We start from the raw sequence: 461373 nt of genomic DNA on the forward strand, positions 1-461373 counted from the left end.
CCCATAAGGAAGTGAAACGGCAGTGACGAAGGATAGTAACCAGCTCGCTACGGACAAGAAGCAAGGGCTGCTCAAGGATTACTCCAAATATTTTGATTTCAGCGATGCGAAAGTGATCGACCAGGACGAGAATTCAACGACCTACCGCATTAAAGGAAGGATCGTCAACATAAACGCCGCTCCTAGCCATAAGGATGAGAAAAAGCGCGGCAAAGAAGATATCGAGGTGCATTACGACTTCGCTATTCCAGATGAGCTGAGGACTATGGGGGTTGGCAAGCATTATCTGATCCAAACCTATGGCTGCCAGATGAACGAGCATGACACAGAGGTCATGAAAGGCATGTTCGAAGAGATGGGCTACACGGCTACGGAGGACCGCAACGCAGCAGATGTCATCTTATTGAATACATGCGCGATTCGCGAGAACGCCGAGGATAAGGTGTTTGGCGAGCTTGGGCATCTGAAGACGCTCAAAACCGAGAAGCCAGACCTGCTGCTTGGCGTTTGCGGCTGTATGTCTCAGGAGGAATCGGTTGTCGGGCGTATTTTGCAAAAGCATGCTTTTGTGGATATGATCTTCGGAACGCATAATATCCATCGCCTGCCTCATCTGCTCCAAAACGCTTACTTCAGTAAAGAGCTGGTTGTGGAGGTTTGGTCCAAGGAAGGCGATATTATTGAAAATATGCCTAAGAAACGCGAAGGCATGCGTGCTTGGGTTAATATCATGTACGGCTGCGACAAGTTTTGCACCTATTGCATCGTACCGTATACGAGAGGCAAGGAGCGCAGCAGGCGTCCAGAGGATGTCATTGCCGAGGTGCGCGAACTGGCAAGGAAAGGCTTCAAAGAAATTACGCTCCTTGGTCAGAACGTGAATGCTTACGGGAAGGATTTCGAGGATATCAGCTATCGTTTCGGCGATCTTATGCATGATATGTCCAAAATCGATATTCCGCGCATTCGCTTCATGACCAGCCATCCGCGTGATTTTGATGATCATTTGATCGAAGTGCTCGGAACGGGCGGCAATCTAGTGGAGCATATCCATTTGCCAGTGCAATCGGGCAGCACGGAGATTTTGAAGCGAATGAGCCGCAAATATTCACGCGAGATGTATTTGGAGCTGGTAGGAAAGATTAAGAAAGCAATCCCGAACGCGATGCTTACTTCAGATATAATCGTTGGTTTCCCTGGCGAAACAGACGAGCAGTTCGAAGACACGATGACGCTGGTAAAGGAAGTCGGTTTTGATTCCGCTTATACGTTCCTATACTCCCCGCGCGAAGGTACGCCTGCTGCAGGGATGGAAGACAATGTGCCGCTAGAGGTGAAGAAGGCTAGGCTTCAACGGCTGAATGCTCAGCTTGCAGCAAATGCGAGAGAGAAGAATGAGCAGCTTTGCGGCCAAATCGTTGAGGTGCTTATAGAAGGCGAAAGCAAAAATAATGCGAGTATCCTATCAGGACGTACGCGCACGAATAAATTAGTTCATTTGGAAGGTCCCAAGGAATGGGTCGGCCAATTCATAATGGCAAAAGTAACAGAAGCGCAAACCTGGTATATTAAAGCGGAATCGATCGAACAGGATGCACAAGAAGCCGTAAGCTAACGGCAAAACAGGAGAGATGACAAATGGCAGAGCAGCAAACGGCAGAAAACCAAGGCGCACATTGCGATCATGATCACGAGCATGGGGAAGGCTGCGGAATCCCGAGCTTCCATACACGCGATCTGATCGTTCGCGAAGATATTACGACAAAAGCGAAAGAGCTTGCGGATCTCATTTTTACGTCGGAGGAAGTCCAGCACTATCGCCGTGCCGAACAGCAAATCAATGGGAATGAACGCGTTCAGCAATTAATTACGAAAATTAAAAAGAAGCAAAAGGAAGTCGTTGCGTTCGAAACGACGTTCAAAAACGCCGATATGGTTAAAAAAATCGAAGGCGAAATGGAAACGCTGCAGGACGAGCTCGACGGCATTCCAATCGTATCGGAATTTCAACAAAGCCAAACGGATATCAACTACTTGCTGCAGCTTGTCATCTCGATCGTGCGCGACACCGTTTCCGAGAAAATCAGCGTAGAAGACGCATCCGAGCCGGCTCCCGAGGAATGCAGCGACTAAGCGAACATAAGCATAATGGAACAACATAAAGAAGCGCTTGCCTAATCGGGCAGGCGTTTTTTTGTTATGCGATTTCCAAGATTAGCAATATGGATGAAACGTCTCTTCATTCGTAACATTTTCCAATGTTAAAGCGTGATAACATAAGGGAATAGTGAAAAGCCATTTGACAGAGGGCAAGGAAGTTGGCAGCGTCTGGGCAAGGCAGATGCTTCGGTCGTTTGATGAATATGACGAGCAGCTTGATGTAATAAAGAAGTTTGACGGAAAGGAAATGGAGCTCGAATGGTTTGACGTAAACAAGGACGCTTTGGATTACGCAGATGAGAATGGCGTTCAGATTTACGGCGTCGTAGCGACGGGACCAGTCAAGGAGCTTCTGAAACTGCGGGAGGTTAGCTTTGTAAGGGCCATTCGAATAGGTGAGGTACGGCTTTGGAATTGGAATCAAAAATAATGCGTATTCCGCTGGGACTGGACTCTGTCTGATAAACAGGGTCAAGTCCCACTTGACGAGAGTCAAATGGAATACGCATTTTTCAAGTGAAAGTATCGATTCTAGCCTTTAACGGTTAACTCCTGGTTGCTGCGCTTGACGGTTGACGAGCGGATATAGACGATGTAAGGTGTTAAAGAGATAGCCAGAATGGCGCCAACAAGCGACTTTAATGCATCGCCAATTATGAATGGATAGAAGCCTACGGCCATAGCTTTCTGGAATGAGAATTCAGTAATATGCATGAGCCATGGTATGCCTGGCAGGTAAGAGAAAAGCGAACTGAAAAGCTCGAAAATCACAAAGAAGACAATGGCAGCTACACCTTTATTCCCTTTAGAGCCGCTAGTTCGCAAATAAGCACCGACTGCGATACTAACGAGCATAGCGCAAAACGGGAATGCAAAGATAAAACCCCCTGTTGCACCCGTTAGGTGGGCGATTCCTCCAGCACCGCTGAATAAAGGCAGACCGATTGCCGCAAGTACAATGACGACGAAAATGCTGAGAAAGGCGTTGCGCGGAGAGAGGAACAAACCGGCTAATACAACGCCTAGTGTTTGTAAGGTGATCGGTACGAGTGAACCGCCGAGCTTAATCGTTAGTGAACTCATAATAATGAATAAGGCTGAGAATAAGGCGATGAATACGAGCGAGCGGATATTGTTGCTTTGCATACGAGTGAACGTCTCCTTTTATGTTGTTGCGTTTTGATTGTTAACCATTTATATTTGTTTAAGGTTAACAATTCGAATTGTAGCATAGCCGATCGATTTGGGGAAGAGGTTGGGTGAATTTTTTTGAATACCGATTTTCAAGTGAGTTTAAAGCATGTTTGCGTTACACCGCCATCTATGAGTGAAGGCGCAAAACTCAATCCGATTTTAGTGGATATCTCGTTAACCATTGAACATGGCGTTTGGCTGTCCTTGTTAGGCCGCAACGGAAGCGGGAAAAGCACGTTGGCCAAAGCGGCGGCAGGATTTCGCGTTGCCGGGTTGGAAGGAGAAATCATCCGTAAGATACATACGGCTGCGGAAGGCAGGCCCGTACCGATTGTGATGCAGCAGCCGGAAGCGGCAATGGTTGGGGCAACGCCATGGGAGGACGTTGTGCTATTGATGGAGCAGAACGACCTTTCAGGGTTGGACATACCGGCAGAAGCGGAAAAGGCGCTACAGCGCGTAGGTATGGGGGACAAGCTTCACCAGCCGATCGAAACGCTCTCAGGAGGACAAAAGCAGCTTGTTGCCATTGCCGGTTGCTTGGCTGCTAAATCACCAATGCTGGTCCTCGATGAGGTGACGGCCATGCTGAACCCGGAGGCGTCAATTCTAGTACTAGAGCAAGTAAGAGCCCTCCATCATGATGGTGTGACAGTTGTATGGATCACGCAAAAGCTGGATGAGCTTCGGTCTGGCGATCGCATTATTGCGATGGACGAAGGAGCAATCGCATTCGATGGAAATGCTGACGCTTGGTTTGAACGATCACAAGCAGGCATAAATGACAGCTGGTGCGAGCGGCTTGGCTTCGAAGCGCCATACGCGGCACAGGTTGCTTGGGAGCTGGCTGAGCTAGGGGTTCAGCTTTCGCCTTTTCCATTGACGGCAGAGATGCTGGCAAAGGCGGTGAAGCATGATGAAAGATGATTGGAAGCTGGACAAGGTTTCCGTTAACGCAGATGGGATTGCGGGGAGGCCGCTGCTGCAAAATATAAATATGGTTTTCAAGGCTGGCGAAATTACGCTGCTTATCGGACATAATGGAGCAGGCAAATCGACGCTGCTGGAGACAATGGCGGGTCTGCGTACGATTGCAGAGGGCGAAATATGGCTTGGCGACGAGCCGTTATGGTTACATGGGAAACGAAGAGTTTATTTAAATCAGAAAGCCGCGCTTCTCTTCGGGATCGCGATGCAGAGCTCCGAATCGCAGTGGTTCGCCGCGACGGTCGGTGAAGAGCTGCAATATTCACTAAAGCCTTACGGCGTGTCAAAGGAACAAGCAAGTTCGAGAATAGAGCATGCGCTTAACGAGGCTGGTTTGCCGCTGGAGCTGCTGGAGCGTGACCCATGGACGCTCAGCGGCGGTCAGCAGCGACGGCTGTCGCTCGCCTGCTTGCTGGCGTGCGAGCCGGATTGGCTGCTGCTCGATGAGCCGACGGCGGGGCTTGACGCCGTCGGCATTCGCCGCCTGTGCGCGGTTCTTGAAGCGCACAGGGCGGCAGGGCGCGGAGCGGTCGTTGCCACGCACGACCTCGACGCGCTGCTGCCGCTGGCGGACACGGTCGCCGTGGTTAGCGGCGGCACGGTCCGCGCAGCGGCACCTGCGGCGGCGGTAGCGGAAGCCGCAGAGGCGCCGCAGGCGCTGCGCGCGCTGGCAGCGCTGCGGGCGGGTGCGGCTTTGCCGCCAGGGTTTCCGGCGCCGGGAAGCGGGGCGCCGTGGCCGACGCCGCGTGAGACGGCGGCGGCCATTGCTGCGCAACTAAAGCTGCGTAAGGATCATTCAAGCAGTGAAGCCTATGCAAGCGCCGTTTGTCAGCAACAAGTCCAATTCGATCGAGCTGGTGCTGCATGCTTCAATGAGCAGCGCAGCTTGCCAACAGAAAGGTCGAACCAGCGGACAACAATGCCTCGGAATGACCAATTTGATCCACGTGCGCTAGTACTCGTTTACCTGTTTCTTGCCGCATGCATTTTAGCGCAGAAAACGGCGCTGGAAGTTATCATTGCTGCTATCGTTACGGCAGCTTTGGCAATACCGTTTCGCGCGCTGATCTGGCAGTGGGTTCGAGTCATTCGTGCATATGCCATTATGATCATCGTGTTTTGCATAATTGGGGGGATTGGGCTGGACCCCCTAAGTTTCGATGTGGAAAAGGCATGGCCGATTGCAATGAGGTTTGGCAAGCTGCTGCTCGTTATGGTGTTGGGCATGCCTATGCTGAAGCTTATGACGCCTTACCGTCTGCAGCGCAGCATTGAACAAACGTTTGGTTGGCTTGAAAGGCTAAGGCTGCCTATTCATAGCTTCGCACTAATCGTAACGCTTATATTTAGGTTTATTCCCCTTCTTACAGGGGAATGGGAGAGGTTTGCCAAGCTTGCGCATGCAAGAGGAAAGGCGGCAGCGCCGCCTAAATCGGTACCCATTAAACAGATTATCCCGATCTTGATTCCTTATGTACGTTCTATTCTCCGATTGGCGGAGCAAATGGCAGATGCGCTTGAAGCAAGAGGTTTCGGCTATGCGAGGCGTAATCCTGTGTATGCGTTCCGCCTAAAATTCCAGAAGGCGGACGCGGTTTTAATCAGCGTCGGGCTAACAAGCGGATCATTGCTGTTGTTATTGGCTTATTTGCTTTAGCAGCAAAGATACCTGATTCATCCAATGGCCCCCGTCATCAGCAAGCAGCGTTCGCCATCCGTGCGAAGCTGCTTGTTTTAGATTTGTTTGCTGATCATCAACGAATAACACGGGTGAGCCTATAGGCAACAATGAAATGACCGATTCAAAGATGCTCGGATTAGGTTTCTTCAAAGCTATTTGGCTGGATATCGTGACCGTATGCAAGTAGGGTCTAATCGCAGAAAGTAAGGGATCAACCCATGCAGACAAATGGTTGCTTAGTATATGAATGTCGGCAAGCTGCGCCCATTCCGGTATGCAAGCGATTGCGGGAAGCGGCTTCAAGCTCATGTCGATAAAAGCTCGACCCTGCTCTCTGTTTAGCTTCGGAGCATATAATATAATCCACTCCCAAAATTGCTCCTCTGAAAGCTGGCCGCGCCACAAAGACTCACTTATTTCTTGTTTGTAAGCGGAGTATAGATGTTCTTCGGTAACAGTCGCTTCAGCTGCCAGCAACTGCCAGAGCAGCGGAGATAAGTTAGTGGCAAGTACGCCGCCGATGTCGAGAACGAGCTGAGGTTTGGTCATCCGCTTATCTCCTTTACTGCGGATTGCTGCACGCGTACGGCGCTTTTTCGCTCCGATCTTGCCCACACCGCTACGAGAATAAAGGCAGCGGCACCTAACAATGAACCGAATAGGAAGCCACCATTTAATCCCCAGCTATCATTTAACCAGCCAGCCAGAAAAGGTCCAGAGAACATTCCGATTGCATATAAGGCTTGGTACAAGCCCATTGCAGTCGCACGACCAGGCAGCGCCACGTCACGAATGGCAAGTCCGAGCAGCAGAGGCATATGCAGCCCTTGCGCGAATCCGTTGATTGCCTGCGTGAAGATGAGAAATCCGAATGAATCTCCGAATACCATAGCGGCCGTGCATAGGGTACTTAATAGAAAGCCGGCTCCAATCGTTCCCCAGTGACCGAACCTTGGCGTAAACCATCTAGCCGTTACGAGGGAAGCAAACGCGTGAGGCAGCATAAAGGCGAATACGAGCATCGTTAGTTTCAATCCGGTAGCGCCAAGCTCTTCCGCTTTTAGCGGCGTGAAGCCAAACATTGTGATAAACAAAACACCATGAGCTAGAATAGAGAGCAGTGATACTTGAAGCAAGGTTTTCGTTCGCACGACATTTTTGATCATCGCAAAAGACATTCCAGGTTGGTCGCGCAGCTCCAGTTGCGGTTCCTTTATTACAAAGGCAAGACCAAGTCCAATAACGGCAATGACAGCTCCGAGAATAAACGGTGCATTTTCGCTAAAGCCGTCCGTAAGCCAGCCGCTTAGCATCATGCCGACCATTTGCCCGGAAACGGTCATGACGCTAATGTTGCCCATCGCTTTCCCGGTCTGTCCGGCTCCGAAATAACTGGCATAAAGCACGGTGAATGCGACCCATGTAGATGCGCATACGCCAGCCATGAGCCTGCCAGCCAGCGGCCATAACCATGGGCCGGGGACGAGAAAGAGCAGGCAGCTAATCGCTGCGGTGAGCATGCCGAGCACAATAAATGGCTTTCGCTTCCCAAACCGGTCAGACAAAATACCAAGCGGGAACCGGACAAACATTTGTACGAATCCATAGCTCCCGAGCACAATTCCGATAAAGGGCAGGGACAATCCGCGATCACTTAGATATGGCGATAAGGTTGGGACGTATACGTACATCGAAGTCCAGTATAAAATGGTGATAACCGTGAAAAGCACTCGCTGAGCAGCCGTGATTTGATTCATAGATGTTGAATTCTCCTCTCTTTTTCACTTTAGCGCATAGCGGCGTCCATTGTCACTTCCTATTTTCATAGCATTGCTTGGGAACTTTGCCCAACTTGTAACGTATAAACCAACGGCGTTAAGTTTGTTAAACACGGCAATATCTACTAAATAACGAGGTGAAAGCAGATGAAAACAAAAAACAGCCATTCAAAAGGAATACTAAAAGAAATAAAAGAATGGACAATCTCGCTTGGCATTGCGATCGTGGTAGCTATGTTGTTCCAAAACTATGTATATGCGCAATCCGAGGTTCAAAATGTTTCCATGCAAAACACGCTGATTGCCGGCCAGCGATTAATTGAAGACAAATGGTCCTATCACTTTCACGAGCCGCGCCATGGAGATATTGTGATTATTAACGGACCCGAGAGCGACCTGCGATTAATTAAAAGAGTGGTTGGCCTCCCAGGCGATATCATCGATATTCGTGATGGGGACGTATATTTGAACGATGAGAAAATCGAGGAGCAATATGTCAAAGGACAAACATTTGCTGGCAGCGTACCCGTGCCATTCACAGTAGGAGCTGGTCAGCTGTTCGTCATGGGCGATAACCGCGAGCATAGCATGGACAGCCGGGCGATTGGGCCGATAGCACGATCGAGTATCGAAGGAAAAGCAGTCTTACGAATTTGGCCGCTTCCGAAATTCGGCGCACTTAGCAAGTAAGGGAGATGGATTTCCAAAATGCCGTTTACGCTATCGCATCCGTTGTTCGCTGCCCCACTCAAAAAAATAGTACCGTCTTTAAGCATAACGGGATTAATTCTTGGGAGCATGTCACCGGATATCGAATATTTCATTGCGATGCAACCGTTCCGTTCAATCGGTCATGAAATGCTTGGCTTTTTTCTACTCTCGCTGCCGACCTGCATCGCTTTTGCGTACGCGTTCCATTTGATTCTTAAGCCCGCGCTGCCTAAGCTTCTTCCGGCTATTGCTGGCATTGACCGCTTTGCTTTACATAAAAACCAGCCCTGGCAGATGAACCGTATTCAGGATGTAGTTGCATTTGTGATCTCGTTGCTGATTGGGTTCCTATCGCATGTGATGCTGGACCACTTCACACACAGCGGAGGCTGGTTCGTACAGAGATCGCCGTTTTTGCAAAGCGTGTTTTTGGGAGATAACGTTTATCATATTCTTCAGCTCTCGCTGTCGGCTCTTGGACTAGGAATGCCCTGTTTATATTTGCTGCTTCGCATTTTTGCCTACAAAAAGCGCGAGAAAAAAGTAAAGGCAGCGCTACAGTCCATAAGCCCGAAAATCAATTGGGGATCTATATTAGCAGTGGCTGTTGTCACGCTGTCAGTCAAGCTGCTTATTGCGGATAGCTTTTTTTCAATAAGCATTTGGGTTGTGGCCCCGATCACCTCTGGTTTATTAGGTGTTTATTTTATGTCATTAATTAATCAAGCGACGGCAAACGGGAAGAGAGCTGGCGCGATTTTTTCAGTGAGCGCAATAGCTGGCCTTATTATACTATTCAAATGCTTCACTTCTTTCGCCACCGTTTCGACTGCTATGTGGATCATGTATGTATGGCTGTTGTCGACGTTCATTCTCGTAAGTGCACTTCATTGTCAAAAGAATGCAAAAAAAATTAATCACGTAAATGATTAATGTAATTAAATGAATGATGATCCCATATATTACGCATCAAATACCCAAATGTAATAATTTTGTAAGAATTGGTTACAAGTTCGTTTAGAAATGACCTTTATGATAAACCATAGGTTATAGGATATTGATGAGTGAGGCGTGAGCAGATTTGTCGATACGGGTAAAGCTTTACATGTCTTACTTAGCGATGGTATTTCTGCCGCTCATATTAATGAGTCTTTTTATGATATTTGTTTTTTATGCTCGCGGCGTCGAGGATGTCAGGCAATATTTTGAAAAGGAAAGCAAAGAACCTTATCTTCAAGCGCTGGTATATGGCGAATTATCCTACGTGCTGCGCAATGATGCCGGGCAGCTTGAGAAAAGGGAGTACGTCGCGGAAATCCAACATAGGCTGGGAGAGCACTGGGCAGGTCTCGTCATCTCCAGAGAGGGACAGATCAAATCCGTCGCGCCATTTCTGGATCAGACGGCACCGAACGAGAATTGGAAACGGTTTTTGCAAGAAAGGCCTTCGAAGGTAACGTTCAACTCTTTCCAATTCGAGGTGAGCTCGCTCGATTTCAACTATCCTGACGGCGGTGAAGGGAGTGCGTTAATATTTAGGCGAATAGATACCGTGCCTATCTATTGGCGTCCTGTAGGTACGGTTTTTAGCCTCGCATTTATTGGATTAACCAGCTTGCTGCTCACTTATTTTGTTTCCAGAAGCATTATAAGGCCCATTAAAGAGCTGGAAGCGGCTGCGCTTCAAATCAAGGACGGCGATCTCTCTCATAAAGTAAAAGCAACGACTAAGGGGGAAATCGGACAGCTAAGCAATGCGTTCGAGGATATGAGAGTGAGACTGAAGCATTCGATCGATCAGAGTCTTTTATATGAAGAAAACCGCAAAATGCTTTTGTCTCACATTTCACATGATTTGAAAACGCCGATATCGGCCATAAAGGGTTATGTTGAAGGAATAATGGACGGCATTGCGAATACCGACGAGAAGCGCATCCGGTATATGGAAACGATCTATCGCAAAGCGACAGATATGGATCAATTGATCGATGAGCTGTTTCTTTTCTCGAAGCTGGATCTCCAGACCGTGGCGTTTGATTTCAAAATCATAGATATACGGCGCTATTTGGAGCACTTCTTGGACGAGCAGCGTTTCGATCTGGAGAAATCCGAGGTGGAATTAATCTATCTCACGGAAGAGTCGGAGCCGCTGCTAATCGCAGCCGACCCAGACAAGCTAAGCAGGGTGCTGACCAATATATTAAACAATTGCGTCAAATACATGGGCCAGCACACCGACCCTTACAACAAGCAAGTTTTTGTAAGGGTTAGGGAGCTGCAGCAGAATGCACTCATCGTGATTGAAGATTCGGGTCCTGGCATTGAAGAGGATGATCTGCCGTTCATATTCGATCGTTTCTATCGAGCGGAGCAGTCGCGCAACTTGGAAACAGGGGGAAGCGGGTTGGGGTTGGCCATCGTCAAACAAATAATCGAAGGGCATGGCGGTACGGTTTGGGCAGAGAATGCAGAACAGGGAGGTGCCAGGTTCTGCCTGAAGCTGCCTAAATCCACGACCGTCCATACGGTGGATGAGCATGAAAAGCATACTAATCATTGAAGACGAGAAAGCCATTGCCGAGCTTGAGCGTGATTATTTGGAAAGTTACGGTTTTGGCGTACACATTGAGGGCAGGGGCGATATCGGCCTTCAGAAAGCGTTGGAAGGGAGCTTTGACCTTGTCATATTGGATGTGATGCTGCCTAAGGTAGACGGTTTCGAGATTTGCCGTCAAATCAGACAGTCTATTAACATTCCGGTGCTGATGGTGACGGCAAAGAAGGAAGATATAGACAAGATAAGAGGTCTCGGTCTTGGAGCGGATGATTACATGACGAAGCCGTTCAGCCCGAGTGAGCTTGTAGCCAGAGTAAAGGCTCATTTGGCGAGGTATGAGCGTCTAACGGCAGACAAGAGCGAACGGGGGGAGCATATCCGTATTCGCGGCTTGTTTATTGACAAGCTCTCCCGCCGGGTGATGATCCATGAGAAGGAAGCGATGTTAACCTCCAAGGAGTACGAGCTTCTGCTTCTGCTTGCCTCGAATCCTAATCGCGTCTTTGAAAAGGAAGAGCTGTTCGAGCGAATATGGGGCTTGGAATCAAATGGCGACGCAGCTACGGTCACGGTTCACATTCGGAGGCTGCGCGAGAAAATAGAGCATGACCCGTCAAAACCCCAGTATATCGAAACGATATGGGGAGTCGGTTACCGTTTCAAAGTATAGATAGAAGATGAGGGAGTGGAATAACTTGAAGAGCATGATCCGGTTTTCATTGAACAACAAGTTTGCATTATGGATTTTGACATTGTTAGTTTTATTTGCAGGCCTTTATTCCGGTTTGAACATGAAAATGGAAACCTTGCCTGACATTACGGTACCTATCGTCAGTGTAACGACGGTTTATCCCGGCGCTGCGCCGGAAGAAATTATGGAGAAGATTACGAAGCCGATTGAGCAAAGAACTAGAAATTTAAAAGGCGTAGAGATCATCAGCTCAACCTCCTACGAGAATGCATCGTCGGTCGTTATTGAATACACCTATGAGACGGATATGGAAAAAGCGGAGGCAGAGGTGAAAAACATCCTCGCTGAGGTATCGCTGCCGGATGGGGCGCAGGATCCATCGGTTTCCCGTATTAGCTTAAACGCATTTCCAGTCGTTTCACTAAGTTTATCTAACGACAACTTGAACTTGGAACAGCTCACAAAGGAAGTACAGGATAACGTGCTTCCGCGTTTGCAAGGAATCGAAGGCGTAGCAAGCGTTCAAATTTCCGGCCAGAACGTCCAAGAGGGAGAGCTTGCGTTCAACAAAGAGAAGCTGAAGGAGCTCGGATTGACCGAAGATACGGTAAAAGGGATCGTTCAAGCATCCGCCGTATCGGTTCCGCTCGGCATTTATGAGTTTGGCGATTCCGAGAAAGCGCTCGTCGTTGACGGTAACATCTCCACAGAGGATGACCTGAACAATATGGTCATCGTGCCGGGCGTCAAGCTTAGCGATATCGCGGATATCAGCATTATTGACAAGGCCGAGTCCATTTCCCGTACGAACCAAAAGGACGCGATTGGTCTAAACATCGTGAAATCGGCCGATTCGAACACGGTTGACGTTGTCAATAACGTCAAAGACGAAATTAAAGAGCTCGAAAGCAAAAATGAAGGCTTATCGTTCGTCATGACGCTTGACCAAGGGAAGCCGATTGAAGATTCGGTTCACACGATGCTAAGCAAAGCCATAATCGGTGCTTTGTTCGCAGTTATTATTATTATGATTTTCTTGCGTGATATTCGGTCCACGATAATCGCAGTCGTCTCGATTCCGTTATCGATTCTAATTGCACTACTTATCCTAAGCCAAATGGATATTACGTTGAATATTATGACGCTCGGCGCAATGACGGTTGCAATTGGCCGGGTTATCGATGATTCGATCGTCGTCATCGAGAACGTATATAGACGGATGGCTCTAACAACTGAAAAGCTAAAGGGCAAAGAATTAATTCTGGATGCCACAAAAGAAATGTTCGTACCTATTCTTGCTTCAACCATTGTTACGATTGCGGTATTCCTGCCTTTAGGCCTGGTATCAGGCATGATTGGCGAAATTTTCTTGCCGTTTGCGTTAACGATCGTTTTCGCATTGCTGGCATCGCTTCTCGTTGCGATTACAGTAGTTCCAATGCTTGCACATATGATGTTCCGCAAAGGGATGAAAGCAGGCAAAGCAAACCATGATAAGCCAGGCCGCCTTGCGGAATGGTACAAAGGCGTATTGCGTTGGTCGCTTGACCACAAAGCAGTTGCATTTGGTTTGGCCGTTCTTCTCTTGGTAGGCAGCTTATTCCTTGTTCCTGTCATCGGTACGAGCTTCTTAGCCGGAGACGAGCAGAAAATGATGGTTGTTTCGTATAACCCAGCTCCAGGCGAAACGCGCGAGCAAGTAGAGGCAATGGCGCTTGAAGCCGAGAGCAAGCTCTTTGGACGCGAAGGCCTCACGGTTGTACAATATGCGGTAGGCGGGCAAAACCCGTTTAGTCCGGGGGCTTCGAAGCAAGCTTTGTTTAACTTAAGCTATGACGAGGATTACAAAGATTTCAACGCAGAGAAAGAAAAAATCATACCGCTCCTTCAAGAACTGGGCGGAAAAGGCGAATGGAAACAGCAGGACTTCACGGGCGGGGGACTTGGCGGATCGGGCGTATCGATGCTAGTATACGGACCTGACATGAAGTCGCTACAGCCAGTCGTAGATGATCTAACGAAAAAGCTAGCCGATAACAAAAACTTGAAAAACATTGATTCAAGCTTGTCGGAAACATATGATCAGTACCGAATTGTAGCAAATCAAGAAAAATTGAGTCAAAACGGCTTGACTGCCGGACAAATTGCAATGGCATTAAGCCCTGTGCGCGAGCGTCCGGTATTGACAACCATCGAGAAGGATGGCGAGCAATTCAATGTTTACGTCAAGGTTGAAACGAAAACCTATTCAAATAAAGCAGATCTCGAAAACGTAAAATTGATGTCGCCAATGGGAACGGAAGTTGCTCTTAAAGACGTCGTTACCATCGAGGAGGGCGAAGCACCTAACACGGTAACTAGACGTGATGACCGTATCTATGCGGAGGTTTCCGCGGATGTAACTGCTTCCGATGTAGGCAAGGTTTCAGCTGAAATTCAAAAGATGATTGACGAAACGGACCTTCCGGCGGGTGTTGATATTGATATGGGCGGGGTAACCGAACAAATCAATGAATCGTTCACTCAGCTTGGTCTGGCTATGTTAGCCGCTATAGCGGTCGTTTATCTCGTGCTTGTCATTACCTTTGGCGGAGCAATGACGCCGTTTGCTATCCTATTCTCCTTGCCATTCACGATAATCGGTGCGCTAGTCGGGCTGCTTATCGCTGGCGAAACGCTGAGCGTGACAGCGATGATCGGAGCGCTGATGCTGATCGGCATTGTTGTTACGAATGCGATCGTGCTCGTGGACCGCGTCATCCAGAAAGAAAAAGAAGGCCTATCGATACGCGAATCGTTGATCGAAGCGGCAGGCACGCGTCTGCGTCCAATCCTAATGACGGCAATTGCTACCGTAGGCGCGCTTCTTCCTTTGGCATTCGGATTTGAATCAGGAGGATTAATTTCGAAGGGAATGGCTGTTACCGTAATCGGCGGATTAACAAGCTCAACGTTATTGACGCTAATCATCGTTCCAGTCGTGTATGAATTCTTGAACCGCAAACGCAAGCATCGTGCAGTTGAAGAAGCTTAATTCGAGATACGGTCACCGGCCTAGCGCCTGGTGACCGTTTTTTTTATTTCGCTTTCGCATCAGAAAGCTTAGCACCATTCAGCGCTAAAGCCACTATGCACCGGAATGGGATAGGATGATTAGAACTAGGCCAACCTATACCTATCTCTTTCTATGCAGACAGGTGGTGTTGAAATGCTGCGTCATATCGTGATGAAGGCCGTATTTGTATTGCTGAGCTTTGCCCATACCGAGGTTGCCTCGACAGAAACTTCAGCTCTATTCTCGGAGCCGTCCTATGCGAAATGGGGAAAGCTTGCCGTACAGGAAACGAAAAAAATGTACCAGGACGCTTCGATACTTGATTATAAGTACGAAGGAAGAAAACCGCTGCCAGGTGGGCAAGCGAACGAAACCTTTGTGCTATGGGTGCGCAAGGATACGAAGGAATTTGGCGTTCGAGTTATTATGACCATTGAATCAAGCACGGACCAGTTAGTGAACTTAAAACTAACAGAGATTAATGCCCATTAAATTGAAACATTCCCTTTTCATTGTCGTAATACAGTAAAAAAGATTTAGACTTCAGAAATGAAGCGAAAGGAGTAGATAGATGTATGTTAGTTTCAACTACGCCAACGATTGAGGGACATCCCATTCAAGAGTATGTAGGTGTCGTGACTGGTGAAGCGATTATGGGTGCCAACGTTGTCAGGGATTTCTTCGCATCTATTACGGATATAGTCGGCGGTAGATCCGGTGCTTACGAGAGCAAGCTAAAGGAAGCGCGCGACGTTGCTTTCGATGAAATGAAAAATCAAGCTGCAAGACTTGGAGCGACTGCCATAGTTGCCATTGATATTGATTACGAGGTCGTTCGCGAGGGGATGCTGATGGTTGCGGTCAGCGGAACGGCAGTCCGTCTCTAACTCTTTGTTTAAAGTTGAAAAAGACAAAACTTCGAGAGGCTTAAGCGACGCTTAAGGCAATCAATGTTTTGTCTTTTTTTTTTTTTGAAATCACCTGAAATGGGAAATATTGCAACCTTTTGATTGTAAAAACCGTTAAAATAAGGATGTACATAAAAAGATTGAGAAAAATATGGAGAGGGGCCGGAAGGTGAATCGAATCAGGACAAAAGGAAAGCAAGCCGCTGCGTTAGCCGTTTTTTTTAGCATGCTTGCCGTATTTCTAGCATTCAATGGAGTTGCTAAGGCTTCTGCCGAAGAAAGCGGCATCTTGGTAAATGTCAGCGCGGGCTTTAAAGGCTACATGAAGCAAAATGAATGGTACCCGGTAAAACTAACGTTAACGAATGTAACGGGGACGGATCTGAAAGGTGAGCTAGTCATCTCTCATCTTTTGCAAAACACGCAAGCCTCCAGCGATATTGTCATACCGGCTGAGCTGCCTGTTGGGACAGCCATCACAGTAACTGCTTCTCTTCCAGGTGAAATGCTGAACAAAAGCAATAGTAAAATCCGATTTTACAAGGACTCGTTCAAATCCGGCAACAATGTCAAAATCATTGGAAACGACTACATTAGTTCGAGAACAGCAAACACTCATACGATCGGGGTACTCTCCCGTGATCCCGATACGTTAAACTTTATGCCGTCTTTAAACCAGAAGGGCTATGATATTACGGTAATCCCTCTTGCGCAAGAGGATCTTCCGACGAATGCCGCTCTTCTGAATTCTTTGGATGTGCTAGTCATTAATGATACAGCTACTTCCAGTTTTGACGAACAGGCATTGAAAGCGGTGAAGGATTGGGTCCGCTTAGGCGGTACGCTTGTTTTGTCAGGAGGAGTTGGTTATGCCAAAACGGCTGAGGGGTTCTTGGAAATTGCTCCGGTTGAGGCTTTGGGCACTTCGCAATTAACCAATCCGATAACCGTTAATGCGGCTGATCAAACGGTAATCAAGCTGAATTCTCCCGTAACGGTATCTGTTGGGACAGTCATTGAAGGAGAAATCGAGCATGCCGAAGGCGGGCTGCCGCTTGCGGTATCCCGTGAAATCGGGTTCGGAACCGTCATTTATGTCGCTTTTGATCCTTCACTTGAGCCTTTTTCTACTTCCGCAGGGAGCGCTCCTTTATGGGCCAATCTGCTGCAAACAACCATCATGCCGATTCAGCCGGGAGCAATAAGCAATGGTTCGGATATGTTCTGGAACTTAAACAACGTTATTGACCAGTTTCCATCAATAAATCCGCCGAACCTAACCTTGCTTATCGTGATGTTTGTTTTGTATATGTTTGTTGTGGCACCGCTGTTATATTTTATTTTGTCTAAAACGGATCGTAGAGAATGGTTATGGTGGCTCATCCCTACTACGGCAGTCATAGTGGGAATCTCGATCTTTTACATTGGCGCGGAGGACAAGCGGACTAAATCTGCCCATACCATTGAAATCATTGAGTTAACCGGGCATGGCGATGCTGCTCGCTCAGGCGCAGCTGCCGTATTCGTACCTACTGGAGGTACGGTCAAAGCGGACTTTGAGGAACCGTTAAACACGAAGCCATACTCCAATAACTTTGACAATTATGAGCTGGCGCTTGATGGGAAAACCCAAGCCGTTGTTCGAAACGAGTCTACCTCGATGATATGGAGAGAAGTCCCTTATTGGTCGACTCGCAAATTGTGGCTGGACCGCCGTATGATGGAAAGTGATCCAGGTCAATTGACGTTAACGTACAAGCGAGTGAACAACGACCTTGAAGTATCTGCCAAAAACGATACGGATACCGATCTTAGTCACGTAGCCGTGCTTATAAAGGGACAAGCCTTTAAAATTGGGGATTTGAAACGCGGCGAAAGCGGAACTGCATCGATCATAAGCAGCACGATTCAGCAGTCGGGATATTATCCATACGGACAACTCATGTTTCCGTATCCATCAGGACGCACGAAGGACACTTTCAATCGGGAACGAAGCTTACTCGATACTTACGCGAACCAAAACAATGGCGGGATTGTCTCGTCCAGCCCAATGATAGTCGGCTTCAGCTCCGATCATGAACCGTCTTTTAAAGTGAATGGCGACCGGATAAAGACCGATAACCTTAAATTCTGGATGCAACCGCTTGAGACGGCATTCATAGATGGCAACCGCTCCATCGTTCCGGCAGGTATCATCCAGCCTGTTATTAAACAAAATAGCTTGCAGCGATTGGAAAACTATGGGAATGGAATCTATTCCATAAGTGACGGCGAGCTTATGTTTGAGTACCGATTGCCGAATTCCAGCAAAGTTGCGTATGACAAGCTTGATATTACAATGATGAACGGATCGACACAACTGACCAATATGCTTGCCGTCTGGAATGAAAAGACTGCGCAATGGTCAACGGTTCAATCCGCGATGGCTGCTCCAAAAGAGCATCTCGTAGGCAATGAGATTCTCCGTATGAAGGTGACGGCAACAGGATCACTCGAGATGAGCATGCCGTTAATTGCGGTTGAAGGAGAGGTGCGATGAACCGATGAGCAGAGAAGATCAGATTGAGATTATTCAGGTTGAACGAATACAGCCTTCGAAAGCGGAAGCTGCAGTGATGGAGCAAGCAGAAGTTCCGATGATTGAGATCAAACAGCTCACGAAAACATTTGGAAGCTTTCAAGCATTGAAAGCGATCGATTTGACGATTCCAAAAGGCACCGTGTTTGGGTTTGTCGGACCGAACGGGGCAGGGAAATCGACAACCATGTCAATTCTAGCCACGTTGATGTTTCCCACGTCAGGCACAGCGAAGGTAGACGGCTTTGACGTGACGCTCTTCCCGAATGAAGTTAGGAAGCGAATTGGCTATATGCCGGACTTCTTCGGCGTGTACGACCAGTTTAAAACGGTTGAATACTTGCATTTCTACGGAGCGAGCTACGGCATTCCCAAAGCGGAGCGCGAGCAGCTCATCCCGCAGCTGCTGGAACTCGTCAACTTAAGCGATAAAAAGGATGCTTACGTGGATACACTCTCCCGCGGAATGAAGCAGAGGCTTTGTTTGGCGAGATGCCTCGTTCACGATCCTGAGCTTCTAATCCTTGACGAGCCGGCATCGGGGCTCGATCCGCGTGCGAGAATTGAGATGAGGGAAATTTTGCGCGAGCTGAAGGCAATGGGGAAAACCATTATCATTTCTTCGCATATTTTACCTGAATTAGCAGAAATGGTCGACGAAATTGGCGTCATTGAGCATGGCCAGATGATTGCGATTGGGAATGTTGCCGAAATTCAAAACCGTCTGCGCGTCAAACGATTTCTGCATATCAGACTGCTCGGTCGAGAAGCGGAAGCAGAAGCTTATTTGCGTGAGCAGCCCTTCGTCAACCGCATCTTACGGGATGAATCAGGCATTCAGGTCCACTTCGGCGGACAGGACGCCGAACAAGCAGCGCTGCTGAACGGGCTTGTTGCCGCTGGGTTTGCGCTAGTATCATTCAGCGAGGCACAAACGAATTTGGAAGATGTGTTTCTGGAGATTACGAAAGGAGGCGACGGCTTCGAATGAGAGAGCAAACGGCTGCCAAGCATTCATGGGCAAGTTGGCGCAATAAGCTGATAAACCCGGTACTGAATAAAGAATTTAAACTGCGCATGCGAACGCCTAGAGCGATGTGGACGCTATTCTTTTATTTGTTTGCCATTGGATTAATGGCGTTTAGCGCGATTTATATTATGCAGATTAATATGCAAAGCTCGCAGTCCTTCAACCCAGAGGAAAGCAAGCTGCTCTTTTATTTCTTAAGCTTCGCGCAGCTTGGCCTCATTGCTTTTATGGCGCCGGGACTGACTGCTGGCGTTATTAGCGGCGAACGTGAGAAGCAGACGCTGAATCTGCTGCTGACAACGCAGCAAAGCTCGGCAACGATCGTGCTGAGCAAGCTTGTTTCGTCACTTAGTTTCATGATTTTGATCGTGTTAAGCACCATTCCGGTATACAGCATGGTCTTTCTATACGGGGGTATTTCGCCTAAGCAGCTGATACTCGTCTTTTTGTTTTATTTGTTCATTATGCTCGTGCTTGGCTCCTTCGGCATATTTTTTTCTTCGCTTTTCAAGCGTACGATGGTATCCGTCATTGTCACATATGGCGTTACCTTGTTTATTTTTGGTGCGACGGCGCTTTTGTATTTTGTGTTAGCGAGCACGATGGATCAGTTGTATAACTACAACTCGGTTACATCATATAGCTGGGTGGGCCATGTCATTGCATGGAACCCTATGGCAGCTTTGTATAGCATTCTTGATCCGACGATAACCGAACAAGCTTATTTGGGAAATAGGGGCAATCCGATCGCTCAAAATCCGCCGCTGGCGCTGTGGCAGGAATTTATGATCATCTACTCGATATTGTCCGTTCTTGCTTTGATTCTTGGCATACGTTCGCTGCGTCCAAGATTGAAAAAGCAATGATAGCGTGATCCGATAAAGAGGATGGCGACTTGTCTATTAAGATTTAAGGAGGAGCACCGGTGGAACCTAAATCTTTAATCGAGCTTATTGGCCCTGTTCGGAATCGGATGACGGTGTTCGCCGTATGCAAGTTTGCACTTGCTGGCCTATTCATTGGAAGCGGGTGCGGACTGCTGCTGCTTGGCGCAAGCCGGTTGTGGCCGATCCTTCATGCGCAGCTGCTATTAATGATGTTTCCTGCAGCCGGATTTCTTGCGGGTATCGCTTGGGGTGTATGGAAGCGTGCTTCTATTCGGGAGGCAGCACGCTTAATGGACCGGAAGGGAACAGAGGATGCCGTGTCTACCGCTTTAGACGGACTGCAGCGCGAGGAAAGCGCTGAGCTGCCCATCATTAAGCTGCAGCGCGAGGAAGCCCTGGAGGCTGCTGAGCGCTTCATTGGTTCATTGCGTGTGAGTTTGCCATGGCCGCCTTGGCGCAGCTGGAGGCGGCTCGCGTACGGAACGGCAGCGGTTTGGGTCGTGACGGCTGCGCTGCTCGTCATGCCTAACCCGCTCGATGAGCGGGCGCAAGCGATGGCCGAGGCGAAGGAACGGCTGGCAGAGCTTGAAAGCGAGGTGGATAAGCTCGCCGAGCTTGCGGATGCAGCGGAGCTTCCGAAGGATGCGAAGCAGGAGCTGCTGCAGCCGCTGGAGGAGCTGCGAAGCAAGCTGGACGCGCTCGGCGGCGATGGGTCTGAAGCGCTGGAGCAGCTGGAGGCGGCTATCAGTGAGCTTGAGGCGGCAGCGGAGGCTGCGAAGTTGGCCGCCGAGCGAATGGAAGCTGCGGCGGAAACGATGAGCGCGGAGCCAAGCCTGAAGCAGCTCGGTCAGGCGCTGCAGGACCGGGACGCCGCAGGCATGCGGCAGGCGATCAGCGATATGCGATCGCAGCTGCAAAGATTGTCGCCAGAGCAGCGTGAAGCGCTGGCGGAAGCGTTGGAGCGGCTGGCAGCGGAGCAGCCGCGGGAGGATGGCGCCGCGGGGCTTGCTGCGGCGCTTGAACAGGCGGCGCAGCAAGCTCGCGCCTCCGGCGAAGCCGCCGCTGGCGGCGAGAGCGACGGCGATGCGCTCGCCGCTCTGGAGCAAGCGCTCGCCAGCGAATTATCGCAGGGCGAGCTGGAGCAATTGGCCCGGTCGATGGCGGGCCAACTGGAACAAAGCGGGCAGCAGCTTGCACAGCAGCTGGCCGCGCAGGGTGGAGCCATACCGCCTGGCTGGTCTGGCGGAACGGCCGCGGGAGCAGCCGGGTCCGGCTCTGGCTCTGGCTCTAGCTCTGGCTCTAGCTCTAGCTCTAGCTCTAGCTCTAGCACTGGCTCCGGCTCCGGCTCTAGCTCTGGCACTAGCTCTGGCACTAGCTCTGGCACTAGCTCCGGCTCTAGCTCTAGCTCTGGCTCTGGCTCCGGCACTAGCTCTGGCACTGGCTCTGGCTCTGGCACTGGCTCTGGCACTGGCTCTGGCACTGGCTCTGGCACTGGCTCTGGCTCTGGCACTGGCACTGGCACTGGCTCTGGCTCCGGCTCTGGCTCTGGCTCTAGCTCTGGCTCTGGCTCCGGAACGGGCACTGGCTCTGGCTCCGGGTCAGGAATTGGCAGCGGAGCGGGGACGGGCTTGGGGAGCAGGCATTTGGTTACGACTCCGCGTTATTTGGAAGGTTCAGGAAACGTACAGCAGGATGGCGGACCATCCAGCGGAGGCCAGACGGAAACGGGTGGCCAATCGCCAATGATAGACGGTGCTACGCGGCCCTATGAAGATGTATACAACGAATATGCGACAGAAGCAAAGCAATCGCTCGGCCGCTCACAGCTGCCTGCCAGCATGCAGGAGAAGGTAAAGGAATATTTTGACCAAATACAACCGAACCAATAATGGAGATGATCCGATTTGATTGAAACGAAAGCTCAGTTAGAGGAAGCCGCGGGAAGGATCGCCGCGCTTAAAGAAGAAATCGGACGCGTCATTGTCGGACAGCACCATGTAGTAGAACAGCTGCTGTGGTGCCTGCTTGCTGGCGGCCATGCTTTGCTGGAAGGGATTCCGGGACTCGGCAAAACCATGCTTGTCCGCACCGTCGCGGACTGCATTGCCCTGCAGTTCTCAAGAATTCAGTTCACGCCTGACCTTATGCCTTCGGATATTACCGGCACGACCTTGATTGATTTCGGAACGCAAGGAAGCACGGCGCAGCGCTTTCAGCCTGGGCCCATATTCGGCAATCTCGTTCTTGCCGATGAGATTAACCGTGCCACGCCAAAAACGCAAAGTGCGCTGCTTGAAGCAATGCAGGAAGGAACGGTTACCGCTGGCGGTGAAACACACCGTCTGCCAAAGCCTTTTTTCGTATTGGCTACTCAAAACCCCATTGAGCAGGAAGGGACATATCCGCTGCCGGAGGCACAGCTAGACCGGTTTCTGTTGAAGATTGGGGTCGAATTTCCAACGCGGGAGGAGCTGAAGCAGATTGTGCTTAGAACGACTGCCGCTTCCCAGCCTCACGCTGCCGCGGTCGTATCGGCTGCAGAGCTGCTGGAGCTTCAATCAGCAGCCAAGCAAATGCTCGTCGCTGACGACGTATTGGATTTGGCTGTCAAGGCGGTCATGATGACGCATCCCCAAGAACCTGATGCACCGGAGGAAATAAAGCGGTATGTTCGATTCGGTGCAGGCCCACGCGCGCTTCAAGCGGTTATCTCCGTCAGTAAAGTAAGGGCGCTGGCCGCCGGAAGGCTGCATGTATCGTGGCAAGACATCCGACTGGCGGCGGTGCCTGTTTTGCGTCACCGGATCGTGCTCAGCTATGAGGCACAGGCTATGGGTTTAACAAGCGATCGGATGAGCGATTCGATTCTCGCAGCGATCGAGGCCGAACGATGAGTTTGGGCAAAGCTAACGGATTTACGGGTATTTCAGGCCAGCTACCTGAGCATACGGTCACCGCCCAGGAGGCGCTTCATCGACTATTTCCTAATGTGGGCCTGCTCTCAGAACTTGACCGGATGAGCATAAGCGGCGGAAATCGGATTAAAGGGATGCTGGCAGGCAAACGGCGCTCCAGCTCGCTCGGCGGTTCACAGGAATTTGCGGATTACCGTCCTTATTCGCCAGGCGACGATGTCCGCAGAATTGACTGGAACGTTTATGGCCGAACGGCCAAGGCTTATATGCGGCAGTATTGGGACGAGCAGGAGCTCCAGGTTAATCTTTACGTGGATGTGTCGCAGTCCATGAATTTCGGGGAAAAGGAAGCAAATAAATTGCAGTACGCCATCAGGCTTGCTGCAAGTCTAGGATATCTTGCTCTTAGCGGAGACGATCGCATATCCATCCGGTTATTTCAAGCAAGCATCGTCAAAGAAATGCAGACGCTGCATGGCCGGGCAGCGGTGCCTAAGCTATTTCAATTTCTGGCTGGAGCGCTACATGCTCTCGAATCGGAGCAAATGAAAGGGCAGGCGGCATCCGCAGCATTCACCAGCCTCTCCATGCCATTCAACTCGGATACAGCACTGCCTAGACGTTCAGGCACCTCTTGGCTCATTACGGATGCCATGTTCGAGACCGGGGTTAAGGAGACGGTACTGTCCTTAATGGCAGCTGGCCAAAAAGTCGTATTCGTTCATTTGCTGTCTAAGGAAGAGATCAATCCGGCATTTAGCGGTGAGCTTAAGCTGATCGACAGTGAGCTTGGAACGGGGAAGGAGGTTGCGATTGGGCATAAGAGACTAAGGGAATATCGCGAAGCCGTTTCTGCGTTTCAGCAGGAATTGCAGCAGATTTGTGCAGAACGCGGTGCCGTCTACGTATTTGTGAATACGGACGTTCCGCTCGAAGAGACCATTCGTCATACCTTATTATCCTCGCGTCTGCTGAATAGTTAATACGAATACATGCGTCGTTCATCGTCGCAGCCGGCTGCATCCATGAATGAGAAGACAGGAAGGAGGGAAGCGGATGCAGTTTTTATCCCTTTCATCTGCATGGTTTGCGGCCGCATTGCCCATCATCGCAGCGATGTACCTGCTCAAGCGTACTTATGAACGGAAGGAAATCGCGAGTCATCTGTTATGGCGGCGTATCCTTGAGGAGCAAGAGGCTAACCGTCCCTGGCAAAAGCTTAGGGCACGCTTGCTGCTGTTTATACAGCTGCTGATTGCGACATTGCTCGTGCTTGCATTAATGCAGCCTGTCGTAACCAAAGAAGCCGTTTCGACAGGGCATGCCGTGATCGTCATCGACCGTTCGGCCAGCATGGCTTCGAAGCTAAGCCAACCGAAGGCTTCTCAGGCCGCCACGAGATTGGAGCTTGCGATCGAGCAAGCAGCCACTTGGATGGACGAGCAGCCTGGAAAAAGACCGGTTTCGTTGATCACAATCGGTGCACAGCCGGAGATGTTAGCCAGCGAAGTGACTGATAAAGGCGTGGTTAAACAGCAATTAGCCCGGATAAGGCCTTATTATGGCAAGTCTGACCGAATAGCAGCGCTTTCGCTGGCGAATTCCATTCTGCAAGATGATCCGGCCGGTGAAATGATCCTATTTTCCGATGGACGCTGGACGGATGCGGAGGAGGCAGGCAATCTGCAGCTTCAAGCCCCGGTCCGGTTGTATGTCGTTGACGGTGAAGCGACAAACCGGAACGTATCGATTATGTATTTTGGAATAAAAGCAGCTGCGGTCGGAAGCGCTTCAGCTAGCGGTGTCATCACCATTCGCAATGACAGCGAGGTTGATCGCCAGCTGCAGCTGAAAGTATACGCAGTGTCGCCTACACAGGAAGAGGAGCTCGTTTCCGTGCAAGAGATTGCCGTCCCAGCAGGAGAATGGGAGAGCGTGCGTGTACAGGAGCTGCCAACGGCCGATTATTACAAGGCACGCATTAACGAGCGGGATGATCGGTTTGTCGTTGATAATACGGCTTATCAATTCCCTGAAAATCCGCGTAAGCGTCAAGTATTGCTCGTGACGGAGGGCAATCTTTTTCTGGAAAAAGCGCTTCAGCTTGCAGGCGTTCAAGCAGTCAAGGCAAGTCCTGGCCAAGCTGCGCCCTCCGGCGAACAAGCCAGCGAGCTCGATTGGATCGTAATGGATGGCTTGGACGATCGCTTGCTTGCCGACCCGTCTTGGTCGAAGCTTCTGGATCAGAAGCCGCTGTGGATGATAGACCATCCTGATCCTTTGAATAAGAATTCGGAAGCTCCCGCCAATAACCGTGTCGTAACGAAAGAGCATGCAGTAACCGCGTATGTGACCTTCTCCGATACGCATATAAGCCGGCTTGCGAGGCCGAAACAGGAAGATTTGGCATGGGCAGAGGACATTTTGAGCTACGGTGGAATACCGGCCATATATGCAGGAACGAACAGCGGCAAGCCGCAGCTCCGGTTCACGTTCAATCTTCAGGACAGTGATCTGCCGTTGCGGCCCGAATTTCCGGTCCTGATCGTTCAAGCGGTTGAATGGATGAATGGCGGCAAGCAGCTTAATCTCGGTACTGCCATTTCTGGCGAGCAGATGGAAATTTCCTTCCAATCCGATACGGCAAAAGCAGAATGGGTTCAGGTAGTGCGCAATGAGGAGCATTCTAATCATGAAGTAAGTCCACCGGCTGAGCTCGAATTAGAAGCATCGGGCCTTTACATGGCACCTGAAGAGCCTGGCTTATACCGATTAATGGAAACAAACGAGGATAACCGTATTATCGGTAACCGTCTGTTAGCCGTAACGAACGATCATACCGAGCTGACGGGAAGCCAGTTAAAGGATGGCAGCCGTTTGCTGGAAGGCGCAGGGACGCCGGACGGCTTATCAATGAGTGAAGGCTCGGAGTCAGAGCCGCGTGCCGAGCAGGCCTTATCGCTGCAAATATACGCAGCTATGCTGCTGCTTCTCATAATGGGCGCAGAATGGGAGGTGTATAGACGTGGGCTTTCAAGCTAATAGTCCGTGGGTGCTTCTCTTGCTGCTGCCGCTGCTTTTCTATGTGTGGTGGATGGCAAAGATGACCATACGATTGCGAGGCAGCAGAAAAATAATATCGATTGCGGTACGCTCCGTCATTCTGCTGCTGTTGCTCGTTATTGCAGCAGGCGTCCAGCCTTACACGGAAAAGGATCAGCGGCATGTCATCTTTATTGCAGACAGGTCGGCAAGCGTACGCGCGGACGCCGTAGTAAGCGATTGGATTCAAGAAGCGTGGGCTACTAAAGCACAGGATGACTGGGCCGGATTGATCTCGTCTGGCTTGCATGCGGCCATTGAGCGGCCGCTTTCGCAGGACAAGCGTGAGAAGGAAGAGCAATTGGCATTCCGCTCTGAAGTCAATAAACAATATACGGATCTTTCGCAAGGCCTCCAGCTTGCAGCCGCTATGCTTCAAAAGGAGGGCGGAGGGCGAATTGTTTTGCTCTCGGACGGCGCCGAGAATACTGGCGATGCGCGCAGACAAGCTCGGCTATTGAAGGATGCAGGCATTGCTATCGATGTTGTAGCACTAACGCCGGAGCGAATGACCGATGTTTCTGTCGAGGAGCTTAACGTTCCAGCGGCACTCAAGCAAGGGGAGACGTTCGGCTTCGAAATCGTGGTTGCAAGTACGGTCGTGGGCCCGGCACAGCTGCGCCTCTATGCTGACAATAAGGAGCTGTCGGTTTCAAGCATCCAGCTGGAGACTGGCGAGAACCGTTACGCTTTGCAAAGCATCGCGGCAGAGCCGGGGTTTCACCGCTTCCGCGCAGAAATTTTTGCAGCAGGCGATGACCAAGCGGCCAACAATACCGCGCATGCGTTCAGCCGGGTAAGCGGACCGCCAGCCGTATTAATCGTGGAAGGGGCTAGCGGTACGTCGGCCAATATAGAAGCGGCTCTGCAAGCTTCCCTGATCCGATATGAAACCATCCTGCCAGAGCAGCTGTCAGTCGAGCTTGCGGAGTATGCGGCGTACGACAGCTTGATTATAAATAATGTCCCTGCTACTCGGATAGCCGAGAAGCCGATGGAATGGATCGCAAAGGCGGTTAGCGATTACGGGGTCGGATTAGTCATGCTAGGCGGCGACCAGAGTTACGGTCTTGGCGGTTATTTCAAAACGCCTATCGAACGGGCGCTGCCTGTCTATATGGATTTGCAAGGCAAGAAACAGATCCCTTCCTTAGGGCTTGTTCTTGTTATCGATCGCTCGGGCAGCATGGCTGGCGCAAATCTGGAGCTCGCCAAGGAAGCGGCTATGCGAACGGTTGAGCTGCTTCGCGATACCGACACAGTTGGCGTAGTTGCATTCGATTCTGCGCCATGGTGGGTGGTTGAGCCAACGCAGCTGAACGACCGGGATGCAGTATTGACCCAGATAAAAGGGATTCAGCCCGAAGGCGGCACTGACATTTTTTCGGCGCTGAGAGCGGGGTACGAAGGCTTGAAGGAGCTTGATGCACAGCGCAAGCATATGATTATGTTAACAGATGGGCAGTCAGCTTCAGGAGCCAATTACAAAGCGATTACCGATGCGATGAAAGATCAAAATATGACATTATCCACGGTTGCGGTGGGAGATGGAGCGGATCAGCAGCTGCTAAAGCAATTAGCGGATGACGCTAAGGGCCGCTATTATTTTACGAAGGATCAGAGCACGCTGCCTGCGATTTTCAGCCGGGAAACCGTAATGATGTCCAGAACCTACATTGTCGAGAAGACGTTCACGCCAAGCATCGGACAAGCTGCGGATTGGTCCGTTCTCTTTCGGAACGGGCTGCCGCCCATTCATGCGTATGTCGCTGTCACGCCAAAAGAAACGGCGGAAATCGCCTTGTGGACTCCGGACGGCGATCCGCTGCTAGCGCGCTGGCCTTATGGCTCAGGGCGAACTGTCGCTTGGACAAGCGACCTTATTGGCAAATGGTCCAGCAGTTGGGTGCAATGGCCAGAGCTGCCGAGGGTATTCGTGGATTGGGTGAAATGGACGTTTCCGCAGTTTGAGAGTACGCCATTCGCCATAGCAGCCAATATGGCAGGGAACGAAGCAAGGTTGAGCGTGCGCGCGCTTGCAGGCGATGGGGAAGCGACAAGCGATCTATCTGCCGGCATCCAAGACGATACAGGCCAATTCGAGTTGAAAAAGCTGATGCCCGTCGCGCCAGGCGAATATGAAGCCAAGCTGACGGTATCCGAGCCAGGCGTTTATTTGGCACAGATCGGCCAGCAGGCAGGCGACTCAAGCATTAAGGATGGCAGCACAGCAGGATTCGTCATTCCGTATTCACCCGAATACCGAATCTCGAACGAGAACGGAGCCGTCTTATTGGAACAGCTCGCAGCAACAACAGGCGGAAGAGCATTGCAGCTATCAAGCCCGCAGCAGGCGTTCGAATTCGCACCGCTGCCGTCGAGGCAGCTTTATGATTGGACCCAAGCGTTTCTAGCTGCGGCACTTCTGCTCTGGCTGTTCGATATAGCGCTGCGAAGGTTGTCGATACCTTGGGAACGCTTGCGGCTCCAACTAAGTACGCCATTCAGCTCGAAACGGCGAGCCCCTTCTCGGAAGGATTCACATGCAGCGTCTGAAATGGCCTCCTTTCGCGCGTTATCCCGTTTGAAGGAACGCAAGCTGGAAACGGACCGTTTCTATGGCGGAAGCAGCGGCCATCATTCAACTGAAGCGCTGCGAGCGAAATATGCGGAGCCAGCTATTCCGAAGCCGGAAGATAAAGAACCCGAAAAACGGATTAATCAAGACACGGAGCCTGTGAATGTAGCTTCGGCAGACGCAACGATTAATCGGCTGCTAGCCGCCAAAAACAGAAGAAAGCGTTAGTGCTCATGCAGTCGAATGTGCGCAAGATAGACATGTCAAAACTTGCAGGGTACAATGTTTGTATGTGAGTTCACTATAATCAACGCTTGAAGGGAATGGGTAATATGTATCCGGAAATATCGGCAGCAGAACTGGAAACGCAATTAAAGAACGGGAAATCCATTAATCTCATTGACGTGCGCGAGCCGGATGAATGGCAGGAAGGCCATATTAAAGAGGCACGCAGCATTCCGTTGTCAGAGCTGCAGGATCGAATCAGTGAGCTACAGCAAGGCGAACAAGAGATCGTCCTGATTTGCCGCAGCGGCGGACGGAGCGGAAAGGCATGCGACTTTTTGCAAGCCCAAGGCTATAAAGTGGTTAATGTAACAGGCGGCATGCTGCAATGGCCCGGCGAGGTTGCATTCGGCAGCTAAAGCGGATGGTTTATCCTTGATTGTAAAGCCCTCGATTTTCGGGGCTTTTTTATTTTTGGCGCGCTTTGAGGTATCCTTAATATCATAAGATAGACAGTATCATTTAGAAAAGGCAGCTTAGAGGCAAAGGATTGGGTGATTGCAATGATCGTCATAAAAACGAGTGAAGAAATAATGAAAATGAAAAAAGCGGGCGAGATTCTAGCCGCTTGCCACCGCGAGCTGCGGACGTTTGTACGGCCGGGTATCACAACGAAAGCAATCGATGATTACGTGGAGCAGTTTTTGAAGGAGCATGGTGCGATCCCGGAGCAGAAGGGCTATCATGGCTATCCATTCGCAACCTGTACGTCGGTAAACGATGTCATTTGCCATGGTTTCCCTGGGCAGACGGTATTAACGGAAGGAGATATTGTCACGGTTGACATGGTCGTTAATTTGGACGGCTGGCTCGCCGATTCCGCATGGTCCTATGCCGTTGGCAATATTTCGGAAGCTTCTCAGAAGCTGCTTGACGTGACGAAGGAATCGATGTACAAAGGCATTGAACAGGCAGTGGTAGGCAATCGGATAGGCGATATTTCGCATGCTATCCAAGTTTACGCAGAGGCTCAAGGCTACTCCGTCGTCCGAGATTTTATTGGGCATGGAATAGGGAAGAAAATGCACGAGGAGCCGCAAGTACCCCATTACGGTCCGCCTAACAGAGGAACTCGACTAAAAGCCGGAATGGTACTTACGATTGAGCCGATGCTTAACACGGGTAAGTATCATAGCAAGATCGATCAGGACGGATGGACGGCTAGAACGGCTGACGGTGGGCTTTCGGCGCAATATGAGCATACGCTCGCCATCACCGAGGACGGACCCATTATTTTGACCGCGCAATAGGATTGGAGAAAACAGGCTTTCGTCATTGACGGATGCCTGTTTTTTCTAAATATAAGACTTAATAAGCTTCTCGCGGTAAAGTATTCTTCTATTTCTACGAGAAACGGAAACCGTCCTTCTGCAGAGGACGGCAAAGCCGTTTCTTCTTGGTTGCTTGTTACTTTTGGCTTCATCAGGGCGTCTATTAATGGCGGGAGTCGTTACATTTATCCTTTTGCAAGAAGATGACAGGGAGAAAGCAGGGATTGCGGTGAGTAGAAGAAATGCGTATATTCTGGTGGCAGTTGCAGTTGTATTGTTTATGGGACTAATATGGGAAGCTGTGAGTGCCCAAACGGATCAATTTGCCTATTTCCAGCGTTTTGCAGTAACCATTCATAATGAATCGGATTACGATCTCGTATCGATTGAAACGGGAATCGTGTCGGGCAGCGGGAAGGACATCGTTGATCGGAGCATCAAAGCCGGCTCAAGCGCAGTCATTAAGCCGAAGCTTAGCTTGTCCGGGGAAGGAGCCGTCTATTTGACATATACGGATTCGCGGGGCTATACCAAGAAAACGATTGCATGCGGGTATACCGAATCGCTGACGGGACGGACTGCAATCACAATCGATAATGACGGCTTTTCCAAAAACGAGCAAAAATGTTATTAGTCATTTAACAAGTCGAGTAAGAGGCTAGCGGCAGCGCTTCAGAAACGCCGGAAATAAAAAAAGACCGATTGAGGTATCGGTCAACCCTTTTTACACGAAAAACGTATTGGCAGCTCTATGGATAATACTTCCATCAGACATGCGGATTGAATCATCGTTATACCCGATAATGGTTGATGCGGGTCTGATCTGCATGCCGTTTTGCATCGGTTTAATTTTTGCTTTTGCTGCGATAGCAACTTCGAAATCTTTGTTTGTGATCAGTTTTTGACCGGCTGTAAGCTTAATTTTTTCTTGCATGTTAGGTTGCCTCCATACATCTATATGTTTAGTATACAAGGACAAATCATACACCATTTGCCTATAAATAGCCAATGGGATTGAACAGCTGAGCGCATGCAGGTTCCATTCATGCAATCCGATCGCCTGTCATATAGATAAACGCAGAGAGGTACAGGCATGAGAGGGCGATGGATGGAAGGCGGTGCTGAGCTTGATAGACGAGCGATTCGAGCATGAATTAGGAAACGATTGTACGATAGATTTCGCAGTGCAGGGCATGAGCTGTTCTGCATGCGCGGCAAGAATAGAAAAAACGGTTGGCAAGCTGAATGGCGTGGAAATGGTTGCCGTTAGCTTTCCGCTCCGGACTGCGTGGGTACAGTTCAAGCCTGCTGAAATCCATGCAAAGCAAATTGCGGAGAGAGTCAATCAGTTAGGATTCATAGCCATGCTTAATGAAACGGCGAAGGAGGGGCTCCATAAAGAGCATCGCGTGCTGAAGGTGCGCCTGATTATTTCAGCCATGCTTACTCTGCCGCTATTGATTACGATGCTGCATCATATGCCACTGTTAACGCCGTTAATAAATGATTTGCCTGCATGGCTAAGTTTCCCTTGGCTGCAGCTGATATTCGCTACGGTTATTCAATTTGTGATCGGTATGCCCTTTTATTTCGGAGCCTATCATGCGGTACGCGAGCGCAGCGCAAACATGGATGTGCTCGTAGTGATCGGTACAACGGCTGCTTATTTATACAGTCATTATGCCGTTTTCCAGAATGGCTTGCTTCATTCCTATATGGATGCGGCACAGCATGCTCCGCCTTTATATTTCGAGACCTCGGCAGTCGTAATGACGGCGGTACTGCTTGGAAAATACATTGAGACATCAGCCTCCCTGAAGGCGCTGAGCGGAACGGATGGTTATGATAAGCTGCATAACCAGACCGCTGTTGTTGAACGGGCCGGAGAATGGATACGAATGAAGACAGAGTTCGTTAGGGCAGGCGATATCGTAATCGTGCAGGCAGGCGAGGTTATCCCTGTTGACGGAAGAATAACAGCCGGACGATCCACGGCTAATGAAGCCTTGCTCACGGGAGAAAGCCTGCCGGTGTCGAAGGCCGAGGGAGATCAGGCGTGGGCAGGGACGCGCAATGAGACGGGGCTGCTGCGGATTCGCACGCAGGCTGCTGGTCATGATACGATGCTGAACCGCATACAGGAGCTTGTTCGTCAAGCTCAGCGGTCAAAGTCCGCGATCCAACGCAACGTGGATGCGGCAGCAAGCTGGTTCGTGCCGGCTATGCTTGTATTTGCTATGGGTACGATTGTGTTATGGGGCATTTTCCTAGACCCTGGCAACTGGAGCAAAGCATTTATTTGCAGCATAGCCGTGCTATTGGCTGCTTGTCCCTGCGCGCTTGGCTTGGCGGCTCCGATCTCATTGGTCATTGCTTCCGGCAGGCTTGCCAAGCAGGGCATTATAGCTAAGGAAGCTGGAGCACTGGAGCGGCTAGCGAGCATTCAGACGGTTATTTTCGATAAAACAGGAACATTGACTGAGGGCAGGCCGCGTGTTAGTGCCGTACTGTCTGATCAAATCAGCCGGTCTGCGCTGCTTCGAATGGCTGCAGCAGCAGAGTCGGAATCGACGCATCCGCTATCTGTCGCCATCTTAAATGAAGCGGGGCGGCTTGGGCTTGTCATACCTGCTGCCAGCAACCATGAATTTACGGAAGGCGGAGGCATCGAAGCAATCGTCAAAGAGCATCGCTTCGGCATTGGAAACGCAAATTTTGCACATCATCGCAAATGGTCGTTAAACGACAAGCTGATCGCATTTGCCAAGCAGCGTGAGGAGCTCGGGGAGACGGTGCTTTATGCAGCTGCAGCTGGAAAAGGCATAGGCGTCATGTCTTTCAGCGACAGCGTAAAAGCGAATGCCAGGGAGACGGTGAAGCAGCTGAAAGCGCTGGGTGTATCGTCCATACTTGCCACAGGGGACCATCAAGCGCCAGCGCGTGCAGCCGCAAAGGCTGTTGGCATTGTACAGGTTCATGCTTCCATGCTGCCTGAGAGCAAGCTTGCGCTCATTGAGCAGATGAAGCGAAAAGGCATTCGGGTTGCGATGGCGGGAGACGGCTGGAATGATGCTCCGGCGCTCGCGGCGGCGGATGTTGGCCTTGCCATGGGGGAAGGTACGGATGCAGCGCTTCAAGCCGGCCATATGACGCTGTTGTTCTCGCGGCTGCAAGCAATCCCGGAAGCGATTAGAATCAGCAGGCTGACGATTCGAAACGTACGGCAAAATCTAACATTCGCATTCGTATACAATGTCATCGTCATTCCGTTTGCCGCTTTAGGCATGCTGGAGCCATGGATGGCAGGAACGGCGATGGCGCTAAGCTCCGTGTCGGTAGTAGGGAATGCGCTTCGGTTGAAGGGCTTGCTGAAGCGAAGGGCCGGAGTCTATTCATGACGATGACTGGACAGCTGATCGGCTTTATTGTTCTGACTGGTTTATTCAGCGCGCCGCACTGCATTGGAATGTGCGGGGGAATCGTATCCGCTGTTTCGTTAAATTCCACGGCTTCCGTGAAGAAGTCGATGCTGCTTTATAACGCGGGCCGTATCGTATCCTATGCATTGCTGGGAGGCGTAATGGGGACCGTAGGATCTTTTGTGGACGTCGCTGGAAGGTTTGCCGGGATGCAGGGGCTTGCATCCATCGTCGGCGGCTGCTTTCTCCTTCTCTGGCTATGGCGCCGTTTCCAGCTGCCGCTGTTGAACCGCCTTTCTTCCTTTCTATACAAAAAGCTGGTTCATGGCGTGAACCAGTCGAATAAGCAGGAGACGCTCCATCTGCTTGCTACTGGCATAGCTTTTGGCTTTCTTCCCTGCGGGCTCACCTATGCCATGCAAATGACAGCAGCCTCTACCGGCTCCGGTTTAACAGGTGCTGCCGTCATGGCTTTATTCGGTTTATCTACTTTTCCAGCATTGGCGTTAGCCGCATCGTTTGCTGCGTTTGCCAACAAGAAATGGCGCCGTTTCATGCGAAAGGCAAGCTTTGTTACGGCACTTGCTGTAGGCGTCATTTCTATTCTGCGCGGGCTTGCAGTCAATGGCCTGATTCCGACCATAAATCCATGGTTATGGTAGCGGCTTAATGGCTTGCTTTCAGCAATCTGCTAATTTCATAAGTTTGCTCATTCGTATCAAGCGTTAACGTTGCTTTCCACATGCCTGCCATTAGGGGGACGCCATCTCCTGCATATTTGCCAGGGGCTTCTTCTGTCATATCAAACACATAGTCACCGCAAACCATGCTAATCATGTCAAGCTTCACCGTTACTTTAGCATCTTGAACCGGTAGGCCCTGTGCATCCGTTATCTCAACCGAGAATCGGTTTTCGTGCAAAACCTTCGCGGGGTAATCCTCAATGGTCCAGCTCATCGTTCCGCTGCCGAAGGCATGCTCCGTCGTTTGCGGGGGAACAGCTTCATCTTGTCGAAACCACCAAAAAGCGAAACCGATAAGAAGCGCGAGTAAGAATAGAACAAGGGAAAATTTCAAATAAGTAGTGCGGACATTCTGAATCTGCTGCATCTATTTGTTTATCCTCCTTCATTCGTTTTTTTGAGAGGATGCTCATTTAAGTTACCTATGCGGGAAGAGCGGGAAGCAGAACCCGGATAACAGGATTCAATTGCGGCTGTTTAATGGACAAAAACGCGATGTCGGTGTATATTAACAACTGATTAAATAAACGTAAAATGGACTGGTGCGGACAGGAGATTGTCTTGCAAGGAATCACATCTTGCAGTGCTCTTTGAAGCTTAAAAGGGAAGACCGGTGCAATTCCGGCACGGACCCGCCACTGTAAGGTTGGATAACGGAGGCTTAAGGCCTCGTTACGACCGAGTCAGAAAATCTGCCTGTCCTTACATGCGCTTAAACCTACGTGGAAATAGGGAGGGTGCTCGGGAAGCTTGTCGCTTTGCAAGTAGTTGAAGAGCGTATGGGAGCATTTCTGGCACAATGGCCGGGGATGCTTTTTTTTGTTTTGACAAACTAAAAAAAGAGGTGCAGAAAACCGTGGTAAGAAATAACCGTAACTTAACGAAGACCCTGTTTGGCTTGCTGCTTGCGGCGATGCTTGTCATCACCAGCGCATGTGGAGTAAACAAAGAATCAGAAAACCAGCAATCTCCAGAAACAAACCTTACGAATTCGGAAGCCAATAAGCCAGAAGAAAACAATGATGCAGCTCCTCAGGCAACGGTATATCCTTATACGATTAAGGACGATACAGGTACCGAGATCACTTTCGAGCAGCAACCAACGAAGGTTGTGACGCTCGTGCCTAGTGAAACGGAGACGATCTATGCGATCGGTGCCGGAGAGCAGGTAGTAGGCGTCGATCAATGGAGCGATTTCCCCGAGGAAGCGGCGGCAAAGCCAAAGGTTGGGGATATGACCACCAATATCGAAGCCGTAATGGCATTGAATCCGGATCTTGTTTTGGCTTCAACTACATTGAATTCAGATGCAATCGCAAAGCTGAGAGAGCTTAAAATCCCTGTGTACGCTTCAGATCCGCTTACCTATGACGCCGTTATTGCCAAATTAGAAATTTTAGGTCATATTATGAATAAACAAGCCGAAGCGACTGAAATGGCAGATCATATGCGGCAGGTGAGGCAGCAGGTAACGGACGCGGTGAAAAACGCGGAGCGAAAAAAAGTGTACATGGAGTTTTCACCAGGCTGGACTGTCGGCTCCGGCACTTTTCTTGACGAGCTTTTAAACCTAGCCGGCGGCATAAACATTTCTGCTGCATCACAGGGCTGGTTCGAGGTCAGCGCAGAGGAAGTCGTTGCTCAGGACCCAGAGCTGATTATATACCCTGATCTGAAGGAGGATCCGAATCCGATCGTCACTGGCATCGAAAGCCGCCCAGGCTGGGATGTCATTGCCGCAGTGAAAAACAAACAGCTGCATGCAGTGACGGAGAATCCGCTCGTGCGCGTTGGACCGCGTCTAGCGGACGGCTTGCTGGAGCTCGCTAAAGTGATTCATCCGGATCTCGTGAAATAAAGCAATGACCTATAAATTGGTTTTGTACGGAGGAGCAGCCATGCTCCTTCTTGCTGTTTCTATCGTGGTGAGTCTAACGATCGGCTCGTCGGGCATTTCGGTGCGGGATGTATGGGGCATATTGCTTCATCAGCTGCCGTGGTTTTCAAAGGAAGCAGGCTCTTATACGGCGGGCGAGATCGCAATCGTAACGCAAGTGAGATTGTCCCGTGTGCTGCTCGCTGTTCTGGTAGGCGCATGCCTGGCGCTGGCGGGAACAGGCTTTCAAGGCGTACTCCGCAATCCATTAGCTGATCCATATACGCTTGGCGTTGCATCGGGCAGCTCGGTAGGCGCGGCATTTATTATTTTATTTGGTTTGCAGGCGGCGATTGGAATGTGGACTATTCCGATTGTCGCATTCGCAACGGGAATGGCTACGCTGCTTGGCGTGTTTTGGCTTGCGAATCATAAAGGCGTCATGCATATGGAAACACTCATACTCTCCGGCGTTATCCTGCAATCTTTCCTAGGCGCGTTTGTTTCCTTTATGGTTTCAATGTCAGAGGGCGTGGTCAACCAAATTTTGTTCTGGTTAATGGGGTCTCTCGCGATGCGAGGCTGGGATCATGTCTATATGCTTATTCCGTTTCTGCTGATCGGATTCCCTTTATTGCTTGCCTACGGGCGATCCCTCAATTTATTTGTATTAGGAGAGAGGCATGCTGCCCATCTGGGCATTCATGTGGAGCGAACGAAGCTAATCGTCTTGATCGGCTCTACGCTCCTTACTGCGGCTGCCGTTTCCGTATCTGGCGTTATTGGCTTCGTAGGCCTTGTTGTGCCGCATCTGATCCGGCTGCTCGTTGGACCTGATTATCGGCTAATTACCCCGTTGTCGGCTATCGGAGGCGGTATATTCGTGTTATGGGCAGATACGCTTGCGCGGGTGGCGCTAACGCCAAAGGAGATACCGTTAGGTGTAGTAACCGCTTTGATTGGTGCGCCATTTTTTGCTTATTTGCTGCATCGGCGAAAGAAAGGACAGGGTGGCACTTTATGATCGAGGTTCGCGAAGTGATCCAGGATGTGAACGGTCGACAAGTGTTGAAAGGCGTATCCTGTACGTTTCAAAAAGGCCGTATGTACGGCATCATCGGACCGAATGGCGTCGGTAAATCAACGTTGCTGCATTTGCTTTCCGGCGTTGAACGGCCAAAGCAGGGTGAAGTCCTTCTAGCTGAACGGCCTCTGGCGTCATATCCCCGTAAAATGATTGCAAAACAAATGGCAGTGCTGCAGCAAAACGGGCTTCCGCCCGTTGGCTTTACCGTGCGCGAAGTCGTCAGCATGGGGCGTTATCCGTACCAGAACTGGCTTGGAAGCGAGGATGGCGACTCGGAGAAGCTGATCGACGATTCGCTAGTAGCAATGGGCTTGAAGGAACTGGAATTGCGCACAATGGATCAACTAAGCGGAGGGGAACGCCAAAGAGTGGCACTGGCCAAGCTAATGGCGCAAGGCCCGTCGATTCTATTGCTGGATGAGCCGACCACCTATCTGGACATTGGCTTCCAGGCACAGCTTATGGATACCGTAAGAGCATGGCAGCGAAAGAGCGGGCTGACCGCCATCGCGGTGCTTCATGATTTGAATCTTGCCGCATTATATTGCGATGAGCTTGTGGTATTGCATCAAGGAAAAGTCGAGGCTGCCGGTACGCCGCAGCAGGTGCTAACTGCGTCGCTTATTGAGCAGGTATATGAGACTAAAACGACTGTCATATCCCATCCGATCACAGGCGTGCCGCAAATGATGCTGCAGCCAAACTTCTAAGGATGATGGTTACGTGAACTGGAAGGAGCCGATGAAATGGAGACTAAATCATATAATCAGTTAGTAGAAGTTATTCATGCGATTCATCCATTCGATGATGAAGCCGCAAAGCTGGCGCTGAAGCACTCTGATTCTTTAACTAAACCGCCGGGAAGCCTAGGCAAGCTAGAAGCGGTTGCGGCACAGCTTGCCGGGATTTCAGGTAAGCTATGGCCGGATTTGTCCCGAAAAGCCGTGATCGTAATGGCGGGAGACCATGGCGTCTGCGAGGAAGGGATTAGCGCGTTTCCGCAGGCCGTAACACCTCAGATGGTTGTTAATTTCTTAAACGGAGGAGCGGCTGTCAATGTGCTGGCTAGACAAGCGGGGGCAGAGGTTGTATGCGTTGACATTGGCGTAATTGGAGAAATCGAGCATGAACGGCTCGTAAGCAGAAAGATTGTTCGCGGAACGGCGAATATGGCAAAACAAGCCGCCATGAGCAGGGACGAAGCGGTTGACGCCATCATGGTGGGCATCGAAACCGTGAATGAACAAATAAAGCGCGGCATCAGCTTGTTTGCGACTGGCGAGATGGGAATCGGCAATACGACGGCAAGCGCGGCTTTAACGACCGTGCTGACCGGATTGCCACCTGAGGAGTCGGTGGGAAGAGGGACCGGAATAAATGAAGCCGGCTGGACGAAGAAGGTCGAGGTGGTTAAGCGGGCTATTGAAGTCAATGGACTTCATGCTGCGGGAGTTGATCCCATTGACGTATTGGCAAAAGTAGGCGGCGCTGAAATCGCTGGCCTTGTTGGCGTGATCATTGGGGCTGCGGCAAGCGGCTGCCCGGTCGTTATCGACGGATACATCTCGTCTGCTGCTGCTCTTGTCGCATCGCGAATTACCGAAAAGACGTTGCCGTACATGATCGCTTCTCACCTCTCGCAAGAGCAAGGACATGCGAAGCTGCTTGACGCGATTGGCTTGACTCCAATGATTCAACTGGACATGAGGCTAGGCGAAGGAACAGGCGCCGTGCTGGCATTTCATTTTATTGACGCTGCGCTGCTGCTGATGCAGGAGATGGCTACATTCGAGAGCGCAGGCGTTACCAAAGGTTAGGTGAGGGGAAGTTGGCAGTATTCATCACGGGCGGGGCACGCAGCGGCAAAAGCAGCTTTGCGGAGCAATACGCAATGAAGGTCGCAACAAAAGGCATATACATAGCAACGTGTCAGCCGTTTGATGAGGAACTGGAAGTACGCATCTCCAAGCATAAGATGGATCGCATGGATTCCGGATTTCATTGGACTACGATTGAAGAGCCTTATGATGTCGCTGAGCGGTTAGACCAAATCGTTGGCGAGCAATCAGCTTCTGAGGCGCAGGGGAAGGAACCGCCAGTCATTCTGCTTGATTGCTTGACGCTTTGGTTGACAAACTGGCTGATGCGGATGGACGATAAGGAAACGAAACATTCAAGTTTGGACAGTAAAGCAGCGCAGCTGCTAAAAAGCATTCAAAGCTGCCCTTTTCCTTTGATCATCGTATCGAACGAGGTAGGCGATGGTATCGTGCCAGCCTACCCGCTCGGCCGGATCTTTCGTGACGAAGCGGGCAGGCTGAACCAGCGGGTCGCCTCAATCTGCGAGCGTGCTTTTCTGGTCACCGCGGGCATACCGATTGAATTGAAAGCTATCGCTTTTAACTGGGAGCAGCAATGATTCTCTACTCGATGAAAGAGCTATTTTTGTTAGCTGCTGCTGCTTTGGCCATCGATTGGGTCGTAGGCGACCCGAAATGGCCAACACATCCCGTGATTTGGATCGGGCGCCTTATCCGGTGGCTCGAAAGAATGCTTTATCAGAAGCGTTGGAAGGGGAATTCTGCTGTCTTAAGAGGGTTAGGCGCCGTTTTGACGTTAACGACTCTAATCGTTAGCTATGGGGCGATAGGGGGGCTGGTATGGGCCGCGGATGCTGTACATCCCTGGTTAGGATATACAGTCAGCGCATGGTTCATTTCAACAACGATTGCGGTCAAAGGTCTCAAGGACGCTGCTATGCTGGTCTTTCGGCCTCTAGCAGCAGGAAAGCTGAGCGAAGCCCGTAAGTTTGTCGGATATATCGTTGGCCGCGACACGGAACGCCTTAACGGCCGCGAAGCCGCGCGGGCAGCAGTGGAGACCGTTGCTGAGAATACGGTCGATGCGCTCGTTTCCCCGTTCCTATTCGCTATTATCGGCGGAGCTCCGCTCGCCATGTTGTACCGTGCCGTAAATACGCTGGACTCCATGGTAGGTTACCGCAACGAGAAATACGAATATTTCGGTTGGTTCTCCGCCCGAACAGATGATGTGTTCAACTATATTCCGGCTCGCATAACAGGCGTAATGCTTACGATCTCTGCGCGAATGGATCGTAGAATGAGCGCTCGGGATGCTTTTCGCTCCATTCGGGCATTCGCGCATCTGCACCCAAGCCCGAATAGCGGCATTCCGGAGTCGGCAGTAGCGGGAGCGCTCGGCATTGAGCTTGGAGGCTTGAACCACTATCTAGGTGTGCCCAGCGAGCGTGCTAGAATGGGCTGGCCTTTGCGGGAGCTTGATGCACAGGACATCTTGCTTAGCGTGCAGCTGCTTTACCTGGTTAGCTATCTGCTGTTCGCGGGGGTGATTGTTGGATGTTTGTTCGTGAGTTGAAACTGCAAGCGCAAGCGTTTGCTGCGGCTATTCAATTTTTAACGCGATTTCCGGTCCCGGTCAACATCCCGTTTCATGGTCCCGTATTGTCGCGCAGCGTGGTCTACTATCCAGCAGCAGGCATGCTGCTTGGAGCATGCCTATATGGCTTCGCATGGCTGTTAACGCTATTTGTGCCGGCATGGCCAAGCGCTATTCTCATGCTTGGACTGTGGACAGCGCTTAGCGGAGGGCTGCATCTTGACGGATTGATGGATACTGCTGACGGTGTTCTCAGCCACCGATCCCGTGACCGTATGCTTGAAATCATGAAAGACAGCAGGGTAGGCGCAATGGGCGTGCTTGCTGCGGTGCTGCTGCTCATGCTCAAAGCGTCGCTGCTCGCTGAGCTTTTAAGCAATGAAATGGCTGATTCTTACGCATGCATGCTAATGGTTGTCCCGATTTGGAGCCGTGCTTGGATGAGCGCAGCAATTGCCTGGTGGCCTTTTGCGCGAGTAGGAGAAGGGATTGCTGTTTTATTTAATGAGGTTAAAGGCATTCATGCTGCCGCTGCACTGCTGATAGCCGCAGTTAGTTCCGCTGCCATTCTAGTGCTTGCCGGACATGGATTAAAAGCTTCTTTGCTTTGGCTCCTCGCATTTGTAATCGTCACGACGAGTGTAGGCGGGGGATTGGCTGCTTGGCTGAATCGTAAGCTAGGCGGATTAACAGGTGATACATACGGCGCTATGAATGAAATGATTGAAGCTATGCTGCTGCTCATTGTGGTGATATGGCTGCATGCGCAATAAAAAGGAGCTGGAAGTTGATATGTTGGAAAGATACGGTCATGGTGGCGATTTAAGGACCGCAGAGGAAGCTTTTGATATACCTGCCCAGAATTTCGTTGATTTCAGCTCGAATATGAATCCGTTTGGTCCACCGCCAAGCGTGAAGGAGGTGCTGCTCCGATATACGGATACGATTGGTCAATACCCGGACCCTGCCGTACGCGGACTGCGTCGCAAGCTGGCGGAGAAGCACCATATCGACGAGAATTCGATCGTAGTCGGGAATGGGGCTGCCGAGCTGATCGATCTCATCGTGCGGGCGCTGCAGCCAAAATTAACGACGCTCGCCATCCCGTGCTTCGATGAATATGGCGACGCGATCCGTAAAACGGGCGGAGCGATCTATGAAATTAAGCTGTCGCCGCACAACCAGTTCACCTTGCATTCGAACTTCGAGCATCTTTGCGAAGCAGCTGCAACAGGCTCCCTGTTCATGCTTGGCTCGCCTAATAATCCTACGGGACAATTGGTTGACCCTGAGCTCATCCATGCGCTTCTCAGCCGGGGCGCGTATGTCGTCGTGGATGAGGCGTTTATGGATTTTGTTCCGGAGGAAGCCCAATATAGTCTCATCCATGAAGCAACAAGAAATGAGCGGCTGTTTGTTATCCGTTCGATGACGAAGTTTTATTCCGTTCCTGGCATACGGCTTGGCTATATCGTCGGCATGCCAAGAACCTTAAGCGGATTAAAACGGCTCCAAATCCCATGGAGCGTGAATTCACTTGCCCAACAAATCGGCGAAGCCGTCCTTGATGAAACCGAATATGCCGAGCGTACCCTGTCATGGCTGCAAGAGGAACGAACGTGGCTTACCGCCGCATTGCAGGCGCTTGGCTTCGTGGTGAATCCGAGCGCAGCCAATTATTTGCTCGTGCGAATTCCGAAGGATGCAGGCCTAAGCGCAAGCATGCTTCAGCTGGAGATGGGCAAGCAAGGCGTTCTCATACGCGACGCGTCGAGGTTTCCGGGGCTTGATCATACTTATATTCGGATCGCGATTAAGCTGCGCAAACAAAACGAACAACTATTAACGGCGTTAAGTAAATGCTTGTCGATACATAGGTGATTGTATAATTAATGTGGCTAATTAAATGTTTGTCGATTCATGAGTCATTATATAATTAATGAGATTAATTAAATGGTAGGCGCAACATGTACTCGCTCAGAAAGAAGTCTGGATATGTGCCGGAATTGACTGCCATAAAGAGATAAACGATTTAAAAGCGGAATGTTGACCTATTTTCGCGCAGGTGCGTATGAAGGAGGATGTGTAATGGCACAGCCTTTTCGACAAGGGTCTCGCTATGTGTCGAAGCTGGATAACGGAGTCGACATTAGGCTGCTCGAAGATCGAATGGAAATAAGCAGCAGCGTGAGCTGGCATATACTAAGCAGTGCCATTCTGCCAGGTGGCTTCTCCTTTGCAAACCGAGTCGTAAACTGGAAGGTCCCGCTGGATTACATTGGCGTTGACCCCGTGCAAGATATGATGGGTCAGCTTGCCATATGGGGATCCGAACCAGCCAGCACGGTCGGTTTGATAACGGCGGCTAAGCTTACGCATGCATCGATCACGGAATGTGAAGGGGATCGCTTTAACCTGCTTTGCTGCACGACAGTAGGGACACGAAATGCGGCTAGGGCAGGAACCCGGCGTGATACCTTCTCGGCTTATACCCCCGGAACGATCAATACGGTGCTTCTCATCGATGGGCAAATGACAGAATCCGCGATGGTGAACGCCATAATTACCGCAACCGAAGCGAAGGCAGCCGCGATGCAGCATTTGGGCATCATTGAGCACGCTTCGGGTCAAATCGCAACCGGAACGACAACGGATGCTGTCGTAATCGGAGTCAGCCAGCGGATAGACTGGAAGGCCGTTCACGCCTATGCTGGCGCGGCTACGACCATAGGCTGCACCATTGGCGAGGCCGTGTACAGTACGGTCGTTGAAGCGACGCGGACGCAGCACGAGGAATAGCCTGGGATTACAGGAGCTCTTTTATCGTGTAAAATAGTGGAGTTGAGCACTCGGCTTAGCGATAGATGTTGCGAGAAGCAGAATGGAGGAAGTATCCTTTGATACGCATTGTCGGCTATACAAAGCAAAAGGAATGGTTAACGGATTTGACTATCGATGATCTCCAATCAACGGAGCTTGATTGGTATTGGGTCGATTTCAACAATCCGAAGGAAAACGAGTGCCGCTTGCTCGACTCTTATTTCCATTTCCATCCGCTTGCCATCGAGGACTGCTATCATTTGCTGCAGCGTCCCAAGATTGACCATTATGACGATGTGCATTTTTTTGTGCTGCATGAGGTAGAGCGGAAAACGCTGACCGTTAATGAAATCAATTTGTTTTTAGGTCCGAATTTCATCGTCACGTTTCATTATGAGCCATCGCCTGAAATCGAGGAAGCGCGAAGCAAGCTGCTTACGAGCAGCAAGATGGGAGAAAAAGGGCAGGTTTTTGCGGCTTACCTGGTGATGGACAAGCTTGTCGATCAATACTTCCCTGCAGTCCATGAGCTCGAGGATCAGCTGCTGGATATGGAGATTGGAAATGACGACGGGCAAAGCCAGACGCTGATGACGGATATATTCAATATTAGGTCCAGGCTGCTTCGCTTGCGCAAAACGATCGTTCCGATGCGCGACTTGTTGTACAGGCTGACCAATTCGGATCGCATCGAAGGCATGGACCAGTATATGGCGTTTTACCACGACATTTACGACCATTTGCTTAAGCTCTCGGAAATGATGGATTCAAGCCGTGAAATGACGGCAGATTTGCGCGATAACTACATTTCGTATAACTCAAACCGAATGAACGCGATTATGAAGACGCTAACGGTCATTACGACCATATTTATGCCATTGACGTTTTTAGCCGGCATTTACGGAATGAATTTCCACAATATGCCTGAGCTCGAATGGAGCGGCGGGTATTTTGCAGTCATAATCGTCATGCTTGTCATTGGCCTCAGCATGTATGCATGGTTCCGCAGCAAAGGCTGGTTTAAATAAATTGGTGTTAGGAGATTGTCTGTTATGGAGATGAAAGAGCCTGTTCGAATGAGCAGAAAAAAGAGGTTAACCATAGCGGGTATCATGATTGGAATCGTGCTCGTATTGGTGATCATGCTCTATCTTATGATTATCGCGCTCGGAAACCGAAACGAGGCAAATGTATTGAAGTCTGAGCAAGCGCTGCATTATACGTATATGACGGAAACCTCGAAGAATGGCATAAAGCTGCATGTGCTGCAGACGCGGCCAGCTTACGTTACGCTGGAAACGATCAACAATAATGTAACGCTTAGCGGCAAGGTTGGCATAAACGGAGGATTTTTTTACGGCAATCAATTGCTAAGCATCGGCGTCGTAAACAGCATTCCAGTCAACAAGGAAATCGGTAATTTCGGAACGGGCAGCGAAAACGTGAAGTACGCTCGCGGTACGCTCGTTTGGGACGGGGCTTCCGATCAGCTAAGCGTTCAGGTTGCGAGCCAAGCGTCAGAGCTTAAGCTGAAGGATCATACGCGGTTTTGGGCACAGGGAGGCATTAGCATGAGCCTCGGAGATGACGCGAATTGGATGCAGCAGGCGGCCAAAGAAAATGCTCCCTTCCCGGAGGATGATCGCTTGCGCTCAGCCGCGGTGTACGACGCGAATGGAACCTTGTATTTAATCGTGAGCGAAACGAAAAGCTCATTGTCCGTTTTTAGGGAAGCAATCGTGCAGACGTTCGGCGGCGGTAAGCTTGTAGACGGCATTTTTCTTGACGGTGACGGCTCCTCTCAGCTGTTGAGCAGCGATGCTTCGCTTCCAGGAGACAACCGTCCCGTTGTACAAATGCTGCGGATCGTGAAGTAGTTAGCCTATAGGCGAAGGAGCATTAAGGATGAGACCATTGCAATTGCCGATTGATTCGGTAGTGCCGCAGCTTCTTGCGGCGCTTCGCAGCGGAACGAACGCGGTGCTGGTCGCGGAGCCAGGAGCGGGAAAGACCACGCGCGTACCGCTTGCGCTGCTGGATCAGCCATGGTTGTCCGGCAAAAAAATAATCATGTTGGAGCCGCGAAGATTGGCAGCAAGATCCGCTGCCAAGTTTATGGCCAGCACCTTGGGTGAACAAGTAGGCCAAACGGTTGGCTACCGCGTAAAGATGGATACGAATGTAGGTCGGCGGACGCGCGTTGAAGTGGTGACAGAAGGCGTATTAACGCGGATGCTGCAAGAGGATCCCGCACTCGAGCATATCGGAGCCATTATATTCGACGAGTTTCACGAAAGGCATTTGCACGGCGACTTAGGGCTTGCGCTCTGCTTGCAGTCGCAAACGCTATTGCGCGAGGATCTGCGGCTGCTCGTGATGTCCGCTACGCTGGATGCTGCCCCAATTGCCGCGATGCTGGGCGAAGCACCTATTATTCGCAGTGAAGGACGGGTATTTCCGGTCATGACGCGCTATCTTCCGCACAAACAGAGCGGCCCGTTGGAACCGCGGATGGCTTCGCTAATCCTTGAAGCGCTGCGTTCCCACGATGGTGACTTGCTGGCCTTTCTTCCTGGCGCAGCCGAAATAAGACGTACGGCTCGCAAGCTGAAGGAACTTGGTTTGCCGCTATCCACCCGAATTGAGGAGCTTCATGGCAGCTTGCCGCTGGAGCAGCAGGACGCGGCAATAGCGCCTTGTGCCGCTGGCGAGCGAAAAGTCGTGTTAGCGACATCCATTGCGGAATCAAGCTTAACGGTCGAAGGCATTAAGATCGTTGTCGACGGCGGCCTGATGCGTATTCCGCGGTTCTCTCCGCGCACCGGCATGAGCCGGTTGGAGACGGTGCCCGTTTCATTAGCCTCCGCGGACCAGCGGCGAGGCCGGGCAGGGCGGCTCGCTCCCGGGACCTGCTACCGGCTATGGACGGAGCAGGAGCATCCCTACCTGCCGGAGCATAATAAGCCGGAGCTGCTGGAGGCTGATCTAGCTTCGCTTGCACTGGAGCTCTCCATTTGGGGCGTGCAAAGTCCAGCTGAACTGGAATGGGTGACCGCGCCTCCGGCGGCTGCATATGAGCAAGCGGTATCGCTGCTTCAGCAGCTGAACGCAATGGATTCGCAAGGAAAACCAACGGCAAGCGGACTTCGGATGGCTAAATTCGGCTTGCACCCGCGGCTCGGCGCCATGATCATCCGGGCATCCGAATTCGGTGCCGCAAATTTAGCCTGCGAAGCGGCGGCACTGCTGAATGAGCGCGACCTGCTGGCGCTGGAGCGGAATGTGGATATTCAGCTCCGTATGGATTTGATGCATCATTTGTCAAAGCTTAGGGAGGGGATCGGTGAACAGCCCGCGAGCGCAGCAGTTCGCCGGATTTCTTTGCAAGCAGCGCAATGGGAGCGGCTTGTTACGTCCAATGACGAGCGCGAAGCCAAGCTTAGCGCTGACGGAGCGATCCCAATCGGCGTTCTTCTCGCGTTTGCCTATCCGGACCGGGTTGCTCAGCGCCGCAGCGATGGCCGTTATCTGTTGGCGAATGGAAGAGGAGCAGCGCTTCCTGAGCAGCAGCCCTTGTCGCTTTTTTCTTATCTGGCTGCTTGCGAGCTTGACGATTCAGGCGGAGAAAGCCGCATTCGGATTGCTGCTGAGCTGCAGCAAGCGGATCTGGAGCGGTATTTGAAAGACAAGCTTACGAATGAAGAGGTTATGGAGTGGGATTCCGCAGCCCAGGCTGTAAGAGCCCGCAAACGGGTTCGGCTCGGGGCTTTAATCATAAAAGAATCCATTCTGCAGCAGCCGGATGAGGATAAAGTGGCCGAAGTCCTCCTTGCCGCGATTCGGCAAGCCGGATTCGCGATGCTGCCAATGAGCAAGCCGGCGCAGCAGTTGAAGGCTAGAATGCTGCTCATGTCCCATGCTGGCAAGGATTGGCCGGATGGTACAGATGATTCGCTATTGGAAACGGTTGATGAATGGTTGAAGCCTCACATTATGGGGATGAAAAGCCGAACGGATCTTCAGCGGCTTCCGATGCAGCAGCTGCTTGAGAGCAAGCTTAGCTGGCAGCAAAAGCAGGAGCTGGACGAGCAAGTGCCGACACATTATGCCGTCCCGAGCGGCTCGCGCATACCGATCGATTACAGTGACCCTGAGTCACCCGTGCTTGCCGTCCGTTTACAGGAGCTGTTCGGCATGAAGGAAACGCCGAGACTGGCAAGAGGAAGACTTGCGGTAACGCTCCATCTTTTGTCACCATCGCAGCGGCCCGTGCAAGTGACGCGTGATTTGGCAAGCTTTTGGGAAAATGCTTATTTCGATGTGAAAAAGGATTTAAAAGGACGTTATCCGAAGCATTATTGGCCAGATGATCCATACGCCGCAATACCAACGAATCGGACGAAGCCGAGGCCGCGATGACCGCCTTGGTTCCGGTGACAGCTGAGATCTTGGAGAGGATGTGACCTATGGCTGCGATTTATTATGTTTTAGCTGCCTACTTGCTCGTAATGAACGTGTATACCTTTTCTCTGATGGGCATGGATAAAAAGAGTGCCAGAAAACAGCGCAGGCGCGTGGCGGAGAAAAAGCTATTTTTGCTTAGCGCGGCCGGCGGTGCTGCCGGTACCTGGCTTGCCATGAAAGCTTGGCGCCACAAAACGAAGCATCGATCATTTACGGTTGGCATACCGTTCCTGTTTGGACTGAATATATTGCTCGTTCTGGGGGCCGTATGGCTGATTAGGACGGCGCTGAACTCATAATTGCTTTGAGAAGCCGACCTGTGGTATAGTGGGGCTTCTCTTTTTTATTCGTACACCATAACTTAGGAGGTAACTGACTTGACAGTTCAAAGTGCCTATCAAGAAGAACAAGATCGATTAACGAAATCGCTAAACGATATTTTGACACAGCTTCAGGCGATTGGTCCGCGTTACAAAGGTGACGATTTCACGGAGCAAATGCTTGATTTACAGCAAGAGGAACGAAGGCTGCGGCTGGAAATATCGAAGCGTGAGCCGTATTTTGGCCGTATTGACTTTGAAGAGCTGCCGGATGGCGAGAAGAAGCCGTTATATATTGGGAAAGCAGGCGTTGCGAAAAAAGACAGCAACGAGCTGCTCGTTATCGATTGGCGGGCACCTGCCGCCAGCGTTTTCTATTCCTTCACGGGAGGCGAGGCGCCTGCATCCTACGAGTCGCCTGACGGGCAAATCGAAGGGCATGTTCATTTGAAACGAAACTTTATGATTCGCCAAGGTGAAATCGTAAGGCTGGTTGATAGCTATGTGCGCGGTCAGGAGGAGGGCTCGGTAACGGATGAGTTCCTTTTGTACCGCCTCGGTGAGAATAAGGACAACAAGCTGCGCGACATCGTATCGACCATACAAGGCGAGCAGGACCGGATAATACGTGCGGATCGAAGCAAGGCCTTGTTTATTCAAGGCGTTGCGGGGAGCGGAAAAACAACCGTCGCGCTGCATAGGCTCGCTTTTCTTCTCTACCAATATGCCGATAGGATGCGAGCGGAACGAATGATCATATTCGCACCGAACCGTATGTTCCTCGACTACATATCCGGCGTGTTGCCCGAGCTTGGCGTAGGCGACATTCAGCAAACGACATTTAGCGACTGGACGGTTGAGCTGCTGGAGAAAACCATTTCCGTAAGCGATGCCTCGGAAGCGATGTCATATTGGTTCGAGGAGCGCCGTACCGCCGAGGAGATCGAGCAGTCTTCGGGCCGATTCAAAGGAAGCTTGGACTTTAAAGCGATCGTAGACGAGCGGATTGCCGATGTCGAGCAGCGCATCGTTCCTGTCATTCCGTTCCTGCCGATTGAACGCATGGAGCTCTCGCCGGAGCAAATGCGTGAATGGTATGAAACGGACTATGGCGATGAAACGCTGATGAAAAAACGCGACCGGCTAGTTAGCCGCATTCGCCGTTGGATGGAATCCGAGCTGAAGATGAAGGGAATCGCGGACAAAAAGATCCGGGCAAAAGCGCTTGCCAAATTCAATAGCTTCACGAAAAAAATTCCTTCTTATACAGCGCTGCAGCTGTATGCGTCGATGTTCAGCGGCAAGCAGCTGGTCGCAAGCATTCCAAAACGGATTGCGGCCGCGACAGCGGAGCGTCTGAAGAAAGGAGTCGCCGCAGCAGAGGATTTGGCGCCGCTCGCGTACATCCAGCTTCAGCTTTTTGGACTTCCGAAGCAGGCGTTTGATCATATCGTCATCGATGAAGCCCAAGACTATTCGCCGTTTCAGCTTGAAGTGCTGCGGCTATGCCAAAGAACGGCCTCGATGACCGTATTAGGGGATTTACAGCAGGGCATTCACGCTTACGCAGGCGTACGAAGCTGGAGCGAGCTTACTGCCCTGTTCGAGGAAGAGCAGCTAGGCTATTTCGAACTGAATCGATCCTATCGCTCTACGATGGAAATTATTGAATTCGCCAATAAGATCCTTGGCAGCATGATTGGCGAGGTTAAACCTGCTGTCCCGGTATTCCGCAGCGGCGATCCGGTTATCGCGGAGCCGGTGACGGAAGAAAAGTGGCTTCCGTCTATTGCCGCAACCGTTCGGGAATGGCAAGCTAAAGGCGAATACGAAACCATATCCGTCATTGGGCGGACGGCATTGCAGTGTGAGTCTATTCACTTGTATTTGCAAGAAAATGGTCTAGATGCATCATTGGTGCAAAGCAAACAGCCGGCATATGGCGGAGGCTTGTCGGTCGTGCCCGTTTACTTATCCAAAGGGCTGGAGTTCGATGCCGTTCTGATCGCAGATGCGAGCGCTGAGGATTATTCGCCGCTGGATGCCAAGCTGCTTTATGTGGGCTGTACGCGTGCGCTGCATAAGCTGAAGCTTTATTACCGCGGGGAGCTGACGATGCTTCTAGGCGAATAAGCTTGAAAGAATGTCCCGATTGGGAATCATGCAGAAGGATTCATGAATACTGGATGACCGCCGCGGCAATCGTGGCGGTCATTGATGTTTTCTGCGTGCACATGGTTGCCGCGATTATGCCTTAGCAAATAGATCAATAATGTGAACAACGAATCCGATTTCCCGCAAGCATCGTATTAATCGCATATGAGGAGAGTGGCGACGTGGCACAAGTATACGACACGAATGAGCAGCTGCAGGCTTCTTTGCAGGAAATCGAAGCTTGGGAGAAAGCTCAGAAGGATTTATGGTTTTGGGAAAAGCTTGGGCGGCTGCCATTCATGCTGCTGGATAAAGTAACACCGAAATTCATTCAAGACAAGCTTGGCCAAGCAGTGGACGAGATTGGCAGCTATATTCAAAACGGAGGCAAATATCTCATTTCGGAACGCTCTATTATTGAGAGGCTGCAGCGGAATGCCGCGCAAGGCGGATTCATGCTAGCGGATGGGGAACTCATTCATACGCTCGAACATGCGGCGGAATTGCCCCTTGCCGTTATGAACGAAACTGCGGTTCAGCTTGCCTCAAGCCGTTCCACGATGGCGACGCTTCAAGGAGCGACGACGGGAATTGGCGGCATTTTCACGTTAGCGGTAGATATTCCGGCTGTTCTCGGTTTATCGCTTAAGGTTATACAAGAGATTGCGATCAGTTACGGTTTCGATCCGAAGCTAAAGGAAGAGCGCGTTTTCGCCGTGAAAGTCATGCAATTCGCATCATCGGATATTGTTGGCAAAAAAGCGATCATCGAGGAGCTTAGCTCCTACGAGAACGCCAGCGGAAGCAAGCAAATGATGTCGCAGCTGCAAGGCTGGCGTGAAGTCGTAACGGTATACCGCGATAATTTCGGCTGGAAAAAGCTGTTCCAGATGATTCCGGTAGCCGGGATGCTGTTTGGCGCCTTCATCAATAGAGGCATGCTGAACGATGTGGCAGAAGCCGCTACGATGCTATACCGAAAACGGAGAGTATTGATTAAGCTTGACGAGAACGAGGCGAAGACAACATGACAACGATGACAAAAACACAGCTGGCGCGGGATGCAACCGTATTTCTAGGCGAGCTTTATTACGAGCTTGAGAAAACGGAAGCGGAAGCAAAGCGCCGATTGGACGAGGTTCTGGAACAAATCGAGCGAACTGGGAGCTACGAGCATACCTACGAAGAGCTAAAGCATGGTGCCAGAATGGCTTGGCGCAACAATAATCGATGTATCGGCAGGCTGTTTTGGCAGACGTTGGAGGTATTCGATGCACGAGATGCGGTAGATGAGCAGCAAGCTGCGGAACGAATCATACAGCATATCGACTTTGCTACGAATCGCGGCAGAATCCGTCCAGCGATCACGATATTTCCGGCGCGGGGCACTCCAAACAGCATGAGGATTTGGAATCATCAGCTCGTGCGTTACGCGGGCTACATTCAAAAGGATAAAGTCATAGGCGACACATCGTCGCTTGCTTTCACCACCGCCTGCGAGAAGCTTGGCTGGAGTGGCGAGGGCACGCGCTTTGACGTATTGCCGCTTGTCATCCAGAAGGGCAATGATATACCGAAGTGGTTTGAATTACCTAAGGAGAGCGTGCTTGAGGTGCCATTAACGCATCCGAGCCATGACAGCTTCGGGGATTTAGGCTTGAAATGGTACGGTGTTCCCTTTGTCTCGGACATGGAGCTGGAGATTGGAGGCATTCGTTACGGGGCCGCTCCATTCAACGGCTGGTACATGGGTACGGAAATCGGCGCAAGAAATTTGTCAGACGCGGACCGTTATGATCAGCTTCCTAACGTCGCCAAGCTGTTTGGCTTTGACATGTCAACGAATACGTCGCTGTGGAAGGATCGCGCACTCGTTGAACTAAATATAGCCGTGCTCCATTCCTACAAGAAGCACGGCGTTAGCATTGTTGACCATCATACGGCAGCTGAGCAGTTTCTGCGTTTCGAGAAGCAGGAACAAGAGAAGGGCAGGCCTGTAACGGGACGATGGTCGTGGCTTATCCCTCCAATGTCGCCCGCAACGACAGGCATATGGCATCGCAGCTATGAAGATATTGAACGGACGCCAATATACCGATCACAGCCGGTGCCATATTGATGGTTAAATAGCTGCCTGCTTGGAGAGGTCTTCCCTAATCAAGTCGGCGGTTAATTGACCGCTTAGCGTTACCATCGGAACGCCTCCGCCGGGATGCGTAGAACCTCCAACGAAATAAAGGTTGCCAATCAGAGGGCTGCGCGCCGGAATTTTAAACCCGCCATTTAACTTGCGATCCGTTACTACGCCGTAGATGGAGCCCCCGTTGGAACCGTATAGCGATTGAATGTCATCTGGCAGAAATTGATGCTCCCACTCAATGTGCTGACGCAAATTGTCCGCACCCATCCGCTCCAGCTTATCCAGCACAAGCTCGCGATAGGCTTCTTGGTAGGTCGTCCAGCTCTCGCCTTCGCGGAGCGGCGGGACATGCGTGAGGACGAACCAGTTTTCTTTCCCTGCAGGAGCCTGGGAAGGGTCGCTTTTAGACGAAATCCCCACATAGACGGTAGGATCGGCTGACGGCTTTTTATGGACAAACATATCTCGGAACTCAGTTTCGGCATTTTTAGCAAATAGGAAGTTATGATGCTTGAAGCCGTCATAGCTTCGATTGACGCCTAGCAGCATGACATGGCCGGAAACGGTAGGCGCGTATTTCTCCAGCTTCGTAATCTGGGCCGCGCTTTGCGGATGATGGCTAAGAATGCTTTTATGGGCAGGCACTGCTTCCAGATTGCTTACCACGAGGTCGCAGCCAATGGTATCGTTATCAAGCCTTACACCGGTGGCACGGCCATTCTCCGTGACGACCTCAAGCACTTCGCTGTTCGTTCGAACCTCGACGCCGAGCTCGACCAGCAGCTTCAGCATGCCGCGTGCGATATTGTACATACCTCCTTCCACATAATGAATGCCAAGACCCATCTGCACGTATATAAGCTGTGACAGTACGGCAGGTGCCGCATATGGCGATGAGCCAATATACATGATCATGAAGTTGAATAGCTGCTTCAGATGCGGATGACGCAAATAATGCTCTGTTTTTTGTGCCATCGACTTAAGCGGATCCATGGCAAGCAGCTCCTTTAGAGAGTGCTGCTGCCGCATATCCGAAATGCCGGCAATGGAACGCGAGTAAAAGCTTTTTAGGCTGAGCTCTTACTGTTGGCGGCAATAATCCACATAACGGATAAACCGTTCTCTGTCTTCAGGCGACAAACTACCAATCTGTGCAAGCATATTGGGCAGATCCCCTAGCACGTCAAGCTCTGTCCCATCCTCATATTTAGCCCGCCACTGCGGTTCTACGCGCTTTAAAGTCATATAATCCTCTAACCGCTTACCAGCGGATGCGAAGAGCTGCTCGAGTACCCACGGCATCGTCAGAATGGAAGGACCCGTATCGAAACGGTAGCCCGCACCTTCCCGAATATTAAGCTTTCCCCCTGCCCGTTCGTTTTTCTCCAGAACTAGAACGTCATGCCCATCAGCCCGAAGCCTGATAGCGGCAGATAGACCTCCAAGTCCTCCGCCGATCACGATAACTTTTTTATTCATCGTTTCTATTCCTCCTGATTTGAAATCGCACATATGGTTGATAATAGATTCATACCCACAATAATTGTCTTATAATCCCATTCTGTACGCTTTTCACGCTGAAAATACGGGATATCTAAAACTTTTACTATCATTTTGAAGCAAGGAGATAGGAAAAATGGTGCATGTGCTTTGGGATGCTTTCTGTGTGTTGCTAGGTTTGTTACTCTTTCAACCAAAAGGGCTGAAAAAAAAGAAAAGAGCAGCCGTTCATAGAACGGTTCATAGCGAACGGTTGGACAGCGATGAGCGAGCCGCCAAGCTGTCGGTTATTATTCCTGCCCGCAATGAAGCGGATAATTTAAGCGTGCTGCTTCCGATGCTAGCGAAGCAAGGCGTATTGCCCTATGAGATTATCGTTGTGGATGACGGTTCGGCAGACGGTACGTCAGGTGTGGCAAAAGCATTCGGGGCAATGGTAGTGGCAGCGCCGCCGCTTCCCGCGGGCTGGATCGGAAAGTCGTGGGCATGCTGGAATGGGGCACTGGCCTCAAGCGGGGAGTGGCTGCTGTTTCTCGATGCCGACACTAGGCCGTCACCGCTGTTTGTTTTGAGCATGCAGGACGCTCTTCTTCGACATGGCGGAATGGTCAGCGTTCAGCCTGCGCATGCGGTGCCAACATTTCGCGAGCAATGCTCGGCCTTCTTCAATCTTGTTGTTACGGCCGGTTCTGGCGCGTCTGCTGCGCTGCCATTGCAAACAGCCGGCTTCGGGCCTTGCGCTGCTTTCAGTCGTAATGACTATTTCGAGCTGGGAGGCCATGAAAGCGTGCGCTCGGCTATTTTGGAGCATTTGTCTCTCGGGAAACGGTTTATGGATGCCGGATATTCGTCAACCTTGCTCCTAGGCAGGACGTTGCTACAATTTCGAATGTATCCCAAAGGGTGGAAAGCGCTCGTTCAGGGCTGGTCCAAAAGCATCGGGAAGGGGGCTGGCGCTACGCCTATCCTACTTCTTGCCATCGTCATTTTGTGGCTGTCAGGCCTTGCTGCAGCCGCGGTTCGCATCATATCCTGCTTGGAAGGAGTGACTGCGTCAGAATGGCTGGCTGCCAGCTTGCTCTATATCCTTGCGGTCGTAACCGTAGCGCGCGGTTTGAGCGAGAGCGGTACATTCAAGTGGTATACGAAGGTTTTTTATCCCGTCTATATGCTCCTGTTCGGAGTGCTGTTTAGTTATTCGATTTTTCTTTCCTTTATCGTGCGCAGAGTGTCGTGGAAAGGGAGGCAGATCGATGTTCCTTAACCTGCCATCGCCTGTCATTTGGTTTTTAAATATAGGTGGTTTAGCCGGGCTGCCGCTGGTTATCAGTTGGTTGTTTATTCGGTTGCCCAATCGCTTATTCGCAGCCGACAAGGGATTGACCAAGCTGCTTCGCTTCGAAATAAACGAAAGACGGTTTGCACGCCTCATTCGGATAAAGCGCTGGAAACGATGGCTTCCTGACGGGGGGGCATGGATGAAGGGCGGATTTGCCAAAAAAAACATGTCAACGGCCACTTCGGCATACTTGCGTCAATTCATGCTCGAAACGCGGCGCGGAGAATGGGCACATTGGATCATGCTTCTTTCGACCCCCTTATTCAGCCTTTGGAATGAAGGGTGGAGCATGATTATCGTGATAACCTATGCTCTTGCGGCTAATTTGCCTTGCATACTCGTGCAGCGCTACAATCGTTCGAGGTTCTCACGCCTGATGTCACGAAGGGACGAGATATGCTATCCTAAGGAGATGACATCAGCTCGCTTGGAGGAATTATAAACGTGGATTTTAACATGCAATATTTGTCCTTTTTCGTTATTCATACCGATGGAGAGGAGAGTGCGGCCTCATCAGGCAAACGGTTCAAGCATTACCAGACGCTGGAGGAGGACACCTATGAGGACAGTGAAATTCAAAGGTTTCTGGATGACGAATTTAAACGGATCGTGAAACGCAAGGTGGAGCGCAATCCAAATTCCGCAGGGGCACCAACCAAGATCGGCAGGTTTATGGTAGAGCCCGGCTACGAGCTGGGAAGCAACCAAAACTATAATCTGTTTCAAAGACTTCGCGATGCCGACTCCAAAGAGCGCTTTATCGGCATAGCGGATGAGCTCGTGCGTATCTACATGGATACGAGCGCTGTACGCGGCGGTGCCTTCATTATTGCGTTGTCGAAGCTGAACACGTATTTCGACGAACCGTTTTTATTTTTGCTCAAATGCGACTTTGAACCGAAAATCGCTAGAATTTCCGATGAGAAAAATTTGATCTCGCAGGTTGAGATGGCCATAAGCGCGCGGAGCATCAAATCGATCCAATATCCGCACATGCCGGAGGAAGGGATGCTGGAGCATTGGGAGCTTAAAATCCATCAAGCCTCGCATGCGCGGTATTTCGAGGATTTTTTGAAATACGTTTCGTATGAGAAGCCGTTGCCTGAAGTAATGGGAGAACAGGTTGTTGAAATGGTTCATCAATATATCGCGGACAAGTGGCAGGAGGACGAGAGCTCCGAACGGCGCGAGGAAGAAAATGCGGTTGAAGTGTGGGCGGCAAGCGAGAAGCGGGACCTTCAGGAATGGTGGACGCCGGAGCAGGTGGAGACTGCCGCCGCGGCATTGGTTGAGCAAAAGCCTGATCTGCCTTTTTCGTTCAAGCTTGGCGATGTGACGGTAAAGGGGCTGCTGGCCGATTTCGGTGACAGTATTCATTTCGCCAAGCACAATGGACGATACGTTGTTGTGATTGAAGGAGACTCCTTCCAATTCGATAAAGGAATGTCGCCCGTCGAGCTTGTGCAGCCGCTTGATTTGGTTGACGTGATGCCACGAATCGGCAGTAAGCAGCCCGTTGAAGACGCGGATTCGGGTTACAGCTATACGCCTGCCGGGGAAACGCCGCTGAGCAATGGCGACGTGCCGTGGTAAGGCAGCATCAGGTATGAATGAAAGAGGAAAAGGAGAGGATAGTTAAGTGGATAACTTATTTTTTATAGAAATAGGCATGGGATGCGACCTGCATGGCCAGAACATTACAAAGGCATCGGTGCGTGCGGTACAGAACGCTATTCACCACAATTCTATGCCTGGTCTTCGGTCCGTGCTGCCGGGAGGGTCTCTTGATAACATGAAGGTGCGCGTCAGGCTCGCGCTTCCATGCGATCATGAGCTGCTTGATTTGGAGCAGGTTAGGTCTGTATTGCCCTACGGTCAAGTCACGATCGAAGTAATGAATGGCGGAATGCTCACGACAAGCGGAATTGTACTGCCGGATAAAGATGACAAAAACGATTTGATTTATATCGTGAATGCATCGGTAGAGGTAGGCTACTAGTCGCATCTCCATTTGCCCAAAAGGGAGAACAGTATGGTTTTAAAGCTAGGACTATTCGCGCTGCTGCTCGTATTTACCGCTTTTTTCGTTGCGACTGAATTCGCAATTATCCGAATGCGCTCAAGCCGTGTCAACCAAATGGTTACGGAAGGGGTCAAAAACGCAAAAGCCGTAGAGCAAGTCACGAACAAGCTGGACGGTTATTTATCCGCTTGCCAGCTTGGCATTACGATTACGGCTCTCGGCTTAGGATGGCTTGGGGAGCCGACGATTGAGCTTGTTCTGCATCCCATCTTTGATCGTTTACATATTGAGGGCGATATTAGCAATGTGCTCTCGTTTATCGTCTCGTTTATTCTCGTGACATACCTGCATGTGGTGCTTGGCGAGCTTGCGCCTAAGACGTTGGCGATCATTAAGCCGGAGGAAGTAAGCCAATGGGCAGCGCCGATCATTATCGTGTTCTACAAAGTGATGTTCCCGTTTATTTGGCTGCTTAACGGATCTGCCAATTCCTTGGTCAGACTGCTCGGTTTGAAGCCGGCAAGCGAGCATGAGGCGCATTCCGAGGAAGAGATTCGGATTATTTTGTCCGAGAGCTATGAAAGCGGGAAAATCAACAAAAGCGAATACGGTTATGTGAACCGCATCTTCGCTTTCGACGAGCGGCTCGCACGTGAAATTATGGTCCCAAGAACCGATATGGTGTGCTTGTATGCGAACCATACACGCGAAGAAAACCTGGCAACGATTAAGCGAGAGCAGTATACGCGCTTTCCGGTCGCAAAGGGAAGCAAGGACAACATTATCGGCGTCTTGAATACGAAGCAGTTTTTTCTTCGGTATGAGGAAGACCGACATGTAGAGGTCTCCTCTCTGCTGCAAACGGTTATGTCTGTGCCTGAGGTGATGCCCATCAATAAGCTTCTTCGTAAAATGCAGCTGGAGCGGGTTCATATCGCTGTCCTGCTTGACGAATACGGCGGAACGGCGGGCTTAATTACGATCGAAGATATCATCGAGGAGATTGTTGGGGAAATCCGCGATGAATTCGACGAGGATGAGGTAAAGGAAATCGAGCTTTTGGAGCAGCAGCGTTATATGGTCAACGGAAAAGCGCTTATCACAGAGGTGAACGAAGCCGTAGGCACGGAGCTTGCATGCGAAGAAGTAGATTCCATCGGCGGCTGGCTATTTAACTTGAAGCCGGAGCTTCCCGTCGGTGAGCCTTGGGTATTTGACAACGTCACGTTCACCATTCGCGAACGTGACGATAACCGTATTCGCAAAATCGAAATTCAAACCGATTTTCATGAAAATGAAATGGGCACCTATGGACATGCATAAGCTATAACAATGAAATGAATAAGAGGATTACCGAGGGGGAGATCGGGAGTTGGGCGATTTAATTACCGCGATTATTATGGGTATTGTTGAAGGATTGACGGAGTTTTTACCTGTATCGTCAACTGGTCACTTAATTCTGACGGCGGAGCTGCTGAATTTCAAAGGCGATCGGGCCAAAACGTTCGAGGTTGTTATTCAATTCGGTGCCGTGCTCGCAGTACTTGTGCTTTACCGAAAGCGGTTCGCAAGCTTGCTTAATTTCAAAATGGGCAAAGGCTCTGGGCTGAACGCCCTGCATATTATTGTGGCGATGGCGCCGGCTGGCGCCTGTGCCGTACTGCTGCATGCCTTCATCAAAGGCGAGCTGTTCGCCGCCGAAAAAGTATTAATCGGTTTAGTCGCCGGAGGCATACTGATGATTATTGCGGATCGGGTCCGGAAGAAGCCGACGGCGGAAGAGCTTGATGATATTACATACAAGCAAGCATTCGCGGTAGGCTGCTTCCAGATTCTGGCCTTGTGGCCGGGATTTTCACGATCAGGCTCCACCATTTCGGGAGGCATGCTGTTCGGCGTAAGCCAGAAAGCGGCAGCGGAATTTACGTTTCTGGTCTCTGTCCCGATAATGGCTGGCGCAAGCGGCATTGATCTTCTCAAGAGCCGGGAGTTTCTCACGACAGCAGATTTGCCATTGTTTCTGATCGGGTTAATTGCAGCTTTTATCGTAGGCATGATCGCAGTCGTAACATTTATTAACATGATGAAAAAAATCAAGCTTTCATGGTTTGCTTATTATCGATTTGCATTAGCCGCACTCTTTTATTTTATTCTTTTTTAAATGCTGAGTGATGTAAAATCCATCTGAAAAACAAGCGTAAATGATAGCCATTATCAGTGTTTTCCTTAAAGCGTCGAGAACCGTTTTCAATTAGATGAAATGACGAAAAAAAGATGAAAAAACATCTATCATTAATTTATATCCAAGCTATTAATTTTTCTGATAAACCAAATGAAATCAGGGCGAAATGCCCTGATTTTTTTATTTTATAAGCCAAATGAAGATAATTGTATAAAAATAGGTGATTTTACACGAAAGCGGGTCGTTGAAGGTTTTGTCTGATTATGTTAGGTTAAGTAATATTGAGCTACAGAAAAAGTGCCGTGTGCACGCCGTGAATTGACGATGAATGAAATTGATGATTTTATGTTTATGAGAGGTGGATATTGTTGCAACTTCAGGTAACGAACAGTCCGTTTAACCAGGAGCAAGTCGAGCTATTGAATCGCCTGCTTCCGACACTAACCGAGTCTCAGCAGATTTGGCTGACAGGGTATATGTTTGCCCGTCAGGCAGCTGTTGGCACGCCATCAGCAGAGGCCGTCGTACAGGCCATTTCAGAAACGCCTAAGTTAGAAGATATCGTTTCCGTTAGCAATGTTCCCGCAGCATCTCGCGAGGTAACCATCCTATTCGGCTCCCAAACAGGCAATTGCCAAAGACTTGCGACAGGGATGGCGCGCAAGCTAGAAGAGCAGGGCATGCAGGTTACACTTGCTGCCATGAACAAATACAAAACGAACGGCTTGAAAAAAGTCGAGAACTTATTGCTAGTCGTCAGTACGCATGGCGAAGGCGAACCGCCGGATAATGCACGCGCTTTACACGAATTTTTATACAGCAAGCGTGCTCCGCAATTCGACAATCTCTTTTTCTCCGTCCTTGCGTTAGGCGATACGTCCTATGAGTTTTTCTGCCAGACGGGCAAGGATTTCGATCAGCGTCTCGAGGAGCTTGGCGGCAAACGCTTAAGCCCGCGTGTCGATTGCGATCTTGATTATGATGAGCCGGTTGCACAATGGTCCGCTCAAGTCATTAACGCTTTGAACGAGCGTATTAACGGCGGTTCGAGTGCTGCAGCAGCCGTTCAGTCGCCTGCTCTTGAATCGTCTGCCGTACAATCCGCATATTCACGCACGAATCCTTTCAAAGCAGAAGTACTTGCGAACCTCAACCTGAATGGCCGCGGGTCAGATCGGGAAACACGCCATTTGGAGCTGTCGCTCGAAGGATCCGATTTGCAGTACGAGCCAGGAGACAGTCTGGGGATTTATCCGGAGAACCATCCTGAACTAGTAGATGCCATTATACGTGAGCTGAACTTCAATCCTGAAGAGATCGTACCAGTGAACAAGAACAATGAACAAGGTTCATTGCGCGATGCTCTTCTTAAGCATTATGAAATTACCGCTTTGACTAAACCGCTCCTTGCGCAAGCAGCAGAGCTCACAGCCAACACTGCACTCCGCGAGCTTCTTGCGCCAGGCAACGAACAAGCACTCAAAGAATATGCAAGCGGCCGTGACCTGCTTGATCTTGTACAGGACTTTGGACCATGGCAAGCAAACGCAAGCCGTTTCGTAACGATACTTCGCAAGCTTCCGGCTCGCTTGTATTCCATTGCAAGCAGCTTCAAAGCGAACGAGGATGAAGTTCATTTAACGATCCGTGCAGTCCGCTATGAGGCGCATGGCCGCGATCGCTACGGGGTATGCTCGATTCATTGCGCAGACCGCGTCCAACCGGGTGACAGCCTTCCGATTTATATTCAACAAAATCCAAACTTCAAGCTGCCATCTAACTCCGATGCGCCGATCATCATGATTGGACCGGGAACCGGCGTTGCTCCGTTCCGTTCATTCCTTGAGGAACGCGAAGAGCTGGGTGCAGAGGGGAAATCGTGGTTGTTCTACGGCGACCGCCATTTCGTTACCGATTTCTTGTACCAAACCGATTGGCAGCGGATGCTTAAAGACGGTGTCCTGACGAAATTAGACGTTGCTTTCTCTCGTGATACGGAAGAGAAGGTTTATGTGCAGCAGCGAGTGCTTGAGAATAGCAAAGAGCTGTATACGTGGCTGCAAGAAGGCGCTCATGTTTATATTTGCGGCGATGAGAAGCATATGGCACATGACGTGCATTCCGCATTGTTGACGGTTATCGAGCAGGAGGGCTCGCTGAGCGCAGAGGAAGCAGCCGCATATCTGGATGATATGCAGCAGCAGCAGCGCTACCAGCGTGACGTTTATTAAATAAAATGGCAAACAACGAGAGATCGCGAATGATTGCGAGAGGAGACAGCAACAATGGCAAAAGAACAATTGGTTAAGCCGATCGGCGGGCCTCCAAGTGAAGTGGAGCATATTAAGATCGAAAGCAACTACCTGCGCGGGGCATTGGTCGAGACGCTGAAAAATCCAATTACGGGCGGCTTGCCTGAGGATGACAACCGGCTGTTGAAGTTTCACGGGAGCTACATGCAGGATGACAGGGACTTGCGCAACGAGCGTGAACGCCAGAAGCTGGAGCCCGCATTTCAATTTATGCTGCGGGTAGTATTGCCGAGCGGCGTAGCCACTTCCCAGCAATGGCTGGCTATGGACGGTCTGGCACATAAATACGGCAATGGCACGCTTCGCCTTACGACACGGCAAACGTTTCAAATGCACGGCATTTTGAAATGGAACCTGAAGCCGACGCTGAAAAAAATCAATGACGAGCTGATGACGACGCTTGCTGCTTGCGGTGACGTAAACCGTAACGTAATGTGCAGCCCGAATCCGTTTCAATCCGATCTTCATGGAGAGGTAAGCCACTGGGCACGCCAGGTAAACGACCATTTGGCTCCGCGTACCCGCGCTTATCATGAGATTTGGCTTGACGGCGAGAAGGTTGTTGATGGCCAGCAAGACGGCGCAGAGGTCGAACCGATCTACGGACCGGTATATTTGCCTCGTAAATTCAAAATCGGCTTTGCCATTCCGCCTTATAACGACGTGGACGTGTTCTCGCAGGATATCGGTTTTATCGCCGTTATTGAAGACGGGAAGCTAAAAGGCTTTAATATCTCGGTTGGCGGTGGCATGGGCATGTCGCATGGCGACACGGCTACTTATCCGCAGCTCGGCAAGGTTATCGGTTTTTGTCCGCCTGAGCGCATCGTAGCGCTTGCGGAGAAAACCGTTATGATCCAGCGTGACTACGGCAACCGTTCCGTTCGGAAAAACGCAAGATTCAAATATACGATTGACCGCCACGGCATTGAATGGTTCAAGTCTGAGCTGCAAAACCGTTTGGGCTGGCAGCTTGAGGATGTACGTCCTTACCAATTCGTAAATAACGGCGATCGCTATGGCTGGTTAAAGGGAAGCAACGGCAAATGGAATTTGACGGTGTACATCCAAAGCGGACGGATTGACGATCAGGAAGGTTATCCGTTAATGACTGGGCTTCGAGAAATTGCAAAGGTTCATACCGGCGATTTCCGCATTACACCGAACCAGAATTTAATTATCGGCAATGTAACGAGCCAGAAAAAACGTAAAATTACAGAATTGGTCGAGCAGTACGGTCTAACGGACGGTGCGCATCATTCTGCGCTGCGTAGAAGCTCCCTTTCCTGCGTATCTCTGCCAACCTGCGGCCTTGCTATGGCTGAGGCGGAGCGTTATCTGCCGACGCTTATCGACAAGCTAGAGCCAATCATAAATGAAGCGGGACTTCGCGACCAAGAAATTAATATTCGGATGACCGGCTGCCCGAACGGGTGCGCTAGACCGGCGCTCGGCGAAATTTCTTTTATCGGAAAAGCATTGGGCAAATACAATATGTATATGGGTGCTGGCCATGCCGGTGACCGACTCAATAAGCTTTACCGTGAAAATATTGATGAAACCGAGATTTTGGACACGCTTCGGCCGATCATAAACCAATACGCCAAAAAACGTGATTCCGGCGAGCATTTTGGAGATTTCGTTATTCGTGCTGGTTATGTGAAAGCTGTCCATGACGGTCAGGAATTCCATAACTAAAAAATTGCTATCGTTAAAACAGTAAAAGACCAAGGCGCTGACCTTGGTCTTTTTGCTGCTTTATTCGTTATCGTATGCGATGAGAACGATATTTGTTTTGCTCGCAATGGTTATTCGCGTAGCAGTTTTTTGTCGAGCACGAAAGTGCCGAAAGGCAGGAAAGCGGCAATGAACGCTGCAGCGGCTTTAAGAATCGACCAGCGATGCACGATCCAAACATGCAGAACCGCTAACATATAAAGAACGAACAAGAGCCCATGCAGACCGCCGACAACGGTTACGGCCTCGGGAATATCCGCCCAATATTTAAGGGGCATTGCGATTAGCAGTAGTACCAGAAAAGAAATTCCTTCGTAAAATCCAACGACGCGCAGTCGGCCCATGGCCGTTTTGAACATGTGATTACCTCCGATTATGATTGAGTCTTTCGCGGCTCTAAACCAGCCCACAGTAGTTCTACGATTTCGGACGCAGCTTGTTCCACTGTTTTTTCGCTATTGATAATTTCTTTGCGATTTTTTACCGTCAGCATCGCAGTGAACAGATGGGCCAGGAGCATCGGATCGTTTGAGGAGATCTCGCCTTCATCGATCGCTTTCTTGAATTCAGAACTGATCAGGACATGAAGCGCGTGCTCGCTTGCTCGAATGCTGGCGATCTGCTCCTCGGATAAGCCAGAGGACGCTTCGCGCATCATCGTCTCGAATTCGACATGCGCGTTTTTCATATGGCGAACGGCGACGTTTAGCAATCTTTCTTTCAGGGTACCATCTACTAGGAGGAAGGCAGCCGTATTATCGTAAGCCATTTTCAATACGAATTGGAGACATTCCGTGAACAGAATGCTCTTGTTATTGAAATAATAATAAACGCTTGCTTTCGTTATCCCGCAAGACTGCGCAACACCTTCCAAGGATACCTTCTCAAATCCCTGGTCCATAAAAAGAAAAGCAGCTGTGCGCAAAATCTGCTGCATCGTCTGGATCGAACCTGTGCCTTTTGGCCGGCCTGGCTTGCGTTTGATTTGCTCTTCGCTCATGGCCATGACCTCCATTCATCAAATTGTAATAATTTTAGATTGATTAATTAACCTTCGGGTATATATAATTAAATCATCGCTTGTTTTCATTTTAAACGATAACAGGGAAAATGTGAAATGGAGGATTTGTCAAATGATCGAAAAATTAGCAGGAGCAATCGCAGGGCCTCGTACGCGTTGGGTTACACTAATCGCATGGATCATACTTGCTGCAGTTTTGAGTGTGTTTCTTCCGGCCGTAGGAGAGAAGGAATCAAGCAATGCTCCCAATTTGGAAGCGGACAGCCCTTCAGTGCTTGCGGACAAGCTTATAAAAGAGAAGTTCCCCAGCTCATCCGGCATACCGGCTTTAATCGTCTGGCATCGCGAAGGCGGGTTATCGGATGATGATTATAGCCTTATTCAAAAAACGACTCAGCATATCACGGAGAACCCTTTGAAAGAGCAGGGCGAGGTTGTGCCGCTTCATGAGTTGCCCTTGCCTGCTTTGAAGGCTTTTGCTTCCGAAGACGGAACGACGCTGGTACAGCCTATTTCTTTCGGAGCAAGCACAGAGACGGAAATTCTCAAAGAAAACATCGAAGAGATCAAAGCCATCATCGGTGATGCCTCCGGCAAGAAACCGTTTGAGGTTGCCGTAGATGATGCGGATGAATTAAGCGTAAGGGTAAGCGGTCCGGTGGGTATCTCGGTTGATGCAACCGATTTGTTCAAAGGTGCGGATGTATCGCTTTTGATCGCAACCGTGCTAATCGTGCTTGTACTTCTGCTGTTCATTTACCGCTCGCCTATTCTAGCTATTATCCCGTTGGTCGGCGTTGGCTTTGCATACGCCGTGACGAGCCCGCTGCTTGGGTGGATGGCAGGGGAGGGCTGGATTACCGTCGATGCGCAGGCGATATCCATTATGACCGTATTATTGTTCGGAGCAGGTACCGATTATTGTCTGTTCTTCATCTCACATTTCCGTCAGGAATTAACGCGCGAGAATGACAAAATGAAAGCTCTTAAACGTTCTTTCAAGGATGCTTCCGGCGCTATTGCGATGAGCGGCTTCACAGTGGTCCTTTCTTTACTGGCTCTGCTTGCGGCGAAATATGGAGCATATGACCGTTTTGCGGTGCCGTTCAGCTTATCCATACTTATAATGGGCATTGCAAGCTTAACACTGGTCCCAGCATTGCTTGCGATTATCGGAAGAGCCTCTTTCTTTCCATTTATCCCGCGTACGGAATTTATGGAACAGGTGCGTGCAGGCAAGAAAGGAAAGCCATACCGCAAACCTAATCCAGAGAAAAAACTGGGCTCCAAAATCGGTAACCTGGTCATCGCGAAGCCATGGACGGTCGTTATTTCTTCCGTCGCTATTCTAGCTATTCTGGCAAGTTTCTCCATCCAAATTAAATTCACCTACGATCTGCTTTCCTCGTTCCCAGAGGATATGCCGTCAAGAGAAGGCTTTGAGGTTATTTCCAAAACCTTCACGCCTGGTGAACTAGCGCCTATCACGGTTGTCGTTCAAACGGATGGCACAGAGGCTGATTTGGCTGGCAAGCTGGCAAGCGTACCGCTTGTCGATCACGTGCAAGAAGCCAAGCCAAGCATAGATGATCCTAACTTGCTATCGTATTCCGTTATTCTGAATACGAATCCCTATTCACAGGAAGCGATGGATACGATACCTTTGTTAAAGGAAGCGGCACAAGCGGAGCTTTCGCAGGCGCAGGTTGCGGATGCCAATGAAAAGGTGTGGATTGGCGGACAAACGGCTACTCAGTATGATTCCAAGGAGCTGACTGACCGCGATAATCTTGTCATTATTCCGCTCGTTATTGGTCTCATTATGATTCTGCTTCTGGCATACCTGAGATCCGTCACGGCGACCCTTTACTTAATAGGTACGGTGTTGCTCTCCTATGCCGCAGCTCTCGGTCTAGGTTGGATCATTCTCCACTACTTTATGGGCGTTGACGCCATTCAAGGCGCAATCCCGTTGTATTCGTTCGTATTCCTGATCGCGCTAGGCGAGGACTATAACATATTTATGATTTCTAGCATTTGGAATAAGCGGAAGACGATGCCGCTGAAACAGGCCATTAAGGAAGGCGTAAGCGAGACTGGCGGTGTCATTACGTCGGCAGGGTTAATTCTTGCTGCCACCTTTGCGGTGCTTGCCTCATTGCCGATTCAGGTGCTTGTCCAATTCGGAATTATTACTGCAATTGGCGTATTAATGGATACATTTATCGTACGTCCATTCCTTGTTCCGGCGATTACGACTTTACTTGGCAAAAAAGCATTCTGGCCAGCGAAGGCAGAGCTCGTTGAAGAAACGACGCAGACGTCGAAGGGCTGACCTGCAAGGAAAGCTGCTATCATTGCAAAAGCGATGACAGCAGCTTTTTTGTTCCCAACCTTGCAACATTTTCCCAAATATTAGCGTATAAGCTTTAAGGCAGTTTAACCATGCTTAATACATATAATCAGTCGGGGGACATCATGTTTATTAAAAAGAGAAGCATCATTGTCGGAATTACCGCAATCATTTTTGCCGTTAGCGTCATTGCTGCACCGCGCTCAGCTTTAGCATGCTCATGTGTTAAATCTGGTTCGGTCCAGGAAACGATGAAGAGGAGCGATACCGTATTCGAAGGGACGGCGATCTCGGTGAAATCGAAAGCTCCGGATTTATTTCGTTCCTCGGGATCCCGCGTAAAAGCAAGCTTCCAAGTTAATGAAGTTTGGAAGGGCCATGTTGCTCCGCAAATTGAAGTGCTAACCGCAGGATCGGAGGATAGCTGCGGATACTCCTTCAAAGAAGGCGAACGTTATCTCGTATACGCCAGAGCTACAGGTTCATCTCTAGAAGCCAATTTATGCAGCGGAACCTTGCTTCATGAAGAGGCAGAGGAGCATATCGCGCTGCTTGGCAGCGGATCGCTCCCGCCACATCCGAGCAGCGAGGCTCAGCAGCAAGACGATGCACCTCCGCGCAGTATAATGATTGCAAGTATTGCAGCGGTATTGGCTGGCACAATCCTATTTGCGCTGGCAAGGTCAAGAAAACGGCTTAAATCAAAAACATAGCGACGATCGTCGTAACGCAAAGTCCGATTAGCACGGGCTTCAAATTGCGGCGAGCGAGCTCAAAGGGATCAACGCCGCAAATGGCCGCTGCAGGTATAAGCGCCCAAGGGATAATCGTTCCGCCGCCTACCCAAATGGCTGCAACTTGACCAAGCGCCGTTAAAGTAGCTATGCCAGAGCCAATCGCATGACCGAAGAGCTGGGCAACGGAGCCTGCCAATGAAATGCCGGAAAAGCCCGAGCCGTCAAGGCCGGTAACAGCTCCTACGACCGTCAGTGTAATGGATCCGACAACTCCATTAACTGGGACGATATGCGCGAGTGCAATCCCTAAATCGTTGACGATTCCTAGCGAGCCCTCAGGCAGCTTTTCACCAAACATCGACAGGAAACCGGAGTCTCCCAAGTAGAAAAACGCCGCGATCGGAATGACGGGGCCGAACACCTTGAAGCCGAATACAAAGCCATCGATTAAATAACTTGTCGTCTTCTCAAATCCTTTTCCTCGATGTGTCAGCATAGTAATAAACAGCATGATGAGGATGGCCGTTCCGCCAATGAGAGCAGTCGCATCTCCTCCCTGCAAATCCAGCATGAACATGGCAATGACATCGATTGCGAATAAAACGGGAATCGCAACCGCAAGCGTTCTTTTCGTGCGGAGCGACAGCGCATTGCGGTCTGCTGTATCGTTCAGGTTCGAATTTGCCGAAGTCGTTGAAGCAGACGCGATAAGTCCGTCTCGCCATTTGCCTGATTTCTGATCCCTTTTCATCATCCAATAGGCTGCGACCGTAGTTACGGCACCCATGACGATGACAAGCGGTATACTTGCTTGCATGACGGCGCTTACGGGAATGCCTGCCGCGCCAGCAGTGAGCTCGGGTGCTCCTTGAATAATATAGTCGCCTGAAAGCGCAATGCCGTGACCGAATAAGTTCATGGCAACGGCTGCGCCGAGTGCGGGAAGTCCGACACGAATGGCTACGGGCAGCAGCACTGCGCCAATGAGAGCAACCGCAGGAGAAGGCCAGAAAAACCAAGATGTCACCATCATAATAATGCCGATCCCCCAGAAAGCTAACGCGGGGGTTCTAAGAAACCGGGTAAATGGCGATATCATGATCTCATTAATACCCGTTCGGATGAGAATTCGGCTCATGGCTACGATTATGGATATAATGAGAATGGTTCCGATCAACTCTTTTATGGCATAAATGAAGCTGTTGAAGATTCCGCTTACGGACCCGCTTGCCGAGGTCGTCGCAAGTATGCCGATACCCAAAATACCTGCAATGCAGATTAGCGTGGTATCCCGTCTCATGAGCATAAATCCAATAATGGCAAGCACGAATCCTAAATATAACCAATGAAGCGCCGTTAATTGAATGTCCATCCTGATCATCTCCTTGTGACATACACGAAACCAGCCTTTGCTGAGCTCGTATAGTACTGTATGCATGATCAAAGATAGGCGTTCGTCTCGGAACCGGGACGTTTATAACAAGGAGGAGTTCGATGATAAAGCGAAGCGTATCGATGCTGATGATCGCGGTAATGCTAATGACCGCTGGCTGTGGTATTATTAACGAAGTGAGTCAAACGGTAAATTTTGCAACGGAAACGACGGATTACTTACAATCGCTAACGGACTTTGGTCAAAATATGAATACCCTTGCAGAGCAGGCGATGACAGATCTGGACGCTAGAACCGATCTGAAAGAGCAGCTAGTCTCGCTGAAGGATCAGGTGATTCAGTACGGAAGCCTGCAAGTGCCGGATTATGCCAAGGATATCCACCAATCGATTGCGGATTATAACGCAACGCTGCAGAATGGAATCGATCAAGCTCTCACTAATATCGAGCAAGGTAGAGCGGTTTTCGATTCAACGGGCATCCCGGATACGATTAACAAAATCAATGAGCTGCTGAATCAGATTAACCAGCTCGCACCGTAACGAATAGGAAGGAAGAATGAAAGTGATAAACGTTAATGTGTTAGAAGCAACGATGACGTATTCGAAGGAAGACGGATATGTAGGCAAGGTTCATTTTGGAGTAGAGGGCCATAAGAACGAATATGAGATAGCCCTTCATAGCAAAAGAGGGAAAGAATGGGGTTATGGCTTGTTCTTCCTGCACGAATCAGGCAAAGAAGAAGAGCTGCTCGCCTTGGAGGATTTGCTCGAAGAGGATGACGAGCTGTTTGATTTCCTAATCGAAACGGCTAAAGAGAAATTAGAGAAACAAGAATAGCAGCTAGTAAGAAGAAACGTCTGATGGCGTCCTTTCAATAGACGCCATCGTTTCGGCGAAACGTATAGAGAAAGTATGAGCTATCTCATATACTTTCCTATACGTCTAAAAAGCTCATGCGGACACATTTCACAATGTGCTTGCATGAGCTTTTTGCATCAATGGCCGCTCGAAGAGGTCAATCCGAGCTTGCGGATAATGAGCTTGCTCTCCTCATTGAGACCGACGAAGGCAACCTGTTTGTTCAAAAGTTCATATTTGTTTTTCACTTTGACGATTGCCGTTACGGCAGATTGGTCCCACACATGTGATTGGCTGAAATCCAATGTGATGTGCGAAGGATCATTCTGATAATCGAAGAGGGAGACGAAACGGCTCGTCGTACCGAAAAACAGCTGGCCAGAAATGTTGTAAGTACGTCTTCCGGATGTATCAGATAATTTCGAAATCCGTATTTTAGCCATTTTTCCAACGAACACGAACGCGCTTAGCACGACTCCCGCAAATACGCCTTTGGAGAGGTCATGGGTAATTAATACAATGATGACTGTCACGATCATGATGGCTGCATCTGCCTTAGGCACCTTATGGATTTGAATGATAGACTTCCAATCAAAGGTGCTGATTGAAACCATAATCATGACGCCTACCAGCGCTGCCATCGGGATTTTGTTTACCATATCGCTAAGCACCATGATGAGGAAAAATAAAAATGCGCCAGCAACGAAAGTAGATAATCTTGTTCTCCCGCCCGATTTGGTATTAATGACAGATTGTCCGATTAAAGCACAGCCAGCCATGCCTCCGAAGAAGCCTGTTGCGATATTTGCTATTCCTTGCCCGCGAACCTCTTTGTTTTTATTGCTGCTTGTATCTGTCATTTCATCGAGAACGGAAGCAGTAAGCAGTGATTCCAATAGACCCACGATTGCTAAGGAGAAGGAGTAAGGCAATATGATCCAAAGCGTATCAAGCGAAAACAGCACATCGGGTATATGGAACATGGGCAATGTGCTTTCAACTAAGCCGCGATCACCTACGGTTTTGAGATCGGCACCAATCGCGACAGCAATTAATGAGACGATGATGATCGCCGCTAACGGCGATGGAATGACCTTGGTGAACTTGGGCAAGACGTAGATGATAACTAGCGTTAAGGCGACTAAAGCATACATGATCCAGCTTGCACCGACAAAATGGACCAGCTGCGTTGTAAATATGAGTATGCCGAGTGCATTAACAAAGCCGAGCATAACGGATTGCGGCACGAATTGGATGAGCTGTCCCAGCTTGAGCACACCCATGAGGTATTGCAATATACCGGCCAAAATCGTCGCAGCGAATAAATATTCGATGCCATGCTCCTTAACGAGTGATACCATGAGAAGTGCCATAGCTCCCGTTGCTGCCGAGATCATGCCCGGTCTGCCGCCAACGATAGAGATCATTACGGCCATACAGAATGAAGCATACAAACCTACCATCGGTCCCACACCGACCATTAACGAAAAAGATATAGATTCAGGGATAAGGGCTAAAGCAACGGTAATTCCGGCAAGCACGTCACCGCGGACATTAGAAAACCATGCGTTTTTCAGTCGTGTAAGCAAAGCAAATAAACCTCCTGTTATTGTGAGCTCGAGAATCTGCGGAACGGCAGCTTTTCTCTTGTTTGACTTTTCACTCTCAGAAAAGTCGGGGCCGATGCACACTGAGCGTAATTATACAACAAATACAAATAATATATGTAAAGCAAGTCTTTGTGTTAAGCGCTTACATCGTATGATATCGATGAAATTCACGCAATTTCTCCATTTTCGATCATTAGTTGAATACAAAAAAACCACCGCATGTGGCCGATGGTTTTCCTTGGATCCGATTTTACATAGGACGCTCAACTTGATTTTTATGCTGTTTGCTCTTCACGTACTTATAAACGATGAAACCGAGGAGGATGGCAGCAAGGCCGTATATGATCCAAATCCCATACTTGTATATATGATCCGATAGATCTTGAACCTGATCGCCTACGAAAGATCCGATGATAAAATAAACAAGCGTCCAAACAAAGGCGGAAGGATAAGCGAACAAAGCAAAACGTTTGTAAGGCATACGGTTCATTCCCATCACATATGGCGTGACATGCCTTAAGAACGGAAGGCAAAGACTTAGACTGATAGCATAGCCGCCATATCGATCGCTTAGCTGCTCGGACTTCGTTACAAATCTGTTTATATTTTTTTTGCTGCTGAACCAGTTCGATAATTTGCTTCCGGCGAATCTTCCGATGCTGTATCCGAATGTCATGGCTGAGCATATGCCTAGACATGTCATGATGAACGCAGGTACGGGCAGCAATACGCCAGATTCCGATAAAGCGCCGCCTGTCATGACAACGGCTTCGTTCGGTATAGGCAATCCGATGAGTCCGAGGCATAAAACAAGAAACAATGCGAAATATCCGACTTCTTCAATGATATTCAACAATATGTCATACATTTAGCAACATCCTAACCTACCAATAATTAGAATTAATATAGAATCACTCCAAATAGGTTATCATATTTGCACCCTGTTTGGATACCATACATACGCTTCTCAAACCGAAAGGGTTCAAATTTAACCATTTCGTAACTAATTGCGTTTATAGAGAAGCTACAATAAAGGATAGGTGTTATATGTATGAAGGGGCGGCTATTCTCATGTTTGATTTCCAACAAAAGGTAGAGGCATTGCGGCGATACGAATCGCTTTGTTATACATTATGCCTTACATTGCTCATAGAAGAACAAGCAGCGTGCAAAGCTGCCGAAAAAACATTGTGCAAGCTGTTTGAAGATCAAGATTTTTGGCAAAAGCCGGAAAACGAACGATCCAGTCATTTACTGCGGATATGCACCAGGGAATGCATTCAATGGAAGGGACAGCTATTATCGAAATCATCTTAATCATAATAAAAACGTTGATATTTCAAGCTTGCAGCGATCATAATAGAAAAGATCCTTTTGCCACGGATTGTTATTCTAGATTATTATCTCAGAAAGGATGAACAATGAACGCTTCGCAAACTCGCAAAAAAGTAACCGTTGCCTTATTCGTAGCTACATTTCTCGCAGCAATCGAAGGTACGATCGTAAGTACGGCTATGCCCAGCATTACGGGAGAACTGCAAGGAATCCGGCAATATAGCTGGATTATCTCCATTTACTTACTCGCAACCGTCATTACGACGCCTGTGTACGGCAAGCTATCCGATTTGTATGGGCGCAAGAACATGTTTGTGATCGGCGCCTTGATTTTTCTTGCGGGCTCCATGCTCTCCGGCGTAGCGCAAACGATGAATCAGCTGATCTGGTTCAGGGCTCTGCAGGGCTTAGGCGCAGGTGCGCTTACCACGATACCTTATACCATTATCGCGGACATGTATTCCTTCGAGCAGCGAGCCAAGGTACAGGGCTGGATGTCGAGCATTTGGGGCATTGCAGGTATCTCCGGTCCGTTGTTCGGCGGATTACTGGTTGATTACATATCTTGGAGAGCCATTTTCTACATGAACCTTCCATTTGGCATAGTGGCGATTTATTTGCTGGCGAGCTCCTTGAATGAAACGCTGGAGAAGCGAAAAAGACATATTGATTATCCTGGCATTATAACCTTTACTATCGCGATGTTCAGCCTGTTGTATGCGATGACTCTTATCCGTAATGAAGATGGAAGCGGTACCGGCAGCACATGGCTTATCGGAGCGCTATTTGTTTTTTCCGTCTTATTTTTCGTGATTTTTGCCCGTATAGAAATGAAGTCCCCTGAACCGATTATTCCATTCCAGCTTTTTCGGAATCGAATGATAAGTATGGCTAATTTGGACAGCTTCTTGCTATGTGTCATTAACGTTGTCGTTATCTTTTATTTGCCCTTATGGATACAGGGGGTTTATGGGAAACCTGCCACGTATTCCGGACTTGCGATGATTCCGCTTTCGGTTGCATGGCCGCTTGGCTCGATTCTGGCAGGAAACTGGATTTCTAAAAAAGGCTTGCGCTTCATCGCGGTTGCCGGATCATGCTTCCTGCTCGCGAGCAGCATCGGTTTTTCTTTCATGAATGCGTCTACCCCGATTGCCTTATTTATTGTCTATACATTTCTGGCTGGTTTGTCATTCGGTTTATCGCTCACCTCTCTAACCGTAGCTGTATCCTCTTCAGTAGGCTGGGAGCTGCGCGGTTCTGCTGTGGCAAGCAACAATTTCATCCGAACGCTTGGCCAAACCATCGGCATTACCGTATTTGGCTTGCTGCTTCATACAGGCAGCGCCGAACAGATTGAAGCGTCCGTGTTAGCTGGGAGCTTGCATACGATTTTTGTTTGGGTAGCGGTATTGTCCGTATTCGTTGTGCTGGTTTCTATGAGTATGCCGGTGCTTAAGCAGGCTGACCAGCAGCAAAGAAATGCTTCATAAGAAAGGTCGAATAAGACATGCATGCGAATGAGCTGAATGTAGACCAACATTTTCTTGCCGAAAGAAAAATCAAATCGGTCATTGTGCTTCAAGGGACGAGGAGCGTATTGGAATGGCATGCAAGCGGCAAGGACACGATCGGACCGTTGTATTCCTGCACGAAGAGCATCCTGTCCCTGCTTATCGGAATAGCTATTGATCAAGGATTGCTGAAAAACGTGGATCTACCGATTACCGACTTTTTAGACCATCCAGCAGAAATCAAAGAAGCCCTCAGCCGTATAACGATCAAGCACCTGCTGACGATGACGCCGGGTTTTGACTGGCCTGATTTCGATAAGCCTTACAAAGCCTTTAGAGCTTCGGAGGACCCGATAAAGTACGTGTTTAAGCAGCCCTTAATTTCTGATCCGGGAACGGCGTTTGCTTATAACTCCGGGGGCTCTCACTTGTTATCCGCTATTCACACGAAAGCGGCAGGAATGTCGGCGCTTTCATTTGCCAAGGAGCATTTATTCGAGCCGCTCGGCTTTCAAGGTGCCCGTTGGATGGAACGAGGGGGAGTGAATGAGGGCGGCACAGGTCTTTACTTATACGGCAGAGACTTAGCCAACATAGGCAGTATGCTTGTTCAGAATGGATGTTATGGCGCAAAACCTTTTGTTTCTTGATTGGATTTCCGAATCGACACGGCTTCATCATCGCGGGTTACTGCATTACGAGCCACCGATTTATGGAGGTTACGGTTACCACTGGTGGCATTCGCCCGAGGAACGTAACTCGCAGTGCGATTGTTATTTCGCTTTCGGGCATGGCGGCCAATATTTGCTTATAGTGCCTGAGCATAAGCTTACCGTCGTTGTCCGGAAGCAGATTACAAAGCGAAATGATGCGGAGTGGTCCAGAAAACTCATTTTCGAACAAATTATTCCCGTATGGTCAGGAAAAAAGATAAACCGCGAGCAATCGGAGTTATTGAAGTATTAGCAACAGTGAGCGTTAGTGGATTTAAGGGATAGGATGCCAATCGAGCGGAGCCATTCGCTTGGTTGGTTTTTTTATTATCGATGTCAACATCATGTCGGATGTGATCCTTTGCAAGTTATTCCGCATATAAATATTTCGTAAGAAGTCTTGCTTAACCTACATTTCTGTTTTATCATGTTATATAACCTAACAAATCGAAAGCTAGAAGGTCAATTTCCTTCCTTTATGGTGACATGCAGATTTTTAAAATTTATTGTCAGAAAATTCAGACAATGAATCTTGATATTTGAATCGAAGAATAAGCCTGCATTACCTTAGGCCTGAATAAGCTAATGAGTAGCAGTTATACGCGCTTTAGGGGGATCGAACATGACAACCATACTTATTCAGAATGCCGTCGTAATGACCATGAATGAACAAAACGATATTTTAACGGGTGATGTATTAATAGTAGGCAATCGGATAACCGAGATCGGCGTTGGGTTGGACGGCGATCAAGCAGATCGTATCATCAATGCGGAAGGCAAAGTATTGCTCCCGGGGTTCGTGCAAACGCATATCCATCTATGCCAGACGCTCTTTCGAGGGAGAGCGGACGACTTATCGCTAATTGATTGGCTAAAGGAGAAAATATGGCCGCTTGAAGCTGCGCATAGCGAAGATTCCGTCTATTACTCCGCTATGCTAGGAATTGGGGAGCTAATCCGCAGCGGAACAACGACCATCCTCGATATGGAAACCGTTCATTATACGGAATCGGCATTTCAAGCCATTAAGGAAAGCGGAATTCGAGCGCTCTCGGGCAAGGTCATGATGGATCACGGGACAGAGGTTCCGCTTGCCCTGCAAGAGAAGACGGAGAAATCGCTGCAAGACAGCGTCGATTTGCTGGAGAAATGGCATGGGGCGGAAAATGGCAGAATTCAATATGCCTTTTGCCCGCGTTTCGTCGTATCCTGCACGGAAGAGCTGCTCATTGGCGTGCGTGATCTCTCTGCGGCTTACGGCGTAATGGTTCATACCCATGCATCGGAGAATGTCGGTGAAATCGCGATGGTTGAGGCGGAAAGGGGGATGCGAAACGTCGTTTATCTGGACCACATCGGTCTGGCTAAGCCTAACTTAATCTTGGCGCACAGTATATGGCTGGATGACGAAGAAAAAGCAATCATCCGTGACCGGGGGGTGAAGGTCACCCATTGTCCGGGATCGAATATGAAGCTGGCATCCGGAGTTGCCGAAATTCCGTTGCTGCTGGAGCAAGGAATCGATGTTGGAATTGGAGCTGACGGTGCCCCGTGCAACAATAATTTGGATATGTTCCAGGAAATGCGGTTAACGGCTTATATGCAGAAGGTAAAGCATGGACCAACCGTCATGAACGCGAGAACGGTGCTTCGAATGGCGACGATGGGCGGAGCCAAAGTGCTTGGGTTGGACAAAAGCATCGGAAGCATAGAAGTAGGGAAGCTTGCGGATCTGCAGCTGCTGGACCTGGAGGACTTTCACGTATATCCGTCTTTTGACGCGGATTGGTATTCAAGAGTCGTATACGCCGCGACGAGAGGGGACGTGGATACGGTATTGATCGATGGACGTATCGTAATGGAGAATAAGCTCGTAAGGTCGGTAGACAAAAAGATCATATTGAAGGAAGCAGATCAAGCGCTCCGAAGGCTGATTCAACGTTTGTAAGCTGCAGAACGCATCCGTTGCTGTGCTGCGAGAATAAAAATTCGCTCCATAAGGGGGATGGGTTATGGATATGCACGAAATATTGGAAGCTCTGCATCCGCAAGATGAGAGTCAATGCGTGCTGGCTACGATCCTCTGCGTAGAGGGTCATTCTTATCGGAAGGCAGGCGCTTCGATGCTGTTCATGCCGAATGGCGAGCAGATCGGAGCGGTTAGCCCCGGCTGTTTGGAGCATGATTTGCAGGAAAGCGCGGAAGTAGTGCGTAGTTCAGGCCAATTTTCCCTTATCAGCTACAATATGAATGCTGAAGAGGATGCGGTTTGGGGAGATGCTGTGGGCTGCGGCGGCGAGATTCGATTACTGCTCGAGCCGGTTCATGGGAAGCTGCTGAAGCTGTTGCTGGCAGCAAGAACAAAGATGGAAGCGGGTATTTCGGTAAGGCTGGTGCGAAGCTGGGATGAGGCTGGGATCGATTACGTGCTGCATGATCTCGCGAATGACATGATGGATTCCATTTTCTGGGAGGATATAGGCGAGCGCGCTCATTTGTCCGTTGACATAACGCCTAGGCAAAGGCTTGTCTTATTCGGTGTTGGTAAGGATTCGGAAGCCATTTACGCTCTGGTCAAGCGAATCGGGTTCCAGGTCATCATAGCCGATTGGAGGCCGGCGTTATGCACGCAGGAACGGTTTCCTGAAGCAACATTTGTTACGGGCTCGCCTGAGCAAATTGCTGAACAGCTGCCATTCCGATCAAGTGATTATTTGATCGTCTGCAGCCATAATTTGCATCGGGATAAAGACATGATCCGCGTAGCGCTTCCACTGCAGCTTGTTTATATCGGGATTCTAGGCTCGAAAAAGAGAATTCGAATGTTGTTTGAGACTTTTTTAATACCATCGAATGTGAGAGCTCCAATCGGTCTGGCCATAGGGGCGGATGGGCCCTATGAGATTGCGGTGAGCGTAGCCGCGGAGCTTATCGCCATACGTGCAGGCCGCAAGGAGAGCCTGCGGAAGGAGCGGAGGCAGGATGAATATTACAGCCCTCTATTTGGCGGCAGGACAGAGCAGGCGCATGGGCACCAGAAAACAAACGCTCGAGCTCGCGAAGAACAAACCGCTCGCAAGCATGGGACTGCGTGCCCTATTAACCAGTCCAATTGACGTTATCACTGTAGTAGTGGGACCGGATGATCCAGGCGAGTGGATAGCAGCAGCAAGTAGGCTGGCAAAGGCAGCTGGCCAAGCGGCGAATAAGACGGTGTCAGTGGTGACATGCGCGGAAGCAGAACGCGGCATGTCATTTTCCATACGCGCCGGTCTTCTGCATATGCTGGGTCAAAACCCTTCGCTTGATGGCGTTCTAGTTGCATTAGCAGATCAGCCCTTCGTTACATCGGATATGTTCGCGGAGCTAGTCCATTATTGGATAGCGCGGCCTGTTTTGGATTTTGTGGCGACAGCCAGCCAGGACTGCTCAGAGCAATCAATCGTTTTAACCCCTCCTGCGTTATTATCAAAGACTATGTTCCCTGCAATGCTAGCGTTAGACGGAGATACCGGAGCGCGTAAATTGTTCCATTCCCCTACTTTCAAAGGATTTGGCTTAGCTGCCGCAGATGCGCAGGCGTTGTTTGACGTGGATACGCCTACTGATTTTGATCTGGCCAAAAAGCGATTTTTGGGCATGTAATAGGGTGCTACAAATTTTTCGTGTGAATATATATAACATAAATGACAGTTGAATTGTGCATATAGCACAAAATCCACCTTGGACGGATATCTTTGAAATATTAATGTTATATATATTGACATATAGATTACATGGTCATATATTGGGATTACGTTATCGGTTAATCCAAGACGGGCGAAGCGGCAAGAGGCTGCGAGCGAAGGCTTGCTAGACGGATACCGCGTTGGAGGAAGGGAGCGTTTCTGCAAGTTTTGTATGCTGACAGTTCTTACAAAACAGAGAGTCGGGGTGGAATGGGATGAAGCATCGTAAAAAAGCATTTACCGCAAGCGCAGCCTTTTTATTAGCTCTCGTATTCGTAATTAGCGGCTGTTCCGGTAGTAAAACGAACAATGCAAGCGACAATTCTTCAAACACGCCAGCTGAGACTGCTGCCGGAAATGCAGCCACGGAGGCGCCGGCAAAGCTGCCACGCGTTGCATTTGTTTACATCGGTCCGCCAGGCGATGGAGGATGGACCTTCGAGCACGACAAGGGCAGGCTGTTCATGGAAGAAAAGCTGGGCATCAAGGCGGATACGGTAGAAAACGTGCCCGAGAGCGCAGATGCTGAACGCATCATTACGGAGCTAGCCCAGAATCACGACGTCATATTCACGACTAGCTTCGGGTACATGGATTACACCCTCAATGTTGCCAAAAAATTTCCTGATGTGAAATTCCTTCATACGGCAGGTTACAAAACGAACGATAACATGGGTACTTTCTTCGGTAAAAATTACGATGCTAGTTACTTAAGCGGAATTGCAGCCGGCAAAATGACAAAGAAAAATGTCATCGGCTATGTAGGAGCTTTCCCGATACCGGAAGTGATTTATAACATAAATGCATTTATGCTGGGTGTCCAAAGCGTAAATCCAGAAGCAAAGGTTAGCGTAGTATGGACGAATACTTGGTATGATCCGACGACCGAAAGGCAGGCTGCAGTGAGTCTGCTAGACAAAGGGGCAGACGTGCTTCTCGCGTACCAGGATTCGCCGGCAACGCTTCAAGCCGCTGCTGAGCGCGGCGCAATGGCCGGAGGCAATGATTCGGACATGACAAGGTTCGCCCCGGAAGCGTACTTAACGAATCCGATCTGGAACTGGGGTCCTTATTATACGAAAACCGTTCAGTCGGTTATTGACGGGACATGGAAAAGCGAGCAATATTCGGGTTCATTAGCCGATGGCATGGTAGATATCGCGCCGCTTGGCCCAAGCGTGCCTGAGGATGTCAAGACGCTCGTAGACGATACGAAAACAAAGCTAATAAACGGTGAAATCAACGTGTTTGCAGGACCGATCAAGGATGCGGCTGGCGCAGTGAAGGTGGAAGCAGGCAAAACCCTAACGCTGGAAGAGATTCTAGTCATGGACTGGTTCGTTAGCGGAGTGGAAGGAACAATCCCGAAATAATTGCTGCTCGCCCATAGGATGATTTCGACAAATCCCTTAATTAAGGGATTTGTTGATTTATCCGTGGATAACGCCATTGTAGATGCTTGGGAGTGGAGGGATGGCATGCATGATAAATATTCGGTAGAGATGCGTCAAATCGTTAAACAATTCGGATCTGTCATAGCCAACGATCAAGTTGATTTCCGCGCAAAAGCCGGTCAAATCCATGCGCTTCTTGGCGAGAACGGCGCAGGGAAAAGCACGATGATGTGCATGCTTTCCGGCGTGTACAAACCTACAAGCGGCGATATTCTTTTACATGGTGAAATCACGAAAATCAAATCGCCAAAGGATGCTATGAGGCATGGAGTCGGAATGGTTTTCCAAAGCTTCAGGCTCGTTCAGACGCTGACTGCCGCCGAGAATATCGTGCTTGGCGAGAAATCATCGTTCTGGCGAGGCGGCAGATGGCTGAAAAATAAACAGGATGAAATCGAAGCTATCGCTCAACAGTTTGGATTAACCTTTCCCGTGAATCGGCCGATCTGGCAGCTATCCGTTGGGGAGCAGCAGCGCGTGGAGATTGTAAAGACGCTGTATCGCGGAGCGAGCCTCATCATTCTAGACGAACCAACCTCCGTGCTTACTCCAGGCGAGGCTGAGCAGCTGTTCATGACGCTGCAGCGCATGAAGTCTGAGGGGAAAACGGTAATTTTGACCACGCATAAGCTCAAGGAGGTAATGGCCGTTTCGGATCATATCTCGGTCATGCGGAAAGGAAAGCTTATTCATAGCATGGAAAGATCGGCAACGAATGAGCGTGAGCTGGCAAAGCTGATGGTCGGAAAAGAGCTTGGAGAAAGCATGCCGCTTCTTCCAAGGCCATTAGGCAAACGATTGCTCGACGTGAGAGAGGTTGACGTCTACGCGGAGCAAGGAAGGAAATCGCTTGACCGTCTCTCTTTTCATGTCAACGAAGGCGAGATCGTTGGGGTTGCGGGGGTGGCAGGCAACGGACAAAAGGAGCTTGCCGAAATGCTTACGGGGCTGAAGACATGGAAGAACGGAGCCATTGCTTTTAACGGAAAAGCATTAACAAACGGCTCGGTTCGGTCGGCGATCGAGGCGGGAATTGCCCATGTCCCTGAAAATCGCATGAGAAGCGGCCTTGCCGGCACTTTGGGCATTGTTGATAATTTGCTGTTCAAATCTTACCGCAATGCTGAGCGCTCGCGATTCGGCATGCTGAGAATAAGCAAAAACCGGGCTTGGTCAGCTAGCTTGGTGCAGCAATTCGAAGTCAAGACGCCGAATCTGGATACGCCGGTTCAGCAATTATCCGGCGGCAATCAGCAGAAGCTCCTATTTGCCAGAGAGATTCATCAACGGCCTCTGTTAATGGTGGCCGTCCATCCGACGCAGGGCCTCGATGTTGGCGCAACGGAAGGCGTTCATCAGCTGCTAAGTGAAATGCGGGAAAATGGCAAAAGCGTATTGCTCATTTCGGAGGATCTCGATGAGGTGATCAAGCTATCCGATCGAATTCTTGTCATCTTTGACGGGCGAATGGTTGGCGAGCTTGCGAGAGAACAAGCTGATCGAGAGCAAATAGGAATGTATATGGCAGGTCTCCAGAACGCGGAGGAGGCAGCCGGATGAATGAAAACAAGCCAGCGATTCATTCGGAGGGAGCGGTATTAGCCCAATCCGCGCTTAAGCAAGGCAAATGGAAATGGCGTTCCTACCGTATCGAAATAGACAGCGCCAAGAAAGAGAACTCGTGGTGGCTTCCGTTCGTTTCCGTATTTCTCGCCCTTTTGGTTTGCGGGATATTCATCGCGGCAAACGGCATGAATCCGTTCCCGGTATACAAGAAGATGTTTATGGGCGCTTTCGGTACGTCATATGGCTTGACAGAAACGCTCGTGAAAACCATCCCGCTGCTGCTTTGCGGGCTAGGCGTAGCGATAGCATATCGTATATCGGTATGGAATATCGGTGCGGAAGGACAATTCGCTGCAGGGGCGATGGCTGCGACCGCGGTTACGATTTATTTGCCGGATATGCCGAGCCTGCTCGTTATTCCTACCATGATTGTGTTCAGTATCGCAGCTGGCGGCATATGGGGCCTCCTGACAGCTATCCCAAGAACCTATTTTCAAGTAAATGAGCTGGTCACCTCGTTAATGCTGAACTACGTTGCGCTTCTGGCGATGGATTATTTCGTGTTTGGCCCGTGGAAGGATCCGGACGGCATGAATTTCCCGGGTACCAAGGTGTTCACGGCGGCGCAGTCGCTTCCCGTATTCCAAGATACGCGGCTGCATCTCGGGCTGCTGTTCGGCGTCATTGCGATTGCATTATACGGTTTTTTTATGAAATACACGCGTTCGGGCTATGAGCTTCGCCTAATTGGAGCGAATCCCGAAGCAGCCAGGAATGCCGGCATTCGTATCAGCAGGCATATCCTTCTGGTCATGCTGATAAGCGGCGGCTTGGCGGGACTTGCAGGCATGGCAGAGGTATCCGGAGTGACACACCGGCTTATGTATGGCATTTCGCCAGGATACGGCTATACGGCTATTATCGTTGCGTGGCTTGCGAAATTACATCCGATCGGTCTAGTGGTTTCGTCTTTTTTGTTTGGAGGGCTTATCGTAGGCGGGTTCAGCGTTCAGACGATCGGATTGCCATCCTCTATCTCTGAAATGCTGCAAGGAGCTATTTTGTTTTTCCTCATTGCAGGCGGCACGCTGAGCAAATTTCGGGTTCGTAAAACGGGATGAAAAGGAGCCTCTGAGCGATGGAAATCGTCTATCAAATGCTGCTTGCAGCTATTTCCTCTGGTACGCCGTTGTTGTTTGCTACGCTTGGCGGCATTCTCATCGAACGGTCCGGCATCATCCAGCTTGGCGCTGAAGGCTTGATGCTTATGGGCGCCGTGACAGCATGCCTTACTTTTATTCATACGGGGAGTTTAACGGTTACTTTACTGGCCGTGTGCGGAATAAGCATAGTATTAGGCATGATTCACGCCTTTCTGAGCGTATCGCTTCGGGCTAACCAAATCGTATGCGGCTTGGCGATGACCTTATTCGGGGCGGGTCTTAGCGCTTATCTCGGGAAGCCCGTAAGCGGACTGCCCGTTCCGAGAGCCGTTCCTAAGCTGGATATGCCTTGGCTTGAAACGGTTCCTTTCATTGGCCGAGTATTTGCCCATCTTGATTATTTGACTTGGTTTAGCTTTATCCTTGTCATCGCGCTGCATCTGTTCATCCACAAAACGTCTTGGGGCTTGCATCTGCGGGCAATGGGCGACAATCCGGCCACGGCGGACGTAATGGGCATTCCGGTGCATGCATTAAGGTACGGTTATATTATCGCGGGCTCCATATTAATCGGGATCGCAGGCGCGGATTTATTGCTTATGTACTCGCCGACCTGGACCGAAGGCATGACGTCGGGGAGAGGCTGGATTGCGGTTGCGCTGATCATCTTCGCGAGATGGAATCCGGTTCGCGCACTCTTCTGCGCTTATTTTTTCGGAGCCTTAGACATGCTCGGTTTCCGCATTCAGCTGATCGGAAGCGAGATACCGTCCTATTTCTTGAAAATGATTCCGTATATCGTCACTATACTCGTCCTGATGTTCCTCGGATGGCGGAATCGCAACAAACCTTCCGGATCGCCTCAAGCGCTTGGCGTACCTTATATCCGGGAGCAAAGGTTCTAAACAAGGCAAGGAGGAGCACGATGGGAATGAATGTACAGGGGACCATGGCGTCTCCTCAAGTATGGCATCCGCAAACGGCAGCAGAGGCTTGGCATTTGAAACGAAGCTACGGGACGGACAGCGTGTATGTATCCGGAGGTACTTTGCTGCGGACGCAATGGGAATCAGGCGTCGCTGCGATGCCGAAGCATTTGATCGATCTAAATGCGATCCGAGGTTTGGGTGAAATAAGGATCGGTGAAACGGGCCTTGTTATCGGAGGTCAAGCCAGCTTGGAAGCATGCCGCAATCATCCTATCATCCAGCGCCATTTCCCGATGGTTACTGAGGCTTTGCGGCTAACGGCGGCACCTTCGATCCGGCGGTTGGGAACGATTGGGGGCAATATTGCCTCCAATATCGGAGATTCACTGCCTGCGCTACTTGGTTACAATGCTCATGTGGTTTGGTATAACGGCATGGAGGAGCAGCAAATCACCTTGTCGGAATGGCTCAAAATCGCCGGCATGATTCATGCGGAGCGGCTGCTTCTCCGGATTCAGCTGCCTTTCCAATTGGATGAAACGCTTGAAGGCCATAAGGATGAACATTTGCGTTCGGTTATGTCGAAAACAAAGCGTTTTAGCGCTTACCATAAAATCGGGCGTCGCGAAGCTTTTACGCCGTCGGTTGTAACGGCTTCCGTATTCGGATCCTTGTCGGAGAAGATGGAAGTAAACGAAATCCGAATTGCGCTCGGAGGCGGCCAGATGATCGCGCATAGGCTTGAAGAGCTCGAACGGGAGCTGCAAGGGAAGGTAATCGATGTTCAGCTATTAGGTCATGTATACAATCGCATTATTCAGCTTTACAAACCGCGTGAGGATATGTTCGCCTCTGCTTCTTATCGCAAAACTACGGCTGCCAATTTAATTGCATCTGAACTGTGGAAAGCTGCGCATCAATAGATAGGACGAGAGGAGGGACCGCATATGCTTTTAAACCGTGAAAACAGCGGGGCGCGTTGGCGGATTCGGCCAGACGGAGCAGGAAAGGTGACGGGCGGCTTAGTCTATCTCACGGATATGACCGCGCAGCCGATGCTTTACGGGCTCGTGCTTCGCAGTGAGCATCCGCATGCCCGCGTCATTTCGATCCAAACGGAGAGAGCAAAGCAGCATATAGGCGTTCATGCGGTGCTCACGCACCGGGACATCCCCGGGTTGAATGCCTTCGGGATTGCCCATCCGGACCAGCCTGTCCTATGCGCGGATACGGTACGTTATGTCGGTGACGCGCTTGTTGCGGTGGCGGCCGAGTCGATGGCGCTTGCGCAGGAGGCGCTTGAGCTCGTTGAAATTGAATATGAGATTCTTGATATGCTGGAGGATCCCGAGGAAGCGCTGCTGGCGGATGCGCCGCGGCTTCACAAAGGCGGCAATGCCATGCACCGCACTGCTTTCGCGAGAGGCGATGTCGATGAAGCGTTTAAGCAATGCGCCATTGTTGTGGAAGAGACCTATTATACGCCACGCCAAATGCATACCTACATGGAAACGGAAGGAGGCTTATTCGTTCCTGGCGAGGATGGGCGCCTGACCGTTTATTCGCCAACGCAGCACGGCTTTATGGACCGCATGCAGCTTGCTCGTATTCTCGCGGTATCGCTGGAACGAATACGGATTGTTTCAAGCCCGATAGGCGGTTCCTTCGGCGGCAAGGATGAGTTGAACGTCCAGCCATACGGCGCATTGCTGGCCATCCATACAGGCAGGGCCATTAAGATGCACAATTCCCGGCAAGAATCGGTTCGGGCGGGATTAAAGCGGCACCCCATGAGAATTGCAATGAAAACAGGAGTAGATGCAGCGGGCAGATTGCTCGCGCACCAAGTCGGTATTTTATCGGATACGGGTCCTTACTCTACGCTAGGGGCCGAGGTGCTTAATTTCGCGACCGAGCATGTGATTGGTCCTTATAAATATGAGCATCTGGATGTGAAGGGTGTATCGGTTTTCACGAATAACGGAATGTCGGGCGAATTTCGCGGCTTTGGCGGCAATCAAGCGATATTTGCACTCGAAGGGCAAATGGATCGCTTGGCAGAACGGCTCGGTATGTCGCCTTGGGAATTCCGAAAGCTGAACATGCGGCAAAAAGAAGATTTGGGACCCTTCGATCAACCGATTGCGATGACCGAAGGCGCCGAACGGGTGTGGACAGCCATAGAGAAGAGCCAGCTATGGCAGGAAAAGGCTCATTTGGAGCAGAACGCGAATGGAGCCAGCTCGGAGCAATGGATCAAAGTAGGCATAGGCGCCGCCTTTACGATGCATGGAGCAGGACTTGGAGTAGGCATTCCAGATCCTGCGGGAGGCCGGCTGCAGCTAGCGACTGATGGGAAAATCGAAGCGGTGTTCGGTTATGAGGAATTCGGCCAAGGGCTGCTTGCCTCGCTCGAACAGATGCTGATCGAGCAATTCGGTTTCGGCGCAGCGGATATCAGGATGATTATCGGTGATACGGATATCGTGCCCGATAGCGGGTCGACGACGGCCTCGCGTGCGACCGCCATGATGTGGAAATCGCTGCAACGGCTAAAAAAGCCGTTCACGGAGCAGCTGTTGGAGGAAGCGGGAGCAATTATAGAGTGCCCGGCAATGGAGCTGCAGCTTAGAGAAGGCGGAATAAGCAAGCAAACGAATGATCAAGTGCTGATATCTTATGCGGACCTCGCCTGTAAGGCTAGGCGTCCAATACGCAGCGAAACTTCCTTCGCATTTCCGACCTCTCCTACGGAACGGGTTGGAGCGCATTTCATGTACACCTATTCGGCTGTGGCGGTGAAGATACAGCTAAATACGTTAACCGGCCGGGTCAAGGTGCTTCAGCAGTACCATGCGGTTGCGGCGGGGCCGGTCATTAATCCGCAAGGCTACCTGGGCCAAATAGAAGGAGGCAGCAGCATGGCGCTCGGCTTTACGCTGCTGGAGGATGCCGTCATGGACAAAGGACATTATATGACGCGCAATTTAGATACGTATCTGGTTCCGACGATTGCAGACCAGCTTGGCCTGGTGGAGGTTGAGCCGATCGAGCATCTGCCGGAGCAGGATGAATACGGCCCAAGGGGCATTGGTGAAGTGGGCTCGGTAACGCTGGCACCTGCCATTGCGGCAGCCGTTCGGCAAGCGAGTGGCAAATGGGTGACAAAGCTGCCGATCGAGCCTGGATTTTTGCAGGAAACGCCATTTTTTCTAACGGGGGTGAGCGGCAATGACCGATCATAGCAAGCAAGCAGAGTCGCCGTTTGCGCTCCAATGCGTCATTAACGGGGAAGAGCAAACGATAGAAACGACCGCTTCCGCCAGATTGCTAACCCTTATCAGAGACGAGCTCGAATTAACGGGAACAAAGCGTTCCTGCGATATTGGGCGCTGCGGTGCCTGCATGGTATTAATGGAGGGAAGAGCTATTAACTCCTGCTTGGCGATGGCTTATCAGTGCGCAGGCAAAAGCATTACGACAATTGAAGGCATTAGCAAAGATGGGATTGATCCCATTCAGCAGGCGTTTCTGGAAGAAGGCGGGTTCCAATGCGGGTATTGCACGCCAGGGATGATCGTTTCGGTTAAAGGCTTGTTAGAAAGCAACCCGAGTCCCTCTGAGGATGAAATTGCAGAAGCGTTGTCCGGAAACATATGCCGGTGCACGGGATATGGCGGCATTCGGCGCGCGGTTTCAAGAGCCATTGAAGGGAGGATGCTGGCAAAATGAAAAGCAAACGTTCGCACATCGAATATTTAATAGAAAGCATTGCGGTCTCCAAGCAAGCAAGGGAAGCTGGAAATACCCCTTTTGGCGCCATTCTCGTAGACGCGGCTGGCGATATCGTATTGTCTCAGGGCAATGTGGAATTGACAGAATCGAATTGTACGGGACATGCGGAACGAACGTTGATGGAGCAGGCGTCCAAACGGTATAGCCGGGAAGAGCTTTGGCACTTTACTCTTTACACGTCGGCTGAGCCTTGCGCGATGTGTGCTGGCGCCATTTACTGGGGCAATGTGGGCACGGTCGTATATGGCATTTCCGAAAAGCGGCTTGCCGAGCTGACGGGAGATGACGATCAAAACCCGACGCTGGATTTGCCCTGCCGCATCGTGTTTGCACAGGGTAGGAAGCCGATCCAAGTAATCGGTCCCGTTCCAGAGGTAGAGGATGCGGCGGTTGCCGTACATGAGGGGTACTGGACATGAACATAACGATGGTGGAGCTTAATGCCAGCAGCCGTGAGCAGTTTATCGAGAAGTTGGGTGCTATATTCGAGCATTCGCCCTGGATTGCAGCATCGGCTTACGGTGCAAAACCTTTCGCAACAATAGAAGCGCTGCATGCCGCCATGATTAATGTCGTCCGTGAATCAAGAGTGGAGACAATCATCGATTTGTTCCGCGCGCATCCCGATCTTGGTACGAGGCTGGCGGTGGCGGAATACTCGGCAAAAGAACAGCTAGGCGCCGGACTTAACCAGCTCACACCCGAGGAATACGAGCAGTTCTCCGGTTTAAACCGAACCTACGTGAAAACCTTTGGTTTTCCGTTCATCCTGGCTGTGAAAGGCAAGAACAAGGAACAGATTCTAGCGGCGATGGAATCGCGGATTTGGCATACAAGCAGCGAAGAAATGGAGCAAGCGTTGCTTGAAATTGAAAAGATATCCGGATTTCGGTTAAGGGATCTCATCATAGAGTAGAGAAAGGACGGATGACTATGCTAAAATTACGCAGCGGACGCACGCTTTATTATGGAAAAGGAGATGTGCTGAGCTACCGAACATACGCCGCTCCGCTCACTGTGCGTCCGATAGAAGCTTCGCCTTATAAAGGCGATAGCAACGTTATATTCGCTCATAACATTACGTTCTCGGTCAGCAGCGAGGCACTGCTAACCTCCTTTACGGTAGGCGACAACGCACAGGTCGTTGCCACGGACTCGATGAAAAATTTTATTTTGCGACAAACGGCCCAGTATGGAGGCAGCACCACGGAAGGGCTGCTTGCCTTCATCAGCGAACGTTTCCTGGAGCGCTATCCGCATATTGATGCGATTGAGATTCAAGCAGACCGTCTTCCGTTCAGCGCGGTCACCGTTGCCGAAGATGGCGGCTGGAGGGATAGCCGGCTTGTTTTTCGCCGATCCCATAACGAGCATGCCAGCGCGTCATTGAAATGGATCCGCGACGGAGAGGCCGGCATTCTTGCCGAGCATGAAAGCGCATTGTCGCATATCCAACTGATTAAGGTAAGCGGGAGCTCCTTTTACGGGTTTGTCCGCGACGAATATACGACTTTACCGGAGAGCTTTGACCGTCCGCTATTTATTTTCCTTAATATTTTTTGGACCTACGAAGACGCGGGAGACGCATTCGATAGCACGCGCGGAAATTATGTTCCTTCCGAACAAATCCATGATCTTGCCCATACGCAGTTTCACGCCGAGCAGTCACCTTCGATTCAACATTTAATCTATCGGATCGGTATGAGCATACTCGTTCAATTTCCTCAGCTTGCAGAGGTTCGGTTCGAGTCCAACAACCGGACATGGGAGACGGTTGTTGAGCCCGAGCAAGCAGCTGGCGCAGGCGTATACACGGAGCCGCGCCCGCCTTACGGCTTCCAAGGATTCACCTTGTCGCGAGCCGATCTGGAGGATGGAGGGGATAAGGCGTGAGCGGCCGAATTACGACGCATGTTCTGGATCTGGCTGGCGGAAAACCTGTCATTGGGATGACGATGGAGCTATGGTACTTGGGCAAGGAAGCTGAAAGCATGGGGGCGGGAGAAGTGCCGCAATTAATGGGAGGCTACCAGACGAATGCAGATGGCAGAGTGGATACTCCTTTGCTAGAAGGGGAAGCTGTCCTGCCAGGCGTATATGAGCTTATTTTCGCGGCAGGCCATTACTTTAGGCAAATGGAGCATTTGTCTGCCATTAAAGATAGTTTATTTGATTTTATTCCGATTCGATTCCGTATCAAGGATGTTGCTGGCCATTACCATGTGCCGTTGTTGGTTGCTCCTGGCGGATATAGCACATACCGGGGGAGTTAATCGCAGCGCCTTGATGTATACGATCAATTGCGGATGTGTATGAATATACCGAGAGGGGACTTGGCAATGACGTTAATCAATGAACATTCGACAGCTGTGGGGACGTTATTGTCCCAGCTGCCTAAGGTCGATCTGCATGTACACCTAGATGGAAGCGTGAAGCCAGAAACGCTGCTGCAGCTTGCGAAGGAGCAAGGAAATCCGATTACGTTCCATTCGGAATCGGAATTGCTGTCCCATATGCAGGTAAGCGAGGATTGTCAAAGCTTGAAGGAGTATTTGAGCAAATTCGGTTTCGTATTGCCTTACTTGCAAACCGCTTCAGCGCTTGAAAGAGTAGCCTTTGAGGTTGTGGAACAAGCTGCCAAGCAGCGGGTAAAATATATCGAGGTTCGATTCGCTCCACAGCTTCACCGCCAAATGGGATTATCCGTTTATGAAGTGATTGAATTCGTTATTAAAGGACTGCGTCGCGGTGAGCAGGCTTTCGGAACGACAGCAAGAGCAATCATCATTTGCATGAGAAACCATCCGTACGGGCTGAATAAAGATGTGGTGCAGGAAGCCGCGCGGTTCCATAATAAAGGGGTCGTTGCGGTAGACTTGGCGGGTGACGAAGCCTCGTTCCCGGCAGAGCTGTTTCTTCAGCTATTTGCTGACGCACGGCAATTAGGCTTGCCCGTTACGATCCATGCCGGAGAAGCAGGCGGTGCCGAGAATGTGAAGGTAGCCGTCACTGGCCTGGGAGCTTTGCGGATTGGGCATGGCGTGAGGATGCTGGAGGATCCGGGCGTCGTAGCGCTTGTCAAGGAACGCCAGATTCCGCTTGAGATGTGTCCGCTAAGCAATATGCAGACCAAAGCCGTCACAGGCTGGGCAGCTTATCCATTGCGGCAATACTTGGAGCAAGGGATCATCGTGACGGTCAATACGGATAATATGACAGTCTCGGATACGAGCCTTCAAAAAGAGTATGAACGGTTGATCGCCAATTGCGGTCTGACCATAAATGATATCGGTACGATTATTATGAACGGTTTTAAAGCTGCTTTCTTGGAGGAGCGCGAGAAGACGCGTTTAATCGTACGTTATGAAGCCGAATTAAAGAAATTAGGGCTGCAAGTGTAACGGCCTGAATACGCGAAATTCACCCTATAAAAGGCTTTGCATCCGATAAGTGATGTGAAGCCTTTTTGATATGCTCCGGGGCTTTAGGTTTCGAATTGCCAGCTTACTTGTTATACTTATAGGAATTGCAGGGATTAGACGGAAAAAACGGGAGGTTTTGCTTCAATGCTACAATCAAAAATTCGCGATGGGATTATCGGACTATGCGTGGGGGACGCGCTTGGCGTGCCTGTTGAATTTCAATCACGTCAGACGCTTCGCAATAAGCCTTTGACAGACATGATTGGCTACGGTACGCATAACCAGCCCGCAGGCACATGGTCGGATGATAGCTCGCTCGTCTTCTGTCTGATGGAGAGTGCCGCAGCCTTTCCCCAAGTCGATTTGTATGACGTAGCAGAACGCTTCGTCATGTGGCTGGACAAAAATGAATGGACGCCGCATGGCGTAGTTTTTGATAGTGGAATCGCGACAGCTTCGGCAATTGAGCGATACAAGGATTTGTGCATTCGCCCGGATCTTGCGGGAGGAATCAGCCTACATAGCAACGGGAATGGCTCATTGATGCGAATATTACCGCTTGCTTATTGGTTCAAGAATGAAACGGCGACGGATCGGAAAGAACTGGTTTCCAAGATTTCTTCAATCACGCATGGACATCCTATCTCCAAAATCGCCTGTGTCATTTATGTAGAGCTGGCAATTCATTTAATCGAGGGCCAATCGCTTGCGGCCAGCATAAGCAGCATGCAGGAAACGGTATTGACGTTATACAAGGATGAGCAACCACATAACATGAAACCCTTTGAACGAATGCTCAAAGGCGATCTTGCGCTTCTGGATGAAGGAGATATTGAATCCTCCGGTTATGTCGTGCATACGCTTGAAGCCAGTCTTTGGTGCTTGCTCAAGTCGAGCAGCTATACCGAAGCTGTACTGCGTGCCGTTAACTTAGGCGAGGATACGGATACGACCGGAGCGGTGGCGGGAGGTCTGGCTGGATTATTGTACGGGGAGGAAGCGATTCCGAGTGATTGGATTCGGAAGCTTGCTAGACTGGACGATATTCAAAATTTATGCAACCGGTTCGAAGAGGCCATACGCGCAGCAGAGTAAGGTGGAGATGAAATGGAAGACCATTTATCGATAGCAAGGCGGCTGTTTGCCGAATATTACGGGAATTATTTTCAAATGAACCGTGCTGGCCATTTTGAAGCATATAGAGGTTATGAAATAACGAAAGAGCAGGAAACGAAGTGGTATGAGGAGCTCATTGCCCAAAACGTTGGCGAGCTGTCGATTCGAAATGGGGATGCTTTAACTGAGCTCGTGTCTATCGCCAGAAATAAGCCGGATTGCCATATCCTCAATCATGTGATTACATTCGCGGCCAGACATGTTATGTCATCCGATAGCATCGTAAAGCTAATGTATGCGGAGAATATCATTGGGATCGTTAAGGTTGTGAGAAATAATGCCGAGACGGAGCTGCTTCACCGAGCCTTCAAGACGGCTGCCGACTTATTGGACGATATAATGAGCAAGCCGCTTATCGTCGATCCCGGCCATGACCTTCAGTCACTCGGCTTGAAGGATAAGCGGGGATTAAACCTTCGGGCCTCTAAAAGCATCGCTATGATTAAAGAGCTGCTAGCTTCAGCTGAATAATGATAGCAGAACTTGTATCAGAAACATAAGCAGTTATCCCATTTAATGAGGTGCGTAGCGCGTGGAAGGATTAGAATTAAAGAACGTATCACCAGATCATGCGGAGCTCCAGGAGCTGATTCGCCATCTCGATCAGGATTTATTGCAGCGCTACCCGCAGGAAGAAATTTTCGGTCTCGATTTCTCGGACGAGAGCATTAATGAGGTGAGTTTTCTCATTGCTTATTGGAACGACATCCCTGTCGGCTGCGGAGCCATTAAGCCTTATGATGAGTACTCGACTGAGCTGAAGCGTTTTTTTGTTGAAGAGCCCTATCGCAATAAAGGCATTGCTAGGCAGCTATTAGCGGAGCTGGAAAAGAGAGCGAAAACGATGAATTTCCGTAGCATGAAGCTGGAGGCAGGAGAGGCGCAGCCGGAAGCGCTTAGCTTTTATCGGAAGCATGGATATCAGGCGATCGATCGTTTTGGTCCTTACCAAGATAATGAAAGCAGCGTTTGTTTAGAGAAGCGGCTTTAGGCTGGTCTGTATCTTGACATTTGGGAGGAGAGCGAAGCATGCATAATAAAAGACTAGGCAGCTATAGCGCTTGGGCAAATGAAAGAGTGATAGGCTCCATCCGCAGCAGCAGCGAGCTTCAGTTGGACAAGCCGATCAGCTTGTTGAATCATATTATTGCTGCCGAGAAAATATGGCTTGCCCGGATTAACGGTGAGAATACTTCCGCTATCGCGATTTGGCCTGGCTTTACGCTGGAGCAATGCGAGCAAATGGCCTTGGAGAACAAAAACGGCTATACTGCATTGTTAACTCGGCTGCATGATTCGGATTTTTCTTCAGAAATCACCTACTTCAACAGTCAAGGACAATCGTATACGACGACGATTATGGATATATTGGAGCATGTTTCACTGCACGGGAGCTATCATCGGGGGCAAATTGCAACGGTGCTTAAACAGGCAGGCGGTACGCCCGTAAATACCGATTACATCACGTATGTAAGGCAAATAGGAAGCTCGAGCTGAATTCGATGTTGAATATCACTCCGCGAATCGGTAGTATAGAACAGTGGCAGCGATAACAAGACAGGGAGCTGGCTTACGAAAGCGTATAACCGCGTTATTGCGCGGTTAAACATATACGATTCCAACGTTTGGACGAAAGACTAGGAGGAGCAGCATGTCTAACTTAATGAATGACAAGGTAGTTGTAATTATGGGAGTAGCCAATGATCGAAGCATCGCTTGGGGAGTTGCGAAAGCGTTGCATAAGCAAGGAGCAAAGCTGGTCTTCACGTATCGCAAGGAAAGATCCTTGGATAAGCTGAATAAGCTGCTGGAGCAGCATCAAATCGAAGCTTTGCAAAAGGTGTCATGCGATGTGCTTGATGATGCAAGCATCATTGCCGCATTTGGGGAAATACAGAAAACCACCGGCGTTATTCACGGACTCGTGCATTCGGTTGCTTTTGCCGAGAAGGACGAGCTTCAGGGTGAATACGTCGATACGACCAGAGACGGTTATCTGCTGGCGCAAAATTCAAGCTCCTATTCATTGGTTGCAACCGCTCGAGAAGCGAAGAAGCTGATGACCGAAGGCGGTAGCATCGTCACTCAAACCTATATCGGAGCAGAGCGGGTAGTGAAAAATTACAATGTGATGGGCGTAGCGAAAGCGGCGCTTGAAGCGAGCGTTATGTATCTGGCTGAGGATTTAGGCAAATACGGAATTCGGGTAAACGCGATATCGGCAGGTCCGATTCGTACGCTAGCCGCAAAAGGCGTTTCCGGCTTTAACGACATTATGTCTACGATTGAAGAGAGAGCCCCGCTTCGCCGCAACATTGATCAGGATGAGGTTGGCGATGCAACGATGTTTCTGCTGAGCAGCTTGTCCCGTGGCATAACAGGCGAGGTGCTGCATGTTGATGCAGGCTACCATATCCTTGGATTATAGAAGATTGGAATCATGGTTTTTTTGAATCGCATTTCCTAAAGAACGACATGAAACAGGCACGCCCCTCATCAGTAGGGGCTGTGCCTGTTTTGTTTATTTGGATTGCAAAGCCTGATTGATTTGGCTGTTGACCGCTTTAAGATCAACGGAGGCGATGGACTTGTCTTGCAGCTCATATTTTTGTTTGAGGCTCAATATGCGATAAACGCTTTTATCGAGCATTTCCTTAGCAATGGCGCCATCGCGCGCGGCAAGCTTCAATGCTTTGATAACGGAAATTTGCGTGTTGTAATCGTGACCGATCAGGATGATATCCGTACCCGCTTGGATCGATCTGACAGCCGATTGTCCAACGTCGAAATGCTCCGTAATGCCGCCCATAGTCATATCATCGGTAATGACGACCCCGTCATATCCTAATTCATCGCGAAGCAGATCGGTTACGATGGTTTTGGAAAGGGAAGCGGGATACGTTTTGTCTAGTTTAGGGATAAGCAAATGTGCGACCATGATGGCATCAGCCTTTTGCTTGATCGCCTCCTTGAAAGGAAGCAGCTCGAATGCTTGAAGCTCGGCCAAAAATTTGTTCACGACTGGCAAATCAAGATGGGAATCGACCGAAGTGTCGCCATGCCCCGGAAAATGCTTCACCACCGCGGCCACTTGCTCAGACTGGATGGCTTTCATCGTTTCGATGCCGTGAGTCGTAACCGTGTTTGCATCTGAGCCAAAGGAACGGTTGCCGATTACCGGATTGCCAGGATTGCTGTTAATGTCTAAAACCGGAGCGAAATCCATATTAAAGCCAAGCGAGCGAACTTCGGTACCGAGCGCTGAACCGATCCCGCGTGTGTAAGCAGCACTGCCTTTTTTTCCAATCGTGGCAGCAGGCGGTATTTTCACAAAGTCTTCGGGCATGCGGCTTACTTTGCCGCCTTCTTGATCGATGCTTAGCCAAAGCGGAGCTGCATTTTTTTCGTTTTTTTCCTTAAGAGCATTTAGCAGCTTAAGCGTTTGGTTAGGATCGGTAATATTGTTTTTATAGAGAATAAAACCGCCTACATGATAGGTGTCAATCAACTCGGCTGTCGGAGCCTGCAGAGTAGTTCCTTCCACGCCGACCAGAACGAGCTGCCCAATTTTTTCATCCAGCGTCATTGCAGCTATTTTATCTTTGAGCGGATCATTGGCTGCCGTAGGTACGGTGGTAGGTGACTGCGCCGGTGCTATAGTCGGGCTAGGCACTGGAGATGCAGCAGTAGGACCCGTGGTAGCCGCTGGAGAAGCCAGATTATTACTAACGTTATTCTGTCCGCATCCGATGCATAGCATGAGGAGCGAGAGACTGGCAATGAGCTGCTTGATCATCAATAAAACCTCCCTTTTTGCAATATCCCCTTGATCGGCAAAACGCATACCCCTACATGGTCTTTCATTCTGACGCTAGGATATTGAAGGATGTTGCAGGTGCATGAATACATTCGTAGCTAGAGCTGTAAAGGTTCCTAGCATATTTCAATAATGTCGAACATAGGTTGTAGAGGTCAATTCAGCTGTTTAGGCTTAATTATAGGATAAAAGGAGGGCTAAAATGGAAGAAGATGAGCGAGACCAGGCTATGCATGGACAAATCCCCCAGCCGATCAGGCGGAGCGACGGAGCGGGGAACATAGACCTTGGTCCCCGTGACATTATGCGCGATATTGAAAATCCGAACATGTTCGTTCCGCCTGTAACCGATTCGGGGCTTTTACCGAACCTGAAGTTTTCATTCTCGGATACGCATATGCAGCTTAACAATGGCGGATGGTCACGCGAGGTTACCGCCCGTGATTTTCCCATTTCGACGACGATGGCCGGAGTTAATATGAGCCTGACTCCCGGCGGCGTGAGAGAATTGCATTGGCATCAGCAGGCTGAATGGGCTTACATGCTTGTTGGCAGCGCAAGAATAACGTCTGTCGACCAACTTGGCCGGAACTTCATTGCGGATATCGAAGAAGGTGATTTGTGGTATTTCCCTCCAGGCATACCTCATTCCATTCAAGGCTTGGAGAAGGGGTGTGAGTTTTTACTCGTATTCGATGACGGGAATTTCTCCGATCTTAATACCTTGTCCATTTCGGATTGGTTCGCCCATACGCCAAAGGAGGTGCTTTCAGCAAATTTCGGCGTACCGGAGAAAGCTTTCTCGCATATTCCACCTGATCAAGTGTACATATACCAGGATCAGATCCCAGGTTCGCTTGAGAGCCAGCGGGTGCCTTCTCCATATGGCACCATTCCGCTTAGCTTCAAGCATAGATTGCTTGCGCAAACGCCTCTTCGAACATCTGGCGGAACCGTACGCATCGTGGATTCAACGAACTTCCCGATCTCGAAGTCGATCGCGGCAGCCTTGGTGGAGGTTGAGCCTGGCGGGATGAGGGAGCTGCATTGGCATCCGAACAATGATGAGTGGCAGTACTACTTGTCCGGTCAAGGACGCATGACGGTTTTTGCGGGGAACGGAGCCGCCCGAACCTTTGATTACCGGGCGGGAGATGTCGGCTACGTCCCGTTCGCCTTCGGTCACTACATTCAGAACACAGGCGATCAATCGTTATGGTTTTTGGAAATGTTCAAAAGCGACCGGTTCGTCGATGTATCGTTGAACCAATGGATGGCACTGACGCCACGCGAGCTCGTTCAAAGCAATTTGAATGTCGGTGATCAGCTGCTGGATGCATTGCGAAAAGAAAAATGGCCGGTCGTTAAATACCCGGGTTACGGCTATCCTGTCAAATAAAGCGTTTCTGAAACCATTTCCAGCTGCCCTTGGCATGCCGGAAATGGTTTTATTTATTGAAGATGTTCTCCTCGAGGACATCATGCTTATCACCGAAAACCTTAATCAAATGATGCTCACCCCATGCGGAAAGCGAATCCAAAATGCTTTTTAGGCTTTGCCCGTAAGGTGTAAGCTGATACTCGACCTTGGGAGGCACCTGATTATATACGATTCTTTCGATAATGCTGTCGTCTTCAAGCTCTCTAAGCTGCTGGGTGAGCATTTTCTGGGTAATTTCCGGAAGCAGGCGCTTAAGCTCGCTCGTCCGCTTCTTGCCATGCGTTAGATGGCAGAGAATGATACACTTCCATTTGCCACCGATGACCTCGAGCGTGGCTTCCACTGGCACGTTGTACTTCTTCTTGATCAATGTCATTCTCCCCTATAGCATGATATAGGTACTAATAAGTACCTATAGTACTTTTAAGTACGTACTGGTTATTTTTCATTGCATAAACGATAATAACATTCATCGGCCGATCTAAGCTACAACTATTTGCATCATTAGAAAGGGATTGGGGAGAAGCATCATGACAATAGAGAAAAGAAGAAGCACGTTAGCCTTGCTTGCATTAGCAGTAAGCGCATTTGCTATCGGAACGACTGAATTTATTAGCGTCGGCCTGCTGCCGCTTATATCGGAGGATATGAATATTTCGGTTACGACAGCAGGTCTAACGGTGACCTTATATGCCTTGGGCGTTACCTTTGGCGCACCGATCCTCACATCCTTATCGACAAAAATGCCGAGGAAGGCGCTGCTGCTCTGGATCATGGTGATCTTCATGATTGGCAATGCGGCTGCGGCAGCAGCGCCAACCATTGAACTGCTTCTTATAGCAAGAGTCATATCAGCTTTGTCACATGGCGTGTTCATGTCTATCGGCTCCACGATCGCTGCTGACGTGGTTCCCCAGAATCGCAGGGCAAGCGCGATCGCCATCATGTTCACGGGTTTAACCGTTGCAACGATAACTGGCGTCCCGATTGGAACGTATATTGGGCAGCAGCTGGGCTGGAGGGCTGCTTTCGTAGCGATCGTGATCGTGGGACTCGTAGCCTTTATTGCCAACAGCATGCTTGTTCCGTCCGATTTGCGGAAAGGAACGCCAATTACAATGCGCGAGCAGTTCAAGCTGTTCACGAACGGACGGCTCTTGCTCATGTTTTTAATTACGGCGCTAGGCTATGGCGGGACATTTGCGGTCTTTACTTATTTAGCCCCGTTGCTGCAAGAAATATCCGGCTTTCAAGAGAAGCATGTCACTTTGATCTTGCTTGTCTACGGTATTGCGATCGCGATTGGCAATATGATCGGTGGAAGGCTTGCTAACCGAAATCCGCTTAAAGCATTGTTCTACATGTTCATCATTCAAGCGGTTGTCCTATTTGTATTGACCTTCACTGTCTCGTTCAAGATTGCCGCGCTGCTTACGATCATATTGATGGGTCTCTTTCACTTCATGAACGTGGCGGGACTTCAGGTTTACGTGGTTATGCTGGCTGAGCGAATTATGCCTGGCGGGGTGGATGTTGCCTCCGCTATTAATATAGCAGCATTTAATGCAGGCATCGCGATTGGCGCTTATTTAGGCGGCGTCGTGACCGATGCAATGGGATTGATCCATACACCTTGGTTTGGCGGCATTATGGTAGTAGCTGCCGTTATTTTGACAGGCTGGAGCATGAAGCTGGAACAAAAAGATAGGCCAAAAGCAGTTCAAACATAACTTGGGAGGAATATATTCAATGAATAACTTACAATCGACTACAACGCTGCACAACGGGGTCCGCATGCCATGGTTTGGATTAGGCGTCTTCAAAGTGGAGGAAGGGGCCGAGCTTGAGAATGCCGTTGCCTCGGCAATCCAAAACGGTTACCGAAGCATTGATACGGCGGCCATTTACGGGAACGAAGCAGGAGTCGGACGCGGAATTGAGCAAGGGCTGCGTCAAGCAGGGATTGAGCGATCCGAGCTTTTCGTTACCTCTAAAGTATGGAATGCCGATCTTGGCTATGACGCCACGCTGGCTGCTTACGAGACAAGCTTAAGCAAGCTGGGTTTAGAATATCTGGATTTGTATTTGATCCACTGGCCCGTAGAAGGAAAGTTTGCTGAAGCATGGCGAGCCCTGGAGCATCTGTATGAGCAAGGCCGCGTTAAGGCAATCGGCGTAAGCAACTTCCAGCCCCATCACATCGATACGCTCATGATGGCTGCCAGGATTAAGCCAATGGTCAATCAAGTGGAATATCATCCGCTGCTGGCGCAGCTTGCGTTGAGAAACTATTGCGAGCAGCAGGGCATTCAGCTGGAAGCATGGTCGCCGCTTATGCAGGGCCAACTGCTCGATAACCCGCTTCTGCTCCAAATCGCAGCAAAATACGATAAATCGGTCGCGCAAATTATTTTGCGATGGGACTTGCAAACCGGTGTCGTGACTATACCGAAATCGACCAACGAAGCACGAATTATGGCAAATGCGGCTATTTTTGATTTTGTGCTATCAGAAGCAGACATGGAGCTAATCGCCGGCATGAACGAAAATGTCCGTGTCGGGCCGGATCCTGATGATTTTGATTTTTAATGGGCTTGGGACAATTAAGACGAGAACGATGATGCGGTAGCAAACAAAAAGCCTTGCAGGCAATAAAAGGAGTGGCCTCCGTTTCTGAAATAGGGGCCGCTCTTTAACCCTGTTTGGCTTTTTTGATTTGAGCGTATGGCAAGAGGCTGGAATTAAGAAGCGCAAAAGCTTGTTTCATGTGATAAAATATGTTCATGTGTCATCGATTCGGATGGAGGGATTACGCTTGAAACAGGATGATGCTGGCAAGCTTGATGCGTTTAGCGAAAGCGTGGGGCGCGTGAGAGAATTGTGCATGTCATTCCCAGGCACGAGTGAGAAATTGAGCCACGGAGCTCCAAGCTTTTTCGTTGCCGAGAAAAAGTCATTCGTGCAATATCGCCATAATCACCACAATGACGGAAAAGTTGCCCTTTGGTGCGCAGCGCCGCCAGGCATGCAGGCCATGCTAATCGAGTCGGACCCGTCCGTGTATTTCCGTCCAGCCTATGTCGGGCATTTGGGATGGATCGGCGTTAGATTAGACCGATGCATCGAATGGGACGAGCTTGTTGGGGTCATTCAGGAAGCTTACCTGACGAGAGCACCGAAGAAGTTTATCGCGATGTTGAAACAAGCAGGCGGATAGTAAATAAGGGTACATAGCACATAAAGAATAGAGGAATGACAATGAAGTTTAGACCTTGTATCGATTTGCATGACGGCAAAGTAAAACAAATTGTCGGAGAGACATTGAATACTGAAATCATCGAAAATTTTGTTTCGAAGCAGGATTCGGCTTTTTATGCGGAGCTCTTCAAGAAGGATGCGCTGACGGGAGGGCATGTCATTATGCTCGGAAGCGGCAATGAGGCAGCGGCCGTTCGCGCTCTGGAGCAATATCCCGGCGGTTTGCAAATAGGAGGCGGCATTACAGCGGACAACGCTGCTTTTTATTTGGAAAAAGGGGCATCCCATATCATCGTGACTTCCTATATTTTTAAGGATGGGCAGCTTAACGAGGAGCATCTCTCTAAAATAGTGGCGGAGGTTGGGGTTGATCGCTTAGTCATCGATCTTAGCTGCAAAGAGAAGGACGGCAAATGGTTCGTTGTAACAAATCAATGGAAACAGTTCAGCGATTTCGAAGTAAACCAAGACAATATTCATTTTCTTGAGCAGTATTGCAACGAATTTTTGGTACATGCCGTGGATGTGGAAGGAAAGCAGCGAGGCATTCAACAAAGTCTCGTAAGCGCACTGGCTGAATGGGTCGTTATTCCGACGACTTACGCAGGAGGAGCCAGATCAATCGAGGACATGAACCAATTCAATGAGCTTTCGAATGGAAAGCTGGACATCACAATCGGCAGCGCGCTTGATATATTTGGCGGACATTTGTCTTATCAAGAAGTGGTAGCTTACAGCAAGAATAAGCAAGCTTAAGCGGTCGATGGATCCTTTTTTGCGAAGCCTATCCGCTAGCTGCCATCTGGTTATAGTCTTCAAGGCATTTCGCTGAATGCTTGGGGAAAAATTGATTATAAAGACGTTTGGCATGGAAAAATGTAGGGGCAAGCAGGAAGGTGATGAAGCGGTGAGACCAGATCATTATAAGCTCATGTATGAATTCGTACAGTGGGCAGGGACGCAATCACATATCGAAGGAATCGCTTTGGTTGGACCTTGCGCAGATGACGAGAACGAGGAAAATGCGAATTTGAGCTTTTTGCTCATTACGGACAAGAAGAAAAAGACGATCGATGCGATTCTTCATCAATTTCCATTTGAACCGCTCGAGCAAGCTTCCGTAGAAGAGCATGGAATGCTCACATCGATCAAGGCCGTATACGAAAGCGGCATCGATGCTGATTACGGCGTCGCTGGGGAAGAATGGTTAAGTCATCCTCTGGAGGGTGAGCTGGGAGCTGCTCTCTCGATGGGATTTAAAGTTATTTGGGAGAGCGAAGGGCTGTTCGATGGTTTGCAACGTGCCATAGCTCATTATGTGGCTGAGCAATTGATGTCATGAACGCAATATACCTCATAAGCGAAAGGCTGGTTCAGCTAGGTTAATTACCTGCTGTTCCAGCCTTTCGCTTATGAGGGGAATGTAAATGTAATTAACTCTGAAGCTAACACGTAGATGGATTCACCCGTCGGATTAGCCAATGTAAGGAAATTAGCATTAAAGGCAAGTAATCGTCCGGACTTCATCCCATTGGATGTCGTGACTTCAATTTCTTTGCCTTGATTGCTTTTTAACAATCCGTGTAGCGCAGTGCCAGGGAGAATGAGATGACCGTTCGTTATAATCGCCATTATCCGTCCTCCTTTCCATGATGCTCTTTATCATTCAACAGGATTCTCGTGAACATAAACGATGTTCGCATAAAAGATACGGATTTCGTAGAGGAATTTTTCTTGCTCGAAGGATACAAGTATGAAGTCATTTCCTACCTGATCCAGCCTGCCAATGATGGCAACTTGGCCATAACCGTTGGTCATAACGAAAACCTCCTTGCCCAGCAAGGGAAGCAAATCGCCGGAAAGCGTTGTCGACATGCGAGGATACCTCTTTTCTAGGTGGGCTGGGTTAAAAGCTCGATATTCGTAATATAGCCAAGTGGAATCGTCATTTGCGTACCGGAGATAGATACGATTCGAACGAGAGTCTCCAGTACGGCTGTAACCGTTCCGGCAAAGCCTGTAGGCTGTCCCGGTGTCATCACGTTAATGACAGAGCCTAGCTCCAAAAATCCGTTAAGGATAGCTATCAGCTCGGTGAAATCGGTTGAACCGGGCGTTCCAGGCGTCCCCTGAACACCTTGAATACCTTGTGGTCCTTGAAGACCTTGCGGCCCTTGAGGCCCAGCTGCTCCGGCTGCTCCAGCCATACCCTGCAAGCCTTGTGCCCCTTGTGGTCCAACAGCACCGCTAAGTCCGTTTGTGCCTGATGCTCCGGGGGTGCCAGCTGGGCCGATCGTGCCCTGCAGTCCGCTCTTGCCTGCTGCGCCTGCTGGACCTTGTAATCCTCTTGGACCTACGACAATAAGTCGTCTGTGTCTCAAGCATGGTTTCGTTTTTTGTTTTTTCTTGCAGCAAACCGTTTTTTTCTTGTTCAAGCACGAGGAACGGCGCTGAACCCGTGCGGATTTGGATGAAGCTATCAAAATATTATCCCTCCTAAATCGTTACTGCCTTCTATATATGTATCCAAAAGAGGCCGAAAACGGACTAGGGAATACACCAATTATAGGAGCTGCTGCGATAGTTAGGCCTAATTTCATAGATTTCCAATAAAATCCTTTGGTTGGACAAGGAAGGCTTTTGAATGTTGAAAAAATACACTATTCAGAAAACTGTTTAAGCTGTATAATCATGAAAATAATGAGGCTTTTTAGGATGGCTCAGCAAAAATGATGCGGTGAAAGAAGGATTCATATGGATGAAAAATACCCGATTGGCAAATACAGTTTTATTGGCAATGTAACGGCAGATCAACGACAGGCTTGGATAAGCGAAATCGAACAGCTGCCAAAGAAATTGAGAGAAAGCGTCGCAGGCCTTCAAGGGTCGGAGCTGCAGAAACCCTATCGTACGGGGGGCTGGAGCATCATCCAAGTTGTCCATCATATCGCTGACAGTCACATGAATAGCTATATTCGGTTCAAGCTTGCTCTAACGGAGGAGACGCCTGCAATAAGGCCTTATTACGAGGATCGATTTGCAGAGCTGGCTGATTCTTTAGATGCTGACATCGAGCCGTCGCTTGTTCTCATTACGCAATTGCATAAAAAATGGGTTACGTTGCTTGAGTCGCTGACGGATGAAGATTTCCAGAAAGCCTTTTACCATCCGGAGTCGAAAGAAACGCTGCGCTTAGATTATACGCTTGGCCATTATGCTTGGCATGGCAATCACCATGTTGCCCATATCCTTGCTGCTAGGGGAAGGATGGTACTATAAATGATCAACTATTATTCAGATCGAACCATCACTGCCGCTGATTTATCGCTAGTGTTCGAAAGCTCAGGAATAAAAAGGCCTTATCAGGATTTAGCTCGCTTGGAGAAAATGATCGAGCATGCGGACTTGCTCATTACGGCTTGGGATGGCAGCAAGTTAGTGGGCATTGCTCGGGGCTTGACGGACTTTGTCTATTGCTGCTACCTCTCGGACCTTGCCGTGAGCCGCGATTATCAGAGGCTAGGCATCGGGAAGCAATTAGTAGAGCATGTGAGAGCAGCGCTTGGTTCATCCGTATCGCTTGTCCTTCTTTCGGCACCCACCGCAACGGAATATTATCCGGGCATTGGATTTACAAACACAGACAAATGCTTTCTTATTCCAAGAGAGAGTTGAGCTTAGCCTATGATTCTCTCCTTGATTAGTTCGTGTGCATAAATATGTAGCTAAATGGTGAGCGTTAATCGCAAAGAAACAAGCTTGTTGCTTCATTCCTTGTATCGAAGCTGCCTGTTCGTTTCCATATTAAACGAGGAATAGAAAGTACTTACATAGCATTATTTTGTCGACTTGGAAAAGAACCTGCATGCGTTACGGTTTGGGCATATAAAAGGAGGAACGTTCATGAGGAAGAGTCAATGTGCTGCTGCTGAATGTCATCGGATGGAGGTAGCTGTATGAGTAATGTCGATCACGCGGATTTTCCATTCGAGGTTTCTGAGATATTGAAAGCGGTTGCGGATCGGATGGTTCCGGAGGATGCATGGCCGTCGGCTGCCGGCAGCGGTGTTCTAACCTACTTAAAACGGAGGGCTGCTGAGGATGTTGCAACTTGGGAGGGGATGATAGAACCTGGACTTCGCGCGTTGGAAGCCGAAGCCTTGGCTCTTCATGGTCAATCATTCTCGCAACTGGCTGCTCACGTGAAAGATAGCATGCTGCAGGACGCGGAGAAGGATAGTTTTGCAGGTTGGCTTGTTTCGTCGAAAAGCTTCTTTGACGCTTTATTGGCACTAGTCATAGAAGGTTATTATGGAAGTCCCGGGGCAGGCGGGAATAGGGAAGCCAAGTCTTGGGATATGATCGGCTTTCGTCCAGGCCCGATCACTCATAGCGATACGCCGGTTCCCGAAACGGATTTGCCTCAAAAAACGTTCGATCAGCTTCGAGAACATTATGATGTTGTCATCATTGGAGCCGGGGCCGGCGGCTCGGTAGCTGCAGCTGTCCTCGCTGAAGCGGGTCTTCACGTTCTCATCGTTGAACGCGGAAGCTGGCTTCCATACAGTCAGGTAGGCAGTGACCATTTGCGCAACCATCGATTCACCAAATATGGTCATAATACAGGACCAGAATTAGAAGGCAATCCTCGTACCATTTTATTGGCTAGCGGAGCCGAACGGATTACCGCGCCATTGGATGGGGACTATCATAATAATGCAATGACTTTAGGCGGAGGAACAAGGATTTATGGGGCGCAGGCATGGCGTTTTCACCCCGATGACTTTCGAATGGCGAGCCGCTATGGGGTACCAGAGGGGAGCTCGCTTAGTGATTGGCCGATTCGCTATGAAGATCTTGAACCGTATTACGATCGAGCCGAGTGGGAAGTCGGGGTCTCGGGTGATGGGCTTGCCCACTCGGGGAGAGGGAAACGGCAACAGGGTTATCCGATGCCTGCGCTTCCGCTTACGCTGGAAGCACAACATCTCGCTCGTGGAGCAGAGAAGCTGGGCTGGGAAACAGGTGCGGTGCCACTTCTCATCAACTCCGTTGACCGTGACGGTCGACCGGCGTGTGGACGCTGCGGCCAATGCGTCGGATTTGCATGCCCGACCAACAGTAAAAATGGCGGACACAATACGATGCTGGTCAAAGCTATCGCAACGGGCAATTGCGATCTGATCTGCGATACCATGGCGGAGCGTATCGAAACCGAGGGAGGAAGGCACGCTACCGGAGTTCGTCTTGTGCGGCAAATGGAAGGGACGATCCAGCGACGTCTAGTGAAGGCCGGTCATGTTGTGGTTGCCGCTGGAGCGATTGAAAGCGCTCGCCTTCTTCTCGGTTCTGCAACGGAATCGGAACCGAACGGAATAGGCAATCAAAGCGGACAAGTTGGAAGAAACCTGCAAGGCCATGTTTATTCCGGCGCTTACGGCCTCTTTGACGAACCGGTTCAAGACGGTCTCGGTCCAGGAGTGAGCATTGCTACCTTCCGGTTTGATCATAGTCATGAAGGCGGAATTATCGGAGGCGGCTTGCTTGCCAACGACTTCACCCGCCTGCCGCTCATTCACTGGTATCGAGCGCTTTCGCCGAACGCGGCGCGATGGGGAAGCGCAGGCAAGGAAACGATGCGCGACAGTTATTTGCGCACCAGCCAAATTCAAGGGCCGATTCAAGAAATACCGAGCGCTGAGTCCCGGGTACGCCTCTCAAAGACGATCAAGGATCGCTTCGGCATGCCTGTCGCTCAGCTCTCCGGAAATGTCCATCCGGAGTCACTCCGGTCCTCTACCATGCTGGGGGAAAAAGCGGAAAAATGGCTCTGGGCATCTGGGGCAAAGGAGGTATGGCGTACGCAGCCAGGCGGTGGATTAAGCGCCGGTCAGCATCAAGCCGGCACGCTTCGCATGGGAAATGACCCTGTGACTTCCGTCACGGATCCTATGGGTCGCATTCATGGATACGACAACCTCTGGGTAAGCGACGGCTCTGTGCACGTGACCAACGGAGGCGTCAATCCGGTGTTAACGATTCTTGCCTTGGCTTTCCGCACGGCAGAGAATGTGGTGAAGCAAGGTTAGTTTCGTTGATTGGCATGGTCATATAAAACGTTAATGGTTAGGCGGTGGCTACTGGATCAGCAGGAGTCACCTTTTTTAATGAAATCAAAAAGGAAAGACTCCGTTTTATTTCAACGTCTGTCATAGTACCGCACGCAATGACAGGCAGGCAGTAACTTCGACGTGATACCATGTGAATAGAAGGGAGTTTTTGAGGATGGAATGGCTGAATCGCATGATGTCAGCGCTCGAATTGATCGAAACGAAAATGGATGAGCCATTGGATATTGCGGAACTGGCGAATGCGGCGTACTCATCTCCCTATCACTTTCAGCGAATGTTTTTTATGCTGACGGGCATGACCGTGGCTGAGTACGTGCGGAAACGACGTTTGACGCTGGCAGCTCAAGAGCTTGCGCTGTCCGGTCCGAAGGTGATTGATGTCGCCATGAAATATGGTTACGAATCGCCCGAGTCGTTCTCTAAGGCGTTCCGCAAGCTGCACGGCATTTCGCCCTCCGAAGCCAGAAATTCCGGCGTTCAGCTGAAAGCCTTTCCTCGCATCTCTTTCCACCTATCACTGAAGGGAGACAAAGAAATGGACTACAGAATCGTGAAAAAAGAGGCTTTCAACGTCATAGGGAAATCAATCCGAACCTCTACTATTGAGGGAGAGAATTCAACCGAGATTCCAAAATTTTGGCATGATAGCCACGCGGATGGAACGGTCGGAAAAATCGCTGCGCTAGGAAAAAGCCCGGAACTGCTCGGACTTTGCTATGATATGCAGCGGGATGGAGAGGTATTTAAATATGCGATTGCGGTGGAGACTGATGAGGCTGCGACCTACAAGGGGCTTGAAGTCATACAGGTTCCTTCAGCCACATGGGCCGTATTTACCTCCATTGGCCCGATGCCCGGAGCGATTCAAGAGATTTGGGGCCGTATCTATCAGGAATGGTTCCCGACTACGGGATACGAGCAGGCCGAAGGGCCTGATTTCGAGTTGTATCCGACGGGAGACACGATGTCCGAAGATTATCGCTGCGAGGTATGGATTCCGATTGTGAAAAAATAATGTCAATGCCGCAAACGAGCCATCTTAAGGTTGAAAAGATTGCTGAAGGATCGTATTCATGTAGCTCACAGTGAACAAGCGTGATTTGACCATCAGGGTATAGATCTAAAGCAAAGCAGTCCGCGACGAGTCAAATCGTTATGGACTGCTTTTTCACTTTTACGTGTTAACGATTAGACCCGATTCATTTTACGATATTCAGAGGGGCTTATCTTCATGTTTTTGGAAAATATCCGGCTTAAATAAAATCCGTTGCTGTACCCGCATGCTTGAGCGATTTGCTCCAATGAAAGATGAGTTTCGGTCAGCATTGATTTGGCTTGATCTATCCGAAGAGCGGAGAGGTATCGGGAAGGCGTTAATCCTACGCTCCGCTGAAACCTCCGGCTAAGCTGCACAGGGCTGATGCCCAGCTCGTCCGCAAGTTGATGCATGCTCAAATCCTCAAAGCAATGCTGATGGATAAAAGCCTGAGCTTGTTCAATAAGCGGATCAGTTAGCGCGCTATCCTGATTGTCGCTGTGTAGCTCAACTTCCCGGCAAAATTGCCAAATATCATTCAGCAGATGATTGTTCCAATAGTGTTGCTGGTCATCACTATAATGGGATTGCTGCTTCAGGCTATTCATGTTGTCCGCGAGTCGGCTTCGGTGCTTTATGTTTAATTTGTATGCCGATTGCGATAACTGTAGCTGAAGCCCCTGTTCTTGTTCTTTCACGGTTTGCGTATCGCCAGTTGCGGAGCTGAATGAAAACCCGATGAAATGAAAGGTCAATGCTTGGGTAACATCGCGCTGAAAGCTAAAACCAGGCGGGCAGACGATCACGTCACCGATTCGGCCCATGCCTGATGCTTCCCCTATTTGATACGAGAAGCTCCCGCTCTCCACTGCAAACAACACCCACAGATCATACGTATCCACGTTCAATTGAAACTCGGCCTTGCTGTTCCAATATTTATGATGGGAAAGAATGGGATAAAGGTTGAGGCTCTGCCTGTTCACGTTCTACACCTCCGCGATGAAATAAAGTATATGGCTATATGATAGCGTAGTGCATGTTAAATCACTAGCCTCCGTATTATGATGAGTTCAAATCGATATATATGGAGGAAAAACCTGATGAAAATCGAACATGTAAAATCAGATATTACGGTTATTGGAGGTGGTTTGGCAGGCGTTTGCGCCGCGGTCGCTGCTGCCCGTCTTGGGCAGACCGTATCCTTAGTCAATAACAGGCCGGTTCTCGGAGGCAATTCAAGCAGCGAGGTTCGCGTATGGGTATGCGGTGCAACAGCGCATGGAACGCAGCGGTATGCGAGAGAAACCGGCATTATGGGTGAAATGTTCGTCGAAAACCAATACCGAAACCCCGAAGGGAATCCCTATTTGTGGGATTTGGTCGTTCTGGAGACCGTCCGTGCGGAGAAAAATATCCAATTGTTTCTTAATACCGATGTACATGAAGTGGAAGCGGAAGGCCCAGAAGATGACAGGGTCATTCACTCCGCGACAGGCTGGATGATGGGTTCCGAACGAAAGATCCGTTTCGACAGTAAAATGTTTATCGATTGTACAGGTGATGGACTTGTCGGTTTCCTTGCCGGAGCGAAATACAGAATTGGCCGTGAAGCGAGGGAAGAGTACAACGAAGATTGGGCACCTGAGGCGGCAGATGACATTACGCTTGGCAGCACGCTCCTCTTTTATACGAAGGAAGCAAGCATGCCGGTTAAATATATTCCGCCTAGCTTCGCCAAGGACATTACTCAAACGTCGATTCCGATCAAAAGAGTCATCCGGAGCGGAGACTCGGGATGCCACTATTGGTGGATCGAATGGGGCGGAGAGCTTGATACCGTCCATGACAACGAGCGGATACGCGATGAGCTGTGGTCCGTTATTTATGGAATATGGAACTATATTAAAAATTCAGGACAGTTCGATGCCGATAATATGACGTTGGAATGGGTGGGGTCCATTCCAGGCAAACGGGAGTACCGGCGTTTCCTAGGCGATTATATGCTGAACCAGAACGATATCATTGCGCAGGAGCCGTTCGAGGATCGGATAGCTTTCGGAGGCTGGTCCATTGATCTTCACCCACCGCAGGGCATGTACTCGGAAGAAAGCGGCTCGAAGCATCTTTTCCCCGACGGCATCTACCATATCCCGTTCAGAAGCTTGTATTCCAACAATATTAGCAATTTGATGTTTGCGGGCCGGGACATTAGCGCCACGCATGTGGCTTTCGGTACGACACGGGTAATGGCAACCTGCGCGGTAATCGGGGAAGCAGCCGGAAGCGGTGCCGCTCTTGCCGTACGGAAAGGGATTAATCCCCGCAGGCTTCATGACGAACATATGAATGAATTGCAGCAGACGATGCTGCGGCAGGATGCGTCTATCATTGGACTGGCTGGTGACGATCCGGCTGATTTGGCGAAATCCGCCCGTATTTCCGCATCCAGCACGCTGGAGCGCATTGCTGTTGAGAACGCGTCAACGATCCATTCCCTAGATCGCGATATCGGAATATTGTTCCCGGTTCAACCAAAGCTGGATTCTCTTGAGCTGCTCGTCGATGCTAAGCAAAATACGATGTTCGAGGTTGAGCTTTGGCATACGGGCAAAGGAGAGAATTACGTACCGAAGCAATGGGTGAAGTCTGCTTCAAAAGCTGTCGAAGCGGGCAGCAAGCAGTGGGTTACGCTGGACCTGGATTGGCAGCCGGAGTCAGCCTGCAATGCTTTTGTCATCGTCAAAGCGAATGAGGCCATCACGCTTCACGGTTCTGATGAGCCTTTAACGGGGGTGCTTTGCTTCGCGAAGGGACCTCGGCCGATCGTGTCCTCTTTGCTGGAGGATCATCAGCCCGATCAACCTGTCGCGCAGTGGAGCATGCACAAATGGAACCGTCGGCCTGTATGTATGCGGGTATCGCCTAATTCGGAAGGCTACGGAGCAGATAAAGTTACTGACGGGTATGTCAGACCTTACGCTGGCCCGCATATGTGGGTATCCCAACCGCTCTCGTCGAATTCGCAGGAATGGCTGCAATTGGTTTGGGAAGCGGAGCAGGAGATCGCCGAAATACATCTAACCTTTAATGATGATGTCAATGAGGATTTAATTAACCTGCACCATCATCGAACGCCTTTCGCTGTCATTCCCGAAATCGTTCAAAGCTATCAATTGAAGGCCTTCTCTGCCGGGGAATGGGTGACGATCGTATCGGAGCAGAATAATCACAAGCGTAAAAAAGTCCATCGGCTTGAAAAAACGCTTAGCATAAACAAACTCAAGCTATGCATAGAGGCTACGAACGGAAGTTCGCGCGCGGAGGTTTGCGAGATCAGAGTCTATGGCTTATCTTAATCTGTTAATGTTGCCGTCACTCCCATCATAGAATGGTACAGGTGGAGTGAAATGAAAAGAAAGGAGAGGATATCATGGCTGTGAAACCGTTGAACGTCCTGATCGTCGATGACGAAGTACCACTTAGGCAGGAGCTGCGCCTTTTCCCTTGGGAGGATTGCGGGGCTGTCTTGATCGGCGAGGCAGGGAACGGGGAGGAAGCACTTCAATTGTGCGGAATCAGCATGCCGGATGTCGTGGTGACGGATATCACGATGCCGATTATGGACGGTTTAACGTTAATACGGGAGCTGCGGAAAAGATATCCTGCCGTTCAAATTATTTTGCTGACCTGCCACAGTGATTTTCATTATGTTCAGGAGGCGCTTCGGCTTGGGGCGCTTGAATATTTATTAAAGGTATCCATGGAAGAAGAGGAAATGAAGCAAGCGCTGAACAAAGTAAGAGAAGCGATTGTCAAGGAACGCCGGTCCAATGATAATGAAAAATCTGAGCAGCGGCAGTTGCAAGCGTTAGCATTCGGAAAGCTATTGCGCGGACAGGAGCTAAACGCAGATGATACTTTGCCAATCCAGCTCGATGGAGCGGGAGCCTATATATTGGTACGCTTGATTCTGGCTGCGCCTAATGGATCTTACATCCACGCAAGGCAGCAGATTCAACAAACGCTGATGGACCAAGAACAATCCGATCCCAATTGGCTGACCTGGGTGAATACGAGCGATAAGGAGTATTTCGTGCTTATGAAGGCGCTGCATGCCGTGACAGATGCGTTTGCATCGCTAAGTGGAGTCGTACAAGCATTGGAATGCTTAATGAAGGCAAAAGAGGATCAGCCTGGGCCAATCACGTCGGCGCACGCGGTTGTCAGCGAACCTTTCTCGCAAGCGGAAGAGCTTGCCTATGAGATCGCTAATACGGCCGAATGGAAGGAAGCCTTATTCTACGACAGCTCGCTCGGGAGCCGCATATGGACGGGAAGACCTCTCCCCGTGCAAGAGATGACAGATCAGGCGGTGAAGGAACTAAATGAAAAGCTGCGATTGGCCAGCCATTCTGCAGCGTCCCTTAAGAACTGCATACAAGGGGAGTTGCAAATGTGGTGTTACGCGACGAGAGTTCGGCCTCAGCAGCTCAAGCAGCGCCTGCTGCATTGGCAAATGGATTGGTTGAAGGTTCATGAGGGAGCTGAGCTTGAATGCAGGGTTATTACGCAATTAATGGGGGCGCAAACCTTGCAGGAGCTGCTCGCATGCCTCATTCAGCATATAAATGAAATCGATAACGGCAGCTCGCGCTCACGCATCGAAATTCGCTCGGCGATACAATGGATTCAAGCGAATATGAAGCAGCCCATCTCACTCCCGATTCTTGCCGAGCAGGTTGGGTTAAGTCCGCATTACGTCAGCCGGCTGTTTCGCGAGGAGACGGGCGACACAGTCAATCAATATATTACAAGGCTTCGGATGGAGAAGGCGGTCGAGCTTCTGAAGCGAACGAATAAAAAAGTATACGAGATTGCGGAAGAAGTCGGAATCCCGAGCTATCGTTATTTTACCGTCACGTTTCGCAATTGGACTGGGGTGTCACCGACGGATTACAAGCGGAATACGTAAAACACCAGCCTGATCGAATACGGGGGTAGAAGCATTTGTCTAAGTTGTTCAATTGGTACAGCGGCCTAGGACTTGCTACGAAGCAATTTATCTATTTATTCATCGTGACGTTATTTTTAGTGATGGTGCTCGCCTACCGAAATCTCAGCGAAGCCGAGGCTCTATTAAAAAATCAAGTGATTCGCGATGCCGAGCTGCTGGTAGGCCGTACCAATCAATATATTGATGCGAGCCTTGACAACGTTGAGAACATGCTCCTGCTTCTCTCGACCCGTTACGACCTGTTCGAGGAAGGCAACGAAGCGATAGCTGCGGATACGCTGCGCAAATTCGCTGATCATAACAATTCGATAGCCAAAACCCTGTATTTGGTTCGTACCGATGGGAAGGTATACGCGAATGAGCAGGTTAATTATGATATCATCGGCAATCCCATGCTTCCGGAATTGTATAAGCTGGCGCTCGAAAATTATGGAGCAATCAATGTAAGCGAGCCCTATTATTCAACCATGTCTGGCCACACGCTTGCTTACGTATTACCGGTCACGGATGCGCGCAGGCAATTGCAAGGCATAGTCGTTGCAGAAGTAAACCTGGATTCTCTAACGGAGCGAATTGCTCCAATGATCTACCAATCGTATGCGTTAATGACAAGAGACGGCAATATGATCAACAGGCTTGATTCCCGGGATAAAATGCTGCCTTATCAGGCGGGGATATATCCCCCCGTGCTGCAGGAGAGCTTCCGCAAGCAGCTGGTAGCCGTTAAAGTCGGGGTAAGCAGCATCGAAGGCAATCAGCTCGAAAAGCTTGCTGTCGTGAAGTCGACGACGAATCGGCTGGGCTGGTCCTTAGCGGCGTTTATTGAGGAGGACTATTTCTACCAAGACCTGCAGCAGTTAAACAATAACTACCGTACGGCGAGCGTCGTATGGATGATTATTTTATTATTAAGCGCCTACCTGCTGAGCCGTTCCTTTACGAAGCCTATTCGCCGATTTGTCGAGAAGATGGATCGGTTACATGATGTGCAAATCGTCGCTAAGCTGCCGGTCACGCGAAAGGATGAGATCGGCAGACTGACACAAAGCTATAATGATATGCTTGAGCGAATTCAAACGTTGCTGCACAAAACAAGGTCAGCAGAGGAGCAGAAAAAGGAATATGAGCTGAAAATGCTGCGGAGCCAAATTGCTCCTCATTTTTTATATAACACACTCGCTTGCATAAGCAGTCTTGCCAAGCAGCAGAGGATTGACGAGGTGCGCGACACGATCCGATCCTTGGTTAAGCTGTTAGCCTTCAGCTTTGATAAACAATCGGAGTATGTCTCAATCGAGGAGGAGCTGGAAGGGCTTCGAATGTATATGCATATTCAACAGGTGCGTTATGGCGATCAGTACAAATACGAAATCGACGTCGACCCGAGCCTGCTGCAATTCAGGATTCTCAAGCTAACCCTTCAGCCTCTTGTAGAGAATGCTTTGTTTCATGGCATTTCTCCGCGAAGCGGAGGGCTTATTACGATTAAAGGAAAGCTGGAGCGGGGAGTGATCCGTCTTTACGTTCGGGATAACGGCATCGGTATTTCACGGGCCGATGCCCGCAAAGCGCTTCATGGCCAATTCGAGCAGGAACGCTCGAAATACAGATTTACCGGAATCGGCTTACGCAACGTACATGATCGAATCCGAATTCATCATGGCAACCCGTATGGCTTGCGAATCGGAAGTACGCCAGGGGTTGGAACGGTCATTCGGGTAGGGATACCCGTCCTCACTGAAAACGATGAACGATTAGGCATTATGAGCTAAACGGCCCTGTCCGTGGTTCGAGGCTGTCCCGAGGGACAGCCTTTTTTGACGTATAGGAAAGGATAAGGGTTTGCTCATCCTTTCTCTATGCGTTTTACCGAAACGATGGCGTCTATAGAAAGGACGCCATCAGGCGTTTCTTCTTATTTGGCGCGAAATTCCAGCCGCATGGAAACATGACTGGAAACATGATCTTTTAATACAAACACTTTTTACGTTTTTATGTATATCGGCAATGGGAGGGACTGCTTATACTTAAATTATGAAAGCGCAACCACAAAAGGAGGGCTTACATGGAAGCCGATCAAAGCTTAATGCCAACATCTCGGATACAGCCCACTCCGCAGAAGAGGCTGCAAGCCGTTCTAAGGTCCGCCTGGCGTTTCCGGGCATTCTACCTCATGCTGCTGCCTGGCGTCATCTATTTTATTATTTTCAGGTATTTCCCCATGTACGGAGTCATTATCGCCTTCAAAAACTTTGCGATAATGGACGGTATAACGGGTAGCGCCTGGGCTGATCCCTGGTATAAGCATTTTAAAGAGTTTTATCAATCTCCGTATTTCAGCCAGCTGCTGTCGAATACGTTGTTGATTAGCGTATACAAGCTAATTTGGGGTACTTTCCCCCCGATTATACTCGCGCTGCTGCTCAACGAATGCCGCGTCCGTTGGTTGAAGTCCATTGTCCAAACGCTTACTTATTTGCCGCATTTCTTGTCTTGGGTCATTATTTTCGGCATTCTGCTGACGCTGTTTTCTCAGAATGGCGGATTGGTAAATCGATGGATCGTGGAAGCGGGCGGCGAGTCTATCCCTTTCTTGACCTCAACGGACTATTTCCGCAGCATATTGGTCGGCTCCGAGGTTTGGCAAAATCTTGGCTGGGGCGCAATTATTTATTTGGCGGCAATGGCAAGCATTGATCCTACTCTCTATGAGGCGGCAAAAGTGGATGGCGCGAGCAGGCTGCGGATGATTTGGCATATAACGCTGCCGGGGATACAAAGTATCATTGTTCTGCTCTTCATTCTAAAGCTTGGCCATTTGCTTGATGCAGGGTTTGACCAAATCTATATCCTGTACAATATCCAGGTATATCCGGTTGCCGACATTTTGGATACTTGGGTGTACCGAACCGGCTTGCAGCAATTGAATTTCAGCTTAGCTTCGGCAGTTGGCTTGTTCAAATCACTGATTGGACTCATATTGGTGCTCGGCGCTAACCGGCTAGCGAAAAAGTGGGGTGAGGGAATATGGTAAAAAGCTTGGACGATAAAATATTCAATGGCGTCGTATACGTTATTCTCGGTCTATGCGGCCTCGCTGCCGTACTACCGATGCTTTATGTGGTATCCGTATCCATCACTCCCTTTGGAGAAGTGTTACGCAACGGCGGATTTATACTGTTTCCGAGCGAGATCACCTTTTCTGCCTACAAGACGTTGCTAACCGAGTCGAATATCCCGAAAGCTTTTCAAATTACGGTCCTTATTACGGTTATTGGAACAGCAGTCAACCTCATCTTGACCGGTCTGATGGCTTATCCGCTCAGCCGAAAAAACCTGCCGGCAAGAAGATTTTTTCTCCTGATGATCGTGTTTACTTTATTGTTCAGCGGAGGTCTTATCCCAACGTATTTGGTCGTTAAATCGATGGGCCTCCTTGACTCGATCTGGGCGATGATTCTGCCAAACGCAGTATGGAGCTTTAACGTCCTTATTATGAAGAGTTTCTTCGAGGGTCTTCCTGAGGAATTGTTCGAATCAGCCAGGATGGACGGCGCCAAGGAATTTCGGATTTTGCTCCAAATTGTGACGCCGCTCTCGATTCCAGTCTTACTTACCGTTGGTTTGTTCTATTTAGTTGGTCATTGGAATGAGTTTTTCCAAGCCATCTTCTATGTCACGGACCGAACGCTGTTCCCGCTTCAGGTCATCGTCAGAGAGATATTGATGCAAAGCCAGCAGCCGCTTGAGAATGCAGAGAACATAATGCCTACCCAGACGATGCAAATGGCTTCCGTTATGATTGCGAGTCTCCCGGTCATCGTGATCTATCCCTTTCTCCAAAAGCACTTTACGAAGGGCATGCTGCTCGGATCGATTAAAGGTTGATCTAGTCGCCGTATGGATAACTGGCCAGCCATACGGACCTATTCAATAGATGGTTTACTGAAAGGGGATATGAAGATGAGAAAAGCAGGTTCTTTATTGTTGACCATTTCATTACTAGGGGCTTTACTTGCGGGGTGTTCTGGCGGGGGCAGCGGCGAAACAAATGAAAACAATACGCCAACCAATGCTGCGAAGCCCAGCACCGAGGCAAGCAGCAAACCGATCAAGCTTGAAATTATCGAGACAGGCAATAACTTGCCTACGCCTGATAAGGATATCATTAAGAAGGAGCTGGATTCAGCGCTAAACATTGATTTGAATCTGACCGTATATCCATCGGGCGATGACTATGCAAATCAATTGAACGTACGCATGTCCTCCGGCAATTTCCCGGACTTGTTCATGGTAAGCCGTCAGCAGCTGATTCAATTCTCTGAACAAGGACTGCTGCTGGATTTAACGCCATACATGGATAAATTGCAGCAGACCGTCGATTACATCGGTGAAGACAGCGTCAAAAAAGGCATGGTCGACGGAAAGGTTTACGGTATTTCCAAATCGCCGCAAATTCCGTATAACACGCTATGGATTCGGAAGGATTGGTTGGATAAACTGAAGCTTACCGTTCCGGCAACGATTGAACAATTGAAGGACGTAGCTGACGCGTTCACCACTCAGGATCCGGATGGCAACGGAAAACCGGACACATATGGTTTAACAGGAGGGAAAATTAACGCATTTTCGACCGTATTCGGAGCGTTCGGCGTCGGAATGCCAGGGAATTTCTACGAGAAAGACGGAGCGGTCGTGAACGCCTTGTACGATCCGGCAATGAAAGATGCGCTGACGCTTATTCAGCAGATGATCGGTTCTGGCTCTGTCGATCCCGAGCTGCTGGCGAACAGCGGGCTTCAGCATCAAGAGAAAGCCATTAAAGGGCAAGCAGGCATGGTCTATATTGATTGGCCGAATATGACGAAGGAGCAATTCGTAGAGCAAATTAAGACGGTAAATCCGAACGCGGAGTGGCTGCAGATTGCAGCGCCAAGCGGTCCTGCGGGACAATTTGACGGATCATGGGATATTGGATCAACTCCCGGAAGATTTGCGATTCCGAAAGCACTGGAGAAGGAGCCTGAAAAGCTGCAGCGCGTTTTTGATCTGCTGAACTATATCTCAAACCCGGACGGCGGCTCCTTGCTCGTTCAATTCGGAGTAAAGGATACGCATTTCACGTTGGACAACGGAAAACCAACAATGACAGATAAGGCGGGTGACGTCGGATATTCCTGGTTATACCAATTCACGGGAAGACCTGAAATGGAATATCTGATGGCCAAGTTCGCGATGCAATCTGATGCCATCAAATTCGCTAACGACCAGCCTCGCATCCAAGTGCTTAACGGATTCGTCGATAATCCTGAAGGCTTTAATCCTGCTGATGCCGATCGGTATATCGAAGAAGAAATTGCGAAATTCATTTATAACAAAAGGCCAATTAGCGAATACGATGCTTTTATTAAGACATTGGAGACTTCCATGAATTATAAAGCGTTCGTTGATAGCGCGAGCGAGCAGTTGAAGGCTTTAGGCTACGGGGGTTAAGGAATTGAATGTATACCGATTCCGGCAATTTTAACAATGGTATATGTAGTAGCCATGTAATCACTAAGAGCAGCCAAAAACGAGTAACTATCGTTTTTGGCTGCTCTTTTATGAAATAGGCGGATTTCGATCCGACTGATGAATAATTTATCGGAGATGGAAACTTTTTGTGTGAAATAGCAATAAATTAACGCTATCATTGGGGCATAAGAAACAAAAGAGAAAATCGTGTTGACAATGAAAATGATAATTGTTATCATGAGTTGACTTTTGATGCGGTCCTGCTTCACAAGCGACTACTATAATCGTAATACAGGGGGAAATACAGTGATTAAACGCAACAAGAAGTTTGTATGGGTATTATTGAGTCTTATGGTCATGTCGCTATGGTTAGCGGCTTGCGGTAACAATACATCAAATCAAGCAGCGAACAATGCGGCAACGAATGAGCCTGCTGCAACGGCCGCGCCTACGGAAGCGCCAACTGAAAGAACGTTGACGGATTCATTAGGCCATGAGGTAACCGTTCCTGCAAATCCACAGCGTATCATTGCATCCTACTTGGAAGATCATCTAGTTGCTTTGGGTATCAAGCCCGTTGCGCAATGGTCCGTTCCAAACGGCATTCAAGACTACCTGAAAGATTCACTGGCGGACGTTCCTCATATTGGCTTCGATCTTCCATTCGAAGCAGTAACAAGCTTTGAGCCTGATCTTATCCTCATGGCATATGACAGCAACGTGGAAGGCGATAAATTCGATCAATATTCAAAAATTGCGCCTACCTTTACGATTGGCGATAAATTGACAGCTGACTGGCGCGGAGCGTTGCTGAAAATCGGCGAAGTCGTCGGTAAAAGTGAAGAAGCTCAAAAAGCGCTTGAAGCGTATGACACGAAAGCTAAAGAAGCTAAAGAAAAGCTGCAGGGCGTTGCGGCTGGCGAATCCGCAGCGGCACTGTGGATCATACAAGACAAGTTCTACATCGTGAGCGACAAGCTCTCAAGCGGAGATTTGCTATACAACCAGCTCGGACTAGCGGTACCAGCTGTCGTTAAAGAAATTTCTGAAGCGGGAACAGGCAATTGGAACGCGATTTCGCTTGAAAAGCTTGCTGAGCTTGATGCCGATCACTTATTCCTAGTTAACAGCGGCACAGAAACGGATTCAAAAGCATTGAGCGATCCAATCTGGCAGAACATCCCTGCCGTCAAAAACGGCAAGCTTTATCAATACCCTAGTACGTCAAGCTGGTTGTACGCAGGTACGATCGCATACTCGCAAGTTATTGACGATGTACTGGAAAGCATTGTTAAATAAATCGATTTATTGAATATAGGACTGTAGCCACATGCGATTGTCGCGGCCGGCTGCGGTCCTTTTCTTATTGCGCAGCCTTCTCTAGCATTCAAATTCCATGTATAATCGTGGAAGGTCAATGCTGTGAAAAGGATGTGTTGGGAAATGGTAACGGCGATGAAGAGAACGGTTCCGATTTTACGGATTTTTGATGATGCTAAAGCACGTGAGTTTTATATTGATTTTCTAGAATTCGCCTGCGACTGGGAGCATCGGTTCGAGCCTAATATGCCCATTTATATGCAAATATCAAGCGGTGATTGCGTTATTCATTTGTCTGAGCATTACGGGGATTGCACGCCTGGCGCAGCCGTCCGAATCGAGGTTGAAAACGCTAAGGCGCTGCAGGAGCATCTATTAAGCAAATCCTATAAATTTGCTAGACCGGGATTCGATGAGGAATGGAACGCGGTTAAGCTTACAGACCCGTTCGGGAACCGGTTGCATTTCTATTCCCATAAATAACAATAAAGCGGGGGTGCAAACCAAATGGAACCATTGACTCTGACGATAGCTAGAGAAGTAGCGGTTGCCGCGGCTTATGAAGCGGGACGAGTTGTAAAAGAACGCTTCGGAGTGCTCGATAGCTACGATGAGAAGGACGACCACGGCGATATCGTAACAGAGGCTGACCATCTCGCTGAACGCCTGATTCTGGACAAGCTCCGAAACGTATTTCCGGCGCATAGCATACGTTCCGAGGAGTTCGGCGAGAACGATGTCCAAAGTGAATGGCTTTGGTTAGTTGATCCGCTAGACGGAACGAATAATTACGCAGTAGGCTTGCCGCTGTTCGCCGTTTCCATCACGCTTGTGCATGGGAAAACACCTGTTTTGGCCGTTATTTACGAACCCATGACCGAGCGGCTGTACGTTTCCATTAAAGGTGAGGGAACGACTTGCAACGGGAATCCAGTGAGCATCAATCGGGCTAAACCTTTCAGCAAAGCGCGCGTGGGTTGGATTCAAGGCCATGCCGTTCAGAATGAAGCACAGGCGGTTAAGCTCAGGCATTATATCGATGTCCATACGAAACGAATGATGCGGCTGTGGGCGCCTACTCTTCAGTGGACGATGCTGGCACGCGGCGATTCGGATGCGATTATCGTTTATAATTCGGAAGGCGAGGATTTATATTCAGGCATACTGATGGTGCTGGAAGCAGGGGGGACGGTCATCGATTATTCCGGCAGGCCTTTTATGGGAGTGAGTGATTCGCCGTATCTTATTGCATGCCAGCCGAAGCATCAATCATATTTCCTGAATCTGGTTCAACAAGGCTTGGCTTAAATCATGCGAGATGCTGCTGGAAGATGAGGAACAAGAAATGCGGTGGTTTAATTATGAAATTTATATCGAGGCGCCGATTGAAATCTGCTTCGACATGGCACGCGATATCGATCTACATACAAAAACCGTCTGGAAGCATACACGGGAAAAAGCAGTGGCGGGCGTTACGAAAGGTTTGATTCAAAAAGGCGAGCTTGTTACGTTTGAAGCGACTCATTTCGGCGTTAGACAACGTCTCACCTCGAAAATAAGCGAGATGGTCGTTCCGTCATTTTTTGTAGATGAGACGCAAAAGGGCGCTTTTAAATCGCTTAGGCATGAGCATCTTTTTGAGGAGCGGGGAAAAGGGACGCTGATGACGGATGTCCTCCGTTTTGAAGCGCCGCTTGGCGTTCTTGGTTGGTTTGCTGAGCGTGTTATCTTAAAGCGTTATATGAGAAAATTTTTGGAGCATCGCAATAAACAATTAAAAATATGGGCGGAGCAGCCCGAAAACGGGTAGCATGGATGATCTGTCATCTTCGCGTGCAAAATAAGGAAAAACCTTTAGGGTAAAGCTCTGCCCAGTCAGGAGAAGCATCATGGTAGAAGCGCTCGTCGGCAGTTTTATATCCGCAATGGCAACGGTACTTGGTGCTGTACCGCTGCTTTTCGTCAAAAGCCTTTCAGAGAAATGGAAGGATGTGCTAATCGCTTTTACGGCAGGAATTATGGTGTCAGCTTCTACATTTGGCTTGCTGCCGCAAGCTTTGAAAGAATCGGGCATTATTCCATTAACGCTTGGGCTGCTTATTGGCGTGATCGCACTGGACCTGCTGGAGAAAAATTTGCCCCACATCGACATTGAGCAGAGAAGAGGCATCTCGTCGTTTGATAGCAAGTCATTGCTCGTAATCTTTGCGTTATTTATACATAATATTCCTGAAGGATTAAGCACGGGGTTCAGCTACGCGAGTACGAATAATGGCCTCGGTCCGATGGTCGCTATTGCGATCGGTGCTCAAAATATGCCGGAAGGGCTAGTACTGGCGATATTTCTTATTCATTCCAAGGTTAGCAAGCTTAAGCTCATGCTGATCGTGACCTTGACGGGATTAATGGAGGTCGTATCCGCAATCGTCGGTTATTTTGCCGCAAGCTATATCGCGGGACTCATCGGCTATGGATTGGCGTTCGCATCAGGCGCGATGCTCTTCATCGTGTATAAGGAGCTAATTCCGGAAACCCATGGCCACGGTTATGAGCGCGCAGCGACGTATTCTTTTATCATCGGATTGCTTATTATGATTTATATCAGCTTTTACTTTGGTTAAAGGATACAAAAATAGGCTGCAATATCGTTAAACCGAACAAACTTTGAGCGGGCAGATCGATATAATCGAAGTAATCGATTACAATATACGAATGATTCATTACAAACATGGATAGTAGATGGAGGTTTCATGACATGTCGAACATAAACAGAATGCTTCTTGACGTAGATACCGGCATAGATGACGCCTTAGCCATTTTATATGCTTTATTGTCGCCAGCTATTAAGGTTGAAGGCATTACGACCGGGTTTGGGAATACGGACGTTGACCAAGCGACCGAAAATACATTGCGGGTCATACAAGCTGCGAGTTGCGGCTATGAGGTTCCCGTGGCAAAAGGTGCGGCAGGACCGCTTAAACGCATCTTTCCAGGGGCAGTCCCTCACATCCACGGACATAACGGAATTGGCGATGCTATTCTACCGCCATCACGGACGCAAGCGCTGGAAGAGTCGGCTGCGGCGTTTATCGTGCGAAAGGTAAATGAATCGCCAGGCGAGCTTACGTTGGTAACCGTCGGCAGATTAACGAATCTGGCACTCGCTTTGGAGCTTGATCCGAGAATAGCGTCCAAATTCAAAAAAGTGGTCATCATGGGCGGTACCGTGTTTGCGCCGGGCAATATTACGCCGGTAAGTGAAGCGAACCTGTACGGCGATCCCGAGGCCGCCGCGCAAGTATTCGAATCAACGCTCCCGATTACGGTCGTTGGGCTGGATGTTACGCAGCAGACTCGCTTGACGAAGCAGCATTTGTCCGATCTATCGCGAGATGTTGCACCAACTAAACGTGAAGTATTTGATTTTATGAATTCAGCGCTGCAAATCTATTTTGACTTCTACGCCTTCTCCAATGATTTTGACGGAGAGTGTCCCATGCATGACCCGCTAGCGGTTATTGTAGCCGTAAATTCTTCGCTGGTGCGAACGGAGACGATTCCTGCAGCAATCGATTGCGGCGATGGCTACACGGCGGGAATGATCATCACGGATCGCAGGGTTCGTGCAGTCGTAGGTCGTCCGGTTGAGTTCTGTCTTGAGGTGGATCAAGAGAAGGCGATTGCCGAGTTATTATCCATATTTACTAAAGGGGAAAGATAATTGATGGAACAGCGTTTTTCACGCGAATCAAAGTGCTATAAAACAGCCCGTGTGTTCCCGCCTGATGTAAACAATCATAATACGTTGTTTGGCGGCAAATTAATGGCTTACATCGATGATATTGCTTCAATCGCTGCAACAAAGCATTGCAGACGGTCCGTTGTAACGGCATCTACGGACTCTGTCGATTTCTTGCATCCGATCAGGCCTTCGGATTCGGTATGCTTGGAGTCCTTTGTAACATGGACTGGGCGCACATCGGTAGAAGTGTTCGTAAAGGTTATCAAAGAAGATTTGCTTAGCGGTGAGCGGAAAGTCGCAGCAACTTCCTTCTTAACCTTCGTTGCGCTTGACGAAAACCGCAAACCGGTACCCGTGCCTCTCGTCATCCCAGAGACGGAAGAGGAGCTGAAATTGTTTGAAACGGCTCCCCATCGGGCGGATATGCGGAAAATCAGACGAGATGAGAGCAAAAAATTTGCTGGATTCTTAACCGTTAAGCATCCCTGGGACTAATTCGATATAAATGATGATCGCCTGCAACAGCGCAAGATGCTGCTGCAGGTTTTTTTATTCGTAAAAATGCCATTTGAGACGAAGAAATGACTCCATAAGTGATGAAAACACGATATGAGAACATATGTTCCGTGGGCGCGAAAACCGAAAAACAGCAATATAATCCATTTCTTACACGGATTCGACCAAACCGAGGCGAAATTCAAACCAAACGGCCTAAAGCAGCAAATAAACGTCAAAAAAGGAACTAAATGATGGAAAATGGTGGTTTTCACTAATCGGAACATATGTTCTTATTATCCAATATAACAGCGGTAAATGCTGATGCTTGAAATGGGATGATTGCTGCACTATAATATGTAGTGGAAGGAGCGGGCCATGGATATTAAAAATTTCAAGTATGGTGAAGTTGGCTTGAATCGATTTTTCGGCTCCCTGGAAGCTAAGATTATGGAAATTCTGTGGGATGCGGAAGAGCTGAGCATTAAAGAAGTTCAGCTCCGCCTTGAGAAAGAGAAGCAAATTAATTTCAATACGGTAATGACAGTCATGAATCGGCTAGTGGAAAAAGGAATATTGCAAAAGAGATCAAAAGGTAGGTTATCGTTATTTTGCCCGACTGCATCAAAGGAGTCGTTCATTGAGGAGCAATCCAAGCGGTTGACTGAAAATTTGCTTGATGAATTTGGCGGAGTCGTCATTAATCATATGATTGATGCAATCAAAGAGGTGGACCAGTCCTTGCTTGATAAATTAGAAAGCAAGCTGCGGCAGCTGAAAAAGGATAAGCCGTCATGAGGTGGCAGCGCAAGTCCGCGCTCATTATGGCCGTTAGCCTATGTATCGCAATTGCGGTATGGAGTCAAATGGGCATGTATTTGGCACACCTCTTCTTCGGGGTCGATGTCAAAGTGAATTTTTTCAAATTCTGCATGAGCTTGTTTAGGGAAAATTCGCTTTATTATTTTATAGTCATCACGTTTCTCAACGCATTAATCGCGTATGCCATTCTCATGGTTTGTTTAAGAGTAACCCAGCAATATGTACGGTCCAATCGATTCAAGCTAAGATTGATGTCGCTCAGGGACATTGACTGGACAGCCCATGTCATTCAGAAGTACCAACCGCTGAATCAGCATATTATTGTCATTGGACATGAGCAGCCAATGGCCTTCACGGTTGGCTTCAGGCGTCCACTAGTCGTTTTGTCCAGCGGCCTGATTGAACTGCTTGACGATCAGGAGCTGGAAGCGGTCATTGCACATGAAGCATTCCATCAATCCCATTTTGATCCATTAAAAATATTCGTGCTTCAGCTTATTTCAGAATCGCTTTGGTTTCTTCCGATTGCCAAATGGTCTTATCGCAATTATAAATTGATCAGCGAGCTGCTGGCAGATGAATCTGCCATTCGCCATACGGGCTCGGAACTTGGTTTAGGCGGCGCGTTATTAAAGCTTATTAAAAAAGGCTTCAGAGACCATCCTACGCCTGTACTCGTTTATTTCTCTGATGGCGTAGTGAATTACAGGCTGCAGCAGCTCATTGATCCGAATGAAGAGATACCGGTGCGTTTAAATCTTATGACTATCGTGATTTCTATACCTGTTATGCTCTTGTTTATGGGCATGATTGTGTTGGCGGTCGCCTAGTTTTCTTTAACTATAAGAACTACGATGTGTAGTGTGAAAAGGAGCGTTTCAATCATCTATGGAATCCCATCTTTTGCTTCATGAACAATCAGGCTCTACTTATTTTTTGCTGTATACAGCGGCAGTTATCATGCTGCTTGCTTTGATAGGCTATTGGTATGCTTCGAAATGGAATAATGAAAATACGAGCAGCCTGAAAAAGGAACAAAAGGCGGCACTCAGACAAAAAACGAAAAAAATGCGGGTGGCCGCGCACATGCTTTTGAGCATTTCCCTTATCGTTGTCGTCGTTCATTTTGCCCAAGATTTGACCAAATCTTATGATGTGGACGACCTGAACCTAAAGGCCGACATTGAAGTGAATGAAGATACGTATTATGGAGCGGAGCATTCGGATGAGCCTGTTGCATATGAAATGAAAATTCCTACATCGGGTACGCATAGCCCGCATGACCTGAAGTTTGGTTTCTATACGGAAAAGCCGGCAAACGAAATGCTCGTTCATAATTTAGAGCATGGGGATATCATTATTTACTACCGTGCGGGAGCTGATCCTCAAACCATTGAGCTCCTGAACTATCTCGTTAACTTTAGGGAAGCGGGTGCAGGCATTCTGGCCGTACCAAACGAGGATATCCCCGAAGGCAAAGAAATTGTCGTTAATGCATGGACAAGGACGATGGAGCTTACGGCATTCGATGAAGCTAAAGTAGCGACCTTTATTTATACGTACATCAACGAAGGACCAGAGAAGATCCCAGCGCAAATTCGCCGCGGCGGGGGTACCATGTAAAAGGAAACACAAAAGCTTAACCGACCTAGCAAATGCTGCTTCGGTTAAGCTTTTTTTATAATCAATCGATAAAAGAAAGGTGTGCATAGTATCGAGCTGCTTGAAGAGACAGTGGTAGCGATAGAACAGGAGTTGTATCTTGTCCCAATGAACCTCTAAAGGGTGCGCCATTGTGGCGTTCTACTGCTCCGTAAGGTTATTCACCGAGAGCCGGTAATCGGAGGGAGAGATGCCGTGCACCCGCTTGAATTTGCGAAAGAAATAATTGGGGTCGAGGAAACCGGCGGCCGTAGCAATTTCCGTTGCCTTTAATGCCGTAACGGCCAGCATCTTCTTAGCATGGTTAAGCCGAATGCGGTTAAGATAGTCGTTGAAGGATTGCTCCGTTTCCTTCCTGAATAGCCTCCCTAGATAAACGGCGTTGACATTGAATTGAAGCGAAAGCAGCTGCAAGGATAGCTCTTCGCTAAAATGCTCCTGTACGTAACGTTCGACCTGTCTGACGACTGGATTCTGAGAGATCAGGTCTAGTTCTTGCTCTGACTTATGCAGGCCTTTATTCATGCAGCATTGCGCCAATGCTTCGCTATATGATTCATGCAGCAATCGGGGCAGGCAGGTGACTTTCCCGAAATGATTGAACCAAGGTGTTTTTAGAATTTCGCCATACCGCTTGGCAAGCTCAAGCATCCAGCTCTGATTGCTTGCACGGAAGCTTTCGGAATCATTGCCTTCGTCGGTAAACAAAACGATAATTTGCCGATTCTCATTGAGAAAGGCAATGCCACGGCCGCTTTCGAGCAGCACCTCTTCCACGCTATTCAGAATCGCAAATGACCGATATTGCTCTTCATTGCGGGCAAGCTCGCCTTCCTGCCGATCATGCCAATCGATGATGCATATTTGATATTGTTCATTCATTAGCAAAGGCAATTGAAGAAATTTCAGCTTCTCGCGCAGTTGGTCGTACTGAATTCGGTTCTGCACCCAGCGGAGCAGGATGTTGTTTTTCAACAATTGAAACGATTCTCTCTGCATTTGCTCGGCTATATATTGCCCCTGAAAGCGTTCCGTGCACGAGGCAATAATTTCAGTCAGCTCTGAGGCGTCAATCGGCTTGAGCAAATAATCCTCGACATGGTGTTTCATGGCTTGGCGAACATACGCGTATTCATTGTAGCCGCTTAATACAACGATCGAAGTATTCCAGTTCCTCAGCCGAATCTGTTCAATCAGATGCAGCCCGTCCCCCTTGGGCATACGAATGTCGGTCAGCACGATATGCGATCGATTCGACTCCATGAGCTCCAGCGCTTCATAAGCGCCCTCTGCCTCGGATAAACGGGTAATATTAAGCGCTTTCCAATTAATTAACCGCTTCAAGCCTTCTCTAATATATTGATCATCATCGACTATTAATAGACTTGTCATCTCATTCCTCCTCTAGTATGCTGGCTATCGTTTATAGGGGAATATCATGGTAAGCTGAAAGGATTTCGTCTCTGACGGGTGCTCGGGCAGAGACAAGCCGTACTCATTGCCATAAAAATGCTTGATGCGCTCATGAATGTTTTTAAGTCCAAGATGCTGCTCAGGAAACGTATTTTCGGTTTGCAGCAGCTGCTGCAAGCGGAGGTGCTCCTCAGCGGTTATATTCTTGCCATTATTATAAATCTCGATGAAGAGCAGATGGTCTTCTCGCTTGATCGTAACGGTAATGATAGGATCTTCATATTGCTCTAGCTGTCCATGCTGAATCGCGTTCTCAATAACAGGCTGCAGAGTGAACTTGAGCATGAAGCAGTTTTCTAGATTAATCTCCGAGATGACTCGAATGGCAATGCGGTTGGATTTGCCAAGCATGAGCAGCTCTAGGTAGTAGGTGGTATGCGCCAGTTCTTCCTGTACCGAGATTAGGTCGTCAGTAGGCTGAAGCATCCATCGGTACAGCCTGCCAAGGTGATAAAGCTTCTCCGCCAGAAAGGGCTGTTCGCTGATGACGGCCTGCATGCGCAGCGACTCCAGCGTATTGTAAAGAAAATGAGGATGGATCTGGGTTTTTAACGCGATGAACTCCGCATTTCGCTTGCGAATTTCCGCGATATAGACCTGGCTGATATGATTCTGCAGCTCCTGTGCCATTCGATTGAAGCGAAGCATCAGATCGCTGATTTCATCCTCTCCGCTAATGGGCATCAGAGGCGTGAACGGGTTGCGCTGCACCTTTTTGAAATGCTTGCTCATCTGGTTAAACCGTCCAACGATAAACCGCTGAATCAGATGAATGATAATAATGCAAACGAGCCAGCTTAGGCCAAGAATGGTGAGGATGCGAACCGCGATATCCGATAGCTTGCTTTGCAAATTAGATTTGTAGCTGATGCCGATCATCTCGATTTCGTAGGGATCAATGGTGACCCGTGAGATTAAATCATCGGATGCGGCCCAGTCTGATTGTCCATTGGGCCTGCTATCGAGCAGTAATGCGCCGTTCTGCTTCATAATAAGCCTGTAGTCCGCGCTTTGGTTATCGAACTCATTCGTTATCATGCGTGTATTCAAGGTAATGAGATGATACCCGTATACCTGATCGGGATGAATACTCGTCGGGTTATAGATAGGATTGACGATATATAACATTCGGTCAGCGGGCGCTAGCAACTGCTCGGAGCTTCCGAAATAGGGGTGCTGGTAAGCTTTTGGGAATGATTCGAAAAATGGTTCATAGGAAAAGGAGGGATTGGCGCCATACTTTTGCTGTTGAGATTCAACGAATAGCCGCTCATCCTGCAGACGGTACATCATCACTGCTGAAGTATACGGGTTACGGGAAAGCATATGCGTCATCACGTTTTTAATAAAGTTCTGTTCTATGATCGCTTTCCTGTCTTCGTTATCCGAAGGAATATTGTCAGGTAGGAACATCTCGTACACGCTGGACTGCATATTGCTATTCTGATAGAGGCTCATCGAATCATATTTGAACCGCTCCATGATGTCGAGCATTTGCATTTTTAGTTTTTCCGTGCGAAAGCTCAGCAGCTCATGCTCCTTTTTCTCCAGAATCGAATAGAAGTTATTGTAGACGACAAGACCAAGCAGCAAAAATATGAGTAGAAGGGCTGCGCCAATCCCAATATTCAGCTTCCGAAATATAAATCTGCCGATCCATTCACGGTATAAGGCTTTCATCCACATGGAGCCGACTCCTTCGATGTTGGTCATTATAGAATTAATAGGGTCGTTCATTCTTCTACCGTCATTTTATGAGCAAAAATAAAGCGCTGTCAACTGTTAAGCATCAAGTCCATGATCCATGGCAAGTCGAATAACAGATGCAACAACATTCAGCGTATGGTCAGCGATAGAATCGAAGAGATACAATTTTTCCAGTAAAGATATGGTTTTTGCTTTAGCGGAAGCCGTTCCAAGATCAGATAGGCCAACGGCTTATTGAAGTTGTACGTATCATGCGGTCCTGATTAGGTAGAGGGAATGCTCATAAAAGTAGTTTAATTGGTCTAGTGAAAGTAGCATTTGTGCTGTGGAAGTGAGCAACGATATCTTCCTATAATAGATTTGTGGTTATTAAACGAGACGAAGAGGTGGTCGCAATGAGAAAGTGGTTTGCACTAGGTATGGGCATGATGATGGTGACAGGATTAGCGGCTTGCGGGGGCAATGGCAATGGAGGTTCCGGCGGGAATGAGCCAACGCCAGCCCAGTCGGCTAACAGCAGCGAGGTGAAGGGGACAGACAAAGAAACGGTCAAGGATATTGAAATCGTATTTCAATCCTGGGTCACCCCGAACCTGACGGTAGAATATTACGACCAATTGATTCAAAAGTTTGAAAGCGCTAACCCTGGTATTACAATAAAGCGCATTCAACCTCCAGCGAACGAAGGGTCGCCGGACAGCTATCTCAAAACCTTGCTCGCATCGGGAGATTTCCCTGACGTTGTCCAGAACGCTACGATTCAAATGTTCGTAGATGCGGATGCCTTGCTTGAAATTCCAATCGATGAGGACATTAAGAACATTAATAATTACGAGGCTGAAATGATCGATGGCAAGCTGTACAACATCTCAGCCATCAGACAGCCGCAATCGCTTGTTTTCTATAATAAAAAGCTGTTTGCTGAAGCCGGTATTGCCTCCACCCCTAAGTCATGGGCGGAACTGGAAGCGGCAGCCGAGAAGCTGAAAGCCAAAAATATTACGCCGCTGTTGACGGCAGGCGACTGGACGGCTGGGTTCACGTTCTCCGTCATGACATCGCCGAGCGTGTATAAGGACAATAAGAGCTGGTACGCGGATCGTTTCGACAATAAAGTGAAATTTACAGATGAGAACTGGAAGGAAGCGGCAAGCTATTATGCCAATCTGGTGGAGAAGGGTTATTTCAATAAAGGTGCTTTAAGCATAGACTACACAGCGGTTGAGCAGGAGTTTTTGAAGGGCAAGGGAGCGATGTACCCGATGGGTTCGTGGTTCAGCGCGGCTGAAGCCGTTGCGGAAAAGGATTTCGAGGTAGGCGTATTTGCAACACCTACTAAGGACGGCACGCAATATTTGCTAGGCGGAGAGAATGCGGGCGGTTATGCGGTTGCCAAAAACACGAAGCATGCAGAAGAAGCGCTGAAATTCGCTAAATTTATGATGCTCGACCCGGAAGCACATAAAGGCTTCTTGCAAGCAGATGCTTTGTTCTCGAACTTGAAGGAGCCGCTCAAATGGGAAATGTCCCCGCTGCAAACGGAGATTTACGAGCTGCTGCTGAACAATCCTCCAATGGTTGGCCATATGAACAATAAAGTCGGCAGAGTACCCGTTGCAGGCATTCAGGATCAATACAACAAAGTGGCGCAAAACATTTTGCTCGGTGAGGTAGATGTGGAGAAAGGCATGCAATCTCTGGACGAATATTGGGACAAGAACAACAAATAGAGCTGCGGCAGAAGGGGCGATCCACAGGCTTCGCTCCTTTTCAAAGGGCATCATAATGAGATTTGGCGGTGATCCGATTTGCTTAAAAATGACCGATGGTCTTATGCGTTAATGTTTTCACCCGGCATCATCATTTATTTCTGTTTTCTGCTGATTCCGATTTTCCTGCTGGTCTATTACTCCTTTTACGATTGGGACGGTCTCAGCCCGTCCTATTCATTTGCCGGATTAAGCAATTACGCGGAAGCCTTTCATGACAAAGCTTTTGCACATGCGCTGCAAGTCACCTTGTTTATTACGGTGATCGCAACTCTGGCCGTGAATATACTTGGTATCGCCTTTGCGGTTCTCCTGAACCAAAAAGGGCGGATGACAAATTTGTATAGATCCGTATTCTTTTTTCCGCTGCTGCTTAGCACAGTTTCGGTCGGTTTCATTTGGAAGAGCATTCTGAGCTACAACGGATTGTTAAACAACTTGCTGGAGCAGCTTGGAGTAGATCGGATCGAGTTTTTCGGCAATCCAGATTTGGCCGTATGGACCATTACGTTTCTTGCTATCTGGCAGTCTACCGGCTTTATCATCGTGATCTATTTGGCTGGACTCCAATCGATTCCGGGCAGCTTGTATGAAGCGGTCAAAATGGATGGGGCAAACAGATGGCAGCAGTTCAGGCATATTACGTTTCCTATGCTGGCGCCTGCATTCACGATGAGCATTATCTTTATGTTTACGGGCTCAATGCGGGAGTACGACCGAGTGGCTATCCTGACTTCTGGCGGACCGGCTGGCGCTACGGAAACCATTGCTTATCAGGTAGTCAAAGTAGGCTTTAGCGCGAATCGACTCAGCTACTCCGCAAGCCTAGCCGTCTATATGCTCATTATCGTAAGTCTGTTATCGGTATCCTTGACTGTCTATTTGCGAAGAAGAGAGGAGAGGCTGCTGTGAGGAGAAATTTCGCTCCATATGCAAGGCATCTGTTCCTCATGCCTTTATCTCTTCTATTGCTTGTTCCGTTCTATATCGCTGTTGTCAATGCATTCAAGACGAGGAAAGACATATTGGATAATCCCTTTTCGCTGCCTGTCCTTAACCTGACGATGGACAATTTCATAAGATCGGCCGTGACGCCCTCTTTTAATATTTTCAAAGCGTATGGAACGTCTATTCTAATAACTTCGGTATCGGTAGTGCTGTTGGTTGTGCTTTGCTCCATGATGTCCTTTGTTTTTGCCCGCGTGAGCAGCCGTTTCCTGTCCGTGTGTTATTTATTGCTGCTGTCAGGGCTCATGATACCGCCTCAGGTCATTCTCATTCCGCTGGTTAAGGTACTCGCGAAGCTTGGGCTGATGTTCACGCCGCAGGGGCTTATTCTTTACAATATCGGGTTTTACGTACCGTTCACGGTGTTTATATTCGTTGGCTTCATACGGACGCTGTCGAGAGAGCTGGATGAATCCGCGAAGATAGACGGAGCAAGCCAATTGACGATTTTTTGGAAAATATTATTTCCGCTGCTGCGCCCTGCAACGTCTTCCGCCGTCATATTCCTCTGTCTATGGATTTGGAATGATTTTATTAATCCGGTTATTATTTTGGGTTCAACCAAGAGCTATACCGTGACGACGGGAATCTATCAAGCCGTAGGGCAGTACAGCACGAATTGGGAGGATGTTTTTGCGCTGGTCGTTCTCGCCTCGGCTCCGATCTTCCTGCTCTATCTGTTCATGCAGCGGCAATTTATTGCCGGATTGACGGAAGGTTCGTTGAAGGGCTAGCCTCGCCGCTGTGTATGAAATCGCTAAGAAGTCTTATTCTGCTATAGCGATTGGCATCACGATCGGACGTTATATTCTCTGGGGAGGAGGCGGAGCACGGAGTTAAGTTGAACTTGTGAACCAGTGCGTACGTAAATAAGCCGCGCTGGTTCTATTCCAAAACGAATGCGAAAAGAAACATAGGAGGCGTCAATCGATGAAAAGAAAGCTTGCTTTATTTATCGCCCTATACATGGTGTTCACAAGCTTATCCCTCACAGGTGCGATTCAGCCTGTACGGGCTGCCGCTGGTCCGCAGAGCTTTTATGTATCGCCGCTCGGGGATGACAACAACAGCGGAACTTCTGAATTGCCTTTCAAAACATTAGAAAAAGCAAAATTGGCCGTACGCGAAATAAACAGTACGATGACAAGCGATATCTATGTCTATTTGCAGGATGGCGAATATCCGTTAGCGGAGACGCTGACCTTTGGCAGCCTGGATTCCGGAAATAACGGATTCAAGGTTATCTATACCGCTGATTCAGGAGCGAATCCTGTAATTAGCGGCGGCGTAGACATTAGTGCAGGCTGGGAACTCTATGACGCTGACAAAAACATTTATAAGAAAACCGGCGTTAATTGGAATTTCAGACAGCTGTACGTTGGAGAGGACCGAGGAATCCGTGCCCGTCAGCCCAATATGACGAATGATGTTGTTAAAGGTCCCTATTACCGGGCTAAAAACGGCGAATATCCTTATGTGGTCGATGAAGACGAACGCACCTGGGCTAGTCAATTAAGCAGCAGCTCCGCGGAAATGGTCATTGTGCAAAGTTGGAGCCAAGTGCGCGGCCGGATTGACACCATTAATGGAACAACAGGACAAGTCGATTTTAAATTTCCTGAAAGCGGTTTTTCCTATAATCACCATAGCCAAGGAAATTCGCCATACTTCTTTGAAAACGCTTTATCCTTGCTTGACGCAGAAGGCGAATGGTATTTGGATACTGCTGATCAAACGGTATATTACAAGCCGAGAAGCAGCGAAACGATGAATGCAACCCGCATTATCGCGCCGAAGCTGGAGACGGTTGTGAAAATGGAAGGAAGCCCAGGCAGCAAAGTACAGAACATTGAATTATCAGGCATTCAAATGATGCACAGCAATTGGCTGGCGCCTTCTAGCTATGGCTACGTGGATGTGCAGGCTGGCTTCAGGTATCAATCCGTGACTGGCGGCAACAATGCGGAAATTAGAAATACGGCGCGTTATACCGCATCGAGAGCGATGCTAGAATTGAAATATACGAGCAATATAACGATTGCTGAAAACGTTTTTCAACATGCGGGCAGCTGGGGCATTATGGGGTATGAAGGAACGGACCACACCAACATAACCTGGAACAAGTTTGCCGATAACGCCGGTGGCGGCGTGGCTATGGGCATCGTTGGCGATTTGTGGGATGACAATGAAGGAAAAGATCCGACTTATACGCTGCCGGATGGTCAAAGCCAATATGATACCATCTCCCATAACACCATTGATCATGTCGGGCTGGATTATGGAGATATGGTCGGTATCGGGGCAATGCTGCCTCAAAACATGACGATTGCGAATAATGAAATTAGCAACTTGCCGTACTCCGGCATCAGTATCGGTTGGAACTGGGCGGATACGGATCACGGCATGACGAATAATCAGGTGCATAACAATTACATTCATGATTCGGTCAGGCTTGTTCAGGATGGCGGCGGCATTTACACGCTCGGCCGCATGGATGGGAAATCGAACATCTACCACAACTATATTAAAAATATGCGAAAAGGCGAGTACGCGGCCTGGAACCATATCATGGGCGTATATCTGGATGGGCAGACGAGCTACCGGATGGTTGAGCGAAATGTAATTGATAATACGGAGCATGGCTTCTCTGGCTCCGCGCATGACAATATTATTAGATATAACTACTATAACGTTGATTTTGGCGGCGTGAATTCTTCAAGCACGGCCTATGGGAATTGGAGCGTAGCAGGCAATAACTGGCCGCAGGAGGCGCTGGATATCATCGCTGCAGCAGGTCCGGGGAAAGCGCCGCTTCCGGCACCGAAAGAGCCTATCAATCTCGCTTTGAAAAAACCGATAACGGCATTCTCGCAGAGCAAGGACCCGGCATTCGCGGTTGATGGCGATACGACGACGAGATGGGCGCAGGAAGAAGGAAGAAGCGACGCGCAGTGGCTAACAGTAGATCTAGGCGGCGTATATGCCATCGCTTCTACGAGTACGATGTTCGAGCTCAACTCCGGCTATAAATATAAAATTGAACATTCGGAGGACGGGGATAACTGGGAGGTGTTTGCCGACAAGACAGCAGTGGCTACCACGCAGCAAACCAATCAGGATAATCATGCGGTTATGGCACGTTACATGCGGATCACCATGACCCACGATTGGGGAGGAAGCATCTATGAATTCAGCGTCCATCCTGGAGAAGGCGGCACGCCTCCCGAAGCTAACTCCCTGATTCAACGGAGTGAGGTCACCTTCGACAAAAACCCGATCAGGCAATCGGACATACAGGTCAAAATGGTATTAAACGGCGGGAAGCTGGACGGAATTAAAAACGGAGCGGCCGTGTTGGTTGCCGATCAAGATTATACCTTATTTTGGGACCAGGTACTGCTTCATAAATCCTATCTCCAAGCACTGCCAAACGGAGAAAATCATCTGATGTTTGATTTTGCGACAGGAGTCGATCCTGTTTTGAAGGTAAATGCGATCGAAGATGACGGTTCCGTTAACGTGGCGTTAAACAAACCGGCTACGTCTTCATCTCAAAGCTTGGAGCCTGCCAATGCCGTGGACGGGAATCCGAATACAAGATGGGCGCAGCAAGAAGGCATTTGGAATACGGAAGGCTGGTTGATGGTGGATTTGCAGGGAGTCTATGCGGTGAAATCCGTTACGACAATGTTCGAATTGCCTAGCGGATATAAATATAAAATCGAATATTCGATGGATGGGCAGAATTGGAGCACCTATGCGGATCGAATGGGAAGCGAAACGACGCAGCAATCGTATCAGGATAACAACGAAAACGCTGTTTCCGCGAGATATATGAGAATAAAGGCATTTTACAGCCTAGGTCCGAGCATTTATGAGTTTAGCGTATTCGGTACTAAGACAGGCGCTGATTCCACGCTGGATCAGACAACGGCTGCCTTTAACAAAAATCCGAATAATCAAACCGATCTGGCCGTGGGTATGGAGCTTCAAGGCAACACATTAACAGGAATTAAAAATAGATCGCTTTATCTAACCCCCGACACTGACTATAGCGTATCAGGAAACGAGGTCGTAGTTCGTCGCTCTTATCTTGCAGCGCTCGGCGAAGGAAAAAACAGCCTGGACTTTGAATTCAGTTCGGGTGACAACAAGCAGGTGGAGATTGACGTGACAGATATCGGAGGCGCTGAAATCGATATTGCTTTGAGTAAAGCGGTCGTTTCATCGTCCCAAAGCAAAAACCCGTTATATGCTGTAGACGGTAACCCAGATACAAGATGGGCGCAGCAGGAAGGGGTAACGGTACCTCAGTGGCTGAAGGTCGATCTTGGCAAGAATTACGACATTACAGCCGTGAAAACGGTATTTGAGCTGGCTTCGGGCTACAAATACAAAATTGAAATTTCTACAGATGGAACTAGCTGGACGACATACGCGGACAAGAGCGGTTCGGCAACTACACAGCAGATCAATGAGGATCGCAAGGAAACGGCCGTTTCAGCGAGATATATTCGTTTGAACGTTACGGATTCGAATGGAAACGGAGCCAGCATTTACGATTTGAATGTATTCACTTTCAAAGAAGCGGTGGCAGCCGATTCCGCTGTAAGCCCGACATCGGTCGTGTTTGACAAAAATCCTTCACAGCAGCAGAACGCAGTCATTGATGTAGCCTTAAATGGAAATACGCTAATTGGCGTAAAAAATGGCGGAACGCAGCTAACGGCTGACTTAGATTATACATGGATGAACGGAAAAGTGACGCTGCTGAAATCGTATTTGGCTGCCCTTGAGGTAGGCAATACGAATCTTACCTTTACGTTTAGTGCAGGACTAGATGCCATGCTTCAGGTGCAAGTGGTGAACACGAGCAGCAATGGCGGCGGGAATAATGGAGGAAACAACGGAGGCAGCAATGGCGGGAATAATAATGGAAATAACGGCAATGGCACGGGTGGAGGAGGCAATGGCAATCCTTCGGATGGCGGAACGGAGGTAGGGCCTGGCACGGAAGCTCCTAAGTTTACGGATGTTAAAGGTCACTGGGCACAAGCCAGCATCGAGGAAGCAGTGAAGCAAGGAATCGTCAAAGGTTATAAGGACGGCACGTTTAAGCCGAATGCAACAGTGTCACGGGCAGAATTTATTGTCATGCTCATGAATGGTCTGAAGCTACCTGACAGCAAGGCCGAGCTGAGTTTCGTAGACGGCGCTAAGATTGGCGCTTGGTCAGAGGAAGCGATTGCCCAAGCATTGCAAGCGGGAATCGTAACTGGCTATGAGGACGGAAGTTTCCGTCCATCGGCAAGCGTTAACCGCGCGGAGCTTGCGGTAATGATTGCGAGAGCTGGCGGAGTAAAGCTAACAGATGCGGAAGCGACCGGGTTTGCAGACGACAGCGAAATTCCAGCCTGGGCAAAAAGCGCTGTATATGCAATGAAGCAAGCCGGAATTTTAAATGGCAGACCAGATAACTCGTTTGTACCTTTAGCACATGCTACGCGAGCTGAGGCGATTACCATTATTTTGAATTTAATTAAAGCCGGCGATAAGCAGGAAGACATTTAATAGAAATCATTACGTTTTAAAAAGAATTCGCATATGAAGATAAAAAGCAGATCTTTCGGTCTGCTTTTTATTTTGCATTTTTTTGTGCAAATGGAGATTTTTGATTTGTAGATGCTGCCAAGCATGAATACATTAATAACGAACTGCTTTGTATATTTCGTTATTAGAAGATCTTTTATCCTGATTAGAAAATGGTTTATCATGATAATATTGCCGACGAATCATACGAATCGTTTGATTGTACGGATTGATTGGTGTCATTGGCATCGATAATCATGTAACATTTACTATCAATGATAGAGCTTATACAGGTATACTGACCAAAATTTAAAAGGTATAAATCTCAAATAAGACGATTTTATCAAAGATGCTCTCATTTATATATCCTTATTAGGATCCAACCATAGAATAATATCCTTAATTTGCAAATTGATGATAATTGATCTACGATAGATTTGGTTAATCGTTACTATTTTACAAACGAAAAGAGGATGAATAATGGGAAATGATCTTTTCGCACAACTTGTTATTTGGCATCAAGAAGATTCACATGAAAAAATAGTAAATAGAGTCATGGAAATCCCCCAATCAGAGAGGGATTATGATACGGTCAGTTTATTGGCAAGAGCTATGAATAATCTGGAACGTTACGATGAAGCACTTGAACAGCTTTTGGCTATTGCTAAAACGGGTGTGAATGACCCTCTTTGGCATTTTCGGGCGGGCTATTCCTACTATTATCTTGAACAGTATGAGGAAGCATTAAGAGAATTTGAAATCACGGATAAGCTAGATCCAGAAGATAGAGATACGATGACTTTTTTAGATTGGAGCCGAAGTAAAGTCGACCGAAAACAAAAGCAACTAAAGCAATCTGCCGCGTTGAATGCTCTAAACGAACAAACTACGGATAACGAAGCAAGTGAAGTGCCCAATGAAGCTGTACTACATGTTGCAGACGACATTAAACCAATTGAGCTAAGAAGCCGAGATAATGATCATGAGTCATTTGAATATTTAAAAGATATGTACATGGATGGATACTTCCCTAATTTTCTTGTGGATAAAGTTAAATCTGAGCTAGCTAAAGTTGTTGAATTTTTGGAACAAGGAAATCGAGAACGTGAAGAAATCCAATTAAAGCTTGATTTCGCTATTCGAGCAATCAATGATCTTGCAGAAGAGTTTGACGAAAACGACAGCGAGATAGAAACCGTGGCGAGAGAATCAATTGGACAAACCGTTCAAGATATTTTAGCCTATTTTGGTATCGAAATAGATAGGGAAGAAGCCATTCGTGAACGTGATTGGTAGAAAGTGGGGAAATATATGTACATAAGCAAATGGTGGGGAGATTTAATTGGCGGTTCTGATGATTCGCTGGCATTATTAGACTATTTGGATCAATTGGAGTTAACGGAAGTGACGCTCAATCAGATTTTAATGGACTTGGGTTTCGATGTTCTGCTTTCCGAAGGAGACTTGAAAAACGGCGGGAATATTGGTTTCGATAGCAGAAGTGCTAACGGTATGTTTCGGGTAGAGCTTGATATTGCCTGCGGTACTCTAATCGATCTTGCAGCCATTGTGTTGGAGTGCCTTAAATCAGGCTATGTCGATTTGCATGATTTGGATGAGGCTAGGCAGCCGCGCAAACTTTATATTGATGCCTCCGAAGAAAAAAGAAACCTGCTACGGGACGAATTGAGCAAGTTTTCCCGTAATCCGCTGTCCTATGATTTAGCCGAGCTTGTTCCTACCGATGATATGAGGGAGCTTGCGGAAAAGGCAAAAATGATCGCAGATGAGCTGTTTTAAGCGGTTTTATTGTATTTAAAAGGATTGCAACATGCATGCTCTAAGATGTGAGTTCTGTAATCTAGGAGGCTAACTCTGGCATGGTCTAATTTTTATACTTGCCGGAATGACTTGACATGATTTAGAACAAAGGATGATAGGAATGCCAAATGATAATCAAGATGCCCCATTTGATGGTTCTAATAGAGGAACAGGTCGTTATCCTATCGACCTGACAGGTCCTCGCAGTCACACTCTTGTCATTCAGCCCGGTGTGGGCAGTCTATCTATTGGACCATCGCAATTGGGGAAGCAAGCAGATCTTCACGTATCGCCTGATGCGCACATCGATTGGACCGTATTCGATTCCTTTTACACGCCGGCGGGCTCGCCTTGGCCGCGATTTCTGCACTATACAGGCAGTGATGCAGGTTTTTTTGACTGGGCGCAGAAACGTCCCATTGAAGAGATGACCTGGGCTCCGACCCTATTTGAAGACAAGGAGATAGATGCCAGACAGTCCAATTTGCATGGCTTGCATATCAAGTTGGATCAGTCCGTGGGTCATCTAAGCCTGAGGCTTCCAAAGCGGCATTGCCGCCTGAGCGTGTCCGGCGATCTATCACGCTTCTCCGCCACGGGCGATGTGCCATCATCTCTGACATTAGCGCCGCGTACTGGCAGACGCAAGAATGAGATTCCTTTCTTGCTGCCCGACTTGGGTGAATTGCATCAAGTGACGAGCCTGACGTTACATAACACGCCGCTAGGACAGCCTATCTCATTGGAATGTCTGATTCGCTTCCCAAACCTAGATTCACTTAGCTTATGGGGGAACTTCTGCGACGCGGACTTACTGGCTCGTCATGTCCGGTTAACGAATTTGGAGCTGCGCTACATGCCTGATCTGAGAAATTTGCCGCACTTGAACGCATGGCCGTTGCTTGACAGATTTATCGCCTACAATGTGGAAGAGATCGCGGGCAAGCAGCTAAAACAACAAATGAAAACGCGTGCTAAAACGCGCCCGTGGACCGGCCATGCTTCAGTGAGCCAATTGCGAAAGCCTGAGTGGTGGACGAGCGAGTTTGGCCGCCCGTTTTCGTCATGGCCTAAACGTCTGGCCAAGCTGGCTAACGAAGCTTACAACATTGCACAGGTAACCTTGGCTGAAGCACGCAGCTTTGACGATGCCGAGGAAGCCATCATCGCTTTCACCGTTCGCTTTAATACCCTCAAAGGCATTGAAACCGCCGAACGTGAAGGCATTGGTGAAGCGGTATGGCAACTCAGCCAGTCTGCTCACTTGATTGGCCAGCCTATACCAGAGGAGCTGGCTCAACGCTGGTTTGATGCAGTACGCGATTACTGAATGAAATGAGGAAATGAACGGGTACTAGTTAAATGTAAATTTACAAATTGTCACAGTTCGCTCTGTCATATACATATTTATAGAGTTTCATTATGGAGTGTTAACTCAAGATCACAATTTATGAGGATTAACAGAAAAGAACTGCAACGGACACCGCATGCAATCGGTTTTGGGAAACCTTCATTAACCTTACATAATATAAGTACATTATATAAGAGATTATTATGAGACTCGATACTATGTAGAGAACAATGTTGTACCGAGATTAACAAATTAATTAGGTCATTCATCAACAGAAACAACGAAGAGATATACAGATTTAACAGTTAAAGAGATGGGGAAAGTTATGGACGACATGGATCGGTAAATCAACGTAGTTACGCTGATTTATAAATACATATTCACAAAACTCGTATTTTGTACATATGTGTTTAGGTTGAAATAAACCCACTTGTATGTTTATAAGTTGTGTTGTTGTTTGTCGGATGACAAGAACATTTACTCTAAACTGATCTCCCCGGTCTATTATATTGTTCTCCGAATAAAAAGCACTCCAATGATCGCGTTGGAGTGCTCCGCTCCGCTAATATTACTCGAGTGCCTTAATAAATGAAAAGTGAAATTGCTAAAAACCACCGACCCGGAGTTCTGTGATTCAATCAATGTCGCACTTTACCTAATTCCGAATCTTATACATCAGACCGGCGTTAACAAACTCGCTGATGCTCTCAAGCGCATTGTCCGAAACGTCAGACCGTCCGGGTAGTCTTGCAGATGCGTAGCCGCCAGAACCAATTGATCACTTTGGCGGCTCGCGCCTTTACAAATCTATTTTCATGATGAGGGCTGCTGGAGCCGCTGTACAATCAGTACTCCATATGGCTCTAATAAGGTCTCTCCTGCTAATGTTCCAGTATTCATGCAATCACGGACAGGCTCTTTGAATATTATATAGTTTTCAAATGACAAAACGATACCTTTGTCTTTAGGTTCCATACCCGATAAACAGTCATTAAAAGCATCTAAGCTTTGACCATAGTAATCAGGGAAGCGAAGCATGCTTGATAATTCATTATGAAAATTTGTGTAATCCCATGATGAGTAATCATAATTATATATTTCAAATCCCTCCTGTGAAAATTTCTGGAGAGCCCTCTCGTTGTGTGTTCTTTAATTTAATTAGTGATACAGCCATGGTAATTCCCAACTTCTTATATTTATATTTCTACTATGAATTTTGACTTTTTCCACGCTAAACTGCCTCATTGTTTAATAAAAATGGAGCAGCTGCGGGGCGCATTCCACTCCATAATGTCTAAACTAAACGTTATTGTTTCTGCTCGATAAATACATGCATATAGGCCTCCGTTTTCCCCTTGCTCTCTCTTGGATTTTAAAGTTTCTTCACTTATTTACCCAGATAAGTAAACGCATGAACTTACAACTTACCTTCTTCTCTCAAATTGCCACATTCGAACTATCCTGTCCGTTTGCTCGACTAAAGGTCTTCCGAATGTATACCTGGTTATTTTTCTCGCAGTCATCTTAGCAATACTTAAAAAGGACTCCATCATCTTCAAGCTGTGTGAAGTTCTATCGATGAGCTAAGCAAGCTGAAGTTTGGTGTTGAGTTCTACCTATTTTTAATACCTATTCTACCTTAAACATATCATCACGTTTTTCAATCATCACTTGAAAAAATTTCAGGGAGGCCTGGATTTCAGACTCCGATAATTCATTTAAAACCGATATAAATCTATCCTTCATTAATTCATGCATGGTCGCATGCAATTCATAAATCCTTTTGCCCTTGGGTGAAAGGGTAAGATAGACCTCTTTTTTATTATCAACCATCTGGTTTCGTTTGATAAAACCCTCTTGAAGTAACTTATTGCTAATTTTTGAAATACTGGCTTTGGACAAATTCATTTTTTCTGCAATCGACGTATTGTTAATAGGTTCATTGTTTCCAATGCAATCAATCACATGTACGCTTGTCAAGTTGCTCGGAATGGATGTAATGCCATGTGACTGTGCCAAGCCAGTAAACTCGCTAATCTCTGCTGTAAACATTTGTTCGGTTAGATGAACAAAGTGAAGAAAACGTTCGTACAATGTTCGCTTTAACCCCTCAGACATGATGTTAACATCCCCTTTATGTATGCGATTTGCCCCTAGCAAGTTTAAAATGCGGGCTAACGCTATATGATTGTTTTAAGCCCAATCTCTTATTGTTCACTTGTAAATTATTTTATCACTTCACTTCATAGGGATCAAGCCTGAAATACCGAATATAAAGAGAAGTTGACAGCCATTACGCTTTTATATTATAGTTTCAACGTTAACAATAATAAAAAGAAGGTGTTGCGTTTGATTCGCTCCGATTCATCCACTCAGCCAACTGAAGTCCATGCATTTACAATCGAGGGGGTATGGCTGTGAATATTGCCAAAACGATAATAGAACGCCGAACCATTCGCAAGTTTAAAGCAGAGCCCGTCCCATTCGAATTGATGAATTCCTTGCTCAAACAGGCTTCAAGTTTGTGGAAATCCGAAGCGCCTCAACATTGGCGTTGCATTTATTATGACTCCATGGAATCGCGTTTGCGACTGGCAGAGAGCATGTTTGCCAAAGTAATAGACAGTCAGTTTGGTAAATTGATCCCGTCAAAATTAACGGGATTTCTCACCAAATCCGTTCTTAATACGCCGGTTCATCTGGTTTTTATTGCGGCATCTTCAGAAAATCATCGACAGCGTGACAACAATTATGCCGCCGTATGCAGCATCATGCAAAACCTTCAATTGGTTGGTTGGGAAAACGGTTTGGGGATGCTCTGGTACACGGACCCGTTGCTGAACAATCCGTCATTTCTTAATGAAATTGGCTTGAAGGCTGGGGAGAAATTTGCCGGTATTTTAAATATTGGATACTTTGATAGGTCACCTAAAGCCCGAAAAAGGACACCCGCGGAAATGAACTGGACAGAATTCACAACAGATACAAAGCCGCATCCAACTAATGAAGACCGTTATGTATCTTCTCAAGACATTTTGGAAACATTAAACATTGCTGTTTGGGCACCGAATGATGGACTCCGTGAACCATGGCGTTTTATTTATGTGACCGGCGAAGAATCCGTTGCTAAACTCGCGCCTTCACATGGGAATACCTCGCAGTCATTACTTATCGTATTAGCAAAGAAAGAAACTGACCCGCACAAGCAAGAGGAGGATTATGCTGCAGCATGTTGTTTGATTCAGAACTTTCAATTGTTGGCCAACTCTAAAGGCTGGAATGTTCGTCGCACCATGCCGGAATGGATATATGAACGACGGCTACCGATACCTCTTAAGATAGATCTGCAAGAGACAATTGTAGCTGTACTGGAGGTTGGGACAGTGGAGCAAATTTCATATTCATCCTCCGCTCCTTCGGCTTTACATGTAATACGCCTTTGAATAAATATGAACCTCATTTAAGTTAGCACCAAAGTGCGATGAAGGGCGAATGAGCACCCCCCGCCGACAAATACAAGTTGGAAACATAAAGGTTTCTAGCTTGGTCAAGCCGAAAACGGCTTCAATCATCCGCCTCAGTTTTGATTCCCGATTACAAAATCAAAAACTTATTACCGCTGACACCTCGTTTTTATCAAGACATCGTTCGGCAATCAAAAGAGAAGGCCTTCTCCCGATGCCTTCTCCGCTGCTTATTATTAGCTGGTATAGCTAAATGTTAACGATAGTTCCTTAATTCAAGATTAATCGGTTATGAGTATATGTTCTTTTCAATCTCGGATGAGGATATATGTTCTTGTCTTAAGGATTGGTCAAGAACATATATCCTCACAACGAAAAAACCGCTGTTTAGGCGGTTTCCAATACATTTATGTTGTTGTCCTTTGACATATGTTTTCAATGTATGATCATCTTCCTTGCATATTTCACTAACTAACTGCCATAACGCGCTGTTTTCTTTATTTTTCGGTCCAAGACTTTTACAATTTGCATAAGTAAGGATTTGAATTCCTATATTTTTCTCATAAATCCTTAATAGATTTTTCAAAGGTAACTAATTATTTTGTCGTTTGTTAACTTCAATCGTAATAAACTCCGGTAAATAGCTGGGAGTACATCCTTTTGCTACTATATCATCTTTGTAAAGCCCCGTTTTCTCACCAAGTTCAATACAACGTGCCCGATTCTTCACATCATAAACGCCGATCCAACCTGCGGTGAAATTCATAGCCCATTGCACTTCCGGTTCTTCCTGCGAAATATTAGCTTCTAGTGTAGATAGTAAGTCTGCGGTGTTATCAGGCGGTGTTTGTCCAGTCCATCTCAATCGCGCTTGATAATACCAGAAAGCTCGCCTTTGAAGAGAAGATGGGCTATTTTCCCAAGACTCCATTAATGCTATTGTCTTCTTGTCTTTGGTGAGCTGATTAGCCATTAACCAATCCAATAAGTTATTTCGCTCATCGAAAGTGTGAGTGTGCATATCCTTCTCAAGCTTATTTATCACTTCTTGTGAAAGAAGTTTTTTATCCATAATTAAGATTGCTAATAGTCTGGGTAAAAACGCTTCGGATGACCAAAGTTCCAAAGCTAGTTCGTGATCTTTATTAATGTCCTTTGCGATTTTTCGTAAGTCGCCTAGCTTAGTTTTACTATTGATCTGAAGTAGAATGTTTTCTGCTTTTGAAGAACGTTTTATTACTGTATCTTTATTTTCATTCATTTCATACATCTCATACGTCTCCTTTATTAAAGCACTGTTTCATAATTTGTCCTTGATGGGATAAATCAAGAACTTAATTTCGATATAAGTCTTATTGCACTGGTGTTCCTCCAAATATTACTTTTTTATATTGTAACATTAATAACGCTTGCCGGCTGCAGGATGTCGGGGCACCGTTAGATTTTATACAAGGCATGCTGGGCCATTGGCTTGCGTCATAAAAGGCTGCATAATCTAATGTTAATTGACTTTGCTCCGTATAGATGGACACGAAAAAACCTCTTAAACAACTCGCTGATATTAAGGAAGAAAACGAAATTCCATAAAAGACGGCAACCTACTTTGCGAAACCTGAAGTAAACAGGTTAAGTTCATCTATGAACACCGTTTAGAATTTCGGATTGCAACGATGTGTCAGGCTTTCCATGTCTCTCGAAGAGGAAATTCAATACTGCCAGCGTCAAATAAATTTAAGAGATAAATGTTGACAAGATTTTAGTTGGTTTTTTCGTAAACTGTTCAACACATCCCTAACCTCAAAGAAGTCCGTGCATATGTAGTTTATCTCCTCAATAATCATATCCAATTGAGTAATACTAATTCTAATTCGATTCACTTTATTTCTCTAACATATTACCGTAGTAAAGAATTGTTATAAACCTATACCTTTGAGCTACTCCAAGCAACACTGCCAGCTTGCTTATTATAGTTCCTCATCTCAAGATTAATCGGTTATGAAAATATGTTTTTTATAATCACGGCTTATGATATATGTTCTTGTCTTCAGGCTTGGACAATAACATACATCCTTACAACAAAAAACCGCAGTTCAGGCGGTTTCCAATACATATATGTTGTTGTCCTCTGTTAAGCTCTCATTCAATTAATAGGTAAAATTGTGTCCCTAGACATCAAAGATGTAAGGACTACCTCGAAAAAGCAGCTGCCAGCATTGACGGCATCTGCTTCATCGAGGTAAAAGCTTTTCTAACTTAAAGCGATGCCGACAACGCCATCTTCATCGCTACATCCCCTGGGATTGGCCCGGTTATACCAAAATGGACATTTTCCATCGTCCAGAACAATTCAGTCATGCCCGGTTGTTCGAATACGAATCCGTCGACTTCGCCCACTTTCGTCTTCGTAAATAGCTCAGTCGGATAGATGGATGCCATGCGGCTGGCCGTGAACGTCACCGTATGTTCGCCCGACGCATACGTAAAAATGATATCTCTAGTTGGTTGATCAGGCATCCCCACCGCTGTAATTTCTGTTAAACTGTACCCTTTCGGTACAAAGGACGGCAGCAGCAAGTCTTCTCCAAAAGACGCCTTTGCATCTTCGATGGAACCAAGCGTTATTGTCGTCAATTTTGTCAAATCCGAACCGACCATACCTCCGTTCGTCTGTGTCGGAGGCACATTCTCAGTCGTATTATCCACAGGCGCCGGAGCGCTCGGTGTACCTAACAGCGGGATAGCCACAATGATTGAGACCGCTGCTGCCAATCCCACCGCTGCCACCTTCCATGATTTCGCAAGTTTCCATTTACGCCCTGCTTTCTCAGCAGCCGCCTCTTGACGAATCTTCCGCTTTAGCTGCTCACTCATCTCCATATTCGAAAATAACATTTCATCAGACTCCTTTCTAAACTGTTGATGCAATTCATAATCCATATCCGTCATGAATGGTTCCCTCCTTACCGATCTCTCGGGCGAGCATTTCTCGTGCCCGATGCAGTTTGCTGCGTACTGTTCCTTCCGGCGTGCTAATTGCTTCTGATATCTCCCGCGTGTTGAGGTCCGCGTAGTAATACAAGTACAATGCTTCCTGATAGGGTAACGGTAGGCGAAGCACATGCTGCAGCACTTCGCTTTTCTTTAGCCGTTCAAGCGCCTCATCTTCCACGCTGATCGTTCGGCCAAGCTCCAGCTTGCCTGGCTCGGTAGGCTGTTCCGTAAACATACGAACGCTCATTTTGTCGCGGCATATGTTTACTGTGATCGTCGTCAGCCACGTCTTGACGGTACTGTCGCCGCGGAATGTGTTCCATTTTCGGTACGCGCGTAGGAACACCTCCTGGCTAATATCCTCGGCAAGATGAGCATCCCCCGTATAGAAAAACGCGGTCCGCATGACAATCGTGCCGAATTCGTTCATGAGCTGCTCAAGTGCTTGCGTGGGGTCTTTCGAGAAATCATTTTTATGTCGATTGCCGGTCGGCTTCACGTGATCACCACCTTCACCTTATTAGACGGTCTGAGTCGGAAATCCGCTGCAATTACGGTTACGTAATTCGGAATATTTTTCAACCTTTTGAATAGCCCCAAATACGATGGAATTAGACAGTTTAATGTTGCCCTTTAGTAAGAATAATTGTTATGGTGTCACAATTCATAAAATCTATCGCGCCGATACTTGCCGTTCTGACCATGGTAACGACTTCCCCGATCTTCGGAAACCGAAATGGAACTCCCCTCTTCTCGGCCACGGCGGGCACCCTACTCGCCGAATCGTTCCAAGTAATCACAACATACTGTACAAGGGTGCGGCGGTTGTTAAAGTAAAAAACCTTGTCCACCGGAAAATTGCCTGAACGGCGAATCGCTATAAAGCTTATAGAAAGGATATTGCCCGCGATGGGCAACCTCCTTTTTGCCTCATGCATGGATGTAGCCATTTGATTCCGGTAGAAATAGACATACAATCATAAATTCTAGATATAGTTACTTCTGTTAAATGATGATATATTCATCGAGAGAGTACTCGGCAAAGGTACATACCCATTTCGGCCGGAATGGGTACGACAACCATTATGAGGAGGAATTATGTATGAAGAAAATATTTTCACTCGTGTTTGCTATAACCTTGCTGTTCGGTATTGCTTCCCAAGCAAGCGCTTATGGCGGGGTTTACGTGTTTAACCCGTATCCGAATAGCTACGGAGCGGTTCCGGATTATATCGGCATTACGAAGCCCAGCGGCGCTTACAAGTACGAAATCCATATTCTGGAGAAGAATAACGGAATATACGGATCACTAACCTACCATTCAGGCAAGCTCGACGTGCCGTCAAGCGGATACGATATTCATCATACGCTATCGAGCTATACGAAGCTCATGCTGTTGCACGCCGGAACCTTCGTTATTATAGCAGAGGCTTATAACAGTTCTGGAGCTCTCATCGGGAGGGATGAGGTCAAGGTTACTTTCGTATAGGATATTATTGGTTATCGAGCTTAAACTCATTCAAAGGCTGTCCCCTGTTCAATCGGGGACGGCCTTTTTCCGTACTGATGATGTTGCGGTGGATACATTGAATTTCAAGCGATAAACGGACATAGATTAATTATAGGTGCAATGATAAAGGAGGAATATGGGGTTATGGCTCAACATAAAGAACATTCATGTGATTTTACGCTAGAGGTTTGGGGAGAAGGCGTGGTAACAGCAGTTCCTGACCGTACCTTGATTACGCTGGGAACCGTTAGTGAAGGGGGGGATCTGGAATCGGTCCAATCCGACAATGCTACAAAAGTGGCCGCGATTATTGAAGGGCTTGACCATTCGGGCATTGCCCGTGAGCGCATCAAAACTACGCAATTTCTAATTGAGCCTAAATACGATTATATAGAGGGAAAGCAAGAGTTCCGCGGATACAGAGTCACCCATCTGCTTCAGGTGACACTAGAAAATGTTACGGAGGCCGGACGTTTAATCGATACGGCCGTTGCGAATGGGGCGAACATGGTTACTTCGATAGAGTTTGATTCTAGCGAGGCTGCTAAAGCGAGACAAGAAGCATTGATTGCTGCTGTGCGAAATGCAGAGGAGAAGGCTACCACAATCGCCCAGTCACTCGGCGTTTCCTTGTCCGCGGTTCCATGCAAAGTCGAGGAAGTCGCGCAGCCTGGGGCGGAGCCTATGTTCTTCAAGGCAACAGTTATGCCGCTGGACAGCGCCACAAGCCCCATCGAGCCGGGGCAATTGACCTTCAAAGCTGCCGTGCGAATTTGGTATATGTATGGCTGAAAGAAGAACAGCAGTAGCTATGACGTAACCATGATTCAGTTATCTAGGTTCGATTCCCATCCTTAAACAATTGTGCTTTAATGCGAAGAGGAATGATTGGTGAAGGTTTCCCCTGAAAAACGATCTTGCCCCCTGCTGCCGCCATCAGGTCCCATGTCGATAATCCAGTCCGCCTGGCTGATGACGTCAAGCTTATGCTGGAACGATTGGGGTTATATTATAAATTCCAAAAATGCGCTGTCAACTTACATCAATGTATTACAAGCATTTTGCAACTTTTGATACTAAATCCCGAGAAAAAAGCCGAATGGATCGTCCTCATCCACTCAGCTCTTAAGGTTATTTTACAATAATTTGTATATATCGCTTACCGTTGTTCCGCTTCCATTTATAAACTCGCCGCGATATTGATAAATGCCAGGAGCTTTTCCCGAAATATGTGTATTTGCCGATTGGGCACTTGGTGAGTGTGAAGATAAAGCTAGCGTTTCAATAAGCTCGTCATTTTCGTATAATCAATACTGTTCTGCGTTTGTGCCCCACCACATATTCATCGCAATCTCATAATGCCATCATGTAAGCCTGTCGCGGCACCGCTATTATTGGAAAGTGTTGGTTTACCTGGCGCCTCGCTTGCAAGCAGCTCCGAACTAACGGAGTGCCGTTCGAATTTGACTGCATCAACCCTCGTATAGATCATATCGGCAGGAAGCGTTGGCGGGTCTACCGTTGTCGGAGTAACCCTGGTCAAACGAACATACTCGCTGCCGTCTCCCGTAAAGTCGAACGTTCCTAGATTAACCCAACCCGAGGAGCCGACTGTTGCATCGATATAAGTGACCTCGGTACCCGACTGATGCTTCACTTCCACTTTGACATGATTATCGTTTGCCGTCGTATGGACGAGCTTGTAGATGGAGACCGTATATTTCCCCTCTGGAAACTGGCCTTTCCACGTTGCTGATGATCCTTGAACGGTAGAGTAGCGGGACTTAACTCCGATTTTGTATCCGGCTAAATTGCTTTGGCTCCAAGACCCTTCTGTCGTGTATAACCCCGTTGTATTTGTACTGTCGACGATAACCGTTAGGTCCCTGATCGTTATGGTCAAAGGCGGTGTTGTTAAGGTCACTCCGTCAATCGTGACCGTGGCCCATACCTCCATGCGATCCGTTTCCCCATCGAGATTCAAGAGGGTCAACCTACCGCTGCTGTCCACTTCGGCAAGATCCGAACGATCAACGAAATACTGTACATTGGCTTGTGTCAGATCACCGATTAAACCGTTATCCAAATAGCCGGTTACGCTCAGTTGTGCGGTTTGGGTCATCTGCAGCTCGTTCCGATCGGATAGGATCACCGCGGACTCCAATTGCGGCATGCTGTTCGGGTCCACCCACATGATCGCATCGGCAACTACCCTTGACTTGTTGGCCTTGTTGGTTAGTTCCACGTACCCGCTATCGCCTGCGGCAAAAGGATAATCCCCTAGGTGCACCCAAGTACCATTCGCCGCACTCTCATCAACGGTAACCGTCTCGGAGCCTCCGCTATAATAAACGGTAAATGAGGCATTCGTTGCCCAATTTTCACTCACAGCGGTTATTTGCGGAAGCTTGTAATACACGCTGTAAGTAACGCTAACCGGCAGCTCAGGCCTCCATTTCATTCTGCTTGTCGCTGTGCCGGCCGTCGATTTGGCATACACATAGCTATCATAGTAATAGTCGTTAGCCGTCGTATCCCGTATCCAGATGCCTTCTGTCTCCGCCTCCGTATTATCCACAATGATAGATGCACTGTCCTGCCAATCGGGTTGAATTGGAGCTGCGGTTACCTGATCAGGGAGATAGAGTGTCCGCTTGCGAGTCTGTTTCCCGTCCGATTCCACGTAATAAGTGAAGGTTTGGGATACATCGTTAACCCGTATCGACCATTCCATCGGATAAATCGTATCCGGGATGGTCGTATACGTAGCCCCGCCATCCAAAGAATAATGGATTGTCGCCGGTTTCGTTGTTTTTGCCTGCACATAAGCATCATAAACCGTTTCGTCTGGCTTGACGATCAGCATGCCTTTAACCGCATCGATTGGACTGTGGATATCGAAGAAATAGCTTGCATCCGATGAATCGGCCGTTCTTACCTGATGCAGCGGCACGTCAATATTAAGTCCCTCTACGATGATAGCGGTTATTCCCTTGCTTGATACCGTAGCTTGAATGCTTCCGCCGCTCATAACCGCTTGTTCAGGTGTTCCGTTATCGCGGATGATGGTAACGGTATAATCCTGTGCCGGGTTGAACCCAATGATTTGCGCATTTAATTCAATCGAAGTCTGAACTTCATCAGACGATGCGTTGCTCAGCCCGATGTAGAATTTATCCCCGCTCTCTCCCGTTATCCAGTTCAATTGAGGATCGTTCGTCTGGATAATCCCCTTGGGCATCCAGAGCCAGACGTTCGAATTACCGTAGAACTGACCCGGTTTATTGCCATAAAGGTGATATTTGAACCATAAAAAATTCGTTTCGAATACGGAAGGAAATGTTATGCTCCCGTTCGATTTCAATGATTGTTCGCTGATCAAATAATCCATCGTTTGCCCGAGCTGCCCCGGAATATGGTGATAATAAATGGAAGTAGCCCCGCTTGGGCCTTCCAGAGGAAAATCCGGTTCAAGTTGGCTAACGGCAAAGCCCTTGTAATAATATCCCGGGTAGCTGGAATACCGTCCAATAACCGCATTATGAGCAATATCCTGCAGCAGTTTATCGCCTGTATAGAGCGACAATCTCAGCATGAACGGCGCTTCCTGAGCGTTCATCCGATAATAGCCGGTTGTGCTTCCAGCCTCAAACGTTAATCCGCTCGGTGAAACCAGCCAATTATCCGCTTGTACGCCTCCGGCTATGTCTTCTGGGAGCTTGCTCCTCGGATATTGGTATTTCCCGCTTTCCGGCCAATGGAACGACTCTGCGTAATTATACGTCTCGGGCTGCGGAATCGTAACGGTACCTTCAGGAACTGGACGGGTAACGAACATGGTGGCATACCTTTTGGCTTCCTTATATGCGGAATTCAAGTATTTGGGGTCCTGAGTTTCCTCATAAAGCTCCAAAATCTCCATCCATAGCTTGCCGTAATAATAGATGAACTCATTTTTGCTCACATCTACGGATTCAGGCGTATCGATATACTGCAGGATATAGCTGTCGGCTGCATCCTTGGCAGCCTGTAAATACTGCGCCTCCCCCGTCATGCGATACATCATCAGGGGCTGAATGACAGGACCCCGATCTTTCTGGTCAGGATCGCGCACGAGGTATTCTTCCTTTGCTAGCGCCCCGATTCCTGCCGAAGTGCCCATCATCTGATTGACGGCGGCTACGCTTGAGACATCGAACGGCAAGGTGGCCATTTTCCATAACGAAGGCACGCCGTACACTTTTTTCTGCGTCGGCGACCAACCGATTCCATTTCGCGATACGCCATACTGGACGGATGGCAAGGCTCTCGTATCGTAAAGCTGGTCATCCCCGGTCAAATAGTAAGCCCCCAAAAGAACCGCATTCGAGCTAGTTCGAACGCTATCCTCGTTTTCGATATCAATAAAGCCCTTGGCACGGCTCCACCACCCGCTAGGCGACGGGACAAACTGAACAGAGTCGTCCCCTTGCGGCTCTATTTTAAGCAAATCGATCATATTGAACATCGCGTCGGTAAGCGACTGGTCTGATACGTTTTCCCTGTATGCCGAATAACCGTACTCATTGCGAAGAATTTCGGCGTAGGATTCATAAAGATTGTTTTGCTCGGCGATTAGACCCATATGAAATTGATAGGTGCTTTCTGCGGTCATTTGTGAATAAGTTCCCAGCTGAGGGGCATAAAGGATTGGCTGTACGCTGCCTTCGTTGTTGACAAGGCTCATGCCAAGCCGTTGCTTCGTAACGCCTCCCGTTGGTTCAAATTCAACCGGAAGCTCTTCCGAAGGCGCAAATACCCCATACGTCAAAGGATTCCCTGCACCGTCATTTTTCTCCACCAGACTCATCGGAGCACTTAGCTCCCTCAAGCTTGTTGATTCTACCGTCCCTACCATTTTTGCATGCGACCTGAATCCATTTAACACTTCATTGACGCCGGAGATTAGCTCAGTCGTGAAGGACTGATATCCAATGACATAATTGCCATCGCGGCGAGGCGTGAAGGCGAAGGAAACATCTGGTTTATCCCCTGCCATGGACCAGTTTACTTCAAAATCATAATCACTTTCATGCAAAGAATCAGTTAATACCGCCGTTTGGCTATCGGGAAAATGTATCCCGTCAAACGTTATCCAGCGTTTGTTCATCGTATCGTAGTAATTGGTGCGGCTCCCCGCATTCCCATCCAATAAAACCCATTGCTCCTCAAGCCTTTCCGCCACATTATTGATTGGCATCCAGTTTCCCGTGTCCGCATTCTTGTAGAACATGTCACGAACGATGGATTTGCCTCCATCCCATGCTGCCTCATAGAAGGTCGCCTTATAGTTTTCATTTTCGATGCTGCCTTTTTCCGTGTAGCTAAGATTCGCTAATGTGCGGCTCCGCAGCGGTGGCAACGGAGGTGCTTGCTGTCTGATATTCCCTTCAAACTTGACCGCATCGGCCCGAGTAATGATCGTGCCCGTCGTAGGCTGCGTCCGGGTCAGCCTGACAAATTCGGAATCATCGCCACTGAATTCATACTCCCCCAAATCCACCCATCCGACCGATGGACCCGACGAAGGCCTAAGATCCATAAATAAAACATCCGTAATCCCATTGTGAACAATCTCAATCTTTACATTACTATCTGCTTTATCCGCCCAATCAAGCTTATAGAACGATATTCTCGCCGTCCCTGCTTCCAAGCGCGGATTCCATGTGATGCTTCTGCCTACTGCGTCCGTATATTTGGAACTGGAATTATTGTATCCCTTCACTCCCGCGCTTGTGGTCCAATAAGGAGCGGAGAACCCGTTACTTGCATTGCCTGCATCAACCGTGACAAGATTATCTATCGTCAGGCTTCCATCATCAATGATGATCGTCTTATGTGGCTGTTTCTGCTTTATGTTTCCTTCGAACTTAACCGCATCAGCACGCGTAAGTATCGTGCTCGAAGTGCCGGTAGACCGGGTCAATCTAACGAATTCTTCACCAACCCCGGAAAAATAGTACTCTCCCAAATCAACCCATCCCGCAGGATCGCCAAAGGAAGGTCTCAGATCCACAAATAATACATCAGTCGTTCCATTATGAACGATTTCGATTTTCACATTGCTATCAGCTTTATCCTCCCAGTTAAGCTTGTATAAAGATATTTTCGCTGTTCCTGCTTCCAAGCTTGGATTCCAGGTTATCGTTCTGCCTGCCGTACTCGTATATTTGGAGCTGGAATGATTATACCCCTTCACCCCTGTGCTTGTGGTCCAATTCGGAGCCGAATAGCCATTGTTCTCGTTACCCGCATCAGGTGTCACAACATCATTGATCGTAATGCTTCCGTCATCGATGATAATCGTCCGATAAGGCAAGGTCTCCGCATAAGCGGTCCTTATTCCGACTAGGCTGACAGGAACTACTATCGTAACGATGAAAACGATAAAGAAAAACAGCTTCCTTTTGACCAGACACTTGACCAATCCACTCACAGCCTCTCCTTTTAATGATAACGCTTCCAAAATAATAATGCCCCCTTTGCTCGAATGGTTGTAAAGAAGCAATTAGCCAGATCCATCTGGCTATACCGCTCCGTCGTTTTTATCATAGCATGTCATCTCACAAGGAAATTTCTTTCATTTCACCAATTTTTTATAAGATTTTAAGCAAGAAAAAACCTACATCCTAAATGACCGCTCGATTGCAGTCAGATAAAATGTAGGTGTTCCAAGTGGACAATAACCAATGATCCATTATGATGGCGGCTGCAGCACTAACAGCTTCCCAAGCTGAATGACCGTTTGATCATACCTAGCCGGATGCTGCCGAATATGCTCCATGCTCCGTTCATTGCCGCTTGCCTCAAATACGGCCGCTTTGTCTGTCTTCTCGTGATCCACTTCGAAGCGAACCGTATGTTTCCCATTCGGAAGCTCCGGCAAGAAAACATATTGATTTCGATTATGATCGTTATAGGGTGTGAATCGATCGATAATGAAGGGTATGCCTCCATCAACCGACACCTTTAATCTGCCGGAATCCGGACCCCCGATATCGAATAACCCGATTTGGGTCCCCTCGAATTGCAACGTGATAGCTTCTCCAGGATTGACTGCTCGCCATAGGCCGGGGAACAACCAATTGTACTCGCGCACTAAAGCAAAATCATCGGGGGTCATGTAAGACCAGCCTTCCGAAAAATGAGCAAAACGATCCAGCGGCAGCATGGATGCGTACTCCCAAGGATTAGCCGGAACCAACGGATTGTGAGGCAATTGATGTTCCAAGCTTTCCTGATCATAGCGAAGCTCGCTTATTTTCTCAAATGACCGGGTAATCGTATCCGTGTAAATTTGATGACCCTCGGGAATTGTGGGATGGACCGAATCATGCGTAAAAATAATGGCTCCCGGATGGGACTGATCAGCCCTTGCGGTGAAAATGAGCTTCCCCTCGGATACCAGTTGACTGACCGCTACGCCTAGATGGATGGAAGGAATGCCGTAATAATCGGCCACTTCCTCCTGCATAAGAGCACCCTTCTGGTATTCGCCGGATTGAAATAAGGCCACATCCCGCTCTTTCAGCGTGTAAACGAACAGAATATCGATATACGGGCTTCGCTTGCGGATCTGACGGACAATTCCTTCGATCCGGGCCTTGGATTCGGGGACTCCGCCATCGTTGCCAACAAATTCAACAAACACGAGATCAGGCTTATGACGCAGCGCATCCGTCTCCAAGCGGGCGCAGCCCAGGTCCGAACCCGTTCCATCAATGCCTGCATTCACGGAGCGAATTTCCGCATGGGGATATTTATCTCGAAGCCAATCTCCCGTCATGACCCTGTATCCTTGAGAACGCGTATTGCTGCCGCCAAAGTAGACGATTGTCACGGTTTCCCCGTTTTCCAACTTCGGAATGACATTAGGCAGCCCTCTTCGAGGGAATAATTCCTTCATCTCGGCTTCACCTGCCCTCGCTTTTTATTTTCGGTGCAAAGCATTTTACGGCAAACACTTCATAATAAGGAGAACCATAGGTTGCGCTGAAGTGAATGCGGATTCGGGTTACGCGTTCCGCATCCACCTTATGTTTATTCAACGTGAGATAATTTCCGCGGATGCTGATTTCACTCTCGGTTCCGTCTTCATAGGTCAAGGTCACATCATAGTCTTGGACAAGGAGCTCGATGGGATCGTCGAAATGTTCCAAATCCAGCCGTGAATTGAACACAAGATAGATTTCCTCCACATGTTTGGGGCTTGCGAAGCGCAATTCCAACCATTCCCGTCCTTCCGTACGTTCAGAAATCCAACCGTTCGGCAGACCATAAGGCCTGGAGAAGCCGTTGACGACATTCTCGGGGCTATACATATTTTGGGATGGCACCAAGTCTTTGAAGCAAATGCTCTTATTCAGCTTCTTCAGCCTAGACGGCACTTCAGGCCGATATTGAAAGCTGACAGCTCCTGTCAACCTCTCTTCATTGCCGTATACGGCAAGGCTCGCAGCACCTTCCAGTACGATGTAGATTTTATCGTCAGCCGGCTTCTTGCAGCACAGGTCCAGCGTAAACCAGTCATCGTAACCGGCTGAAATAACCAATTGATAGTCTTTCAGCTCGCTGGCGGGAATATAGTTTTCCTTGCGATCCCCGCCAAACAGCTTCACCTGCAGCGTTTCCGGGTGCTCGGACCTATTTTTAATTTTGATCCGCACGCTTTCAGCAACGGATGTCTCAATTGGCAAGACCAAACATAATGCGTTCTCCAAGGAAATCTCTTCGGTTGGATGAAGATTATTATAGCTTCGCTGAGAAGAGGCACGAACCGTTAAACCTTCAGCGAAATAAGGATCCAACTCCTCTTGAAGCCCTACAATCGTTTGCCCGTCCCGTAGCAGCTGCGCTTGAAGCTCACCCATATGGTCTTTGACTATCGCCGCGGGGTCTGCCTCGTATTTCAAGCATAAGGCAGCAGCCGTTCCTACCGCCTGCCCCATGCAGCCGCAGGTTGCCATGACCCTTGTTGATCCGAAAGCGACATGGGTAGCGCTTATATTGCGGCCTGCGAACATCAGATTAGGTATATTGCGTGAAAACAAGCTGCGGAAAGGGATATTATACAAGCCCGGCACGAAATTCCACGCTGTAGCCGGGCCCTCATCGTAGATGCCTTTATTCGCATGCAGATCCATATACCAGCCTCCGACGGATACAGCATCATCGAAATGAGGCTTTGCTGTAAGATCGTTCTGAGACAGCATGTGCTCCCCTATAAATCGCCTTGACTCCCGTTTCCCCGGAATCGGACATACATAATCCAAAATGAGATTGTCCACATCATCAAATTCGCCGCTATTTTTGATATAATCCCAAATCCCGTACACCAACTTCCGCAGTTCCAATGCGATGTCTTCATTATTTTTGATAATATCCATATGCCCGCCGTATTCGAGCCACCACAATCCGCCAAGCCCGTTGATTTTCCTTGGAAAAGACCGATGGTTTAAGCCTTTCCTGATACTATCGAAAAAAGGCAGCTTCGTAATATCATACGCAAAGCCCGGCCTTTTGTAAGGAACGGAATAGTCTACGTCACGGGCTTGAAACAGAATCGTATCGCCCATGGTGTAATGGTCCGCCACTTCGGGAGCCAGCTCCTCCATGTATTCATGCTTCGCCTCTCTTCCCCATCGGAAATGAGCACCTGCTTGATAACCGACAATGCCGTCGCCGGAGCAATCAATGTAGGTTCGGCTTTCAAATCGGAATTTTCTTTCGGAAGCGAGCTGAAGGCCCTCTACCCATTTAATTCTGCCGTTCTCCATGCCCGTTTCATGCACGCATGTATTCAGGAATAGGGAAATGTTAGGTTCAGCATAAACCATGTCGAGCAATACCGTATCCGAAAGCGAAAGCATAAGCTTCTTGTTGTATAACGGATTATAGTGAAAGATCTTCAACTTGAGTTCTTCCACCAACCCTCCCTCGCGTGCATAATAGGATGGACTGTTTCCGAGATAGGCCGACCCGTTGATATGAACCCTGACCTCGCTGCTCGCATTTCCCCCAAGCACCGGCCGATCATTAATAAGCGATACCTTTAGCCCTTGGCGCGCGGCAGCTATGGCAGCGCAAATCCCAGCAATTCCTCCGCCTACGACGGTTACATCTGCATGTATAAGCTCCATTTTGATAACCTCCATGATTAGATCCTTCTATCATGGTAAGTCTTTTGGTCCCCTTTTTTTTACATGATTTCGCGAAAAAATCATATATTTTTTGCAGCCTTTATTTGGATTCGTACCGTGTCATTTTGATCCGGTATTGCTTTGGCGTCTCACCCGTATATTCTTTAAATAGTTTGCAAAAGTAACCCTCATTGACGATGCCTACTTCCTCGCACAATTCCAATAAAGAATAATCCTGCACATTTAGCAGCTCGAGCGATAATTGGATTTTTTTACGGTTAATGTAGCTGATCACGCCCTCGTTCATCGTTTTTTTGAACAAACTGCTAAAATAAGACGGAGCCAAATTCACATCCTCGGCAATCGCCTCCAGCGTCAAGCGCTGTTTCAGGTTTTTCTCTATAAACTGCATGGCGCTCATGATTTCTGCACGATGCAATATTTGCCCAGCATGCACGTATTCGAATGTGAAGTCGCCAATATAGGCAAGCTGCTCCTGAAAGGCCATAAATTCCATTGGGAATTCCGCCACTTCCGCTGCCAGTTTGTTTCCCGGTTTAAACTTCATAATAATGTCTCTGTACAAGTCTCGAAGCATCGGCGCCATGAAGGACTTATGGATTTTATGCTCCGAAACAAATTGGTTCAGGTCGGCGAACGCATTCTCCAGCTCTTCCTTGGCAACCTTCCTTTTTACCCATAAAAGAAAATCAGCCAATTTCTGCTGAAAATCCGCTTTTTTGTCATTACGGTATTGGAACCGATGCATGGGCGTTTTTACTATTTTTTCCGTATGATAATAGAAATCCTCACTCACATTTTTAGCTTCCGTGTACGCTTGTTTGATCGATTCCCAGCCTCGGTGCGGACCTCCGAAAGCGACGGATACCCGTTGATTCAAATATTGCTGCAAATGAGAGACGATCTGCCCTCCCAAGGATTGGCAAGCATACTCCGTTTCCATGTCGCTGCGGCTATTCTCCCAGGAAAGAAAGCCAATAAAACGATTATCGGACAAATCCGCCGCTACGCCGCCGCTTCCGCCAATCATCACCGTTTCTTCGATTACATTCGTAATCGCATATTTCAAGATGCTTTGATCAGCGGCTGAGTATTCGTTCCGAAAACTTTCATACGTGTTCATTTCCACGATGAAGCAGCAATAGTTGGCTTGAAAGAAATGGAACTGCATGCGATTGGCAAAATCCGATGCCCGATGGGAAGGGATTTCGCCCCGGATAAGCTCGTTAAAAAATTGCTTGCGGACTCTATATTTATTTTCAAGCACGGATACGTTTAACGATTGAAATTCGGCTTCCTTTTTCTTAACCTCATTGAGAATCCCAGCCGCTTTAGCTAGGGCCCGATCCAAATCCGCTTCCCTCAGCGGAACCTTAACAATGTACTCCAGCACGTTGGCATGAATAGCACGCTGGGCGTATTCAAAGGATGAATAGGCGGTCAAAAGGATGTATTGGGTATGGGGGAGCTCCGGCTTTAGCTGCTCAATCATGGAGATTCCATCCATTCGCGGCATAACGATATCGGATATTACGATATCCGGCTTAAGCTTTAAAATCTCCTCGATCCCGTTAAGCCCATTATTCGCTTTCCCCACTAGAACAAATCGCCTATCCCTTTGGGAGAGCTCGTTAAAAAACAATTCCAATCTTTGAATGATCAGGTCTTCATCGTCAACAATGAAGCAGGTATAGTTTCTCATTATTGTGCATCTCCTTTTGACAAGACTACCGGGAATATGGCGCGTACACGTGTTATTTCCTGAGGTATGCTAATGATTTGGAGCCCGAATTGTTCACCGTAGTGAAGTCTAATTCGGCCATGAATGTTATTTAAACCAATCCTTTTTCTTTTGACTTCCACATCACCCGGTTCTGAAATTAAAATATGCTTTATTTTATCCGCTGGAATTCCCTCGCCTTGATCGATGACTTCTATGATGGCGATACCGCCTTCCCTGTACGCATGAATCGTGATAGGGCCTTCAATTCCTCCTCCGTTATAGCCATGGAAGACACTGTTCTCCACAAGGGGCTGCAGCAGCATTCGAAAAACCGGAAAATCCATCAACCCTTCTTCGATATTTTCAATTAAGTGGAATTTTCTGTTATATCGAATGTTCTGGATCTCGATATAGTCCGCTACATTTCGTAATTCCTGGCGTAGTGAAACCTTCTCTGAAGCGTCATCTATCCCGTATTCCAATAATGAAATGAGCGAACCGATCACCACATCTACTTTCTCTATCTGTCCGAGACGTATCACATTGCTGATCGAACCAAGCGTGTTATACAGAAAATGAGGGTTGATTTGCGACTGCAGCACTTGAATCTCCAGCTTCCGCTCAAGCTCATTATGCAGCTCCGCTCGCCAAATCAATTCCACAATTTGCTGCAGCATACGGTCGAAGGCTCGGGACAGATCTCCGAACTCATCGTTTCGGTTAATCGTTATCGTAGTCGTGAGGATGCCTTGTTCCACCCGTTTCATTTTTGATTTGAGCGCATAAAGCGGATTCCTGATGTACTTGGCAATAAAAAAGGAAATGAACAAGCTTAAAAGAAGACCTGCCGCTAGAAGCTCGATATAATAGGTTTCCAATCGGGCCAGAGCGGCTTTCAAGCGTGATTCATCGTTGACCGAGATGATGGTCCAATTGAATTTCTCCGTCGGTTTTTTCAGGATGGAGACCGGCTGGCCATCGTTGGTATGCAGTTGAAGGCTTGTTTCTGTCGTATCCAAAATTTGTTCCGCTGGCGTTTCCCCGACTGAAAACGTATGATCTTGAATAATCAACGGTCCTCTATTTTCTGAAAATCCGGCTATGATCTTACCTGATGGGGTGATCAGAGCCAAATTCATTTGTTCCTGTTTATTAATCTTGAACAAGGTTTCTTCAATGGCATTTAGATCCAAATCAACGGCTATGGCCATCGGAAACGGAGCGCCGTTCAGATAGCGCACCATCGTTACTGTCCAGCCTGAATACTTGGATTTGTAAGGATCACTGACAAAGGTTGTCCTTTTGTTCTTATTGGCCGCATCAAACAAAGGCTCTCTTTCCGTTAAAGGTTCATCGAATATACGGGTAGGCGTGCTTCCGCCTACGATGGATAAGTCGCTTTTGATCAAATAAATATTACTGACGTAATTACTGTTGAGTTCATATAGCTCTCTTAATTGCTCTTTGATTACTTCCGTATTGTCGATGTTGGCGTTCACCGATGTTTCGACCGAGAACAGGATCGTCTGGAAAGAGGCAAAATTAACGGTGAAATACTGATCGACCTTGTCAAGAATTTGGTTGGTGTAGAAGATGTCGTTGGTTCTTATTTCCTTTTGGACATAGCGATAGGACAATTGGCTTATCAGGATTATGCAGCCTAGTACAAACGCAAACACGATAAAAAATAGTTTTAACGGCAAGCTGATTCTTCTTCGCATTCGCATGGATTATCTTCCTTTTACGTTCTTATTAAAATGACAATAAAGAGAGGGGCTATTAATAGCCACTCTCTTCGCATCATTTACTTGATTAAACCGGCTTCTTTAAATTGCTTGACTGCCGTATCTTTAAACGTCTGCATGTCAAACTTGGTATCCAACGTCTGGAGGAAATTATCCCAGTTGGAGAGAGGGTCTTTGCCCGTCATAAATTTGACTAAGCTTTCATTAATGAAACGCGTGCGGTCAGCTGCCAAGCTATCGCTAGGATCCGCGGTCAACAAGTTTCCAGGCAGCGTTGGCCCCACGTATTTCTGATTGTTCACGAAAGCTTCTGCCGTCTTAGGATTCTGGAAGCTGAAGTACTCGGCATCGTCGCCGTGGCGCGGCATTCTGTAATGATCGACCCATAGGTACTTTTCTTTCATTTCCTTCGATAATTCGGACGTTTTATTTTTGATCTTGCCGTCCACCACATCCCAATGAATCCCTTTGATACCGTATGCGAAATTCGGGTAGGCCTCTTCGTCCGTAAAGAGATAATTCAGCAGGGATAAGATCCGAATGATTTTGTCCTTATCCGCTTTCTTGGATATGGCCCATGAATTGCCTTGGAACGATTTTCTCTCTACGATTTGATCGCCGTAAGGACCTACCATTGGAGGAATCACGATCCATTCCGGCACCTCTCCGCTAATTTCTTTCATTTTCTGCTGATAGTCCGGCTCCAGCCTGCGCGCATCCCTTATCATGAAGCCGATTTTACCTTTAAATAGCTTTTGGTCCAACAAATCAGGCGAGTTCATCGTCACCCAATCCGGGTCTACCACATTAGCTGCCATCATTTTATTAATGTAAGCAAGCGCTTCTTTCATTTTGGGATCGATAAACAGGTATACCGGTTCATTATCTTTCACTTCAATAGCTGAGGGAGGATTGACGCCAAACATCCACATCAGGCTATCGAAGCCATAGGTTAACAGACTGCCCTCTTTATTCATGCCGCCGATGAAACCGTACGTATCGTTTTTGCCGTTTCCGTCCGGGTCTTTCTCTGTAAAGGCTTTCATGACTTCGAATAGCTCGTCAGGCGTCGTTGGCACCTCCATATTCAGCTTTTTCAACCAATCGTTGCGGATGAAGAAGCTTCGGCTGATACCGTTTACGTTATCATAACCTGGAACTCCGATCGTTTTTCCTTGATAGGACATCGCCTCCCAGGAATCGCTGCTAAAACGTTTCTGCAATTCAGGGAACTGATCCAGATAAGGCGTCAAATCCGCAAGCACGCCTTGGTCATAATATTGCGCGAGATCGGACCGGCTCTTCAAGAAAAGCAAATCCGGGATATCCCCGCCTGCAATAAGCGTATTTAGTTTGGTTGTTGCTTGCCCGGCTTGAGGAATCATCATGTCCAAGTCGATGTTCATCGCCTTCTCCAGCATTTGCCGTTGAATGTCTTCTTCACGCGGAGGAATCGGAGCGGCAGCGTTGAACGTGCCCTGATTAAACATCGAAATTTTCATTTTTTTCGCAAACGCGTCATCCGTGGTTGTTGAGTTGCTCGAAGCTGCCGGCTTAACCTCTTCTTGATCCCCGCATCCAGACAATAGCGTTCCCAGACCTACAGTAGCAGCCAGAATAGCAAATGAAATCTTTGATCTTTGCATATTGACCTCTCCTTTGTTTGTATATTATCACGGTTTCCCCGTAACAACCTAGATAAGAATTGCTTTTTAGCCTTTAATCGATCCCATAAGCATACCCTTGGTAAAATGCTTTTGCATAAACGGATAAACGATCAATATCGGGACCGTAGTCACGACCACAGCAGCCATTTGCACGGCGAACTGGCTAACCGTTCCGGTATTGGCAATCGACTCCGCGCTTTGATTGGCGATGTTAAGCAGAATGTTGCGCAAGATAACTTGAAGCGGCATTAAGTTCGCATCATTGATATACACAATCGCATCGAAATAACTGTTCCAATGCCCTACTGCGTAAAATAGGGAAATCGTGGCGAGAACGGGCATGGACAGCGGTAAAATGATTTTCCATAGCGATTGAATTTCGCTTGCGCCGTCCACTCTCGCCGATTCCTCGATCTCAGCGGGCAATTGCTCGAAAAAACCTTTAATGATCACTAAATTAAAAGCACTAATGAGATGCGGGACAATCAATACCCATGGGCTATTCAGCAGCCCCAAAGAGCGGATTAACAAATAAGTCGGAATTAATCCCCCGCTAAACATCATGGTAAACACAATGAATATTAAAAACGGACTGCGTCCCGGCAAATATTTTTTGGATAACGGGTACGCCGCGATTACCGTGAAAAACACATTCAAAGCCGTGCCTACAATCGTTCGGAACAGCGTTATTTTATACGCCTGCCCTATGCCATTAGAAATGAATACTTCTTTGTAGGCTACAAAGGTAAAGGATTCTGGTATAATCACAATCCCTCTTCTTAACACTTCCGATTCCGGCGTTACCGAAACAGCGACCACATATAAAAAGGGAAGCAAGCAAAGCAGTGATAGCATAATTAGAATAAAATAAACGGCTGATTGCCATACCTTTTCCCCGATCGTCAGCTTAACCATAGCTCATACCACCTCACCAAATTTGCCCATCGAATTTTTTGGCGAGCTTGTTCGCAGCCAATACTAAAATAAATCCGATGACAGCTTTAAACAATCCCACAGCAGTTGCCAAACCAATTTTAAGACGCTCCAACCCTTCACGGTATACCCATGTATCGATAATATCGATCTTCTCCTGGTTAAAACTGTTGGCAAACATGAAGATTTGGTCAAAACCAGCGTCCAGAATATGGCTCAATTTAAGAATGAGCATCAGAATAACGACTCCTCGAATACCGGGTAAGGTTACATGCCAGAGCTGTCTCCATTTAGAAGCGCCATCCATTCGAGCCGCTTCATATAAGCTTGGGTCGATCCCTGCTAATGCAGCAAGGTAAAGTATCGCTCCCCAACCAATGTCCTTCCAAATTTCAGACGAGATGACGAGCAGCCTTCCCCAAGCAGGCTCCGTTAGGAAGGAGATAGGATCAACACCGTTTTCCTTCAAAATCATATTAAAAAGTCCATCGCCCGGGGCTAATAATGCGACCATCAATCCATAAACAATGACCCAAGACAGAAAGTGGGGCAAATAAGTAATGGTTTGTACGATTTTCTTAAACCATTGGGTATGAACCTCATTAAGAAGCAAAGCAAGTGCGATGGGAGCGGAGAAACCGAACAATAGCTTATACAGCGATATGACAATCGTGTTTCTCATGATGTCCCAGAAATAAACGCCGTTAATAAAGTCTTTGAAATTTTTCAATCCCACCCACGGACTATCCCATAACCCCAAAGCCAGATTGTAGTTTTTAAAAGCAATAACGATTCCCGCCAAAGGAATGTATTTGAATACGGCAAAATAAACCAATGCCGGAAATAAAAGAATGTACATCACTTTATACTTTTGTATGGCTCTTATCCACGAATTCCGCTTTTTGGAGATGGGAATGGCTTCCGCTGCCAATTTCGATTGCATGTCATCACCTCGTTTTTATTTATATTTGTATAATAGCACCCCCCTATCTGATAAATTTCTGTCATTTCAACAATTTCTTATAAGATTTTAAGTAGGTGTGGCTTTCGATTTTTGCATTATAAAGGTTTCTTCTGAGATTCATCCAATAATATAATCGCCCCTTTTGCTTAATAACGAAGGTGAAGGCGCGGTTGTAATATCTATCGCATAAAAAAAAATGCCGCCTTATAGGCGGCAATACATCAAATTTACATTTTCCTTCCGTTCGTATCAGGTCAGAGGCGTGCTTAATAGTCAGCTTCGCCGGAATTAGAATGTAGCTAGTGGTACCATACATGCGATTTCAACAAACGCTGCTTATTTCTTTATAATAGGTATCCATATTTCGCTTTTAAATTGCGGCGATGTCAAATCTTTGTGCTCATTCCAGAGCATTTCGGGTCCTTCGCTTAGCTCATATTCCGCGGATGGGAACCACTCTGAGTAGATGCGCCCCCAGATTTCTTGAAGCGCGCTTGGATAAGGACCGACGGCTGTGAATACAGCCCATGTGGAGGCTTGCACCTCCAGCTGTGCGAAACCCTCTCCATCTTTCGTTGTGGCCGCCCCGATGTAATGATCGAGCTCTCCCTTCTCCTCAAGCCGTCCTTCACTGAAATTCGTGGAAGCACTGATCAGTCCTGAAGGTTGTACATTCGAAAAGCTCTTAATCTTATCAATGATTTCTGGGGTGAGTCCCTCAAACATCGACGCAATTTCCGGATTCACTCCTTGAAATACGATTGGTACTCTTTTTTTGATCCCCACGATGCGAAAAGCGTCTTTGTCTTCAATTCGGTAGTTCATTTCACTTCCTCCTTTGATCGTCAGTTGAAACGTCATCCGGGGGAAGGCTTTCAGGGACTGTCCGTGGATTCGGGCTTCCGAGGGAGTAATCCCATGCATGCTTTGGAAAGCCCTGGCAAAGGAATCCGGCGAGGTATATCCGTATTTCATCGCAGCATCGATGATCTTGATGTCGCTGTGGCTTAGCTCGAGTGCGGCCAAAGTCAGGCGTCTTCGGCGGATGTATTCCGATAGTGTAAATCCGGAAAGGAACGAGAACATCCTTGTAAAATGATATTCTGAACAGCAGGCAATTTTCGCTGCCTCCTGATAGTCCACACGCTCGGTAAGATTATCCTCAATATAGATTAAAGCTTTATTCAGTTGCGCCAGCGTATCCATGATATCGCCTCCCCTCGTTACTCAAAGCATAGCTGAGAAGGTAATTGCCTTCCCGACATTATGTGCACCATTCTGCAGGGTCATTCTCAGCTCGGTGAACAGAAGATAAGTCTGGTAGGAATGCTGTAACAGAAAAACAATGAGCAGCTGCCGCGGCAGGCTACTCATTGTTTTTACGCTAACGTTATCCGATAGCTTAATGAAATAAGATCAATTGGAAGCGGTAAAGCTAACAGCGCCAAAAGCCCCACAGCGCTTTTGGCGCTGTGCGCAGTTCCTTCTTTCACGATTTCACATACGCTTCTTATACGCCTTCATCGCAAACATATATGCCACGAGCGTGATTCCGATGCACCATGCAAGAGCGACCCATATATCATGGCCTACCGGCTGACCTGACAGCAGCGCACGAATGGCTTCCACGATCGAAGTCACAGGCTGATTTTCAGCAAAGACGCGAACGACAGTCGGCATCGATTCGGTCGGTACAAACGCCGAGCTGATGAATGGCAGGAAGATAAGCGGATAGGAAAACGCGCTTGCGCCTTCGACCGATTTTGCGGACAGTCCGGCAATCGCCGCGACCCAAGTCAAAGCAAGCGTAAACAGTACGAGTATACCGGCTACGGCAAGCCAGGGCAGCACCCCTGACGACGAGCGGAAACCCATAATGAGTGCTACGAGTATGATAACCATAACAGAAATGAAATTGGATACTACCGAGGTCAGAACATGCCCCCAGAGCACGGCGGAACGCGAAATCGGCATAGAGTGGAACCGCTCGATAATGCCCCGTTGCTTATCCAAAAACAAGCGGTATGCCGTATAAGATATTCCGCTTGCAATCGCAATCAGCAGGATACCGGGCAGCAGGTAGTTCACATAGTTATCCGTACCGGTCTGAATTGCGCCGCCAAACACATAGACGAACAACAGCATCATCGCAATTGGAGTGATGCATACCGTGACGATAGTGTCTAAGCTTCGGGAAATATGGCGCATAGAGCGACCAAGCATAACGCCTAAATCGTTAAAAAAATGCTTTTTTACCGCCTCCATTATTTGGCCTCCTTCTTGCCGATGATTGCTAGGAAGACCTCTTCCAATGAGGGCTGTTTTTCAACATACTCCACCTTCGCATGCGGGAACAGCTTTTTCAGCTCCGAGAGCGTGCCGCTCGCAATAATCCTGCCGTCGTGAAGAATCGCAATGCGGTCGGCAAGCTGCTCCGCCTCCTCCAAATACTGCGTCGTGAGAAATATCGTCGTACCTCCAGCGGCAAGCTCCTTCACCATCTTCCAAACCTCGATGCGTGCCTCGGGGTCAAGTCCGGTTGTCGGCTCGTCAAGGAACACGATCCGCGGTTTCCCCACGAGACTCAGGGCGATGTCGAGACGGCGGCGCATTCCGCCTGAATAAGTAGACGCTTTTCGGTCGGCAGCCTCTGACAGACCAAAACGATTAAGCAATTCGTCAGCGGCCTGACGTGGATTTTTGAGGTATCTTAGCTTTGCGATCATGATTAGATTTTCCCGTCCGGTCAACACTTCATCCACGGCGGCAAATTGCCCGGTTAGACTGATCGCCTGCCGCACATGGTCGGGGTTGGACGAAACGTCGAATCCATTTACGGTAACGGATCCGCTATCTGGCTTAAGCAGCGTAGTGAGGATTTTGACCACGGTTGTCTTGCCCGCGCCATTGGAGCCGAGGAGGGCAAAAATACGGCCTTGCTCCACTTCCAAATTTACGTCCTTTAGCACTTGAAGCTGTTTGTATGACTTTTGCAGTCTTTTTACTTCAATTGCTTTTTCCATCCCGATTTTCCCCTTTTACTTTTTTTTATCCGTTGCGTTTTTCAGGGCTTTATTCACTTTTTGTTCAACAGATTCTTGATAAATGTCAGCGTACGTTTTTGAATCCTTGATTAGATCGTCGCAGAAAGCCGCTACGTCACTGCCCGTTACTTCGAGCACGCCTTTTCCCAAGGCCGCGCCTTCTTCAAAAAGATCGATAAGACCCGAGAGCAAACCCATTCCGTCGGTTAGCTCAACAGGGCCGACCTTAAAGAGATATTTCTGAATCTCTTTATAAACAAACTGATAATCCTGCGGTAGCGCTTTGACACGCGCCACATGCGCTCGCCACTCTTTTTTGCCTTCGATAATATCTCGTATGCTCATATTACCCTCCTATTTACCTAATTTTTTAGCAATATTATTGTTGAGTTGCTTGCGCCACTTGTCGCGAAAAGACTTTGCCCCTTCTTCGCCTGCCAGCGCCGAACAGAAGCCTTTGATATCGTCGCCCAAAACCTCATGGACACTCTGACCGTCTGACGCCGTTTCTTCGAGCAGGCCAAGTACACCGTCAAGAATCGGCATAAGGTTGCGGCCGCTGAAATCTGAATGCGACCAAAGATTGGCATTAATCTTTTCCCAAGCCGCTTGATAATCAGCTGGCAGCTTCTTGGCTCGCGATTCGAATTTTTTAAATTCTTTAGTCATGTCACTACCGGTGATTTTTTCCCAAAAATTCATTAGTTGTTCTCCTTTAACTCATTAATTTTGGATGATACGAAAGCCCATTTTTCCCAGAACTTCCGTAGTTCCTTGCGCCCCGCGTCGTTGATTGCGAAAAACTTTCGAGGAGGTCCCATGTCGGAGGGCTTCTTGGTAATCTCCACTAACTTGTTTTTTTCAAGCCGGATCAGAATGGTGTACACCGTTCCCTCTACAACGTCTGTAAAGCCGAGAGCGTTCAGCCGCCGGGTGATTTCATATCCGTAGGTTTCATTGCGGCCTATAATTTCAAGGACACAGCCCTCAAGCGCCCCTTTAAGCATTTCCGTTAGGTTTTCCAGCACAATCACTCCTTGCTATTCTGTATGACTGGTATCAAGTGTTACTTACTACCTCTACATAGTATAACGTAGTAGCTAGGATGTCAATAGCTTTTGTTCTGTTAATGTAAAAACCGCTCATCCAATAACCAGATGAGCGGTTCCGTACATTCTATTTTTCCTGTTCCTTGATCACCTGCTCAATCCCAAGCACAATCAGCTTTAATCCGAACTCAAACGCCCCGTCGGTCCCCATCAGCTCGAATAGCCCGTTCGTGAACATCCTCCTGAACAGTCCCGCATCCGTCTCGCTCATCGAGTCCAGAACTTGAATCAACGCTTCTCCCGGCAGCGCGCCCTGGTCCTCAAGGACAGCCGAGACATTACGTTCATGCTGATAATGATCTAGAACGAAGTAGAAGACATAATTCACAAGCGTAGTAACCACTTGTATTTTTTGCGCTTGCTCAAGCGCCGTCGATTCTACGCAGAGCAGCATTCGGTTGGTGAACCGGATGATATCCGGTTCGTGGGGCAGCGTCATCATCATAAGCTGCGTGGAGCAGGGATATCGGCTGAGCACGTTCCGTACGGTTAACGCAAGCTCCGTCAGCTGTTCCTTCCAGTCCCCTACGGAGTGAAACTCCTCCAGAATCACTTTTGATACCTGATTGGCCAGGCGCTGATACAGATTCTGTTTGCTCTTGAAGTACCAGTACAGAGAGGGTGCTTGAATCCCTAGCCTGTCGGCCAATCTTCTCATACTGAATTTCTCGATGCCCTCCTCTCGCAGAAGCTCCCACGAAGCTTCCAAAATCTTATCCTCCGAAATTTGAGGCTGCTGTTTTTTCATTGTTATCCGCCCTTTTATCTAACAGTGTAAGATTGTGCTTTACAGGTCCATAGGTTCATGATATCATCTAACACTGTAAGGTACAACCTAACACTGTTAGACAGTAAATCATAAAAATGAAAGTGGTGACCCGCATGGATGCAGAAAACCTCCATTACTTTGAAAAAGCACCGATTGCAAAAGCCGTAGCTCACTTCGCTGTACCGATGATGCTAGGCACGTCGATGAGTGTCATTTATTCCATCTTGAATGCCTATTTCCTTGGTACGCTCCATAATACTGCCATGCTGACCGCACTCGCGCTAACCTTGCCGCTGTTCGCGATTATTATGGCGCTAGGCAACCTGATTGGCATGGGCAGCGGTACATTCATTTCCCGTTTGCTGGGAGAGAAACAATATGATGACGTAAAGCATGTGTCTTCATTCGCCTTTTATAGCAGTTTAGTTTTCGGTCTAATTGTGTTAGCCGTCGGCCTTCCTTTGATCGATTCAATCGTCCATAGCCTTGGGGCGACAGCTGATTCCTTCGGATTCACGAAAGACTATGTCACGATTATGCTTATCGGTTCACCATTTGTCGTATTATTTTTCACGCTGGAAAATATCGTCCGCTCGGAAGGATCAGCCATAACATCAATGATCGGTATGATTCTAAGCGTTGTTGTAAATATTATTCTCGATGCGGTAGCCATCTTCGTGCTCCATTGGGACGTCATCGGCGTAGCGTCTGCTACGGTCATTTCTAACTTGGTGGCGAGTGCATACTTCGCCTACCATATAAGGTATAAGAGCCAATTCTTGACTGTCTCCATAAAATGGTTCAAGGCTACCAAGGACATTTTGAGCAATGTATTCAAAATCGGAGTTCCTATCTTCATTATGAGCATCTTTTTAGGCGCAATGTCGCTCATCTTTAACCATTTTCTGATTGAGTATGGGGATTCGGCCGTGGCTGCTTACGGAATTTCATCACGTTTATTGCAATTTCCCGAGTTTATTCTGATGGGTTTATGCGAGGGAGTCGTGCCGTTGATTGCCTTTTCATTTACAGCGAATAAATTACGGATGAAGCATACCATCGGGTTTACAATCAAAACTATTGTGACGTTAGCGGTCGTATTCGGCGTCATCGTCTATCTGATTTCCGACCACTTAATTGGTTTATTTACGAATGATCCGCAATTAATTGCAATGGGCAGCTACATTCTGCATGTGACATTCTTATCCTTGTTCATTACGGGAATGACCACGTTGTTTACGGGGATCTTCCAAGCAACGGCGCAAGGAACGGCTGCGTTTATTATGTCAGTTATTCAAGGAATTACTTTGATTCCTGTAATGTATTTCGCGAATCAAATGAATGGCTTCCACGGGGTGATCTGGTCGCTCGTCATTGCGGATGCCGTCGCGTTCCTTGTTGGTGCCATCATGCTATATGTTTTACGCAACAAATTGCAGCCGGACCTGATCGTTTAGTACCTAATAAACTTACAACACGCAAAAAGGCAGAATCAGGGCATTCCCCGATCCTGCCTTTTTTAACTATACGGACAATAATAAAAGTGATTGACATTAACGGAATCGCCTGACGGAGGAATTGATCTCTGCGTTACGTGAGTCAGGATAACTTTATCGTTCTTTCTGATTGATAATGTTAGCAAACTCCTACACTGCATTAAAATAATTACCGTTCAAATTCGCTCCAGGAAAGGGATAGCCATCGCGCTGCAATCCGCTGAAAGCCCGCCTCGTTGGGATGCAGCCGGTCATGGGTGAAATAATCCAAAGTTAATCTGTTTATGCCGCTTTCGGCATACAGGTCAAGTACAGGCAACGCATAATATGCACCGATATTGCGAACCGCATCGGCGTATTCAGGCAAGCAGAAGCCCGCACCGTTAATGAAGGTTGTATCCCATCCGTCCTTATCCCGCTGAAGCGGGGTCCACAAATTTAGACGGGTATCAGGCCTGCGTATTAACAGCTCTTCAATCAATGTCGCGTAGGCACCACAAAACGTATGAATGTCCCGTTCTTCAATGTTTCCCAGTGGCTTATCGAGCCTGAAATCGTTGGTTCCCGCATAAATCGTTATGCAGTCAGGCATTTCCTTTAATGTACGGCCCGCATATACGGTAGCGCCGTAGTCGCGGTCTCCGCCAGCTGACATCGGACAACCGCTAACTGCGAGATTCACCACATTTCCAAAACCGACGTTGGCACATACCAGCGGTTGATACCCATTGGCCGCGCTGATGCTGTCTCCAAGCGTGGCCCAGCTTTTTCCTAACCATCTACCCGATTCTTTCAATTGAATGCTCCATTCTCACTATCGTTTCAAATAGGTTTATTGCCGGTTTCAGAATATATGAAAAGATACAGCTGCCTCAATATAGCGAGGGCTGTATCGTCTTTTTCAATAAAACCATCATTATACTTGCTGAACCTTACGTATGAGCATATAGAGGCGGTTAATAAACGCTCCTCTTGTGACGCGGGATTCGTGGTTAAGCTTCTCATCGAGGTCCTCCCCGCCGGAGATGCCAAACACTCTTGTAGCCACTCTAATCCATTGGGCCATCATAGCTCCAGTTAATAATGGCCGGTCACGCCAGTAATCCCGAGGGTTTGCTTCCTTCAATGGCAGCCTTGGCCCCATATCCATACCGACTGGAATGAGGCTGCCCGTTGCCGGAAGCACGGGCAAGACGCGGCATCCTGGTATGGAGCGTACCCATGCGATAACCTTAGATGCCTCGGATAGCGGTATCGGATCATCCAATCCGGCAGCATAAGTAGTGAAAAGTCCCTTCGTTCCAAAGTATTCCGCCGCCTGCCTCGCAGGATGATCCCAGGCCGCATCCTCGAAGTAGGTAATACGCTGCTCCCTGTCAAGCAAGCTGATCTGTAAAGCATCGATAGGTACAAGTCGCACATCCGTATCCCTTGTGATCGCAAGGTCCGCCGCTATGCCTGCTGCAAAGCCGAGCTGCATCCAGCATGGCTCCATCCGAATGGTTCCGAACCCCATATGCGTTGCCGATACGGCGACTGGGACAAGCAAGCCGTCAATTCCTTGCGGGACAATAACGCCGTACGGAATTTGATAGATCTCCGAAAGCCAATTGAGGCCGAGAAACCCCTCAAGCGCTTTATGTTGACCTTCCGGCTCGCGTTTTTTCACCGCATGGGAATCAATGGGATAATCCCCTATAGCGATGCTGTCGAACTGAATTGGCGCACGCTCCAGACCTGGAGCCAGCCTTGCATCATTTTCTGTAAACGTATATTCTCCCAGTATCCGTCTGGCTTCACGCACATATAGCTGAGGGGGGAAATAATCGTAATCGATAAACTCGTCAGCCGCATAGCCCCAGCTTAGCGCATCTTTGCGAAATTCCTCCGGCAGATCCTCATCGTGCTGGATAAACCAGAGCAGTCCCTGCACATATTGGATTTGGCGCTTGGAGAATTGCTCCCTCGTCTCTCGATCTCCATTCGCATATGCCGTATTCTCCTCGGGGAGATCTGTCGAGCACATGCAATAATGGTGGTTATTGCAGTCTGTCTTGCCGTTAGGCACGGTCAAAATATTAATTACATCGCGAATGGAGTTGACGCGTTGCTCCGCAATATCGGTTGCCAAGGTGGAATAGTCCTCGCGGACATACTTTTGGGGCTTGGTAATCGCAATGAAATTATCCCGGTTCTGGGTCAGGCACAATCGGTAATTATATGCTTGTATCCGGTCATCCCCCTCGCCAGTGCTGCCAGGATAAACTTCCTTGGTCTCGTCAAAATTCATGTACAGCTTTCCGGCATATTCTTCGTTCCATTCTTCCCTGGATTCACGTCCCAGCCGATAAGGAGCTCCTGCCATCTCGGCAAGATCGCCCTCATAAGTCCCATCCACGAACACAGCGCCTTCGATCTCCGATTCCCCTGCATCCGTTTGTACGCAAATGCCTAGCAAGCGGTTGCCTTCAACATGAACGGCTTTCAGCACCGCGCTCATGTGGAACTGAAGAAGATTTTCCTTGCTTGTCATCTCAAGCAGGATGCGCATTGCGACTGAAGGCTCGAAAAACAATCCTTTATTGCATTCCTTGACCTGAACGGATTCTTCGCCGTACCGATCACGGTAATAGGCATGCACGCGATCGGCAAACTCACGGAACACGGCGCCGAATGCATCATGGGAGAGAATATCGGTTCTTCCTAATCCGCTTGTCAGCATTCCTCCTAGATGATCCGTCGGCTCCAAGAGCAAGGTCCGCCGACCCTGCCTCGCCGCTCCGAGCGCTGCTCCGATTCCGCCCGGAGTCGCTCCGTATATGACAACTTCATAGCTTCTCATTTGCCCTCTGCTCCTTCAAGTGGTTATTAGCCCTTAATTCCGGTAAAATTAATCCCTTTCTCAACGAAACGTTGCGTGGAAATGAACAAGATCACCAGTGGGATCAGAGAGAGGACTCCGCTCGCACTGATTAGGTTGGGCCGTACGATGGTATTCCGGTCTGTCGTCTGCTGCATATCATTCATCGCGACCGGGAACGTCCAATGCTCCGGCGATTTCGTTACAATATAAGGCCACATGAATTCATTCCATACGGGGACAAAGGTCATGACCCCCACAATGGTGAATACAGGGATCGACATTGGTATGACAATCCGGAAGAAGATACTGAATTCCGTCGCTCCATCGATCCGTGCCGCCTGCAGCAATTCCTTCGGCAATTGATCGAAGAAGCCCTTGAATAGGAAGATTACGAAGCCCCATGCGAAATGCGGCAGGATAATGGCCCACAGGGAGTCGCTCAGATGCATGTTCTTTATCAGGATATATTGGGGAATCAGGATCGATACCCCTGGAATCATAATCGTCGCAAGGAAGAACATCAACAGAGTGAATCTTAGGCGGCTGCTGCGGATGAGCTGGGACAAGGCATAGCTGCCGATGCCAGCGAAGATCAGCTGCCAGACGATGACGGTGAACGTGACAATTCCGCTGTTCATAAAATAACGGTAGAACCCAAAATCGCCCGCTTTCCCAAACGCTATCTGCTGTAAGCTTGCGAAGCTGTCGAACAGCCTTAGCGAATTACGGGAATGCTCGATGCTTGTTATTTTCCCGGCTAACACGTCATGAGACAAGAAGAAATCGCGATAGAGATTCGCCACCTCATGATCGGATGAGAGTGCCTGCGCTTTAGCTGGCTTAGTCTCCGATCCATACCATACGAAATCGCTCAGCTTCCGCTCCGCGATGGTCGCTAGCTTTAGCTTCATCACCTTGTCGTTGACGATCCGGGTAGGGACGATAGACATCTGGCCCACGTAGAATTGAGCCGAAGTAGTCTTGGCCCGGAACAGCTGCTTGCCGTCCTTCGTCCCCTTTACGATAATCTCGCCTATATTATTGCGAATTAATGACGCCCAGGGGAACCAGGTCGCCTCCATCGCTTCTTTCTTGTAGAAGCTCTCTTCCCCGTTGTCAACGCCTGTGAAATCTAGCGTGACGGTGATGGAATGCGGCACGTCCGGAAGAAACTTAGGCGTAGAAGATTGAATCGACTCGTTGTCCATGATGGAAGTGAGGAGCAGCCATACGAGAGGCAGCGTGCCGAACACGAGAAAAAAGATCGTCACGACATAGGAGGTGATCTTCAGTCCCTTCTCACCTTTTTCTGAGATGCGGTTAAGTTTCATGCGAATCAGTTCTCCTCCCTTTGCAGCTTGAATTGAATGACCGTCAGCAAGGCAATGACAAGAAACATGAAGAATGACAGAGCGGCCGACATTCCGAAATTCGATTGTTCAAAGGCGGAACGCTGAATGAGCAAGGATACGACGAGCGAAGCATCTGCCGGGCCGCCCCTCGTCAGAATGAAGATATTATCGAACGCAAGCAGCGCGCCTGACATAAACGAGATGAACTGAATCAGAATGACGAATCGGATGTTGGGAAGCACGAGGAACAGGATACGGCGCCACGGGCCGCATCCATCGATCTTGGCCGATTCGAATAATTCCGAAGGGATCGACTTGATTGCGGCGTAGTAAAGCAAAACGCCAATTCCGCCGCTAGCAAAGAACCCCGGCAGGACAATCGCGAACTTGGTCATGGCAATATCGTTGAGCCAGCCGTAAGGACCGAGCCCGATCTTGCCGAGCAAGTAATTGAACAACCCGCTATCGGGGTTATACATCCACTTCCATAGCAGCGCACCTGCCACGACCGGCAGAATGCTCGGAATCTGATACAGTACCCGATACACCGCGTTCGCCTTGCGAATCTCGCTAAGGAATAGCGCTTGAACGATAGGAACCCAGAACGTTAGCGCAACGGACAACAGGAAGATAATAAAGGTATTTTTCAACGCAAGCCAAAACGTCGACGTCTTCAGAAAGACGAAATAATTCTCCAACCCTACGAACTTGCCGGGCGGATTTATAATATCGTAATTAAATAAGCTGATTTGAACGGCCGAGAAGATCAGATAATATTTAAACACGATGAAGACGATAACGGATGGCAGTAGAAACAAGACCGGCGTCCACCGAATTCGGAAAGGATTCCTTTTGGTTTGAAGGGTCTTTAAGGGAGTAATGGATTCGAGCTTCATCTTTTCACCGCCTTTAAAAGACTAGATGTTGGGTTCTCCATGTCGGAAACCCCAACATCATCATCATCTATTATTATTTGCTAGATTTGCTTAGAATATCCTTGTTGTACTTGTCGATAACTTCCTTCTGCGCCAATTGTTCCGCAGCTTTCAGCTCTGTCATCGGATCTGCATTCTTGTCAAGCAGAACCTTCTGAATCGGCTTTACAACGTAAGGACTCAGACTCGACTTCAAGTAGTATTCCAACTGCTGTGTCTCAGCTGCCTTGCGAATGGCGCTTAAGAAATCAGCAGGCATTCCCTCGACATAATTCGATAGATCCACGTCCTTGACGACGGTGAACGGATTGATGCCCAGACCGTTGTCTTTATTGAACTGCAGCCTGGTCTCAAAGGCTTCTTGGGATGACATGAACATGATGTAGTCGAAGGCCGCTTGCCTCTTCTCCGGGGATGCCGACGGGCTGATGGCCCAGAAGCTGCCGCCTACCTGGGATGGTCCTACACCTGCGGGTCCAACCGGGTAAGGCATGAAGCCGATCACGTTTGGATCCATTCCTTGGCCGACGAAGGTGTTGTAAGCATCGGACGCTCCAAGTATCATTGCTGATTTGCCGCTGTAGAAATCCTTGTTATTCTCTTCATAAGACTGTAGAACATTGCTTTGGACGACTTTGTGCGTCCACTTCAAATCTTTATAATATTGCAGCGCTTTAACGGTAGCATCCGAAGTGAAGGTAAGCTTGACCGTTCCATCCGGTTGCAGCTCCGTCAAGTCTCCGCCTGCCTGCCAGACGTAATACTCGAAGTGCCAGTCGCCCCAGTCCATGCCGAGAATATCGAAACCGACGGTTCCCGGATTTTTCTCTTGAACGGTTTTGGCCGTTGCGGCGAATTCATCCCAAGTGGTCGGAAGATTCGTAATTCCGGCGTTCTCGAACAGCTTTTTGTTGTAATACACGCCTGTCGAATACATCGAAAGGGGTACGCCATAGATTTTTCCGTCTCTGGTAGCCATGTTGAAGGCACCATCGATGAAGCGCTCCTTGTCAGGGGAGCCGTTGATTAAATCCGTAATATCCGCTACAATGCCCGCTTGAACGTACTCTTGCATCTTGGGGAATGAAGGCCGGAACACATCTGGCTGTTCCCCGCCTGCAACCGCTGCCAAAAATTTCTCGGGAGTTTGCGTCTCGTCCTGGTGAATGACCTTGATGCTCGGATGCGCGGCGTCGAATTTGGCCTGCAGTTCTTTGGTGACCACTTTAGTCGAAGCATCTGGTGCAGGCTTATCCCAGACCGTAATCTCGACGATAGCCTCCTCTTTTGATGGCTCTGTCGAATTCGCCGCCGGAGCGCTGCTGCTCGGCTGTGCAGTCGACTCGGCAGCCGAATCGTTCCCATTGTTGGAACCGCATGCCGCAAGCAAACCAAAAGCCAAAGACATTGTTAACAGCGCAACCCGTTTTTGTTTAGAACCCCTATCATGCTTCATTCCATAAACCTCCTGTGAAGTGTGGTTGTTGTACCCCTTCATCATAACGGGCTGCGACCGCTTACTGAATAGAAATACTTAACCAGATTAATATGAAAATCTCACCTCTCGAACGGCCATGCCATCTCCCATCGAAGGATCGTTTGTTTAGCTGCCAATCGAAGCTTAGGTAGCATCGCATACGTAATATGAGGCGCGCCAGGCAGGGTCAGATCAAGTCGAAAGTCCTCCCTTTGCAGCAGCTTGCGATAAGCTTCGGCCGTATCGTTCCGCGTATCGGAGTGGAGATCCCCGATTCTTGCCAATGCAGTCATGGCGAAAGATACGTATTGAAAGTGCACCTCGGTACGCGTCTCAGACGATTCGCTCTGATTCGGTTCCGGGAAAGCTTCGGTCGGCTCTTCCAATATGCGATAGAGCACCTCAGTCGCCTCCTTGTCCGAAAGCAATCCCAATAAAAAAATCGCCGAATAGCCCCGTCCATGATTGCGCTTATGGACGAGACGAGTATGCGGAACGAACGGTTCCTTATCGTAAGCGATTTTTCTCTGCACCGGAGCGGACGAGGCATCTCCAAGCAACGCAAGCGCGAACGCGCTGTGCTTACTGAGATCAGCGTCCCGATCCATCTTCATCCAAGACTTCAATGCAGCGCGAATCGGTTGCCCCATTCTAACGGCCGACCATATTGAAAGCCCCGGATGCTCGCTGGACAAACCTTCCTTGATCATTCCCGGTTGATCGAGCCAACGCGAGCTGCGCTCCCCTGCCTGCAGACAACCCGATGCGGCGAGCCGCTCGGATAGTTCCTGATAGGGAACCTCCCGGAGCGGCACTTTTCTTGTAATGGAGAGATAGGCGGCATAGGCGGCAGCCTCACCCGTTTTTTGCATATCGCGTTTCATTCGCACGCAGGTGGCCAAGTCATGATCAACCGCAATACACCTGCCTGCGACCAACATGCCCTCCAATCCTCTTGGAATAAGTGCGCCGAGCGGAATCGGAACGGATAGTTTATGTCCCCACATGCTGCAGGCAACCGTCCATTTCTGCAAAGTCTCGCTCTCGAACGCGATGTCCTTGCTGTGGATGTCTACATTGGCATAAGCGTAAAACAAGGGCTCCGACGTATGGCAGCCATTCAAGAAACGTTCGAGAGTCACCTGTTCTTCTCCCTCGATAAACCGGCCTTCCCGTATTCCGATCAGAGGTGCAAGGCGAAGCCATCGGTCCCGTTCATCATAAACTGCCTTTAAATGCGTGGAGACGGTGGCGGACGCAAGAATCTCTCTCGAAAGACCTAACGCATCTCCTTGATCTACATAACCCGAATCGGTATGCCGGAAGCTCACCTGTCCGTTCTCCAGCTGCAGCCATACGTTTGAGAAAGGCTGCGTCTGGCCGTCCATCGGGCGGCCGACGCACATTCCTGCTCCCGCGTGCACGCTAACGTGCGCATCCCCAGTGCAATCGATCACGACTTCACTTTCCGCCGCGAATCTGCCTTCCGCGGAAATCCATTCGATTCCGCATACCCGGTTGCCCCGCATGAGGACGCCAATGATCGTGCTTTCGTACCGGAGATCGACACCAAGCTGAATCGCTTCTTGCTCCATCACGACCATCTTGGCTTCACCGTTCACTCCTTGGGAAGGGGTAAAGCATTCGGCAGCAAGCGCCAACGCCTGCTCGTCCAGGCTCTCGAACAAGCCGCCCCTTGACCCGAAATAATAGCTCCAAACGGCCCCCGCCGTTCCCATGCCGCCCATCCCATGCAGACGCTCGACCGCAAGAACCTTCAGCCCTTGTCTGGCGGCGGTGATCGCCGCGATCGCACCTGCTGTCCCGACACCTGCTACGATGACATCATAGCAGCCCGCATAAGCTCCTTCGAATGGTGACCGGTTGACCGTGCCATCGCTATGCCATCTGGAGATCTCCATTCGGCTCTCCCTCCATTCTCAATCGGTGTAAATAGCCTTGGTCAAGGGCTTCAGCCGGATGTCCGTACCCTTCCGACGGGAGCCAGAACCAGTCGTCCATGAGAAATTGCAAGCCTCGCGGCGTTTCGCACTCGAAGACGGAGGCGATGGCCGCGATCGTCCAGGGAATAAGCTCGTTTGGACGGTTCCGCCAATAGCTTAATAGACCGTTTCTTGACGCAGGCCAATCGTCGTCCGCTTCCAGCGTCCATTTGACGATATGCTCCGAGGTGAAACGGCCTTGAACGAGCTCCACCTTCGGATTGCTAACCGCGGGCAATACCTGTTCAGCCATATCGGCGTGAATATACGCGTTTAATCGTCGCCGGGCAGGCAGGAAACGATCCGCTAGCCTGGATACTCGGCTCGTGGTTGTATCCAGGACGCGATCGACCGTTACCGTGCGGATGCCGGAAGCATTGTATATATCAACTTCGAAGCCTGCGGAAAGCTTCCGGATCTGAACAATCTCCGTCAGCAACGAAACCTGGACCCGGGCATTCAGCAGTCTTTGACAGAGGACCGGATGAACGCCCGGCAGGTGAATCGGCTGGAAGGCTTCTTCCATCAAATTGCGTTGCTTAAGCTCTTCGACGAACGAATGCCCGAATTCAGACAGCGAGAGCAATCCCTCATTTCGTCCGGGGTTAAAGCTCTCGATATACTCTTGCCCCACCGCTGAGGATCGTTCGACCACCAAGGTTGTCTCCGGCATCGCCAACGCCGCCCCGATTCCGCTGAAAGTAGCGCCGCAGATCAGCGACTTATAGCGATCTTGCCATTCCCTCTTCAATGTAGAATCTCCTCCAATCATCTACCGGCTTCCTCCGAGGAAGCCGACGCTTTTAAGCGATACTGTATCGGAGTCGTACCCGTCGACTTCCGGAACACGCTGCTGAAATAAGCCGCATCGGGGAAACCGACAAGGACGGCAATCTCTTGGATCTGCAGCTCCGTCTTCTTCAAGAAATGCTCGGCCTTGCGAATCCGTTCCTCCGTCATGTAGCTGACGAAGTTGTTCTTGAATCTCTCTTTAAAACGTCTGGAGAAATAGTTTGGATGGATATAGAAACGATCTGCGATCGTCTGTAGGCTTATGGGCTCATGCAGGCTGTTATCTATATAGAGCTTGATCTCGTCCATGAGGTCGGGATTAGAGGAATGCCTCATCCTGTTTAAGTGCTCTATTAGATTATTCGTCATTTCCGCAAGCTTGACCCCGATCTCCGTCCAGCTCTCAACCCCGTGGAGCCAGCTTTGCATATCGTCGATTTCTCCGATGATCCACTCCGGGATACTCGTCTGAAGGAGCAAATATTTGCGATAGAGTAGATGAAAATCGATGCAAAAGCTCTCCAATTGTTTAAAGCTGGATTCCTCGTATTGAACGAGAGTCTCCATGCGGGAGCAGAGCCACTTGGTCAAAGCTGCCGCATTGCCATCGTTTAAGAAGCGGAACGCGAGTCTCTCATCCTCTTCCGCAAGAACAGAGCTCCCGTTCCCTTTGCCTCCGGCTGCCGGTGTCATGCCGTATACCTTATTTCGTCCGTGGATGATTCGATCCCGCAGCGCTTGCTTCGCTTGCTGATAGGACTGATGAATCTGGCGAATGTTTCGCACCGGCATGCCGAAGCCGATGGTCGCTTCAAGCTTGAGATAGCCGCTAATCCCCGTCATAGCCTCTTCGAGCTCTCGCTTGATAGCGGTCAGCTCAATGGAGTTCCCGTCTCCGAGCACATAGACGAGCTCTTTGTCATAGATCGAGTGAAGGAACAGCGTCCCTTCCCGTTCATTGGATTCCAACTGTTGGGAGATAACATTGGAGATCGCGTATCGAAGAAGAGCTTCGTCTCCCTTAAGGAAGGAGCGATAAGGCAAAGAGGGCAGCGCGACTTCGAATAGGACGACTACGAACTCTCGGCAAAAGTCGTTCATAGAAGCCATCTTCCCGTCCTGCTCGAATGCGATGCTCTCGCCTCCTTGCTGGATCAGCTTGGTCAACAGCCGTTGGCGCGAGACCTCCTCGCTTCTTTGCTGCAGCAGCTCAAGCTCATCGCCGAGAGACGAATGCCGACGATCCTGCTCGATTTTCGCCATGATTCGAATCAGGCAGTCCCGAAGCTCTTCGGGATCGACCGGCTTCAGCAGATAGTCGGCAACTCCGTATTGAATGCCTCTCTTGGCGAACTCAAATTCCTCATATCCGCTGACCAGAATAAATTGCAGCTTCTCGTCTAGTTCCTTGGCTTCGCGAATAAAATCAAGCCCATTCATCTCCGGCATGCGAATATCCGTGACGACGATGTCCGGCCGAAGCTCCGCAAGACGCCGCAAGCCTTCGATTCCGTTTTCGGCTTCGCCGATCTCCTCGATCGGCAGCCCCATTCGTTCAATAGTCCGGATAATGCCTTGCCGCAAAATCGGCTCATCTTCAATAAGGAGCAGTTTCATTGGATTGCTCCTCCTCTCCCAGCTTTCTCAAATGAATAACGACTTCCGTTCCTTGCTCAAGCTCGCTGGTTACCGTAAGCCCATACGCATTGCCATATAGAAGCTTTATCCGGTTCTGCACATTCATTAACCCTATGGACGATGACGGATTCGCTTCGCGTCGCTGCTGTATATCCTGAGTCAGGAGCAGGTTCAACTCCGCCAATCTTGCAGCCGCGATGGGCGGACCGTTATTCCAAATCGAGAGATAGATTTGTTGATCGGAATGGCTCCAGCCCCGGATTCGCAATTCGCTATGCGCGGACATTCTATCGAAGACATGCACGAAGCAGTTCTCGACCAAGGGCTGTATCAGCAGCTTAGGAATGGAGATGCCGTACAACGACTCCTCTACTTCGATTGCGTATTTAAACCGGTTCCCGTAACGCTGCTGCTGGATGTAGAGGTACAATTCGATCTGACGCAGCTCGAGCTGAATCGTCGACGTTCGGTCGGCGCTAATGTTGTATCGAAACATTTTCGCCAGCGATCGGCTGATCAGGCTAATGCGCTCATCCTCATGCAAGGTTGCGAGACTATCGATAATACCCAATGTGTTGTATAGAAAATGAGGATTGATTTGGAATTGAAGCGCCTTGATTTCCGCTTCTTTACGAACCAGATCGGTCTCGTACACTTTCACGATAAGCGCCTTGATCTCCTCTGCCATATGGTTAAACCTATGGATGATGTATCCGGTTTCATCTTTGGTGCGTATAGGGAGTATAATATCGTAATCGCCCTTCTCGACGGCCAGAATGCCTTTTTTAAGCTCCTTGAGAGGGGTTAGGATTCGCGAGGAAAGAAGAATGGCGATCAGCATGGCTCCCAATAAGCAGGCAATCCCGATAAAGATTGTATCTCGCGCCAATTCGTTCACTTCTTTGAGCAGGGTGCGGACATCGACGATGCCCACCAGTACCCATGACGTATTCGCCAAGGGCTGGGAGACGTACAGCACTTCCGAGTCCTTATGATGTTCCAAAGGCTTGCCAAGCATAGAGATATCGGCCGATATTCGGGCCGTCTCCGTCTTGGAATCAACAAGCAGAAAGTTGACGCCTTCCGTCTCTCCGAGTCCCTCGAGCCATTGCTTTAGATACTCATAGGAAAGCTGGATCATTAGGACGCCGATGATGGGGAACTTGGAAAGCGTGCTAATATTTTTCACCGCTTGCACGAACGTGAGCGTAGTTACTTCCTGACCTGTACGGCGGTCGAACGCTATCGAGGGTATCCAGACGCCTTTACCGTTATTGGCTACCGCGATCTCCTTCAAGTCATCGAAATCCACTACGTCCGTGTTGTTGAGGTTGCCCTTGATCAAGCGATTGCCTTCAAGCTGCGTTACCACGATAAATTCCACCGCGGAATGGTCCGTCACGAACTGGCTGAAGTTGCCGGAGAACTCGGTATAGGCCAGCGGATCAGAGCCTAGCGTCTGCACGAAGTTTTGGAATCTCTGGTCCGAGAAGTAATTCCAGGCGGTACTTTTGATGTTCGCCATCTGCGTCTCCAGGTTGGATGCCGATTGCGAGCTGAACAGCTCCATGTTCTTGAGCTCGCGCTGCTTGATGTCGGAGGAAGTATGATCGTAGGTATACAGGCCCAGCGTTGATACCGTAACCGTGATGATAGCGAATAAGGCGAGCAGCATTTTGCGAAAAAGGGAACGTGAGATATAGGCGAATACATCCATAATCCGCTTCTTGATCGATTGGATTAACGTGAGTATAGCCATCGCCCCCCCAGATAATAGTTTTTCTACCATTCATTATAATCCGATTATTTCTATAAAGGGAGTCCTTCCTGCCCGGTTCTCTCATAAACCGCCGTCACACCATATTGCTTATTTAGTCCCTCCTCGTATCGTTTCTTCAATAGATTCAGCGTAATTGTACAGAGTTTCGCTTAGAGTGAGAATGGAATATCTATACTTTTTCTATATGAATATCTTAACAAGCACGCCAAACAGAGGTGCAGGGAGTAATCCCCGCACCTCTGTTATCGCGTTTGGTTCTAGATTCCGCTGACCTTGAAGTTATCCAGATAAACCCGGTGATCCCGCGCGAATGTGGATCCGATCAAGACGGCCGCGTAAGCGGTCGCGTTCCCTGTGAATCCGGTCGTCGTGAAGCTGTAATTGCTCGTGCTGCCCGTAAAGGTTACGTCGGAAATCGCGCCGCTTAATGTGTCCACCGTATAGGCGAGATGGAGAAAGCTGCTCTCCGGGGCCCATGTTCCGGTATATGCAATCTCGGATCCGACGGATTGCCCGTTCACCTTAAGCGTGACGGCTCCCGTCCGGTTGTCTATGCTCAGGCCGTTGAAATAAGTCTCTACGACCTCACCGCTGCTTTGGGTGGGAAGAGCGGAATAGAATCCGAGTCCCACGTGCGCGGTAGCTTTCACTGGGAACGAGAGATCGGCTTCGATGCGCAGTCTTCCTGGCTTGAGATAAGTACCGGAGCTGCCAAGCGGAATGGCGATTGCGCCTCTTGCGTTCCCAGCCGCGGTAATCTGTGCCTGCGGCGCCGGATTGCCTTGGACGTTGTTCACTGAGGCGGAAAAGTTGCCGTTTGAAGGAAAGCTTGCCAGTGACCAAGTCCCAGCCGGAAGGTTAGCCGTGTCCGGCGATCGTCCGAGTATCGCACTGCCGTTGCTTCCGCTGAACGAGTCGGAGATCAAGGTGCGTGCTTGAACCGTCACCGCCACGTCCGCGGTTAGGCCCCCAAAGGAGGCTTGCAGGACGGAGGTGCCAGCGGTCATTGCCGTAACCCTCCCCGTCGCGTCGACATCGGCGACCGCAGGGTTGCTGCTCGACCAAGCGACCTGGACATCGCTCATGATTGTATGATTCTGGTCATAGACGGAAGCCGTTACGGTAGCCGTATCTCCGACAGCCAAGTTGACTGAAGCCTGATCGACTATAATCGACGTCGGCTCCAAAAGGTCATCTCCGAGATTTGTTCGATTCGTTAAGATTAAATCCCCGAAGAGGTTCGGATTTTTTGTGAAGCCGATCCCGCTCATATACTCTATCCATCCGCGTCTGCCAGTCCCGTCATTATCGTTAACCAACAGCGAGAACCCGATGGCATTCGCCGCAGACGGCGTCATTCCTGCCGGCAATATTTCCGACCATTTAATCGCCAGCTCATAGACGGTTTGTGTTCCTTCCCGATGGATTGCGACCGATGAATTCTGCAGATTATTGCCGCCGATGCCGCCTCTTTTCATGACCGCATTCGTATCTGAATTCAATGCGACGATGTTCTCGCTCCATCCCAGCTTGCCTGGCTCAATCGAGCGGCCCGGATCGATAGCGAACTGGATGGAATCTCCCTTCCAGGCATCGCCCGGGGGATTATTGTTGATATGGGTATTATCCGTCACCCGAACAGCCACATACAGCTGCTCCAGATCCCACTTTGTATAGGAGACGGCGCTCAGATCCTCCGTACCTCCCCAGTCTGTCATAAGCCGGACTTGCGAGGCCTGATCTAGCGTGACTGATTCCGCGTTGCTCCACTCCGTTGCATCGATAACGCCATCGATCACAATGGGGTGTTGCGCCATGACTGCCGTCAGAGCGCTGATATTCCGTTCGATGAGCTGCGAGAAACCATCGTCCCTGTCTACCTTTACCTTGACAAATAATGGAGCGTCCTTACTTAGGGATGGCGCCGGAATCGTAAGGGTCGTGCTCGAATGAGACGCGATAGGCGCAAAGGTAACCGTTCCGGCCATATCAGCCGGCTCCAGCACGGTGACGGTACCTCCGCTCATTGTCGCGAGCGCATTCTGATTGTCGATCGTGACCGTCAGATTCCAACCGTCTCCTGACGCGTTCACGACAGGAGACGCATGTACGACGACCGCTTCCTTCATTAGGAATCCTAACGTCAGGCTGCCGTACCGTTCACCAGCGGAACCGATCGGATAGATCCGCGCGACTCCGACGGAGGAAGTCTCCGGGGCTCTGACGGTTAAGGTATCCGTTGTTGCTCCCGCATGGAAGGAGCCTCCCGATACGAGCTGCCAGCCGATCGGAAGCGCTAGCTCGTAAGTTCCGGATAGCGCTTCTGCCCCCCCTGCCCGAGTAACCTGTATCACAACCTCTTCCCCAGGTGCTGCCGTAATGACGGAGGAATCCGCCTTATAAGTCGGAGTATCCAGTATGGGAGCCGCGGCGAGGTTCCCGATGAGGTAGATAGGCGCTTGGGAAGCCGTGAATGTCGTCGTTCCGTCGATTGTGTCAAAGGAACGAGCATTGCCGAACATGTCTTTCAGTTCTACTTGGGCAGTTCCCGTATGCAATCCGATTTGCTTGTCGGCATTCGACCAGAGCACAATGATATCTTGGTTATCGGACGCCCTGTGGAATTTATAAGCTCGTACGTCATTGTCAGCCAGATTATAGGCCTGAACGAAGGAGGCTCCGCCCAGCAAATCCGACACGGCATTGAACCCGACAAAAGAAGGCTTTGGCGAATTGTCGACGTACAGAACGCCTTGGCTGCATTCGTAGAAGGTACTGTCAGTGCAGTCATTCAGAAAATCATACCAGTAGATTTTATCGATTAGCTTATCGTTTGCCAGATTGGCTACGTACAATTGAACCCCATAGGAAGCCGACTCAATTTCCGTGAACCCTCCCCACTTTTGTTCCATCGTCGGCCAGCCGATCTCGGTCAGCCATAATTCGATGTCCTTCGTAAGCCCATGACTCGTTTGATAATCTTTGATATAATTGTCCAAATCCTGGAATTCAGCAATCGTTTCCCCTTGCTCAGGATTATAAGATGGGTACACATGGAAGGACATGACGTCTAGATATTCCGTGGCGCCAAGATCGACCAACTGTTTCAACCAGGGCTCGTCATAGTTCAGCGTTACGCCGCCGACTACCTTCAAGCTTGGATTCACGCCTTTGATAATCGTATACGCGTTCTGCAGAATAGCCAGATACTGCGCTGGCGTCAATTGGGTACTCAATTCATTGCCGATCTCAAAGGCGTTCACTTTGCCCTGCAGGCTCGTGACTGTCTGCTGTATGACAACAGGGTCCGTACTCGTCACGATGAACGTGCTTAATCCGTTTGCGGTCGCGTTATCGATATAAGTTGTCGGATTCCCCGGGTTGTAGCCGTCTCGAATCGATATGGCTCCCGTCTGGGCAGCAAGAGGAAGACGAATGTCCGAGCCTCCGTACGCTTTGCTGAAGTGGGTGTTCATGCCGAGGAATGATTGGACAGCTTGGCCCGTGAGATCGGCAATCGTTCCAATATGCAGGTCTTCGTGGAGGCGTATGGTTCCATCATCGCTTACGGCGTCTACGGATACGGTGTAGGTTCCTTTATCCAGAATGCCAAAATTCAGCGGCTTGACGAATCCCTTTTGCTCCGGATTTAGGCTGATATCGAACTCTCCTTCATCCACTGCGATATTCGAATAGTCAAGAAGGCTGTACGTGACGTGCAGCAATTTGCCGGATTCGAACTGATTGTCAAATACCAGGTTGATCGTTGACGGTTCCGTCTCCTTGAATATGCTGCCTGCTTTAACTTGAGCTCCGCGCATGGATACGGTAGGAATCAGTTCAGCGGTTACCTTGGAGAAGCAGACCGGCGTGTTTGTTTCGATACGGAAGTCGGCGCCATTATTCAGACGGTTGCTGAATTGAGCATCATCGACGATGTATACCGCCTGCTTCCAAGTGTTGCTGCCGGTCAGCAAAGTCAACTCCGTATAGGCGTACTGGGTCAGCGTGGAATCATAGGCAAGCTTGAAGCCCTTCTCTCCGGACACGGCACTGTCATAGTAATCCACCGTTACCTTGACCGTATTTTTCCCGCCGTAAATGTAATTGTCGGATACTTTAACATAGATATAGTGCGCGCTGGCGGAAGGATTCGTCTGCCAGCCAGTGATGCCGTTGTACGTTTGGATGGTCTTGGCATTTGAATCGCCGGCAAACGCCGTCAATCCGTTTTCCTGACTGGTAGCACCCATGATTACGCTTACAGGTCCGTTGATCTTCGTCACGGTAACGGGGACGCTCGCGGTGAGCGTGCCATACTTGGCCGTGACGACGGCGCTCCCCAGCTGCAAGAGCGTGATCTTGCCCGTACTATCGACCTTGGCGATGGCAGCGTTGCTGCTTGCGTAGCTGATAGTCAGCTTGTTCATCAAGTTCCCGTTTTGGTCCAATACGGCTGCGGCGATCGTTCTGGTTGATCCGATTGGCAGGCTAACGGCTGACGGGACCGCCTGAATCCCAGTCGCTACGGAAGTTGCCGCGCTTTTCCCCACGGTTATGCTCCCGAATAGAACCGGGACGGAGGTGTCAATTCGGATATCGGCACCGTTTTCCCTGTTCGCAAAGTTTGCGTCTTTTAAGGTATAGGTGACGGTTTTCCATGTGTTGCTTCCAGTCAAATACGTTTTGGGCACGTTGTAATCCCAAGCGCTCGATACGGAGTCATAAGAGAATCCGAAGACGTTGTCCTCACTGCCCGCCACATCGAAATATTCGAACGTAACCGTGACTGCGTTCGTTCCACCATGGATAAAGGTATCCGAAACATTGAGGTAAATATATTTGCCGCCTCCCGCCGGGTCAGTTCTCCATCCGGATTTGCCTTGGACCGTCTCTTTAACGACCCCTCCTGGGCCATCTCCGTTCCATGCCGTAATTCCGTTCTCCGTGTTCGTCTGTCCCAGAACAATACTAACCGGACCTTGCGCTGGATCTGCACCTGCATATGACGGAACGAGCGCGACGATCAACATCCAAGCAATAAGCAATGACAAAACGGACTTCCCCTTCATTAATACCCCCACCTCACCTCATCATAAAGTTAATTGCAACTTTATTATAATGACAATGCGTGAAGCACCCTATGAATATCCTAATGTAGGCGCTATTAAATATTAAACGAGTCGATAGTAGCAGCTGGCCGAAGGCTTTTAAAATTCCAAGAGCTTCTTAAAAGTATTAAAAAATGTCTAACATGTACACACCTTTGTGCCCTGAAAATCAACTCTCTTGTTACGAATAATAAACACGGATTTCCTCAAGCCGCTTTCATGTTAGTTCGTGCTTCAACGAAAAACGGCAGCCGATCGTTAGGCCGGCTGCCGTAATGACTGGTTAAGCTGAAAGTTCCGTTAGCTTAAACTTATGTCTCTCTCAAGACGTTCAACATATTCGTGCTTTGTTAACCCGTACATGATGGAATCGTAATATCTCCCATTCGTGTAATACATCTGTCGACGTATCCCCTCTTGAACACATCCAACTTTCCTGAGCATTGCAGCCGATGCCTCGTTCCCTTCAAGTATGTAGTCATTGAACTTATTAAGTCTGCGTTCGAAGAAAGCATATTTTAGGAGTATGTGAACTGCCCGCGTGCCGTATCCTTTCCCTCGATGATCCCTGTCGATTTGGATCCCGATGCTAAATGTACCGTTTCTTTCGTCAATGCTGTTTAAATTAATGCCGCCAACTTGTTCACCGTCCAATTTTTCAATGGTAAACATAAGTCGATTGGATGAAAAGTCAGCAAAACGGTCAGCAAACGCTTTTGCTTCTGCAACCGTAGGCGGCAGCTCAACAGCGCATTCTAAAAGGCGCCGTGCCGGTGTGTCAAAACGATTAACGTAGTGATCTTCCCAATCTTCTGGCTGTATCGCGCGCAATCTTATAGCTTCATCTTGCCAAAAATAATTGCTGTAATCTATATTCCGCACGAATCGCACCTCCACGTTCTTAAGATATTCCCGCTATTTTAGCTCATGAAATCTACTTGGAGCTAGAAACGTACTTGCCGTGATTTCCCCACTTTTCCACCCATTTATTCATCTCGTTCAGCGCAGTTTGGAAGTCGCGTCCCTTTTCTGTTAAAGAATATTCCACAGTTACGGGAACAGAAGGAAAGACTTGGCGCAGGACAAGACCATTATGTTCCAAATGGCGGAGAGTATCCGTAAGGGACTGCGTCTTGATCACTGCTACATTCCTTTGGAGCTGATTAAATCGCTGTGGCCCGCGAAGCAATGCATGCAGTACTAGAAACGCCTACTTGGCTCCAAGAATTTGCAATACCTCACAGATCTTTGAACTATCCGTTTCCATTTCCGAATGCGATTCGGAATTAACCTGCTCATTCATTCATCTTCCTCCTAACAAAAAGTAAGTTAGTCAAAATAGATTGATTATATCCCAATGGTTTGCCTTTTTACAATATTATAGGAACCCTTCTATAATGACAATAACTCAAAAGGAAGGGAATGAAAGGAATGAATAAATGGACGGTTAACGTACTTGCTCTAGGGGTGTTTTTAACGGCTACTTCCGAGTTGGTTGTCGCCGGAATCCTAAGTGTACTCGCAAAAGACTTAAACATTTCGAACGCTTCTGCGGGGCAATTGATCGTAGCCTACTCGCTAGCCTTTGCCATTGGAACGCCTCTGCTCGTATCACTGACATCCCGCATGGGACGCAGAAAATTGCTGTTAGGTGCTTTTGCAGCTTTTATATGGGGGTGCTTACTTTCCTTCTGGAGTTCAAATATGTCCATCTTGATTGTGTCCCGCATTATTCTTGGCGTAAGTTCAGGCGTATATATTGTCGCTGCATTTAGTGCGGCTGCCAAAATCGTCCCTCCCGATAAAATAGGCAGTGCAATCAGTACGATCGTTCTGGGCTTCAGCAGCGCGATGATTCTAGGTGTGCCTATCGGCATAGCCATTACGGACTGGTTGAACTGGCAAGCTATTTTCTTGATTTTAGCACTGTTAAGCCTATTCATTGGCTTCGTCGTTTTCCGCTTGTTGCCAGAAGTCGATGGGGACGCTCCGATGTCATTCCGGCAACAATTCAAGCTGCTCGGAAGTGCCGTAATCGTAAGCGGTTCGTTTCTGACCTTCTTTAGGGAATCGGGAAATTCGGTGCTGTTTACGTATTTAACCCCTTTTATGCAAGACATCCTTCAGCTTAAAGCATTCAACATCAGCATCGTCATGCTTGTTTTTGGAATATTCGGCGCAGTCGGCACCCGCTTGGGCGGTTACGGTATCGATCGATGGGGAGCTGTATTTCATTCAACAAACTCCCCAATCTTCCGGTCTGGTTCTAAGCCTGAATACTTCGATCATTCATTTAGGCTTGGCGACTGGCGCCGGTGCAGGCGGAGCGATGATAAAGGCCAATTCCACCGTCCTCTACAATCCATGGATGGCGTGTTTTATAGTGATGTTAGCGCTAGTGTCAGCATTCATCAGTTTTTCGATGGGGGAAAAAAGGCTGAGCAATCTACAAAAACGCCAGGCTTCATAAAATAATGAATAAACTTTATCAAAATAGAGGCAGTTATGGACGGTATTGAGTCCATGGCTGCCTCTGTTTTTCTGAATTATCGCAATCCGTGAGAATTCCTGAAATAGCGAATCGCACGGTTTTCAATAAATACTTGTTGTGGTCCCCTGACACTTACAACATGCTTTTTTTCTTGAAACGCTATTAATAAGCTTCAAATGAACTGCTAGTTCCGCTCGTTTTTATGAATTAATTTCCTTTTGCAATAAAGAGTGCGATTCGGTTTTTAATCGAATCACGCACTTCGCGAAACTTTTCGAAGATTTCCTCTTCAGTGCCGATTGCTTTTGCCGGGTCGTCAAAGCCCCAATGCCAACGTTCAGCCTTGTCATTGATTACAACCGGACAGTTATCGTTTGCGTGACCGCAAAGGGTGATAATAAAATCCGCTTGCTTCAAGATTTCAGGATTAATAACATCTGAAGTGTGCGTCGAAATATCGATGCCGGCCTCTTTCATGGTTAGAACCGCGCGGGGATTCAGTCCGTGAGCTTCCAGACCAGCGCTCTTCACTTCGTATTTATCGCCGCCAAGAGCTTTAAGGAACCCATCGGCAATCTGGCTTCTACATGAGTTCCCGGTACATAGAAAGTAAACGAGAGGCTTCTTCTTATTCATTGTTGCTGATCTCCCCTATCGTGAATACGTTTGATACTTGCTAATTCATGGTGGTCTTTACGATAACTTGAACCTAATCCTGCTTTAACGAGGATCAAGATGGCGACAAATATAACTGTAATTCCAATGATTAATAACCAAACATTTAAGCGTGTGGAATTGATCAAATGAAGCCACAGGTACAATCCCGTCAACGTGATAAATAGCGTGGGAACAGTCAGTATGATGCCGGTTTTAAAATAACTGCCCCACGTAATTTTTACGGATTTGCGAGATAATACGTGTAGCCAAAGGAGCGTAGCCAGAGATCCGATTGGCGTGATTTTTGGTCCTAAATCACTGCCGATTATATTGGCATACACCAGAGAATCCCTGATAACTCCTTGCGTGGCCGTTCCCTTAATGGCAAGCGCGTCGATCATAACCGTGGGCATGTTGTTCATAATGGACGATAAAATGGCAGCTAAAAAACCCATTCCGATTGTAGATACGAATAATCCCTGATCTGCAATCGCTTGAATAACATTTCCAAGGGTGTCAGTCAAACCTACGTTCCGAAGCCCATATACGACAACATACATGCCAATGGAGAAAGTCACGACGGCCCATGGCGCGCCTTTCACTAGCTTCCAGGTATGAATCGCGGGGCTGCGCCGTGCGGCGGCAATGAACCATATCGCAACTGCTCCTGCGATGACGGAAACAGGAACGTGTATAAACTGGCTTACAAGGTACGCAACAAGCAGAACGGCTAAGATTGCCCATGAAAGATTAAACAGCTTCTTGTCTTTAATGGCTTCGGATGGCTTTTTAAGCTGCTCAAGATCGTAGTTGCTTGGAATGCTGCTGCGGAAAAATAAGAACAAGACTAAAAGGCTAGCCAGAATGGAGAATATATTCGGCACAATCATGTGGCTTGCATATTCCACAAAGCCGATACCGAAATAATCAGCAGACACAATGTTAACGAGATTGCTGACCATAAAAGGCAATGAAGCCGTGTCTGCGATAAATCCACTGGCCATGATGAATGGCAAAATCATTCTCTTGTCGAATTTGAGCTCGCGCACCATGGCGAGTACTATTGGCGTCAAAATGAGCGCAGCGCCGTCATTGGCAAAGAAAGCAGCTACAGCCGCGCCAAGGAGAATTACGTATACAAACATTAACTTTCCGTTGCCTTTGGCCAAAATTGCCATATGCAGTGCTGCCCATTCAAAGAATCCAATCTCATCTAAAAGGAGTGAGATTAGAATTATAGCGACAAATGCAAGCGTCGCATTCCATACGATGGCGGTAACCGTACCAACATCTGCTAGATCTACTACTCCAAAAATCAATGCAAGAATCGCGCCACCGCTTGCTGACCAGCCGATATTAAGCCCTTTCGGCTGCCATATGACTAACGTTAAAGTGGCAATGAAAATTAGAAATGCTACTAATACCATTTGACCCTCCAGGTTACGTGCAGCAATTATTATTAGTTTCATCCGATGTCGGTTCGCTAGAAGTGCTTACCGGTTGCTGTGCTGGCACCGTACAACAAGCGCTTGGCATGTTGACGTTATCTTCTGCTGCTTCGAATTCGCTGTCTTCTTTTGTATAGAACACTTCCCAAGGATTACCTTCCGGATCGGTTACCCATATTTTATCTTGAACGGCATAACAACAAGTGGTATTCATCTCATCAATTGAGGCGAGGCCGGCTTTTTGAAGCCGATTTTTGACCGTAAGTACCTCTTCGATGTTTTGAACTTGAAATCCAAAATGGTTAATGACTCCCTTATTTTCATAAGATCGTGCATTAAGGGAGAAGTGCAGCGCCGGATTAATTAGTTCGAATTTTGCATAGTTTTCTTTCGTTTTTGTGGGCTCGGCATTGAATAATTTTTTGTAGAAGCTTAAAGAACGCTCGAGATTTCTTACATTAATGGCGACATGCATTTTCATAGCAATTTTTCCTCAATTAATCAATTTTTTTTGTTTTATAATTCAAAAAAATTTAGCAGCTGCTCGAATTAGCAGCCGCCGGTCTGAAAATACAGCATAGCTGTTCGGAAAGAAGATCATTTATTTCGCTGGCATTGAGCTCGTAATAGCTCCAAGTTCCTCTTGTCTCTTTTGTAATCAGGCCGGCATCCAAAAGTATCTTTAAGTGATACGATAACTTGGATTGCGGCATCTCCACCACTTCAGTTAAATCGCAGACGCAAGTATTGCCGCGCTGGCACAACTCATATAGGATTTGCAGTCTCTTTTCATCTGCTAATGCTTTGAATTTTTGTTCGTACTTTTCAAATGATAACGGCATTGTTGTAAGTGCATGAAATGGAATTGATCTTTTCATCACGATCACCCTCTCTTATTCATAATTTCATACGAGATCTAGTAGCGTAGCATGCCTATCCTGCTTAACGTCGCCTTAACATTCCTGATATATCAAAAATTCTTGATTTATTAGCTTGAGTAAAATTTACCACACATACATCTTCAGATCAACCGTTACATCAATAAAAATTGATTTATGATAATCTGTTCGATTATTAACCATGCAACGAAGACAGCCGGCCATTAAGACCGTCATCGTCAACACGAGTTAGCGTTGTCCCCGTACGGACCAGCTTGACCCGGTTATGGATCGGGATCGAGTCAACGGCCGCACGCACGGGCCAACACGTCAACGGAAGTATTAAGCAAATAAACAGACTTATTAACTAACGAGTATGAATGAGCAGCAGCGAGATTTTCAGTGATAAAACCTTAATTCATGCATCAAATGATCATATTACTTTATAAATGGCAATATGGCGTCAAATACCCAACAACCCATGTTTTACAAAAGATGGATGCAGGTTTACGATAGACGGCAAGACGGCTAAAGCTTGCTATTTTCGCCGCATTTTCCAATGAAAAGACGGGAACCGGTGTGATCGTGAACCATATAACAAGGAGGTTTTGCCATGAATGTAATCGAAATCACGAATTTGACCAAAACGTACAGAAAATCTAGGGGAATCACGAACGTCAGCTTTCATGTGGAAGAAGGTGAAATTTTTGGATTTATCGGTCCCAACGGAGCCGGAAAATCTACGACGATCAGAACTTTATTATCTCTGATTTACCCGACTAGCGGCAAAGCCGAAATTTTTGGAAAGGATTGCATCGAGTTTGCTCCCGAAATTGCCAAACAAATTGGGTATTTGCCTTCAGAGGTTTTTTATTATGACAATATGAAGGTGATCGATCTCTTAAAATACTCGGCTAGCTTTTACAAAAAGGATTGCAACAAACGAATCAAAGAGCTAGCTGAGATCATGGATCTTGATTTGAAAAAGAAAATCGACGATTTATCGCTCGGCAACAAAAAGAAAGTCGGGATTGTCCAGGGACTGCTTCACGAACCAAAATTAATCATACTCGATGAACCGACCAGCGGCCTTGATCCGTTAATGCAGCAAAGGTTTTTCGATCTGCTTCAGATAGAGAATAAAAAGGGAGCAACCATCCTGTTTTCATCCCATATCTTAAGCGAGGTTCAACGTTTATGCGACCGGGTCGCCATCATAAAGGAAGGTGTAATCGTCACGGTCGAAAAGATCAGCACCTTAAAAGAAAACAATTATAAAAAATTCAAAATGGAAACAAAGGAAACCGCTGAGCATGCCTTCTTCAACATTGCCGGCGTGAATAATCTTACTGTTACGGAACATTCAGTAAGCTTCTTATTCAGAGGCGATATTAATAGCGTCATGAAAAAAATAGCCGAAATCGAAATCGCAAACCTATGGATTGAAGAACCGGACCTCGAGGAGATTTTTATGCACTACTACGAAAAGGAGGTCTAATCAGCGATGAATATTTTTCTGCATGAATTAAAATTTTATGGGAAATCAACGTTGATTTGGTCCGCATCCTTGGTTGCCCTGCTCGTCCTGTTCATGTCTATGTATCCGTCTATTGCAGGCGATATCGACTCGTTCAAAACACTGTTGGACGGTTATCCGGAGGCTGTGCGGAAAGCAATCGGTCTTGAAGTAGAGAATCTGGGTTCGTTGCTGGGCTTCTACGCTTATATCTATCTCTATGTATCGCTTTGCGGGGCCATTCAAGGCATGAATATCGGCATGTCCATCATTTCCAAGGAGATACGAGACAAAACGGCGGATTTTCTAATGACAAAACCTGTATCGCGATTCACCATACTAACATCCAAGATTTTGGCCGGATTGACCTCGTTAGTTGCCACAAACGTGTTTTTTTTAGCAGCAGCCAGCATTTTGTTATTTCAGGTGAAGACAGAAGAATACAACGCAGTAACCTTCTTCTTGATAACCGTCACGCTGTTTTTTGTTCAGCTTATTTTTCTTGCATTGGGCGTAGTCATATCGGTCATCGCTCGGAAAATAAAATCCGTTCTCACGCTGTCTCTTGGAACGGTGTTCTCCTTTTTCATCGTAGGCATGCTTGTATCGGCAAGCGACGATGAAGCGAAAAGGTATCTATCTCCATTTAAGTATTTCGACACGGCTGCTATTTCGAGGAGTTCCAGCTATGAACCCTCTTTCTTGCTAGCTGGTGCAGGAATCGTTTTCATATCACTCCTTATTAGCTATTTCGTTTACATCAGGAAGGATATCCACGCGGTTTAATTGCAGGGAGGAATTAGAATGAATATATTTTGGATCGAAATAAAAGCATACTCGAAATCTCTCTTTTTTTGGAGTATCGGCATTTTATTTTTAGTTGCCTCCAGTATGGGCAAATATGCGGGGTTATCGTCTTCCGGGCAATCGATGAGTGAATTAATGGGGGGCATGCCAAGATCTTTGCAAGCCCTTTTGGGCATCGGAACGCTTGATCTATCGAGGGCAAGCGGATATTATGGCGTGGTCTTTGTCTACCTAGCGTTAATGGGAACGATTCATGCCACGATGCTTGGCGCTAATATTATCGCTAAGGAAGAACGGGAAAAAACGGCCGAATTTTTGTTCGTCAGACCCGTTTCAAGAAACAAAGCGATTTTATTCAAATTATTGGCTGCGCTTGCAAATCTCGCTATCTTTAACATCGTATCTCTGGTTACTTCCCTCACGCTTGTCACGAAGTACAGCAAGGGCGAATCCGTAAGCGGCGATATAGCAATTACAATGGCGGGGATGTTAATTTTGCAGCTCTTGTTTTTGGTCATTGGATCAGCGACGGCAGCGGTCTATAACAATCCGAAGAAGGCCGTGGCATTTTCGACTGGGATACTATTGATCACCTATATGTTATCCGTTGCAATCGACCTAAACGACCATTTGAAAATTCTAAAATACCTCTCCCCTTTTAAATATTTCGAAGCGAAAAATTTGATGTATGGCGGAGGCTTCGAGGCTTCCTTCCTACTCTTGTCGATCGTCTTAATTGCCGCATTAACCGTAATCACTTTTATGTGTTTCAAAAAGAGGGATTTGCGATTGTGATGATCTGAAAAGCAAGCGCAAACGATTTATGAATGGGGGCTCACTTCAAACGACAGGAGTTTACCCCCGACGCCTGCTACAAGGGGCTGACTCATTAGGGGGTCGCTCCCTGAAGAAGCAGCTCGCACAATCGAAAAAAGAATGATTCGCATTAAACAAGCGTTGCAGAGAACTATTCTGCAACGCTTGTTTTTGATTTTGGTCTCTTGCTGATTTCTTTAAAACGGAGCATTTAAATGATTCTGAAGAAGCGTCAGCGGTCGTTTTTGTGAAGGGATTAGGGCCTCTCTTCGTTGGTTCAAAGGAATCCCTGAGCAATGGCGATGCTTCGAATTATAGCAAATGAAGGCTCGACTTATTTTGAATATAAATGCTTCAGCAGTTCCCGGTTCTTTTGGGCGAATAAATCGTTATGGGATGACACGGAGCCCCATGCCCAGGCTTCGGGCGTAATGTACTGCTTGGCGCGGTTTACCGCATTAGCGGCATCCTGGAAGGCACCGGCAATCAAGTGCAGCTTCCCTTCATGGTGCAAGATGTCCCCTGCGGCAAATAAGCCTTCTACAGTTGTTTCGCTCATTGGAGATCCCTTGATTCTCCCATTTTCATCTACCTCGATTCGAATCGCGCTATTGTCCAGCAAATTCCGATCCCGGTCGTAACCGTGGCTGATAATGACTTCATCAACCTCCAATTCAGTCTCGGCATCACTATCATGACTACGCAGCACGACTTTGGAAATAAGCTCAGGATCGACGGTAGCAACCAATCGCTGTATCGTCACGTTGAACATGCATGCAATAGAACTTTCACGCAGCCATGTCACCTGAGACTCATGTCCGTTTAACATATCCTTCCTGTAGGTCAGATACACTTTTTTCGCAATTGATTCCAACTCAATTGCCCAATCGATGGCGGAGTTTCCTCCGCCCGAGATGAGAACAACCTTGTCTTTAAAACGGGCCAGTGATTTTACCGTATAATGCAAGTTCGAAACCTCGAATCGCTCTGCTCCGTCTATTTGCAGCTTAGTCGGTTGAAAAATGCCGTATCCGACGGCTAAAATAACGGTTTTGGAGTAATGGTTCTGACCGGATGAAGTGTGCAACACAAATTGACCGTCATCATTTTTTGAAATGGAAGTCACCTTCTCGCCAAGCACGACCTCCGGTTCGAACGTCAATGCTTGCTCCGTCATCTGCTCAATGAGCAGATCACCGGGGACAGGACGCAGTCCACCTACATCCCAGATCATCTTTTCCGGATACATATGTACTTTACCGCCGAGAAAAGGCTGAAATTCGATCAGTTTCGTTTTCATCTCGCGCAAGCCGCTATAGAATGCAGCGTATAGTCCTGCGGGGCCGCCACCAACGATCGTCACATCATATAATTGATCCTCAATCATGTTCTCCCTCTACTTTCCCGCGGCTTCGATAATCCAATCAGCCAAGCTGCTTATTTGTGCTTCGACTGCAATCGGGTCGCGATACCATGACTGATTTTCATTCCAAAGATACGCTTTTCCATCCCTAATCGCCGGCAGCTTGCCCCAAATTGGATCAGCCTGAAGCTGCTCCAACGACGCTTCCGTCGTCAGAATCAAATAATCCCCGGTATATTTAGGCAGCATCTCCAGTGAAAGTTCATAATAGGAGTCGGTCAGCATATAATCAGGAACCTCCGAAGGCGGCTTCGTACCCAACATTTCATACATGATTCGGCCCCCGCGTCCTGACTTTTGTCCGAATATAAATGCCATGCCGTCATATTCTTGCATGACGGACACTGTCTCATCCTTGCCAAGAGCAGCCTGTACCTTTTCGTTCCATTCTCCTAGTTTACTCTCGAAATCAGCAATCCACTGCTCAGCGACATCCTCTTTGTCTAGCAGATCGCCGAAATAACGCATTTCCTCCTGTATGGACGTAAAGCTGTTGTACGGATTAGCTACCGTCGGTGCAATGAGCGAGTACTTGTCCACATTTTCTTTCTCGTTAATTTGGGTAATGATTAAATCCGGCTCCAATTCAAGCAGTGCTTCCAGCGATTCGCCCACATCAGTCACGCCGTCGAGCTTCCCTTTCAAATAGGGACTATTCATCAAAAAAGTTTCAGCCGAGACTGGCTGTACCCCAAGCGCTAACACGGTTCCCAAATATGCTTGCGCCGCAACACGTTGCGGATGCGCAGGCACTTCCACATCACCGACTGATGTCGTAATGGATCTCTTTTCGACGTTGGCAGGCGCCTCCGTCTCCGAGTTTGATACGTTATTCGCTGTCCGGCTTTCTGTATTTTGAATTGCCCCGTTATTTCCTCCTGTGCCTTCCGTTGCTGTCCCACAGCCCGTCGCCGCCATAGACAGACACAACAGTGCCGTCGCCAACAGATTTCTTTTCCTGCTTGCCATACCATTTCCCCCATCCGCTTGTAGTAGATAATGATTATCATTACTAATTAGATGATACATTGCCGGATGAGGTGCTGCATCAGATAAATCTAACCAATTCGTTGTATATTTCGAAACTTCAGATCGATAATTTTTGCGGTATTGCCCCGGAGTTATGCCCGATTGTTTCTTGAACATGCGATTGAAATATATATTGTCCTGATAACCAACATAATCAGCTACTTCCTGCAGCGTCGCTTCTGTATCCCTGAGCATCTTTCGCGCCAAGTCCATGCGCAGCTGAATCACATAATCAAGTGGACTGCATCCCATCTGCTCTTTGAATTTCCGGGAAACATATTGCGGGGTATAGTTCATCTGCTGGGCCAGCCGTTCCACGGAAATCACTCCGCGATAATTCCTTGCCATATAACGTATAACCTGCTCAGCCAACGAAGGCGCGCACGCATTTTCCGCCCGTTCTAGCAACGCCGCATGCGCGAAACGGATGAACTCCCCTTTTGCCTTCAACCGCCTCAATCCGTCAACCTTTCCCATGTTTTTCTTTGTGTCGAGCTGCCCATTGCCCTCGTCGCTCGCCTTTTGCCAGCCGCCAAGCATGGTTTCGAGCATCTCCAGAAATACGAGCGGTTCGGACGGCAATAACCCCCAACTTTCCTTAAACGGATTGTCAGTTTGCATCATCATATGAAACTCCCGCATGGCCGAAGCCGGCAACGAGGCATTGTATAAAATCATATATACGTCAAGCATACCGACGGATCGAACATTCAACCGTTTCCCCTTGCCGACATGCATCAAACGAAACCGCTCAGACAACCACACTTCGCCGTCCGCCCACAATTCGGCATTTCCATTAGCCGTAAATATAAATAGGCTTGACGGAGTGATATAATCAGTAATTTCGTCGCCACGTTCGATTCGTATCATCCGAACATCCAATACCCTAACGATGACTTGATTCCATAGTTGAATTTGTTCGTTGATGCTCATATTACCGCCACATAACGGACGTTAACCACCCTGTCCATTAGATCGCCCCTCCCAATGAAAATATAAAATCAGAATTTCATCTCAAAGATTATGATTTTCATTATCATCAAGATATCAACAATAACGAATTTGACCAGCTCAAGTCAAGCTGCGCATATCCTATTTCAGTCATTCCAAGCCATCATCATACTCATTTGTGCCTCAGTTTTTTGGGGCTTATCCGACGAAATGAAAAACACCTGGATAACCAGGAGTATGATGCATGACTGATATACGAAACTTTCATGTTTATGACTTTCGTCGGCTGCCGTCAATTATCCAGCCAATGGCATGGTTCAGATCTAGCGGATGTCCGATCACGATGCTCGCCCACAGAATAAAGCCGATACATGTGATAATGGCGAATGCCCATACCTCTCTCCTTTGTATTCGCGTAAATCGGAGAACTAGGAATCCGGCGGCTGAAAAGATGATATACGTCCCCAAAAGACCAATCATGTTGCACGTTCACCTCTGCTTTTGCGAAGCCAAGTAAATATTACGATTAGAACGGGGAAACCGATCCCGAACGGAACATAATAAATAAACAAATAATCATGAATCCATTTCACATTCTCTGCAATGTTGGAGTACAAAAGAGAATAAGCGGAGATAACCCCTATCAGGGGAACAGCAACAATGGCACGGTTACGTATGGTAAACACTTGGCAAATAGCGGATACAGCAAAGTAATAGATTGCACTCAACTTCACAAATACGACTAACAGCATGTTTATGGAAATGACGGATTCGAGATGTTCAAAAAAGCTGGAAAACTCCATTTCTCGAAATATCGTATACTTCGGGTATAGGAGATGGGATGATCGGTATACGCCTAGAATACCAATCGCGAAGAAAACGGAAAGCGCGATCTGGATGCCTCCAAAGACGGTTCCTCCGAGCACGGCGGTCTTTAGCTTTGTTCGAACCATGGGAAATATCATCATGCAAGCAACGGTCTCTAAGAAAGGAAAACCTAAGGCGTATTTGGTTTCAGAAAGAATGGGCCAAAAATGAAAATCGTACGGAATATGAAAATTCCGCCACTCCCATTCATTTAGCATGACCGAATAAGGAAGCCAAAATGAAACGGAAATATAGGGTACGATAAATATACTAACGAGTGATATAGCCCGTATTCCTTTCACGGCCGCATAGGCGCAAACTCCCAGAGCCATGATATGAAATACCGTCTGGGGTGTCCTTGGCATCATGGTCACATGCATATAATCACTTACATTTCTCGTTACCCAAGCAGCAATTTGGAGAAAGAAAATAATATAGCAGACGGAAATGACCGCCCCTGCGGATTTCCCGAATACACGGTTTAATATTTGTATCAGCGAAAGTCCGGGATGCTTCCCGGAGATGTAAATCCATACAAATCCAACAAGAACGCCAAAAAGCGCACCCCATAAATGAACAAGCCATCCATATTGCTTTGCATCTGAGATCGTAGCGTTTGGCATCATAATAAAAGTAGTTCCCACAACAAAACAAGTGACAAGGCAAAACATTTGGAATGGACTTAATGAAGTTTGCTCCAATATCATTCTCCTATTCGTACGGTGTGATTGTGTTGCCTAAAGTGGTGAGCTTTGAATGGACTTCGAATTCAACTTTAATGTCCTTCCATCTATTCCGTCCTTGATGCGTATCCCCGATTCCGAGCATGTCCCAGTTCTTCTGCTTCGCAAAAGTAACGAATTGTTCGCATTTTCTTTTGTATGTGCGATTAAATGCTTGTTCGACCTTCTCGATATTCTGAAGCGTTAACGCTACGTCCTGCTCATTGTTTATGATGCCTATTTTTCCATCTATTTTAATCCGAAGTCTATTCTTCGAGATCCATTTTCGTTTGATTTGTATGACACTTATTGCTGCATCAATCGTTTGGCCGTTTACGTAAAACGTTTCTTGTTTGCGGGTTGCGTAACCGTTTAAGACATAATAAGTGTTCTTGATCTCATCGTTAACCTTCCCGACCATCTTAGCCCTAATGAATACGGCTCCCCCATTAAAGGTTAAGCTCTGTTTCGAAGCATCGATATCTTCCAGACGATCCGATAGAGATGCTGAATCATCTCCTTTATACTGAATAATGGGAATAATGGTCGGTCTGCTAAAAGGAATGCCTTCTACGAGATCATTCAATCTTGTCGGTAATTTGTTAATGCCGAGCCTTCTTGCATGCCAATCCAATAATAAACGTATATTTCTCCCCGGTACCCGGTCTAATAGCGTAAACGTATTTATTACTTTGGAAACGGGATCTTCCGATACGATCGCATAAACATTCGTTCTGCGCTCTTTATAGTTTTCCAAATAATTGGCCATTTTTAATAAACCTCCCCTTGCCATTCGTTCCGATACGACATAACACTGCAGATGCGAGGTGTACAAATTTCTAGACATGACTGACCCGGTTTTCTCCAGCATGCTTCCCATTGTCGGTGCTGAAACCGCAAACGTGTAAACGGCTGCTTTAGACGGGCCTGTTCTTCGAGCTTCGATGCTAGGTGGATTGAGGATTTGATAATAGGCATTGAACATGCCTTTGTCATCCCTGTCTATGGCGATCATGTCGACGATAGCCAATTGGTTAATCTCTTTCATGTCCCAACATCCTGAGCAAAACAGCAAGATGGAAATAATAATAAGTTTTTTCTTCATCATGAATCTCCCGTTACTCATTCCCTTTTCTCCGATGCCGGTTCATAAGTGGCCGGTTTATACGGATAAAGGTGTCTCTCCAATTCGAAAACTTTAGAGGTGCCAGCGGCGCAAAATAAGGAACGCCCATAGAACGAAGGGATACTAAATGGATGAGCAGAACAAAAACGCCGCACATCACGCCAAACAACCCTAACAGGCTGGCTAAAAACATGAATCCGAATTGAATCAGCCGCTGTGCGATACCAAATCCATAATTCGGGGCAACAAAATTAGCGATCGCGGTTAACGATACGACTATGACCATTGCCGCCGACACGATACCTGCCTCGACCGCAGCTTGTCCAAGCACCAAAGCTCCAACAATGGATATCGCTTGACCGGATATTCTTGGCATACGCAGCCCGGCTTCCCGAAGAACTTCGAATATGACCATCATCGCGAAAGCTTCTACCACCCCAGGAAACGGGACTCCTTCCCTTTGGGAGGCTAGGTTCGCCAACATCGACGAGGGAAGCAGGTCTTGGTGATAGGATGAAACGGAAATATATAAGGAAGGAGTAAATACGGAAATAACAAAAGCCAGCATGCGGAGCCATCGCAATACGGTAGCGATGTCAGCTCTTTGGTAGTAGTCCTCAGACGTAGAAAATGACTGAAAAAACGTAGTAGGACCTGCTAGTACATTAGGCGACCCGTCCGTAATGATGGCTGCTTGTCCCTCGAGTAGTTTTGCAACAATAGCATCAGGCCGCTCTGATGATGTGAATTGAGGAAATGGAGTCAATGTCTTGTCCTGAATAAATTCTTCTATATAGGCGCTCTCGAGAATGCTGTCGGTTTGAATTGCATGCAGTCTGCTGCGAAATTCATTAATTAAGGCAGAGTCAGCAATACCGCGCATATAGATCAAACAGACCGTTGTATTGCTTTCACTGCCAATTATCATATCCTCAATCACCAATTTTTCGCTCTTTAGTCGTTTACGAATGAGCGAAATATTACGTGAGTAATCCTCCACGAAACCTTCACGCGGTCCTCTGACCACGGATTCTGTTTCAGGCTCGGTTATGCTGCGTTGTTCTTGTTTGCGGACATTAATGGAGATGGCATGTTGTCCGGCAAATACGACAATACATTGGCCTTCCAATAATTCTTTAATGCACGAATCCGCCCCGCTCACTTCTTTTATTTCCGCTTGCATGAATGCAGACACTAACCATTGAGAAGGCTTTTGGCCATTCTGAAGCGGGGAATGAGGCGTCAATATGCCTGAGATGACCAATTCATCGACCAGCTTTTGATCCGTTATGGTAGACAAATACATACAGGTTAGTTCGAGCTGCTCTTGCACGCAATAGTTTTTTATCACGAGGTCAGGTGAAGCGTTCAGCCTTGTCTGAATGATCGTCGAGAAATGTTGTATTTGCTGATCCATCCGTAATCCCCCCTGTTTTCCCTAAGGATTGCCATCTGGATTTCTTTTATTCAACCATTCCATAAACAAGTTCTCGACCTTTACAGGACAAAAAAATTTTGGGTTATTCATATAAATACGTCGTTGCTGGATTCAGAATCAAAATGGCAGCGTCGTCGGGGAGCTATAGACCAAAATCAAAAAGCGATGCAGGATAATCCTCTGCAACGCTTTTTCATGGAATATTCTGCTTGTTTTTGATTGTGCGAGCTGTTTCTTCAGCGAGCGGACCCCTTTTGAGTCAGCCTCTTGCTTACTGAACAATATTTTGCGGCTCCCTACATGTGCTTGGTTCTTTATTGCTCCTGCGTACCTGAGTCCGTCGTACCTTGCGGGGCAGCCTCAGGGACCATGCCATCAGTTGGAGGCTGACCGCCCTGGCCTCTCATAGGACGCTCACCGCCACCCATTCCGCCTCTTCCTCCGCCCATGCCCATGCCGCTCTGAGCAGTCGTTACGCCAGATTCGTTTACCCAAGTTACAGTGCTCGCAATCTCGAAGCTGACCATTTTTGTACCGCCCTTATACTCGCCGCCTTCATATAGGCCGTTCGTTTCGGTGCCTGTAGACGAGCCGCCCGTGAAGAATGTGTACGTGCTGCCCTGCTTCAGGTCAGGAGAGCTAATCATGACCGATTGGAACGTCTTTAATGGAGCGACAGTCGCGATCGCGGTTCCTTCGCTGTCCTCGAGGCGTACGATCGTTCCAGCTTCCAGTGCCTGCGGGAAGGTCATGAGTACCGATTGCTGCGTCGACGTATCCGAAGTCGATTGCACCATGCCTGAGCTGCCCGCGGCAATCAGGTAGCCGCCCGTCATATCGAAAGTGCCGTCGTAATCAAGTGAGCCGTTGCCAGCATTGGTAGGTCCGCTAACGGTAACCGTGCCGCCGCTCATCTTAATTGAACCGTTGGAGTCGAGTCCGTCACCGGTTGCGTTCACGTAATACGTGCCTCCGGTAATCGTCAGCATGTGCGTTCCCTCGGTAATCGTATTCTGGCCCTCGCGTCCGTTCACTGAAGAACCATCGTTTCCGCCTCCTACGTTTATGCCGTCGTCGGATGCCGTTACTGTTGCTTCGCCGCCCGCCAGCGTAATGACGGAGCCTTCGATGCCTTCGTAGCTCTTCGTAATGTTGATCTTTCCGCCAGCGATCGTAACCGCCGTATCCGCATGGATGCCGTCATCACCGGTAGTGAGCGTGAGCTCGCCGCCAGCTATCGTCAGATTGCCATTGCTGTGGACGGAGTCGTCCGCAGCATCGATTTTGAACGTACCGCCTCCTATCTGAATATCGGCACCTGCTTTCAGTCCTTTAGCACTTGTAGATGCTTCTTCGGTTGCCGTCGCAACCGCATCGGTCGCCGTGCTTTCCGCATTTGGCGCTGCCTGTTGACTGCCGCCCCAGCCGCCGCGCTCTTCGGCATGCGTCACTCCGTTTACGCTTCCGCCGCCAGTGATGAGCGAGAACGTACCGCCATTAACAAGCATTGAGGTTTCCGCTTGAATCGCATCATTGCCGGATGTGATGTCGAACAATCCGCCGCCGATGGCAATAATGCCTTTGCCTTCTTCTTCTGCATTGGTCGCTTTTACGCCGTCACCGCCTGCTTCAACCGTCAGTTTCACCCCTTCCAGAACAGCTATGCGGTCTTTACCCATTACGCCGTCGTCGATTGCCTTAACCGCGATCGTGCCTGATACGAGCTTCAAGTCGTCCCTGCTGTTGATGCCATTGTTAAAGTTGCCCTCTACCGTGAGCTTACCCGTTCCGTTTATCGTCAGGTCAGCCTTGCTGTACAAGGCTGCGTTCGGCTCTTCGGCGGTTGCATCGGCATAGACGTAGTTTGTGCCGTCCGACAGTTTGTTTTCCGTCCCGTCTTGCAGAGTCACAACCACCTTGCCTGCTTCCACGATATACAGCGGAGCACTGTCGTTATCGTGCAGCTCCAAGCCGTTTAGGACCAAGTGTACCGTGCCGTCCGGCGCGTTCACCGTCAACTGCCCGTCGTTCAGTGTGCCGCTTAATACGTATGTGCCGGCTTCCGTTATGCTCACCGAACCGCCTTCGCCTGCCGTGGCTCCTGCTCCTGCCACGCTGGCCGATGTGCCATTATAGACAATCTTCGTCGAGCTTTCTTCGCTCCACTCCGTGTCGTAGTCTTCATCGTCGAACTCTACGAGATCGTCCATTGACAGTGTGGTTGTCGCAACCGCTGCCGTCTCCGCCTGCGGGTTCGTTGAAGCGGTCTCTACGACCGCCCCATTGCTTGATGACGCTGGGTTATTGCTGCCATTGCTGCAGGCCGAAGCCAGCAGAACCGTACACAAAGCAACTACGCCTACAAAATGTTTTAAATTCGTCTTTTTCATATCGATCTTCCTTCCAAATTGTAATGGTTGTTGCATTATTCTGCCGTAGCCGTAGGGAGCATCGTCAAGGACAAATCCAAGTTGCCATTGCGGCATCGGAACGCGTCGAGGAATTCCTTCTGGTTTGTGTTCTGACCCAACGTGACGGTGTAGACAAGCTCATACAAGCTGCCCAGCTCGGTCGTGCGAATCTTTTTCAGTTCATAGGCAACGCCGAACGTAGCGAATACTTCGTCGAATGCTTCTTCGTAGCCAAGGCTTTCCGGAATCGTTACTTTAAGCAGTTTCTGAGCCGACTTTCTGGCTCCGAAGTTGGTTTTACTCAAGATGAACATCAAAGCGCAAAGAATTAAAGTGAACAATACCGCGTAGCCAAAGGCGCCTACGCCGCAAGCCAGACCGGCCGCCATCGTGAACAGGACGTAAGCAATATCCTTTGGATCGCCGGGTGCGCTTCGGAACCGGATGATCGAGAAGGCTCCAGCAAGACTGAATGCTCGGGCGATATTGCTGCCAATCAGAAGAATAATAATGGCGACGATTGTGGGCAGAATGATCATGGTTAGCGTGAAATTTTGCGAATAACCTATCGTGCTGGTTTTCATGTAAGTGAAGCTGATAATGGCGCCGAGAGCGATAGCGGTCAGGATCGTGACGATCGAACTGCCAAGCGTCATTGTGGCAGTCGCAGTCGTAGGATTAAATAAGGATTCGAAATCAAACATAGAGTACACGCTCTCTTTCTATAAATGGTGTTAGTTGCGTCGACTGCGCGGCTGGTGCTGCTTGCGTCCGCATCGTCGGTCGCTCGCTGCCGTATCTTACCGACTTCTTGTATTCGTTGCCGTATTTCGAGAAGCTAGTGCGGTACAATCCATGCTCCGATAAAAGCCGCGACAGCCAAAGCGGAATCGTATTTTCCGCTTTTATTTCCATCAGCCACTTGTTGGCCGGGTCGAGAAGCTGGCCATGATCGCCAAGCTCCAGTCCGAGGTCATACCGGCGATGGCGGATGTTCGTGTCGAACGTGATGCGCAGGTCTCTGCTCACCTTGCTGAACATCGCCTTTCGTTCGTATGCTAGATAAACCTTCGGCTCGAGCTCGTAGCGGCATAGGAAATATTTGATTTCCTCGATCACCTGCTTGTTCATGTAAGGCTGTAACGCTGGGTTGATCCCGGTTCGAACGAACTCGTACGCTTCGCGCAACTGCAGTCCCGTCCTACGTTTGTTTACGAGACCGAACACCTTCTTCTTCATCTCCAGGTACACCTTCGCGTCGCCGCTTGGCACGCCGTACGCTCTCAGCCGCAGCTTCTCCTTGTATTTCGGCTTCGACAGGCTCGTCCGGATGAGCGAATCATGCGGAGTATCAAAGTAAAGGTTGCTGATCGAATAAAATTCATGCTGCTTGTTATAAGCGTCAAGCTCCATATTTTCAAGAAGGTCGTTATAAAACCGAAGGTACGCGTCTTGTTCCAGCAAGTATTTGTTTTCGTATCGGTTGAACACCTCAATAGCCATCCTCGTATCATTCCTTTCCAACGTTTGCTGTGATCTCGTCTCTCATGTCTGTATCTTAGTCCCCCAACCTTGAATGAATCTTAAATCGATTTACATTTTCTTAAAAAAATCGAGCTTCCTATATATAGCGACCGGAAGTGCCCGGGTGAAAACAGTTAAGGTTGGTTAAAGGTTCGCTTGCTATAATGGGGATAGCAAAACTAGAAAACGGCAAAGGATGAACAACCGATGCGAATTTTGATCGCGGAAGACGAAATACATTTGGCGGAAGCCTTATCCCAACTATTGAAGAAGCAGAACTATTCCGTGGATGTCGTCCACGATGGCAGGTCCGCTTACGATTACGCGCTGAGTGGCATTTACGATCTCCTGCTGCTCGATGTTATGATGCCGGAGATGGACGGCTTTGCCGTGCTCCGCAAGCTGAGGGGCGATGGCGAGGCGACGCCGGTCATCCTGCTCACGGCCAAAGGCGAAATTACGGATAAAGTTACCGGACTCGATTACGGCGCGGATGACTATATCGCCAAACCGTTCTCGACCGAGGAGCTGATGGCACGCATACGCGCTGCGCTGAGGCGCAAGGGAGAGGTCGTCCCGGAGGACGCCTTGACGTTCGGGGATATCGAGCTGAATACGTCGCTATTGAAGCTTTCTGTCAAGGGCAAGGAGTTGAAGCTGAATTTGAAGGAATGTGAGCTGCTTGAGCTGCTTGTGACACGTAAGCTTGCCGTCACGTCGAAGGAGCAAATTATCGAAAAGCTGTGGGGCTTCGATTCGAACGCGGAATACAACAATGCGGAGGTGTACATTTCGTTCCTGCGGAAGAAGCTGGCCTTCCTCCATTCATCCGTGAAGATTGCAACGATCAGGGGCGTTGGATACATTCTAGAGGTGACGGAGTAAGATGTTCAAAAAACTTAAAAATCGCTTTCTCCTGCTGAACCTGATCACGATCACCGTCATGATGCTCGCTGCGTTCACGGCCATTTATGCCATCACCTATCAAGACGTGAAACGCGACATCAACATGGAGCTTCACCAAGTTTCGGAATTTTACCATAAACAGCAAGACGGACCTAGAAAGTTCGAACCGGTCGATGAGGGTGCATTGCCTCCCGATGAGTTCCAAGGCGAGCCGCCTGCAGGCATGAAAGACGACGGCTGGCGCCCCGAACGGACTGTATCGTTCAAGCTGGAAACGGACAGCACCGGCACGTTAACGAGCACCGACTCGCGGTTTGACATGGAGGAGTCCTTCTACCAAGAGGCACTCGGAGAGGCGCTTGCAACGGGGAAAACGACCAGCCAACTCAAACTGGACGGCAATGAATGGGCGTTTATCGTTCAATCAACCTCAGCTGCCGGCAAAATGCTCGTCTTTACGGATATCACCGCGCAGCAGGGTATTTTAACGAATTTGATTTATACGTTCGGGGCCGTCGCTCTCGTTATGCTCGTCTTCATTTATTTCATCAGCCGTTATTTTGCCAGCCGTTCGATTGCTCCGGTTAAGGAGGCTTTCGAGAAACAGAAGCAGTTTATCGCCAATGCTTCACACGAGTTGAAGACGCCTCTTGCGGTCATTCAGACCAATGCGGATGTGCTGCTTGCCAACAGCGAGGATACGATCGCGAACCAAGCCAAGTGGCTGCATGTCATTAAGCAGGAGACGCTGCGCATGGCCAAGCTAACAGGCGATCTCCTTTATCTGACCGAAATGGAGGACTCGCGTTCCGCCATGATGCATGCCGAGTTTGACCTGAGCGAAGCGGTGGAGACGATTATGCTGACGATGGAAGCCGTTATTTTCGAGAAGGAGCTTCAACTCGAATATGATATTGAGCCCGGGCTGACAGTGAATGGCAGCAGCGAGCAGATCAAGCAGGTCATGATGATCTTGCTCGATAATGCCATCAAATACGCGGGACCGCGCGGATTAATCGAGATTGTGCTGAAGAAACAGCATCACGATGTCGTCCTTTCGCTCACCAATACGGGCGAAGGCATTGCCACGGAGCACTTGCACCGCATCTTTGACCGATTCTATCGGACGGACTCCTCCCGTACCCGCACACAAGGCGGCCATGGACTTGGTCTGTCTATTGCCAAAACCATCGTCGATCAGCACGACGGTAAGCTTTACGCGAAAAGCGAGCTTGGGAAATCGACGACTTTCTATCTGCATCTGAGCTAGATGCCCTGGCAATGAAAAAAATCCCTTACGGCCGCTTGAGCGGTCGCAAGGGATTTTTGATGAGCAATGGCGATCGGAAGAATAGTTAAATATGCAATTTGCCGTTTAAGCTGAACAACAATGATATTATATCGTCAATCTACTGACTTATGGGACAGCCCTTTTTACGCTTGCTTTTTGTAAGCCCTCATGGCAAAGAAATAGGCTACGAGCAAAATCCCTACACACCATGCAAGAGCGACCCATATATCATTGCCCACCGGCTGACCGGACAGCAGCGCACGGATAGCTTCCACGATAGAGGTTACCGGCTGGTTTTCGGCAAAAGCACGAACGACCGATGGCATAGACTCGGTCGGCACGAACGCCGAGCTGATAAACGGAAGGAAGATAAGCGGATAGGAAAAGGCACTTGCGCCTTCAACCGATTTTGCGGACAGTCCGGCAATCGCCGCAACCCAAGTTAATGCCAGTGTAAACAAGACGAGTATGCCTGCTACCGCAAGCCATGGCAGCAGCCCCGCCGACGAACGAAAGCCCATAATAAGCGCTACGATAATGATGACGACAATTGAGATGAGATTGGATACCACCGAGGTGAGCACATGCCCCCACAATACGGCGGAACGCGAAATCGGCATGGAATGGAACCGCTCAATGATGCCCCGCTGCTTATCCAAAAACAGGCGGTAAGACGTATAAGCTATTCCGCTTGCAATTGCAATCAACAGAATTCCGGGCAACAGGTAGTTCACGTAGTTATCCGTACCCGTTTGGATTGCGCCGCCAAACACATAGACGAACAGCAGCATCATCGCAATCGGAGTGAGGCAGACCGTGAAGATGGTATCCATGCTTCGAAAAATATGTCGCATGGAGCGTCCAAGCATGACGTTCATGTCGCTGAAAAAATGGCTATTCATTATTTCTTTCCTCCTTTTTACCGATGATTGCGAGGAATATCTCCTCCAAAGATGGCTGTTTCTCCACATACTCCACCTTTGCGGGCGGGTACAGCCTTTTCAGCTCCTCAAACGTGCCACCCGCAATAATTCTGCCTTCGTGCAAAATGGCAATCCGGTCGGCAAGTTGTTCAGCCTCATCCAAATACTGAGTAGTCAGGAATACCGTCGTTCCACCGTTGGCTAGCTCCTTGACAATCTTCCAAGCCTCGATGCGCGCCTCGGGATCAAGCCCTGTGGTTGGCTCATCGAGGAAAATGATATGCGGTTTTCCTATAAGACTCATGGCGATGTCGAGCCTGCGGCGCATACCGCCCGAATAAGTAGACGCCTTGCGGTCGGCGGCGTCCGCGAGTCCGAATCGTTTCAGCAAATCGTCCGCAACTTGGCGAGGATTTTTAAGATGACGCAGCTTGGCGATCATGATCAGATTTTCCCGTCCGGTCAATATTTCGTCCACCGCGGCGAATTGTCCGGTCAGACTGATCGCCTGCCTTACATTGTCAGCTTTAGACACTACATCGAATCCGTTTACGGTAGCGGTTCCGCTGTCCGGTTTGAGCAGCGTGGCGAGTATTTTGACAATCGTGGTCTTACCCGCCCCGTTGGAGCCGAGCAACGCGAAAATACTGCCCTTTTCCACCTCGAAATCGACGCCTTTCAAGACTTGATGCTGCTTGTAGGACTTTTGCAGTCCAACGACTTGAATCGAATGATTAGGCATAACTTCTCCTCCTTATCGAATAGTAACCTTAGACAAATTTGCCCCCATGCCTTTAAGTGCGGCATAAGTCAGCTTATCCATGACTGCGTCGTCAAAGCATATGGTTTTGATGGAACGATAATACTTATTGGTCAATGAAAAATACGCCTGAAAAGAAACATTTTTAAATGTTGCGCCCCTAAACGAAACGTCGTGCAATGCCGACTTGTCAAATTTAACGCCGATAAAGGTTTGCCCATCTAAACGCTGCCCGCTCAGGTCGGAATACGTAAAGTTAACGCCGTCAAAGATACACCGTTCAAAGATTGTTTTTCTAAGGTCGATCTTGGTTAGCGTGACGTCGGTCAGTCTTGCGCCTGTGAATTTGGCTCCCTCCATCCCGGAAACGCCGAAGCTGGTACGTACAAGAATCGATTCATTGAAGCTCGCATCCGTTAGGTCTAGGGAGGAAAAGCTGCAATCAGTCAGATTCGCCCCGTCAAAATTCGCTTCACGCGAGTCGCTCGTCTTAAACGAACTGCCGGTCAAGTCTGCGCCTGAAAAGTCGGAACCGCGTAACGCGCTTGAATGAAATTGTCCTTTATGCGCAGTAACGCCTGCGAAGTCGCTCTTTGACAAGTTGCTCGCGTTAAAGTTTATCAGTAACTGCCTCTCCAGCGACCTCGAGAGATTGGCGACTTCGAGAATCGTTTCCTCGATGTCTCCGATGCCTTCAATGGTCAGTTGAAACGCCGTTTCATCATCTTTGCCTTCGGCTTTAAGTTCACGGTATTTCTCTTGCAAATCGGAGAGCAGATCGGCTTTTAATTCGGTGACGCTTTTTACCCCATCGTATGGAGTAAATACGCCGTCCAAATATTTCGTCAATTTCTGATTCATCTCATCAATCCCCTTATAATAAATTTTCAAGTACACGCTGTGCGTACTCCCAGTTGTTTTTGTTACGGCCGTAAGTTTCCTTGCCCTTTTCGGTAATTCTAAAATATTTGCGTCGGCCGCCTTGCGATTCGTCACCCCAATACCACTCGATATCGCCGTCAACCTCTAGTCGTCGAACACTGGAATACATGGTTGCTTCTTTTAGTTCATACTCACCGCCTGAACGCTCCGCAATCAACTTTACAATCTCGTATCCATAGCGGTCTGCTTCGGATAAGAGTCGCAATATCATCGTGTCGGTATGTCCGCGCAGCAGGTCGGATGTAATTTTGTTCTCACTCATTTAATCACCCCGCTACTGTATAATACGACATACTACTATGACTGTCAAGGTACTATTGCGATCAAAATACACAATTGGGCAAGATTGTAGGAATCCGGTTTCCGGTTATTATCATCGAACTTTGAATAGAACTTGATAACAAAAAAAATGCCGCAATATTTGCGGCATTTAATGTGACTGCAATTATCTGAATGATAGCAGACTGCCGGAAGAAACCTTCTCCGGCAGTCGCGAAACTAATGAGTAGTATGCTTTTCTTCATATTCGCTGGACAATTCCTTAAGCGATTTGATTTTGCCATGGGGATGCTGTTCTAGGAGAGAGTAGTTTGTGTTCAGCATTACAAAATTTCGACATATCCTTCTGTTCCATGCACGCGAATTCGTTGGCCATCTTTAATCAGCTTGGTAGCATTTTCTACCCCCACGACTGCCGGCAAGCCATATTCACGCGCGATTACCGCTCCGTGAGTCATCAGTCCCCCAACCTCGGTGACTAGCCCTTTAATGGATACGAACAAAGGCGTCCAGCCAGGGTCGGTAAAAGCGGTGACTAATATATCCCCATCTTCTAGATTCGCATTTTCCATACTTAAGATGACGCGTGCCTTTCCCTCAATGATTCCGGAAGAAACAGGCAAGCCCGCAATTGCGGCGGCTGGGAGATTTTCTCGTTTATACTTTCCCGAAATGATTTCGCCGTCAGACGTCATAACACGCGGTGGAGTTAGTTTTTCATATAATTTGTACTCGTTTTTTCGTTTGTTGACGATCTGGTAATCCAATTTTTTTGTGCGCTCAACACTGCGAAACTCTTCAAAAGTAAGGTAGTAGACATCTTCTTTTTCTTCAATAACGCCTGCATATGCAAGCTGTTCGGCCTCTTTCAACAAAGCCTGCTTATATACGAAGTAGCGTTTAATCATGCCGTATTTTGGATATTCACGATAACCGATGAAATTCCGGATCAAGTCTATCATTCGTTTTGTTTCTTCGGCTTTTTGTTCGCCATCCGGTAATTGCTTCAAACGATTTATTAACTCATGTTCTTTTTCTATAGCCTCCTGTCTCCCTTGTTCGAATTTCCGTTTGCCGGCATGGGGCTCGAAATTATTGATGTTACCTAGGATTATCGGGACAAGCGTCAGCGGCTTTTCGCTCCACCGGGCTTTGGTTACATCGATTTCACCGGCACACCGCATGCCATATTTGTTGAGATAAGCATAGATGGCGTCTTGGGCATCCTTCCCGCCAGGATGATGAACCAGTCCATCCAAAAAGCTATCCTCTTTTGCATGTTGCAAATAATCAATTACTTCTGGATAAGGACGGATCGCGTCAGCGACATCCAAAAGTGCCAGTCCCATTTCCGAAGTAATATTGTTGGGGACCGATTGAGAAAGCGTGTCCGCTGCGTTTGTTTCGCCTAACCAATCGTTCATTTTTTCATTGATCCAAGATGAAGCATCCATAGCGGCCATAATGACCTCTAGACTTTGTGGGTTAAATAAGATGTTTTTTAATTGCTGGAAATCTTCTGAAATAAAATCAAATAAATCTGATCCTGATTTCGTTTGGATATCTCGTTTTAACGCTTCTAATGATGTTTGACTACTCTTAATCAAATCAGTAACGATAGTCGGATTTTTTTCGAATGGCGTTTGCAAATCCGAAGACGTTTTATCTTGCTTGTATGTAATAGAATTCGGTACTTTATTGTCACCTGGCGATGATTTTATAAAACCTTCTCGCTCTACGATAGTCAAAAGCGCATCTTTGATGAGTGGTTCGGATTTTCCCAAGGCATCAATTACCATATTTCGAATGGCAGGCACAGCTAGATTTTGCGTGATATCAACAAACAACCTTCCGCCGGCTGTTCGCATAGGTGCCCGAGTCGTTAATAGGTAAAATGACAGTCCCAATTCTTTCATGGCATCTGTCATCATTTGTTGATGGCCAACGGAAACATAAACGTGGTTTTCTTGGTCATTCGCTTCAGGAATGGGGAATAAAGTCGTAATTGGCCGACTCTGGACAATATAAAACATATCATCGGCTAAACACCATTCGATGTCTTGCGGAAAACCAAAATAAGCTTCGATCTGTCTTCCGATACGTGCCAGTCGTACAATTTGTTGCCCGGTAAGAGTTTGGGTCTGTTGTTGATCAGGCTCGATCTGCTTGGTCTCCGTTCCTCCTTCCTTTAATCCGTAGACAGCCAACTTTTTGGTTGCTATTCTCTTACTGACGATTTCCCCTTCATGTACGGTATAACAATCGGCAGATACCAAGCCAGAAACCAGCGCTTCACCAAGTCCAAAGCCGGCATCGATGGAGAGCAGCTTTCGGTTTGAGGTAATTGGATCAGCGGTAAATAATATCCCTGAAGCATGCGGGAAAACCATCCTTTGAACGATAACGGATAAATAAACTTGACTGTGGTCAAATCCTTGTTGCATTCGGTAAATGACCGCGCGATCCGTAAATAAAGAAGCCCAACATTTGCTGATATGCTGGAAGATTGCTTCTTTTCCGATAATATTTAAATAGGAATCTTGTTGACCGGCAAAGGAGGCATATGGCAAATCTTCGGCAGTCGCGCTGGAACGCACTGCATATGCATGTTCGTCACCAAACTTAGCGAGATAGAGAGTTACAGCATGTACGACATCGGAAGAAATTTCTGCTTCCATTATGATTTGGCGTATCTGACGGCTGATCTCTGCAATTTGATCACGATCTGCTGGCGTTAACAGCGTGAGTTGTTTCAACAACGCATGATACGTTTCATTTTGTTCGATAGCTTTTTGATAGCCAGCTGTTGTTACGCAAAATCCTTCTGGTACGTGTATGCCTTCCATTTTTGATAATACACCTAAATTAAATCCTTTCCCGCCTACGAGCTGAAACTGCGTTTCATCCATTTCCTGAAAACCGAGAACCAAAGAACGCATTCAAAATCGCCCCTAATCATAAATTGATAAAAGCATTTGACAAGAATTTTAAGGTGTGTTAAAATATGAATATATGCTGCGTTAATTTTATCTATTTAAAAATTGAAGTCGTGATTTGAGTATATCATCGTGACTGTTTATATGCAAATGGAATGAACCTGAGTAAGCACTCAGGTTCTTTTTTTGATTTCCGCGATTATCAGACAACGGAATTACCATCTTTCGAACGAAAACGATCTCGGTATATCTCCCAAGCGCCTGATCAACGAGCGTTTCCCGATAAATTGTTAATCGTTTATGCCGGGGGAATGCTTTGAGGATTATTAAACACGTTGGTTGGATCATATTTAGCTTTTACTCTGCGCAATCTAGGAAAGTTCTTGCCATAATAGACGGGCCCAGAACTTTTAATGCCTTGGTCAGGTACGTTGATATAAGAGCCAACGATATAACGCTGCAGCTTCTTCCTGGTATTCCTAGCTAACGCGATATTTCTAGCCGCATGAGACGGCTTAACCCATGAGCTGTTCCACTCCACATAAAATTGCGCTTTCCGCCAGTAGAATGCGGTTGCTCTAGGTGCGATCCGACTTATGGCACCGCCCCAGTTAAGGAAGAAAAATCCCGCTGGAGTCCCTTCCTCTGCTTTTTCTAGAAAATGGCGCATGACTTTATAAGCTTTATCCGGGAATGGACGCCTGCCAAAACCGCTGGAAAATTGGTTGCTGAACTTTTGGGTAAGAATGGGATCGGGAGCCAATAAAAACTGAGTAGCTTTCAAGTAAGGCAGTAGCCGGACGGTTTTTTGAGTAGGCGTCCCCACGCTGAGAATAGGCTCCAATTGACGCAAGGCTTCTGTTTTAGATCCGAGATAAAGGCCAATCATGCTGACATTGCCGCCTTTTTTGGGACCGACGCTTAGTTCGCTGCCCAGCTTGGTGCTGGCGTTTGGAGCCCATAGCTGCCATTTCCTCACGACCTTTTCGAACTGCTCCCATGGCCAGACAATGCTGAATACGGTAGCTTTGGCCGGAGCTCGCAGTACTTTGAATTTATATTTGGTGTATACGCCAAAGTTGCCGCCGCCTCCGCCGCGGGAAGCCCACAGGAGATCGGAATTGCGTTTTTTGCTTGCACGGATTACTCTTCCCTTCGCGTCTACCATTTCTAGCCCGATTAGATTATCGCTGATGAGACCGGTCGTCCTTTGGAGCGGACCAATTCCCCCGCCAAGCGTAATACCGCCGATTCCAACCGATGGACTGTCACCGAATGGAGCGATAAATCCTTGCCTTGCTAACTGATCTACGACTCTTCCTACCCGATTTCCTGATTCAACCACAACCGTCCTGCATTTTTTATTTAACCTGATTTTCTTCATCTCGCTGACGTCAATGACTATGCCTCCGTTGACCTGGGAAAGGTTGGTCTCCAATGCATGTCTTCCGCTTCTTGCCCGAATGGGTATATTGTACTTGCGAGCCCATCTTATGGCGTTTGCAACATCAATCGTTCTTTGAGCAAACACAAAAACTTTAGGAAATCTGTCCGTATGCGGATCCCAATTTTTCCGAGCTGCCTCATAGCCCGGATTTCCCTTAAATATTACTCGCCCGGTAAGCTTCGTTATTGCATTCACATTCTCAACTCCCTATGCTTAATCGAAAGTACATCTGTGAAATATATTAGTTAGGCAGCTACCTTCTATCGTATGAAAGGCGTAAGCGGCAGGTATGGGCGACTGATAATAAAGTATTTAAAGAGCCGCAATCACATGATTGCGGCTCTCATTAGTTATTTCTTTTCCATTTGGTTTTTAGATTGCGATGGATGGCATGTTGTGAGCCAAACCTAAAAACAGAGGCCAGCCAGCACGTCGTAGATGACGTTCAAGCGTGCCTCTTTTTTTGAATACACGTTAATGGTTTGTTAGGTAAACTATCCGACGATATATGACCCTTCCGGGCTTGGTCTGCGAGCGGGCTCAGGGCCTGCAACGCCTAGAACCCAAGCCGCATACCAGCGGCCAAGCCCTTTAAGCAACAGGGGAAGCAGCAGCACGAGAATGACGCCTACCCCTCCGGAGATCCAAGAACGCTGTGCGGCCGTCAAGCTCCAGTCGAAGAGTTGGTCCAGCCCCCATTCGTTCGAAAACAAATTGAAATCGAACAACCGCATGCTTACCTCGTAAGCAACCGGTGAGAGCAGCACCGCGAAAGCCGTTGCGGGAAGCACGATGGCGACAGTGAACGCCGCGATGCAAATCGGAAGCTGCATTATCCCGAACAGGATACCGCGGTATGACCTCCCATCCATCAAAACCGATTTCAGCCAGGAGCGCCATTCCTTCTGTTCTCCGGCAGCCAAAGCCGGCGGAGCGGAATCGGCAGGATGCTTCTGTCCTTGCAGCCATACCGCTGCTTGGTTTGATTCTCCGACCATGATCGTCTTGCATAGGGTCAGCGTCGCGGCCAGCAGTGGCACGCCAACGAGAAATACCGACAGCGGAAGGCTTACGGATAATCCGACTACGATGACGACGAATGCCGCTATTCCTTTGGGAAGCGACAGGACGAGCATTTTCCACGCCTGCAAGGCGCTTTGTTTCTTCATGATTCCAACCACGCTTTCTCTTATTGTTGCTCTCATTGTAGCCCTTCCTGCTGCTATTCATCATCCTACCGGCGAATGGAGTCAGGATCGGACCTTAGTCCAGGTCCATGTCGAGGTACGAATATCCCGAAGCATGAATATGGTGTTTGTATATCTGGATCGAACGTCTACAACCCCGATTAAAAAAACTTATCAAAAGGTGATCAATATGGAACAAACACGAACCAATCATTAAAATAAAAAACAATCCATAAACAATAACGCCATTCGAGGTCCGTTTCAATTGCATGTACCGGAAGAGGAGCTTACCGAGCTGCGCAGTCGCATAAACGCGGCTAGATGGCCTGAAAAGGAAACGGTCTCAGATATATCGCAAGGGGTACAGCTCGCTACGATTCAAGCACTTGCGCGTTATTGGGCGACGGATTACGATTGGCGCAAGTTTGAAGCGAAGTTTAATGCCTTGCCGCAGTTCATCACCAATATAGATGGTCTGGACATTCATTTTATGCACATTCGGTCGAAACATAAAGATGCCCTGCCGCTCATCATCACGCATGGTTGGCCCGGCTCTATCGTCGAGATGATGAAGATCATTGATCCGCTTACCAATCCCACCGCACACGGTGCGAAGGCATCGGACGCTTTCCATCTGGTGATTCCGTCTTTGCCCGGGTACGGGTTTTCAGGTAAGCCGGCAACGACAGGCTGGGGCCCCGTACGCATCGCAAGTGCCTGGATCGAGCTGATGAAACGGTTAGGATATACGAAGTATGCGGCGCAGGGCGGCGACTGGGGGGCAATGGTTACGGATTTGATGGCTGTACAGGCGCCTCCGGGACTGATCGGCATTCATTCCAACATGCCTGGAACTGTTCCTCCTTATATTGATAAGGCGCTTCAAGCTGGCAATCCGCTGCCCTCTGGTCTCTCAGCCGAAGAATGGCTAGCGTGCATGCAGCTGCATTTCGTGTATAATCACATTGGCTACGCGGAAATGATGGGGACGCGCCCGCAGACGTTGACCGGTCTTGTAGATTCGCCCGTTGGCTTGGCAGCCTTCATGCTTGACCATGATGCGTGCAGTTTGGAGCTAATCGCGCAGGCCTTTGCCGGAAACCCCGGAGGACTTTCACGGGACGATGTGCTCGACAATATCACGCTTTACTGGTTGACCAAGACGGCAATTTCTTCGGCACGTCTCTACTGGGAAAACAAGTTTTCCTTTTTCGATGTTAAAGGTGTATCCACCCTGCCGGTTGCCGTGAGCGTTTTTCCTTATGAGCTCTATCAAGCGCCGAAGAGTTGGGCTGAGCAGGCATATCCCAACCTAATCTACTACAACATGCTTGACAAAGGCGGACACTTCGCGGCTTGGGAACAGCCACAGCTTTTTTCAGAAGAACTCCGCGCGGCATTCAGGATTCTTCGCTAATTGGGATCGTTTATATAGGCGCTTACCTATAAACACCACTCGCTACATCGGTCAGTATCCGATTGTCCATAGACGTTGAACGCGAGGGTATACCACTCGGATTTTTCAAATATTGGTCGATTCCGCGCTTTCGCCATCCCCATATCCGAAAATAAAAAATGCAGCCCCGATGTTAATAGGAGCTGCATGGCTTTCTTCAAACTTAGCGTATAAAACTGATTAGAATTGCGGCAGCACCCATTAATACTATAATTGTGTAGAAAAAGTAGCCAAAAATCCTTAGAGGAAGCGGCAATGTATGTAAACTAACTCTTTTTATGGGTCCGCCACCTTCTATATTTTGAATAATACGAAGGTTATGATCAAAGTCATTGCCGTTACGGAATGTTGTTCTCTTCTCTGGCTGAGTTTCGTGAATGTGGTTACCCGTCATTCAAACTCCCCTCTCCATAAGCTACATATTTTCAATATGGAACATTTTACCACGATTGAGATGTTTATGAAACCATTCAATCAACTTATGACAGCTTCCCGAAACTAAACAAAAAGACTGCCGATTATGCCGGCAGCCCAAATGAGTAAAAGCGGGTATCAACGCGATGATGATCTTCCTTTTATGCGAAGGAGTTACGCATAACATGTATGACGAATGCGGATGACAGGACTAAGACAAGTATTGTCCCGTGATCGACCGTTCAGCATGAACAATCTGCGGAGGCGTGCCCTCGAAGACAACCTGTCCGCCCTTGCTGCCTCCATCCGGTCCAATATCGATGATCCAATCCGCATGGCTGATCACATCCAAATTGTGCTCAATGACGATCACCGTATTGCCCGTATCGACAAGACGGTTCATAATTTCCAGCAGGTGACCGATATCCGACATATGTAGGCCGGTAGTGGGCTCGTCCATCACGTAGATGCTGCCCTTCTTATGAAGCTCGCTCGCCAACTTGATTCGTTGGCATTCTCCGCCCGAGAGCGTGCTGAGCGGCTGGCCAAGCGTTATGTAATTCAGACCGACGTCGCTCATTGCTTGGAGCTTGCGTACAACTTCTTTTAGCTGGAAAAATTCCAATGCCTGCTCGACCGTCATCTCCAGTACTTCTGCGATGGACTTGCCGTTCAGCTTATATGCGAGTACTTCTTCCTTGAACCTTTTTCCGCCGCATACCTCGCAAGGCAGCTTCACGCTATCGAGGAATGCTAGGTCTGTATACACGACCCCAAGTCCTTGGCAATTCTCGCAAGCTCCCTTGGAGTTGAAGCTAAACAAGCCTTGATTCACCTTGTTCGCAGAAGCAAACGCCTTGCGCACATCATCCATAATGCCCGTGTAGGTCGCGGGATTGGAGCGTGTTGACACGCCAACCGACGACTGGTCGATGACGATCGCATCCGGATGGTTGCTGAGGAAGATGTCGTTAATTAACGTACTCTTGCCCGAGCCGGCGACACCGGTTACGACATTGAGCACTCCGGTCGGAATATCTACGCTCACGTTCTGTAGATTGTGCAGCGTAGCATTTTTAATGGATAGCTTGCCTGACGGCTGCCTGCTTTCATGCTTAAGCTTGAGCGGCCGCTTCATATGGGTTCCCGTCAGCGTACCTGATTCGAGCAGTCCTTCGTAGCTTCCCTCGTACATGATCGTACCGCCGCGGCTGCCGGCATGAGGCCCTACGTCGACGATATGGTCGGCAATCTTGATGACGTCGGGATCATGCTCGACGACAATTACGGTATTGCCTTTGTCGCGCAGCTTCTGAAGCAATTCATTCAAACGATGAACATCTCGGGGGTGCAAGCCGACGCTAGGCTCATCGAAGATATAAGTGACGTCTACTAGACTGCCGCTCAAGTGCTTCACCATCTTGACGCGCTGCGACTCGCCGCCGGACAATGTATCCGTCTCACGATCCAGCGTCAAATAGTCAAGTCCGATATCCACCAGATGCTGAAGCCGATCCGTTAGCGTTTTGATGACCGGTGCGGCGAAAGGATCGTCAATTTCCCGAATGACGCGAATAAGCTGTCCAACCTCCATGGAGGATAGTTCGGCAATGTTGTGTTCATTAATTCTGCAGCTAAGTGCGGCCTGGCTGAGTCTCGCACCGCGGCAGCTGGAGCAAGGGCCTTCGGAAATGTACGGCGCAACAGTCTTTTGCGTGCGCTCTGATTTCGTCTTGACATCCTGCTTGATGTATTTGTTGGTGAACTTCTCTATGACGCCTTCCACTGTAATATTCATTGCCTTACCGGCGAAATCCATCTTCACCTTTCTTGCCTGGGCATATAGCAGCTGCTCCAGTTCCTCATCGGAAAAATCGCTCAGCTTCTTATCGAGATCAAAGTCCCCCGACTGCATGATCATGTTCCATTCCCAGCCGTTCACGGAATAGTCCGGCAGCATAAGTGCTCCTTCATTCAATGACTTTGACATGTCAATCGCCTTGCTCATGTTGACGCCAAGTTTGCGACCGATCCCGTTGCACTCCGTACACATGCCTTGCGGATCGTTGAACGAGAACATATTCACGGGTCCAATATTGGGCTGACCCACCCTTGAGAAAAGAAGACGGAGAATAGGCGAAATATCGGTGATGGTTCCCATTGTGGAATGGGAACCGCCGCCTAGTCGTTTTTGATCCACAATAACAGCCATGCTCAGGTTCTCTAGCGCATCTGCATCCGGCTGCGGGACACGCGGCAGAAAGTTACGGACGAACATGCTGAAGTTTTCGTTAAGGAGACGCTGGGATTCTGCAGCGATAGTGTCGAAAACGATCGATGATTTGCCGGATCCGGATACCCCGGTGAAAATCGTGATTTTTCGCTTGGGAATGCGCAAGGATACGTTCTTGAGATTGTTTTCTCTAGCACCTGAAATAACAATATACTCTTGATTGTATTCGTTCATAGGTAACATCCTTCCGATCGTTTTATTTGCTTTTAAGTCAGATTGTCATAAGCAGACATAAACCGGCTGCAAAATGATTGCAGCCGGTCTATATTTTTTTGGGCCATGCTAGGTCTAACTATCAATTCAGCTAACTTAATTAATGGATGGACTTATGTTACACCGAATACGGTTATTGTGCCAACACTTTCTCAAGCTCGCCGCACCAATTACTCCAACCATACTTAGCACCTTCGTACCCTTGGGCATTCGTTATTCCGGTTTGCTCGAGATGAAGGTTTACCACTCCTTCGCCTAAATCCTGCAGCGTCCAGGTAACCGTGTGCTTCTCCTCACCGACGGCCCAAGTATAGGACAATCGATCTGGCGCATCAACGACAAGAACTTCTCCGTCAATAATGCCGTCCCAGTATTCGGATGGCTTATTGCGGAACTGGAAACGATGGCCTACGATTGGCTCAAAATCATTTTCCAATACCCATTTGGCAAGGGTTTCTGAATTGGTCAAGGCTGACCATAACCTCTCGATTGTTGTCTTGTATTGAAAATCCAAAGTTAGTGATAAACTCATTTTTCTTCCTCCTCTAATAGTTGGTTCAAGCGCTTCATATTCATGCTCCAGAATTTACTGTAGAAAGCCACCCAGTCATTAATCTCTTTGAGCGGAGCCGCGTTAAGCCTAAATCTCGTTTCCCTGCCGATTTTTCTGTCAAGCACCAGTCCAGCCTCTTTAAGAATGGTCAAATGCTTGGATACAGCAGTTCGGCCCATTTGAAACTGTGCCGTTAACTCATGAAGCGGCAGCTCATCTGCCTCTGCTAACAGACTGATAAGTCGGCGCCTAGTTGGATCTGCAATCGCGTCAAAGACATCTCGCAACTGGTTGTTATCGCTCACAACACCCTCTCCTAAGCATTATTACCAAGGGACAGCCGATAATGTTACAACCTGCATAAAGAATACGGCTCTTTGGATGCAACGCCCACAAGGCGATAATTTCCAATTAGACACCATTTAGTGACATCTTGCTTTTTTATTATAGGACACCGAATGGTGTCGTGTCAACGCCATATTAGAATAGCAGCTTTAATCCCGACAGGAGCCTTCCCGACAGGGAAGTTTGCAAAGCAACTCATCTTGCTGCTATGGACTCGTTAATGAAACAGCCATTAAAAGAAGTAAAAACCCAACTCGGCTTGAGTTGGGTTTCTTCTGGAGTATTTGTTATAGTCGATGCTGTACCGTAGTGAAACCATCACTGGATATATACCATTTGTTGAGTCTACCCCATTGAAATATCTTTGAAAATGGCAGTTGCTGCTTTTTCCCCGTTATGTGAGGTAACGGCTAGGCCGACAAATAATGATTCGCTAAACGGTAATGCGATCGAGCTATATGGTATCCAACGTATTCCGTCCGAACTGTACCAAGATTGGAACTCATTGCTGTTTCGTTGCAGCCGCAACCACGTATTAGGGTAATTGACTGGGAAAGCTGCCGGCTCCGACGTAAAATCTTCCGGATAAATGGCTGCACTGTCGGCTTGGTTCGTCTTGCGATATTGAAACTCGTATCCACCATTGTTCTTGTTCCGCGGGCTATTATCGGGGAACACAACCAAATAAGCATGTGCGCTATCAGGCTCCAAGGACTCTCTGGCCATGATCCCCGCTTTCGTATACAGATCGGCCTCTTCCAAAGCTTCTACACGGACTTTGATATCAAAATCACCATTGCAGATCTGATGGGAGAAATGGCATTGATCAGATAAGCCCCATACATCTTCGCCACCTGCCTGCACTTCGTATCCGTTAGATAACCGATTTGTGCTGCCCTTAATCGCAGGACCTCCTACGTCATACCCTACAAATTCAACTTGATTCATCTGAAGCCCCTCCGATTCGTTTCCATTTGACGGTTCATCTTTATTCAATGCTTTGTTCGGATAATGTCTCGAAATACTGCATAACAACCTCACGGAATGCAATCGCTGCCTTAGAAATATAACGGCTCTTATGCCATATCATAGCAATTTCCCGTACTAATTCATGATTGTCAACCTGGAGATATGTAATCGAATCTCTTGAATATCTTGCCGTGCTAGGTATGAACGCGATGCCAAGTTCTGCTTCCACAAGATTGATCAATCTTGCAGGCTCATCGCCCTCGTACACATATTGTGGTGCAAATCCAAGCGTATTGCAAATCAAGTCCACAAGATCACGAGTACCGTAGCCTTTTTTTACGCCGACAAACCATTCGTCCTTTAGCTCTGTTAAGGAGACGCTGTTTCTTTCTGCCAACCGGTGTCCCTTTGGAACAGCTACAAGTATCGGGTCGATGAAGACGGTTTGACATTCAATGTCTTCACCATGGAAGGGAGGCGATGACAAGCAGAAGTCTACTTCTCCTCTATGCAGCAGCGTAACCATTTCCTGCGTGGTCAGCATTTGGACATGGTATTGGATGTATGGCCACTTTTTCCGAAACTCCCGTAGGATATTCGGCAGCGTGCTTGCCGTGGTCACCGCTAATTCAAGCGTTCCCTGCTCGGGACTGGATAAGTCGCTAAGCTCCTGCTTACCCTGCTCCAATTCAAACAAAGCCCTCTCTGCTCGGCGAAGGAATGTGCTTCCGCATGCATTCAACCGTAGATTCCGCCCAATTCGATCGAATAAGGGAACTCCCAAATCCTCCTCCAAGCGTTGAATCGTTTTACTTAACGAGGATTGTGTAACGTGCAGGCTTTTCGCAGCTTCGGTTACATGCTCAAGTCGTGCTACCGCGAGAAAATATTTCAGTTGAAGAAGTTCCATGCTGCATCCTCCATCCATTCCCTTCAGTCAATGGAATCATAACATAAAATGCGTTGGAATCAATAAATAATTTCAAGTACGATAAGATAAATAGACATTAGGGGGAACAAGCATGAATGCTCGCAGCAGGTGGCTGTTAATTTCCGTAGGGCTAGGGGTATTATTGAATCCGTTAAATTCATCGATGATTGCTGTTGCTATTGCAAGACTGCAGAAGGTGTACCAACTGGACTTTACGGTCGTTTCGTGGATTATCTTTTCTTTCTATATTGCGAGCGCCGTCGCTCAGCCCGTTATGGGGAAAGCCAGTGATTTATTCGGACGCAAAAAGATTTTTCTATCTGGATTAGTTGTGGCTTTTGCCGCTTCGCTGTTAGCCCCGTTGTCACCAAACTTTGGGTTTCTTATCGTATTCCGCGTTGTGCAATCCATTGGTACAAGCATGATGGTCTCAGTTGGAATGGCTATCGTCCGCATTCATATCACGGAAAAGCAAGCGTCAGCGTTGTCCGTTTTGTCCATATTCCTATCCGGAGCGGCGGCAATTGGTCCTTTTATTGGCGGAGTATTGATTCATTGGTGGGACTGGCAAGCTATCTTTCTCGTCAATGTCCCATTCGCAGCGATAAGCTTCCTACTGGGCTGGCGGAATATTCCGAAGGATGAATCGTCCCCAGTGACGCCATCCAGCATGACCATACGCAAGTGGCTAGCATGGTTGGATGCACAAGGGATTTTGCTCTTTACCGTTGGTTTGGTCGCGCTTCTAGTTGGATTGCTGTCAGCAAAATCATCGGGGCATGTCTCGTTTATGCCTATCATAATCGGATTAATAGGAATCCTTTCATTGACGGCTTTCGTTCGCCATGAGTTGAAAGCTGAGACACCTTTTATTCCGATACGAGCATTCGCTAAGTATCCTGCGATGACTTGGATCAATGTCGAATTTATACTCGTTAACATCCTTTATTACTCGCTCTTTTTTGGTCTTCCTTCTTATCTGCAAACGGTGCGGCATGTTAGTGAAATCGATACGGGATTTCTCATGCTAAGCTTAGGCTTGTGCTCATTGATTGTTTCTCCAATAGCTGGTCGATGGATTGATAAAGCAGGAACAAGGCCAGCATTGTTAGTATCCGGAGTACTCATGACGCTTGGTTCATTATGGCTAGTGACATTGAATGAAACTTCACCGGTTATGAGTGTGTGTTTGGCGTTAGCTGCATTCGGCATTAGCAATGGATTGAACAGCGTCGGCATGCAAGCAGCCTTGTTCAGAAGCTCGCCAAAACAGATAATCGGTGTAGCGTCTGGCGTATTCATGACATCGAGATATGTCGGAACGATTCTCTCCTCCTTGCTTCTAAGCATCGTCATGGGAGATGAGTTCAACGCCGGTGGATTTAAATTAATGGGAGTTATTCTCTCCGTCATCGCATTCATCTTGGTATTTTTGAGCTGGAGACGCAAAGAGCCAATGAATCAATCCGAGGAATCGTAGCATCGAACCTGTCATTCTGCATGGCAAATCCAACCGGAAAAAATGCCAGCCGTGAAAAACCGGGTTATTTTATTAAAGCCAGCCTCTGATAACAGCTGTTCGATTTGACGCTCAGGAAGGAAAGAAAGTGCCGACAAGCTTTTTATTATCATCTCATCTACCTGAGACCTATCGCGTCCGCCATCTAACCAAAAGCTTTTCCATACGTTTAATTGGTGCGGAAGCTCCGCGCTGTCTCGGTCACCGCATGCACTGACAAGGACGAATGGAGCTCCCTGCTTCAGATTGTTTTTAATACTTCTGAGCAGCTTCAGCTTTTCTTGCACGTCTTGAATAAAATGAAGCACTAAGATACAGCTCGCAGCATCAAACTTCGAGTCTGTGGGCGGCAGGCGGTCAATCAACCCATGGATAAACGTGACACGGCTCATTAAGCTTAGTTGAACGGCTTTGTACTCCGCTATTTTAAGCATGTCTTCGGAAGGATCGACCCCGGTGAACATCCAATCCGGGTTTGAGGGTCCCCATGCGGTTAACTCATTGCCACCGCCTGCGCCGATTACAAGCAAGGATGCCTTCTTTTCACCCAAATGTGCTCGATAATAGGATTGAATCATATTGAACAGCGCATCATACGATGGAATTGAGATGCGTGCGTTTTTGTCGTAAGCAAATTCCTTTTTTGAATCGTAAGCCATTTCTTCTGTCATGGTTAGCCTCCTAGTGTACGTTAAAATCTATTTCGCGAGTCATTATTCGACAACATGCACGATATTTTAATATTAGTGATATTACGGATTCTCAATGTCTATAATTATTCAAAAAAAGAACGGAGTCTTACTCCGTTTTAAATCGCTTCGCCAAATCGGCTATTTTTGTATGCAACAGATGCTGCTCCATCTTTCGCTCGGCTTCGATGACCACTTGCTGAATCAGGCATTCGCTTCCGTGGTCCAGGCTGCATTCAAACAAAGATGCAGTACCTTCGATCGCATGGATGATATCGAGAAAGGAGATTTCATCCTGACTTCGCCTAATCCGGTATCCACCATTTGCACCGGGCGCGGATTGTATTAATCCAGCTTTGACTAGCTTCGTCATCATTTTAGATAGGTAGGTCTGCGAAACGCCGAGCTTCTCGGCGAGTATTTGAACGCCAACAGGCTTATCAGTCGGCGCTGCTGTCAGATAGAGCATGACATGAAGCGCATAGTCGGTCGCCTGGGAATATTTCATGGTGCACCTCCATTAACGACTTTAAGAGTCTATAATAACGCCGATCTTATTGTAAAGCAAGAAATTGTTTCATACAGTAGCTTGTCGATGCCGAAATCAGATAAATGAAGCGCTATAAGATACAAACAACTCATTTATAAAGCGGAGCGATACGTTCAATTCGATTCGTCCAGATAACGCCCGAGAAATCCGAAGGTAGGCGCCTGATGTCATCTTGCGTATCGAATCCGCTGGAAAAATCGCTTCCATCTCCTCCAACTACGATTACGCGGTTGTCCGCTTTGTCCATCCGATTCAAAAACTTATCGGGCCATCCCCATAATAACGGGCCGATTTTCTCGGGGACATGAAGTTGGCTGTTATTGCAGGCTTTAGGAACATAGCCGGTCCATCCCACGGCCATATACGGAAGCAAACAGCTTTTCATCGTAGCTTTTGACATGACCCGCGTGTCAGGCAGTTTATTTTTTAATTCGGCGATCGGTTCGTCTCCGCCATATACGGCTAACAAGCTTCTGCGCTGCTCAGTCAACCCAGACAAATATTGCGCAAGGAGCTTCCCTTCTTCCGGATCGTTGCTTTTGATATCGATCAGCAGCTGTTGATCCGGGAATCGCTCGAGCACCTCAGTCAAAGAAGGCATAAGCCCAATTCCTTTGCCGCGGAATGGGAAGGTTTTCCCTCCGTCGGCGCTATATCCATATCCGATATCCAACTTTTTAAGCTCGTCCATCGTATAGTCACGCGTAACGCCTGCCGTGTTCGTCCTGCATTCGAGCGTCCAATCGTGAAACACGGCGAACTGGTTGTCCTTCGTGATGTGGACATCGAATTCGACGATGTCGGCGCCTGATTGGAAAGCGGCATCAATTGACGCGATCGTATTTTCTAGATAGGCATGTTCGGGCACATTTATGCGCTCGGCCGTACAGGTATCGTTCTAAATGCCTTCCATCGAGAAGGTTTGCGCAAGCCCGCGATGCGCAAGCAGGCTTGGATCTCCATCGCGACTGCTTCCGAACCAGCTGTTGTTATTGACGTATATAAAAACAATCAGCAACGCAAGCGCTACGAACCATTTGCTCCTCAGCAGCTTTCTCAACCTATTCATTGTCTATCCCCTTCATTTTCACTGCGTTTTACAACAGCTTCACGAGTCTATCAATTGAGTATATCAAATTGGTAAATGTTTTGCGTTATCCTCAGGCTATTTATAATACATATGAAAAAAAGCAGAGAGCATAAGCACTCTCTGCACGGTTAACCAGTTATTCCGCATACCGATCTATTATTTAAGAAGCTTATAGAGTCTTGAACCTACCGCATAGAACAGATTTCCATTTGCATCGATCGTCATAAGAGTAACATTGCCATTCACGATCCGGGTATATACATCGAGGTCGTTCGGATCAAATGCCGTAAGGTAGCGACCGATCGTCGTGTATAATTTTCCATCATGAAAGTACAAATAAAAACCTCGCCATAGCCCGCCGTTTGGTTCGTCTTTATAGACTATGACACTATCCTGAATATTCCGATTAACGGGATTCATTTTAAATAGGGCAAAGCCCGTTCCCCCGCCAGTCAATTCTCCCCAAGCTCCTCCCCACAGATTTCCGGATGAATCGAATGACAGATGTCCAATCATTTTGAGCTTATCCATACCCGTAATAGCAGGAGTGAACGTCTCGCCGATTCTGGTATGCGTAACGGGATTCCATTTGAATAGCTGCGCTTCGGCTGATGCGAGAGGCGTTGTGCCCAATCCGCCAGCTACAGAGGTTCCTCCATACAGAACTTGCTCAGAGCTGTTGTAAGCTAGCGCGATTACACTCTGGTCCTGCACGACATTGCGGGTAGTTAGCCAGCCCGTTCCGTCATAGGTGCTTAAGGCACCGCCAAACTTACCGTAGATAGGGATAGTCCCGACAAACAGCTTATTGATCCCGGATGCAAATACGTAAGGACGGTCCTGCTCCAATCCGATCTGATTGATGAGCGCCGGCGTATTTCCGTAAGCGTGCTGATAAATTTTGGCGCCGGAATACACGCCAAGGTAAGCATTGCTCCCCATAAAGCCGATTTCCTCGATTTGATGCGGTCCCGCGTCCTGCAGAGCATATTGTTGATTGGCGTCGTCATACACGCTCATGCCGCCTAAGTAACCTCCAAGATAAAGCTTCCCGTCACTCGCACGCGCTAGGCTCTGTATTTGAAGAGCGCTTATGCTCACATCGAGTGCGATATCATCCTGTAGGCTGGCATCGGACTGAGGCGTGTCGTTCTTAGGGTCAAACAGCACATAATCGGTGCTCTCAAACAAGATGGCGAGCTTATAACGGCCATTATCGTTCACCCATTCCATTACACGGGTATCCGTATTGGAATCCGGCAGCGTAATTCCAGGCACAGCTTCTGGCGTGGATGCGTGATTCGCAGAATTATAGGCATAAAGCTTGTTATCCGATTTGCTTCGGTAATACAGCATCGCACTGGATGCGTCGGGAATTCGGCTGGAGATTATGCCGTCAAATGCTTTTGAATCCGATGAAGCAATCCTTTTCACCGCCGATCCGGTTGCATCGTCCAGAACGACTAGAGAATTCGTATGTGCAATGTATAAATAGCCGTTTCTATAAAAAATATTTTGAGTAAATCCGTCCGTGCCAGAAAAGCTTGAAATCGGTATTGCGCTTGTAGCTTGAGTCGTTACATTTGTTTTGCTTACATATTTATCAGGTCCGGTCCCCGCATAGAGATAATTGTTCCCTACCCCTAATCCGCGGACATAATTTTGGCAAGGGATGACCGGGTCCGCGCATGAATTTATGTTATTCAAGGTCACAAATACCCCTGTGTCCACGTCGTAGGAGAATACCTCGCCCCTGTCCGTATCATTAGCCCCTGATGTCGCTCCGTATATTTTACGGCCATTGGATTCCAAATCCCATACGAAGTGATTGATGCTTGAAAACTGTCCAACGGATGAGACAGCACCTGCCGTAACGTCGTATTTGTATAACTTTCGATTGTTTGCGACCGTGCTTGCAAAATATACGTTATTGTCCCCGCCAACCGTTATCCCCCATACAACATCCGTTCCAGGGACCAGCTCTGAATCGAGCAATTGGCCGTTAATGGCATTAAACGCATAAAAAGTTGCGGGCGAGCCATTCGTAGCGAAGTAGAGCTTGTTGTTTTGAATGGCAGCGCCTTTCGTCAGTTTGCCTAGGGTCGCCTCACCAAGATCAATCGGAGATTTTTTTGAATGCGATACCTCAAGACCTTGGAAGTAGAGGGAAACATCATCATAATATGCCTCGCTTTTACCTTGCATGGACGAATACAGCAGCACTCTTGCGCGGATTGCTCCATTAGGCGCCGTTCCTTGCACCGTTATTGGCGACCAGCTGTTGTTCGCATTGGTTACGGCTTGAGAGAAGCCGCTCCCTGCGATTTCATTATTCCCCGCCGAGTCGCTGTAAAATTTGATATAAACGATTTGGCTGCCGGATACGAGCTTCACGTTCACCTTTGCCTCGTAAGCTAAATTTTCCTGCACGTAATAGGGGCTGCTGTTTATCCCAATACTGCCTGACGGCTGCGTGTCATTATCATCCCAGATCCGCAAAACCTTTGATCCGCCTGACGTATTGACGGTAATGGAGGTAACCGTATTGACCGGCTGCGTGTTTTGATAATGGCTCCAGCCTGCCGGAAGCGTCGTGCCAAGCGCTGCTTCTTCAAAGCCAGGATTCAGTAAAAAATTGTAATCGGCTAATCGATAAAACTGTGCGTCATCTACATGCGCCGTCAATTTAGCAGAGGTCGAGGCATAGACGAATAAGGTTGCTTTGGCAGCATCGAGCGGTGCTGTTCCCTTTACTTTGATGTCCAACCATGTATTCAAAGCAGAAGCAGCGGGTATGGAATAAACGGCTTGCTTCTCTAATGGAACGCCAGACGAATTGAACCAGCGAATCCAAAGCGCGGGAGCACCTTCAAAGCTTGTTATATTCAGTTTGATCGACGCTTCGTAGGTTTCTCCAGCGACGATTGCGATTTTATCGCTTTCTGCTCCAAGCGTTTGATGCTCTCCAACCGCTGTTTTAACGAATTTCAAGCTTTTGTATCCACCGAATGCTTTGACGGATGACAGGGATAGGCCTGTGGTTGCCGTTGATGGCCAATACTGCCAATTCGGTATTGCGCCATTGGCTTGCTCCGTTTCAAAGCCGGAATTCGGAACTGAAATTTTCTGCAGGGAATCCCCCGCATGGGCATGCGGCGCATGCATGAGCAAGATACAGATTAATGTAAGCAGGCCAGACAAAAAACCGATTCGGAAATGAGTGCTTCCTAACATGGCTTCATCATCCTTTTTCGACCTATTTTTTCAAACCGTACCGAGCAGGATTACGCAATCGTTATTTCGTCAGTCATTGCAGCTTGAAGGATATGACTGGATTAGCGGCTACATCGACTTGACGCTGTTGATTCGACCCTGAGGATTGGACGGCGATGACATAGGATGCAGGCAATAGCTCCTTGATCGCTTCTCCTTCGACAGTCGTGCCGAATGTCTTCCAACCGCCTGCGTAATAGCTGACTAATCCTCCGGTCACTGGCGCATCCTGAGCGTCCGTCAATACAACCTTAACGCTGCGGGTCTGAAAGACAAGATCGGCATGCAAAGCCGTGTTTTGAACGATCTCTTCTTGACCGCCTTCATAGGCCATGCTGAACGTATAAGATCCGGGAAGCAGCTGCTTGCTTGCCTCTCCGCCAACTGTCGTTCCGAACGCCTTCCAGCCGCCGGCATAATAAGAAACGGTACCGCTGTCCTGCGGCTGCCCAGAGCTGCTTTGCAGCAGCGCTTTAACATTGACGGTCCGGAAAATAACGTCGGGATTGCTTTCGGTATTTTGCGTCATTTGATGAATGGTTCCTTCATAGGTCATGCTGAACGCATAGGAGCCAGGAAGCAACTGCTTGGAGGCGGTGCCTCCCCCGGCCGTTCCGAACGACTTCCAGCCATCCGCATAATAGGAGACGTTTCCGCCGTCCAGCGGCTGACCGGTGCTATCCTGCAGCCTTACATTCACGATAACGGTTTTGAAAACGACGATTGCATTGGCTTCCGTGTTTTGTTTCAACTGCTTTCGCGTTCCTTCATACGCAACGGCAAAGTCATAATTTTTTAACGGTATTGCTTTTGTCGCCTGTCCGCTCCCATTCGTTGTTCCGAAGGTTTTCCAGCCATTGTCATAATAAGAAACTTCACCTCCGCTAAGGGGATTTCCATTGCTGTCCTTCAGCTGGACGGTCACTTCCGGCTCCGTCTGCGCAGCGACAACGGTTACGGTAACGGAATTCGATCGAACCTTTTTCCCTCCCAAGGTAATGTCCGCATAAATGGTTGCCGTACCTGCCTTGACGGCTTGAACCTGACCATCCTGCACAATGGCTACGGAAGGATCACTGCTTGCATATTCAATTTGGCTGCCTGCTAATATGGCTGGCTTTCCGTTAACGAGTGCCCCAGAGCTTTGGATTTCCTCCTGTTCCCCTTCCGCCAAGCTAGCGTTGCTCAATGCGATCGACGCCGAAGCAATCGGGACCGGGAGTTTATACAAAGTAGCTCCCGAGGTGTAATAAAGACTTCCATCCGAGCCAATATCCAATAAATTCGTTTGATTATCAACAAGCTTGCGCGATTTTAATGTGACAGGATCGATCACGGTTACATAGCGGGCTATGGTCGTATATAGTAAACCGTCTTGGCCCCAACGCAGGTAAAACGATCGCCACGTGTTGCCGCCGCTTGCGTTCTCGTATAGCAGCCTGCTTTTTTCAATGTGATTAGTCGTGGGATTCATCGCATAAATCGCGAATATGCTTTGGCCTTGAGCATCTATCCCGCCAGCTGCCCCCCATAATAGGCCATCCGGTCCAAAAGAGAGTCCTCCGAGCAATTTAGGTGTGGGCAAACCTGGTATGTTTGGTACGAATTCCTCAAGCTTGGTTCCTGCTTCAACATCCCATTTGAAAAGCTTAGCCGTAGGCGCAGAGGCTTGGACGCCAAGTCCGCCGTCGACTGAAGTACCGCCATATAAAATTCCTTGCTTATAAGCAAGAGCAATTATGCTTTGGTCTTGCACGACATTACGGTGTGAGGTCCACTCGTTGCGTTCCTCGTCAAATATGGCCAAACTGCCTCCAAGGTTTCCGTAAATCGGAACGGTGCCGACAAACAGCTTATTTTCGCCCGATGTGAACGCATATGGCCGGTCTTGCGCATCCGGAATCGTATAAACGAGCTTCGGGTTATCCGTGGGCAAGCTGCCATAGTGATAGATCTGCGTTGGATCATAGCTGTATATACGCGCGCCGCTGTATGCGCCGAAGTAAGCTTTTCCATTCAAGAAACCGATCTCCTCGACCTGATGCGGGGAGTGCGGTGAGGATGCTTGCACCGAATACGTCTGTGCTTCTTCATTGAAGATGCTTAATCCGTCAATAAAGCCTCCGAGATATAATTGGCCATCCTGTCCCATGGCCAAGCTTTGGATATTCACGCCGGTTTTTGCCATTGCGATCTGATCGATCAGGATAGAATGATCCTGCGGGTTATACTGCGAGAATTTCCCGTCTTCATACAGCGTAGCAAGCACCTGATCGCCGTTTGGCATCTCAATCCAATTCATGGCTCTGCTAGTCGTTTCGGCTAGCTTAATTTCGGGCACGACAGGATCGGCTGTTTTCGTTGCTGTATTATATGTCCATAAGGTATTGGAATTTTTATTGCGGTAATAAAGAAGATTGGCGTTATAAGGTGAAGGCGGCGAGAGCAAACCATCGAACGCTTTCGGGTCCGTATAAGCAAATTCGAATTGAAGCTCGAAGGTATCCTCATCCAAAATAGCTAGTGATGTACCATGTACAACGTAGAGCAGGCCGTTGTATGACCAAATGTTGCTGACAAAGCCCTCTTGCCCTGCGAATGAAAGCGGAATCTCAAGCTTTTCCCCAGTGCTGCGGTCAATCCGGATCAAATGCTTACTCGCACCTATGCCCGCGTACAGATACTGGTCGGTTACGCCGCTCCCGCGTACGTATTGCTGTCCTTCATAAATGTTGCCTAAATCGGCAAACTGGTTCGTTTGCGTATTGTAAGTAAATATTTCGGCATTGGGATAAACGGAGCCATAGATTAATCCGTCGCTGCTTGCATCCAAATCCCATACGAAGTTTTCTGATGGGTTATCTCCAATGACCGTTATGGCTTTGGCAACGGGGTCGTATTTCCAAAACAAGCGATTGCTTGTTGCCGCGAAGTATACATTATGGTCTGCTCCAACCGTAATCGCCCATGTTTCCGTCGTACCGGGTACCGATTGCGAAAAGTTAATGTCTCCGGTAACCGCATCCACTGCATAGAACGTTCCTGGCGACCCATTCGCAACGAAGTAGAATTCGCCGTTCCCGATTGCTCCGCCTAATGTCAGCGCTGCTAGCGTAGCTTTGCCTAAATCGACAGGCGCGCCGTATGGATGCGGCAGATGGAGCTCCTCGTTTATTTTGCGGGTTAAGGACACATCATCGAAATATGCTTTTCCGACCGCTCCGGAGCCGGAGTACAATAAAATTTTGACGGTTTGAGCCAGAGGTGGCGCGTAAGCTTCTACTTTTATCGTTTTCCATGTATGAAGAGGACTCGCAAACGGCGTATAGGATTGCCCGATTTCCGTGCCAGCAGCATCATAATATTTGAGATACATGATGACATTCCCGCCGGAAACGAGCTTCACGCTTGCTTTTGCTTCATATAAGCCATCTTCTTGCACCTGAATAGGCTGCGTGTTAAGACCAGCGGGCAGCGTCGTACTGACATCCTCCAGCAGCATGCTGGATAGACCGCTGTTTTGCTCTAATTTGGTGATCGATACGGCATTGGCAGGTGTACCTGAGAACAATGTCCAGCCCGGTATTGTCGTTCCGGAAACGGGGCTTTCAAAGCCCGGATTGTTGACGCCAATCTGATCTGCCACGCGGTAGAACTGAGCTTCGTCCGCATAGCCTTTAAAAATGACGCCAGTCGAGGCATATACGAATATCGTGGCGAAAGCCGCATCGGAAGGCGCGATGCCTTTCGCTTGAATGTCCAGCCACTTGTTTAGAGGCGGCGACGACAACGCATAGGTTGCTTGTTTGTTTAACGGCTGCCCGTTTGACCCGTACCAGCGAATCCACAATGAGGGATCTCCCGTGTGATTTTCGACATACAGCTTAATGGCCGCCTCGTATGTCTTGCCTGGTATGACGGGGATTTTGATGCTCTCTGCTCCCAGCGGCGCGCCAGCTGCCGGTTTCTCCAGCATTAAGCTTCGATTGCCGGCATATTTCGCCGTATCCGATAACGACATGCCTTCTTTAATGCCGCTTGAGTAATAATTCCAGCCTGGAATTTTACCTGAAACCAAGTTCTGCTCGAATCCCGGGTTGGTGACCTCGAACGACTCTGCTGCTTCGGAAGCCCTTACATTTGCGGGCAATAAAAGAGCAATGCACAAGCAGGCCAACATGACAGACATCCAATTAGGAAAAAGCGTCTTCCCTACCCTATTCATCATCATTTTTAACATCCTCCTGATATCGTTTTAATGGGATCATTGGGATTTCCATATCCATAAGCTGCGCTGATATCGACGCTTCTGTTTGGCAAGCATCACCTCCTATTTGAGATCCGCTTTTACGTTGACGACTCTACGGACGGCCTCATTTGCACATGCAGAATAGTTAGAATCGATACGCTGAACTCTGGTTCACATTTGGTTCATATATGGATCGTATTGCCATCGTAAACGGTTAATCAAACACTGTCAAACTATTTTTGAACGAGAAAATGAAAAGGTTCGGCATCGGTTTTTGAATAATTTTACGAATACAATGTTTTGATAGCTGCAAAGGAAAATAAAGAACCAAATAAGAACCAAATTTTCCGAAATACTGGTCATTTATGTCGTGAACACAAAAAAACAAGCCAAGGATAAACCTTGGCCTGTTGAACGTTGTTTTCGCTTTGAACGACAACATCGTTGCCGATTCAGAGTGATATCCTAATTTATTGCACAATAGTATTCGCGATTGCCGCTAGATCAGCAATGTCGATGACGCCATCGTGGTTAACGTCTGATTTTTTAATGGCATTCCAATCAGGGCTCGTTGAATTTTTGCCATAATTCACAGCTACAATGGCAAGATCGCCAATGGTAACTTTTCCATCCGTGTTGATATCACCTGGCGTCGAGGCGTGAACGGCGTTTTTAAACGCTTGCCATGCCTCGCTTAAGCTAATAACGGCTTGATCTACATCCGTTTGCGTCTTTGCGGTTTCAGACACGTTGATGGCGGCTGTGATTGCTGAGTTCAGCACGGCTTTCGATCCGATTGGATAATGTCCTGGCGCGCTGCCTTCCACAGCTGCAACCAGTGTAGCCTTTGCATCTGCAATTAAAGCGTTTAACGCTTCTTTGTCGAGATTAGCGCCGCTCGTTACTTCCACGCTGTAACGAATTGGAGTCAGCGGGGTCTCTACGCCTGCCGAGTTGGCCACTAAGGCGCGTGAGAGCGTAATTGCCGTGTCATTGGTTTCTTTTATTGCTTTCCAGTTTAACTGAAGTAAGTCACCATCGCTGTTGACAGGATGACCTGAGCCTTCGCTCGCAAGCAGGATCCGTACTTGACCGACGGTTTCGGCATTGGAATCAATGACAATCAAGCCATCCTTTAACGATTCGGCAGAAACAAAAGTCAGCTTGTCAGGATCATAGTTGAATATAAGGTCCTGCGCATAGATCGCGTCTTCAGGTTTAGCGGATACATGGCTTAAACCATAAAGCACGTTAAGGTTCGTTCCGACTGGAGCTTGCGATTGCCCCGTTAACGTGCCGGTTAAAGCTGTCTCGGCAGGTGGCAGTGTGTTTGGCACGTCTGCTTTGTACATGGCGATGAAGTCCAGGTTGACATTCCCAACGCTGTCATTGTCAATGCGATAGCTGATCACATTTTTTCCTGCTTTTAATGATAAACGCTCGGAAGCTGTGAACCATTCCTCCCAGCTGATTGCCGTTTTGTCAGGCGTTATCGTTTTGGCAGCTGCACCATTCACATATACATTGATTTTTGCCCGGGCAGGCAATTGAACCGTTGGGTTGTTTGTTGATTCGCCGTCTGCCTGCACCCCATATGCGTATCTAACCCCAACGATATAATCGCCAGCTTCTTCGGCTTGAACGACAAAGCTTGCTTCGGCCCCGGACTTCTTAGGTAGGTTGATATAGCCGGAGCCTTGATAATTGCCATACTGGTTATCTTTGGTTATAGCGCCGTAATGAATCGCATCTTCGGCTTGGTACATGTCACCCATACCTAAATCACCCGAAGGCAAGTCTTGCCATTCATAAGGAGAAATAGGTGTTCCGAAATCAGGTGTGCCATCGCTATTCCAGCCCATTTGCTGCAGATTCACTTGACGCCACCAATTGCGGCCAGTATCCTTGTACACCCGTGAATGGTATATCATCCAATCTTCAGTGCCGTCTGGGGACTTCACAAAACCTGCTCGGGCAGGACCAGACACGTCGCTGGTGGCGACAAAAACATCGTTCGTGCGCGTCCAGGAATCTGGGTTCAGGAAATCGCCATCGGTATTCGTGAAATAGGATAATCGATACCCGTTTGAAGCGTAGTCGCCTTCCGACATGGTAATGAACACTTTTCCGTCCCTTTGCAATACACGCGGGCCTTCACCCCCGCCGCCTGGCAAGAATGAGCGATCGGCCGTAATCGTGTAGGGGTTATCCATGGGAGCGATTGCCGGGCCGATGGGCTCTCCAGAGCCTAAGGTTCCCCAAACCGCATACAGCTGCCCATTGTTTTCAAATACGGTGAAATCATTGGCTTGTTTGTACACGCCATTCTCGCCGGCATACAACGCGCCTTTGTCCACATATTCCCCTTGGGGATCATCGGTCACGGATTCAAGGACGGTTGCCATATGCTTAAAACCGTAATCTTTAAGATCCGCACAATAGTAAATATACCATTTGCCGTCAAAGAAAAAGATTTCAGGAGCAAAAATACGAGTTTGCGACCCTTTTGAATCAAACACCATCACCTTTTCTCCTTGATCGATCAGCGTACGGGATTTGGACACGTATACTTTATTATTGGAATCCAGATTGCTTGAAGAAACGAAATAATAAAAGCCGTCTTTATAGGTTACGAAGGGATCCTGTCCTTGATATAACGGATTATTAAACTTGCCGGATACCGATGAGCTCGTTACGCCCATTTCGCTCATGAAGTCCGATCTTGCTTTGGATGCGTTTTCAATTCCTTCTATTAGTAACGTTACCTTATCTTGATCCTCCAGTTCTTTGCCGTCGATCGTATCTATCAATTCTACGGCCGAGTTTTTTGCTGCGATTAAGTTATCGTATACGCTTTCGGTTACATTAGATGAAAAGTTTTCCGTTAAGTAATCAATCTTTAGAATCTCTGCCGACAAATCTCCCTTTTTGGTTGCGATAGTTCGATCGGGTGGCAAATAGAGCGCTGATTCAGGGACGATTTCTCTGTTCTGGCTGGCGCTTTCCCATTCCATCCGAAGCCAAGTGCCGCCCCATCCTTGCAAATATTCGACTTTAATGTCGTAATGCTTGCCAGCCTCTAATGCGATAGGCGCGCTGACTTGAGGAACCTCCCAGGTTTGCTTCCAGAAATTAATGATTAACTGCCCATTAATCCATAGCCGAAACCCGTCATCGCCTACCATATGAAAGGTATAATCTTCCGTATATTTCGGCACGATCGTACCGGTAAAACGAGCCGTATTATAATCAGGCGTTCCTGATAATTGGTTGAATATGCTTCCAAAGGAATCGCCATTCAAATTGCTGACCGCCCTCTCCCCTCGAAAATCATCGAAAGTAAACACAGTGATGTCTTGGCGATCAATCGGGTTTCTTTCACATTTGAAAAACTCTCCCAAAAGTCCATGACCATCCATCGTTGGATCCGCAGCATATGCCTTGCCTGATGTATAAATCAAACCCGAAAACAGGACTATCGTCATAAGTAATCCAATTGCTTTTTTCATTCGTTATCCTCCAAATTTCTTATTTAATGGAATGCTGGCGAGACATACGTGTGCTCATGCATATGAAAGATGTAAAGCGAAGTCTTATTTGTGTTTTATCATTTTTTCCCTCCTTTTCCAATCTCGATTTCCTCATCAAACGTAACATATTTCAAAAAAGATATATTTATAAAATCCCGCTGTTTTATATGATTTTCTATCCATTTTTTTAGTGAGGATGTGCTGCATGCGGATACGCGATGAAAAGCTTGCGAAAATAAAAAAACCGCCGATTCGGCGGTTTCGTCTAGCTATATGATTATATAGATTCGTATCGGTTATTGGATTCATTCACTTGCCATGCTTACGCCTTACTTCGACTGATAAGCAGCAGCACAAATGAAATGACAATGATAGCAATTGTCCAAGCCCATGCCATCTGCGTATTGCCCGAATCTACCGCAACGTAAATGGCAGTCGGCAGCGTCTGTGTTTTCCCGGGAATATTCCCGGCTATCATCAGCGTTGCACCGAATTCACCTAGACCTCTAGCAAAGCCTAGGATATATGCTGTGCCAAGCGAACGATAGGCAAGCGGAAGCGAAATATACCGGAATACTTCCCACTCACTCGCGCCCATTGATCGGCTAGCATCCTCCAAATGACGGTCAACAGCCGCAAAGCCTACCTTCATCGTCTGGTAAACAAGCGGAAATGAAACGACGATCGCTGCAATAACGGCAGCCCACCAAGAAAATACGATCGGGGCATGAAACATCCATTCGATCCATTTGCCAAGCCAGCTTCTTCGTCCGAGCAATACGAGCAACAGGAAGCCAACTACGGTAGGCGGCAATACCAACGGTAACATGAACACCGTTTCAAGCGCCGTTTTACCTTTGAATGACCGGCGAGACATCCACCATGCGGCTGCTATCCCAAGAAAGAGTACGATAATGCTCGATAGTAATGCAACCTGTAAGGAAAGACGGACAGGCAACCAGAAATCATGCCAGTTTACGGAAGCCATTATGGGTTTGGAATCGTAAAGCCGAACGCAACGAATACATCGAGCGCTTCTTTTGTTTGTAAATACAGGTAAAACTGCTCGGCTTCATGGCTATGTTTCGTCGCTTTAACGATTCCAATTGGATACTGGATCGTCTGATACGTTTCTTTATCAACCGAAAATGCAATTTTAACTTTATCGGATGTCATCGCATCGGTTTTGTATACGAAACCGGCATCCGCATTTCCGGTTTCCACATATTGCAGCACTTGTCTTACATCTTTCCCTTGAACGGACTTAGGCTGCAATGAATCCCAAAGATTAGCTTTCGTCAGAGCTTCCTTCGCATAGTTCCCTGCCGGTACGCTTTCCGGAATGCCAATGGCGACGGTTTTTACGCTCGCCTGGGAGAGGTCTTTGACATTTTCAATCATTGCAGCTGTATCAGCCGGAACGACGACAACAAGCTCATTATTCAACAAGCTAACCTGCTTTGTAGAGTCAATTAGCTGTTTATCTATAAGTGCTGTCATGTTTTTGACTGCTGCAGAGAAGAAAAGATCAGCAGGCGCACCTTGCTCGATTTGCTGTTGAAGCGCCCCGGATGCGCCGAAATTGAAGTTTAATTTGATGTTTGGATGGTTTGCTTCATATGATTTTTGAATTTCGGTTAAGGCGTCTTTCATGCTTGCCGCTGCCGAAATGATGAGCTCAACGGCCTCTGCGGGTTGTTCGCTCGGAGCTGCCGTGCTTTCAGCCGGAATATTATTCGTAGTTGCATTCGTTTTTGTATTTTCTGCTGCACCGCATCCAGCAAAAACGAGCATCGCCGCGAGGATAAAAGATAGAAATAAATAACTTTTCGTTTTCTGATACATGAATGTTCCTCCAAGTTTATGTTTAGATATAATTAGATATATCTAAAGCGAATTATATAGAAAAATCGATTCTTTTGTAAATGCAATTAACAAAACGTACACATTCTAATATGGTACAATGAAAACGATATTCAATAGAATGACTGCCAATAAGGAGGAGCATCATGTCCAGCGATGTCTCATATACGACAGAAGATATTGCCAAGCTTCTGCAAATCTCTAAACTTACGGTTTATGATCTTATAAAAAAAGGCGAGCTGCCCTCTTACCGTGTCGGGAAACAAATGCGCGTAGATCCTGCAGACCTAGAAGCTTACAAGAAAAGAGCTAAAGGCTTGCAGATACAGGATCGCCCTGCCCAATCAGAAGCTCCTATCCGGTCTGCGGCTCCGAGCTTAGGCAATGGCTTGCGTCCAATCGTGATTACCGGACAGGATCTCAGTCTGGACATTCTTGCGAAGCATTTGGAAAAAAGCAATGCCGGCATAAGGCCGCTTCGTTCTTTCGTCGGAAGTTTGGACAGTCTAATCTCTATGTACCGCGGAGAATCCGATATCGTCAGTACTCATTTGCTGGATGGGGAAACGGGTGAGTACAATTTGCCATATATCAAAAAGCTGCTCGTTGGCTCTTCCTATATGGTCGTTAATCTGCTCATTCGAAATGCCGGCTTTTATGTCCAGAATGGCAATCCATTGTCTATCAAAGGCTGGTCCGATTTAAGCATCCCTGGCTTAAGGATCGCGAATCGGGAGAAAGGCTCCGGTGCTCGCGTATTGCTTGATGAGCAGCTTCGGCTTCATGGCATTAAAGCTGGTCAATTGATAGGCTATGACCTCGAACAAAGCAATCATCTCGGCGTTGCATCCCAAGTGGCATCCGGACTTGCCGACGTTGGCGTCGGCATCGAGAAAGCGGCATCGATTGTAGGCAATGTCGAATTTTTGCCCTTAATGGAAGAACGTTATGATCTCGTTGTGCTCAAGACGGAAAGCAACCAAACCTGGATTGCATCGCTGCTTCACATTCTCCGTTCGGATGAGTTTCGAAATGAGCTTGGTTCGATTTCAGGCTATAACCTGTCTCGGACGGGAGAAATCTTGCTTGAAACCTAACGTATGATGGTGAAAATGCAGCGATTGCGCGACATTTGCATCTCCTTTCTATATTTAAATTATACTGATTATATCTAAAACGCACTATTATTAATCAATATATATCGTAACTCTCTATAAATCAATCTAATTATGTCAGAATATATCACATTCCTATTTTAACATGCCAATTCGAATACAAGTAAAAGCCTCTTCTCCCTAATGAAAAGGCTTTTACTTGTTTTTTATGGATAATTCCATGGATCTTCAAATAAACAAACTTTCAAGACTGTTTAATTGCTATTCTGATATAAATAGTTATAATTAGATTTGTTTTAACGGCAGCCGTTAAGAACATCAAGCGAGACCGATGACAGAGATTATATTTGACTATGAGAAATGAGGTATGAACTTGCTGCAAAAAGCAACATTTGCTGGAGGGTGCTTCTGGTGTATGGTGAGTCCATTCGAAGAGCAGCCAGGGATTCATGGTATTATATCCGGTTATATGGGCGGAACGCTGGAGAATCCGACGTATGAGCAGGTTCTGACAGGCGAAACGGGACATTTGGAAGTCGTTCAAATTACGTTTGATTCCAATATCTTTCCATATGAGAAGCTGCTGGAGCTCTATTGGCCGCAAATCGATCCAACCGATGCCGTTGGGCAAGGAAATGATCGTAAAAGCCAATATCGTGCTGCGATTTTTTATCATAACGAAGAGCAACTCCGCCTTGCTCTGGAGTCCAAAGAACAATTGGGCAAAAGCGGCCGCTTTGACAAACCAATTGCTACGGAAGTTCAGGAGGCGGTTACGTTTTACCCCGCTGAGGACTATCATCAAAACTATCATCGCAAAAATCCAAAGCACTACAAAGAATCAAGGGTGTATTCTGGTCGGGACGCCATCATTGATAAATACTGGAAACCGTTGGAGTAGCCTGCCATGATCGATTAGTACTTATCCATTTATGAGAATGTACGTGCCAATCGGAACCCAAGATCGTCAATGCGGAATGTCGGATGGCTGCGACGGCGGCAAGTTGCCCCGCAGCCTCTTTCCGCTTCCGCCCAGCTTCCGCCTCGAAAGATGCGATAAGAACCGTATACTTGTTCGTCATAAAGATCCCAGCACCATTCCCATACATTTCCGAGCATATCATGGAGGCCCCAGTCATTAGGCGCTTTCATACCTACCGGATGAATGCCGCCCCCAGCGTTTTCGTTGTACCAAGCAATATGGTCGAGCTCGCCATACCGGTATCCTGTTGTCCCGGCTTTACAGGCATGCTGCCATTCGGCTTCGCTAGGCAGGCGGTAGCCGTCTGCTTTCCAATCATAAGTGATGATTTCGCCGTTGCTGCTTGCAGAATAGCATTCTTTAAGCCCAGCTTTAATCGACAGCTCGTTGCAGAAGGAAATGGCGTCGTTCCAAGATATGTTGACTACCGGATTTCGGCCTCCATCGGCCGCATTCGTTGATGGACTCATAACAAGGTTATGGAAGTCAACGGTTACGGGGTATTTGGCAATCTGGAACGGCTTTAATGTTGTCGTCCAGCTGGTCTTTTTACGATCGTCCCTTAATGAGATTTCACCACCCGGTATGTGAACCATTGGCCAATCACTTATGCTTTTGGCATCATAGATCAAGCGCTCTCCCTCCTCTTTCTCGCATTTCAACCGTTTCCAACGCATTAAATCAATATACACTTCATGTTCGCAGCTGTCCATATTTCCCCTTGTTCGGTACATTAATCAAATAAAGAGGAGGAGCTTCTTGAACGCCCCTCCCCCTATCATTATTGAATAACCAGTCCAAACCCATTCTGAATGTAATTGATATTCGGGTGGGCAATATTACTGGTCGTTAAATTGTTGAATGTCGCGGAGCCATTACCCGTATAGGTGTAAATTGCGGCGCCAGGATGCGGTGAAGTGAATCGTGAGGTTAAGATGCCGTCTTTGCCAGTACCGTTAATATTAATGTTGTTGAACACGATGTTTTCAAATCCTCCGCCGTAACCGAATTGGATGGCGCTTCGCTGGGTATTGATAATGTCGATATTGGTGAAGGTCACATTTTTGATGGAATCATTGGAGGCTTCCAAGTCAATCGCACCGCGCTCGCCGTTGTAGAGATCTCTGCTGGTACCGCTGTTAATAATGGTGGTATCCGAGAAAACAATTCCGGTATTGTTCTGGAAGTGGTAGCCCGGGAACACCGTGTTCATTCTTATGCCAGAACCGCCAACCGTGTCGATTATGATGTTGTGAGTAGCCTTATGCCCGCCTCCGCCGAAAAACGCAATTGCAGCCGCACGCCAGTTATTCTCGATGGTGTTGAACGAGAAGGTATTGTTTACGCCTGCTGTCGCACCGTTGACGTTACTCGTCCATACGGCCAGACCATCGTCTCCGTTATTGCGTACGCTGCTATTGCGTACGGTCGAATTACTCGTTCCCTGAGCGAAATTGACGCCGTCGGCAAGGTTATTGCGAATACGGCTATTCTCGATAACGAGGCCATCCGCATAAATGGCAGGCGTATGCGCATAGTCCCCTACCCAGAAACCGCATTCGAAATGCTCAACCCACACATTGTGAACCTTTGAGTTTTTACCGAAATTGTCCATAAATCCTTTGTAGATGGCACCCTCATGATAGCGTGAGCGCAGCTTTGAATTCATGTAGATATTGCTGAAATCAAGCTTGCCCTCCACTCTGAACGAGATGCCTCCGGAAGCTGAGTTTGGATTGGTAAACTGAATATTGGTATGCCAGATACCCGCGCCAGCAATGGTAATATCATCAATCATGTTGCTGACAGATCCGATTTTCCACATATTCCCGATATGGAAGGTCCCTTCTGGGATGTAAAGCGTTTTTCCGGTTGCAACAGCGGCAGTTACCGTTGCTTCAAAGGCAGCAAGATCGTCCAAGCCATCGTTCGCTACTGCGCCGTATTCGGTTACGGACACCGCGTTCGCTGGTTTTGCTATGGCAGCAGGAACAGGCTCGATCTCAAGGAAATCCACGCCGTATTCCAAGCTATCCGCATTGCTTTTCTGTATGCGAATCGTATCGCCTGGCTGCAACGCGGAATCCAATTTCCAATGCACTTCATCAAAGCGGAATAACGGTCGACCGCCGGCCGGCGTATCCGCAGGCTGATCGCTTGAGAAATATTGCCAATTATAATAGGAAGTGAGCGGAATGGTTTTCGCTTTGACTCCGTTTACGTAAACGTCCAGCGAACCGCTCAGCCCCATGCCGTCAGCAGAATCAGGCATCGTGAATCGCATGGTTACGCCTGCTCCGCCTTCACCCTGCCTTACTGTCCATTGCAGGTATGATCCATCGGAAGGCAGCGCAACGTAGCGCTGTCCGGAAGCTTCGGAAGCTGTCAGCGTCTGATCGAAGGTTGGTGCGGCTTGCAGGCTGGCACCGCCTCCTCTGGTTGCATCATCCGTGTCGTATCTGCTGTACGGCATGCTTGCTCCGCGTGCGGAGTAAACGACAAGATTGGCTGAGCTCGCGTTATTCGTCTGCTTAATCGCTAGCTCGTTCGTATCGAAAGCAACGGTTGTCGTTACGCTGTAGTTGCCTGTAACGGCTGTCCACGTCCCTGGAATAGCGACATTGACTGATGCGCCAGCCGCTAAAGTTCCGGTGAAAGCGCCGTTATAGGTTTGAATCGTTGTGCCGGCGGCATTTTTCAGAACGACCGTAACGCCATGGGCACCGCTTCCCGAAGCGATATTCCCTTGGTTTTTAAGGTTAACGTTGAAGGTAACCGCATTACTCGCGACTGGATTGCTAGGCGTCCATGAAACCGTTCCGATCAGGTCGGAGCTTGCAACAGGCGCAACCTGAAGCGAAGAAGAAGCTGTAAAGCTGTTGTTGGAATCATTTTGTTCAATAACGGCATTGCTCTCATCTACTTTGGCATTGACGGAATATGCTGCAGCTGCCTTCGTTCCGGCATTAAAGGATACCGTTGCCTCAGCGCCTGCTGCCAGCAATCCGACAGAAGCAGTTCCGGCAAGCGAATTATTCAGATAAAAGTTGACTGTAGTAGCTGCCGAGCTTGCGTTGCCTATGTTTTTAACGGTGGCGTTCAGAACGATGGCGCTTGTTTCAATCGGCGATGCCGGTAACCATGCTACATCGGTTATGACTAAATCAGGGTTTGGTGCAGGCGAACCGAATACTTGGAATTCAGCGATCTGTCCTCCGGCAGCGCCCGTGTTGGCAGAAATGTTAAGCTGTAGGCGTTTAACCGTGGCCGTAATCGGAATCGTTACCGTATTCTGAGTGGCTGGGTTGAACGTATACGATTGTGCCGCTGCCAGACTGCTGAAGGTCGTTGTGTTCTGATTAGACCCTAGCACTTGAATCGTTTGTGTGCGCGTACTCCAAGCGGATGAAGGATTCAGCTTCAACACAATGGAGGTAATGTTATGATTCGCTCCGAGATCAAGTGTCAGAATGCTTGAGCTGCCGCCTTCCCAGTAGGTAGCTGCATCATTGTCGTTTGCGTTAGCGGCAATAAAGGATTGTGTACTCGAGGCAGCGATAATCGGTTTGCCGATTGCAAGGTTGCCGCCTGGAGGCGCCGACGGAGTCGCAGTTGGCGAGACCGTTGGCGTAGGAGTAAGCGTTGGCGTCGGTGTTGGCGTTGATGTAGGTACTGGTGATGCAGTAGGCGTAGGCGTTATCTGTGGGGTTGGCGTAGGTGTAGGGGTTGTCGTAGATGCCACGGTGATTTGATCGATATTAATATTCCCGGAATCTCCAGCATCATATTTGTAAGCGATGGTGTTGGTGCCGGCGTTTAATTGAAGCAATTCTACGCTAGTCCCCCAAGTATCCCAGTTGGCAAGGCTTGGGAGCGTAGATTGCCGTATTTTCACGCCATTGACGTAAATGCTGATGGATTTGGAGCTGCCGCTTGCATTTGCGTAGGTCAATGTTACATTTCGATTGCCGGCAGCTGCTGCATTTACCGTAAAGGTAGTCGCAGCACCTTGCGTCCAGTAACCATCTACGAAGCCGGTTCCGGAATATCCGATATGGTCTGTATTGATTTTTGCCCCGCCGGAAAGCGCAGCTGATTCAGCCTGATACGTACCGGTAGGCGTTGGCGTGGCTGTTGGCGTTGGCGTAGGACCAGCGCTGCCATAGATCTCAATTTCAGAAATTTGCGCTGCAGGCCAACCGGTATTGCCGGTTACTTCAAGGCGCAAGTAACGCGTGCTCGTGGCCGAAAAGTTGATCGTTACGGAGTTATTCCCGGCGGTAGGATTAAAAGCATAAGCTGTCGAGCCAACGATATTCGTAAAAGATGTCCCGTTCGTGCTGCCTACGATAGCCAGTGTTTGTGTCCGGGCACCCCAGTCCGCGGGTATTTTGAGAACGATCTGGTCAATGCTCGTAGAAACGCCTAAATCAACCTGAATCCATTGCGGGAAGGCTTGGTTCGTACTTTCCCAGTAAGTAGCTTGATTGCTGTCCTTGATATTATTCGGACTATATGTTTGGGATTGGCCGCTAGCCGTGATGTTTTTGCCAAGCGTTAGGTTCGGTCCTCCTGCCGCGGATACGGGGTCGAACGGACCGGCAGCGAGAATAAAGCTTGATAGCAGCATCGTTAGAATTAGCGGCCATGCAACATACTTGTTGTTCATTATATGCCTCCTTAATAATGTGTTGAAACAAAAAAAACGAGCACTTAAACCAGATATGGCAGCGTTTTCAAATAGTAAAACAGCAGCGCTGCAGGAGTTGCTTGATTTGCACGCTCTTCTTTCGAAAATCTACGACATAGCGGATACTCCCTCCTTTCTGTCACACATCCTCATTATAGAGAGCGATGAGGGGGAGCCATAAGATGTATTCTTACGGAAACTGTATGCAATTCCAAGTTATTGGGAATACCAGCGTCTAAAGGCTCAAAAAAAGAACCCGTAACGTGCACGAGTTCTTTAGCATGCGGATGGGCTCTATCAAATGGTAGGATTCGCAGATTATAATCCGTCTCAAATCCAGGCAAGGGCAGATGCATCAACTTATTCTGGCGCCTTCAAACCGCGATGCCAGTCCGCTTCGTATATCCCCGCTCTCACCGATAGTTCTGGCGAATACCTCGACGTGATCATATGTTTTCAACTGCACGATACCAGAAGCATCGATTATTCCTGTCCGAGAAGTGAAGCTTTCTTGATCTGATATCCGCGGTATGCCATTTATTCGGACTTCTAGGTTCAAGGTAATTGCGGTTAGCGTCATCGCTTCAAACAAAATGCTTGCTTGAAGCGTATAGATTCCGTTTTGCTTCGGCTGAAAGGTTGATGTCGAGGCATTGTATTCATTGTTTAGGTCCAACAACTCTGCCTGATATCTAACCTTTGTGAATATCGCTTCCATGATCGATTGATCGCTGCCTGCTATTGCATGGAAAGCTGATTTTCGTATTTTGGGAAGCTTAGCGGCCATTCTTTTGCATACAGGCTTTCTGCGAATGGCTTTTTTACAGGCTGGCTTTTTGAACACGGTTTTTTTAAGTACAATTTTGGAGCAGACTTGTTTCTCAAGCCGTATGCTTTTAAACGCCATTCTTGTTCCTCCTTGATATTTCCTAGCAATCGTTTTTCCATATCATATGGATGGAACATTCTAATAGATACGCAAATGGCCTAACCGATATGAAAAAGGCTTGCCCCCTGCTTGGCGCAAGCACCATTGCAAGAGGACAAGCCTTTCTGTGATTACTTTATGACCACTTTATGATTGCGGTTAAAGTTTGCTTATTTGCCCAACACTGCCCCGATAAATTTCTCCAAGGCGGTTACATCGGCAATATGGCTGTTGCAAGCTTCGCTGCTCACACACATATAGTTGCCTATGGCTTTGTAGTAATCGGGCGAAGCGTTAGCTGGCCTGAACTTCGTTACTGCCGAGAATAAGGCTACCTCTGCATGGCGATTGCATAAGAAACAAACGCCTTTCTTTTGTACGGGGGTCATCTTACCCTCAATCCCAATGAGCTGTTCATCTTGGCGATATAACAGAAACATTCGGTTTGCTGCGACATCGGTCCAGCCCATATAAGTCATATAACGATAATCATAAGCCGCTAAATCAGGCAGCTTCAGCTTTTTCACTTTTGGAAACAGCTTCTTAATCTGTGCAACCGTAACGGGGGTCCATTCCGTCATTTGTGGTTCTAATTCATGCAAGAAATGCTGGAATTCTTCCGTCTTTTTTAACGCTGACAGCTTTGTTAAGCTTTGCAGCGCAAGCTCCGTCGCATCAGGGAAGGCTTCTATGATTTTGGCAACCGTGCTGGAACGTACCGCGTCTACTACCCGTGGGTCAGATACGGTGTTGCAGGCCGTTTGCAGCAGATTTGTTTGTTTTTTCACTACATTGAATTGATGGTTTCTAATAAATGGTTGAATCATTGCTTCTCAGCCCCTTATTTATATTCAGAAATATAAGGTGCAAAGCCATTATTAGAAACGATATTAGCGTTTAACGGGCGACTTTCATTCAGTCAGGCCCCATGCAAAGTATCGCCCTATATTAGGCTTTGCATGAGCAGCGTATTATTCCGGCAATATGATTTGCCATTTCTATCGCCTCCTCTACTTCACCATTATAGATGGTATTCCGCTGCATCCGCAACTTCGCATACTTAATCACCGCTCAACTGGAGATAAGCTCAGCTTTTCGTTAGAAGTCCCCTAGCCATGGTGAAGCTTACCGGATACAAGCTGCCCTTGTACGCGAAGGAAGATTGCCCGCTCTCCTCTGAAATGACGATAACGAGCGCATCGGTCTGTTCCGACAAGCCAATCGCTGCTCGATGCCGCGTACCGAGCTTTTTGTCATCAACGCTAACCGTCGACACGGGAAGCACATTGGCTGCCGAGACGATTTGGTTCTCAATGATCAGAACGGCTCCGTCGTGGAGTGGATTTCCGGGATAAAAGATAGATTCCAACAAGGAGTGGCTGAGCTGCGCGCCAATCGCGATACCGGAATGGATATAGGCCTGCAGAGGCTCCTTTCTCTGAATCATGATTAAGGCGCCGTGTCTCCTAGTGGACAAGTGCTGTATGGTTAAGGAAATAGCTGTGTAATCAATCGAGAACGCGGATAAATAGCATCTCAAGTAAAAGGAAGCAGCGATGCTTTCTGCTTGTTTGAAGGATTCCCGGATCTCTTCAAAATCACTTAATAAGCAATGGTTATCATCATCTATAAGCGTCAAGCTATGATGAAGCGCAGCTGATATTTCAGATAGCTGCTGCTTCAGCAGTTCTTTCATTGGCGATTCGTCGCAAATGAGCTGATTCAACGCATATCCCCCAATTCTTGTAAAAGTCATAGTTCTAATCTCTGCCAACGCCGGCTTTCCTATACAAGCGTATCCAACGGTTAAACCAAATCCTATATTTTCGAAAGAAAAGCATATAGATTGTCGGGTTGGCATACGGCTTGCCACAAGGTAATGTTTGAATGGTATTCGAAGAAGCTTGAAGGGATTGGTGATTATGATGGCTTTAGGAACCGGGGCTTATTATACGGGTAACTACCGAAATTTGTTCGAACAGTACGGTTATCAGAATGAAGAAATTAAAAAACGCGTGAAGGATACATGGGAGAAACTATTCGAAGGAGATGAAGATACAAGGATTTATTATGAAGCAGGCGAAGACATGGGATATCTGCTCGATACGGGGAACCTTGACGTACGAACCGAAGGCATGTCTTATGGAATGATGATGGCTGTACAGATGGGCCGCAAAGATATTTTCGATCGTATCTGGAGATGGACCAAGACTTACATGTATATGCACAATGGCGACAATGCGGGGTATTTCGCGTGGTCATGCGAGATCGACGGAACAAGGCGGTCTAACGGGCCTGCGCCTGACGGCGAGGAGTATTTTGCGCTTGCCCTTTTCTTTGCATCACATCGCTGGGGTGATGAACACGCTCCATTTGACTACAGCATCCAAGCGAAGAACCTCCTACATGCCTGTATCCATAAGGGGGAAAATAATGATGGATTGCCTATGTGGGAGCCGAGCAACCACTTAATCAAATTCATACCCAATTGCGATTTTTCTGATCCGTCCTACCACTTGCCGCATTTTTATGAGTTATTTGCGCTTTGGGCGAACCCGGAAGACCGTGATTTTTGGGAAAAAGCTGCAGAAGCTAGCCGGAATTATTTACAGCTGTCATGCCATCAAGCAACGGGACTGGCACCGGAATATGCCTATTATGACGGTAAGCCGAACAATGAACGCGGATACGGTCACTTTTTCAGTGACTCCTATCGTGTTGCTGCTAACATTGGACTTGATACGGAGTGGTTTGGCGTGGATGAGTGGCAGCGAGAGGAAGCAAATCGGATACAAGCTTTTTTTGCTGGCATTGCTCCCTCCGACTATCGTCGCTACACGATTGCTGGTGAGCCATTTGAAGAGAAATCTTTGCATCCGGTAGGTTTATTGGCAACAAACGCAATGGCTTCTCTTGCTGCAGCCGATGGGCCTAATGCCAAAGCAATGGTCGATATGCTGTGGCAGACTCCGCTCCGAACGGGAGAGCGAAGATACTACGATAATTGTTTATATTTATTTGCGATGCTTGCCTTAAGCGGGAATTTCAGAATCTGGATGCCTAAATAACGCTGCATTTTGAAACGGGATATGCTTTACTTCAGCTCATGCCTTAATTAAGCTCTTGTGATACAAGGTCAATCCTATTCGAGAGATGAATGAGGTCGTCGCTTATGCCCTTCTGCTCGCGGCTAAGCGACGCTACCTCCTCTGATGCCAATTCCCACCTAATTGTACCAGTGAACTGGACGACGATCACATTGATATTCGGAATAGCCGGAAACACAAAATACGCCAGTCGATTGCATCGACTGACGCTGTACGAAGAGAAAGTAGGTTAGTAAGCCATCCAGCCTGCATCAGCAGCAACGACAGTGCCGTTAACGAAGCTAGCTTCATCCGAAGCAAGGAATAATGCCACTTTAGCGATTTCTTCCGGTTCACCGACCCGCGGATTAATGCCCATTCCGATCATTGCTCTTTCCATCCCGAACGCATTGGGGGTTTGCATAGAACTACCGATATTCGTTTTCACGCCGCCTGGAGCAATTGCATTGCATCGAATGCCGAGCGGAGCGTATTGAAAGCCGACATTTTTGGTGAACCCTACGATCGCATGCTTGGCAGCTGTATAGGCAGCTCCGGCCCTAGAGCCTTGCAGGCCGCCTGCGGATGCAATATTAACGATGACGCCGCTTTTTCTTTCCGTGAAAATCGGCAGAACTTTACGTGTTGTTCTCATCGGACCCGTCGTATTAATGGCAAAGACACGCTCCCAGAGCTCATCTGTCAACTCTCCCGCAGGGACGAAGTTATCCATAATTCCCGCATTGTTTACCAGAATATCAACCGTTCCAAGCTTTTCCACGGCTGTGTCTATGAGACGCTGGACATCCTCTTCCTTTGCAACGTTGCAAGCAACGGCAATGGCTTTCCCGCCATTTGCTTCAATTGCCGCAACGACCGATTGCGCCGATTCGGCTTGAAGGTCTGAAACGACCACAGAGGCGCCTTCTGCCGCGAACAGCTCCGCAATGGCTTTGCCCATACCTGATGCCGCACCCGTAATGACTGCTACTTTTCCATTCAATCTCATGTTAGAAGCCTCCATATTTTTGTCTAGGATATTAGGTCTAATCATCCATTCAACCGTTCCGAGCAATAGAAACCGACAGTTGTTCATTAGCTAACAGCTGTTACTTCGAGTATAATCAAATACGGAATCGTTAAACAATCAGCAAAAAATACGTATTTGTTATCTACTATACAAAGTGACGGATTTTGTTCGAAAACGTGGGACAGGAAGTGATCCGGTTGACCGAAAATAATAAAAAAATAGATCGGCGAATCATACGAAGCAGGGAAGCTTTAAAAGAAGCGCTGCTGGCATTGATGTCGAAAAAACCATTCACTTCCATTTCGATTACGGAAATTGTGGAATATGCGAATTATAATAGAGGTACGTTCTATTCGAACTATGAGAGCAAAGAAGCGTTGCTTGACGAGATCATCTCCGGGCTCATTCAGGATTTGCTTCGTTCCTTTCGGGCTCCATACGAGAACGTCGAGCTGTTCCGGATTGATGAGCTGCCTGCGAAATCAGTCATGATTTTTGACCATATCTATCAACATGCATCCGTTTATTCCATTCTTTTCAAAAGCGACGTGTTATCGAATATTAGAGAAAAAATGTTTACAGCTTTGAAAAAAATTACGCAGGAAGAATTGATACAATATGATAACGGCATTGATAGCGAGCTTCATGCCATTTATTCCATCCATGCTTTAGTCGGGCTTGTCTTTTATTGGGTAGAAAGTGATTACAAACATTCTTCGGCTTATATGCAGGAGCAATTGGTAAAAATGATCAATTGGCGCCCGACCTCAGCCAAAACAGCGATTCGATTAAACCGCTAAGGGAACCAAATGGATATGCACCATATTTGCACATTTATATAGACCAGATCTATACCACTTTACTTATTAACGCATGTTGGAGGATACAAGGAATGACGGGAAAACCTAAACGATCGACCTTTCGCAGCAGGCTGGAGGATATGATTACGGCACTGAGCGCCGACATCATTAACGGGAAGCTTCAGCCCGGCGACTTCTTGCCTTCGGAGCTCGCCCTCGTGGAACAATACCAGCTAAGCAAAAATTCGGTGCGCAAAGGCCTTGATAAGCTGCTTGAACTGGAAATGATTGAGAAGGTGCCCAGAATCGGCACCAGAGTTGTCGGAATAGGGGCTAGCAGCGGAATGACGCTTAAGTTCGGATATTATCCTACGCTTATGCTGGAGGTTAATCTATCGCAGCTGATTGCGCTATTTAGGGAGCGCTTTCCTCACATCGAGGTTAAAATGGTTCCGATCTCCGAGTCGTTGCTCGCTGCGAACCCGCAGGAAGCGATGGAACGCGACGAGCTGGATCTTATTACCTTAAACACGCATCATTTCGGCGTTGCTGTGGATCAAGGAGCTTTGCCTGGCATGCTGGAACCGCTTCAGCCGAATGCGGATACGTATCCGTTCCTATTGCAGTCTTTTATTCAAGAAAATCACGTATATGTGCAACCGTTGACATTCTCTCCGATCGTCTTATGTTATAACAAACAACATTTCGCGGAAAAAAACATGCCAGAGCCGGACAGCAGCTGGCACTGGTCCGATGTGCAAACAGCCGCAAAAGCATTAACGATTAAACATGAGCGGATGGGCTTATGTTTTCATCTGCAATCCAATAATCGTTGGCCGTTGTTCCTGCTGCAAAATAAAGTCGAATTCGATCGCAGCCCGGAAGGAAAGCTTATCGTGGACAACGAGCGGTTCCGTGCCGCGATGCAAATGAGCTTGCGTCTCTTTGAAGGTTTGAATCCGGAAATTCCGTATATGTCGGAGAATGATTCGGATAGCCAGTTGTTTTTCCTGCAGCAGAAGGCTTCTATGATCATAACGAGCTATTATAGCTTGAACCACCTGCGCCATGCAGAATTCGAATATGATTTGGCCCCCTTGCCCTATTTGGAGGAAGCGAGAACGCAATTGCTGACGATAGGTCTGTCGATTAATCGATCCAGCAACAATAAAGAAGCAGCGCATACGCTGCTTCACTATTTGGTATCGAACGAAGCGCAGCAGCATATTCGCCAGCATTCTCTCAGCATTCCAAGCAGCAAACCGGTGGCTGAGTGGACGGGCAATGAGCTGCTGAACAGGCCTTCCCGCTTTCACATGTACAGGGATATTATCCCTACCTTCCAAAGCTACTCAGACATGAACATTACGTTATCCGAGCTGGAAATCATCAAACGCAACTTCAAGCTATACTGGGCGCGGCTTGAGGATTTCGATTCGGCCTTCCGCAAGCTGGAGCAAGAAATCGAAGCTAAAGCGGTCAGCTTGGAATAGCTTCGGCTCCCGAACCCTTTTCATAATGAACAAGGACGCCGAGCACCGTGCGAGGCGATTCACGGAGCAGCTCATAAGCCTCCGATAATGAGGATAAGCTCATCTCATGCGTGATGAGCGTTTCTATGGAAATACGTTTTTCCGACAGCAGACGGATGAATTCAGCCATATTCCGTCCTTCCGTCCACCTTATGTATCCAATCGGATAATCTGCTCCCTCACGTTCGTAGCTGTTGTCGTATCTACCCGGGCCGCCCGCACGCGAAATGAGGATTTCGGCTTCCTTGCCGAACATCAGCTCCCGGTCAAAGCTCATGCCGACATCACCGACTATGATAACCTTGCCTCGGTCTCGAATCCAGCGCAGCGCTTGATTAATGATGCCGGGGTTGGCGCCGTTCGCGCAGATGATGACGGCATCAGCCCCATGCTGCTGCGTCATCTCGTCTATGGCTTTCTGAACCTTGTCTTCTTCGCTGTACACATGCTCGACGCCTGCCCCCGAGAGATTGCTGCAGCGCTCTTTCAGAAGATCGAAGCCGATAAGCCGGTAACCGGAAGCTTCAGCAATTCGCCCGGCGATTTGCCCGAGAATGCCTAAGCCAACAACGACTACGGATTCCCCGAAGCGAAGGTCTGATTGGCGCAGCGCATGAATGGCGATCGCGCCAATTCCGATAAAGGCCGCATCCGATGATCGGCATTCATCGGGGAGCGGGACGACCAGATGCTTCGGTACCGCCAGCCATTCCGCATGCTTCACATATGGTGAGCCGTAGCAAGCTGCGCGCTGCCCCACTCGAACATGCGTTACTCCCTCCCCTATTTCCCTAACATACCCCATCGCGCTGTAACCAAGCGGAATCGGATATTCAGTCTTTTTGTTTTTTAATAGAAGCTCGGTACCTGAGCTAATCGCTGAACAACTGGTTTCGATTAATACCATGCCTGCTTCAAGGAGCGGCAATTCCTGGTTCATGATTTCTATTTTTCCATCCATTGAAACCACTGCTTTCATGCGATCGACCTTCATTTCGTATTCCTGCTTTCCGTAGTAGTTTATTGGTTCATATCTGGATCATAACTTCATCGTATTCGCTTGTGCTTGAACTGTCAAACTTTTTTATCCACATGTTCTGCGCATGAACTCGCACCTCTAGCGGATTGACGGGTTATTTGGCGCATAATATGATAGAAGGACGGATTATTCTTTCATTTTCATTCTCGATCATGGGTAGTCTCTCAAGGAACCATATGGTCACGATATTACTGGAGGTAGCATATTGACTGACAATCCATCAACTAGGAAGGTCTCGAGGAACGATAATCTCCTACAGGGAGATTGCGAGAATTGCTTCGGATTATGCTGTGTTTCTCTACCCTTTTCAGCTTCTGTAGACTTTGCCATAGATAAACGTGCGGGTCAGCCGTGCAGCAATCTGCAGGCGGACTTTCGCTGTGGCATTCATGATACTTTGAGAAAAAAAGGTTTTCGGGGGTGCACCGTTTATGATTGTTTCGGTGCTGGACAGAAAGTTTCCAATCATACGTTCGGGGGCAAGCACTGGCGACAGTCTCCGGATCACGCGCAGCAAATGTTCGCGGTCTTTCCTATCATGTGGGAGCTGCAAGAGCTTCTGTGGTACTTAACTGAAGCAATGAGAGTCGAAGCGGCTCATTCCATCCGGCATGATCTAAAGCAAGCCTATGATGAAACGGAGCGACTTACGCTTCTGCATGCAGATGAACTGATTAAACTGGAGATTCCCGCTCACCGCGCAATAGTGAATGCACTGCTTCTTCAAACGAGTGAGCTTGTCCGGGCTCGTGCGAGTGAGCTTGTCCGGACTCGTGCTGCCAGCGGGCAAACTCGGAAATCGAAGAAGTCTCAAAAGAAATATGGTCGCGGTGCTGATCTTATGGGTGCGAAGCTTAGAGGAGCGTGCCTGCTTGGAGCCAACCTAAGAGGCGCTTACCTCATCGCGGCAGACTTAAGAGATGCCGACTTACGCTCGGCTGACCTGATCGGTGCTGATTTCCGCGATACAGACATCAGTGGCGCTGATTTAACGGATAGTCTTTTTTTAACGCAGGTTCAGCTTAATGCGGCAAAAGGCGACTCGCGTACCAAGCTGCCGCCGTCGCTGCACCGCCCTGCGCACTGGGCCAATTAGGTTTTCAACGAAAAAAAGACTGAAGCCCATGTTGGCTTCAGTCTTTTGCATGTTCGGCTGCATATCTATTGAGATGTTGGAATGCTAAGCTTTTTAGTCCACGTTTTGCCGCCATCGCTCGTACTGTATAAGGATGGGCTTGAAACGCTGGTGTCTGCCATCCAGCCTTGGTTTTTCGTTGTAAAAGAGATCACGTTCTCGAAACCTTTAATCGGTTTCAGGTTTGCCCAGGTTTTGCCTTTGTCCAATGAGCGGCCAACGCCAATTTGCTCTCCGGCAGGCGAGTATCCGCCGAGAATAGCTGCGCCGTCAATGAGTTCAAGGTTGCTGGCATGACCACCGGGTGAGGCTGGTCCCTCTTTCGCGATACCGGCTGCTGCGCCTGGCGCTGGTCCTCCCCCTGCTGTCTCCTGACTAATCACTTTCCGCCAGCTCGAACCGTTATCGGCTGTCGCATACAGGGAATAAGATTGCTGGGACATGCCCACGCCGCCATTGAACCGCGCCCAAACCTCGCTTCCGCTCACATAAAGCGCACCTCCGCTAATCTCGCTAGACTTCACGCTAAGCTTAGTCGTCCAACTGCTGCCTCCATCCGTCGTACGTGACAGCGTATATCCGAAGCCGGGTACAACGACTAATGCCCAGCCTTGTTTCATGTCCGAGAATTCTGCGTAGCGGGTATTTGGCGGAGTAGCTATTTTCGTCCATGTCTTGCCGCCGTTTGCGGTCTTATAAGCAAAGGCTCTTGCATAGCCAAAGCCGTTCTTAGCATCCAGAAATCGGATTCGCTCTAAGGCGATTCCGCCTGTAGGGATTTTCGTGAAAGTGCTTCCGCCATTCGTCGTTTGAATTAGCGCATTCGTACCGCCTGCTGCCGATTTTGCCAGTGCCCAGCCTGTCGTATTGGATATGAAATCAAGCTGCGTAAATTGCCAGGTTCCCTTATAAATAGACTGCCAGGATGAGCCGGCGTCAGATGTGCCAATTAGAAACCCATTTCCTGCCGCGCGCCCTGTCGTCCCATTTAAAAATTGAATTTCGCTGAAATGGTAGCTTGTATCTCCTGCTGGCGTTCCGTTGAACAAATCTGTGGCTCCAACGCTTCCTGCCGCTTGTGTGAATGGCGCCGCAGCGGTTAAACCAACCGCAAGCGCAGCAGCAGCCAATCCTGATTTAAGCTGAATGATTCTCATTTGATGTTCCTCCAGTCTCTATGTGGGTAGTCAAGCATGCATACCATAATATACCCTTGATGGACTCAAACGAATCGGTTAATCAGCCAGCGTAATGTGTCTCAGCTCCGGATGCCCAGTTTTGGCGACAAAAAAAATAGCTGCCTCACGCCATGGAAATGACGATTGAGACAGCCATAAAACTAACCGTTATACGGACTGTGCATGTTTTGCACGAGCCAGCTCGGTTGCTTCGACCATGTTTTTAAGAGAGGCAACCGTTTCTTCGTAGCCGCGTGTTTTAAGTCCGCAGTCCGGGTTAATCCAGAACAGCTTCGGGTCAAGGACCCGCAAAGCGCGATCAATCATGCTAGTCATCTCATCGACATGCGGTACGCGCGGGCTATGGATATCGTATACGCCTAGGCCGATTCCCAGCTTATACGTGTTAAGCTCGAAGCTGTGGATCAGCTCGCCGTGACTGCGCGACGTTTCAATCGAGATGACGTCAGCATCCATATCCTCGATGGATCCGATCATGTCATGGAACTCGCAATAGCACATATGGGTATGGATTTGTGTGGTGTCTTGAACGGTGCACGTCGTCATGCGGAACGCTTTGACCGCCCATGCCAAATAATTGGCTTGGTCCTCCTCTTTCAGCGGCAAACCTTCGCGTACGGCCGGCTCATCCACTTGAATCATGCCTATTCCTGCTTGCTCAAGAGCTTCAACCTCTTGACGAAGCGCGTATGCGAGCTGGTAAGCAATCTGCTCACGTGAAATATCGTCGCGGACGAAAGACCAGTTCATGATGGTTATCGGGCCGGTAAGCATGCCTTTTACGGGACGGGCTGTTTTGGTTTGCGCGTATTTCGTTTCCTCAACGGTCATCGCCTCTTCGAAAGCTACATCGCCATAAATGATAGGCGGTTTCACGCAGCGCGAGCCATAGGACTGTACCCAGCCAAACTGAGTGAAAGCAAATCCCGCAAGCTTCTCGCCGAAAAATTCTACCATGTCAGTCCGCTCGAACTCACCATGAACAAGGACGTCAAGACCGATTTCTTCTTGCAGTTTGATCCAAATGTCAATTTGATCGCGAATGAACTGTGCATACTGCTCATTGTTCCACTCGCCTTTGCGCCATTGCTGACGGGCTTTGCGAACCTCGGCAGATTGCGGGAAGCTTCCAATCGTCGTTGTAGGGAAAATCGGCAGTTGCCATTTTTGCTCTTGAACGGCATGGCGTTTCTCGAATGGCAGGCTGCGAACAGGCTGCTTTGCGCTGATAGCGGCTACTGCCTGCTGAATATCATTGCGGTTTCTTTCCCCGGATTGCTTCAAGGCTTGAACGGAGCGTTCATTTTCTTCCAGCTCTGCCGCATAGCTGCCCGCGCCTTGAGATACCGCTTTTGTAAGAAGTACAAGCTCATCAAGCTTTTCATCTGCAAAAGCGAGAGCGTTTTTCAGCTCTTCAGACAGCTTCTGCTCATTATTTACCGTTACGGGTACATGCAGCAGGCTGCTCGAAGACTGAATAATTAAGCGATCGGAGTCAACTACTTGGGAAAGCTGATTGATCAGAGCAAGCTTCTCGTTAAGCGATGCTTTCCATATGCCCCGGCCGTCAATAACCCCTGCTCCAAGCACTTTGCCTGCCGGAAAGCCCAACTTTTGAATGGAAGCAAGGTTGGCTGACAAGCCGTGTACGAAATCCAGACCGATGCCTTGCACAGGCAGCGCAACGATGTCTTGATAGTGGTCAACGGATTCGAAATAGGTTTGAAGCATAATGTTCAAATTCGGAACTGCAGCCGAGAATGCGGCATAGATGCGCTTAAGTCTGTTTAGGTCCTCTTGCGATGTCTTCGTTACCAGAATCGGTTCATCGATTTGTACCCATTGCACGCCTTCGTCAGCCAGCTCCTGCAAGATTTGCACATAGAGCGGAACCAAACGGTCTAACCAAGCATCCGTTTCAGCCTTATCGTAGCCTTTGGATAGCTTTAGGAAGGTAAGCGGGCCAACAATGACAGGTTTTCCTTCAATGCCCAGCTTCTCTTTGGCTTCGCGGTAGGCTTGCAGCGGTTTGTTCTCGGTAAGGGTTGGCGCCGCGCCGTCAAGCTCAGGAACGATATAGTGGTAGTTCGTGTTGAACCATTTGGTCATTTCGCTTGCGGTAGCATCCTTCGTACCGCGAGCAATGCCATAATAGAGGGACAAAGGCACAACGCCGCCGTTATATGTAAACCGTTTTGGAATAATGCCGAACATTGCGGCCGTATCCAGAATGTGGTCATAATAGCTGAAATCATTGACAGCAATCAGATCAATGCCTTTTTCTTTTTGCTTGCGCAGGTGGCTCAAACGAATCTCTTGCAGCTGAAGGACAAAGTCCGCTTCCTCCAGTTTGCCTGACCAAAACGCTTCAAGCGATTTTTTCCATTCTCTATCCGCACCAATACGGGGGTATCCCAATACACTGCTTTTTGTCATATGAAAGCTCCTCTGCAACTTGTTACTAGAAAGATAACATGGTTGAGTGGATATAGTGTAACTGTATTAAACTATATCTAGTTATAGCCGTAAGCTATACCTGAGAGTTAGTTGGAGGTAGCTGTTATCAATGCATCAATATAAGCAGCGCCAAGCTTGGAGAGAGCCGCGTTTTTCTGCGAAATCCACCCGACGTTAATTGACTCTTCGCAGTCCAAAGGCACGGGAATAATTTCGTTTCCGTTCAGGTCTTTGCTTAGCACGCCTGTTGAGATGGTATACCCGTTCAAGCCGATCAGTAAATTAAATAGCGTTGCCCTGTCATTCACGCGAATGCTTTTCTTATGCGACATCGTACTGAGAATTTCCTCCGAGAAATGAAAGGAATTGTATTCGCCTTGGTCAAAGGAAAGATAAGGATAATCCTGCAGCTGCTCGATCGTAACCATAGATTGCTGGGCAAGCGGATTTTTGATGCTGATAAATATGTGAGGCTTGGCTTGAAATAGGCTGGTAAATTGCAAATTTGCCGTTTTGAGCAGCTTGTTTATGACCTTTCCATTGAACTCATTCAAATATAAAATACCGATTTCGCTGCGCATGCTTTTGACATCCTCGATAATTTCGTAGGTTTTTGTCTCGCGCAGCGTCAATTCATACTCATCATGGCCGTATTCCCTGATCAAGCTAACGAACGCGTTAACCGCGAAAGCATAATGCTGCGTAGACACCGAGAAATGCTGCGGCGAGGGCTTTGCGTTCAAATAACGGCTCTCCAGCAGCTCGGCTTGTTCGACAACCTGCCTGGCATAGCTTAAAAATTCTACGCCTTCCTTGGACAAGGAGATTCCCTTGTTCGATCGGTCGAAAATATCTAGCTGCAGCTCTTCCTCGAGATCCTTTATGGCGTTGGAGAGGCTGGGCTGCGAAATAAACAGGCGCTTAGCGGCTTCGTTGATCGAGCCGCGGTTGGCGACCTCGATCACATATTTTAATTGCTGTAACGTCAAGAGATTGCTCCTCTCTTATTGAAATTAAGCTTTTACAAGCTGATACCGTGTGATGTATGGGTGCTATTCCACATTGTCCATGTTCGAAAGCTGGTGATCGAGCATGTCCATGGCAGCCTTCACAAGTGCGTAAGGCGCCTCTGCGTATCGGTCTCCGATGCTAATCTCGCAGTAGCAGCTCTTCTCTTCTAAATCGCGAAGCGCATGGATGAGCCCGACGCCCGTCGTTTCGTATATATCAATGAGTATAGGCTCGAGCACGGTCTTGCTTACACCGAAATGAACGTGAAACATATTGGACTGAGGCATGCTCGGCTTGGTTACGGCTCTTGTGCATTGGTTAAACAGATGGGCGAGCTCCTTGGCACCGTCATAATATTGTGCCATCTTCCCGATTCTTTGCCGGAAATAGTAATCCGAGCTTACGATATAAGGATAGAGGCTGATAAGATCGCCGCCATGGCGTCTTTTCCATATCTTCGACTTTTCGGTAAAGCTGCTGCTTCCTGCAAGAATAGCGCCAGCGATTCCTCCGATTCCTTTATAGAACGACACATACACGCTATCAAACAAAGCGCAAATTTCGGAGGCTGATTTCTGATAATGCGGCGTGATTTCAAACAATCTTGCTCCGTCGAGATGAAGCTTTATTTGGTTGGATCGGCAGTATGCGGATATGGCTGCAAGCTCATCGAAGGACGGCAGCTCCCCGCCAATTTCTCGCTGCGGCAGCTCAAGGAGCAGGCATGATATTTCGCCGTGCATGCTTTGAATGTCCGCAAGGGTAATCAGCCGATTAGAATCCGCTAGCAGGACGCTCTCGATATGATGCAGCTCTCTCAGTCCATGCTCCTCATGAATCTCCAAATGGCATAGCGGATGGTATGCCACCCGTCTAATGCCTGCTTCGTCGCTCCAGATCCTAAGGGCTATTTGCTGTGCCATCGTCCCGCTTGGGAAAAAAACGGCAGATTCCATGCCTAAGTACTCAGCCATTTGCTGCTGGAAATCCTCGATTAAGCTGCCTTTCCCATACATATCGCTAACGAGGCTGCCATCAACCTCCCTAAATGCTTCTTTTAAAACATCTGCGTTTCTCTTGCCGTGACCGCCTAGCGGGTAAGCAGCCTTTTCAAAAGCTGCAGCCAGCTTTGTTGTTCCATTACTCATCGGTTCAGACTCCTTCTACATGACGCTTACTATTATTGTATCATGCTTGTCCTTGGGAGCAACAAGTCCGGCTGACCTCAAATTAGTACCATTGTTCATTAGCCTTTCGTTATAACGCGGTCATGCAAATCTTTTTGATGAGTTAGTAGAAGTGTTTCCTATATTCTCCATAAGAGAATGACAAACCTATCCGTATAATTGTCAACATGATTTGAGATGCTTTATGAGATATCCTTGCAACGTAAAAAAAGCTGGAGGATTAAACCCCATGCATACGCTATTTATTATCAAAGCACAACCTAAGGTAACCATCAATGGCCATTAAATCCGCATCGGACCTTGAGGAGCTGATCGAGCTCTCCAAGCGGTCCAGTGACTTTAAATCCCATCGCCTGTCCATAACCGATCCGCCGCTGCATATGAACTATTACAGCACGTTAATTGACGATAATCGACTGCAGCTGCTGTTCAGCACCGTCCTTCAATCGGCCGATAGCGCATCAAAAGTACGTGAACTGTCCGATCTGAGATCTATATTCCCTATTGACGATATCGAAATTACGGATTGCTTCGAAGTGATCCAATCCAAATTGTTCAAAGGTTACGCGATCATCCGCTGGGATGATCATTCGGACACCTGCGCGTTAATTCCTCTAGTCAGTGATAAAGGCATTCGGAAAAGCAACGAAACGGAAAATGAATTCAGTGTTCTAGGTCCAAAAATCGGTTTCGTTGAAGATTTGGATACGAATATACATCTTATCCGGATGCAATTAAATACACCGAATCTGATCGTGAAGGAATATACGATCGGAAGCCTGTCCAGATCGAGAATTTCCGTCATTTATATCGATGGAGTAGCGAACACCGAGAACATTGCCAAGGTTGAAAAACGACTAGCGGCAATCGATTTCGACGTTGTGTTTGATACTGCCCAGCTGGACCAGATCATCTCGGATAATTCCTTTTCGCCTTTTCCGTTGTTTACGACGACTGAACGACGCGACCGAGTGATCTATTCGTTAGTTTTGGGACAGGTCGCTATCGTCAGTGAAGGCTCTCCCTATTTTATTACAGGCCCTTCCACCTTATTTGATTTCTTCCTCTCCCCGGAGGATTATTATTTGCCATGGATTCTAGGCTCGTTTTTTAGAATGATCCGGATCTTTGGGGTTATCTTCTCGGTGTTTGCTTCTTCGATGTATGTGGTCGTTACGACCTTTCATTATGAAGTCATCCCGAAAGATTTGCTGAATTCGTTGATTTTCTCAAGGCAAAACATTCCTTTCTCTCCGATTCTTGAAGTGCTGCTCCTGGAAACTACAGTCGAATTTCTGCGCGAAGCGGGAGCGCGGTTGCCAAGCCGCATCGGACAAACGCTTGGCATTGTCGGAGGAATCATACTCGGACAAGCTGCGGTCGAAGCGGCCTTGACCAGTAATATTCTCATCATTATCGTTTCGCTTTCAGCCCTTGCATCCTTTGTTACGCCGATTTACAAAATGTCGAACACGATCCGGTTTCTCCGTTTTCCAATCATACTATTAGCTTCGCTTTATGGGGGCATCGGCATTATGATCGGAGTCGGTTTTTTGCTTGTGCATATCACGAAATTGCAGTCGCTTGGATATCCGTACACTTCGCCGCTGTATCCTCTTCATCTTAAGGATCTGAAGGATAGCTTCGTTAGGTCCTCTTATCAGGTCATTAATTCTAGTCCAGGCTATTTGAAGCCCGACACACGAATAAGATACAAACCAAAAAAAGTGAAGCATACTAGTGATTTCGAGGAGGAGTGACGGGATTTGTTTAGGCGATTGACTCGTTATATACCCGTTATGTCTATCGTTTTTGCGATGATAGCGGGCACCTCCTGCAGCAATCAACAGGTCGTTGATCGAATTAACCTAGCCCAATCGGCCAGCTATGATTTGAAGGATCAACAAATCCATAGCGCTGTGCTCGTGTCAAAGCATACCGAAAAGGACAAAGCAAATTTGCAAATATTAAAAACCGTTTCCAATAACAGCTACGATATGATTCCAGAACTGCTACCGTACGCTGCAATACGGCCAGCTGCGAATGGTGCTGTTCGGTGAAAACTATGCGAAACAAGGGATAGGGCCCGTTTTGGGCAGCTATTTTCGCGATTCCAAAATTTCAGGCAAACTTCAGCTCGGCGTATCCGACCATCATGCCGCGGAAATGCTTGATACGACGATTCAATCCAACGATAGTCTGTATCTCATGAACATGATTGAGAAAAACATGGAATCCGGAAATCTGCCAAAAGCAAATTTGCAAACCGCATTATTTAATTACTTTGGAGCGGGACGCGATATGTATATTCCCTTTTTTATAAAAGAGAACGGATTAACAAAAATAGATGGCTTAGCGTTGTTTAAGGAAGACAAGCTCGCTGCCAAGGTAAGCTTGAAGGAAGCCTTTCTTCTGAAGCTGTTACTCGGCAATACGCGAAAAGGCACGATTCTAATGCCGCTCAGCTCGTTAAAACCAAAGCATTACGACTATGTCATGCTGACAAGTCTTGCATCCAAGGTGAAATTTAAGTTACTGACTGTTGATAAAGCGCCAGTGATCGATATTCAGATTCGGATGAAAGCGATGGTTAAGGATTTGCCTGATTCGTATTTGTTATCTTCCAACAGAAATATATTATCGCTAGAAAAGGAATTTGAAGATTATTTGGAATTGCAGCTAGGTGACTTCATCACTTTTTGCAAAACTAAACAAGTTGATCCTGTTGGATTCGGGGATTTCATTAGAAGCCGTTCAAGGCAATGGGAGGAAAAAGCGTTTAAGGCTTCTTATGCTGCCTTGAAAACGAATATTAAAATCGAACTCGACATCGTACAATCCGGTATCGGGGAATAAAGCATTGAGATGCGAGGCGGAATGAGACATGCTCACGAAAGTTAACGATAAATTTACGGTTTCACCCATCCACTTGTATTTTATCGTATATGTAAGCATCGTAGATGTTGGCATTATGAATTTCCAGCGTGAAGTCACCGAATTTGCAGGCTACGATTCATGGATCTCTGTTCTAGTGGTTGGCATTTGCGCGAACCTTTTTATTTGGATGATGTTTAAAATTTTGAATAGCCAAAGCTTGGAGCATGCACAGTTTGTATCGATTCACAATGCTTATTTCGGTAAATGGATCGGAACGCTGCTCAATGTAACTATGATTGCCTATTTTATCGTTGGCGCATTTAATACCTATCGTGTATACCTGGAAGTGGTAGAGGTATGGATATTTCCAATGATGAACATGTGGCCAATCAGTGTTCTCTTGCTCATCTTGCTGTATTATGCGGTGTCAGGCGGCTTCCAAACGGTCACGGGCATTTGTGTGTGGGGTGTATTCAGCGTGTTTATTTTTGTGGTCCCCTTGCCGCTGCTCATTATTCCTTTTTTGCATGTTCAGAATCTGCTGCCCGTCTTTAATCATACGGCTGTGGAGCTGCTGCAATCCTCGCACCGCATGGCTTTCCAATATGCCGGCTTCGAAATTTTGCTCGTGATTTATCCTTTTATCCAAGAACAGAAGAAATCAGAAAAATGGGCACATCTTGCCGTAATCTCTTCTACCTCCCTGTATTTGCTGCTCATGCTGATCGCGATTATGTATTTCAGCCATGGTCAGATAATGCACACGATTTGGCCTTCGCTTAGCTTAATTTCAATTTTGGAAATCCCGCTTATGCAGAGGCTCGAATATCTTGTACTCTCCATATGGCTGATCAAAATGGTTGCGAATATCTCTTTAAGCCTATGGGCGGCATGCCGCAGTCTCAAACTTGCGTTTCGAATAAAACCCAAATACAGCCTTATTACGATTCTGGGCATGTTTGTTATTGCCGAATTCCTGGTCAAGGATTTGGAGCATATCCGTTTATTAACGAGCATGTATGCGAACTTGGGGTTAGGATTTATCATTTTGCTTATCCCCTGCTTATTTGTGATTACACTCATTAGGAACAGGAACGTTAGGAAGCTGCAATAAGGAAGAAAATCAAAGAAGAAGGCTTACACGAGAAGCCTTCTTCTTAATCACAAATCAGTTATGCTCGTATCATGTTGAACTTCTTAAGCACTTCGGATATGCTATCGATCGTAAGCGGCTTGCTGATGTAATCATCCATTCCAGCTTGTAGATACTTCTCCCGGTCGCCTAACAATGCATTGGCGGTAACCGCAATGATATAGGGACGTTTCTCAGACTCCAACGTTTCCATCAGTACGCGGGTGGCTTCAACGCCGTTCATCTCAGGCATCTCAATGTCCATGAAAATGAGATCGAACGTTTCATAGGCAGCCGCTTGGATAACTTCCTTTCCGTTCAAAGCGGTTTTCACGGATACGATCCCCAATTTTTCAAGCATTCTTGAAAGTACTAGCTGATTCACTTCATTATCCTCGGCTATCAACACCTTAATGGAGCGCAGCTCGGATTCGACTCTATTGTTTTTGCTGCCCTGCTGCAAAGCAGCTTCGTTATTCTCTACCTGAAGGACGGCTGTAAAATGAAAAGTGGCTCCGTTTTCTTCAGCGGACTCTACCCATATCTCACCATGCATTAGCTCAACGAGCCGCTTGCTAATGGCGAGTCCAAGTCCGCTGCCCTCTTGTTTCCGAGTCATGAAATGCTCCAGCTGGTAGAAGGGGTCAAATAATTGTTGATGTCTCGCTAGCGGAATACCGATTCCCGTATCTTTTACCGTAAACTGGCATCGGACCTGGTTGAAATCGGATGACAAGCACTGTACGGAAATGGTAACGCCTCCACAATAGGTAAACTTGATGGCATTGCCAATCAAATTAATTAAAACCTGCCTCATTCGATTGGGATCGCCAATGACGACTTCAGGAACATTTGGATTCACGTTAACGATTAGCTCCAAATTTTTCTCAAGCGCCTTATGCGTAAGAAGATCGAGCGTTTCGGCAATGCTTTCTCTTATATGGAACGGTTCGACTTGCAATTCCGTTTTGCCAGACTCTATTTTGGACAGGTCCAAAATATCATTAATCAACCTGAGCAATGTTTCTCCGCTTTTGCTAATGATCGTAACATACTCCAGCTGCTGCTCATCGAGCTGCGTCGTCTGAAGCAATAAATCAGTCATGCCAATGACCCCATTCATGGGGGTACGTATCTCATGGCTCATCATTGCTAGAAATTCACTTTTGGCTTTGTTCATTTTTTCGGCTGTCTCTTTTGCAATGAGCAGTTTCTTCTGCTCGGTAATATCCTTCATGATAAGGTAATAGCCTACCAGCCCTTTATTGACGATAATCGGAGCAACGGTTGCTAATACTTCAACAAAATGCCCGCTGCTATGGCTGATCTTGTCTATGTTTCTTTCTACGATCGTGTAATCCTTTGAATCGGAAATCAGCAATTTATAATTTTCGACACCGATTACGGTGGAAATGCTCAATCCAATCAGCCGTTTAACTGGATATCCGGTCAAATGCTCTGCTACCGGATTTCCATTAATGATATTTCCATTCAGGTCTATGGAAATGATCGCATCATGATTGTATTTTTTCAGGGATGTGTAACGCTGTACGCTTTCTTCCAGATTCAACTCTATTCGCTTGCGGTCGCTTATATCCTGAGTAGTGCCCAGCATTTTAACCGGATTCCCATTGTCGTCAAAGTTGACAGCAATACGAATGTTCAAAAATTTAATCTTTCCGTCAGCCTGCAAGTGCCGGAATTCGTGATTGAAAGGCAAGCCTTCCATTGCTTCATTGAAAGCCGTTCTGTATTTATTCTGATCGTCGGGATGAATGAGCGCGATAAGCTCATCTTTCCTTATCGGCTGCTTCTTATCCAAGTTGAATATTTTATAGCAATGCTCGGACATCGTAACCTGCTGCTTCGCAATGTCCCATTCCCAGCTGCCAAGCATGGCTATATTTTGTGCGGCCGCCAAGCTATCTTCATGGTTTTTGCGATTGGTAACATCTCGGCCAATGCCGATGAGCTTCTGAACGTTCCCCGATTCATCCTTTACGGTCTTGTAGGTTGTCTCAAACCATATATATCGGCCATCCTTATGACGTACCCTGTAAGTCAACACGTCTGGATCCGATTTAGGCGAGGATTTCAGCATTTGAAAATCATCGGGATGGTAAAGCTCGAAATTTGTTTTACCGATCAGCTCCCCCGGCTCGTAACCGAGCAAATCACGCACGGATGGCGATATGTAGCGGGTTATGCCGTCAGGTGTGATATAAGAAATGAGATCCATTACATTCCCGGTAATGAGATCATAATCTTCTTTAATGGCAAGCCATTCAAGCTCATTTGCCTTTTTATCGGTCATATCCGTCATATATGCAATAAAAAAAGGAGTTTCATGCTTCTGTTCATTGCGAACGAAAGTCAGCTTCAAATCCGCCCATTTGGCGTTGCCGTTTTTCTGAATAAATGATGTTTCTTTAGCGAATGATGAATGTCCCTTATGCCAAGATTCGTTCATTTCCTGCTTCAATGCCAGCCCTTCTTCATGTCCAATCATGTCCGTTAGCTTCAAAAGAGCGAGCTCTGATTGCGTATAACCGATGATTGCACATCCGGCTTCATTCACATAAAGAAAGGCGCCTTCAGAAGATACCATAGCCATTCCAATTGGAGCCAATGCGCAAGCTTGCGAGAAAAAATCTGTTTGATTGACAAAATGTTGCAATATAACGCCTCCAATCGCGATTATTTCTAATTTGTTGGCATAATTCTCTACTAATTCCTAGTATACTACTTCAAAAGAGAATTGAGAGAAAATTCAACGCAGAATCGACAGAAAATATGGTTTCCGAACATGAACGAGCGCGTGAACGACTAAAAGAAGCAGCCCGCGTTCAATAGACGAACGGGGGCTGCTTCTTCTACTTCAATATGTGCAAGGCGTAATACTTGTGTGTTCGCCAGTCGAGGCAGGATGAATGTCAACTGTTCTCATAGGCATGAAAGTCCGAACGCTACAACCCGTACCCGGTGTCGAAACGCCACCAGTGCTAACTCGGAGGGAATCCTGTTGGCTGTGTGATCGTTCCAGGCGTACCATTGGTACTTGGGGTATATACGTTAAGTCCTGGGTTGAACCGATAGTTTTGCGAATTGTTGTTGTCCCAAGTACCGCTTCCGTTATTGAACACCGCTTCGAGCTGGGTCGCTGTTCCGAGCGCAATCGTTATTTTGGCATAGCCGCTAACCTCGGAATCGGCCATAGGATTGCCAGGTACAGCCGTCCAGGCTCCGCCTGCCGGACGGTAGTGGATATATGGCGTCGCATATCCCTTCTTGTAATAAATCGTGACGCTGTTTCCCGCGGCCGCTGGATTAGTCGTTTCGGAGATGACGTTACTGGCATCCGATACATTGCCAGCCGCATCATAGGCTTTAACGGAAAAGCTATAGGCAGTCGCTGCGGTCAGGCCAGCATGTGTATACGTTGTGGAAGCCGTCGTTGCGACTTTGGCGCCGTTACGCCAAAGTTCGTAACCCGTGACGCCAACCGTATCGGTGGATGCCGTCCAGCTTAACGCAACAGCGGTATCCGTTTTACCCGTGACGGCTAAGCTGCTCGGCGCGCTTGGCGCAGTCGTATCCGTGCTTTGGGTTGGTCCGGCCGTAATCACGCCTGCTGCGCCGTTAACCCCAGGCGCAAATGTCCATGTCCCTGTGCTGAAAAGATAGTTTTGTGATTGATTGCTATCCCATGTTCCGCTCCCGTTATTAAAGCAGGCCTCCAGTTGGGTTGCCGTACCCATGTTGATCGTCAGCTTGGCATAACCGCTGATTTCGGCATTTGGCATTGCCGCGCCGGGCACGGTGGTCCACGTTCCTCCAACTGGCCGGTAATGGATATATGGCGTTGCAAATCCTTTTTTATAATAAACGGTTACCGTGTTCGCACTTGGCGCAGCATTGGTCGTAACGCTTAAAGCAGCGCTGGCATCAGAAGCATTTCCTGCAGCGTCAAATGCTTTGACGGCGAGGCTATATGCGGTCGATGGCGTTAGTCCGGTTAAGGTGTATGAGGTGCCGGAGGTTGTCCCTACTTTTGCCCCGCCGCGCCAAATCTCATAACCGGTTACGCCAACGGCATCCGTTGAAGAAGGCCATGCTAACGAGATGGATGAATCGGTTTTTCCTGTCACGGTTATATTAGCGGGAACGCTTGGCGCCGTCGTATCTATGCCCTGCGGAGCTCCGGCCGTGATCGTGCCAGCCGTTCCGTTCGCGCTCGGCGCGAAGGTGAATACGCCTTCGTTAAAGAGATAGTTCTGCATATTGTTGCTGTCCCAGGTACCGCTGCCATTATTAAAGGCAGCTTCTAATTGGATCGCGGAGCCAATCTCAATCGTTATTTTGGAATAGCCGGCTATTTCAGAATTTGGTATGGGCTGGCCAGGCGCCGTCGTCCACGTACCGCCTGTCGGCCGATAATGAATATAAGGCGATGCGAAACCCTTTTTGTAATAAATCGTCACTTGGTTATCGCCTGGCTGCACGATAGGACCCGCGTGATTGATGACATACTGCTTGAAGCCCGCGAGATTGCCTGTTGGCGAGCCGTCTTGATTAACCACATTCGCTAAACGTAGCAGCGTAAAGCCATTGTAGCTCCATTTCATGATCTGCTCTTCAATCTTCTGGAAGCTGCCGGTTGGCAAAGCATTTTCCCCATTCAAGCGTACGCCCTTCGCATTCGCGATCGAGGAAACCGTATCGACCAAAGTCGAAGGCTGCGAATAAGCTGGCGCGGTACCGCTATCGTACATCTCCAGCGCGGTAAACGTTAAATCCAAATCGCTGTCTTTGAATTTCTGGATAATGCCATTGTAGTTATAATAGCCTGCCGCATGTTCTGCGCTATGCGGGGCCGAGGGATTGTTCATCTGCCAATGGATGCCTGAGATTTTGGCGCCAATTCGGACGCCGAATGTCGCATCGAACTGCGAATGCGCTGCCGCTCCAATGACGGCTAGATGATTTTCGAGCACGCTTTGGTTCCATGCAAGAAAATCCTTACCGTAATTTGATTGATAACCGCCTGTGGCATAGAAGGAATCGCCATCTGTCGGCGGATTGATTTGGCTAACATTCGTTAATTGCAGACCCCATGCTTGGTTAATCCCTGTTAAGGAGCCGTATTTGGCCGTCATGGCTGTTCGGAAAGCGGCTTTTGCTGTGTCGGTGTACACTTGGAACTTCCCCCGTGACGGATAGCTCCAGCCTGCGGAATTATAATAGGATGGGTATCGCAGCTCGCCTGACGGACCGGCGCTTAAATAGATTTTGGAGATGACGGGCTTATAGCTTGCGAAGTTTTGGGCGAATGAGGCGTAAAGTTCATTGTATTGCGTGGAGATTCCGCTCCAGAAAGGCGACAGTGCTTCATTATTGACATAGCCGCTTTCACTTTTGTATTTCATTTCATCGGCTGTCCCTTTGCTCCATAGCCAGGATGGAATCGGAATGTTGCAATCATCTCCGGGATTACCGCCACAGGTGTGCGTGGATAAGATAGGCACCCATTTCAATCCCGATTCAATGACTACATTCGCGTACGTTTTGTAATAGCTCCAATCGAATTGGTTGTCTCCTGCTGCTTCAACGTCACCCCACCAAACATCAGTCGTTAAAGCGTAGACTCCATTATTTTTCAGCGTAATCAATTGATTTTTAAAAGCGTTCCAATCCGTTATTTTCGTCAAGGGTGCCATAACCGATGCTTGGAAATCTTTGGCTACGTTAGCGCTTGCGGCCCCGGTAAAGGAACCGAAGAAAGTGGAGAAGAACACCACGGCACTTAATAAAAATAAACTACCTTTCCTCCAAACCATTTTTCTTGCATGCAATACGATCAGCCTCCTGATATCCTTTTTTTTCGTAAACGTTTACAAGTTCATCTTAAAAGGATTCATGATGATTGAACACGCAATTCCTTGTACTAAAAGGTGGAATATTTTGTCTACTCTGCACAAAATAGAGCTTCTGCCCTAATTGCAAGCAGAAGCCCTATCGTTTTTTATTTGCTAATTTCCGTCTATTAGGTTCCTAAAGACGATTGCTTGCCTGCTCCAACCATATATCTTTGAAGTCGATCCATCCAAGCGAGTTTACCCCTACTCCCTTAATATTTGGATTATAGTAGGTATTGAGCTTCTTGTGCAGCAGAAAAACCACCATGCTCTCTTGCTTCAGCTTGGCTTCTATGGTCAGCAAATGCTTCCAAAGGTTTGCATATTCCTTGCTGGCTAAGGCGTCATCGATCGTATCTTTCACCCAGCCGCGGATTTCCGGGTCCAAATGAACTCTTAAGAAATTACCGGTCTGCTCATAAAGCTCGATTAAGCATACCTCGTCCTCCGCGAAAACGACACAGTACAAGAGACAGTCTGCATTGCCCAGAACATGAGGCTCGCGAATGGATTCCCATGTTTCCACCTGTACGGTAATATTTACGCCATACGCGGCCAAATGCCGTTCAAGCCATAAAGCATCCTGCACATGTATGCCATAGGTGCATATGCGAATTGCCGTCCCATCATAGCCTGATTGTCGAATCAGCTCGGTAGCAAGCTCGATATTCCCGCGATCCTCCCAACTGGCTGCTAAGTCATTCGGATGAAACCCTCGTGCAGGGTAGATCCGGTCCTCTCCAAGCTCCCGAATCATTCGTGACCGGTCGATGAGAAGGTCAATTCCTTGACGGAATTTTGCTGATTGATGGATGCCCTGCTTGCCTAAATTCCAAGTTAATAGGCTGCACCCGTTGCATACGGATTCGATTTTTTGCCAGCCGTGCTTCGGTTCTATTTCCCTAAGATCATGATCGACCAGCAATTGCTCCCAGCTCTTCGAATATTCAAACGTATTCTCCGGCATAATGACGATGACAACGCCGTCAAGATGAGCGCGGCCGCCAAAATACTGTGCGTTAGCAGCCATTGTAAATCGGTCTTCAGTCCTTTCCATAAACGTAAATGGTCCTGTTCCTACCGGATGCTCCCAGAAATGTTCATCCTGCTCGACTAATTCATGGGGGACGATGGACATTCCAGGCGAACAAAGAAACCGCGGGAACAACCAATTGGGTTTTTCCAGCGTTATTTTGACCGTTCGTTTGTTTTTGATGTCTATTCGGGTAACGGACCGGACGAACCACCCGGAAGCGCTGCTTCCTTGAAGACGGTTGAGCGAATAGGCTACGTCATCTGCGGTTAATTCCCTGCCGTGGTGGAAGAATACCCCTTTGCGAAGATGAAACGTCCATTCCGTGCCGTCCGAGTTCGACTCCCAAGCATGAGCGAGTGCGGGAACGATTTGGCCAGTCGCACGGTCGAACCGAACCAAGCAATCAAACAGCTGCTTAACCATATGCGCGCTGAAGGAATAGTAAAGCTCCTTCGGGTCCAGCGTCAGAATGGGCCTATAGACGGGCAATCGCAATATATCCGCATCTTGCTCATCAATCTTCTCGGTGCGGTAACCGAAATGACCATTCAACCAATCCGCGAACTGGCTCCTCACCGAGGTTCCTTCCCCAAACTGATCAATCAGCTCAAAGGCGAGCTTATATTCCCCTCGTTGCGCAGTCAATTGAGCGAGTTGATACAGCAGCTTTTCCCTAGGCTGGAGAAAGGTTATTTGCGAGCGGTTGCCGCGGCCACGCCCTCCGATCCATGAGATAAAACCTTCATCTTCGAGTTTTTTGAGAATGAGCTTTACGTTCCGCTCCGTGCAGTGCAGCGTACCCGAGAGCTCTTCCAGCGTTATCGGAACGGGATTCCCGGCTCCCTCTGCATTCGCGTGCTTCATATATAAAAGCAGATATCGTTCATGGGTCAACAACTTGGCGCCCTCCTTGCCTAACGTCGCTTTCAAATAAAAGGGGAAATATCTGAAACAGATTATACTCTTTTTATCCCCTTTTCGCGACTGCATAATTAACGTACAACAAACAGACGGCTTGAGGAGGAAACGGAATGTTACCACATGACTATATCGCGGAGAAACGTTGGAACGAGCAAGAACGGGAATGGGAGCTTCGGGTAAATCGAGGCGAGTTTCTGGAAGGAATGCCAGCAAATCGTTCATTATTAAGAAGATGGCTCCCGAAGCTAGCCTTTTCCATGGCACAGGCGAAAGCCCATAAACGTAAAAAAAACGTTCCGAATCAGTAAGGCAACAGCTTCGATTGAAACGGAACCCAACTAAAAAAGACTAATCTCCATTAAGGAGATTAGCCTTGTGCTGCCTGTTAGTCATCAAGCAAGGATTTGACGAAACGGAGCGCGAATAGAATGATATTCACTAGATCCAGATAGATGTTGACGACCATTAACGGAATATCGCGCTCATCGAACCCTTCCTTCGACATTCTGCTGAAATCGTATAAGGTATACCCAATAAAGATTAGCAGGCCAAAGCCCGCGTACACCGTCTCCATTACGCCAACGAACGGAACGAAAAATTGGATAAGCCCTAGTACAATTAATCCAATTAACGATGCGAACAGAAACCCGCCAAGGAACCGGAAATCCTCCTTCGAGTAGGTCGCATAAATAGCCAACCCGGCATATACGAGTATGGCTACCCCAACGGTCTCCAACACGACTGCGGTTCCGATTGTCGCTATGTAATAACTAATTGCGAACTGAAGCGTCGCTCCGGATACAGCCATAAACGCATACATTAATGAATAACCGATCGCTTTGGACTTTCTTAAAAACATAATGCCGACAATGAGAGCAAGCTCCAAAATAAACAAAGGAATTCTCGCAACAGGCGGCAGCAGCGTTCCTAGCAGCATTCCGCCGATAGATACAAGCAAAGCAAAGAAAAACGTTAACATCAGTTTTTGCATCGGCTTTCCGTAACCGCTTGATTGACTGTAGCTCATTTTCTCTTTCTCCTCGTAATGATATGATTTTGACCCCATAATACCATGAATAACCGTGATTAAAAAGAGAATTCAAATGATGATGCCAATAATAGTAAAAAACCTTCATTCTTTTGACTAGAAAAGAAATGAAGGCGGTTGGCAAATGGGCCTGTTATATGGTTTATGTGTTTAGAATGAGCTTAAGACCTTCTATTTTCAACTGGTCCATACGGGAAACCCAATCCTTTATCGTCTCGTAAGTATGGTCGGACAGCCCGAACAGTTTCTTTAAATCCTCCGTCAACTTCTTTTCATCATCATTGTAATCGCCGTCGGCGTAGATGAGCAGTAGGATTTCAGCGAAAAAGATATTTTTCAAATGCTCGTCATTCAGGCTGCCGACAATATCTGCCAGCTGCTTGCCAGCTGTAAATTGGATTTCCGAGGACTGAATATCCATTTCGTTCATATAGGATTGCAAATAATTTTGTTCCTTCTTATGTACGTACCCGTCAGCATTCGCGACGACATGGGCTAGCTCCAGAAAAGCAATTTTATGTTCTTTGGACTGTATGAAATTCAAAAACAATAGGTCCACTCCCTTTAATATTTAAATTGATAGTTAACGTATTCGACACGGTTTGAGCATTTCCTACAAGCTTCCGTTTTCTTTTATCGCATGCTGCTGTTTAAGTCGGCTGTCTATCTGTTTAATTTTATATGAAAAGGAGCGTGACCACAAATGAGAAGCAAGTCACAATCGGTACAATTTATAAAATGCCTTTACAGTCGTTTCCGGGAGGATGACGTTCCTGCACTTGGAGCGCAACTAACGTATTACTTGATTCTATCGTTTTTCCCATTCTTAATTTTCATGGTCAGCTTGCTTGGCTTTATCGAGCTCTCCGGCGATAGCGTGATCGCAGAATTTATTCGGGTGCTTCCTACGGAAGCAAGCGATACGCTCAGCGGAATTCTCTCCGAGGTGGTTGACAACGGCAGCGGCACTCTGCTTTCCTTCGGAATGATCGCTACCATATGGTCTGCTTCCAACGGCATCAACGCTATTGTGAAGGGGCTTAACAAAGCTTATGACGTGGAGGAGCAGCGCCCTTTCTGGAAGGTGCGCGGAATTTCCGTGCTTGCGACCGTCTTTCTCGTCGTTGTCATTATATTGGTTATGGTGATGCTCATATTCGGACAAGCGATCGGTCAGTATTTATTTGAATGGCTTAGTTATCCGATCGGCTTCGAGTGGATATGGGGCATTATGAAGTATCTCATTCCGATTGCAGCAATGGCATGCGCCTTCACGCTGTTGTATTGGATCGTGCCAAGCCGAAGGTTAAACCTTAAAGAGGTGATTCCGGGTGCGTTGTTTGCAACCTTTGGTTGGATTATCACTTCGGTCGCTTTCCAATTTTACATCAACAATTTTTCTAATTATTCGAAAACCTACGGAAGCCTCGGAGGAATGATCATTCTATTAGTTTGGCTTTATATCAGCTCGATTCTCATTATGCTTGGCGGTGAGATCAACGCGACGCTCGCTTCGGCTAGAAGCAAGCTGCCGCAATCCGGAACACCAAGGCATAGCTTTCGGCTGCCTGTCGGCAAAAGCAAAAACATAAACCTTACCTAATCTATGGCTTGCTTGATGGAACCTCGATCAATATTGGCTTGCCAGTTACGCATGAACGAATATGGGCATATGCTGATGTATCTGAATGCGAGGAGAAATTAAACATGTATCCTTACCAGCAGGAATGGATGGCCTGGACATATCCCCATCCCTATACGAATGTTTATCCCGTATGTGCCCGCTATGCCCCGAGACCGAGTGAACAGCCGCTCACTTTCGTTTTGATCCACGGAGCATGGGCAGATACGAGCTTCTGGGATGGAATAGCCGCCGAGCTTCGCAAAATGGGGCATACCGTCTTCGTGCCGGAATATCCGGGTCATGGAGCCGATACGAACAAAAATGTGACACATGCCATGCTTACCCAATCGATCGTAGACGACATCGTCGCGCGAGACCTGCATGATATCGTGCTGGTTGGCCATAGCTTTGGCGGTACGCTCGTGCAGACGGTAGCCCAGCAAATACCAGACCGACTGAAACGGCTAGTTTTCTGGAATGCCTTCGTACTTAATGACGGTGAAATGGTTGCCGATGAATTCCCGCCGGCATATTTGGCCTTATTCAAACAGCTGAGAGAAAGCACGACTGACGATACGATTATGCTGCCATTTCCGATATTTCGCGATACTTTCGTTAATTTAGCTAGCTTAGGCATGGCCGAATATATCTACAATCAGATCAGCCCGGAACCCGCCAAACCAAATTACGAAAAGCTGGATCTCAAAAAATTTTACAGCCTTGCCGTTCCGAAAAGCTATATTTATTTGACGGAGGATAACGTATTGCCTCAGTTTAATAGCGAATACGGCTGGCATCCCCATATGTCGAACCGATTAGGCGTATTCCGCTATATAGAAGGAACTGGCGACCATATGACGACGGCAATAACCAACCCGGCCATGCTTGCCCAAAAAATCTACGAGGCTGGAAGAGATTAATTAGCCCTTTAAAAAAAGGCTCAGGCTGCAGCCATGTTCCATGGCTGCGGCCTGAGCCTTGCTTTGTATTCGTTGAGCGATAGGGTTAAGGAACATATTGCTGGACAATGCGCGTAATTTCACCGTTCTGAACGGTCAAATGATAAGGGAAGCTTTTAATATCTAGCTCATCCTCCGTGCTCAGCAGGCTAACAAACGTTTCGATTGAAACGGGCTCATTCCAAACGATATCCGCTTCGGCTGCGTTGCCAGTACGGTTGTAAATTTGCATCAGTACTTCGGCATCCACCGCAATGGGAAGGTCGTGCAGGCTGCTCTCGTCATTAATAATATAATAGCCGTCCGGGGGCCCATCCAGTTCGGAGTCCCCTTCTCGTTCAAGAAACGGCGCAATGGCTTCTTGGCCTTCGAACCAATCGATCCCGTCAATGGATAAAATATAGTGTCCATCTTTCTCTTGCACCTGCTCGATATATCCGCTTTCCATATCCGGCGATTGCTCTAGCGGTGTATATTCACGGCCTCCCGTCGGCGCAAAGCTAAAGGCCGTGAGACAAGCTATCGCGACAACTGCGATCATTCCAAATTTTTTCATAGCGCTGACGCTCCTTTTGGGTATGGTTTATATTTATATTCAGCTTACTTATACAATATAACGAAAACGGGGTCCAATAAGTTACAGAAAGGATACAAATTAATTGCAAGAAGAAACGGCTTCACCGTCATCTACAGTAGGATGGTATCGGTTTCTCGTAGAAATAGAAGAATACTTTATCGCGAGAAACGTATAAGGTCTTATATTTAAAAAAAAAGAAAAACCTGCGGCTATCGCAGGCTGTTGATTAGATGAAGAACATATCCATAAACCGCGGGACCGAGGTTTCCTCAAGTCCGGCTTGATTCTGGCACAGCTCCATAATCAGCCCTGTCTGTTTAACAGGAAAACGGCTTTTTAGGTTAGCTTCGAATTTGTGCAAAAGCAGGGGAATCCCTTCGCTCCTTCTTCTTCTATGACCGACAGGATAGGCGATTGCTATACGGTCCGATGACGTGCCGTCTAGGTAAACCAGCTGCACGGCATTGGCGATTGAACGTTTATTCTCATCCAAATAATCAGCCGAGTACAACGGGTCCTCTTTTACAATCATTTTTTGGCGAAGCTGGTCAATCCGCGGGTCTGCAGCTGCAAGGTCTTCGTAATGGTCAGCGGTCAAGCCTCCATAAAGCAGGCCGATCGCAACCATGTATTGCAAGCAATGATCGCGATCGGCTGGATTGTGGAGCGGTCCTCGCTTATCGATGATCCGCAATGCGGATTCATGCGTCGTAAGCTTGATTTGATCCAGTTCATGAAATCGGAGAACGGCTTCCGGATGCAGGGCAATGGCCGCTTCAACCGCTGTTTGCCCATGGAATTCGGCAGGGAATGATAGTTTAAACAATATATTTTCCATCACATAGCTTTCGAACTTGCGTGCCAGCAGCAGCTCCCGTCCTTTGAACAGCGCATCGCTAAACCCCCACTCAGGCGTGGACAACACGGAAGGATATCCCATTTCACCGTTAAGAGCGAGCAATGCAAGCCTGACGGCACGGCTCGTTGCATCGCCGGCTGCCCATGATTTGCGCGTTCCCGTATTGGGGGAATGCCGATAAGTTCGAAGGGAATGCCCGTCAAGCCATGCATGCGAGACGGCATTGATAATCTCGGATCGCGACCCGCCAAGCATTGCAGTGACGACGGCGGTTGAGGCGATCTTTACGAGAATAACATGGTCTAAGCCAACGCGGTTGAAGCTATGGTTCAGCGCAAGCACGCCTTGAATCTCGTGTGCTTTGATCATAGCCGTCAATACATCGCGCATCGTTAACGGTAATTTGCCCTCCGATAGGTTTCTCCTGCTTACGTAGTCCGCAGCGGCAAGAATGCCTCCAAGATTATCCGAAGGATGCCCCCATTCCGCGGCAAGCCAGGTATCATTGTAGTCCAGCCAGCGGTTGATACAACCGATATTAAAAGCCGCGGTCACGGGATCGAGCATATACGAGGTGCCCGGAACACGGGCACCGTGCGGTACGACCGTACCGGGAACGACAGGTCCGAGCAGCTTTGTACATTCCGGGTACCGAAGGGCTAGCAAGCCGCAGCCAAGCGTATCCATGAGGCAGTAGCGAGCCGTCTCGTAAGCTTCATCGCTTTCTATCTTGTACTCGGAAGCATATGAAGCAATGTCCACTAAAAGCTGATCCGGCTCTGGCTTAGCGTTGAAGACCGGCGATGACATCGTAGCATCAGCCTCCCTTTCTTCACGATCGATGATCGATAGGCAGCCATGAAGCTGTCTCCGGACCTATATAATCGGCATTTGGGCGAATAAGGCGGTTATGGCTGCGCTGTTCAATGAGATGAGCCATCCAGCCGCTAATCCGTGAAATGACGAATATAGGCGTAAACAGAGCGGTAGGGATGCCCATTAACCGATAAGCGGATGCGCTGTAAAAGTCCAGATTAGGGAAAAGCTGCTTCTCCTTGCGCATAATTTGCTCGATTCGCTCAGACACATCATATAGAACCCAGTCCTGCGCATCATCGGATAGCTTTTTGGACCAGCTCTTGATGATGTCCGACCTGGGATCACGGACTGAATAAACACGATGTCCGAAGCCCATAATTAATTGCTTCGCTTGCAGCATATGCCTGACTGCGGCTTCGGCTTTGGCCGGATTCGGGAAAGCTTCAATAAGCACCATGGCAGCCTCATTGGCTCCTCCATGCAGGTTTCCCCTTAGCGTGCCGATTCCGGTGGTAACCGCCGAGTAAGCATCGGACAAGGTCGAAGCCGTCACTCTTGCGGCAAAGGTTGAGGCATTGAACTCATGCTCTGCATAAAGCGTCAGCGATACGTCAAGCGCCCTTTCGTGCAGCTTGCTCGGAGAATGGCCGTGCAGCAGCTGCAGAAAGTGTCCGGCGATGCTGTCTTCGTCCGTCTCGGTATCGACACGGATTCCCGCGGATTGGAAATGATGCCAGTATAGGAGCATGGAAGCGGAGCAGGCAAGCAGCCGATCGGTCAAGGCATGGTGATCGGTTGCCGAATCCTCGGGTTCAAACGTACCAAGCGCCGAGACGCCTGTGCGCAGCACATCCATCGGATGTGCTGCAGCGGGCAGCCGCTCCAGAATATGAAGCAGTCCTGTCGGAAGCTTGCGCAGCTTTCGGAGCTTGATCTTGTATGCCTGCAGTTCCGGCAGAGTCGGAAGCTTCCCGTAGTTGAGCAAATATGCCGTTTCCTCAAACACGGCGTTCGCAGCGAGATCTTCGATCGAATAACCCCGATAAGTAAGCCCAATCCCTGCTTTTCCAACCGTCGAAATGGAGGTTTGCCCGGCAACTACGTCGGCGAGCCCGCCACTTTTTTTAACCGTCATCGCTGCTTCCCCCCTTATTGAAGCCGTATAGCTGATCCAGTTTCTTCTCATAGTCGTAGTAGTTGAGGTATTCGTATAGGTCGGTTCTTGTCTGCATGCGGTCGATTACGTTCCTTTGGGTCCCTTCGCTTCTTATTGCCTGATACACGCTCAGTGCCGCTGCGTTCATCGCTCGAAATGCGGACAACGGATAAAGCGCCAAGCCAACCCCGGCATTGCCAAGCTCCTCTACCGTGAATAAAGGCGTCTGTCCGAACTCTGTCATGTTGGCAAGGATGGGAACTTGAACCGCCTTCGCAAATGTTGCGTAATCATCAAGAGTAGTGACCGCCTCCGGGAAGACCATATCCGCTCCAGCCTCCACGCAGGCACAGGCACGTTCAATCGCAGCTTGCAAACCTTCGACTGCGATTGCATCCGTCCTCGCCATAATGACAAATGACGCATCCACTCTGGCATCCAAGGCGGCTTTGATCCGGTCGACCATTTCCTCCTGCCTTACGATCGTTTTGCCTGGGCGGTGACCGCATCGTTTGGCTGATATTTGGTCTTCGATATGAATGCCAGCCGCGCCGGCTCGAATCATTTCCTTCATCATTCGTGCGATTTGGAAAGCTCCGCCAAAGCCCGTATCGGCATCAACGAGCAACGGAAGCTCCGTTACGCTCGTTATTCGCCTCGTCTCCTCCAAACAATCCGAAAGCGTAGTCATGCCGAGGTCCGGAAGCCCGAATGAAGCGTTGGCTACGCCTGCGCCTGATAAATACAATGATCGGAATCCGACTCGTTCAGCCATTATCGCGGAATAAGCATGTATAGCACCGGCAACCTGAAGCGGCATTTCCGCCTGAATGGCTTCACGCAGCCGCTGGCCTGGAGCAGCAGACATCTCACCACCGCCTTTCAACGGAGATACATTATTTCAACAATTGGCCGCTAATGACGATTCTATGGATTTCATTTGTCCCTTCATATATTTGCGTAGCTTTTGCGTCGCGAAACATGCGTTCAATCCCGGATCCCACCAAGCAGCCATCCATATCAAAGACCGCCATCGCCACATTTGTAACCTTGACTGCGGTGTCGGATGCATACATTTTGGCGGCGGAAGCCTCCTTCGTGCAGGGCAGTTCTTGTTGACGCAAATATGCAGCCCGGTATACGAGCATTCTTGCAGCTTCGACTTGGACGGACAGTTCAGCCAATATAGCTTTGTTATTGCGAAGCAATGGAGAGGTTCTCCCAAGCTGCTTGTGTCCTTCGTTCATTCGTTCATTTGCAAGTTGAAGTGCTGCCTCAGCGATGCCTAGCGCCTGCGCCGCAATACCGATTCTTCCGCCGTCAAGCGCTCCGAGCGCAATCGCGAATCCATTCCCTTCCCTGCCAAGTCGCTGAGCAACCGGAAGCCGTACCTGATCAAACAGGATCTCGCAGGTATTGGAACCATGAAGCCCGAGCTTTCTCTCTTTCCTTCCGATTGCAAAGCCGGCCGTGCCCTGCTCTACGATAAATGCACTGATTCCATAAGAGCCTCTCGCGGCGTCCGTTATTGCAAAGGTCACATACGTGTTGGCGGCGCCGGCGTTTGTTATAAAAAGCTTACTGCCATTCAGCACATAATGGTCGCCTGCCAAATCGGCTGAAGTACGGATAGCGGCTGCGTCCGAACCAGCCTGCGGCTCCGTCAAAGCGAATGCGCCTATGGTTTTTCCGGCTGCAAGGGAAGGCACGAATTTGGCGATTTGCTCGTCGTTTCCATATTTTAAAATAGGAAGGGTTCCTACCGAGGTATGAACGGATAAGATGACGCCGACAGCCGCACTCACTTTGGATATCTCATGGATAGCTATAATATAGGAAATAAAATCGAGTCCGGCGCCGTTCCATTTTTCCGGAATAGGAATGCCCATCCATCCTTTATGCGCCATTTTTGCTAACAGCGAGGACGGGAATTGATCGGTTTCTTCCATTTCATGAACGACCGGTGCGATTTCTTGCTCCGCAAACTGCCTGACAGCTTCTTGCAGGTCTGCTTGTTCCTTCGTAAAACGGAGCTCCATCGCTATGCACCCTCTCCGATGCAGCTATTGTAAGCCTATGGATACACATAAAAGCCGCGTCCTGTCTTTCGTCCAAGCCAGCCCGCTTTTACGTACTGGCTAAGCAGGGGGCACGGTCTATATTTGGAGTCGCCAAATCCGTTGTGGAGCGTCTCCATAATCGCCAGGCAAGTATCCAATCCGATGAAATCGGCCAGCGCAATCGGTCCCATCGGATGCTTCATGCCAAGCCTCATGACCTCATCGACCGCTTCTGGGGAGGCTACCCCCTCATAAACGGTAAAAATGGCCTCATTAATCATCAGCATGAGAATGCGGTTGGATACGAAGCCGGGAAAGTCTCGGACTTCGACCGGCGTTTTGCCGATAGCCAGCGAGAGCTGCCTAATTTGATCATAAGTGTCATCGGAGGTTTCCAATCCGCGGATAATTTCAACGAGCGGCATCACAGGTACCGGGTTCATGAAGTGCATGCCGATGACGAGTGATGGTCTGCCGGTCGCGGATGCCAGCTCTGTAATGGAGAGAGAAGATGTATTCGTTGCCAATATGGTATGAGGCAAGCACACCCGGCCAAGCTCGGCGAGTATTTCCTTTTTGACTTCCATTTTCTCGGGCGCTGCTTCAATGACAAGATCCGCAGCTTGCGCATCGGCAAGCGCTGTGGAGGTCGTGATTCGGGATAAAAGCAGGCTGCGCTGCTCATCCTCCAACTTTCCTTTGGCGATGAGCAGGTTTAGCGAGTCGCCAATCCTGTTCAGGCCAAGCGCAACGGCATTCGGATTCAGATCGAATAGCACGACAGTGATGCCGCTTCTGGCAAGCGTCTGCGCGATGCCGCTGCCCATCTGGCCAGCACCCATTACCGCCGCCGTCTGAATGCCCATACTTGATCTCCTCCCTTCGCATCACTCGCGAACCTCGACGAGAATCGCGTCACCCTGCGCGCCTCCGCTGCAGATGGCTGCTACGCCGAGTCCGCCTCCCCTTCGTCGCAGCTGGTGTATCAGGGTGAGCACAATCCTTGCCCCGCTTGCACCGATGGGATGACCAAGCGCGATGGCTCCGCCGGCAACATTGACTTTGCCGTCATTCCATCCGAGAATATCTCCGCAGACGAGCGGAACCGCCGCGAAGGCTTCGTTCACTTCGAACAAATCAATATCCTCCAATGAAAGGCCCTGCTTGTGCAGCAGCTTCTGTATGGCGAGTGCAGGTGCTGCCGCCAAGTTGGGGGCCCTCGTTCCGATAGCGGCATGTGCCGCTATTCGCGCTAGCGGTTTGCAGCCCTTCCGGGCAGCCGCTTCCGCAGACATCAACACGAAAGACGCTGCTCCGTCATTCACGCCTGGGGCATTGCCAGCCGTAATCGTTCCGTTACAGCCTGCTATCGATTGAAGCATGGCCAGCTTGCTACCACTCGTGTCACGGCGGGGGCATTCATCTTGATCGATCATAACGCTCCCAAGCGTACCGAATGCTTCGATTTCCTCGGCTAACAATCCGGCGTCCATGGCCGAGCATGCTCTGGCGTGGCTTCTTAAAGCCCATTCGTCCTGCTCGTTTCTGCTTATGCCATATTCGGCAGCTGCTTGATTGCCGTGAACCGCCATCAGAACGTCATGGAAAGGGCAGAGCAGCCCGTCATGAATCAACAAATCCGTCAGCTCCGCATGCCCGAGCTTACTCCCCCATCTGGCCGTTCGCGCAGCGAGCGGAGTCTGGCTCATGCTCTCCATTCCTCCGGCAATCATCACCTCCGCATCGCCCGCGCGAATCATCTGCTCAGCGAGCGTAATTGCGCGCATGCCAGAAGCGCATACCTTATTGATGGTTTCCGCATGGACGCTCCAACCCAGTCCCGCACGAATCGCGGCTTGGCGCGCTGGATTTTGCCCATTCCCGGCTTGAAGCACCATGCCCATTATGATGCCGTCAACCTCACCTGGTGCCATTCCGCATTGCTGCATGGCGCCGTTGATAGCTGCTGCGCCTAGCTGGACACCGTCCACATTTTTGAATGCTCCGCCTAGCTTTCCGAATGGCGTTCGTTTCCCGCCGACGATAACCGCATGGGGCATGCTCAATCACTCCTTATGCCATTACGATGTGTGAGAAGCCGTCCATGTCCATTCCGCCGGTCCCCAGCTTGGATGCCAAGCATTTCGCATCCCGCAAAAAACGTTCCATGCGGAACTCCTGCATGTAGCCGTATCCGCCGAATATTTGTATGGCTTCGATGGCAGCCTCTACCGCACAGTCAGCCGAATATTTCCGTGCTATTGCCGCTTCCCTGCTGCAGCTAAGGCCTTCGTCTCTCCGCCATGCGGCTTGATGGACAAGCAGCCTGGCAGCTTCAATTCGCGTCCATATATTAGCGAGCTTGAAGGAGATGCCTTGATGCTTTCCGATGAGTATTCCGAATTGCTTGCGCTGCTTGGCATAGGCTGCCGCGGCTTCGTATGCGCCTTGCGCCATGCCGACCGCTTGCGCTGCCGCGCTAATATGCGCCAGCTGCGAGAGGGATGTGAGGAGTTCGGCCATATCTTCCGATTTGAGAGGCAAGCTTGCTTCCGCTGCCGAGCAATGCTCAAACCGTACGGAATTAAACATGAGCGATCGGAGCCCTATTTTTTGAATATTCTCACCGACGAATAAGCCATGCGAATTCCGCTCGACAATAAAAGCAAGCGATTCGTCCTTGCGCTTCTGCCTGCGCGATTGAGCGAAAACAAGCAAGAGGTCTGCGACGCCTGCCTGCAAAACCGTGCCGTGGCGCCCGTTAAGCACCCTTCTGTTCCTGCTTCCGCTGTATGCAAGGGTGTAATCATTTATCGCGCCCGGCCGTTTCACGCTGGGCAAAGCGCAGCCGCCGAGCAGCTCTCCGCTGGCAAGCCTGCTCAAGTAAACGTCCTTCAAGCTTTCATTGCCGAATGCATAGATCGGCCATGCCGCAAATAACGTATGTGAAGCCAGCGCTGCAGCGGTAGATACGCATACCCGGGAAACTTCCTCAATCGCTATCGCAAACGTCAACCAATCTCCGCCGGCACCTCCATATTCCTCACTGATCGGGATAGCTGCCAAGCCTAGACTAGCCATTTGTTCAAACAGCTTGCGATCGAACCGTTCATGTTCGTCTCTGTCCGAGGCATGCGGCGCAAGCTCGCTCTCTGCAAACTCACGAACGAACGCCCTAGTCATGTCTTGCTCCGTGCTTAACGAAAACTGCATCGCCCTCCCCCTTTACGCTAGAACTGAAGCAAGTGGACAAAGTTCGACGGTATCCGCATTTGCTGTAGTATATGTGCAGGACTTCGGTATTCATGCCCGTTAGCATTCAATATGTAATTGCACTCCGATTCTAAACAAAAAGAGGCTGCTCCATGTCATTATGGATGACATGCGGAGCAGCCTCTTCGTTTAAGTTGTTCGGTAAACGTAAGGATCTTTTGGCGCATCGATCGCACGCCATTCATTAACCTTCAGCACGGGAATCGTTTGCTTGAAAGGCTGGTAATATTCCCAAGTAAGCTTGCCCGATACGCGGACCCAATCATCGTCCTTGATTTCGGTATTTTTCGGAAATTCAACCAACATGCCAAAGACGCCGGAATCCGCCACACAATGTATAAAACCAAAGCGGAAGACGAAAAAATGATTGCCGTCCACTTGCTGCCCTTTATAGGCGAATCCGTCGAAGCTGATCGTTTTCCCCATAAAAGCTTCTGGCGTATTATAGATGACTTCCATGCCCTTTAAATAATCGTCATCCGTCAAGGTGACGCTTGGGCGATTGACGTACTCTGCCAATTGTTTGTTTTTGACGTTATCGTAATCGTCCTTACGGTAAAAAACGCTGGAATCGGGCTTCAAAAACTGATGGGCGCCTGGGTTATTGGCAATGTTTTCTTCAAAAGAAGGAAACGAGAACCCTTTTGCCTTAACAAAGCTGGAGTCCAGCGCGTAAGCCGGCAGAAACAGGCCCGTCAAAATAGGTACAAACAGAATGAAATAGCTAACAAGCCGTTTCATTCTCGTATCGTTGCCGTGCGAATGATCATGCCCATGATGGGAGTGGTCATGCGAATGTTCGTGCTGCTCATGATCAATGCTGGGGCATTCAACACTTGGATCCGTTTCAGCCAGCTTCTTCTCTGCTGCGATTTGCTCGCGGGATACGCGCACGAATTCAAAAATACTGAGCAGTCCCATGATGACAACCGTACTTATTGACAAATAAGCATATTTCATATTGATAAATTTATTAATATCTCCGGTGTAGTGAAGCATAAAAAACATGAAAGAAAATCCGAACAAAATAAAGAAGCGAATCATCCGAATATCCTCCCGACCAGCAGCGAGCCTAGTAATGTAAATACCGTAACGAGCGCGATCAACGTAAAAACAAACTTGCTGCGGTAGGTTCCGAGCAGCATAAGCGTGTTTTTAATATCAATCATCGGCCCGAACACGAGAAATGCCGATAAGGAGCCTACGGTGAACGTGCTTCTGAACGATGCGGCGATGAATGCGTCCGCTTCCGAGCAGAGCGAGATAAGGAACGCTAGCGCGATCATGACGAGAGAAGACGTTACCGGATTGCTGCCAAGATGAAGCAGATACGAAGTCGGGACGAACGTCTGCATGCATGCCGCGATAAAAGCTCCCAAAACTAAATATTTGCCGACCGAGAAAAATTCATCAATGGCATGCACAATTACTTCGTATAGCCGTTTGCGCACCGGAATGCGCACCGATGCGATGCCGCCGACATGCTCATGCGCAGCTGCGGCTTGCCCGTCCTGTATGCGAAACGGAAGATCCTTAAACAGAAAAGAAACGATGATCGACACCGAAAAAGCAACGGCGATGGCTAATCCCGCACGTATGCCAACCATTTCCCAATCATTGCCGAACGCGATATACGTTGAGAACAAGACGATCGGATTGATGATCGGACCCGTCAGCATAAAGGCGATGCCGGCATGCAGCGGCATGCCCTTGTTGATCAATCGCTTCGTAATCGGTACGATTCCGCATTCGCAGGACGGGAAAAAAATACCGATCCCGCAGCCGAATATCGTGGCGAGAAAGCGGTTTTTAGGCATAATCCTAGCAATCCATTGATCCTTCACGAAAGTCTGGATCAATCCGGAAATGAGCACGCCAACGAGCACGAACGGGATCGCTTCCATCACCATGCTAATAAAGATGGTATTCAATTGGTATAAGGTAGTCCAAGTCAACCTGCTCATCTCCAACACGTAATATGAAACCGGATTACAGGAGCGTTAACAAACGGTGAGGCTATACGCTCTGTTGAACGATGCTGCCGCCGGCTTCGTACGTTAGCAGCTTAGTGGCGATTTTATCGATAAAGAACCGGTCATGGCTTACGGTTACGACCGCGCCGGGAAAGTGGATCAGCGCTTGCTCCATCACTTGGATACTCGTCAAGTCAAGATGGTTGGTCGGTTCATCCAGTATAATGATCTCAGCGCCGGACAATAAGCACTTGGCGAGTGCAACCCGTGCCTGCTGGCCGCCTGACAAGCTCCCGATTACCTTCTGAAGATCGGCTTCGGAAAATTGCAGCATGGATAAAAACTTGTTAACCTTCTTGCGAGGAGCGTCGAGACCGAGTCCATAGACATTCACAGCGTGACTGACCGTATCCTTTTGGTCCAGCTCATCCCACATTCGGTTGAAATACGCGTAGCTTACCCCTTTTCCGAATCGAACGACGCCGGCATCCGGATCTTCTTGCCCTGTCAGCACTTTGATTAAAGTGGACTTTCCGCTCCCGTTCGGGCCAATGATTGCGATCCGGTCTTCTTTCTGTATATCAAAGCTAACGTTGCGGAAGATCTGCCTGTCCCCATAGCTCTTATGGATAGCTTCGACCGAACATAAATTGTCCGGAAACCGTAAATTCTCATAAATATCCGTAATAAGAACATTCACCGGATGAGGCTCGATCCTTTTTTTCATATCTGCAAGCTTGCGCGACAGCCGGTCCTTGCCCGATTTTCGTTTGGAACGGTTATCGAGCTCCTCGGATTCCATAAGAAGAAGCTCTTCTTCCCATTCGAATTGCCGATCAAGCTCTTTCTTGCGCAGCTTCTTCTTGCGGATATAATCGGTATAATTGCCATCGTATTCCTGAAAATGATAGTTTTCGATCTCGATCGTACGCGTAACGACTCTATCGATAAATTGCCTATCATGTGAAACGAGCACCATCGTCCCGCTAAATCGGTTCAGCCACTGCTCGAGCCAAGCCAGCCCGTCCAAATCCAAAAAGTTCGTCGGCTCATCAAGCAACACGACATCCGGCAGCTCGATTAGCAGCTTCGCCAGCGCAGCACGGTTACGCCAGCCGCCAGAGAGTTGATCCACGGGCTGTTGGCGAGCATGCTCATCAAATCCTAGCTTCGTCAGTACCGTATCGATTTCTACCGCAGCATTCCAGCCGTCATGATGCTCCATCTCCTCGAACAGCTCAGCCTGCCGATTAAGCAGCTTTTCCATTTCCTTGTCGTCGGTTGCGTAACCTAGCTTCTCCCCGATTTCATTCAGTTCGCGCTCAATCTGCCAAATATGCTCATAACATAGCTCCAGCTCCTCGCGGACCGATCGGTTGCCGCTTAATTCAGAGAACTGGGAAAAGTAGCTTACCTTTGCTTTCGGATCGACCTCAACCTTGCCGTTTGTTGGCTCTTCCCTGCCTAGAATGAGCTTGAAGACGGTCGACTTTCCTGCACCGTTCCTGCCAATGAGACCAATTCGGTCGCCCTTGCTTATCCGAAAATAAATATCGCGGAATATAAGGGTATCTTCGTATTTTTTCGTCACATTCTCCAACCGAATAACGCTCATGTCTTTCACCTCTGTATATGGTTGTAAACCACGAGCAGGCTCTATGTCAAGCCGGGACGCGCGAGAGGACCGATCCACATCGCAGCAGCGACATGTATCGGTCCTCTCATTAAGGATAATGAATGCCTTATTCTCACAATTCCTACATCATGATGTGTGCTAATGGCTTGAGTCGCAAAGGCGTTATCGATACCGTCGAGGTTTTGAAGCCGGGCATCTTGCAATTCGGGTCGAGCTCGGGGCTCGTTGCCTTATTTACGTTTTGTATGCCGCCCCAGTGCATAGGTACGAATAACGTATCCTCCCTAATTTTGTCACTGAACTGGCTGCGAACGCTGAAGCTGCCTCTCCGCGATGTAACCTCGACCCATTCACCGTCGATGATATGATGCTTTTTCGCCGTTTTAGGATGAATTTCGATGTAGTTCTCAACATTTCGGGCTGCCAACGTATGGCTTCTTCGCGTTTGGACACCGGTTAAATAATGCGACAATACACGTCCGTTCGTCATCGTTAATGGGTAATCCTCGTTCGGCGTTTCTTGAGGAAGCCGGCTGGCAACGGGGAAAAAGATCGCTTTCCCGTCGGAATGGGCAAATGCATGCTCGAACATCATGCCTTGATTCCCATCCTCTTCCGTTGAGGTACAAGGCCAATAAATGCCGCCCGCCGTTCTTAACCGATCGTAGGTAATCCCGTAATAATCGGCTAATCCCCCTTTGCTAGCTACCCTTAGCTCATCGAATATTTGCTCTGCGTTCACGAATGGGAAATATTTCTTTTTCCCAAGGCGTTCGGCGATATCGCATAAGATCCGCCAATCATGCTTCGTTTCGCCTGGCGGCTCGATTGTCGATTCCCGCAATAATACACGCCCTTCCAAATTGGTTAAGGTCCCGTCATTTTCCAAATATGCAGTGACGGGCAATACGACATCCGCCATAACGGCCGTTTCGGATAGAAACATATCGGCAACGACAAGAAAATCCAAGCTGCGAAGCCCCTGTTCTACCAAATCCGCATTCGGATTGGATACAACCGGATTCGAGCCCATGACAAGCAGCGTCCGGATTTCGCGATGATGAACGAGCTCCATCATCTCATAGGCAGAAACGCCTTTGCGCGGAAGCTCGTCAGGGTGGATGCCCCATACGCCGGCGACATAAGCACGGTCGTTCTCGTCCTCAATATTGCGATAGCCGGGCAATTGGTCGCTCTTTTGCCCATGCTCCCGGCCGCCTTGCCCATTTCCTTGTCCGGTTACGGCACCATAGCCGCAGCCCGGCTTTCCGATTTTACCTGTCGCTATCACCATATTCAAAAAATTCCGGACCGCGACATGTCCGTCAGTCTGCTGTTCAACGCCCCTTGCCGTAAGTACGATGCCTGTTTCCGAGGCGCCGTAAGCTCTTGCGGCATTGCGAATCAAGTCTTCCTCAAGCCCGGTTAGCTCGGCAATGTCTTTGAGTTCGACCGCTGCCAAATGCGCTGCAAGCTCAGCATAGCCATTCGTCCGCTGTGCAATGAACGCTTCATCGATCAGGTTTTCTTCCAGAAGCACCTTCAGCATGCCGTTAGCCAGCGCAGCGTCGGTTCCGGTCTTCAGCTGCAGATGAATATCGGCAATGGCGGCCGTTGCCGTAGCACGCGGGTCAATCACGATAATGGTGGCTCCGTTCTCTTTCGCTTTGTTGAAGTAGGGCATCAAGGTGGGCTGGCATTCCGCAATATTAGTGCCGGCCATAATGATGCAGCGCGCTAGCGGAATATCGGCAAGCCTGCATGTAAGCCCCCGGTCAATGCCAAACGTTTTGTTGCCTGCCGAAGCAGCGGCAGACATGCAGAATCTGCCGTTGTAATCGATGTATTTGGTACCCAGTGCCACTCTTGCGAATTTGCCGAGCAGATAGGCGGATTCATTCGTCAGCGAGCCGCCTCCATAAACGCCTAGCGAATGAGGGCCGTAAGTTTTGCTGCCTTCTTGGAAGCGCTCCTCTATGAGTGACATCGCTTCCTCCCAAGTGGAAGGAACGAGCTCGCCGTTTTTTTTGATTAAAGGCTGCATGAGGCGTTCCTTGCTCGTTGCATGCTGGTGCGCATTCATCCCTTTCACGCATAAGCGTCCCTCGGAAGCCGCATTCGGCATACCTTCGATCGAATAAGCAAATCGCCGTGAGCCCGGGATCGGCAGTTCCTTCGTAATGCGCATTTTGCATTGAACGCTGCAAAATGGGCACTGCGTATCCATCGTGTAGCCTGCATTCACCTCAGTCGCTGCTTGCAGTTGCCGCATATTCCTCACCTTGCCTTTCGTCTGTTCTTATCCAAAGGGATGATGCTTCAGCCCGTTCTACGAGTTCTTCGCGGTATTCGGGGTCGAGCACCTTCTCCCGTATTTCCATAAGGCCTTCCCGCTCGATCCACTTCCACACAGATTCGCCGTACTCTGCTCTTTCGCGGTACAGCTGAAGAAGGGAAACGGATAAGGATAGGGCAAGCGCGTCAGAATCGGCTATTCCGATCAAATGTGCCTGCTTGACCGGGTGCTCGGAATGACCGCCGGCATAGATTTCCCATCCGGCAGGTGCACCGGTAACGCCAAGATCATGAACCAAAACGCCTGCTGGCTGATGAAGGCCGGATGCTATAGCCGTTCTTACGACAGTAGGGTATGACAATTCGCTGCAACAAGCCTGTAGCAAGCTTCCTAATGATTGTGCGTCATAAGTCGAACTGCTATTAATGCCAAGCTCATAATGAGTATTAACATGCAGCCGGTTGGCATGGTTGCCCACTACGTCTGCATGACCATTAAACGTCGATTTTTCGTTATGGAGCGAAGAATAATATTGAATGGCGGCTCTGCAAATGGTGCAGCCGGAAGTCCGGCTCCAACCCAGCATAGCCATACGTTCGTTTGGCGCGATGGCCGGATCGGCAGCGACAGCCGCCTTTAGCATCTCGTGACTGGTGTCCGTACAGCTGCAGATAGGCTCAACCTGCGCTGACATGCCTGCTTTCCCATGTTGGAGGGCGTACTGCACAATCGCGTCTACCATTGGGCGACAGCCGCCGCAGGAGCTCGATGCCTTTGTACAATCCTTCACTTGGTCGGTCGTTTGCATGCCTTCCTCTAGAACCGCACACATGATCGCCCCTTTGCTTACCGCATTGCATGCGCAAACCGTTTCGCGATCAGGCATATTCGCGATAAGCTCTTCATTCGCGCTGTTTCCGCCTGGGTTCGCTTTCGTGGCAAGCTCAGTGACCGATGCCTGCTTTTTAACGAGATTCAATAGCTGCGTGCCTTCCGAGGAATCGCCGAACAATATGGCGCCTCTCACGACGCCGTCCTTCATCGTAACCTTCTTATAAGTCCCTCGGATTCCGTCATAGATTTGGACAGCTGTCTCGGCTTGGTCGGACTGGATGTCTCCCGCGGAAAAAACCTCAACGCCAGACACTTTTAGCTGCGCATAAGGGACCGATCCCTGATAGGGCTCCGTTGACTGACCGCATAACGTACTAGCGAGCACCTTGCCTTGTTCGTATAGCGGCGCCACCAGCCCATATGCAACGCCGCGATGCTCCGCGCATTCGCCTATTGCATATACATTTCGGATACTTGTTCGCATGTAGTCATCTACGACGATGGCGCGGTTCGTTTCCATTCCGCTTTTTTTGGCAAGTTCAATATTCGGGCGAATTCCGACTGAAATGACGATGAGATCGGCGTCAAGCGTATTCCCGTTAGTGAATCGAATGCCTTTGGCGCGATTTAAGCCGATAATGCTGTCTGTTTCTTTGCTCAGCCAGAACCTCATGCCCTGATCTTCCAATTGCTTGCGCAATAAGTCTGCAGACATACGGTCAAGCTGCCTATTCATTAAATATGGCGCATTATGAATGACGTCTGTTTCCATTCCTAAATTAAGCAAGCCTCTCGCGGCTTCTAAGCCGAGCAATCCGCCGCCGATGACAGCTGCTTTTTTATACTTTTTGGCATATGCCATCATCGTTTGGCAATCGTTTATATTACGGAAGGAGATAACCCCTTGTTTATGAACACCGGCAATTGGCGGGATAAATGCGGAAGAGCCCGTAGCTATAATGAGATGATCATAATCAGCTCGGATGCCCGAAACGGTTTTGACAAATTGCGAATCCGTATTGATCTGGGCGACGGATTCGTTCGTGTACAAGCGAATCCCATTCTCCTCATACCATGTCCAATCGTTGATTACAATGCTCTCTATAGATGAATCGCCTTGAAGAACCTTAGATAACAATATTCGATTATAATTGGGGTGCGGCTCATTGCCAAAAACCGTAATTTGATATTTGAGAGGAGCAAGCTTGATAATTTCCTCCACGCATCTGATACCCGCCATGCCGTTTCCGATAACGACTAATTTCTCTCTACTCATGTATGTTCACATCCACTCGCATGTTTTTGCTAAATCGTTAGGGAAACAAATCGGACTTCCTGACCAGCTTCGGCACCTGCTCCGCCCGCCGCTATCATGACGAGCGCATTCGCTCTGGCAAATGCGGCAACGTTGCCCGACTTGTCGTTGCGCAGCGGCTCAACCATCCACTCTTTTTCCCCGCGGTATACGAATGCGCGCGCATATCTCGGGTATGGCGAAGGCTTCTGGATACCATCGATCAATCGGCCATCTAACCATTCGGATCGGTATTCATTTCTGCCTGCCGCTTTCAATACGACGGGACGAAGGAGGAGCTCAAGCCCCGCGAAACAAGCAGACGGATTGCCAGATAAGCAGACCAGCAGCTTGGATCCGAATTGGTACGCTGAAGTCGGTGTACCTGGTCTCATTACTACTTTCGTGAATAACGGAATGCCGCCTAAATTTTCTGCTGCAAGCTTTACGTAATCATAATCCCCTACGGAAACCCCGCCAGTAGTGACTACGATATCGGCTTGCTCCAAAGCTTTTGTCAGATAAGCTTCCAACGATTGCGGGCAATCGGGTACCGGATTATGCCGGATGACTTTTGCGCCGAGCTCGCGGAGCCTTGCCGATACCATAAAACCGTTCGCATCATATATTTGGCCTGAGCTTCTTTGATCGCCGGGAATAGTCAATTCATCTCCGACAGGAATGACAGCGATCACAGGCTGCTTATACACCGTTACTTCCGTTTGTCCAAAAGAGGCTAGTACGGCAATTTCCTTCGCTTTAATCGCTGCACCGCGATAGAGTACCTTCATCCCCTGAGGAACGTCCTCGCCTCTTTCAGCAATATGCTGGCCTCGCGGAAACGAGCGATCGATTTGTACGGAAGCTCTGCCGATGATGCTTTTTCGTTCGACAGCCGTTTCCTGCATAACGACGCAATCATAGCTTGGCGGTACCGGTGCTCCCGTAAATATTCGTACAGCGTTCATGATACCGTCATCCATCGCATAATCCGTTTCAACGTACCCTGCGCGAATTTCGTCTCTTACTTGAAGCAATACCGGCAGCTCTTTGCTGGCCCCTGTTGAGGCTGATGCGCAAATCGCATAGCCGTCCATCGCCGCTCGGCGAAAGGGGGGAAGCGGAAACGGGCTTTCAAAGTCGGATGCAAGTACTCTTGATAAGGCTTCTTCTAATGGAACCTTCTCGAACGACGGTTCTTTTCTATCTCGTGTCAACTTCATGACGGCTATGGAAACAGAAGCTGTAAGCGGGTTTTGCATGCTAATGACCGACATTTCATCCACCCCCAGCCATTTGTTTAATAAAAATGAACAGAAAAAACCCTTTCCCGCGTTTGGGGAAAAGGCATCGTTGCCGTTTGAGCTCGCACGCCACTGTGCATGACTCGTTCTATAGAATATAGATTAGTTGATGGCAGGCTATATGTCAATATATATAACACCATTTCTTGAATTTGCGACATCGCAAAAAATAATTGTGTAAGGTATATTGACATGCACATTACGTGATCTTATAATTCGAGTTGGGATTACAAATTTGTGATCCAATCATAATCAATAAATAAGGTCGCACAATGACGTGCAACCAATGGCAATGAGGCCGCATTCGTTCCTATTCAAGGACGAATTGCGGCTTTTTAGGTTTTATTACAGAGAATAAGGGAGAGATTGGGATGGAGAAAAAAGGATTTTGGCAAAGCGGGCATAAACCTACGTTATTCAGTGCATTTCTTTATTTTGACATGAGCTTCATGATTTGGGTGTTAATCGGCCCACTAGCCGTTATTATTGCAGCTGATTATCCAATGGATCCCGTTCAGAAAGCGAATCTAGTTGCGCTTCCTATATTAGGAGGCTCCATTCTAAGATTGGTATTAGGTTTCATGACCGACTATATCGGACCGAAACGAACGGCCCAGTTCGGTATGCTGTTTACGCTTGTCCCATTAATTATGGGCTGGAAATTCGTTGATTCCTTGGATCAACTCTACGTGGTAGCTTTGCTGCTTGGGGTTGCCGGCGCTTCGTTTGCCGCTGCCTTGCCACTGGCTAGCCAGTGGTATTCAAAGGAACATCAAGGTCTCGCGATGGGTATCGCAGGAGCCGGAAACAGCGGTACGGTTATTTCAACGTTGTTCGCGAATCGAATCGCACAGCATTACGGAAGCTGGGAGGTCGTCTTCGGGCTAGCCATCATTCCGATCGTTCTCGTATTTATCATCTTTACGATATTTGCGAAAAACAGCCCGAACCGTCCTGCTCCAAAAAAGCTTTCGCAATATGCAAAGGTGCTTAAGCAAGGCGATGCATGGGTATTCTGCGCTTTCTATTGCGTAACCTTTGGCGGTTTTGTCGGATTGTCCAATTACTTAACCATTTTCTTTAATACGCAATATGGCCTCTCCCCCGTTCGGGCAGCCGATTTTACTACCTTCTGCGTGATCGCGGGCAGCTTCTTCCGACCTGTTGGCGGCTATTTGTCAGACAAAATCGGCGGCGCCAAAATGTTAACCATTCTTTATGCGGGAGCCGGCTTGATGCTGGCAGCAGTTGCTTCCCTGCCTGCGTTGCCTATCGTTATTACGATGCTGTTCATCGGCATGATGTGCCTCGGAGCCGGCAACGGTTCGGTTTTCCAGCTCGTTCCGCAGCGTTTTGGCAGCGAGCTTGGCCTCATGACCGGCATTATCGGCGCAGCTGGCGGTCTTGGCGGTTATGCCTTGCCTCTCATACTTGGCCAGCTGTATCAATCCACCGGTTCTTACACATCCGGATTTCTCATTTTAAGCGCAGTGACGTTAGGATCGCTCGTCTTGTTAACGGTCATGCAAGCTAGATGGAAAAACAAATGGATGGCGAGAGGCGGAAAAGCACAAATGGACGGCATGTCTGATGTGTCACATGTGAATGTGTAACGGCAACATAACGTTTAAGTAGCATACCAAATACCCTTAGACTCGGAACGACTAGTCTAAGGGTATTTTATTTTCGTCTAAAAATGGCTTCATGAAAAGCCGTTTTGGATTTTGCAGCAGCTTTGACATGGATTCGGTCCAGCGGTCATTTCGCGCTCCATTTGTCCTCTCGGCATAGTAGCTGGAAATGACTTGATCGTATTCGCGCAGCTGCTCAAAGAGTTGTTCTTGATCCTGATTATAATTATTCTCGTGATACACATTTAACAAGGGCAAGCGTGGCTTTAAGTCTGAAGGATTTGCCGGGTATCCAACGCTTAATCCGAACAACGGGATGACGCGCTTCGGCGTTTGAAGCAGCTTGGCGACCGCGGGCAGCTCATTTCTTAGTCCGCCGATATAGCAAATGCCGAGTCCCATTGACTCTGCGGCAACTGCCGCGTTCTGGGCTGCCAAAGCGGTGTCGATCAGACCAACCATAAACATTTCAGTGGAGTTCAAGGTTTGCTCCGTCTTTTCCGTTATCTCGCCACTTAGCTCCGCTGCAAGCTCCAGTCGATGCAGATCCAAGCAGAACACGAAAAAATGACCGTTCTTGGCTACATATGCTTGATTCCCGGACAGCTCAGCCAGCTTTTCCTTCACCTGTTGGTCCGTTACGCCAATGATGGTGTAGGCTTGCACGTAACTGGAGGTTGCGGCAGCTTGCGCGCTTTGCACGATTGTTTGTATTTGTTCCGCTGATAACGGCTTGTCTAGGTAGGAACGAATAGAGCGATGATTCAATAACAGCTCGATGGTTGCGTTCAATTGATCACGTCCTTTGTTATTGTAGGATTAATTCTGTCATAAATAGAATACTCCCAATAATGATACTAAACCAACCTAAATATTTTGAAACTTTACGCTCTTTGTTTAGGCCCGCTATTTCAAAGCTGCGGACATCAATCACAAGGATCAATATCCCGCTAAGCAAACAGAGCAAGATGACATAATTCAAATAGCTGACCGTATAACTCTCGCTAATCATCCTGTATCAGCCCCCTTCTCTTATGATAGATATTATTGGGCTTTCATTCCAATCCGTCGAATTTTCATCGAAACCTTGACGTCGAATTTACAATCCTTGTACATTTTGCGCCAGCCTTCCGTAGTTTTGACATGTGCATTCCAGAATTGAGGCTTGAACGCTCGTACATATTCGCCAAAGCCGAATATATCGGATCCCTTTGCTTGCGTTTTCTGAATTAAATTCAAATAAAATAGAACCGATATTCTTTCTTGTTTCTTCTCAATCGACTGTAAAATCGTGGGATCATTAATTTTTAAATGTTCGTTAAGCTTCGCTTCTAAATTAAGCTCGAGAGCAATTTCAATCGTAAACTGCGGAACATTATCACGAATGCTCACTTTTATTTGTGATTTTCTGTGCGTTGCATTGGTCATGACGATATCCGATGAGTCATCCAATTGGATATACACACGGTATCCAGCTGGATTCACGCCTTTTACGCCTAAGTATCCGGCAATTTCCAGCGGTTTGGTCGCGCCAACCATCTTGGCGCCGTTGAAGTAAGCAAGTCCGATTATCCCGACATTCTGTTCCTTTTTCATTTCCACGTATGGCAAAAAACCTTCCTGGCCTTTTTTGGATAAGTTGCTCCAGAATATACCGATATAGTCCTTTGGAAACTTCCCCATCCGAATGCCTTCATCCAAGGTGGACATGAGATAGAGAGTAGGAACCCTTTCGAGCTGAGGCGTCGCGGTCATAAACTTAATTGCGTTCCCCTTCGCTATCATCAGCCACGCCATTCGCCTTACTTCGGGGTTTCTGCGAAAATAATCGTTTACATTTTCAAGTCCTTTTCGCGCTAATTTCTCAGAGACCACGATTACGCGCAAATGCCCGAAAAACAGCTTGCTGGATACTTGCTGCTGTAAATTCATGAACGCGTCATCAATGCTATGGCCAACCACGTCGATTACCCACACGGTCTCGCCGGAAGAGCCTTTACCCCCGCCTTCGCCCGGTCCGAGCGGTATTCTGCCAGGCAAGGCGATTTGTACCGCAACGCGCACCATTCCCTTCGAAGGGGGCGGAATCGATCCGCTGATATGGCTAACCTCATCTTCTTCCTGATCGCCTTCATCAGATGTAACGGCATCGATGGACACGCCTAACACAACTGCCCTTTCCTCTATTTCGAGCCGATCCCAGCAGCCGGTCAGGAACGGAACAACTAGACATAAGCAGCAAAGTGCTTTAACGATTGGGATCCACCAATTGATTCGCAATGGGATTACCTCTCTTCTTGCGAAGGATTGAAATGAGTAGCAGCAACGTTGGATAAACGATTGTAATATACAAGCCGATTCGACCGACGTTTTCGATAATTTCATACATTTGAACGATGTTTTGCGGAAGCATTGCCGCGATGAATACGAAAGGCAGCAGAAAATACGAGAATAGCTTGTGTTCCCGCAACCGGAACAGATGACTGATGAAATAAATCGTTAAAAAATAACTGGAGAACAGAGTCGTAAATACAGCGGTTACCCAAACGGCCAAAAAGGCAGCGTCCAGCCGCTCCAGAATGTTTGCCGGCAAGGATGTTGCTTTGGCCAATTCAAGCGTAGGCCACAATAGCTGCTTGATTTCCTCCGAACCAAATACGCTGACGGCTGCTGCAACGATGATCACATAAAGACCGCCGGCAATCAGAATGCCCCATAGGCTTGCTTTCATTGCTTTGCCTGGTTTTTTCATCGCGGGAATGACGGCAGTCAATACGAAGGTACCTTGAAACAAAGCAGCTATCGTAAGCATGCCTTTTACCATTTTTTTCGGGTCAGTCCCCCATACCGGCAACAAATTAATGGCTTCCGCGTTCTTCAACGAAAGAGCGGCAATTAGCAGAGCCGGCACGAGAAGCAAGGGGAAATAAAAAGTATGGATGTATGCAAACGTGATGATATTATTTCGCGTGGAAATGGCTGCTAGCAGCAGCATGACGATTACGGTAACCTCAACCGGCGTTGATCTTAAGACCGAAGTCACGACAACCTCTCCAAATTCTCGTGCCGTAAGCGAGGTCAGTACGGAGAAGAAAATAATAATGAGCACACTGCCAATCCGAGCCACGCTTTTGCCGATGATCAGCTCGCTATATTGAATAAAAGTATGATTCGAAAATCTCATGCCCAGCATGGTTACTAGAACCAAGCCGATAACCGCGAGCAGCACACCAAGCATCGTAACTAACGGGGCGCCTGAATCCGCTGCTTGCACGGCAAAGAGCGGAAGCGCCAGCACCCCGACGCCAATGATGGTACTGACGAGAATTGCCGCCGCTTGGATGACGGTTATTTGACGAGATTCCATTTCATTATCCTCCCTGCTGGTTTTTGTCGTTTTTCGGATCAAGCGCATTCGTTGTGGACGCTTCAAGCTCTTCAAATGCTTGCTTATTGACCCGAACCGTATCCACGGGCTGTAGAAATGAAGGCCGTTTGTTCATCCACCATAACGGGCCTCTTATCAACAAATCCTTCATGCCTTGGAACTCGGCAGGCACAAGCGGGCTCAAATAAGGAACTCCGAACGATTTCAGCGACAAAAGATGATTGGCGATTAAGATTAGCCCAATCATGACGCCGTATAATCCGAAAATGCCTGCCATTATAATTAACGGAAAACGCAGCAGCCTTAATGCTAGTGCAGCATTATAAGCTGGTGTAGCAAACGATCCAATTGTCGTTAGGGCAATGATCACAATCGTAATTGGGCTGGAAAATCCAGCAGATACCGCGGCTTGCCCGATTACGAGTACGCCTACGATTGAGAGAGCCCCACCGACTTGCTGCGGCAGGCGAATCGTAGCTTCGCGCAAAATTTCCATCGAGATTTCGATGATTAATACTTCAATGACCGCCGGAAAAGGTACTCCTGCCCTTCCGCCAGCTACGGCAACGGCAAATTCAGTCGGGATCAGCTCCGGATTGAAGGATATGATGGAAACGTAAATAGCAGGAAAAATAAGTGAGAACATCAATGCAATTAGCCTAGCCAACCGGATTGAGCTCATAAGCAGAAAGCGTTCTGTATAATCCTCAATCGTCTGATAAAATTGGCTAAAAACTGTTGGCACGAGCAGGGCTAAAGGTGATCCATCCACGAGTATGGATACTCTGCCCTCAAGCAAATTCGCCACAACCTTATCCGGGCGTTCCGTATATTGCACCTGCGGGAAAGGCGAATAATGATTGTCTTCGATAAATTGTTCGATATAGCCAGAGTCTAGTATGCCGTCTATATCGATTTTTGATAACCGCTTATTCACTTCCTTGACAAGCTCTGGATTTGTAAGTCCTTCCATGTAACAAACGGCAACCTTCGATTTGGTTCGCAATCCAAGCTCCATCGTCTCAATGCGGAGGTCAGGCGATTGCAGCCGGTAGCGAATTAACGATATATTCGTTCCAAGCGGCTCGATAAACCCTTCACGGGGTCCTCTGATGACCTGTTCGGTTGCTGGCTGGTCAATGGACCGTTTGTCGATGCTTCTCGTTTCAAATACAAATGCTTCTTCCAGCCCTTCTACGGCAACTATGGTTTCCCCTCTTAGAATGCTTTCGATCAGCGCTGAGAGATTAGACTCGTATTTGCACTCGCTGTGATAAAGCGCGTCATTATGCAGCATGTCTTTAAGCTGGTCAATCGGCACGTGTTTGTCTTGCAAATGCGGTGGCAAATACATAAGCGGTTTTAGAATATCAAGATTAATGACGTTTGGATTAACCATATTGCAGAAATATACGATGACTGCATTATATAGGCCAAAAACATGAAATCTTCGAATCGTTAGATCAACGTTTACGCCTAATATTTCATCTATGAAAGCAATTGTCGACTCGATGTCCGTTGCTATTTTTTTTCCTTTCAAGCTGTCCAGCGTTTGGCTGGGGCCTTTTTTAATGGACACAGCCTGCTTTTTCTTGTTTCCGCGTGTAGGCATTTTTCACCGACCGATCTTTATAAGATAACTTTAGGTAGTAGGAGATTGGTAATATTGCTCACTTTTGTAGCTTTTACCAATCGTTTCGAAATTACTCATGGCTCCCCCAGTACCTCGAATGCAGCTGAAAAAAGCCTTGAGACACCGATCATTCGGTTTCTCAAGGCTTTTAAGCATCTGATTTATTTTTCTAATTGCTTGGTAGTTCCGTTCGTATAACCGACGATTACTCGACTAGCCATTCCAATAAATAACCCGTTATCCACTACTCCCGGTATAAGCTGCAGCGCTGCATGAAGTTCATCGGCATTCGTTATGCGGCCCATATGGCAATCGGCAATATAGTTCCCGTTGTCGGTTACGAAGGGCTTATCGCCGGCTTGCCGCAAGACTGGCTGCGCGCGCAGCTTCTCCAGCTTTCGCATCGTCATCTCGAACCCAAAGGCGATGATTTCTACAGGCAACGGGAATCGTCCCAGCTCAGCAACCACCTTGCTCTCGTCAACGACAATAATGAGCTGCTTGCTGGCTGCTGCTACGATTTTCTCGCGCAGGAGTGCTCCTCCACCGCCCTTAATTAAATTCCACCTTGGATCCACTTCGTCAGCCCCATCAATCGTTACGTCGATGTAATCGATGTCCGCAGCCGCAATTAGCGGAATGCCTAGGCTTACGGCAAGCTCCTCTGATTGCTTGGAAGTCGCGATTGCTTGAATCGCAAGTCCTTCTTTGACTCTTTGCCCGATTTTTTGAATCGCGTAATAGGCGGTTGACCCGGTCCCTAAACCAACGACCATTCCGTCAACAATAAATTCCACCGCTTTCTCGGCAGCCAGTTGCTTTGATTCCATTACTTATCCCCTCTTCTTCGGATTACAACGTTAAATAGTAGTGAAAATAGGTTTCATCCTTCTCATAGCCGTTGCGCTCGTACAGACGCTGCGCAATGGCGTTGTCGCACGCCGTGCTGAGCTCTAAGCCCTTTGCGCCATTTTCTAGCGCGTAAGTCTTGGCGCGATCGAGAAGCAGCTCAGCGACGCCTTGCCCCCTATCGCTCTCTATGACATAAAGATCATTCAATATGAAAGCTTTTTTCATCGACACGGATGAAAAAATCGGATAAAGCTGAGTAAAGGCAATCATCTTCGAGCTTTCAGCCTTGATCGCTTTAAAAATAATCGATTGCTCCAATTGAATTCTATCCGCTAAAAATTGTTGGGCTCTAATTACGTCGGACAACTGCTTATAAAAGATTCGATATTCATTAAATAAGGTTGCCAATTGTTCAACATCCTTAATCGTCGCCCTGGAAATTTCAATATCCAATGCCGCACCTCCAGCCCAATCTATTGTACCAATTAGTATAGCAGTCCTAATTCAGGATGAATACTAGAAAATCAAAGCGCTATTTATGTCGTTAATTATTAGGGTGATGCTACCAATAACCGACAAACATCACATCTTCTATCTGCTAGAATTTTTAATAGGTTATCCCATCACAGACTAGGAGCGCTGATCATGAATACGATATCGAACGAGCATTTCCAGAACGAAACGATTGCATTTGATGGTTTTAGCTTTATCGGCTGTACGTTCACCAATTGCGTAATCATAATAACGACATTGGATTTCAATTTCGAACACTGTTCCTTCTACGAGTCTTCGCTGCATGTCAATCCGAATCTATCCATATTTGCCATCTCACATAAGCTCTCTCAATCGACTTACGATTCAGATACGACCTGTGTGCGCAACGATTACAAATATCCGCAAACCGTTGTTGAATTGCCGGCGGCAATCACTCAGCTGTAATTCATTCAAAGGGCTACCGCAATAGCCGGTTTGAAGAAATCATTTATTTCTTGTAGCGTATTGTTAAGCAATAAAAGAACCATCAACGCCACGTTTGAAAGCGGCGCCGATGGTTCTTTTGTTGATCTAAATGGAAAGGCTAGCTTTGCATACTTTAACGGGACACTTCCGCGCAGCTAATCGTTCATCATACGGCTTGCCAGGCGCTCAATTCTTAGCATCAGCTCCTGCATATGGAACGGTTTGACGACGTAATCGTCAGCGCCAATCTCCAATGCTTGAATGATGTCCTCCTTTTGATTGCGGGCAGTCAGCATGACAATGAGCAGCTGCTGCTCGGGATAGCACTTGCGCAGCTCCCGCAGGACGTCCAAACCATCAAGCTCTGGCATGGACCCATCCAGCAAAATAATATACTTCTCGCCTTCCCTATACCACTCTGAGGACAAAAACGTCTTTCCGTCTTCGAACCCAAAAGCTTTAGCCTTCGTATGGGTTGTCGGCCTCCAATCAGAGAAGCGGCTAGTGAGGATATCTCTAATTAGCGGATCATCATCTACGACGATAAGATTAAGCAAAACCTCCGATTTCTGTTCCTGTATATCCGTTGAATAGATGATCGTCTGGTTTCTGCCAGCCCTTTTGGCGCTATAAAGCGCTTGGTCTGCTTGTTCGATCCATTTTTCAGGCTGACCGATACTTTCTGCTAGTTGTGCGATGCCTGACGAGAAAGTAACTTGAAAAGTTTGTTCTCCGGCTTGAAATTTAATGAGGTTAAATTGTTTGCGGAGCTTATCGACTAAGCTAGCTGCTCCAATGCTGTCTATGTGAGGCAAAAGGAGCGCAAACTCCTCGCCGCCATATCGACAAAAAATGCCTTTGGCGGCGGTGACTTCCCGAGCCGTTGCGGCAAAAGCCTGCAGCACTTCGTCACCTTTTAAATGACCGTATTCATCGTTGACGTGCTTGAAATAATCCAAATCAAGCATAACAAGCGAGAATAGATCATTTTTTTGTTTGAAAGCCTCCGTTTGTTGTTTGATCACATGATTGAAATGTTTGCGGTTGAACGCGCCGGTTAACTCATCGAGCGTGATAGACCGATCCCAGTCCATTTTCATCATGAAGCGGTTATCGATTAACGCTGTCAGCAAATCCACGTCAAATGGCTTCGCAAGGAAATCCATTGCGCCTGAGCGATAAGCGTTAATCTGGTTTTCAACGGTAAAGTTTCCGCTCACCATCATGATCGGTATATGCTCAAGCTTTGCTTTTTCGACAATCTGAAGCAGCACTTCCATTCCGCTTTGATCAGGCAGCACGATATCCAGAAGAAGGAGGCATGGCTTCCATTGATAAAATAATTTCAAACCGCGTTCGGCAGTTAGCGCAATGGACACCTGGTAGTCGCTTTTTTCCAAAACCTCTTTGACATAAGTGACAAATTCAACATCATCGTCTATGACCAGCACTCGTTTGTGATCGTTCAGGCTGTCTTGGCTTATTTTCAAATAAACGTCATCCGTATTGCTGAAATCGGGGAGCTCTACTTGTGCTTGGAAAGGTGTGATCATGCTTCTTAAAGGAATAAGATGCTCAGACCATTCCATACGCGAATATGTTTTATCGCTTTTTTCAGCGAATAGATGTTCTTTGGACTCCGAGAACTTTTCAATCTCTACTAATCCAAGCGTTCCGCTCGTTCCCTTCAGATTATGAAAAAAACGATGGATTTCCTGTTCCTCCACAACCGTTTGGCTCGTCCACTCATCAATGGTTTGGATGATTCGTTGCTGAATGAGCTGTATATATTTTTCCGTTTTCATAGCCTTAAGCTCCTTCAATTATCGCAGCAAGCGTGAAATGGCAGCGCTTAGTCTTCCCGGCAAATAGGGCTTCACTAAAAATTCTGTAATTCCCCAGTGCGAGGCTTTCTCTTTTTCTTCGAATGCGCTTGAAATGATGATCGGCAAATTCAATATGGCATCCGTTTTTTTAATTTTGCTAATTAAATCCCAACCTGTTACGCCGGATTCAAGCATGAGATCCACGACTACGATATCGGGGTTCAGTTCTTCAATGGCATCGATAGCCAATGCACCTTCCTTGAATAAATGAACCTGAAAACCGCTTGCAAGAAGCTCATCGCTAAGCAGCGTCGCTAAATTATTGTCATTCTCAACAAGCATGACTTGTATGGAGGTTTCATCCCATGCTGCTAGGCTACCCTCTTCACTTACGATGGGGGTTGGCTGCTCGGCGATGGGAAGCATAAAGGTGAAGATGCTTCCTTTGCCGAATTCGGATTGAACCTCGATTTTACCCTCATGCTTCGTGACGATTTCCTTTACGATAGCCAGGCCTAATCCCGTTCCTCCAATTTCCCGGCGATCGGTATTATCCACTCTATAGAACTTATTGAATAGATTTTTCATGGCTTCTGGCGGGATGCCCAGTCCATGATCCTCGATTCGAATGAAAAATTGATTATTATTAATGCCACTAACTATATCGATTTGACCGCCGTTTGGCGAATACTTAATGGCGTTGCTAAGCAAATTAATGATAACCTGGTGCATTTTATCGCGATCTGCAAGCACGATAGTGCTCGGCGCCTCATGTCTCGCGTTTATTTGATGGTTTGGCGCCGATAATTGCTGCGTGTCGATCGCTTCGGTTATTAATGGCGTTAATGATAAGAGCTTCAGCTCATAGGTTTGTTTGCCCGACTCCATTCGCTGCAAGTCGAGAAAATCATTAATTAATGTCGTTAACCTTCTGGCTTCCTGATGAATCGTGGTCATGTATTTTCGCTGTCGTTCCGGTTTAAGCTCCCTATGCAGCAAAAGCTCTGCAAATCCGAGTACGCTGGCAAGAGGCGTTCTTAGCTCATGGCTTACGGTGCTCACGAACTCCGATTTCATCCGGTCGACCTCGTATTCCTTCGTAATATCCCGGTGTACGAGCAGCAGTCCGAATTTAATGCCGTTTCGGTAAAGCGGCTCGCAATATAGCTGGATAAACCGTCTGTCCGGCTCGATCACTTCATAAGTAATGCTACGCATTCCCTGATAATGACCGTATTGAACCAGACCTTCGATAAACGGAATAAGCAATTCGGGTTGAGCGACCGCGATGCGAATATGGTTGATTAATTGTTCATCGGTCATCATCATCGTTTGCTCTGTGTCTTTGAAAAACGGCAAGATATCTGACATTTTACGGTTGATTTGGCGCGTTGAACCATCCAAATCAAGCAATTGAATTCCTTCTTGAATCGTATCGAGCATGTCGCTGGTCATCAAACGCTGCTTCTCCGAAATTTCGTAAAGCTGAAGCTTGTCGAAGGCTAAAGATACCTGCGTCATCAACCCCGCAATTTCGACCTCTTCCTGCATGGATATTACGCGATTCACTTTCGTAATGACAACGCATGCTACGATTTCTTGGCTTGCATTCAGAATAGGCAGCACAAGATCAGTCGCCTTCATCGGATTATCATGGTATCCTTTTTCGCCGACATAACAATCCCTCATGATGGTGTACGATTTTCTCGTTTGCACGGCCCTTAGCAATATGCCATCATTCATGTTTTCAATGAACTGCAACGCCGCATCCTCGGAAATGCCAACTGAAGCATATTCATGCTCTCTATCCATTTTAACGATTATGCCTTTATCGCTTTCGGTAATGGAGACGATATTGGTAATAATGCTTTCTAGAAGCTCAGTCTGATCGAGCGTGCTTGAGAGCGATTGAACGAACTTATTGCGCTTCAACAAATATTTTTCATTCTGCTCCATCACTTCTACAGCTAATTGCAGTTCTTCCTGCTGAGCCTGCAGCTCATCCTGCTGGGCAATAAGCTCTTCATTCTGCGCAACAAGCTCTTCTTCTTTGCTTTGAATTTGAGTCAGCATCATCTGGAATGTACGTGCCAGCTCCCCTAACTCATCTGCTCTATCTTTCAGATCAACTTCTGTATATTCACCGTTGGCAAAGTTACGAGCTTGGCTTGTTAGCGTCAATAAAGGTACGCCGATTGCCTTGGCAACCCTTCTCGTTAGCAATGATGATAGCACTAATATAAATACAATATAGGCAATGAATAATAATGCTTGATACGATAGCCGTTCGATCAATTGATCATTTTTTTGTTCGGCAATCAGCCTTACTTTCGATTCCAGATCATGCGAATATGTAATGAGCTTATTCACGGGATTATCCTCGCCTGCGGATACCAGGACACGCAAAGCTTTATAATTCTCAGCCTTCGAATATTCGATGGCTTTGGGTAACAACTCGTCAAAATAATTGGTGAAAAAGTCTTCGATGTTCAGCATGACTTCTTCTTCCGAAGCGCTTAGCTTCATTTTTTTTATCTCGACTAAATTTTCATCCAACAACGCTTTTTCAGCAAATATTTGTTCATACTCATAATCCGATAAATAGACATAATACCCTCGGGCCCGCAATATAACTTCGTTGGAATGATCGGCGATTTCCGAGACGAGCTCTTGCTTCTGCCTGAGCAGCGTTGTTTCAGCTGTATAATTTTTCAAGGTCAATACCGCACTTACCAAAACAAACACGGCACCGAGCAGGATGAGAGACAAGGAGAGCATCATCATGGCCACAAATTGCCTTGTAATTCGTTTATTTAAATAGCGGCGCAGCTTACCCACGAAGCATCTCCTCTACCTTGTCGATGAGCTCCAAGGGGCTAAAGGGTTTAGACATGAAGCCATCTGCGCCTGCATGAAGCACCTTCTCCTGCTCCGCCTGCTGACTCTTCGCGGATAACATTAATATTTTGGCTTGCTGCCTGTTTTCGAGCTGCCTTGTTTGTTCGATCACTTCGATCCCCGTCATCTTCGGCATCATGTAATCCAAAATGATCAGATCAAACCTTGTATCTCTTATTTTTTGCAGCGCTTCTTCCCCGTCCGCCGCTTCTTCAAGCTTATAGCCCTCATCTTCGAGCGTATCTGCTATGAGCATCCGCAAGATTGGCTCATCCTCAGCAATTAGCAATGTTTTCATTTCGGTATCCTCCGCTATTCTCTAGTTCGTTTTTCGACATAACGCGTCAAATTACAACAATCTCATATTCATTCGACATTTGCTCGTAAATTCCTTCGTGCATGACCTTCTTGCTTGCAGGAATCCGTATATCTCCCCCAACATAACAAAAAACAGACCGTCATGACGGCCTGTTCTCTATAAGGGTTCGTTACCTGGATTTCACGATAATCTTGCGGATGCTCTCGCCTGACAAATGATATTTCCGCTCCAAGTCAGCGACTGACCATCCGTTTGAATAATATAGATAAATTTCCTTATTGCGCTCCGCCAGAAGCTTGCGCGTTCCGCTCACCTCGCCCCAATGGGCTCTTTGCTCCGCGAGCTTAGGTACATAGATCAAGTCGCCTTGAATGTATTTTTGCAGCTCTTGCAATAAGCTAGGGGGAAGCACATCTCTCCCATTTTTGTAGTTCACTATAGACGTCCTCCTTGAAGATGCTCATCTTTGTAAGATTATTGGATTTCGTTGTCATCAACATTTTTTACTTCCTCCCTTCGAATTTTGGTAAAACTCATCTACGTATAAACAAAAAAAGCGATGGATAACGATCCCGTCCTCTCGGCTTTTTTCGTCCTGCACTCTGTCATTATATTGTAAGCCTTTTCGGTTGACAAGAAATGTTTTCCATTATTACCATCCTTGCGCGTGAACGAAATAAAAGGAGACCTTTCGGTCTCCTTCATATGAGTGATCTCCGTTTAAACGGAGATCACCTCCAGGTTGTTAATCAATTCGATCAGCTCCTTTCCTATTCATTTGTCGGCCCGACTTCATCAGTATATATCCATATGCATAGCTCCCGATAGTGAAAAAACGGCTATAAATAATCTTTACCAGCGATCCCGCTGTCAAGTTAAAAATTGCCGTTTATTTATCATCACTTTTTAATAAATACGATTTTTATCAGTGATAGCAAGGCTTTGTTTCCTCATAGGTAATTGTTGGGTTTTTAATCTATGTTATGGTATTTCTAGTCGATTCACTAGATTCACAATCCAAGGAGGAATAACATGATTAACATGACGAACAACCGTATGAAGAAAGCCATCGCAGGTATAGGAATTAGCTTGTCTATCGCTATATGCGCAGGATCCATTGCAATGCCTCAATCAGCGCACGCAGCGACAGCATCAAGCTCCTCGAAAGTAAGCAGCGTGGTATCCATCGGGAAAAAATATATCGGCGTGCCTTATAAATTTGGAGCCAAATCAGGCATTACAAGCTCCTTTGATTGCTCATCCTTTACGCAGTACGTGTATAAAAAAGTAGGAGTCAGCCTGCCTAGATCCTCTAAACAGCAAGCAAAGTCGGGCTCTTACGTATCTAAAAGCAATCTGAAAGCCGGGGATCTTATATTCTCTGATACGAACCGTGACGGTATTATTAACCACGTAAGCATTTATATTGGCAGCGGTAAGCTGCTTCATACGTATAGAGTCGGTGTTGGCGTTACGATCTCCACTTTCAAGGGCAGTACGTGGGACAAGACCTATGTAACGGCGAGAAGAGTAATTAAATAGGTAAAGAGGGTGCTCTCCAGCGGATAGCACCCTCTTTATCTTCTATTCAAGCAGGCCGAGCATTTTTAATCCAAACATAATTCCGTCTTCCGTTACATCCTTTGTTACATAACGAGCAGCCTGCTTCACTTCATCTGGAGCGTTCCCCATCGCTACGCTATGATGAATATGCTGCAGCATCTCCAGGTCATTGATTCCGTCGCCAAATGCATAAATATCCTCGCTTAGGAAGCCGGATTTTTCAATCAATGCCTGAATGCCAATGGCTTTCGAGCCTCCTGGAGGGAGAACATCGCTCCCAAACATATGCCAGCGAATGAAGCCGAGCTCAGCAAAGCCTTCTTTGTAGCAGCCTTCATCCTCCTCTTTGCAATAAAGCAGACATTGGTAAATGGATTTATCGATGTGGTAATCCGGCTCCAGTGGCGGCAATCTCTTAAGCAAGGCCTCGTCGGCTTCGTTCGGATAGGCCGTTTGATGCGTGCTTGACCGCATGCCGTCCGGCGTCATGTAGACCAAAGGGTGATTGTTTTTTAGCGAAAGGTCAGTTAGCTCTACTATTCTGGCGGGATCGATGGGATGGCTATATACGACCTCGCCATTATAGACGGCGTACGAACCGTTAAAGCTAACGTATGAATCGATTTTCAATGCTTCGGACACGGGCTTTAACATAAAAGGTCCTCTGCCCGTAGCAATAACCAGCTCATGTCCGGCCGATTGCAATTGCTCAATCGCATCCTTGGTCGAAGACGGGATTTTTTTTTCGTGATCAACCAGAGTACCGTCTATGTCAAAAAATATTAGCTTCTTATTCATCATATTTGCCTCAGTTCTCGTTTGCTTTTGTTCCATTATAGCTTATTTCAGCTGAGTGGATGTATATGGGGCAAACAAAAAGCCGATGCCTGCATGCATCAGCTATATCAGTTGGGAGACATGGTCATGCCGCGTACCGCAAGAATGGGCCTTCTAAGCACTGCGGTTGCGTATGGTGGCGAGCCGATTTTAGTTTCAAACGTGTCGGTCTTCCCATCAGCAAAGGTGCCTCCGCAATATCTCTTTGTGCAAGCTCGATCAATAACGAAATGTCGCCGGTTTCATAGGCTATCGCCATTACGCGCAGCCATTGCGACCACTCCTCTTCTTTAGGGAGCATGATTTTGCCCGTCATAAGCTCGGTTCTTGCTGCCGTTAACGCATCCCGGGCTCGGAATAAAGCGGCTTTTACGGCACCCTCCGTTGTTCCAAGCATTTCCGCGGTCTCTGCTATGGAATAATGAAACACCTCGCGAAGCAGAAATACCTTTCGTTGTATGGGCGACAAATGCCTTATCAACGCATATAGCGGTTCTTCGCAATCCGTTACATATTGATCCTTTATGCCATCCGAATTTATTATTCGGTCTAAAGACAAACGATACGTACGATTGCGCCGCAATTGATCAATCCAAATATTTTTGGCAATGCGTATCAGAAATGCTTCCGGATTGGCGTGCTTGGCATCTAAAAGGGTGGGCATGCCTCTTAACCATGTCTCCTGTACAAGATCATCCGCATCCCAGCTTGATTTTGTTAGTGAGAGGCAATAGCGATGCAAATTCTTATATAACGTTTCTAACTTGCTTTTTTGTTCATTCACCTCGATCGTCGGCGACCATTCCGCTACCTTCATACATCTGCCTCCTTCGATTATCGTTATTTCCATCCAACGGATAGAAACATGCTTATGATGTAAACGAATGTAACGGCTGAAAGGATACGCAATCCGCGAAAAAAAACGCCGTATCTTTTAGCAGCCTTTGATCGTTTACGTTACGAGTGCCAAATGCAACCAAGGAGGAATACGAATGAACAACTTTGTTCCTTATGTAGTCGAACAATCCAGCAGAGGTGAAAGATCCTACGATATTTATTCCAGATTGCTGCGGGACCGTATCATTTTTCTCGGTTCAGCGATTGATGACACTGTCGCGAACAGTATCGTTGCCCAGCTGCTGTTTCTGGCTGCCGAGGAGCCGGATAAAGAAATATCGATGTACATCAACAGCCCCGGCGGCTCTACTTCGGCTGGCTTTGCCATTCTGGACACCATGCAGTTCGTTAAACCGCCAGTTCACACGATCTGTACTGGTTTTGCTGCTTCCTTTGCGGCCATTCTGTTGCTAGCCGGGGAAAAAGGACATCGCTCCGCGCTGCCGAATAGTGAAATTATGATTCATCAGCCGCATGGCGGCGTTCAAGGGCAAGCAAGCGATATCGCGATCAGCGCGGCCCGAATTCTGAAGATTCGCGCCAAGCTAAACCGGATTAGTTCGGAACGCACAGGCCAGCCGATTGAAAAAATCGAAAAGGATATGGATCGAGACTATTATATGTCATCGGAGGAGGCGTTGGAATACGGAATCATCGATAAAATCGTTACTTCGATGTAGCAATCAGGCTCTTATGGATCCAGACGGCAGCTTGACTCCCGTCTCCCATCGCTAACGTGACCATTTCGGAGTGTGCAATGACATCGCCTGCTGCCCATACATTTTTAACGTTAGTCTGCTTCGTTCGAGGGTCAACGATAATGTGGTTGTTTTTCATGAGCTGAACACCGAGCTGCTTGGCCAGGCTGGAGCGAACCTCATTGCCGCCAAATGCGACAAAGCAGCGAGACCGCAAGATGACGGAGCCATCTTGAAGGGCAACTCCGTTGAATTGTTCGTCGTTTGCCAGCACCTCACGAATGGCTTGATTATGAAAGGCAATGCTTCGCTCTTTCAGCTTCGCCAGAAGCGAGTCATCAATCGGTGCCAGCTCATGATTCACATAGATAATGTCGGACGTCCAGTGGGTGAGCGTAAGCGCCATTCTCGCGCCTGCGTTGCCCGAGCCAAGCACCAATATAGCCGAATCCCTTACCTCATACCCATCGCAATCCGGACATACAAAAACACTGATCCCCATGCACGGAATGAGCATGGGGAAGTCAGGAACGCGGTCTTTGACGCCTGTAGCGAGCAGAATTCGTTCTCCAAGGAACGACCGACCGTCTGCTGTTTCTAATAGCCAATCATCGCCTTCGCGCGCTGCTTGAGAAACCTTGCCTTGTATAAACACCGTTCCAAGCTGTTCTGCTTGCAGCTTCCCGGAAGCAAGCAGCTCCGGTCCGCTAACGCCGTCAGGAAAGCCGATTAGATTATGATAGCTTTTGCATAGGGAAGATCTGCCGTCGCCAGCATCGATGATCGCTACCCGATGACGATATCTTCCTAGCTGTATGGCAGCCTGAAGACCGGCTATCCCTCCGCCTATGATAATACACTCGAACTTCATCGGTTCCCTCCATTCCCTCATAGCCATAATTAAGATGTATAGTTGTATATCCATCTATTATCCATGCGAATGCAGTCCCTTATTCAAGAAAAGGCGTTTATGCTTAAACTGAAATGCCTGTACGACGATTTAAGCCATTTTTTCTTCGTTTAATCAGCTCCGGCAGCGCGACTCCCGCTAGCACTACGATCACGCCTATCCATTGCAGGGCGCTAACATGCTCGTTAAGCACGAAGGATGACAGCAATACGGCTACCGGCAGCTCAGAAGCGCCTAATATGCCTGCCATGCCTTCTCCGATATGGGGAACGCCAATCGCAAACAGGACAGGGGGGATAAAGGCACCGAACATGCCGAGCAGAAAGCCATACAGCAGCAATTCTCCCCATAATTGGCCGTTAAACAAAAAAGTCGGCGGGAATACAATAAACACAAGAACCAATCCGCCCGTAATCATCCAAGCGCTGCGATATGCGGGATGTACGGAAGGCACCGCTTTGCCGCTAAACAAAATAAACATGGAGTAGCTAACTGCAGACAACAGGCCCAATACGACACCCATTAGATTAAAATTGCCCATTCCCTGCTCCATAATGCCAGCTGCAAGCATCGTTCCTCCGAATAAGATTGCAATGGTGAAAAGCATAATGCCGCTAGGACGTTTCCGCTGCCCTACTGCTTGTATCAATACGCCGATCCATGTAAATTGGAATAACAATATAATAGCGAGCGACGCCGGGATATAACGCAGCGATTCATAATACAGCAGTCCTGTAATCGCTGTAGGTGCCCCTGCCGCCATGAGCAGAAGCCGCTGCTTCCAGGTTAGACGGGAGGAAACCGTTTTAGGCTTAGCGCGCGACTCCATATTTTTGCCGATGTTCCTTTTCTCGCGCCATTTCATGATAAAGGTGAGAATCCAGGCAAGGATAAAGCCAGTCAGCAATTGACTTCCGACTACTTCTCCAAGCTCATAACCTTTACCGTATGCAAGCACTACGATCGTGGACAAAATTCCGTAGCTTGCCGCTCCCAAAAATACAGATAAAATATACTTCATCTTGCTGTCAGCACCTCTCTTGTTCGTTCGATTCAAAGACGTAAACGCAAAAAATCCTAACTAGGAATACAAGATCATCGCGTAATGATCGCATATTCGTAGTTAGGAAGTTAAGGCTCCCCGTAGAAACCCTCACCCTGGTTGAGCTTAAAATGCCGTGAGGTTATACGAAGCTATTTAGTTGGTCATCCCATTCTTAAGCACTATGAATGTTACATGACAAGTAAGGTTAAGTCAATAGGTATTTCACTGGAAAAGCTATGGTCCATCTCGTTCAGACAAAATTGACGGCATGGTCACCCGCTTCTTATGCTATGATAGGAAAACATAATTTCGGATATGGGATGGAGTGAGATGGTATGGGTACGTTTGTTCAGAACGGAACGGTTCGTTCTGTTTGCCCCTTTGATTGCCCGGATACATGCGGTCTTAGCGTGACGATTGAAGAAGGCAAAATAACGAAAATAACTGGCGATGCCGCACATCCTGTAACTCGCGGCGCTATATGCAATAAAGTAAGGCAGCTAAACGACCGCGTGTACCACCCTGAACGGCTTCTTTACCCGATGCGGCGCAAAGGGCCAAAAGGAAACATGGACTTCGAGAGAATAACTTGGGAAGAAGCCTACGATGAAATCGCCAAACGCATGACAGCCATTATTGCGAAAGATGGGCCGCAAGCGATATTGCCGTATAGCTTCTATGGCAATATGGGCGTTTTGAATGCGGAAGGAATGGATCGGCGTTTTTTCCACCGACTCGGCGCTAGCAGGCTTGACCGGACCATATGCAACGCGGCGGGATCTGCAGGTTATGCTTATACGATGGGCGGCTCAATCGGGATTGACCCGGAAGAAACGGTTCATGCGAAACTATTCCTAATCTGGGGCTGCAACTTAGTATCAACGAACATGCATCAAACCATGCTGGCAACCGAAGCGCGAAAAAACGGCGCTACGATCATTCATATCGACGTTCACCGCAACCGAACCTCGGCTTGGGCAGACCAGTTCATCCATTTGCGCCCCGGCACGGACGCTGCGCTCGCACTCGGGATGATGCATGTGATTATTCGAGACGGGCTTGCGGATCAAGCCTTCCTTGAACAGCACACGATTGGATACCAGGAGCTTGCCGCACAAGCATCGCCATATACGCCTGAATACGTTGCAGGCATTACGGGCGTACCGGCTGAGCAAATCGAGGAGCTCAGCCGTTTGTACGGAAACGCCTCTCCTTCTTTTATTCGGATCGGCAACGGCCTGCAGCATCATGACAATGGCGGCATGGCCATTAGAACCATAGCTTGCTTGCCTGCTTTGACTGGCCAATGGAATGTTCGTGGCGGCGGCGCAATGAAGGGCAATAGCTGGTATTCCCGTCTTAATGCCAACCAAATCGAGAGGCCGGATTTAATGCCGGACCCAAGCGTAAGAACGATAAGCATGAATCAGCTTGGCGATGCCCTCCTCGACTCCGCATCCCCTGTGAACATGCTGTTTGTCTATAACAGCAATCCTGCAGTCGTGGCTCCCGATCAGAACCGCGTTCGCAAAGGCCTAATGCGGGAGGATCTATTCACCGTCACGCATGATTTATTTCTGACTGACACCTGCAAATATTCGGATATCGTGCTGCCGGCTACTTCCCACTTCGAGAACCTGGACTTGTACACCTCCTATTGGCATCTCTATTTGCAGCTTCACGAGCCTATAATGGAACCAATGGGAGAATGCAAGTCCAACTTTACGCTGTTCAAGGAGCTGGGGCTGCGGCTCGGCTTTGAACATGAGGCATTTGATATTACGGAGAAACAAATGATCCAAGAAGCGCTGGACAGCAAGCATAATTCATTCCTTTCGGGAATTACGTTCGAAGCGCTGCAGTCGCATTCATGGATGAAGGCAGGCGGGGATTCATTGCCTGCTGTAACTGCTGTCATTCCAACGCCGTCTGGCAGAATCGAACTTTATTCCGAGCAGATGCTGCTGGACGGCTATTCCCCCCTTCCCGCGCATTCACCCTTGAAAGAGCCTGAAACCTATCCTTTCTTGCTCATGACGGGACCAAATCATAGCTTTATCAACTCGACCTTCGCTAACCAAGAACGCCTTCAGAAGCTGGAGAAGGAGCCGCTACTTCATATGCATAGCGGGGACGCAGAAGCTTTGGGCTTGCAGGACGGAGAACGGGTAAATGTGCGAAACGACCGTGGTGAGGTCGAGATCAGGCTGCGCATAGGAAGTGACGTGCTTCCCGGCGTTCTCGTTACGCAGGGCCTTTGGTGGGACGATCATCGTAAAGGACATCAAGCCGTCAATGCACTTACGCCTCAGCGTCTGGCGGATATGGGCGGCGGAGCCACTTTCTTCTCCAATCGCGTCGAAGTTGTCAAACTGAAAGCAACTTAACCGAACTGAAAGCAATGTCACAAAACAAACAACCTGTACTTCGCATTCATGCGGAATACAGGTTGTTTGTTTTGATTCCATTCAGTAAGCAATGCCTACGCGCTCGCGGATATGCTTTTCATTCATATACACATCAACCGCAAATGCAGCTGTATCGGCAAACGAAATAGCGGTCCCGCCACTCGGCAATACATCCTTGCGAACACGGTATTCTCCTCTACGCTCTTCCTCGACGAGCCTAGTCGGACAAATGACCGTCCAGTCTAATTCCTCCGATTGCAGAAGCTTGTTATAGACGGATTCATGCTCTTTTGCCGCTTCGTGATGGATTCGTTTATTTTCAACAGACTGATACCTATACAGATGGGGCTGTAGTTCACTTTGAAGGATACCTGCAGTACCGATCGTAATGAGCCTTCTGATCTTATGCGTCTTCATCGCCTCGATTATATGCCCAAGCCCTGTTGCCAATGTACCGTTACCTTCGGTATTGAGTGCGCAAATGACGCATGTAACGCCGATCATCGCTTGATCTACGTCTTGCGGGACGCGAACATCGCCTAGAAAGCTTCCTGGCAGCATCTGCTCCGCAGAGCGCACGAACCTTCGATATGCAATCTGTTGCTCCGTCAAATACCGCGCAATATATAGCCCAGTTTTACCTGTAGCGCCAATTAATAAAAGCTTGATAGTGACCAATCCTCATTTCTATCCCTTGGATGAACCTTTCCTATCGTATCATCATGATCCGCCAAAGCCAAAAAGTAAAGCTTGCATGAGGCATGAGCACTGGAGCTGCCCAACAAGGGTAAAACAGATCCGACTATTTCCATGACATAGCCAAAAAACCTTCAACGCCACTGTAAAAGTGGAGCTGAAGGCACTTTTTAACCCTATATCACTTCATAAGTCAGAACTGCATTTTCCGCAACCAAATGGGAAGCAGCCCTGTTTAATTCACATTTTCCAAGGATAGAGCTTCATACTGGATTGGATTGACGATTTTTCTCAATAGATGCATAGGACCGTCCCCGTTATCAAAGTCAAAAACATGCAGCCTTTCGTACCCTCGCCTCTCGTACATCGCAAGAAGCCATGGATGCTTCTCGGCAGTTGCAAGCGTTACCGCGGCAGCTCCGACTTTTTCCCTTATGATGGTTTGCTCCAGCCAGCTAAGCAGCTTGTTGCCGATGCCCACTCCTTGATAGGCGGGATCGACGGCAAACCATTTGATAAACGGAAACGGCGTGATCGATTTAACCTCGTCACCCTTTGATAAGGTAACCGTAGCAGCTATTTCGCCATCAAGCTCCAGAACATAACATTCATTCGAAGCGATATTATCTTGAATCAATGCCAGATCGGCATGTGCAGCCGGCCAATGAAGCTCAAGCTCTCTGATCGTTACATAAGCCTCATATACTACATGTAGAAGTCTCTCTGCATCTTCTAATTGAGCTAATCGATATACCTCGCTCATCATGTCCACCTCTTTGTTCAATGAAATTCATAAATGCCGATTTGAATAATCGGAATAACGATGTTTTCACTTTATCATTTCACTGGATCAGTAGCAAATAGAGATCTTCTATACGTAAATAAACAAAATGAATGCGTAACAAGAAATTTACCGGAGCTCGGCTACCGTATTGGTCGGCAATTGCCCCGTTAACGCATTCACGAGATTTCGAGCGGCCAGCATGGCCATGTTAGCTCTTGTTGCTTCGGTTGCTGAACCGATATGCGGAAGCGTAAGTACATTATTCATGGTCAAAAAGGGGTGATCTTCCGGAAGGGGTTCCTTCTCGAACACATCAAGCCCAGCAGCCGTTATCGTTCCGGCTTGCAGCGCTTCAATCAGGGCAGCTTCATCTATCGTTTGCCCACGCGAAACATTTATAAAAATCGCTGTCTGCTTCATTAGTTTAAATTGCTCTCGTCCGATTAGCTTATTGGTCTCAGGCGTTAATGGCGCCAGCATAACGATAAAATCCGATTCAGCGAGCAATTCATTCAGAGCTAAGTAGCGGACGCCTAACATGGCTTCGGCTTCCGGCTTTTGGCTGCGATTGAAATAGGCGACATCCATGTCGAAGCCGAACCTTGCCCTGCGCGCCACGGCTTCGCCAATTCGGCCCATACCGATTATGCCAAGCTTAGCGTGATGAACATCTTGTCCAAACCATTTATTACCTATTCCAGCCTTCCATTGACCTTCCTTTACATACCGATCCAGCTCGGCAACTCGCCTTGCCGTACCTAGCATAAGAGCCAGAGCTAAATCTGCAACCGTATCATCAAGAACATGCGGGGTATGCGTCCCAATAATGCCGTGCTCCCTCATCGCGTCCAGATCGAAATGGTTGTAGCCTACGCTGATGCTGCTTACGGCTTTCAGACGAGGTGCATTTGCGATCAATTCGGCGTCTACTTGGGTTCCGGCAGTTAGTAGCCCTTCCGCATGCTCAAGCCTCTTCAGCAAAATATCGCGAGTTATAGGGGAAGATTCTTCCCATTTGTCGACTGTGCAGTATTGCGCCAGGTAGGCCTCGACCTCGCTGGACACGCTTCGGTCAATAAAAACATTTGGTTTCATGGATGGTCTCCTCTCATGCGTTATAATAAATAAGCATAACATAACAAGAGATTCCGGGCACCTAGCTCGGAATATTTCAGCTTTCGGTCAACCCAGTCATTCATATATTCCAGTTTTTAAGCATGCATAGCGGTTTGACGCTTCAATAAATCCTCTACAACGATACATGCCATCGCTTCTACGACGGGAATAATGCGCGGGCAAATGCATGGATCATGCCTGCCTATGGTTTCAATCATTTTTTCGTTGCCGTGTATGTCAACCGTATGCTGAGGCAATGAAATCGAAGACGTAGGCTTGACCGCGATTCGGAATACAATCTCCTCTCCCGTACTGATGCCGCCTATAATGCCGCCTGCAAAATTGCTAAGAAATCCTTCTTTATTCATTTCATCGTTATGCTCACTGCCAAGCATGCCCGCAGCAGCAAAGCCAGCTCCGAATTCAATGCCTTTAACGGCTCCAATAGAGAGCATTGCTTTGGCAAGCTCGGCATCAAGCTTATCGAAGACAGGTTCGCCTATGCCGGGCTGTACGCCTCTTATGCGGCACTCTACGATTCCGCCGCAGCTGTCGCCAATTGCCGCCAAATGCTCGATTTTTTCGATCATCTTCACGGCAGCCTCGGGATCGCACGCTCTCACGGCATTTTGTTCAATCGATTCCTCCGCGAACGTTTCGCATTTAATGCCGCCGATTTCGGTGGTGTAAGCAACGACGCTTATTCCTTTTCCTTCAAGCAGCTTGCGGGCTACGGCACCACCCGCTACCCGTCCCGCGGTTTCGCGCCCGGAAGCACGCCCGCTTCCCCGGTGGTCTCGGATGCCGTATTTCTGCAAATACGTGTAATCCGCATGACCTGGCCGGAACGAATATTGAATATCGCTGTACGCATCCGGCCTCATATCTTTATTGTGCAGCATAATAAAGAGCGGTGTTCCAGTCGTTTTCCCTTCGAACATCCCCGAGAGTATGCTAATGACATCATATTCCTTGCGTGGAGACGTGACGGATGATTGGCCAGGCTTGCGTCTGTCCATCTGAATTTGTATATATTGTTCATCCAGCTCTACTCCTGGTGTGACGCCATCGACGATAACCCCAACGGCTTCTCCATGCGATTCTCCGAAGGTCGTAATTTTAAAACTTTCGCCATAGGTATTCCCTGCCATGCATATTCCTCCCGATTGAATGCGTTGACGCATTCTTTATCTGTCCATTATAATTTCGTTATTGAAATAAATGAAATCAAAAAATCAAACTCTTGCCATAGAGAGGGATTATATCATGCAAGCTAATACGGAATGGTATCGCATATTTATGCATACCGCGAAACTCGGCAATCTAACGAGGGCGGCCCAAGATCTCCATATCACGCAGCCTTCCGTCAGTTATGCAATCAAGCAATTAGAAGCGCAGCTAGAGGTGAAGCTGTTCGATCGGCTCTCCAAAGGAGTGAAGCTTACCCCTGAGGGTGCTGCCGTACTTGAATATGCAGAAAAGTCATTCGCAATCCTGCAGCAAGGGGAAGCGAAACTACAGGCGCTCAAGCAAATGAGCGCAGGCGAATTAAAGATTGGAGCCAGCGGTCCCGTCATTAAGCATCTGCTGCTCCCTCTACTCGAATCCTTCCAGTCGGAATATCCGGCTGTTCGCATTCGCTTGCTTCAAGGCAAAACGGCTGACATTCGGCAAAGGCTAAAAACAGGGATAATCGACATCGGCTTCGTTCATTTGCCATTCTCGGATCCTGAACTGACCGTGCAGCATGTGACAGACATTCAAGAATGCTTTGTCGTAGGTGCCGCGTATCAGCATTTGTCTGGCCAAACGATCACGGTGGAACAGCTGGCAGAAACCCCGCTTCTGCTGCTATCAGAAGGAAGCAGTACGCGAATGTTCGTGGATCAATGGTTTTTGTCTCAAGGGATTAAGGCCGAGGCCGATATGGAGCTAAGCAGTATGGACATGCTGGTCGAGCTTGCCATTCGGGGTTACGGCGCGGCATTTGTCACTCAAACCTTCATCCAGGAACAATTGAATGAAGCGAAGCTCTATGTGCTTAAACCAAGCGAAACCGTGCCGATCCGTTCCATCGGGCTAGCCTTCAAACGCGAGACTTCATTATCGATCGCTGCCAAAAGATTCGTAGAGCTGTTGTTTTAATGCCAACGAGCCTCTCCTTCTGCCAAAGAGGCTCATTTACATGTTTTGCGGGTTATCGGAATAGTATGCGTGCTCATAGTGCTCAGGCGGTTCAGCTTCACCCGATGCACCTTGAGCAAAAGCGTTTTGGACAAATGCTTTCACGAGTCTTTCTATTGAAATTATGAGACCAGTCAACTATAATATAGTATGCTTTTATTTGTTTACCGGAAAGGAACGACTATGATGAACGAAGCTAAACCATATCGCGTTTTATTGTATTATAAATTCGTAGCTGTACCCGATGCCGAGCAATTTGCCGCAGAGCATCTCGCATATTGCAAGGAATTAAACGTGAAGGGCCGCATTCTTATTGCTGACGAAGGTATTAATGGCACCCTTTCGGGAACCGTTGAGCAAACGGAGCAATATATCGAGCATATGCGTGCCAACCCTTTGTTTGCGGATATGGTGTTCAAAATCGACGACGTGGATCAGCATGCGTTCAAGAAGATCTTCGTAAGGTACAAAAAGGAGCTCGTAACGCTTCGTTACGACAAACCGCTTGATCCGAATACATTAAGCGGCACGCGTCTTTCTCCGAAGGAATTCCATGAGTACTTGCAGCGCGAGGATGTTATTGTGCTTGATGGACGCAGCGACTACGAATATGATTTAGGCCACTTCCGCAACGCGATCCGCCCCGATCTTGAGACATTCAAGGAGTTTCCGGAATGGCTTCGCGAGAACATGGCTGCATTCAAAGATAAGCCTATTCTTACGTATTGCACGGGCGGTATCCGCTGCGAGAAGCTGACCGGCGTCATGATGAGCGAGGGCTTTAATGATGTCTATCAGCTTGAAGGCGGAATCGTTACCTATGGCAAGGACGAGGAAGTGCAAGGAAAGCTGTTCGACGGCAAGTGTTACGTATTCGATGAGCGTACCTCCGTTGTCATTAATCAGACCGATGAAGCGGTTGTCGTAGGCAAATGCCATCATTGCGGCGAACCTGCTGACACGTATATCAACTGCGCGGATGATTCCTGCCATTTGCAGCATATCGTATGCACGGATTGCCAAGAAACGAAGCATGGTTATTGCTCTACGGCTTGCGAGGAACATGTTGTCGGCGTTAAATAAGCGCTCGTCATTCAAACTAAGCGTGGCTTCCTTTCCGAGGAGGCCACGCTTAGTTTTGTGTTTGGTTCATTTTGAATCGCTGTTTAATTCGTGCAGCAACATAAACGGATAAAGGAAAGATCACGTTGCCGGCGAGAATGTACAGCGTTCCGGCGACGGCTATGAAATCCCCCACCATCTGAAAATCCTTGGCCAGCCAGAAGGTTGAAGTAAACAAGAGCACACAGACAGGCATGACCAATGCTTCGGGTTTGGTTACCTCACATGTTTCTGCAAGCCCTTTGAATATCGCGTAGTAATAGAAGCTGATTTTAAAAAACTCTCCAAGCACCCATACCATCATGACGATAGCTTCGACGTGCTCGAAAAATTCGGCATAAGCAATATAGCGTGAAGCGGTGAACAATGGATAGTTGAAAAAAGCGGTGCTCTCCCCCATCAGCAAAAATGCGGTAAGATTAGCGATCAGCATCATAAGCATGATTCCCGCCACAGCAAGGTAACCCCATTTGCGTATTTCCTTTACGTCTTTCACCAATGGCAAGATGAACAGAATGAGCGAAAGCTGGCAGAACCATCCTGCCACGACGACCGTTCCCTTGGCAAGCGGAACAGCCCCCCGTTCGAATATAGGAAGAATCTCGGATGGGTTAAGCTCCGGAATCAGCAATATACAGATCACCAATGTACATAAGGTAATAACCGGGATGAATATTTGTCCGGTTCTCGCCATCACCTCGATCCCGCTCTTCACGACCCAAGCGCACATAAGCAACATAGCGCCAATGATTACTTGGACAGGTGTTTTCATAAAGAAATTCGTCACGATAAATTCGCCGTAATCTCTAATCGTAATAGCTACAATATGGATTTGGAATAGAATAAAAGCTAAACTGATGCATTTGCCGACCCATTTCCCAAATGTTGTCTCCAGCAGCTCCAGAAACGATCCGTTCGGAGAAATTTCATGGATTTTAAGCACCATCCAAATCGTAAAAAATCCAAGCGACGAGCTGAGTATCGGCGTCATCCACATGTCCTTGCCCGAGAGAGCAGTAGAGATCGATGGCATCAATAAAACGGAGGAGCTGAGGATGAGCTGAAACATCAGAATTGATAATTGAAAGGCGGATATCCTGCCCTGTACCATAGCATCCTTCTCCTTGTCTGAACCTTCGATTCGCATGCTCTTTTACTCTGGCTTACGGTGTTAACCAGCTTTTAAAAGGGCTAAGCAGCGCATTTACCCATTCCGTTAATCCTGGCAGCTTCGGGTTTATGCCGAGGCAAACCGATAAAAGCAACGATGCGCCAAGTATGCCGAAGATGAGCGCTTTATCATGCCTTGTATGCTTCTTCCATGATTGGTTCACCAAGCCGTATACACCGATCGTTCCCCACACGATAGCTATCGTTGTCCATGGCATTTATTTGCTCACTTCTTTCATTTGAACGATCGTTTTGTTTAGAACGCCAGGCCGTGGGATGTTAACCATGACATCTAATTCAAGCTGTACCTCTTGGAAGGCCTTACTCCAATTCGGTTTCGCTTTTTTCCATTGCTTCGGATATTTTTTGCGGAATTCATCGCCGAATTGGACGACATCCACCTTATACTTTTTTTGTAAAATACGCATCGTATTCGTAATGCTGACTTTTACTTCATCATTAGCAAGCTTGACGATTTCGGCATGCTGTTTCGGATTCATGAAATCGATGTTGGTCGTATTTTGCATGAGATTGCCTTCGCTGCGAACCTTGACCTTCATCATCCATTTCCCGTCTGAGGTAATGCGCGGCGTTAACGTCGTTTTGCTCCCCGTGAGAAGGATGGCAATCGTTTCGTGTTGAGGCATGTCGAGCGAAATAATCGTATTGCCTTTTATGTTGTTCGTCATCCAGAAATATCCCCAAGCAATGTCCGTATTCAAACTTCCGATCATCTTCGTCTTATTAAATAGAGTGACACCTTGAAAATAAGAAATATTTGGATTACGGTTATGGTTTTTGTCTGTAATAAGCGTGCCACGGTTGATATAGGGTATCGAAAAGGATTCGTCAGGCGTTTCAACGATCTGTTGAACCACTTGTTTTAAATCGACGGTCGTGCTGATTTCCGTTTTGGAAAGCTCGCTTAACGCTTCCATCGAATTCGGTTCGAGCTTAGGGATAATGCCGAGAATGTCAAACGCTTTTCCTTCCGCCACGTACACATTGGCTCTCTCCCGCATCCGAACATATCGTAAAATAAAGTCAAGGTCATCCTGGATGCCTTTCTCCGCGCGTTTTTGCCCAAATACGAAAATATCGTTATGTCCCCAATAGAGCTTTCGCGATAAACGCTCTTGCAGCTTGTACATCGCTTCAGCCATCGAGGAGCCAGTAGCGCTTGAAACGAATGTTTTGCCGTTTCCGCCATTAGCAGTAATTCCCCCGCCCTGAGACTCCGAATTGTTCTCTTCGGGAATATAGATCTCAGCGGAAAGCTTCACCTGATTCGAACTTGCTTGATCGATGCCAGCCCCGACAATAATCGCAATATCGTTGACTTCCATCCGATCCCAGCAGCCGGTTAGCTGCGACATGCTCAAGAAGCATAGACTGCATAGAAACACACGAGCTCGGAAACGATTCATCGCTGCTTACTCACTCCTTATTGCTTGCAGTGCCCACGTTTTTGCGTCTTGCTCCTTTACGAAAGCCTCCCCCGCTTCTTGTAAATCTTGGTCTTTGCCCCGAAACCCAACCAGGTGGGCGCATGACGACGTCTTTCCATTCACCGACCATCATCGGAGCTATCGGCGACAGGTAAGGGACGCCGAAGGAACGCAGGCCGCTCAGGTGGATAACAATTCCGATCACGCCGAGCAATAAGCCAAGCAGACCCAAGACGCCTGCCATAAGCATGATCGGAAATCTTAGCAAACGAATGGATATCCCAATCGAGTAATGAGGCAGCAGGAAAGAGGCAATGCCTGTAATCGCCACAACCATAACCATTGGCGAGGAGACCAGCCCTGCCGAGGTAGCCGCCTGGCCGATCACAAGCGCTCCAACGATACTGACGGCAGCGCCAACCTGCTTCGGAAGCCTCACTCCCGCTTCCCGCAGCGCCTCGAACATCGTTTCCATAATGAAGGCTTCCACCAGCGCGGGGAAAGGAATCGATTCTCGCGATTTGGCAATGCTGAGCAGTAGCGCGGAAGGGATCATTTCTTGATGGAAGGTAAGCAGCGCCACGTAAGCAGACGGAACGAGCAGCGCAACCAGAAAGAACAAATAACGCAGCCAACGGATAAATGTAGAGATCAGAAAGCGTTGGTAATAATCCTCTGGTGATTGAAGGAGTGAGAATAAACTGATCGGCGCCACCAATGCAAACGGCGTGTTATCGGTGAAGATGACGGCCCGTCCTTCAAGCAAGCCCGCGGCTACCGTATCCGGACGTTCAGTTGAGATCATTTGCGGAAACGGTGAATAAGGCTCATCCTCAATATATTCTTCAATATTGCCGCTCTCCAGTATGCCGTCCACCTTAATGGCAGACAGTCTCTCCTCGATTTCTTTGATCAGTTCCGGAGCGGCAAGCTCCTCTATATATCCGATTACGATCCTTGTTTTCGTGTATTCGCCAATCTCCATCCCTTTCATTTTCAAGGATGATTTGCGAATGCGCCGCCTTAGCATCGCCATATTGTCATCAAGGGACTCCGTGAAGCCTTCGCGCGGTCCCCGGATGACGGATTCGGCAACCGGATCCTCGATCGCCCGCTTCCGCCAATCCGACAGGGAGAATACAAAGCCGAAATCAAAGCCGTCGACCAGCAGAATCGAATTTCCAAGCGTCATTTGATCCATCATATCGGTGAACGATTCCATCCTCGTACAGCTAAAAGACGTTACTTCCTGCTCCACTGATTCCAACCATTCCTCCGCATTCCCGATATCCCAATCTGACATTTCGAATCGGATTTCGTTCAAGCGTTCTTCATTCGTTAAGCCATTGAAGTAGCAAAATATGCCCTTTACTTGCCCGCCAAGCTTGCATTCCAAATAAGCAGCATCGCTGCAGTCCTTCAGCAAAGCCTCCATTTGAGCGCGAGACTGCTCGATGTGCGGTGAAATAGCCTGATCATGGTCAAAGGCGATAGCGTTCATTTCATAGGTTCCCTTTCATGGCACTAGGTCGGATTATTATTTTCCAGTCCTTCGTTTTCTATCCAATCACCTATCCAAAACAACCACTTACGCTTACGAACAAATGAAATCGACCGAACATGGTTAACCTATGTTTGCTTTCTCAGACCAGCAAATGAATAAATGGAGGTTATCAAATGGCGAAGCACAAAAATCAATCGATTCCCGCAAAAAACGAGGCCTTCGTAGCGAGCTCCAGCGAAGCCGAGAATAACACGGCGGCTTCGACCGCGGAAAACCGCAACCAGAAGGGCCATGTGCCGAATAGTCCGTCTACAGGGTAGAACGCTGATCTGCACACAAAAAAAGAGCTGTCCGCGACGATGTGCGCGGACAGCTCTTTTCTATTTTTTCACAATCGATTCCCATCTGTGCTTGTTCGCGATCAGCTTCGGATGCAAGCTGGACGGCTCTTCCGTTAGCAGCAATCTAATTTTGACGATCCATTCATCGAAGGATGAATAGGATGCGAATAAATTAGCCAGCTCGCCCGTCACGAGCAAAAACAACGGTTTTGGGTAAGTCTCTGCCAAATGTCTCAGTGCCGAATCGATCGGCGTATATTTTTTTCGTTTAATCTCCAGTCTTTCAACGACAACGTCAGCTGCTCCTCGCTCCTGTTTCCATAAGTGGAGTCGATCCTCCCTTTTGTAGAAGGGCTTAACTTCCTCATTGGACATCCGTTTTATGCTTTGCTCATGCAGAGGATAAAGCACCAGCTTGCGAAAAGAACGCTCCTTGGCAATCGAAGCCGCGAGGTCCAGCTCTCGGTCTGTCGTATGCTCGAAGGAATCATAATATACGATTGTGCCTTTCCGCTCATCTACTGGCGGTTCGTAGCCAAAAGGCATTTTTTGGACCATATCGCTCATAGCCGGCAGCCTCCTTTGATCCATGATCTTCAATCACCTAGAAATTGAAAATACCATATCGGCTGCAAAATTGCCATGCTAGAGCTTTCGATAATCGCTTTTCATAATGTTTTTGACTAAACTTGACCACTTGGAGTTGGCGGGACAATATTTCCGGGCAACCTTCTCGATGGTTGTAAGTCCTTTGCCCACGTAATTTTTGGAGAGCAGTTGTCCGAATTTGCGTACGCTGTCTCCTTTCGTTTCGAAGCTGAACGCTTTGTTGTATTTATCTCCATCAATGGCGTTTAAGCCAAACAAGTTGTTTTTGCTCTTAGCCAATCGGCTTTTTCCGTTCCCGCTCTCCAGCTTCATCACAGCGATCGTAAAGTAAGCATTGATGCCGTATTCATCCTCGATTTCTAGGATAGCTTGTTCCAAATCATGCCCCGATAGCGCCGTCCCTTCAAATATGGTGGCGATATGCTCCTCCGTAAGTCCAGAATCGGATTCGACGATTGAGGTTGGCGCATTCAGCTTCTCTTCAGCGCTCTCTTCGTTCTCTGATTCAATGCTCTCATCTATGCTTTCAGACTGCTGCGCATTTTGTGCGCCGTTGTCTAAGATTGCGAATGTTGGCTGTCTGTTGCTTGAAGCCGGGACCGACAGGATGGAAACTTCGTTTTTCATTTTTTTGGCATAACCGCCATGGACGAATCCGCCGTCTTTCAGCGCTAACCAACCGTTTGTTGTTTCTTTTGTAATCATCAATGGCGTCCCCTGTTTCACGACGCTTAGAATCTCGGACTTGGCATTCGGCTCTTTCCGTATGTTTAAGTAAAAGGCAGTAACTTCATATGTAGGCAGCGGCTTTTCAATAATGTCCGCCGAATCCGGTTTTTTTTCGGGAATTTGATCTGGCTCAGGGGGGCTGTTTGTTGAAAGCGTTGGTTGAATAACCGATGCTTTTGGCTCTGTGGAGGGTGGCGCGTACGCGGGACTTAAAGCTGGAGATGGTTCAATCGTCGGAATCGCAAGCGCGGGCTCCGATACGGCAAGCAGCGTTTCCTCCGCCGGCAAGGTGCTGCTGACAGGAGCTTTAGGGTCATGATTCAAAGGCTGCGCGTACATTCCTAATGTGACGACTAACGATAATATAAGCAAATAAAAAAATAAATGCTGACTCAACTTTTTTCGCATGATTATACCTCTCCCTTAAGTTAATGAAGTATACCTGTTACGATATAAGTTAGATCGCGATTATAAGCAGGCATCGAGAAAAAGTGGACGGTCTGTGATGAGTATATGTCGGTCCGTCCATCAAAAGACGAGGTTTCGGCCATATTTTCCGTGAATCGCGAATTATGAGGAAATTTTTAGTAAATGATCCAAGCTATTCGCTTCACTTTCTGAGGGTAGATTGAAACGCAAAAAAAGCTCCTATTCCCGAAGGAAGAAGAGCTTTTTCATAGGCGGACAGTCGTTTTTGCTTTATTTTTTAAAGCCTGATTCATGCGCAGCAATGATTGCATCCATTTGTTGATTCCATGCTTCATCCTCCGTACAGCGGCTCGTATGGGCTTCAAACCAAGCAACGGTACGCTTGATCCCTTCTGCAAAGGATAACGCGGCATCGAAATCAGGAACCAGAGCTTTAATCTTGCTATTGTCGAATACGCTCGTCACCGATTTGTCCCCGAGCAATCCACCTTCCAGGTCCGGGTCATGGGAGATCAGGAACGAAGAAGCGATATGGACGAGCTTAGGCGTTTCGCCGGCAGCTGCGCCTATAGCTTCATAGATTTGGTTCCAGGTTAATACTTCATCCGAAGTAATATGATAGGCTTGTCCAATGGCTTCTTCTTTGCCTAATAGACCGACAACCCCTTTTGCAAAATCGGTATTATGCGTCATGGTCCATAACGACGAGCCGTCGCCATGTACAATTATAGGCTTGCCAGCGCGGATTCTAGCAATGATTGACCAAGGATGCTGCCAGCTATTAAGAGACGCCGGAATCATCGTATCCCCGTAGGTATAGGAAGGCCTAACAATGGTGACCGGGAAGCCGCTAGCCGCTTGTTCTTCCAATAAGAGCTTCTCACATGCGATTTTGTCGCGCGAATATTGCCAATACGGATTTTCAAGCGGCGTTGACTCCTCCGTAATGATATAGTGCTGCGGAGGTTTTTGGTAGGCGGATGCGGAGCTAATAAATATGTACTGCTTCGTACGCCCACGGAACAGCTCGATGTCAACGCTTACATGCTCCGGCGTGAAAGCGATCCAGTCCACGACGACGTCGAACTGCATATTTCCAAGCGCTTCGGCGGCACCTTTTGAGTCTCTTATATCACCTGTTATGACTTGGGCTTCTTCCGGCACGAATTCATCGCGTTTGCCCCTATTAAACAGAAATAGCTCAATTCCTCGCGCTATCGCCAGCTTGGATACGGCTTCGCTAATTAATCCAGTTCCTCCAATAAATAATACCTTCATCGATTATCGCTCCTTATCGTTTTGGGAATTTGAGACGATGCATGGAATCAATGCCTATACGCGGTTACGGCGGATCTTACATACATAGTAGCATAAGAAGCAACTTTTTAATATTTTCATATAACCTGATTCTTTGAAAATATGCGTGTATCCTCATTCATGTGTTCGAACCATAATACGGTTTGCAAAAAAACAAACAAAATCATAACTTTACGGCATCGCCACCTGAGGGGCAAACTCACTAAGATTAAGCTATGATTACATCTCGTTGTCCAGTATGCATGTTGGAGGGGATCTATGCTCTTGTCTAATTATGTTGTTTTTATTACAGATTCGGATAGCGCCAGCGGCAAAGCAGCTATTCGCAGGTTCATCTCTGAAGGAGCGCACTTCCTATTGAACAGTGAATCCGGAGGGGCAGCCCTCTCAGCAGAGCTGAAGCTAGTCGAGGAGTCGGGTAAGCAAGCGCTTGTCGTCAATATTGATCTTTGCAAGCATGCTGAGGTATCGGATATGCTGCAATTCGCCGAGCAGCAGATTGGCACGGTAACGACGATGATCCATAACAGCAAAGTGGTCTTCCCGAGCTCAATCGAGAATGGTGATGAGGAAGTGTTCTCCCAAAGCATAGCGGTCAATGCCAAGTCAGCGTTTATTTGTACGCAAGCCGCCGGGAAGCTCATGAAGGAGAAGCAATCAGGATCGATCATTTACGTCTCTTCCATTCATGCGGAGAAACCTACAGGCGCAGCATTTACGTACAGCATCGCCAAAGGCGCTGTCAACATGCTGGCGAAGGAAGCTGCACTTGTGCTTGGCCGATTCGGCATTCGCGTGAATACGATTGAAGCAGGCCCGATCGAAGGCGATACGCAGCTATTCGATAGCACGATTTCGACGCTTTATAACGATTATGAATACAAGGTTCCGAATGCTGTTCTTGGGACGCAGGAAGATCTAGCCGAGCTCATATACTTTCTATCATCTGAAGCCTCCACGTACATAAATGGCTCGGATATTAGGCTGGATGGCGGCTTTTTGCTCCATTATATGAATGTCAAAATGAAAAAACCTTAACCGCCGTTCTGGAGGTGTAGCATGAGTATCGCTGGCAAAATCGCATTAGTTACGGGCGCCGGTACGGGTATCGGCAAGGGCGTAGCCGTTGAGCTCGCAAGGCGCGGCGTTCAAGTCGCCGTGCATTACAACCAAAGCGATGCAGGCGCGCTCCATACCAAGCAAATGATTGACGAGCTAGGCGGAAGCTGCCTGCTCGTGCAGGCTAACGTTGCCAACAAGCTGGAAATTGAGCGAATGGTCAGCCGTATAGCTGAACAATATGGAAGCATCGATCTTTTGGTCAATAACGCTGCGCTCCAGCTTAACCATTCTTTTTTCGACTATAGCGAAGCTGATTTTGACCGCATGTTCAATATTAATCTAAAAGGATACTGGCAGTGCATGCAGGCTGTCATTCCTTATATGAAGGCAAAGCAGTCCGGTCGCATTATTCTGATGTCTTCGGTTCATAGCAAACGGCCAACCGACTTCGATGTGGTCTACTCCATGACGAAAGGCGGCATTCGCATGCTGGGCAGAGAAAGCGCGATTGAACTGGCCCAATATGGCATTACGGTTAATACGATTGAACCAGGCGCAGTCGACGTAGGGAAGCAAAGCGCGCGTGAATCGAAACCGTTCATGACAGCTGAGGAAATGGATAAGCACAAAAGGCAGTCTCGTCCCATCCGCGAGAAGTTTCCACTCGGGCGTGTGGGACGACCGCTCGATGTTGCTCAGCTCGTTTGCTTTATCGCATCCGATGAAAGCGAATTCTTGACCGGCTCTGCGATCAGGCTTGACGGCGGCAGCATGCTGCTTTAACCCAAGTATTCCGAAACAATCCCATTCTATTAACCAAGGAGTGACCATTGTGTCCAATAATCCGTCTTTTGAGGAAACACTTGCCCATGTCAGCACGTTTTCCAGCCCTTCCACGCTTCGCATTACCGATATTCGGTTTACGGACATCGTTGGCGGCCCTTTCCACAGCAGCTTGATTAAAGTGTATACCAATCAGGGGTTGGTTGGTTTTGGCGAGGTGCGCGACGGTGCGGATAAGGTGTACGCGCAAATTTTAAAAGGGCGTTTATTAGGCGAGAATCCTTGCAACATTGATAAAATCTTCAGGCGCATCAAGCAATTTGGCGGCCATGCCCGCCAAGGCGGCGGTGTCAGCGGCCTAGAGATCGCGCTGTGGGATCTGGCAGGCAAAGCATACGGTATTCCCGTTTATCAAATGCTTGGCGGTAAATTCCGCGAAAAAATCCGTATGTACTGCGATACGGAGGTTGTAGGCAAGGACACGGGAACCGCAATGGGGTTAGCCCTAAAGAAACGTATGGAGCAAGGCTTCTCCTTTCTCAAAATGGATTTAGGCATCGGTCAAATTATAAATGAACCGGGTACCTTAAGCGCACCGATCGGTTTTATCGACGAAATGCGGAACGCCTCAAAAAACAGGTACAGCAATAATCACGATACGCTGACCGACGAAGAAATCCGCGATATTCGCAACCAGCACTACGATATTCACAACATTCCCCACCCGTTCACGGCGATCCACGTTACGGAGAAAGGATTGGATATGCTGGAGCAATATGTCGCGGATGTACGTGCCGTAATTGGCTATGAGGTCCCGCTGGCAGTCGACCATTTCGGTCACATTGGGCTTGAGGATTGCATCAAGCTTGGCCGACGCGTCGACAAGTTCAACCTAGCTTGGATGGAGGATATGCTCCCTTGGCAGTATACCGATCAATATGCCAAGCTTTCACGCGCCGTTGCCACTCCGATCTGTACGGGCGAGGATATCTATTTAAAGGAAAACTTCCGCCCTCTTCTTCAAGCCGGCGGCGTATCGGTCATTCATCCGGATGTACTCACGACTGGCGGCATACTGGAAACGAAGAAAATCGGGGATATGGCGCAGGAGTACGGCGTGGCGATGGCCATTCATATGGCGGAGAGCCCCATTGCCTGCCTAGCCGCCGCTCATGTTGCCGCAGCTACGGAAAACTTCCTTGCGCTCGAATACCACTCCTGTGAGGTTCCTTGGTGGGATGATATCATTATTAGCAGCAAGCTCCCGAAGAAGCTCGTCCAGAATGGTTTCATTCATATGAGTGACGCACCGGGACTCGGCATAGATGATCTGAATGACGAGGTTCTCGCTCAGCATTTGCATCCGAAAATTCCCGGTTTATGGGAGTCCACTGATCAGTGGAACCAGTATCACTCGAATGACCGCCTTTGGAGTTAATGCATTGACATATATGTTAGAAAGAGGAGCGCATCCCTGCGCTCCTCTTTCTTCTTTCCTCTTTCTCGTATCTTTATCGATTGGCAAATTAACCAGTCGGCAGAAGCAAAACGAAGAGCATCTTCCTGTGCGCGATAGGCGCAGCGGAGGATGCTCTTTTTGTTTCTCGATGCTGGTTCGGTTGATTTATGCGTGAGTGATCGCTATGCCAGAATGCAATGCCTGATCGGCAGAGGCGGCTTCCATTAGTCCCCGAATATATCCGATGCCGTACAGTCGTCCTAGCAGCTCATAACCGGGGTTTGCATTATCCTCGCCTTCCATCGTAGGGACATGATCCGGCCTAGCAGGACCATCGAAACCGACGTCGTAATACGTGCGCATAGCTTGCAGCATGTCGGTTTTTCCGTCATCATGGAAGGTCTCCTCGAACTTATCTGGCGTACCGCGCACATCCCGGAAGTGAACGAAAAACATTTTGTTTTGTTTGGAGAATGAACGAATGACGCTTGGAATGTCCTCCCCTGCCGTAGCAAGCGTGCCCTGGCATAAGGTGATGCCATTATTCTCGCTTGGAACAAGGTCAATGGCCCGCTGCAGCGCCGCTGCGCTCGTAAGTATGCGAGATATGCCCCGAATCGGCGTAATCGGCGGATCATCCGGGTGCAGCGCAAGCCTTACTCCCGCTTTCTCCGCTGCCGGAACGATTCTCTCCATAAAATATTGGAGGTTCTCCCACAGCAGCTCCTCGCTTACCAGCCCTGCATCCGTCAACGGTGCATCCTTCATCAGACTGTGGTCATAACTGGAGACGAGCGCGCCGCCTCGCGTACGAGTCGTGGTTGAGGTACGGAACCAGTTGAACTGCGCCATAAAGTTATAGCAAAGTACGGGAATACCCGCCGCTCCCATATTCGTAATGAATTGCTCGAACACTTCGATTTCCTGATCGCGCCCCGCCGTCCCGAGCTTGATCTCATTGCTTGGCGGCATGGATTCAATGACCGATAGCGTAAGGCCGGCGTCGGCGTAACGCTGCTTCATACGAATGAGCGGCATAAGATCCCAAGGTTTTTCATTCTTTTCTTCCCAAGGCAATCCCCCAACTGCATGATTTACGCCAAGCTGCTTGGCGAGCGTCCATAATCGATTAGGCTGCGAAGAGAAAAATTCTGCAAGCTGCATGCTATTAGCACCTCTTTCTACTTGTATTATTTGCTGCCAGCCTTTGAGGCAAGCTCCTGACCCATTTTTTCGATTTTAGTAAAAGCATCTTCAATGGACTGCTGGCCGAATGTGACAGCTTCCATTTCTTTCTTGTACGTGTCAACCCATTCTGAGAAGCCCGCTGCCGGCGGATAGAATGGCAGTGCTTTGTCAAGCGATAGATCATAAAGTTCTTTGCCCAGCTTATCCTTGTTCTCGAGGGTTGGCTCAAGCTCCTTATAAATGTCAGGATTAATCGGAATGCCCCGCGTTAAGCCCAGTGCCTGGCCGGCTTCTTTGTCCGTAATAAACCACCGGAGGAACTTTTTCGCTTCGTCCTTGTTCTTCGAATTGGCGCTTACGCTTAGAAAGATCGTAGATTGCGCCCAGCCGCCGCCTGAAGGGCCAACCGGCAGGTTAACAACGCCAACTTTGCCAGGCATTAGCTGCTCCAAGGCACTGACCGAGCCCGTTGTTGCGCCGCGCGTCATGACGACGCCGGAAGCCATTGGATCTGCCTGCGGATCGTTCTCGAGGAATGCGGCTGCTTTCTCGGCTGGCGGAACGATTTGGGCTTTGCGGAATTCCTCATAGGTTTGGTAGAACGTCATGAATAGTTCTTTGTCGAGCGTAAACGTTTTGCCGCCATCCGACATGACAGCAGGTTTCCCCATTGACGTTTGGTAATAGTTATAGCTATCCCAGGTCGTCGTATCGCCAATCGGGTATTTGCCTTCCGGAAGCTTGGCTCTTGCATCTCTCGCCCATTGGAAAAACTCATCATAGGTCCAATCCTTATGCGGAAGCGGTATGCCATATTGCTCCAGCTCCGTTTTGTTGAAAGCAAGGCCCTGCGCATTCTGGCTAAGCGGGATACCATAGAGCTTGCCATTAATTTGCAAGTTGGATATGACTGTCGGATCGACTATGCCGCTCAAATCGATATCGGAGAGATCCTCTAATTGACCGCGCGACACGTATTCCTGAAGGTAGGCCGCATCCATTTGCAGCACATCCGTGATCGATTTGGATGCCGCGAGCGTTGGGAGTTTTTGCCAGAACGCATCCCATGCCATGAATTCCGGCTTGAACGTGACGTTCGCATTCTGCTTCGTATAAATATCCAGCGCTTTTTTGGTAGCCTCGTGACGAGCGTCAGGACCCCACCACATAATGCTGAGCGTCGTTGCTGCGCCTGCCCCTTTATCTCCCTCGTTGCTCGGCTTATCCGTGCTTTTTTCACCTTCATTTGCCGGCTTATTGGCGTCGCTTCCTCCGCTGCTGCAGGCAGTCAACACTAACAGCAACACCAACATCATCAATCCAATGCTCTTTGACCAACCTTTGCCCATTCGCATTCATCCCCTTTATTTGGTTGAACTGTGAAACCATCATCCCTTTAAGCCGGTCGTAGCGATGCCTTCGACAAAGTGCTTCTGCGCCAAGAAAAAAATAATGACTGACGGTAAAATAGACAGCAAGGACATGGCAAGCAGCTGACCCCATTGAATATCGAACTGGTCAATGAACATCCGCAGCGCGAGTCCTACGGTGAATTTGTCTACGGAGCTCAGATAAAGCACTTGGGCAAAAAAATCATCCCAGCTCCATATGAATGTAAAGATCGCAACCGTCACGAGCGCTGGCTTCAGCAGCGGTAGGATAACGCGTAAAAAGATGCCATAAACGCTCGCTCCATCAATCGTTGCCGCTTCGTCGAGGTCTCGCGGAATGCCGCGTATGAATTGCACCAGAAGGAAAATGAAGAATGCTCCTCCACCGAAGAAATGCGGCAGCACAAGCGGAACATAGCTGTCCACAAAACCTAGCTTATTGAACAAAATATATTGGGGAACGACGGTGACCTGATTGGGAAGCATCATCGTAAGCAGCAATATGGAGAACCAGACACCACGAAACTTGAAGTTCAATCTTCCAAACCCATAAGCGACGATTGCAGCCGTAGCTACCCCACCGAGCACATTTCCAAGCTCCATCAGCAGCGTGTTGCCGAAGAAATGAGCAAAGGTATACTCCGATGAGAAATGCCAGCCATCCCAGTAATTGCTCCACATCGGCTTCGAGGGCCACAGCGTCGGCAGACTAAGCTCCTCCGTCTTTTTGAGCGAAGCCCCTACCCACCAAATGATGGGATACAGCATGAGGAAGGAAAACGCGGTTAAATACAGATGGCTCGACAGTCTGGCGCGCACCGAATTCATTTGGTTTTCCCTCCGTCCGACTCATAGAACACCCAGTATTTCGATGCCATGAAATTAATAATGGTCAGTATCGCGACTATCGTTAGCAAGATCCAGGCAAGAGCCGATGCATAACCCATTTGGTAATGCTTAAATGCTTTTTCGTAGAGGAACATGGCATACATGTACGTGGAGTTGATCGGTCCGCCCTTCGTGATAATAAAAGCAGAAGTAAAGGTCTGGAAGGAACCGATAATGCCCAGCACGAGATTGAAGAACATGACGGGCGAGAGCATTGGTAGCGTAATGCTGAAAAACTTTCGAGCCTTGCCTGCCCCGTCTACGGAAGCGGATTCGTAAAGCTCCTGCGGCACCTGCTTAAGCCCTGCAAGAAAAATAACCATCGTAGATCCGAATTGCCAAGTGTTTAGCAGAATCAACGTGCCTAGCGACGTATCCGGATTCGATATCCAACCGACGCCCTCTACCCCGAACCACGCGAGCACTTGGTTGATATAGCCATCAATCCCGAACATATTGCGCCATAATGCAGCAACGGCAATGCTTCCGCCGATTAAAGACGGGAAATAAATAGCCGTGCGGTAAAGATTCATGCCTCTAATGCTTTTGTTCAATGCCAAGGCAACCATCAAAGAGAAAAACAGCTTCAGCGGCACGGAGAACAAGACGAACATAAACGTAACGCTTAGCGATTTCGTAAACGTCGTGTCGCTGGCGAATATTTTGCGGTAGTTGTCTGCTCCCGTCCATACGGGATCCTCTAGCAAAGAGTATTCGGTAAAGGACAAATAAAACGATTGCGCGATAGGCCAAAGCGTAAGCAGCAAGAAACCGATCAGCCATGGCGAAATAAATAGATAGCCGGCAACATGGTGCGTCCCTTTCTGCTTTTGCCTACGTTTCGTTGGTTTATTTGCTTGCAATGAAGGAATCGCGGTTTCTGTTTTCACCCGAATCATCTCCTCCCCTTTCATGGATAATGTTCCCTTACTTTATACGAAAGCGGTTACATGGTTGAAGGGGAATATATTATGAATTCGTTTGATTTTATATAGGGTGAAAAATTCATACAGTGTCAAAAAATGCCTTAAGAAAGTCGCATCGACAAAAAAACGATTGTCCTTAACAATAGACGTATGATGCAAGTCATATTGGATTCCACTCTACATTGCGAAAGAGGTGCTCTCGATGAAATTTGATAATCCGGAAGACATTATTCAGCTTACTCCCCAATGGGATGGTGAACGGTTCCCTAACGGCCGTCCCAAAGTATCCGAGGACGTTCTTCGCCGCATGCGTAAAATTACGCTGGAGGAAGCTTGGGGACCATTATGGAATAGAGGTTACGCGTTCCAATTTGAAGGGGATTTCAAAATCATTCACCCGCAAAAAGTGATGGTCGGACGCGCCGTCACGGCTGTCATGGTCCCTAAACGTCCGGATCTGCATGAAACGCTGCTCAAACACGGCCATGAGCAGGAAGGCCGAAAAGGATTTTTTAACCAATGGGTAATTGATGAGCTCGTGGAGGACGACGTAGCCGTTGTCGACATGTTCGATAAGGTCCATTTGGGCACCTATGTTGGCGGGAATTTGACGACGGCAATCTCTACCCGCACCAAGCGCGGCGGAGCGGTCATCTGGGGCGGCATACGCGACAATCAGCAGGTCGTTGAGATTGATAACATTAACGTATTCTACCGGGGCAGCGATCCGACAGCCATCGCAGACGTGACGATGGTAGGCATGAACGTGCCGACACGCATCGGAAAAGCGATTTGCATGCCGGGCGACGTCGTCCTCGGCACGCCTGCAGGCGTTATTTTCATCCCTCCCCATCTGGCTGAATTGACGGTTGTGCAGGCGGAAAAATCGCAGGTTCGCGACGTATTCGGCTTCGTTCGGCTCCGCGATAGCGTATACTCGACGGCCCAAATCGATGCAGCCTGGGATACGGCGCTGTGGACCGATTTCTTGAACTGGTTCGAGAACGATGGCGCTGCAAGCGACTACCGTCATCTCACTTGGGAAACCGAGCTTGCTGAAGCGAAAAAGAATGATCGAAATGGACCGCAAAGCGATGTCCGTCTTTAACTAGAAATACAAAAAGCATTACTACAAATGCAATAAGCATTATTAGCAACAAAAAAAGGACTCCAATTGGCAGCTGATAGCCGATAGAGTCCTTCTTTCTTCCCGTTATCTTCCGATGGATTCCCTGTATTCGCTTGGCGAGAGGCCCACCTTTTTCTTGAAGATCTGACTGAAATATCGCGGGTCCTGGTAACCGACTTTCTCGGCAACCTCATAATTTTTGAAATGCGTGCTTCTCAGCATATCCTTCGCCTTATCGATCCGTATATCCGTCAGATGCTCGATAAAGGTTTTCCCCGTATTTAGCTTGAACAGAAGGCTCAAGTAAGTTGGCGTCATATACACCTTCTGTGCAACGCTTTGCAGAGAGGCGAACTGACATTCCTGTTCCATATGGTGAATGGTTTTTTTGATGATGCTGCGATGGCTCTCTTTCTGGCTATGTGATAGCACATCCCTTAAACCAACCAGGAAATGAGTCACGTATTTTTTCGTCTCTGCCAATGTTTCAAGCTTTACGATCGACATCACGTCGAAGCGCTCATACGCAATCACATTTTCCGTTTCGGTAAGGACCCGCTTCTCAATGCCGACGAGCAGCCTGACCGTCAGGTCATAGACGCTTTGGGCATCCAGCGGTCCCTTCTGCAGGATTCGACCATAAAACTGCTCTATGCAGCCCTGAATTTCTTCTATCGTCTCCGAAGCTTTGAAAGCATCGTACAATTCCTTCTCATGCTCAGACGGATACTGCTTGAGCGTCTCGAAGCGTCCAAGCTCGCCATAATAAATAATCGCACCCGTACCGCGGTAAAATTTGAATTGCAAAGCTTTTGCCGCTTGCCGGTAGGAATGGACGACATCGCATAAATGACTGCAGGGCTTTCCGACCCCAATGTTGACCTGCAGGTGCAATTGCTCCTTGAGCATGCTTTGAATCATCTGAATTTGATCCTTTGAAACCCAGGAAAACAGCAACCCTACCCTTCCTTCTTCATCCACGAACACAACGCTGCCGCCGGAAATGTTTTTCTGCAAGTGGTCGCGCATCCGCTCCAAGTACAATACCTTTTCATGCTCGTCGGTAAAATGGGCCGTAGGTTCTAATAGCGCCATTGCGGGAAACGTATAATAAGGGTTTAACTGAAGCAGAGACAAGCTTTCCTTCAAATCAATTTTAACCGAGCTTGCTGACGCCACTAAATTCCGGAAAAAACGATCTCTCATCCAAGTCAGAATAACGTCTTCTTTGAATAGCAATCCCTCGCTACGCATACTCCACTTCCCCTTTTGTAAGGTTAACTTGCGAGATGCACGACACTAATTCAGATGAATGCTTTTGTAGGAATGCATGTGCTCGATAAAGGTTTTCTCCGCCAGCTCCGCATTGCCCCCTCGAAGCACCTCGACAAGCCTGAGATGCCAATCAGCAAGCCCTTCCGTTGAATAATGGCGGTTGGAGATTGCCATGAAGCGCATGACCTTCATTCTCATCCGTGTCCAGAGCTCAAGAATCATATGATTATCGCAGCGTTTATAGAAAAACCCGTGGAACTCCATATCCAGCTCCAAAATGTTCAGAATATCCTTCTGCTCGTGAGCCGCGTGCATGTGCCGAATGATGCGTTCCAAATAACCAAAATCGTCCTCATCCAGAAATTGCATCGATTTTCTGACCGCGAATCCTTCCATAATTTCTCGGAGTTCAAATATATCCTTGATTTCCTTGGACGTTATCGTGGATACGACGGAACCTTTATTCGGTATGCTCGTGATGTAGCCGGCAGATTTCAAGCGCTCAAGCGCTTCTCGAACAGGTGCTTGGCTAATATTGAACTTTTTTGCGATTTCAAGCACGAGCAATCTTGCGCCAGGCTGCAGGTCTCCAGCAAGTATGTCTTTCTTAATCGCGGTAAATACCTGTTCACTGATGGAGCTTACTGATGTAATCGGGATATTGTCCAACATCTCGCTCACGTCCTCATTTGATATTATCGATTATCGATAATGTCTATTAAAAAAGAAAGCGTTATCATATGGAATTAAAAAAAACGTCATTTCCCTCCTTGCTTCGGATTATCGATAATGCAGCTCATACCGTCATTATAGAACTTCTTTATCCATATGACAACGGAATTAATTGTCGAAATTTAGGAAGTTATCTTATAAAAAGCCGTTGTTCGCAGCAATGCATATTTCGAAACCGTTTCTTTGTTGAAAATTCGCTCCTTAACTAGTCATTCCACCGTCAAAAGCATATAATAGAGAATGATTTATATCCGATATAATTACTTGGACAAAATGGAGATAATAGAATGAATATGAAGCACCCTACACTAAAAAAGCAGGTTTTTGATTTTATTATTCGAAATGGCTTGGTATCCAAGTCTTCTCTAATGGACAAGATGTCCGTCACCAGCACCAGCTTGTCTCGTTTGCTTGAAGAGCTATTGACAGACGGCTTGATTCTGGCTTCCGAATTAGGACGCTCTACGGGTGGGAGAAAACCGATTCTTTACCGCGTAAATCCAGGCCATCGCGCGGTGTTCGGGTTGGAAATTTCGCGCTTCTCCTCTTCCATCGGCTTGTATGACTTGAATCTTAAGCCACTCTCCTTCGAGCGCTGGAAGATGGACGAGAAAATGACGCCTGAGGTTCTTGTTGCCAAAATCACGAAGCTTGCCGAGCAAATGCTTATGGATAGCGGCATTGAGCGGGAAAAGGTCATCGGAATTGGCATTGGCGCTGTTGGTCCGCTTAGCCGCGAAGACGGCATTATGCTTAAACCGCGCTATTTCCCTGCGGAGGGATGGAGCAATGTTCCGATTTGCGAATGGCTTGAGCAGCGCTTAGGACTGAATGCATTGCTCGATAATGGTGCCAATACCGCCATTATCGGGGAGCATTGGGCGCTTCGCAACGAGGAAGTTAAACATATGCTTTACGTTCATGCCGGAGTCGGTCTTCGAACGGCAATGATCGCAAGCGGTCAAATCGTGAGGGGTGCCGTTGACATGGAAGGCTCATTCGGGCAGATGATCATCCAAACGGATGGGCCTAGGCTAGGTGACGAAGGCAATTACGGGGCGCTGGAGGCGCTCGTATCCATACCGGCCCTTGAGAAGAAAATACGTTCTCAGCTCAAGCTTGGCCGTTCAAGCTCACTTTCCGGCATCCCGCCGGAGGAAGTGGAGTTCGATGCTCTGCAGAAAGCCTACCGGGCAAAGGATGCATTCATTACTGAGCAATTTCTGCAGACTGCCACATATCTAGGAATCGGGATCGCCAATCTTATTAATATTTTGCATCCCGAAGCAGTGATTTTAGGCGGTCCGCTAGTAAATGCTCACAAATCAATATACGATACCGTCATTCAAGTAGCCCGCAGCAATATTTATTACTCTCCGCAATATGAGCCTAAGTTTACGCAAGGCCAGCTGACCGAGGACGCCGTAACGGCCGGAGCAGCGCTCATGCTTCTTCAGGAATGGGATCTTAATTAGGACAGACAAGCCAAACGACGATGCATGGGACTGCATCGTTGTTTGGCTTGTCTTTGAACCCTTGTTAAATGGACCTTAACGGTGAACGGTCTCTCCTGTTACTTATTCGCAGCGGCAAGCCAAGCGGCAGCCACTTCCTTGAGCTGTTCTTTCTTTGACTGTAAATCATTCCAATCCGTTAGCTTTATAATAGCTCTATCGTTTGAAACCCAATCCAACAAGCCTGTTTTGTCGTCAATGATGCGCTCATTATCTGGTTGCGTCTTTACCTTCGCCCCGCAATGAAAGATCAGGCGAAAGAACCCTTTACCTTGCAAATTAAGCGTTATGCGGTCCTCCAGATTATAGCGGAAGCTTGGCGCATTCCATTTAATATGTTCCGTAATGGATTCATTCACACTCAATATGATCCTCCGTACCTCCTCCACTTCCTTTTTGAGCGGATGCTCGAGCGCACTCAAAAAATCGATGACTTGCTGATGGCCAGCTTGTATTTTTTGGCTTTCTTTTTCCGGATCGATACGTTTTGCAGGCATACGCTTTTATTTAATCCTCCTCGTTCACATGGTTGCCGCCAGTCAGCTGGGACAAATACATAGGGTTATATAAATCGACATAGCCGCATTGCGTACAGGAAACAAATAAATAATGATGATATTGTACATTGAACAATTTGCTCAAACCAGCGCCGGTAGTTGCGATTTCGTCGATATCGCATTCCGCGTGCCGGCATTTGACGCAGGAATAATGATTCGCGATTATGGTCTCTTTTCCTAAATCCAGCAGATGGGTATCAGAATGGTTTTCGGATTGGTCTTGATCGGTTGCGTTTGTTTCCAAATGCTCAGGCATTACCTCATGTTTGCATTCCGGACAGATGTTTCCATCCAAAATGACTGGATTGCTGCACCACGGGCATTCGATCATAAGGCAGCTCCTTTCCTGTTTCATATTGGTATCGCTTGTCCTATACATTCGCTGAAAGACAATCATTTCCTTTATGTGCGCTATATTTCAAAGCAAAAAGACAAAACACCCGCTAGGATGCTTTGCCTTTCATCATTACGAATCCTTTGATCGGTTAGCCATATCGATGATCATTACGATAAGCATGAGCAGTTGAATGAGCAGATCGACACTCATTGCAATCCCTCCCAGCTGCAGGTAATGCTCCTTCGTCTCGGCTTCTCCTCTCGTCTAACTTGCCTAACGAACATCTCCCACTACCATATCTATGGTCGAAATTTGGATTTTATGACGGATATTCGCACTGCTGCTGCAGCCATTATAATGGATGCTACACAGACAGCGGCAAAATGGATCAAATGATTGGCTATCAACCATTTTTCAAGATGTACGGCTTCCGCTGTTCCGCGGACCAGCACAATCGCTAGCGGGTGCAGGATATATATCCATACGCGCCATTCACGGTATTCCTTGTTAAAGCGCCATTTCCAAGTCAGCGCCCATTGAAACAAATAATAGGTTGCCGGAATCGCAAAGATATACATGCTATCATGACGAGGGAAATTGGCTTCATGCAGCAGAATGGCTTCGACAAACATAAATCCGAGAAATAAGAGAAACAGACCCGCAGAAGCTATCGGCTTTCTTTCGGGCTTCGGACGTTTCGCTGCCCATGCGCCAAGAATAAGAAATATTGGCGCGTAAAATAAACCGTTGCGGGTATAATCGAACGCTTGGAACATGCCGTCATACATCAGCTTTAAGCCCGCTGCGTTTTCTGTTAAAGCATAATAGCTGTCACCTAGCAAACCAAGCATAAATAGCAAAGCGCCCACGGCAGCCAGCCATCGCATGGACAGCTTTTGGTACAGCATATAAGTCAGGCATAGACCGAGAACAAGCGCTGGCAAATACCACAAATGATAGAATGTACCATCAAAAACAAGATCCTTCATAAAAGAGTAAACCGTAAAATCTGTTGAAAAATAGCCGGTGTATACGTTCAATGGAACATATAACAAGATGGAAATACCATATAAATAGGCAATTTTTTTCGCATATTTCATAAGTGCTTTCTGGTCGACTGCTGCTTTACCGGTTAGCTTTCGAAAGAAAAAATAACCGGAGGACATAAAAAAAACGGGCACGGCTATGCGTGATAAAATGCCGCTTACGAGAAAATCAGCATATTCGTTAAAGGACAGCAACGGACCCGTATGGTTAGCAATAACTAACAATGCTGCCGCGAACTTCAACCAGTCCAGTCCGCTTTCGCTCCGCTTATTGTTCACGTACTTGATGTCCCTTTCCAGTAAACGCCGAAATGATAAAACCGTCGCTATTATTGCCGGAAATTCGGTATAGATCGCAGCTTACGATCGGAACAGTCGTCGATGGCGCGTCTTCGGCAGGTACGAAATAGATGGCAACCTTCAGCGTCTCATTCTCATATTCAAAGCGTTCACCGGCATACGAGTAGCTTCTCATCCATTCGATGTACTCCTCTAAGCAAAAATCATTTTTCTCCATAATTTCCGCATGCGGAAAGCCAACGTAACGAAAATGCCAGGGCTCGCAGGAAATGTTCGTTATCGATTCTTTCCCTTTTTTATAACGCTGAATAAAACCGAATTGTGCCGCTAGCTGCTTGAAATGCCGATAAACCCCGCTATCTGGGAATGATGGCGCAATGAAATCAACAAAGTTGTTACGTTTTCCAACGTCGATGGCGAGACCGGTTTGATGCTCGCTTTGATCGGGTTTAGCCACATAACATGCCGTGTATTCAGGACCGTTCTCTATTAATGAGCTTGCGTATATCTGTTCTTGTTCATCCTTAGTCCGATAGCCGCTTACCGCTACGATATCTTCTGTGCCTTCGCATGCATCAAGTAGCGCGACCAATTGCTGGAGACAGTTTTTCTCGAGAAGCATACCATCATGCAGCTCGTTGAGGTTCGGATATATGCTTAACGCCTGCAGCTTGTCCGGCGAGAGTGATTGCTGAATCGGATTGGCTCGGTTCACCAAGACGAGCGAGCCATCATGTATTTCGCTGCGGCTTGCTTGCACCGCGGAATGCTTTACATAAGGACGTTGCTCGAAGTGTAGGGAAGGATTTCTTTGCCCCATTTGGCTTCCGCCTCCTTTTTGCCTCTGTAATCTCTAATAACTCTTGCTGTTAATGACGTTGATATTTCCTGTGATACCGAACCGATATGGGCAGCTAGCTCACTGAACGTGATTTCCTCATCCCCTTGCTTGCCAATCAAGGTTACCATTGCCCCTTCTTCGCAGTACTCCGGCAATCTCACCATAAGCTGATCCATGCAGATTTTCCCAACGATCAGCGCACGCTTTCCTTCTATGAGCACCTCGGTCTGCTGCATGCGCTGCGACCATCCATCCGCATAACCAATAGGTATGGTTCCAATCCATTCGTCCGCTTCTGCTTGATACCAGTTGTCATAACCTAGGAATTCACCTTTCATCAGCCTTTTCACCTGAATCAATCGGCTGTGCAGGCTAAGCGCCGGTTCAAGCCGCAAGTGTGAAACGAGCTTTTGTGGATAAAAGCCATACATCGCTGCACCGATACGCACCATATCAAGCGCTAATTGCGGGAAACGCAGAGCTGCGGCGCTGCCTGCGCAATGGAAATGATTAACCTGGATATTGGAGCACCCGCTCCAAGCCATCATCGTCTTAAACCGATCGGCTTGCTGCTCAAGAAAAGCAGTTTCCTCTTTGCCTGCGGTAGCGAAATGAGTGTAAAAACCATCAACCACAATGTCCGCCGCTCGGAGCCATGGCACCATTTCGTCCCATTCCGCTTTCGTCTTAATGCCGATTCTACCGAGTCCCGTATCCATTTTCACATGCACTTTCAGCTTTGAGCAGGATGCTTCCGCTTTGAAGGCTCTCATCGCTTTGAACCATGCTGCGCTTGTAACCGTCAGCATCAAATCAAAGGCGATGGCCAGCTGTACATCATCAGGTTTAATCGGAGTCAGAATAAGAATCGGCAGCATAATTCCTTCCGTACGTAGATGAATCGCTTCATCCAAATAAGCGACGGCTAGATAATCAGCACCTGCTAGCTCTGCGCTGCGGGCAGATTCAACATCGCCATGGCCATAACCGTTTGCTTTCACGACGGCCATGAGCTTAACTTGCGCGGGAAGCGATTGGCGAATAACGGTCAAATTGGCACGTATATGATTTAAGTTGATCACAGCCCAAGTATCTCTGTACATCTGGAATCACCTCGTATAAAGAATAGTTTCTTTTTCCGCATGGCGTGTGAAAGCATAATCAATAAGCTTCTCAATTAATGCTGAATATGGGGTCCCGTCCGTTCGTTCCCACATGACGGGATACATGCTTTGATTCGTGAACCCGGGCAGCGCATTAATTTCGTTTACGTACAAACTGCCTTCTCCATCAAGAAAACAGTCTACGCGGGCAAGGCCGCAGCAGCCATGAAGCTGATAGGCTTGTATGGCTATTTTTCTGATTTCCGAGGTCAGCTCTTCGGATATTTGTGCCGGAATCGACATGATCAGCTGCTTGTCCAAATATTTGGAATCAAAATCAAAAAACGCATGTTCATGTATGAACTCACCAGGCAAAGAGGCTAAAGGCTTCTCATTGCCCATGACCGCTACTTGAATTTCCCTGCCCGAAATCTCTTTTTCAAGCACAAGTTTGTTGTCATATTTGAAAGCTTCGATAATTCCCGCCGCCAGCTGGTGCTTATCCATGCATCTGCTTATGCCAATGCTTGAACCAAGTGAAGCTGGCTTCACATAGCAAGGAAATCCTAAACGATCTTCCGCCCTTTGAAGCAGCTGTCCTCGATCCTCAAGCCACTGCTCATAACGGAAAACAACGTAATCGGTTTGCCGAATGCCAGCTTCAGCCAGCAGCTGCTTGGAAATCGCTTTATCCATTGTAAGCGCGGACGATAGAACGTTATTGCCTACATACGGAACGCCTAGAAGTTCCAACAAGCCTTGAACGGTTCCGTCCTCCCCGTTCGAGCCGTGCAACAGCGGCATTACGACCTTTCGCCCCGGCAAAGACAATTGATTCAGAAGAATTCGTCCCATCGATTCCGGAATTCCGGCAGCCCTTGGCTTTGCGGCTAGATCGTCTGGCCGCAGCCTTCCCAGATCCAACTTTTCAGGTACGGACCAAATGCCCTCACGCGTAATATAAACCGGGAAAACCTCAAACTTGGATTCATCTATGGATTGAATGACGGTATATGCCGTTTTCAGCGAAACCTCATGCTCGACGGATTTGCCGCCGTATAGGACATACAGCTTTGTTCTCACAAAAAAAACCTCCTAAAGTTGACTCGTTATCTATTACTAAAGATAACCTTCAACGTTTAAGAGGCTTGTAATTAAAGTTTAAATAAGTCTTAAGAATCCTTAAATTGTTTATATGCTTTTTCTACCCGTATTCGCAATTGCTCCGGCTAGCGCAAGCAAATCCTGCCCTTGCAACGCTCCAGCAATCAGCTCAGGAAGTCGGTCCGGCGTACAGCCGAAGCATGGAATGCCTAAGCCGGAAAACCGCTTTGCAAGCTCTGCATCGTATGAAGGCACCCCGCCATCGGACAAAGCAAGCAAGCATATGACGCTAACGCCGGATTGGCGCATATTTTCCATTCGTCGTATGAGTGCTGACTGGTTGCCGCCTTCGTACAGATCGGATATTAAGATGAATAGCGATTTCTTCGGATCATGGATGAACTGTTCGCAATACTGAACGGATTTATTAATATCCGTACCGCCGCCAAGCTGTATGCCAAACAGCATATCGACGGGATCATTCGCGCACTGCTCGCTTAAATCTGCTACTTCCGTATCGAAAGCTACGACGTGCGTATCAAGTGATGGCAGGCTGGCAAATATAGAACCAATGATCGAAGCATAGATTACGGAATCAGCCATAGATCCGCTTTGGTCAATATCGAGGATGACGGTCCATTCCTTGCTGCGCTTCGCACGTTCGAAAAAATAAAATTTGTCCGGAATGAGCAGCTGCCGTTCTGGGTCATAATGCTTGAGATTGCGCCGTATCGTCGTTTTCCAATCCAAACCGGTTATGGATGGAAGCGGTGAATGCTTCCGGCGATTGAGCGCGCCCGTAACGGCACGACGGATTTCATGGGCAAGCCGCGCTATAATCTCATCCACGACCTCACGAACGAGTATTCTTGCCGTTTCCTTTGTTTTCTCGGGAATTCTTCCCTTTAACGATAGAAGCGTTGCCACCATTCTGATATCCGGTTTAACTTGACTTAGTGTTTCTGGCTCGAAAAACAGCTGCGTCAATCCCTTTCGATCAATGGCATCGGCTTGAATGACCGACACGATATCAGAAGGAAAGAAGCTGCGGATATCCCCGAGCCACTTAGAAAGCTTGGGCGATGAGGAGCCTAAGCCAGCTGATCTTGCCGAATTTCTCCCGCTGTTGTTGGAAATGTCATCCGTCGTATCGTCATAAATAGCCGCAAGCGCTTCATCCATCAACGTTTGCTCCTCGTCAAGAAGCTGCCGCCCATTACCCATGCCCGTCAGTTTATCATTTGCCGCTTGCCCAAGGATTAGCCGCCAACGCTTTAATTGCTCGAATTGCTCATTATCGCTCATATCATAGGTCTCCAAAGTCGAACTCATTGAGCTCGTCCAATTTTTGTTGCTCCTCGCCGGTAAGCGGGCGCTGCAAGGCATCCGCGGATTCCAATGCGCCAAATCCCCATACATCGCCAAGCAATTCGGCGATCGCATTCTTCTCTCTTGGCTCGAAGGATGCAAGGGCTCTTCTAAGAAAGACTAAAGAGCGACGGAATTGCTCATCATCCAGCGATGCGGTGTAATGATTAAGCTGCTCCCAGAGCTGCCTGCGAGAGAGTAGCACGTAACGGTTTCTTAGGGACAAGCCTTCAAACCACCCGGCTCCGATATCAGCGGGTATGCCTGGGGATAGCCTTCGGGATACCTCCCTCGCCAATCGTTCATTATCGATAAGGCTTCGCTCAAGGAGCAGAGCGAAGGCAAGACCGGACAGCTTGGCATTACGATCATCGCGGTAGGCGAGCTCCTCGAGCTGCGAAACCCATCTGACATCATCGACAACGTCATAATGCTGCTGTGCTACCGCATGCATATCGATAATGGCGCTCGACATATCAGCAGCTGCATCGTCGCTGCATGCCGCGGAATCAACGAGCAGCAGCGTTCCTCGCAGAAACAGCTGCTCAAGCAGCGGTACTAAAATCGCCGTGTCCATTTTGCGTACATCGCCGAATTGTACCAGAAGAGACAGCTCCCTCAATGTTCCGGCAACCTGCGCATAATCTCCGGCATCAACGGCTAACTCCTGCAGCATCTGGCGTGCATCCTCCATGGAGGATGGAAGTCCGCAGTTCCAAGCTGCTTTGACAAGCTCAGCCGCTTGTAACGTATTCTTGCACTGCGATAACGATTCTTTAATGAAGAAAGCAGCGGCAAGCTCTATCGTCTCGCCTTTCATGATGGATTCAACAACTTCGATTTCAGCTTCAGGCGTCCATCGCAGCACCCAGTTCTCAGCCCAGGTTGCGCCGTCCTGCCTGACTGCCCTTTTTTGGGCAAAGCTTATTGCCAGCAATTGAAGCCTCTCCAGAAAAAAAGATCTCCTCAGATCAAGGAATGCCGCCTCCTCGGATTTCACTCTGCGGTTTTCCCGCAGATCTAGCTCGAGATCCGTGGCAACCGTCGTTTTATATTTCTCCAGCTTCAGCATTTTCAAGTTTCGGTTCAGATCATCCTGAATCGGTGTTTGGCTAACCCCTTCGGGCAATGAGCCAATTGCGGTGCCTATTTCCGTTCTTGCGAGTGCATCCGCTACGTTTGAAAGCTCGCCGTACCCGAGGCAGGTAATTGCTGCGTCATGAAGATCCTTTAGAGCCGGCAATCTGCCGCCATGCAAGGAAGCTAGTGATTCCGCAAGGCGAACTGCTTCAATAACAGAAGCTGCCGAACGAAAAGAACCGCTGGCTCGCATATGTCCGGCAATCGACGCCAAGTAAAGAGATGGAAGCTTCTCGGGGTCACGTTCTATTGCGCATTGCCAAGCCAGCTCGAAGTATGAAGGCGCCAAATTGCCTGCTCCGTATCCAGAGTGAGTGGAAAGCTTGTAATACGAATAAGGCATCAACGTAAGCTTTGTTGATACGGAAGGCAATGAAGCTTCTTCCGCTTTCGTCATCAATGCATGATCTGCTTGCAGTGCGGATGCATGATATGCACCAGTAACAACGACTATGCGATCAGCTGGAACTCCGCTAGCGATCGCTTCGGCGATTCGCGTTCGCATATAGGCCTCACGAATTTCATTATGAGCCGATTCAAGAGGCGTATGCATCCGTTCTTCTGATTCAGATAGCTGACGCATTTCCTGAGAGAAGGCTTGAATGGCATTCCGATACGCATGGTGAGAGGTCATATGCTCGAAATGCCGCTCCCAGTAGGTGTCGTAATCAGGCTCACCGGCTAGCGCAGCCACCAGCTCATACCGTTTATTTGATTGTTGGTAAAACTCACGCGCATTTTCATTCTCTTCCCTTATCGCAGCTCTCCTGCTGGCATGCAGACTGACAGATACATCAGACGGTAAATCGATGAATCTTGCTTCAGCGCCATGTGCCGCTGCCCACTGAAAAGCTTGATATTCAGGTGAATATGCAGCTAATGGAAAAACAACGGTGCGAATCGGCAGCTGCTCGGTATAGGCAAGTATCGCAATCGGCGGCTTCACGCAACTTAGCGTAATTTGACTGATTAGCTTCGTCGCGTCAGACGGTCCCTCGACTAGAACGAGCTGCGGCTTAGTCTCATTCAGAAATTCAATCAAGTGGGCAGCGCCGGCTGGCGATAGATGGCGAATGCCAAAAATGTGAACGCCGCACTTTGCTGCGGCACCCACGCTCACGAACTCAGCTCACGGCAAGCTCGATATAGCCCTCTCCATTCGGCTCCCCGCTTCTTCATCACGTTTTCCAAATACTCTTTCCAAACCGAGTCATCCTTCGCTTCATCCTTGACGACGGCGCCAAGCAGTCCAGCGGCTAGATCCTCCTCCGCAACAAGCCCGTCCCCGAAGCTGCTTGCAAGCGCCATGCTATTAATGAGCAAAGAAATTGCTTCTGCCGTAGAAATTGCACCGGAAGGCTGCTTCAGCTTTTCCTTGCCGTCGAGCGTCATGCCGCCGCGCAGTTCCCGAAATATAGTGACGATCTTACGGATTGCCTCCTCCTCCGGAACAGCCTCCCCAAGCCGATAATTGGCTGCGATTTCGCTGACGCGCTTGCGAACGATGGAGACCTCTGTCTCCAAGTCCGACGGAGCCGGTAGTACGACGATGTTAAAGCGGCGCTTCAGGGCAGCCGACATATCGTTGACGCCTCGGTCTCTCGTATTCGCGGTCGCAATGATGGAGAAGCCCCTTTCTGCCGGAACATCCCTGCCCAGCTCCGGGACGGAGATCGTTTTCTCGGATAGGATGGAAATAAGCGCATCCTGAACTTCAGAGGCACAACGGGATATTTCTTCGAATCTCGAAATGCCTCCCGCTTCCATAGCACGGTAGATCGGGCTTTTTACCAGAGCCTCTTCGGTCGGTCCATTTGCCAATAACATCGCGTAATTCCAGGAATACCGAACCTGCTCCTCGCTTGTCCCCGCCGTTCCTTGAATGACTTTGGAGGAATCACCATGAATTGCAGCGGTCAAGTTTTCGGATAACCAGGACTTTGCCGTCCCAGGCTCACCGATCAGCAGCAGCGCGCGATCCGTTAACAAAGTAGCGATTGCGATTTCAACCAGTCGGGTATGCCCAATATATTTGGGAGTAATGGCAACATCGCCTGCTTGACCGCCTATGATGAAAGTGAGCACCGAGCGCGGTGAAAGCTGCCAGCCTGCCGGTTTCTCTCCTTTGTCATGGGCTTTTAACGCATCTAATTCATGGGCGTACAGCAGCTCGGCCGGCTGCCTTAAGATAGTTTGTTTCTTATCCATGATAGAAATTCCGCTCCTTCTTGGTTCTGCTCGAATTCCGCAGGTTTTGAGGCGATATGCTCGGCTAGCTGCTTTAGCTGGTTTTTTCCGTATTCATAAGTGATTTTTTCTGCAATCGTTGATACTTGTTCAGCATACCTGTTTGGAAGCATCGCTACGATAAATTGCGAATCACGATCCAAATAGTAATAGGATTTCTTCGTCGCAAGCTCCAGGGCAGACAGTACTAATTCCGGTGTGTCTCTATGTCCAAGTCTGAATAAAGCATAGAAAATCTGAATCGTGCGCGGCTTCAGCAGCTGCGGTGAAACCTTAGCCTTTTCAAGTAGATAGGCGATCACTTTTTCACTCGGCGTTTTCACTATGCGACATACCAATTCCTCTTCATTCAAATCTATAAAACGATCCACCCACCGCTCGTCCCATGAAAACGACTTGGCTATCTGGTTGTCAAAAGATATCGGGATAAGCGGATTCGCCGCATACTGATGCACGGCTTGAAGAAGATCACTGGCATACTTGCCTTTTTTCGTAGTGAAATATCTTTCATACAAGTTATAAACTTCGACTGAATCATAAATATGTAGAGCGGCTTTTAGTGAATAACCAATAAAGTATGGCTTGTTATCTCTTAACTCGTGAAGGAAGAATAGCGCATTCTTGTCATTGGAGTGCAATAACAAATTCGCGGCTTCGCCGGATAATGATTCTGTCCCTTTGAACTCTAGCTCATTATTGTCCAAGGCTTTCAATAGAAATGCGATAACCGAAGGCTGGTCAGCCCTAGGTTTAAGACCATGCAGGACGCGAGCGAGATTCTCTCGCATACCCATTGCATGGCTATCGGGCACCGATTGTTCAATGAGGGATCGACCATAGTCCAGAAGCTTCTCTGTCAGCGGCACGGAATCACTCACTTGAATGGGCCATAATGCTAGATCAGCATCCTTGCCCATCAACGCTTCCATGAAGCGGTCATCGATTTCAGGCGATGTCCAGCTGGATAATGCGTTCAGCGATGCTTCGCGTATTTCTTTCTTCCTTGAATAAGAAAGCTCAAGCAGCTCCTTCTGGAAATGAGGCGAGCCCGGCATTAACGAAATGGCCGACAACCGAACGGGAAGCGCTGCCTCTTTCGCGACCGATGAGAGCAATGGCCAAAGCTCTTCGGGGTTATCGCTGAGTTTGTAGCGTACAAACAAAATTCTCGCATCGCCACTGTTTCCGTCACGGTTGAATGCTTGATGAAGAATAGGAAGCACCGCTTTGCCTAAGGTTGGGATGACATGCTCCGCAACATAATCGGCAATCTCCGCATAACTGTCACGCAAGGCAAGGACAGCTGGAAGATAGGTTCTCAGATCGGCGAATGAGCCCTCTTCCTTGCCTTGCCTAATGATTTCAAGCCGTCCAGGCCCGCGCAGCGTTAACGCATCCAATAAAGGTTTAAGCTTGCGATAAGTAATCGTTGTACCTGCCTCGCTGCTTTGCGTAGTTCCGACCGGAACTAACTCTCCTGGCGTATCGGTCGAGCTCTGCGTGTGAAGCACTGCTTGAAGCAGCACAGCCAGATCAAGAAGCTTGCCTGCGGCATGTTCCGGCCGTGATTCGGTAGTGCTGCTTACCTCTTCAGCTACCCGTCTGAAGATTGGCGCTTTTTCGCCCAGCAGCTGAAGCTGCGGCAGTGCTCTTTTCAGACGGGTGTCCTCCAATGCCATACTTGCTCCTGCAACCATAAGCCTGCGTACATCATCATGCAGTTCTCGCAATAATGGAATACTCATATTCTGCTCCTTCGACTTCTATTAATAGAATAAACGAATCGTTTCCCTCTCGTTAATAAGAGCTAGCGGCTGTGCTACCAGCTTGCCCTCTGCGATATGATCCTCGAACATCACAAGTACCGCGGTTTCGATCAAGCTTTCCTGATCCAAAAATGGAAGGAGGTCCATCGTCGCATCCTTTAATCGCCTAATCGTTGCAAGCGGCAGCCGATCGCCTTGTCCATCAATAAGGGCATACCCGTTATCTGTATGGGCAAGCTGCGTTGCATGCAGCAGCATAACAGGGTTTTTGTCTGCGAGTGGGCTTTTGAGTTGGTTTTTTACTGTTTTTATCGCAGCTGCAAAGCTTGCCTCTGCGAATGAGCGTACGGCAATTCGGTCGGAAGGTTGAAGCTCTCTCATCATCATTTCTTCCCAACGTACCCGAACGTTCATATCGCCGGGGTAGGCATATAGTTCTTTCGACTGAACGACAAGAAAGCAGCTATCCTCTTCCTTCATATGCTTAGCAGCGCGGAAAGGACGATAGTTTCTGGTAGTAACGATTTCACCGTCATGAAGCTGTACCCAGAAGCCCTCATCTACGTATTCTCCCCTTGCTTCATCCGTAAAGGAATGGAATGATAATTGGATGAGCTCTACGTCGTTTCGAACACGTCCAACCTCCCGCAGCTCGCTAAGCTGCCAAGCATGTCCAATTTTCTCCTCCAGAACCGTAATGGTATCCATCGGTTTATAGGGGTCCTCCAGCCTTGCTTTCAAATGCTCTTTGCTCCGTTTAATTAATCCGTGCAAGTAGGCTAGCTTCTCGGCTGCTTCCGAATAAATAGACTCGATTGACTCAGCGGAGCCTGCCAGAATGAGAATCTCACGTACAGCGGCTTGGAGCCCCGGTACATAATGGTTGCCGAGCTGTTTCGCTTGATCCTCATACATGCGTATGGAACGTTTATCCAATGCCGCGAGACCGGTTTGCACGATTTGCAGAACGAGCTTATGCGCAAGCTCGACACCTTCTAATTGAGCGGCGAGCTTTTTGGCCAACGCATTTTTATTGACCTTCTTCCTGCTCTCCGAGGTTGCGGGAGCGGCTATCGATTCTTTCTTTTTTTCTTCGCGCTTGTCGGCTTTTTCCCGTTTGTCGGCAATATCAGCAGGCAGCTCCTCTAAGGAGAATGGTTTATCAGCTGCATAAGCGTACATCAATCCTAGAATATGCTTGCATGGGAATTGGCGGCTCGGACAGGAGCACCGGAAAACAGGCAGCTCGGGCTTGATGAAATCCGCCGAACAGCTGTAAGCATCCTTTCCGCTGCCTTTGCATTCCCCAAAAAGCAGCGTTCCGTCCTCCGTGCGGCATAATTTTTGGAAACTGCCTTTACGAACGAGATCATTTCCGTTTTTGATTGCTCCCGCGTTCAAAGCGAGTGAATCAATATAAGCTGCTGTTAATTCAGTCATCGTTTCCCTCACCTACTATGTTGTTTTTCAACTAATATTTCCACAAAATATGCTCTGTTTCCTGCTTTTAGGGAGAGATTAAGCATTTCAGAAGATAAAACCGCAATCGCCGTCCTTTGGCGGTGCGGCGCGTCTCATTCCGAGAAATATAGGGAATGTATGGCCTAAGAAAGGATATGTATTCCAATATCATAAAAAAAGCCCAGGCAGCAGCGCCTGGGCTTTGTATTACCATGGAATATCTCCGATTTGATGCATAATCGCGTCAATCTCGGTTATTTCTTGCTGCGTTAACGGTGCACCTTCGAGTGCCTTCACATTTTCTTCGATTTGGCTGACGCGGCTTACGCCGATAAGAGCAGAGGTAACGCCTCCTTCGCGGAGTGCCCATGACAAGGCGAGCTGTGACAAGGTTTGTCCTCTTCCGGCAGCAAAGGCTTCAAGACTGCGAAACTTTTGAACTCTTTGCTCGGTAATCGCTTCAGGCTTCATTGTGCTGCTGGGTAGCTTGGATTCTGCTTCAATTTTATCTACGTATTTATTAGTCAATTGGCCTCTGCCAAGTGGACAGTATGCAATGGAACCAACGCCATGCTCGCTAAGCACTTCCTGCAAACCGTCTTCGATCCAGCGATTGAGCATCGAGTAATTAGGCTGGTGAATGAGGCAAGGCGTTCCAAGCTGCTTCAGAATGGTAACGGCCTCCAATGTTTGCTCTGCGCTGTAATTAGATAATCCGACATATAGCGCTTTTCCTTGTCTTACCGCGTGGTCGAGCGCGCCCATCGTCTCTTCCATCGGTGTTTCCGGGTCTGGGCGGTGAGAATAAAAAATATCTACGTATTCAAGACCCATTCGCGTTAAGCTGCGGTCTAAGCTGGACAACAGATTTTTACGGGAGCCCCATTCGCCGTAAGGCCCTTCCCACATGTAATATCCTGCCTTAGTTGAGATGAGCAGCTCGTCACGGTATGGAATAAGATCCTTTTTGTAAACAGCGCCAAAGGTTTCTTCCGCGGAACCCGCAGGAGGTCCGTAATTGTTCGCAAGGTCGAAATGGTTAATGCCCAGATCAAAAGCTTTCAATATCATTGCCCTTGAATTTTCAATCGGCTGGTTGCCACCAAAGTTTTGCCAAAGCCCTAGAGATATGGCTGGAAGCTTAATTCCGCTTTTTCCGGCCCGCTTGTATTGCATATCGGTATAACGTGATGGATTCGCTGTGTATGGCATCTCATTCAGTCTCCTATTCATCTGGTATTCATTCATGCGAATGACATGCAATGATGTCTGTTCACTTGTTTGCTTGCTTACACAGTATAGTAATAATTAGTTGAGGAAGGAATGTCCACAAGCAAGATTTATATGTCATAATGTAAGTTGTATGAGAACGAGTAACAGGAGCTGAGCAGCATGTGCGAACCAATCGACTTAATCTACTATTATCACGGCAAACAATATTGCGAGCCTAATTACAGCTGGGGACCCGGCGTAAAGGACCATTATAAAATCTTGTTTATTCATGAAGGCAAAGGCAGCTATCTCATTAATGGCATGACGTATCATCTGAAAAAGGGCCAAGGCTTTATGGTTTTCCCGAACGTCATCTGCCAGATGAAGGCGGATGAGCATGACCCATGGGTTTATTCTTGGATCGCCTTTCAAGGGACAAGCGTGGACAGCCTGCTTGCGCAGGTGCATCTCAGCAAAGAGAAGCCTACTTTCACATACGCTCCTGCCTCTTGGTTCGAACCCTGGCTTGATCTTTTATCCAGTGCGGAGGCGCTCGAAAAGAATAGTGAGCTCATATTGCATAGCCTGCTGTTCCGACTATTCCCGGAGTGGATTGATCTGTTAACGGCCCCTCTCCAAGTGGGTTTCCCCCCAAGGCAGAAGGATGAATATGTGCGCAAAGCCGTAGAATTCATTAAAGCCAATTACTATACCAAGATTAGCATCACTGAATTAGCCAAACGAATCGGCATTGATCGTATTTATTTCTCGTCCTTGTTCAAAGAGATCGAGCAGCTTTCGCCACAAATGTACCTGTTGCATTACCGAATGGATAAGGCGTGTGATTTGATGCGTAATCAACAGCTGACAGTCTCCGACATCTCTCATTCCGTAGGCTACGCGGATCCGCTGCTATTTTCCAAAATGTTCAAAAAAGTCAAAGGTGAATCCCCTTCCCACTACCGCCGGAAGCTTATTTAAACAAAGAAAAGAGCCTGTATATACAGGCTCCTTTTTATTTAATGCTATAAATCTTTAACCATCTTAACATGAGGAATGTTCTCTTCCATAAACACGGTTGATGCCACTTCATAGCCTTGTTTTTCATAAAAAGCTGCAGCTTGAACCTGTCCATGCAGTTTAGCTTGTTTGACGCCTTTGTCGCGAGCGATCGCTTCAAGCTCATCCATGATCGCTTTCCCCAGTTTATGCATCCTATGGCTCGCCAGCACACAAATCCGTTCCAGCTTTGCATAGCCGTCAACGATTCTTACGCGACCAGTCCCAACCGGTTCATTGTCGAAATAGACAAGCACATGTTCTGCAGCATCTTCGAACTCGTCAAGCTCTACTTCCTCTGCTACCCCTTGCTCCTTTACGAATACGGTTTTGCGAATGCGAAAGGCTACTTCCAGTTGTTCTTCATTCGTAATGCGTTTGGTTTCCATGTTTCTCTTTCCTTCCCTATCAAAACTCTTTTTCCCTGCCCGCGAGCAGACTATACCTCTTATTATAAAGCATAATGGTTATTAATCAAAAAATACAATCAACTTGATCAGCATAAAAAAACACTATCCAGTGGAATTATAGACCAATATCGGAGCGTTTTTATCATTTTTTTAATGGTATGCTAACATAAGTTGAACCATTAATATAAAAGGCGGGATGAATATTGTCGTACCTATCGATTAGCACTTGGAGTTTGCATCGACTGCTCGGCCCACTGCGTATGACCGCATGGGATTCCGAAACGAACAGCCATACCGTAAAAGAGCAAGAGCAGCCGAAGGTCCTCGATTTGCTGGATTTGCCGAAAGAAGCTGCTGCAAGAGGTTATCAGGCCCTAGAAATTTGCCACTTTCATTTCCCGTCAACGGAAGCCGCTTATTTAGAACAGCTCAAAGCAGCTTTCGAAGAAGCTAATATGAAGTTTGATACACTGCTTCTCGATTATGGCGATTTAACATCCGAGGACGAGAATAAGCGTAAAGCCGATATTCATTACATCAAGAAATGGATCGATATCGCTTCGCTATGCGGCGCAAAGCAAATCAGAGTCGTGGCAGGCGAAGCCTCTCCTACCGACAATGCGGCAATCCGGTTATCTGCTGCAGCCTTGACCGATTTGGCGCTTTACGGACAATCTATTTCGGTTCATGTCATAACAGAAAACTTCAGATTGCTTACTTCAACTGCCGATAGCAGTATCCAAATACTCGAACAAACGAACCATAAGGTTGGTTTCATTACTGATTTCGGGAACTATCACGGAGCAGGGAAAACAGATGAAATCGGCGCAACTACGCCTTTCAGCGTTTCGGTCCACGTGAAGCCATCCTACGATTCAAATGGGATTCCCGATAAAGAAGAACTTATCGGCTATCTTCGTAAAGTTGATTCTACTGGGTTTGATGGTGCATATGTTCTTATTTATGATGGACCGGGAGACATGTGGGAAGGGCTTGACCGAGTGAAATCGATCGTAACGCCATTTGTATTGACAGCGCACTAGCACCCTCCTATACTGAGATAGTGAATATAATGATAATCATTATCGTTTTTTCATATACATAACCATATTTGATTTCATTATGATAAATGAGGAGCAAGCTAATGCCGAATCAAATGGACTTTACGCTGGTCGATATGTTCTTTCATATCTCACCGAAAGGTGCGGAGCATCCGCTGCTCGAGCTTCCGGCTACCGATTTCCGAGACCGGGAGATCGCGTATCAAACTCTCATTACAGCAGGAAATATGGTTCAAGCGACAAGCATTCAATTAGCGGCATCGTTTGTAGGCATATCCTTTTTCAACCTTTGTATCACGAATCTCATTTTTGCCGCTCAATACAACCGGTACTTGGATTTGTCGCTCGATAATTTAACGTACCAGCTTGAATCCCATGACGATCACGCACATCTAGGCTTCAAAATTAAGGAGCTGCGCTGGACTGAGGTTCCCCTTGCCGTCGATGAGCGCAAAGCGTTTCTGGAAGAAGCATTCAGCTCCTCCTTTCAGAGCGAAATCAATGCTATCGTAGAAGCGGTTGCAGTCGGTGCTGACGTGAAATCCGGTATGATTTGGAGCCAAGTCGGTGGGCAAATCAACGAAGTACGTCATTATGTGCTCGAACATATTAAAGATCCTGCTTTAGTCGATGCGTTTTTACGGGATCTGGATGTCATTCTCAGTCTCCCAGCAGAGGTTTTTAACCGCAAGCGCAATCCATTTATCCATAAACCACGTTTTATTGATAACCCTTGGGTTCCTGAAGGCGGCCAGCTCATGCTTCGTTCTTCATGCTGCATGTATGATTGCAGAGTGGATGGCCAAAAATGCTATAATTGTCCGCGAATGCTGCCTGAAGAAAGAGACGAAAGAAGAAAGTTGATTGTAGCCGGCGCGCATTAACAGAAAACGCTTGACGATACCTACACTGTATCTGTCAAGCGTTTTTTTGATTAGTTCATCTTTTGTTACTAAGTTAACATAATTATAATTACGTTATCTATTTTGGAATTGGACTGGTATTTTACTGGATATATTATTCATCGCGCTTCGAAGCTGTTTATTATCGATATGGGTATAAATTTGAGTCGTTTCAATGCTGGCATGTCCAAGCAGCTCCTGGAGCGTGCGTATATCGGTACCGCTGCGAATTTGCATCGTTGCAAAGGAATGACGGAGCTTATGACTGGATATGCGCTTATCCGCAAGAGCAGGCATGGTTAGCTTGAGCTGTTTGATCGTTTCATCTGCAACAGTCTGTATCATCCGGATAGACAGCCTTCGTCCGAATTGCGATACGAAAAAAGGCTGCTCCTTGCCCTGCTTCGATTCTCTGCGGTCTGCGAGCGCTTCGTTCAGCATCTGCCTTAGCGCATCAGGAAGCGGTACGACCCGCCATTTTCTTCCTTTTCCCAAAATATGTATGGATCCGTCCTGCTGCAAATCCTGTACGTTCATTCGGTGAATCTCCCCTACCCTCAGTCCTGCGTAAGCCATCAATAATACGATTGATACATTGCGGATATAATACTTCCCCTTCATTGCTTGCAAGAGTGCTTCCAGCTCATTTTCTTCCAAATATACAGGTATCCGATTTTTCTCCTGTTTTGATTTCGCTATAAGCGCTGCCGGATTGCTATCCATATGCTCCATCTCGATTAACGCTTTGAAAAAAGAGCGCAAGGATGAAAGCTTTCGATTTCGCGCTTCATCCCCTGCTCCCTTCTCTCGGCAAGCAGCCATGTATCGCATAATTTCCATCTTGGAAATTTTTTTGGTTTCGGTAGGATACACCGTCTGAAGAAAAAAGCTTACATCGCTCATGTAGGCACGATGGGTAGATTTCGTCATTCCTTTATTTTTCATCCAAATAGAGAAAAGCTCCATTTCAAGTCCGTAACAGTCGGCAACCTCATGCTGTCCCATTCTCGTTCATTTCCTCCATATATATCCATGATATAGGCGTTATACTAGTCTAGTATATCAGCTTAAAAGTCGATATAAAAGGAAACTGCGTGAAATATGTATTTCACGCAGTTTTTTTAAGTATGTTTTTGCCTAAAACGAACTCAACCAACGAGCTTATGCCCTTGCTTTGTACCCGTGTCAGATTCGTTAAAAAACGTTTAAAGATCGGGCTGCTTTTGGTTTCTCCGCTTTTAGCTCCGATTGCTTAGCCACTACAATCTGCGTTGCAAAGAATATTTTGTTCCTCTTTCGATAGCCAACTCGATATTCATATATATTTCCGGTTTCTTGAGATCTATGCCTGCTGTCATCATGCCGTCTCTTCATTTGTTGGAAATCGTCGATTAATCCATGTTTTCGCCGTATTTGTCCCTTTATAAACCCGTTAATAACCTAATGTAAAAATAATAAAAGCTGGTTATCAGAACTTACCTTCTGATGAACCAGCTTGCTTGAGTTACCGCAAAATAAAAAGAAGAAGGGCTTCCCCTTCTTCTTCATCCAACATCGATTCTTTATCAATGGCTAAGCGCTACGCCTTTGGGCAGAATTTGCTCCACCTGCTCACGCACATAGCTTTCATTCATCTTCTCCCCGAAAATGATGATTGAGCCGCTATCTTCGCGTCTGCGGATCAAACGTCCGATCCCTTGTCTTAAACGCAGCAGCATATACGGCATGTCTACCTGCTCGAAAGGCTGCTCGGCATCGTTCCTCCTCGCGGCGAACAATGGATCGTTCGGAGGGAACGGAAGCTCCCATACGATGACCTGAGAAAGGGATGGTCCCGGAATATCGAGCCCTTCCCAAAGGGTTACCGCACACAAAATGCTAGCTTCGTCATGTTGAAATTGCTCGATCAGATAACTGATTTCGCTGGATCCTTCATAATAGAAGGTAAACGATGCAGCCGCAGCGTGTTTTGCGGACTCAGTCTTAAATTGTTCAAGCTGCTCCATGGACGGGAATAGCAGCAGCGATCTTCCGCCGCTTTTCGTAAGCAAGCGGAAGGTTTCCGCCATCTTTTCATTTATATTCGGCAATAAACCCATATCAGGTGTCGCGACCGTCATCTGCTGCTCATAGTCATAAGGTGAAGGAACGGAGAAGGAAATTGCGCTCTCCATCCCCAGAATATCCATCATATAGTCAAAAGATCCGTTTACCGAAAGCGTGGCAGACGAAAAAATAATCGGCATTTTGCGCGAGAATACCTGCTCCTTCAACACTTCTTTTACCCATTTTGGCATGATGACTAGGGATGTGCCTTCTTTGTCTTCCGATACCCAGCTAATAGGCTTGTCTTCCTTTTTGAAAAGAGAAAGCGCGAATTGGATCATCTCCAAATGCTCTTCAACGATCTTGAGCTGATACGTATCGATTGTATATAAACCGCTCTCGAATACAAGCTCCTCTTCGATGACGGACAGCGTATCCTGCAGGCGGTTAATTTCACGGATAAGCTCAGCGCTCCAAATGATTTCACGACGGTCCGAGGCTTGGACTTTTCGACTATGCTTGTTCATCATTTTGAACAAAAATTCGCTTTGCGTAATCGCGTCCTCGACGGCAACCGCCAAAGATTCACGTATCTCCTCTTGCAGCAGCCGCGTTACGATGCCTTCGAACACCGCATGGTTAAGCTTATAGGTTAACGCTTGCTGTGCTGCCGTTTCCAATAGATGCCCTTCATCAAACACGACAGAACTATGCTCAGGAAGCAATGGGAGCTGGCCTTCGCGCTTGCGGGCCTCATACGTCCATACATGTTCCATATAGAAGTCATGGGAGCAAATAACGACATCTGCCGCTTTGCGGTAATGGTCTCGAGACAACGTCTGACCGCAGCGGTGGCGGACATCGCAGACCAAGCAATCTTGAAACACGTCCCAGCCCAGCTGGTTCCACTGCTCGTCATTTAGGTTCGGATAATCCTTGCGGTTTCCGTACGGGTGGAAGCTCTGCATTGAATCCTGCTTGTGCACAAAGCTTGGTAGCTCGCGGTAGATGCCGTCAAACAGTTCGGCATCATCTTGTCCGGACCGGGCTTGATCCAGCTTTTTCAAGCAAATATACTGATCGGCGGATTTTCCTAAACGGGCATCTATCGTAAGATCCAAGTAACGGGCCAGCTTCGCAATATCCCCTTCCGGCTTTACGAGCTGCTCGATTAACGATTCGTCCGCGCATGCAATAATAGCCGGCTTTCTCGTATATCTTGCATAAGTGATCGCATATAGCAAATATACGAACGTTTTACCGGTTCCGACTCCAGCTTCGGCAAAAATAGTCTGTTTGTCGGCATACGCGCGTTCAAGCTGAAAAGCCATATAAATTTGCTCGTCCCGTATTTCAAAACCAGCCTCGGGGAGCTTTTCGTAAAACACATCTGCGATCCAATCGCTCGCTTGCGAAATAAAAGATTGTTTTGGGTCAAAATCAAACGGATATTTGTTCAAGGTTCGTTTGCCTCCATATAGTAGGCACAGCCGACTGCGTATGAATAAGCAGTCGGCTGTGAAATCTCCTGCACTTAACGTACATTCAAATATAGCATTAGAATGCAAGCATAGTCAAAGTATATATTATCCAAATGAATGGTTATTCTAACCACTTAACCAAATTCGGGGCTTCGTCGAGGATGGATTCATATTGCTCCTTCCAGCCATAGACGGCATCCGGATCCAACAGCTTGTAGCGTTCATATTTGTATATGCGGTCCTGTTGCCTTGCCCACCCCATATGCTTGACACGCAGATCCGAAGTTTTATGCGGTACCGAATAAATATTTTGCGGGAATCTTCCGCAATGCTGCGGAGTTTGCTTCCATTCATAAGGGTAACCTTCGACGTATTTCAATAGAAAAGGCCGATATACAGCATGTGCGTTCCAATAATGATCTTCGCGGTAATGATCCTCTGACCAGAAATCATAGAGCCGGAACATATAAGCATAGGTATGCGGCGTGTTCAGAAGTTCCGGAAGCTCATCCTTGAATTTCTCTTCGAAATACTCATCCGCATCCATATTAAGTATCCACTGCGGCTTCATTCGGATCGTCTCCTGCCATTGCTGCGTCCGAAGCTTAACTTCGTTATGGAATTGAGAGCTTTCATTCTTGATATAGGATAACGGAATGCCTGCAAGGTATTCATGCACGATATCACCGGTATGATCCGTACTTCCATCGTCAATAATGACCGCATGGTCGATATACTCGCGGTGATGTTCAAGTGTTTCACGCAAATACCGATCTGCTTCATTTTTGACTATCATGGAGAGTACAAGCCTAGGGCCGGCATTTGCAATATGAATGATTAAGCCTTTTGCAGGGGCAGGGGTTGGGGCAGGAGTAGGAATAGGAATAGGGGCAACTGCCTCTTCCTCGACTAGCGTTTGCGTTGTTTCCATAAACAGCTTCGCCCTTGCCAGATCCGAATCACGGTAAACGTGAAAGGCTGGGAAATGAGTATCTGCATGCAGTTTAATGCCTAGCGCAGCTGCTCGAATACAGAAGTGCCGATCCTCCCCCCAGATGGACAAATTCGTTATCGTCCGGAACGAAATGGGCTTCTCTAGCGCTGATCGATTAATGAAGGTACACGCGCCTAACCCGCCTACCTCATAAATGCCCGGCTTTCGCAGCATGATGATGAAATTGGCAGCCACTTCCGCGCCGAAACCTTCCTTTATAGTCCCATCGGACTGAAAAGGCCAATAGGTGTCTTTAAGCCAAACCTGTGGGAGCTCCATCGTATTCGGCTGCCATTGCGTCCAGAAAATGGTCGATATGATTTCTTTTTTTGATGAAACTAAAGATTGCAGAGCTTGCGGATGCAGCAGCAGATCCGAATCGATAAGAAATAATCCGTCATAGTGCTGCTCTCTCGCCGTTTGGATCATGTCATCCTTCCAATTCGCTACTTTATCAATGAGATCATTGCTCCAATAATGGGTGAACTCATCTCTAGCGTATGGCGTTATCGAATCGCTTCTTTTCAAGGTGACTTGACTGCCATTCGAATGCTGCTTTGTCATGAAATCGTCTATCAGCTGTGAAGATTCCTCATTATCATTGTCATCAATAAAATAAAAATCGATCGCTAGCGAATCGAATTTCATTCGCTCAAGCGAGGATAAAAAATAACGCAAAATAGCTGGTTTCTGGCGTATCGGACTCCCAATTAAGATTTGCTTCAACATTATGCCTCCTTTATTCCAACGGAATGGGCACAGGAATGATAATCCATATGAGGCATATGCATCTATTATGCGAATTTCTTTTGAATGGAGTGATTTCTTTGATCGCAACGATCCAAAAATGGGACATGAAGGCAATGCTGCTCGGATTATTGCTGCTTTGCTTTTCGGATGCCGCTTTTACGGATATCGGATTACGTTTTTTTCTGATTGAAGAAATGAATCCCATTGTCAAACGCATTTATGAATGGAATATAGTCAGTTATTATGGTGTGAAGCTGTTGCTTCCCCTACTGCTTATTCTTATTTACTATCAATTGAAAAATAGGAAATGGATGAATCCATTCATTCTGGCTACTATGGCGCTTTATTGTTTGGTGAACATTTATCATCTGATTTGGGTCTCTTTCGGCGTTCATGACGGCTGGTTCACCTTGCGGTCTCTTCTATAATGTGCTTTACCTATATTAGGAGACCTGTATAATAGCTTATAGATACTCGCTTATTACAGAGGAGAACAAGGAGTTAATCAGCATGGTAGAAGCTCGGAAGCTATCCACACAGATGTTCGCGAAATATATGATCAAATGGCTGCTGATAGCTGGCACCGTTGGCATACTGTCCGGATCGGCAGCCGCACTTTTCCTAGCTTCCCTCGACTGGGTTACGGACACGCGCAGCAAACAGCCCTGGCTGCTTTGGCTGTTGCCCGCGGGAGGCGCCTTCATCAGCTTTCTCTACTTGAAGTTTGGGAAAGAAGCAGGACGAGGAAATAATTTAATTATTGAACAAATTCACTCCGGAGAAGGATCCATCCCGCTCCGCATGGCTCCGCTCGTTCTCTTCGGAACGCTCGTAACGCATTTGTCCGGAGGTTCGGCTGGTCGCGAAGGGACGGCTGTTCAAATGGGCGGAAGTTTATCCGAATGGTTCGGCAAGCTTATCAGACTGAAGCCTTTGGACCGTAAAATCATTCTCATGTGCGGCATCAGCAGCGGATTTGGAGCTGTATTCGGCACCCCGCTCGCAGGCACTGTTTTCGGCTTGGAGGTGCTCGCCATTGGCGTCATTAGCTATGAAGCGCTGCTTCCTTGTTTTATCGCCGGCTTTGCGGGACATTTGGTTACAAGCGCCTGGGGAATCAAGCATATTCACTATGCAATTGGTGAAATTCCTAACCTCAGCTGGCTGCTCGTTGCAAAGGTATCCTGCGCTGCCGTCTTATTCGGATTAGCCGCGTTTCTCTTCACGCAGCTCACGCGCTCATGCAAACAGCTTTTCAGTGCATGGCTTAAAAATCCGATGATTAAAAGCGCTGTTGGCGGCCTTATCATCATTGTACTGGTCTATGCGCTTGGCACACGCGATTATTTGGGACTTAGCCTCCCGCTCATTCAGCAAGCCTTTCAAGAAGAAGCGTCTCCTCTTGCATTCCTGCTCAAAACGTTTTTTACCGCACTAACGCTTGGGACAGGCTTTCAAGGAGGCGAGGTTACGCCTCTGTTTGTCATCGGCGCCACGCTTGGCAGTGCGCTTGGAGGGCTTCTGCATGTATCCGTTCCCCTGCTGGCAGCGATAGGCTTTGTGTCCGTGTTCAGCGGTGCGGCTAAAACACCTCTTGCATGCTTTATTATGGGCATAGAGCTATTCGGCTCGGAGGCAGCCATTTATCTATTTATGGGATGCGTCATCGCTTTTCTCTGTTCGGGCCGTATTGGAATTTACGAGGCGCAAAAACCGCATGCTTACCCGTTAAACGAATAAAAAATGGCTTGCTCCTTTCTTCGGGAGCAAGCCATTTTTTTAGAAATAAACGATATAGATGACAGCTGCCAGCACGATTCGGTAAATCGCAAACGGCACCAGCTTGATTCGATTGATCAGCTTTAAGAAAAAACGGATTGAAAGCAGAGCGAATATGAATGCGCTTAGGAAGCCAGCAATGAAAAACGGCAATGAATCAAGCGTGAAATACTCCCAGTTTTTCGCCAACGACAGCAAGCTTGCACCTGCCATAATCGGGACCGCCATAATGAAGGTGAAGTCCGCTGCGGCGCGATGGCTCATTCCGAGTAGCACCCCGCCCGAAATCGTTGACCCGGAACGCGAAAAGCCCGGCCATAAGGACAAGCATTGGATCAAGCCAACAGAGAGCGCCTGCTTATACGTAATTTGGTCAACGGTATCGACCTTCGTTTTGGCAGGCCGAAAGCGATCGGCAATAATCATGAATATCGCGCCGATAACAAGGCCAACCAATACGGTTTCAATTGAAAATAAATACTCATCGATATAATCATCGAACAATAAACCGAAAACGCCAGCGGGAATTAGGCCAACGATTACATGCGTAAGCTTTAGCTTGCGTTGAGGCTGGGATGCGTCTTTGGTTTCTGCTTGTGCGCCGCGCCGCAATCCTAGCAAGTCGATAAACCGATTTCGGAAAATGATGACCACTGCGAGAATGGATCCCAGCTGAATGACGATTTTGAACGTATTCGCTACGTATTTCGTCAAATATTGCTCCGATTGGAGCCACATATCATCGACGATAACCATATGTCCCGTCGAGGATACCGGAGCAAACTCCGTCAAACCTTCCACAATACCCAAAATAATCGCTTTTAAAATTGTAAAAAAGTCCATTTGTCGTTGAATCTCCTAACTCTTTTAATTGATAGCATGACGAAATAGAACGGCATGGAACAAATCATAACACAAAACGGACCTTTCCAACAATTCTCGGTATATTTATGCCTCATCCAAAACGTTGACGGTAACCGCATTTCCGGCACAGCTCTTCCACTGCTTCTCGCCTAGAGAACCCATCGTAAAGGTTAGTAGAACGCTCATTTTCGATAATTTCCGAGAAATGGGTTTCGTGGATGTTACCGAGATTAATGACGCCTTCCCCATCCAGGCAGCATGGGATGACCGTACCGTCAATAAGAATTCCTGCTTGGTTGCGAAGCGCATGGCAAAATCCCTTCCCGTTATACTCCGGCTCTTTCAGATCTGGCCATTTAAATTCAGGATCTTGATTTAAGTAGATACGTTCCGCGATTTTGACGCCAGAGCCCGGAATGAATTTTTCTTCGATATTATAGTCCAGATTGAAAGCCTTCTCGATCATGCCGAGCAGTTCGCGGTTTTTATTTTTCTGCTGGTTCGTTTCGTTGTCCATTTCCAAATTCCACAGCCGGAAAGATATTATAATATTGCTGGCTGCGACCGCTTCCTTCACGAAGGATAAAATTTCGGCAAGATAACCTTCCTTGTTCGTAGAGCCCGCATGCCCGTCAAAGCTGTGCAGCGAGAAATTAATTTGGCGCAATGCAGGTTTATTGAGCAGCTTTTCTTTGTTTTTAGTAATCAGTGTACCATTGGAAGTGATGTTCACTTTGAAACCCATCTCATGGCTAATATCGAGCAGCTCATCCATTTTGGGATGCAGCATCGGTTCACCCTTCACATGGAAATAAATGTAGTCGGTATGAGGCTTTATCTGTTCTAGCGTCTTTCTGAAATCCTCAACTTTTATAAAGCCCTTTGCGCGCAAAGTCGGCGGGCAAAAGCTGCATGATAGGTTGCATATGCTTGTTGTCTCAATATAAAATTTCTTGAACTTTTTCATGGGGTTTATGCTCCGTTTCCTTCGGACTCAGCAGCCTGAGTCTTGTCAGCCTGAATTTACTTATCTAGTCTACCGCTATTATACAACGCCTTGCAAGCAAGTGACAAAAAGGAATAGCAGGCCGCCGCCTGCTATTCCCTTCTTTCCTCTCGTATTGGCCTTATCCCCACCGGTGCGGCTTCAGGCTTTAGCTTGATAAATTCGGCATGAAACGAACCTTTATACTGAAACAGCGAGCCTAGCCATGGATGGCGGACATCCACCGTGATTTGATAGCAGCCCTCGGCGTCATCATACCACTCATGTACTTCCGCAGCTCCTGTAAGCCATTTCGGAAATCCAAATTGCAGCAGCCCTTCATAAAAGCGCTGATCGCCGGAGCGAATTCGAATTCCCCCAATCGATGAAACGGTAAGCTTCAGATCCACTGCCAAATGCTGCTTGTTGCCCAAATAATCAACGATCTTTTTCCGTTCCCGGCTAAAGATCATCGTCGCGTCGAAATGCCTAATTTGACGGCGAAATTGGAATTTTCGTATCCATGTAACCGTTTCTCTGCCATATTGATCGACGTATGCATAGTTTTCAATCGTAAACGGTATGTTTGAACCGCCTTGCGGAAACATAATATGTCGGGCTGTTCCAATAAGTAGCGGAATAGCAACGGCTTTATTGTACCAGATCTGCTGCATAACACCGTGCCCGATTGAAGCGGTTTCGCTAATACTATTAAATCCAAAACGCTGCTGAATGCGCGGATGGAGCCTCCGAAAGTCAGAGCCGAGTGCTTGTTCATAGATCGAACTCATTCTTATACACTTCCTTTTCGCTGCCTTTTTTTTTTTTCTTTTGCAACGCCTTGGCTGTGGGAGATGCCTGCTGCTCCAAATCGCAATTAAGCTTAATCCGATCATAGGCGCCGCCAAAGTAACCGGATTAAACGGCATTGACATAAGTTCCGGTGCAGCTGCAAGCAACGGAAGAGTCAGCAATAGCAATAAAAGAACCTGAATATAGTACGTCCATTTATTCCTATGCCAGTAGACGGTCATGAGTCCGATCACGATTTCAGTGATGCCTATCGCATGTATTATTGTGATTTCTTGGCCTTCAAACAAACCCAGTGCTCGCATTAGCGTTAATTCTCCCGCTGCAGGAAAGAGCAGCTTTGGAACCAATCCTTCAAAGCACCAAAGCAGCATCAGGAGAAAAACGCTCAAATAATGAATGAGCGCTCTTTCCGCAACGATGGATGGGGGAATTTTCTCCTCCAGCCAAATGCGCAGACGGTCAAAGCTCCATGCCGTTGCATAACCGAACGCGGGGCGAAACATGAGGCGGTCAATGAAGCTTCCGACGGCTCCGAATCTCGTTTTATAATCAAATCTGGTACTGAACGTTACCCTTCCATTGTTCTCTTTATATTTCCAGTAGCCGCCACCCACAGAAATGAGTGAAATGGGCTGCGAGGATGAGAACAATAAGGTGGAAAGACGATCTTTCTTTTGATCGTGAGTTTGGCTGCTTGTTTCTCCCAAGCCTTTAATATTCAAACCAAATCCGATTCTAGTGGTGTAACGGAACATTTGCTTCGTTGCATTTCCGCTCCGGGGAAGGTATTCGATTTCGGAAAACCTTAAATCCCATTGCTCATGAAGCTGTGGTATTTGCGTATGTCTCCACAATTCATCCAATGAAGCGTGAATATCAAGTTCTACATAGACCGGTTTGCTTCTCATGTCGAACCAGCCTCCTCGCACGCCGCATATACGCCATCTTGAACAAATCTTCCCATTAGCTCCGGCGTCGGTATAAGGCATGTATCCGATCTTCCAAAGTAACGGAATCGGTTGCGAGCTATGCCATCATACATTCGGTTTCGCAGCGTTTGCGGAACTGCGATGAACAGGTAGCAGAGGCTCCACGAGCGGCTAAGCCTGCGTAATACACGTAAAGCCGCATCCGATTTCGTGAAATATTGGCCATTATGAATCATGACGAACGTATCTAAATCCTTAAGAGGCAGGTTTCCTGCTCGCAGCAGCTTTTGCCCTGCACGGGACTGTAATGCTGCAAAACGAAATTGTTGCCTTCTATCATGCTTGGCTACGAACCGAGTAATGGAATTGCATAATAGGCATTGTCCGTCTATGAGAAGAATGATTGGCATGGCTACATCAATCAAAGCTGTTTCCATCTGTACCCCGTCCTCTCTGCTTATATTGTATCGACTTTACCGTGTATTCCGGCAGTGCCATCTTTTTTAGTACGACAAACAGGGTGGTACTACGTTTCGTAGTACCACCCTGTTTGAAAACCTGTTTTTAATCTTCCTACTCATCTTTCTGGAAGAGCCCTCTTCGCCTAACCTTCTCAACAGCCTCCTTGCTGCTGCGGACGCCGAATTTTTTCAACATTTTATTCACTTGGTTTTTGAGTGTGCTCTCTGCCTTGTAAAGCCTCTTCTCGATTTGCGACTGCGTGTAGCCAGCTTCTATAAGCTCGAATACTTCACGTTCCGCATGTGTGAGCAGCTGCAGCTGCTCCTCGCGCTTCAGACGAGCCAGCTCTTTGAGCAAAGCTTCCATCGGGGCAGGATGATGAATCGCGCCTCGTATGGCTTGCGGCAATTCCCGGTAACGGGTTTTCTCCAAATACTGTACGGCACCAGCCGTAAATGCTTGTGTCATTGATCGCTCGTCATTTACCGAAGTTAACATGATTAGCTTAGCTTGTGTATGCTCATGCATTAATATCGCAGTTTGAATACCGTCATATTCGCTTCCTTCAAGCTGGATATCCATCAGGACAACATCTATAGGTATGGACTTGGCAATGTGAAGCGCATCTGTTGAATTTGTTGCCGTACCGACTATAAGCAGGTCAGTTTCACGGTTTAAGAAGGAAGACAACGCTTTTATCCAGTCCTCGTCATCCTCGACAATAAATACTTTTATCGGGCTCATTCAGATGAACCTCCTTTATAAACCTCAATTACTTTCCGCTTTGGCCAAATAATAGCGGCCCTCGTTCCTTCTCCGGCTTTGCTTGACAGCGTGACCTTGGCACCGCTTTTGTTAATCACATTGTATACATAGGATAGTCCCAGCCCGAAATTTCTGCTGCTTTTGCCGCTGCTGAAAAACGGATCAAATACCTGTCCAAGCAGCTCCTCCGATATGCCTATGCCGCTGTCTTGTACGGAGAGCTCAATGCCATGCTTATGATCTGACAAGTTTACGCTAATGATGCCGCCTGCCTGCATGGCTTCGGCTGCATTCCGCAACAGATTGCCGATTGCCTCGCTTACGTGTGTAGGATCGCAAAGGATCACGGGTATTACTGTATGTTCGGCATGCAAAATAATGTTTTGCCTCAGCAGCAATGCTTCATGCTGCTTGAGCGTATTTTCAACTAAACAAGCTAACGAAACAGACTCCTCTTTCAATACAATGTCTTTGATTTGGCTATGAATTCTTTCCATCATAGCCAGCATATGATTCGAGGCGTTCCTAATAATTTGGATATGCTGCTTAGATTGCTCATTCAAATCAGGCAACGAGCTTTGCAAGTTTTCAGAGCTAATCGCAATCTTTCCGATTTCGTTCTTAATCGTGTGATTGAGCATCGATGCTCCAGAGCTTACCGCACGCATTTTGCCCTCCATCGGATCATGCTCTATGCGCAGCCTCACGCCAAGCACCCCATACATAAACGTGCATAGCAGCGCGACAACAAGCGAATAGATAATAAACACCGAAATGTAATTAAAAAATTCGAACGCAGGCGATATCACTTTGGCAACATAAATGAAAAATAATACGGCTAGTAATGTCGGTACAACGATAACAGCCGTAATAAATCGGTTCCGTCTTAACCGTGAATCTCGTTCTTTCCAGAACGAAATAACCAATAAATAACAGGAAACGAGATAATACGGAGCACTCCAAAACAAAAGCAGGTTAAAGAACCATTGTTGATCGTTTGAAAGGTATGTATATACGAGCATTAATATGATGGGCAGAACAGCGTATACCTTGAACATGCCTTTTCTACCGAGCAATTTTGTTCTATTCGCATAAACAAGACTAAAAATAAGAACGCAATATGGCGTAACCGTATAATTTAGAAATTGCAGTCCATATGCGGTTTGGGAATAACCGCTTTCATCCAATCTTGATGCAAGCCCTCCAATTGAAGCAGCAAGCAAGAAATAAGCGGCCCATCGATTCGACTCGCTCATCGGTCGGTTTGCGAAAACAATTGCGCTAGCGGTAAATAGTGCGATGAAATAAAAGAGCATGTTTCCATACCTTCCTATCATAATTTGCTATATCTATCCTAACATAATGAGAGGCGCATACGCTTGAACTATCCATGGATATAATAAAAAATCCCAACCCGCATGAAGAGACACCGGATTGGGATTTATGAAAAGCATATTTTTAATAATCTGATTTAGGTTTGCGCGGCTGCGGTTTTGGTTTGTTTTGAACAGCAGGCAGATGACGCATGCTTCTAAGCATCGGTCCTTTGCAAATGGGGCAAGCTTGCTCCGATGCCGCAAATTCGTCTCTTACCCATGCTTTGCAGTCTGGATTTTTGCATTTAAAAATTTTAGTCGCCTTTAATTTCGGTTTATCGTCTTCGGTTGTAGCCACGCTTTGGTATTCCCCTTTTCATCTCTTTACTTATATCATTAATTATTTATATCGTTAAATAAATTGGAATAACGCAAACAGGTTTCGATACTTCTATGCTATTTCCGGTAAACGTTAGCTCCCCGCTAGCCGAATCTACGCGGAACGTCACGATATTGTCTGAATCCCGGTTAGCCGCAAGCAAATAACGTCCGTTTGGCGTTAACGCAAAATGGCGCGGATGTCCGCCCTCTACAGATATGTGCTGAACGAGCGAAAGATGGCCAGTCGAGCTATCAACGGCAAATACCACGATGCTGTCATGCCCGCGATTAGAGCCATACAGAAAGCGGCCATCAGCCGAGATCGTTATTTCTGCACAGGAATTGTCGGCTTCAAAGCCATTTGGCAGCGTGCTTACTGTTTCCAAAGTTTGTAATTGGCCCGTCTTATTATCATATGTAAAAGAAGTAACGGTCGAATCCACTTCATTAATGACAAAGACGAATTTTCCGTTCGGGTGGAACGCCAAATGGCGGGGACCCGCTCCGGGATGCAAGGCCGCCTCGCTTTGGTAGACCAGCTTCTGATCGGCATCGTCCAGCTTATACGTGACGATGCGGTCAAGGCCCAAATCGGAAACGAGTAAAAACCGACCGTCTGGACTATAAAAGGAGGAATGCGGATGTGGACGATCCTGACGCTCTGGATGCAGGCTGCGTCCTTCATGCTGCTTAACATCGAGACTTTGTCCGATCGTACCATCGCCCTGAATGCTGAAAAGTCCAATCATTCCGCCGTGATAGCTGGTGACGGTCAAGAAGCGGCTTTCCGCATCACGTTGGATGTGACAGGTTGTGGAATCTACCGTGATTTCACGATTCAACAGCTTAATTGCGCCTTTTGCAGGGTCAATAGCAAACGCGGCTGCCTCCCCTACCTTTTGACCGGCATCGTTAACCGTTTCGGCAATCGCGTACAACAGGTTGCGCCCCGCATCCACATTAAGAAATGTCGGATTTTTGAGTCCTGCTACCGAGTCGGTTAATTGCAATGTTCCCGATTCCTCATTGAATGCATACACATATACGCCGTTATCTTCTGCCTCGGCATAGGAACCTGCGAATACTAGCAATCGTTGTGATGTAGATGACAAATTGATTTCCCTCCTTAACAAATGCAATTGATAGCTTAACAATCGATACTTAATCTTGCCGTTATCTATTATAAGACTTGATTGCCCATCCGACAAATGGATAATTTCTTAAAGCTGATCCTCGCCAGTGCTCTCAAAAAGCTCGATAATCTCTCCATCAGGTCCCTTGAAAAAGGCGATTCGCACAGGTATGCCGCCTAGCACTGCCTCCTTCGGCTCAACCGTAATCTCCATCCCAGCCGCTCTTGCGTGCTCGATTGCTTCGGTTACATTGGTAGAGCGAAGTGCAAGATGCAGGAATGCGCCTTCCTCTTTCTGTCCTTCCTTGCCGCCAGCGAACACTTCCAAGTAGTTGCCGTCGCCTGTATCGAGCATAATCGCCCGCCCGTCGCCGTCGCCCCATCGAACCTTTTCCATGAAGCCTAGAACTTCCGTATAGAATGCAACCGTCTTCTCGAAATCATACACGCGAATCGCAATATGGTGAAACCCGCCGCCGCCAATTTTCGTGTTCAATCCCATTGTTCATTGCTCCTCTGTTTGGGTATTTAATTCTATGGTCCACATACTTCCGGTCCACCAGACTAGGTCGCCGATTTCAACCTCCGCAGTGACCTTAGATGCTGGAACCTTAATTGCTTTCCCATTAATCGAAATAGTTGCCGCAAGATGATCGAGTTCAATTATTTTGCCGGATCTTTTAATCTGACAATGCGTCTTTCCATGCCTCTTATCCTTCATGTCGGGCTCTATTCATATGGAGTTACGATTTGGAAGAGTCAGGCGCGCAATAACCATCCGTGCATAATGCGTCCGAATCGGGTTCTTCAACTTGTATGAATGCGGGATGCTTCTCTTCCCATGCTTTATTGAGCGTATTTAAAAACACCTCAGGTGATTGGGCACCCGATACGGCATACTTTCGATCAATGACATAGAATGGAACACCCTTTATGCCTAGTTGGCTTCCTTCCGTTTCTTCTTCCCTAACCGTAGCGGAATATTGATCCGTTTGAAGCATAGCCAGCACCTCACTCGCATCGAGTCCGGCTCCTGCTGCCAGGCTAGCCAACCGTTCGTGATTGCCAATATTCTCGCCTTCTGTGAAATAAGCTCTGAATAAACGTTCCGACATTTCTTTATCCTTACCCTGCTGTGCTGCGTATTGTACGAGGCGATGCGCATCAAACGTGTTGGTTGACACCGTCAGATCGAAATGAAAGCTCAAACCGACTGCTGCTGCCTGTTCCGCAACATTACGCGTCGTTTCTTTCGCCTTTTCCACGCTCATCCCATATTTGGCGGCAAGCATGCTGTATGTGCTCACATTCGAATTCGGATCCGCGCTTGGATCGAGCTCAAAGCTTTTGAAAGCTACATCGATTTTGTCTTTGTGGGCAAATTTCTCAAGCGCAAGCTCGAACTTTCTTTTCCCTATATAACAGAACGGACACACATAATCCGACCAAATTTCCACTTTCACTAAAAAACACCTCCGATAATAGTTAAAAAAAAAGGTTGATGCTATCTTTGCTATTGTAACATGATTGTTTTCAACTTTGAAAACAAGTGTGCAGGATTTAATACGGAAATAAAAAAAGATTCTCATGACAAGCCGCATGCAGCGACTTATGCATAAGAATCAAATTTGAACTATATGGCAAAAATATGACGGCCGATCTTCATCGTCTGTTTTCTCGACCAAATCCAATCCGACGTAGCTGTTTCTGGATTGAAATAATACAGCGCGCCGTTTGTCGGATCATATCCCTTCACTGCTTCCTGTGCGGCCTGGTAAGCAAGCTTGTTAGGCGTTAGCTTGTATTGACCGTCATCTACTGCGGTAAACGCCTGAGGCTGTTCAATGACTTCCTTGATGGAATCCGGGAAACTAGAGCTTCCTAGCCGGTTCATAACCACCGCACCAACGGCAACCTGTCCCTTGTAGGATTCGCCGCGTGCTTCCGCATAAATAATCCTTGCAAGCAAATCAAGCTCGGATTTGTTCACTGACACTTTTTTGAGCGTTTCCCAGGTACGCTTTCCGGCAATGCCATCGGCTGCCAATCCGTATTCCTTCTGGAACCGTTTGAGCGACTGCAGAGTGGTCGTTCCGAAGTAGGTCGTTACGTCTGTATTGAAGTATCCGATTGTTTTTAACCGATATTGAAGATCCGGAACATCAGGACCGGAACTTCCCATCTTCAAGGTAGCCGGCTGTGCGGCATAAGCTGATTCTAGCAGAGTGCTAAATACCATCATAAAACCAAGAATAAGCGACATACTATATGTGATAAATTTTATGTTCATTGTGTATAATGAACCTCCCTTTTCATTTGCGCGTGCACGTTCCTTCGCAAATTGGAATAAGTTTGGCAACCTGTCGACTGGCTCGTTCGAGTTTAGCACAGTTACTATGGAAATGTAACCGCGATAACGGAATTACATACATTTACTAATTTACAATTATCCAAAAATCTGAAACGAATCGTTGACAATTCGGTTGAATTGTAACTATAATTGTTACAATATCAAGGTGTCGGCGCTTTTCTTTTTGATGCTGACGCAACCCTCTCCAATTCATCACTATTCTCTGCTCAAAAACGAATCTAAAAGGAGTTATTATTATGAAAATAGCTGTTATTGGCGCAACTGGGCGTGTCGGAAGCCGAATTGTTGCGGAGGCGAAAATTCGCGGTCATGAAGTTACCGCGATCGTGAGAGACGCAACTAAACTTTCAAGCGGAGACGGAATAAGCATTCTCGTAAAAGACGTATTTGAGCTTGGTACCGAGCTGAACTTATTCGATGCAGTTGTAAATGCCTTCTCTGCGAGGCCAGGTTTTGAGCATCAGCATGTTGAATTGATCAACCATTTGATTGGCATACTTAAGCAAAGCAGCGACACGATCTTGTATAATGTCGGCGGTGCAGGCAGCTTGCTAGTCGATGAGAAAGGTACTAAACTTCTGGAAACGCCTAAATTCCCGCCATTATTTTACCCGACGGCAAAAGCGCAAAGCGATCAGTTGGATGTGCTTCGCGGCGAAAAAGAACTCAAATGGACTTATTTAAGTCCGGCAGCCCTCTTTGAACCTGGTGAAAAAACAGGCAAAGTTCAACTGGGACAAGATCATTTTATAATGAATGAACAGCATCAAAGCAAAATCAGTATGGAAGATTATGCAGCTGTACTGCTCGATGAAATCGAAAATCCGCAATTTCTCAATCGCCGGTTTACAGCTATTAACGTTTAAGCATCCCCTGCCTAAACTGTCCTCTTATCATCTTTGATGATTGAGGGCAGTTTTTTTGCGCGTTGTACATGAATTGGCTGTCTTCCTTTTGCTAGAATTGGTACAATAATCATGAAATCGCTAAGAGGTTTTTTCAATTGTTAACATAATAATATTTATGTTATTTAATTACGTATATATTTTACGACATTAATTATAGGGGCTGGACAAGCATGAATATACTGAAACAAAAGGATCGTCTGGAGCTCGATAAGAAGCTCCCTGCTATGCCATGGTATATTGAGAAATTCATCAGCTATAAGCTTCCCGATTTATCTCCTTCCTCCTTAGTGGAATATATTCGCGATTATGAGACATTTCTGAATTGGTTAATGGCCGAAGGATTATCACAAGCTCAACTTATGCGGGATGTGACATTGTTGGAGCTGGAGAAGCTTCATATGGACAGTATTGACGGGTTTCGCATGTATCTCTCCACATACAAAGCAGAACGAAACAGCAAAACCACAATATCCCGTAAACTATCCTCCCTTCGTTCTTTGTTTCATTATTTGAGCCAAATTGCAGAAGACGAGGAATTCTACCCGCTTCTCAAACGAAACGTTATGGCCAAGGTAACGATAAAACGGACGCATAAACCTAAGGATACTGCCGCTAAGCTAGAGGGCAAGCTGCTGCAAGAGGAAGAGATCTCGGAATTCATGGCCTATATCAAACAGCATTACGGGACGGATGTGGCGACAAACAAACAGGCTTTATATGCATATGAGCTTAATATGACAAGGGACGCCTGTATCGTCAGCTTTATCCTGCATTCCGGCTTGCGTGTTTCAGAGCTTGTCAATTTAAACGTGGACGATATAGATTTGAAAAAAAAGCTCTCTTACGTCTATCGCAAAGGTAAAAATGACGATACGTTCAAGACGCCGGTGTACTTCCGTCAAGAGGCGGTTGAGGATTTGCAAGCATATTTAACGCTGCGAGACGTACGCTACAAGGCGCCAAAGCGCGAGAAGGCACTTTTTCTGGCCATTGCCAACGGTAAAAATGAAGGCTCCCGCATGACGAAACGAGCCATTCAAGAAATGGTCATTAAGTATGCGAAACGATTCGGAAAACCTTATTTATCCGTACATAAGCTTAGGCACAGCTTCGCGACCGACTACTATTTGCGCAACGATATATATAAAACCCAAGAACAGCTTGGTCATGCATCACCGGAAACGACGCAGATTTATGCACATCTGACAGATAAAACGATGGCCAAAGCAATCGATCAGGCAAAAAAAGAGGAAGCACCGCAGTGATGCGATGCTCCCTCTTTTACTTTCTTCAATTCGTGTTCGTCTGCAGCATGACTGATTCCTGCATGGACAGCTGGGTAAGGACCAAATTCGCATACAAACCGCCAAGCTTCATTAGTTCCAAATGAGAGCCTTGCTCTGCAACTTCCCCATTCTCAATGACAAGAATAAGATCAGCATCCTTAATCGTCGATAAACGGTGCGCAATGATGAATGCAGTCCTGCCTGCCAATAGCTTTTGCAGAGCCTCTTGAATATGCTGCTCCGTCTCCGTATCTACGCTTGACGTAGCTTCATCAAGAATAAGTATTCTTGGATCGGATAGCAGAACCCTGCCGAACGCTAGCAATTGCCTCTGCCCGACAGAAAGCTTGGATCCGCGCTCCTCTAGCTCCGTTTGATAGCCGTCAGACAGCTTGCTTACGATTCGGTCCAGCCTGACGCTTTCTCCGGCACGCCGCAGCTCCTCATCGCTTGCCGCTTCGTTACCATAACGCATATTGTCTTCCACGCTGCCTGCGAATATGAACGAATCCTGCAGTACGATTCCCATCTGCTTCCTTAACGACTCAAGCGTGGCTTGCTTGACATCGATACCGTCTATTAGCACCGAGCCTTCGCTCGCATCGTAAAACCGCATCAATAAATTAACGATAGTGCTTTTCCCGGCACCGGTTGGACCAACGAGGGCAACACGCTGCCCTGCCTTTACCTCAAACGAAACGTTTTTAAGTACGTTTGGTTTATTCTCCTCGTAACGGAATGAAACGTTTTTGAAGGATACGTCGCCTCGGACTTGCGGCAGTTCACGCGCCTTAGCCTCGTTTTTAACCTCAGGCTCCGTATCCAGTATTTCAAAAATCCGCTCCGCGGAAGCCATTGCGGACAAAAGCTGGCTATACACTTTGGACAACGCGCTAAGCGGTCCCCAGAAGCGCCATAAATAGTTAATGAACGCCATAATGAATCCAAGCGTGATCGCCCCGTCTATTACCCGCATCGCGCCATACCAAACGACGATGCATGTTCCCAGCATGCCGATCATTTCAACTAAAGGATATACGGTGGATTCCAAAGTAATGGCTCGCATAAAAGCTTGCTTGTTGCGAAGATTAATGCCATTAAAACGATCGTTGTTCGTCTGTTGGCGAGAAAATGCCTGAATAACGCGAATGCCTTGTATCGTCTCGTTCAAATTTCCGTTAATGGCTGACATCGTTGAGCGTGATCGCGACCATGAGCCTTCAATTTTGGGCCTCAGCTTCGAAACGATCAGGTACAGCAGCGGCATCATAATAAAGGAGAGCAGAGCAAGCTGCCAATCCATCCAAACTAGAATAATAACAATACCAAGCAAATGAGTGAATTCCATAACCATCGTAATTAACCCGCCGTTAATCAACTCACCAATGGCATTCGTATCGTTGGTAATTCTGGACATGATCTTACCTGCCGGTCTTCCGTCAAAAAAACGAAACGACAAGGTTTGCAAATGATTGAACAGCTGCTGGCGCAGGTCAAACAATATCCGTTGTCCGGTGAAATTGATCCATCTCGTATGCATCCAGCTAAGCAGCCAACCAATTAGCTTCACGCCAAGCAGAACGCCTGCCAATATATGAATAACGGTGAAATCCTTCATTCCGATCCCTTTGTCGATAAGATAAGCAAGAATAATCGGTTCAGACAGGCTTAAAAGCATATTGATAAAAACGACGATAACCACAAGTGTCATAAGTTTGCGATATGGCAGCAAATAGTGCAGCATGCGCTTCATATATTTGCCGTTAAACGGCTTCTCTTCCTGATCCTCGTCAAGGTCCCACTCGGTTTGGCTCATGCTCACACCTCTTTTCTATTGCTTCGCGAATTGGTTTTGTCTATCGAACAGCTGTCGGAAAAACCCGCTACCCTCGTTTAACTCCTTATGCGTGCCCTCTTCGATCAATCTCCCGTTCTCAAGAACAAGAATGCGGTCCGCATGCTGAATCGAAGATAACCGCTGGGCAATAATGAACGTTGTTCGTCCTTTCATTACCTCGAGCAAGGCTTCATGAATGGCAGACTCGGTTGCTGTGTCCACGCTTGCCGTTGCTTCGTCCAGTACAAGGATCGGCGGGTTCATCAGAATGGCTCTTGCGAGCGCCACCCGCTGTCTTTGGCCGCCGGATAAGCCTACGCCGCGTTCTCCGATGCGGGTAGCATAGCCATTTGGCATACTTTGAATAAAGCTGTGAATTTGCGCTTTCTGAGCGGCATCCTCGATCTGCTCCTGCGAGGCTTCCGGAAACCCGTAAGCGATATTTTCCCTTATTGTCGCTGAGAAGAGGAAGGTTTCTTGCGGCACGATGCCAATGCTCCTGCGCAAGCCGTCCAGTTCATACTCCCTAACGTCTATGCCATCGATTCGTACGCTCCCGCTGGTCACGTCGTAATATCGGGACAGCAAACCAATTAAACTGCTTTTACCTGAACCTGTTGATCCAAGAACGCCAATGACTTCACCCTGCTTCGCCTGGAATGAGACCTGATCCAATATCGGTTTATCCATATCCTTGTTTTGGTCTGCGAAATGAAAAACGACCTGGTCAAAGATGACATGGCCTAACATATGAGTTGAATCATTTCCATTTGCGGGATTGTCGATATCGACCGGTGTATCAAGCACCTCAAACACGCGCGGAGCAGCCTTAATGGCCTGCTGTAAAATATTGATTTGCCAGCCAAGCATATTAAGCGGCCAAATAATACCCCATGTGTACCATTGAAACGCCATAAACGTTCCGATTGACATTTCGTCGCGCACAACAAATACAGCACCGATCCAGATCATCAACACAAAAGTAAGGCCGCCGTAAAAGTTCATTAATGGAAATGCTTTGGCTTCCAGGCTTGCGCGGTCCATATTGGTCTCAAAGTTTTGCTCATTTCGTTCAGCGAATTTCCGCTGCTCGACAGATTCCGTAGCAAATGCTTTTACAACGCGAATACCGGAAATATTTTCTTGAAGCGTCGTTGTCAAGCGACCCATTTGCTCGCGAATTTTAGACCATGCCGGCCCAACTCGGTGATTGAAACGGAATAAGACAAACAGAATAAACGGAATTGTAATCAAGCTGATAAGCGTGACTTTCCACTGCATCGTCATCATGAAAATGGTCGTTCCCACAAATGTGAGCATGCCGGTAATCAAATTCATGGCTCCAAAGCCGACAAAGTTTTTTACCGCTTCGATATCCCCGGTCATCCTAGACATCAACTGGCCGGTTTGTGCACGGTCGAAGTACGAAAACGACAGACGCTGCAAATGGCCGTATAGCTCCTTACGGAGCTTGAACACGACATTCTGTCCTACCAGCTCTTGCGAATAGCCTTGTACGAACATCCCGATGCTCTTGAGCGCTTGGATACCGGCGAGCGCGAGCGTGAGGCCAATGACGACTGACATGTCGCTCTTTCCGATTCCTTCATCAAAAATCCGTCCCAATATCCAAGGGGCTGCCAAATCAAAAAATGTGGCCAAAATCATAATTGCAATGGCAATAAATACCCATTTGGCATTCGGTCTGACATAAATCATAATTCTTAAAAGCGTTTTCATCAGACATACCCTCCCTCAGTTGGAAACAAAAAAAGATCTCAAGCCAAAAATGGCTTGAGATCTCCGTATGACAGTGCGAAGCGGCAATTAGACGAACTGCGCTAACACACTATTGAACGAAGGCTGGCCAGTAGGCATGTTTGTTTGATACTTTGGAATTTCATGCTATTCTGCTCATTAGCGACAATCATTCCAGTCCAAATGTTAAACATGCCTTAGCCCCCCTTTAGCTTCCGTGTTGATAATAACTTCCTAACCCATCCAAATCTTAACATCGAATTCCTGATTTGTGCAATAGGTCTTGCAAAAAAAATTAAAAACGATCCGACTCAATCGGCAAATCCAAATCGCTCGCGGAAATACCTTCTTCAACCGCAAACTCGAAATCCTCAATATCGTAAATCTGGACAGGTACCTCCGCTTCGATCAGCTTATCCTGAAACTCAAACTGGTCTGAAAGCAAAGGAACGTTAAACTTTAAGCTCGTGAGCAGCAATTCCGTTTCAATTGGATCAAACAACTCGCCATAATGCGCGTTATCGACTGCGTGAACGACCGTAAATTGGATCGAATCATTAAGCAGCAGCGGCGAGCTTTCCCTCCACGGAACCTGCATCGCTTTTTCAATTTTTTTACGGTTGAGCGAATCTTCGAAAAAAGCGATCAGCTCATTAATTTTATTTTTCACATGCCCATCATCGTCAGGATCATCCATAACGGGATCGGCACCATCTCTCATTTCGTACAGCTCTGCAATGGATGAATACGGTATGACATATTCGATGGGACGGCTTGGAACTAGAAGATGCCCATACGTTGCCACCAAAACTGCCTCTATTACAAAACGCCTACGCATGTGATCTCCTCCTATCTTCAATCGATTCGATTAAACTATCATCATAGTAATTAACTTACTTATTATGAACGCTTCCACATTATTATACAATATTCGCATGCCTGTACAAGATAGCCATTCATCCAAATTTGCACATTAAGTGTGCGGAGAAGTAAAATAATCGGTAAGTAATCTATGAATAGAAAGACAGCATGATTATTTGGGGAGGGTTCCAGCGATGCAATACGAAGACGCCATTATTATCGGAGCAGGTCCGTGTGGATTGGCTGCGGCCATTGAGCTTGGACGCATAGGTTTAAATCCACTTGTCATAGAGAAAAGGAATATCGTGCACTCCATTTCCCAATATCCAACTTACATGCATTTTTTCAGCACGCCGGAAAAGCTTGAGATTGGCGAGATCCCCTTCACGACAGCCAATGACAAGCCCTCCAGGCTTGAAGCGCTGAACTATTACCGAACAGCGGCCCAGCGGAAACAGCTCCGCGTAAAAGCATATGAGTCCATTACAGCGATTACACCTGACAATGATGCTTTTATGCTGCATGGAGAAAATCGTTTTGGAGAGAAAACGCTCTATAATAGCCCTTATGTGATTATTGCGACAGGTTATTTTGACCACCCAAACGAGCTTGGGATTCCAGGTGAACAGCTTGATAAGGTAAGTCATTTCTTCCGGGAATCTCATCCATACGTGGGAATGAAGGTTGCAATCATTGGCGGCAGCAATTCGGCGATTGATGCAGCGCTGGAGCTCGAGCGCGTAGGAGCAGATGTGACGATCATCTATCGCGGTGAAGACTATTCCAGAAGCATTAAACCCTGGGTTAAGCCCGGGCTTCAAGCTAAGGTCACAAATGGCTCAATACGCATGTTGTTTCAATCTACCGTAACTGCCATCGACAATCAATCGATAACGATAAACGGGCCTGAAGGCGATATGCGCATTGACAATGATTTCGTTCTTGCGCTGACCGGCTTTCACCCTGATCGCCAGTTCCTGAATGCGGCTGGCGTAACGATGGAGGAAGAAGGTTTCCCTACTTTCAATGAAGCGACGATGGAAACGAATGTTCCTGGCATTTATTTGGCTGGGGTGGTGGCCTCCCGGCACGAAGCAAACGAAATATTCATTGAATCAGGAAGATACCATGGCTGTAAGATTGCCGAGCATATCAAAAACCGCGTCTAGATAAAAAAAGGGAATTAGCTTTTACGGCTAATTCCCCTTTTTGCGTTTCTTAGCGGCTTAATATGGATTGACCGAGCCATTGCCTCTGTTTGTCAACGGGATCATGTAGCGTCAAGGTGCGCGCGTTTCTCCAATAGCGGTCAAATCCATATTTACGTGCGGCGGCTCTTGCACCCATTACTTGAAAGACATCCGATGTAATTTCGAGCGATACAGCCGTTGCAATGACCTTCGCCTGAGAGCCGGCAACCGCTGCGCAAGGATATAGGTCGGGATTTGTTTGAGCAGCATGCAGCAGTCTTGCCGCACGCAGCACAAGCTGCCGTGCAGACTCTAGCTTGGCATCCATCTCTCCTAATTTCACTTGTATGAGTGAATCCTCTACCACTGGGATGCCGGCAGTCATGCTTCTGCTTTTCTCCTTCAGATAGAGAACGGATTCTCTCATCGCACCATCAGCAATTCCAACGTATTGCGCGGCGAAATGAATATGAAACTGAGTATTAAAAAATGGCTGAACCTCGCTATAAGCAGTAGGATTGCCAATTACATGTTCATTTGGAACAAAAATCTTCGCGGCCCCGACCGTTCCGCTGCCCGTCCCTCGCTGGCCAATACCATCCCAATCATCGTTAATCGTTATCCCCACTGCTTCCAAATCTACAATCGGCATCCTGAAACGTTCTTCTTGGCTGCCTGATCCTTCGTCCTCAGAGAGAACGGAGCGCCAAATGGCCCATTTCGCAGCGGGAGAACCCGTTGCAAATATTTTGTTGCCCTGGAGCAAATAGCCGCCCTCTGCTGCGCTGAGCTCGCTGCTAAGCTTATAGCGGTCCGCATTTGCTTCACTCCCAAAGCTAGCAAACAGCCGATTCTTGTATATAACTTCTCTGAAAAAAAAGTCCTGCTGCTTCCGGCTTCCCAGTGCATGCACCAACTGAATGCCTGTATTATGCAGAGCAAATACTTGCGAAGCGGAAGAACACCATGCTGCGAGCTCCATAAGCACGAGCGGCAGCAGCGTTGCATCCCCGCCATAACCTGCCCCATGCCCACCAGCAGCTTCCGGCACCGCTAAACCAATCAGTCCGGCTGCAATAATCGCATCCATCGCTTTCTGCGGGTAACGAGCTTCATGATCCACAAGCCAAGCTGCTGGACCGATTACCTGCTCCCCTGCTTCACGTGCTTGCATTAGCAGCGTCCATTGCCGTTCTGTCAGCTCCGCACGCATCGACGCATCACGGACATTCTCATTTCCGTCAAGCCTCCCCTCATTCTTCATGAGGCTATGCTTTTTCCTTTGCATGATGGTAAGCGGCGCCAGGATGGCCTTCCTGAAGCCTTGCGCTTCCGAACAGCTTTTCTCGGAAGGTTCCAGCTTCATAATCCCGTTTGAATAAACCGCGTTCCTGCAGAATGGGAATGACCAACTCTATGAAATCGGTATATGAATCGGGGAGAACATACGGCTCAAGATTAAAGCCGTCAACATCAGTAAGGGCAACCACCTCTGCAATCCGGTCTGCGACTTCCTCCGGCGAGCCGACAATCGTTACGCCGCGAAATCCCTTTTCCAAAAAATCGTCGCGTACTTCGCCAACCGTTTTTTTGTTTTTCACATGTTTCGTAAACCGATCCGTATGCGTTTGGCCCATTTCCGTATGAATATTCTCGAAATAAGAATCAGGGTCAAGCTTGGTCAAATCAATTCCTGTTACGGAAGCATAGCTTGCAAGAGTGGCCTCGGCGCTTTGGTAGCTGAGGTACTCTTTATGCTTCCTGTGCGCTTCTTTGCTGGTTGTCGCCGTGATGACTGATAACCCCGTAAATACTTTAACGGAATCCGCGGATCTGCCGTATTCAACCGCACGCCGCCGAATATCGGCGATTTGATTGCGAAGCACCTCAAGGGTGGGAGCTTTCAGAAAAACGCCTTCCGCATGCTTTGCTGCAAAGGCACGCCCCCGTTCCGAGCTGCCTGCTTGGAAAATCACCGGCGTGCGCTGCGGCGAAGGCGAGCTGGAGAAGTAGCCTTCCGATTTGAAATATTTTCCTGCATGCTCAACTCGATGAACTTTATCCGGATCCGTAAATACTCTCTTCTCACGATCGATTTGTAAGGCATCCTCTTCCCAGCTGCCCTCCCAATACTTGTAGCTTACGTCGAGGAACTCATCCGCAATATCATAGCGTTCGTCATGCGGAACAAACTCGCTGCGCCCAAACAAAGCTGCTGCAGTAGGCGTGCTTGTCGTTACTACATTCCATCCGATGCGGCCTTTGGATAGGTGATCGAGCGTAGCAAACCTTCTAGCGTTAGCGTATGGCGCTTCATAAGTCGTCGAAGTAGTCATTGCGAATGAGAGATGTTTGGTGGCTGCGGCTAATGCAGGCAGCAACAGCATCGGATCATTGCCGGGAGGGCCCGAGGCTTCCCGGAAAGCCAGCTCCGCATTTTTGCCTGGAGAGCCGTATGAATCAGCGAAAAACATAAAATCTATTTTCCCTTTTTCCAATAGTTGAGCAATGCTTATCCAGTAATCCAGGCTATTGAAATGAATGCGGTTTTGCGCAGGATGTGTCCATATCCCTTGTGTCAGATGATTGACGCTGTTCACTTCGAATACGCCTAAATGGATCTGTTTCATGAATGATTTCCCCTCTCAAATTCAGGCTAGATGACAAGCCACATAATGGTTGGCCGCTACCTGCCGTTTTAACGGAAGCTCCTTGCCGCAGCGTTCAGTCGCAAGCGGGCAGCGCGGATGAAAAGAACAGCCTGTCGGAGGATTCAGCGGAGATGGAATGTCCCCCTCCAGCAATACCCGTTCCCGTTTTGAGCTTGGATCCGGATTCGGAACGGCGGAGAGCAGTGCTCTCGTATAAGGATGCAACGGATTTGCGAACAACTCGTCGGTAGGCGCTTCTTCTACGAGCTTCCCTAAATACATGACCCCGATCCGATCCGATATATGGCGAACGACGCCTAAGTCATGCGCGATAAATAGATACGTTAGCTTGAGATCCTGCTGAAGCTGCTTCATCAGATTTAGAATTTGGGCTTGGATAATGACATCCAAAGCCGAAACCGGCTCATCGCAAATAACCAGCTTCGGCTCAAGAATCAATGCTCGCGCCAATACGACGCGCTGCCTTTGCCCGCCGGACAGCTCATGAGGAAGCCGGTTATAATGATCAGGCTGTAGACCAACGATCCGCAGCATGTCTAACACGCGCGCATAACGATCTTCTTGCGTTCCGATCCGGTGAATGACTAACGGTTCAGTGAGAGCGGAACCGATGGTTTTACGCGGATGCAGCGACGCAAAAGGATCTTGAAACACCATCTGCAGCTGCTTACGGTAAGCTTGCAACGATTTGCCCGATAAGGCGAACAATTCTTCCCCTTGGTAAACCGTGGAGCCTTGCGTTGGTTCGGTCAGTCTGAGCAGCGTCCTTCCCAGCGTGCTTTTGCCGCAACCGGATTCTCCGACGAGACCATAGGTTTCTCCCTCATATAACAGAAAGGAAACATCATCAACTGCCTTCACCTGCTTAGAACGCCATGTTCCCTGCTGCTTCGAGGGATAATACTTGCGAAGCCCGCTTACCTTGAGTATAGTCAACGATTGCATTTCAACAACCTGGTCAGTCACGGCTCATGCCTCCTTCCTTACTAGCGCTTCCGAATGCCAGCAGCGTGCCAAAGTGGTTATGCCGGGCTTTGGCTCCAACCCTGGCAAGTCAGTCTTGCATCGTTCATCCGCAAGTTGACAGCGCGGAGCAAAGCGGCAGCCCTTTGGTAGCTGATGCAGCGCAGGCACAAATCCTCGCACAGCCTCGAGCGGCTTAGAACGATCGCGGTCAATATGAGGAATGGAGTGCAATAGGCCTGCTGTATACGGATGTTGGGGATTGCTGAATAACGTTGCGACGTCCGCGGTTTCGACGATCTGGCCGGCGTACATGACAGCCACTTTGTGGCATACCTCCGCAACGACACCAAGATCATGTGTGATCAGAAGCACACTCATTCCCAGTTCTTTGTTCAGCTTGACCAGTAAATCCATAATTTGTGCCTGAATCGTGACGTCAAGTGCCGTTGTTGGTTCATCGGCAATGAGCAGCTTAGGTTTGCATGCCAAAGCTATCGCAATCATGACGCGTTGGCGCATACCGCCGGAAAGCTGATGCGGATATTCATGCACGCGACGCTCCGGTGAGGGAATGCCTGTCAACTGAAGCAGGCCAACCGCTTCAAGCAATGCAGCTTTTCTGCTCGTTTTGCGATGCGTGCGTATCGTCTCGGTAATTTGCTCGCCAATCGTCAAGAGCGGATTCAATGAGCTTAGCGGATCTTGAAAGATCATGGAGATATCATTGCCGCGCACGCTTCTCATTTGGCGCTGACTCAGCTTGAGCAGGTCAACCCCGTCAAATTTGACTTCACCTTGGTAACTCGTTAACGATTTCTCATCAAGCAGTCTTAATATCGACTGCGCGGTGACGCTTTTCCCGCAGCCTGATTCTCCTACAATGCCAACAATTTCTCCCGCTGCGATCTTTAGGGAGACGCCATCGACTGCCGTGACTGTGCCAGCTTCAGTATGAAAGCTTGTTTTTAATAAATGAATGTCCAGCAAGCTGTCGTTTGCCAACGGACCTGCCTCCTTCAAGATGCTGCATGAGCACGATTTTTTCTTTTTTTGGCACTGCGATTGCGCTTCGTCTTGCCATAAGGGTCTAGCATGTCACGGAGGCCATCACCGAACCAGTTCATTGCGAGCACCGATATGATAAGTGCAAACCCCGGAAACAAGGTCATCCACCATGAATTGTAAATGAAGGCTTTCCCTTCCGAGAGCAGATTGCCAAGACTCGGCATCGGTGCTGGAATGCCCGCTCCCAGAAAGCTGAGTGCCGCTTCCACGATGATGGATTCCGCGAATACGAAAGAGCCTTGTACGATCAGTGCAGGCAGCGTGCCAGGCATGATGTGCAGCCATACAATCCGCATGCGGGAAGCGCCAATCGCCCGCATCGCCTCGATATAGGTTTGTTCTTTCACGACCAATGCGGACGAGCGAACGATGCGGGCAACGGCCGGAATAAAAACAATGCTCAGGCAAATAATCAAATTAGAAACATTCGGCCCGAGTGCAGCCATCATCGCCATTGCCAGCAGCACTGCAGGAAAGGCAAATATTCCGTCCATGATTCGCATCAGAACTTGCTCCAGCCGCCGATAGTAAGCGGAATACAAGCCAATGGCTAGACCGGCGGAGGAACTGATTATGGCAACAGTTAATCCGACTTGAATCGAAATACCCATTCCGCTAAGCGTTCTGCTGAATACATCGCGGCCCAGATTGTCCGTACCAAACCAATGCGTGAGACTGGGCGGTTTGAGCCGCTGAATGACATCGACAGCCTGAGGCTCGAAGCGGGCAAGCCACGGCGACAGTAAACTTGCCATTATGAGCAGAAACATTAGCGAGCCGCCAACGACTGCGGTACGGTTCGCAGTAAACCGTCGTACCGGCTTGGATTTCATGATTCTCCTCAAGCGAGCGTCCTGCTTTCTTACACCCCATGCTGTATCTGTCAACATATATTCCTCCTGTTGCCCTATTTATTGCAATCGGATGCGTGGGTCTACAACCGCATACAGCAAATCCACGATCAGATTGACGGCTACGTAGACGATGGCAATAAAAAGCACCATGCCCTGTATGACGGCATAATCCCTCCGTTCCACAGCGTGTACGAGCATTTGTCCCAAACCGGGTATATTAAAAATAGACTCAATGACAGCCGCTCCAGCGACCAGCGTCCCGAATGAGCCGCCTATTACGGTCAATACCGGGATAAGCGCATTGCGAAACACATGTTTGTAAATAATTTTATTCGGGCTTAGACCCTTCGACCATGCCGTCTTCACGAACCCTTCGTTTAGAACCTCGAGCATGGATGCCTTCACGATGCGCGCTGTCAACGAAGACATAACGATCCCGATCGAGAGCGAAGGAAGAAACATGTATCTTAAGAAATCGCCAAATCCATCCTGCAAGGGCACATACCCTGAAACCGGAAGCCATTTGAGCTTGACCGCAAAGATAAGTACGAAAAATAAACTAAGCAGAAAACCAGGAACGGAAATGCCAAGCAGCGAATAGGCGTTCAATACTTTATCCGCAGCACCGCCTCGGTTTACGGCTGCCCTTATGCCTAACGGGATGGCAATCAGAACAGCGATAAATTGGGCAAGAATCGCGAGTGACAGCGTAGGTGCCAGATGTTCGGCAATGGCAGCAGACACAGGCTGCTGCAGAAAAAAGGATCGTCCTAAATCTCCTTGAACGGCATGCCATATCCATCGGCCGTATTGTTCTGCTAGCGGATAGTCTAGTCCCATCTGCTCTCTCAGCTCTTGAATCGTCGATTCATCGGCACCGTCTCCCAGCATGACTCGCGCGGGATCTCCCGGAATCAAATAAATAATCAGAAAAACGACGACGGACATCACCAGGACAACCGGTATCAAGGCAAGGAGCCGTTTCCATATAAAGATAAGCATTTAAGATTTCAATACCTTCACATTGCCGAGATTCGGATATCCTGCATATAGAATCAAGCCTTGCAGCTCATCGCGAATGGCATAATACGTGAAGGTATCTCCGATTTTGGATACTGCCAAATACTCCCAAGCGTATTGTTGCAGCGCGTCATTGGCTGCTTTGATCTCTTCAGGTGAAATAGCGGCCGTTGAAGCCTTGAGCAATTCAGCTAGCTTTGCGTCGTCAGCAAAACCATAGGTAGGGTTAAAATAAAGCAATTGAGATGGTGTCGTCGGTACGGTAAAGCCCCCAACATATATGTCCCACACGCCTTGATCCGCGCGTTTTGTCAGCATTGTCGCGTAATCGTACGTGTCGACCCTTGTTTTGAATCCGATCTTCTCCAATTGCGATTGTACGACGAGCGTAGCATTGTAAAATTTCCCGCCTAGATCCTTCGTAGTCAGAAAGACAATCTCCCGTCCATCATAGCCTGACTCCTGCAGAAGCTCTTTCGCCTTTTCCGGGTTATTCAGATTATATTGGTCGCTTCCAGCCTCGGAATGCCAAGTAACGTTATCCTTGAACATATAGCTTGAATTCAATTCAAACAGCTCTGGCGTTGAGACGGTGCCCAATAAAATTTCTTCGACGTTTAATGCCGTATTAACGGCTTGGCGGTTAGTCAAATTGGAAAACACCGGAGATTTTTTGTTATAAACCACGTTATAATCACTCGAAATGGACTTGATGACTTCGATGCCTGCTTGCCCCTCAACCTGAGGCAGGTCGTCTAGGCTGATATCCACAAAGCTGTATTCGCCTGTCAGAAACGAATTAAACCGTGTAGCGGTATCCGTCACTAGAGAGAAACGCAGCTTCTCGATCTGCGGTTCCTTTTTCCCTGAGAAGCCGTCCGGCTCACCTGCAACCGATTGATAATCGCCGAAGGTTTCAACATCGATATATTGATCCTTCTTCCATTCCACGAATTTATAAGGGCCTGTCCCGATAAATTCGGTTATTCCTTCCGGTGCGGCACTATCGACAGCTTCTTTTGGCATAATGGCTGCAAAATTAAGTACATGGCTCAGTTGAGCGAGAGTATCATTTTGGGGAGCGCTCAATTTTAGCGTAACCGTGTAATCGTCAACGACCTCAAATGAAGAGTCTCCGAAGGAATTTTTCGCGCGCGGCGCTTTCTCCTTCCATCGGTTCAATGAAGCGGCAGCATCCTCGGCTTTCATCTCCTTGCCATTGTGGAACTTGATGCCTTGGCGCAAATGAAACGTATAGGTTTTTCCGTCGTCGCTGACATCGGTAGATTCCGCAAGCATCGGGACTGGCTCAAGCTTAGCGTTAAAGGCATACAATCCTTCAAAAATGTTAAGAATGACCGCGCCGTTGCTTCCGCCTACCGATAAATGCGGATCAAGCGTGGATACCGCTTGTCCTAACGCGTACTTCAGCTCCTTCTCGCCTGCCGCCTCTGCGGCTAGGTTACTCGCTTGCGCATTGCTGTCAGCCGGCTTGTTCGTGCCGGATGCCCCGCTATTGTTAGAGCATCCGTATACGAACAGTAAGGCGCTTAGCAATAAAATAATGGCTGTTGATTGACGTAATTTTGTCATATGAATCCCCCTTAGTCTCAATCCTTATATATCCGATGGTTTTTATAGGATTAATATTTAACCATCATAAACGATTAGCAAAGAAATGTACATTGCAACGTTTTAATACGTCAATTTACTTTTTTTAATAATCGTCATTTGTTAGCCCTTCGTTGTCAGAAGCTTATCTGCTACCTGCAGGAATAATTTGATTCCGGTCAACAACGACGATTCGTCAATTGTGAACTTGGGATGGTGATGCGGAAAAACGATGCCCTCTGCTTCGTTTCCAGCTCCGATATTGACGAAAGTTCCCGGCACCCGCTGCTGGTATGCAGAGAAGTCTTCTCCTCCCATACCGGGTGGAGTCGCAATGACGAGATCTGGCCCAACCACCTCAACGGCTGCTTCGTGTACCAGATTCGTCAGCCATTCATCATTTATGACAGGCTCGTAGCCAAACACGAAGCCAACCTCAACCGTGGCGCCATATAAGGCAGCAATTCCCTCTGACATTTTACGAATGATCTCCGGCACCTCTTGGCGCACAGAAGGTTTAAAGCTCCGAACCGTTCCTTTCAGCGTAGCCGAATCAGGAATTACGTTATGGGACGAGCCCGCTGTGAACTGTGTCACGGAAACGACGAGCCGCTCTAGTGGATCCGTTAACCTCGACACGATGTGCTGTAAATGACCGACTAGCTGTGTGCCGACTGTAATGACATCGACTGCTCTGTGCGGATATCCCGCATGTCCGCCATAACCTTTAATTACGATTGTGAAATTATCAGGCGAAGCCATCATCTCGCCATGCCTGATGCCAATTTGCCCAACCGGCAGTAAGGATGCCAAATGGACACCGAACGCATAGTCGACTCCGTCCAATACGCCAGCTTCGACAAGCTCAATGGCGCCTCCGGGCGGAAGCTCCTCTGCATGCTGGAATATAAACCGGATTTCCCCCCGCAAATATTCCCGCTTCTCAGTCAGTAATTTAGCCGTAGCGAGCAGCATCGCCGTATGGCCGTCATGTCCGCAGGCGTGCATGACTCCCGGCGTACTGGATGCAAAGTCGAATGTATTCTCCTCACGAATCGGAAGAGCGTCCATATCCGCGCGAAAAGCGATAACCGGTCCTAACTGATCGCCTTTCAGTACGGCTACAACGCTTGTTGGCGTAGGCCTGCTAATCGCTAGTCCTTCCATCTCCCGCAATGTATTCTCAACAAAGGCAGCTGTTTCATGCTCGTGAAACGACAGCTCGGGATGCTGATGCAAATATCTCCTCCAACCAATGACTTGATCCTCGACCCAGTCCGGCAGCTGCTCGTATGCGAAACGCTTATCACTCATATGGAGAACCTCCTTAACCTGAATTAGTTATGATCGAACGCTTGCTGCGCATTAACGCGATGTGCAAGAGCGGATCCTGCCTTGAGCGCCGTTGCAACCAATATCGTCTCAGACAGCTCTTCAAGCGTCGTTCCCACTTCTTTTGCTTGTCTTGCGAAAATGTCGATGCTGTACGCATTCCCGGTAATATGTGCCGATGCGAGTGCGATGAGAATTTTTTCTTTCCCCGTAAGCAGGCCTGGCTGGAGGGCATTGTGTACAAATCCGGTAAAGGAAGTGTATTGCGCTTCATTCAGCTTCTCTATATCCTCTATTTTCTCAAGGTTGCTGCGTGGGAATAAGTCTTCCTCTGCGCCGGTGCTGTGATAAGCATTCAAAGCGTTAATCGCATTGTAAAATACGGAATGCGCATTTACGGCAGTTGCTACAACAATCGATTCTACCAATTCCTCAAGGGACGCATTCTGATCCTTTGCTTTGGTTACATGGGCTTCTATGCAGTACGGACATCCGGTAATATGGGCGACCGCTACGGCGATCAGCTCTTTCGTTTTTACAGTGAGCTTCCCGGCAGCCAGCGCCTGCTTATTGAATTCCCCGAATGCTTTGAAAGCCTCAGGCGCATACGCAAACAGCTTGGCGGAGTACGCTTGATTATGGCGGACATACAAACTTTCGTTAGACATTTTTAAAAAACCTCCACGTTTTATTGGAATACCAAGTATTCCTCTTTCAATAGTTATGAAACTTCTGTTATCATAATAGATATTAGCCTCGTTGTATAATTGAAAATAGTAAACCGGCAGATTATGTTTATTAAAGAGACGGAGGGCACCTGAGTGGAAATACGCCTAATCAAAGCATTTCAGACCATCGTGAAATTGGGCAGCTTTCAGCGCGCAGCGGAAGCCCTGCAATATTCGCAGCCTACCATTACCATTCAAATAAAAAAACTCGAAGAGGAACTCGGCGTTCGATTGTTCGAGAGAGGAAAAACAATTACATTGACCAATGCGGGGCGTTTGTTTCTTGAACGTGCCGATTCCTTGCTTCAGGAATACGATGTGCTTAACAACACATTAAGCGATTTTATTAACGGTGATGCGGGAAGCGTACGGTTAGGGGCTACGGAGCCTTCTGCAAGCAATCGGCTGCCCGCCATTCTAGCGGAGTACGCGCTTGCCAAACCTAAGGTGCAGGTCAATGTTTCAATCGGCTCCACTCGCGATATGATTAGAATGCTGCTGGAGGATCAGATTGATTTTGCATTATGCAATCAGCCAGAGCCTCATATTGAGCTTGCATTCGATTCGCTACTCCGAGAGACATTTACTTTGCTGCTTCCTGCCCATCATCCGCTTGCGGATAAAGAGGAGGTCCGTCTGCAGGATCTCAAAAACGAAAAAATGCTATTTACGCCTGGCACATGCCCTTTCCGTATCCGTATCGAAGAGATGATTACGAGTCAGATTGGGCAATTGCGTCACGCAGGCATGGAAGTTACCGGAATCAACGCGATTAAATATTTCGTGCAAGCCGGCATGGGAATCGCGTTATCTCCAGAGGTCGCGGTTACGCCGCCAATTCCAGGTACGGTCGTCAAAACAGTTAAAGATTTGCTTAGCGGACCTCCGCTCGGCTTACTGACAAAACGGAACTTGGATGCACAGAGCCGAATCTCTCTCGATCTGAAGGATGAAATAAAACGCCGTCTTTTCGTTGGGGTTTAAGCACCTGTTGCTATTCGTGCGATTACAAATATTAAATTTATCTATTACTTTTATCAATTATACAAGGCTGTTATTTTCCGATATGATCTGAACACTACGCTGTAATACCAGCCAACAGTTCAGGAGTGGTAGATGATGAAAAAGATTCATATTGGCATCTTTGATATTCAAACCCCTAACCAAATGACCCAAGGTGCTTGGTCTCACCCAGAAAACCAATCTACGCGTTATAAGGATCTTTCGTTCTGGATCGAGATTGCTCAGCTTTGCGAACGCGGATTATTCGATTTTATCTTTTTCGCGGATTCCTATGGCTATCCTACGAATAAGCTTGAGCTTGCCTACCGTGAAGCCGTCTATACGCCCGTGCTTGATCCAATGATAAGCATCTCTGCCCTCTCGGCCGTCACGAAGCATCTTGCTTTCATTACTACGGCTTCACCTACCTATGAGGCGCCTTATGCGAATGCCCGTCGCTTTTCCACGCTCGATCATTTGACTAATGGGCGAATCGGCTGGAATGTAGTGGCTGCCGGCGGCAAAGCAGGAGCGGCATGCTTTGGAAGGGATACGACGCTCTCCCATGAAGAGCGTTATGATCAAGCCGAGGAATTTCTTGAGATCAGCTATCGTCTATTCGAAGAAAGCTGGGAGGATGAGGCCATTCATGCCAATCGCGAGCAACGCCGCTACGCTGACTCTTCCAAGGTTAAGCTTATTTCCCATGAAGGCAAGTATTTCAACGTTACGGCTTCCCATGCCTGTGAGCCTTCCATTCAGCGTACTCCTGTTCTTTTCCAAGCAGGAAGCTCTGATCGGGGACGGGATTTTGCCGCCAAGCATGCGGAAGGCGTATTTCTCAAAGCGCCAACCATGGATGCGTTGAAAAGGCAGGTTGAGGATATACGCCGCCGTGCTATGAATTATGGCCGCCAAGCGGATGATATTAAAATATTTACTGGTTTATCAGCCATTGTCGGCGAGACGACTGAGCAAGCCATCGAGAAGCTTGAATCCTTTAAAGCCTATAGAAGCCGGGAGGCTGCACTGCTTACCTACGAGAATGCAACTGGGATTGATCTAACCGCTCTCCACCCGGAATCCGATTTTGGGAACTTCAATCCCGAGCAGGGTCGTACACATACTGAACGTTTTACGAAGCATCAAGAAAAAACGTTGACCGTTCGGGAGGTTGCGGATCAATTCGCGGAGAAGGAGTTTCGCGGAATAACTTTATGCGGCGATGCGGCCACAATTGTCGACCAGATGCAGCAATGGGTTGAGCACACGGGCATTGATGGGTTCAATCTTGAACGCTACCTATTGCCTGGAACCATTACTGATTTCGTTGACTACGTCGTGCCCGAGCTGCAGCGTAGAAGCATGTTTCGTACGGCTTATGAGGAAGATAGCTTGCGCGAGCGTTTGTTCGGTGCTGGGAAAACCAAATTGCCGCGCACGCATCCAGGCGCCCGATTCCGAAAGAAAGACGGCGAGTAAACTATTCCCTTAAGCTTCTCCATAAAAAAGCGAACCAGCTATCGATGCTGGCTCGCTTTTTTGATTCCTTGCCATGTTAACCGAAAACGGTTTCAACGTTCAACCGCTGTCATCGCCGTTTTATTCTTTGCTGTTTTTAACGAAAGGCTGCTTTAATCGGTCAACCAACTCGTCCTTTGCGCTTTTATCTCCATACCGCACCTCTTCATACACCTCAACGAGCTGCTTTAATCCGCCTGTATCCAGCTTCCCTGCCTGCCACTCAGCCAGCTCCTCGGCCGTTTCCCTAGGCGTTAGATGCGCTTTTGCAACATATCCTTGCTGAGTGCCTGCCCTCACATAACGGGCATACAGAAATCTGATTTTTTCCGCATTCGTGGACAGTTCGTCCCACTCCTCGGCAAAATTTCGTTTTTTCTGGAAACGTTTCTTCAGCTCGTTTCCGAGCTGTTCACGCCAATTGTTTAATGACGTTAACTTCTCAACCTCATCGATGTAGCCACCATTATTGCCGCGATTTTCAGCTCCGCGCTCCTGCAGCTTGGCGATCAGAAGACGTACCCACTTGATGACCTTTTTGGCAATAAAATAGATAAGAATGCAAGCAGCCGCTATGGCAAGCACGATCCCTACTATTTTGGCAATCTGCTCTAATAGCAGCATCCAATCGGAAGGAGGCTTAATCTCTTCGACGGGCATCTGTGGAGGTGCCGCATCAGGCAGCTGCTCTGCTGGAGCCGTTTCCTCCTTCGGACGGTTAAGCCAGTTCATGATGAGATCGGCAATCTGATGAAAGAATCGCTCGATCGCGTGCTGGATTTGCCGGAACAAGGTGATGATGGCGATTAATAAGACAATGACAATCATCATGATCCTGTTTTGGCGCTTAAACGTAACCGTTGCCGATGATTTGCCCATTTCGGAGGTCTCGCTATTCAGATGGCGCTCGTTCGCAAAGAAGAAAAAAAGGATAACGCAAACGATGCCGCAGACGATTAATAAACCGTTAAGAGGGATGAGCTTTTTGAAAACCATAAGCTTTAAAGGCTGTATGGCTACATACATGATTACGCCTACTAGCATTTGCGTATTGGGAAACGAAGCTGTCCAGCCTTTCAGCTGGCCGCTCATGCCTCTGAACACCATAATGGAAGAAAGGATTGCAGCTACCGAAAACGCAAGTATGACAGAATCTCCGCCTGATAATATAGCCAGCGATCCTTGCGCGCAGCCTATCGCAACAGCCAGCAAAAGTCTGGCTCCATAACGCATGCTTGCTCGTTTCTTAATGGCCAAAGAGCCTGCAAGGTAACCTAATGGAAACGTCACTATCCAAAGCCAAATCGTTGGTTCAGGCAAAAGATATACAGCAGCAATAAGTACGATTGGCAAATAGAATAATAATTCAACTATGCCTTGTCCTAAAAATTTAAATGCATGGGACGTCCTCACGCAGGCACCTCTTTCCTCTCGGCTGAAGATGTCGCTAGTTCGTCGTTCTTGCTTTCATCAAAGGCTTGGTCGGTCAACAGCCATACCGCAACCGCGTTTCCATTGTATCGGAGTCGGTCTGCTTGAAGCTCCAGCTCTTCATTCCAATAAGCGGTAATCATCAGAACATCGCGTTCACTGTAGCCGCTCCGTGCTTCGCGCTCTATCAAATGATGGAATAGCTCTGTACGTTCGATTTCCAGCTTGGCCATGCCTTCGAAAATACCGAGTAAATGCTCGTTCCCGCCTCTTGGCTCAATATGAATGCTCTCATTCGTTCCCATGACCGGCATGTTCGCTGCAAAGCCGACCTCCATGCCTTGTCGGATAACGGCTTCTGCCGCGCCTGCTGCCCATTCTATGCCACGCTCGATAAGCTGGAGATCCGTCACGCTCCGCCACATTCCTTCGGCATCATCGACATTTAAATAGACCATCAGCCTGCGGTCAGCCGTGAAATCATATTGATGCACTTGCAGATCGCCAGTCTTGGCGGTTGCTTTCCAATTGATTTGCTTAAAAGTATCGCCTGCTTGATAATTACGGACGCCCGCAATGATAAAAGGGTCATTTATAATCCATCGGCTAACCGATTGATCTCCTTGCCAGCTGTGGTAGGGCAGCTCATGGACAGGTACCTCTGCCGGCTTCGGATATACAAGAAGCTCGCCATGAAGCGCAATTTGCTCGGAAGCATGCGACATACCAAGCAGATCCCCCCCGGTGAGCGTAACCGTTTGAAGCTTATACCACCCGCGCTTTGCGCACGTAATGCGGTGAGTTCGCCTAATCTTCGTGTAAGGCGGAAGCGTGAAGAAGCTTTTATGATTCTGATAAAGCTGGCCGCTGCTTACCGTGAGATTTTCTTGCTGCTTGAAATGCAGGTGCGTGGACAGCTGCGATTCGACGCGAAGCCACGGAACCGGCAGCCACTTCGCATTGGCCATCTCTTCAACCAATTCCACCTGTTCGCCGCCATAGCAAGTCTTTGAAGTGAAGCGACGTTCATATTTCATATGGCGCAGCACAAACCGTTGAAACAATCGGCTTTGCAATCCGAGAATGAATATGGCAGCTACGATAAACCAGAATAAAATCATCTAGCTCCGCCTACTGTGCCGCAACGCCGGCTTCCGCAGGCACCGCGGTCAAACGAATAATTTCATCGATAATCAGGTCTGCTTGATTCGCACCGCGCTGCATCCCGCGAATAGCCAAGCGATGTGCCAGAACGGGCTTGGCCATTGCTTTGATATCATCGGGCGTAACAAAGTCTCGTCCGCGGAGAATCGCATGAACCTGGGAAGCACGAAGCAGCGCCTGGCTTCCCCTTGGGCTAACGCCTACCGTAACCTCATCCCGCTTGCGTGTGTGCTCTACGATTTGCAGCAAATAGTGGAGCACATCATCTGTTACCTTAACCGCTGAATAAGCTTGCTGCGCTTGGTGAATCAGATCAATACCCGCCACGGCGTTGAGCTCGGCAAGCGGATCATTCGACTTAAAACGTTTAAGCAGCTGCAGGCCTTCCTCAGTAGTCGGATAACCCATTTTAATTTTGAACAAGAACCGGTCCAGCTGCGCTTCCGGCAAAGGAAAGGTCCCTTGGTTCTCAATCGGATTCTGAGTGGCAATGACCATAAATGGACGCGAAAGCAGCTTCGTCTCCCCATCGATGCTTATTTGCCTCTCTTCCATGCATTCAAGCAAGCTGGACTGCGTACGCGGCGTTGCCCGGTTGATTTCATCAGCTAGGAGCAAATTCGTGAACAAGGGCCCGGCGCGGAATTCAAATTCACTAAGCTTTTGATTATAGAAATGGATGCCGCTCAAGTCGGATGGCAGCAAATCGGGCGTAAACTGAATGCGTCTAAAAGTAAGATCAAGCGACTTGGAAAGGGATTTCGCAAGCAGTGTTTTTCCCGTTCCAGGCACGTCTTCAAGCAAAACATGTCCAGAGGTTATGAGTCCAATAAGCAATAAATCAACAACGTCCTCTTTACCGATGATTACGCGCCCGATATTTAGCTTTACCTGTTCGGCAAGTTGTTTGATCGCTTGGAATGGCATGGTTCAGCTCCCTTATTATGTTTTAAAGCCAGTGCGTTCGCGCTGCAGCTTCTGCAGCTCGCGCCAGCGAATCATGCGAATCCCTTCGTCTTGAAGCGTCTGCTTGATCGCCGGGTCACGGAACAGCTCCAGCTCCATTCCCCTCTTTAACGGCTGCCCGTGAAAAGCATTCAGCTCCTCCGTAACCAAAGACGGGTGTATAATCAGTTCGGTTACCCCAGCGTGCAGACTTCGCAATAGCTGCTGCATGCCGGTCTTCAACGAATCGAAATCCTCACCGTCCTGCATATGAAAAGGAAGACCGACTAAATAGTCTAGAATGACGACTCCTTTTGAATCCGCAAGCTGTGCAAGCTGCTTCGCCTGCTCGGCAAGCTCTGGCGGAGCGATCTGACCGTTCTCCTGAAGCAAAAACCTTGGCAAGCGGAATGGAAGGCCATAGGAAGCGCATACATCAAGCACTTCAGGCAGAAAATGCCTTCCGGTTGCGAGTCCATACAAGCTGCCCATATGATTGTCGGCATGCGAAGGCTTCATCCCCATGGCCAAGGCCATTTCTACCTGAGCGATTAGCTCCGCCTTTACTTGCTGGCTATCTGCTTGCTGCTCAAACGTTTTGCAATCTTTTGGAAAATAATTTTCATTCGTCACTAAGGAATCCGTTGCGCCTTTGCGATTAACGGGACCCCACCGGTACGAATCCCACTCGCTAGTAAGCGTAAAATGGACGCCTACGTCCAAATGCGGATGCCTTGCGCTCCAAAGCGCTGCTTCTCTCGCCCAAGCGCATGGCATCATTAGCGTTGCCGAGCTTACCGTTTCTTCCAGCAATAACTGCTGAATGCCTTTGTTAACCGAATGGCATAATCCATAGTCGTCTGCATTTACGAGCAGAAGCTTCTCATTCTCGCCATATCCGAGTGCCTTTGCCAAACTCATGCGATTCCATCCTCCCAATTTTCAGTGATCCATTTGCATCCGAATACGGATTGGTCGACAATCCGGCAAAGGACATCATCTTTATCCAGACCGTCTCTAAACCGAACCGCGAAGTGCAAAGCAACATCCAGCAGCCTAAGCTTCATTAATCGGGGCAGGAGCTCCTGCTCCTCCGCAGTTAACGGGCAAATGCTCTCATAACCTTTAACAAGGTGCCGTATTTTCAATTTCAACGCAGCATCTTCCGGTTTGAGCAGGTCTACGATAATAACAGCGAGCTCCATCGCCCTTACATCCATGGTAGCGAATTCAAAATCGAGCACTCCGATAATGGCATTGTCCCGCGAAACGGTATTGTTGAATACCAAATCGCCATGAATCCATTGTGTGGGCCAGCCTTCGAGCTCAACGCATACGGCTTTTAGCAGATTCCGCTCCTGCTGCAAGTACTCGAAGCCTGTGCTTCTAGCCCTTAACGCCTCAGACCGATCAGCCATCGAGAGAAAGGCAGCTTCATCCATCGCCGCATATGTTTTCTCGAGCTCATAATAAGGGCTATATAGCGGCAAACGGTCAGGCTTGATCGCTTCCAACGCATTGGCAAGCAGAGCTGCAGTTTGTCCAAGCGCATAGACGTGTTCGGGATTTGACGCTGTCGGTCTGTCTCCGTCTATATAATGAAACAATGCCGACAGCGTGCCATCCTCTGCTATGCTCAACGTGTCTCCCCGCTTATTTCGAACAGGAACGGGAATTTGAAATGGAAGGGATTGCAGTGCAAGAGCCGATAGCACCTCTTGCTCCAGCCTCACGATTTCGACATCTTTATGGTTGTTATAAATACGGAACGCGTATCTTTCATTGCCCGACCAAATAACCCGAGTCGTATTATTCATTCCGCTATCGCGTTGTTTGACCTCATACGGCTCGGGGAAATGAAATTCATTCAAGTAGACGGTAAAATTGATATCGTCATTCAAGCTGCTTATCCTCCTTGCTTTTCCTTTAACAGCTTCTCCAGCCGTGCACCAAGCTGCTCCTGCCAGCTTGCCGCAAGCTCCTTCACGTCCAGCAGCTCGCGAATGCCTTGGATATCGTTTTTATTGCGATACATGACGCGATTGGCTTCTGCTATCGTTTTCCTTGCCGGATGACGGCTGGCTACTGTTAATGTTGTGCCGGTTGCGATTTGTCCCTCTTTGAGCACTCGGAAATAACAGCCCGTATAGCCGTTCTTCAGAACGCGGGCCGGCAGCTCAGGTAAGGAATGCCTTAATCCAAGCTTATAACATGGCTGTCTCGGCTGGCTTACTTGAAGAATGGTTTCTCCGGCATGGATAACGTCGCCAATGCACAAGTCATCCTCCGTCCAATCCGATAAGGTGAAATTTTCGCCGAATGCTCCGCTGGTAAACGAAAGATCCGCTTCTTCTTTCCAGCTCGCAAACCTTCGCTCAAAATAAACACAGACCGCTTTGTCCTGGCCTCCATGATTAATCAAGTCCCCTTGACCATCGCCATTTAAGCCCGTGCTCGATAAATGATGCGCATTTGGCGAAGGAACCTTATAGATGCCTGATTGGATTTGCTTGGAACCATGAGCGATGGCTGCGGGCTCGCCAACGTTTAGGGAAACGAGAGTAGCATTATCCGTTTGTTGCGACATTCCTGCTTGCCTCCTATGTTTTTCGTATTTGACTATTATAATCTTCATCGGCAGAAGTTGGCAAAGAGATATAATATGATTAATTATTTATATCATTAAATATAAGCTGAAATCGCTTTCGACAAGTCCTATGCCATTAGTCTACGGGCATGTCGAAAACCACTCTTTTGTGTAGCATCTTGCGTTAGCCCGGGAAATGATTTTTGAATTGTCCGAATATTTCCTACAATGCAATCGTATCATTTCCCGCCATTCGCTGTGCATTCCCCCTCGATGAACGGCATGCGGCAACCGTCCCTTCGCTCCAATCCTAGCAACTATGAACTTATTATATTGCTGTATCATGAAAAGCGAGTTAATGCTGCGTTTAGCTACGCGTAGACCAAATTCAAAAAAGCGGTGCAGAAATAACCCTCTGCACCGCTTTTTATGGACTTTTCTTCTTATATGAATCGTGCGAGCTTTTTCTTCAGCGAGCAACCCCTTTTGAGCCAGCCCCGCCCTTAGCTCCGTAATTTGGAAGTGGCTTTTCTTGAATATGAATCGGTCAACTTCTGGACTACGTTTTTCAGTTCAATAATATCAAACGGTTTTGTGAAGCATTGACTGATACCAAGCGCTACAGCATCCTCCAGCTTCTCAGGCGAAGCATAAGCCGTTATGAGAACGACCGGAATTTCTCTTGCGATTGATCTTATGCCTTGTAATATTTCGATGCCGTCCATGTCCGGTAATTTCAAATCCAGCAACACGCAATCGATCGTTTCAACCGAGCAGATGTCCAAGGCGGCGACACCAGTGTCTGCTTCAAATACACGCATGCCTGACGCAGTAAACAATTCAGAGAGCATAAGTCGAATCGAATACTGATCATCCACAATAAGCAAATTGGCGGAATGTCCATTCTCCATATGGTGTACCTTCTTTTCGGAGTCAACGTCTACCATTGGTTTGACTATTGGCGCAGACATTGACACAGTCGGAGCGAACGGCTTCGGTGCAGACGTACTTTTGTTGCCGGTTTGATCTTTTTCTATTTTACGCTGCTGATAGAAGACAAACGAGACGGCTGCAAACAACGCAGCGGCAAATAGAATGAGAAAATAGGTCAATTTGTTATCTCCTTGGAAGCTTTACTGCCGAACGGCAGCTTGCAAGTTTAGGCGTGCCTGCACTCAATCATTTACGAGCATCGCCCCAAGCGGACCGTCTTCATTAATGATGTCCTGCAGTTCATATACAGAAATCGGAAAATAAATAAAACCATAAACATACGCGGAGAGCTCGTATAATTGAAAATAAATAACAAGTGATCTATCCGCTACGTAATAGTCTTGGTCGGGACGGATCGATTTGAAGGGCTCAAGCGTCTCGATATTTCTGGCTTTAATTTGAGCGCTTACGATTTTGCTAATTCGGCTTACATAATCGGATCCTGGCTTGAAAAGCTGGGATAACGTGTACGTTTGGCCTGTCGATTGTTTAAAGGTCAGCGAATGCTGCAGGGTCATGCCGTGCGCCCCGCCGGTAAAGGCATAATTATACAAGGATAGGCTTAAGTAATCCTTCTGGTTGTTCTTCTGCTCGAAGTAGCCAAGCATCTGGGCGTTCGGATCGTCCAGATCTCCTTGGCTGTGGACCAGCTGCTGAACGGATTGATGAATGGTATGATTTATTTTTTTGTCAGCAGCCTCGCTTTTACCACCGCTAACATAAGGAATGGACAGCTCTGCTTTTGGAAACGCTGCGTTCGCTGTTTGAATGACGACAGGTGATTGAAATGACATGTGAAAGACACCTTCCTATTCGGTAAGATGCTTCAGTTTATGCAGCTCACGGCTCATCTCATACCACGTAATCCCGCCATGCGTAGAAGCAGAAACGCCTATCAGCTCGAATTGCTCTGCCTTATAGAACGGAATAAGATACTCTTCGCACATTAATATCACTTTTTCGATATGCTGCGCCTCGCATTGCTCGATCAGCTTGCGCAGCAGTTTGGCCCCAATCCCATGCCTTCTTAGGTGTTCATCGACTGCAACGGTAAGGACGCAGAAATTTCTGCCGTCCCGTTCGTCAGCATGATCGCCTTTCATCTCATCGCCGCATGAAGACTCAGCCGTGCGGATGCCGTTAGTTATACCGACTAACCGGTTGCCCATCCATGCAGTCCAAAAAAAAGCAAGATAATGGTCAAATCGGAACTGAAAGCCTTCGAGCGTAGCTGCTGCCTCAGGCGAATAGCAGCTTTGTTCAAGCCTTATTGCTTCATCCAGCTCTTCTCTTCTAATAAGACGCAGCTTGATTTCGTTCACAGCAATGACTTCTCGCGTTCTGTCAGTCGTCTGCCGCTGACGTCAAGCACGAGCTTGCCGCCTTTCAGGCCAAGAATCCGGTCGGCAAAGCGCTCTGCCCAATCCCCTTGATGCATAACAGCGATGACGATAACTCCCTGCTCTTTGCATAGCGCTTTCAAATCCGTTAGCACTTGATCGGCAGTATGCGGATCAAGCCCCGATACGGGCTCATCGGCCGCAATAACCTTCGCGCCATGAACGAGCGCTCTTGCGATTGCCATCCGCTGCCGTTCGCCGCCGCTTAGCGTGCTTGCCTTCTGATGGGCTTTATCGATAAGTCCGCGTTTTTCGATCATGTCCATCGCGCCCATGTAATCGTCGCTTCTTACCATGCCTGTCCACCTGCGCCAAGCCGGAGTTTGTGAAACCGAACCAATGATTACATTTTTGAGTGCCGTCTTGTTGGGAAACAAGAATGGCTTCTCTTCCACGTAAGCTACTTCTTGCTTCACTTTCATTTTTCCGGTAAAGCCTTGCTTGAAAATATCTTTGCCATCGAATTGGTACGTTCCTTCCGTCCATTTCTCTTGGAGGGCAAGGCAACGAAGCAAGGTTGACTTGCCGCTTCCGCTATCTCCTTTTATCGCAATAAAATCGCCAGGATAAGCCTCAAAGCTAATGTCGTCCAGCACCTTAGGCCCGCCGGGAATTCGTCTGGATAGATTCTTTATTCTAATCATTTTCCGCTCTCCTTCTGTTTGCAGCAACTGCTTCTATGAATCTAGTTTACGTTAAACAAAAAACAGTTTCCATACGAACAAATGTTTGGTATAATAAAAACAAGAACAAACGTTCCATTGATCGTCGAATTCAACCATTTGGAGGAGGCCTGATCACCATGAATAACATCTGCGAAAATTTCCGTTATGTAGAGAATGAACGTCCTGGACGTGACTTAACTTTTAAGTTTTACGCCGATGGACGGCTTATCATCATCGATAATGTTGCAGAGGAGGTGATCACTCCCAAGGACTTGAAAGGCGCAAGCAAAGATTTTTATGTTCGCCGGCGAATTGCTTTTATTAAAAACCAATTAAGAGCCTCGCAGCTCAAATATGCATAAGGGTACGTAAGAGGAGAGCCGGGATTATCCCCTGCTCTCCTCTGTGTGTTTTTATTCGATGATTTTTTCTATGGGAGCTGTTTGTTTATGCCATTAAGGCTTGGTGGACGCTTGGCGAATTTGTCTGTTTTAAGCTTGCCTGATTGCCCGCGCAAGTTGGAATGATTTTGGAAATTATCGCCTCTATTGTTTCTGATGTTGACCATCTCAATCACCTCCGCCTATAGCATGCCTAATTTGCTGGATAATGATGTGAAATCCTTGCAACCTTTTCCCATACATTGACTCCACCCCTCCACTTGCGGTAGATTGATCATACAGTTTACAGTTTCAAGTCCCGCAAAGGAGATCGCATATTATGAAACAACAAATTATGTTTGACCTCGACGATACGCTCATTCACTGTAACAAATACTTCTATTTGGTCATTGACCAGTTCATCGATGCGATGACGACTTGGTTCGGTAGCTCACCGCTAGTTTCAGCCCAAGCGATCCGTGATAAACAGATGGAAATCGATATTGCAGGAGTTGCCGTGTTCGGCTTCAAGAGCGAGCATTTCCCGCAATCATTTGTCGACACGTACATTCATTTCTCCCATTTAACTGGCCGCAAACGCTCAACCAATGAAGAGAATCTGTTATGGAAGCTTGGCTTAAGCGTGTATGAACATGATACAGAGCCTTATCCCAATATGGAGCAAACTTTGTTTTCATTGGCAGAAGCAGGTCACGAGCTGCATTTGTATACGGGTGGCGAGCTGCCTATCCAACGCCGCAAGATTGAGAAAATGAACCTGGAGCGCTATTTTGAGTCGCGTATCTACATCCGCCGTCTCAAAAACAGCGATGCGCTCGAAAATATCCTGTCTACCGGCGTATTTGACAGGAACAGCACTTGGATGGTCGGCAATTCGATCCGCACAGATGTCGTCCCCGCGTTGACTGCAGGCATACATGCTATCCATATGCGCGCCGTATCCGAATGGGAGTATAACGTCATTCAGATCGAGGTTGAACCGAAAGGTGCTTTCTTGACATTGGATCACCTGAAGGATGTTCCCGATGCGATTCATGGTTACGTGAACCGATAACATTCACTCCTTATTCACATAAATAGACCCGGCTTGTTCTCCTACGCGATGAGAACGGGCCGGGTCTTTGCTACGTGCATATTGACATTATTGCTCAATGGATAATTCGCCAGTCTCAAGATTTCGGATGACAATTCTTGCTTCAGCAGGCGTGCCATCTGGTAGCTGAAGCTTCAGCTTCGTCGTCTTCCCCTTCTCGACAAGCGATTTCACCTGCGAGTCCGTTAAGCTGCGGCCATAGCTCTCTTTCCATATGACGAATTTGCAGCCTTCTTTGTAATGGGAGCAGCCATAGCCCTTGCGTCCCATAAAGATGGAGCCGCCGCAGCCGGGGCTCGGACAATTCGTGATCATCGTTATGGTTCCAGGCGAAGCAGCCGCTGCCGTAGAACTCTTTTTGGCGGCTCCGGTTGCTTTAGGCTTCACGGCTCGAGTTTTGGAAGCTGCTGCCGATTTGCCGGAAGCCCCTCTTCCAGCGCTAGGAGCTTCGCTTTCAAAAGATGTTTTGGCTGCACGGGATTGGACACGAACTTTATTCACGATCATGGTTGCGAATTTTTTGACATTTTCCATGAATTGCCCGTCTGACGCGGTTCCTCTCGATATTTCGTTCAAACGCCGCTCCCATAAACCAGTCATTTCAGGCGATGTCAACAGATCAATGCCCGCACCGCGAATCAGCTCGATTGCCGTTCTCCCCTTTTGGGTTACGAGGATCTTCTTTCCTTGCATTTCGACATAACCGACATTTTTCAGCCGTTCTATAGTCGCTGCCCTCGTGGCCGGCGTACCTAAGCCTGAGTCCTTCATCGCATCGCGAACGTCCTCGTCCTCGATCTGCTTGCCGGCGCTTTCCATCGCTTTCAGCAGTGTTCCCTCGGTATAATGCTTGGGAGGCTGCGTATCCTTTTCCTTCACGATTGCATCCGAGCATACAATGCCTTCGTTTGCCATAATCGAGAACGGTTCGCTTACTTCTATTTCCTCCTCTTCCGCGTCGTCTTTATCCTTGCCTTTCGCGGACGGTTTTGCCTTTTCCTTCTTCTGATCGGCATAAATAACCTTCCATCCTAAATGCAGAAGCTCTTTCACCGTCGTTTTAAAATGCTCGTTCTCGACCTCTGTCAACACGGTATGCACCTTATATTCGGCCGGCGGATAGAATTGAGATAGGAAGCGTCTGACAATGAGGTCGTATAGCTTCTGTTCATCAGGACTTAGCCCGTTCGCTTTGCGGTTCGTCGGCAATATCGCATGGTGATCCTCAACCTTGGTCGGGTTGCAAATAAATTTATTGCCTTTGTGTACCAATGATCGGTTTGCTCCTTTGACGAGGTCGTCATAGGCCGTGCCTTGAAGCGCATTAAGCGTTTTGTGCATCTCGGGTATGTTCTGCTCCGTTACATAGTTAGAGTTCGTTCTCGGATATGAAATAACCTTATGCTTCTCATAAAGCGCCTGCGCGGTATCCAGCGTCTTTTTAGCAGAAAATGCATATTTCCCGTTCGCTTCCCTCTGCAATAACGTAAGATCATACAGCTTGAACGGATATTCCTTTGTTTCTTTCACCTCGTAGGAAGCAATACGGCCTTCTTTCCCCTTTACCTTTGCCGCAATCGCTTCGACTTTAGCTTGATCAGTTGCCCGCTCTCCCTGCCACATTCCTTTATAGGACATTTCCGATTGTGCGAAATGACCCTCGAGCTCAAAAAATTTCAAAGAAGAGAACGCCTCGATCTGCTTCTGCCGATCATATATAAGAGCAAGCACGGGGGTCTGGACGCGACCGACAGACAGCAGTACGTTGTGTTTGGTCGTAAAAGCGCGCGAGCCGTTCATGCCGATAAGCCAGTCTGCTTCGCTTCTTGCCGTAGCCGCTCTTGTCAAATTTTCGTATTCCGCTCCTTCTTTGAGCTCGTCGAACCCTTTACGGATCGTCTCGGGCGTCAGATCGGAGATCCAGAGCCGTTTGACGGGTTGATTGAGCTTCAGGTGCCGCTGGATTAAGGAAAATATATATTGACCCTCGCGTCCCGCATCGCAAGAGTTGACCAGCAAATTGCTCCGCTTCGCAAGATCGCCGATTACTTTAAGCTGGTCGATCGTTTTTTTATTCGGCACCAGCTTAAATTGCGTTGGAATAATCGGCAGATCGTTGATATTCCATTTTTTATATTTGTCATCGTACGCATCAGGCTCAGCCAAGCCAATCAAATGTCCGATTGCCCATGTTATAATGTAGTGCTCGCCTTCTATGTAGGAACGGTGATTTTTTGCTTTCGGATCGATTGCGGCTGCAATATTCCGCCCCATATCAGGCTTCTCCGCAATGATTAATGTCTTCAAAAGTGATTCGCTCCTTCATTACGCAATTCGCAAATCGAGCAGCCCGCTCAATCCAATAAAGCATAAGCTCGCTCGATTCTGGATTTCCTCTTAAACATTTTACAGACTTCCGTGTCAAAATGGAATCCTTTTAACCGAATCAGGGAGCGAAATATTATGAAACAAAATAAAACCCGACGGGACGTTACGCCCCCTCGGGTTATTATTAATGCCATTAATATGAAAAGGACAACTTCATTTTATTGTTTCTTTGGGTCGTCTAAATATGACAAAATCGTATAAAAAATAGTACGAACGCCGTCAGACCATTTGGGGTCTTCTGCATATTTCCTGTTAATCCATTTGAACGGATCGATCTCGTCTGGACGGTCCAGGCTTAAATGATACACGGTCCTTGCGGCAATTTCCGCTGATTGCTTAATATTTGTATTGAATTCCTGCCAGCTATGAAATACATTAAACGGATTATTGGCAATTTCTTTATGCCGCTTATTGGATGTCGGCACGAAACCCTGCTCTTGGCCAGTAATTGCAAACAAAATAACGGGATGAATATCGAATGATTTAGCGGCTGTTATAATGGCTCCGAAATAAGGCTGCTCAGCCAATATGGATGACTTGGACTTCAAGAACTGGATTAGCCGCTTCTGATCGATCTCATGGTAACGAAGCTCGGCAGGCAAGCCATCAACCTTAAGCGGTATGGGCTTAGCCGGCAATATGGCAGCTGGCGGCTGCAGCTTATTGATGGATGGCCTGTTCAACGACCAGCCGTAGAGAAGCGTTGCTGATATCAAGCAAAAAGACAGAAAGAGATACATTGCATTTCTCCCGCTTGTTCTGCTTGTTAAGTGCCTTCTCCAGCCAGAATGAGGCATGCTGATCACATGGGCTTGTCCCATTGACGCTTGAGCTTTGCCTCCGACAATGCCTTCAGCTTCCAGCATAGTCCTCAGCCGAGCCAGAATGCCACTCTCAGCGTCTTTCATAAGCGTACCCGATTGGTCTTCAGTAATTCGTACCTCGTCCATTAGACGCTGCATGAGAGGCTTCTCACAGCTTATGGCAAGCTGCCGCTCCACCCAATCATGCAACGGGTCGTATACGTCAGAATCCGAGCGGTCAAGAGACATGCAAGCTTCCAAAATATCTTCAGCCCTCACTGGTCGCTGCTTCTCCAATACAGAAGTCCGTATTAACGTTTCCGTGACCGTATGTCTCAATGCAATATCGAATTGCGGTAATTGCTTATGTATGATGCGTTTGACTGCATCCGCTACGATTTCTGCGCGTTGGTCATGCGGCATCGCCGCATATTTACGCTGTACGTAGCTTCGAATATTTTTAACGTCGGTTGGTGACAGAATAAAAGCTTCTTCTGCTGGCATGACGATTCGCCCCTTCACGTCATCTCACACCGATTTTACCACAACTTTCCTAACGATTGGGAAATTACTCAGCTAATCTTTTCCTTAATATCCGGCTTTATTATAAATGCAGTCATTTACTCAAGACCGGACTGTAGCACAAAATTCACGGTAATATCGGCTACTGCGCATCCCGTTGCTCCATTTGATTCGAAAGCTTAGTATGAAAGCTCTATAATCCGATCTAATCTATATTTAATCATATTAATCATACCTCCGCGCCAGGCAGGCTCACATATCAAGACAGGTTCATATAACAAGAAAAGCGCCCGAAGGCGCTCCACTTTTGTCTCTGTATTTGATTTGTTGCTATCTTTCGCTTGCCTTAAGGCAGCATCGAGGAACCCATCAAATATTTATCTACTTCGCGGGCAGCCTCGCGGCCTTCGTTGATCGCCCAAACGACCAAGCTTTGTCCACGGCGCATATCGCCTGCAGCAAAAACTTTATCCACGCTCGTTACGTATTTGCCGTATCTCGCTTTTACATTCGAACGTTTGTCTTGTGCAAGGCCTAATTGTTCAATAATAGGCGTTTCCGGACCTTCGAAGCCAACAGCGATAAATACAAGATCCGCTGGCCAAACTTTTTCGGTACCTGGAATTTCGCTATATATTTTGCGTCCAGTCTCATCGACCGTACGTTCAATTTGAACGGTGTGAAGCTCCTTCAAGTTGCCATTGCCATCTCCTACGAACTTTTTCGTAAGCACGGAGAATGCACGCGGATCTTCGCCGAATAGTGCTTTCGCTTCTTCATGAGCATAATCAAGCGTATAGACATTCGGGAATTGCGGCCAAGGATTATTAATGCTGTCACGCTCTAGAGGTGCTTTGGCATGCGTGCCGAATTGCGTTACGGATTTGCAGCCATGGCGCAGCGCGGTAGCAACGCAGTCAGAGCCCGTATCGCCGCCGCCGATTACGATAACGTTTTTTTCTTTCGCCGAAATATAGTTGCCGTCTTCCAAGTTGGAATCCAGGTAGCTTTTAATCGTACCGTTCAAATAATCCATTGCCATGTGAACGCCGTTTAAATCGCGGCCTTCCATTTGTACGTCGCGTGCTCTTGTAGAACCGCCGCAAAGCACGACAGCGTCAAAATTCTCAACAAGCTCATTTGCCGTAATGTCTTTCCCGATCTCGGTGTTCGTAACGAACTCAATGCCTTCAGCTTCCATCAAGTCAACGCGGCGCTGTACGACATGCTTCTCAAGCTTCATTGTCGGAATGCCATATGTGAGCAAGCCGCCTATGCGGTCAGCGCGTTCATATACGGTAACGGTATGGCCAGCTTTGTTAAGCTGGGCAGCGGTTGCCATGCCGGCAGGCCCGGAGCCTACGACTGCAACTCGTTTGCCAGTGCGAACTTTCGGAGGCTGAGGAACAACCCAGCCCTCATCAAAACCGCGGTCAATAATCGCTTGCTCAATCGTCTTGATCGTTACGGCATCACCGATCAAGCCAACTGTACATGATCCTTCGCACGGAGCTGGGCACACGCGGCCGGTAAACTCAGGGAAGTTATTCGTTTTATGCAGACGGTCAAGCGCTTCGCGCCACAACCCACGATAAATCAGGTTATTCCATTCAGGGATCAAGTTGTTTACCGGACAACCCGAAACAGAGCCTGCGAGTTCAATGCCAGTATGGCAATATGGCGTGCCGCAGTCCATGCAGCGAGCTCCCTGCGTCTTTAGCTGTTCATCCGAAAAATGCTTATGAAACTCTTGCCAGTCCTTAATACGCTCCAGCGGGTCGCGATCGGCCGGCAGTTCGCGTTGATATTCCATAAAACCAGTAGGTGTAGACATGATCGCATTTCCTCCATCCATATTTCCCGTTAACCAATGCTACGATTCTCTTCAAACTATATCGGGAATCCATCAAATATTCAATAACAAACTTTCTTAAAAACGAATATTTTGTCTAAAGCACTCGATTACTATTTTACAATATCCTAGCATTCAAGTGTTCAGATCGTTAATGGATTATCCGTACAATCATTTGCACTTTATGACATATCGTTCGTCAAACGTTCGGTTTTAGCCATAATTGCTAGTTAGTGCGACGGACGAAGGTCTGAAAAGTAAAGGCATGCTTATTCTTCTCGTCGCTCTCGTGCGGCTCGCTTCCCACAAGCTTCCAGTCCGATTCAGCGAACAAAGGAAAGAATGCGTCACCGCCTTCAATTTCGACGTCTACTTCTGTCAGGAGCAGCGTGTCCGCGAGCGGAAGAAACTGTTCGTAGACATCCGCGCCGCCGATAACGATCAATTCTTCGCCCTTGAAGCGCTCTATCGCTTCAGCAACAGAATAAACAATTTCACATCCCGCAGGCTGGTAATCCTTTTGGCGTGTCAGCACGACGTTGAGGCGATCGACAAGCGGCTTTGGGAGCGACTCAAACGTCTTCCGCCCCATTACGACCGTTTTGCCTAAGGTTGTTTTTTTGAAAAAAGCCATCTCGGCTGGCAAGCGCCATGGCAGCTTGTTTGCTTTGCCGATTGTCCGGTTACGATCCATTGCGGCAATTAGTGTAATTGACATGAAAGCAGCACCTTTCTATCGAATAGGTTGGACGATCTAAAACGATCTAAACAGCTACCGGCGCTTTGATAGCCGGCTGCGGATTGTAGTTCTCGATGCTCAGATCCTCCATCGCAACGTCAAAAATGGACTTCTTATCCGCATTGAGCGCGAGCGTTGGCAATATGCCGGGCTCACGGTTTAGTTGGGTGTTAATTTGCTCCAAGTGGTTCGTATAGATATGGGCATCGCCCAGCGTATGGATGAATTCCCCGACCTCAAGTCCGCATTCATGGGCAACCATATGAGTAAGCAGCGCATAGCTTGCGATGTTAAACGGAATGCCAAGAAAAATGTCAGCGCTGCGTTGGTATAATTGACAAGAAAGCTTGCCGTTAGTCACATAAAATTGAAACATCGTATGACATGGCGGAAGCGCCATGTTGCTAGGCACGTCTTCCGGATTCCAAGCCGACACGATCAATCTTCTTGAGTCAGGGTTTTGCTTAATCGCAGCAATAACATCCTTTAATTGGTCAATCGTACCTCCCTGCGACGTTTTCCATTCGCGCCACTGCTTGCCATAAACGTTGCCAAGCTCCCCAAACTCCTCAGCAAATCGATCATCCGTAAGGACCTTCTGCTTAAAGCGTTCCATCTGTTCATTATAATCCGCGGCAAATGCAGAATCCGATTGCGAGCGCAAGCCGAAATTCGTCATGTCTGGTCCCGTGTACGCCGTGCTCTCCACCCATCTTTTGAAAGCCCATTCATTCCAGATGTTGTTGTTATGCTGCAGCAAATAACGGATATTGGTATCCCCTTGGATAAACCAAATCAGCTCGCTCGCTATAAGGCGAAAAGGAACGCGTTTTGTCGTTAGCAGAGGAAATCCCTCGCTAAGATCAAACCGCATTTGATAACCAAAAACAGAGATTGTACCCGTACCTGTCCGATCTTCCTTTTTGGTGCCATGCTCCAACACATATTTTAACAATTGCAAGTAAGTTTGTTCGCTATTGCTCATTTCTTGACCGCCCCCGATTCTAAACGAAAATCGTAAAAATAACAATTATTATAACACTATTCAGCTCGTCTGTCCTGCTTTCGTTTCTTTCTCAGCGCATAGCGTTCTGGTGCCGAAGCATGAAGCTTTTTTTCTTCGTCTGTCAATGGGATAACGGTAGGCACGGTGGCAGGCTTGCCCTTATCGTCTAATCCGACAAACGTAAAAAAGGCGGTAACCGTCGTTTTTCTCAAACCGCTGAACAAATTCTCAGAGCTAACGGACACATAAACCTCCATGGAGCTCCTATTGGTCCAGGTAACAAATGCTTCAACCTCAATGACTTCACCTACCCGAATGGGTGCCAGAAAGTCCAAGCTATCCGTTGATGCCGTAACGGCCTGCATCCGGGCATGCCGCATTGCAGCTATGGCAGCTACCTTATCCATATATTCCATCACCTTGCCGCCGAACATCGTCTCGTAAGGGTTCGTATCCAGCGGGAAAATCAACTGCGTCATAATCGTTCTGGATTCACTTGCCGGTTTCATCGTCTCTTCCCTCATTATGAACACCTCTTTGCAAGAATCGAATGCGATAGATGCACAAAGAGGCCCCGTCGGCTGGGGAGCCGCGTGACCTCTGCTGGTGCAAATGGAATGCGATTTATTTAATAAAGGTATGGATAGGATGGCCAAGTGCAACTTCAGCTGCATCCAATACGATTTCACCTAGAGTAGGATGTGCATGGATCGTAAGCGCGATATCTTCAAGCGTAGCGCCCATTTCAATGCCAAGCGCAAGCTCAGCAATCATGTTGGAAGCTTCAATACCGATAATTTGCGCGCCTAGCACAAGACCGGAGTCTGCATCAGCAACAAGCTTAACAAAACCTTCGTTTGCATTTAGGGACATTGCGCGTCCATTGATAGCGAACGGGAATTTGCCGACTTTAACGTTGTGGCCTTTATCTTTTGCTTCTTTCTCGCTGTATCCAACGCTTGCGCATTCCGGATCGGAGAAACAAACAGCAGGAACGCATTTGTAGTCAATTACGCTTGAATGGCCGGAAATGACTTCAGCAGCAACACGACCTTCATACATTGCTTTATGCGCAAGTGCAGGTCCAGCAATGATGTCGCCGATTGCAAAGATATGCGGGATGCTCGTACGGCATTGCTCATCGACCTCAACCAGACCGCGATCCGAAAGCTTCACATTGATCAGATCAAGGCCAAGCTCACCATCGGTGTTTGGACGACGTCCAACGGTTACAAGCAGGTAATCTGCCGTTACTTTTTCTTCTTTATCGCCAACGGTGTAAGTAACCGTAACGTCTTTATCTGTTTGCTCAGCGCCTTTAGCTTGGGCACCGGTAATGATATCAACGTTCGTGCTTTTCAGCTTCTTCGCAACGATGGAAGACATGTCTTTATCGAAGCCAGGAAGAATCGCATCAGAACCCTCGATTACGGTAACCTTCGTACCGAATTTGGAGTACATTTGACCAAGCTCAATGCCGATGTAGCCGCCGCCGATAACGACAAGGCTTTTCGGAATTTCAGGCAAGGACAAAGCGCCAGTCGACGATACGATACGGCCGCCGTAAGGGAATGCTTTCAGCTCGATTGGACGTGAGCCAGTAGCAATGATACAGTTTTTGAAACGGTAGCGCGGGGCTTCTTGATCGTTGAATACACGCGCTTCGTTTTCATTGATGAACATGACTTCGCCTTGGAAATATTGGACTTTGTTTGCTTTCAGTAGCGAAGCAACGCCGCCTGTCAATTTTTTGACGATTCCTGCTTTGAACTCTTGCACTTTCGTAAAGTCAACCTTTGCTTCGCCAACCTCGATACCGAAAGCGGAAGCATGGCTGATTGATTCATATTGATGTGAAGCGGAGATCAAAGCTTTCGATGGAATACAGCCCACGTTCAAGCATACGCCGCCTACATATTCTTTATCCACGATGAGTACGTTTTGACCAAGCTGAGCTGCGCGAATCGCTGCAACATATCCGCCTGGACCCGCACCAATGACTAGAGTATCAATATCTAGGGAAGCATCACCTACGACCATGTCTTATACCTCCATTATGAACAATTCCGGTTGTCCCAGAAGTGTTTTGATGTAATTCATAAAGTTTTGTGCCGTTGCGCCGTCAATTAGTCGGTGGTCAAAGCTGAGTGAAAGAGCCATTACAGGTGCTGCTACGATTTCGCCATTGCGAACAATCGCTTTCTCTGTAATTCTGCCTGTACCCAAGATAGCAACCTCAGGGAAGTTGATAACCGGCGTGAAGAACATGCCGCCTGCCGAACCGATGTTTGAGATGGAAATGGTGCTTCCTTTCAATTCGTTGGCAGCAAGCTTGCCATCGCGGCCGCGAGCAGCCAGATCACGGATGGAATCCGCAATTTTGAATAGGTTTTTACGGTCTGCATCCTCGATAACCGGTACGATAAGACCGTTATCCGTATCTGTAGCAATACCGATGTTGTAGAATTTGCGAAGCACGATTTCTTGGTTAGCCTCATCAAGCGTAGCATTCAAGATCGGGAATTCGCGGCATGCTGCCACAAGAGCCTTCACTATAAATGGCAAGTACGTAAGCTTGGAGCCTTTTTTCTCGGCATAAGGCTTATATTTCGCGCGAAGTGCTACCAATTCCGTTACGTCAACCTCATCCATAATCGTAACGTGAGGAGCCGTGTAAACGGATTTGGACATCGCGTTTGCAATAATTTTGCGAATACCTTTGAACGGTACGCGCTCTTCAGGACGATATGCTGTGCCAGAAGCCGTATGCGCAGGCTTCGCTTCGCCAGCGCCTTTTGCCGCTACTTCAGCATTGCTAGGTTGTTCAGCAGCAGGTGCCGCAGTATCGGCAGCCGCAACAGCTGGCGTACCGCCAAAGCCAGTTACGTCATCACGAGTGATTCGGCCGTTTTTGCCCGTGCCGCCAACCTGCGTTAGGTCCACGCCTTGCTCACGAGCGAACTTGCGCACGCTAGGAGTCGCTAGAACAAGGCCGCCAGTAGCTTTTGGAGCAGTCGCTGCAGCTGCAGGTGCTTCCGCTTTCGGCGCTTCGGCCGCTGGAGCTGCCTCTGCTTTAGGTGCTGGCGCTTCTGCTTTCGGTGCTTCGGCAGCTGGAGTTGCTTGCTCTGGAAGCTCGCCTTCAGCGTCAATGATTGCAACGATTTCTCCAACGTGGCATACTTGACCGTCTTTCACGAGCACTTCCAATACTTTGCCGTTAACCGGACAAGGTACTTCTACGATCGCTTTATCGTTTTGGACTTCCATAATAATATCATCATCTGTAACCGTGTCTCCGACTTTGATGTTCACTTTCACGATTTCGCCTTCGTGCAAGCCTTCGCCGAGCTCTGGGAAACGATATTCGAATTTAGCCAATGCTGGTAACCTCCTTTAAAAGTTCAATACTTTTTGAACCGCTGCAGAAACGCGAGCTACCGAAGGAAGCCACGCATCCTCAACAAGCGCAAACGGATAAACCGTATCCGGTCCGGCTACGCGAAGTACTGGAGCTTCCAAATGAAGAATGGCATGCTCGTTGATTTGCGCGATAATTTCCGCTGCCGCGCCTGACGTTTTTTGTGCTTCTTGAACGACAATCGCGCGGTTCGTCTTTTGAATGGACGCTACGATCGTTTCAATATCTAGCGGTACCAGGCTGCGAAGGTCGATTACCTCTACGCTTACGCCTGTTTTTTCAAGCTCTTCTGCCGCTTTTACTGAAGTATGAACCATCATCCCGTAAGTGAGGATCGTTACGTCGGTACCTTCGCGGACAACATTTGCTTTGCCGATTTCAACGGTATATTCGCCTTCTGGCACATCTGCCTTAAACGCACGGTAAAGGTTGAGATGCTCCATGAAAAAGACAGGATCATTATCGCGGATTGCTGAGATCATCAAACCTTTTGCATCATAAGGATTTGACGGAATGACGACTTTAATACCTGGTGTTTGAATAGCCAGACCCTCAAGGGAATCCGTGTGCAGCTCAGCTGCTTTTACGCCGCCGCCGAATGGCGTACGGAACACGATTGGCGAATTGTAGCGACCGCCTGAACGATAGCGCATGCGTGCCGCTTGTACAAACATTTGGTCAAGCGCTTCATAAATAAAACCAACGAATTGAATCTCTGCGATTGGGCGGAAGCCTTGAAGCCCCATCCCCACTGCCATACCCGCAAGCGCGGATTCGGCAAGCGGCGTATCGAATACGCGATCCTCGCCAAACTCTCCTTGCAATCCTTCTGTCACGCGGAATACACCGCCGACCTTACCTACGTCCTCACCGAAAATGACAACGTTTGAGTCGCGTTTAAGTTCTACGCGCATCGCATCGCGAATTGCTTCCAACATATTCATTTGAGCCATGATCGTCTGATCCTCCTCTACTATTGAAAATCGGCCTTTTGCTCTTCCAGGTGTTTCGGTGTTGTTTCGAACATGCTATCGATCAAGCCTGCCACAGTCATTTTTTCAACTGCTTCGGTTTTTTTAATTTGCTCGTTTACCGTTGCTTTTGCTTCTTCTTTCACGCGGTTTGTGTCCTCATCCGACCACAAGCCTTTTTTCTCCAAGAACTTACCGAAACGAACGAGCGGATCTTTAAGCGCCCATTCCGCTTCTTCTTCTTTCGTACGGTATTTGGTTGTATCATCCGCCATGGAATGCGGACGGAAACGGTAAGTTAGCATCTCGATCAATGTCGCGCCATCGCCATTGCGGCCTCGTTCCGCTGCTTCTTGAACGGCTTTGATTACAGCCAGCACGTCCATGCCGTCTACTTGTACGCCTTTAATGCCGGCTGCAACTGCTTTGTGTGCAATTGACAGCGCGCCAGTTTGTTTAGCGTAAGGTGTCGTAATCGCATAACCGTTATTTTGAACGGCATAGATAACCGGAAGCTTATAGGCACCGGCAAAGTTCATGCCTTCGTAGAAATCGCCTTCCGAGGAACCACCATCGCCTGTATATGTGATAGCTACGCGCTTTTCGTTTTTCTTTTTGAAAGCCATGGCTACGCCGGTTGCATGCAAAATCTGCGCACCGATAATAATTTGCGGCATAAGAACATGCACGTCGTCAGGAATCCGGCCGCCCTCTTGGTGACCGCGGGAGTACAAGAATGCTTTATACATTGGCAGACCGTGCCATACGATTTGTGGCATATCTCGGTAGCCGGGACAAATGAAATCATCTTTATTCAGTGCGTACTCGCTGCCGATCATTGACGCTTCTTGGCCGGATACTGGTGCGTAGAAGCCAAGTCTTCCTTGACGTCCAAGATTGACTGCGCGCTCATCCCAAGTACGTGTAAATACCATGCGGTACATAACTTCTTTTAATTGATCATCAGACAATGCCGGCATTAAATCCGGGTTAACAACATCCCCGTCGAGTGACAAGACAGAAAGCGGAGTTACCGGTTCCGTTTGAACTTCGTATGGCAATTTGCTCATTTTGAACGCTCACCTCAATCGAAATATTTGAAAATCGTTTACCTCTGTTATAGAATTATTATAAACCTGTTTAACGAAAATGGTCAAAGCAAAAAACAAAAAAACCTTTGTTTTTTCGCTGATTCTCATCATTCTGTTGAGAAATTGTATATGCTACAGACTTATTTTTTCTATATAACAGCATAATACAACAAGACAGAAATAGATGTGATTCCCTGTATGCCTTTCTATTGTTTACCCACAACCGTAGTTTTCCATTCAATAATTACAAGTCATAAGGAGAGAAAGTCATGACAGATGAACGATATTTAAAAAGAACGATCGTAAAGGAAACCGTGCCTAGCCGGTATTTGCCTGAACAGGCCCGCAACCTGCGCGTATTTTTGCCGCCAGGCTACAACGAGGTATTGAGCTACCCTGTCGTATACTGTCAAGATGGCGAAGACTTTTTCAATTTCGGACGAATCGCCACAACAGCTACCAAATTGATTTTAGATGAGGGCTTGGAGCCTTTCATTATTGTAGGCGTCGATGTGGACAAGAAGCTTCGAACCGATGAATACGCGCCTGATGGAGAACGGCATGCCAACTATATTCGTTTTTTCGCAGAAGAGCTTATTCCATTCGTTGAAGAGAGATACTCCGCAAGGCAGGACGCGGAACATCGCTTGCTTGCAGGGGATTCATTGGGAGGTTCCGTATCGCTGCATTTAGCTCTCGCATATCCTCAGCTGTTTACTCGCGTTATGTCATTATCCGGCGCATATTACGGCGTCTCGCAGCACATTATCTCAGAAGCAGCCGACTTAAGCTGGTTAACGGTCTATATGATCGTAGGGCTACAGGAGGATGCTTACGAAACAGATCGCGGCGTGTTCGATTTCGTAGCCTTGAACCGAAACACGAAAGCATTGCTGGAGCATAAGCAAGCAACGGTGTTTTACGAAGAGAAGGATGGCAAGCATCAATGGGGCTTCTGGCAAAAAGAGCTCGACAAGGCGCTATTCTATTTTATCGAGGAAGAATAACAAGCGTAAACGGCTGAATCCGTCCACTGGCGGCTAATGTAACGTATCGCGTAGAAATATAGAGAAAGTTGGCAAAATAATATACCTTCCTATATTTTGAAAAAGCTGTTTAGATCGCTCTTAACCGAGCGTCTAAACAGCTTTTTGCGTATTAACGCGATTGATTGATATCCGATTGTACCCTGCTCAGAAGCTCTTTGCAGCCGCTGTCCACAAGCTCGTAAACAAATTCAAAATTGCCGTCATAATAGGGATCCGGCACATCGGGCAGCGTATGTCCTTTTACTAGCTCCATGAATGTAAATAGCTTGGACTCGTCAAATTCGATCCCGGCATTCTCAAGCATCTGGCGCACGTCGCGCAAGTTTTTCGTATCCATGCATACCAGATAATCAAAATCCTCATAGTCTTTGCCTGTTACTAGACGCGCCTTCATGCCTTGATGAGAAATACGGTGTTGATCAAGCACCTTTCGCGTGCCCTCATGAGGCGGATGTCCGAGATGCCAATCGCCTGTGCCCGCAGAATCCACTTCAATGATATCAGATAATCCAGCCTTTTCAACCTGATGGCGCATGACCGCTTCAGCCATTGGCGAGCGGCAAATATTGCCTAAGCAAACAAACAAAACCTTGGCTTTCATGAACGGCCTCTTTTCTGCTGCTCTTGGGAAGTATCGATATGCAGCGACCTTCTTGGCAGCTTCCACTTGTAATACACCGACAGCATCCTGAAGCTAATAATAACGACAAATAAAAACAATAGCTCTAAAGTCGATTTAAGCCATCCGAGTCCAATGACAAGGCCTCCGAGCATCGCCCATACCGCATAAATCTCATCCTTTAGGACAAGCGGCTTGCGACCCGCTAGAACATCGCGGATAATGCCGCCTCCGATACCGGTCAGCATGGCTGCAACTAGCACCGCGCTCAGCGGATGCTTCATTTGCGTGGCGTACAGCGCGCCTTGAATAGCGAAGGCCGATAATCCAATCGCATCAAAAAAGGCCTCGCTTTTCCTCCATCTCTGAATCCATACGACCGGCAGTAGAAATGCGATCGTCATCGCGATCATCGCGATTTTGAACAAATAGCCTTGGCTCCATAACGATGTTACCGGCATCCCGATGAGCAAGTTGCGAACGACGCCGCCACCGAATGCAGTGACTAAGCCAAGCACGAATACGCCTAATATATCGTACTCTTCCTCCATGGCGACAATCGCTCCGCTGACAGCAAAGGCTATCGTGCCAATGATACTGAAAATCCCAAAAATGTCCATGCTCACTGCAATAGCTCCTCGCTTCCCGTCCATGAACCGACCTGCTTCACCGGTTCTTTCCTAAACCATTTTAGCTGGGAGCAAAAAGTTTCGCAACGACAAATTTCGCAGCAAGTTGCGTGTATATTTACCAACCAAGGGCTTGCCTCTAGTTTTTAAGCGGCAAATGGCTATATACTAATATTGGCTTATTGTACATTCTGTTAAAAAGAGAGGATCATACGTTATGCAGCCACGCATTGTCATTTGTACGGGCGGCCAGCTAGGCCCCTTTGCTCTTGAGCATATAGACTCCGCTGATCTGCTTGTCGGGGCAGACAGCGGCGCACGCTTTTTAGTCAACCATGGATATCGCCCTGATATCTCAATCGGCGATTTTGATTCCGTCTCCGAGCAAGAATTGCTCGCTATCCGAACTAGCAGCAGCCAGACAATCGCTTGTGATCCGATTGACAAGGATTATACCGATACCGAGATGGCTATGAGGCTCGCGCTTGACCTGCAACCTCGCGAGATCATATTGATCGGCGCTTTAGGTACAAGATTCGACCACTCTTTGGCTAATGTTCACTTGCTTGCTTTAGCTTCCGAAGCACAGGTTCCCGCTTCGATAATCGACAACCACAACAAAATAACGCTTTTGACGGATACGGCTTTCATAAGTCATCATGGCTATCCCAATGTCTCTTTGCTTCCGCTTTCCATAAAGGTAACGGGAATCACGCTGACCGGCTTCCAATACCCGCTTGACGATGCTACATTGACCATCGGCCAATCACTAGGAATCAGCAACGTTCTTTTGTCAGAGAGCGGCCGTATTGCAATTGCAAGCGGTTTGCTCCTCGTTATCCAAAGCCGGGACTAGTTGATGGGAACGGCAAGCATAGGCGAGGAGAAGCTGCACGTAAACACGTGTGCTTTTCCTCGTCGTATTCGCAGCATTCCAATCAGCTATTCTCTTCAGGCGTCACGATCGTTAATCCTTCCACATGCTTCCGGCTCATCAGCTTGCGTGATTTTCTGTCCGCTTTCGATTCGAAAACGATGTCGAGATCGTATTGCTCATCCGGGTAGAGCTTCGTTTTCGGGATATAGAGCTTCATGCGCTTTTGGTTGAACGTCAGCTTCTGTCCTTGCACTTGAAGGACGACATTTCCGCGCTCATCTGCTGGACGGTACACAACCCCCATCCGCTTCAGCGGATAGATCCAAACGGCATCGCCTTTCAAAAAAGGCTGAGCTGCTGCTTTGGTTGAAGCTGACCTCTTGCCTCCCTCCATTTTCTCCAACGATTCACGATTCAATTTTTGTTCGTGATTGGCTGCTAGCAGGCTGCCATTCCCGGCGTCTTCCTTTTGCCTCATCCCGTTATCGATCGGTTCAGATGCTGAATTTTTTTTCATCTCAAGCAGATGTTCCGCTCGCTGCATGACACTCTCCGGCAAACCGAACCGTCTTGCAATAGCAAACGCATGGCTCTCCCCAGCTTCACCGATCTCTAGCCGATAGAGCGGCTTTAACGTATCCGCATCAAAAGCCATCTTTCCGTTCTGGCAGCCTATCGTTCGTGCTGCAAATGCTTTGATTTCATTGAAATGTGTAGTTGCTACGGTCAATGCTCCGCGTGTAAGCAGCTGCTCCAACAAGGCGATAGAAAGCGCAATCCCTTCTGTAGGATCAGTACCTGCAGCCAATTCGTCCAGCAATAGCAATGACCTTGGACCGGCTGCTTCCAACATCTCCTTCAACACGGTTATATGGGATGAGAACGTACTCAGCGATTGCTCCAAACTTTGTCCATCCCCAACATCAGCGATCACATGCTGGAAAATACCAATCTCACTGCCCTCTTCTACGGGTACAAGCAGCCCCGATTGCACCATCAGCACGAACAAGCCGATCGTCTTTAACGTTACCGTTTTCCCTCCGGTATTCGGCCCCGTTATGATGAGCTGCTTCCAGCGCGTGCCAAGCTCTGCATGAAGCGGTACGCTCGATGAGCCAATCAGAGGATGCCGTGCGCCTATCAGCCGAATGACCGGTTGCTCAGACAGCTTCATTTTGTGGCCTTTGTAAGAGCGTGAAAGCTTAGCGCGTGCTGTAATGAAATCAAATGAAGCCATCGCTTCAACGTTCTGAAACAGCTCTGCGGAGAACGTTTCCGCTTGCTCGGATAAACGAGCCAATATTACGGTACGCTCTCTTTCTTCCTCGGCTTTCCATTGCTGCAGCTCTACTTGCAAGTCTGCGACGTCATGCGGCTCCACAAATAACGTTTGCCCGCTTGAGGATTCGTCCCACACCGTTCCGGCTACCTGCTTGCGAAGCTCTCTCTTGACTGCAATGACAAAACGGTCACGGCGCTTGCTGATGACGGGATCCTGAAGAGCCGTTCGATATTTGCCCAAAGCATGCTCCATTTTTTTCTGGATTTTATCCTCGGTTGCATAAATATGCCTGCGTATAAACGCAAGATCCGCACTTGCTTGATCGGTTATGAGTCCGTAACGGATGCACCGGTTCAATTCTTCTCGCAGCGCGGGGCAATCGTACATGGATTCTGCATATGAAGCTATCGTTGGCGCAATATCCCGCTTGCTGTTCATATACTTTTTCATTTGCACGACTGAAGTCAGCCATACGGCTAATTGCTCTAATTCCTGTTCATTGTAAATACGGCCTTTCCCTAGCAAAGCCAGGAATGAATCTATGCCGTCCATTGCAGACAATGGAATGCTTGCCCCGCTTCCTAGCAGTAATACTGCTTCCTCTGTTTCCTGCAGCCATGCTTCTACCTGGCGGTGCTTGATGCTTGGCGCATGGCGCTCAGCGAGCATTCTCCCAGCTGGCGACACGGTATAGCTAATAACCGCTGCCTTCACTTTATCGAACTCTAATCTTCTCCATGATGCTTCATTCATTTTTTCAGCCTCCTCTATTTTAGACAAAAAAAAGACAGAAACAGAACGCGGGCGCGTTCCATTTCTGTCTCAATTGACTAAGCCCCAGTAACCCACATATGCCTATCAGAAACGAAGGGCAAAAAAAGGGTACAAAAAAACCGCGCTGGATAGCACGGTGATTGGGCCGCTGTCGAATTGCTTCAGGCGGAAATCCTCATGTCCATAACTCTTGGCGTCGGATAGCGAAATAGAGCCTTGCTGTATGGCGCAAAAACCATACGTAAGCAGCAAGACCATCATACTCTCCAACAATATCCAATTTATGAGTTAAGGACACCAGCAAACATTAAAATTTCCCCTTTAAGCATATTAACAATCAGTATCATAAACTTACGTCTCTAATGTACAAAATAGACAAGCTGCTTGTCAAGCTTAAACGCTTAAAAAGAACCCTAAAGGCTTAGCTCTAAGCCTGCACGAGCAAACCTGATGTTTGCAGGCAGCTTATAATCCTTTGCAAGATCAATATCATGAGACATATGGGTCAACAGCGTTTGTTTGGGCTGCCACTTGGCAATGAGGTCTATCGCTTCAACCACGTCATAAACGGACCTCGTTTCATAAGCAAAGGGCTCATGATAAAAGCTTGTGCCAAGAATAAGCAGGTCAAGCTCAGCCAGTGGCTGCTGTTGCTCGTCAGTCAAACCGATCGAATCCGAGCAGTATACCCACTTATAATTCGTATCCCCATTCAAAAATGAAAAAGCATAAGCATATCCGTTCTTGCCATGATTCACTCGCCAGCTTGTAACTTGCCATTTGCCAATCATGACCGGTTGATCGAAGGCGTAGAATTGAATCTGGTTCTTAAGCCAAGGGAACCTATCATTAATTTCCGCGATAACCTCGGTTGGCGCATAAGCTACGCCCTTCTTTTGGGTCCAGCGGCAAGCATCTGCCCATTCCACTAACCCGCCTATATGATCAAAATGTGCGTGAGTAATCAATAAAATATCAATTGCCCGCAAATCTGCTGCTTCCAATTGTTTGGCGAAATCAGGCCCGCAATCGATCCATACCGCTCCAGCATCTGCAATCTCAAGCTGAACGGAAGATCGCAGCCTGCGATTTAAACCGGTGGTTCGCGCTTCGTTACATACCTCACACCCGCAATAAATGCGTGGAACGCCCATGGAATCTCCGGTGCCCCTAAAAATGATCTTACTCATAACGGCAATAAAGGTAAAGTTTCTGAAGCTTGGATTTGTTCCATCATGCGAACCCATTGCTCTGGCTTATTGGGTAAAGCGGAGTAGTAGCCATTGAGAAATTCGGCAACCAATGCAGCATCAATGCTGTCCAAATCTTCATTCTGCGGGAGAAAGCATAAGTCGAGCTCTGCCACTGCATGCCCCTCATGATCCCAGGAGGGATGCACATAGGCGAGATCAATCCGTTTATAGCCAATATGGGACAGTACTTCACGCCGAACAAAAGGATTCATGGGTGAAACGCCTCCGAACGCATGCTCTTCCGCGCGGTAAGGATCATACACCTCGGCAAACATGCCAATAGGCGTTGTACCAGACTGTTCCGCGAGCCTGACCAAATCTCGTTCGCGATTGCGAAGCAGAAATCTTCCTACGCCAAGCGATGGCTTGCCGATAATGGTAAAGTCCGTCATAGCGACGCGGAGGGCTGGGTAATAACGGTACTCGGTGGAACCTACGACTTCCCCTTCATGAATGGCTACATACACATGGATTCCGTTGTCTTCGAGCGGCTCTCGCCATAATTCATAAGCCAAAACTTCCTCCGGCGGGAAGATCGTCTGCAGAAGCTTGTGCAGCGATCCGAAATATTGATCTTCTATTGATGTAATCCGATGGTATATCAACATGAAAGCTCTCTCCTTTTATTAAACGGATTGCGCCATTCCATAATGACTGCGCAATTATTCGATTGCTCATCTTCCAGATAGCCGCGTGCAATTCCTACCGGTATTCGTCCACATCGCAATAAAAAAGTGATGACAGGATCCTTCCATTCACCAGTCATAACTCTTTCCAGATAGACTTCTGGTGAACATTCAACTATATGCTTCCCGTAGCCAGGCATTCTTCCGCCACCCAGTAGACGCGATAATCCAAGGTGTACGACCGTTTCATACATCGTTTGCATCAGCCATTTGCCAATTCCAGATTTCCGAAACGTCGGCACTACGCAAATATCGACAACATAGAGCGTATCGCCTTCTCCGTTGTGGTTGCGAATATATCCGCTGTCGGTCATCTTCTCCCAGCTGTGTTGGTGGCTATAGTCGTCCATATTCACTAGCAGAGCTGTCATCGATCCGACAATGCTGCCGTCGACCTCTGCACAAATAGCCCCTGCCGGGAACCGTGCGATATGTTCCGATAGCTGCTCGCGATTCCATAAAAGCTCCTCCGGGAAAGGGGGAGGGAAGCTTAACCGTTGAACCTCGATAAGCGCTTCGATATCAGACTCGTTATAGGGACGTATGATTGCGTTTACCGGCTTTTCGCCTTGAAATATGTAAAGTTCTTTTCGCAATGCGGGACTCACTCCTCTCGCCTTGCCTATTAAAGTTAGTTCCAATCCGTATAAAGATCCGTCCTGCGGTCCCTCCACGTCGTTACGGAGCCCTTTGCCCTTACCTCTTCAAGCAAAGCCAAATCCAGATCGGCAACGACGAGCATATCATCATTAATGATCCCTTCGCTCAGAATGCCGGCTGGCGGGAACGGAATATCGTTAGGCGCAATGATCGCCGCTTGGCCGAAATTCGCCCTCATAAGATCCACTCTGCGCAGAGAACCGACCGTGCCTGTAGTCACGATATACACTTGGTTTTCAACGGCCCTTGCATGGCAGCAATAACGCACGCGGTAGAATCCGTGACGGTCATCTGTACAGGAAGGGCAGAATATGACGTCAGCGCCTTTAGCACGCGCCATGCGTACGATCTCCGGAAATTCGATATCATAACAGGTTAACATGGCAATCTTTCCGAAAGCGGTCTCGAACACCTCGAGACCTTCACCAGCTGACATATTCCAGCCTTCAACCTCCGATGGCGTAATGTGAATTTTGTGCTGTACGTCAATCTTGCCATCTGGATGAAACAGATGCGCGGCGTTGCGCAGGCTTCCGTCTTCAGTCTGGATGACATGAGTTCCGCCTACAATGTATATAGCATAGTCATTGGCCAGAGAACGGAACAGCTCCACATAGCTATCCGTGAAGTCAGGCAGTCGGTCAATGGTAAGCGCAGCACCGTCTCCATCACCGATTGACATGAGCTGCGTCGTTAAAAATTCTGGAAACAGCAGGAACTGAACGCCATATTCGGCTGCATTACGCACATAATGCGTAACCTGCTCGGCAAATTGCTCGAATGAGTCGATATCCGCTAGCTTATATTGAACGGCTGCCGTACGGAATTTCATATTGGCGAAACCTCCCTCTTCCCTTATGATTTACGCTGCTTGAATTGCAACGTAATTGTCGTGCCCAAATCCGGAAGGCTGAACACGTCAACCTTGCCTTCATGCAGGTCAATAATCCGCTTAGCGATTGAAAGCCCGAGGCCGACGCCTCCGGTTGCGCGGCTTCTGGCGCCATCCACACGGTAAAAGCGCTCAAACAAATGCGGAATTTCGTTCTCCGGGATACCCATACCTTTGTCTTTGACCTCAATTTTCACGATATTTCTGACGAGCGTAATCGTAATATCGATCGGTTCCTTAGAATACTTAATCGCATTGTCCAGCAGAATTACGAGAAGCTGCCTAATTTTGTCCTTGTCTCCAACCATCCGAACGACCTTGGACATCGCTTTCACTCTTATCGGACGTCCGAAAGTCGTTTGCAGCATCGTTGCGATCTCATCTACCACATGAACGACATCAAAGAGCTCTTGCTTTAACCAATCCTCTTGTTCGGCTTCTGCAAGCATCAGCATCGATTTCGTTAGATTCTGCAAGCGGTTCGCTTCCTTATCGATTGCCTCAATTGCTTCGTCCCGCAGGTTCACGTCGTCCCGTCCCCAGCGTTTCAGCATGCCGGCATAGCTGCTGATGACCGTAAGCGGCGTTTTGAGCTCATGAGACGCATCCGCAACGAATTGCTTTTGCTTCGCAAAAGTACGGTCAAGCCGTTCAATCATTTGATTGAACGCCCTGACAAGCTGCAGCAATTCCGCGGATTCTTCCCGGCTGCTCAGCTCGATCTGCCTAAGCTTGCCGCTGCGGTCAATTTCTCGCATCGTATTTACCATCTGTTGGATCGGTGCCGTTAATCTAGACGTAAACCAGTACGTTCCGAATATGGCGAACAAGATGGCTCCTCCGCTCGTTACGCTAAGCGCGGCAACCAATACCTGCAAATAATCGTCGAGCTCATCGAGGATACGGTTGATTTCAAGCATCGCGATGACGCGATTGCCGTCATAGAGCGGCACCCGCATGAATAAGATTCGTTCGCCGCCCTTCGTTATCATCCCAGTATGGTGATGGGTTTCGAACGCGGCGGGCAGCTCCTGCAGCAGCTCATCTGAGCCCGTAATGTTAACGACTCTATTGTTCGGAGCAATAATCCGAATCATTTCGTTTACGTTGTAATATTCGTTGAGCAGCTCCGGGTAATTTAGTCCGCGGCCGCTCTGAATTCGGGGATTTTCCAGCATCAGATTCACTTTATTCGCGATAACCTCTTCTTCGCTTTCGGTCGTAATCTTGATCACGTAGAAGTATACGAATATATTAAAGAGAATCAATATGAAAATAAGCCAAAAAATCGTAAAGAGCGTAAACCGTTTGCGCAGCGTCATGCATCCGGCTCCTTAATCATATAGCCAACTCCGCGAACGGTATGAATGAGCTTATGGCGATAGCCCTTGTCCAGCTTTTGGCGCAAGTAACGAATATACACGTCGACCAGATTGGTCTCCCCAATAAAATCATAGCCCCATACTTCGGATAAAATATCCTCGCGAGACTTCTCATCGTTTTTGTTCTCAACGAGATACACGAGCAGCTCAAATTCACGCGGCGTTAATTCAATGAGTATATCCTTGCGATAAACCTTCCGCGTACGCAGCTCAATCGTCAAATCTCCTACCTTAATCATATCCGAGCCTTCTGCTTCCTTCGGATACTGCTGGAATATTCGCAGAATGTTGCGGACGCGTGCAAGCAGCTCCTCCATCGCGAATGGTTTCGTAATATAATCATTGGCTCCGTGCTCGAAGCCGCTTACCTTATCCGGCACCGTATCGCGTGCAGTCAATAATATGATAGGTACCGGATTTCCTGCTTGACGCAGTAACCTCAGCACTTCGATTCCGCTCATTTCCGGAAGCATCACATCGAGCAGCACTAGCTCCCACTCGCCTGTCGATGCCATTTCATAGCCTGTCCGACCATCGGCAGCCGATCCAACTGTATAGCCCTCATGCTCTAATTCAAGCTGCAATATGCGGGAAATGCCCGCTTCGTCTTCTACGACAAGAATTCGTTCCTTCATGTTGACGGTACACCTGCTTCCAATTGAAAATAATCGATATAATCAGCCTCTTTGCTTGATTTCAAGCAGCAAGGGTTAAATTTATCATAATGAAGACGTTTCACAAATGCAAGTAAGCCGATCTACAGAAAGAGTAGACCGGCACTTGCCGCAAGTTATGCGGTTCGTTTCTGGTAAAGCCGGGTAATTCGGCTCATAGCCTTAACTGCTTTGCTTCTGCATAGACCAGGCTTCTACATCCCACGTCTTGGTTACCCAATCCTCATAGAATTCAGGTTCATGAGATACGAGAACCACCGTGCCCTTGTAAGCCTTCAGCGCGTGCTTCAACTCCGCTTTGGCAACGACATCCAAATGGTTTGTTGGCTCATCGAACAAGATCCAGTTGCTGTCTCGCATCATGAGCTTGCAGAGCCGAACCTTCGCTTGTTCGCCGCCGCTTAATTGATTCAAGGCGCGCGTGATGTGCTCGTTTTTCAGCCCGCATCTTGCGAGAGCTCCCCGCACTTCGCTTTGGGTCATGAAGGAAAACTCATCCCACACATCCTCAAGCGGAGTCATGGTTGGCGCTTTTGCTTCTTGCTCAAAATAAGCCGGGTTCAAATAATCGCCAAGATAGGTTTTTCCGTCAAGCGGAGGAATTACTCCAAGTATCGTACGGAGAAGCGTTGACTTGCCCACCCCGTTGCACCCAACGATCGCGATTTTGTCACCCCGCTCGATGACCATATTCATCTCAGGCAGAAGCGGCTTGTTATAGCCGATAACCATTCCCTCTGCCTCGAACACGGTTTTGCCGCTAGTTCTCGATTCCTTGAAGTTAAAGGTCGGTTTTGCCGCTTCCTCCGGCTTGTCGATGCGGTCGATGCGGTCAAGCTGCTTTTCCCTACTCTTGGCTCGGCCTGACGTAGAAGCACGGGCTTTGTTTTTATTGATAAAATCTTCTTGTTTCTTGATGAAATCCTTCTGTTTCTCGTAAGCATCGATATGCTGGGCTTTGTTCAAATCAGCCATTTCGAGAAACTTATCGTAGTTCGCTGAATATCGTGTCATCTTCGTAAACTCAAGGTGATAAATCACGTTGACAACCTGATTCATAAAGCCGGTTTCATGGGATATGAGTACAAATGCATGCGGATAGTTTTTCAAATAGTTGGTCAGCCAGTTGATATGCTCTTCGTCCAAATAGTTCGTAGGCTCATCGAGCAGCAGCACGCCCGGTTTCTCCAGCAGCAGCTTGGCTAGCAGAACCTTGGTGCGCTGACCGCCGCTAAGTGCCGTAACGTCACGATCAAGTCCGATTGCATTAAGACCAAGCCCATTCGCCATCTCGTCTACTTTTACGTCAATCAAGTAGAAATCGCCGATTTCCAGCTCTTCTTGTATTTCCCCCATACGAATGAGCAGTGCATCTAACGTATCTGCATCCGCTTCACCCATTTGCGCTGCGATCTCATTCAATTCCTCTTCCAAAAGCAGCATCGGAAGGAACGCGTCCTTCAGTACATCTCTAATCGTTTTACCTGCCTCAAGCTTCGTATGCTGATCTAAATAGCCATAACGAACGCGCGGCGTCCATTCTACCTTGCCCTCGTCCTTCAGCAGCTTGCCCGTCAAAATATTCATCAAGGTAGACTTGCCTGTTCCGTTAGCGCCAACAAGGCCAACATGCTCGCCGGCCAATAAGCGGAAAGAAACGTTTCTGAAAAGTACGCGATCGCCAAACGTATGCGATAATTGCTCAACTGTTAACAAACTCATTTTCTTTTTATCTCCATTCATCTATAGACCATATTCAAAAATTGCTCATTCACGTTTTTACCCGTATCATTGTACCACATAATCGGTCATTCTGTGATCAATTCATTCCGGAGCAGCTTTAAAATGGGCGCTAACGCTTGATTAAGCTTGCTAGCTAGCCGCTTATTATCAGTCGCCCATTGTCCCTTCCACTGAAGCGACAGCAGCATATCGTCAGGCAATTTGGGCACGATGGCTATCGGATGCGTAGGAAATAGAGACAGCCATTCCCGCCTCGCATCGAAAGACACATCTTTATTCGCGACAAATACAAGCTGCGAGCCTGCTGCCGCCATCTCAGAGCGCATATGGTAAAGCTGTTTAAGGTCGCAAGCACGCCACTTTGCTACGACTGGATCACCCACAACGATCACGAGCCTTGAACCTCGCAATAATTGCTGGGCAAGCGGCTCGGTCCATTTTTGGGAAACATCGATTAAATGGATCGAGGTGTCCGTTTGTTTAAGCATTTGCATAAAACGGTCGCTTGCATAGTCATTTTCCAATGCCTGCTCAGATTTGAGCGAGAACCAGTCGATTGCAGGGGATTTCTGCCTTGTATGCTTGTAACGCGGATCTAGCGCCATAACCTCTTCAGATTCAGCCTGATACATTTTGCGAATACCGCTTAACCAAGCATGCCATTCCGGTCTCGCATGCTCATATTCCGCTGCAGATACCGGAATACCGATTTTAGCGAGCAGATTAGCCAGCGTATGTGTCAAAAACGTCGATCCAGCACCAGATGACAAGGACAACAGGCAAACTGAGATTGGTGAATGATACCCTTCTCGCCCGCTTATATTTGCAGGGAGTGATACATCTGAAGAATGTGTAACAAACATAAAAGGTGTTAACGCTGCTTCTACTTCCTTTATGGTTTGATACCGCAGCCTAGGGTCAGGCTGCAGCAGTCCTCTTAATACCGTTTTGAAGGCTGCAGGCGTATCCCTTTTCAAAAAAGTAAACGATTCGTCTCGGTTTGCCTGTTGAGCTACCGGCTCGTAAATCAGGCCGCCGCTTGCCATAAAATACATTAAAGCGCCTAATCCGTAAATGTCCGTTCGTTCATCGCTTTGACCGCTGCCAGCCTGTTCAGGTGCGGCAAAGCCCTTCGTGCCAAGCTGCACGGTATCCTGCTCCATATTGGGCCGATAGCGCCTGGATATGCCGAAGTCAATAAGCTTTACCTGCCACTTGGCATCGATCATGACATTCGATGGCTTCAAATCTCTATGTATAATAGGAGGATCATTCGTATGCAAATAATGCAAAGCGGAACAAAGCTGCTTTACGACATGCATGGTTTGTTCGAAAGTTAATCCGCTCCGATTTGAGCGGTAATAATCAGCTACCGTATGCCCATCTATGTAACTCATGACGTAAGTCTCGTGTATCTGTCCCGAAGCTGGATAATAATTCAAAATAGTAGGCAAATGCGGATGATTAACCATCATGAGCAGCTTAGCTTCCTCGGCTAGCATGGCTGCTCCAGGACGAGGTGCAATTACCTTGATTGCGGTAAGCTTGTTACCTAGCCGTAGGTCATCTGCCGCATATACAATTCCCATCCCTCCTTTTCCAAGGATAGCTGTAACCCGATATCTGTTATCGAGCACCGTTCCCGCGGGATAAGGATCAAACCAAGCTTCTGCATTACCCATTTTTCCCTCCTCCATAACAAAAAAAGCATCCCAATGCGGTTTGTAAAAACAAACGGCATCAGGATGCTTTCCTGAACTATGACTATAAATTCAACTTTATCATAGAGCTTTAGCAGGAGCAAGCTGCGTTTAGAATACGCGTTTTTTGGAATTAACAAGCTCGGCAAGAAATGCTAGCGCAAGTCCCTGTCCCCAGCCTTGGACACGCTTATGCGCAACGTCGCGGTAACCTTGCTGATCGTTCATGACTGCAGTACCGGCAGAGACATTCATGACCGAGCCATCTTCGGTAATTTGGCTTAAGATTCCGTCGATTGAACGCTGTATATACTTGTTGTACAACGAGCCAAAAGCGAACAAACCGGTTGCAATGCCAGCTGACCCCGACGACTCATGATAAGAGGTATTGTCGTTAAGCACGGTATGCCATAAGCCATTTTCGGATTGAAGACGTACTAGGGTGCTTAGCTGGTCTCTCATCGAGCCTTCGATAATCATGAACGATGGGTGCTGTACCGCAATATGCGGCAGTGCCTTCGCCATCGTCAGCGCCGCCCATGAATTGCCCCTCGCCCAAAAGATTGAGGACATATGATTCTGAGCAATATTGTCCCAGCCATGATAATACAAATTCGAGACAGCGTCTTGAAGGAAATGCTCATGTCCATGATATTGCTTTAAACCGTCCTCTAAGTAATCGGCACGATCCAGCAAATGCCCCATTCGCACGAGGAAGTAGCCTGCCATCATCATCGTGTCTACCCATGCCTGTTCAGGGAAGTTGTAGGATTCTGAATTTACGGTATGTTGGAATACTCCGTCAGCAAAACGAACGGCATCGTTCTTTAAATACTCAGCCATCTGAATGGCCACTTCCAAATATTTCTCATTGTCTGTTGCTTTATATAGCGAAATGAGCGCATGTCCGATCGAAACGCCGTTTATCGTTAGCTTTGGAAGCCCATCCTCAAGCTTCTCGTCTACCCACGCTTGAAGCAATGTGATATACCGTTTGTTACCGGTTGCTTCATAGGCTTCCGCGACGCCATAAAAAGCTACGCCGCCCGGCCAATCCCAGCTAAAGTCCATTCTGAACGTACGGTCCACTACGCGGTCAATCACTTCCCGAACGTGATTTTCGTCAAATTGAAGCTGTGGCATTTCCATCTTCCTCTCTCCTCATTCATGTCTAGCCCTACTTCAATCCGCTTGTACTGATACCTTCAACAATGTACTTCTGAAAAGCAAAGAATATAGCAAGCACGGGGATCAAGCTAACGATAGACATCGCGAACATCGCACCCCAGTTTGAAACGGTATCGCTGTCCAAAAACATTTTAAGTCCCATGGATACAGGGTACAAGCTTGGACGGTTCAAGTAGAGAACCGGACCGAGCAGATCTTCCCAGCGCCAGTAGAAGGAAAAGATAGACGCCGTAGCAAGCGCAGGAACGACTAACGGCAGAATAATGCGGAAAAATAAACGGAACTTCCCGCAGCCATCGATGGTTGCCGCCTCATCGAGCTCGTTTGGAATCGTCCGGATGAACTGGATAAGCAAAAAGATGAAAAACGGAATTCCGAAGTATTGCGGGATAACGATCGGTTTAATGGAATTGAGCCAGCTCAATTTCGCGAACAAAATGTATTGCGGGACGAGCACAACGTCATGAGGAAGCATCAGCGTAACCATCATTATGCCAAACCAGAACGTTTTACCGGTGAAATTAAGCCTAGCAAATCCGAATGCGATAAAAGCGGAGGACAAAACGGCTCCTATTGTCGCGATGATCACGATTTCAAGTGAATTCATGATGAAAGTCCCAAATGATTGACCGGCAATTCCGACCCAGCCGATTTTGTAGTTTTCCCATATCCAAGGCTGCGGGATAAGCGAATCTGCTGTAGCGAAAATGAGATTGCTTGGCTTGAATGAGCTCATAAGCAGCCATAATACGGGATAAACCATTATCAGTGCGAGTGCTGCGACAAAAATGTGGTAGATCGGCCACTTTAGTTTTTTTAATGTCATGATTAATGGCCACCTTTCGACTCGTAATGTACCCATCTCTTAGAGGTATAGAACAAAATACCTGTCAGAATGGCGATAATGATCAGCATGATCCAAGCCATAGCGGAAGCATAACCCATATCAAAGTAAACGAAGGCTTGGCGGAATAAATATAAGGAGTAAAGCAATGTGCCGTCGAGCGGGCCGCCTTCGCCTTTTGAAATGATGTACGCTGGAACAAAAGTCATGAATGCGCCAATGGTTTGCATAATCGTATTGAACAAAATAATGGGGCTAAGCATCGGAATGGTGATTTTGAAAAATCGGATTACAGGTCCTGCACCATCGACATTCGATGCTTCGTACAATTCAGGCGGAATATTTTTGAGTCCTGCAAGGAAAATAAGCATGGAAGATCCGAATTGCCAAACGGACAAAGTAATCAGCATCCAAAGTGCAGCAGCAGGTTCAGCAAACCATCTCACGCTATCTAAACCGAGTGCATTCAGAAAGATGTTTATAACGCCTTCGTCACCATACAGATTGCGCCACATGATTGATACGGCGACGCTGCCACCGATAATGGAAGGAAGATAATAAACCGTCCGATATAACCCGATTGCTTTCGAGGCTGTATTCAAGATCATTGCGATAAACAAGGCAAAAGCCAATCTAAGCGGTACGCCGATAAACACGTATAAAAAAGTAACCTTAAGCGACGCCCAAAACTTGGAGTCATCCGTAAACATCGTCGAGTAATTCTCTAATCCAATAAAGGATGGTGTCGAGAGAAGATCGTAATCCGTAACGGAAAAGTAAAGCGATGCAGCAGCAGGAATTAGCGTAAACAATAGAAAGCCGATGACGAAGGGTCCAATAAACGTGTATCCGATCAGGTTGTTTTTAAATGATAGCGATTTCATCTTATCCAACTCCTATACGAAGTCTAGCTTGCCTTTTTTTGTATCCAAGCGAAACGGCTTAGCTCCGCTCAGTGGCACAAACAAACCGAATGTAATGGTAGAAGTAGAAAATGCGATGGCCGATCTACCGACCAACCATCGCATCTACTCAAACAATTTACTTGTTTTTCTTAAGAATAGAGGTTGCTTCGTCTCTAAATTTCTTAGCCGCTTCTTCCGGCTTGATTTTGTTGTAGTTCATTTGCTCTGCAAGGCTCGTCAATGATTTGAATACTTCTGCTGATCCGATTGGATCAGCCGGATCCATCGGGGAGCTGTTTGCCTCTGCCCAAGCCACGTAGTCATAGACTTGAATTTGTGCCTCAGTAGATACTTCTTTCAACGCTTCTTTAACTTTCGACGATACCGGTACACCGCGGTCGCCTAAAATCAATTTGTTAGCTTCGATGTCATTTACGAAGAAGTTGATGAATTTAGCTGCTTCTTCTTTAACTTTTGAATTCTCAGAAACGGAGAAGAACATACTTGGCTTCAGGAACAAGCCTTTCTCCATGTTAGGACCAGCCATAGGTGCAATGGCAAGCGGACGGTTCGCTACTTGCTGCAAGCCTACGTATTGGTTCGACCATTGCCATACGCCAATACCTTGGTTAAGCACGAGGTGGCTATCTTCAGCACCTTTGATTTGAGCAAGAACGTCCGGCGAAGGAACGGCGCCATCAATAACCAGCTTAGCCAGCATACCGAAGAAATCGGTAAACATTTTATCATCTTCATAGCCGAGGCCCGTACCTTCCGCGTTAAACAATGTTTTGTCTAAAGTACGGAGATAGTATCCGAAGAAAACTTCCGGACGCATGCCGTTATCGAAGTAAAGCCCTGCTGCTTTTGCTTTAGCAGCCATCTCGATGTAATTATCCCATGTGAAGTTTTCCGGAATGGAGTCGATGCCTGCTTTTTTCAAAAGAGCCGGATCATAGTTGAATCCAAGCGCATTCACACCTAGGTTCATGCCGTATAGGCCATCGCCTAGCTTGCCGCCGTCAATCGCATTTTGGCTGATGTCAGTCACATCGATTTGGTTGCCTAGGAAAGGAGTCAAATCGGCCAATTGGTTTCTGCCAGCATACTGGGAGTAGTTTTGTGTATCGATTTGAATAATGTCTGGAAGCTCATTGGCAGCCGCTTGAGGCGCTAGCTTCTTCCAGTAATCATCATAGTTCGCATATTCCATCTCGATCGTAACATGTGGATTTTTCGTTTTGTACATTTCGATAACCTTCATCGTGTAATCATGTCGAGGCTGACCGCCCCACCATGCAATTCGTAGAGTTACTGGTTTGGCTTCGGTTGTTTCTGTTGCTTCAGTTCCTGTTGTCGGTGAATTCGTGGAGTTCGTTGCGTTACCATTGCCATTATTCCCTCCGCAAGCGCTTACGAGAACCATTGCAGCAGTCATGAGAGTCAAAAGCATTTTCTTTGGTGCTTTCATTGTGTTACGCCCCTTCCAAACTCTTTAATGTTGTTTACAAGCTTTATTATAGGTCGAATGAAGAAGCATCGGAATTAAAAAAACCGCTTTCTTTGTTAAAAAAACAGAGGTCGCCATCATGGCGACCTTTTGAATTCGGATGGCGTAAATCCGGTATGCTTTTTAAATACCTGGCTAAAGTATTGCGGGTTATCGCCGAAACCGAATTTTTCTGCCAGCTCGAACACTTTGACATCGCCGGTCATTTCGATCTCTACCATTGCCCGCTCCATTCTCAGGCGGACAACGTAATTGGAAAATTTCTCTCCTGTTTCCTTCTTGAAGAGCTTGCCCAAATAATCAGCATTCATATATAATATTTCGCTTGCAACCCAATTCAGCGACAGATCCGGATTCGAAATCTGCTCTTCGATTACGTTAATCATCTTATGAATAATAAGAGAGTGCTTCTTCGAATGCGAATGATAATTTTGCATGCATATTTTCTCTGCGCTATCGGTTACGAATTGCTCGATCGTCCTGAGCGTACAGTAGCTATCGAATCGCGTGATTTGCGTTAAGTAATCGTTAATCTCCTCAGGTCTGCCTTGCCGTACAATCGAAATATATAGCGGAATGACATAAGACTTCGATAAATGGGTATCCATTCGGCTATCAGCAAGCAAAGTGAAATAATGCTGAAGCTCTGATTGGACATATGTCCAATCTCCAGATTTTACATGCATGCAAAGCGGCTCTTCGTCATAGATGAATGATTTGACATTGTTGTCATCACCGCGCTCGACATCCATCTGCGTAATGATGCTGCCCTCGCCCAAATAAAACTGGTAGTTCAAGCATTCCAACGTTTGACGGTACATTTTGCGAGCATCGGTTATTGGACCTGCATCGCTAACGGCGACGGTGGCATCGAGCTTATAATAGGTCGAAAATGTTTGTTTGATGGCAATAAGCATCGGGAACAAAATATCTTTATCGCTTATTTCCTTCATTAAAAGCAGAACATGCTTGCCGATTGTCGTGCTTAGCAGAACGATAGATTTGCCAATCACGTCTTGGGCGATGTTTTTAATGGCAAACATATGCTCGAACTCGAACTTTCCTTCCAATTGAAATAAGAGCAGCTGTACCTTCTCGTTCTCAACGGTAATATGAAACAGATTCCCATAGTCGTCCCAATCCCTCTGTCCATAGGTTTTATTCGTAACAAGCTCTTTTAAGAATTGCTCCTTGGCATGCGGAAGCACCTTGGACAGCTCTTTTTGGATATTGGTCATAAACGTTTGCTGCGACTGCTGCACTTCAAGCTCAGCAATAACTTCGGTTAGCGCATCCGTAATCGTATTTTCGTTGCAGGGCTTTAGCAAATAATGCTTTACGCCGAATTGCATCGCCGTTCTTGCATAATCAAACTCACTGAAGCCCGATAATAAAATAAAAGCAATATGCGGAAATTTTTCATGCACCTTTTCCACAAGCTGAAGACCGTTCATTCCCGGCATTTTAATATCGGATATGACGATATCCGGCATATGGCTTTCAATGAAAGCCATTGCTTCAAGTCCATTGCGCGCCGTTCCAGCCAATTCCGTCTTGTACGCCTCCCATTTGACCGTAAGAGAAATACCTTCTACGATAATGCGTTCGTCATCTACCAGCAATACCTTATACATGGGAACCCCTCATTTCATAAGGAAGCATTAACTTGACTCTCGTACCGCCGTTTGGCTCGCTTTCAACCATTAATCCGTAAGCTTCGCCGTATAAAAGCTTTATGCGATCCTCAATGTTTTTGAGACCTAGCCCGGAGCCCTTCGTTTGCACCTGTCCACTCAGCAATTGTGTAACAAAGGCTTCCTCCATGCCAGGTCCATTGTCCTCAACCGTAATAAACAGCCAGTTGTCCTCGGTAAATGCCGCGATTCTGATGCTGCAAGTATCAATCATCTGTTCTAGTCCGTAATTAATCGCATTCTCGACCAGCGGCTGGAGCGAAAGCTTAGGAATACTGCAATGCATCAGCGAATCCGCTACATCAACCTGAAAGTCCAAGCGTTCCTCGAACCTGTATTTCTGTATCGTTACATAATGGTTGATAATGTCGAGCTCCTTGCTAAGCGGAATCAGCGGCTCCTTCAGATTGATTGAGGTACGGAGCAGCGACCCAAGCGCCTCTACCATCTGTGAGATATGCGTTTGATTGCTCAGCTTAGCAGACCAATTGATCGATTCCAGCGTGTTGTACAGAAAATGCGGATTGATCTGCGCTTGCAGCGCTTTGAACTCCGTGTCGCGTATGGTCAGTTGCTTCACATAGTTTTCATGTATGAGCTCGTTAATCCGTTCAACCATAATACGGAAATTTCGGTGCATTTGTCCAGCCTCATCCATGGCCAGCGCTCTTTCGTTTGGTTCCTCTATATATTCAAAATGACCGAGCTGTACGCGCTTCATCTTCGCATTCAGGCGTTCAATTGGTTCCGTTATCCCTTTCGCAAAGCTGACTGCAATAAATAAAATAACAATAAAAAGAACTGCAAAAATAATAATGATCGTATTTTTCACTTTGACAACCCGGTCAAAAATATCATCGAATGGGATGAGCGTGAAATAGGTCCAATCCGTATAGGTGGATGCGATAAACGTTACAAAATATTGCCTGCCCTCGTATTTGATGACTTTATAGCCTTCTTTGCCGGACAAAGCAGCTAAAGAATCGATGGGGAACTCGGACGCCTCCGGGTAAACGGCTTCATTATGATTCATAATGATCAGCTGTGCATCATTGCTGTTCATTCCTTTCGCTAAATCGCGAAATAGCTTGTTCATATCGATACGCAGTGCTAATGTACCAATGTAATCCAAGTTTAGCTGCTCAAAGGATCTGACCTCACGGGCAGCAACTAAAGACTTATCATAGCTGTTCGGAGCTATCCATGTGTTCCCGCCTTTATTGACGGTCGTTAATTGCTTGAATTCATTTAGCCTATCTTGGAATAACGTAACCGAATTAGCGCCAACCGCATATTCATTATCATTTACGTCATAAAGCTGTGCAGACAATACGTATTTATCCAATGCGCCTATATTGACCATTCGTTCCTTGACGGTCAACTTGACCACATAATTGTCGTAATCCGATAAACCGCTTTTAATGGATCGCAAATAATGCTGGATCGTCGAATCGGTTGATAGCATAAACGTAAGCTTTTCCATCTTTTTAAGCTCATTTTCTATGCTGATTGAAGACAAGCTCAACGCTTTGGAGGATTGCTTGTAGATCTCCCGGTCATAGAAGTCAAATGCGTATTGTTGAATGATGATGGCTAAAACGGCAACTACCAGCATGATGACAGAGATAAGCACAAACATTTTATGCTTAATTCGAAGATTCATATAAAGCGCTTTCAAATATAACAATTTGAAATCCCTCCCTCCAGCATCCATATGTCCTGTTCATAGGATCAGCGATTTCGTTAAAAAACAGCGCCCTGCCTGGCGGCGGGCGCCGCTTATTATTTCTTGATTAAATATAACGTAATTTCCTCGCGGTTATGGAACAGCTGCTTGGCCTTCTGAAGCCTAAATTCCGTTGATAGCCTCGAAATTACGTCTCTGATGGTTTGCAAAGGCTTGCGATGCATAAGCTTCACCGTAATGATCGCGGTTGCCTCGCTTTTAAGCGCCGGCTCCAGATCAAGAACGAGCTTGCACATAAGCATCGGGCTCCAGCTCATATCACAGACTAGCAGATCGAATGAACCGGGATTGAATTTCACCTCTGAGGCATTTCGCTTCAAATAGGTAAGCGTTGGATACGCCATTAATGATGGATGCAATTCGGCTGGGTCAATGGCCGTTACCCGTAAGCCACGCTCCAGAAGGAGCGATGTCCACCCGCCTGGCGCCGCGCCAACATCGAGCGCTTTTTGATAGCCGGCGTAATTCAGGTTAAATTCCCGCTCTGCCTCAAGCAGTTTGAACTTCGCGCGCGATACTTGTCCCTCTTCGCGTTGGAAACGCACCGCACCGCCTGGCCAATCCGAAAGCATGTCAGCTGGAGCGCCAAAGCCTACATACAGCTTTTCTGCAGCAGCATATATAGCAATAATAATATCCGGCAGCTGTACGACAGGCTCGGCGTCTATTTCTTCAAGCACGGCATCCAGAACGGCCTTCGTATCTGCTGCTGTATACATAAACGCGGTTTTGGAGGTTCGTCTAATATGTACAGCGACCCGTTTGTTCTCAAATGACAAGACGGCATTGCGCACCATGTTGGACAAATCCTCCAGATCGTTCGCATTCCCGGTTATATCGATTGTACGGTCAACAGGCTGCATATGACGCAGAAAGATCGGCTCCTGCTGTAGGATAGCTTGCAGGGTTGCATCACGGTCGAGCGGGCTCGTCCATAAAAAAACCTCTCCTGCCGCAAGCTGCGTGAAGGCTACTCCATCAACAATTCGACGAAGCTCCTCCATCGCATAAGGTGCATAAGTTTGATTGGCTGTTCCGATCCATTGACTCACGTAAGTTAAACCTCTTTCATTTATGAATTACTCAATACCCTGGGAAAGGAAGGAAGCTTTGCTCTTCCTAACACCCGGGTATGTTACGATATTCGTCCGGCAATTTGATTTAACAAAGCATCTGGCATCGGACCGTTATGCAGCTTCGTCTCGACAGGAGCGCTGTTCATTAGCATGTCATACATCTGCATCCTGCCTGCGCTGCTTGAAGTGTGCAAGTAGATTTGCTCTGGGTAACGGCCCGTTTCCACGATGTGGCGAACCACTTCATAGCCTGTTGGCTGCGCCCAGCCCAGATCGTAATCAAGCGATAGAATGCCAACCTGCTGTAGATCTAGAAGCTGCTTGCATTCCTCGGCATTTATGGCCAGAACGAATCCTTTGGGGCAAACTCGGTAATCATCCAAATAAACATGAATCATGATTGACCCCCCTGCTCATTGAGTGGCTTCCGTCAGCGATCATTTAAAGATCCTTTTGACAGCTTGTGCAAACATAGGCTTTGCGAGCTGAAACATCGATCTTTTCGATTACTGCTCCGCAGTTATTACACGGTTGACCTTCACGGTCATATACTTGAAAGGGAGCAGTACGAATATCAGCGGCTTGCTCGATGGCTGAAATCGCATGATCACCACCGCCGCCATTTGCAATCGCTTCCTTTAATACCTTATGCACCGCAGCGTATAGGCGTTCCCAGCTCTCTTGCTCGAACATCGGAATTTTGGCATCTGGCCGGATAGCAGCAGAATAGCAGATCTCGTCAGAATAGGCAGCGCCAATTCCGGAAATGACGTTTTGATCCATAAGAGCCGCTTTAATCGCTCCCCTTTTCTTTGCAAACCGCGCAACGAACCGCTCTAACGTCAGCCGTTTATCCAGTGCATCCGGACCAAATTTACCGAGCTTCTCTTCAACTTCCTTGACGCTTAGAAGCTGTAGATCATTTAACCGCAGTCCTACGCCGTATAAAATTACTTCGCCAAAAACAAGCTTTAATTGCGCGCTTCGGCTCGGAAGGTCCGATTCGCTTCCGATATACAAATAAGCCCCTTGCCCCAAATGAAGCAATAGACGTTTCCCGTTGTCCAGATGCAGCAAAAGGTGGAGGCCGCGCCTCTCGACAAACCATAATACTTTTCCTATGATGTCACGTTGCATTTGCTCATCGCTTGCTTGAAATATTTTGGAGCTTGATACCTCGATTCCAGATATTTGAGCCCCTGCAAATTTCTCAGCCAATGAGCTCCTGTAAATATCCAGTTCCGGCAATTCCCGCATGAAGTTTCGCTTCCTTCCTATGTCCTTCGTTAATATTCTTATGCTTCTCTATGTTCTGCTATATATGAACGAAGCTCTTCTAAGTGTTCGCAAATAACCGTCGGCTCGCAGCCTGCTTGCTTCGAATAGTAGGATAAGTTATCTGCATTCGTAAGGCCGGTTAGAACAAGGATCGTTCCGCAGCCTGCCGCTTCTCCGAAGGCAATGTCTGTCGCCAAATTATCTCCGACTACCCACGTTTCATTTGCTTGCAATCCAATCTCATGTAGTGAATATTTCATTATTATGGATGATGGCTTGCCGATAAGAATCGGTTCTTTCCCTCCCGCAGCACGCAGCATGGCTCCAATTGAACCGGCTCCCGGTATGAGTCCGTCGCTTGAGGGCAGCAGCAAATCAGGATTGGTCATAACAAACGTTGCACCGGCATGAATATGCCTGACTGCTTTCGTTAAGCGGTCATAAGTAAAGGTTCTGTCGATTCCCTGCAGAACGAAATCGGGCTGATCCTCCTCTGATAAACGCAAACCAGCCTCGATAACGGCCTTTTTGAGACCGGCTTCACCAACGACGAATACGGCCGCCCCCGGATGCAATTGCGCAATGTGCCCTGCAGCTGCTTGCGCAGACGTGCATACATCTGCTGCCGTGGCGGGAATTCCCATGCCCATAAGCCGATCAGCGACCTCTTCCGGCGTTGCTGAAGAATTATTCGTAACAAAACGGTACGGCATATTCGTTTCTTGCAAATAAGAGATTAAGCGATCGGCATCATCTATCCGATGAGTACCGTGATATAACGTTCCATCGAGATCAATGAGCAAACCTCGCATGATTTTTCTTTCCGTTGTCATCTTCATGAAACCTCCCAGGCGTCTAACAGCAACCACGAAGGCCGTTTCATTCTTTGCTGCTGTATTTCGGAGCTTATATCGTTTTCGATGCCTTGCGGCGAAGGCGCGCAATGCGATTTCGGAGTGCTTCAAGCTCTGCTTTCTTTTTGGTATCAGCACGAAATAGCGACGATTGATGTAAGGCATGCTCAAAGGCCGTATTCACGTAGCTGAGTGCAGAGTCGTAATTTTTGAGCTTATGCTCATAGTACATCGCAAGCTCGATGCTCGCTTCATGTGCCGCTGGTCCAAAATGCGATGGAGAATGAATGATAGCCTTCTGCCACAATAACACAGCACGATCCCAATTTCCAGCCTTCTTGTCACGTGCGGCAAGCATGACGAGCGTCGAAGGTTTCGAATGCTGGATGTTCATAAAGACATCAAACAGCTGCGACGGCAGCTCTTTTCTCCCCATTCGTTCTAGCCAAAGCCCTGTTCTAACCATTTCCTCCGGTTCATCCGGAAGCGGGATGTAGGCTTCAATATTTCCATTCAACAAATGGCCGAAACGAATCGCTAGACAAGCAAGCGAGAGCATATCCGTTTCGTTGTGCTTAAATACGCCTTCTAACGGCGCTGGATTGCCATCCGCTAAATATTGAAAATAGAGCTGCGGTGCAAGTGATCCTGGCACATCGTCAACACGCTCAATCCCAAGACGTTCTTCCTCTACATGGCTTAGTTTGCAAGACAAAAGCGTATTTCGCCAGATCGACCTTGCTGGATGCAAAAAATCGAGATGCTTGGGCTCCCACATTTTACGGCCAAGTCCATTCATGATAAACCGACTCTCAACGAGAGGCCAGTCGAACGTCTTCCCATTATACGTTGATAAAAACGTAAATTGCTGAAGCTTCTCCGCCAAGTACATGAGCATAGCCCTTTCTTCAGCCGGATGCCTGATTAACGCTTGCTCAATGACAAAGTGTCCCTTTGACATATAGCCTATGCCAACCATGAAGGGGACGTTACCGGCCCCAACGCCTAATCCAGTCGTTTCAAGATCCAAGAATAGGATTTGCTCCGCTGTTGATAGCTCCGATGGATGAAAAGCTGCTAAACCAGGCGCAGCGGTGTACAACTCTTGTAAAGCATGTAAGCCATGACGGTAATCCATCGGATAGCGAATGACCCTTAGCAGAAAACTTCCAGTTTCATTCGCCGCCAGCTCTACGCCGAAGGCTGCCCATCCTGGCGATAATCGATCTGGATGCTCGGCTTGATCCGACTCGGGCTGTGACTGGTATTCTATATTCGGTTCATCGGCGACGATGTCAACTTTCGTGCTTTCCCCGCGCAACCGGTTCATTCTATCGCGCATACTGCTCATTGCGCACCTCCGCTTCATCAAGCAGCTTTCTTCTCGTTATTGCTGTTCACCAATTACAATTGAGACAGTAGCTGAACACTCTTCAGTTTCACGTTAAGCCCTTCGATTTCCGTACCGATACAGGATGGGCATCCGTCTTCGCAAGGACATTTACGAATCAGTTTGCTCGCAGCTTCCTTCACTTCATCAAACCGTTTATAGACATCCTCCGCTAAGCCAATGCCGCCCGGGTAATGGTCATAAATAAATATCGTAGGCAGCTGCGTATGCTCTGCTCTTATTTGCGATACGACGTGTATATCGCTTCTATCGCACATGACATGAATAGGAACGATATGTTTTAATACGTTGGCGATGCCAAGCAGAAGCTGCTCCTGCGTTTTAGTTTCGAGCTCGGGATCTATTTCTTTCAGCTCGATCCAAGTTGCACTGGTGTGAAGTTCTTCCTCAGGCAAATTAATAGGACCGTATCCGATATTTTCAAAACTGCTCAGCCTTATTTTCTTAAATAGAGTCGGCATTGCATTAACGACGACATCTCCATAATGTATAGCGGAAGCTCGTTTATTCTCCGTCCGATCCGTTGCTAAGACTTTAAGCTTAACGGCTAGGTTCGCATCTGTGTAATATTCGACATCCACTTTGCGAACGTATGCCTTCTTGTGATCCCAATCCAGCTTTTCGACTTGGTGCTGCACGCCTTCATGCAAATAAATCGCTTCGTCGTGTAAGAGAGTCATTGCGCTAAAGCGGTCCATTTCCCCGATGATTTTCACGTTCGCGGCTTCTGTCTGGTCGATAATAACGACATTCTCCTGCGCGGCCGAACGTAAACTAACCTCACTTGCCGGGAAAGCCAAATTAGCCCAATAAAACGTATCTCCCGCATGGGTGAGTACCCGTTCTTCAGTGAGATATTCCAAGATATCAACGATTTCTAACGTACCGAATCGTTCGTCTTTTTTAAACGGCAGCTCGTATGCCGCACAGCGAACATGGTCGACCAATATGAGTAAATTTTCCGGATTGATTCTTGCGGATTCAGGTGACCGATCAAAAAAGTATTCGGGATTCTGGACAATATACTGGTCGATCGGCGTATTGCTTGCAACCATGAGGATAAGCGCTTCCCCATGCCGTCTGCCCGCTCTTCCTGCTTGCTGCCACGTACTAGCTACGCTCCCTGGATACCCAGTCATAATGCATACTTGCAGCTGGCCGATGTCTACGCCAAGCTCTAGTGCATTCGTACTGACTACGCCTAATATGTCGCCGTTTCTTAAGCCTTTTTCAATTTCACGACGTTGATTGGGCAAATATCCGCCTCGGTAGCCCCGAATGGATTTGGCGCCGATTTCGTTTTTGACGAGCTCTTGTATATGGCTCAATATAATCTCTACCCTTACTCGGCTCCGTGCAAATATGATCGTCTGTATTTTGTTCGCAAGGAAATCCCTTGCCAAGTGGTTAACCTCTACGGTTGCGCTTTTCCGTATGTTTAAAGGCTTGTTTACGATTGGCGGATTATAGAAAACAAAATGCTTTCTGCCCCGAGGCGCGCCATTATCGTCAATCAGCCGCATCGGGCTCCCCGTCAGCTGTTCTGCCAATTCCTTCGGGTTTGCAATTGTCGCGGATGTGCAGATAAAAAGGGGATTGCTGCCGTAAAATCGGCAAATGCGTTTCAATCTTCGAATTACGTTCGCTACGTGGCTTCCGAATACGCCCCTATACGTATGCAGCTCATCTACTACGATATATTTCAAGTTGCTGAACAAGCTGACCCATTTCGTATGGTGTGGCAGAATGGCAGAATGGAGCATGTCAGGATTCGTAATTACGATATGACCTACATTTCTAACAATCGTTCGAATCGCGGGAGCAGTATCGCCATCATAAGTGAAGCTTTTTATGTCAATCCCCATTTCGCTGATGATTTCGTTTAGTTCGCTTTTTTGATCCTGTGCGAGCGCCTTTGTCGGAAAAAGATAAAGCGCTCTACTGCTGTCGTCTTCAGCGATGGCTTGTAATACCGGCAGGTTGTAGCATAACGTTTTTCCTGAAGCCGTAGGTGTTACGGCTACTATATTTTCGCCTTTGCGGATGGTTTCGTAGGCTGTATATTGGTGGGTGTATAGCTGTTCTATACCGCGATTGGCAAATGCCGATCTAATCCTTGGATCGACGCTTTCCGGTATCAATTTTGCCTTAGCTTCTTGAGGCTCGATTTCTGTCCAATTAATAATGTTCTCATTGACTCTTAATTCTTGAATGATTTCCGAAAGCGATTTCTTTTTGATCATTACCTCACACCTCACAATACCTTATATTTTAGCGAATATTTGTTCCCTTTACTAGTCTTTCCTTCTATATATGCAAAGCATAATAATAACCAAACGAAGGGCTGACGCAACTCTAGTCTTTTCATTAGAAAACGTCCCGCACTCGTTGAATTGACAGCCATATAAGAAATCGATATAGTAAAATGATATCTATTAATTAGATACTTATTTAAATATCTAAACATAGGCATGCTTAACTCGAAAGGATGGTTTTTATGCCCATCAATGACTCCTTTAAAGCGCTCTCAGATCCGAATAGACGGAAAATATTGGAATTGCTTCGCGAAAGAGATTTGACCGCCGGCGAAATCGCCGACCACTTCCAAATGACAAAGCCTAGCATCTCCCATCATCTCAACCTGCTTAAACAAGCGGAGCTCGTATGGGATCAACGCCATGGCCAGCATATTTATTATTCCCTTAACGCAGCCGTATTGAATGAACTATTAAACTGGATCATCTCCTTCCAGCCATCTAATCCTGAAGGGAATGAGAAAGCTTGAAATCCAATGTGCTTTCATGGTTTATAGTTTCCTTAGCCCTTATCGCAAGCATAATCACTTATCCGTATATGCCGGAGCTTATGGCCATCCATTGGGACATAAACAAAGAAATTGACGGCTTGGCCAATAAAGCATTCGCGTTATTGCTGCTTCCCGCGCTCATGGTCATCCTGATCGTTATCCTGCCAAAAAAACAAAATTTCCAACAGCACAAGCATAGTCTCTATGTGATTCAAAACGTTATCCTGCTCTCTCTTCTTGTTCTGCATGGCGTAACAATCGCATACGGCTACGGACTCAACGTTGATATCGAGAAGGTAGTCATTCCCATGGTCGGCGTCATTCTAGCAGTATCAGGGTTTTATATGCCTCGATTACAACCCGATAGCTTGATTGGGATTAAGACGGCTCATACACTAGCGAACGAGGCTGTTTGGAAAAAAACGCATCGGGCGGCTGCAAAATTTTATGTTTTTGGCGGCCTGCTCATGATAGTCAGTACATTCGTTCCGAATCCTTACCAAATGTTCGTATTTTTCGGTATCATCGTCATTATCGTGCTCGCATCCGTCTTTCTCTCGTTCCATTTTGGGAAAGACCAGAAATAAAAAAAACGTGGGGAGCTTCTCCTCACGTTTTTTTATTATTCCGTTTGACTTGTTCGTTTTACTTCAACCTGGAGCAAATCTCTGGCTGCCGTCACCGGCTCGAAGTACATAGCTGCCTCTCGTTCCAGCTGGCTGAGATCATCGTTGCTGTAACGTCCGCTAAAATGCGTCATTACGAGGTGTTTCGCTTTCGCCCTTGCAGCGGTTTCGGCTGCTTCCTTTGTCGTGCAGTGCCCGAATTCATGTGCTTTCTCCTCCATGCCTGCTGCAAAGGTGGCTTCATGAACGAGCAAATCCGCATCTAATGCCAGCTTGTTAGCATTTGCACACGGCTTCGTATCACCTAGAACGGTAACGATCCTGCCGATATAAGATGGACCAGTCACGTCTTCAGAATGCACAACCGAACCGTCAGCAAGCGTTATGGATTGGCCTTGTTTAAGCCGTCCGTACAAAGGACCAGCTTCGACGCCTAACTCAATCAGCTTGTTGACCAGCAGTTTTCCAGGCTGATCCTTCTCGGTAACACGGTATCCGAAGCTTTGAATTCTGTGCTCAAGCAGCCTGGCCTCCACCTTAAACCGCCCGTCTTCAAAAATTAACGCTTCTTCTCCCGTTATTTCGTGGATGATCAGCTCATAATCGAGCTGTGTAGCGCTTATGCTGAATATAGTCTCTATATATCGTTTGATTCCTGCAGGTCCATACAAATGTACGGGAGTAACGCCACCGTCAAAGGATCTGCTGCTCAACAGCCCTGGCAAGCCATAAATGTGGTCGCCATGCAAATGAGTAATAAAGATAAACTCCAGCTTATTTAATTTAAGCGGTGAATTCATAATCTGATGCTGCGTCGCCTCACCGGCATCAAACAGCAGCCAACTGCAATGAGGCTCAGGCAGCTGAAGCGCCATTGCGGTAACGTTTCGGTATTTGGAAGGACGGCCTGCTCCCGTTCCTAAAAACCACATATTCATTTTTACTTCCACCTCACTCTTAACAGCAGCTGAGTTAACCTCATGAATGGAAACGAAGAGCCCTCTCAAGCTCGCATACGCGAACGCTCAAGGGCTCTCTTCTAACTTAAACTATACTTTTTCAACATTGAAATACTGTGCTTCCGGATGAGCGAATACCATTGCGGAAACGGATGCTTCCGGCTCCATCATACATCCTTCGGTTAGTTCGACCCCAATATCCTGCGGCCTCATGAGATCAAACAACGGCTCCTGGTCTTCAAGGTTCGGACACGCTGGATAACCGAAGGACACTCGGATGCCCTGGTAGCGCGCACCGTGCCGCTGCTTCATCGTCATTTCCGCTGGATCAGGATAACCGCTAATATCGCGCATGATATGATGGACGCGCTCAGCCATTCCTTCCGCCACCTCTAGTGCAACAGATTGGAGTGCATGTGAACGCAAATAGTCACCGTTATCCTTCCACTCATTAGCAAGCTCGCGAATACCATGTCCGGCTGTGACGACTAAGAAACCAACGTAGTCCATCACGCCGCTTTCCACCGATTTCAAGAAATCCGCTAAACATAGATAAGGCTCAACCTGCTGTCTAGGGAACGTAAAACGCTTGATTTCTTGCAAAGGATCAACCGGATTGTAGATAATTACGTCATTGCCCGAGGATTGCGCCGGGAAGAAGCGGTACATGCCATGCGTTTTAATGATACCGTCCGATGTCCCTTTTTGCAAAATTTCGTCAACCGTTGCTTTAAGCTGCACAGCTTTCTCATTGCCTTCCTTAAGCAAGTTCTCAACGTTGCCCTTCAGTCCAAGGTGATGACCGAGCAGCATCTGCATATTTACATAAGGAATAACATGGGGCAGCGGTACGTCCCTAAGAATGTGACGGTCCAAATCAGGCGGAGTGAAGACTGGCGCGTCCGGTGAAATTTTAGAACGAACGGCACGTGTCAGCTGCGGCAATGGTTTCTTCTCTTCTTCCTCTAATCCGCCAGAAGCTTTGAATGCAGCCATTTCTTCTTCCATCCGTGTTCGGTGCTCAGGATCCATCAGCTTATTGGCAATATCTAGCCCATCCATTGCATCTTTGGCATAAAGCACAAGCCCGTCATATTCCGGACCGATTCTCGTTTTGGTGAATTTTCTCGTAAGTGCCGCACCGCCCACAAGGATTGGAGCATCGATACCTGCCGTACGCAAATCCTGCGCTGTAATGACCATCTGCTGAGCAGACTTAACAAGCAAGCCTGACAAGCCGATTGCGTCAACCTTTTCTTTGCGGTAAGCCTCGATTAATTGCTCCGGCGGTACTTTTATGCCCAGATTTATAATTTTGTAGCCGTTATTTGATAAAATAATTTCGACCAGGTTTTTCCCGATATCATGAACATCGCCTTTAACCGTAGCCAGAATGATTTTACCTTTTACGGAGGATTCGTTTTTCTCCATAAATGATTCAAGATAGTTAACGGATGCCTTCATGACCTCTGCGCTCTGCAGTACTTCTGCCACAATGAGCTCATTTCCGTTAAACAACCTGCCTACTTCCTCCATCCCGCGCATTAACGGTCCGTTAATGACTTCCATCGCGGAATATTTTTTTAACGCTTCGTCGAGATCCGGAATCAAGCCTTCCTTCGTTCCCTCTACAACATAAGAACCAAGCCGCTCTTCTAGCGTAAGATTAGAAATTTTCTCTTTTTTCTCAACTTTTTTATCGCGGAATGCAGCTACAAAGGATGCTAGCGTCTCGTCAGTCGTGTTATAGATCAGTTCCTCAGCCAGACGACGCTCTTCATCCGGTATAGAAGCATAACGTTCCAGCTTTTCCGTATTGACGATCGCATA

General features: G+C 48.0%; 394 protein-coding genes, 1 pseudogene and 2 riboswitches (1 of these 397 only partly in view). Of the genes and pseudogenes, 163 read left to right on the forward strand and 232 right to left on the reverse strand.

Annotation, left to right across the window (positions count from 1 at the left end):
- Positions 1 to 22: 22 nt before the first annotated feature.
- The 3 genes from miaB (at position 23) to AC0YN3_RS03080 (ending at position 2590) form a co-directional block, all read left to right on the forward strand.
- Positions 23 to 1615, forward strand: a complete 1593-nt coding sequence (miaB, locus tag AC0YN3_RS03070) for a tRNA (N6-isopentenyl adenosine(37)-C2)-methylthiotransferase MiaB (protein WP_475773627.1) — start codon at positions 23 to 25, stop codon at positions 1613 to 1615.
- A 23-nt stretch (positions 1616 to 1638) separates the two neighbouring features.
- Positions 1639 to 2133, forward strand: coding sequence for a YlbF/YmcA family competence regulator (locus tag AC0YN3_RS03075; RefSeq protein ID WP_475773628.1), 495 nt, complete (start codon positions 1639 to 1641; stop codon positions 2131 to 2133).
- A gap of 154 nt (positions 2134 to 2287) precedes the next feature.
- Positions 2288 to 2590 carry an anti sigma factor C-terminal domain-containing protein gene (locus AC0YN3_RS03080; RefSeq protein ID WP_475773629.1) on the forward strand — a complete coding sequence of 101 codons (303 nt, stop codon included), beginning with the start codon at positions 2288 to 2290 and terminating at the stop codon, positions 2588 to 2590.
- A 101-nt stretch (positions 2591 to 2691) separates the two neighbouring features.
- Here AC0YN3_RS03080 and AC0YN3_RS03085 read toward each other — a convergent pair whose 3' ends face one another.
- On the reverse strand, positions 2692 to 3306 hold the full coding sequence (locus AC0YN3_RS03085; RefSeq protein WP_475773630.1) for a biotin transporter BioY: 615 nt from the start codon (positions 3304 to 3306) through the stop codon (positions 2692 to 2694).
- Positions 3307 to 3429: 123 nt separating this feature from the next.
- Here AC0YN3_RS03085 and AC0YN3_RS03090 point away from each other — a divergent pair, with 123 nt between their 5' ends.
- Both AC0YN3_RS03090 and AC0YN3_RS03095 read left to right on the forward strand, forming a co-directional pair.
- Positions 3430 to 4281, forward strand: a complete 852-nt coding sequence (locus AC0YN3_RS03090; protein ID WP_475773631.1) for an ATP-binding cassette domain-containing protein — start codon at positions 3430 to 3432, stop codon at positions 4279 to 4281.
- The gene (locus tag AC0YN3_RS03095; RefSeq protein WP_475773632.1) at positions 4268 to 5998 is read left to right on the forward strand and encodes an ATP-binding cassette domain-containing protein; all 1731 of its coding nucleotides are present in this window, start codon (positions 4268 to 4270) and stop codon (positions 5996 to 5998) included. The genes AC0YN3_RS03090 and AC0YN3_RS03095 overlap by 14 nt, the downstream gene beginning before the upstream one ends.
- On the opposite strand, the gene AC0YN3_RS03100 is transcribed toward AC0YN3_RS03095, so the two are convergent.
- Together AC0YN3_RS03100 and AC0YN3_RS03105 are read right to left on the reverse strand one after the other, a co-directional pair.
- Positions 5978 to 6571: an HAD family hydrolase gene (locus AC0YN3_RS03100; RefSeq protein WP_475773633.1), complete on the reverse strand. Its 594-nt coding sequence runs from the start codon at positions 6569 to 6571 to the stop codon at positions 5978 to 5980. The genes AC0YN3_RS03095 and AC0YN3_RS03100 overlap by 21 nt on opposite strands.
- Positions 6568 to 7779, reverse strand: a complete 1212-nt coding sequence (locus AC0YN3_RS03105) for an MFS transporter (RefSeq protein WP_475773634.1) — start codon at positions 7777 to 7779, stop codon at positions 6568 to 6570. Before AC0YN3_RS03105 ends, AC0YN3_RS03100 begins: the two co-directional genes overlap by 4 nt.
- 168 nt (positions 7780 to 7947) lie before the next feature.
- On the opposite strand from AC0YN3_RS03105, the gene lepB reads away from it, so the two are divergent.
- From lepB to AC0YN3_RS03195, 18 genes are all read left to right on the forward strand, one after another.
- On the forward strand, positions 7948 to 8490 hold the full coding sequence (lepB, locus tag AC0YN3_RS03110) for a signal peptidase I (protein ID WP_475773635.1): 543 nt from the start codon (positions 7948 to 7950) through the stop codon (positions 8488 to 8490).
- An 18-nt stretch (positions 8491 to 8508) separates the two neighbouring features.
- On the forward strand, positions 8509 to 9444 hold the full coding sequence (locus AC0YN3_RS03115) for a DUF4184 family protein (RefSeq protein ID WP_475773636.1): 936 nt from the start codon (positions 8509 to 8511) through the stop codon (positions 9442 to 9444).
- Positions 9445 to 9592: 148 nt separating this feature from the next.
- Positions 9593 to 11071: a sensor histidine kinase gene (locus AC0YN3_RS03120; protein WP_475773637.1), complete on the forward strand. Its 1479-nt coding sequence runs from the start codon at positions 9593 to 9595 to the stop codon at positions 11069 to 11071.
- Positions 11049 to 11738 (forward strand): response regulator transcription factor, encoded by a 690-nt coding sequence (locus tag AC0YN3_RS03125; RefSeq protein ID WP_183561570.1) that lies wholly within the window; start codon positions 11049 to 11051, stop codon positions 11736 to 11738. The genes AC0YN3_RS03120 and AC0YN3_RS03125 overlap by 23 nt, the downstream gene beginning before the upstream one ends.
- Before the next feature lie 25 nt (positions 11739 to 11763).
- A complete protein-coding gene (locus AC0YN3_RS03130; RefSeq protein ID WP_475773638.1) occupies positions 11764 to 14793 on the forward strand; it encodes an efflux RND transporter permease subunit in 3030 nt (1009 codons plus the stop codon).
- Positions 14794 to 14967: 174 nt separating this feature from the next.
- Positions 14968 to 15306: a DUF3889 domain-containing protein gene (locus AC0YN3_RS03135; RefSeq protein WP_475773639.1), complete on the forward strand. Its 339-nt coding sequence runs from the start codon at positions 14968 to 14970 to the stop codon at positions 15304 to 15306.
- Positions 15307 to 15389: 83 nt separating this feature from the next.
- Positions 15390 to 15701: a heavy metal-binding domain-containing protein gene (locus AC0YN3_RS03140; protein WP_475773640.1), complete on the forward strand. Its 312-nt coding sequence runs from the start codon at positions 15390 to 15392 to the stop codon at positions 15699 to 15701.
- A 190-nt stretch (positions 15702 to 15891) separates the two neighbouring features.
- Positions 15892 to 18261 carry a hypothetical protein gene (locus tag AC0YN3_RS03145; protein ID WP_475773641.1) on the forward strand — a complete coding sequence of 790 codons (2370 nt, stop codon included), beginning with the start codon at positions 15892 to 15894 and terminating at the stop codon, positions 18259 to 18261.
- A 97-nt stretch (positions 18262 to 18358) separates the two neighbouring features.
- Complete coding sequence (locus tag AC0YN3_RS03150; RefSeq protein ID WP_475774277.1) at positions 18359 to 19291, forward strand: ABC transporter ATP-binding protein; 933 nt, start codon at positions 18359 to 18361, stop codon at positions 19289 to 19291.
- Complete coding sequence (locus tag AC0YN3_RS03155; RefSeq protein WP_475773642.1) at positions 19288 to 20196, forward strand: ABC transporter permease; 909 nt, start codon at positions 19288 to 19290, stop codon at positions 20194 to 20196. Before AC0YN3_RS03150 ends, AC0YN3_RS03155 begins: the two co-directional genes overlap by 4 nt.
- A 59-nt stretch (positions 20197 to 20255) precedes the next feature.
- Entirely contained in the window at positions 20256 to 22106 is a 1851-nt protein-coding gene (locus AC0YN3_RS03160) for a hypothetical protein (protein ID WP_475773643.1), read from the forward strand.
- Between the two features lie 15 nt (positions 22107 to 22121).
- Positions 22122 to 23111 (forward strand): AAA family ATPase, encoded by a 990-nt coding sequence (locus AC0YN3_RS03165; protein ID WP_475773644.1) that lies wholly within the window; start codon positions 22122 to 22124, stop codon positions 23109 to 23111.
- The gene (locus tag AC0YN3_RS03170) at positions 23108 to 24115 is read left to right on the forward strand and encodes a DUF58 domain-containing protein (protein WP_475773645.1); all 1008 of its coding nucleotides are present in this window, start codon (positions 23108 to 23110) and stop codon (positions 24113 to 24115) included. Before AC0YN3_RS03165 ends, AC0YN3_RS03170 begins: the two co-directional genes overlap by 4 nt.
- A gap of 73 nt (positions 24116 to 24188) precedes the next feature.
- On the forward strand, positions 24189 to 26174 hold the full coding sequence (locus AC0YN3_RS03175) for a vWA domain-containing protein (RefSeq protein ID WP_475773646.1): 1986 nt from the start codon (positions 24189 to 24191) through the stop codon (positions 26172 to 26174).
- Complete coding sequence (locus AC0YN3_RS03180; protein ID WP_475773647.1) at positions 26158 to 29040, forward strand: VWA domain-containing protein; 2883 nt, start codon at positions 26158 to 26160, stop codon at positions 29038 to 29040. Before AC0YN3_RS03175 ends, AC0YN3_RS03180 begins: the two co-directional genes overlap by 17 nt.
- Before the next feature lie 104 nt (positions 29041 to 29144).
- Positions 29145 to 29456, forward strand: a complete 312-nt coding sequence (locus AC0YN3_RS03185) for a rhodanese-like domain-containing protein (RefSeq protein ID WP_475773648.1) — start codon at positions 29145 to 29147, stop codon at positions 29454 to 29456.
- Between the two features lie 144 nt (positions 29457 to 29600).
- The gene (gene map / locus AC0YN3_RS03190) at positions 29601 to 30347 is read left to right on the forward strand and encodes a type I methionyl aminopeptidase (RefSeq protein WP_475773649.1); all 747 of its coding nucleotides are present in this window, start codon (positions 29601 to 29603) and stop codon (positions 30345 to 30347) included.
- A 250-nt stretch (positions 30348 to 30597) separates the two neighbouring features.
- Positions 30598 to 31002, forward strand: a complete 405-nt coding sequence (locus AC0YN3_RS03195) for a hypothetical protein (RefSeq protein ID WP_475773650.1) — start codon at positions 30598 to 30600, stop codon at positions 31000 to 31002.
- Positions 31003 to 31092: 90 nt separating this feature from the next.
- Here AC0YN3_RS03195 and AC0YN3_RS03200 read toward each other — a convergent pair whose 3' ends face one another.
- Entirely contained in the window at positions 31093 to 31302 is a 210-nt protein-coding gene (locus tag AC0YN3_RS03200) for a hypothetical protein (RefSeq protein WP_475773651.1), read from the reverse strand.
- Between the two features lie 184 nt (positions 31303 to 31486).
- Here AC0YN3_RS03200 and AC0YN3_RS03205 point away from each other — a divergent pair, with 184 nt between their 5' ends.
- Together AC0YN3_RS03205 and AC0YN3_RS03210 are read left to right on the forward strand one after the other, a co-directional pair.
- Positions 31487 to 33766 (forward strand): heavy metal translocating P-type ATPase, encoded by a 2280-nt coding sequence (locus AC0YN3_RS03205; protein WP_475773652.1) that lies wholly within the window; start codon positions 31487 to 31489, stop codon positions 33764 to 33766.
- On the forward strand, positions 33763 to 34449 hold the full coding sequence (locus tag AC0YN3_RS03210; protein ID WP_475773653.1) for a sulfite exporter TauE/SafE family protein: 687 nt from the start codon (positions 33763 to 33765) through the stop codon (positions 34447 to 34449). Before AC0YN3_RS03205 ends, AC0YN3_RS03210 begins: the two co-directional genes overlap by 4 nt.
- Before the next feature lie 4 nt (positions 34450 to 34453).
- Here the strand turns inward: AC0YN3_RS03210 and AC0YN3_RS03215 are convergent, their stop codons facing one another.
- Positions 34454 to 34897, reverse strand: a complete 444-nt coding sequence (locus AC0YN3_RS03215) for a FixH family protein (RefSeq protein ID WP_475773654.1) — start codon at positions 34895 to 34897, stop codon at positions 34454 to 34456.
- 204 nt (positions 34898 to 35101) lie between these two features.
- Positions 35102 to 35244: riboswitch (cobalamin riboswitch) on the forward strand.
- A gap of 142 nt (positions 35245 to 35386) precedes the next feature.
- Here AC0YN3_RS03215 and AC0YN3_RS03220 point away from each other — a divergent pair.
- The 16 genes from AC0YN3_RS03220 (at position 35387) to AC0YN3_RS03295 (ending at position 52787) form a co-directional block, all read left to right on the forward strand.
- Positions 35387 to 36388, forward strand: a complete 1002-nt coding sequence (locus AC0YN3_RS03220) for an ABC transporter substrate-binding protein (RefSeq protein WP_475773655.1) — start codon at positions 35387 to 35389, stop codon at positions 36386 to 36388.
- 4 nt (positions 36389 to 36392) lie between these two features.
- Complete coding sequence (locus tag AC0YN3_RS03225) at positions 36393 to 37430, forward strand: FecCD family ABC transporter permease (RefSeq protein WP_475773656.1); 1038 nt, start codon at positions 36393 to 36395, stop codon at positions 37428 to 37430.
- Complete coding sequence (locus tag AC0YN3_RS03230; RefSeq protein WP_475773657.1) at positions 37427 to 38203, forward strand: ABC transporter ATP-binding protein; 777 nt, start codon at positions 37427 to 37429, stop codon at positions 38201 to 38203. The genes AC0YN3_RS03225 and AC0YN3_RS03230 overlap by 4 nt, the downstream gene beginning before the upstream one ends.
- A gap of 36 nt (positions 38204 to 38239) precedes the next feature.
- The gene (gene cobT / locus AC0YN3_RS03235) at positions 38240 to 39310 is read left to right on the forward strand and encodes a nicotinate-nucleotide--dimethylbenzimidazole phosphoribosyltransferase (protein ID WP_475773658.1); all 1071 of its coding nucleotides are present in this window, start codon (positions 38240 to 38242) and stop codon (positions 39308 to 39310) included.
- Between the two features lie 11 nt (positions 39311 to 39321).
- The gene (cobU, locus tag AC0YN3_RS03240) at positions 39322 to 39912 is read left to right on the forward strand and encodes a bifunctional adenosylcobinamide kinase/adenosylcobinamide-phosphate guanylyltransferase (protein WP_475773659.1); all 591 of its coding nucleotides are present in this window, start codon (positions 39322 to 39324) and stop codon (positions 39910 to 39912) included.
- A complete protein-coding gene (gene cbiB, locus AC0YN3_RS03245; RefSeq protein WP_475773660.1) occupies positions 39909 to 40889 on the forward strand; it encodes an adenosylcobinamide-phosphate synthase CbiB in 981 nt (326 codons plus the stop codon). The genes cobU and cbiB overlap by 4 nt, the downstream gene beginning before the upstream one ends.
- A complete protein-coding gene (gene cobS / locus AC0YN3_RS03250; RefSeq protein WP_475773661.1) occupies positions 40871 to 41683 on the forward strand; it encodes an adenosylcobinamide-GDP ribazoletransferase in 813 nt (270 codons plus the stop codon). The genes cbiB and cobS overlap by 19 nt, the downstream gene beginning before the upstream one ends.
- Positions 41684 to 41702: 19 nt before the next feature.
- Complete coding sequence (gene cobD / locus AC0YN3_RS03255; RefSeq protein ID WP_475773662.1) at positions 41703 to 42791, forward strand: threonine-phosphate decarboxylase CobD; 1089 nt, start codon at positions 41703 to 41705, stop codon at positions 42789 to 42791.
- A gap of 207 nt (positions 42792 to 42998) precedes the next feature.
- The gene (locus tag AC0YN3_RS03260) at positions 42999 to 43709 is read left to right on the forward strand and encodes an adenosylcobinamide amidohydrolase (RefSeq protein WP_475773663.1); all 711 of its coding nucleotides are present in this window, start codon (positions 42999 to 43001) and stop codon (positions 43707 to 43709) included.
- Positions 43710 to 43807: 98 nt separating this feature from the next.
- Entirely contained in the window at positions 43808 to 44758 is a 951-nt protein-coding gene (gene corA / locus AC0YN3_RS03265) for a magnesium/cobalt transporter CorA (protein ID WP_475773664.1), read from the forward strand.
- Positions 44759 to 44782: 24 nt separating this feature from the next.
- On the forward strand, positions 44783 to 45607 hold the full coding sequence (locus AC0YN3_RS03270) for a hypothetical protein (protein ID WP_475773665.1): 825 nt from the start codon (positions 44783 to 44785) through the stop codon (positions 45605 to 45607).
- 28 nt (positions 45608 to 45635) lie between these two features.
- Complete coding sequence (gene hrpB / locus AC0YN3_RS03275; protein ID WP_475773666.1) at positions 45636 to 48149, forward strand: ATP-dependent helicase HrpB; 2514 nt, start codon at positions 45636 to 45638, stop codon at positions 48147 to 48149.
- 47 nt (positions 48150 to 48196) lie between these two features.
- Positions 48197 to 48493 (forward strand): DUF1294 domain-containing protein, encoded by a 297-nt coding sequence (locus AC0YN3_RS03280; RefSeq protein WP_475773667.1) that lies wholly within the window; start codon positions 48197 to 48199, stop codon positions 48491 to 48493.
- 78 nt (positions 48494 to 48571) lie between these two features.
- On the forward strand, positions 48572 to 50647 hold the full coding sequence (locus AC0YN3_RS03285) for a HelD family protein (protein ID WP_475773668.1): 2076 nt from the start codon (positions 48572 to 48574) through the stop codon (positions 50645 to 50647).
- 203 nt (positions 50648 to 50850) lie between these two features.
- Positions 50851 to 51699, forward strand: coding sequence for an EcsC family protein (locus AC0YN3_RS03290; RefSeq protein WP_475773669.1), 849 nt, complete (start codon positions 50851 to 50853; stop codon positions 51697 to 51699).
- Complete coding sequence (locus AC0YN3_RS03295; RefSeq protein WP_475773670.1) at positions 51696 to 52787, forward strand: nitric oxide synthase oxygenase; 1092 nt, start codon at positions 51696 to 51698, stop codon at positions 52785 to 52787. Before AC0YN3_RS03290 ends, AC0YN3_RS03295 begins: the two co-directional genes overlap by 4 nt.
- 3 nt (positions 52788 to 52790) lie before the next feature.
- Here the strand turns inward: AC0YN3_RS03295 and AC0YN3_RS03300 are convergent, their stop codons facing one another.
- A complete protein-coding gene (locus AC0YN3_RS03300; RefSeq protein WP_475773671.1) occupies positions 52791 to 53801 on the reverse strand; it encodes a phytoene desaturase family protein in 1011 nt (336 codons plus the stop codon).
- A gap of 87 nt (positions 53802 to 53888) precedes the next feature.
- Positions 53889 to 54287, reverse strand: a complete 399-nt coding sequence (locus AC0YN3_RS03305) for a phytoene desaturase family protein (protein WP_475773672.1) — start codon at positions 54285 to 54287, stop codon at positions 53889 to 53891.
- A 157-nt stretch (positions 54288 to 54444) separates the two neighbouring features.
- Between AC0YN3_RS03305 and AC0YN3_RS03310 the strand changes: the two genes are divergently transcribed.
- The 8 genes from AC0YN3_RS03310 to cysI all read left to right on the forward strand — a co-directional run bounded on the left by AC0YN3_RS03310 (position 54445) and on the right by cysI (position 63862).
- Positions 54445 to 55572 carry a glycosyltransferase family 2 protein gene (locus AC0YN3_RS03310; protein ID WP_475773673.1) on the forward strand — a complete coding sequence of 376 codons (1128 nt, stop codon included), beginning with the start codon at positions 54445 to 54447 and terminating at the stop codon, positions 55570 to 55572.
- A complete protein-coding gene (locus tag AC0YN3_RS03315) occupies positions 55562 to 56089 on the forward strand; it encodes a glycosyl-4,4'-diaponeurosporenoate acyltransferase CrtO family protein (RefSeq protein ID WP_475773674.1) in 528 nt (175 codons plus the stop codon). Before AC0YN3_RS03310 ends, AC0YN3_RS03315 begins: the two co-directional genes overlap by 11 nt.
- Positions 56090 to 56091: 2 nt before the next feature.
- Complete coding sequence (locus AC0YN3_RS03320) at positions 56092 to 57240, forward strand: DUF3900 domain-containing protein (RefSeq protein WP_475773675.1); 1149 nt, start codon at positions 56092 to 56094, stop codon at positions 57238 to 57240.
- 46 nt (positions 57241 to 57286) lie between these two features.
- On the forward strand, positions 57287 to 57646 hold the full coding sequence (locus tag AC0YN3_RS03325; protein ID WP_475773676.1) for a Lin0512 family protein: 360 nt from the start codon (positions 57287 to 57289) through the stop codon (positions 57644 to 57646).
- Between the two features lie 33 nt (positions 57647 to 57679).
- Positions 57680 to 58993 (forward strand): hemolysin family protein, encoded by a 1314-nt coding sequence (locus tag AC0YN3_RS03330; protein ID WP_475773677.1) that lies wholly within the window; start codon positions 57680 to 57682, stop codon positions 58991 to 58993.
- A 49-nt stretch (positions 58994 to 59042) separates the two neighbouring features.
- On the forward strand, positions 59043 to 59831 hold the full coding sequence (locus tag AC0YN3_RS03335; RefSeq protein ID WP_475773678.1) for an undecaprenyl-diphosphate phosphatase: 789 nt from the start codon (positions 59043 to 59045) through the stop codon (positions 59829 to 59831).
- Between the two features lie 389 nt (positions 59832 to 60220).
- A complete protein-coding gene (locus AC0YN3_RS03340) occupies positions 60221 to 62083 on the forward strand; it encodes an assimilatory sulfite reductase (NADPH) flavoprotein subunit (RefSeq protein WP_475773679.1) in 1863 nt (620 codons plus the stop codon).
- Between the two features lie 54 nt (positions 62084 to 62137).
- A complete protein-coding gene (gene cysI / locus AC0YN3_RS03345) occupies positions 62138 to 63862 on the forward strand; it encodes an assimilatory sulfite reductase (NADPH) hemoprotein subunit (RefSeq protein ID WP_475773680.1) in 1725 nt (574 codons plus the stop codon).
- Between the two features lie 110 nt (positions 63863 to 63972).
- Here the strand turns inward: cysI and AC0YN3_RS03350 are convergent, their stop codons facing one another.
- Together AC0YN3_RS03350 and AC0YN3_RS03355 are read right to left on the reverse strand one after the other, a co-directional pair.
- A complete protein-coding gene (locus AC0YN3_RS03350) occupies positions 63973 to 64260 on the reverse strand; it encodes a DUF3817 domain-containing protein (RefSeq protein WP_441941874.1) in 288 nt (95 codons plus the stop codon).
- A 14-nt stretch (positions 64261 to 64274) separates the two neighbouring features.
- Complete coding sequence (locus tag AC0YN3_RS03355) at positions 64275 to 64901, reverse strand: TetR/AcrR family transcriptional regulator (RefSeq protein ID WP_475773681.1); 627 nt, start codon at positions 64899 to 64901, stop codon at positions 64275 to 64277.
- A 133-nt stretch (positions 64902 to 65034) separates the two neighbouring features.
- On the opposite strand from AC0YN3_RS03355, the gene AC0YN3_RS03360 reads away from it, so the two are divergent.
- The gene (locus AC0YN3_RS03360; protein WP_475773682.1) at positions 65035 to 67257 is read left to right on the forward strand and encodes an MMPL family transporter; all 2223 of its coding nucleotides are present in this window, start codon (positions 65035 to 65037) and stop codon (positions 67255 to 67257) included.
- Between the two features lie 143 nt (positions 67258 to 67400).
- A complete protein-coding gene (locus AC0YN3_RS03365) occupies positions 67401 to 67988 on the forward strand; it encodes a hypothetical protein (protein ID WP_475773683.1) in 588 nt (195 codons plus the stop codon).
- Here AC0YN3_RS03365 and AC0YN3_RS03370 read toward each other — a convergent pair.
- On the reverse strand, positions 67972 to 69384 hold the full coding sequence (locus tag AC0YN3_RS03370; RefSeq protein WP_475773684.1) for a hypothetical protein: 1413 nt from the start codon (positions 69382 to 69384) through the stop codon (positions 67972 to 67974). The two genes, AC0YN3_RS03365 and AC0YN3_RS03370, sit on opposite strands and share 17 nt — an antisense overlap.
- 122 nt (positions 69385 to 69506) lie before the next feature.
- Between AC0YN3_RS03370 and AC0YN3_RS03375 the strand changes: the two genes are divergently transcribed.
- Entirely contained in the window at positions 69507 to 69947 is a 441-nt protein-coding gene (locus tag AC0YN3_RS03375; RefSeq protein WP_475773685.1) for a DUF6376 family protein, read from the forward strand.
- A 16-nt stretch (positions 69948 to 69963) separates the two neighbouring features.
- Positions 69964 to 70245: a hypothetical protein gene (locus AC0YN3_RS03380; RefSeq protein ID WP_183561493.1), complete on the forward strand. Its 282-nt coding sequence runs from the start codon at positions 69964 to 69966 to the stop codon at positions 70243 to 70245.
- A gap of 158 nt (positions 70246 to 70403) precedes the next feature.
- On the opposite strand, the gene AC0YN3_RS03385 is transcribed toward AC0YN3_RS03380, so the two are convergent.
- Complete coding sequence (locus AC0YN3_RS03385) at positions 70404 to 71855, reverse strand: SulP family inorganic anion transporter (protein WP_475773686.1); 1452 nt, start codon at positions 71853 to 71855, stop codon at positions 70404 to 70406.
- A 271-nt stretch (positions 71856 to 72126) separates the two neighbouring features.
- Positions 72127 to 72744, reverse strand: a complete 618-nt coding sequence (locus AC0YN3_RS03390; protein ID WP_475773687.1) for a DedA family protein — start codon at positions 72742 to 72744, stop codon at positions 72127 to 72129.
- A gap of 553 nt (positions 72745 to 73297) precedes the next feature.
- On the opposite strand from AC0YN3_RS03390, the gene AC0YN3_RS03395 reads away from it, so the two are divergent.
- The 23 genes from AC0YN3_RS03395 (at position 73298) to fabI (ending at position 95099) form a co-directional block, all read left to right on the forward strand.
- A complete protein-coding gene (locus AC0YN3_RS03395) occupies positions 73298 to 74704 on the forward strand; it encodes an MDR family MFS transporter (RefSeq protein WP_475773688.1) in 1407 nt (468 codons plus the stop codon).
- A 17-nt stretch (positions 74705 to 74721) separates the two neighbouring features.
- Positions 74722 to 75375, forward strand: a complete 654-nt coding sequence (locus AC0YN3_RS03400; RefSeq protein ID WP_475773689.1) for a serine hydrolase domain-containing protein — start codon at positions 74722 to 74724, stop codon at positions 75373 to 75375.
- Complete coding sequence (locus AC0YN3_RS03405; RefSeq protein WP_475773690.1) at positions 75350 to 75691, forward strand: hypothetical protein; 342 nt, start codon at positions 75350 to 75352, stop codon at positions 75689 to 75691. The genes AC0YN3_RS03400 and AC0YN3_RS03405 overlap by 26 nt, the downstream gene beginning before the upstream one ends.
- A gap of 369 nt (positions 75692 to 76060) precedes the next feature.
- Entirely contained in the window at positions 76061 to 77386 is a 1326-nt protein-coding gene (locus tag AC0YN3_RS03410) for a 5'-deoxyadenosine deaminase (protein ID WP_475773691.1), read from the forward strand.
- Positions 77387 to 77450: 64 nt separating this feature from the next.
- Positions 77451 to 78554 (forward strand): XdhC family protein, encoded by a 1104-nt coding sequence (locus AC0YN3_RS03415; RefSeq protein WP_475773692.1) that lies wholly within the window; start codon positions 77451 to 77453, stop codon positions 78552 to 78554.
- Positions 78466 to 79083 carry a nucleotidyltransferase family protein gene (locus AC0YN3_RS03420; protein ID WP_475773693.1) on the forward strand — a complete coding sequence of 206 codons (618 nt, stop codon included), beginning with the start codon at positions 78466 to 78468 and terminating at the stop codon, positions 79081 to 79083. Before AC0YN3_RS03415 ends, AC0YN3_RS03420 begins: the two co-directional genes overlap by 89 nt.
- Before the next feature lie 298 nt (positions 79084 to 79381).
- Positions 79382 to 80539 carry a BMP family ABC transporter substrate-binding protein gene (locus AC0YN3_RS03425; protein ID WP_475773694.1) on the forward strand — a complete coding sequence of 386 codons (1158 nt, stop codon included), beginning with the start codon at positions 79382 to 79384 and terminating at the stop codon, positions 80537 to 80539.
- A 105-nt stretch (positions 80540 to 80644) separates the two neighbouring features.
- Complete coding sequence (locus AC0YN3_RS03430) at positions 80645 to 82180, forward strand: ABC transporter ATP-binding protein (RefSeq protein WP_475773695.1); 1536 nt, start codon at positions 80645 to 80647, stop codon at positions 82178 to 82180.
- Positions 82177 to 83307 (forward strand): ABC transporter permease, encoded by a 1131-nt coding sequence (locus tag AC0YN3_RS03435; RefSeq protein WP_475773696.1) that lies wholly within the window; start codon positions 82177 to 82179, stop codon positions 83305 to 83307. Before AC0YN3_RS03430 ends, AC0YN3_RS03435 begins: the two co-directional genes overlap by 4 nt.
- A 17-nt stretch (positions 83308 to 83324) precedes the next feature.
- Positions 83325 to 84254: an ABC transporter permease gene (locus AC0YN3_RS03440; RefSeq protein ID WP_475773697.1), complete on the forward strand. Its 930-nt coding sequence runs from the start codon at positions 83325 to 83327 to the stop codon at positions 84252 to 84254.
- 20 nt (positions 84255 to 84274) lie between these two features.
- Entirely contained in the window at positions 84275 to 85201 is a 927-nt protein-coding gene (locus AC0YN3_RS03445) for an FAD binding domain-containing protein (protein ID WP_475773698.1), read from the forward strand.
- A 24-nt stretch (positions 85202 to 85225) separates the two neighbouring features.
- A complete protein-coding gene (gene pucD / locus AC0YN3_RS03450) occupies positions 85226 to 87523 on the forward strand; it encodes a xanthine dehydrogenase subunit D (protein ID WP_475773699.1) in 2298 nt (765 codons plus the stop codon).
- Positions 87510 to 88010: a (2Fe-2S)-binding protein gene (locus AC0YN3_RS03455; protein WP_475773700.1), complete on the forward strand. Its 501-nt coding sequence runs from the start codon at positions 87510 to 87512 to the stop codon at positions 88008 to 88010. Before pucD ends, AC0YN3_RS03455 begins: the two co-directional genes overlap by 14 nt.
- Complete coding sequence (locus tag AC0YN3_RS03460) at positions 88007 to 88492, forward strand: nucleoside deaminase (protein ID WP_475773701.1); 486 nt, start codon at positions 88007 to 88009, stop codon at positions 88490 to 88492. The genes AC0YN3_RS03455 and AC0YN3_RS03460 overlap by 4 nt, the downstream gene beginning before the upstream one ends.
- The gene (gene uraD, locus AC0YN3_RS03465) at positions 88489 to 88989 is read left to right on the forward strand and encodes a 2-oxo-4-hydroxy-4-carboxy-5-ureidoimidazoline decarboxylase (RefSeq protein ID WP_475773702.1); all 501 of its coding nucleotides are present in this window, start codon (positions 88489 to 88491) and stop codon (positions 88987 to 88989) included. The genes AC0YN3_RS03460 and uraD overlap by 4 nt, the downstream gene beginning before the upstream one ends.
- Before the next feature lie 17 nt (positions 88990 to 89006).
- On the forward strand, positions 89007 to 89966 hold the full coding sequence (gene pucL, locus AC0YN3_RS03470; protein ID WP_475773703.1) for a factor-independent urate hydroxylase: 960 nt from the start codon (positions 89007 to 89009) through the stop codon (positions 89964 to 89966).
- The gene (gene uraH / locus AC0YN3_RS03475) at positions 89963 to 90346 is read left to right on the forward strand and encodes a hydroxyisourate hydrolase (RefSeq protein WP_475773704.1); all 384 of its coding nucleotides are present in this window, start codon (positions 89963 to 89965) and stop codon (positions 90344 to 90346) included. The genes pucL and uraH overlap by 4 nt, the downstream gene beginning before the upstream one ends.
- A gap of 66 nt (positions 90347 to 90412) precedes the next feature.
- Positions 90413 to 91474 carry an adenosine deaminase gene (gene add, locus AC0YN3_RS03480; RefSeq protein ID WP_475773705.1) on the forward strand — a complete coding sequence of 354 codons (1062 nt, stop codon included), beginning with the start codon at positions 90413 to 90415 and terminating at the stop codon, positions 91472 to 91474.
- Positions 91475 to 91639: 165 nt separating this feature from the next.
- Entirely contained in the window at positions 91640 to 92590 is a 951-nt protein-coding gene (locus AC0YN3_RS03485) for an ADP-ribosylglycohydrolase family protein (protein ID WP_475773706.1), read from the forward strand.
- Between the two features lie 12 nt (positions 92591 to 92602).
- Entirely contained in the window at positions 92603 to 93142 is a 540-nt protein-coding gene (locus AC0YN3_RS03490) for a hypothetical protein (protein WP_475773707.1), read from the forward strand.
- A 61-nt stretch (positions 93143 to 93203) separates the two neighbouring features.
- Positions 93204 to 93662 (forward strand): GNAT family N-acetyltransferase, encoded by a 459-nt coding sequence (locus AC0YN3_RS03495; RefSeq protein WP_475773708.1) that lies wholly within the window; start codon positions 93204 to 93206, stop codon positions 93660 to 93662.
- Between the two features lie 38 nt (positions 93663 to 93700).
- Positions 93701 to 94168 (forward strand): DinB family protein, encoded by a 468-nt coding sequence (locus AC0YN3_RS03500; RefSeq protein ID WP_475773709.1) that lies wholly within the window; start codon positions 93701 to 93703, stop codon positions 94166 to 94168.
- 154 nt (positions 94169 to 94322) lie between these two features.
- Positions 94323 to 95099 carry an enoyl-ACP reductase FabI gene (fabI, locus tag AC0YN3_RS03505; protein ID WP_475773710.1) on the forward strand — a complete coding sequence of 259 codons (777 nt, stop codon included), beginning with the start codon at positions 94323 to 94325 and terminating at the stop codon, positions 95097 to 95099.
- A 93-nt stretch (positions 95100 to 95192) separates the two neighbouring features.
- On the opposite strand, the gene nagZ is transcribed toward fabI, so the two are convergent.
- Positions 95193 to 96467 carry a beta-N-acetylhexosaminidase gene (gene nagZ, locus AC0YN3_RS03510; protein ID WP_475773711.1) on the reverse strand — a complete coding sequence of 425 codons (1275 nt, stop codon included), beginning with the start codon at positions 96465 to 96467 and terminating at the stop codon, positions 95193 to 95195.
- A 223-nt stretch (positions 96468 to 96690) separates the two neighbouring features.
- Here nagZ and AC0YN3_RS03515 point away from each other — a divergent pair, with 223 nt between their 5' ends.
- Positions 96691 to 97887 (forward strand): oxalate decarboxylase family bicupin, encoded by a 1197-nt coding sequence (locus tag AC0YN3_RS03515; protein WP_475773712.1) that lies wholly within the window; start codon positions 96691 to 96693, stop codon positions 97885 to 97887.
- Positions 97888 to 97936: 49 nt separating this feature from the next.
- Here the strand turns inward: AC0YN3_RS03515 and AC0YN3_RS03520 are convergent, their stop codons facing one another.
- Positions 97937 to 98299: a winged helix-turn-helix transcriptional regulator gene (locus AC0YN3_RS03520; protein WP_246431695.1), complete on the reverse strand. Its 363-nt coding sequence runs from the start codon at positions 98297 to 98299 to the stop codon at positions 97937 to 97939.
- Between the two features lie 160 nt (positions 98300 to 98459).
- Here AC0YN3_RS03520 and AC0YN3_RS03525 point away from each other — a divergent pair, with 160 nt between their 5' ends.
- The 5 genes from AC0YN3_RS03525 (at position 98460) to AC0YN3_RS03545 (ending at position 102529) form a co-directional block, all read left to right on the forward strand.
- Positions 98460 to 99659 carry an MFS transporter gene (locus tag AC0YN3_RS03525; protein WP_475773713.1) on the forward strand — a complete coding sequence of 400 codons (1200 nt, stop codon included), beginning with the start codon at positions 98460 to 98462 and terminating at the stop codon, positions 99657 to 99659.
- Between the two features lie 19 nt (positions 99660 to 99678).
- Complete coding sequence (locus tag AC0YN3_RS03530) at positions 99679 to 100518, forward strand: aldo/keto reductase (RefSeq protein WP_475773714.1); 840 nt, start codon at positions 99679 to 99681, stop codon at positions 100516 to 100518.
- Between the two features lie 226 nt (positions 100519 to 100744).
- Positions 100745 to 101146 carry an MmcQ/YjbR family DNA-binding protein gene (locus tag AC0YN3_RS03535; protein ID WP_475773715.1) on the forward strand — a complete coding sequence of 134 codons (402 nt, stop codon included), beginning with the start codon at positions 100745 to 100747 and terminating at the stop codon, positions 101144 to 101146.
- Between the two features lie 41 nt (positions 101147 to 101187).
- Complete coding sequence (hisA, locus tag AC0YN3_RS03540) at positions 101188 to 101943, forward strand: phosphoribosylformimino-5-aminoimidazole carboxamide ribotide isomerase (protein ID WP_475773716.1); 756 nt, start codon at positions 101188 to 101190, stop codon at positions 101941 to 101943.
- 151 nt (positions 101944 to 102094) lie between these two features.
- Positions 102095 to 102529 (forward strand): hypothetical protein, encoded by a 435-nt coding sequence (locus AC0YN3_RS03545; protein WP_475773717.1) that lies wholly within the window; start codon positions 102095 to 102097, stop codon positions 102527 to 102529.
- Positions 102530 to 102597: 68 nt separating this feature from the next.
- On the opposite strand, the gene AC0YN3_RS03550 is transcribed toward AC0YN3_RS03545, so the two are convergent.
- The 3 genes from AC0YN3_RS03550 to AC0YN3_RS03560 are packed head-to-tail and all read right to left on the reverse strand — an operon-like array spanning position 102598 to position 103670.
- Positions 102598 to 102819 carry a hypothetical protein gene (locus AC0YN3_RS03550; protein WP_475773718.1) on the reverse strand — a complete coding sequence of 74 codons (222 nt, stop codon included), beginning with the start codon at positions 102817 to 102819 and terminating at the stop codon, positions 102598 to 102600.
- A 30-nt stretch (positions 102820 to 102849) separates the two neighbouring features.
- On the reverse strand, positions 102850 to 103062 hold the full coding sequence (locus tag AC0YN3_RS03555) for a hypothetical protein (protein ID WP_183561426.1): 213 nt from the start codon (positions 103060 to 103062) through the stop codon (positions 102850 to 102852).
- 17 nt (positions 103063 to 103079) lie between these two features.
- A complete protein-coding gene (locus tag AC0YN3_RS03560; protein WP_475773719.1) occupies positions 103080 to 103670 on the reverse strand; it encodes a hypothetical protein in 591 nt (196 codons plus the stop codon).
- Positions 103671 to 103941: 271 nt separating this feature from the next.
- Here AC0YN3_RS03560 and AC0YN3_RS03565 point away from each other — a divergent pair, with 271 nt between their 5' ends.
- The 4 genes from AC0YN3_RS03565 to AC0YN3_RS03580 all read left to right on the forward strand — a co-directional run bounded on the left by AC0YN3_RS03565 (position 103942) and on the right by AC0YN3_RS03580 (position 108333).
- Complete coding sequence (locus tag AC0YN3_RS03565) at positions 103942 to 104466, forward strand: YfiT family bacillithiol transferase (RefSeq protein ID WP_475773720.1); 525 nt, start codon at positions 103942 to 103944, stop codon at positions 104464 to 104466.
- A complete protein-coding gene (locus tag AC0YN3_RS03570; protein WP_475773721.1) occupies positions 104467 to 104862 on the forward strand; it encodes a GNAT family N-acetyltransferase in 396 nt (131 codons plus the stop codon).
- Between the two features lie 281 nt (positions 104863 to 105143).
- On the forward strand, positions 105144 to 107276 hold the full coding sequence (locus AC0YN3_RS03575; protein WP_475773722.1) for a GMC family oxidoreductase: 2133 nt from the start codon (positions 105144 to 105146) through the stop codon (positions 107274 to 107276).
- A gap of 196 nt (positions 107277 to 107472) precedes the next feature.
- On the forward strand, positions 107473 to 108333 hold the full coding sequence (locus AC0YN3_RS03580; RefSeq protein ID WP_475773723.1) for an AraC family transcriptional regulator: 861 nt from the start codon (positions 107473 to 107475) through the stop codon (positions 108331 to 108333).
- A gap of 173 nt (positions 108334 to 108506) precedes the next feature.
- On the opposite strand, the gene AC0YN3_RS03585 is transcribed toward AC0YN3_RS03580, so the two are convergent.
- Positions 108507 to 109337 (reverse strand): helix-turn-helix domain-containing protein, encoded by an 831-nt coding sequence (locus AC0YN3_RS03585; protein WP_475773724.1) that lies wholly within the window; start codon positions 109335 to 109337, stop codon positions 108507 to 108509.
- Between the two features lie 117 nt (positions 109338 to 109454).
- On the opposite strand from AC0YN3_RS03585, the gene AC0YN3_RS03590 reads away from it, so the two are divergent.
- The 16 genes from AC0YN3_RS03590 to AC0YN3_RS03665 all read left to right on the forward strand — a co-directional run bounded on the left by AC0YN3_RS03590 (position 109455) and on the right by AC0YN3_RS03665 (position 126884).
- Complete coding sequence (locus AC0YN3_RS03590) at positions 109455 to 111710, forward strand: FAD-dependent oxidoreductase (protein WP_475773725.1); 2256 nt, start codon at positions 109455 to 109457, stop codon at positions 111708 to 111710.
- A gap of 74 nt (positions 111711 to 111784) precedes the next feature.
- A complete protein-coding gene (locus tag AC0YN3_RS03595) occupies positions 111785 to 113326 on the forward strand; it encodes a response regulator transcription factor (protein ID WP_475773726.1) in 1542 nt (513 codons plus the stop codon).
- 35 nt (positions 113327 to 113361) lie between these two features.
- On the forward strand, positions 113362 to 115140 hold the full coding sequence (locus AC0YN3_RS03600; protein WP_475773727.1) for a sensor histidine kinase: 1779 nt from the start codon (positions 113362 to 113364) through the stop codon (positions 115138 to 115140).
- 314 nt (positions 115141 to 115454) lie between these two features.
- A complete protein-coding gene (locus AC0YN3_RS03605) occupies positions 115455 to 116402 on the forward strand; it encodes an ABC transporter permease (RefSeq protein WP_475774278.1) in 948 nt (315 codons plus the stop codon).
- Positions 116396 to 117256 (forward strand): carbohydrate ABC transporter permease, encoded by an 861-nt coding sequence (locus tag AC0YN3_RS03610; protein ID WP_475773728.1) that lies wholly within the window; start codon positions 116396 to 116398, stop codon positions 117254 to 117256. The genes AC0YN3_RS03605 and AC0YN3_RS03610 overlap by 7 nt, the downstream gene beginning before the upstream one ends.
- Positions 117257 to 117331: 75 nt before the next feature.
- Complete coding sequence (locus AC0YN3_RS03615; RefSeq protein ID WP_475773729.1) at positions 117332 to 118861, forward strand: extracellular solute-binding protein; 1530 nt, start codon at positions 117332 to 117334, stop codon at positions 118859 to 118861.
- Positions 118862 to 119188: 327 nt separating this feature from the next.
- Complete coding sequence (locus AC0YN3_RS03620; protein WP_475773730.1) at positions 119189 to 120181, forward strand: iron-hydroxamate ABC transporter substrate-binding protein; 993 nt, start codon at positions 119189 to 119191, stop codon at positions 120179 to 120181.
- A gap of 144 nt (positions 120182 to 120325) precedes the next feature.
- On the forward strand, positions 120326 to 120685 hold the full coding sequence (locus AC0YN3_RS03625) for a glyoxalase superfamily protein (protein WP_475773731.1): 360 nt from the start codon (positions 120326 to 120328) through the stop codon (positions 120683 to 120685).
- Positions 120686 to 120709: 24 nt separating this feature from the next.
- A complete protein-coding gene (locus AC0YN3_RS03630) occupies positions 120710 to 121510 on the forward strand; it encodes an inositol monophosphatase family protein (protein WP_475773732.1) in 801 nt (266 codons plus the stop codon).
- A 37-nt stretch (positions 121511 to 121547) separates the two neighbouring features.
- Positions 121548 to 122012 (forward strand): SRPBCC family protein, encoded by a 465-nt coding sequence (locus tag AC0YN3_RS03635; RefSeq protein ID WP_475773733.1) that lies wholly within the window; start codon positions 121548 to 121550, stop codon positions 122010 to 122012.
- A 79-nt stretch (positions 122013 to 122091) separates the two neighbouring features.
- Positions 122092 to 122823, forward strand: coding sequence for a ZIP family metal transporter (locus tag AC0YN3_RS03640; RefSeq protein ID WP_475773734.1), 732 nt, complete (start codon positions 122092 to 122094; stop codon positions 122821 to 122823).
- 134 nt (positions 122824 to 122957) lie between these two features.
- Complete coding sequence (locus tag AC0YN3_RS03645; RefSeq protein WP_475773735.1) at positions 122958 to 123923, forward strand: nucleoside hydrolase; 966 nt, start codon at positions 122958 to 122960, stop codon at positions 123921 to 123923.
- 3 nt (positions 123924 to 123926) lie between these two features.
- Entirely contained in the window at positions 123927 to 124439 is a 513-nt protein-coding gene (locus AC0YN3_RS03650) for an acyl-CoA thioesterase (RefSeq protein WP_441941929.1), read from the forward strand.
- Positions 124440 to 124817: 378 nt separating this feature from the next.
- Entirely contained in the window at positions 124818 to 125237 is a 420-nt protein-coding gene (locus AC0YN3_RS03655; protein ID WP_475773736.1) for a BlaI/MecI/CopY family transcriptional regulator, read from the forward strand.
- On the forward strand, positions 125234 to 126091 hold the full coding sequence (locus tag AC0YN3_RS03660; protein ID WP_475773737.1) for a M56 family metallopeptidase: 858 nt from the start codon (positions 125234 to 125236) through the stop codon (positions 126089 to 126091). Before AC0YN3_RS03655 ends, AC0YN3_RS03660 begins: the two co-directional genes overlap by 4 nt.
- Positions 126092 to 126149: 58 nt before the next feature.
- Entirely contained in the window at positions 126150 to 126884 is a 735-nt protein-coding gene (locus AC0YN3_RS03665) for a DUF3105 domain-containing protein (protein WP_475773738.1), read from the forward strand.
- Between the two features lie 180 nt (positions 126885 to 127064).
- Here AC0YN3_RS03665 and AC0YN3_RS03670 read toward each other — a convergent pair whose 3' ends face one another.
- The gene (locus AC0YN3_RS03670) at positions 127065 to 128315 is read right to left on the reverse strand and encodes a response regulator transcription factor (RefSeq protein WP_475773739.1); all 1251 of its coding nucleotides are present in this window, start codon (positions 128313 to 128315) and stop codon (positions 127065 to 127067) included.
- Positions 128316 to 128339: 24 nt separating this feature from the next.
- Positions 128340 to 130082 (reverse strand): sensor histidine kinase, encoded by a 1743-nt coding sequence (locus AC0YN3_RS03675; RefSeq protein ID WP_475773740.1) that lies wholly within the window; start codon positions 130080 to 130082, stop codon positions 128340 to 128342.
- A gap of 416 nt (positions 130083 to 130498) precedes the next feature.
- Here AC0YN3_RS03675 and AC0YN3_RS03680 point away from each other — a divergent pair, with 416 nt between their 5' ends.
- The 7 genes from AC0YN3_RS03680 to AC0YN3_RS03710 all read left to right on the forward strand — a co-directional run bounded on the left by AC0YN3_RS03680 (position 130499) and on the right by AC0YN3_RS03710 (position 141620).
- On the forward strand, positions 130499 to 131833 hold the full coding sequence (locus AC0YN3_RS03680; protein ID WP_475773741.1) for an extracellular solute-binding protein: 1335 nt from the start codon (positions 130499 to 130501) through the stop codon (positions 131831 to 131833).
- A 78-nt stretch (positions 131834 to 131911) separates the two neighbouring features.
- Positions 131912 to 132784, forward strand: a complete 873-nt coding sequence (locus AC0YN3_RS03685) for a carbohydrate ABC transporter permease (RefSeq protein ID WP_475773742.1) — start codon at positions 131912 to 131914, stop codon at positions 132782 to 132784.
- Positions 132781 to 133614, forward strand: a complete 834-nt coding sequence (locus AC0YN3_RS03690) for a carbohydrate ABC transporter permease (protein WP_475773743.1) — start codon at positions 132781 to 132783, stop codon at positions 133612 to 133614. Before AC0YN3_RS03685 ends, AC0YN3_RS03690 begins: the two co-directional genes overlap by 4 nt.
- Before the next feature lie 196 nt (positions 133615 to 133810).
- Positions 133811 to 138451 (forward strand): X2-like carbohydrate binding domain-containing protein, encoded by a 4641-nt coding sequence (locus AC0YN3_RS03695; protein ID WP_475773744.1) that lies wholly within the window; start codon positions 133811 to 133813, stop codon positions 138449 to 138451.
- A gap of 498 nt (positions 138452 to 138949) precedes the next feature.
- On the forward strand, positions 138950 to 139765 hold the full coding sequence (locus AC0YN3_RS03700) for a DUF5713 family protein (protein ID WP_475773745.1): 816 nt from the start codon (positions 138950 to 138952) through the stop codon (positions 139763 to 139765).
- 15 nt (positions 139766 to 139780) lie between these two features.
- Positions 139781 to 140269, forward strand: a complete 489-nt coding sequence (locus tag AC0YN3_RS03705) for an imm68 putative immunity domain-containing protein (protein WP_475773746.1) — start codon at positions 139781 to 139783, stop codon at positions 140267 to 140269.
- 142 nt (positions 140270 to 140411) lie between these two features.
- Positions 140412 to 141620 (forward strand): hypothetical protein, encoded by a 1209-nt coding sequence (locus AC0YN3_RS03710; protein ID WP_475773747.1) that lies wholly within the window; start codon positions 140412 to 140414, stop codon positions 141618 to 141620.
- 834 nt (positions 141621 to 142454) lie between these two features.
- Here AC0YN3_RS03710 and AC0YN3_RS03715 read toward each other — a convergent pair.
- Both AC0YN3_RS03715 and AC0YN3_RS03720 read right to left on the reverse strand, forming a co-directional pair.
- Complete coding sequence (locus tag AC0YN3_RS03715) at positions 142455 to 142739, reverse strand: barstar family protein (protein WP_475774279.1); 285 nt, start codon at positions 142737 to 142739, stop codon at positions 142455 to 142457.
- Between the two features lie 531 nt (positions 142740 to 143270).
- A complete protein-coding gene (locus tag AC0YN3_RS03720) occupies positions 143271 to 143759 on the reverse strand; it encodes a MarR family transcriptional regulator (protein ID WP_475773748.1) in 489 nt (162 codons plus the stop codon).
- A 293-nt stretch (positions 143760 to 144052) separates the two neighbouring features.
- Between AC0YN3_RS03720 and AC0YN3_RS03725 the strand changes: the two genes are divergently transcribed.
- On the forward strand, positions 144053 to 145084 hold the full coding sequence (locus AC0YN3_RS03725) for a nitroreductase family protein (RefSeq protein ID WP_475773749.1): 1032 nt from the start codon (positions 144053 to 144055) through the stop codon (positions 145082 to 145084).
- 613 nt (positions 145085 to 145697) lie between these two features.
- Here AC0YN3_RS03725 and AC0YN3_RS03730 read toward each other — a convergent pair.
- The 3 genes from AC0YN3_RS03730 to AC0YN3_RS03740 form a co-directional block, all read right to left on the reverse strand.
- Positions 145698 to 146366 (reverse strand): DNA alkylation repair protein, encoded by a 669-nt coding sequence (locus tag AC0YN3_RS03730; RefSeq protein WP_475774280.1) that lies wholly within the window; start codon positions 146364 to 146366, stop codon positions 145698 to 145700.
- Positions 146367 to 147358: 992 nt separating this feature from the next.
- Positions 147359 to 148051, reverse strand: a complete 693-nt coding sequence (locus AC0YN3_RS03735; protein WP_475773750.1) for a hypothetical protein — start codon at positions 148049 to 148051, stop codon at positions 147359 to 147361.
- Entirely contained in the window at positions 148032 to 148595 is a 564-nt protein-coding gene (locus AC0YN3_RS03740; protein WP_475773751.1) for a sigma-70 family RNA polymerase sigma factor, read from the reverse strand. Before AC0YN3_RS03740 ends, AC0YN3_RS03735 begins: the two co-directional genes overlap by 20 nt.
- A 603-nt stretch (positions 148596 to 149198) precedes the next feature.
- On the opposite strand from AC0YN3_RS03740, the gene AC0YN3_RS03745 reads away from it, so the two are divergent.
- Complete coding sequence (locus tag AC0YN3_RS03745; protein WP_441941962.1) at positions 149199 to 149585, forward strand: hypothetical protein; 387 nt, start codon at positions 149199 to 149201, stop codon at positions 149583 to 149585.
- 165 nt (positions 149586 to 149750) lie between these two features.
- Complete coding sequence (locus AC0YN3_RS03750; protein ID WP_475773752.1) at positions 149751 to 150398, forward strand: SIMPL domain-containing protein; 648 nt, start codon at positions 149751 to 149753, stop codon at positions 150396 to 150398.
- Positions 150399 to 150948: 550 nt separating this feature from the next.
- Here the strand turns inward: AC0YN3_RS03750 and AC0YN3_RS03755 are convergent.
- From AC0YN3_RS03755 to AC0YN3_RS03825, 15 genes are all read right to left on the reverse strand, one after another.
- Complete coding sequence (locus AC0YN3_RS03755) at positions 150949 to 156111, reverse strand: golvesin C-terminal-like domain-containing protein (protein ID WP_475773753.1); 5163 nt, start codon at positions 156109 to 156111, stop codon at positions 150949 to 150951.
- A 231-nt stretch (positions 156112 to 156342) separates the two neighbouring features.
- Positions 156343 to 157551: an SGNH/GDSL hydrolase family protein gene (locus tag AC0YN3_RS03760; RefSeq protein WP_475773754.1), complete on the reverse strand. Its 1209-nt coding sequence runs from the start codon at positions 157549 to 157551 to the stop codon at positions 156343 to 156345.
- Between the two features lie 7 nt (positions 157552 to 157558).
- Complete coding sequence (locus AC0YN3_RS03765; protein WP_475773755.1) at positions 157559 to 159784, reverse strand: FAD-dependent oxidoreductase; 2226 nt, start codon at positions 159782 to 159784, stop codon at positions 157559 to 157561.
- Positions 159785 to 159884: 100 nt separating this feature from the next.
- Positions 159885 to 161507: an AraC family transcriptional regulator gene (locus AC0YN3_RS03770; protein ID WP_475773756.1), complete on the reverse strand. Its 1623-nt coding sequence runs from the start codon at positions 161505 to 161507 to the stop codon at positions 159885 to 159887.
- Positions 161507 to 163255: a sensor histidine kinase gene (locus AC0YN3_RS03775; protein WP_475773757.1), complete on the reverse strand. Its 1749-nt coding sequence runs from the start codon at positions 163253 to 163255 to the stop codon at positions 161507 to 161509. The genes AC0YN3_RS03770 and AC0YN3_RS03775 overlap by 1 nt, the downstream gene beginning before the upstream one ends.
- Positions 163256 to 163332: 77 nt before the next feature.
- Positions 163333 to 164919, reverse strand: coding sequence for an extracellular solute-binding protein (locus tag AC0YN3_RS03780; RefSeq protein WP_475773758.1), 1587 nt, complete (start codon positions 164917 to 164919; stop codon positions 163333 to 163335).
- Between the two features lie 66 nt (positions 164920 to 164985).
- Positions 164986 to 165855 carry a carbohydrate ABC transporter permease gene (locus AC0YN3_RS03785; protein WP_475773759.1) on the reverse strand — a complete coding sequence of 290 codons (870 nt, stop codon included), beginning with the start codon at positions 165853 to 165855 and terminating at the stop codon, positions 164986 to 164988.
- A gap of 13 nt (positions 165856 to 165868) precedes the next feature.
- A complete protein-coding gene (locus AC0YN3_RS03790) occupies positions 165869 to 166816 on the reverse strand; it encodes an ABC transporter permease (protein WP_475773760.1) in 948 nt (315 codons plus the stop codon).
- 357 nt (positions 166817 to 167173) lie between these two features.
- Positions 167174 to 168043: an AraC family transcriptional regulator gene (locus AC0YN3_RS03795; RefSeq protein WP_475773761.1), complete on the reverse strand. Its 870-nt coding sequence runs from the start codon at positions 168041 to 168043 to the stop codon at positions 167174 to 167176.
- Positions 168044 to 168334: 291 nt separating this feature from the next.
- Positions 168335 to 169102: an ABC transporter permease gene (locus AC0YN3_RS03800; RefSeq protein ID WP_475773762.1), complete on the reverse strand. Its 768-nt coding sequence runs from the start codon at positions 169100 to 169102 to the stop codon at positions 168335 to 168337.
- Positions 169102 to 169860 (reverse strand): ABC transporter ATP-binding protein, encoded by a 759-nt coding sequence (locus AC0YN3_RS03805; protein ID WP_475773763.1) that lies wholly within the window; start codon positions 169858 to 169860, stop codon positions 169102 to 169104. Before AC0YN3_RS03805 ends, AC0YN3_RS03800 begins: the two co-directional genes overlap by 1 nt.
- 15 nt (positions 169861 to 169875) lie before the next feature.
- The gene (locus AC0YN3_RS03810) at positions 169876 to 170226 is read right to left on the reverse strand and encodes a DUF1048 domain-containing protein (protein WP_475773764.1); all 351 of its coding nucleotides are present in this window, start codon (positions 170224 to 170226) and stop codon (positions 169876 to 169878) included.
- Between the two features lie 9 nt (positions 170227 to 170235).
- Positions 170236 to 170583 (reverse strand): DUF1048 domain-containing protein, encoded by a 348-nt coding sequence (locus AC0YN3_RS03815; RefSeq protein WP_475773765.1) that lies wholly within the window; start codon positions 170581 to 170583, stop codon positions 170236 to 170238.
- Positions 170583 to 170888 carry a PadR family transcriptional regulator gene (locus AC0YN3_RS03820; protein ID WP_475774281.1) on the reverse strand — a complete coding sequence of 102 codons (306 nt, stop codon included), beginning with the start codon at positions 170886 to 170888 and terminating at the stop codon, positions 170583 to 170585. The genes AC0YN3_RS03815 and AC0YN3_RS03820 overlap by 1 nt, the downstream gene beginning before the upstream one ends.
- A gap of 169 nt (positions 170889 to 171057) precedes the next feature.
- Positions 171058 to 171738: a TetR/AcrR family transcriptional regulator gene (locus AC0YN3_RS03825; RefSeq protein ID WP_475773766.1), complete on the reverse strand. Its 681-nt coding sequence runs from the start codon at positions 171736 to 171738 to the stop codon at positions 171058 to 171060.
- A 134-nt stretch (positions 171739 to 171872) separates the two neighbouring features.
- On the opposite strand from AC0YN3_RS03825, the gene AC0YN3_RS03830 reads away from it, so the two are divergent.
- Positions 171873 to 173216: an MATE family efflux transporter gene (locus tag AC0YN3_RS03830; protein WP_475773767.1), complete on the forward strand. Its 1344-nt coding sequence runs from the start codon at positions 171873 to 171875 to the stop codon at positions 173214 to 173216.
- A 208-nt stretch (positions 173217 to 173424) separates the two neighbouring features.
- On the opposite strand, the gene AC0YN3_RS03835 is transcribed toward AC0YN3_RS03830, so the two are convergent.
- The 12 genes from AC0YN3_RS03835 to AC0YN3_RS03890 all read right to left on the reverse strand — a co-directional run bounded on the left by AC0YN3_RS03835 (position 173425) and on the right by AC0YN3_RS03890 (position 192404).
- Complete coding sequence (locus AC0YN3_RS03835) at positions 173425 to 174051, reverse strand: SGNH/GDSL hydrolase family protein (RefSeq protein WP_475773768.1); 627 nt, start codon at positions 174049 to 174051, stop codon at positions 173425 to 173427.
- A gap of 120 nt (positions 174052 to 174171) precedes the next feature.
- Positions 174172 to 176097 carry an FAD-dependent oxidoreductase gene (locus tag AC0YN3_RS03840; protein WP_475773769.1) on the reverse strand — a complete coding sequence of 642 codons (1926 nt, stop codon included), beginning with the start codon at positions 176095 to 176097 and terminating at the stop codon, positions 174172 to 174174.
- Positions 176098 to 176123: 26 nt separating this feature from the next.
- Positions 176124 to 177449, reverse strand: a complete 1326-nt coding sequence (locus tag AC0YN3_RS03845) for a carbohydrate ABC transporter permease (RefSeq protein ID WP_475773770.1) — start codon at positions 177447 to 177449, stop codon at positions 176124 to 176126.
- Positions 177450 to 177454: 5 nt separating this feature from the next.
- Positions 177455 to 178366 carry a carbohydrate ABC transporter permease gene (locus AC0YN3_RS03850; protein WP_475773771.1) on the reverse strand — a complete coding sequence of 304 codons (912 nt, stop codon included), beginning with the start codon at positions 178364 to 178366 and terminating at the stop codon, positions 177455 to 177457.
- Positions 178367 to 178439: 73 nt separating this feature from the next.
- Entirely contained in the window at positions 178440 to 179861 is a 1422-nt protein-coding gene (locus tag AC0YN3_RS03855; protein WP_475773772.1) for an extracellular solute-binding protein, read from the reverse strand.
- Positions 179862 to 179962: 101 nt separating this feature from the next.
- Positions 179963 to 181804 carry an FAD-dependent oxidoreductase gene (locus AC0YN3_RS03860; protein ID WP_475773773.1) on the reverse strand — a complete coding sequence of 614 codons (1842 nt, stop codon included), beginning with the start codon at positions 181802 to 181804 and terminating at the stop codon, positions 179963 to 179965.
- A complete protein-coding gene (locus tag AC0YN3_RS03865) occupies positions 181782 to 182636 on the reverse strand; it encodes a hypothetical protein (protein ID WP_475773774.1) in 855 nt (284 codons plus the stop codon). The genes AC0YN3_RS03860 and AC0YN3_RS03865 overlap by 23 nt, the downstream gene beginning before the upstream one ends.
- A gap of 17 nt (positions 182637 to 182653) precedes the next feature.
- Positions 182654 to 184294 carry a response regulator gene (locus AC0YN3_RS03870; protein WP_475773775.1) on the reverse strand — a complete coding sequence of 547 codons (1641 nt, stop codon included), beginning with the start codon at positions 184292 to 184294 and terminating at the stop codon, positions 182654 to 182656.
- On the reverse strand, positions 184275 to 186074 hold the full coding sequence (locus AC0YN3_RS03875) for a sensor histidine kinase (RefSeq protein ID WP_475773776.1): 1800 nt from the start codon (positions 186072 to 186074) through the stop codon (positions 184275 to 184277). The genes AC0YN3_RS03870 and AC0YN3_RS03875 overlap by 20 nt, the downstream gene beginning before the upstream one ends.
- 278 nt (positions 186075 to 186352) lie before the next feature.
- Positions 186353 to 191167: a sugar-binding protein gene (locus AC0YN3_RS03880; RefSeq protein WP_475773777.1), complete on the reverse strand. Its 4815-nt coding sequence runs from the start codon at positions 191165 to 191167 to the stop codon at positions 186353 to 186355.
- 339 nt (positions 191168 to 191506) lie between these two features.
- The gene (locus tag AC0YN3_RS03885; protein ID WP_475773778.1) at positions 191507 to 192088 is read right to left on the reverse strand and encodes a GNAT family N-acetyltransferase; all 582 of its coding nucleotides are present in this window, start codon (positions 192086 to 192088) and stop codon (positions 191507 to 191509) included.
- A gap of 52 nt (positions 192089 to 192140) precedes the next feature.
- Positions 192141 to 192404 carry a winged helix-turn-helix transcriptional regulator gene (locus tag AC0YN3_RS03890; protein ID WP_475774282.1) on the reverse strand — a complete coding sequence of 88 codons (264 nt, stop codon included), beginning with the start codon at positions 192402 to 192404 and terminating at the stop codon, positions 192141 to 192143.
- A gap of 233 nt (positions 192405 to 192637) precedes the next feature.
- Between AC0YN3_RS03890 and AC0YN3_RS03895 the strand changes: the two genes are divergently transcribed.
- Positions 192638 to 193681: an MFS transporter gene (locus AC0YN3_RS03895; protein ID WP_475773779.1), complete on the forward strand. Its 1044-nt coding sequence runs from the start codon at positions 192638 to 192640 to the stop codon at positions 193679 to 193681.
- A gap of 223 nt (positions 193682 to 193904) precedes the next feature.
- Here the strand turns inward: AC0YN3_RS03895 and arsC are convergent, their stop codons facing one another.
- From arsC to AC0YN3_RS03915, 4 genes are read right to left on the reverse strand one after another with little or no spacing between them, the layout of a single operon-like run.
- Positions 193905 to 194333 carry an arsenate reductase (thioredoxin) gene (arsC, locus tag AC0YN3_RS03900; RefSeq protein WP_475773780.1) on the reverse strand — a complete coding sequence of 143 codons (429 nt, stop codon included), beginning with the start codon at positions 194331 to 194333 and terminating at the stop codon, positions 193905 to 193907.
- Positions 194330 to 195781, reverse strand: a complete 1452-nt coding sequence (locus AC0YN3_RS03905) for an arsenic transporter (protein WP_475773781.1) — start codon at positions 195779 to 195781, stop codon at positions 194330 to 194332. Before AC0YN3_RS03905 ends, arsC begins: the two co-directional genes overlap by 4 nt.
- Before the next feature lie 13 nt (positions 195782 to 195794).
- Positions 195795 to 196283, reverse strand: a complete 489-nt coding sequence (locus tag AC0YN3_RS03910; protein ID WP_475773782.1) for an ArsI/CadI family heavy metal resistance metalloenzyme — start codon at positions 196281 to 196283, stop codon at positions 195795 to 195797.
- Between the two features lie 52 nt (positions 196284 to 196335).
- Positions 196336 to 196644 carry an ArsR/SmtB family transcription factor gene (locus AC0YN3_RS03915; RefSeq protein ID WP_475774283.1) on the reverse strand — a complete coding sequence of 103 codons (309 nt, stop codon included), beginning with the start codon at positions 196642 to 196644 and terminating at the stop codon, positions 196336 to 196338.
- Between the two features lie 649 nt (positions 196645 to 197293).
- Here AC0YN3_RS03915 and AC0YN3_RS03920 point away from each other — a divergent pair.
- From AC0YN3_RS03920 to AC0YN3_RS03930, 3 genes are read left to right on the forward strand one after another with little or no spacing between them, the layout of a single operon-like run.
- Positions 197294 to 198178, forward strand: coding sequence for an ABC transporter ATP-binding protein (locus tag AC0YN3_RS03920; protein WP_475773783.1), 885 nt, complete (start codon positions 197294 to 197296; stop codon positions 198176 to 198178).
- Positions 198179 to 198184: 6 nt separating this feature from the next.
- Positions 198185 to 198982 (forward strand): ABC transporter permease subunit, encoded by a 798-nt coding sequence (locus tag AC0YN3_RS03925; RefSeq protein ID WP_475773784.1) that lies wholly within the window; start codon positions 198185 to 198187, stop codon positions 198980 to 198982.
- 18 nt (positions 198983 to 199000) lie between these two features.
- Complete coding sequence (locus AC0YN3_RS03930) at positions 199001 to 199798, forward strand: ABC transporter permease subunit (RefSeq protein WP_475773785.1); 798 nt, start codon at positions 199001 to 199003, stop codon at positions 199796 to 199798.
- A 355-nt stretch (positions 199799 to 200153) separates the two neighbouring features.
- On the opposite strand, the gene AC0YN3_RS03935 is transcribed toward AC0YN3_RS03930, so the two are convergent.
- The 9 genes from AC0YN3_RS03935 to AC0YN3_RS03975 all read right to left on the reverse strand — a co-directional run bounded on the left by AC0YN3_RS03935 (position 200154) and on the right by AC0YN3_RS03975 (position 211289).
- The gene (locus AC0YN3_RS03935; RefSeq protein WP_475773786.1) at positions 200154 to 201206 is read right to left on the reverse strand and encodes an NAD(P)/FAD-dependent oxidoreductase; all 1053 of its coding nucleotides are present in this window, start codon (positions 201204 to 201206) and stop codon (positions 200154 to 200156) included.
- 9 nt (positions 201207 to 201215) lie between these two features.
- Complete coding sequence (locus AC0YN3_RS03940; RefSeq protein WP_475773787.1) at positions 201216 to 203204, reverse strand: AraC family transcriptional regulator; 1989 nt, start codon at positions 203202 to 203204, stop codon at positions 201216 to 201218.
- Positions 203205 to 203492: 288 nt separating this feature from the next.
- A complete protein-coding gene (locus AC0YN3_RS03945) occupies positions 203493 to 203702 on the reverse strand; it encodes a hypothetical protein (protein ID WP_475773788.1) in 210 nt (69 codons plus the stop codon).
- Positions 203699 to 204796: a GerAB/ArcD/ProY family transporter gene (locus AC0YN3_RS03950; RefSeq protein ID WP_475773789.1), complete on the reverse strand. Its 1098-nt coding sequence runs from the start codon at positions 204794 to 204796 to the stop codon at positions 203699 to 203701. The genes AC0YN3_RS03945 and AC0YN3_RS03950 overlap by 4 nt, the downstream gene beginning before the upstream one ends.
- Positions 204797 to 204800: 4 nt before the next feature.
- On the reverse strand, positions 204801 to 205937 hold the full coding sequence (locus AC0YN3_RS03955) for a Ger(x)C family spore germination protein (protein WP_475773790.1): 1137 nt from the start codon (positions 205935 to 205937) through the stop codon (positions 204801 to 204803).
- Positions 205930 to 207354 (reverse strand): spore germination protein, encoded by a 1425-nt coding sequence (locus AC0YN3_RS03960; protein WP_475773791.1) that lies wholly within the window; start codon positions 207352 to 207354, stop codon positions 205930 to 205932. Before AC0YN3_RS03960 ends, AC0YN3_RS03955 begins: the two co-directional genes overlap by 8 nt.
- A 335-nt stretch (positions 207355 to 207689) precedes the next feature.
- On the reverse strand, positions 207690 to 209765 hold the full coding sequence (locus AC0YN3_RS03965) for a carbohydrate-binding domain-containing protein (protein ID WP_475773792.1): 2076 nt from the start codon (positions 209763 to 209765) through the stop codon (positions 207690 to 207692).
- A 35-nt stretch (positions 209766 to 209800) separates the two neighbouring features.
- The gene (locus tag AC0YN3_RS03970) at positions 209801 to 210490 is read right to left on the reverse strand and encodes a DUF4956 domain-containing protein (RefSeq protein ID WP_475773793.1); all 690 of its coding nucleotides are present in this window, start codon (positions 210488 to 210490) and stop codon (positions 209801 to 209803) included.
- A complete protein-coding gene (locus AC0YN3_RS03975; protein WP_475773794.1) occupies positions 210483 to 211289 on the reverse strand; it encodes a VTC domain-containing protein in 807 nt (268 codons plus the stop codon). Before AC0YN3_RS03975 ends, AC0YN3_RS03970 begins: the two co-directional genes overlap by 8 nt.
- A 228-nt stretch (positions 211290 to 211517) precedes the next feature.
- Between AC0YN3_RS03975 and AC0YN3_RS03980 the strand changes: the two genes are divergently transcribed.
- Together AC0YN3_RS03980 and AC0YN3_RS03985 are read left to right on the forward strand one after the other, a co-directional pair.
- Positions 211518 to 212195, forward strand: a complete 678-nt coding sequence (locus AC0YN3_RS03980) for a response regulator transcription factor (protein ID WP_475773795.1) — start codon at positions 211518 to 211520, stop codon at positions 212193 to 212195.
- Position 212196: 1 nt separating this feature from the next.
- Positions 212197 to 213486, forward strand: a complete 1290-nt coding sequence (locus tag AC0YN3_RS03985; protein ID WP_475773796.1) for a sensor histidine kinase — start codon at positions 212197 to 212199, stop codon at positions 213484 to 213486.
- A 164-nt stretch (positions 213487 to 213650) separates the two neighbouring features.
- On the opposite strand, the gene AC0YN3_RS03990 is transcribed toward AC0YN3_RS03985, so the two are convergent.
- The 7 genes from AC0YN3_RS03990 to AC0YN3_RS04020 form a co-directional block, all read right to left on the reverse strand.
- Positions 213651 to 214409 carry an ABC transporter permease gene (locus AC0YN3_RS03990; protein ID WP_475773797.1) on the reverse strand — a complete coding sequence of 253 codons (759 nt, stop codon included), beginning with the start codon at positions 214407 to 214409 and terminating at the stop codon, positions 213651 to 213653.
- Positions 214402 to 215172, reverse strand: a complete 771-nt coding sequence (locus AC0YN3_RS03995) for an ABC transporter ATP-binding protein (RefSeq protein ID WP_475773798.1) — start codon at positions 215170 to 215172, stop codon at positions 214402 to 214404. The genes AC0YN3_RS03990 and AC0YN3_RS03995 overlap by 8 nt, the downstream gene beginning before the upstream one ends.
- A gap of 12 nt (positions 215173 to 215184) precedes the next feature.
- On the reverse strand, positions 215185 to 216051 hold the full coding sequence (locus AC0YN3_RS04000) for a pentapeptide repeat-containing protein (protein WP_475773799.1): 867 nt from the start codon (positions 216049 to 216051) through the stop codon (positions 215185 to 215187).
- 13 nt (positions 216052 to 216064) lie between these two features.
- The gene (locus AC0YN3_RS04005) at positions 216065 to 216394 is read right to left on the reverse strand and encodes a PadR family transcriptional regulator (RefSeq protein ID WP_475773800.1); all 330 of its coding nucleotides are present in this window, start codon (positions 216392 to 216394) and stop codon (positions 216065 to 216067) included.
- Positions 216395 to 216734: 340 nt separating this feature from the next.
- Positions 216735 to 219350, reverse strand: coding sequence for a phosphoenolpyruvate synthase (ppsA, locus tag AC0YN3_RS04010; protein WP_475773801.1), 2616 nt, complete (start codon positions 219348 to 219350; stop codon positions 216735 to 216737).
- A 295-nt stretch (positions 219351 to 219645) separates the two neighbouring features.
- On the reverse strand, positions 219646 to 220989 hold the full coding sequence (locus AC0YN3_RS04015; protein ID WP_475773802.1) for an FAD-binding oxidoreductase: 1344 nt from the start codon (positions 220987 to 220989) through the stop codon (positions 219646 to 219648).
- Between the two features lie 299 nt (positions 220990 to 221288).
- A complete protein-coding gene (locus AC0YN3_RS04020; protein WP_475773803.1) occupies positions 221289 to 221999 on the reverse strand; it encodes a sensor domain-containing protein in 711 nt (236 codons plus the stop codon).
- A 247-nt stretch (positions 222000 to 222246) separates the two neighbouring features.
- Between AC0YN3_RS04020 and AC0YN3_RS04025 the strand changes: the two genes are divergently transcribed.
- Complete coding sequence (locus tag AC0YN3_RS04025; RefSeq protein WP_475773804.1) at positions 222247 to 223398, forward strand: epoxide hydrolase family protein; 1152 nt, start codon at positions 222247 to 222249, stop codon at positions 223396 to 223398.
- A 202-nt stretch (positions 223399 to 223600) separates the two neighbouring features.
- On the opposite strand, the gene AC0YN3_RS04030 is transcribed toward AC0YN3_RS04025, so the two are convergent.
- From AC0YN3_RS04030 to AC0YN3_RS04055, 6 genes are all read right to left on the reverse strand, one after another.
- Positions 223601 to 223831, reverse strand: coding sequence for a hypothetical protein (locus AC0YN3_RS04030; RefSeq protein WP_475773805.1), 231 nt, complete (start codon positions 223829 to 223831; stop codon positions 223601 to 223603).
- A gap of 231 nt (positions 223832 to 224062) precedes the next feature.
- The gene (locus AC0YN3_RS04035) at positions 224063 to 226318 is read right to left on the reverse strand and encodes an ATP-binding cassette domain-containing protein (RefSeq protein ID WP_475773806.1); all 2256 of its coding nucleotides are present in this window, start codon (positions 226316 to 226318) and stop codon (positions 224063 to 224065) included.
- Between the two features lie 172 nt (positions 226319 to 226490).
- A complete protein-coding gene (locus tag AC0YN3_RS04040; protein WP_475773807.1) occupies positions 226491 to 226889 on the reverse strand; it encodes an SRPBCC family protein in 399 nt (132 codons plus the stop codon).
- Positions 226886 to 227215, reverse strand: coding sequence for an ArsR/SmtB family transcription factor (locus AC0YN3_RS04045; RefSeq protein WP_475773808.1), 330 nt, complete (start codon positions 227213 to 227215; stop codon positions 226886 to 226888). The genes AC0YN3_RS04040 and AC0YN3_RS04045 overlap by 4 nt, the downstream gene beginning before the upstream one ends.
- Before the next feature lie 385 nt (positions 227216 to 227600).
- The gene (locus AC0YN3_RS04050; protein ID WP_475773809.1) at positions 227601 to 228203 is read right to left on the reverse strand and encodes a hypothetical protein; all 603 of its coding nucleotides are present in this window, start codon (positions 228201 to 228203) and stop codon (positions 227601 to 227603) included.
- A gap of 40 nt (positions 228204 to 228243) precedes the next feature.
- Positions 228244 to 229134, reverse strand: a complete 891-nt coding sequence (locus AC0YN3_RS04055; protein ID WP_475773810.1) for a LysR family transcriptional regulator — start codon at positions 229132 to 229134, stop codon at positions 228244 to 228246.
- Between the two features lie 112 nt (positions 229135 to 229246).
- On the opposite strand from AC0YN3_RS04055, the gene AC0YN3_RS04060 reads away from it, so the two are divergent.
- Positions 229247 to 230635 carry an MFS transporter gene (locus tag AC0YN3_RS04060; RefSeq protein WP_475773811.1) on the forward strand — a complete coding sequence of 463 codons (1389 nt, stop codon included), beginning with the start codon at positions 229247 to 229249 and terminating at the stop codon, positions 230633 to 230635.
- An 11-nt stretch (positions 230636 to 230646) separates the two neighbouring features.
- Here the strand turns inward: AC0YN3_RS04060 and AC0YN3_RS04065 are convergent, their stop codons facing one another.
- From AC0YN3_RS04065 to modA, 8 genes and pseudogenes are all read right to left on the reverse strand, one after another.
- Positions 230647 to 231345: a class I SAM-dependent methyltransferase gene (locus AC0YN3_RS04065; protein WP_475773812.1), complete on the reverse strand. Its 699-nt coding sequence runs from the start codon at positions 231343 to 231345 to the stop codon at positions 230647 to 230649.
- Positions 231346 to 231472: 127 nt separating this feature from the next.
- Positions 231473 to 231871 (reverse strand): RrF2 family transcriptional regulator, encoded by a 399-nt coding sequence (locus AC0YN3_RS04070; RefSeq protein ID WP_475773813.1) that lies wholly within the window; start codon positions 231869 to 231871, stop codon positions 231473 to 231475.
- A gap of 130 nt (positions 231872 to 232001) precedes the next feature.
- Positions 232002 to 232982 (reverse strand): annotated as a pseudogene (locus tag AC0YN3_RS04075) (glycerophosphodiester phosphodiesterase family protein).
- A gap of 177 nt (positions 232983 to 233159) precedes the next feature.
- Positions 233160 to 236237, reverse strand: coding sequence for a ligand-binding sensor domain-containing protein (locus AC0YN3_RS04080; RefSeq protein ID WP_475773814.1), 3078 nt, complete (start codon positions 236235 to 236237; stop codon positions 233160 to 233162).
- A gap of 73 nt (positions 236238 to 236310) precedes the next feature.
- Positions 236311 to 240507, reverse strand: coding sequence for a hypothetical protein (locus AC0YN3_RS04085; RefSeq protein WP_475773815.1), 4197 nt, complete (start codon positions 240505 to 240507; stop codon positions 236311 to 236313).
- 488 nt (positions 240508 to 240995) lie between these two features.
- Positions 240996 to 244034 carry a family 43 glycosylhydrolase gene (locus AC0YN3_RS04090; protein WP_475773816.1) on the reverse strand — a complete coding sequence of 1013 codons (3039 nt, stop codon included), beginning with the start codon at positions 244032 to 244034 and terminating at the stop codon, positions 240996 to 240998.
- A gap of 343 nt (positions 244035 to 244377) precedes the next feature.
- Positions 244378 to 245043, reverse strand: a complete 666-nt coding sequence (gene modB / locus AC0YN3_RS04095) for a molybdate ABC transporter permease subunit (RefSeq protein WP_475773817.1) — start codon at positions 245041 to 245043, stop codon at positions 244378 to 244380.
- Positions 245043 to 245900: a molybdate ABC transporter substrate-binding protein gene (modA, locus tag AC0YN3_RS04100; protein ID WP_475773818.1), complete on the reverse strand. Its 858-nt coding sequence runs from the start codon at positions 245898 to 245900 to the stop codon at positions 245043 to 245045. Before modA ends, modB begins: the two co-directional genes overlap by 1 nt.
- 164 nt (positions 245901 to 246064) lie before the next feature.
- On the opposite strand from modA, the gene AC0YN3_RS04105 reads away from it, so the two are divergent.
- The gene (locus AC0YN3_RS04105) at positions 246065 to 247015 is read left to right on the forward strand and encodes a substrate-binding domain-containing protein (protein WP_475773819.1); all 951 of its coding nucleotides are present in this window, start codon (positions 246065 to 246067) and stop codon (positions 247013 to 247015) included.
- A 394-nt stretch (positions 247016 to 247409) separates the two neighbouring features.
- Positions 247410 to 247934: a peptide-methionine (S)-S-oxide reductase MsrA gene (msrA, locus tag AC0YN3_RS04110; protein ID WP_475774284.1), complete on the forward strand. Its 525-nt coding sequence runs from the start codon at positions 247410 to 247412 to the stop codon at positions 247932 to 247934.
- Positions 247935 to 247963: 29 nt separating this feature from the next.
- Here the strand turns inward: msrA and AC0YN3_RS04115 are convergent, their stop codons facing one another.
- From AC0YN3_RS04115 to cdaS, 5 genes are all read right to left on the reverse strand, one after another.
- The gene (locus AC0YN3_RS04115) at positions 247964 to 248611 is read right to left on the reverse strand and encodes a formylglycine-generating enzyme family protein (protein WP_475774285.1); all 648 of its coding nucleotides are present in this window, start codon (positions 248609 to 248611) and stop codon (positions 247964 to 247966) included.
- A gap of 185 nt (positions 248612 to 248796) precedes the next feature.
- Positions 248797 to 252684 carry a discoidin domain-containing protein gene (locus tag AC0YN3_RS04120; protein WP_475773820.1) on the reverse strand — a complete coding sequence of 1296 codons (3888 nt, stop codon included), beginning with the start codon at positions 252682 to 252684 and terminating at the stop codon, positions 248797 to 248799.
- Between the two features lie 376 nt (positions 252685 to 253060).
- The gene (locus tag AC0YN3_RS04125; RefSeq protein ID WP_475773821.1) at positions 253061 to 253612 is read right to left on the reverse strand and encodes a C1q-like domain-containing protein; all 552 of its coding nucleotides are present in this window, start codon (positions 253610 to 253612) and stop codon (positions 253061 to 253063) included.
- 191 nt (positions 253613 to 253803) lie between these two features.
- Positions 253804 to 254460, reverse strand: a complete 657-nt coding sequence (locus AC0YN3_RS04130) for a FusB/FusC family EF-G-binding protein (protein ID WP_475773822.1) — start codon at positions 254458 to 254460, stop codon at positions 253804 to 253806.
- Positions 254461 to 254720: 260 nt separating this feature from the next.
- Positions 254721 to 255359 (reverse strand): sporulation-specific diadenylate cyclase CdaS, encoded by a 639-nt coding sequence (gene cdaS / locus AC0YN3_RS04135; RefSeq protein WP_475773823.1) that lies wholly within the window; start codon positions 255357 to 255359, stop codon positions 254721 to 254723.
- 199 nt (positions 255360 to 255558) lie between these two features.
- Between cdaS and AC0YN3_RS04140 the strand changes: the two genes are divergently transcribed.
- The gene (locus tag AC0YN3_RS04140; protein ID WP_475774286.1) at positions 255559 to 256701 is read left to right on the forward strand and encodes a family 8 glycosyl hydrolase; all 1143 of its coding nucleotides are present in this window, start codon (positions 255559 to 255561) and stop codon (positions 256699 to 256701) included.
- Positions 256702 to 256969: 268 nt separating this feature from the next.
- Here AC0YN3_RS04140 and AC0YN3_RS04145 read toward each other — a convergent pair whose 3' ends face one another.
- Positions 256970 to 257728, reverse strand: a complete 759-nt coding sequence (locus AC0YN3_RS04145) for an SDR family oxidoreductase (RefSeq protein ID WP_475773824.1) — start codon at positions 257726 to 257728, stop codon at positions 256970 to 256972.
- Positions 257729 to 257946: 218 nt separating this feature from the next.
- On the opposite strand from AC0YN3_RS04145, the gene AC0YN3_RS04150 reads away from it, so the two are divergent.
- On the forward strand, positions 257947 to 258549 hold the full coding sequence (locus tag AC0YN3_RS04150; protein ID WP_475773825.1) for a TetR/AcrR family transcriptional regulator: 603 nt from the start codon (positions 257947 to 257949) through the stop codon (positions 258547 to 258549).
- A 92-nt stretch (positions 258550 to 258641) separates the two neighbouring features.
- On the forward strand, positions 258642 to 260042 hold the full coding sequence (locus tag AC0YN3_RS04155) for an extracellular solute-binding protein (RefSeq protein ID WP_475773826.1): 1401 nt from the start codon (positions 258642 to 258644) through the stop codon (positions 260040 to 260042).
- Here AC0YN3_RS04155 and AC0YN3_RS04160 read toward each other — a convergent pair.
- Positions 260029 to 261075: a zinc-dependent alcohol dehydrogenase gene (locus tag AC0YN3_RS04160; protein WP_475773827.1), complete on the reverse strand. Its 1047-nt coding sequence runs from the start codon at positions 261073 to 261075 to the stop codon at positions 260029 to 260031. The genes AC0YN3_RS04155 and AC0YN3_RS04160 overlap by 14 nt on opposite strands.
- A gap of 250 nt (positions 261076 to 261325) precedes the next feature.
- Between AC0YN3_RS04160 and AC0YN3_RS04165 the strand changes: the two genes are divergently transcribed.
- On the forward strand, positions 261326 to 262216 hold the full coding sequence (locus tag AC0YN3_RS04165; RefSeq protein ID WP_475773828.1) for a pentapeptide repeat-containing protein: 891 nt from the start codon (positions 261326 to 261328) through the stop codon (positions 262214 to 262216).
- Positions 262217 to 262281: 65 nt separating this feature from the next.
- Here AC0YN3_RS04165 and AC0YN3_RS04170 read toward each other — a convergent pair whose 3' ends face one another.
- The 4 genes from AC0YN3_RS04170 to AC0YN3_RS04185 all read right to left on the reverse strand — a co-directional run bounded on the left by AC0YN3_RS04170 (position 262282) and on the right by AC0YN3_RS04185 (position 268070).
- Positions 262282 to 263412: a WD40/YVTN/BNR-like repeat-containing protein gene (locus tag AC0YN3_RS04170; RefSeq protein WP_475773829.1), complete on the reverse strand. Its 1131-nt coding sequence runs from the start codon at positions 263410 to 263412 to the stop codon at positions 262282 to 262284.
- Between the two features lie 189 nt (positions 263413 to 263601).
- Positions 263602 to 265890 carry a 5-methyltetrahydropteroyltriglutamate--homocysteine S-methyltransferase gene (gene metE / locus AC0YN3_RS04175; RefSeq protein WP_475773830.1) on the reverse strand — a complete coding sequence of 763 codons (2289 nt, stop codon included), beginning with the start codon at positions 265888 to 265890 and terminating at the stop codon, positions 263602 to 263604.
- Positions 265891 to 265997: 107 nt separating this feature from the next.
- Positions 265998 to 266900, reverse strand: coding sequence for a LysR family transcriptional regulator (locus tag AC0YN3_RS04180; RefSeq protein WP_475773831.1), 903 nt, complete (start codon positions 266898 to 266900; stop codon positions 265998 to 266000).
- Between the two features lie 63 nt (positions 266901 to 266963).
- Positions 266964 to 268070 (reverse strand): threonine aldolase family protein, encoded by a 1107-nt coding sequence (locus AC0YN3_RS04185; RefSeq protein WP_475773832.1) that lies wholly within the window; start codon positions 268068 to 268070, stop codon positions 266964 to 266966.
- A gap of 314 nt (positions 268071 to 268384) precedes the next feature.
- On the opposite strand from AC0YN3_RS04185, the gene AC0YN3_RS04190 reads away from it, so the two are divergent.
- From AC0YN3_RS04190 to AC0YN3_RS04205, 4 genes are read left to right on the forward strand one after another with little or no spacing between them, the layout of a single operon-like run.
- On the forward strand, positions 268385 to 269869 hold the full coding sequence (locus AC0YN3_RS04190) for a spore germination protein (RefSeq protein ID WP_475773833.1): 1485 nt from the start codon (positions 268385 to 268387) through the stop codon (positions 269867 to 269869).
- A gap of 6 nt (positions 269870 to 269875) precedes the next feature.
- A complete protein-coding gene (locus tag AC0YN3_RS04195) occupies positions 269876 to 270169 on the forward strand; it encodes a hypothetical protein (protein WP_475773834.1) in 294 nt (97 codons plus the stop codon).
- Entirely contained in the window at positions 270153 to 270965 is an 813-nt protein-coding gene (locus AC0YN3_RS04200; protein ID WP_475773835.1) for a Ger(x)C family spore germination C-terminal domain-containing protein, read from the forward strand. The genes AC0YN3_RS04195 and AC0YN3_RS04200 overlap by 17 nt, the downstream gene beginning before the upstream one ends.
- Positions 270966 to 270993: 28 nt before the next feature.
- Positions 270994 to 272100, forward strand: a complete 1107-nt coding sequence (locus tag AC0YN3_RS04205; protein WP_475773836.1) for a GerAB/ArcD/ProY family transporter — start codon at positions 270994 to 270996, stop codon at positions 272098 to 272100.
- Positions 272101 to 272158: 58 nt separating this feature from the next.
- Here AC0YN3_RS04205 and AC0YN3_RS04210 read toward each other — a convergent pair whose 3' ends face one another.
- From AC0YN3_RS04210 to AC0YN3_RS04220, 3 genes are all read right to left on the reverse strand, one after another.
- Positions 272159 to 274795 (reverse strand): PAS domain S-box protein, encoded by a 2637-nt coding sequence (locus AC0YN3_RS04210; RefSeq protein WP_475773837.1) that lies wholly within the window; start codon positions 274793 to 274795, stop codon positions 272159 to 272161.
- A 325-nt stretch (positions 274796 to 275120) separates the two neighbouring features.
- Complete coding sequence (locus tag AC0YN3_RS04215; protein WP_475774287.1) at positions 275121 to 277955, reverse strand: family 14 glycosylhydrolase; 2835 nt, start codon at positions 277953 to 277955, stop codon at positions 275121 to 275123.
- A 214-nt stretch (positions 277956 to 278169) separates the two neighbouring features.
- Positions 278170 to 279966 carry an ABC transporter substrate-binding protein gene (locus tag AC0YN3_RS04220; protein WP_475773838.1) on the reverse strand — a complete coding sequence of 599 codons (1797 nt, stop codon included), beginning with the start codon at positions 279964 to 279966 and terminating at the stop codon, positions 278170 to 278172.
- Positions 279967 to 280100: 134 nt separating this feature from the next.
- Between AC0YN3_RS04220 and AC0YN3_RS04225 the strand changes: the two genes are divergently transcribed.
- A complete protein-coding gene (locus AC0YN3_RS04225) occupies positions 280101 to 280298 on the forward strand; it encodes a hypothetical protein (protein WP_475773839.1) in 198 nt (65 codons plus the stop codon).
- 77 nt (positions 280299 to 280375) lie between these two features.
- Here AC0YN3_RS04225 and AC0YN3_RS04230 read toward each other — a convergent pair whose 3' ends face one another.
- Together AC0YN3_RS04230 and AC0YN3_RS04235 are read right to left on the reverse strand one after the other, a co-directional pair.
- On the reverse strand, positions 280376 to 281017 hold the full coding sequence (locus tag AC0YN3_RS04230; protein WP_475773840.1) for a Bax inhibitor-1/YccA family protein: 642 nt from the start codon (positions 281015 to 281017) through the stop codon (positions 280376 to 280378).
- A gap of 163 nt (positions 281018 to 281180) precedes the next feature.
- Positions 281181 to 281588, reverse strand: coding sequence for a tellurite resistance TerB family protein (locus AC0YN3_RS04235; protein ID WP_475773841.1), 408 nt, complete (start codon positions 281586 to 281588; stop codon positions 281181 to 281183).
- A gap of 153 nt (positions 281589 to 281741) precedes the next feature.
- Between AC0YN3_RS04235 and AC0YN3_RS04240 the strand changes: the two genes are divergently transcribed.
- The gene (locus AC0YN3_RS04240; protein WP_475773842.1) at positions 281742 to 282641 is read left to right on the forward strand and encodes a YihY/virulence factor BrkB family protein; all 900 of its coding nucleotides are present in this window, start codon (positions 281742 to 281744) and stop codon (positions 282639 to 282641) included.
- 104 nt (positions 282642 to 282745) lie between these two features.
- Positions 282746 to 283582, forward strand: a complete 837-nt coding sequence (locus AC0YN3_RS04245) for an alpha/beta fold hydrolase (protein WP_475773843.1) — start codon at positions 282746 to 282748, stop codon at positions 283580 to 283582.
- 85 nt (positions 283583 to 283667) lie between these two features.
- Here AC0YN3_RS04245 and AC0YN3_RS04250 read toward each other — a convergent pair whose 3' ends face one another.
- The 14 genes from AC0YN3_RS04250 to AC0YN3_RS04315 all read right to left on the reverse strand — a co-directional run bounded on the left by AC0YN3_RS04250 (position 283668) and on the right by AC0YN3_RS04315 (position 301675).
- On the reverse strand, positions 283668 to 284177 hold the full coding sequence (locus AC0YN3_RS04250) for a hypothetical protein (RefSeq protein WP_475773844.1): 510 nt from the start codon (positions 284175 to 284177) through the stop codon (positions 283668 to 283670).
- Positions 284178 to 284424: 247 nt separating this feature from the next.
- Entirely contained in the window at positions 284425 to 285867 is a 1443-nt protein-coding gene (locus tag AC0YN3_RS04255) for a bifunctional 2-methylcitrate dehydratase/aconitate hydratase (protein ID WP_475773845.1), read from the reverse strand.
- Between the two features lie 22 nt (positions 285868 to 285889).
- Positions 285890 to 287011 (reverse strand): bifunctional 2-methylcitrate synthase/citrate synthase, encoded by a 1122-nt coding sequence (prpC, locus tag AC0YN3_RS04260; protein ID WP_475773846.1) that lies wholly within the window; start codon positions 287009 to 287011, stop codon positions 285890 to 285892.
- A complete protein-coding gene (gene prpB, locus AC0YN3_RS04265; protein ID WP_475773847.1) occupies positions 287001 to 287900 on the reverse strand; it encodes a methylisocitrate lyase in 900 nt (299 codons plus the stop codon). The genes prpC and prpB overlap by 11 nt, the downstream gene beginning before the upstream one ends.
- A gap of 28 nt (positions 287901 to 287928) precedes the next feature.
- Entirely contained in the window at positions 287929 to 289071 is a 1143-nt protein-coding gene (locus AC0YN3_RS04270; RefSeq protein WP_475773848.1) for an acyl-CoA dehydrogenase family protein, read from the reverse strand.
- A 35-nt stretch (positions 289072 to 289106) separates the two neighbouring features.
- On the reverse strand, positions 289107 to 289958 hold the full coding sequence (locus AC0YN3_RS04275; protein WP_475773849.1) for a 3-hydroxybutyryl-CoA dehydrogenase: 852 nt from the start codon (positions 289956 to 289958) through the stop codon (positions 289107 to 289109).
- A 21-nt stretch (positions 289959 to 289979) separates the two neighbouring features.
- Positions 289980 to 291152: an acetyl-CoA C-acetyltransferase gene (locus AC0YN3_RS04280; protein ID WP_475773850.1), complete on the reverse strand. Its 1173-nt coding sequence runs from the start codon at positions 291150 to 291152 to the stop codon at positions 289980 to 289982.
- Between the two features lie 13 nt (positions 291153 to 291165).
- Positions 291166 to 292305: an acyl-CoA dehydrogenase family protein gene (locus AC0YN3_RS04285; protein ID WP_475773851.1), complete on the reverse strand. Its 1140-nt coding sequence runs from the start codon at positions 292303 to 292305 to the stop codon at positions 291166 to 291168.
- 189 nt (positions 292306 to 292494) lie between these two features.
- Complete coding sequence (locus AC0YN3_RS04290; protein WP_475773852.1) at positions 292495 to 293409, reverse strand: TIGR03943 family putative permease subunit; 915 nt, start codon at positions 293407 to 293409, stop codon at positions 292495 to 292497.
- Positions 293406 to 294320, reverse strand: coding sequence for a permease (locus tag AC0YN3_RS04295; protein ID WP_475773853.1), 915 nt, complete (start codon positions 294318 to 294320; stop codon positions 293406 to 293408). The genes AC0YN3_RS04290 and AC0YN3_RS04295 overlap by 4 nt, the downstream gene beginning before the upstream one ends.
- 61 nt (positions 294321 to 294381) lie before the next feature.
- Entirely contained in the window at positions 294382 to 295953 is a 1572-nt protein-coding gene (locus AC0YN3_RS04300; protein WP_475773854.1) for an ABC-F family ATP-binding cassette domain-containing protein, read from the reverse strand.
- Positions 295954 to 296095: 142 nt separating this feature from the next.
- Positions 296096 to 298246 carry an assimilatory nitrate reductase catalytic subunit NasC gene (nasC, locus tag AC0YN3_RS04305; RefSeq protein ID WP_475773855.1) on the reverse strand — a complete coding sequence of 717 codons (2151 nt, stop codon included), beginning with the start codon at positions 298244 to 298246 and terminating at the stop codon, positions 296096 to 296098.
- Entirely contained in the window at positions 298221 to 300380 is a 2160-nt protein-coding gene (gene nirB, locus AC0YN3_RS04310; protein ID WP_475773856.1) for a nitrite reductase large subunit NirB, read from the reverse strand. Before nirB ends, nasC begins: the two co-directional genes overlap by 26 nt.
- Before the next feature lie 29 nt (positions 300381 to 300409).
- A complete protein-coding gene (locus AC0YN3_RS04315) occupies positions 300410 to 301675 on the reverse strand; it encodes a molybdopterin molybdotransferase MoeA (protein ID WP_475773857.1) in 1266 nt (421 codons plus the stop codon).
- Positions 301676 to 302073: 398 nt separating this feature from the next.
- On the opposite strand from AC0YN3_RS04315, the gene AC0YN3_RS04320 reads away from it, so the two are divergent.
- On the forward strand, positions 302074 to 303315 hold the full coding sequence (locus AC0YN3_RS04320; protein ID WP_475773858.1) for a nitrate/nitrite transporter: 1242 nt from the start codon (positions 302074 to 302076) through the stop codon (positions 303313 to 303315).
- Positions 303316 to 303366: 51 nt separating this feature from the next.
- On the opposite strand, the gene nfsA is transcribed toward AC0YN3_RS04320, so the two are convergent.
- The 7 genes from nfsA to AC0YN3_RS04355 form a co-directional block, all read right to left on the reverse strand.
- On the reverse strand, positions 303367 to 304125 hold the full coding sequence (nfsA, locus tag AC0YN3_RS04325; RefSeq protein WP_475773859.1) for an oxygen-insensitive NADPH nitroreductase: 759 nt from the start codon (positions 304123 to 304125) through the stop codon (positions 303367 to 303369).
- A 16-nt stretch (positions 304126 to 304141) separates the two neighbouring features.
- Positions 304142 to 304345 (reverse strand): CLC_0170 family protein, encoded by a 204-nt coding sequence (locus AC0YN3_RS04330; RefSeq protein ID WP_475773860.1) that lies wholly within the window; start codon positions 304343 to 304345, stop codon positions 304142 to 304144.
- Between the two features lie 32 nt (positions 304346 to 304377).
- A complete protein-coding gene (locus AC0YN3_RS04335; protein ID WP_475773861.1) occupies positions 304378 to 305613 on the reverse strand; it encodes a Ger(x)C family spore germination protein in 1236 nt (411 codons plus the stop codon).
- On the reverse strand, positions 305582 to 306700 hold the full coding sequence (locus AC0YN3_RS04340) for a GerAB/ArcD/ProY family transporter (protein ID WP_475773862.1): 1119 nt from the start codon (positions 306698 to 306700) through the stop codon (positions 305582 to 305584). Before AC0YN3_RS04340 ends, AC0YN3_RS04335 begins: the two co-directional genes overlap by 32 nt.
- 4 nt (positions 306701 to 306704) lie before the next feature.
- Positions 306705 to 308333 (reverse strand): spore germination protein, encoded by a 1629-nt coding sequence (locus AC0YN3_RS04345; protein WP_475773863.1) that lies wholly within the window; start codon positions 308331 to 308333, stop codon positions 306705 to 306707.
- A gap of 182 nt (positions 308334 to 308515) precedes the next feature.
- A complete protein-coding gene (gene rpiA / locus AC0YN3_RS04350; protein ID WP_475773864.1) occupies positions 308516 to 309184 on the reverse strand; it encodes a ribose-5-phosphate isomerase RpiA in 669 nt (222 codons plus the stop codon).
- Between the two features lie 22 nt (positions 309185 to 309206).
- Positions 309207 to 309653, reverse strand: a complete 447-nt coding sequence (locus AC0YN3_RS04355) for a GNAT family N-acetyltransferase (protein WP_475774288.1) — start codon at positions 309651 to 309653, stop codon at positions 309207 to 309209.
- A 198-nt stretch (positions 309654 to 309851) separates the two neighbouring features.
- Here AC0YN3_RS04355 and AC0YN3_RS04360 point away from each other — a divergent pair, with 198 nt between their 5' ends.
- Positions 309852 to 310145 carry a hypothetical protein gene (locus AC0YN3_RS04360; protein WP_475773865.1) on the forward strand — a complete coding sequence of 98 codons (294 nt, stop codon included), beginning with the start codon at positions 309852 to 309854 and terminating at the stop codon, positions 310143 to 310145.
- Between the two features lie 176 nt (positions 310146 to 310321).
- Here AC0YN3_RS04360 and AC0YN3_RS04365 read toward each other — a convergent pair whose 3' ends face one another.
- The 4 genes from AC0YN3_RS04365 to AC0YN3_RS04380 all read right to left on the reverse strand — a co-directional run bounded on the left by AC0YN3_RS04365 (position 310322) and on the right by AC0YN3_RS04380 (position 315645).
- Complete coding sequence (locus AC0YN3_RS04365; RefSeq protein WP_475773866.1) at positions 310322 to 311971, reverse strand: GGDEF domain-containing response regulator; 1650 nt, start codon at positions 311969 to 311971, stop codon at positions 310322 to 310324.
- 18 nt (positions 311972 to 311989) lie between these two features.
- The gene (locus AC0YN3_RS04370; protein WP_475773867.1) at positions 311990 to 314830 is read right to left on the reverse strand and encodes an ATP-binding protein; all 2841 of its coding nucleotides are present in this window, start codon (positions 314828 to 314830) and stop codon (positions 311990 to 311992) included.
- Positions 314823 to 315188 carry a response regulator gene (locus tag AC0YN3_RS04375; RefSeq protein WP_475773868.1) on the reverse strand — a complete coding sequence of 122 codons (366 nt, stop codon included), beginning with the start codon at positions 315186 to 315188 and terminating at the stop codon, positions 314823 to 314825. The genes AC0YN3_RS04370 and AC0YN3_RS04375 overlap by 8 nt, the downstream gene beginning before the upstream one ends.
- Positions 315189 to 315378: 190 nt before the next feature.
- Positions 315379 to 315645 (reverse strand): CD3324 family protein, encoded by a 267-nt coding sequence (locus AC0YN3_RS04380; protein WP_183560607.1) that lies wholly within the window; start codon positions 315643 to 315645, stop codon positions 315379 to 315381.
- Positions 315646 to 316241: 596 nt separating this feature from the next.
- On the opposite strand from AC0YN3_RS04380, the gene AC0YN3_RS04385 reads away from it, so the two are divergent.
- On the forward strand, positions 316242 to 316751 hold the full coding sequence (locus tag AC0YN3_RS04385; RefSeq protein WP_475773869.1) for a C40 family peptidase: 510 nt from the start codon (positions 316242 to 316244) through the stop codon (positions 316749 to 316751).
- Positions 316752 to 316793: 42 nt separating this feature from the next.
- Here the strand turns inward: AC0YN3_RS04385 and AC0YN3_RS04390 are convergent, their stop codons facing one another.
- Together AC0YN3_RS04390 and AC0YN3_RS04395 are read right to left on the reverse strand one after the other, a co-directional pair.
- Positions 316794 to 317573 carry a Cof-type HAD-IIB family hydrolase gene (locus tag AC0YN3_RS04390; RefSeq protein WP_475773870.1) on the reverse strand — a complete coding sequence of 260 codons (780 nt, stop codon included), beginning with the start codon at positions 317571 to 317573 and terminating at the stop codon, positions 316794 to 316796.
- 121 nt (positions 317574 to 317694) lie between these two features.
- Positions 317695 to 318426, reverse strand: coding sequence for an RNA polymerase sigma factor (locus tag AC0YN3_RS04395; protein ID WP_475773871.1), 732 nt, complete (start codon positions 318424 to 318426; stop codon positions 317695 to 317697).
- A 175-nt stretch (positions 318427 to 318601) separates the two neighbouring features.
- Between AC0YN3_RS04395 and clpP the strand changes: the two genes are divergently transcribed.
- Positions 318602 to 319186, forward strand: a complete 585-nt coding sequence (gene clpP, locus AC0YN3_RS04400) for an ATP-dependent Clp endopeptidase proteolytic subunit ClpP (protein WP_475773872.1) — start codon at positions 318602 to 318604, stop codon at positions 319184 to 319186.
- On the opposite strand, the gene AC0YN3_RS04405 is transcribed toward clpP, so the two are convergent.
- Positions 319173 to 320075: an NAD(P)/FAD-dependent oxidoreductase gene (locus AC0YN3_RS04405; protein WP_475773873.1), complete on the reverse strand. Its 903-nt coding sequence runs from the start codon at positions 320073 to 320075 to the stop codon at positions 319173 to 319175. The genes clpP and AC0YN3_RS04405 overlap by 14 nt on opposite strands.
- A gap of 103 nt (positions 320076 to 320178) precedes the next feature.
- Positions 320179 to 321135, reverse strand: coding sequence for an EamA family transporter (locus tag AC0YN3_RS04410; protein WP_475773874.1), 957 nt, complete (start codon positions 321133 to 321135; stop codon positions 320179 to 320181).
- Between the two features lie 79 nt (positions 321136 to 321214).
- Positions 321215 to 321326: riboswitch (purine riboswitch) on the reverse strand.
- A 168-nt stretch (positions 321327 to 321494) separates the two neighbouring features.
- Here AC0YN3_RS04410 and AC0YN3_RS04415 point away from each other — a divergent pair.
- Positions 321495 to 323546: a molybdopterin-containing oxidoreductase family protein gene (locus AC0YN3_RS04415; protein WP_475773875.1), complete on the forward strand. Its 2052-nt coding sequence runs from the start codon at positions 321495 to 321497 to the stop codon at positions 323544 to 323546.
- An 81-nt stretch (positions 323547 to 323627) separates the two neighbouring features.
- Here the strand turns inward: AC0YN3_RS04415 and AC0YN3_RS04420 are convergent, their stop codons facing one another.
- The 4 genes from AC0YN3_RS04420 to aroC form a co-directional block, all read right to left on the reverse strand.
- Entirely contained in the window at positions 323628 to 324245 is a 618-nt protein-coding gene (locus AC0YN3_RS04420; protein WP_475773876.1) for an NAD(P)-dependent oxidoreductase, read from the reverse strand.
- Between the two features lie 253 nt (positions 324246 to 324498).
- Positions 324499 to 325026 (reverse strand): GNAT family N-acetyltransferase, encoded by a 528-nt coding sequence (locus AC0YN3_RS04425; RefSeq protein ID WP_475774289.1) that lies wholly within the window; start codon positions 325024 to 325026, stop codon positions 324499 to 324501.
- A gap of 147 nt (positions 325027 to 325173) precedes the next feature.
- Positions 325174 to 326142 carry a 2-hydroxyacid dehydrogenase gene (locus AC0YN3_RS04430; RefSeq protein ID WP_475773877.1) on the reverse strand — a complete coding sequence of 323 codons (969 nt, stop codon included), beginning with the start codon at positions 326140 to 326142 and terminating at the stop codon, positions 325174 to 325176.
- Positions 326143 to 326258: 116 nt separating this feature from the next.
- Positions 326259 to 327314: a chorismate synthase gene (aroC, locus tag AC0YN3_RS04435; RefSeq protein ID WP_475773878.1), complete on the reverse strand. Its 1056-nt coding sequence runs from the start codon at positions 327312 to 327314 to the stop codon at positions 326259 to 326261.
- Between the two features lie 115 nt (positions 327315 to 327429).
- Here aroC and AC0YN3_RS04440 point away from each other — a divergent pair, with 115 nt between their 5' ends.
- Both AC0YN3_RS04440 and trhO read left to right on the forward strand, forming a co-directional pair.
- Entirely contained in the window at positions 327430 to 328308 is an 879-nt protein-coding gene (locus AC0YN3_RS04440; RefSeq protein ID WP_475773879.1) for a LysR family transcriptional regulator, read from the forward strand.
- 225 nt (positions 328309 to 328533) lie between these two features.
- Entirely contained in the window at positions 328534 to 329430 is an 897-nt protein-coding gene (trhO, locus tag AC0YN3_RS04445) for an oxygen-dependent tRNA uridine(34) hydroxylase TrhO (protein ID WP_475774290.1), read from the forward strand.
- Positions 329431 to 329479: 49 nt separating this feature from the next.
- Here trhO and AC0YN3_RS04450 read toward each other — a convergent pair whose 3' ends face one another.
- From AC0YN3_RS04450 to AC0YN3_RS04465, 4 genes are read right to left on the reverse strand one after another with little or no spacing between them, the layout of a single operon-like run.
- Complete coding sequence (locus AC0YN3_RS04450) at positions 329480 to 330580, reverse strand: GerAB/ArcD/ProY family transporter (protein ID WP_475773880.1); 1101 nt, start codon at positions 330578 to 330580, stop codon at positions 329480 to 329482.
- Positions 330581 to 330632: 52 nt separating this feature from the next.
- Positions 330633 to 330857 carry a hypothetical protein gene (locus AC0YN3_RS04455; protein WP_475773881.1) on the reverse strand — a complete coding sequence of 75 codons (225 nt, stop codon included), beginning with the start codon at positions 330855 to 330857 and terminating at the stop codon, positions 330633 to 330635.
- On the reverse strand, positions 330858 to 332066 hold the full coding sequence (locus AC0YN3_RS04460; RefSeq protein WP_475773882.1) for a Ger(x)C family spore germination protein: 1209 nt from the start codon (positions 332064 to 332066) through the stop codon (positions 330858 to 330860). It lies immediately after the preceding gene.
- Between the two features lie 10 nt (positions 332067 to 332076).
- Entirely contained in the window at positions 332077 to 333588 is a 1512-nt protein-coding gene (locus AC0YN3_RS04465; RefSeq protein WP_475773883.1) for a spore germination protein, read from the reverse strand.
- Positions 333589 to 333764: 176 nt separating this feature from the next.
- On the opposite strand from AC0YN3_RS04465, the gene AC0YN3_RS04470 reads away from it, so the two are divergent.
- Positions 333765 to 333911, forward strand: a complete 147-nt coding sequence (locus tag AC0YN3_RS04470) for a hypothetical protein (protein WP_475773884.1) — start codon at positions 333765 to 333767, stop codon at positions 333909 to 333911.
- 60 nt (positions 333912 to 333971) lie between these two features.
- Here AC0YN3_RS04470 and AC0YN3_RS04475 read toward each other — a convergent pair whose 3' ends face one another.
- From AC0YN3_RS04475 to AC0YN3_RS04485, 3 genes are all read right to left on the reverse strand, one after another.
- A complete protein-coding gene (locus tag AC0YN3_RS04475) occupies positions 333972 to 334499 on the reverse strand; it encodes a hypothetical protein (RefSeq protein ID WP_475773885.1) in 528 nt (175 codons plus the stop codon).
- 78 nt (positions 334500 to 334577) lie between these two features.
- A complete protein-coding gene (locus AC0YN3_RS04480) occupies positions 334578 to 335678 on the reverse strand; it encodes an SH3 domain-containing protein (protein ID WP_475773886.1) in 1101 nt (366 codons plus the stop codon).
- A gap of 291 nt (positions 335679 to 335969) precedes the next feature.
- Positions 335970 to 336977 (reverse strand): SDR family oxidoreductase, encoded by a 1008-nt coding sequence (locus tag AC0YN3_RS04485; protein WP_475773887.1) that lies wholly within the window; start codon positions 336975 to 336977, stop codon positions 335970 to 335972.
- Between the two features lie 297 nt (positions 336978 to 337274).
- Here AC0YN3_RS04485 and AC0YN3_RS04490 point away from each other — a divergent pair, with 297 nt between their 5' ends.
- The 3 genes from AC0YN3_RS04490 to AC0YN3_RS04500 are packed head-to-tail and all read left to right on the forward strand — an operon-like array spanning position 337275 to position 340299.
- Entirely contained in the window at positions 337275 to 338054 is a 780-nt protein-coding gene (locus AC0YN3_RS04490; protein ID WP_475773888.1) for an SDR family NAD(P)-dependent oxidoreductase, read from the forward strand.
- A gap of 21 nt (positions 338055 to 338075) precedes the next feature.
- The gene (locus AC0YN3_RS04495; protein ID WP_475773889.1) at positions 338076 to 338861 is read left to right on the forward strand and encodes an SDR family NAD(P)-dependent oxidoreductase; all 786 of its coding nucleotides are present in this window, start codon (positions 338076 to 338078) and stop codon (positions 338859 to 338861) included.
- A gap of 49 nt (positions 338862 to 338910) precedes the next feature.
- Positions 338911 to 340299, forward strand: a complete 1389-nt coding sequence (locus AC0YN3_RS04500; protein ID WP_475773890.1) for a mandelate racemase/muconate lactonizing enzyme family protein — start codon at positions 338911 to 338913, stop codon at positions 340297 to 340299.
- 186 nt (positions 340300 to 340485) lie between these two features.
- On the opposite strand, the gene AC0YN3_RS04505 is transcribed toward AC0YN3_RS04500, so the two are convergent.
- The 4 genes from AC0YN3_RS04505 to AC0YN3_RS04520 are packed head-to-tail and all read right to left on the reverse strand — an operon-like array spanning position 340486 to position 344686.
- Positions 340486 to 341484, reverse strand: coding sequence for a mannonate dehydratase (locus tag AC0YN3_RS04505; protein ID WP_475773891.1), 999 nt, complete (start codon positions 341482 to 341484; stop codon positions 340486 to 340488).
- A 26-nt stretch (positions 341485 to 341510) separates the two neighbouring features.
- The gene (locus tag AC0YN3_RS04510; RefSeq protein WP_475773892.1) at positions 341511 to 342857 is read right to left on the reverse strand and encodes an ABC transporter substrate-binding protein; all 1347 of its coding nucleotides are present in this window, start codon (positions 342855 to 342857) and stop codon (positions 341511 to 341513) included.
- A 39-nt stretch (positions 342858 to 342896) separates the two neighbouring features.
- Complete coding sequence (locus tag AC0YN3_RS04515) at positions 342897 to 343727, reverse strand: carbohydrate ABC transporter permease (protein WP_475773893.1); 831 nt, start codon at positions 343725 to 343727, stop codon at positions 342897 to 342899.
- Positions 343724 to 344686 carry a carbohydrate ABC transporter permease gene (locus AC0YN3_RS04520; RefSeq protein WP_475774291.1) on the reverse strand — a complete coding sequence of 321 codons (963 nt, stop codon included), beginning with the start codon at positions 344684 to 344686 and terminating at the stop codon, positions 343724 to 343726. Before AC0YN3_RS04520 ends, AC0YN3_RS04515 begins: the two co-directional genes overlap by 4 nt.
- Positions 344687 to 344915: 229 nt before the next feature.
- Between AC0YN3_RS04520 and AC0YN3_RS04525 the strand changes: the two genes are divergently transcribed.
- Complete coding sequence (locus AC0YN3_RS04525) at positions 344916 to 345821, forward strand: RraA family protein (RefSeq protein WP_475773894.1); 906 nt, start codon at positions 344916 to 344918, stop codon at positions 345819 to 345821.
- A gap of 105 nt (positions 345822 to 345926) precedes the next feature.
- Here the strand turns inward: AC0YN3_RS04525 and AC0YN3_RS04530 are convergent, their stop codons facing one another.
- Both AC0YN3_RS04530 and AC0YN3_RS04535 read right to left on the reverse strand, forming a co-directional pair.
- On the reverse strand, positions 345927 to 347096 hold the full coding sequence (locus AC0YN3_RS04530; protein ID WP_475773895.1) for a helix-turn-helix domain-containing protein: 1170 nt from the start codon (positions 347094 to 347096) through the stop codon (positions 345927 to 345929).
- A 45-nt stretch (positions 347097 to 347141) separates the two neighbouring features.
- The gene (locus AC0YN3_RS04535; protein ID WP_475773896.1) at positions 347142 to 347789 is read right to left on the reverse strand and encodes a GntR family transcriptional regulator; all 648 of its coding nucleotides are present in this window, start codon (positions 347787 to 347789) and stop codon (positions 347142 to 347144) included.
- A gap of 347 nt (positions 347790 to 348136) precedes the next feature.
- Here AC0YN3_RS04535 and AC0YN3_RS04540 point away from each other — a divergent pair, with 347 nt between their 5' ends.
- Positions 348137 to 349324: an ROK family protein gene (locus tag AC0YN3_RS04540; RefSeq protein ID WP_475773897.1), complete on the forward strand. Its 1188-nt coding sequence runs from the start codon at positions 348137 to 348139 to the stop codon at positions 349322 to 349324.
- 98 nt (positions 349325 to 349422) lie between these two features.
- On the opposite strand, the gene AC0YN3_RS04545 is transcribed toward AC0YN3_RS04540, so the two are convergent.
- The 12 genes from AC0YN3_RS04545 to AC0YN3_RS04600 all read right to left on the reverse strand — a co-directional run bounded on the left by AC0YN3_RS04545 (position 349423) and on the right by AC0YN3_RS04600 (position 363845).
- Entirely contained in the window at positions 349423 to 349860 is a 438-nt protein-coding gene (locus tag AC0YN3_RS04545; RefSeq protein WP_475773898.1) for a DUF1801 domain-containing protein, read from the reverse strand.
- A gap of 10 nt (positions 349861 to 349870) precedes the next feature.
- Complete coding sequence (locus tag AC0YN3_RS04550) at positions 349871 to 350251, reverse strand: zinc ribbon domain-containing protein (RefSeq protein WP_475773899.1); 381 nt, start codon at positions 350249 to 350251, stop codon at positions 349871 to 349873.
- A gap of 305 nt (positions 350252 to 350556) precedes the next feature.
- Positions 350557 to 351582 carry an acyltransferase family protein gene (locus tag AC0YN3_RS04555; RefSeq protein WP_475773900.1) on the reverse strand — a complete coding sequence of 342 codons (1026 nt, stop codon included), beginning with the start codon at positions 351580 to 351582 and terminating at the stop codon, positions 350557 to 350559.
- Positions 351572 to 352423: a D-alanyl-D-alanine carboxypeptidase family protein gene (locus AC0YN3_RS04560; RefSeq protein WP_475773901.1), complete on the reverse strand. Its 852-nt coding sequence runs from the start codon at positions 352421 to 352423 to the stop codon at positions 351572 to 351574. The genes AC0YN3_RS04555 and AC0YN3_RS04560 overlap by 11 nt, the downstream gene beginning before the upstream one ends.
- Positions 352375 to 353547, reverse strand: coding sequence for an alanine racemase (gene alr / locus AC0YN3_RS04565; RefSeq protein WP_475773902.1), 1173 nt, complete (start codon positions 353545 to 353547; stop codon positions 352375 to 352377). Before alr ends, AC0YN3_RS04560 begins: the two co-directional genes overlap by 49 nt.
- 6 nt (positions 353548 to 353553) lie before the next feature.
- A complete protein-coding gene (locus tag AC0YN3_RS04570) occupies positions 353554 to 354630 on the reverse strand; it encodes a D-alanine--D-alanine ligase family protein (protein WP_475773903.1) in 1077 nt (358 codons plus the stop codon).
- Between the two features lie 108 nt (positions 354631 to 354738).
- Positions 354739 to 355956 (reverse strand): VWA domain-containing protein, encoded by a 1218-nt coding sequence (locus tag AC0YN3_RS04575; RefSeq protein WP_475773904.1) that lies wholly within the window; start codon positions 355954 to 355956, stop codon positions 354739 to 354741.
- 1 nt (position 355957) lies between these two features.
- Positions 355958 to 358273: a DUF5682 family protein gene (locus tag AC0YN3_RS04580; RefSeq protein ID WP_475774292.1), complete on the reverse strand. Its 2316-nt coding sequence runs from the start codon at positions 358271 to 358273 to the stop codon at positions 355958 to 355960.
- A gap of 2 nt (positions 358274 to 358275) precedes the next feature.
- Entirely contained in the window at positions 358276 to 359367 is a 1092-nt protein-coding gene (locus tag AC0YN3_RS04585) for an ATP-binding protein (protein WP_475773905.1), read from the reverse strand.
- Positions 359343 to 361151, reverse strand: a complete 1809-nt coding sequence (locus AC0YN3_RS04590) for a hypothetical protein (protein ID WP_475773906.1) — start codon at positions 361149 to 361151, stop codon at positions 359343 to 359345. The genes AC0YN3_RS04585 and AC0YN3_RS04590 overlap by 25 nt, the downstream gene beginning before the upstream one ends.
- Before the next feature lie 21 nt (positions 361152 to 361172).
- Entirely contained in the window at positions 361173 to 362612 is a 1440-nt protein-coding gene (locus AC0YN3_RS04595) for an SWIM zinc finger family protein (RefSeq protein WP_475773907.1), read from the reverse strand.
- 228 nt (positions 362613 to 362840) lie between these two features.
- Positions 362841 to 363845, reverse strand: coding sequence for an aldo/keto reductase (locus AC0YN3_RS04600; RefSeq protein WP_475773908.1), 1005 nt, complete (start codon positions 363843 to 363845; stop codon positions 362841 to 362843).
- A gap of 180 nt (positions 363846 to 364025) precedes the next feature.
- Here AC0YN3_RS04600 and AC0YN3_RS04605 point away from each other — a divergent pair, with 180 nt between their 5' ends.
- Positions 364026 to 364826, forward strand: coding sequence for an AraC family transcriptional regulator (locus AC0YN3_RS04605; RefSeq protein ID WP_475773909.1), 801 nt, complete (start codon positions 364026 to 364028; stop codon positions 364824 to 364826).
- Positions 364827 to 364870: 44 nt separating this feature from the next.
- On the opposite strand, the gene AC0YN3_RS04610 is transcribed toward AC0YN3_RS04605, so the two are convergent.
- Positions 364871 to 365293, reverse strand: coding sequence for a GNAT family N-acetyltransferase (locus tag AC0YN3_RS04610; RefSeq protein WP_475773910.1), 423 nt, complete (start codon positions 365291 to 365293; stop codon positions 364871 to 364873).
- Positions 365294 to 365517: 224 nt separating this feature from the next.
- Here AC0YN3_RS04610 and AC0YN3_RS04615 point away from each other — a divergent pair, with 224 nt between their 5' ends.
- Positions 365518 to 366357: a sugar phosphate isomerase/epimerase family protein gene (locus AC0YN3_RS04615; RefSeq protein WP_475773911.1), complete on the forward strand. Its 840-nt coding sequence runs from the start codon at positions 365518 to 365520 to the stop codon at positions 366355 to 366357.
- A 101-nt stretch (positions 366358 to 366458) separates the two neighbouring features.
- The gene (locus AC0YN3_RS04620) at positions 366459 to 367259 is read left to right on the forward strand and encodes a hypothetical protein (protein ID WP_475773912.1); all 801 of its coding nucleotides are present in this window, start codon (positions 366459 to 366461) and stop codon (positions 367257 to 367259) included.
- A gap of 93 nt (positions 367260 to 367352) precedes the next feature.
- On the opposite strand, the gene AC0YN3_RS04625 is transcribed toward AC0YN3_RS04620, so the two are convergent.
- The 3 genes from AC0YN3_RS04625 to AC0YN3_RS04635 form a co-directional block, all read right to left on the reverse strand.
- Positions 367353 to 368282: a tyrosine-type recombinase/integrase gene (locus AC0YN3_RS04625; RefSeq protein ID WP_475773913.1), complete on the reverse strand. Its 930-nt coding sequence runs from the start codon at positions 368280 to 368282 to the stop codon at positions 367353 to 367355.
- 560 nt (positions 368283 to 368842) lie between these two features.
- On the reverse strand, positions 368843 to 370783 hold the full coding sequence (locus AC0YN3_RS04630) for an ATP-dependent DNA helicase (protein WP_475773914.1): 1941 nt from the start codon (positions 370781 to 370783) through the stop codon (positions 368843 to 368845).
- A gap of 142 nt (positions 370784 to 370925) precedes the next feature.
- Complete coding sequence (locus AC0YN3_RS04635; RefSeq protein WP_475773915.1) at positions 370926 to 372527, reverse strand: glycosyltransferase; 1602 nt, start codon at positions 372525 to 372527, stop codon at positions 370926 to 370928.
- A gap of 98 nt (positions 372528 to 372625) precedes the next feature.
- Here AC0YN3_RS04635 and AC0YN3_RS04640 point away from each other — a divergent pair, with 98 nt between their 5' ends.
- Positions 372626 to 372976: a DUF5658 family protein gene (locus tag AC0YN3_RS04640; protein WP_475773916.1), complete on the forward strand. Its 351-nt coding sequence runs from the start codon at positions 372626 to 372628 to the stop codon at positions 372974 to 372976.
- Positions 372977 to 373058: 82 nt separating this feature from the next.
- A complete protein-coding gene (locus AC0YN3_RS04645) occupies positions 373059 to 374288 on the forward strand; it encodes a voltage-gated chloride channel family protein (RefSeq protein ID WP_475773917.1) in 1230 nt (409 codons plus the stop codon).
- A gap of 39 nt (positions 374289 to 374327) precedes the next feature.
- On the opposite strand, the gene AC0YN3_RS04650 is transcribed toward AC0YN3_RS04645, so the two are convergent.
- The 11 genes from AC0YN3_RS04650 to AC0YN3_RS04700 all read right to left on the reverse strand — a co-directional run bounded on the left by AC0YN3_RS04650 (position 374328) and on the right by AC0YN3_RS04700 (position 384264).
- Entirely contained in the window at positions 374328 to 375170 is an 843-nt protein-coding gene (locus AC0YN3_RS04650; RefSeq protein WP_475773918.1) for an undecaprenyl-diphosphate phosphatase, read from the reverse strand.
- A gap of 112 nt (positions 375171 to 375282) precedes the next feature.
- The gene (locus AC0YN3_RS04655; RefSeq protein ID WP_475773919.1) at positions 375283 to 376158 is read right to left on the reverse strand and encodes a radical SAM/SPASM domain-containing protein; all 876 of its coding nucleotides are present in this window, start codon (positions 376156 to 376158) and stop codon (positions 375283 to 375285) included.
- Positions 376159 to 376289: 131 nt separating this feature from the next.
- On the reverse strand, positions 376290 to 377897 hold the full coding sequence (locus AC0YN3_RS04660) for a DUF4166 domain-containing protein (RefSeq protein ID WP_475773920.1): 1608 nt from the start codon (positions 377895 to 377897) through the stop codon (positions 376290 to 376292).
- Positions 377894 to 378355 (reverse strand): thiol-disulfide oxidoreductase DCC family protein, encoded by a 462-nt coding sequence (locus tag AC0YN3_RS04665; RefSeq protein WP_475773921.1) that lies wholly within the window; start codon positions 378353 to 378355, stop codon positions 377894 to 377896. The genes AC0YN3_RS04660 and AC0YN3_RS04665 overlap by 4 nt, the downstream gene beginning before the upstream one ends.
- A 136-nt stretch (positions 378356 to 378491) precedes the next feature.
- Positions 378492 to 379124, reverse strand: a complete 633-nt coding sequence (locus AC0YN3_RS04670) for a response regulator transcription factor (RefSeq protein ID WP_475773922.1) — start codon at positions 379122 to 379124, stop codon at positions 378492 to 378494.
- Positions 379121 to 380461 (reverse strand): sensor histidine kinase, encoded by a 1341-nt coding sequence (locus tag AC0YN3_RS04675; RefSeq protein WP_475773923.1) that lies wholly within the window; start codon positions 380459 to 380461, stop codon positions 379121 to 379123. The genes AC0YN3_RS04670 and AC0YN3_RS04675 overlap by 4 nt, the downstream gene beginning before the upstream one ends.
- 142 nt (positions 380462 to 380603) lie before the next feature.
- Positions 380604 to 380819: a cold-inducible protein YdjO-related protein gene (locus AC0YN3_RS04680; RefSeq protein ID WP_441942557.1), complete on the reverse strand. Its 216-nt coding sequence runs from the start codon at positions 380817 to 380819 to the stop codon at positions 380604 to 380606.
- Between the two features lie 46 nt (positions 380820 to 380865).
- Complete coding sequence (locus AC0YN3_RS04685; protein WP_475773924.1) at positions 380866 to 381954, reverse strand: lactonase family protein; 1089 nt, start codon at positions 381952 to 381954, stop codon at positions 380866 to 380868.
- 108 nt (positions 381955 to 382062) lie between these two features.
- The gene (locus tag AC0YN3_RS04690) at positions 382063 to 382476 is read right to left on the reverse strand and encodes a VOC family protein (protein ID WP_475773925.1); all 414 of its coding nucleotides are present in this window, start codon (positions 382474 to 382476) and stop codon (positions 382063 to 382065) included.
- Between the two features lie 241 nt (positions 382477 to 382717).
- A complete protein-coding gene (locus AC0YN3_RS04695) occupies positions 382718 to 383437 on the reverse strand; it encodes a DsbA family oxidoreductase (protein WP_475773926.1) in 720 nt (239 codons plus the stop codon).
- A 170-nt stretch (positions 383438 to 383607) separates the two neighbouring features.
- Positions 383608 to 384264 carry a cell wall hydrolase gene (locus AC0YN3_RS04700; RefSeq protein ID WP_475773927.1) on the reverse strand — a complete coding sequence of 219 codons (657 nt, stop codon included), beginning with the start codon at positions 384262 to 384264 and terminating at the stop codon, positions 383608 to 383610.
- Positions 384265 to 384581: 317 nt separating this feature from the next.
- On the opposite strand from AC0YN3_RS04700, the gene AC0YN3_RS04705 reads away from it, so the two are divergent.
- Positions 384582 to 385211, forward strand: a complete 630-nt coding sequence (locus AC0YN3_RS04705) for an NAD(P)-dependent oxidoreductase (RefSeq protein ID WP_475773928.1) — start codon at positions 384582 to 384584, stop codon at positions 385209 to 385211.
- 212 nt (positions 385212 to 385423) lie between these two features.
- On the forward strand, positions 385424 to 386518 hold the full coding sequence (gene xerS / locus AC0YN3_RS04710) for a tyrosine recombinase XerS (RefSeq protein ID WP_475773929.1): 1095 nt from the start codon (positions 385424 to 385426) through the stop codon (positions 386516 to 386518).
- Between the two features lie 25 nt (positions 386519 to 386543).
- Here the strand turns inward: xerS and AC0YN3_RS04715 are convergent, their stop codons facing one another.
- The 3 genes from AC0YN3_RS04715 to AC0YN3_RS04725 form a co-directional block, all read right to left on the reverse strand.
- Complete coding sequence (locus AC0YN3_RS04715) at positions 386544 to 388355, reverse strand: ABC transporter ATP-binding protein (protein WP_475773930.1); 1812 nt, start codon at positions 388353 to 388355, stop codon at positions 386544 to 386546.
- A gap of 15 nt (positions 388356 to 388370) precedes the next feature.
- Positions 388371 to 390116, reverse strand: a complete 1746-nt coding sequence (locus AC0YN3_RS04720) for an ABC transporter ATP-binding protein (RefSeq protein ID WP_475773931.1) — start codon at positions 390114 to 390116, stop codon at positions 388371 to 388373.
- A gap of 313 nt (positions 390117 to 390429) precedes the next feature.
- Complete coding sequence (locus AC0YN3_RS04725) at positions 390430 to 390972, reverse strand: ADP-heptose synthase (RefSeq protein ID WP_475773932.1); 543 nt, start codon at positions 390970 to 390972, stop codon at positions 390430 to 390432.
- A gap of 217 nt (positions 390973 to 391189) precedes the next feature.
- Between AC0YN3_RS04725 and AC0YN3_RS04730 the strand changes: the two genes are divergently transcribed.
- Complete coding sequence (locus AC0YN3_RS04730) at positions 391190 to 392164, forward strand: YpdA family putative bacillithiol disulfide reductase (RefSeq protein ID WP_475773933.1); 975 nt, start codon at positions 391190 to 391192, stop codon at positions 392162 to 392164.
- Positions 392165 to 392213: 49 nt separating this feature from the next.
- Here the strand turns inward: AC0YN3_RS04730 and AC0YN3_RS04735 are convergent, their stop codons facing one another.
- The 9 genes from AC0YN3_RS04735 to AC0YN3_RS04775 all read right to left on the reverse strand — a co-directional run bounded on the left by AC0YN3_RS04735 (position 392214) and on the right by AC0YN3_RS04775 (position 402373).
- Positions 392214 to 393449, reverse strand: coding sequence for an acyl-CoA dehydrogenase family protein (locus AC0YN3_RS04735; RefSeq protein WP_475773934.1), 1236 nt, complete (start codon positions 393447 to 393449; stop codon positions 392214 to 392216).
- Between the two features lie 4 nt (positions 393450 to 393453).
- Positions 393454 to 394815, reverse strand: a complete 1362-nt coding sequence (locus AC0YN3_RS04740; RefSeq protein WP_475773935.1) for an LLM class flavin-dependent oxidoreductase — start codon at positions 394813 to 394815, stop codon at positions 393454 to 393456.
- Between the two features lie 21 nt (positions 394816 to 394836).
- Entirely contained in the window at positions 394837 to 395823 is a 987-nt protein-coding gene (locus AC0YN3_RS04745; protein WP_475773936.1) for an ABC transporter ATP-binding protein, read from the reverse strand.
- Between the two features lie 3 nt (positions 395824 to 395826).
- A complete protein-coding gene (locus AC0YN3_RS04750; protein ID WP_475773937.1) occupies positions 395827 to 396825 on the reverse strand; it encodes an ABC transporter ATP-binding protein in 999 nt (332 codons plus the stop codon).
- A 14-nt stretch (positions 396826 to 396839) separates the two neighbouring features.
- Positions 396840 to 397778: an ABC transporter permease gene (locus AC0YN3_RS04755; protein WP_475773938.1), complete on the reverse strand. Its 939-nt coding sequence runs from the start codon at positions 397776 to 397778 to the stop codon at positions 396840 to 396842.
- A gap of 21 nt (positions 397779 to 397799) precedes the next feature.
- The gene (locus AC0YN3_RS04760; protein ID WP_475773939.1) at positions 397800 to 398744 is read right to left on the reverse strand and encodes an ABC transporter permease; all 945 of its coding nucleotides are present in this window, start codon (positions 398742 to 398744) and stop codon (positions 397800 to 397802) included.
- On the reverse strand, positions 398745 to 400355 hold the full coding sequence (locus AC0YN3_RS04765; RefSeq protein ID WP_475773940.1) for an ABC transporter substrate-binding protein: 1611 nt from the start codon (positions 400353 to 400355) through the stop codon (positions 398745 to 398747). It abuts the gene before it with no gap.
- A 141-nt stretch (positions 400356 to 400496) separates the two neighbouring features.
- A complete protein-coding gene (locus tag AC0YN3_RS04770; RefSeq protein ID WP_475773941.1) occupies positions 400497 to 401687 on the reverse strand; it encodes an amidohydrolase in 1191 nt (396 codons plus the stop codon).
- Positions 401688 to 401710: 23 nt separating this feature from the next.
- Entirely contained in the window at positions 401711 to 402373 is a 663-nt protein-coding gene (locus AC0YN3_RS04775) for a carboxymuconolactone decarboxylase family protein (protein ID WP_475773942.1), read from the reverse strand.
- Positions 402374 to 402526: 153 nt separating this feature from the next.
- Between AC0YN3_RS04775 and AC0YN3_RS04780 the strand changes: the two genes are divergently transcribed.
- Together AC0YN3_RS04780 and AC0YN3_RS04785 are read left to right on the forward strand one after the other, a co-directional pair.
- The gene (locus tag AC0YN3_RS04780) at positions 402527 to 403417 is read left to right on the forward strand and encodes a LysR family transcriptional regulator (RefSeq protein WP_475773943.1); all 891 of its coding nucleotides are present in this window, start codon (positions 402527 to 402529) and stop codon (positions 403415 to 403417) included.
- A 132-nt stretch (positions 403418 to 403549) separates the two neighbouring features.
- Positions 403550 to 404917 carry an NtaA/DmoA family FMN-dependent monooxygenase gene (locus AC0YN3_RS04785; RefSeq protein ID WP_475773944.1) on the forward strand — a complete coding sequence of 456 codons (1368 nt, stop codon included), beginning with the start codon at positions 403550 to 403552 and terminating at the stop codon, positions 404915 to 404917.
- A gap of 120 nt (positions 404918 to 405037) precedes the next feature.
- Here AC0YN3_RS04785 and AC0YN3_RS04790 read toward each other — a convergent pair whose 3' ends face one another.
- The 10 genes from AC0YN3_RS04790 to AC0YN3_RS04835 all read right to left on the reverse strand — a co-directional run bounded on the left by AC0YN3_RS04790 (position 405038) and on the right by AC0YN3_RS04835 (position 414120).
- On the reverse strand, positions 405038 to 406369 hold the full coding sequence (locus AC0YN3_RS04790; protein WP_475773945.1) for a DUF4129 domain-containing protein: 1332 nt from the start codon (positions 406367 to 406369) through the stop codon (positions 405038 to 405040).
- Entirely contained in the window at positions 406366 to 407508 is a 1143-nt protein-coding gene (locus tag AC0YN3_RS04795) for a DUF58 domain-containing protein (protein ID WP_475773946.1), read from the reverse strand. Before AC0YN3_RS04795 ends, AC0YN3_RS04790 begins: the two co-directional genes overlap by 4 nt.
- Positions 407509 to 407518: 10 nt before the next feature.
- Positions 407519 to 408478 (reverse strand): AAA family ATPase, encoded by a 960-nt coding sequence (locus AC0YN3_RS04800; protein ID WP_475773947.1) that lies wholly within the window; start codon positions 408476 to 408478, stop codon positions 407519 to 407521.
- Between the two features lie 15 nt (positions 408479 to 408493).
- Positions 408494 to 409417: a polysaccharide deacetylase family protein gene (locus tag AC0YN3_RS04805; RefSeq protein WP_475773948.1), complete on the reverse strand. Its 924-nt coding sequence runs from the start codon at positions 409415 to 409417 to the stop codon at positions 408494 to 408496.
- Positions 409414 to 410397, reverse strand: coding sequence for a phosphotransferase (locus tag AC0YN3_RS04810; protein WP_475773949.1), 984 nt, complete (start codon positions 410395 to 410397; stop codon positions 409414 to 409416). Before AC0YN3_RS04810 ends, AC0YN3_RS04805 begins: the two co-directional genes overlap by 4 nt.
- A gap of 5 nt (positions 410398 to 410402) precedes the next feature.
- On the reverse strand, positions 410403 to 411083 hold the full coding sequence (locus AC0YN3_RS04815) for an MOSC domain-containing protein (protein WP_475773950.1): 681 nt from the start codon (positions 411081 to 411083) through the stop codon (positions 410403 to 410405).
- A 503-nt stretch (positions 411084 to 411586) separates the two neighbouring features.
- Positions 411587 to 412195, reverse strand: coding sequence for a response regulator (locus AC0YN3_RS04820; RefSeq protein ID WP_475773951.1), 609 nt, complete (start codon positions 412193 to 412195; stop codon positions 411587 to 411589).
- Positions 412196 to 412258: 63 nt separating this feature from the next.
- Positions 412259 to 412870, reverse strand: coding sequence for a DUF3298 and DUF4163 domain-containing protein (locus AC0YN3_RS04825; RefSeq protein WP_475773952.1), 612 nt, complete (start codon positions 412868 to 412870; stop codon positions 412259 to 412261).
- Positions 412871 to 412885: 15 nt separating this feature from the next.
- Positions 412886 to 413398: a GNAT family N-acetyltransferase gene (locus tag AC0YN3_RS04830; protein ID WP_475773953.1), complete on the reverse strand. Its 513-nt coding sequence runs from the start codon at positions 413396 to 413398 to the stop codon at positions 412886 to 412888.
- Entirely contained in the window at positions 413395 to 414120 is a 726-nt protein-coding gene (locus AC0YN3_RS04835; RefSeq protein WP_475773954.1) for a phosphonate ABC transporter ATP-binding protein, read from the reverse strand. Before AC0YN3_RS04835 ends, AC0YN3_RS04830 begins: the two co-directional genes overlap by 4 nt.
- Positions 414121 to 414278: 158 nt before the next feature.
- On the opposite strand from AC0YN3_RS04835, the gene AC0YN3_RS04840 reads away from it, so the two are divergent.
- A complete protein-coding gene (locus tag AC0YN3_RS04840) occupies positions 414279 to 414503 on the forward strand; it encodes a hypothetical protein (protein WP_441942588.1) in 225 nt (74 codons plus the stop codon).
- A 358-nt stretch (positions 414504 to 414861) separates the two neighbouring features.
- Positions 414862 to 415596, forward strand: coding sequence for an HAD family hydrolase (locus AC0YN3_RS04845; protein ID WP_475773955.1), 735 nt, complete (start codon positions 414862 to 414864; stop codon positions 415594 to 415596).
- An 87-nt stretch (positions 415597 to 415683) separates the two neighbouring features.
- Here AC0YN3_RS04845 and AC0YN3_RS04850 read toward each other — a convergent pair whose 3' ends face one another.
- The 10 genes from AC0YN3_RS04850 to pdhA form a co-directional block, all read right to left on the reverse strand.
- Positions 415684 to 417942 (reverse strand): type IA DNA topoisomerase, encoded by a 2259-nt coding sequence (locus tag AC0YN3_RS04850; protein WP_475773956.1) that lies wholly within the window; start codon positions 417940 to 417942, stop codon positions 415684 to 415686.
- Positions 417943 to 418181: 239 nt separating this feature from the next.
- Positions 418182 to 419330 (reverse strand): hypothetical protein, encoded by a 1149-nt coding sequence (locus AC0YN3_RS04855; protein ID WP_475773957.1) that lies wholly within the window; start codon positions 419328 to 419330, stop codon positions 418182 to 418184.
- A gap of 364 nt (positions 419331 to 419694) precedes the next feature.
- Complete coding sequence (locus tag AC0YN3_RS04860) at positions 419695 to 421182, reverse strand: glutamate synthase subunit beta (protein ID WP_475773958.1); 1488 nt, start codon at positions 421180 to 421182, stop codon at positions 419695 to 419697.
- A gap of 244 nt (positions 421183 to 421426) precedes the next feature.
- Positions 421427 to 421918: a dihydrofolate reductase gene (locus tag AC0YN3_RS04865; protein ID WP_475773959.1), complete on the reverse strand. Its 492-nt coding sequence runs from the start codon at positions 421916 to 421918 to the stop codon at positions 421427 to 421429.
- Between the two features lie 46 nt (positions 421919 to 421964).
- Positions 421965 to 422924 (reverse strand): thymidylate synthase, encoded by a 960-nt coding sequence (locus AC0YN3_RS04870; RefSeq protein WP_475773960.1) that lies wholly within the window; start codon positions 422922 to 422924, stop codon positions 421965 to 421967.
- 56 nt (positions 422925 to 422980) lie between these two features.
- Complete coding sequence (locus tag AC0YN3_RS04875; RefSeq protein WP_475773961.1) at positions 422981 to 423469, reverse strand: acyl-CoA thioesterase; 489 nt, start codon at positions 423467 to 423469, stop codon at positions 422981 to 422983.
- Positions 423470 to 423569: 100 nt separating this feature from the next.
- Positions 423570 to 424985 (reverse strand): dihydrolipoyl dehydrogenase, encoded by a 1416-nt coding sequence (gene lpdA, locus AC0YN3_RS04880; protein WP_475773962.1) that lies wholly within the window; start codon positions 424983 to 424985, stop codon positions 423570 to 423572.
- Positions 424986 to 424988: 3 nt separating this feature from the next.
- On the reverse strand, positions 424989 to 426323 hold the full coding sequence (locus AC0YN3_RS04885) for a dihydrolipoamide acetyltransferase family protein (RefSeq protein WP_475773963.1): 1335 nt from the start codon (positions 426321 to 426323) through the stop codon (positions 424989 to 424991).
- Between the two features lie 15 nt (positions 426324 to 426338).
- On the reverse strand, positions 426339 to 427316 hold the full coding sequence (locus AC0YN3_RS04890) for an alpha-ketoacid dehydrogenase subunit beta (protein WP_183560788.1): 978 nt from the start codon (positions 427314 to 427316) through the stop codon (positions 426339 to 426341).
- Between the two features lie 20 nt (positions 427317 to 427336).
- On the reverse strand, positions 427337 to 428404 hold the full coding sequence (gene pdhA / locus AC0YN3_RS04895) for a pyruvate dehydrogenase (acetyl-transferring) E1 component subunit alpha (RefSeq protein ID WP_475773964.1): 1068 nt from the start codon (positions 428402 to 428404) through the stop codon (positions 427337 to 427339).
- A gap of 290 nt (positions 428405 to 428694) precedes the next feature.
- On the opposite strand from pdhA, the gene AC0YN3_RS04900 reads away from it, so the two are divergent.
- Positions 428695 to 429432 carry an alpha/beta hydrolase gene (locus AC0YN3_RS04900; protein ID WP_475773965.1) on the forward strand — a complete coding sequence of 246 codons (738 nt, stop codon included), beginning with the start codon at positions 428695 to 428697 and terminating at the stop codon, positions 429430 to 429432.
- 151 nt (positions 429433 to 429583) lie between these two features.
- Here AC0YN3_RS04900 and AC0YN3_RS04905 read toward each other — a convergent pair whose 3' ends face one another.
- A complete protein-coding gene (locus tag AC0YN3_RS04905; RefSeq protein WP_475773966.1) occupies positions 429584 to 430075 on the reverse strand; it encodes a low molecular weight protein-tyrosine-phosphatase in 492 nt (163 codons plus the stop codon).
- Positions 430072 to 430713 (reverse strand): trimeric intracellular cation channel family protein, encoded by a 642-nt coding sequence (locus AC0YN3_RS04910; RefSeq protein ID WP_441942813.1) that lies wholly within the window; start codon positions 430711 to 430713, stop codon positions 430072 to 430074. Before AC0YN3_RS04910 ends, AC0YN3_RS04905 begins: the two co-directional genes overlap by 4 nt.
- A 226-nt stretch (positions 430714 to 430939) precedes the next feature.
- Between AC0YN3_RS04910 and AC0YN3_RS04915 the strand changes: the two genes are divergently transcribed.
- The gene (locus AC0YN3_RS04915; RefSeq protein WP_475773967.1) at positions 430940 to 431578 is read left to right on the forward strand and encodes a thiamine diphosphokinase; all 639 of its coding nucleotides are present in this window, start codon (positions 430940 to 430942) and stop codon (positions 431576 to 431578) included.
- An 82-nt stretch (positions 431579 to 431660) separates the two neighbouring features.
- Here AC0YN3_RS04915 and AC0YN3_RS04920 read toward each other — a convergent pair whose 3' ends face one another.
- From AC0YN3_RS04920 to AC0YN3_RS05020, 21 genes are all read right to left on the reverse strand, one after another.
- A complete protein-coding gene (locus AC0YN3_RS04920; RefSeq protein WP_475773968.1) occupies positions 431661 to 433634 on the reverse strand; it encodes an endonuclease MutS2 in 1974 nt (657 codons plus the stop codon).
- 434 nt (positions 433635 to 434068) lie between these two features.
- Positions 434069 to 434845 carry an MBL fold metallo-hydrolase gene (locus AC0YN3_RS04925; protein WP_475774293.1) on the reverse strand — a complete coding sequence of 259 codons (777 nt, stop codon included), beginning with the start codon at positions 434843 to 434845 and terminating at the stop codon, positions 434069 to 434071.
- Positions 434842 to 435513 (reverse strand): GNAT family N-acetyltransferase, encoded by a 672-nt coding sequence (locus tag AC0YN3_RS04930; protein ID WP_475774294.1) that lies wholly within the window; start codon positions 435511 to 435513, stop codon positions 434842 to 434844. The genes AC0YN3_RS04925 and AC0YN3_RS04930 overlap by 4 nt, the downstream gene beginning before the upstream one ends.
- A complete protein-coding gene (locus tag AC0YN3_RS04935) occupies positions 435510 to 436190 on the reverse strand; it encodes a GNAT family N-acetyltransferase (RefSeq protein WP_475773969.1) in 681 nt (226 codons plus the stop codon). The genes AC0YN3_RS04930 and AC0YN3_RS04935 overlap by 4 nt, the downstream gene beginning before the upstream one ends.
- 35 nt (positions 436191 to 436225) lie before the next feature.
- A complete protein-coding gene (locus AC0YN3_RS04940) occupies positions 436226 to 437086 on the reverse strand; it encodes a carbon-nitrogen hydrolase family protein (protein ID WP_475773970.1) in 861 nt (286 codons plus the stop codon).
- Between the two features lie 23 nt (positions 437087 to 437109).
- Positions 437110 to 438468, reverse strand: coding sequence for a HAMP domain-containing sensor histidine kinase (locus AC0YN3_RS04945; RefSeq protein WP_183560804.1), 1359 nt, complete (start codon positions 438466 to 438468; stop codon positions 437110 to 437112).
- A complete protein-coding gene (locus AC0YN3_RS04950) occupies positions 438465 to 439163 on the reverse strand; it encodes a response regulator transcription factor (protein ID WP_475773971.1) in 699 nt (232 codons plus the stop codon). Before AC0YN3_RS04950 ends, AC0YN3_RS04945 begins: the two co-directional genes overlap by 4 nt.
- Before the next feature lie 201 nt (positions 439164 to 439364).
- Entirely contained in the window at positions 439365 to 440924 is a 1560-nt protein-coding gene (locus AC0YN3_RS04955; protein WP_475773972.1) for an ABC-F family ATP-binding cassette domain-containing protein, read from the reverse strand.
- Positions 440925 to 441010: 86 nt separating this feature from the next.
- Complete coding sequence (locus AC0YN3_RS04960) at positions 441011 to 442627, reverse strand: serine/threonine protein kinase (RefSeq protein ID WP_475773973.1); 1617 nt, start codon at positions 442625 to 442627, stop codon at positions 441011 to 441013.
- A 129-nt stretch (positions 442628 to 442756) separates the two neighbouring features.
- Positions 442757 to 443788, reverse strand: coding sequence for a glycoside hydrolase family 88/105 protein (locus AC0YN3_RS04965; RefSeq protein WP_475774295.1), 1032 nt, complete (start codon positions 443786 to 443788; stop codon positions 442757 to 442759).
- A gap of 34 nt (positions 443789 to 443822) precedes the next feature.
- Positions 443823 to 444659, reverse strand: coding sequence for a carbohydrate ABC transporter permease (locus AC0YN3_RS04970; RefSeq protein WP_475773974.1), 837 nt, complete (start codon positions 444657 to 444659; stop codon positions 443823 to 443825).
- A gap of 2 nt (positions 444660 to 444661) precedes the next feature.
- Complete coding sequence (locus tag AC0YN3_RS04975; protein WP_475773975.1) at positions 444662 to 445570, reverse strand: carbohydrate ABC transporter permease; 909 nt, start codon at positions 445568 to 445570, stop codon at positions 444662 to 444664.
- Positions 445571 to 445718: 148 nt separating this feature from the next.
- Positions 445719 to 447053, reverse strand: coding sequence for an ABC transporter substrate-binding protein (locus tag AC0YN3_RS04980; RefSeq protein WP_475773976.1), 1335 nt, complete (start codon positions 447051 to 447053; stop codon positions 445719 to 445721).
- 116 nt (positions 447054 to 447169) lie between these two features.
- Positions 447170 to 448726 (reverse strand): response regulator transcription factor, encoded by a 1557-nt coding sequence (locus AC0YN3_RS04985; protein WP_475773977.1) that lies wholly within the window; start codon positions 448724 to 448726, stop codon positions 447170 to 447172.
- Positions 448719 to 450473, reverse strand: a complete 1755-nt coding sequence (locus AC0YN3_RS04990; protein WP_475773978.1) for a sensor histidine kinase — start codon at positions 450471 to 450473, stop codon at positions 448719 to 448721. Before AC0YN3_RS04990 ends, AC0YN3_RS04985 begins: the two co-directional genes overlap by 8 nt.
- 95 nt (positions 450474 to 450568) lie before the next feature.
- Positions 450569 to 451585, reverse strand: coding sequence for an SAM-dependent methyltransferase (locus tag AC0YN3_RS04995; RefSeq protein WP_475773979.1), 1017 nt, complete (start codon positions 451583 to 451585; stop codon positions 450569 to 450571).
- A gap of 83 nt (positions 451586 to 451668) precedes the next feature.
- A complete protein-coding gene (locus AC0YN3_RS05000) occupies positions 451669 to 452007 on the reverse strand; it encodes a cyclic-phosphate processing receiver domain-containing protein (RefSeq protein ID WP_475773980.1) in 339 nt (112 codons plus the stop codon).
- A 43-nt stretch (positions 452008 to 452050) separates the two neighbouring features.
- Positions 452051 to 452866 carry an Fpg/Nei family DNA glycosylase gene (locus AC0YN3_RS05005; protein ID WP_475773981.1) on the reverse strand — a complete coding sequence of 272 codons (816 nt, stop codon included), beginning with the start codon at positions 452864 to 452866 and terminating at the stop codon, positions 452051 to 452053.
- A gap of 38 nt (positions 452867 to 452904) precedes the next feature.
- On the reverse strand, positions 452905 to 453720 hold the full coding sequence (locus tag AC0YN3_RS05010) for a TIGR01457 family HAD-type hydrolase (RefSeq protein ID WP_475773982.1): 816 nt from the start codon (positions 453718 to 453720) through the stop codon (positions 452905 to 452907).
- 73 nt (positions 453721 to 453793) lie between these two features.
- Positions 453794 to 455092 carry a ribonuclease H-like domain-containing protein gene (locus AC0YN3_RS05015; protein WP_475773983.1) on the reverse strand — a complete coding sequence of 433 codons (1299 nt, stop codon included), beginning with the start codon at positions 455090 to 455092 and terminating at the stop codon, positions 453794 to 453796.
- Positions 455093 to 455145: 53 nt separating this feature from the next.
- A complete protein-coding gene (locus tag AC0YN3_RS05020) occupies positions 455146 to 457392 on the reverse strand; it encodes a DEAD/DEAH box helicase (protein ID WP_475774296.1) in 2247 nt (748 codons plus the stop codon).
- A gap of 257 nt (positions 457393 to 457649) precedes the next feature.
- Here AC0YN3_RS05020 and AC0YN3_RS05025 point away from each other — a divergent pair, with 257 nt between their 5' ends.
- A complete protein-coding gene (locus tag AC0YN3_RS05025) occupies positions 457650 to 457937 on the forward strand; it encodes an autorepressor SdpR family transcription factor (RefSeq protein ID WP_475773984.1) in 288 nt (95 codons plus the stop codon).
- Entirely contained in the window at positions 457934 to 458545 is a 612-nt protein-coding gene (locus AC0YN3_RS05030) for an SdpI family protein (protein WP_475773985.1), read from the forward strand. The genes AC0YN3_RS05025 and AC0YN3_RS05030 overlap by 4 nt, the downstream gene beginning before the upstream one ends.
- 35 nt (positions 458546 to 458580) lie before the next feature.
- Here the strand turns inward: AC0YN3_RS05030 and rnz are convergent, their stop codons facing one another.
- Complete coding sequence (gene rnz, locus AC0YN3_RS05035; RefSeq protein ID WP_475773986.1) at positions 458581 to 459522, reverse strand: ribonuclease Z; 942 nt, start codon at positions 459520 to 459522, stop codon at positions 458581 to 458583.
- A gap of 111 nt (positions 459523 to 459633) precedes the next feature.
- On the reverse strand, positions 459634 to 461373 hold the 3' portion of the coding sequence (gene metH / locus AC0YN3_RS05040; RefSeq protein ID WP_475773987.1) for a methionine synthase. Its footprint extends 1701 nt past the window's final position; the window shows 1740 of its 3441 coding nt (coding positions 1702-3441); the start codon falls outside the window, past its right edge — the gene reads right to left on this strand; the stop codon is at positions 459634 to 459636.

This window comes from Paenibacillus sp. J22R232, assembly GCF_056269165.1.

Excerpts from the sequence above, each read along its gene's own strand:
- AC0YN3_RS03625 (WP_475773731.1), top strand. The coding sequence starts at position 120,326 with ATGGTAACGGCGATGAAGAGAACGGTTCCGATTTTACGGATTTTTGAT.
- AC0YN3_RS04455 (WP_475773881.1), bottom strand. The coding sequence starts at position 330,857 with ATGCCATGGACAACGATAGCTATCGTGTGGGGAACGATCGGTGTATAC.
- AC0YN3_RS03770 (WP_475773756.1), bottom strand. The coding sequence starts at position 161,507 with ATGAGAAACTATACCTGCTTCATTGTTGACGATGAAGACCTGATCATT.
- AC0YN3_RS03800 (WP_475773762.1), bottom strand. The coding sequence starts at position 169,102 with ATGGAGGCGGTAAAAAAGCATTTTTTTAACGATTTAGGCGTTATGCTT.
- AC0YN3_RS03530 (WP_475773714.1), top strand. The coding sequence starts at position 99,679 with ATGAATAACTTACAATCGACTACAACGCTGCACAACGGGGTCCGCATG.
- AC0YN3_RS03170 (WP_475773645.1), top strand. The coding sequence starts at position 23,108 with ATGAGTTTGGGCAAAGCTAACGGATTTACGGGTATTTCAGGCCAGCTA.
- modA (WP_475773818.1), bottom strand. The coding sequence starts at position 245,900 with ATGTATCAGAAAACGAAAAGTTATTTATTTCTATCTTTTATCCTCGCG.
- AC0YN3_RS04050 (WP_475773809.1), bottom strand. The coding sequence starts at position 228,203 with ATGAATCAAGTTGAATTTGTAGGGTATGACGTAGGAGGTCCTGCGATT.
- AC0YN3_RS05010 (WP_475773982.1), bottom strand. The coding sequence starts at position 453,720 with ATGACAACGGAAAGAAAAATCATGCGAGGTTTGCTCATTGATCTCGAT.
- pucD (WP_475773699.1), top strand. The coding sequence starts at position 85,226 with ATGCTTTTAAACCGTGAAAACAGCGGGGCGCGTTGGCGGATTCGGCCA.
- AC0YN3_RS03995 (WP_475773798.1), bottom strand. The coding sequence starts at position 215,172 with ATGCCTAATCATTCGATTCAAGTCGTTGGACTGCAAAAGTCCTACAAG.
- AC0YN3_RS03445 (WP_475773698.1), top strand. The coding sequence starts at position 84,275 with ATGGGAATGAATGTACAGGGGACCATGGCGTCTCCTCAAGTATGGCAT.
- AC0YN3_RS04320 (WP_475773858.1), top strand. The coding sequence starts at position 302,074 with ATGGAGAAAAAAGGATTTTGGCAAAGCGGGCATAAACCTACGTTATTC.
- AC0YN3_RS04635 (WP_475773915.1), bottom strand. The coding sequence starts at position 372,527 with ATGTTGAAGCAAATCTTAATTGGGAGTCCGATACGCCAGAAACCAGCT.
- AC0YN3_RS04735 (WP_475773934.1), bottom strand. The coding sequence starts at position 393,449 with ATGAAGAATGAGGGGAGGCTTGACGGAAATGAGAATGTCCGTGATGCG.
- AC0YN3_RS04980 (WP_475773976.1), bottom strand. The coding sequence starts at position 447,053 with ATGAAAGCACCAAAGAAAATGCTTTTGACTCTCATGACTGCTGCAATG.
- AC0YN3_RS04550 (WP_475773899.1), bottom strand. The coding sequence starts at position 350,251 with ATGATCGAATGCCCGTGGTGCAGCAATCCAGTCATTTTGGATGGAAAC.
- AC0YN3_RS04660 (WP_475773920.1), bottom strand. The coding sequence starts at position 377,897 with ATGAGAAGCAAACCGGTCTATGTAGAACTTGATATTCACGCTTCATTG.
- AC0YN3_RS03820 (WP_475774281.1), bottom strand. The coding sequence starts at position 170,888 with ATGCTTAAAGGGGCGCTTGAGGGCTGTGTCCTTGAAATTATAGGCCGC.
- AC0YN3_RS03300 (WP_475773671.1), bottom strand. The coding sequence starts at position 53,801 with ATGGATCCGCTTAAGTCGATGGCACAAAAAACAGAGCATTATTTGCGT.
- arsC (WP_475773780.1), bottom strand. The coding sequence starts at position 194,333 with ATGAATAAGAAGAAGCCTCTCGTTTACTTTCTATGTACCGGGAACTCA.
- AC0YN3_RS04950 (WP_475773971.1), bottom strand. The coding sequence starts at position 439,163 with ATGAAGGAACGAATTCTTGTCGTAGAAGACGAAGCGGGCATTTCCCGC.
- AC0YN3_RS03910 (WP_475773782.1), bottom strand. The coding sequence starts at position 196,283 with ATGAAAATGCATGTCGCCATTAATGTAAGAAATCTCGAGCGTTCTTTA.
- AC0YN3_RS03615 (WP_475773729.1), top strand. The coding sequence starts at position 117,332 with ATGAGAAAAGCAGGTTCTTTATTGTTGACCATTTCATTACTAGGGGCT.
- AC0YN3_RS03125 (WP_183561570.1), top strand. The coding sequence starts at position 11,049 with ATGAAAAGCATACTAATCATTGAAGACGAGAAAGCCATTGCCGAGCTT.
- AC0YN3_RS03155 (WP_475773642.1), top strand. The coding sequence starts at position 19,288 with ATGAGAGAGCAAACGGCTGCCAAGCATTCATGGGCAAGTTGGCGCAAT.
- AC0YN3_RS04275 (WP_475773849.1), bottom strand. The coding sequence starts at position 289,958 with ATGGGCATTCAGACGGCGGCGGTAATGGGTGCTGGCCAGATGGGCAGC.
- AC0YN3_RS04985 (WP_475773977.1), bottom strand. The coding sequence starts at position 448,726 with ATGTATAAGGTATTGCTGGTAGATGACGAACGCATTATCGTAGAAGGT.
- AC0YN3_RS04760 (WP_475773939.1), bottom strand. The coding sequence starts at position 398,744 with ATGCTTATCTTTATATGGAAACGGCTCCTTGCCTTGATACCGGTTGTC.
- AC0YN3_RS04340 (WP_475773862.1), bottom strand. The coding sequence starts at position 306,700 with ATGGAATCTCGTCAAATAACCGTCATCCAAGCGGCGGCAATTCTCGTC.
- AC0YN3_RS04080 (WP_475773814.1), bottom strand. The coding sequence starts at position 236,237 with ATGTTAGGAAGCACTCATTTCCGAATCGGTTTTTTGTCTGGCCTGCTT.
- AC0YN3_RS04520 (WP_475774291.1), bottom strand. The coding sequence starts at position 344,686 with ATGATTCGGGTGAAAACAGAAACCGCGATTCCTTCATTGCAAGCAAAT.
- AC0YN3_RS03815 (WP_475773765.1), bottom strand. The coding sequence starts at position 170,583 with ATGAATTTTTGGGAAAAAATCACCGGTAGTGACATGACTAAAGAATTT.
- AC0YN3_RS03805 (WP_475773763.1), bottom strand. The coding sequence starts at position 169,860 with ATGGAAAAAGCAATTGAAGTAAAAAGACTGCAAAAGTCATACAAACAG.
- AC0YN3_RS04545 (WP_475773898.1), bottom strand. The coding sequence starts at position 349,860 with ATGCCTGCAAAACGTATCGATCCGGAAAAAGAAAGCCAAAAAATACAA.
- AC0YN3_RS03825 (WP_475773766.1), bottom strand. The coding sequence starts at position 171,738 with ATGAAAAAACAGCAGCCTCAAATTTCGGAGGATAAGATTTTGGAAGCT.
- AC0YN3_RS04065 (WP_475773812.1), bottom strand. The coding sequence starts at position 231,345 with ATGACAGAAGAAATGGCTTACGATTCAAAAAAGGAATTTGCTTACGAC.
- AC0YN3_RS04390 (WP_475773870.1), bottom strand. The coding sequence starts at position 317,573 with ATGATGAATAAGAAGCTAATATTTTTTGACATAGACGGTACTCTGGTT.
- AC0YN3_RS04510 (WP_475773892.1), bottom strand. The coding sequence starts at position 342,857 with ATGGGCAAAGGTTGGTCAAAGAGCATTGGATTGATGATGTTGGTGTTG.
- AC0YN3_RS04740 (WP_475773935.1), bottom strand. The coding sequence starts at position 394,815 with ATGAAACAGATCCATTTAGGCGTATTCGAAGTGAACAGCGTCAATCAT.
- AC0YN3_RS03775 (WP_475773757.1), bottom strand. The coding sequence starts at position 163,255 with ATGCGAATGCGAAGAAGAATCAGCTTGCCGTTAAAACTATTTTTTATC.
- AC0YN3_RS03700 (WP_475773745.1), top strand. The coding sequence starts at position 138,950 with ATGGGAAATGATCTTTTCGCACAACTTGTTATTTGGCATCAAGAAGAT.
- AC0YN3_RS03905 (WP_475773781.1), bottom strand. The coding sequence starts at position 195,781 with ATGGTATTAGTAGCATTTCTAATTTTCATTGCCACTTTAACGTTAGTC.
- AC0YN3_RS03590 (WP_475773725.1), top strand. The coding sequence starts at position 109,455 with ATGAAAATCGAACATGTAAAATCAGATATTACGGTTATTGGAGGTGGT.
- AC0YN3_RS03985 (WP_475773796.1), top strand. The coding sequence starts at position 212,197 with ATGTTCAAAAAACTTAAAAATCGCTTTCTCCTGCTGAACCTGATCACG.
- AC0YN3_RS04920 (WP_475773968.1), bottom strand. The coding sequence starts at position 433,634 with ATGAATGAAGCATCATGGAGAAGATTAGAGTTCGATAAAGTGAAGGCA.
- AC0YN3_RS03075 (WP_475773628.1), top strand. The coding sequence starts at position 1,639 with ATGGCAGAGCAGCAAACGGCAGAAAACCAAGGCGCACATTGCGATCAT.
- AC0YN3_RS03095 (WP_475773632.1), top strand. The coding sequence starts at position 4,268 with ATGATGAAAGATGATTGGAAGCTGGACAAGGTTTCCGTTAACGCAGAT.
- AC0YN3_RS04530 (WP_475773895.1), bottom strand. The coding sequence starts at position 347,096 with ATGCGTAGCGAGGGATTGCTATTCAAAGAAGACGTTATTCTGACTTGG.
- AC0YN3_RS03935 (WP_475773786.1), bottom strand. The coding sequence starts at position 201,206 with ATGATTGAGGATCAATTATATGATGTGACGATCGTTGGTGGCGGCCCC.
- AC0YN3_RS04525 (WP_475773894.1), top strand. The coding sequence starts at position 344,916 with ATGAAATTTGATAATCCGGAAGACATTATTCAGCTTACTCCCCAATGG.
- AC0YN3_RS04205 (WP_475773836.1), top strand. The coding sequence starts at position 270,994 with ATGCTCACGAAAGTTAACGATAAATTTACGGTTTCACCCATCCACTTG.
- AC0YN3_RS04280 (WP_475773850.1), bottom strand. The coding sequence starts at position 291,152 with ATGCCCCATGCGGTTATCGTCGGCGGGAAACGAACGCCATTCGGAAAG.
- AC0YN3_RS03370 (WP_475773684.1), bottom strand. The coding sequence starts at position 69,384 with ATGGACATTCAATTAACGGCGCTTCATTGGTTATATTTAGGATTCGTG.
- AC0YN3_RS03880 (WP_475773777.1), bottom strand. The coding sequence starts at position 191,167 with ATGAAGGGGAAGTCCGTTTTGTCATTGCTTATTGCTTGGATGTTGATC.
- AC0YN3_RS03925 (WP_475773784.1), top strand. The coding sequence starts at position 198,185 with ATGAATATTTTTCTGCATGAATTAAAATTTTATGGGAAATCAACGTTG.
- AC0YN3_RS04170 (WP_475773829.1), bottom strand. The coding sequence starts at position 263,412 with ATGAGAATCATTCAGCTTAAATCAGGATTGGCTGCTGCTGCGCTTGCG.
- AC0YN3_RS03135 (WP_475773639.1), top strand. The coding sequence starts at position 14,968 with ATGCTGCGTCATATCGTGATGAAGGCCGTATTTGTATTGCTGAGCTTT.
- AC0YN3_RS04240 (WP_475773842.1), top strand. The coding sequence starts at position 281,742 with ATGAGAAGCAAGTCACAATCGGTACAATTTATAAAATGCCTTTACAGT.
- AC0YN3_RS03420 (WP_475773693.1), top strand. The coding sequence starts at position 78,466 with ATGGGCACCAGAAAACAAACGCTCGAGCTCGCGAAGAACAAACCGCTC.
- AC0YN3_RS04725 (WP_475773932.1), bottom strand. The coding sequence starts at position 390,972 with ATGCGTAGGCGTTTTGTAATAGAGGCAGTTTTGGTGGCAACGTATGGG.
- AC0YN3_RS03710 (WP_475773747.1), top strand. The coding sequence starts at position 140,412 with ATGCCAAATGATAATCAAGATGCCCCATTTGATGGTTCTAATAGAGGA.
- AC0YN3_RS03785 (WP_475773759.1), bottom strand. The coding sequence starts at position 165,855 with ATGGTTAAGCTGACGATCGGGGAAAAGGTATGGCAATCAGCCGTTTAT.
- AC0YN3_RS04590 (WP_475773906.1), bottom strand. The coding sequence starts at position 361,151 with ATGAGTATTCCATTATTGCGAGAACTGCATGATGATGTACGCAGGCTT.
- AC0YN3_RS04910 (WP_441942813.1), bottom strand. The coding sequence starts at position 430,713 with ATGGACATTTTTGGGATTTTCAGTATCATTGGCACGATAGCCTTTGCT.
- AC0YN3_RS03185 (WP_475773648.1), top strand. The coding sequence starts at position 29,145 with ATGTATCCGGAAATATCGGCAGCAGAACTGGAAACGCAATTAAAGAAC.
- xerS (WP_475773929.1), top strand. The coding sequence starts at position 385,424 with ATGAATATACTGAAACAAAAGGATCGTCTGGAGCTCGATAAGAAGCTC.
- AC0YN3_RS04700 (WP_475773927.1), bottom strand. The coding sequence starts at position 384,264 with ATGAACATAAAATTTATCACATATAGTATGTCGCTTATTCTTGGTTTT.
- AC0YN3_RS03870 (WP_475773775.1), bottom strand. The coding sequence starts at position 184,294 with ATGAAACTGCTCCTTATTGAAGATGAGCCGATTTTGCGGCAAGGCATT.
- AC0YN3_RS04730 (WP_475773933.1), top strand. The coding sequence starts at position 391,190 with ATGCAATACGAAGACGCCATTATTATCGGAGCAGGTCCGTGTGGATTG.
- pucL (WP_475773703.1), top strand. The coding sequence starts at position 89,007 with ATGCTAAAATTACGCAGCGGACGCACGCTTTATTATGGAAAAGGAGAT.
- AC0YN3_RS03485 (WP_475773706.1), top strand. The coding sequence starts at position 91,640 with ATGCTACAATCAAAAATTCGCGATGGGATTATCGGACTATGCGTGGGG.
- AC0YN3_RS04115 (WP_475774285.1), bottom strand. The coding sequence starts at position 248,611 with ATGGTTCACATACCGGGTGGTGAAATCTCATTAAGGGACGATCGTAAA.
- AC0YN3_RS04755 (WP_475773938.1), bottom strand. The coding sequence starts at position 397,778 with ATGTTGACAGATACAGCATGGGGTGTAAGAAAGCAGGACGCTCGCTTG.
- AC0YN3_RS04905 (WP_475773966.1), bottom strand. The coding sequence starts at position 430,075 with ATGAAAGCCAAGGTTTTGTTTGTTTGCTTAGGCAATATTTGCCGCTCG.
- AC0YN3_RS05015 (WP_475773983.1), bottom strand. The coding sequence starts at position 455,092 with ATGAGCAGTATGCGCGATAGAATGAACCGGTTGCGCGGGGAAAGCACG.
- rnz (WP_475773986.1), bottom strand. The coding sequence starts at position 459,522 with ATGAATATGTGGTTTTTAGGAACGGGAGCAGGCCGTCCTTCCAAATAC.
- AC0YN3_RS05025 (WP_475773984.1), top strand. The coding sequence starts at position 457,650 with ATGCCCATCAATGACTCCTTTAAAGCGCTCTCAGATCCGAATAGACGG.
- AC0YN3_RS04440 (WP_475773879.1), top strand. The coding sequence starts at position 327,430 with ATGCAAGCTAATACGGAATGGTATCGCATATTTATGCATACCGCGAAA.
- AC0YN3_RS03860 (WP_475773773.1), bottom strand. The coding sequence starts at position 181,804 with ATGGAGATCTCCAGATGGCATAGCGATGGCACGGTCAACCGGTCACCA.
- AC0YN3_RS04140 (WP_475774286.1), top strand. The coding sequence starts at position 255,559 with ATGGCTTTAGGAACCGGGGCTTATTATACGGGTAACTACCGAAATTTG.
- AC0YN3_RS03930 (WP_475773785.1), top strand. The coding sequence starts at position 199,001 with ATGAATATATTTTGGATCGAAATAAAAGCATACTCGAAATCTCTCTTT.
- AC0YN3_RS03575 (WP_475773722.1), top strand. The coding sequence starts at position 105,144 with ATGAGTAATGTCGATCACGCGGATTTTCCATTCGAGGTTTCTGAGATA.
- AC0YN3_RS03680 (WP_475773741.1), top strand. The coding sequence starts at position 130,499 with ATGAGAAAGTGGTTTGCACTAGGTATGGGCATGATGATGGTGACAGGA.
- AC0YN3_RS04035 (WP_475773806.1), bottom strand. The coding sequence starts at position 226,318 with ATGAACGAATACAATCAAGAGTATATTGTTATTTCAGGTGCTAGAGAA.
- AC0YN3_RS03945 (WP_475773788.1), bottom strand. The coding sequence starts at position 203,702 with ATGATTGGTCTTTTGGGGACGTATATCATCTTTTCAGCCGCCGGATTC.
- AC0YN3_RS04845 (WP_475773955.1), top strand. The coding sequence starts at position 414,862 with ATGAAACAACAAATTATGTTTGACCTCGACGATACGCTCATTCACTGT.
- AC0YN3_RS04430 (WP_475773877.1), bottom strand. The coding sequence starts at position 326,142 with ATGAAACCAAATGTTTTTATTGACCGAAGCGTGTCCAGCGAGGTCGAG.
- AC0YN3_RS04255 (WP_475773845.1), bottom strand. The coding sequence starts at position 285,867 with ATGTCATCGCCGGTCTTCAACGCTAAGCCAGAGCCGGATCAGCTTTTA.
- AC0YN3_RS04585 (WP_475773905.1), bottom strand. The coding sequence starts at position 359,367 with ATGGATAAGAAACAAACTATCTTAAGGCAGCCGGCCGAGCTGCTGTAC.
- AC0YN3_RS03550 (WP_475773718.1), bottom strand. The coding sequence starts at position 102,819 with ATGGCGATTATAACGAACGGTCATCTCATTCTCCCTGGCACTGCGCTA.
- trhO (WP_475774290.1), top strand. The coding sequence starts at position 328,534 with ATGAACGAAGCTAAACCATATCGCGTTTTATTGTATTATAAATTCGTA.
- add (WP_475773705.1), top strand. The coding sequence starts at position 90,413 with ATGACGTTAATCAATGAACATTCGACAGCTGTGGGGACGTTATTGTCC.
- AC0YN3_RS03730 (WP_475774280.1), bottom strand. The coding sequence starts at position 146,366 with ATGAATGAAAATAAAGATACAGTAATAAAACGTTCTTCAAAAGCAGAA.
- AC0YN3_RS03895 (WP_475773779.1), top strand. The coding sequence starts at position 192,638 with ATGAATAAATGGACGGTTAACGTACTTGCTCTAGGGGTGTTTTTAACG.
- AC0YN3_RS03665 (WP_475773738.1), top strand. The coding sequence starts at position 126,150 with ATGGAATCCCATCTTTTGCTTCATGAACAATCAGGCTCTACTTATTTT.
- AC0YN3_RS03960 (WP_475773791.1), bottom strand. The coding sequence starts at position 207,354 with ATGGATCAGCAAATACAACATTTCTCGACGATCATTCAGACAAGGCTG.
- AC0YN3_RS03875 (WP_475773776.1), bottom strand. The coding sequence starts at position 186,074 with ATGGCTATACTCACGTTAATCCAATCGATCAAGAAGCGGATTATGGAT.
- AC0YN3_RS03720 (WP_475773748.1), bottom strand. The coding sequence starts at position 143,759 with ATGTCTGAGGGGTTAAAGCGAACATTGTACGAACGTTTTCTTCACTTT.
- AC0YN3_RS03460 (WP_475773701.1), top strand. The coding sequence starts at position 88,007 with ATGAAAAGCAAACGTTCGCACATCGAATATTTAATAGAAAGCATTGCG.
- AC0YN3_RS04940 (WP_475773970.1), bottom strand. The coding sequence starts at position 437,086 with ATGAAATTCCGTACGGCAGCCGTTCAATATAAGCTAGCGGATATCGAC.
- AC0YN3_RS04560 (WP_475773901.1), bottom strand. The coding sequence starts at position 352,423 with ATGGGGCAAAGAAATCCTTCCCTACACTTCGAGCAACGTCCTTATGTA.
- aroC (WP_475773878.1), bottom strand. The coding sequence starts at position 327,314 with ATGGCAGGGAATACCTATGGCGAAAGTTTTAAAATTACGACCTTCGGA.
- AC0YN3_RS03660 (WP_475773737.1), top strand. The coding sequence starts at position 125,234 with ATGAGGTGGCAGCGCAAGTCCGCGCTCATTATGGCCGTTAGCCTATGT.
- AC0YN3_RS04120 (WP_475773820.1), bottom strand. The coding sequence starts at position 252,684 with ATGAACAACAAGTATGTTGCATGGCCGCTAATTCTAACGATGCTGCTA.
- AC0YN3_RS04795 (WP_475773946.1), bottom strand. The coding sequence starts at position 407,508 with ATGATTTTATTCTGGTTTATCGTAGCTGCCATATTCATTCTCGGATTG.
- AC0YN3_RS04620 (WP_475773912.1), top strand. The coding sequence starts at position 366,459 with ATGCCGAATCAAATGGACTTTACGCTGGTCGATATGTTCTTTCATATC.
- AC0YN3_RS03640 (WP_475773734.1), top strand. The coding sequence starts at position 122,092 with ATGGTAGAAGCGCTCGTCGGCAGTTTTATATCCGCAATGGCAACGGTA.
- AC0YN3_RS04130 (WP_475773822.1), bottom strand. The coding sequence starts at position 254,460 with ATGATTCAACCATTTATTAGAAACCATCAATTCAATGTAGTGAAAAAA.
- AC0YN3_RS03675 (WP_475773740.1), bottom strand. The coding sequence starts at position 130,082 with ATGTGGATGAAAGCCTTATACCGTGAATGGATCGGCAGATTTATATTT.
- AC0YN3_RS03260 (WP_475773663.1), top strand. The coding sequence starts at position 42,999 with ATGGCACAGCCTTTTCGACAAGGGTCTCGCTATGTGTCGAAGCTGGAT.
- AC0YN3_RS04890 (WP_183560788.1), bottom strand. The coding sequence starts at position 427,316 with ATGGCTCAAATGAATATGTTGGAAGCAATTCGCGATGCGATGCGCGTA.
- AC0YN3_RS04595 (WP_475773907.1), bottom strand. The coding sequence starts at position 362,612 with ATGACTGAATTAACAGCAGCTTATATTGATTCACTCGCTTTGAACGCG.
- AC0YN3_RS03635 (WP_475773733.1), top strand. The coding sequence starts at position 121,548 with ATGCGGTGGTTTAATTATGAAATTTATATCGAGGCGCCGATTGAAATC.
- AC0YN3_RS04495 (WP_475773889.1), top strand. The coding sequence starts at position 338,076 with ATGAGTATCGCTGGCAAAATCGCATTAGTTACGGGCGCCGGTACGGGT.
- AC0YN3_RS03570 (WP_475773721.1), top strand. The coding sequence starts at position 104,467 with ATGATCAACTATTATTCAGATCGAACCATCACTGCCGCTGATTTATCG.
- AC0YN3_RS04600 (WP_475773908.1), bottom strand. The coding sequence starts at position 363,845 with ATGCCATACACAGCGAATCCATCACGTTATACCGATATGCAATACAAG.
- AC0YN3_RS03115 (WP_475773636.1), top strand. The coding sequence starts at position 8,509 with ATGCCGTTTACGCTATCGCATCCGTTGTTCGCTGCCCCACTCAAAAAA.
- AC0YN3_RS03140 (WP_475773640.1), top strand. The coding sequence starts at position 15,390 with ATGTTAGTTTCAACTACGCCAACGATTGAGGGACATCCCATTCAAGAG.
- AC0YN3_RS03830 (WP_475773767.1), top strand. The coding sequence starts at position 171,873 with ATGGATGCAGAAAACCTCCATTACTTTGAAAAAGCACCGATTGCAAAA.
- AC0YN3_RS04245 (WP_475773843.1), top strand. The coding sequence starts at position 282,746 with ATGTATCCTTACCAGCAGGAATGGATGGCCTGGACATATCCCCATCCC.
- lpdA (WP_475773962.1), bottom strand. The coding sequence starts at position 424,985 with ATGGTCGTAGGTGATGCTTCCCTAGATATTGATACTCTAGTCATTGGT.
- AC0YN3_RS04650 (WP_475773918.1), bottom strand. The coding sequence starts at position 375,170 with ATGGACTTTTTTACAATTTTAAAAGCGATTATTTTGGGTATTGTGGAA.
- AC0YN3_RS04785 (WP_475773944.1), top strand. The coding sequence starts at position 403,550 with ATGATGAAAAAGATTCATATTGGCATCTTTGATATTCAAACCCCTAAC.
- AC0YN3_RS03580 (WP_475773723.1), top strand. The coding sequence starts at position 107,473 with ATGGAATGGCTGAATCGCATGATGTCAGCGCTCGAATTGATCGAAACG.
- AC0YN3_RS03565 (WP_475773720.1), top strand. The coding sequence starts at position 103,942 with ATGGATGAAAAATACCCGATTGGCAAATACAGTTTTATTGGCAATGTA.
- cobS (WP_475773661.1), top strand. The coding sequence starts at position 40,871 with ATGTTTGTTCGTGAGTTGAAACTGCAAGCGCAAGCGTTTGCTGCGGCT.
- AC0YN3_RS04865 (WP_475773959.1), bottom strand. The coding sequence starts at position 421,918 with ATGTCAATTACACTAATTGCCGCAATGGATCGTAACCGGACAATCGGC.
- AC0YN3_RS04705 (WP_475773928.1), top strand. The coding sequence starts at position 384,582 with ATGAAAATAGCTGTTATTGGCGCAACTGGGCGTGTCGGAAGCCGAATT.
- AC0YN3_RS03375 (WP_475773685.1), top strand. The coding sequence starts at position 69,507 with ATGATAAAGCGAAGCGTATCGATGCTGATGATCGCGGTAATGCTAATG.
- AC0YN3_RS03105 (WP_475773634.1), bottom strand. The coding sequence starts at position 7,779 with ATGAATCAAATCACGGCTGCTCAGCGAGTGCTTTTCACGGTTATCACC.
- AC0YN3_RS04610 (WP_475773910.1), bottom strand. The coding sequence starts at position 365,293 with ATGGAAACCAAACGCATTACGAATGAAGAACAACTGGAAGTAGCCTTT.
- AC0YN3_RS04000 (WP_475773799.1), bottom strand. The coding sequence starts at position 216,051 with ATGAATCAGAAATTGACGAAATATTTGGACGGCGTATTTACTCCATAC.
- AC0YN3_RS03490 (WP_475773707.1), top strand. The coding sequence starts at position 92,603 with ATGGAAGACCATTTATCGATAGCAAGGCGGCTGTTTGCCGAATATTAC.
- AC0YN3_RS04460 (WP_475773882.1), bottom strand. The coding sequence starts at position 332,066 with ATGAATCGTTTCCGAGCTCGTGTGTTTCTATGCAGTCTATGCTTCTTG.
- AC0YN3_RS03455 (WP_475773700.1), top strand. The coding sequence starts at position 87,510 with ATGACCGATCATAGCAAGCAAGCAGAGTCGCCGTTTGCGCTCCAATGC.
- AC0YN3_RS04285 (WP_475773851.1), bottom strand. The coding sequence starts at position 292,305 with ATGCAGTTTTCGTTAAGCACGGAGCAAGACATGACTAGGGCGTTCGTT.
- AC0YN3_RS04425 (WP_475774289.1), bottom strand. The coding sequence starts at position 325,026 with ATGAGCGAGGTATATCGATTAGCTCAATTAGAAGATGCAGAGAGACTT.
- AC0YN3_RS04270 (WP_475773848.1), bottom strand. The coding sequence starts at position 289,071 with ATGGAGCTCCGTTTTACGAAGGAACAAGCAGACCTGCAAGAAGCTGTC.
- AC0YN3_RS04900 (WP_475773965.1), top strand. The coding sequence starts at position 428,695 with ATGACAGATGAACGATATTTAAAAAGAACGATCGTAAAGGAAACCGTG.
- cysI (WP_475773680.1), top strand. The coding sequence starts at position 62,138 with ATGGCAAAAGAACAATTGGTTAAGCCGATCGGCGGGCCTCCAAGTGAA.
- lepB (WP_475773635.1), top strand. The coding sequence starts at position 7,948 with ATGAAAACAAAAAACAGCCATTCAAAAGGAATACTAAAAGAAATAAAA.
- AC0YN3_RS03410 (WP_475773691.1), top strand. The coding sequence starts at position 76,061 with ATGACAACCATACTTATTCAGAATGCCGTCGTAATGACCATGAATGAA.
- AC0YN3_RS04515 (WP_475773893.1), bottom strand. The coding sequence starts at position 343,727 with ATGAATTCGGTGCGCGCCAGACTGTCGAGCCATCTGTATTTAACCGCG.
- AC0YN3_RS03430 (WP_475773695.1), top strand. The coding sequence starts at position 80,645 with ATGCATGATAAATATTCGGTAGAGATGCGTCAAATCGTTAAACAATTC.
- AC0YN3_RS03975 (WP_475773794.1), bottom strand. The coding sequence starts at position 211,289 with ATGGCTATTGAGGTGTTCAACCGATACGAAAACAAATACTTGCTGGAA.
- AC0YN3_RS03795 (WP_475773761.1), bottom strand. The coding sequence starts at position 168,043 with ATGGATACGCTGGCGCAACTGAATAAAGCTTTAATCTATATTGAGGAT.
- AC0YN3_RS04625 (WP_475773913.1), bottom strand. The coding sequence starts at position 368,282 with ATGGGACAGCATGAGGTTGCCGACTGTTACGGACTTGAAATGGAGCTT.
- AC0YN3_RS03655 (WP_475773736.1), top strand. The coding sequence starts at position 124,818 with ATGGATATTAAAAATTTCAAGTATGGTGAAGTTGGCTTGAATCGATTT.
- AC0YN3_RS03360 (WP_475773682.1), top strand. The coding sequence starts at position 65,035 with ATGATCGAAAAATTAGCAGGAGCAATCGCAGGGCCTCGTACGCGTTGG.
- AC0YN3_RS03780 (WP_475773758.1), bottom strand. The coding sequence starts at position 164,919 with ATGCAAAGATCAAAGATTTCATTTGCTATTCTGGCTGCTACTGTAGGT.
- AC0YN3_RS03735 (WP_475773750.1), bottom strand. The coding sequence starts at position 148,051 with ATGACGGATATGGATTATGAATTGCATCAACAGTTTAGAAAGGAGTCT.
- AC0YN3_RS03315 (WP_475773674.1), top strand. The coding sequence starts at position 55,562 with ATGTTCCTTAACCTGCCATCGCCTGTCATTTGGTTTTTAAATATAGGT.
- AC0YN3_RS04860 (WP_475773958.1), bottom strand. The coding sequence starts at position 421,182 with ATGTCTACACCTACTGGTTTTATGGAATATCAACGCGAACTGCCGGCC.
- AC0YN3_RS04945 (WP_183560804.1), bottom strand. The coding sequence starts at position 438,468 with ATGACGCTGCGCAAACGGTTTACGCTCTTTACGATTTTTTGGCTTATT.
- AC0YN3_RS04475 (WP_475773885.1), bottom strand. The coding sequence starts at position 334,499 with ATGAGCGATATGGTCCAAAAAATGCCTTTTGGCTACGAACCGCCAGTA.
- AC0YN3_RS03270 (WP_475773665.1), top strand. The coding sequence starts at position 44,783 with ATGGAGATGAAAGAGCCTGTTCGAATGAGCAGAAAAAAGAGGTTAACC.
- AC0YN3_RS03915 (WP_475774283.1), bottom strand. The coding sequence starts at position 196,644 with ATGCCGTTATCATTTGAAAAGTACGAACAAAAATTCAAAGCATTAGCA.
- AC0YN3_RS04770 (WP_475773941.1), bottom strand. The coding sequence starts at position 401,687 with ATGAGTGATAAGCGTTTCGCATACGAGCAGCTGCCGGACTGGGTCGAG.
- AC0YN3_RS03850 (WP_475773771.1), bottom strand. The coding sequence starts at position 178,366 with ATGAAGCTCGAATCCATTACTCCCTTAAAGACCCTTCAAACCAAAAGG.
- AC0YN3_RS04465 (WP_475773883.1), bottom strand. The coding sequence starts at position 333,588 with ATGAACGCTATCGCCTTTGACCATGATCAGGCTATTTCACCGCACATC.
- AC0YN3_RS04655 (WP_475773919.1), bottom strand. The coding sequence starts at position 376,158 with ATGAAAAAGTTCAAGAAATTTTATATTGAGACAACAAGCATATGCAAC.
- cbiB (WP_475773660.1), top strand. The coding sequence starts at position 39,909 with ATGATTCTCTACTCGATGAAAGAGCTATTTTTGTTAGCTGCTGCTGCT.
- AC0YN3_RS03745 (WP_441941962.1), top strand. The coding sequence starts at position 149,199 with ATGAAGAAAATATTTTCACTCGTGTTTGCTATAACCTTGCTGTTCGGT.
- AC0YN3_RS04360 (WP_475773865.1), top strand. The coding sequence starts at position 309,852 with ATGAATACGATATCGAACGAGCATTTCCAGAACGAAACGATTGCATTT.
- AC0YN3_RS04765 (WP_475773940.1), bottom strand. The coding sequence starts at position 400,355 with ATGACAAAATTACGTCAATCAACAGCCATTATTTTATTGCTAAGCGCC.
- AC0YN3_RS05005 (WP_475773981.1), bottom strand. The coding sequence starts at position 452,866 with ATGCGGGAATTGCCGGAACTGGATATTTACAGGAGCTCATTGGCTGAG.
- AC0YN3_RS04870 (WP_475773960.1), bottom strand. The coding sequence starts at position 422,924 with ATGAGCAATAGCGAACAAACTTACTTGCAATTGTTAAAATATGTGTTG.
- AC0YN3_RS04125 (WP_475773821.1), bottom strand. The coding sequence starts at position 253,612 with ATGGCGTTTAAAAGCATACGGCTTGAGAAACAAGTCTGCTCCAAAATT.
- AC0YN3_RS03645 (WP_475773735.1), top strand. The coding sequence starts at position 122,958 with ATGTCGAACATAAACAGAATGCTTCTTGACGTAGATACCGGCATAGAT.
- cobT (WP_475773658.1), top strand. The coding sequence starts at position 38,240 with ATGGAGACTAAATCATATAATCAGTTAGTAGAAGTTATTCATGCGATT.
- AC0YN3_RS03215 (WP_475773654.1), bottom strand. The coding sequence starts at position 34,897 with ATGCAGCAGATTCAGAATGTCCGCACTACTTATTTGAAATTTTCCCTT.
- modB (WP_475773817.1), bottom strand. The coding sequence starts at position 245,043 with ATGGCTTCCGTAAACTGGCATGATTTCTGGTTGCCTGTCCGTCTTTCC.
- AC0YN3_RS04840 (WP_441942588.1), top strand. The coding sequence starts at position 414,279 with ATGAATAACATCTGCGAAAATTTCCGTTATGTAGAGAATGAACGTCCT.
- AC0YN3_RS04230 (WP_475773840.1), bottom strand. The coding sequence starts at position 281,017 with ATGAGCTACAGTCAATCAAGCGGTTACGGAAAGCCGATGCAAAAACTG.
- AC0YN3_RS03920 (WP_475773783.1), top strand. The coding sequence starts at position 197,294 with ATGAATGTAATCGAAATCACGAATTTGACCAAAACGTACAGAAAATCT.
- AC0YN3_RS03650 (WP_441941929.1), top strand. The coding sequence starts at position 123,927 with ATGGAACAGCGTTTTTCACGCGAATCAAAGTGCTATAAAACAGCCCGT.
- AC0YN3_RS03765 (WP_475773755.1), bottom strand. The coding sequence starts at position 159,784 with ATGGAGCTTATACATGCAGATGTAACCGTCGTAGGCGGAGGAATTGCT.
- prpC (WP_475773846.1), bottom strand. The coding sequence starts at position 287,011 with ATGACGGTTAAAAAAAGTGGCGGGCTCGCCGACGTAGTTGCCGGGCAA.
- AC0YN3_RS04020 (WP_475773803.1), bottom strand. The coding sequence starts at position 221,999 with ATGAGAGCAACAATAAGAGAAAGCGTGGTTGGAATCATGAAGAAACAA.
- AC0YN3_RS04450 (WP_475773880.1), bottom strand. The coding sequence starts at position 330,580 with ATGGTACAGGGCAGGATATCCGCCTTTCAATTATCAATTCTGATGTTT.
- AC0YN3_RS04540 (WP_475773897.1), top strand. The coding sequence starts at position 348,137 with ATGAATATGAAGCACCCTACACTAAAAAAGCAGGTTTTTGATTTTATT.
- AC0YN3_RS03955 (WP_475773790.1), bottom strand. The coding sequence starts at position 205,937 with ATGAGTAACGGGAGATTCATGATGAAGAAAAAACTTATTATTATTTCC.
- AC0YN3_RS04290 (WP_475773852.1), bottom strand. The coding sequence starts at position 293,409 with ATGATTCGCTTCTTTATTTTGTTCGGATTTTCTTTCATGTTTTTTATG.
- AC0YN3_RS04385 (WP_475773869.1), top strand. The coding sequence starts at position 316,242 with ATGATTAACATGACGAACAACCGTATGAAGAAAGCCATCGCAGGTATA.
- AC0YN3_RS03670 (WP_475773739.1), bottom strand. The coding sequence starts at position 128,315 with ATGACAAGTCTATTAATAGTCGATGATGATCAATATATTAGAGAAGGC.
- AC0YN3_RS03750 (WP_475773752.1), top strand. The coding sequence starts at position 149,751 with ATGGCTCAACATAAAGAACATTCATGTGATTTTACGCTAGAGGTTTGG.
- AC0YN3_RS04690 (WP_475773925.1), bottom strand. The coding sequence starts at position 382,476 with ATGGGATTGAACACGAAAATTGGCGGCGGCGGGTTTCACCATATTGCG.
- AC0YN3_RS03395 (WP_475773688.1), top strand. The coding sequence starts at position 73,298 with ATGAACGCTTCGCAAACTCGCAAAAAAGTAACCGTTGCCTTATTCGTA.
- AC0YN3_RS03280 (WP_475773667.1), top strand. The coding sequence starts at position 48,197 with ATGGCTGCGATTTATTATGTTTTAGCTGCCTACTTGCTCGTAATGAAC.
- AC0YN3_RS04605 (WP_475773909.1), top strand. The coding sequence starts at position 364,026 with ATGTGCGAACCAATCGACTTAATCTACTATTATCACGGCAAACAATAT.
- AC0YN3_RS04715 (WP_475773930.1), bottom strand. The coding sequence starts at position 388,355 with ATGAGCCAAACCGAGTGGGACCTTGACGAGGATCAGGAAGAGAAGCCG.
- AC0YN3_RS03840 (WP_475773769.1), bottom strand. The coding sequence starts at position 176,097 with ATGAGAAGCTATGAAGTTGTCATATACGGAGCGACTCCGGGCGGAATC.
- nasC (WP_475773855.1), bottom strand. The coding sequence starts at position 298,246 with ATGCGGCAACTGCAAGCAGCGACTGAGGTGAATGCAGGCTACACGATG.
- AC0YN3_RS03405 (WP_475773690.1), top strand. The coding sequence starts at position 75,350 with ATGGCGCAAAACCTTTTGTTTCTTGATTGGATTTCCGAATCGACACGG.
- uraD (WP_475773702.1), top strand. The coding sequence starts at position 88,489 with ATGAACATAACGATGGTGGAGCTTAATGCCAGCAGCCGTGAGCAGTTT.
- AC0YN3_RS04955 (WP_475773972.1), bottom strand. The coding sequence starts at position 440,924 with ATGAGTTTGTTAACAGTTGAGCAATTATCGCATACGTTTGGCGATCGC.
- AC0YN3_RS03810 (WP_475773764.1), bottom strand. The coding sequence starts at position 170,226 with ATGAGCATACGAGATATTATCGAAGGCAAAAAAGAGTGGCGAGCGCAT.
- alr (WP_475773902.1), bottom strand. The coding sequence starts at position 353,547 with ATGTACAGAGATACTTGGGCTGTGATCAACTTAAATCATATACGTGCC.
- fabI (WP_475773710.1), top strand. The coding sequence starts at position 94,323 with ATGTCTAACTTAATGAATGACAAGGTAGTTGTAATTATGGGAGTAGCC.
- AC0YN3_RS03630 (WP_475773732.1), top strand. The coding sequence starts at position 120,710 with ATGGAACCATTGACTCTGACGATAGCTAGAGAAGTAGCGGTTGCCGCG.
- AC0YN3_RS04330 (WP_475773860.1), bottom strand. The coding sequence starts at position 304,345 with ATGATTAGCGAGAGTTATACGGTCAGCTATTTGAATTATGTCATCTTG.
- AC0YN3_RS04005 (WP_475773800.1), bottom strand. The coding sequence starts at position 216,394 with ATGAGTGAGAACAAAATTACATCCGACCTGCTGCGCGGACATACCGAC.
- AC0YN3_RS04030 (WP_475773805.1), bottom strand. The coding sequence starts at position 223,831 with ATGACGGGTAACCACATTCACGAAACTCAGCCAGAGAAGAGAACAACA.
- AC0YN3_RS03175 (WP_475773646.1), top strand. The coding sequence starts at position 24,189 with ATGCAGTTTTTATCCCTTTCATCTGCATGGTTTGCGGCCGCATTGCCC.
- map (WP_475773649.1), top strand. The coding sequence starts at position 29,601 with ATGATCGTCATAAAAACGAGTGAAGAAATAATGAAAATGAAAAAAGCG.
- AC0YN3_RS03515 (WP_475773712.1), top strand. The coding sequence starts at position 96,691 with ATGGAAGAAGATGAGCGAGACCAGGCTATGCATGGACAAATCCCCCAG.
- AC0YN3_RS04405 (WP_475773873.1), bottom strand. The coding sequence starts at position 320,075 with ATGAAGTTCGAGTGTATTATCATAGGCGGAGGGATAGCCGGTCTTCAG.
- AC0YN3_RS03950 (WP_475773789.1), bottom strand. The coding sequence starts at position 204,796 with ATGATATTGGAGCAAACTTCATTAAGTCCATTCCAAATGTTTTGCCTT.
- AC0YN3_RS03400 (WP_475773689.1), top strand. The coding sequence starts at position 74,722 with ATGCATGCGAATGAGCTGAATGTAGACCAACATTTTCTTGCCGAAAGA.
- rpiA (WP_475773864.1), bottom strand. The coding sequence starts at position 309,184 with ATGGAATCAAAGCAACTGGCTGCCGAGAAAGCGGTGGAATTTATTGTT.
- AC0YN3_RS04300 (WP_475773854.1), bottom strand. The coding sequence starts at position 295,953 with ATGAGCGTTATTCGGTTGGAGAATGTGACGAAAAAATACGAAGATACC.
- AC0YN3_RS04825 (WP_475773952.1), bottom strand. The coding sequence starts at position 412,870 with ATGTCATTTCAATCACCTGTCGTCATTCAAACAGCGAACGCAGCGTTT.
- AC0YN3_RS03435 (WP_475773696.1), top strand. The coding sequence starts at position 82,177 with ATGAATGAAAACAAGCCAGCGATTCATTCGGAGGGAGCGGTATTAGCC.
- AC0YN3_RS04375 (WP_475773868.1), bottom strand. The coding sequence starts at position 315,188 with ATGAAAACATTGCTAATTGCTGAGGATGAGCCAATCTTGCGGATGCTC.
- AC0YN3_RS03425 (WP_475773694.1), top strand. The coding sequence starts at position 79,382 with ATGAAGCATCGTAAAAAAGCATTTACCGCAAGCGCAGCCTTTTTATTA.
- AC0YN3_RS04535 (WP_475773896.1), bottom strand. The coding sequence starts at position 347,789 with ATGTTGGACAATATCCCGATTACATCAGTAAGCTCCATCAGTGAACAG.
- metE (WP_475773830.1), bottom strand. The coding sequence starts at position 265,890 with ATGACAAAAAGCAGTGTATTGGGATACCCCCGTATTGGTGCGGATAGA.
- AC0YN3_RS03965 (WP_475773792.1), bottom strand. The coding sequence starts at position 209,765 with ATGAAAAAGACGAATTTAAAACATTTTGTAGGCGTAGTTGCTTTGTGT.
- AC0YN3_RS03970 (WP_475773793.1), bottom strand. The coding sequence starts at position 210,490 with ATGTTTGATTTCGAATCCTTATTTAATCCTACGACTGCGACTGCCACA.
- ppsA (WP_475773801.1), bottom strand. The coding sequence starts at position 219,350 with ATGCGTTCTTTGGTTCTCGGTTTTCAGGAAATGGATGAAACGCAGTTT.
- AC0YN3_RS04315 (WP_475773857.1), bottom strand. The coding sequence starts at position 301,675 with ATGTCGGTCATTAGCATGCAAAACCCGCTTACAGCTTCTGTTTCCATA.
- AC0YN3_RS04040 (WP_475773807.1), bottom strand. The coding sequence starts at position 226,889 with ATGAGTTTATCACTAACTTTGGATTTTCAATACAAGACAACAATCGAG.
- AC0YN3_RS04395 (WP_475773871.1), bottom strand. The coding sequence starts at position 318,426 with ATGAAGGTAGCGGAATGGTCGCCGACGATCGAGGTGAATGAACAAAAA.
- AC0YN3_RS04345 (WP_475773863.1), bottom strand. The coding sequence starts at position 308,333 with ATGCCTACACGCGGAAACAAGAAAAAGCAGGCTGTGTCCATTAAAAAA.
- AC0YN3_RS03365 (WP_475773683.1), top strand. The coding sequence starts at position 67,401 with ATGTTTATTAAAAAGAGAAGCATCATTGTCGGAATTACCGCAATCATT.
- nirB (WP_475773856.1), bottom strand. The coding sequence starts at position 300,380 with ATGAGTAGAGAGAAATTAGTCGTTATCGGAAACGGCATGGCGGGTATC.
- AC0YN3_RS03305 (WP_475773672.1), bottom strand. The coding sequence starts at position 54,287 with ATGAATAAAAAAGTTATCGTGATCGGCGGAGGACTTGGAGGTCTATCT.
- AC0YN3_RS03330 (WP_475773677.1), top strand. The coding sequence starts at position 57,680 with ATGGTTTTAAAGCTAGGACTATTCGCGCTGCTGCTCGTATTTACCGCT.
- AC0YN3_RS03100 (WP_475773633.1), bottom strand. The coding sequence starts at position 6,571 with ATGACCAAACCTCAGCTCGTTCTCGACATCGGCGGCGTACTTGCCACT.
- AC0YN3_RS04105 (WP_475773819.1), top strand. The coding sequence starts at position 246,065 with ATGTCCAGCGATGTCTCATATACGACAGAAGATATTGCCAAGCTTCTG.
- AC0YN3_RS03595 (WP_475773726.1), top strand. The coding sequence starts at position 111,785 with ATGGCTGTGAAACCGTTGAACGTCCTGATCGTCGATGACGAAGTACCA.
- prpB (WP_475773847.1), bottom strand. The coding sequence starts at position 287,900 with ATGTCTGCTGCTCCAGGCCAGCGGCTGCGTGAAGCCATTCAGGCGGAA.
- AC0YN3_RS04670 (WP_475773922.1), bottom strand. The coding sequence starts at position 379,124 with ATGAGCCCGATAAAAGTATTTATTGTCGAGGATGACGAGGACTGGATA.
- AC0YN3_RS03210 (WP_475773653.1), top strand. The coding sequence starts at position 33,763 with ATGACGATGACTGGACAGCTGATCGGCTTTATTGTTCTGACTGGTTTA.
- AC0YN3_RS04925 (WP_475774293.1), bottom strand. The coding sequence starts at position 434,845 with ATGAGTAAGATCATTTTTAGGGGCACCGGAGATTCCATGGGCGTTCCA.
- AC0YN3_RS04815 (WP_475773950.1), bottom strand. The coding sequence starts at position 411,083 with ATGTCGCAACAAACGGATAATGCTACTCTCGTTTCCCTAAACGTTGGC.
- AC0YN3_RS03695 (WP_475773744.1), top strand. The coding sequence starts at position 133,811 with ATGAAAAGAAAGCTTGCTTTATTTATCGCCCTATACATGGTGTTCACA.
- AC0YN3_RS03845 (WP_475773770.1), bottom strand. The coding sequence starts at position 177,449 with ATGAAACTTAACCGCATCTCAGAAAAAGGTGAGAAGGGACTGAAGATC.
- AC0YN3_RS04485 (WP_475773887.1), bottom strand. The coding sequence starts at position 336,977 with ATGAAGGTATTATTTATTGGAGGAACTGGATTAATTAGCGAAGCCGTA.
- AC0YN3_RS04090 (WP_475773816.1), bottom strand. The coding sequence starts at position 244,034 with ATGAAAAAAGCAATTGGATTACTTATGACGATAGTCCTGTTTTCGGGT.
- AC0YN3_RS04365 (WP_475773866.1), bottom strand. The coding sequence starts at position 311,971 with ATGAAAACGGAAAAATATATACAGCTCATTCAGCAACGAATCATCCAA.
- AC0YN3_RS03555 (WP_183561426.1), bottom strand. The coding sequence starts at position 103,062 with ATGTCGACAACGCTTTCCGGCGATTTGCTTCCCTTGCTGGGCAAGGAG.
- AC0YN3_RS04470 (WP_475773884.1), top strand. The coding sequence starts at position 333,765 with ATGGCGAAGCACAAAAATCAATCGATTCCCGCAAAAAACGAGGCCTTC.
- AC0YN3_RS04185 (WP_475773832.1), bottom strand. The coding sequence starts at position 268,070 with ATGAGTAATGGAACAACAAAGCTGGCTGCAGCTTTTGAAAAGGCTGCT.
- AC0YN3_RS04085 (WP_475773815.1), bottom strand. The coding sequence starts at position 240,507 with ATGATGATGAATAGGGTAGGGAAGACGCTTTTTCCTAATTGGATGTCT.
- AC0YN3_RS04410 (WP_475773874.1), bottom strand. The coding sequence starts at position 321,135 with ATGAAGTATATTTTATCTGTATTTTTGGGAGCGGCAAGCTACGGAATT.
- AC0YN3_RS03705 (WP_475773746.1), top strand. The coding sequence starts at position 139,781 with ATGTACATAAGCAAATGGTGGGGAGATTTAATTGGCGGTTCTGATGAT.
- hrpB (WP_475773666.1), top strand. The coding sequence starts at position 45,636 with ATGAGACCATTGCAATTGCCGATTGATTCGGTAGTGCCGCAGCTTCTT.
- AC0YN3_RS04160 (WP_475773827.1), bottom strand. The coding sequence starts at position 261,075 with ATGAAGGTCGATCGCATGAAAGCAGTGGTTTCAATGGATGGAAAAATA.
- AC0YN3_RS04855 (WP_475773957.1), bottom strand. The coding sequence starts at position 419,330 with ATGCCAGCAGAAGAAGCTTTTATTCTGTCACCAACCGACGTTAAAAAT.
- AC0YN3_RS04675 (WP_475773923.1), bottom strand. The coding sequence starts at position 380,461 with ATGCTCTTTTATTTCATCGCACTATTTACCGCTAGCGCAATTGTTTTC.
- AC0YN3_RS04665 (WP_475773921.1), bottom strand. The coding sequence starts at position 378,355 with ATGGAAACAGCTTTGATTGATGTAGCCATGCCAATCATTCTTCTCATA.
- AC0YN3_RS03085 (WP_475773630.1), bottom strand. The coding sequence starts at position 3,306 with ATGCAAAGCAACAATATCCGCTCGCTCGTATTCATCGCCTTATTCTCA.
- AC0YN3_RS04060 (WP_475773811.1), top strand. The coding sequence starts at position 229,247 with ATGAATGCTCGCAGCAGGTGGCTGTTAATTTCCGTAGGGCTAGGGGTA.
- AC0YN3_RS04970 (WP_475773974.1), bottom strand. The coding sequence starts at position 444,659 with ATGACATTAAAAAAACTAAAGTGGCCGATCTACCACATTTTTGTCGCA.
- AC0YN3_RS04505 (WP_475773891.1), bottom strand. The coding sequence starts at position 341,484 with ATGCAGCTTGCAGAATTTTTCTCTTCGCAGCCTAATCGATTATGGACG.
- AC0YN3_RS03760 (WP_475773754.1), bottom strand. The coding sequence starts at position 157,551 with ATGAAGGAATTATTCCCTCGAAGAGGGCTGCCTAATGTCATTCCGAAG.
- AC0YN3_RS03350 (WP_441941874.1), bottom strand. The coding sequence starts at position 64,260 with ATGTTCAAAACGGCCATGGGCCGACTGCGCGTCGTTGGATTTTACGAA.
- AC0YN3_RS03380 (WP_183561493.1), top strand. The coding sequence starts at position 69,964 with ATGAAAGTGATAAACGTTAATGTGTTAGAAGCAACGATGACGTATTCG.
- AC0YN3_RS04775 (WP_475773942.1), bottom strand. The coding sequence starts at position 402,373 with ATGTCTAACGAAAGTTTGTATGTCCGCCATAATCAAGCGTACTCCGCC.
- AC0YN3_RS04575 (WP_475773904.1), bottom strand. The coding sequence starts at position 355,956 with ATGAGCGATAATGAGCAATTCGAGCAATTAAAGCGTTGGCGGCTAATC.
- AC0YN3_RS04805 (WP_475773948.1), bottom strand. The coding sequence starts at position 409,417 with ATGAGTTTGGCAAAGGCACTCGGATATGGCGAGAATGAGAAGCTTCTG.
- AC0YN3_RS03225 (WP_475773656.1), top strand. The coding sequence starts at position 36,393 with ATGACCTATAAATTGGTTTTGTACGGAGGAGCAGCCATGCTCCTTCTT.
- AC0YN3_RS03525 (WP_475773713.1), top strand. The coding sequence starts at position 98,460 with ATGACAATAGAGAAAAGAAGAAGCACGTTAGCCTTGCTTGCATTAGCA.
- pdhA (WP_475773964.1), bottom strand. The coding sequence starts at position 428,404 with ATGAGCAAATTGCCATACGAAGTTCAAACGGAACCGGTAACTCCGCTT.
- AC0YN3_RS04490 (WP_475773888.1), top strand. The coding sequence starts at position 337,275 with ATGCTCTTGTCTAATTATGTTGTTTTTATTACAGATTCGGATAGCGCC.
- AC0YN3_RS04070 (WP_475773813.1), bottom strand. The coding sequence starts at position 231,871 with ATGAAATATTCCCAGGCGACCGACTATGCGCTTCATGTCATGCTCTAT.
- AC0YN3_RS04875 (WP_475773961.1), bottom strand. The coding sequence starts at position 423,469 with ATGAGGGAAGAGACGATGAAACCGGCAAGTGAATCCAGAACGATTATG.
- AC0YN3_RS03415 (WP_475773692.1), top strand. The coding sequence starts at position 77,451 with ATGGATATGCACGAAATATTGGAAGCTCTGCATCCGCAAGATGAGAGT.
- AC0YN3_RS03605 (WP_475774278.1), top strand. The coding sequence starts at position 115,455 with ATGCCAACATCTCGGATACAGCCCACTCCGCAGAAGAGGCTGCAAGCC.
- AC0YN3_RS04415 (WP_475773875.1), top strand. The coding sequence starts at position 321,495 with ATGGGTACGTTTGTTCAGAACGGAACGGTTCGTTCTGTTTGCCCCTTT.
- AC0YN3_RS03940 (WP_475773787.1), bottom strand. The coding sequence starts at position 203,204 with ATGAGCATCAACGAACAAATTCAACTATGGAATCAAGTCATCGTTAGG.
- AC0YN3_RS04190 (WP_475773833.1), top strand. The coding sequence starts at position 268,385 with ATGGCCATTAAATCCGCATCGGACCTTGAGGAGCTGATCGAGCTCTCC.
- clpP (WP_475773872.1), top strand. The coding sequence starts at position 318,602 with ATGAACAACTTTGTTCCTTATGTAGTCGAACAATCCAGCAGAGGTGAA.
- AC0YN3_RS03980 (WP_475773795.1), top strand. The coding sequence starts at position 211,518 with ATGCGAATTTTGATCGCGGAAGACGAAATACATTTGGCGGAAGCCTTA.
- AC0YN3_RS03855 (WP_475773772.1), bottom strand. The coding sequence starts at position 179,861 with ATGAAGCATGATAGGGGTTCTAAACAAAAACGGGTTGCGCTGTTAACA.
- AC0YN3_RS03310 (WP_475773673.1), top strand. The coding sequence starts at position 54,445 with ATGGTGCATGTGCTTTGGGATGCTTTCTGTGTGTTGCTAGGTTTGTTA.
- AC0YN3_RS04225 (WP_475773839.1), top strand. The coding sequence starts at position 280,101 with ATGTTACCACATGACTATATCGCGGAGAAACGTTGGAACGAGCAAGAA.
- AC0YN3_RS03790 (WP_475773760.1), bottom strand. The coding sequence starts at position 166,816 with ATGCAATCGAAATTGGCAGCGGAAGCCATTCCCATCTCCAAAAAGCGG.
- AC0YN3_RS03355 (WP_475773681.1), bottom strand. The coding sequence starts at position 64,901 with ATGAGCGAAGAGCAAATCAAACGCAAGCCAGGCCGGCCAAAAGGCACA.
- AC0YN3_RS03610 (WP_475773728.1), top strand. The coding sequence starts at position 116,396 with ATGGTAAAAAGCTTGGACGATAAAATATTCAATGGCGTCGTATACGTT.
- AC0YN3_RS03725 (WP_475773749.1), top strand. The coding sequence starts at position 144,053 with ATGGCTGTGAATATTGCCAAAACGATAATAGAACGCCGAACCATTCGC.
- AC0YN3_RS04645 (WP_475773917.1), top strand. The coding sequence starts at position 373,059 with ATGGTAGAAGCTCGGAAGCTATCCACACAGATGTTCGCGAAATATATG.
- AC0YN3_RS03230 (WP_475773657.1), top strand. The coding sequence starts at position 37,427 with ATGATCGAGGTTCGCGAAGTGATCCAGGATGTGAACGGTCGACAAGTG.
- AC0YN3_RS04720 (WP_475773931.1), bottom strand. The coding sequence starts at position 390,116 with ATGAAAACGCTTTTAAGAATTATGATTTATGTCAGACCGAATGCCAAA.
- AC0YN3_RS04250 (WP_475773844.1), bottom strand. The coding sequence starts at position 284,177 with ATGAAAAAATTTGGAATGATCGCAGTTGTCGCGATAGCTTGTCTCACG.
- AC0YN3_RS04215 (WP_475774287.1), bottom strand. The coding sequence starts at position 277,955 with ATGGTTTGGAGGAAAGGTAGTTTATTTTTATTAAGTGCCGTGGTGTTC.
- AC0YN3_RS03295 (WP_475773670.1), top strand. The coding sequence starts at position 51,696 with ATGACAACGATGACAAAAACACAGCTGGCGCGGGATGCAACCGTATTT.
- AC0YN3_RS04200 (WP_475773835.1), top strand. The coding sequence starts at position 270,153 with ATGGTGCTGTTCGGTGAAAACTATGCGAAACAAGGGATAGGGCCCGTT.
- AC0YN3_RS03200 (WP_475773651.1), bottom strand. The coding sequence starts at position 31,302 with ATGCAAGAAAAAATTAAGCTTACAGCCGGTCAAAAACTGATCACAAAC.
- AC0YN3_RS04835 (WP_475773954.1), bottom strand. The coding sequence starts at position 414,120 with ATGATTAGAATAAAGAATCTATCCAGACGAATTCCCGGCGGGCCTAAG.
- AC0YN3_RS04915 (WP_475773967.1), top strand. The coding sequence starts at position 430,940 with ATGCAGCCACGCATTGTCATTTGTACGGGCGGCCAGCTAGGCCCCTTT.
- cobD (WP_475773662.1), top strand. The coding sequence starts at position 41,703 with ATGTTGGAAAGATACGGTCATGGTGGCGATTTAAGGACCGCAGAGGAA.
- AC0YN3_RS05000 (WP_475773980.1), bottom strand. The coding sequence starts at position 452,007 with ATGATTCATGTTTATTTGGATGATTACCGAGTTTGCCCCAAAGGATTC.
- AC0YN3_RS04480 (WP_475773886.1), bottom strand. The coding sequence starts at position 335,678 with ATGCGAAAAAAGTTGAGTCAGCATTTATTTTTTTATTTGCTTATATTA.
- AC0YN3_RS03440 (WP_475773697.1), top strand. The coding sequence starts at position 83,325 with ATGGAAATCGTCTATCAAATGCTGCTTGCAGCTATTTCCTCTGGTACG.
- AC0YN3_RS03990 (WP_475773797.1), bottom strand. The coding sequence starts at position 214,409 with ATGAATAGCCATTTTTTCAGCGACATGAACGTCATGCTTGGACGCTCC.
- AC0YN3_RS04055 (WP_475773810.1), bottom strand. The coding sequence starts at position 229,134 with ATGGAACTTCTTCAACTGAAATATTTTCTCGCGGTAGCACGACTTGAG.
- AC0YN3_RS04965 (WP_475774295.1), bottom strand. The coding sequence starts at position 443,788 with ATGCCACAGCTTCAATTTGACGAAAATCACGTTCGGGAAGTGATTGAC.
- AC0YN3_RS04145 (WP_475773824.1), bottom strand. The coding sequence starts at position 257,728 with ATGAGATTGAATGGAAAAGTAGCAGTCATTACGGGTGCGGCATCAGGT.
- AC0YN3_RS03500 (WP_475773709.1), top strand. The coding sequence starts at position 93,701 with ATGCATAATAAAAGACTAGGCAGCTATAGCGCTTGGGCAAATGAAAGA.
- AC0YN3_RS04960 (WP_475773973.1), bottom strand. The coding sequence starts at position 442,627 with ATGGGTAATGCAGAAGCTTGGTTTGATCCTTATCCCGCGGGAACGGTG.
- AC0YN3_RS04155 (WP_475773826.1), top strand. The coding sequence starts at position 258,642 with ATGACGGGAAAACCTAAACGATCGACCTTTCGCAGCAGGCTGGAGGAT.
- AC0YN3_RS03150 (WP_475774277.1), top strand. The coding sequence starts at position 18,359 with ATGATTGAGATCAAACAGCTCACGAAAACATTTGGAAGCTTTCAAGCA.
- hisA (WP_475773716.1), top strand. The coding sequence starts at position 101,188 with ATGAAGTTTAGACCTTGTATCGATTTGCATGACGGCAAAGTAAAACAA.
- AC0YN3_RS04800 (WP_475773947.1), bottom strand. The coding sequence starts at position 408,478 with ATGCCATTCCAAGCGATCAAACAACTTGCCGAACAGGTAAAGCTAAAT.
- nagZ (WP_475773711.1), bottom strand. The coding sequence starts at position 96,467 with ATGATCAAGCAGCTCATTGCCAGTCTCTCGCTCCTCATGCTATGCATC.
- AC0YN3_RS03390 (WP_475773687.1), bottom strand. The coding sequence starts at position 72,744 with ATGTATGACATATTGTTGAATATCATTGAAGAAGTCGGATATTTCGCA.